Origin of the sequence: Shewanella sp. SP2S2-4 (genome assembly GCF_031932025.1) — a bacterium.
In the GTDB taxonomy this organism is placed as follows: domain Bacteria; phylum Pseudomonadota; class Gammaproteobacteria; order Enterobacterales; family Shewanellaceae; genus Shewanella; species Shewanella baltica.
The window spans coordinates 1-409,937 of record NZ_JAUOER010000002.1; the positions used below are offsets into that span (position 1 = coordinate 1).

347 protein-coding genes, 7 tRNA genes, 1 other RNA gene, 6 pseudogenes and 1 riboswitch are annotated in these 409,937 nt (G+C 46.5%); of the genes and pseudogenes, 164 read left to right on the forward strand and 197 right to left on the reverse strand.

Annotated elements, in window-relative coordinates:
* Together Q4Q54_RS01890 and Q4Q54_RS01895 are read right to left on the reverse strand one after the other, a co-directional pair.
* A partial coding sequence (locus tag Q4Q54_RS01890; RefSeq protein WP_311987476.1) for a transposase occupies nucleotides 1-375 on the reverse strand: 375 nt, incomplete at its 3' end.
* 89 nt (nucleotides 376-464) lie between these two features.
* Nucleotides 465-991: pseudogene (locus Q4Q54_RS01895) on the reverse strand (transposase); the annotation flags it as partial.
* 123 nt (nucleotides 992-1,114) lie between these two features.
* Between Q4Q54_RS01895 and Q4Q54_RS01900 the strand changes: the two are divergent.
* A pseudogene (locus tag Q4Q54_RS01900) lies at nucleotides 1,115-1,525 on the forward strand (transposase); the annotation flags it as partial.
* A gap of 103 nt (nucleotides 1,526-1,628) precedes the next feature.
* On the opposite strand, the gene Q4Q54_RS01905 reads toward Q4Q54_RS01900, so the two are convergent.
* The 3 genes from Q4Q54_RS01905 to Q4Q54_RS01915 form a co-directional block, all read right to left on the reverse strand.
* Nucleotides 1,629-4,508 carry a TonB-dependent receptor domain-containing protein gene (locus Q4Q54_RS01905; protein WP_311891979.1) on the reverse strand — a complete coding sequence of 960 codons (2,880 nt, stop codon included), beginning with the start codon at nucleotides 4,506-4,508 and terminating at the stop codon, nucleotides 1,629-1,631.
* 442 nt (nucleotides 4,509-4,950) lie between these two features.
* On the reverse strand, nucleotides 4,951-6,162 hold the full coding sequence (locus Q4Q54_RS01910) for a porin (RefSeq protein WP_261274074.1): 1,212 nt from the start codon (nucleotides 6,160-6,162) through the stop codon (nucleotides 4,951-4,953).
* A 222-nt stretch (nucleotides 6,163-6,384) separates the two neighbouring features.
* A complete protein-coding gene (locus Q4Q54_RS01915; protein WP_311987478.1) occupies nucleotides 6,385-8,832 on the reverse strand; it encodes a DNA polymerase II in 2,448 nt (815 codons plus the stop codon).
* A 137-nt stretch (nucleotides 8,833-8,969) separates the two neighbouring features.
* Between Q4Q54_RS01915 and dinG the strand changes: the two genes are divergently transcribed.
* Genes dinG through Q4Q54_RS01945 form a run of 6 tightly spaced genes read left to right on the forward strand, consistent with a single transcriptional unit; the run spans nucleotide 8,970 to nucleotide 14,446 of the window.
* Nucleotides 8,970-11,042, forward strand: coding sequence for an ATP-dependent DNA helicase DinG (dinG, locus tag Q4Q54_RS01920; RefSeq protein WP_311987480.1), 2,073 nt, complete (start codon nucleotides 8,970-8,972; stop codon nucleotides 11,040-11,042).
* 9 nt (nucleotides 11,043-11,051) lie between these two features.
* A complete protein-coding gene (locus tag Q4Q54_RS01925) occupies nucleotides 11,052-11,825 on the forward strand; it encodes a TSUP family transporter (protein ID WP_311987481.1) in 774 nt (257 codons plus the stop codon).
* Entirely contained in the window at nucleotides 11,816-12,484 is a 669-nt protein-coding gene (locus tag Q4Q54_RS01930; RefSeq protein WP_283107623.1) for a primosomal replication protein, read from the forward strand. Before Q4Q54_RS01925 ends, Q4Q54_RS01930 begins: the two co-directional genes overlap by 10 nt.
* Before the next feature lie 10 nt (nucleotides 12,485-12,494).
* Nucleotides 12,495-13,184: a DUF2057 domain-containing protein gene (locus Q4Q54_RS01935; RefSeq protein WP_012196865.1), complete on the forward strand. Its 690-nt coding sequence runs from the start codon at nucleotides 12,495-12,497 to the stop codon at nucleotides 13,182-13,184.
* Nucleotides 13,185-13,213: 29 nt separating this feature from the next.
* Nucleotides 13,214-14,122 carry a histone deacetylase gene (locus Q4Q54_RS01940; RefSeq protein WP_311987484.1) on the forward strand — a complete coding sequence of 303 codons (909 nt, stop codon included), beginning with the start codon at nucleotides 13,214-13,216 and terminating at the stop codon, nucleotides 14,120-14,122.
* 33 nt (nucleotides 14,123-14,155) lie between these two features.
* The gene (locus Q4Q54_RS01945; RefSeq protein WP_006081144.1) at nucleotides 14,156-14,446 is read left to right on the forward strand and encodes a late competence development ComFB family protein; all 291 of its coding nucleotides are present in this window, start codon (nucleotides 14,156-14,158) and stop codon (nucleotides 14,444-14,446) included.
* Nucleotides 14,447-14,665: 219 nt separating this feature from the next.
* Here the strand turns inward: Q4Q54_RS01945 and ffs are convergent.
* From ffs to pspA, 8 genes are all read right to left on the reverse strand, one after another.
* Nucleotides 14,666-14,763: signal recognition particle sRNA small type (gene ffs, locus Q4Q54_RS01950), an RNA gene on the reverse strand.
* Nucleotides 14,764-15,057: 294 nt separating this feature from the next.
* Nucleotides 15,058-15,426, reverse strand: a complete 369-nt coding sequence (locus Q4Q54_RS01955) for a ComEA family DNA-binding protein (protein WP_311891986.1) — start codon at nucleotides 15,424-15,426, stop codon at nucleotides 15,058-15,060.
* A 227-nt stretch (nucleotides 15,427-15,653) separates the two neighbouring features.
* On the reverse strand, nucleotides 15,654-16,847 hold the full coding sequence (gene megL, locus Q4Q54_RS01960; protein ID WP_311987486.1) for a methionine gamma-lyase: 1,194 nt from the start codon (nucleotides 16,845-16,847) through the stop codon (nucleotides 15,654-15,656).
* A gap of 333 nt (nucleotides 16,848-17,180) precedes the next feature.
* A complete protein-coding gene (locus Q4Q54_RS01965) occupies nucleotides 17,181-18,401 on the reverse strand; it encodes a YcjF family protein (RefSeq protein ID WP_311987488.1) in 1,221 nt (406 codons plus the stop codon).
* Nucleotides 18,398-19,858: a YcjX family protein gene (locus tag Q4Q54_RS01970; protein ID WP_311987490.1), complete on the reverse strand. Its 1,461-nt coding sequence runs from the start codon at nucleotides 19,856-19,858 to the stop codon at nucleotides 18,398-18,400. Before Q4Q54_RS01970 ends, Q4Q54_RS01965 begins: the two co-directional genes overlap by 4 nt.
* Nucleotides 19,859-19,971: 113 nt before the next feature.
* Nucleotides 19,972-20,358, reverse strand: coding sequence for an envelope stress response membrane protein PspC (gene pspC / locus Q4Q54_RS01975; protein WP_006081139.1), 387 nt, complete (start codon nucleotides 20,356-20,358; stop codon nucleotides 19,972-19,974).
* Complete coding sequence (gene pspB, locus Q4Q54_RS01980; RefSeq protein WP_006081138.1) at nucleotides 20,345-20,584, reverse strand: envelope stress response membrane protein PspB; 240 nt, start codon at nucleotides 20,582-20,584, stop codon at nucleotides 20,345-20,347. Before pspB ends, pspC begins: the two co-directional genes overlap by 14 nt.
* Nucleotides 20,585-20,601: 17 nt before the next feature.
* The gene (gene pspA, locus Q4Q54_RS01985; protein ID WP_311987492.1) at nucleotides 20,602-21,285 is read right to left on the reverse strand and encodes a phage shock protein PspA; all 684 of its coding nucleotides are present in this window, start codon (nucleotides 21,283-21,285) and stop codon (nucleotides 20,602-20,604) included.
* 177 nt (nucleotides 21,286-21,462) lie between these two features.
* Here pspA and pspF point away from each other — a divergent pair, with 177 nt between their 5' ends.
* The 8 genes from pspF to Q4Q54_RS02025 all read left to right on the forward strand — a co-directional run bounded on the left by pspF (nucleotide 21,463) and on the right by Q4Q54_RS02025 (nucleotide 29,597).
* Nucleotides 21,463-22,554 (forward strand): phage shock protein operon transcriptional activator, encoded by a 1,092-nt coding sequence (gene pspF / locus Q4Q54_RS01990; RefSeq protein ID WP_012588023.1) that lies wholly within the window; start codon nucleotides 21,463-21,465, stop codon nucleotides 22,552-22,554.
* Nucleotides 22,555-22,623: 69 nt separating this feature from the next.
* Entirely contained in the window at nucleotides 22,624-24,249 is a 1,626-nt protein-coding gene (gene sapA, locus Q4Q54_RS01995) for an ABC transporter substrate-binding protein SapA (protein ID WP_311987495.1), read from the forward strand.
* Complete coding sequence (locus Q4Q54_RS02000) at nucleotides 24,249-25,280, forward strand: ABC transporter permease (RefSeq protein WP_311987497.1); 1,032 nt, start codon at nucleotides 24,249-24,251, stop codon at nucleotides 25,278-25,280. The genes sapA and Q4Q54_RS02000 overlap by 1 nt, the downstream gene beginning before the upstream one ends.
* Entirely contained in the window at nucleotides 25,267-26,157 is an 891-nt protein-coding gene (locus Q4Q54_RS02005; RefSeq protein WP_105252931.1) for an ABC transporter permease subunit, read from the forward strand. The genes Q4Q54_RS02000 and Q4Q54_RS02005 overlap by 14 nt, the downstream gene beginning before the upstream one ends.
* Before the next feature lie 3 nt (nucleotides 26,158-26,160).
* Nucleotides 26,161-27,168, forward strand: coding sequence for an oligopeptide/dipeptide ABC transporter ATP-binding protein (locus tag Q4Q54_RS02010; protein WP_006081132.1), 1,008 nt, complete (start codon nucleotides 26,161-26,163; stop codon nucleotides 27,166-27,168).
* The gene (locus Q4Q54_RS02015; protein ID WP_006085370.1) at nucleotides 27,149-27,934 is read left to right on the forward strand and encodes an ATP-binding cassette domain-containing protein; all 786 of its coding nucleotides are present in this window, start codon (nucleotides 27,149-27,151) and stop codon (nucleotides 27,932-27,934) included. The genes Q4Q54_RS02010 and Q4Q54_RS02015 overlap by 20 nt, the downstream gene beginning before the upstream one ends.
* Before the next feature lie 105 nt (nucleotides 27,935-28,039).
* Nucleotides 28,040-29,242, forward strand: coding sequence for an enoyl-ACP reductase FabV (gene fabV, locus Q4Q54_RS02020; protein ID WP_311987499.1), 1,203 nt, complete (start codon nucleotides 28,040-28,042; stop codon nucleotides 29,240-29,242).
* Nucleotides 29,243-29,384: 142 nt separating this feature from the next.
* Nucleotides 29,385-29,597, forward strand: a complete 213-nt coding sequence (locus tag Q4Q54_RS02025) for a molybdopterin-binding protein (RefSeq protein WP_006085368.1) — start codon at nucleotides 29,385-29,387, stop codon at nucleotides 29,595-29,597.
* 190 nt (nucleotides 29,598-29,787) lie between these two features.
* On the opposite strand, the gene Q4Q54_RS02030 is transcribed toward Q4Q54_RS02025, so the two are convergent.
* The 9 genes from Q4Q54_RS02030 to Q4Q54_RS02070 all read right to left on the reverse strand — a co-directional run bounded on the left by Q4Q54_RS02030 (nucleotide 29,788) and on the right by Q4Q54_RS02070 (nucleotide 38,886).
* Complete coding sequence (locus Q4Q54_RS02030; RefSeq protein ID WP_311987501.1) at nucleotides 29,788-31,653, reverse strand: SurA N-terminal domain-containing protein; 1,866 nt, start codon at nucleotides 31,651-31,653, stop codon at nucleotides 29,788-29,790.
* Between the two features lie 225 nt (nucleotides 31,654-31,878).
* Entirely contained in the window at nucleotides 31,879-32,151 is a 273-nt protein-coding gene (hupB, locus tag Q4Q54_RS02035) for a nucleoid-associated protein HU-beta (protein ID WP_006081127.1), read from the reverse strand.
* A 259-nt stretch (nucleotides 32,152-32,410) separates the two neighbouring features.
* On the reverse strand, nucleotides 32,411-34,768 hold the full coding sequence (lon, locus tag Q4Q54_RS02040; RefSeq protein WP_071938997.1) for an endopeptidase La: 2,358 nt from the start codon (nucleotides 34,766-34,768) through the stop codon (nucleotides 32,411-32,413).
* Between the two features lie 132 nt (nucleotides 34,769-34,900).
* Nucleotides 34,901-36,181: an ATP-dependent protease ATP-binding subunit ClpX gene (gene clpX / locus Q4Q54_RS02045; protein ID WP_006081125.1), complete on the reverse strand. Its 1,281-nt coding sequence runs from the start codon at nucleotides 36,179-36,181 to the stop codon at nucleotides 34,901-34,903.
* An 84-nt stretch (nucleotides 36,182-36,265) separates the two neighbouring features.
* Nucleotides 36,266-36,874: an ATP-dependent Clp endopeptidase proteolytic subunit ClpP gene (gene clpP, locus Q4Q54_RS02050; protein ID WP_006081124.1), complete on the reverse strand. Its 609-nt coding sequence runs from the start codon at nucleotides 36,872-36,874 to the stop codon at nucleotides 36,266-36,268.
* 89 nt (nucleotides 36,875-36,963) lie between these two features.
* The gene (gene tig / locus Q4Q54_RS02055) at nucleotides 36,964-38,268 is read right to left on the reverse strand and encodes a trigger factor (RefSeq protein WP_006085365.1); all 1,305 of its coding nucleotides are present in this window, start codon (nucleotides 38,266-38,268) and stop codon (nucleotides 36,964-36,966) included.
* A gap of 262 nt (nucleotides 38,269-38,530) precedes the next feature.
* Nucleotides 38,531-38,606: transfer RNA gene (locus Q4Q54_RS02060), tRNA-His, on the reverse strand.
* Between the two features lie 9 nt (nucleotides 38,607-38,615).
* Nucleotides 38,616-38,692: transfer RNA gene (locus Q4Q54_RS02065), tRNA-Arg, on the reverse strand.
* A 117-nt stretch (nucleotides 38,693-38,809) separates the two neighbouring features.
* Nucleotides 38,810-38,886: transfer RNA gene (locus Q4Q54_RS02070), tRNA-Pro, on the reverse strand.
* A gap of 268 nt (nucleotides 38,887-39,154) precedes the next feature.
* Between Q4Q54_RS02070 and folD the strand changes: the two genes are divergently transcribed.
* Complete coding sequence (gene folD / locus Q4Q54_RS02075; RefSeq protein WP_311987503.1) at nucleotides 39,155-40,009, forward strand: bifunctional methylenetetrahydrofolate dehydrogenase/methenyltetrahydrofolate cyclohydrolase FolD; 855 nt, start codon at nucleotides 39,155-39,157, stop codon at nucleotides 40,007-40,009.
* A gap of 95 nt (nucleotides 40,010-40,104) precedes the next feature.
* Here folD and cysS read toward each other — a convergent pair whose 3' ends face one another.
* On the reverse strand, nucleotides 40,105-41,484 hold the full coding sequence (gene cysS, locus Q4Q54_RS02080) for a cysteine--tRNA ligase (RefSeq protein ID WP_006081121.1): 1,380 nt from the start codon (nucleotides 41,482-41,484) through the stop codon (nucleotides 40,105-40,107).
* Nucleotides 41,485-41,624: 140 nt separating this feature from the next.
* Here cysS and Q4Q54_RS02085 point away from each other — a divergent pair, with 140 nt between their 5' ends.
* Nucleotides 41,625-42,119 carry a peptidylprolyl isomerase gene (locus Q4Q54_RS02085; protein WP_006081120.1) on the forward strand — a complete coding sequence of 165 codons (495 nt, stop codon included), beginning with the start codon at nucleotides 41,625-41,627 and terminating at the stop codon, nucleotides 42,117-42,119.
* Nucleotides 42,120-42,128: 9 nt separating this feature from the next.
* Nucleotides 42,129-42,851 carry a UDP-2,3-diacylglucosamine diphosphatase gene (locus tag Q4Q54_RS02090; protein WP_311987505.1) on the forward strand — a complete coding sequence of 241 codons (723 nt, stop codon included), beginning with the start codon at nucleotides 42,129-42,131 and terminating at the stop codon, nucleotides 42,849-42,851.
* 126 nt (nucleotides 42,852-42,977) lie between these two features.
* Here Q4Q54_RS02090 and miaE read toward each other — a convergent pair whose 3' ends face one another.
* Entirely contained in the window at nucleotides 42,978-43,748 is a 771-nt protein-coding gene (miaE, locus tag Q4Q54_RS02095; protein ID WP_259507622.1) for a tRNA isopentenyl-2-thiomethyl-A-37 hydroxylase MiaE, read from the reverse strand.
* 283 nt (nucleotides 43,749-44,031) lie between these two features.
* Here miaE and Q4Q54_RS02100 point away from each other — a divergent pair, with 283 nt between their 5' ends.
* A complete protein-coding gene (locus Q4Q54_RS02100) occupies nucleotides 44,032-44,628 on the forward strand; it encodes a Yip1 family protein (RefSeq protein WP_311899938.1) in 597 nt (198 codons plus the stop codon).
* A 197-nt stretch (nucleotides 44,629-44,825) separates the two neighbouring features.
* Here the strand turns inward: Q4Q54_RS02100 and glnS are convergent, their stop codons facing one another.
* The 3 genes from glnS to Q4Q54_RS02115 all read right to left on the reverse strand — a co-directional run bounded on the left by glnS (nucleotide 44,826) and on the right by Q4Q54_RS02115 (nucleotide 49,238).
* Nucleotides 44,826-46,496 (reverse strand): glutamine--tRNA ligase, encoded by a 1,671-nt coding sequence (gene glnS / locus Q4Q54_RS02105; RefSeq protein WP_311899940.1) that lies wholly within the window; start codon nucleotides 46,494-46,496, stop codon nucleotides 44,826-44,828.
* Nucleotides 46,497-46,711: 215 nt separating this feature from the next.
* Nucleotides 46,712-49,006: a Fe(2+) transporter permease subunit FeoB gene (feoB, locus tag Q4Q54_RS02110; RefSeq protein WP_311987508.1), complete on the reverse strand. Its 2,295-nt coding sequence runs from the start codon at nucleotides 49,004-49,006 to the stop codon at nucleotides 46,712-46,714.
* Complete coding sequence (locus Q4Q54_RS02115; protein ID WP_006081114.1) at nucleotides 48,999-49,238, reverse strand: ferrous iron transport protein A; 240 nt, start codon at nucleotides 49,236-49,238, stop codon at nucleotides 48,999-49,001. The genes feoB and Q4Q54_RS02115 overlap by 8 nt, the downstream gene beginning before the upstream one ends.
* A gap of 435 nt (nucleotides 49,239-49,673) precedes the next feature.
* On the opposite strand from Q4Q54_RS02115, the gene Q4Q54_RS02120 reads away from it, so the two are divergent.
* The 14 genes from Q4Q54_RS02120 to panP all read left to right on the forward strand — a co-directional run bounded on the left by Q4Q54_RS02120 (nucleotide 49,674) and on the right by panP (nucleotide 71,798).
* Nucleotides 49,674-50,639, forward strand: a complete 966-nt coding sequence (locus Q4Q54_RS02120; protein ID WP_311987510.1) for a DmsE family decaheme c-type cytochrome — start codon at nucleotides 49,674-49,676, stop codon at nucleotides 50,637-50,639.
* Nucleotides 50,640-50,652: 13 nt separating this feature from the next.
* The gene (locus Q4Q54_RS02125; RefSeq protein WP_311987512.1) at nucleotides 50,653-52,803 is read left to right on the forward strand and encodes an MtrB/PioB family decaheme-associated outer membrane protein; all 2,151 of its coding nucleotides are present in this window, start codon (nucleotides 50,653-50,655) and stop codon (nucleotides 52,801-52,803) included.
* Nucleotides 52,804-52,838: 35 nt separating this feature from the next.
* The gene (locus Q4Q54_RS02130; RefSeq protein WP_311987513.1) at nucleotides 52,839-54,758 is read left to right on the forward strand and encodes an OmcA/MtrC family decaheme c-type cytochrome; all 1,920 of its coding nucleotides are present in this window, start codon (nucleotides 52,839-52,841) and stop codon (nucleotides 54,756-54,758) included.
* Between the two features lie 247 nt (nucleotides 54,759-55,005).
* On the forward strand, nucleotides 55,006-57,198 hold the full coding sequence (locus tag Q4Q54_RS02135) for an OmcA/MtrC family decaheme c-type cytochrome (protein ID WP_311987514.1): 2,193 nt from the start codon (nucleotides 55,006-55,008) through the stop codon (nucleotides 57,196-57,198).
* A 340-nt stretch (nucleotides 57,199-57,538) separates the two neighbouring features.
* A complete protein-coding gene (locus Q4Q54_RS02140) occupies nucleotides 57,539-59,491 on the forward strand; it encodes an OmcA/MtrC family decaheme c-type cytochrome (protein WP_311987516.1) in 1,953 nt (650 codons plus the stop codon).
* A gap of 68 nt (nucleotides 59,492-59,559) precedes the next feature.
* A complete protein-coding gene (gene mtrA, locus Q4Q54_RS02145) occupies nucleotides 59,560-60,561 on the forward strand; it encodes a decaheme c-type cytochrome MtrA (protein ID WP_006081107.1) in 1,002 nt (333 codons plus the stop codon).
* Between the two features lie 12 nt (nucleotides 60,562-60,573).
* On the forward strand, nucleotides 60,574-62,661 hold the full coding sequence (locus Q4Q54_RS02150) for an MtrB/PioB family decaheme-associated outer membrane protein (RefSeq protein ID WP_311987518.1): 2,088 nt from the start codon (nucleotides 60,574-60,576) through the stop codon (nucleotides 62,659-62,661).
* A 228-nt stretch (nucleotides 62,662-62,889) separates the two neighbouring features.
* Nucleotides 62,890-63,495 carry a hypothetical protein gene (locus Q4Q54_RS02155; protein ID WP_311987519.1) on the forward strand — a complete coding sequence of 202 codons (606 nt, stop codon included), beginning with the start codon at nucleotides 62,890-62,892 and terminating at the stop codon, nucleotides 63,493-63,495.
* Between the two features lie 172 nt (nucleotides 63,496-63,667).
* Nucleotides 63,668-64,357 carry a uracil-DNA glycosylase family protein gene (locus Q4Q54_RS02160; RefSeq protein WP_311987726.1) on the forward strand — a complete coding sequence of 230 codons (690 nt, stop codon included), beginning with the start codon at nucleotides 63,668-63,670 and terminating at the stop codon, nucleotides 64,355-64,357.
* A gap of 17 nt (nucleotides 64,358-64,374) precedes the next feature.
* Entirely contained in the window at nucleotides 64,375-65,613 is a 1,239-nt protein-coding gene (locus Q4Q54_RS02165) for a sugar diacid recognition domain-containing protein (protein WP_311987521.1), read from the forward strand.
* Nucleotides 65,614-65,764: 151 nt separating this feature from the next.
* Entirely contained in the window at nucleotides 65,765-66,772 is a 1,008-nt protein-coding gene (locus Q4Q54_RS02170; protein WP_311987523.1) for a catalase family peroxidase, read from the forward strand.
* Between the two features lie 327 nt (nucleotides 66,773-67,099).
* Nucleotides 67,100-68,458 (forward strand): GntP family permease, encoded by a 1,359-nt coding sequence (locus Q4Q54_RS02175; protein ID WP_311987524.1) that lies wholly within the window; start codon nucleotides 67,100-67,102, stop codon nucleotides 68,456-68,458.
* Between the two features lie 228 nt (nucleotides 68,459-68,686).
* Entirely contained in the window at nucleotides 68,687-69,895 is a 1,209-nt protein-coding gene (locus Q4Q54_RS02180; protein ID WP_311987526.1) for a glycerate kinase, read from the forward strand.
* A 253-nt stretch (nucleotides 69,896-70,148) separates the two neighbouring features.
* Nucleotides 70,149-71,798: a pyridoxal-dependent aspartate 1-decarboxylase PanP gene (gene panP / locus Q4Q54_RS02185; RefSeq protein WP_311987528.1), complete on the forward strand. Its 1,650-nt coding sequence runs from the start codon at nucleotides 70,149-70,151 to the stop codon at nucleotides 71,796-71,798.
* 174 nt (nucleotides 71,799-71,972) lie between these two features.
* Here panP and Q4Q54_RS02190 read toward each other — a convergent pair whose 3' ends face one another.
* The gene (locus Q4Q54_RS02190) at nucleotides 71,973-72,134 is read right to left on the reverse strand and encodes a hypothetical protein (RefSeq protein ID WP_311987530.1); all 162 of its coding nucleotides are present in this window, start codon (nucleotides 72,132-72,134) and stop codon (nucleotides 71,973-71,975) included.
* A gap of 317 nt (nucleotides 72,135-72,451) precedes the next feature.
* Here Q4Q54_RS02190 and Q4Q54_RS02195 point away from each other — a divergent pair, with 317 nt between their 5' ends.
* The 7 genes from Q4Q54_RS02195 (at nucleotide 72,452) to Q4Q54_RS02225 (ending at nucleotide 80,304) form a co-directional block, all read left to right on the forward strand.
* Complete coding sequence (locus tag Q4Q54_RS02195) at nucleotides 72,452-74,155, forward strand: HEPN domain-containing protein (protein ID WP_311987532.1); 1,704 nt, start codon at nucleotides 72,452-72,454, stop codon at nucleotides 74,153-74,155.
* Nucleotides 74,156-74,735: 580 nt separating this feature from the next.
* Nucleotides 74,736-75,044, forward strand: a complete 309-nt coding sequence (locus Q4Q54_RS02200) for a hypothetical protein (RefSeq protein ID WP_311987534.1) — start codon at nucleotides 74,736-74,738, stop codon at nucleotides 75,042-75,044.
* 129 nt (nucleotides 75,045-75,173) lie between these two features.
* Complete coding sequence (locus Q4Q54_RS02205; RefSeq protein ID WP_311899964.1) at nucleotides 75,174-75,830, forward strand: Vat family streptogramin A O-acetyltransferase; 657 nt, start codon at nucleotides 75,174-75,176, stop codon at nucleotides 75,828-75,830.
* A 221-nt stretch (nucleotides 75,831-76,051) separates the two neighbouring features.
* Nucleotides 76,052-76,888, forward strand: a complete 837-nt coding sequence (locus Q4Q54_RS02210) for an AraC family transcriptional regulator (RefSeq protein ID WP_311987536.1) — start codon at nucleotides 76,052-76,054, stop codon at nucleotides 76,886-76,888.
* 214 nt (nucleotides 76,889-77,102) lie between these two features.
* Nucleotides 77,103-77,924: an AzlC family ABC transporter permease gene (locus tag Q4Q54_RS02215; RefSeq protein ID WP_311987537.1), complete on the forward strand. Its 822-nt coding sequence runs from the start codon at nucleotides 77,103-77,105 to the stop codon at nucleotides 77,922-77,924.
* The gene (locus Q4Q54_RS02220; protein ID WP_006085337.1) at nucleotides 77,921-78,223 is read left to right on the forward strand and encodes an AzlD domain-containing protein; all 303 of its coding nucleotides are present in this window, start codon (nucleotides 77,921-77,923) and stop codon (nucleotides 78,221-78,223) included. The genes Q4Q54_RS02215 and Q4Q54_RS02220 overlap by 4 nt, the downstream gene beginning before the upstream one ends.
* Before the next feature lie 788 nt (nucleotides 78,224-79,011).
* On the forward strand, nucleotides 79,012-80,304 hold the full coding sequence (locus Q4Q54_RS02225; protein ID WP_259520928.1) for an aerolysin family beta-barrel pore-forming toxin: 1,293 nt from the start codon (nucleotides 79,012-79,014) through the stop codon (nucleotides 80,302-80,304).
* 115 nt (nucleotides 80,305-80,419) lie between these two features.
* Here the strand turns inward: Q4Q54_RS02225 and Q4Q54_RS02230 are convergent, their stop codons facing one another.
* From Q4Q54_RS02230 to Q4Q54_RS02255, 6 genes are all read right to left on the reverse strand, one after another.
* The gene (locus Q4Q54_RS02230; protein WP_311899971.1) at nucleotides 80,420-81,133 is read right to left on the reverse strand and encodes a YafY family protein; all 714 of its coding nucleotides are present in this window, start codon (nucleotides 81,131-81,133) and stop codon (nucleotides 80,420-80,422) included.
* Between the two features lie 109 nt (nucleotides 81,134-81,242).
* On the reverse strand, nucleotides 81,243-81,692 hold the full coding sequence (locus Q4Q54_RS02235; protein ID WP_071939018.1) for a GyrI-like domain-containing protein: 450 nt from the start codon (nucleotides 81,690-81,692) through the stop codon (nucleotides 81,243-81,245).
* A 101-nt stretch (nucleotides 81,693-81,793) separates the two neighbouring features.
* Nucleotides 81,794-82,177 carry a VOC family protein gene (locus tag Q4Q54_RS02240; RefSeq protein ID WP_006081088.1) on the reverse strand — a complete coding sequence of 128 codons (384 nt, stop codon included), beginning with the start codon at nucleotides 82,175-82,177 and terminating at the stop codon, nucleotides 81,794-81,796.
* A 173-nt stretch (nucleotides 82,178-82,350) separates the two neighbouring features.
* Entirely contained in the window at nucleotides 82,351-84,072 is a 1,722-nt protein-coding gene (locus tag Q4Q54_RS02245) for a phospho-sugar mutase (RefSeq protein WP_311987539.1), read from the reverse strand.
* A gap of 191 nt (nucleotides 84,073-84,263) precedes the next feature.
* Nucleotides 84,264-85,802, reverse strand: a complete 1,539-nt coding sequence (locus Q4Q54_RS02250) for a hypothetical protein (RefSeq protein WP_311987541.1) — start codon at nucleotides 85,800-85,802, stop codon at nucleotides 84,264-84,266.
* Nucleotides 85,803-86,036: 234 nt separating this feature from the next.
* Nucleotides 86,037-87,023, reverse strand: a complete 987-nt coding sequence (locus Q4Q54_RS02255) for a TerC family protein (RefSeq protein WP_311987542.1) — start codon at nucleotides 87,021-87,023, stop codon at nucleotides 86,037-86,039.
* A 674-nt stretch (nucleotides 87,024-87,697) separates the two neighbouring features.
* On the opposite strand from Q4Q54_RS02255, the gene Q4Q54_RS02260 reads away from it, so the two are divergent.
* On the forward strand, nucleotides 87,698-89,317 hold the full coding sequence (locus Q4Q54_RS02260; RefSeq protein ID WP_311987544.1) for a peptide MFS transporter: 1,620 nt from the start codon (nucleotides 87,698-87,700) through the stop codon (nucleotides 89,315-89,317).
* A 43-nt stretch (nucleotides 89,318-89,360) separates the two neighbouring features.
* On the opposite strand, the gene Q4Q54_RS02265 is transcribed toward Q4Q54_RS02260, so the two are convergent.
* From Q4Q54_RS02265 to Q4Q54_RS02290, 6 genes are all read right to left on the reverse strand, one after another.
* Entirely contained in the window at nucleotides 89,361-89,600 is a 240-nt protein-coding gene (locus tag Q4Q54_RS02265) for a DUF3624 domain-containing protein (protein ID WP_311987546.1), read from the reverse strand.
* A gap of 93 nt (nucleotides 89,601-89,693) precedes the next feature.
* Nucleotides 89,694-90,839 carry a 2-alkyl-3-oxoalkanoate reductase gene (oleD, locus tag Q4Q54_RS02270; RefSeq protein ID WP_261273312.1) on the reverse strand — a complete coding sequence of 382 codons (1,146 nt, stop codon included), beginning with the start codon at nucleotides 90,837-90,839 and terminating at the stop codon, nucleotides 89,694-89,696.
* Nucleotides 90,840-90,846: 7 nt separating this feature from the next.
* The gene (oleC, locus tag Q4Q54_RS02275) at nucleotides 90,847-92,721 is read right to left on the reverse strand and encodes an olefin beta-lactone synthetase (protein WP_311987549.1); all 1,875 of its coding nucleotides are present in this window, start codon (nucleotides 92,719-92,721) and stop codon (nucleotides 90,847-90,849) included.
* Complete coding sequence (locus tag Q4Q54_RS02280; RefSeq protein ID WP_261273310.1) at nucleotides 92,721-93,629, reverse strand: alpha/beta fold hydrolase; 909 nt, start codon at nucleotides 93,627-93,629, stop codon at nucleotides 92,721-92,723. The genes oleC and Q4Q54_RS02280 overlap by 1 nt, the downstream gene beginning before the upstream one ends.
* A gap of 170 nt (nucleotides 93,630-93,799) precedes the next feature.
* Nucleotides 93,800-94,849, reverse strand: a complete 1,050-nt coding sequence (locus Q4Q54_RS02285; RefSeq protein ID WP_011846420.1) for a 3-oxoacyl-ACP synthase III — start codon at nucleotides 94,847-94,849, stop codon at nucleotides 93,800-93,802.
* 253 nt (nucleotides 94,850-95,102) lie between these two features.
* Nucleotides 95,103-96,515, reverse strand: a complete 1,413-nt coding sequence (locus tag Q4Q54_RS02290; RefSeq protein WP_311987553.1) for a methyltransferase — start codon at nucleotides 96,513-96,515, stop codon at nucleotides 95,103-95,105.
* 164 nt (nucleotides 96,516-96,679) lie between these two features.
* Here Q4Q54_RS02290 and Q4Q54_RS02295 point away from each other — a divergent pair, with 164 nt between their 5' ends.
* Entirely contained in the window at nucleotides 96,680-96,913 is a 234-nt protein-coding gene (locus Q4Q54_RS02295; RefSeq protein WP_261273308.1) for a DUF1289 domain-containing protein, read from the forward strand.
* Between the two features lie 55 nt (nucleotides 96,914-96,968).
* Here Q4Q54_RS02295 and Q4Q54_RS02300 read toward each other — a convergent pair whose 3' ends face one another.
* From Q4Q54_RS02300 to Q4Q54_RS02310, 3 genes are all read right to left on the reverse strand, one after another.
* Nucleotides 96,969-97,331 carry a YajD family HNH nuclease gene (locus Q4Q54_RS02300; protein ID WP_006081075.1) on the reverse strand — a complete coding sequence of 121 codons (363 nt, stop codon included), beginning with the start codon at nucleotides 97,329-97,331 and terminating at the stop codon, nucleotides 96,969-96,971.
* Between the two features lie 165 nt (nucleotides 97,332-97,496).
* Entirely contained in the window at nucleotides 97,497-99,473 is a 1,977-nt protein-coding gene (locus Q4Q54_RS02305; protein ID WP_311987556.1) for a BCCT family transporter, read from the reverse strand.
* Nucleotides 99,474-99,870: 397 nt separating this feature from the next.
* Entirely contained in the window at nucleotides 99,871-100,452 is a 582-nt protein-coding gene (locus Q4Q54_RS02310; RefSeq protein ID WP_006081073.1) for a DUF502 domain-containing protein, read from the reverse strand.
* Between the two features lie 187 nt (nucleotides 100,453-100,639).
* Here Q4Q54_RS02310 and Q4Q54_RS02315 point away from each other — a divergent pair, with 187 nt between their 5' ends.
* The 4 genes from Q4Q54_RS02315 (at nucleotide 100,640) to Q4Q54_RS02330 (ending at nucleotide 103,112) form a co-directional block, all read left to right on the forward strand.
* Nucleotides 100,640-101,035, forward strand: coding sequence for a VOC family protein (locus Q4Q54_RS02315; RefSeq protein WP_006085321.1), 396 nt, complete (start codon nucleotides 100,640-100,642; stop codon nucleotides 101,033-101,035).
* A 521-nt stretch (nucleotides 101,036-101,556) separates the two neighbouring features.
* Entirely contained in the window at nucleotides 101,557-101,982 is a 426-nt protein-coding gene (locus Q4Q54_RS02320) for a GNAT family N-acetyltransferase (protein WP_063883186.1), read from the forward strand.
* 119 nt (nucleotides 101,983-102,101) lie between these two features.
* The gene (locus Q4Q54_RS02325) at nucleotides 102,102-102,473 is read left to right on the forward strand and encodes a nuclear transport factor 2 family protein (RefSeq protein ID WP_311987558.1); all 372 of its coding nucleotides are present in this window, start codon (nucleotides 102,102-102,104) and stop codon (nucleotides 102,471-102,473) included.
* 162 nt (nucleotides 102,474-102,635) lie between these two features.
* The gene (locus Q4Q54_RS02330) at nucleotides 102,636-103,112 is read left to right on the forward strand and encodes a GNAT family N-acetyltransferase (RefSeq protein WP_311987560.1); all 477 of its coding nucleotides are present in this window, start codon (nucleotides 102,636-102,638) and stop codon (nucleotides 103,110-103,112) included.
* 324 nt (nucleotides 103,113-103,436) lie between these two features.
* On the opposite strand, the gene Q4Q54_RS02335 is transcribed toward Q4Q54_RS02330, so the two are convergent.
* The 5 genes from Q4Q54_RS02335 to Q4Q54_RS02355 all read right to left on the reverse strand — a co-directional run bounded on the left by Q4Q54_RS02335 (nucleotide 103,437) and on the right by Q4Q54_RS02355 (nucleotide 110,632).
* Entirely contained in the window at nucleotides 103,437-104,519 is a 1,083-nt protein-coding gene (locus Q4Q54_RS02335; protein ID WP_261273811.1) for a DUF3137 domain-containing protein, read from the reverse strand.
* 493 nt (nucleotides 104,520-105,012) lie between these two features.
* Nucleotides 105,013-105,723, reverse strand: a complete 711-nt coding sequence (gene phoU, locus Q4Q54_RS02340; protein WP_261273810.1) for a phosphate signaling complex protein PhoU — start codon at nucleotides 105,721-105,723, stop codon at nucleotides 105,013-105,015.
* An 80-nt stretch (nucleotides 105,724-105,803) separates the two neighbouring features.
* Complete coding sequence (gene pstB, locus Q4Q54_RS02345) at nucleotides 105,804-106,622, reverse strand: phosphate ABC transporter ATP-binding protein PstB (protein WP_106650092.1); 819 nt, start codon at nucleotides 106,620-106,622, stop codon at nucleotides 105,804-105,806.
* 33 nt (nucleotides 106,623-106,655) lie between these two features.
* Complete coding sequence (gene pstA / locus Q4Q54_RS02350) at nucleotides 106,656-108,314, reverse strand: phosphate ABC transporter permease PstA (RefSeq protein WP_220592527.1); 1,659 nt, start codon at nucleotides 108,312-108,314, stop codon at nucleotides 106,656-106,658.
* Nucleotides 108,315-108,373: 59 nt separating this feature from the next.
* On the reverse strand, nucleotides 108,374-110,632 hold the full coding sequence (locus Q4Q54_RS02355; protein ID WP_311987564.1) for an ABC transporter permease subunit: 2,259 nt from the start codon (nucleotides 110,630-110,632) through the stop codon (nucleotides 108,374-108,376).
* A gap of 200 nt (nucleotides 110,633-110,832) precedes the next feature.
* On the opposite strand from Q4Q54_RS02355, the gene Q4Q54_RS02360 reads away from it, so the two are divergent.
* Nucleotides 110,833-111,333, forward strand: coding sequence for a glycine cleavage system protein R (locus Q4Q54_RS02360; RefSeq protein WP_259520947.1), 501 nt, complete (start codon nucleotides 110,833-110,835; stop codon nucleotides 111,331-111,333).
* A 130-nt stretch (nucleotides 111,334-111,463) separates the two neighbouring features.
* On the opposite strand, the pseudogene Q4Q54_RS02365 reads toward Q4Q54_RS02360, so the two are convergent.
* Nucleotides 111,464-112,349 (reverse strand): annotated as a pseudogene (locus tag Q4Q54_RS02365) (DMT family transporter).
* Nucleotides 112,350-112,449: 100 nt separating this feature from the next.
* Nucleotides 112,450-113,610, reverse strand: coding sequence for an alpha/beta hydrolase-fold protein (locus tag Q4Q54_RS02370; protein ID WP_311987566.1), 1,161 nt, complete (start codon nucleotides 113,608-113,610; stop codon nucleotides 112,450-112,452).
* A gap of 257 nt (nucleotides 113,611-113,867) precedes the next feature.
* Here Q4Q54_RS02370 and Q4Q54_RS02375 point away from each other — a divergent pair, with 257 nt between their 5' ends.
* Nucleotides 113,868-114,689 carry a DUF2797 domain-containing protein gene (locus tag Q4Q54_RS02375; protein WP_220592523.1) on the forward strand — a complete coding sequence of 274 codons (822 nt, stop codon included), beginning with the start codon at nucleotides 113,868-113,870 and terminating at the stop codon, nucleotides 114,687-114,689.
* Between the two features lie 229 nt (nucleotides 114,690-114,918).
* Nucleotides 114,919-115,488, forward strand: a complete 570-nt coding sequence (locus Q4Q54_RS02380; RefSeq protein ID WP_220777318.1) for a hypothetical protein — start codon at nucleotides 114,919-114,921, stop codon at nucleotides 115,486-115,488.
* A 111-nt stretch (nucleotides 115,489-115,599) separates the two neighbouring features.
* Here Q4Q54_RS02380 and Q4Q54_RS02385 read toward each other — a convergent pair whose 3' ends face one another.
* Together Q4Q54_RS02385 and Q4Q54_RS02390 are read right to left on the reverse strand one after the other, a co-directional pair.
* Nucleotides 115,600-115,995, reverse strand: a complete 396-nt coding sequence (locus Q4Q54_RS02385) for a VOC family protein (protein ID WP_311987568.1) — start codon at nucleotides 115,993-115,995, stop codon at nucleotides 115,600-115,602.
* Nucleotides 115,996-116,230: 235 nt separating this feature from the next.
* Nucleotides 116,231-116,833, reverse strand: a complete 603-nt coding sequence (locus Q4Q54_RS02390) for a DUF4136 domain-containing protein (protein ID WP_220777320.1) — start codon at nucleotides 116,831-116,833, stop codon at nucleotides 116,231-116,233.
* Nucleotides 116,834-117,135: 302 nt separating this feature from the next.
* Here Q4Q54_RS02390 and Q4Q54_RS02395 point away from each other — a divergent pair, with 302 nt between their 5' ends.
* The 3 genes from Q4Q54_RS02395 to Q4Q54_RS02405 all read left to right on the forward strand — a co-directional run bounded on the left by Q4Q54_RS02395 (nucleotide 117,136) and on the right by Q4Q54_RS02405 (nucleotide 119,728).
* A complete protein-coding gene (locus tag Q4Q54_RS02395; protein WP_012088771.1) occupies nucleotides 117,136-117,729 on the forward strand; it encodes a LysE family translocator in 594 nt (197 codons plus the stop codon).
* A 27-nt stretch (nucleotides 117,730-117,756) separates the two neighbouring features.
* Nucleotides 117,757-118,308, forward strand: coding sequence for a DUF1415 domain-containing protein (locus Q4Q54_RS02400; RefSeq protein WP_311987570.1), 552 nt, complete (start codon nucleotides 117,757-117,759; stop codon nucleotides 118,306-118,308).
* A 418-nt stretch (nucleotides 118,309-118,726) separates the two neighbouring features.
* On the forward strand, nucleotides 118,727-119,728 hold the full coding sequence (locus tag Q4Q54_RS02405) for a hypothetical protein (RefSeq protein WP_311889203.1): 1,002 nt from the start codon (nucleotides 118,727-118,729) through the stop codon (nucleotides 119,726-119,728).
* Between the two features lie 19 nt (nucleotides 119,729-119,747).
* Here the strand turns inward: Q4Q54_RS02405 and Q4Q54_RS02410 are convergent, their stop codons facing one another.
* The 10 genes from Q4Q54_RS02410 to Q4Q54_RS02455 form a co-directional block, all read right to left on the reverse strand.
* Complete coding sequence (locus Q4Q54_RS02410; RefSeq protein WP_259563266.1) at nucleotides 119,748-121,271, reverse strand: winged helix-turn-helix domain-containing protein; 1,524 nt, start codon at nucleotides 121,269-121,271, stop codon at nucleotides 119,748-119,750.
* 466 nt (nucleotides 121,272-121,737) lie between these two features.
* Nucleotides 121,738-122,265 (reverse strand): DUF4303 domain-containing protein, encoded by a 528-nt coding sequence (locus tag Q4Q54_RS02415; protein ID WP_259563265.1) that lies wholly within the window; start codon nucleotides 122,263-122,265, stop codon nucleotides 121,738-121,740.
* Nucleotides 122,266-122,387: 122 nt separating this feature from the next.
* Complete coding sequence (locus Q4Q54_RS02420; RefSeq protein ID WP_259563264.1) at nucleotides 122,388-122,861, reverse strand: RhsIA family immunity protein; 474 nt, start codon at nucleotides 122,859-122,861, stop codon at nucleotides 122,388-122,390.
* Nucleotides 122,862-123,046: 185 nt separating this feature from the next.
* Complete coding sequence (locus Q4Q54_RS02425) at nucleotides 123,047-124,333, reverse strand: acetyl-CoA hydrolase/transferase C-terminal domain-containing protein (protein ID WP_311987573.1); 1,287 nt, start codon at nucleotides 124,331-124,333, stop codon at nucleotides 123,047-123,049.
* A gap of 279 nt (nucleotides 124,334-124,612) precedes the next feature.
* Nucleotides 124,613-125,389: a signal peptidase I gene (lepB, locus tag Q4Q54_RS02430; protein WP_311987575.1), complete on the reverse strand. Its 777-nt coding sequence runs from the start codon at nucleotides 125,387-125,389 to the stop codon at nucleotides 124,613-124,615.
* Nucleotides 125,390-125,693: 304 nt separating this feature from the next.
* The gene (locus tag Q4Q54_RS02435; RefSeq protein ID WP_311987576.1) at nucleotides 125,694-126,815 is read right to left on the reverse strand and encodes an ABC transporter permease; all 1,122 of its coding nucleotides are present in this window, start codon (nucleotides 126,813-126,815) and stop codon (nucleotides 125,694-125,696) included.
* Nucleotides 126,805-127,761 carry an ABC transporter ATP-binding protein gene (locus Q4Q54_RS02440; RefSeq protein ID WP_311987578.1) on the reverse strand — a complete coding sequence of 319 codons (957 nt, stop codon included), beginning with the start codon at nucleotides 127,759-127,761 and terminating at the stop codon, nucleotides 126,805-126,807. The genes Q4Q54_RS02435 and Q4Q54_RS02440 overlap by 11 nt, the downstream gene beginning before the upstream one ends.
* Nucleotides 127,758-128,696: an HlyD family secretion protein gene (locus tag Q4Q54_RS02445; RefSeq protein ID WP_409438275.1), complete on the reverse strand. Its 939-nt coding sequence runs from the start codon at nucleotides 128,694-128,696 to the stop codon at nucleotides 127,758-127,760. The genes Q4Q54_RS02440 and Q4Q54_RS02445 overlap by 4 nt, the downstream gene beginning before the upstream one ends.
* Nucleotides 128,697-128,767: 71 nt before the next feature.
* Complete coding sequence (locus Q4Q54_RS02450; protein WP_311987582.1) at nucleotides 128,768-129,469, reverse strand: TetR/AcrR family transcriptional regulator; 702 nt, start codon at nucleotides 129,467-129,469, stop codon at nucleotides 128,768-128,770.
* A 124-nt stretch (nucleotides 129,470-129,593) separates the two neighbouring features.
* Nucleotides 129,594-129,941, reverse strand: a complete 348-nt coding sequence (locus Q4Q54_RS02455) for a hypothetical protein (protein WP_106651802.1) — start codon at nucleotides 129,939-129,941, stop codon at nucleotides 129,594-129,596.
* 704 nt (nucleotides 129,942-130,645) lie between these two features.
* Between Q4Q54_RS02455 and Q4Q54_RS02460 the strand changes: the two genes are divergently transcribed.
* From Q4Q54_RS02460 to Q4Q54_RS02500, 9 genes and pseudogenes are all read left to right on the forward strand, one after another.
* Nucleotides 130,646-131,503 (forward strand): hypothetical protein, encoded by an 858-nt coding sequence (locus Q4Q54_RS02460; RefSeq protein ID WP_226058678.1) that lies wholly within the window; start codon nucleotides 130,646-130,648, stop codon nucleotides 131,501-131,503.
* Between the two features lie 11 nt (nucleotides 131,504-131,514).
* Nucleotides 131,515-132,843 (forward strand): DUF4785 domain-containing protein, encoded by a 1,329-nt coding sequence (locus Q4Q54_RS02465; protein WP_311987727.1) that lies wholly within the window; start codon nucleotides 131,515-131,517, stop codon nucleotides 132,841-132,843.
* A 469-nt stretch (nucleotides 132,844-133,312) separates the two neighbouring features.
* Entirely contained in the window at nucleotides 133,313-136,579 is a 3,267-nt protein-coding gene (locus Q4Q54_RS02470) for a winged helix-turn-helix domain-containing protein (RefSeq protein WP_311987584.1), read from the forward strand.
* A gap of 89 nt (nucleotides 136,580-136,668) precedes the next feature.
* On the forward strand, nucleotides 136,669-137,040 hold the full coding sequence (locus Q4Q54_RS02475) for a DP-EP family protein (protein ID WP_311987586.1): 372 nt from the start codon (nucleotides 136,669-136,671) through the stop codon (nucleotides 137,038-137,040).
* 162 nt (nucleotides 137,041-137,202) lie between these two features.
* A pseudogene (locus tag Q4Q54_RS02480) lies at nucleotides 137,203-138,264 on the forward strand (transposase).
* A 300-nt stretch (nucleotides 138,265-138,564) separates the two neighbouring features.
* Nucleotides 138,565-139,593, forward strand: a complete 1,029-nt coding sequence (locus Q4Q54_RS02485) for a diguanylate cyclase (protein ID WP_311987588.1) — start codon at nucleotides 138,565-138,567, stop codon at nucleotides 139,591-139,593.
* A 177-nt stretch (nucleotides 139,594-139,770) separates the two neighbouring features.
* Nucleotides 139,771-142,365: an FAD-binding protein gene (locus tag Q4Q54_RS02490; protein WP_311987590.1), complete on the forward strand. Its 2,595-nt coding sequence runs from the start codon at nucleotides 139,771-139,773 to the stop codon at nucleotides 142,363-142,365.
* Between the two features lie 105 nt (nucleotides 142,366-142,470).
* Entirely contained in the window at nucleotides 142,471-143,349 is an 879-nt protein-coding gene (locus Q4Q54_RS02495; RefSeq protein WP_311987591.1) for an EamA family transporter, read from the forward strand.
* 160 nt (nucleotides 143,350-143,509) lie between these two features.
* Entirely contained in the window at nucleotides 143,510-144,034 is a 525-nt protein-coding gene (locus tag Q4Q54_RS02500; protein WP_071939052.1) for a lipocalin family protein, read from the forward strand.
* A 158-nt stretch (nucleotides 144,035-144,192) separates the two neighbouring features.
* Here the strand turns inward: Q4Q54_RS02500 and Q4Q54_RS02505 are convergent, their stop codons facing one another.
* Nucleotides 144,193-145,785 (reverse strand): ABC-F family ATPase, encoded by a 1,593-nt coding sequence (locus Q4Q54_RS02505; RefSeq protein WP_012196852.1) that lies wholly within the window; start codon nucleotides 145,783-145,785, stop codon nucleotides 144,193-144,195.
* Nucleotides 145,786-146,151: 366 nt separating this feature from the next.
* Nucleotides 146,152-148,386, reverse strand: coding sequence for a heavy metal translocating P-type ATPase (locus tag Q4Q54_RS02510; protein WP_311987594.1), 2,235 nt, complete (start codon nucleotides 148,384-148,386; stop codon nucleotides 146,152-146,154).
* A 156-nt stretch (nucleotides 148,387-148,542) separates the two neighbouring features.
* Here Q4Q54_RS02510 and Q4Q54_RS02515 point away from each other — a divergent pair, with 156 nt between their 5' ends.
* Entirely contained in the window at nucleotides 148,543-149,013 is a 471-nt protein-coding gene (locus tag Q4Q54_RS02515; protein WP_106651800.1) for a MerR family DNA-binding protein, read from the forward strand.
* A gap of 15 nt (nucleotides 149,014-149,028) precedes the next feature.
* On the opposite strand, the gene Q4Q54_RS02520 is transcribed toward Q4Q54_RS02515, so the two are convergent.
* The 9 genes from Q4Q54_RS02520 to Q4Q54_RS02560 form a co-directional block, all read right to left on the reverse strand.
* Nucleotides 149,029-151,098, reverse strand: coding sequence for a prolyl oligopeptidase family serine peptidase (locus tag Q4Q54_RS02520; protein WP_311987596.1), 2,070 nt, complete (start codon nucleotides 151,096-151,098; stop codon nucleotides 149,029-149,031).
* 63 nt (nucleotides 151,099-151,161) lie between these two features.
* Nucleotides 151,162-151,404 carry a hypothetical protein gene (locus Q4Q54_RS02525; RefSeq protein WP_006081033.1) on the reverse strand — a complete coding sequence of 81 codons (243 nt, stop codon included), beginning with the start codon at nucleotides 151,402-151,404 and terminating at the stop codon, nucleotides 151,162-151,164.
* Nucleotides 151,405-151,619: 215 nt separating this feature from the next.
* A complete protein-coding gene (locus Q4Q54_RS02530) occupies nucleotides 151,620-152,378 on the reverse strand; it encodes an SDR family oxidoreductase (protein ID WP_006081032.1) in 759 nt (252 codons plus the stop codon).
* 24 nt (nucleotides 152,379-152,402) lie between these two features.
* On the reverse strand, nucleotides 152,403-153,305 hold the full coding sequence (mmsB, locus tag Q4Q54_RS02535; protein ID WP_006085281.1) for a 3-hydroxyisobutyrate dehydrogenase: 903 nt from the start codon (nucleotides 153,303-153,305) through the stop codon (nucleotides 152,403-152,405).
* 176 nt (nucleotides 153,306-153,481) lie between these two features.
* Nucleotides 153,482-154,633 (reverse strand): enoyl-CoA hydratase/isomerase family protein, encoded by a 1,152-nt coding sequence (locus Q4Q54_RS02540; RefSeq protein WP_311987597.1) that lies wholly within the window; start codon nucleotides 154,631-154,633, stop codon nucleotides 153,482-153,484.
* Nucleotides 154,633-155,406, reverse strand: a complete 774-nt coding sequence (locus Q4Q54_RS02545; RefSeq protein ID WP_006081029.1) for an enoyl-CoA hydratase — start codon at nucleotides 155,404-155,406, stop codon at nucleotides 154,633-154,635. Before Q4Q54_RS02545 ends, Q4Q54_RS02540 begins: the two co-directional genes overlap by 1 nt.
* Nucleotides 155,407-155,465: 59 nt before the next feature.
* Entirely contained in the window at nucleotides 155,466-156,623 is a 1,158-nt protein-coding gene (locus Q4Q54_RS02550) for an acyl-CoA dehydrogenase family protein (protein ID WP_006081028.1), read from the reverse strand.
* Between the two features lie 101 nt (nucleotides 156,624-156,724).
* Complete coding sequence (locus tag Q4Q54_RS02555) at nucleotides 156,725-158,224, reverse strand: CoA-acylating methylmalonate-semialdehyde dehydrogenase (RefSeq protein WP_311987600.1); 1,500 nt, start codon at nucleotides 158,222-158,224, stop codon at nucleotides 156,725-156,727.
* 115 nt (nucleotides 158,225-158,339) lie between these two features.
* Nucleotides 158,340-159,530 carry an acetyl-CoA C-acyltransferase gene (locus tag Q4Q54_RS02560; RefSeq protein ID WP_311987601.1) on the reverse strand — a complete coding sequence of 397 codons (1,191 nt, stop codon included), beginning with the start codon at nucleotides 159,528-159,530 and terminating at the stop codon, nucleotides 158,340-158,342.
* A 715-nt stretch (nucleotides 159,531-160,245) separates the two neighbouring features.
* On the opposite strand from Q4Q54_RS02560, the gene Q4Q54_RS02565 reads away from it, so the two are divergent.
* A complete protein-coding gene (locus Q4Q54_RS02565; protein WP_063883215.1) occupies nucleotides 160,246-161,892 on the forward strand; it encodes a methyl-accepting chemotaxis protein in 1,647 nt (548 codons plus the stop codon).
* Nucleotides 161,893-162,092: 200 nt separating this feature from the next.
* Here Q4Q54_RS02565 and metA read toward each other — a convergent pair whose 3' ends face one another.
* On the reverse strand, nucleotides 162,093-163,034 hold the full coding sequence (gene metA / locus Q4Q54_RS02570) for a homoserine O-succinyltransferase (protein ID WP_311987603.1): 942 nt from the start codon (nucleotides 163,032-163,034) through the stop codon (nucleotides 162,093-162,095).
* Nucleotides 163,035-163,104: 70 nt separating this feature from the next.
* The gene (locus tag Q4Q54_RS02575; protein ID WP_006081022.1) at nucleotides 163,105-163,524 is read right to left on the reverse strand and encodes a YbaY family lipoprotein; all 420 of its coding nucleotides are present in this window, start codon (nucleotides 163,522-163,524) and stop codon (nucleotides 163,105-163,107) included.
* Nucleotides 163,525-163,641: 117 nt separating this feature from the next.
* On the opposite strand from Q4Q54_RS02575, the gene Q4Q54_RS02580 reads away from it, so the two are divergent.
* On the forward strand, nucleotides 163,642-164,385 hold the full coding sequence (locus Q4Q54_RS02580; protein ID WP_006081021.1) for an SDR family NAD(P)-dependent oxidoreductase: 744 nt from the start codon (nucleotides 163,642-163,644) through the stop codon (nucleotides 164,383-164,385).
* A gap of 93 nt (nucleotides 164,386-164,478) precedes the next feature.
* On the opposite strand, the gene ompW is transcribed toward Q4Q54_RS02580, so the two are convergent.
* Together ompW and Q4Q54_RS02590 are read right to left on the reverse strand one after the other, a co-directional pair.
* A complete protein-coding gene (ompW, locus tag Q4Q54_RS02585; protein WP_283629636.1) occupies nucleotides 164,479-165,123 on the reverse strand; it encodes an outer membrane protein OmpW in 645 nt (214 codons plus the stop codon).
* A gap of 526 nt (nucleotides 165,124-165,649) precedes the next feature.
* On the reverse strand, nucleotides 165,650-166,315 hold the full coding sequence (locus tag Q4Q54_RS02590; protein WP_311987607.1) for a nucleotidyltransferase family protein: 666 nt from the start codon (nucleotides 166,313-166,315) through the stop codon (nucleotides 165,650-165,652).
* A 215-nt stretch (nucleotides 166,316-166,530) separates the two neighbouring features.
* On the opposite strand from Q4Q54_RS02590, the gene Q4Q54_RS02595 reads away from it, so the two are divergent.
* Entirely contained in the window at nucleotides 166,531-166,692 is a 162-nt protein-coding gene (locus tag Q4Q54_RS02595; protein ID WP_283629638.1) for a hypothetical protein, read from the forward strand.
* A gap of 64 nt (nucleotides 166,693-166,756) precedes the next feature.
* Here Q4Q54_RS02595 and maiA read toward each other — a convergent pair whose 3' ends face one another.
* The 5 genes from maiA to phhA all read right to left on the reverse strand — a co-directional run bounded on the left by maiA (nucleotide 166,757) and on the right by phhA (nucleotide 171,959).
* The gene (gene maiA / locus Q4Q54_RS02600; protein ID WP_259563243.1) at nucleotides 166,757-167,407 is read right to left on the reverse strand and encodes a maleylacetoacetate isomerase; all 651 of its coding nucleotides are present in this window, start codon (nucleotides 167,405-167,407) and stop codon (nucleotides 166,757-166,759) included.
* Between the two features lie 87 nt (nucleotides 167,408-167,494).
* Nucleotides 167,495-168,481, reverse strand: coding sequence for a fumarylacetoacetate hydrolase family protein (locus Q4Q54_RS02605; protein ID WP_006085272.1), 987 nt, complete (start codon nucleotides 168,479-168,481; stop codon nucleotides 167,495-167,497).
* A gap of 386 nt (nucleotides 168,482-168,867) precedes the next feature.
* Nucleotides 168,868-170,406, reverse strand: coding sequence for a transcriptional regulator TyrR (gene tyrR, locus Q4Q54_RS02610; protein ID WP_006085271.1), 1,539 nt, complete (start codon nucleotides 170,404-170,406; stop codon nucleotides 168,868-168,870).
* Nucleotides 170,407-170,673: 267 nt separating this feature from the next.
* The gene (locus Q4Q54_RS02615) at nucleotides 170,674-171,012 is read right to left on the reverse strand and encodes a 4a-hydroxytetrahydrobiopterin dehydratase (protein ID WP_006081014.1); all 339 of its coding nucleotides are present in this window, start codon (nucleotides 171,010-171,012) and stop codon (nucleotides 170,674-170,676) included.
* Between the two features lie 146 nt (nucleotides 171,013-171,158).
* Entirely contained in the window at nucleotides 171,159-171,959 is an 801-nt protein-coding gene (gene phhA, locus Q4Q54_RS02620; RefSeq protein WP_220592490.1) for a phenylalanine 4-monooxygenase, read from the reverse strand.
* A 323-nt stretch (nucleotides 171,960-172,282) separates the two neighbouring features.
* Here phhA and galU point away from each other — a divergent pair, with 323 nt between their 5' ends.
* The 6 genes from galU to Q4Q54_RS02650 all read left to right on the forward strand — a co-directional run bounded on the left by galU (nucleotide 172,283) and on the right by Q4Q54_RS02650 (nucleotide 179,435).
* On the forward strand, nucleotides 172,283-173,191 hold the full coding sequence (gene galU, locus Q4Q54_RS02625; protein WP_107402248.1) for a UTP--glucose-1-phosphate uridylyltransferase GalU: 909 nt from the start codon (nucleotides 172,283-172,285) through the stop codon (nucleotides 173,189-173,191).
* Nucleotides 173,191-174,204 (forward strand): UDP-glucose 4-epimerase GalE, encoded by a 1,014-nt coding sequence (galE, locus tag Q4Q54_RS02630; RefSeq protein WP_107946977.1) that lies wholly within the window; start codon nucleotides 173,191-173,193, stop codon nucleotides 174,202-174,204. Before galU ends, galE begins: the two co-directional genes overlap by 1 nt.
* 95 nt (nucleotides 174,205-174,299) lie before the next feature.
* Nucleotides 174,300-174,782: a ferredoxin-type protein NapF gene (napF, locus tag Q4Q54_RS02635; RefSeq protein WP_311987612.1), complete on the forward strand. Its 483-nt coding sequence runs from the start codon at nucleotides 174,300-174,302 to the stop codon at nucleotides 174,780-174,782.
* Nucleotides 174,783-174,893: 111 nt separating this feature from the next.
* Complete coding sequence (locus tag Q4Q54_RS02640; protein ID WP_311987614.1) at nucleotides 174,894-175,343, forward strand: polymer-forming cytoskeletal protein; 450 nt, start codon at nucleotides 174,894-174,896, stop codon at nucleotides 175,341-175,343.
* A gap of 316 nt (nucleotides 175,344-175,659) precedes the next feature.
* On the forward strand, nucleotides 175,660-176,634 hold the full coding sequence (locus Q4Q54_RS02645) for a LysR family transcriptional regulator (RefSeq protein ID WP_311898731.1): 975 nt from the start codon (nucleotides 175,660-175,662) through the stop codon (nucleotides 176,632-176,634).
* A 506-nt stretch (nucleotides 176,635-177,140) separates the two neighbouring features.
* Nucleotides 177,141-179,435: an OmcA/MtrC family decaheme c-type cytochrome gene (locus Q4Q54_RS02650; protein ID WP_311889241.1), complete on the forward strand. Its 2,295-nt coding sequence runs from the start codon at nucleotides 177,141-177,143 to the stop codon at nucleotides 179,433-179,435.
* Nucleotides 179,436-179,570: 135 nt separating this feature from the next.
* Here Q4Q54_RS02650 and Q4Q54_RS02655 read toward each other — a convergent pair whose 3' ends face one another.
* The 8 genes from Q4Q54_RS02655 to Q4Q54_RS02690 form a co-directional block, all read right to left on the reverse strand.
* Nucleotides 179,571-180,254, reverse strand: coding sequence for a DUF2982 domain-containing protein (locus Q4Q54_RS02655; protein WP_311987616.1), 684 nt, complete (start codon nucleotides 180,252-180,254; stop codon nucleotides 179,571-179,573).
* 70 nt (nucleotides 180,255-180,324) lie between these two features.
* Nucleotides 180,325-181,026, reverse strand: a complete 702-nt coding sequence (locus Q4Q54_RS02660) for an ElyC/SanA/YdcF family protein (protein ID WP_311987729.1) — start codon at nucleotides 181,024-181,026, stop codon at nucleotides 180,325-180,327.
* Between the two features lie 217 nt (nucleotides 181,027-181,243).
* The gene (gene mak / locus Q4Q54_RS02665; protein ID WP_259510359.1) at nucleotides 181,244-182,161 is read right to left on the reverse strand and encodes a fructokinase; all 918 of its coding nucleotides are present in this window, start codon (nucleotides 182,159-182,161) and stop codon (nucleotides 181,244-181,246) included.
* Between the two features lie 60 nt (nucleotides 182,162-182,221).
* Nucleotides 182,222-183,028 carry a 3'(2'),5'-bisphosphate nucleotidase CysQ gene (cysQ, locus tag Q4Q54_RS02670; protein WP_006081003.1) on the reverse strand — a complete coding sequence of 269 codons (807 nt, stop codon included), beginning with the start codon at nucleotides 183,026-183,028 and terminating at the stop codon, nucleotides 182,222-182,224.
* Nucleotides 183,029-183,395: 367 nt separating this feature from the next.
* Nucleotides 183,396-184,559: an NAD(P)-dependent oxidoreductase gene (locus Q4Q54_RS02675; protein WP_311987620.1), complete on the reverse strand. Its 1,164-nt coding sequence runs from the start codon at nucleotides 184,557-184,559 to the stop codon at nucleotides 183,396-183,398.
* Nucleotides 184,560-184,565: 6 nt separating this feature from the next.
* Entirely contained in the window at nucleotides 184,566-185,330 is a 765-nt protein-coding gene (locus tag Q4Q54_RS02680; RefSeq protein ID WP_311987622.1) for a phosphatase, read from the reverse strand.
* Between the two features lie 49 nt (nucleotides 185,331-185,379).
* On the reverse strand, nucleotides 185,380-188,601 hold the full coding sequence (locus Q4Q54_RS02685) for a DEAD/DEAH box helicase (protein ID WP_311987624.1): 3,222 nt from the start codon (nucleotides 188,599-188,601) through the stop codon (nucleotides 185,380-185,382).
* Nucleotides 188,602-188,907: 306 nt separating this feature from the next.
* The gene (locus tag Q4Q54_RS02690; protein WP_311987626.1) at nucleotides 188,908-190,752 is read right to left on the reverse strand and encodes a DUF885 domain-containing protein; all 1,845 of its coding nucleotides are present in this window, start codon (nucleotides 190,750-190,752) and stop codon (nucleotides 188,908-188,910) included.
* A gap of 563 nt (nucleotides 190,753-191,315) precedes the next feature.
* On the opposite strand from Q4Q54_RS02690, the gene Q4Q54_RS02695 reads away from it, so the two are divergent.
* Nucleotides 191,316-191,525 (forward strand): cold-shock protein, encoded by a 210-nt coding sequence (locus tag Q4Q54_RS02695; protein WP_006080998.1) that lies wholly within the window; start codon nucleotides 191,316-191,318, stop codon nucleotides 191,523-191,525.
* A gap of 108 nt (nucleotides 191,526-191,633) precedes the next feature.
* Here Q4Q54_RS02695 and Q4Q54_RS02700 read toward each other — a convergent pair whose 3' ends face one another.
* Nucleotides 191,634-193,580 (reverse strand): monovalent cation:proton antiporter-2 (CPA2) family protein, encoded by a 1,947-nt coding sequence (locus Q4Q54_RS02700; RefSeq protein WP_311987628.1) that lies wholly within the window; start codon nucleotides 193,578-193,580, stop codon nucleotides 191,634-191,636.
* Nucleotides 193,581-193,750: 170 nt separating this feature from the next.
* Between Q4Q54_RS02700 and Q4Q54_RS02705 the strand changes: the two genes are divergently transcribed.
* Complete coding sequence (locus tag Q4Q54_RS02705) at nucleotides 193,751-194,641, forward strand: GGDEF domain-containing protein (protein WP_311987630.1); 891 nt, start codon at nucleotides 193,751-193,753, stop codon at nucleotides 194,639-194,641.
* Nucleotides 194,642-194,879: 238 nt separating this feature from the next.
* On the opposite strand, the gene tilS is transcribed toward Q4Q54_RS02705, so the two are convergent.
* From tilS to rpsB, 17 genes are all read right to left on the reverse strand, one after another.
* Nucleotides 194,880-196,310, reverse strand: coding sequence for a tRNA lysidine(34) synthetase TilS (gene tilS, locus Q4Q54_RS02710; protein ID WP_311987632.1), 1,431 nt, complete (start codon nucleotides 196,308-196,310; stop codon nucleotides 194,880-194,882).
* Nucleotides 196,311-196,351: 41 nt separating this feature from the next.
* Complete coding sequence (dnaE, locus tag Q4Q54_RS02715) at nucleotides 196,352-199,825, reverse strand: DNA polymerase III subunit alpha (RefSeq protein ID WP_311987634.1); 3,474 nt, start codon at nucleotides 199,823-199,825, stop codon at nucleotides 196,352-196,354.
* Nucleotides 199,826-199,989: 164 nt separating this feature from the next.
* Nucleotides 199,990-200,622, reverse strand: coding sequence for a ribonuclease HII (rnhB, locus tag Q4Q54_RS02720; RefSeq protein WP_220775779.1), 633 nt, complete (start codon nucleotides 200,620-200,622; stop codon nucleotides 199,990-199,992).
* Nucleotides 200,622-201,800, reverse strand: a complete 1,179-nt coding sequence (lpxB, locus tag Q4Q54_RS02725) for a lipid-A-disaccharide synthase (RefSeq protein WP_311987636.1) — start codon at nucleotides 201,798-201,800, stop codon at nucleotides 200,622-200,624. The genes rnhB and lpxB overlap by 1 nt, the downstream gene beginning before the upstream one ends.
* A gap of 220 nt (nucleotides 201,801-202,020) precedes the next feature.
* Nucleotides 202,021-202,791: an acyl-ACP--UDP-N-acetylglucosamine O-acyltransferase gene (gene lpxA / locus Q4Q54_RS02730; RefSeq protein ID WP_311987639.1), complete on the reverse strand. Its 771-nt coding sequence runs from the start codon at nucleotides 202,789-202,791 to the stop codon at nucleotides 202,021-202,023.
* Nucleotides 202,788-203,252 (reverse strand): 3-hydroxyacyl-ACP dehydratase FabZ, encoded by a 465-nt coding sequence (fabZ, locus tag Q4Q54_RS02735; RefSeq protein WP_006080990.1) that lies wholly within the window; start codon nucleotides 203,250-203,252, stop codon nucleotides 202,788-202,790. The genes lpxA and fabZ overlap by 4 nt, the downstream gene beginning before the upstream one ends.
* A 31-nt stretch (nucleotides 203,253-203,283) precedes the next feature.
* Complete coding sequence (gene lpxD, locus Q4Q54_RS02740; RefSeq protein WP_311987640.1) at nucleotides 203,284-204,309, reverse strand: UDP-3-O-(3-hydroxymyristoyl)glucosamine N-acyltransferase; 1,026 nt, start codon at nucleotides 204,307-204,309, stop codon at nucleotides 203,284-203,286.
* Nucleotides 204,310-204,312: 3 nt separating this feature from the next.
* Entirely contained in the window at nucleotides 204,313-204,810 is a 498-nt protein-coding gene (locus tag Q4Q54_RS02745; protein WP_011846353.1) for an OmpH family outer membrane protein, read from the reverse strand.
* Between the two features lie 72 nt (nucleotides 204,811-204,882).
* Nucleotides 204,883-207,366 (reverse strand): outer membrane protein assembly factor BamA, encoded by a 2,484-nt coding sequence (bamA, locus tag Q4Q54_RS02750; protein WP_311889254.1) that lies wholly within the window; start codon nucleotides 207,364-207,366, stop codon nucleotides 204,883-204,885.
* A gap of 31 nt (nucleotides 207,367-207,397) precedes the next feature.
* Entirely contained in the window at nucleotides 207,398-208,768 is a 1,371-nt protein-coding gene (rseP, locus tag Q4Q54_RS02755) for a sigma E protease regulator RseP (RefSeq protein ID WP_311889255.1), read from the reverse strand.
* 39 nt (nucleotides 208,769-208,807) lie between these two features.
* Nucleotides 208,808-209,998 (reverse strand): 1-deoxy-D-xylulose-5-phosphate reductoisomerase, encoded by a 1,191-nt coding sequence (gene ispC / locus Q4Q54_RS02760; protein ID WP_311987642.1) that lies wholly within the window; start codon nucleotides 209,996-209,998, stop codon nucleotides 208,808-208,810.
* A 4-nt stretch (nucleotides 209,999-210,002) separates the two neighbouring features.
* Nucleotides 210,003-210,860, reverse strand: a complete 858-nt coding sequence (locus Q4Q54_RS02765; protein ID WP_311987644.1) for a phosphatidate cytidylyltransferase — start codon at nucleotides 210,858-210,860, stop codon at nucleotides 210,003-210,005.
* A gap of 20 nt (nucleotides 210,861-210,880) precedes the next feature.
* A complete protein-coding gene (gene uppS / locus Q4Q54_RS02770; protein WP_106650023.1) occupies nucleotides 210,881-211,708 on the reverse strand; it encodes a polyprenyl diphosphate synthase in 828 nt (275 codons plus the stop codon).
* Nucleotides 211,709-211,790: 82 nt separating this feature from the next.
* Nucleotides 211,791-212,348, reverse strand: coding sequence for a ribosome recycling factor (frr, locus tag Q4Q54_RS02775; RefSeq protein WP_106650022.1), 558 nt, complete (start codon nucleotides 212,346-212,348; stop codon nucleotides 211,791-211,793).
* A 21-nt stretch (nucleotides 212,349-212,369) separates the two neighbouring features.
* Nucleotides 212,370-213,107 (reverse strand): UMP kinase, encoded by a 738-nt coding sequence (gene pyrH, locus Q4Q54_RS02780; protein ID WP_106650021.1) that lies wholly within the window; start codon nucleotides 213,105-213,107, stop codon nucleotides 212,370-212,372.
* Nucleotides 213,108-213,175: 68 nt separating this feature from the next.
* Nucleotides 213,176-214,027, reverse strand: a complete 852-nt coding sequence (gene tsf / locus Q4Q54_RS02785) for a translation elongation factor Ts (protein ID WP_106650020.1) — start codon at nucleotides 214,025-214,027, stop codon at nucleotides 213,176-213,178.
* 120 nt (nucleotides 214,028-214,147) lie between these two features.
* Nucleotides 214,148-214,876, reverse strand: coding sequence for a 30S ribosomal protein S2 (rpsB, locus tag Q4Q54_RS02790; protein ID WP_037458301.1), 729 nt, complete (start codon nucleotides 214,874-214,876; stop codon nucleotides 214,148-214,150).
* Between the two features lie 283 nt (nucleotides 214,877-215,159).
* On the opposite strand from rpsB, the gene map reads away from it, so the two are divergent.
* Genes map through dapD form a run of 3 tightly spaced genes read left to right on the forward strand, consistent with a single transcriptional unit; the run spans nucleotide 215,160 to nucleotide 219,455 of the window.
* The gene (gene map / locus Q4Q54_RS02795; protein ID WP_281422414.1) at nucleotides 215,160-215,990 is read left to right on the forward strand and encodes a type I methionyl aminopeptidase; all 831 of its coding nucleotides are present in this window, start codon (nucleotides 215,160-215,162) and stop codon (nucleotides 215,988-215,990) included.
* Between the two features lie 33 nt (nucleotides 215,991-216,023).
* Nucleotides 216,024-218,609, forward strand: a complete 2,586-nt coding sequence (gene glnD, locus Q4Q54_RS02800) for a bifunctional uridylyltransferase/uridylyl-removing protein GlnD (protein ID WP_311987645.1) — start codon at nucleotides 216,024-216,026, stop codon at nucleotides 218,607-218,609.
* Nucleotides 218,610-218,630: 21 nt separating this feature from the next.
* Nucleotides 218,631-219,455, forward strand: a complete 825-nt coding sequence (gene dapD / locus Q4Q54_RS02805) for a 2,3,4,5-tetrahydropyridine-2,6-dicarboxylate N-succinyltransferase (protein WP_006080976.1) — start codon at nucleotides 218,631-218,633, stop codon at nucleotides 219,453-219,455.
* Nucleotides 219,456-219,583: 128 nt separating this feature from the next.
* Here the strand turns inward: dapD and Q4Q54_RS02810 are convergent, their stop codons facing one another.
* From Q4Q54_RS02810 to Q4Q54_RS02825, 4 genes are all read right to left on the reverse strand, one after another.
* Nucleotides 219,584-221,515: an HD domain-containing phosphohydrolase gene (locus tag Q4Q54_RS02810; protein WP_311987646.1), complete on the reverse strand. Its 1,932-nt coding sequence runs from the start codon at nucleotides 221,513-221,515 to the stop codon at nucleotides 219,584-219,586.
* 191 nt (nucleotides 221,516-221,706) lie between these two features.
* A complete protein-coding gene (gene purU / locus Q4Q54_RS02815) occupies nucleotides 221,707-222,573 on the reverse strand; it encodes a formyltetrahydrofolate deformylase (RefSeq protein ID WP_012088721.1) in 867 nt (288 codons plus the stop codon).
* A 165-nt stretch (nucleotides 222,574-222,738) separates the two neighbouring features.
* A complete protein-coding gene (locus Q4Q54_RS02820) occupies nucleotides 222,739-224,220 on the reverse strand; it encodes a PTS transporter subunit EIIC (RefSeq protein WP_311987648.1) in 1,482 nt (493 codons plus the stop codon).
* Nucleotides 224,172-224,636 carry a flavodoxin gene (locus Q4Q54_RS02825; RefSeq protein ID WP_011846344.1) on the reverse strand — a complete coding sequence of 155 codons (465 nt, stop codon included), beginning with the start codon at nucleotides 224,634-224,636 and terminating at the stop codon, nucleotides 224,172-224,174. Before Q4Q54_RS02825 ends, Q4Q54_RS02820 begins: the two co-directional genes overlap by 49 nt.
* Nucleotides 224,637-224,757: 121 nt before the next feature.
* Between Q4Q54_RS02825 and Q4Q54_RS02830 the strand changes: the two genes are divergently transcribed.
* Nucleotides 224,758-224,952, forward strand: a complete 195-nt coding sequence (locus Q4Q54_RS02830) for a hypothetical protein (protein WP_006080971.1) — start codon at nucleotides 224,758-224,760, stop codon at nucleotides 224,950-224,952.
* A gap of 211 nt (nucleotides 224,953-225,163) precedes the next feature.
* Here Q4Q54_RS02830 and truC read toward each other — a convergent pair whose 3' ends face one another.
* Nucleotides 225,164-226,027 (reverse strand): tRNA pseudouridine(65) synthase TruC, encoded by an 864-nt coding sequence (gene truC, locus Q4Q54_RS02835; protein ID WP_259215446.1) that lies wholly within the window; start codon nucleotides 226,025-226,027, stop codon nucleotides 225,164-225,166.
* Nucleotides 226,014-226,334: a YqcC family protein gene (locus Q4Q54_RS02840; RefSeq protein WP_259569057.1), complete on the reverse strand. Its 321-nt coding sequence runs from the start codon at nucleotides 226,332-226,334 to the stop codon at nucleotides 226,014-226,016. The genes truC and Q4Q54_RS02840 overlap by 14 nt, the downstream gene beginning before the upstream one ends.
* Nucleotides 226,335-226,496: 162 nt before the next feature.
* Here Q4Q54_RS02840 and Q4Q54_RS02845 point away from each other — a divergent pair, with 162 nt between their 5' ends.
* Both Q4Q54_RS02845 and Q4Q54_RS02850 read left to right on the forward strand, forming a co-directional pair.
* Nucleotides 226,497-227,510, forward strand: a complete 1,014-nt coding sequence (locus Q4Q54_RS02845; RefSeq protein ID WP_311987650.1) for a DUF3549 family protein — start codon at nucleotides 226,497-226,499, stop codon at nucleotides 227,508-227,510.
* Nucleotides 227,507-227,893, forward strand: coding sequence for a DUF3301 domain-containing protein (locus tag Q4Q54_RS02850; RefSeq protein WP_006080967.1), 387 nt, complete (start codon nucleotides 227,507-227,509; stop codon nucleotides 227,891-227,893). The genes Q4Q54_RS02845 and Q4Q54_RS02850 overlap by 4 nt, the downstream gene beginning before the upstream one ends.
* Nucleotides 227,894-229,603: 1,710 nt before the next feature.
* Here Q4Q54_RS02850 and Q4Q54_RS02855 read toward each other — a convergent pair.
* Together Q4Q54_RS02855 and Q4Q54_RS02860 are read right to left on the reverse strand one after the other, a co-directional pair.
* Entirely contained in the window at nucleotides 229,604-229,909 is a 306-nt protein-coding gene (locus tag Q4Q54_RS02855; RefSeq protein WP_311987651.1) for a DUF962 domain-containing protein, read from the reverse strand.
* Nucleotides 229,893-230,540 (reverse strand): GNAT family N-acetyltransferase, encoded by a 648-nt coding sequence (locus Q4Q54_RS02860; protein WP_259482144.1) that lies wholly within the window; start codon nucleotides 230,538-230,540, stop codon nucleotides 229,893-229,895. Before Q4Q54_RS02860 ends, Q4Q54_RS02855 begins: the two co-directional genes overlap by 17 nt.
* Before the next feature lie 149 nt (nucleotides 230,541-230,689).
* On the opposite strand from Q4Q54_RS02860, the gene Q4Q54_RS02865 reads away from it, so the two are divergent.
* Entirely contained in the window at nucleotides 230,690-230,923 is a 234-nt protein-coding gene (locus Q4Q54_RS02865; protein WP_012588139.1) for a DUF2789 domain-containing protein, read from the forward strand.
* A 10-nt stretch (nucleotides 230,924-230,933) separates the two neighbouring features.
* On the opposite strand, the gene Q4Q54_RS02870 is transcribed toward Q4Q54_RS02865, so the two are convergent.
* Nucleotides 230,934-231,341: a DUF3192 domain-containing protein gene (locus tag Q4Q54_RS02870; protein ID WP_006080961.1), complete on the reverse strand. Its 408-nt coding sequence runs from the start codon at nucleotides 231,339-231,341 to the stop codon at nucleotides 230,934-230,936.
* Between the two features lie 164 nt (nucleotides 231,342-231,505).
* Here Q4Q54_RS02870 and Q4Q54_RS02875 point away from each other — a divergent pair, with 164 nt between their 5' ends.
* The gene (locus tag Q4Q54_RS02875; protein WP_311987652.1) at nucleotides 231,506-231,889 is read left to right on the forward strand and encodes a hypothetical protein; all 384 of its coding nucleotides are present in this window, start codon (nucleotides 231,506-231,508) and stop codon (nucleotides 231,887-231,889) included.
* Entirely contained in the window at nucleotides 231,889-232,662 is a 774-nt protein-coding gene (locus Q4Q54_RS02880) for a Zn-ribbon-containing protein (RefSeq protein ID WP_311987653.1), read from the forward strand. The genes Q4Q54_RS02875 and Q4Q54_RS02880 overlap by 1 nt, the downstream gene beginning before the upstream one ends.
* Nucleotides 232,663-232,816: 154 nt before the next feature.
* On the opposite strand, the gene syd is transcribed toward Q4Q54_RS02880, so the two are convergent.
* The gene (syd, locus tag Q4Q54_RS02885) at nucleotides 232,817-233,467 is read right to left on the reverse strand and encodes a SecY-interacting protein (protein WP_311987654.1); all 651 of its coding nucleotides are present in this window, start codon (nucleotides 233,465-233,467) and stop codon (nucleotides 232,817-232,819) included.
* A 59-nt stretch (nucleotides 233,468-233,526) separates the two neighbouring features.
* Here syd and queF point away from each other — a divergent pair, with 59 nt between their 5' ends.
* A complete protein-coding gene (queF, locus tag Q4Q54_RS02890) occupies nucleotides 233,527-234,384 on the forward strand; it encodes an NADPH-dependent 7-cyano-7-deazaguanine reductase QueF (RefSeq protein ID WP_006080957.1) in 858 nt (285 codons plus the stop codon).
* A gap of 93 nt (nucleotides 234,385-234,477) precedes the next feature.
* Here queF and Q4Q54_RS02895 read toward each other — a convergent pair whose 3' ends face one another.
* A complete protein-coding gene (locus tag Q4Q54_RS02895) occupies nucleotides 234,478-235,419 on the reverse strand; it encodes a LysR family transcriptional regulator (RefSeq protein ID WP_071939089.1) in 942 nt (313 codons plus the stop codon).
* Between the two features lie 123 nt (nucleotides 235,420-235,542).
* On the opposite strand from Q4Q54_RS02895, the gene Q4Q54_RS02900 reads away from it, so the two are divergent.
* On the forward strand, nucleotides 235,543-237,531 hold the full coding sequence (locus Q4Q54_RS02900) for an alkyl sulfatase dimerization domain-containing protein (RefSeq protein WP_311889267.1): 1,989 nt from the start codon (nucleotides 235,543-235,545) through the stop codon (nucleotides 237,529-237,531).
* Nucleotides 237,532-237,580: 49 nt separating this feature from the next.
* Here the strand turns inward: Q4Q54_RS02900 and Q4Q54_RS02905 are convergent, their stop codons facing one another.
* From Q4Q54_RS02905 to Q4Q54_RS02915, 3 genes are all read right to left on the reverse strand, one after another.
* Entirely contained in the window at nucleotides 237,581-238,321 is a 741-nt protein-coding gene (locus Q4Q54_RS02905) for a sporulation protein (protein ID WP_006085223.1), read from the reverse strand.
* 88 nt (nucleotides 238,322-238,409) lie between these two features.
* A complete protein-coding gene (locus Q4Q54_RS02910; RefSeq protein ID WP_311889268.1) occupies nucleotides 238,410-238,955 on the reverse strand; it encodes a hypothetical protein in 546 nt (181 codons plus the stop codon).
* Nucleotides 238,956-239,143: 188 nt separating this feature from the next.
* On the reverse strand, nucleotides 239,144-240,037 hold the full coding sequence (locus tag Q4Q54_RS02915; protein WP_311987655.1) for a 4'-phosphopantetheinyl transferase superfamily protein: 894 nt from the start codon (nucleotides 240,035-240,037) through the stop codon (nucleotides 239,144-239,146).
* A gap of 635 nt (nucleotides 240,038-240,672) precedes the next feature.
* On the opposite strand from Q4Q54_RS02915, the gene Q4Q54_RS02920 reads away from it, so the two are divergent.
* The 11 genes and pseudogenes from Q4Q54_RS02920 (at nucleotide 240,673) to Q4Q54_RS02970 (ending at nucleotide 263,854) form a co-directional block, all read left to right on the forward strand.
* Nucleotides 240,673-241,542 carry a transcriptional regulator gene (locus tag Q4Q54_RS02920; protein ID WP_311889270.1) on the forward strand — a complete coding sequence of 290 codons (870 nt, stop codon included), beginning with the start codon at nucleotides 240,673-240,675 and terminating at the stop codon, nucleotides 241,540-241,542.
* Complete coding sequence (locus Q4Q54_RS02925; protein WP_311987656.1) at nucleotides 241,539-249,695, forward strand: polyketide synthase; 8,157 nt, start codon at nucleotides 241,539-241,541, stop codon at nucleotides 249,693-249,695. The genes Q4Q54_RS02920 and Q4Q54_RS02925 overlap by 4 nt, the downstream gene beginning before the upstream one ends.
* The gene (locus tag Q4Q54_RS02930) at nucleotides 249,692-251,965 is read left to right on the forward strand and encodes a PfaB family protein (protein ID WP_311987657.1); all 2,274 of its coding nucleotides are present in this window, start codon (nucleotides 249,692-249,694) and stop codon (nucleotides 251,963-251,965) included. The genes Q4Q54_RS02925 and Q4Q54_RS02930 overlap by 4 nt, the downstream gene beginning before the upstream one ends.
* Nucleotides 251,962-257,964, forward strand: a complete 6,003-nt coding sequence (locus Q4Q54_RS02935) for a beta-ketoacyl synthase N-terminal-like domain-containing protein (RefSeq protein WP_311987658.1) — start codon at nucleotides 251,962-251,964, stop codon at nucleotides 257,962-257,964. The genes Q4Q54_RS02930 and Q4Q54_RS02935 overlap by 4 nt, the downstream gene beginning before the upstream one ends.
* 119 nt (nucleotides 257,965-258,083) lie before the next feature.
* Entirely contained in the window at nucleotides 258,084-259,730 is a 1,647-nt protein-coding gene (pfaD, locus tag Q4Q54_RS02940) for an eicosapentaenoate synthase subunit PfaD (protein WP_311987659.1), read from the forward strand.
* Between the two features lie 594 nt (nucleotides 259,731-260,324).
* Nucleotides 260,325-260,384, forward strand: a pseudogene (locus Q4Q54_RS02945) (hypothetical protein); the annotation flags it as partial.
* A gap of 83 nt (nucleotides 260,385-260,467) precedes the next feature.
* A complete protein-coding gene (locus Q4Q54_RS02950; RefSeq protein WP_310796070.1) occupies nucleotides 260,468-260,629 on the forward strand; it encodes a DUF6572 domain-containing protein in 162 nt (53 codons plus the stop codon).
* Between the two features lie 172 nt (nucleotides 260,630-260,801).
* Nucleotides 260,802-261,230 (forward strand): helix-turn-helix transcriptional regulator, encoded by a 429-nt coding sequence (locus Q4Q54_RS02955; RefSeq protein WP_107946940.1) that lies wholly within the window; start codon nucleotides 260,802-260,804, stop codon nucleotides 261,228-261,230.
* A 380-nt stretch (nucleotides 261,231-261,610) separates the two neighbouring features.
* Nucleotides 261,611-261,784, forward strand: a complete 174-nt coding sequence (locus tag Q4Q54_RS02960; protein WP_311904967.1) for a DUF1328 domain-containing protein — start codon at nucleotides 261,611-261,613, stop codon at nucleotides 261,782-261,784.
* A 24-nt stretch (nucleotides 261,785-261,808) separates the two neighbouring features.
* Nucleotides 261,809-262,003, forward strand: coding sequence for a hypothetical protein (locus Q4Q54_RS02965; RefSeq protein ID WP_006080946.1), 195 nt, complete (start codon nucleotides 261,809-261,811; stop codon nucleotides 262,001-262,003).
* 144 nt (nucleotides 262,004-262,147) lie between these two features.
* Nucleotides 262,148-263,854 (forward strand): diacylglycerol kinase family protein, encoded by a 1,707-nt coding sequence (locus Q4Q54_RS02970; protein ID WP_311904968.1) that lies wholly within the window; start codon nucleotides 262,148-262,150, stop codon nucleotides 263,852-263,854.
* Here the strand turns inward: Q4Q54_RS02970 and Q4Q54_RS02975 are convergent.
* The 3 genes from Q4Q54_RS02975 to Q4Q54_RS02985 all read right to left on the reverse strand — a co-directional run bounded on the left by Q4Q54_RS02975 (nucleotide 263,847) and on the right by Q4Q54_RS02985 (nucleotide 267,270).
* Entirely contained in the window at nucleotides 263,847-264,503 is a 657-nt protein-coding gene (locus Q4Q54_RS02975) for a hypothetical protein (RefSeq protein WP_012088707.1), read from the reverse strand. The two genes, Q4Q54_RS02970 and Q4Q54_RS02975, sit on opposite strands and share 8 nt — an antisense overlap.
* A 212-nt stretch (nucleotides 264,504-264,715) precedes the next feature.
* A complete protein-coding gene (locus Q4Q54_RS02980; protein ID WP_311987660.1) occupies nucleotides 264,716-265,792 on the reverse strand; it encodes an L-dopachrome tautomerase-related protein in 1,077 nt (358 codons plus the stop codon).
* A 107-nt stretch (nucleotides 265,793-265,899) separates the two neighbouring features.
* A complete protein-coding gene (locus tag Q4Q54_RS02985; RefSeq protein WP_311904969.1) occupies nucleotides 265,900-267,270 on the reverse strand; it encodes a sigma-54 dependent transcriptional regulator in 1,371 nt (456 codons plus the stop codon).
* A 248-nt stretch (nucleotides 267,271-267,518) separates the two neighbouring features.
* On the opposite strand from Q4Q54_RS02985, the gene Q4Q54_RS02990 reads away from it, so the two are divergent.
* Both Q4Q54_RS02990 and Q4Q54_RS02995 read left to right on the forward strand, forming a co-directional pair.
* Nucleotides 267,519-267,974 (forward strand): hypothetical protein, encoded by a 456-nt coding sequence (locus tag Q4Q54_RS02990; RefSeq protein WP_012088704.1) that lies wholly within the window; start codon nucleotides 267,519-267,521, stop codon nucleotides 267,972-267,974.
* A gap of 305 nt (nucleotides 267,975-268,279) precedes the next feature.
* Complete coding sequence (locus Q4Q54_RS02995; protein WP_006080940.1) at nucleotides 268,280-268,834, forward strand: BON domain-containing protein; 555 nt, start codon at nucleotides 268,280-268,282, stop codon at nucleotides 268,832-268,834.
* Nucleotides 268,835-269,030: 196 nt separating this feature from the next.
* Here Q4Q54_RS02995 and Q4Q54_RS03000 read toward each other — a convergent pair whose 3' ends face one another.
* From Q4Q54_RS03000 to Q4Q54_RS03010, 3 genes are all read right to left on the reverse strand, one after another.
* A complete protein-coding gene (locus tag Q4Q54_RS03000) occupies nucleotides 269,031-269,453 on the reverse strand; it encodes a DUF3224 domain-containing protein (RefSeq protein ID WP_311889278.1) in 423 nt (140 codons plus the stop codon).
* A 154-nt stretch (nucleotides 269,454-269,607) separates the two neighbouring features.
* Entirely contained in the window at nucleotides 269,608-270,393 is a 786-nt protein-coding gene (locus Q4Q54_RS03005; RefSeq protein WP_311889280.1) for a hypothetical protein, read from the reverse strand.
* Between the two features lie 214 nt (nucleotides 270,394-270,607).
* On the reverse strand, nucleotides 270,608-271,735 hold the full coding sequence (locus Q4Q54_RS03010) for a polysaccharide deacetylase family protein (RefSeq protein ID WP_311987661.1): 1,128 nt from the start codon (nucleotides 271,733-271,735) through the stop codon (nucleotides 270,608-270,610).
* Between the two features lie 342 nt (nucleotides 271,736-272,077).
* Here Q4Q54_RS03010 and Q4Q54_RS03015 point away from each other — a divergent pair, with 342 nt between their 5' ends.
* Both Q4Q54_RS03015 and Q4Q54_RS03020 read left to right on the forward strand, forming a co-directional pair.
* Nucleotides 272,078-274,714 (forward strand): TonB-dependent receptor, encoded by a 2,637-nt coding sequence (locus Q4Q54_RS03015; RefSeq protein ID WP_311987662.1) that lies wholly within the window; start codon nucleotides 272,078-272,080, stop codon nucleotides 274,712-274,714.
* 67 nt (nucleotides 274,715-274,781) lie between these two features.
* Nucleotides 274,782-276,287, forward strand: coding sequence for a tryptophan halogenase family protein (locus tag Q4Q54_RS03020; RefSeq protein WP_311987663.1), 1,506 nt, complete (start codon nucleotides 274,782-274,784; stop codon nucleotides 276,285-276,287).
* Between the two features lie 10 nt (nucleotides 276,288-276,297).
* On the opposite strand, the gene Q4Q54_RS03025 is transcribed toward Q4Q54_RS03020, so the two are convergent.
* Nucleotides 276,298-277,272: an AraC family transcriptional regulator gene (locus Q4Q54_RS03025; protein WP_311987664.1), complete on the reverse strand. Its 975-nt coding sequence runs from the start codon at nucleotides 277,270-277,272 to the stop codon at nucleotides 276,298-276,300.
* A gap of 540 nt (nucleotides 277,273-277,812) precedes the next feature.
* Between Q4Q54_RS03025 and Q4Q54_RS03030 the strand changes: the two genes are divergently transcribed.
* From Q4Q54_RS03030 to Q4Q54_RS03045, 4 genes are all read left to right on the forward strand, one after another.
* Nucleotides 277,813-279,105, forward strand: coding sequence for an MFS transporter (locus tag Q4Q54_RS03030; protein WP_311987665.1), 1,293 nt, complete (start codon nucleotides 277,813-277,815; stop codon nucleotides 279,103-279,105).
* Entirely contained in the window at nucleotides 279,102-279,950 is an 849-nt protein-coding gene (locus Q4Q54_RS03035) for an ROK family protein (protein WP_311987666.1), read from the forward strand. The genes Q4Q54_RS03030 and Q4Q54_RS03035 overlap by 4 nt, the downstream gene beginning before the upstream one ends.
* A 66-nt stretch (nucleotides 279,951-280,016) precedes the next feature.
* Nucleotides 280,017-282,737 (forward strand): family 20 glycosylhydrolase, encoded by a 2,721-nt coding sequence (locus tag Q4Q54_RS03040; RefSeq protein ID WP_311987667.1) that lies wholly within the window; start codon nucleotides 280,017-280,019, stop codon nucleotides 282,735-282,737.
* A gap of 234 nt (nucleotides 282,738-282,971) precedes the next feature.
* Nucleotides 282,972-283,214 (forward strand): hypothetical protein, encoded by a 243-nt coding sequence (locus Q4Q54_RS03045; protein WP_311987668.1) that lies wholly within the window; start codon nucleotides 282,972-282,974, stop codon nucleotides 283,212-283,214.
* A gap of 129 nt (nucleotides 283,215-283,343) precedes the next feature.
* On the opposite strand, the gene Q4Q54_RS03050 is transcribed toward Q4Q54_RS03045, so the two are convergent.
* The 3 genes from Q4Q54_RS03050 to Q4Q54_RS03060 all read right to left on the reverse strand — a co-directional run bounded on the left by Q4Q54_RS03050 (nucleotide 283,344) and on the right by Q4Q54_RS03060 (nucleotide 285,254).
* Nucleotides 283,344-283,853 (reverse strand): YgjV family protein, encoded by a 510-nt coding sequence (locus Q4Q54_RS03050; protein WP_311987669.1) that lies wholly within the window; start codon nucleotides 283,851-283,853, stop codon nucleotides 283,344-283,346.
* Nucleotides 283,854-283,992: 139 nt separating this feature from the next.
* Nucleotides 283,993-284,604 carry a Crp/Fnr family transcriptional regulator gene (locus tag Q4Q54_RS03055; protein WP_259563934.1) on the reverse strand — a complete coding sequence of 204 codons (612 nt, stop codon included), beginning with the start codon at nucleotides 284,602-284,604 and terminating at the stop codon, nucleotides 283,993-283,995.
* Nucleotides 284,605-284,627: 23 nt separating this feature from the next.
* Nucleotides 284,628-285,254, reverse strand: coding sequence for a fumarylacetoacetate hydrolase family protein (locus Q4Q54_RS03060; protein ID WP_311987670.1), 627 nt, complete (start codon nucleotides 285,252-285,254; stop codon nucleotides 284,628-284,630).
* Nucleotides 285,255-285,462: 208 nt separating this feature from the next.
* On the opposite strand from Q4Q54_RS03060, the gene Q4Q54_RS03065 reads away from it, so the two are divergent.
* Nucleotides 285,463-287,490 (forward strand): methyl-accepting chemotaxis protein, encoded by a 2,028-nt coding sequence (locus tag Q4Q54_RS03065; RefSeq protein WP_311987671.1) that lies wholly within the window; start codon nucleotides 285,463-285,465, stop codon nucleotides 287,488-287,490.
* Between the two features lie 156 nt (nucleotides 287,491-287,646).
* Here Q4Q54_RS03065 and Q4Q54_RS03070 read toward each other — a convergent pair whose 3' ends face one another.
* Together Q4Q54_RS03070 and Q4Q54_RS03075 are read right to left on the reverse strand one after the other, a co-directional pair.
* Nucleotides 287,647-288,660, reverse strand: coding sequence for a succinylglutamate desuccinylase/aspartoacylase family protein (locus tag Q4Q54_RS03070; RefSeq protein ID WP_006080925.1), 1,014 nt, complete (start codon nucleotides 288,658-288,660; stop codon nucleotides 287,647-287,649).
* Nucleotides 288,661-288,823: 163 nt separating this feature from the next.
* Nucleotides 288,824-289,441 (reverse strand): MarR family transcriptional regulator, encoded by a 618-nt coding sequence (locus Q4Q54_RS03075; RefSeq protein WP_311987672.1) that lies wholly within the window; start codon nucleotides 289,439-289,441, stop codon nucleotides 288,824-288,826.
* Between the two features lie 230 nt (nucleotides 289,442-289,671).
* Between Q4Q54_RS03075 and Q4Q54_RS03080 the strand changes: the two genes are divergently transcribed.
* Nucleotides 289,672-290,877: an MFS transporter gene (locus tag Q4Q54_RS03080; RefSeq protein ID WP_311987673.1), complete on the forward strand. Its 1,206-nt coding sequence runs from the start codon at nucleotides 289,672-289,674 to the stop codon at nucleotides 290,875-290,877.
* A 99-nt stretch (nucleotides 290,878-290,976) separates the two neighbouring features.
* Here Q4Q54_RS03080 and Q4Q54_RS03085 read toward each other — a convergent pair whose 3' ends face one another.
* Both Q4Q54_RS03085 and Q4Q54_RS03090 read right to left on the reverse strand, forming a co-directional pair.
* Entirely contained in the window at nucleotides 290,977-291,540 is a 564-nt protein-coding gene (locus Q4Q54_RS03085; RefSeq protein WP_006080922.1) for a PhnA domain-containing protein, read from the reverse strand.
* 134 nt (nucleotides 291,541-291,674) lie between these two features.
* The gene (locus Q4Q54_RS03090; RefSeq protein WP_311987674.1) at nucleotides 291,675-293,894 is read right to left on the reverse strand and encodes a TonB-dependent receptor domain-containing protein; all 2,220 of its coding nucleotides are present in this window, start codon (nucleotides 293,892-293,894) and stop codon (nucleotides 291,675-291,677) included.
* A 337-nt stretch (nucleotides 293,895-294,231) separates the two neighbouring features.
* Between Q4Q54_RS03090 and Q4Q54_RS03095 the strand changes: the two genes are divergently transcribed.
* The gene (locus Q4Q54_RS03095) at nucleotides 294,232-294,945 is read left to right on the forward strand and encodes a DUF2461 domain-containing protein (RefSeq protein WP_012588169.1); all 714 of its coding nucleotides are present in this window, start codon (nucleotides 294,232-294,234) and stop codon (nucleotides 294,943-294,945) included.
* 87 nt (nucleotides 294,946-295,032) lie between these two features.
* Here the strand turns inward: Q4Q54_RS03095 and Q4Q54_RS03100 are convergent, their stop codons facing one another.
* The gene (locus Q4Q54_RS03100) at nucleotides 295,033-295,623 is read right to left on the reverse strand and encodes a TetR/AcrR family transcriptional regulator (RefSeq protein ID WP_311987675.1); all 591 of its coding nucleotides are present in this window, start codon (nucleotides 295,621-295,623) and stop codon (nucleotides 295,033-295,035) included.
* 212 nt (nucleotides 295,624-295,835) lie between these two features.
* On the opposite strand from Q4Q54_RS03100, the gene Q4Q54_RS03105 reads away from it, so the two are divergent.
* The 5 genes from Q4Q54_RS03105 (at nucleotide 295,836) to Q4Q54_RS03125 (ending at nucleotide 302,632) form a co-directional block, all read left to right on the forward strand.
* Nucleotides 295,836-296,462: a glutathione S-transferase gene (locus Q4Q54_RS03105; RefSeq protein ID WP_311987676.1), complete on the forward strand. Its 627-nt coding sequence runs from the start codon at nucleotides 295,836-295,838 to the stop codon at nucleotides 296,460-296,462.
* Nucleotides 296,463-296,528: 66 nt separating this feature from the next.
* Nucleotides 296,529-297,197: a glutathione binding-like protein gene (locus Q4Q54_RS03110; protein ID WP_311987677.1), complete on the forward strand. Its 669-nt coding sequence runs from the start codon at nucleotides 296,529-296,531 to the stop codon at nucleotides 297,195-297,197.
* A gap of 233 nt (nucleotides 297,198-297,430) precedes the next feature.
* Nucleotides 297,431-298,822: an RsmB/NOP family class I SAM-dependent RNA methyltransferase gene (locus tag Q4Q54_RS03115; RefSeq protein WP_311987678.1), complete on the forward strand. Its 1,392-nt coding sequence runs from the start codon at nucleotides 297,431-297,433 to the stop codon at nucleotides 298,820-298,822.
* Nucleotides 298,823-299,110: 288 nt separating this feature from the next.
* On the forward strand, nucleotides 299,111-299,272 hold the full coding sequence (locus tag Q4Q54_RS03120) for a hypothetical protein (RefSeq protein ID WP_006080915.1): 162 nt from the start codon (nucleotides 299,111-299,113) through the stop codon (nucleotides 299,270-299,272).
* Between the two features lie 237 nt (nucleotides 299,273-299,509).
* The gene (locus Q4Q54_RS03125) at nucleotides 299,510-302,632 is read left to right on the forward strand and encodes an NAD(P)-binding protein (RefSeq protein ID WP_311987679.1); all 3,123 of its coding nucleotides are present in this window, start codon (nucleotides 299,510-299,512) and stop codon (nucleotides 302,630-302,632) included.
* A 241-nt stretch (nucleotides 302,633-302,873) separates the two neighbouring features.
* On the opposite strand, the gene der is transcribed toward Q4Q54_RS03125, so the two are convergent.
* From der to Q4Q54_RS03165, 8 genes are all read right to left on the reverse strand, one after another.
* Nucleotides 302,874-304,340: a ribosome biogenesis GTPase Der gene (der, locus tag Q4Q54_RS03130; protein ID WP_106649962.1), complete on the reverse strand. Its 1,467-nt coding sequence runs from the start codon at nucleotides 304,338-304,340 to the stop codon at nucleotides 302,874-302,876.
* A 79-nt stretch (nucleotides 304,341-304,419) separates the two neighbouring features.
* On the reverse strand, nucleotides 304,420-305,607 hold the full coding sequence (gene bamB / locus Q4Q54_RS03135; protein ID WP_063883273.1) for an outer membrane protein assembly factor BamB: 1,188 nt from the start codon (nucleotides 305,605-305,607) through the stop codon (nucleotides 304,420-304,422).
* 11 nt (nucleotides 305,608-305,618) lie between these two features.
* Nucleotides 305,619-306,239, reverse strand: a complete 621-nt coding sequence (locus Q4Q54_RS03140; RefSeq protein ID WP_063883274.1) for a tetratricopeptide repeat protein — start codon at nucleotides 306,237-306,239, stop codon at nucleotides 305,619-305,621.
* A 24-nt stretch (nucleotides 306,240-306,263) separates the two neighbouring features.
* Entirely contained in the window at nucleotides 306,264-307,544 is a 1,281-nt protein-coding gene (gene hisS / locus Q4Q54_RS03145; RefSeq protein ID WP_311987680.1) for a histidine--tRNA ligase, read from the reverse strand.
* Nucleotides 307,545-307,689: 145 nt separating this feature from the next.
* Nucleotides 307,690-308,805 carry a flavodoxin-dependent (E)-4-hydroxy-3-methylbut-2-enyl-diphosphate synthase gene (gene ispG, locus Q4Q54_RS03150; protein WP_311987681.1) on the reverse strand — a complete coding sequence of 372 codons (1,116 nt, stop codon included), beginning with the start codon at nucleotides 308,803-308,805 and terminating at the stop codon, nucleotides 307,690-307,692.
* 48 nt (nucleotides 308,806-308,853) lie between these two features.
* Nucleotides 308,854-309,951, reverse strand: coding sequence for a RodZ domain-containing protein (locus Q4Q54_RS03155; protein WP_311987682.1), 1,098 nt, complete (start codon nucleotides 309,949-309,951; stop codon nucleotides 308,854-308,856).
* On the reverse strand, nucleotides 309,948-310,736 hold the full coding sequence (pilW, locus tag Q4Q54_RS03160; RefSeq protein WP_106649958.1) for a type IV pilus biogenesis/stability protein PilW: 789 nt from the start codon (nucleotides 310,734-310,736) through the stop codon (nucleotides 309,948-309,950). Before pilW ends, Q4Q54_RS03155 begins: the two co-directional genes overlap by 4 nt.
* Before the next feature lie 32 nt (nucleotides 310,737-310,768).
* The gene (locus tag Q4Q54_RS03165; protein WP_300479900.1) at nucleotides 310,769-311,890 is read right to left on the reverse strand and encodes a bifunctional tRNA (adenosine(37)-C2)-methyltransferase TrmG/ribosomal RNA large subunit methyltransferase RlmN; all 1,122 of its coding nucleotides are present in this window, start codon (nucleotides 311,888-311,890) and stop codon (nucleotides 310,769-310,771) included.
* Between the two features lie 150 nt (nucleotides 311,891-312,040).
* On the opposite strand from Q4Q54_RS03165, the gene Q4Q54_RS03170 reads away from it, so the two are divergent.
* Nucleotides 312,041-313,132 carry a hemolysin family protein gene (locus Q4Q54_RS03170; protein WP_311987683.1) on the forward strand — a complete coding sequence of 364 codons (1,092 nt, stop codon included), beginning with the start codon at nucleotides 312,041-312,043 and terminating at the stop codon, nucleotides 313,130-313,132.
* Between the two features lie 144 nt (nucleotides 313,133-313,276).
* The gene (locus Q4Q54_RS03175; RefSeq protein ID WP_311987684.1) at nucleotides 313,277-315,022 is read left to right on the forward strand and encodes a bifunctional metallophosphatase/5'-nucleotidase; all 1,746 of its coding nucleotides are present in this window, start codon (nucleotides 313,277-313,279) and stop codon (nucleotides 315,020-315,022) included.
* 159 nt (nucleotides 315,023-315,181) lie between these two features.
* On the opposite strand, the gene Q4Q54_RS03180 is transcribed toward Q4Q54_RS03175, so the two are convergent.
* On the reverse strand, nucleotides 315,182-316,075 hold the full coding sequence (locus Q4Q54_RS03180) for a LysR substrate-binding domain-containing protein (RefSeq protein ID WP_311987685.1): 894 nt from the start codon (nucleotides 316,073-316,075) through the stop codon (nucleotides 315,182-315,184).
* 231 nt (nucleotides 316,076-316,306) lie between these two features.
* Here Q4Q54_RS03180 and Q4Q54_RS03185 point away from each other — a divergent pair, with 231 nt between their 5' ends.
* Entirely contained in the window at nucleotides 316,307-316,750 is a 444-nt protein-coding gene (locus Q4Q54_RS03185) for a DoxX family protein (RefSeq protein ID WP_261271499.1), read from the forward strand.
* A 12-nt stretch (nucleotides 316,751-316,762) separates the two neighbouring features.
* Nucleotides 316,763-317,473 carry a pirin family protein gene (locus Q4Q54_RS03190; RefSeq protein WP_311987686.1) on the forward strand — a complete coding sequence of 237 codons (711 nt, stop codon included), beginning with the start codon at nucleotides 316,763-316,765 and terminating at the stop codon, nucleotides 317,471-317,473.
* 257 nt (nucleotides 317,474-317,730) lie between these two features.
* Here the strand turns inward: Q4Q54_RS03190 and Q4Q54_RS03195 are convergent, their stop codons facing one another.
* From Q4Q54_RS03195 to Q4Q54_RS03215, 5 genes are all read right to left on the reverse strand, one after another.
* Entirely contained in the window at nucleotides 317,731-318,255 is a 525-nt protein-coding gene (locus tag Q4Q54_RS03195; protein WP_106649951.1) for a GNAT family N-acetyltransferase, read from the reverse strand.
* A gap of 167 nt (nucleotides 318,256-318,422) precedes the next feature.
* Entirely contained in the window at nucleotides 318,423-318,944 is a 522-nt protein-coding gene (locus Q4Q54_RS03200; protein WP_311987687.1) for a GNAT family N-acetyltransferase, read from the reverse strand.
* Nucleotides 318,945-319,116: 172 nt separating this feature from the next.
* Nucleotides 319,117-319,419, reverse strand: a complete 303-nt coding sequence (locus Q4Q54_RS03205) for a hypothetical protein (protein WP_006082493.1) — start codon at nucleotides 319,417-319,419, stop codon at nucleotides 319,117-319,119.
* Between the two features lie 126 nt (nucleotides 319,420-319,545).
* Nucleotides 319,546-319,755 carry a DUF3820 family protein gene (locus Q4Q54_RS03210; protein ID WP_006082494.1) on the reverse strand — a complete coding sequence of 70 codons (210 nt, stop codon included), beginning with the start codon at nucleotides 319,753-319,755 and terminating at the stop codon, nucleotides 319,546-319,548.
* Between the two features lie 160 nt (nucleotides 319,756-319,915).
* Nucleotides 319,916-320,386 carry a GNAT family N-acetyltransferase gene (locus Q4Q54_RS03215; protein ID WP_107946904.1) on the reverse strand — a complete coding sequence of 157 codons (471 nt, stop codon included), beginning with the start codon at nucleotides 320,384-320,386 and terminating at the stop codon, nucleotides 319,916-319,918.
* Between the two features lie 526 nt (nucleotides 320,387-320,912).
* Here Q4Q54_RS03215 and Q4Q54_RS03220 point away from each other — a divergent pair.
* From Q4Q54_RS03220 to Q4Q54_RS03245, 6 genes are all read left to right on the forward strand, one after another.
* Nucleotides 320,913-321,755: an AAA family ATPase gene (locus tag Q4Q54_RS03220; RefSeq protein ID WP_311987688.1), complete on the forward strand. Its 843-nt coding sequence runs from the start codon at nucleotides 320,913-320,915 to the stop codon at nucleotides 321,753-321,755.
* Complete coding sequence (locus Q4Q54_RS03225) at nucleotides 321,715-322,182, forward strand: CopG family transcriptional regulator (RefSeq protein WP_311987689.1); 468 nt, start codon at nucleotides 321,715-321,717, stop codon at nucleotides 322,180-322,182. Before Q4Q54_RS03220 ends, Q4Q54_RS03225 begins: the two co-directional genes overlap by 41 nt.
* Nucleotides 322,183-322,432: 250 nt before the next feature.
* The gene (locus Q4Q54_RS03230) at nucleotides 322,433-323,836 is read left to right on the forward strand and encodes an extracellular solute-binding protein (RefSeq protein WP_311987730.1); all 1,404 of its coding nucleotides are present in this window, start codon (nucleotides 322,433-322,435) and stop codon (nucleotides 323,834-323,836) included.
* Nucleotides 323,823-325,562: a GGDEF domain-containing protein gene (locus Q4Q54_RS03235; RefSeq protein ID WP_311987690.1), complete on the forward strand. Its 1,740-nt coding sequence runs from the start codon at nucleotides 323,823-323,825 to the stop codon at nucleotides 325,560-325,562. Before Q4Q54_RS03230 ends, Q4Q54_RS03235 begins: the two co-directional genes overlap by 14 nt.
* A gap of 111 nt (nucleotides 325,563-325,673) precedes the next feature.
* Nucleotides 325,674-326,498, forward strand: coding sequence for a zinc-dependent peptidase (locus Q4Q54_RS03240; RefSeq protein ID WP_311987691.1), 825 nt, complete (start codon nucleotides 325,674-325,676; stop codon nucleotides 326,496-326,498).
* 24 nt (nucleotides 326,499-326,522) lie between these two features.
* Complete coding sequence (locus tag Q4Q54_RS03245; protein WP_311987692.1) at nucleotides 326,523-327,119, forward strand: nuclear transport factor 2 family protein; 597 nt, start codon at nucleotides 326,523-326,525, stop codon at nucleotides 327,117-327,119.
* Between the two features lie 144 nt (nucleotides 327,120-327,263).
* Here Q4Q54_RS03245 and Q4Q54_RS03250 read toward each other — a convergent pair whose 3' ends face one another.
* The 3 genes from Q4Q54_RS03250 to Q4Q54_RS03260 form a co-directional block, all read right to left on the reverse strand.
* On the reverse strand, nucleotides 327,264-328,739 hold the full coding sequence (locus Q4Q54_RS03250; protein WP_311987693.1) for an HDOD domain-containing protein: 1,476 nt from the start codon (nucleotides 328,737-328,739) through the stop codon (nucleotides 327,264-327,266).
* A gap of 191 nt (nucleotides 328,740-328,930) precedes the next feature.
* Nucleotides 328,931-329,944 carry a low-specificity L-threonine aldolase gene (gene ltaE, locus Q4Q54_RS03255; protein ID WP_311987694.1) on the reverse strand — a complete coding sequence of 338 codons (1,014 nt, stop codon included), beginning with the start codon at nucleotides 329,942-329,944 and terminating at the stop codon, nucleotides 328,931-328,933.
* Nucleotides 329,945-330,038: 94 nt separating this feature from the next.
* The gene (locus Q4Q54_RS03260) at nucleotides 330,039-330,224 is read right to left on the reverse strand and encodes a hypothetical protein (protein WP_311987695.1); all 186 of its coding nucleotides are present in this window, start codon (nucleotides 330,222-330,224) and stop codon (nucleotides 330,039-330,041) included.
* Between the two features lie 64 nt (nucleotides 330,225-330,288).
* Here Q4Q54_RS03260 and Q4Q54_RS03265 point away from each other — a divergent pair, with 64 nt between their 5' ends.
* The 3 genes from Q4Q54_RS03265 to tpx all read left to right on the forward strand — a co-directional run bounded on the left by Q4Q54_RS03265 (nucleotide 330,289) and on the right by tpx (nucleotide 332,457).
* Nucleotides 330,289-330,879: an OmpA family protein gene (locus Q4Q54_RS03265; protein WP_311987696.1), complete on the forward strand. Its 591-nt coding sequence runs from the start codon at nucleotides 330,289-330,291 to the stop codon at nucleotides 330,877-330,879.
* Between the two features lie 32 nt (nucleotides 330,880-330,911).
* On the forward strand, nucleotides 330,912-331,739 hold the full coding sequence (locus tag Q4Q54_RS03270; protein WP_261271510.1) for a mechanosensitive ion channel family protein: 828 nt from the start codon (nucleotides 330,912-330,914) through the stop codon (nucleotides 331,737-331,739).
* Nucleotides 331,740-331,863: 124 nt separating this feature from the next.
* Nucleotides 331,864-332,457 (forward strand): thiol peroxidase, encoded by a 594-nt coding sequence (gene tpx / locus Q4Q54_RS03275; RefSeq protein WP_311987697.1) that lies wholly within the window; start codon nucleotides 331,864-331,866, stop codon nucleotides 332,455-332,457.
* Nucleotides 332,458-332,533: 76 nt separating this feature from the next.
* Here tpx and Q4Q54_RS03280 read toward each other — a convergent pair whose 3' ends face one another.
* Nucleotides 332,534-333,175, reverse strand: a complete 642-nt coding sequence (locus Q4Q54_RS03280; protein WP_006082508.1) for a trimeric intracellular cation channel family protein — start codon at nucleotides 333,173-333,175, stop codon at nucleotides 332,534-332,536.
* Between the two features lie 361 nt (nucleotides 333,176-333,536).
* Complete coding sequence (locus Q4Q54_RS03285; RefSeq protein WP_006082509.1) at nucleotides 333,537-334,097, reverse strand: DUF4136 domain-containing protein; 561 nt, start codon at nucleotides 334,095-334,097, stop codon at nucleotides 333,537-333,539.
* 179 nt (nucleotides 334,098-334,276) lie between these two features.
* On the opposite strand from Q4Q54_RS03285, the gene Q4Q54_RS03290 reads away from it, so the two are divergent.
* The 4 genes from Q4Q54_RS03290 to ruvX all read left to right on the forward strand — a co-directional run bounded on the left by Q4Q54_RS03290 (nucleotide 334,277) and on the right by ruvX (nucleotide 336,187).
* On the forward strand, nucleotides 334,277-334,594 hold the full coding sequence (locus Q4Q54_RS03290) for a hypothetical protein (protein WP_006085701.1): 318 nt from the start codon (nucleotides 334,277-334,279) through the stop codon (nucleotides 334,592-334,594).
* A 178-nt stretch (nucleotides 334,595-334,772) separates the two neighbouring features.
* Complete coding sequence (yciH, locus tag Q4Q54_RS03295) at nucleotides 334,773-335,102, forward strand: stress response translation initiation inhibitor YciH (RefSeq protein ID WP_037392612.1); 330 nt, start codon at nucleotides 334,773-334,775, stop codon at nucleotides 335,100-335,102.
* Nucleotides 335,103-335,168: 66 nt separating this feature from the next.
* Nucleotides 335,169-335,732, forward strand: coding sequence for a YqgE/AlgH family protein (locus Q4Q54_RS03300; protein ID WP_006082512.1), 564 nt, complete (start codon nucleotides 335,169-335,171; stop codon nucleotides 335,730-335,732).
* A 29-nt stretch (nucleotides 335,733-335,761) separates the two neighbouring features.
* Entirely contained in the window at nucleotides 335,762-336,187 is a 426-nt protein-coding gene (gene ruvX / locus Q4Q54_RS03305) for a Holliday junction resolvase RuvX (protein WP_006082513.1), read from the forward strand.
* Between the two features lie 88 nt (nucleotides 336,188-336,275).
* On the opposite strand, the gene hemH is transcribed toward ruvX, so the two are convergent.
* From hemH to Q4Q54_RS03325, 4 genes are all read right to left on the reverse strand, one after another.
* Nucleotides 336,276-337,289: a ferrochelatase gene (gene hemH / locus Q4Q54_RS03310; RefSeq protein ID WP_311987698.1), complete on the reverse strand. Its 1,014-nt coding sequence runs from the start codon at nucleotides 337,287-337,289 to the stop codon at nucleotides 336,276-336,278.
* 32 nt (nucleotides 337,290-337,321) lie between these two features.
* A complete protein-coding gene (locus Q4Q54_RS03315) occupies nucleotides 337,322-337,861 on the reverse strand; it encodes a glutathione peroxidase (protein WP_311987699.1) in 540 nt (179 codons plus the stop codon).
* 187 nt (nucleotides 337,862-338,048) lie between these two features.
* The gene (locus Q4Q54_RS03320; RefSeq protein WP_063884589.1) at nucleotides 338,049-339,161 is read right to left on the reverse strand and encodes a PilT/PilU family type 4a pilus ATPase; all 1,113 of its coding nucleotides are present in this window, start codon (nucleotides 339,159-339,161) and stop codon (nucleotides 338,049-338,051) included.
* A 9-nt stretch (nucleotides 339,162-339,170) separates the two neighbouring features.
* A complete protein-coding gene (locus Q4Q54_RS03325; protein ID WP_006082517.1) occupies nucleotides 339,171-340,208 on the reverse strand; it encodes a type IV pilus twitching motility protein PilT in 1,038 nt (345 codons plus the stop codon).
* Between the two features lie 35 nt (nucleotides 340,209-340,243).
* On the opposite strand from Q4Q54_RS03325, the gene Q4Q54_RS03330 reads away from it, so the two are divergent.
* The 8 genes from Q4Q54_RS03330 (at nucleotide 340,244) to Q4Q54_RS03365 (ending at nucleotide 347,364) form a co-directional block, all read left to right on the forward strand.
* Nucleotides 340,244-340,942, forward strand: a complete 699-nt coding sequence (locus tag Q4Q54_RS03330) for a YggS family pyridoxal phosphate-dependent enzyme (RefSeq protein WP_311987700.1) — start codon at nucleotides 340,244-340,246, stop codon at nucleotides 340,940-340,942.
* A 215-nt stretch (nucleotides 340,943-341,157) separates the two neighbouring features.
* Entirely contained in the window at nucleotides 341,158-341,976 is an 819-nt protein-coding gene (gene proC / locus Q4Q54_RS03335) for a pyrroline-5-carboxylate reductase (protein ID WP_006082519.1), read from the forward strand.
* A gap of 48 nt (nucleotides 341,977-342,024) precedes the next feature.
* Nucleotides 342,025-342,573, forward strand: coding sequence for a YggT family protein (locus tag Q4Q54_RS03340; RefSeq protein ID WP_006082520.1), 549 nt, complete (start codon nucleotides 342,025-342,027; stop codon nucleotides 342,571-342,573).
* Nucleotides 342,573-342,872 carry a DUF167 family protein YggU gene (gene yggU / locus Q4Q54_RS03345; RefSeq protein ID WP_006082521.1) on the forward strand — a complete coding sequence of 100 codons (300 nt, stop codon included), beginning with the start codon at nucleotides 342,573-342,575 and terminating at the stop codon, nucleotides 342,870-342,872. The genes Q4Q54_RS03340 and yggU overlap by 1 nt, the downstream gene beginning before the upstream one ends.
* Before the next feature lie 131 nt (nucleotides 342,873-343,003).
* The gene (locus tag Q4Q54_RS03350) at nucleotides 343,004-343,438 is read left to right on the forward strand and encodes a DUF4426 domain-containing protein (protein ID WP_006082522.1); all 435 of its coding nucleotides are present in this window, start codon (nucleotides 343,004-343,006) and stop codon (nucleotides 343,436-343,438) included.
* 139 nt (nucleotides 343,439-343,577) lie between these two features.
* Nucleotides 343,578-344,195: an RdgB/HAM1 family non-canonical purine NTP pyrophosphatase gene (gene rdgB / locus Q4Q54_RS03355; protein ID WP_311987701.1), complete on the forward strand. Its 618-nt coding sequence runs from the start codon at nucleotides 343,578-343,580 to the stop codon at nucleotides 344,193-344,195.
* Nucleotides 344,195-345,361: a radical SAM family heme chaperone HemW gene (gene hemW, locus Q4Q54_RS03360; protein ID WP_311987702.1), complete on the forward strand. Its 1,167-nt coding sequence runs from the start codon at nucleotides 344,195-344,197 to the stop codon at nucleotides 345,359-345,361. Before rdgB ends, hemW begins: the two co-directional genes overlap by 1 nt.
* 152 nt (nucleotides 345,362-345,513) lie before the next feature.
* Nucleotides 345,514-347,364 (forward strand): DUF885 domain-containing protein, encoded by a 1,851-nt coding sequence (locus Q4Q54_RS03365; protein WP_311987703.1) that lies wholly within the window; start codon nucleotides 345,514-345,516, stop codon nucleotides 347,362-347,364.
* A gap of 673 nt (nucleotides 347,365-348,037) precedes the next feature.
* Here the strand turns inward: Q4Q54_RS03365 and Q4Q54_RS03370 are convergent.
* The 5 genes from Q4Q54_RS03370 to trmB all read right to left on the reverse strand — a co-directional run bounded on the left by Q4Q54_RS03370 (nucleotide 348,038) and on the right by trmB (nucleotide 352,444).
* Complete coding sequence (locus Q4Q54_RS03370) at nucleotides 348,038-348,979, reverse strand: LysR family transcriptional regulator (RefSeq protein WP_006082526.1); 942 nt, start codon at nucleotides 348,977-348,979, stop codon at nucleotides 348,038-348,040.
* Between the two features lie 449 nt (nucleotides 348,980-349,428).
* The gene (locus Q4Q54_RS03375) at nucleotides 349,429-350,250 is read right to left on the reverse strand and encodes a YggN family protein (protein WP_259540874.1); all 822 of its coding nucleotides are present in this window, start codon (nucleotides 350,248-350,250) and stop codon (nucleotides 349,429-349,431) included.
* Between the two features lie 182 nt (nucleotides 350,251-350,432).
* Complete coding sequence (gene glsB / locus Q4Q54_RS03380) at nucleotides 350,433-351,347, reverse strand: glutaminase B (RefSeq protein WP_012587162.1); 915 nt, start codon at nucleotides 351,345-351,347, stop codon at nucleotides 350,433-350,435.
* Nucleotides 351,347-351,673 carry a YggL family protein gene (locus tag Q4Q54_RS03385; protein ID WP_006082529.1) on the reverse strand — a complete coding sequence of 109 codons (327 nt, stop codon included), beginning with the start codon at nucleotides 351,671-351,673 and terminating at the stop codon, nucleotides 351,347-351,349. Before Q4Q54_RS03385 ends, glsB begins: the two co-directional genes overlap by 1 nt.
* Before the next feature lie 54 nt (nucleotides 351,674-351,727).
* On the reverse strand, nucleotides 351,728-352,444 hold the full coding sequence (trmB, locus tag Q4Q54_RS03390) for a tRNA (guanosine(46)-N7)-methyltransferase TrmB (protein ID WP_012587161.1): 717 nt from the start codon (nucleotides 352,442-352,444) through the stop codon (nucleotides 351,728-351,730).
* A gap of 199 nt (nucleotides 352,445-352,643) precedes the next feature.
* Here trmB and mutY point away from each other — a divergent pair, with 199 nt between their 5' ends.
* Both mutY and Q4Q54_RS03400 read left to right on the forward strand, forming a co-directional pair.
* A complete protein-coding gene (gene mutY / locus Q4Q54_RS03395; RefSeq protein WP_311987704.1) occupies nucleotides 352,644-353,750 on the forward strand; it encodes an A/G-specific adenine glycosylase in 1,107 nt (368 codons plus the stop codon).
* A 2-nt stretch (nucleotides 353,751-353,752) separates the two neighbouring features.
* Nucleotides 353,753-354,031 carry an oxidative damage protection protein gene (locus Q4Q54_RS03400; protein ID WP_006082532.1) on the forward strand — a complete coding sequence of 93 codons (279 nt, stop codon included), beginning with the start codon at nucleotides 353,753-353,755 and terminating at the stop codon, nucleotides 354,029-354,031.
* Between the two features lie 87 nt (nucleotides 354,032-354,118).
* Here Q4Q54_RS03400 and Q4Q54_RS03405 read toward each other — a convergent pair whose 3' ends face one another.
* Together Q4Q54_RS03405 and Q4Q54_RS03410 are read right to left on the reverse strand one after the other, a co-directional pair.
* Nucleotides 354,119-354,694 (reverse strand): YceI family protein, encoded by a 576-nt coding sequence (locus tag Q4Q54_RS03405; protein WP_006082533.1) that lies wholly within the window; start codon nucleotides 354,692-354,694, stop codon nucleotides 354,119-354,121.
* A 4-nt stretch (nucleotides 354,695-354,698) separates the two neighbouring features.
* Complete coding sequence (locus Q4Q54_RS03410) at nucleotides 354,699-355,250, reverse strand: cytochrome b (protein ID WP_311987705.1); 552 nt, start codon at nucleotides 355,248-355,250, stop codon at nucleotides 354,699-354,701.
* Between the two features lie 389 nt (nucleotides 355,251-355,639).
* On the opposite strand from Q4Q54_RS03410, the gene Q4Q54_RS03415 reads away from it, so the two are divergent.
* The 4 genes from Q4Q54_RS03415 to Q4Q54_RS03430 all read left to right on the forward strand — a co-directional run bounded on the left by Q4Q54_RS03415 (nucleotide 355,640) and on the right by Q4Q54_RS03430 (nucleotide 356,539).
* Nucleotides 355,640-355,715, forward strand: a tRNA-Phe gene (locus tag Q4Q54_RS03415).
* 21 nt (nucleotides 355,716-355,736) lie between these two features.
* A tRNA-Thr gene (locus Q4Q54_RS03420) sits at nucleotides 355,737-355,812 on the forward strand.
* A gap of 568 nt (nucleotides 355,813-356,380) precedes the next feature.
* A tRNA-Phe gene (locus Q4Q54_RS03425) sits at nucleotides 356,381-356,456 on the forward strand.
* A 7-nt stretch (nucleotides 356,457-356,463) separates the two neighbouring features.
* Nucleotides 356,464-356,539 (forward strand) — tRNA-Thr (locus tag Q4Q54_RS03430).
* A gap of 270 nt (nucleotides 356,540-356,809) precedes the next feature.
* Here Q4Q54_RS03430 and Q4Q54_RS03435 read toward each other — a convergent pair.
* Nucleotides 356,810-356,995 (reverse strand): hypothetical protein, encoded by a 186-nt coding sequence (locus Q4Q54_RS03435; protein WP_106649920.1) that lies wholly within the window; start codon nucleotides 356,993-356,995, stop codon nucleotides 356,810-356,812.
* 153 nt (nucleotides 356,996-357,148) lie between these two features.
* On the opposite strand from Q4Q54_RS03435, the gene Q4Q54_RS03440 reads away from it, so the two are divergent.
* Complete coding sequence (locus Q4Q54_RS03440) at nucleotides 357,149-357,493, forward strand: DUF3634 family protein (protein ID WP_220777163.1); 345 nt, start codon at nucleotides 357,149-357,151, stop codon at nucleotides 357,491-357,493.
* A 96-nt stretch (nucleotides 357,494-357,589) separates the two neighbouring features.
* On the opposite strand, the gene Q4Q54_RS03445 is transcribed toward Q4Q54_RS03440, so the two are convergent.
* The 12 genes and pseudogenes from Q4Q54_RS03445 to Q4Q54_RS03500 form a co-directional block, all read right to left on the reverse strand.
* Nucleotides 357,590-357,820 carry a hypothetical protein gene (locus tag Q4Q54_RS03445; RefSeq protein ID WP_106649918.1) on the reverse strand — a complete coding sequence of 77 codons (231 nt, stop codon included), beginning with the start codon at nucleotides 357,818-357,820 and terminating at the stop codon, nucleotides 357,590-357,592.
* Nucleotides 357,821-358,084: 264 nt separating this feature from the next.
* Entirely contained in the window at nucleotides 358,085-358,630 is a 546-nt protein-coding gene (locus Q4Q54_RS03450; RefSeq protein ID WP_311889344.1) for a DUF3833 domain-containing protein, read from the reverse strand.
* Nucleotides 358,618-359,163, reverse strand: coding sequence for a chalcone isomerase family protein (locus Q4Q54_RS03455; protein ID WP_311987731.1), 546 nt, complete (start codon nucleotides 359,161-359,163; stop codon nucleotides 358,618-358,620). The genes Q4Q54_RS03450 and Q4Q54_RS03455 overlap by 13 nt, the downstream gene beginning before the upstream one ends.
* Before the next feature lie 21 nt (nucleotides 359,164-359,184).
* Nucleotides 359,185-359,757, reverse strand: a pseudogene (locus Q4Q54_RS03460) (DUF2878 domain-containing protein); the annotation flags it as partial.
* An 81-nt stretch (nucleotides 359,758-359,838) separates the two neighbouring features.
* A complete protein-coding gene (locus Q4Q54_RS03465) occupies nucleotides 359,839-361,125 on the reverse strand; it encodes a cyclopropane-fatty-acyl-phospholipid synthase family protein (protein ID WP_311987706.1) in 1,287 nt (428 codons plus the stop codon).
* A 1-nt stretch (nucleotide 361,126) separates the two neighbouring features.
* A complete protein-coding gene (locus Q4Q54_RS03470; protein WP_311987707.1) occupies nucleotides 361,127-361,951 on the reverse strand; it encodes a DUF1365 domain-containing protein in 825 nt (274 codons plus the stop codon).
* The gene (locus tag Q4Q54_RS03475; protein ID WP_115334179.1) at nucleotides 361,948-363,198 is read right to left on the reverse strand and encodes an NAD(P)/FAD-dependent oxidoreductase; all 1,251 of its coding nucleotides are present in this window, start codon (nucleotides 363,196-363,198) and stop codon (nucleotides 361,948-361,950) included. The genes Q4Q54_RS03470 and Q4Q54_RS03475 overlap by 4 nt, the downstream gene beginning before the upstream one ends.
* Nucleotides 363,195-363,995, reverse strand: coding sequence for an SDR family NAD(P)-dependent oxidoreductase (locus tag Q4Q54_RS03480; protein WP_259573453.1), 801 nt, complete (start codon nucleotides 363,993-363,995; stop codon nucleotides 363,195-363,197). Before Q4Q54_RS03480 ends, Q4Q54_RS03475 begins: the two co-directional genes overlap by 4 nt.
* Nucleotides 363,995-364,441: a nuclear transport factor 2 family protein gene (locus tag Q4Q54_RS03485; RefSeq protein ID WP_006082545.1), complete on the reverse strand. Its 447-nt coding sequence runs from the start codon at nucleotides 364,439-364,441 to the stop codon at nucleotides 363,995-363,997. The genes Q4Q54_RS03480 and Q4Q54_RS03485 overlap by 1 nt, the downstream gene beginning before the upstream one ends.
* A 23-nt stretch (nucleotides 364,442-364,464) precedes the next feature.
* Nucleotides 364,465-365,946, reverse strand: coding sequence for a deoxyribodipyrimidine photo-lyase (phrB, locus tag Q4Q54_RS03490; protein WP_409438276.1), 1,482 nt, complete (start codon nucleotides 365,944-365,946; stop codon nucleotides 364,465-364,467).
* A gap of 22 nt (nucleotides 365,947-365,968) precedes the next feature.
* Entirely contained in the window at nucleotides 365,969-366,979 is a 1,011-nt protein-coding gene (locus Q4Q54_RS03495; RefSeq protein WP_259565043.1) for a MerR family transcriptional regulator, read from the reverse strand.
* Nucleotides 366,980-367,039: 60 nt separating this feature from the next.
* Nucleotides 367,040-367,993, reverse strand: a complete 954-nt coding sequence (locus Q4Q54_RS03500) for a YbgA family protein (protein ID WP_006082548.1) — start codon at nucleotides 367,991-367,993, stop codon at nucleotides 367,040-367,042.
* Between the two features lie 314 nt (nucleotides 367,994-368,307).
* Here Q4Q54_RS03500 and Q4Q54_RS03505 point away from each other — a divergent pair, with 314 nt between their 5' ends.
* Nucleotides 368,308-368,814, forward strand: coding sequence for a hypothetical protein (locus tag Q4Q54_RS03505; protein ID WP_259562199.1), 507 nt, complete (start codon nucleotides 368,308-368,310; stop codon nucleotides 368,812-368,814).
* Nucleotides 368,815-369,061: 247 nt separating this feature from the next.
* Here the strand turns inward: Q4Q54_RS03505 and Q4Q54_RS03510 are convergent, their stop codons facing one another.
* Genes Q4Q54_RS03510 through Q4Q54_RS03520 form a run of 3 tightly spaced genes read right to left on the reverse strand, consistent with a single transcriptional unit; the run spans nucleotide 369,062 to nucleotide 370,819 of the window.
* Nucleotides 369,062-369,346: a heavy-metal-associated domain-containing protein gene (locus Q4Q54_RS03510; protein WP_063884572.1), complete on the reverse strand. Its 285-nt coding sequence runs from the start codon at nucleotides 369,344-369,346 to the stop codon at nucleotides 369,062-369,064.
* Entirely contained in the window at nucleotides 369,343-369,660 is a 318-nt protein-coding gene (locus Q4Q54_RS03515) for a hypothetical protein (protein ID WP_063884598.1), read from the reverse strand. Before Q4Q54_RS03515 ends, Q4Q54_RS03510 begins: the two co-directional genes overlap by 4 nt.
* Before the next feature lie 16 nt (nucleotides 369,661-369,676).
* Nucleotides 369,677-370,819 carry a transglutaminase domain-containing protein gene (locus Q4Q54_RS03520; RefSeq protein WP_311987709.1) on the reverse strand — a complete coding sequence of 381 codons (1,143 nt, stop codon included), beginning with the start codon at nucleotides 370,817-370,819 and terminating at the stop codon, nucleotides 369,677-369,679.
* Nucleotides 370,820-371,525: 706 nt separating this feature from the next.
* On the opposite strand from Q4Q54_RS03520, the gene Q4Q54_RS03525 reads away from it, so the two are divergent.
* Genes Q4Q54_RS03525 through Q4Q54_RS03535 form a run of 3 tightly spaced genes read left to right on the forward strand, consistent with a single transcriptional unit; the run spans nucleotide 371,526 to nucleotide 374,688 of the window.
* On the forward strand, nucleotides 371,526-372,602 hold the full coding sequence (locus Q4Q54_RS03525) for a porin (protein WP_311987710.1): 1,077 nt from the start codon (nucleotides 371,526-371,528) through the stop codon (nucleotides 372,600-372,602).
* An 11-nt stretch (nucleotides 372,603-372,613) separates the two neighbouring features.
* Complete coding sequence (locus Q4Q54_RS03530; RefSeq protein WP_106649903.1) at nucleotides 372,614-373,024, forward strand: phosphate ABC transporter substrate-binding protein; 411 nt, start codon at nucleotides 372,614-372,616, stop codon at nucleotides 373,022-373,024.
* A gap of 44 nt (nucleotides 373,025-373,068) precedes the next feature.
* Nucleotides 373,069-374,688 (forward strand): methyl-accepting chemotaxis protein, encoded by a 1,620-nt coding sequence (locus tag Q4Q54_RS03535; RefSeq protein WP_220592381.1) that lies wholly within the window; start codon nucleotides 373,069-373,071, stop codon nucleotides 374,686-374,688.
* 177 nt (nucleotides 374,689-374,865) lie between these two features.
* Here the strand turns inward: Q4Q54_RS03535 and Q4Q54_RS03540 are convergent, their stop codons facing one another.
* On the reverse strand, nucleotides 374,866-376,137 hold the full coding sequence (locus Q4Q54_RS03540) for a hypothetical protein (RefSeq protein WP_311987711.1): 1,272 nt from the start codon (nucleotides 376,135-376,137) through the stop codon (nucleotides 374,866-374,868).
* Nucleotides 376,138-376,393: 256 nt separating this feature from the next.
* Here Q4Q54_RS03540 and Q4Q54_RS03545 point away from each other — a divergent pair, with 256 nt between their 5' ends.
* From Q4Q54_RS03545 to Q4Q54_RS03555, 3 genes are read left to right on the forward strand one after another with little or no spacing between them, the layout of a single operon-like run.
* Nucleotides 376,394-376,777, forward strand: a complete 384-nt coding sequence (locus tag Q4Q54_RS03545) for a RidA family protein (protein ID WP_107946867.1) — start codon at nucleotides 376,394-376,396, stop codon at nucleotides 376,775-376,777.
* Nucleotides 376,778-376,801: 24 nt separating this feature from the next.
* Entirely contained in the window at nucleotides 376,802-378,076 is a 1,275-nt protein-coding gene (locus Q4Q54_RS03550) for a serine dehydratase subunit alpha family protein (RefSeq protein WP_261273158.1), read from the forward strand.
* A 50-nt stretch (nucleotides 378,077-378,126) separates the two neighbouring features.
* Entirely contained in the window at nucleotides 378,127-378,786 is a 660-nt protein-coding gene (locus Q4Q54_RS03555; protein ID WP_220592378.1) for a transcriptional regulator, read from the forward strand.
* A 51-nt stretch (nucleotides 378,787-378,837) separates the two neighbouring features.
* Here Q4Q54_RS03555 and Q4Q54_RS03560 read toward each other — a convergent pair whose 3' ends face one another.
* Both Q4Q54_RS03560 and Q4Q54_RS03565 read right to left on the reverse strand, forming a co-directional pair.
* Entirely contained in the window at nucleotides 378,838-380,427 is a 1,590-nt protein-coding gene (locus Q4Q54_RS03560; RefSeq protein ID WP_311987712.1) for a hypothetical protein, read from the reverse strand.
* A gap of 203 nt (nucleotides 380,428-380,630) precedes the next feature.
* Nucleotides 380,631-381,545 (reverse strand): DUF368 domain-containing protein, encoded by a 915-nt coding sequence (locus Q4Q54_RS03565; protein WP_311987713.1) that lies wholly within the window; start codon nucleotides 381,543-381,545, stop codon nucleotides 380,631-380,633.
* Between the two features lie 223 nt (nucleotides 381,546-381,768).
* On the opposite strand from Q4Q54_RS03565, the gene Q4Q54_RS03570 reads away from it, so the two are divergent.
* On the forward strand, nucleotides 381,769-382,269 hold the full coding sequence (locus tag Q4Q54_RS03570; RefSeq protein WP_006085741.1) for a hotdog fold domain-containing protein: 501 nt from the start codon (nucleotides 381,769-381,771) through the stop codon (nucleotides 382,267-382,269).
* A 293-nt stretch (nucleotides 382,270-382,562) separates the two neighbouring features.
* Here Q4Q54_RS03570 and xapA read toward each other — a convergent pair whose 3' ends face one another.
* Nucleotides 382,563-383,390, reverse strand: coding sequence for a xanthosine phosphorylase (gene xapA / locus Q4Q54_RS03575; protein WP_311987714.1), 828 nt, complete (start codon nucleotides 383,388-383,390; stop codon nucleotides 382,563-382,565).
* 135 nt (nucleotides 383,391-383,525) lie between these two features.
* Here xapA and Q4Q54_RS03580 point away from each other — a divergent pair, with 135 nt between their 5' ends.
* The 5 genes from Q4Q54_RS03580 to Q4Q54_RS03600 all read left to right on the forward strand — a co-directional run bounded on the left by Q4Q54_RS03580 (nucleotide 383,526) and on the right by Q4Q54_RS03600 (nucleotide 387,439).
* Complete coding sequence (locus Q4Q54_RS03580) at nucleotides 383,526-384,443, forward strand: LysR family transcriptional regulator (protein WP_311987715.1); 918 nt, start codon at nucleotides 383,526-383,528, stop codon at nucleotides 384,441-384,443.
* Nucleotides 384,444-384,508: 65 nt separating this feature from the next.
* A complete protein-coding gene (locus Q4Q54_RS03585) occupies nucleotides 384,509-384,946 on the forward strand; it encodes a nucleoside deaminase (protein WP_012089782.1) in 438 nt (145 codons plus the stop codon).
* 168 nt (nucleotides 384,947-385,114) lie between these two features.
* Nucleotides 385,115-386,329 (forward strand): DUF418 domain-containing protein, encoded by a 1,215-nt coding sequence (locus Q4Q54_RS03590; RefSeq protein ID WP_311987716.1) that lies wholly within the window; start codon nucleotides 385,115-385,117, stop codon nucleotides 386,327-386,329.
* Nucleotides 386,330-386,349: 20 nt separating this feature from the next.
* Nucleotides 386,350-386,889, forward strand: coding sequence for a DUF1294 domain-containing protein (locus Q4Q54_RS03595; protein ID WP_311987717.1), 540 nt, complete (start codon nucleotides 386,350-386,352; stop codon nucleotides 386,887-386,889).
* An 82-nt stretch (nucleotides 386,890-386,971) separates the two neighbouring features.
* Nucleotides 386,972-387,439 (forward strand): Sbal_3080 family lipoprotein, encoded by a 468-nt coding sequence (locus tag Q4Q54_RS03600; protein ID WP_012587132.1) that lies wholly within the window; start codon nucleotides 386,972-386,974, stop codon nucleotides 387,437-387,439.
* Between the two features lie 74 nt (nucleotides 387,440-387,513).
* On the opposite strand, the gene Q4Q54_RS03605 is transcribed toward Q4Q54_RS03600, so the two are convergent.
* On the reverse strand, nucleotides 387,514-388,869 hold the full coding sequence (locus tag Q4Q54_RS03605; protein WP_311987718.1) for a TIGR00366 family protein: 1,356 nt from the start codon (nucleotides 388,867-388,869) through the stop codon (nucleotides 387,514-387,516).
* 235 nt (nucleotides 388,870-389,104) lie between these two features.
* Between Q4Q54_RS03605 and Q4Q54_RS03610 the strand changes: the two genes are divergently transcribed.
* Nucleotides 389,105-389,575: an FKBP-type peptidyl-prolyl cis-trans isomerase gene (locus Q4Q54_RS03610; RefSeq protein ID WP_311987719.1), complete on the forward strand. Its 471-nt coding sequence runs from the start codon at nucleotides 389,105-389,107 to the stop codon at nucleotides 389,573-389,575.
* 96 nt (nucleotides 389,576-389,671) lie between these two features.
* On the opposite strand, the gene Q4Q54_RS03615 is transcribed toward Q4Q54_RS03610, so the two are convergent.
* Complete coding sequence (locus Q4Q54_RS03615; RefSeq protein ID WP_311987720.1) at nucleotides 389,672-392,278, reverse strand: glycosyl hydrolase family 18 protein; 2,607 nt, start codon at nucleotides 392,276-392,278, stop codon at nucleotides 389,672-389,674.
* Between the two features lie 115 nt (nucleotides 392,279-392,393).
* Nucleotides 392,394-392,482: riboswitch (cyclic di-GMP riboswitch) on the reverse strand.
* 303 nt (nucleotides 392,483-392,785) lie between these two features.
* Nucleotides 392,786-393,580, reverse strand: a complete 795-nt coding sequence (locus Q4Q54_RS03620) for an ROK family protein (protein ID WP_107946856.1) — start codon at nucleotides 393,578-393,580, stop codon at nucleotides 392,786-392,788.
* Between the two features lie 392 nt (nucleotides 393,581-393,972).
* On the opposite strand from Q4Q54_RS03620, the gene Q4Q54_RS03625 reads away from it, so the two are divergent.
* Nucleotides 393,973-395,760, forward strand: a complete 1,788-nt coding sequence (locus tag Q4Q54_RS03625; RefSeq protein ID WP_311987721.1) for an aminopeptidase P family protein — start codon at nucleotides 393,973-393,975, stop codon at nucleotides 395,758-395,760.
* Between the two features lie 226 nt (nucleotides 395,761-395,986).
* On the opposite strand, the gene Q4Q54_RS03630 is transcribed toward Q4Q54_RS03625, so the two are convergent.
* Entirely contained in the window at nucleotides 395,987-397,252 is a 1,266-nt protein-coding gene (locus Q4Q54_RS03630) for an HD domain-containing phosphohydrolase (RefSeq protein ID WP_311987722.1), read from the reverse strand.
* Nucleotides 397,253-397,831: 579 nt separating this feature from the next.
* Between Q4Q54_RS03630 and Q4Q54_RS03635 the strand changes: the two genes are divergently transcribed.
* The gene (locus Q4Q54_RS03635; RefSeq protein ID WP_311987723.1) at nucleotides 397,832-399,400 is read left to right on the forward strand and encodes a methyl-accepting chemotaxis protein; all 1,569 of its coding nucleotides are present in this window, start codon (nucleotides 397,832-397,834) and stop codon (nucleotides 399,398-399,400) included.
* Between the two features lie 406 nt (nucleotides 399,401-399,806).
* Complete coding sequence (locus Q4Q54_RS03640; protein WP_028761337.1) at nucleotides 399,807-401,108, forward strand: DEAD/DEAH box helicase; 1,302 nt, start codon at nucleotides 399,807-399,809, stop codon at nucleotides 401,106-401,108.
* A gap of 142 nt (nucleotides 401,109-401,250) precedes the next feature.
* Here the strand turns inward: Q4Q54_RS03640 and Q4Q54_RS03645 are convergent, their stop codons facing one another.
* The 3 genes from Q4Q54_RS03645 to Q4Q54_RS03655 form a co-directional block, all read right to left on the reverse strand.
* The gene (locus tag Q4Q54_RS03645; protein ID WP_311987724.1) at nucleotides 401,251-402,651 is read right to left on the reverse strand and encodes a basic amino acid/polyamine antiporter; all 1,401 of its coding nucleotides are present in this window, start codon (nucleotides 402,649-402,651) and stop codon (nucleotides 401,251-401,253) included.
* Between the two features lie 9 nt (nucleotides 402,652-402,660).
* Nucleotides 402,661-403,563 (reverse strand): homocysteine S-methyltransferase family protein, encoded by a 903-nt coding sequence (locus Q4Q54_RS03650; RefSeq protein ID WP_311987725.1) that lies wholly within the window; start codon nucleotides 403,561-403,563, stop codon nucleotides 402,661-402,663.
* A gap of 468 nt (nucleotides 403,564-404,031) precedes the next feature.
* Complete coding sequence (locus Q4Q54_RS03655; protein ID WP_259520069.1) at nucleotides 404,032-404,247, reverse strand: TIGR02450 family Trp-rich protein; 216 nt, start codon at nucleotides 404,245-404,247, stop codon at nucleotides 404,032-404,034.
* Nucleotides 404,248-404,535: 288 nt separating this feature from the next.
* On the opposite strand from Q4Q54_RS03655, the gene Q4Q54_RS03660 reads away from it, so the two are divergent.
* From Q4Q54_RS03660 to Q4Q54_RS03675, 4 genes are all read left to right on the forward strand, one after another.
* The gene (locus Q4Q54_RS03660) at nucleotides 404,536-405,183 is read left to right on the forward strand and encodes a peroxiredoxin-like family protein (RefSeq protein ID WP_011847416.1); all 648 of its coding nucleotides are present in this window, start codon (nucleotides 404,536-404,538) and stop codon (nucleotides 405,181-405,183) included.
* Between the two features lie 99 nt (nucleotides 405,184-405,282).
* On the forward strand, nucleotides 405,283-405,918 hold the full coding sequence (locus Q4Q54_RS03665) for a DUF2913 family protein (protein WP_259481847.1): 636 nt from the start codon (nucleotides 405,283-405,285) through the stop codon (nucleotides 405,916-405,918).
* A 159-nt stretch (nucleotides 405,919-406,077) separates the two neighbouring features.
* On the forward strand, nucleotides 406,078-406,830 hold the full coding sequence (locus Q4Q54_RS03670; protein WP_107946850.1) for an ABC transporter substrate-binding protein: 753 nt from the start codon (nucleotides 406,078-406,080) through the stop codon (nucleotides 406,828-406,830).
* The gene (locus Q4Q54_RS03675; protein WP_409438274.1) at nucleotides 406,787-407,026 is read left to right on the forward strand and encodes a multiheme c-type cytochrome; all 240 of its coding nucleotides are present in this window, start codon (nucleotides 406,787-406,789) and stop codon (nucleotides 407,024-407,026) included. The genes Q4Q54_RS03670 and Q4Q54_RS03675 overlap by 44 nt, the downstream gene beginning before the upstream one ends.
* A gap of 200 nt (nucleotides 407,027-407,226) precedes the next feature.
* Here Q4Q54_RS03675 and Q4Q54_RS03680 read toward each other — a convergent pair whose 3' ends face one another.
* The 3 genes from Q4Q54_RS03680 to Q4Q54_RS03690 all read right to left on the reverse strand — a co-directional run.
* On the reverse strand, nucleotides 407,227-409,005 hold the full coding sequence (locus Q4Q54_RS03680; RefSeq protein ID WP_006082587.1) for a flotillin family protein: 1,779 nt from the start codon (nucleotides 409,003-409,005) through the stop codon (nucleotides 407,227-407,229).
* Nucleotides 409,006-409,041: 36 nt separating this feature from the next.
* The gene (locus Q4Q54_RS03685) at nucleotides 409,042-409,677 is read right to left on the reverse strand and encodes a YqiJ family protein (RefSeq protein ID WP_006085764.1); all 636 of its coding nucleotides are present in this window, start codon (nucleotides 409,675-409,677) and stop codon (nucleotides 409,042-409,044) included.
* 106 nt (nucleotides 409,678-409,783) lie between these two features.
* On the reverse strand, nucleotides 409,784-409,937 hold a 154-nt coding region (locus tag Q4Q54_RS03690; protein ID WP_311987733.1), incomplete at its 5' end, for a DsrE family protein.

Genomic DNA, 409,937 nt, shown 5'->3' on the forward strand with positions numbered 1-409,937 from the left:
GCGCATTCGGTGGAGCAGTTGCACATCTTGCTGCTCGACGCTTTTGGGTTTTACAAACCGCATGTTGGGTCGCTGCGCAGCTTCAGCGATGGCTAGCGCATCGTTGTAGTCATTTTTATTACCTTGCCGAAAAGGCACCACAAATTGAGGTGCGATTAGCTTGACGTTATGGCCCAACAGCTCAAATTCTCTGGCCCAATAATTTGCCCCACCACAGGCTTCCATCACAATCAGGCACGGCTCAATTTGAGCAAGAAAGGGAAGTAAGTCCTTGCGTCTAAGCATTTTCTTTTTAATTAACTTGCCAGCTTTATCGACACCAACAGCATGAAAAACAGACTTTGCGATATCTAAACCGATTGTAGTAATCTTCATAGGTGGACCCGTCCTCTTTCTGATGAGTTTTAGCGACTACATCGTGGCCCATTGCGAGGCCGATTTAAAGTGGATGGGTCCATTCCATTATCCTTGCGCAATTTTTTCACCATTTCACTATTCCCTAAGCTGCCTCGACTTTGCTTAAATAACTGTCGAACAAGGCGATAAAGCTTCAGTGTTTCAAGGCTTATCACGTTTGCAGGGCGTTTATGCCAATCGTAATAGCCTGATTTACTTACACTCATTACTCGACATAACAGTGCTACGGGAAACAGGTTGGATTGCCGTTTGATGAAACGAAATTTTACTTCATTTCTTTCGCAAAGAAGGCGCTGGCCTCGGTGTGCCCCTTGGGTATTTTTAGAATTTCTTTCTCCATTCGTAATTCTTTGTTTTCTTTACGTAATCGTTTTAGCTCATCACGCTCAGACTCTTCTAAGGTGACACCTTGTTTCAGGGCTTGGTGTTTTTCCTTCCAGTTGTAAAGCAGGCTCGTGCTGACTCCAAGAGACTTTGCCGCATCGGCAACGCTATAACCTTGTTCTAGCACCATCAAGACAGCTTCATCTTTAAATGCCTGGTGATAACTCTTATGTGATTTCTTCAGACTCATATCGACCTCTTAATTTATTGACCATACTGTCTCAAAATTAACTGTCCGATGGGATTAGACCAGAACATCAAGCAGGTAATCTTTACTTACGCCTAGACTTTAGAACAATCCTTTCTACAGAGTATTTTGCGACCTATACCGGTCTGGATGGCTGATATTACCTATCTGCCACAGCAAAATCATGAAGTCTATTTAAGCTTGCTAACCGATGCCTAGTCACGAAAAATCGTGGGCTATCATGTTGATGATAATTTCAAAAAAGATAGTTGCTAACAGCGTACAAACAAGCACAAAGGCTGCTGCAAGATAAACCGCTGATACACCACTCAGATCGAGGAATACAATACTGCTTAAACGCTTATCAAGCGGTTCACAGTCATCATTGCGTGACATGCTCAATGGCAGACGGATAGGACTGCTATCAAAATGCGTTAGCAGAGCGAGTAAATGGCATATTGAATAACACATAAGCTAATAACGCTGCAGGAGGCGTGACAGATGGTGGCAGAAGCTGTCGCCATATATAATCAATGACAGCCCCATTTGGCCTTAAAATACAAAACGCCCGATGAGCTTCATCAGGCGTTTTAGGTAGAAATAAGTGTCAACTTATTTCAGGAATAGACAGTGCTAACTCTTAAAACTTTTGGTTGACACTTAAGAACCAACTACGACCAAATAATCGATATGTACTTTCATCAGTATTACCATTGAAAGCCGTTTCAATATATGGAGGTTTTTCGTTAGTAATGTTAGTTACACCTACGGACAATGTGGTGTTAGTTGGTAAAACGTAACTAGCTGTAACATCGTGATACATAACACTCGGAACCTCAAACTCATATCCTTTACCAACAACATCAACGTAAGTTAATGTGTCATATGTCATGCTTGAAATATAATTAGTACGATAAGTTACACTTAAGTCTTCCCATTTATAATTAGCACTGAAATTCCACTTATCTTCAGCATAAGAAGTATCGTTTACAAATGTACCGGCAACATCACCAAAAGCATACTCATAAGCAAAACTACCATCAGCCTGTTCAGTCGCTACAAATGAATTTTCGCCACGCTCTAAGAAATGAGTCCAAACAAAATTAAGTTTAAAATCACCTATAGATGTTTCAAAACCATAATCAGCTTCAAAATCAACCCCTTTTGCAGTCATTCGTGCTAGGTTAATATTTCGTCCATCAACATATGAAAGATTACCATCAGGCCCACGATTGACGCTATTACACATTTCATCTAAGTTGCCTAAATAACAACCATCAATAGAATCTGAAGGGTCAATAGAGGTGATAACGTTATCTATATCAACAGCCCAGTAATCTAAAGTTAAACCTAATCCTTCAATAAAGTCAGGAGAATAAGCAACTCCTACAGTTAAAGTATCACCTTCCTCAGGCTTCAAATCAGGATTACCACCAACCTTAGCCAACTGTTGCGACTGGTCATTATCAACTCCACCAGATGGTACTCCATCTGCAACACATCTAGCTTGAGATTCTGCACTTAGATCAGCCCAATTAGATGTACGACATGGATCAGTAGCTGATGCAAATGAATCATTAGCTGGTCCATATAATTCACCAATATCTGGCGCTCTGAATACTGTTCCATATGTGGAGCGGGCTAACAGACCATCAAATATAGTCCACTCAAGACCAGTTTGATATGTTGTTGAACCGCCAAAGGTATCAAAATTATCATAACGAATTCCTACAGGAATTTCTAAGCGCTCTACGCCAGGTAATCCTTCGACAACAGGAATACGAAATTCTGCAAATAATGAGTTAACATAGAACGAACCATTTGTTCCTTTAGATTTATTCCCTGAAACCTGACTCATAAATTTGCCAGAGTCTACGTTGGCTTCAGCTTTTTCACCACGATATTCATAACCAAAACCGGCACTTACAGATCCAGCTGGTAAATCAAATAACTCTCCGCCTAAAAACGCTGTAAAGGTTTCTAATTTATAATTTGAAGAGTCGACTAGTGGAGCTGTTATATAATCAAGCATATCAGACGTAATACTACCTGCACCACCAAATAAATTTAGTGGTACACAACCGTTAATGACATTGCCAGCAGTACCGCATACAACATTACCATCTGCATCCTTAAATGATGGTCCCAAAGCTTTTGCTAAATTAGGGCCGTATAATTGACCAAAATCATTATCTGTTCGTTGTGAATAGCCATAGTTATAGTTAACATCTAATGACCACACGTCATTCAGTGTAATATCAGCACCAATTACTTGTTGTGCACGAAGAATATCTTGTTCAAATGAGCGACCACCTTCAAGCATACGACGACGAGCTTGTTTTACATCCTCACCAAAAGGATTGTAATAGTTATCTTTCGATACTCCATTGTAAGAAAACCCTGTTACAGGATCAATTACAGTAAAACCTGGATCTGTACCCGTATTATATGGAACTGCAGCTAACTCTTGTCTTGATTCACGCTTATTAATGCGAGTTTCTGAATAAATGGTTACATTATCATTAAGTTCAAAACTACCATCAATATAAAAGTTTAATTTTTCATATGGAGTTTGAAGGTAGTTAACAGGATTATAGTTGTAAGTATCTTTAGAACCATCATAGCGTCTCATATCGTTTAGTGTCGCTAGATCACTGGCTGATTGATCACCATTGTCACGACATTTTCCATTCGTATATGAACCTGGTTTCCCGAATAAAAAGAAATTACCGCATGGAATAATAGAACTACCAGCATCGAAGGCGTTTGCACCATCTTGTCCTGGAGGAATCAAACCATTAGCTTGGAAACTATCAGGATCCTCAACGTTCCATGGATGCTGAAAAAAATCAACATCAGTTACATCACCCTGATAAATTTCTTTCTGTTTGACATAGTCAACGTTAAATACTAAGTGCCCAGTATCAAACTTTTTCCCAGCAATTAAACTGAAACTTGTTTGCTCACCAGCATCAACATCAAAGTTTTGCTTTGTTTGAGCAGTGAACTCTAGCCCATCGAAATTACGTTTAGTAATAATGTTGACTACACCCGCAACAGCATCAGCACCATAGGTTGCCGAAGCTCCATCTTTTAAAATTTCAACACGCTCAATCATAGACGCAGGAATATTCTGCATATCATTAGAAACCGGACGGCGTCCATTTACTAGCAATAAGGTACGTGATGATCCTAAACCTCTTAGTTCAACAAAAGCGCTACCATCTCCCCCGTTATTTGTAGTAGTAGCGACTGGAGAACCGGACATAACGGAACTAGATTGCAAAAATTCACCAACATCCTGAATACCTAAGCTGGTTAATTGCTCGGAAGTAATAGTCGTTACTGGCGTCGCATTTTCCATATCTGTTCGTTTTAAACGTGAACCTGTAACCTCAATACGCTCAACTTTTGCTCCATCCTCAGCTGCCAAAACTGTAGGAGCATTTAATGTCGCAGCCGCTAAACCGCCAAGCAGAGCGTAACGCACTGAGCTAGATAATAAATTGTTCTTGTACATTGTCTATCTCCCTTGATAAATCATGTTTTTCTTATATTTTGCATCTACATTTATGTATAGATAACGTAAATTGCTTTACTGCAACCTTGGTTGCCAATACGTCAACTTCAAGAGCAATAAAATCACATATAAAACACTAAATCAACAAATAACAAACAAATGACACATTATTACTCTAATAAAGATTCATGAGGATGAGAGAGTGGTGATTATTTATACAGAAAGTGATTATAGGAATGGAGATGGCACAACTAAGATCAGAATTGACGTGAGATTGTAATGAGAGAAAATGCTAAAACTTAAACTATTCAAGACGGTATCATTGATTTTAAATACCTTTGCTAATGAATAAGCCCAAAGTTTTATACTTTGGGCTTTGAAGCAACACTTACAACTGGCACAATTCTAAACACTTAAACTTTTGTAATATACAAGGAAGAACTTAAAGCGTGTAACGGATACCGATTGCTACGCCATCAGATTCAGAAAGTGCCATTCTGGCTTCTTGATCTTTATCTGCGCTGGTGAAATCGCTGTAATCTTTACGTGCTTCTATGTACAGAACTGTGTTTGGATCCCATACAAAATGCAATCCGACCACGACAAACTGACGTTTAAATTCATCGTTTGGATCGGCATTGAAGTTAGGCTGGATGACATAGTCTTTACCCGCATCAAGCACGTTGTAAGAAATGAATGGACGCAGGCCATTGTCAAACTTGTAAGAAACTAAACTTTCAATACCATAGGCATCTTTGATCAAACGACCAATATTGTCAGTGTCATGGTTTTCTTGTCTGTTGAAGTTCGCTGCGGCATATAAACCATCGTTATCGAAGTTACCCCAAGTGATACCAGCACCGTAGATAAGATCAACCGCTGTAGTTTGTTCGCCGTTACCAAAACTCACATCAAACTCACCACGGTTTACACCCGCAGTTAACGTCAACATATCAGTGGCTTTATAAGTCAGCGCGCCACCATAGGTGTAGTTGTACTCAACTTGTTGAGCCGCTTTATCACCGCTTTCCCAGTTCGCTTGACACTGAGCTTGGCTGATATCATCCGTAGTATCACAGGTATAGAAGCTGCTGTTTTTTAACTGCGCTTGAACTGCGAAGCTAACATCGCCAAAGGCATTGCGATACTGGACCGTTTTATCACCACGACCCACACCGTTTACCGCGCCGTCATCTTTGTTATAAGTGTAAACACCTGCAGTGTTGCCGTCCCACACAAAACCGTAGTTAGTGTTGTAAACGACATCGTACCAAGCACCCCACTGCTTACCGATAGTCAGTGTTCCATAAGTGTCGTGGGACAGACCTGCGTAACCTAAACGGTTATAGAAGAACTCTTCTTGAACAGATTCGAAGCGATTGTTATAGACAATATCGCTATTACCAACTGGGTTTACACCCCACTCTAATTTAGCAAAGGCTTTCCAACCGTCAGTCAACTCACGATTAAAACCAAAATTAATGCGAGATGCGCCGTTAACAACCTCTGTTTCCCCTTGAGTGTTGATCACGCGTGCATCAATAAAACCACCGATTTCTACGGCATTTTTATTATCTTTATAGATCTCGATAGCCGAGACTGATGGTACTAAAAACATTGCTGCAAGCGCAGTTGCTACTAACGTCTTGTTCATTTGGTGCTTAACCTTTTTTGTTTATGTTCTGCCAACGTCATTCCGTTGTTATATTTCCTTACAATTTCCACTTAAAGGGTAGCAAATTTTCAATATCCCCTCAAAGCGAAACCTAAAGAATATGTCGATTAACATCACAAAAACAAACCAGTTAACCTCTACAAAACAGGTTAAAACGCTACATTCGCCACTTATGGCAACACATAAAAAACATTAAAAACACTATATTAACAGCAACTGCTTTGACGCAATATCCATGTAGTTTAGTTTCATTATCGAAAATACCGGCTCTGCAATAGGGCCAATTTGCTTATCAATGTAGTATTGGTAATCAATTGGTGACGTTCTGTACAGTAAGGGTTCCGGTCCATTTACAGTAATCAGGTAATCAATTTGCGCCCCACGCTTGCCAAAAGTAGTGTCACCTGTTATGTCGCATAGTTGCTGGGCAACTTTAACATGTGGTGAAGATTTAGCCGTGTAATCTTCGATATTGCGCCGCATACGTTTACGAAATACCAAATCATTATCCAACTGACCATCAAGCAGTTTTTCAAACACGCTGGCTAAATAAACACTGATATCCCTTTGGTTAAACATTCGCTCATAGAGTGACTCTTGGACTTTGCGCGCTAAGGGGCTCCAATCACTGCGCACTTGTTCCATACCTTTAAAGGTGAGCTCAAGTTCATCGTTCGCATTGCGCCACGCGCCAACATAACGTTTTTTACTGCCTTCTAATGAGCCTCTTAAAGTTGGCATAAAGAACTGCTCGTAATGCCGCTCAAACTGTAACTCGAGAAAACTCTCAACTTGGTGATCAGCACAGATCTTAGCCTGCCACTTCGCATTGATATCTTGCGCCAGACTGTTACCCAAGGCGTTAATGTCTGAGAGATCAGGCTCGCTGCCAAGCCAGACAAAGGTCGAATCCGTATCGCCATAAATCACTTGATAGCCCATCTCTTCTATCCATGCACGGGTTTGTTTCATGATTTGATGGCCACGCATCGTGATCGAACTTGCCAACTTGGCATCATGAAACACGCAGCCTTGAGAGCCTAAAACCCCATACAACGAGTTCATGATAATTTTTATCGCTTGGGATAACGGCGCATTGTGCTCACGCTTGGCCTTTTCGCGCTGCTCGGATAGGGTTTGAATTAGCTTAGGTAAAATAGGCTGTTGCCGACTGAAACGGCCGCCGAGAAACCCCGCAACACATTCAGAGTCAGGCAACTGCAAGCCCTCAATCAATCCCTTAGGATCGATCAAAAAGGTGCGAATAATGGAGGGATACAAGCTTTTAAAATCGAACACTAAGATGTGTTTATAAAGACCCGGCACAGAATCCATCACGTAGCCGCCAGGACTTTCAATGCCCTGACTCACAGGCTCTGCTGGAGCGACATAACCCACGCGATGTAGATGCGGTAAATACAAATGATTAAACGCCGCCACCGAAGCCCCTACCCGTCCCAGTTCTAAACCTGTCAGTTCGGCACGCGCGAGGGCAAAATCCCACAATTGAGTGTGAGTAAAAATATCCCACACTAGGCGGCTATCGGTAAGATTGTAATGCGCTAAGGCTTGTTTATCTGTCTTAAACAGCTGGTCAATTTCTTCAACGCGATTATCGACGTTATGAATGGCCTTGCCTTCACCTAATAATTGCCGCGACACAAATTCAAGCGAGAAACGCTCAAAGTGATAAAAAGCCGCCTTAAGCCAATCGATACCATCGAGTACCACACGGCCCGGTAAGACTAAGGTTTCTGGGCGAAATTTATTATCAACCTTCCAATCGAGCTTAGCGCCACCGCGGCCAATGGTGAGTGGAATACGGTGTAATAATGCACGGCGTGACAATAGCGCGAGATCGAAGCTCACCACTGACCAACCGATAATAAAATCAGGATCAAACTCATGGAACCACGCGATTAATCGATGAATAAGTGCAGCTTCATCGACCACCCATTCAATATACTCGGGGGCGTTTGATTCAGCTTCGCCCACCATGATCACTTTTTCATAAGTCTGCTTGAGGCTGCCTTGCCCCTCGGCTTGGCTACTGTCTTGACCATATAGCGCAACCGAATAGAGTAAACCCTCAAAGCTGCATTCAAAATCCAGTGAAATACAGCGTAAATTCACCGCCATTAAGGGGGCAATACTCTTTGCCCGCTCGGCGATAAACACGGGCAGCGAGTTAGCCACAAGACTGTCGCTAGTCGGCGCGAGTATGTTACTCGTCGCAGAGAAATACCCTAAAAATGCCACATCCAGCGCCACAAACCGCTCGATTAAATAACGCTGTTCGGGTCGAATATCGGCTTCAAATAAGGGGATGTCAGCATCTTTAGCGATACGCTGTAAGGTACGTAAACTATTGCTCGATTTGGCATAAACACCACTGACAGCGCCGCCTTTAAAGCTTTTGAGTGCTAATGGCACAAACCGCAATGCTTGACCCGGCGTTTGTAACTGTAGAGCCGCCACATCCGTTTGATGGCAAAAACAAATGTGTTCAGTACCTTGCACTTCCACCAGCACAGGGCCTTGAGCGGTCGCCAGATAATACTGCAATACTAAATTCCCATGACGATGAATCGCATGGCGTGTTAAGACTCGACCTTGTACACTAACGGCCGCGGCAGCCTCTGGCTTCATCGCATGGGTTCCCAAATCGCATAGCTTGTCAATTTAGATGGTTCCTCAATTTAAATGCCGCCAAATGGCAGAAAAGTTTCTTAGGCTATGCAATCACTGTTATTATGTACAGCATTAATTCGATAAAGTAGTGACGCATGTTACCTGACAATGTAAAAACCCAGATCCGCGCCATCTATAAGGATATCGCTACCGCCTTGCCTAATTTTAGGCCGCGCCGCGAACAAAACTATATGGTGGCGGAAATCTCTAAGACCCTCGCCGGCGACTATGACAAAGATAGACGCATTATCGTGGTTGAAGCAGGGACAGGTATCGGTAAATCATTGTCTTATATACTCGGTACCATTCCACTGGCATTAGCGAGCAAGAAAAAAGTCTGTATCGCCACCGCGACCGTCGCCCTGCAAGAACAGTTACTGCATAAAGACTTGCCCTTCTTCCTTGGGCAATCTGGCTTAAATTTCCGCTTTGGCCTAGTCAAAGGTCGACAACGTTATGTGTGTCTATCGAAACTGGCGATGCTCATCGGTGACGACAACAGTACACAAATGGCCATGTGGCAAACTAAGCCTGACAATAGCCAAGTGGCTATGATGCATGGCCTGTTAAAAGACTATAACGAAGGTCGCTGGAACGGTGAAATCGATACCTTAGCCGTGCCGCTGCCCGATCATCTGTGGCAACAAATCGCCTGCGACAAACACAGCTGTCATCGCCAAGTCGCCAGCCACAGAAATTGCCCGTTCCATAAAGCCCGTGAAGATGTCGATACCTGGGACGTGCTCATCGCCAACCACAGCTTGTTATTTGCCGATTTAGAATTAGGTGGCGGCGTGATTTTGCCCGATCCAGAAGACGTGTTTTATGTTATCGACGAGGCACATCACTTACCCATTGTGGCGCGGGACTTCTCCAGTGCGCAGGCCACGCTGAGGGGCGCCTGTGACTGGCTCGAAAAAATTGGCAAAACCTGCGCTAAGTTACAAAACCAAATAAAGAGCAACAACATCATTGCTCCCGCGCAGGCGATGCAAGATCACTTAGGCGATCTTATCGCCCAGCTCAATCAAGTGGCCCACTACTGCGATACCCAGACTAAGCACTTTGCTAATCCTGAAAACCGTCTGCGTTTTGAGCACGGCAAACTGCCTGACTCATTACTCATTCTGGCTGAAAACCTTGCAGTGACCTCTAATCTTGCCCTCAAACAGTTTAATAAAATGCTGTCACTGTTGGCAGAGGCGATTAAAGATGGCGACATTCCTAAACATCAATCCGAAGCACTATTGGCCGAAACCGGATTTATGCTGCAAAGGCTCGAGAATCTACAAAAATTGTGGAAGATGATGGCCAAGGAAGATAAACATAAAGGTGCCCCTATGGCGCGCTGGGTCGAGCTCATCACAGGTAAACAAGTGGATTATCTGTTTAGCGCCTCGCCTATCGAAGTTGGCTTTATGCTGGAATCCATGCTGTGGCAGAAAGCCGCGGGCGTAGTTTTATGTAGCGCCACGCTACGCGCGCTCAATAACTTCGACCATTTTGTGCATCAAGTCGGTTTATCACTCAACGATGGCAGTCGTTATTTAGCCTTACAATCGCCCTTCGATTATCCCAATAACGCGACACTTTATTTACCCAAAATGCGCACTGAGCCGACGGATGATGCCTATACGGCAGAACTTGCCGAGCAAATCATTACTCTGATTGAAGGAGAAATGGCCACCTTAGTGTTATTCGCCTCCTACTGGCAGATGGAAAAAGTAGTTGAATTACTTGAGGGTAAAATCGCCACTGAGCTGCTTATTCAAGGCAATGCGCCACGGCAACAGCTGCTCGAAAATCATAAAGCCAAGTGCGATAAAGGTGAACCGAGCATATTGTTCGGCACCGGTAGTTTCTCCGAAGGTCTCGACTTACCCGGCGATTATCTGACGAACTTGATCGTCACTAAACTGCCCTTTGCGGTGCCAACCTCACCCGTTGAACAAGCCCATGCGGAATATGTCAAAGTCAAAGGCGGCAATCCCTTCTTGCAACTGACTATCCCAGATGCTTCACGTAAGCTTATTCAAAGTTGTGGTAGATTACTGCGTAAAGAGCAAGATTATGGCCGAGTCACCATTTTAGATAGGCGGTTAGTTACTAAACGCTATGGCAAGTCCTTGCTGGACGCCTTACCGCCCTTTAGACGTGTCATAGAGTAGGATTAAAATTTGGAATTGTTACTCGAGCCCAGTCATTGGGCCCTGTTGGCAGTTATAGGTCTTATCGCTGGATTCATCGATGCCGTCGTTGGCGGCGGTGGTCTATTGTCGATCCCCGCGCTGTTAACCTTAGGCATTGCACCGCACACAGTACTAGGCACCAATAAGTTAGCCGCCAGTTTTGGCTCTTCAATGGCGGCTTGGACCTATTATCGTCAGCACCTTTTTAAACCCTCGTTTTGGTACATGGCCTTTATTGCCACCTTTATTGGTGCCGTATTGGGCAGTTTCTTAGTCTATTTAGTCGATACCCAATGGCTCGAAAAAGCCCTGCCGCTGCTGATCATTGGCATTGCCATTTACAGTTTAATCAGCCCCAATGCGATATCAGATGTTAACTGCCAAGCCCCAACCAGCAAACCACCCGCCAAGCAACAATGGCTACAGGGACTCGCTTTAGGCACTTATGATGGTTTTGCAGGACCTGGCATTGGCGCGTTTTGGACTGTCACATCCGGCTCTTTGTATAAACTGCCTTTACTGCACAGTTGCGGCCTCGCCCGTGCGATGACCTTCACCAGCAACTTGACCGCATTGACTATCTTTGGCTGGCTTGGGCAGGTAGAGTGGCAAATAGGTTTGTGGATGGGATTATGCATGATGTTAGGCTCATTTATCGGCGCGCGCTGCGCGATTAAATTTGGCATGCCCTTTATTCGTCCACTGTTTATTTTAATCGTGCTAATGATTGCAGCGAATTTGGCATGGAGCGCATGGTTGTGAACACCCAACAATTACTGGTGATGCTGAAAAATCAGCTCAAAGCGCTAGAGCAAGAAGTACTGCAGCACGATAATCGACTCGCGCCGCCGCAGCGCAAACTCCTGCAAGAAACGGAGCGCTTTAATCATTCGCTGTTTGTCCAACACGGCGCCCAACTCGGCCCCTGTATTGAACAAATTAGGAGCAGCATTATACAGCTTGAAAAACAAATTAAGCTCAAACTCGCCCCCCAGACGATTGCCCTCAGCTGTGAGCGGATCCAAGACAGATTCACCGCCGTCAAACGGGCCTTGCTGACGACCTCTATCGACATTAAGTCCAAGACTCAGCAACGTGCCAGTAGCCGCGCCCGTTTTGCCGAGCGTCAGAATCAGTCTCACCAAGCCAGCGGTTTCGATTGGATCGCCAATAACGTGATGCAAAATAGTCACGAGATCTATGAAGAATTGAACAAACACCTAAATTGGGCGAAAAAATTTGAACAAAAAATTGAAGAAATGGAATCAAAACTTGAAAACTGTCATAGTGCTGACAAAATAAAATTGCAAAATGACATCCTTTTGATGCATCGTCGTCTAGGAAAATGCAGGCAAGCTATTAGTTATATAGAAGATCGCATTCAAATATTCGAACGTCCGTATCAGAGTAATAATCGTTAAGGAGTAACAATTGAAATCACTTTTGCCAATCAGCAGCCTGCTAGTATTACTCGGTTCTGCTTCAGCTTTCGCCGCAGATCTCAACATTCCGATGTCATTTGAGTACCTTGCACTCGATGGTAAAAAAGTCGAGTCTAGCGTGTTCAATCATAAAAGCAGCTTAGAATTGACACCTGGCACTCATAAAATCGCCATTCGTTACCATGAGATGGTAGAAGACGATTTTAGCGATAGCCAAACCTTTGTTAAATCAGCCCCTTTCATCGTGACCTTAGACGTTGATGGCGACTATCAATATTACCTCCAAGCCGCCGAAGGCAAAGTCGTTAAAAAGCCAAAAGTTTACGCGCAAAACCCACAAATCAAATTGACCCGTGGCGACAAAGGCGACGTCAATTTCCAAGTGGTAAATACCAATTTAGAAGAAGAAAGCTTTGTCTCTCGCCTTTTCAGTGGTAATCAAGCCGTTGACGTATCGGGAACTGCCGCAGCAGCAACCGGTGCAGCTGGCGCAGTGGTTGCCGTTGCACCAGCACCCGTGGCAACATCGGCTACCGTTAGCGCGACGTCACTCACAGCTCCCTTAGACACTTCTAAAGCAACAGCTGCTAATCCACAACAAATGTTGCAATACTGGTGGTTACAAGCGGATGAGAAAACACGTAAAGAATTTATGAGCTGGGCAATTTCACAGCTATAACGACTTACGATAACGAGGTTTAGTCAATATTGACTCTGATCCCACTGGTTTATCACGCCAGCTATTCCAAGCTGGCGCTTCCTCCTCACCACAGATTCCCCACGACCAAGTACGCGCATCTACGGCAGTACTTACTCGAGAATCAGCTTGCCACACCAGCCCAGTTCCACACGCCAACGGCGATGACAGCGCAGGATGTAATGCAAGTGCATCAACGCGAGTACGTAGAGCAGTTTATCTCGGGCACGTTGCCAACAGCGGCGCTTAGGCGGATTGGTTTTCCATGGAGTGAAGCCTTAGTCGAGCGCACCTTGCATTCTGTGGCAGGCACCACTTTCACAGCTTCATTGGCCATAAATCAGGGTATTGGCCTGCACCTAACGGGCGGCTACCATCACGCCCATTACGATTTTGGCAGTGGCTATTGTATTTTCAACGATCTTATCCTTGCGGCCAAAAATGCCATCGCGAGCCAGCAAGTGCACAAGGTACTGATTTTTGATTGCGATGTGCATCAAGGTGACGGTAGTGCAACACTCAGCCAGCGACATCAAGGGATAATCAGTTGCTCGATTCACTGCAAAGAGAACTTCCCGAGTCGTAAGCAGGATTCCCACCATGATATTGAGCTAACCAAAGGCAGCGATGACAATCTGTATCTCGAAACCGTGGAGCAAACACTCGCCCTACTCATCCGCATCCATCAGCCAGATCTCATTCTTTATGATGCTGGGGTCGATATCCATCAAAATGATGATCTCGGCTTGCTCAATATCAGTCAAGAAGGGCTGTTCAGACGGGATTTAACTGTGTTATCAATGGCAAAATCGGAAAATATTCCAATTGCAGCCGTGATAGGCGGCGGCTATAGCAGAGACGCACTACAATTAAGCCAAAGACACAGTCAACTTTTTATTGCGGCAAACCATTTGTGGTAGCAAACTCAATGAAAACCGTCATGGAGCATAACGATGCAACTCGAAATCCGTAATTACTACGAAGTTCTTTTAATGGAAATATTGTCAGATGAAGGACTTATGGACGAGCTTCCTGAGGACTATCTCGCCGACTTATGTTGTGTGACCTTAAATCAACTGCCAGTGCGCTACATACGCCACCTCGTCGATACCTACTTCTTTGAAGACTATAACGAGCTGCAAGCATTAAAGCGTGAGATCCAAACCGCACTCGAAAAGTCCCGCGCCTTCCTTAAACAAAATCTGCAAAAAAGATTGCAGGAAGAAGCCGAAGCCAATCGTTAATCTCGCTAAGGTCTGACTTTTGAGGGTATTTTAGCCGTTGCAGTGGCAGGAAAGAGGCAAACAATGGATTATCCCATTGCGTATAAAGTATTCACGCTATAAATGATTAACGGCAGAAAACAGAAATAGTCAGTTAGCTACTATATTGAATAAAATAAATTGAGTAGATAGAGAGAAGTGAAACGAGAATAAAACAGAGGTATTGCAGAATTGGAGGTTCCCCTAGAGCCGACACCCCGGCACACGAGTCGCTTGCTGCGGTTGCTCCCTTCCGGGCCTGGCCGAGTTCACAAGTTATCATTGCGGGGGGACCCTAGGGTCACCATAACTTCGAGCATTGCTTTGAAAGATATAAACCAAAGCGCTTGCTTGAACGCCGAGGATTATCCCCCATGCCTCCTATGGGATCAAGCGCTAATCGACAAGATCTCTTAATATCCCGCCTAACTGCACAATCTATAAGCAAGTGCAGTGATTGAAATGATAAAAGCCTGCAAATGCAGACTTTTATAGACATTTCCCTGAGTTTCACTGTGTCAAACTTGGTATAAAGAAAATCCAACAAGAGTAAAACTCAATACATAATGACGCTCAATCATCGCCTGAGATAATTACAACTTAATCAAATGACGATTCTGCTCAATCAACTTAGCCCCAACACCCGAGACATTGGCTAAATCATCAATTGCATTGAACTTACCATTTTTGGTTCGGTAATCGACAATCGCTTGCGCCTTAGCGGCACCTATCCCTTTTAGCACTTGTAACTGCTCGGCTGAAGCCGTATTGATGTTGACTTGAGCAGCATCCGGCATAGCTTTCTTCGCATCCGATGCCATATCGCTCGCCTCGGTTTTAGCCTGAGTCTGCATTTTAGCGGCGGCTTTAGTCGGGGTGTCTGCGGCGATTGCTGGCATTGCCAAAAAAGCCGTTAATGCCATGCCGCTCATAATAGCGGGTATACATTTGGTGATGTTCATAACTCTTCCTCTATTCCATGAATTGCGGCCTCTCTTCCTACTTCCGTGGCCTCAAATCAAAAATAGTCCATGCTGTTATGAAATACCAAATCGGCGCCACAAATATTCACCCTAGCTAAACTTCACCTCTTAACCCGATGAACCTAGACCTAACCATAGAAAAAGGGATACTAAATCGCATCCCTTTTATAATTCAAATAGTTGGTGGTTTAAATTAGTGACACTCGTTAAGCTAAACGCGCTAACGCCTGACTCAAGTCAGCGATAATGTCGTCACAATCTTCTAAGCCAATAGAAATTCGCAGCAGATTGTCACCAATGCCAGCCGCGGCTCTCGCCTCTGGGGTGTAGGGAGAGTGCGTCATCGACGCAGGATGTTGAATGAGGGATTCAGCATCACCTAAGCTCACTGCAATAGAGAACAAGCTTAAATGCCCCACAAAGGCCATGGCTTCTTCTAAATTTGCCGCCAGTTCAAATGCGATCACCCCGCCGGCACGTTTCATCTGCTGACCAATGAATTTATGCCCTTGGTGAGAGGCAAGTCCGGGATAATACACGCGGTTAATACTGGGATGTTCAGCCAAAAATTCGGCCACGCGTTGGGCACTATCGCAATGGCGCTGTAAACGTACATCTAAGGTTTTAAGGCCGCGCAAGATCAGCCAAGCATCGTGTGGCGATATCACAGCGCCAATATCTTTTAAGATTTCATACTTCACTTTATGGAGCTGTTCTTCGCTGCCACACACTATTCCCGCAATCACATCACCATGACCATTCAGATATTTAGTCGCACTGTGGATCACTAAATCGATACCAAAATCCAGCGGCCTCTGCAGTAATGGGGTCATAAAAGTATTATCAACAATACTGACCAACTGATAACGTTTGGCAATAGTCGCAATTGCTGCCAAATCAAACACCTGTAAATGGGGATTCACTGGGGTTTCACAGAAAATGACCTTAGTATTGGATTTAATCGCCGCTTCTATTTCTGCTACCGATGAAAAGTCCACTAGGGACACTTCAATCCCAAAGCGAGCGAACTGAGTCGTCATTAGCGCATAAGTACAACCGTATACGGCATTGGATGCCACTAAGTGATCGCCCATCTGCAAGTTAGCCAGTAATGCGGCGGATACTGCGCCCATACCAGATGCGGTTGCAGCGGCGGCCTCTGCACCTTCTAAAATCGCCATTTTACGTTCAAGCTCGGCGGTTGTCGGATTACCTAAGCGCGTGTAAATATACCCCGGCTCATTACCCGCAAATCGCTCACCACCTTGCTGTGCGGACTCAAACACAAAAGTCGCACTTTGATATAGCGGCGTCACTAAGGCGCCAAAGGCCTCACGCTCATGACCGCCATGAATAACCTGTGTTGCCGCTTTCCACATCTTGCCTGACTCATCTTGCATACCTAGCTCCTTGTAATTGGCATTGAGCGATTCCCGTTCTTGATTGATTGTTCGTTTGGGATGCTCAATGCCTGCGTTATGGATTATTCAATGGATAACATTAGCCCTATCGAATAAGCCCTACCATAACGCGGCCAAGCACTTAAGCCAGTAGCATGGCGAAAATAGCAGCGTGCCAAGTGTAATTAACTTGTTACATAGCACTTTTCAGCCGCACTTGGTCATACTCGGTACCTGCAAAAAATCATAAAAAAATGCGCTAAGGAACAAGTCTATTAGCGCATCTACTTTCGGCCGATTTAAATCGGTTAATCAGTTGATATTAAATAATATCTACTCTTTAGACTTATCTTTATCTGGCCGAGAGACTTTGTCATCAACATCGGCGAACTGGCCTTTTAATGCGTCGCGGCCTTCCTTGGTAAACAACTTGCCTGAAAACTGCTTCAGTTCGATCAACAATTCCTGATGCACTTTAGACAATTTAGGCCTTTGTTCTTCCCTAAACACAATCGGCCGACACAGCGCCATTGCTTGATATCCAAGGCGCGCAGTTAACATACCGCCCCCTAAGCCTTGGGCCAAGCGAGCAGACAATTTACCTGTCATTTCAACCGATAACAGCTGTGTTCCTAAATCGGTAACTAACTCACTGGTGCCCGCATAAATAATATTGATGATGATACTGCGGATAAGTTTAATCCGGCTCCAATAACCTAGCTCTATGCAATAACAGCGGGCGACATCACGCAGCATACGTTGATTACGCCAGAGGATAATGGCCATATCGAGCACAGCTAACGGACTGGCCGCCAGTAGCACTGCCGACTCAGCCGCATAGCGTCGCACTACTTTTTTGGCCAGTTCATCTCGCTCCGTCAGCACTAAGTCCTCAAATAACAAGACTTTCTCGGCATCATTATGTTCATCTTTTAATGAGCGACGCAGTTGCTGCAAACCTTGGCTGTCGCCATAGTGGCACACTATGTTATCGATAAAACTGTCTGCCTCACCCATTTGCATGCTCTGCGCCAGCCTAGCGCCCGTTTCTTGGGTATCGGCGACCTGTTTGAGTCGCTTCAGTTTACGGTACTCACTAAACGCCCCCGCCAATGCCCACGCACTAACGACCCCAAGCGCAACGCCATAAAAACTAAACAACCAAGGGCTCTCAAGCCAGGCATCCCTCAATCCTAATCCCGTTTGAACTACCACGAGCAGCAATAAACTCGTTACCGCCAGACGAGCGAGCCAAGACCAACGGCGTGATTTTACGAGTTGAGGCGATACCGATTTAGCATCGATCATTTTAGGATGGGATGACAGCGTTTCATCCATCAATTCCTCAATATCGGCAGCCACTTCTTGCACTGGTGTATGCGGATCAAAAGCTTTCGCCCCTTTGAGTTCCTCTTTGTTGGGTTTGAGCTCCACTACTTGTGGGTCAAACAGCTGCTGCTTTTTCAGCGGCTTATGTTCAGCCGAGCGTTCAAAGGAGTTCGCAGAAGAATTAGAAGCCTGCTCATTAGCGTTATCCGATAGCTTTAGCGTCATTCCAACTTATCTCCCAGTAAGTACTGCAACAAATGATCGAGACGAATATGGTCAAAGTGCACTTGAGATGGGTCAGCATTGGCATTACTCGGCGGCGCAAAGCCGACAAAGTTAAACCCTTGGTCATGCCAAAAATCAGGCTCAGGTAAGCGAGTGGGCACTTCGCCTGGAAACAAGGTCAGGGCTTTACCATTGAGTCCCGTCCCCTGCACGACTTCGACCTCACCCTCCTGGGTCGTTACCATGCCATGGCGAGTCGCCTTGATGGCGCTAATCGCCATCGTCTCCACTTTACAACCATCGAAACTGGCAAAATGCTGGCTGTGTTTCAACATATCGGTCAGCAAGGACAAAACATGGCTCTGCTGATCGCGCGTCACATGGTCAACCTTGCTCGCAGCAAACAACAAACGGTCGATACGGGGAGAAAATAAACGCCGTAAATAACTCGATTGGCCAAACTGAAAGCTTTCCATAATGGCATTGAGCGCCGCGCCCATATCCTCAAATTGCTTTTTACCGCGATTCAACGCACTAAAGCAGTCAACTAACACGAGTTGCCGATCAAAACCGGCAAAGTGGTTTTTATAGAAAGGCTTAACCACTTTAGCGACGTATTCTTGATAGCGTTTTTCCAGTACATGGAATCCACTGTGTTTATCGCTTTGCGAAAGCGCTGCGAACTTTTCATCATTGACCAATAACAGGGGGAAAAAAGCCAATAAGGGAGCGCCCTGCCATTCACCCGGCAATAACATGCGCCCAGGCTGCGCTTGGTAATAACCTTGCACGTGCACTAAATCATTGAGTAATAACTGATATTGATCGGCAATCCGCTTTAATTGCTGCTCATCGGCGCTAGCGGCTAAATCTAATGACATCAAAGATTGTTCAAACTCAGCATACAAGGGTGAGCTTTTAAGATTCTCGATGCGAACTTGTTGAGCACGGCACCAAGTAACAAAGTCTTGGCGCAGCATAGGTAAATCGAGTAGCCATTCGCCGGGATAATCGACTATGTCCAAATACAGTGTGGCGGTATCAGAAAACTTGGCCAGTAAGCCCTTTTGCGGTCGGTATTTAATCGCCAGTCGTAATTCAGAAATAGTGCGAGTGGAGGCTGGCCATGTCGCAGGATCGGAAGTGAGCGCTAACATGGCGCCTTGATAATCAAAACTGGCGATTTCCAGATCCGGCTGCATGGCACGCTTAACCCCGAGCAAACGCTGATCGCGGCTCACCTGCCACAGTGGCAAAGCGCTGTTGTTGCGGGCGTGGGGTAAGGTTGAGACAGGACCAGAATTAAGTAACTGATTGACTAACCCTGTGATAAACGCGGTTTTTCCCGCACCAGAAAGCCCAGTCACGGCCAAACGTAAATGCCGGTCCGCGGTGCGATGTAACAGGGATTGTCCCTTTTGGGTTAATTTATGGAGCGAGGCATCAAGCATTCCCATAGAGACTTCCCTTATGTCGAATGATGTTAACTTATGTCAAGTGATGTTGACTATATACTGGAGTGAAACAGAGATTAAGCAACAAGGGCGGACATGGCCGCCCTTTAGAAGGGTTACAAACTATTGATTTGTCTTTTTAAATCAAAGTTGTCAGAGGTGACGTGACGTTCTAAATTTTGTAGCCTGACTTCCAGACTTCGAAATTGACGACTCACGTCGCTCAGCGCTTGCTTTGCGGGTTCTCCCGACTGCCACGGCTTCTTCTTCACCTCGATATCGTCTCTATCGTAATGCTTTTGCGGCTTGATGTCTAAAATCACCCACAAAGCGACATAGATGATAAACACTACACCTGAGCCGCCGAGTAAGAAGATAGACACCGCCAGTACTCGCACTAACCAAGTTTCAATCGCAAAGTACTCGGCAATCCCTGCACATACACCCGCTATTTTGCCTGACTGGGGAATGCGGTACAAAGTACGGCCATTAGATCCTCTCATGTTTCCCCCTCCATTCGGGCGATTCTGTATCCAGAATGGCCTCTAAGGTCTCGATACGCGCCGCCATTTTATCGGCCTTGGATATCAAGTCATTGAGTTGTGAAAACTCTTCCTCAGTGAGTCCCTGGCTCACTTGTCGCTTACTGCGATAATGAAGAACTAACCATATTGGCGCGACTATCACCATGAAAATAATAATCGGCGCCATTAGCACGTCCATATCCATAACTCACCTCTGAATTGTTATTCTTTTGACTTAGTTGGCGCTTTACCTTTTACCTTGACTTTTAGCGCTGCCAGTTCTGCATTCACAGAATCTTCCGCTTCTAGCGCCGCAAACTCATCGGCTAAGGTCTTTTTGCTGCCAAGATCGTAAGATTCAACTTGGGCTTCTAAGCCTTCGACACGGCGCTCATATTGCTCAAACTTGAGCATAGCGTTGTCGATCTTGCTTGAATCTAACTGCTTTTTCACTTCTAAGCGTGATGACGCTGTTTGAGTGCGCAAAATAATGGTCTTTTGACGCGCTTTTGCATCGAGCAGCTTTTCTTGCAACATACCCACTTCATCTTTCAAACGTGCGATATGTTCATCGATAACAGCTAACTCTTGATTCAGCGTGTCCGCTAAACCGGTCGCTTTTTGTTTTTCAACTAAAGCGGCTTTCGCTAAGTCTTCACGGTCTTTGGACAGTGCCAGTTCAGCCTTATCTTGCCAATCTTGCACTTGCTCTAACACGCGGTTGATACGACGTTGCAGCTCTTTCTTTTCAGCTAACACTTTAGCTGAGGTAGAACGTACTTCAACGAGTGTGTCTTCCATTTCTTGGATAATCAGTCGAACCATTTTTTCTGGGTCTTCGGCTTTATCCAGCAATGCGCTGATATTAGAGTTAATGATATCGGCGAAACGAGAGAAAATTCCCATAATCCTATCCTCAAATTAATGTTGGTCTCGTATAAGGTAATACACTAACCGTGCCAACTTTTACTTCTTATTTAAATACAGCAGCTTAAACAAAATTTTAACTTTTACTTCCTTTTACGCTTCAAGCCACTTATTATCATTTTCACCAAATTTTAGCGCGAAAGACTAAAAAATATCGTGGATAATAAATTTCAGCAAGACAACCTTATCGGTCAATCCAACGCCCTACTCGAAGTGTTAGAACATGTGTCGCAAATAGCGCCGCTGTCTAAACCCGTACTGATTATTGGTGAACGTGGCACAGGTAAAGAGCTTATTGCCGAACGCTTACATTATCTGTCTAAGCGCTGGGATCAAAGTTTTATTAAGCTAAACTGTTCATCTTTGAGTGAAAATTTACTCGAGAGCGAATTATTTGGCCATGAGTCAGGTGCCTTTACTGGCGCCAAAGGCAAACACGAAGGTCGCTTTGAGCGCGCCGACGGCGGCACTTTATTCCTCGACGAATTAGCCAATACCTCAGGACTTATCCAAGAAAAGCTTCTGCGTGTCATTGAATACGGCGAATTTGAACGAGTCGGCGGCAGTAAAACCGTGCAAAGTGATGTTCGTTTAATCTGCGCCGCTAACGAAGATCTGCCCTCGCTTGCTGACGCAGGCGAATTTCGTGCCGACTTGCTCGATAGACTCGCCTTCGATGTGATCACTCTGCCACCGCTGCGTTGCCGCCCAGAAGACATAATGACGCTGGCGGAATACTTCGCTGTTGGCATGGCACGCCAATTAAAGCTGCAACTGTTCAGCGGTTTTAGTGCCCATGCGGTCGAGCAATTAATGACCCACGACTGGCCGGGCAATATCCGTGAACTTAAAAACGTGGTCGAGCGCAGCGTTTACCGTAATGGTGGTGAAAATCGGCCCATCGACCATATCACCCTCGATCCCTTTGCTTCACCCTATCGACCTAAAACTCGGATCAAGACCCGCGAACGCCAAATCACCTCAGTCGCGCCGACAACCCTTGCCAGTACGCCGCAATCTGCGCCGATACTTGAGGCTGAAGTACCAGTCAATACTGAGTCTTCGGTGAATAGCTTTAATTTTCCGCTGGATTTTAAAGAACAAACTGAGAAGTTTGAGATGGATCTTATCCAGCAAGCACTCTCAAGCAGCCAATACAACCAAAAGAAAACCGCCGACATGCTCGGATTAAGCTACCACCAACTGCGTGGCATCCTTAAAAAATACAATTTACTTGATAAAGCATAAGCAGATTGCCCATGGGGGAGATGCACTGCTAAAATAGCCGTTCATAGTCGATAAAATAATGATTTATAAATGAGTGTGCTAATTAGACGCCTGTGCCTAACAACTGCAGTTTCTTGCATGAGTTGGTTGTTGGTCGCGTGTGGCCCCCAACGACTCCCTTCCGGTTTGGTGTATTGCTCCGAAGGGAACCCTGAGTCTTTTAATCCACAATTGGTGACGTCTGGCACGACAATCGATGCCACCTCGCACCAAATTTATAGTCGCTTAGTGGATTATGATACCCAGTCAGGCAAGCTTGTCCCTGCCTTGGCGACGAGTTGGGCTATGTCCGATGATGGCTTAAGCTATCGCTTCACCCTCAGGGAAAACGTGCAGTTCCAGCATTCGAAGCGGTTTACCCCAACACGGCCCTTCAATGCCGACGATGTGTTGTTCTCTTTTAAACGTATTATCGATACCCAACATCCTTATCATTTTGTCTCCCGCACGGGTTATCCCTTCTTCCAAAGTATTGGCTTTTCTGAGCAGGTCAAAGGGATAGAAAAGATAAACGATCATGAAGTGGTCTTTTATTTGACCCGCAAAGACGCGTCTTTTCTGTCGAATTTAGCCACCGACTTTGCGGTGATCTTATCCGATGAGTATGCGCAGCAGCAGTTAGCATTGGGTCATCCTGAAAACGTCGACCACTTTGCCATTGGCACTGGGCCGTTCACCTTAGTTCAGTACGCGAAAAACGAATATATTCGCTATCGTCGTCATCCTGACTTTTGGGGCGAACCAGCAAAAATCGATATGCTCGTATTTGATATCACGCCCAAAAGTACCGTCAGACTCGCAAAACTGATCGCGGGCGATTGCAGTGTGTCTGCGCTGCCCAAAGCGGGTGAGCTGCCTGTTATCAAGCAACATGAAAAATTGAATATTGAGTCACAACCTGGACTCAACGTGGCATTTTGGGCCTTTAATACGCAAAAGCCGCCACTGAATGATGTCCGTGTTCGCCGCGCCCTCGCCTATGCGGTCGATAAACAAAATATCCTGCGGGCGGTTTATCAAAATACCGCCATTGAAGCCACAGGCGTTCTGCCGCCAGCATCTTGGGCCTACGACAATAACAAAGGGCTTGTAGATTACAATCCGCAAAAAGCGCGCGACCTGTTAAAAGAAGCGGGCATAAAAAATCTCAGTATTGATATTTGGGCCATGCCAGTCGCCCGCGCCTATAATCCCAATGCGTTAAAAACGGCCGAATTAATTCAATCGGATCTGGCCAACGTAGGCGTAAAAGTGAACATCGTCAGTTACGACTGGAGCGTGTTTAGTCAGCGGCTCAGCCGCGATGACTATGATTCTGTGCTGATTGGCTGGAATGCCGATAACAGCGATCCCGATAACTTCTTTACTCCACTGCTGAGCTGCGCCGCAATGCAGTCGAATAACAATCGTTCGCGCTGGTGTAACCCTGAGTTTGATGCCATCTTAGATAGCGCAAGGGAAGTATCAGATCAGGTCGAACGTAAAGTGATTTATCAGCAAGCAGAAGCCTTTTTGGCCGAACAAGTGCCTATGCTGAGTCTGGCCCATGCCAAACGTGTGGCGTTGACTCGCCATGATGTTAAAGACATGCAACTCACGCCTTTTGGTGGCATTTCCTTCGCCCACACTAGCCAAGCACAAGAGGAGGCGAATTAATGCTTAAATACCTACTGCGCCGCCTCAATTTGTTTCTGGCCACTTCGTTAGTCATGGTAGGTGTCTTATTTTACGCCACCGGCTTATTTCCGGTGGATCGCACCCACGCACTCACTGGCATACATACACCGACGGCGAGTCAACTGGTTCAAATCGAGCAAGACTACAAATTAGATAAAAACCAAGCGTGGCAATTTATCGCTTACCTGCAACAAAGGCTTAGCGGTAATTTAGGTATTTCAGTCACCTCACATCAAGAAGTGGCCGAAGAACTCAGTGCCGTTCTGCCCGCCTCTTTTGAACTCGCTGTAATGGCAGCCATTATTGCAATTTTCTTTGGCGTTCCCTTAGGTGTGCTTGCCTCCCAGAGCCAACATAAACTCACCCAGAATACCATTATGGCGATCACGCTGACTGGCTACTCTGTGCCCGTATTCTGGTTAGGCCTGTATCTTTCACTCTGGTTTGGTGTCGATCTCGGTTGGTTACCGATTTCCGGACAAATCAATTTGTTATATGAAATCAAACCCGTCACTGGCTTTATGCTAGTAGATACCCTGTTATCAGAGTCTGAATACGGCATGTCGGCATTTAAAGATGCGCTGCTGCACATCATTTTGCCTGCCACGACACTCGCCGTGTTACCTTTTACTGTGGTGGTTCGCAGCACTCGTTCGGCGATGATGAATGTAATGAATCAAACTTTTATTCGCGCCGCCGAAGCCAGAGGCATGCATACAAGTACAATTATACTGCGCCATGCACTACCCAATGCCTTGATCCCTGTGCTTAAACATTTAGGGCTCATGCTTGGCTCATTTGCCAGTTATGCCATAGTGGTCGAAATGATTTTCTCATGGCCTGGCGTGGGTTCTTGGCTGGTTTCAGGGATTTACCAACGGGACTACACTGTCATCCAAGGTGGTATTCTGGCCGTAGCCCTATTGATTATCTTCCTAAGTATCTTGATTGAAGTGCTGCACACAGTCTTTAATCCATTGAGCAGAAAAGACCTTTATGCCACCAGTTAAAATTTATCAAGAAGATCAAATTGCCTCCCCGACTATGCGGGTTTGGATTAACTTTTCGGCTAATCCTTTCGCCTTAGCGGGTCTATGGACGATTGCATTTCTGCTCTTGCTAACCCTGTTTGGCCCTATGATTGCGCCCTTTCCGCCAGAGGCACAAGATCCAAGAGCCTTGCTATTGCCACCCTCTTGGGACCCTTCAGGGACAGTGGCGCACTTTTTAGGGACTGACGATCTCGGCCGCGATATTTTCAGCCGATTATTACACGGCGCGCACTTGACCTTTGGCATGGCGCTGCTGATCGTAGTTACCGCTTTATTCACAGGCTTTATCATAGGGTCGTTGTCGGGCATGATGCGGGGCTTAAAATCCAGTATTCTCGGGCACTTACTCGACGCGCTGTTATCAATTCCCTCATTATTGATGGCCATTTTAGTGGTCGCTGTAATGGGACCAGGGCTTGAAAACGTGTTCTGGGCCGTCGGGATTGCCTTAACCCCACAATTTGTGCGCTCCATACACCAGTCAGTGCATGAAGAATTACAAAAAGAATATGTCACAGCCGCACGTTTAGACGGCGCGAACTCGATGCAAATTTTTTGGTATGTCATCATGCCAAACGTGTGGGAAGTGGTGATCATTCAAACCACACTTGCCATTTCGGCCGCCATTTTAGATATCGCAGCCCTCGGTTTTTTAAGCTTGGGCGCGCAGGCACCAAGCCCTGAATGGGGCGCTATGGTCGCCCAAGGTATGGATAATTTATTAACGGCGCCTTGGGCTGTAACTATCCCGGGCTTAGCGATTCTTTTCAGTGTGCTTTCCATTAACTTGGTTGGCGATGGCCTACGGTCGGCGCTTGCGCCCATCAGAAACTAACTTATGCCTTTACTCGACGTACGAAATCTCACGATTGAACTCGATACGCCCCACGGTAGAGTGCGGGCGCTCGAAAAAGTCAGCTTAACGCTCAATGCCGGCGAAATTCATGGCCTAGTCGGTGAGTCAGGCTCTGGACGAAGTTTATTAGCCAGAGCGATTCTTGGGATCCCAGGTCCCAACTGGACCATCACAGCCGATCGCATGATGTGGGATGGCAATAACTTGATGGCTATGAGCTCAAAAGAGCGCCGCAATCTAATGGGTTCAGACATGGCGATGATCTTCCAAGATCCATCGGGCAGCTTAGATCCGGCGCAAACCGTCGGCAGTCAGCTGATGCAAGCTATGCCTAAGAATCCCAATGCCTATTTTTGGCAAAAACGTCGACATGCACGGCTGACAGCGCAAAAATGGCTGCATAAAGTCGGGATTAAAAATCCTCGACAGGTAATGTCTAGCTATGCGTGGGAATTATCCGAAGGCGAATGCCAAAAGGTGATGATTGCGATGGCGGTTGCTAATCAGCCTCGCCTCTTGATTGCCGATGAACCCACAAGCTCGATGGAGCTCAGCACTCAAGCGCAGATATTCAGATTATTATCTCAATTAAATCAATTACAAAATGTATCGATTCTATTGATCAGCCACGAGCTTGAAACCTTAGCCCAATGGTGCGATCACTTATCCGTGCTCTATTGCGGTCAGGTTATGGAATCAGGGCCGACAGACGAAGTGATTAAGCAGCCTTATCATCCTTACACTAAGGCGCTGCTTGACAACATGCCCGACTATTCAGGCTCAGGTGGCCACAAGGCGATTATGCCTACCCTTCCAGGGTCTGCGCCTGCCTTACAGCATTTGCCAATCGGTTGCCGCTTAGGGCCTCGTTGCCCCGAAGCCCAAAAAAAATGCGTTAATCAGCCAAATTTAAGTCATATTAAAGACCGCTATTTTGCCTGTCATTTCCCTTATCACGGCGAAACCCACAATGACGACCCCACTGCTTAAAGTTAACGATCTTTATAAAAGATACGATACCGGTTATCGAGGCTTTTCCCGCCAATATAACGATGCATTAGCGCCCGTATCCTTCGAGCTCCAGCGCGGCGAAACCTTAGCCATAGTGGGTGAAGCGGGTTCGGGTAAAAGTACCTTAGCCCGCATTTTGGTCGGTGCTGAGCCCCGCAGCGGCGGCGAGATTTTTTTCGAAGGTGAAGCCTTAGACAGCCGCGATATCAAGCAAAGATGCCGCTTGATTCGAATGATTTTCCAAGATCCGAATACCTCACTAAACCCGCGTTTGACAATTGGCCAGTTGCTCGATGAGCCGCTGCGTTTTAATACCAAAATGTCGGCGCAATCGCGGCACACCCAAGTGGTCGACACATTGCGTAAAGTGGGCTTATTACCTGAGCATGCGGAGTTTTATCCGCACATGATTTCCGAAGGCCAGAAACAGCGCGTTGCGGTAGCGCGAGCCTTAATGCTCAATCCTAAAATTATTATTGCCGACGAAGCCTTGACCGCGCTTGACCTTTCAGTACGCTCACAAATTCTTAATTTGCTGCTGAAACTGCAAAAAGACCTCGGCTTGTCTTATATCTTCGTATCCCATAATCTCAATATTATTCGCCATGTTAGCGATAAAATCATGGTGCTGCACAAAGGTGTTATGGTCGAGAAAGCGCCTACAGAACAGATATTTAACTCGCCACAACATGAATATACCCAGAGGTTGATCCAAGAGCAAAGTCTGTTTGTCCATAAACGTTAAACTGCTCCAACCACTTAAATAATCAGGTGAATTGGCTAAAAATAGGTGCCATTTACCCGCCGAAATATTTATCCTATTGGTCATTTTGATAGAAGAAGCTTAAACATGATTATCAAACCAAAAATTCGTGGATTCATTTGTACCACTACACACCCAGTCGGTTGTGAAGCAAACGTTCAAGAACAAATCACGCTAACCAAAGCTAAAGGTAAAATTGCTAACGGCCCGAAAAGGGTATTAGTGGTTGGTTCATCAAGCGGTTACGGTCTGTCTTCACGTATCGCAGCCGCTTTCGGTAGCGATGCCGCAACGATTGGCGTGTTCTTCGAAAAGCCAGGTACTGAAACGAAACCAGGTACTGCGGGTTGGTACAACTCTGCCGCTTTCGACAAATTTGCTAAAGCTGAAGGCTTATATTCTAAGAGCATTAACTGCGATGCCTTTAGCCATGAAGCAAAACAAAAAGTGATCGAGCTTATTAAGCAAGATCTCGGTGAAATCGACATGGTCGTTTACTCACTGGCATCACCTGTGCGCAAACAGCCAGATTCTGGTGAACTTATCCGTTCTGCGCTGAAACCAATCGGTGAAACTTACACTGCTACTGCGGTTGATACTAATAAAGACTGCATCATTGAAGCCACCGTTGAGCCTGCAACTGAGCAAGAAATTGCCGACACAGTCACAGTGATGGGCGGCGAAGATTGGGAACTGTGGATCAAAGCCCTGTCTGAAGCCGGTGTATTAGCGGATAACTGCAAAACCGTAGCCTATAGCTATATCGGTACTGAACTGACGTGGCCAATCTACTGGCACGGCGCCCTTGGCAAGGCCAAGATGGATTTAGACCGCGCAGCAAAAGCCTTAAATGAGCAATTGTCAGCCACTGGTGGCAGCGCTAATGTCGCGGTACTGAAGAGCGTTGTGACTCAAGCGAGTTCGGCTATTCCAGTCATGCCTTTGTATATCGCTATGGTATTCAAGAAAATGCGTCAGGAAGGTCTGCATGAAGGTTGTATGGAGCAAATCTATCGCATGTTCAGTGAGCGTCTATTCCGCGCCGATGGTGCTAAGCCAGAAACTGACAGCGACAATCGCATCCGTTTAGACGATTGGGAACTGCGTGAAGATATTCAGCAACACTGCCGTAATCTGTGGCCACAAGTGACCACAGAAAACTTGTCAGAATTAACGGATTACCGTGAATACAAAGCTGAATTTATTAAATTATTCGGCTTTGGTATCGAAGGTATTGATTACGATGCCGACGTTAACCCATACGTTGAGTTTGACGTTATCGAGCTCTAATCGACTGCGATAGCTAGTCACTGCTTATCACAACGTTAAACGCCACTTTTTAGTGGCGTTTTTATTTGCAACGCCCGAACTAAGATGCGCTACACTAGCTTTCACCAATCACTCCCTAATAATCCCTCAATAAGGAAAGACGATGAAAATTAGCGCAAGAAATACGCTCAGCGGTACGATCAAATCCATAGAAATGGGCGCGGTAAACAATGAAGTGACGATCGAACTTGCACCCGGAGTCGTATTGACCTCTGTGGTGACTAAAGCGTCCTGCGAGCGCCTAGGTCTTAAAGTGGGGGATTCGGCTTATGCACTTATCAAAGCCAGCAGCGTGATGATAGGCGTTGATGACTAGCCCGACTGTAACGCCGCGCTTGATGTGATGGAAAATTGAATCTGACTGTGTTGCAGTAACTTATTCACTGCACAATCATCGACACACTTCATCGCATTGAAAAAACAAAAAGGCCAAGTGGAATCACTTGGCCTTTTTAATCGAAGTTTACAAGCAGGATAACCAGTTCAACGCGCTATCCTCACTTAAATTATTCTTCTACAGGGTAAAGCACCTTGGCATTGGCTTTAAGTGAATCTATCAAGCCACGGTAGTCTGCTTCGCTGTATTGTGCGTTCAGGCGTTGTTTAAGGGCATTAACCAGCTCATCACTCACACCCTCAGCAGCGTTGACTTTATCTAGCGCAACCACGGCATAACCATTTGCTAAACCAACGGTATCGACAACTGGAGAAGTGCTTGGTGTTGGCATTTGGAACGCTTTGCCTACAATCGCAGCATCAACATCTTGCGCGCCGCGGCCTAGTTTCGCTTTAGCCACTAAACCAAGATCCGTTGCACCAGCTTTAACTTGGGCCATCAGCTCTTGTGCTTTCGCACGGGCAGCTTCGTTTGCTTGATCTTGCTTCAAACGTTCTGTGATATTGGCTTTCACTTCCGCTAAGGCCAAAGTGCCGGCATCGTGATGTTCCTTCACACGCACCACCACTACGTGGTTAGGTTCAAGCTCAATCACTTCACTGTTTAACCCTTTCAGCATAACAGTTTCAGAGAACGCGGCTTTGACTAAGTCAGGCTTGTTCAGCGCTGCAGGAACGTTATCGCGAGAGAACAGTGGAGTCGTCTTAATATCGACGCCCACAGCTTTAGCGGTTTCAGATAACGTATCTGGCACTTCATAGCTAGTATCAGCTAATTTGCTTTGTAAGCTGTAGAACTGATCAACTGCTTTCTTATCTTGCAACTGCGCTACTATCTTAGCTTTCACATCGGCAAACGGTACAGTCACACCAGGTTGCACATCTAATAGCTTGATAATGTGGAAACCAAAGTCAGTTTTAACCACCGCAGAATATTGGCCTTTGTTCAATGCAAATAATGCAGCATCGAAAGCGGGGTCCATCACGCCTGGTTCAAACCAATCCAGTTTACCGCCCTGCTCTGCACTCAAGGTATCGTCAGAGTTCGCTTTAGCCAGATCAGCAAAATCGGCACCGCTGTCTAATTGCTTAGCTAAATCTTCAGCCTTGGCTTTTGCAGCAGCTTCATCGCTACCTGGCATAACCAGAATGTGTGCGGCAAGACGCTTCTCATTAGACACGTACTGCGCTTTATGTTCTTCGTAATAAGCTTGCGCTTCTTCATCTGAAACTGGGTTATTTTTAGCAAAATCAGCCGCATTCAGCTCAACATATTCTAAGCTCACCATTTCAGGGCTCATAAACTGCCCTTGGTTTGCGTCATAATAGTTTTTCACTTGCTCGTCAGTCACAACCGCTGTCGCTAAGAATGGCGCAGAATCAACGACTAAATAACGCACATCGCGGGTTTGGCCTTGTAACTCAGCTAACTGCTTAGCTTCGCCAGCTAACACAAATTCTGTACCAACTAGCGCTGCCGTTAACTGACGACGAGTCATATCGACACGCATCATGTCTCTGAACGCCTGTGGTTGATAACCTAACTGACGTAGAATCGCTTGATAACGGTCGTTATCAAATTTTCCATCGGTTTGGAATGCGGGTTCAGTTTTCACGGCAGCAATAATCTGTTCGTCAGATACACGCAACCCCATAGCCTTAGCCGCTTGATCAATCAGTTTGTCAGCCACTAAGCGCTCTAATACGCTCTGCTTAATGCTTTGTAGATATTTTTCGTCAGCAGATAACGCAGCAAACATCTCACCTAGCTGTTGCTCCATACGAGAGCGCTCGCTTTGGTAAGCCTGCTCAAGCTCGGCTTTAGTGATTATGTCACCGTTCACTTCTGCTGCTGGCACATCAGTTGTAGAACCTAAGTAACTGCTGACTCCTGCAAATGCAAAAGATAAAATCACAAGTACGAGAATGCCTTTAGCAATCACGCCTTGCGAACCATCGCGGATCTTTTCTAACATCAGATTTCTCGCTTGTTGCGATTAACAAAATAAAAAGGCGCATCAGTTTGAGATGCGCCTTTCTGTAATTTATGGGGAATATTCAGACGCTACCACTGGTAAATTCTAAAACCCCGAGTAATGGTAGAAATTAAGCTTCATATTCCATTACTTTCAATTCGTAAAAAGCACTGATAAACAGTGCTTGTCATTACGAATGCCTTACAAAGGCTACGATATTAATGATTAATTAACAGCGTCTTTCAGTGCTTTACCAGCTTTGAATGCTGGAATTTTAGCTGCTGCGATTTTGATTTCTTCACCCGTTTGTGGGTTGCGACCAGTACGCTCAGCGCGTTCACGCACTTCAAAAGTACCAAAACCAACAAGAGAAATTTTATCACCTTCTTTCAGACCTTCGGTCACAGCAGCGATAAAAGAATCCAGTGCACGGCCGGCAGCGGCTTTAGAAATGTCAGCACCAGATGCGATTTTCTCGATTAGTTCAGATTTGTTCATGTCATCCCCTTGAATGTAATTTTTTTGCGCCGCAACCAAATCCGTCTCTAGAGCGGTCTGCGGAGGCTTTTATAACAAGCTTGAATTCAAAGTTCAAGCTGAGTTCGAAAACCAAAGAAATAAAACTGGATACAGCTCAAAGCCAGTTGCGCCAAGGGCTTGGAGCAGCTGGCTCTCCACAGACCTAGGCTACCACAGGTCTACGCTTTGTTAAGCCCCTTTTTTCATTTTTTTTAACGTGATAGCGCAATTTCTTGCGTTATGCCAAGTTTTTAACCACTTCGAAGCCTTCAACCGGTCTTTCTAGGGCCAGTTTTAACACTTCATCGACCCAACGCACGGGACGAATTTCTAAATCGGCAATCACATTGGCAGGAATTTCTTCCAGATCACGCTCGTTTTCTTTTGGTATAAGCACTAATTTTATGCCGCCGCGGTGTGCTGCAAGCAGTTTTTCTTTTAAACCACCGATAGGTAACACTTCACCACGTAAGGTTATTTCACCTGTCATGGCCACGTCGCTACGCACTGGGTTACCCGTTAAGCTGGATACTAAAGCGGTACACATAGCCGCACCAGCTGATGGACCATCTTTTGGCGTTGCACCTTCTGGCACATGCACATGGATATCACGCTTCTCGTAGAAATCCGCATTGATGCCTAATTGTTCCGCACGGGCGCGAACAACGGTCATAGCCGCTTGAATCGACTCTTGCATCACGTCGCCAAGGGAACCGGTATAAGTTAACTTACCTTTACCAGGCACTGACGTTGCTTCAATCGTTAGCAGATCACCGCCTACTTGTGTCCACGCTAAGCCTGTCACTTGACCGATTTGGTTCTTCGACTCGGCTTTGCCGTAATCGAAGCGCTGCACGCCAAGGAATGACTTAAGATTCTCTTGATTCACAGTGACAGATTTTACTGATTTATCGAGCAAAATCATTTTCACGACTTTACGGCAAATCTTAGACAATTCACGCTCAAGCGAACGCACGCCCGCTTCACGGGTGTAATAGCGGATAATGCCAACGATAGCGCTATCCTCTACTTTAATTTCAGCCGCTTTTAAGCCGTTGCGCTCAATTTGCTTATTCAGCAAATGTTGCTTAGCAATATTCAGCTTCTCGTCTTCGGTGTAACCCGACAAACGGATCACTTCCATACGGTCAAGTAGTGGCCCAGGAATGTCCATAGAGTTAGACGTTGCCACAAACATCACATCGGATAAGTCGTAATCGACTTCGAGGTAATGATCGTTAAAGGTCGCATTTTGTTCAGGATCTAACACTTCTAATAAAGCAGAAGCCGGATCGCCGCGCATGTCTGAACTCATCTTGTCGATTTCATCGAGCAAAAATAACGGGTTTTTCACGCCGACTTTGGCCATCTTTTGAATGACTTTACCTGGCATAGACCCAATGTAAGTACGGCGATGACCACGGATTTCCGCTTCATCACGCACGCCGCCTAAGGCAACACGCACATACTTACGACCGGTCGCCTTAGCGATCGATTGTCCCAAGGAAGTTTTACCCACACCTGGAGGTCCAACGAGACACAGGATTGGTCCTTTAAGCTGACGCACTCGGCTTTGGACTGCCAAATATTCCAAGATACGTTCTTTAACTTTTTCCAGACCAAAATGATCGGTATCGAGCACTTCTTGGGCTTTCGCTAAATCACGTTTGATTTTAGAGCGTTGGCTCCAAGGCACTGACGTCATCCAATCCACATAGCTGCGAACAACTGTGGCTTCTGCCGACATTGGCGACATCATACGTAGCTTGTTAAGCTCAGCCAGGGCTTTTTCTTTCGCCTCGGCGGGCATGTTAGCCTCTTCAATCTTACGATTTAAGGCTTCAAACTCGTCATGGCCTTCGTCTAAGTCACCCAGTTCTTTCTGGATGGCTTTCATCTGTTCGTTCAGATAGTACTCACGCTGACTTTTTTCCATCTGTTTTTTAACGCGGGTACGGATACGTTTCTCAACCTGCAATAGGTCGATCTCCGATTCCATCATCGCCATTAAATATTCCAGACGCTCGCCAACATTGATCATCTCAAGCACAGATTGCTTATCTTCAAGCTTAAGTGGCATGTGTGCAGCCATAGTATCTGCCAGACGCGCCGCTTCATCGATACCCGATAAAGAGGTCAAGACTTCTGGCGGGATCTTTTTGTTCAGCTTGATATAACCTTCAAACTGACCAATAGCACTGCGCACTAACACTTCTTCTTCTTTGTCTTCCAGCGGTTCTGATTCCAGATACTCAGCCTTAGCCACAAAGAATTCTGTTTCTTGGGTGTAACGGGTAATACGGGCGCGACGACCGCCTTCTACCAACACTTTGACTGTGCCGTCTGGCAGCTTAAGTAACTGTAAAATAGAGGCAACCGTACCCACTTCGAAGATGTCATCTTTTGATGGTTCATCGAGTTCGGCATCACGCTGCGCCACTAAAATAATTTGCTTATCCTGCGCCATTGCGGTTTCGAGACATCGAATAGATTTTTCTCGTCCGACAAATAACGGAATTACCATATGGGGATAGACCACCACATCTCGCAGTGGCAGCACGGGGAGTTCGATATGCGCTTCACGCTCTTGGGTCATAGTTCGATTCCGCTTTGGTGAAATGGATTAATACTGGAGTATATTGGGACGCTTTATTGAGTTTCAATGGCTAATACGAAAAAAGGAGTCCATTGGACTCCTTGTTTTTCAGTTTATTAGCAATCAGTACAATTATTGCTCGCCAGAGGCTGCTTGGGCTTCATTGTGCTCATAAATCAGGATAGGTGCAGATTCACCTTTCACCACTGATTCATCGACAACGGCCTTCACAACACCATCGACTGAAGGAATATCGTACATAGTATCCAGTAGAATACTTTCAACGATTGAGCGTAAACCACGGGCACCTGTCTTACGTGACATCGCCTTGTGGGCTATCGCTTTAAGTGCATCTTCGCGGAACTCAAGCTCGACGCCTTCCATCTCAAATAACGCACTGTACTGCTTAGTCAGGGCATTTTTAGGTTGAGATAAAATTTGCACTAGGGCTTCTTCATCCAGCTCAGTCAGAGTCGCAACCACTGGCAGACGGCCGATAAACTCAGGAATTAAGCCATATTTGACCAAATCGCCAGGTTCAACTTGAGTTAAGGTTTCAGAAATCGTCGCCTTTTCTTTTTCGCCTTTTACCTGAGCACCGAAACCAATACCCGAACCAACGTGTGCACGTTGCTCAATCACTTTCTCAAGCCCTGCAAACGCACCGCCACAGATAAACAGGATCTTAGAAGTATCGACTTGTAAGAATTCTTGCTGTGGATGCTTACGGCCACCTTGTGGTGGAACCGCGGCAACAGTACCTTCAATCAGCTTAAGCAGCGCTTGCTGCACGCCCTCACCCGATACGTCACGGGTGATCGATGGATTGTCTGACTTACGGCTAATTTTATCAATTTCATCGATATAAACGATACCACGCTGCGCTTTCTCTACATCGTAGTCGCACTTTTGCAGCAACTTTTGAATGATGTTTTCAACGTCTTCACCCACATAACCCGCTTCAGTCAGTGTCGTGGCATCGGCCATAGTGAAAGGTACATTGAGTGAGCGCGCAAGGGTTTCAGCCAACAGCGTCTTACCACTACCCGTTGGACCGATAAGTAAAATGTTACTCTTACCCAGCTCGATACCATCTTTAGGCGACGCATTTTTCAAACGCTTATAGTGGTTATACACTGCCACAGACAGCACTTTCTTCGCCCTGTCTTGGCCAATCACATAATCGTCTAAATGTGCACGCAACTCATGTGGTGTCGGTAACTTATCGCTATCGCGCTTTGGAGAGATTTCTTTAATCTCTTCGCGAATGATGTCGTTACATAACTCAACACATTCGTCGCATACATACACTGATGGGCCAGCAATGAGTTTTCTGACTTCATGCTGGCTCTTTCCGCAAAAAGAGCAGTACAGCAATTTACCGCTGTCACCATTATTTTTGTTGTCGCCCATTAATTACCTCATTTGCAGTCTGCTCTACTGCCTGTCTTAAATTTGCTTAACCTTTACAGAGCATAGCTCAGTCAAAAGCAAAAATCAGCCGCGTTTCGTCATCACAGAGTCAACTAAGCCATATTCGACGGCTTGAGTCGCGCTCATGAAGTTGTCACGATCGGTATCGCGTTCAACCACTTCGAGCGGTTGGCCAGTGTGCTCGGCTAACATTTGGTTAAGCTTATTCTTAATGCCTAAGATTTCTTTGGCATGGATAGCGATGTCAGAAGCTTGACCTTGGAAACCACCCAGTGGTTGATGGATCATCACACGAGAGTTTGGTAAACAGTGACGTTTGCCCTTCTCACCACCGGCTAATAAGAAAGCGCCCATGCTGGCCGCTTGGCCGATACAGACAGTGCTAACATTCGGTTTGATAAACTGCATGGTATCATAAATCGCCATGCCTGCGGTGACTGAGCCACCTGGAGAGTTAATGTATAAAAAGATATCTTTATCTGGGCTTTCTGATTCTAAGAATAATAGTTGCGCCACGATAAGGTTTGCCATGTGTTCTTCAACTTGACCTACCAAAAAGATAATCCGCTCTTTCAACAAACGAGAATAAATATCGTATGAGCGTTCACCCTTAGCAGTCTGTTCGATCACCATAGGCACTAAAGCACTTTGTATGTCTGACGCATTATGCATTATTCACTTCCCTAAATAAAAATGGCTCGCATGAGGAGCCTCATACGAGCCATTATAAATGGCGAACAGCTAATCAAGTCAAGCTTAGCTTATGCGCGACCAGTAGCCTTGTTCATAAATTCTTCAAAAGCGACTTCTTTTTCGGTCACTTTGGCAGATTTCAACAGTGCTTCAACTGCTTGCTCTTCTAAAGCAACGTTGCGCATGTTTTGCATCAGCTCTTTGTTGCTGTTGTAATAAGCAACAACTTCACTTGGATCTTCGTAGGCAGAAGCCATAGAAGCGATCAAACCTTGTACGCGTTCGTCTTCTGCTTTCAGTTCGTTAGTCTTGATGACTTCGCCTAATAACAGACCGATTTTAACGCGACGTGCAGCTTGTTCAGTGAACAATTCAGCTGGCAGTTCAGGCATGTTGGCCGTTTGATTGCCAAAACGTTGCATTGCTTGTTGACGCAGTACGTTAACTTCGCCATCGATCAGTGCTTTTGGCAAAGTGATGTCGTTGTTCGCTAACAGACCGTTGATCACTTGCTCTTTAACGTTAGCTTTTAACGCTTGCTCAAGTTCACGGTTCATGTTTTTACGGATTTCAGCTTTAAGGGCTTCTAAGCCACCTTCGCTGATACCGAACAGAGCAGCAAACTCATCGTTTACTTCTGGCAGGTTAGCTGCTTGAACTTCAGTCAGCGTGATCGCGAACTTAGCGGCTTTACCTTTCAGGTTTTCAGCGTGATATTCTTCTGGGAAGTTCACGTCGATAACAAATTCTTCACCCGCTTTGTGACCTAAGATACCCGCTTCAAAACCAGGGATCATACGGCCGCTGCCTAATTGCAGTTCGAAATCGTCAGCTTTGCCGCCTTCAAATTCTTCACCATCAACTGAGCCAACAAAGTTCATTTTCACTTTGTCGCCATCGGCAGCTTCACGTTCAACAGCAGCGAAAGTTGCGTGTTGTTTACGTAGCGTTTCAATCATAGTGTCAACGTCAGCGTCAGTCACTTCAGCTTTTGGTTGTTCTACTTCGATTGCATCTAAGCCTTTCAGCTCAACTTCTGGATAGATTTCAAAGGTAGCGATAAATTCGAACTTTTCGCCATCAGTTGAACCTGGAACAAAAGTCGGTGCACCGGCTGGGTTTAACTTCTCAGCAATAATTGCTTCGATGAAGTTACGTTGCATCACTTCACCCATGATGTCTTGACGAATCGCTGCGCCGTAACGTTTGTTAATTACAGTAATAGGCACTTTACCAGGACGGAAACCTGGGATACGAGCACGCTTAGCTTCACGTTGTAAACTGTCTTTAACCAGCTTTTCAATTTGTTCAGCAGGAACAGAAATGGTCAGGCGACGCTCTAGGCCTTGGGTTGCTTCAACAGAAACTTGCATTGTTTTACCTCGAAATTTGTCTAACGTCCTTTGTAATAGCCGATTCATCAACTATTCAGGTATTCGTTTCTTGATCATTAAATTTGACTACAATGCCCACCACTACTGGCTTTAGGCACAGGTCGCTCATAGTTGATATCTATCAAGACGCGACATTATAGCCACCGTTTTCTGCAGAGTCGAGCCTCAACAGCCGAATCTGGGGTATAAAAAAAGCGACACAAGGTCGCTTTTTTTAATTTGTACTCAAAGTACTAAAAAATGGGGTGACTGATGGGGCTCGAACCCACGACAACCGGAATCACAATCCGGGACTCTACCAACTGAGCTACAATCACCACTGAAACTGGTACGCCCGGCAGGATTCGAACCTGCGACCACCCGCTTAGAAGGCGGGTGCTCTATCCAACTGAGCTACGGGCGCATGGTTTACAGAACTTTCTGTATCCTAACCGATTTTGGAAAGCACTTAGCTAACCCTACCATTCACTTATTTGAGTTCAAATTATCTTTAAATTCATTGAAGCAAACAATAATAAAGTGGTCGGTGATAGAGGATTCGAACCTCTGACCCTCTGGTCCCAAACCAGATGCGCTACCGGACTGCGCTAATCACCGAAGGTCTTACATAACATTTTCAGCGCAAGATGAACACATCTGCCTGAGAACGGAGCGCATCTTATCCCCTCACTTTACAACCGTCAACGATTTTTTTATTGATTGACTCTAGGTGCTGAATTATCAGGCTAATCCGGTTTTTTTTATCCATTTGGCGACGGCTTTAACCATGACACAGTAGCTGTGCCCTGTTAAAATAGCCGCGATTGCCAATCTCTGTGTTAACTACTGTTTTAACCATCGCCCATATAAAGGATATCCTACACCCATGACAGCCCAAATAATCGACGGCAAGGCGATTGCTCAATCCATCCGCACTAAGCTCAGCGAAAAAGTCACCGCCCGCAAAGAGGCTGGACAGCGCATTCCGGGTTTAGCCGTAGTATTAGTGGGAGCCGATCCGGCATCACAGGTTTATGTTGGAAGCAAACGTAAGGCCTGTGAGGAAGTTGGATTTATTTCTCGTTCATACGATTTAGATACAAGTTGCAGTGAAGATGAGTTGCTGAGCCTTATTGATAGTCTGAATGATGATCCGACCATCGATGGCATTTTAGTACAACTGCCATTACCTGCCCATATCGAAGATTCAAAAGTCATCGAACGAATTCGCCCAGATAAAGATGTTGATGGATTTCACCCGTACAACGTTGGCCGTTTAGCCCAGCGTATTCCTGTGCTGCGCTCTTGTACGCCGATGGGCATAATGACACTCATCAAATCCACCGGCGTTGATACTTATGGTTTAGATGCTGTCGTGGTTGGTGCGTCTAATATTGTCGGTCGTCCTATGACGTTAGAATTACTGTTGGCGGGTTGCACTACGACCACTTGCCACCGTTTCACTAAGAATCTTGAGCAAAAAATTCGTATCGCAGATCTCGTGGTTGTCGCAGTCGGTAAACCCGGCTTCATTCCTGGTGAGTGGATCAAGCCCGGCGCTATCGTCATTGACGTAGGCATTAACCGTTTAGATAACGGCACCTTAGTCGGCGATGTGCAATATGACGTGGCGGCGCAAAATGCCAGCTTTATCACTCCAGTCCCCGGCGGTGTTGGTCCGATGACAATTGCGAGTCTATTGGAAAATACCTTATACGCTGCCGAGCAATATCACGACTAAGTTCTAAAGTTCTTCAGCCATAAAAAAACCTGCATGATGCAGGTTTTTTTATGGCTGAAGATTTCGTCTAGATGAGAGAAAACAACTAACTAAGCTTATTTCTTACGCCAAGTGGTACCACTTGGGCCATCTTCGAGCTCAACGCCTAACTCATTCAAACGGTTACGCGCCACATCCGCAGCAGCCCAGTCCTTTTCAGTACGAGCACGGTTACGTTCAACGATTAAAGCTTCGATTTCAGCCACTTCATCGTCACTACCGCCGCCTTGGAAGAAAGCTTCAGGCTCTTGGCTTAATAAGCCTAAAACATCCGCTAATTGCTTCAAGGTGACTGCTAATGCCGATGCCTGTGCCATATCGGTCAGTTTTAAGCGATTGATCTCACGTACCATGTCAAACAGGACTGAATAGGCTTCAGGTGTATTAAAGTCATCATCCATCGCCGCTTTAAATTTCGCGACAAACTCTTCTGCTGGCGCCGCAGCGACAGTTAAGTCGACATCTTTAATGGCCGTATACAAACGCTCTAAGGCTGAGCGAGCTTGTTTTAAGTTATCTTCTGAATAGTTCAGTTGGCTACGATAATGGCCAGATAACAGAAAATAACGCACAGTCTCAGCATCATAGTGACCAAGTACATCGCGAATGGTAAAGAAGTTGCCTAACGACTTAGACATTTTTTCACGGTCAACCATCACCATGCCAGTGTGCATCCAATAGTTCACGTATGGCGTGTCATGGGCACAGCAAGACTGGGCGATTTCGTTCTCATGGTGCGGGAACTGTAAGTCAGAGCCGCCGCCATGAATATCAAAATGCAGACCTAAATGCTTACTGTTCATGGCCGAACATTCAATATGCCAGCCAGGACGACCTGGTCCCCATGGCGATTCCCACGTTGGTTCACCAGGTTTAGACATTTTCCACAACACAAAATCCATTGGATTTTGTTTGGTTTCGTCCACTTCAACCCGAGCACCGGCTTGCAGTTGATCTAAATTCTGACCCGATAAACGGCCGTAATCAGGATAGGAAGCCACGCTGAAAAGCACATCACCATCGCTCGCCACGTAGGCATGACCACGGGCGAGTAATAACTCAACCATGTCGATGATTTCGGCAATATGCAGGGTTGCGCGCGGTTCAAAATCGGGGCGCAACATATTCAAGGCATCGAAGTCTTGATGCATTTCACCGATCAAACGCTCGGTTAAGGCTTCACAGCTTTCGTTATTCTCGTTAGCGCGCTTGATGATTTTGTCATCAACATCGGTAATATTGCGCTGAAAATTCACTTCATAACCCGCGTAACGCAGGTAGCGCACTATCATGTCAAAGGAAACAAAAGTACGGCCATGACCAATATGACAGAGATCGTATATGGTCACGCCACACACGTACATCCCGATTTTTCCGGGAGTAATCGGCTTAAATTCCTGTTTTTGGCGGGTAATACTGTTGTAAATCTTCAACATCGATATTCTCTTCAATGATACATTCAGGTGTAAAATCAAGGAGTCAGTCTACCACGGCCTGACAGGTTTTGAATACTGCACTTTGCGCGCAATCCGAGATAAGTTAGAATCGCGCCACTATTTACAGAGAGTATGAAAACATGATCACAATACACACCAATTTGGGCGACATTAAACTGCAACTGAACGCTGAAAAAGCGCCGTTAACAGTAGCAAACTTTATGAAATATGTTGACGAAGGTTTCTTCGACGGCACTATCTTCCACCGTGTGATTGACGGTTTCATGATCCAAGGTGGTGGCTTCAACGAAGACATGAGCCAAAAGCGTTGTAACGAGCCAGTGAAAAACGAAGCCAATAACGGTTTATCAAACCGTACTGGTACTGTCGCTATGGCACGTACTTCTGATCCACATTCGGCCACAGCACAGTTCTTCATTAACGTGAACGACAACACTTTCCTCGATTTCAAATCAGAAACCTCACAAGGCTGGGGCTACTGCGTATTCGGCGAAATCGTTGAAGGCATGGATATTATCGAAAAAATCAAAGCCGTTAGCACTGGCAACCGTGGCATGCATCAAGATGTGCCATTAGAAGCCATTGTGATTGAAAAAGTCAGCGTTGCGGCATAATTCCTGCGAATGCGAACTTTATTTATAGGCGATCTGCACCTGAGTGCAGATCGTCTTGATATCACCCAAGCGTTCACTCGCTTCCTCGACACTGAGCTCGATGATGCCGACGCCCTCTATATCCTAGGTGATTTGTTTGAAGTCTGGGTTGGCGATGATATTGCCTTACCTTTTGCCCTCGAACTCGCCGAAAAAATCAAGCAAGTATCACAAAAGCTGCCGGTGTATTTCATCCACGGCAACCGTGACTTTATGTTAGGCAAGCAATTTGCGCGCGCCGCAGGAATGCAAATCTTACCCGAAGTGACGTGCCTGAATTTATACGGCGTAGAGACGGTTATCTTACACGGCGACAGCTTGTGTACTTTAGATAAAGCCTACCAACGCTTTCGAAAACTGCGCAGTTTGTCACTGGCGCGTTGGCTATATGGTTGTTTATCCAAGAAAACTCGTCAGGGCATTGCCGATAAAATTCGCAGCAATAGCAAAAGCAGCAATCAGCAAAAAAGCTACACCATCATGGATGTGGAGCCCAATGCGGTCGATGCGTTATTTGCCAAGACCCACACCAAACATATGATCCACGGTCATACCCATAGACCCGCCATTCATCTACTTGCTAATGACTGTCAACGTATTGTGGTTGGCGATTGGTATGAGCAAGGGAGTGTGCTGAGTGTGAGCGCCGAAGGGATTAACTTACAGTCCTTACCCTTCGAGCATACAACTTAAGTTAGCTTGCTTTTATTGACCTTGTTTGAGGTTAAAGACGCATTATATTAACGGTTCGAGCGAACCGTTAATCGTTTTAGCTATATCGACTTAATTCATCAATTTTTAAAAAGAAGGTGCTTCAAATCAATTTGCTAGCGGCGATCCACTATGGAAACGAAACTCATCATCCTGCGCCAGAATCAACTCAGCCTCTAACTCACCAAAGTACTTTACGCGCTCGCTAATATCCTCAGGTGAAACCAACTGTGCTAATGCAAGATAATCTTGATAGTGGCGAGCTTCAGAGCGCAGCAGTGACACATAAAACTTACTCAGCTCACCGTCTAAATAGGGCGCCAACTTAGCAAAACGCTCGCACGAACGCGCCTCAATATACGCCCCCACAATCAGCTTATCCCGCAGGATATCTTTCTCATGGGTGGTTACATAGCTCATCATGCCTTTGGCATAACGGCCTGCGCGAATATTACGATACTCAATGCTGCGTTTGTGCATCAATTCCAATACTTGCTCAAAATGATGAAACTCTTCTTTAATCAAGCGGATTAAAGGTGAAACCAAATTAGCGGCAAACTTAAAGTTTGGCTTAGGCATAAGTTCGGCCACCAGCTCATTCTTTTTCACATCGCGCGCCAGAAAACTCACCACATCGTGGTCTTGCGAATAGATAAACTCTTCATAGGGTTTCGCCCACCCCAACAGAGCTCGACCACTGTCTTTATCTAACGCATATTTTCGTAGCAAAAATATCGCCGTCTGGGCCGCTTTTAACTCACAGTTACAATGATCGATAAGCAACTCATCCAAGGAATCTGATTTTATCGCGACATCAATCCAAGTTTGCGGTGTTTCACAGCGAAGAAACGCGTGGATGGGGGCAAGAAGTTGCTGCATGGACTCACTCAATATCATTCTGAATATCGCGCTATTTTACGCATATTTACTCATAAGCTATAGCATTAGGCTTCAGTAAACTTGACGTGCCGAACTTTTTGTTCAATAAATAATCTACACTCTAAAGAACTGAGATCCTGATCACACAGCTTCTCACTTCTGTATGTGTCACCAATCGGCAGTTAAAGGGACAGGACACCATTTTAACCTCGATTGTGGAGCTGTTATCAGCTCGTCTGACGTTTGGCGAGCCATTCATCAATGCTGAACAAGGATAATTATAATGATATTGAATCACTTAATGGGGCTATACACTCATCCTAAACAAGAGTGGCACACAATTGAAAAAAACCATGAGGCACTAAAAAGTAGCTTAAGTCATGTGGTACTGATCGCCTTAATCCCTGCAATTTGCAGTTATATTGCTACGGCTTATATTGGCTGGAACCCAGGCGCTGGCGATCCGATTTACCTCACACCTCAAAGCGCCATGTTTATGTCAGCTGGCATGTATTTAGGTCTGATTGCGGGCGTATTTGCCCTCGCCTATTTGGCCTATTGGATGGCAAAAACCTTCGATGCAAACCCAACCTACATCCAAGCGTTAGAACTCGCGTCCTATACCGCTACGCCATTGTTCATGGTCGGTTTAGCTGCGTTGTATCCAGTGCTGTGGTTTATCATGATAGTGGGATTGATTGGTTTGGCTTACTCAGTGTACTTACTGTACGCGGGTGTGCCGATCATTATGAATATCCCTGAAGAGAAAGGCTTTATCTACGCCAGTTCTATGGTGACCGCAGGTTTAGTGCTGTTAGTAGGGCTAATGGCAACCAGCGTTATCTTATGGAGCCTAGGCTTTGGTCCTATGTATCAATAACCAGTCGAATTAACTGTCACTCACACCAGCCAATAGCTTTATCGCTGATTCATAAAATAAAAAAGAAGGCCTAAAGGCCTTCTTTTTTGGGTCTGATTAATGATCAGAACAACTTAGCTTAATTCAAGTTAGCTTCGTTGAGTTGAACTGTTTGACTCATTTCATCAAACCAATTCAATCAAGCTAATTCTATTAAATCATTCGAAAGAATCACGCAGCGCTACAGTTAAGTTAAACACTAAATTATCCGCTGACGAATCTTTGCTGTCAGCACAGAAATAACCTTCACGCTCAAACTGATAAGCTTTTTCTGCTGGCGCATTCACTAGGCTTGCTTCAGCAAAACCGTGCACTACCACTAAGGATTCAGGGTTTAATACTTCGTCCACAGTCTCTGCCGCAGCAGGATTAGGATCGGTAAATAAACGCTGATAGAGACGGAATTCAGCTGGTTTAGCAGTAGATGCCTCAACCCAATGGATCACACCTTTAACTTTACGGCCATCAGCAGGATTTTTACCTAAGGTTTCAGGATCATAAGTGCAGTAAACCGTCGTGATATTGCCTTCGCTGTCTTTGTCACAACGCTCAGCTTTAATCACATAGGCATTACGTAAACGCACTTCCTTACCTGCTACCAAACGTTTGTATTGTTTGTTGGCTTCTTCTCTAAAGTCAGCCACATCAATCAATATTTCACGGCCAAAGGCTAATTCACGCGTCCCCATTCTCTCATCATTTGGATGAGCGGCCGCTTGAATGTACTCAAGTTCACTTTCAGCATAGTTTTCAATGATCACTTTCAATGGACGTAATACGGCCATCGCACGCGGTGCATGTTCGTTCAGTTCTTCACGAATACACGCATCTAACATGCCAACTTCAATCATATTCTCTTGCTTAGTCACGCCGATACGTTGGCAAAACTCGCGAATTGACGCAGGCGTGTAACCACGGCGACGTAGACCAGCAATCGTTGGCATACGTGGGTCGTCCCAACCTGACACTAATTTGCGAGTCACAAGGTCGTTTAGCTTACGCTTAGACATTAAGGTATATTCAAGATTTAAGCGTGAAAACTCGTATTGACGAGTACGATTCGGCGCTTGAAAATCATTCAAATTATCCAACACCCAGTCGTATAAACGACGGTTGTCTTGGAACTCTAAAGTACATAAAGAGTGGGTAATATGTTCTAACGCATCAGAAATACAGTGGGTAAAGTCGTACATTGGGTAAATGCACCACTTGTCACCCGTTTGGTGGTGATGGGCAAAACGAATACGGTAGATGATAGGATCGCGCATACACATGAATGGCGACGCCATATCAATTTTTGCACGCAGCGCACACTCACCTTCTTTAAAACCACCGTCGCGCATCTTAGCGAATAAGGCGAGGTTCTCTTCGACTGATGTGTCGCGGAAAGGACTGTTTTTACCTGGCTCTTTTAACGTGCCACGGTATTCGCGAGTTTCATCAGCATTCAAGAAACACACATAAGCCAAACCTTTGTTGATCAGTTCAACTGCATATTGATGTAACTGATCAAAATAGTTTGATGAATAGCGTACATCGCCATCCCACTGGAATCCAAGCCAACGCACATCCGCCTGAATAGAATTAACATAATCAATGTCTTCTTTTTCAGGATTAGTATCGTCAAAACGTAAATTACACAGACCATTATAGTCTCGCGCTATCCCAAAATTTAAGCAGATAGATTTAGCATGACCAATATGAAGATAGCCATTCGGTTCCGGCGGGAAACGAGTCTGTACACTCGTGTGCTTACCGCTTTGTAAATCTTCATCTATGATATTACGAATAAAGTTACTCGGACGTACTTCAGTGTCCACATGACTCATGGAATTCCTCTTTGCGAACAATGGCAATTTTAAGAAAACCAGCATGATCCTACAGATCACTACTAGTTACAATGCCTAGTGCTAAAAACTATGGTTTTTGACCGGCTGGGTTATAGCCGCGATAGTAAAACAATAAAAGCAGCCATGAAAGCTGCTTTTATCTTTGACCTAACTAAGCTGACATTTATTACTCAGTCATGTTGACTCAGTAAATCTTACTCGGTAATGATGCGGATCCCCGGAATGATCTGCTGGGTTCTTCTGCCCTTACGTTTCAGCCACTGATAAAAGGCCACTAACGCAAACAGGAAGAAGCCAATCCACAGACTCGATTGCACAGGATGCTGCGTAAAGGTTGCCGCTTGATAGACCACCGTCGCTGAACCATAGGCCAGTGAGAAAGTCCACGTTGCCGCAAATGTCGCCCAACGGGAACCAAACTCATGCACTAAAGCGCCCATCGCCGCAACACAAGGGGTATACAGCAAGATAAACAGCAAGTAAGAGAACGCCGCAATTTTACCACTGAAACCAGCTTGCAGAGCACCGAAGGTCGATGTCGCGACGCCTTGCTCTTCCGCTATCGCTTCTTTATTAGTCAAATCACCAACCGACAACTTCAGCGGATCTTCCAGATCAATTCCAAACAAGTTTGCAGGAATCGTCGCCAGAGCCGCATTAAAGCTTTCACTCAAGGGTGTCAGCTCTTCATCAGCGGGCGCAGCAGTGCTGTACAAACTGTTTAAGGTACCAACAACCGCTTCTTTAGCAAAAATACCTGTGATAATTCCGACCGTTGCTGGCCAGTTATCCTGCTCTATGCCCATAGGCGAGAAGATAGGCGTGATTTTTTGGCTCGCGACACTCAGCAAAGATGCTTGGCTGTCTTCATGGCCGAAAGTGCCATCAACACCAATGGCATTGATAAAGTTTAGTAACGTCACCACCAGCACAATGGTTTTACCCGCACCTAAAATAAAGCTCTTAGTGCGTTTACCTGTACGGACCATTACGGCTTTGAGTTTTGGCATTTCATAGCTTGGCAGTTCCATCACCACAGCGCTGCTGGTACCCGGTAACAGCGTGCTTCTGAGTAATAAACCCGTACCGATAGCGGCAAAGATACCAATTACATAAAGCAAAAATACTAAATTCTGCCCAGAATCGGGGAAGAAAGCCGCGGCAAATAACGCATATACTGGCAGACGTGCACCGCAGGACATAAATGGCGCCATCATACCCGTGACAATACGCTCACGTTCACTGCCTAAGGTCCGCGTCGCCATAATCGCTGGCACAGAACAACCAAAGCCGACAATCATAGGCACGAAAGCTTTACCGGGCAGACCGATACGGCGCATTAACCCATCAACTACAAATGCAGCGCGGGCCATGTAGCCAGAGCTTTCAAGGACTGACAAACCGAGGAATAAAGCAGCGATCACCGGAATAAACGTGGTCACGGTTTGAATACCTTGGCCAACACCACCAGCGAGAATAGTGACCAACCAAGCCGGAGAGCCCATGTTCGTCAAAAATGCGCCAAAGTGGTCGACAAACAACGCACCCGCAAACACATCGAAGAAATCGATAAAAGCGCTGCCAATATTGATGCTGAACATAAACATCAAATACATCACGAACAAGAACACAGGAATGCCTAGCATGGGATGCAATACGAGTTTATCTAATTTGTCACTGAGGGTGAGGAATCCCGACTCTTTCACTGAACCTTGAAACACTTTTTCAACGAAATTAAAGCGCGTGGTAGCCACCATCACTTCAATATCATGGCCTTGCGAAGAGATAATCTGGGTACAGGTATTCACTTCATCCTGCAGCTCAGCATTCTGACAGCTGCCACAACCTGAACCATTGCCTAACATAGCCAAGGCGCGGCCACGGCTTAATTGCGCGTCTTTGCTACAAAGTAACTGCACGCCCGCTTCAATTTGTTCATCATAATGCAGCACTAATGGCGCTTCAGAGACTCGGCCTTGCAGTAAATCGAGTACCTGCGCTTGCACTTTTTCCACATCGGCAGGATCGCGAGAGCACACACCAATCACGGGGCAGCCCAGCTCTTTGCTCATTTTCTTTAAATCGACTTTGATACCGCGTTTGACTGCAGAATCGATTTTGTTCAACACCACCACCATAGGGATCGCGAGTTCACGCAATTGGGCAGTGAGGTATAAGTGACGTTCGATGTTAGTGGCATCGACTAAATTGATAATGCCATCGACGCGTTGCTCGGCGAGATATTGCTGCGCAATTTGCTCATCGAGTGAACAATCGCAACTATTGCCCGCAGGCAGAAGATCGTAAATACCCGGTAAATCGGTCAGATAGACATCGGCACCGTTTAAGGTGAAATGACCAGTCTTTTTCTCGACCGTCACACCAGACCAGTTACCGACTTGTTGATTCGCGCCGGTTAGCGCGTTAAAGAGCGTCGATTTACCCGCATTCGGGTTACCGACTGTGACGCAATGAAACTGCTTAGTCATTCGCCTTTTCCACCTCAATGATGTCTGCCAAATCTCTGCGCATACAAAGTTTACTACCACGAATATCCAGTTCGAGACCAGAGCCCATAGGTGCGTATCGGATCAATGAAAAACGCGTATTCGGCGTGATCCCCATGGACAACAACTTACGCTTCACGGTTTGTGGTAACGCTAAACGTCCCACTTCAGAAATAATACCGCGATCACCGGGACTGAGTTCGCTTAACTTCATTACGTATTCCACCTTGCAACAGGTTCAGCTCGAAAAACTGCGCCCATTGTAACTGAGCGATGACCCTAATAACTTTACCTAGATCAAGATTTTTGACTGGTAACGATAATAGTTTTCAATTGTGTTGGGTATTATGTGACAAAAATACCAATGAATAAACGGCCAACTGAAAATAAAAATTCACGCCCAAGTGCCCAAGACGGTTATGCGATCGACAGAAGTCAAAAAGCTGTGAACAAATCCCCTGCCGAAGCAAACGTGATCAAGGTCACGCTTCCTCTATATCACCAGTAAAATCATCCCTCTTTACAGTGAAAAGACCAATGAATGTTAAGCGCCTGTCACACATTTGTTCTAATATTAACCAAGTTTAATAAGCTAAATTAGTAATGTCGAAAGCGTCAAAATAACAAATATAAATGCACTCGGGAAAAGATGAACATGGAAATAAGGCTAAAGTTCAAAAGCATAGCTAATGCTATGCTATGTATTTTGTTATCAATCGTGAGTATTTCGGCCTCGGCGACACCTTGGGATGACAAAAAACCAGAGGAAGTCGTCGCGACATTAGACAAAAAATTCGCCGAAGGTAAGTATTCCGCCAAAGGGGCTGACACTTGCCTAATGTGTCACAAAAAAAGTGCCGTGGTCATGGCCATTTTTGATGGGGTTCATGGTAATCCCAATGTAAAAGCTTCCCCCATGGCTGATTTGCAGTGTGAAGCCTGCCACGGTCCGTTAGGGAATCATAATAAAGGTGGCAAAGAGCCAATGATCACCTTTGGCGAAAACTCTCCTGTTCCCGCGCAAAAGCAAAACAGTGTTTGTATGAGCTGCCACAATGACAGTCAACGCATCGCGTGGAAAGGCAATCACCACGATAACGCCGATGTTGCCTGCGCAAGTTGCCATCAAGTTCATACCGCCAAAGATCCTATCAGCGATAAAGCCAATGAAGTCGCCATTTGTACCCAGTGCCATACCCAACAAAAAGCTGATATGCACAAACGCTCAGCGCATCCACTACAGTGGCAACAGATGGTGTGCAGTGACTGCCATAATCCCCACGGCAGTTTGAACGATTCAAGCTTGAAACAAATGAGCGTCAACGAAAATTGCTATAGCTGCCACGCCGAAAAACGCGGCCCTAAACTGTGGGAACATGCCCCCGTCACCGACAACTGTGCGAATTGCCACAATCCCCATGGCAGCGTGAACGAAGCCATGCTGATCAGTAAGCCGCCGCAGCTTTGTCAACAATGCCACGTCTCGGATGGTCATAGCAGCAATGCCTACTTTGGCAATCAAACCAATGCCTTCACTTCAGGTAATTCCTGTATGAATTGCCACGGGCAAGTGCATGGTTCTAACCATCCTTCTGGCAAATTGCTACAGAGATAACAAGGGAATGATCATGCGAACAGCTAAAATGTCTCACCCTAGTGCTTGCTTCTCACTCACTTTGTTAGCATGGGTGATAAGCAGTGTTTTGACTCAAGCACATGCCGACGGTTATGAGCTACAACAGGCGAATCGAAGTGGCATTAAGACACAGGCATGGAGCTGCAAACAATGCCAACCTAAGACAGGGCATAGTGGTAATGTCAGTGCCACTCTCGCTTATAACGATGGCGAGGACAGCCGTTTCGGTAACCGCACAGGGACAGATAATGATGGTCTCGTTGCCGCCGTCGGTGCGGATATGGTGTACAAAACACCGTCGGGTTATCAAACTCAGTTGGTCGCGGATAAGTTAGGTTTTGATGCGGGCTCAGCCAAGCTCACAACAGGAAAGCCGGGGAACTATCAAATCAACTTAGGCTATAGAGGCTTAGCTAACTATAACCATAATCAACTCAAAAGCCCTTATACCTCATCGCAAGATAAGATGTTGTTGCCCGATAACTGGATAACAGGCGGCACAACACAATCTATGCCTATGCTACAGAGCAGCCTTGTTGGCCAAGATTTAAGTATTCAACGTGATCGCTTTATGATCGGTGGTTATTATGCCGGAAAAATATCACCCGAAAGCGATAATGCCAGTCACTACAAAGCATCATTAAACTATCAACATGAAGACCGCAGCGGCGCCAAAAAGACCAGCGCTAATATACTCACCAATAGCGTCATGCTCGCCCAACCTATTGATGACAGTACCGATGAAATCGATGCCAGAGTCTATTTTAATGGCACTGGCTGGCATGCTGGCATCAATAGCCAAGTCAGCCAATATAAAAATGATCACCAAGCCATGCAATGGCAATCCGCCTACACGCCCACCTTTGGCGCGGCATACTTAGGCCAAAATGCAGTCGACCCCGACAGTAAAGCCTATCGCGTTGCCGCAGAAGCCTCTGGGGGAGCGAATGGTCAAAATGTGCTAATGCACGCAGGCTTTAGCCGTATGACCCAAGATGACACTTTTATTCCAGCCACCATCAATGGCCCATCACCTATCCTGCCTGCCGATACTTTAGATGGCCAAGTGGATATTATTGAGATGGTCCTTAAATATTCGGGCCGGATCACCCAAGACTTAAGCGTACAGGCTAGCTACAACTATCAAGACAGAGATAACAAAACGGCCAAATTAGACTTCCCACAAATCATCACCGACAGTATTAACCAAGGCACAGCTCAAAATAGCCTTTATGATAAGCGAACCAAAAAACTCGAGCTTAAAGGCAAATATCGTTTTACCTCAGCCGCCTATGCCGAAGCAGGCTATAGCCGCAACGAAAACGATTACACTGAACTCGACCGCCAATCCGTCGACGAGTCCGGCGTGTTTGCTAAACTGAGCTATCGCTATTCCCCTGCTTGGTCAGCATGGTTGAAAGGAGAAGCACTAGAGCGCGATGGCAGTGAATACGATCCCGTCACGACCACTCAAAGTCAAAGCAATCCTTGGCTACGTAAATCCTACCTTGCCGACAGAAAAAGACAAAAAGTCACCTTACACACTGATTATCAAACTGATATCGGCCTCTCGCTGGGCGCCAGCTTGCACAGTGTCGATGACGATTATCACCATACCCAAGTGGGTCTCACTCAAGTGTCCTACCTAGGTTATGACGTATCGGCCCAATATGCGCTGAGTAACGATCTTCATTTCACCGCTTTTGTTAACCAAGATTGGCGCGACTCAGATCAAGCGGGCAGTAACCGCTTTTCAACGCCCGATTGGTACAGCACTGCCGAAGAAAAATCGACTCTAATTGGGGCTGGTTTCAGTTATCAAAACCTGTTCGATAATCACCTCGACATTGGCTTGGACTACAGCTATTCCGATGGACAGAGTGATACCGAAGTCATCTACGGCATCACTAGTCCCTATGGCGACTTTTACGCCCGCAAACACAATTTGAATGCCTACGCCAAGTATAGGTTTGCCGACAGTATGTCGCTGCGCGTCGATTGGTTATTTGAGAAATATCAAGATGCTAACTGGCAAAATCAAGGCACAAGTTGGGACACGATTCCCAACGTACTCAGTTTTGGTGATATGGGCCACGACTACAATGCTCACTACTTAGGTTTGACCTTAAGCTACCAAATGTAACTTAGGCACTGACAGCGCATTCCAAGGATAGAAATATGAACAAGTTTGCAAAAATGAGCACTCAATTCAGTCTGATGCTGGCCTTAGTCTCGCTATTAAGCGCCTGTGGCGGTGATAAGGGCCAAGATGGTAATCCCGGTGAACCCGCAAAACCGCCCGCATTAATCATCACTAGCCTAAAGGTCATGGTCGATAAAGTCGCGATAACAGATGGCATTGCTCAAGTGGATTTTCAAGTGAGCAATCAAGATGATGAAGCCGTAATTGGTGTCCCATCGGCGACGTTTATTGCGGCGCAGCTTCTGCCCCAAGGTTATACAGGTGCGGGAAATAGCAGTGAATGGCAACATTTTACCGCTGAAACCTGCGCGGCAACTTGCCCAGGCAGTCTCACAGATCATAAAAACGGTCACTACAGTTACACCTTCAGCGCCACGTTTAATGGCATGAATGGGGTGACGTTTATGCCAGAAGCGACCCAAAGAATGGTGGTCAAAATCGGCGGCGATAAACTTGCCGATAACACGCCCTTGCCTATTACCAATCAACATTATGACTGGCAATCATCTGGGGATAATGTCGCTTACACCCGCAACTTAGTCACAATAGAAACCTGTAATAGTTGCCACAGTAATCTTGCTTTCCATGGTAGTAAATATAATCAAATCGAAACCTGCGTCACCTGTCATAACAGCAAAAAAGTCAGTAACCCTGCGGATATTTTCCCGCAAATGATCCACAGCAAGCATTTAACCGGTTTCCCGCAACCCATCAGTGACTGCCAAACCTGTCATGTCGATAAGGCAGAGTTAGCTGAGCAGCAAAACTGGCACAGAGTCCCAACCATGCAAGCCTGCGGCGCCTGTCATACACAAATTAATTTTCCCGCAGGCGAAGGACACCCAGTGCAGGCTGATAACAGTAACTGCGTGGCGTGCCATAATGCCGACTGGACCGCAAGCGTTCACAGTGATGAAGACAAAACCGCGGCACTGATGCAATTTAGCCCAAGCATCACCAGCGCCAGTATGGATGCCAATGGTACAGTCACCGTCGCGGTTGAATTGATGAACCCAGCTACTGGCAGCGTCTACAGCGACAGTGCCGATAAGCTAAAATTCATCAATGATTTAAGGGTATATGCCAACTGGGGAACCAGTTTTGATTATGCCACTCGCTCTGCCCGCTCGATTAAGCTGCCGGAATCCACCCCAGTGTCAGGCTCAAATGGCATTTATACCTATACGATTTCGGGCCTTACTGTGCCTGCGGGCACTGAAGCAGATAATGGCGGACTCGCGATTCAAGGCCAAGTCTGCGCTAAAGACAAAGTACTCGTTGATTGCACCACTGAACTGGCGCAAGTGTTAGTGATTAAAGCCAGCCACAGTTATTTTGATATGGCAGCATTAAGCAGTACGGGTCGCCGCACTGTTGTCAGTAATGCAAGCTGCGGTAATTGCCATGGCGATCAAAAGCTTAATATCCATGGCTCACGTAACGATCTCGGTGGTCAATGTCAACTATGTCATAACGCCAATATGCTGGCTGATGCGACGGCGACAAATCCTTCCACCACGTCGTTTGACTTTAAGCAGCTGATCCACGGTATTCACACCAGCCAATTCGCAGGTTTTGAAAACCTAAACTATCCAGGGAAAATCGGTAACTGTGCCCAATGCCATGTTAACGATACCGCGGGGATATCTACCGTCGCCCTTCCCTTAAATTCAGCGGTACAACCCCTTGCCCTCGATAACGGCACTTTTACCAGCCCGATTGCCGCTGTGTGTAGCAACTGCCATTCAGATACCAGCACTCATAACCACATGGCTCAGCAAGGTGCTGTTTTTGCAGGCACAAAAGCCGATGCAACCGCAGGAACTGAAACCTGTGCTTTCTGTCATGGACAAGGCGGAGTCGCGGACGTGTTAAAAGTGCATCCCATAAACTAAGCCTATGATGCTGGCCTAAAAGGCCAGCAACTGCAGATATAAAAGGAACTCATACTATGCAGTCATCTACTCCTAAAGAAATAGTCAGATCTCAGTCACATTACCCACCTAAAGTGACTGATTAATACCAGTGACTTAGTTAGCCTTACAGATGGAAAACTAATTCCACACATCTTATGCGGGTAATGAGATTTATTCTTATCTACCAAGCGTTTGATGATGATTACAACTATTGCAGGGAAATATCATGATGAAACGGTTCAATTTCAATGCCGCAACAAAAGCGATGTTGGGTGCCGGTTTACTCTCTCTACTACTCGCCGGTTGCGGTGGTAGTGACGGTAAAGATGGTGAAGACGGTAAACCGGGTGTTGTTGGTGTCAATATCGATACAACTCCTACACTGAAAGTAAGTTTCACTAATGCCACTATCGATGCAGGTAAGGTTACAGTCGATTTCACATTAGAAAATGCGAATGGCGTAGCAGTACTAGGCTTAAATAAAGATCACGACATACGTTTTGGTATTGCACAGCTTAGCCACGTTACAGTAGCAACTGAGGATCCAGCCAAACCCGCTGACCGCGGTTACCAATGGCAAGCTTATATCAATGCCAAAAAAGAGCCTGGCACAGTGCCTTCTGGCGTGGATAACCTCAATCCATCAGCTCAATATCAAGCCAACGTTGAAGCCGCTGCCAAGTGTGATACCTGTTTAGTGGATCATGGTGATGGTAACTACAGCTATACCTATCAAGCCAATATCGCCAATGTCACTGAACCCTTAGCGATTACCTACAGTGCTGAAGCGACTCAACGGGCAACATTAGAACTTGAATTACCACAACTTGCTGCCAACGCACATTTTGATTGGCAACCTTCTACAGGCAAAACTGAAGGTATTCAGACACGCAACGTTGTTTCAATAACAGCCTGTTATACCTGTCACCAACCAGAAAGTTTGGAGCTACACGGTGGCCGTAGAGTTGATATTGAGAACTGTGCATCTTGTCATACGGCAACCTCTGGCGATCCTGAGTCAGGTAATAGCATTGAATTTACATACATGATCCATGCTATCCACAAAGGTGGCGAACGTCATACTTTTGATGAGACAGGCGCTGAAGTACCAGCCCCTTACAAGATTGTCGGTTATGGTGGCAAAGTAATTGACTACGGCAAGGTTGGTTTCCCATTAAAACCTGCAGCGGATTGCGCAGCCTGTCACGTTGAAGGAGCGGGTGCACCAGCTAATGCCGATTTATTTAAAGCCGACTTAAGCAATCAAGCCTGTATTGGTTGCCACACAGAAAAACCGTCTGCTCACCACAGCAGCAGTGATTGTGTCGCTTGTCATAATGCAACTGAACCATACAATGGCACAGGTAGTGCAGCTAAACGTCATGGTGATGTGCTGAAAGCTTACACAGAAACTAAAGCCATGGGCATTAAGTTCACTAATGTCGGCGTGAATGACACGGGCAAAATCACTTTTGATGTCCAAGTTGTTGACAAAGATGGCAATGCCATTGATAAAGCCTTAGTAAATCAAAGCTCACGCGTTGTCGTAGCATGGGATTCTGATAAAGATTACCCAAGCTATGCTGATGCCTCTTATAGCAATCGTCGTATCGCTTTAAGTGAAGGTACCTATAATGAAGCGAATAAAACCTACTCATTAACAGGCACTAAGTTCAATTTACCCGCTGATGCAAATGGCAAAACATTCGAGCTGTGGTCAACATTAGAAGTGTGCTTCAACAATGGCGGTTATGGCGTTGCTGACGTAGCGATGACAGATTGCTCTGCTGACAGTGTAAGTAAAGTCGCGGTTAAACAAGCACCATATCATTTCGTTTGGAAAGATACAGGAGTGGACAGCACTGCCAAGGCAGCGACACGTCGCGACATTATTGATGCAACTAAGTGTCAAGGTTGTCACAATCAAGAAATCCACCACTATGACAACGGTGTAAATTGCCAAACTTGTCATACTTCAGATAAAACCTTGAAAAATGATGCCAACTATCCTGGCGGTAAGATCCCAACTAGCTTTGCGTGGAAAGCTCACGAACGTGAAGGCCATTACCTGAAATATGCGGGTGTACAATCAGGCACTGTGCTAAAAACCGATTGTGCGACATGCCATACAGTTGATAAAGCAAACGTCATTACAGGTATTACCTTAGGACGTCAGCCTGATCGCACATGGCGCTACGGTGATATCAATAATAACGGTGCCGATATTTGGGTATCTTCAGATGCAGGCGCATGTTTAAGCTGTCACCAAAAATATCTGAGTGATGCGACAAAATCTCACATTGAGACTAACGGTGGTATTTTAAATGGCAGCAGTGCAGCTGATGTGCAAACTCGTGCATCAGAAAGCTGTGCAACTTGTCATACCCCAGCTCAATTAAGTAAAGTTCACGGTAATTAAGCAGATATAACGCTCTCATTCAGAGCAATGTTTTATCGTTACTAAAGAGAGAGGTTTTACCTCTCTCTTTATATTCTTGCCATTTAAAAATCCGCTGTTTTTTTGATCTGAAATCGTTTTTACCTCTCGCTTTAAATACCTCTTTAGAAATAGAAAGATCCAAGTCACACATTAGCAAAGGCCTTGGAGATTTTAAGGTCATGTTAGGTTAGCCTTTCCTTGGGGAATTCTATTTCCAGCATCCACTTAAGTCGCTTCTAGTGACCAAAAACACAGACATAGAATCTGTTGGCTCTAGAACATAGCGTTTAAGCAATGCCAAACCTATGCAGGGAAAAAAATGATGAACGCACAAACAACTAAAATCGCACTGCTGTTAGCAGCAAGTGCAGTCACAATGGCCTTAACTGGCTGTGGTGGCAGCGATGGTAATGATGGTAATCCCGGTGAACCTGGTGGCGAACCTGCTCCAGCGATTCAAACCCTTAATTTCACGTTTGATAAATCTGTCGTCACTAACGGTGTACCGAGTGTTGAATTTACCGTGACTAACGAAGATGATTTACCTGTCGTTGGTCTCCAAAAAATGCGCTTCGCCGCAGCACAGTTGATCCCACAAGGGGCCACAGGTGCCGGTAATGCCTCACAATGGCAATACTTTGGTGATGAAACCTGTGATGTGGCAGCAACATGCCCAGGGACCTTTGTTGACAAGAAAAACGGTCACTACAGCTATACCTTCAACATGAACTTGACCGCTAACGCTAAAATCACCTACAACGATCAGTTAGCTCAACGGGTATTAATCCGCGCTTATAACACGCCGTTACCCGATGGTACTCAAGTCCCTAACAGTAACGCCTTTGTCGACTTTACGGCCGACACCGGTGCTGCAGCGACATACAGCCGCAAAATTGTTGCCACTGAAAGCTGTAATACCTGTCACCAAGATTTAGCCAATGTGAAACACGGCGGCGCGTACTCAGATGTTAACTACTGTGCAACTTGCCACACAGCTGGCAAAGTTGGCGTAGGTAAAGAGTTCAATGTTCTCGTTCACGCTAAACACAAAGACCTGACTTTAGGTTCATTGGAAAGCTGCCAAAGCTGTCATGCTGCAAACGATGCCGCGCCAGATTGGGGTAATTGGTCACGTATTCCAACTGCCGCTACCTGTGGAAGCTGTCATAGCACAGTGGACTTCGCCGCAGGTAAAGGCCATTCACAACAGCTAGATAACTCTAACTGTATCGCCTGTCATAACAGCGACTGGACTGCCGAGCTACACACAGGCAAGACTGCTGACAAGAAAGCCGTTATCGCTCAGTTAGGTATACAAGCAACACTCGTGGGTCAAACTGATGATACTGCGGTATTAACCGTCTCTATCTTAGACAAAGACGGTAACGCGATTGATGCGGCAACGGTCCAAGACAAGATTAAACGTTTAGAAACTGTCACTAACGTTGGCCCTAACTTCCCAATTATGGGTTACAACAAGAGCCCTGGTAGTGGTGCTGCGAAAATTGCTAAAGACTTAGTCAAAGATGGCGCACTGCAAGATGGCGTGACCTTAGTTGACGGCAAACTGGTTTTCACTACACCTGCCCTGCCTTTCGGTACTGGCGATACAGATACGGCCTTTACTTTTATCGGTCTGGAAATGTGTAGCACAGGTACTAGCTTAACGGCATGTACCGTTGATAGCGCAACCACCAGTATGAAAGCAGAGCTCGCCTTTGGTACTAAATCAGGCAACACCCCAAGCATGCGCCATGTTAACTCAGTTAACTTCAGCACCTGTCAAGGCTGTCACAGCGATACCTTTGAAATCCACAAAGGCCACCATTCAGGTTTTGTGATGACAGAGCAAGTATCACACGCAAAAGATGCGAACGGTAAAGCGATCGTCGGTGTTGATGCTTGTGTCGCGTGTCATACACCTGATGGTACTTATGCCTCTGGTGCTAACAAAGGCGCATTCGAGATGAAACTGCACGTGATCCACGGCGAGCAAGGTGTCATCAAAGAATGTACCCAATGTCACAACGATTTCAACCTAGATGCATTCAAAGTGAAAGGCGCGCTGGCAACATCAGCAGGTAAATACACCACGCCAATCACAGCCACTTGTACTTCATGCCACGCGCCAGAATCCATTGGCCACGGCTTAGAAAACATGGGCGCGATTGTGAACGGTGATTATGTTCAAGCTAACCAAGCGGCGCAGTCAGAAACCTGTTTCTACTGTCACAAACCCACACCAACAGATCACACTCAGGTGAAAATGTAATTTGCCCAAGCAGGGGGAGCTCGCTCCCCCTTTCTTGAATTTTGTTGGGACAAATTGGGAAGCCTATTATGAAGAACAGCCTAAAAATGAAAAACCTACTGCCGGCACTTGTCATCACCATGGCCATGTCAGCAGTCATGTCTTTATGCATCGCACCAAACGCTTATGCGTCGAAGTGGGATGCGAAAATGACGCCAGAGCAAGTCGAAGCCACCTTAGATAAGAAGTTTGCCGAAGGCAACTACTCCCCTAAAGGTGCCGATTCTTGTTTGATGTGCCATAAAAAATCTGAAAAAGTGATGGACCTGTTCAAAGGTGTCCACGGCGCCATTGATTCATCAAAAAGCCCAATGGCTGGCCTGCAATGTGAAGCCTGTCATGGTCCTTTAGGTCAACACAATAAAGGCGGCAATGAGCCGATGATCACTTTCGGTAAGCAATCGACCTTAAGTGCTGAAAAACAAAACAGTGTCTGTATGAGCTGTCACCAAGATGATAAACGTGTGTCTTGGAACGGCAGTCACCATGACAATGCCGATGTCGCTTGTGCCTCTTGCCACCAAGTACATGTGGCAAAAGATCCTGTGTTATCAAAAAACACTGAAATGGAAGTCTGTACTAGCTGCCACACTAAGCAAAAAGCAGACATGAACAAACGCTCAAGCCACCCATTAAAATGGGCTCAAATGACCTGTAGCGATTGTCATAATCCCCATGGGAGCATGACAGATTCCGATCTGAACAAGCCGAGCATTAACGAAACCTGTTACTCCTGCCACGCCGAAAAACGCGGCCCCAAACTGTGGGAACATGCCCCCGTCACTGAGAACTGTGTCACTTGCCACAATCCTCACGGCAGCGTAAATGATGCCATGTTGAAAACCCGCGCACCGCAGCTGTGTCAGCAATGTCACGCCAGCGATGGCCATGCCAGCAATGCTTACTTAGGTAACACTGGTTTAGGTTCAAACGTCGGTGACAATGCCTTCACGGGTGGAAGAAGCTGTTTAAATTGCCACAGTCAGGTTCATGGTTCAAACCATCCATCTGGCAAGCTATTACAGCGCTAAGGAGACGAGAAAATGAAATTTAAACTCAATTTGATCACTCTTGCGTTACTGGCAAACACAGGTTTTGCGATAGCGGCCGATGGGTATGGCTTAGCCAATGCCAATACAGAAAAAGTCAAAATGTCCGCATGGAGCTGTAAAGGCTGCGTCGTTGAAACGGGCACATCAGGCACTTTGGGTGTCGGCGTAGGTTATAACAGTGAAGAGGACATTCGCTCGGCGAATGCCTTTGGGACGTCAAACGAAGTCGCAGGGAAATTGGATGCTGATGTCACCTTTCGCGGTGAAAAAGGCTATCGTGCCAGCGTTGAAGTCTATCAACTGGGCATGGATGGAGGCCGTTTAGAGGTGAATGCCGGCAAACAAGGCCAGTACAATGTCAATGTGAACTATCGCCAGATTGCCACTTACAACAGCAACAGTGCCTTAACGCCCTACTCGGGTGTGGGCAGCGATAATTTAACGCTGCCAGACAACTGGGTGACGGCGGGTTCAAGCAGCCAAATGCCATTACTGATGGACAGCCTGAACGCCTTAGAACTGTCGCTCAAACGTGAGCGCACTGGGCTAGGTTTTGATTATCAAGGTGAATCGCTGTGGAGCACACATGTGAGCTACATGCGTGAAGAAAAAACCGGCTTGAAAAAAGCTTCAGGTGGATTCTTTAATCAATCTATGATGTTAGCCGAGCCTGTCGATTACACCACTGACTCCATTGAAGCGGGTATCAAGCTTAAAGGCGACAACTGGTTCACCGCACTTAACTACAATGGCTCGATTTTTAAGAACGAGTACAACCAGTTAAATTTTGACAGTGCGTTTAATCCAACCTTTGGCGCGCAAACCTCTGGCTCTATCGCCCTTGATCCAGACAATCAGTCACACACTGTATCGTTAATGGGCCAATACAACGACAGTACCAATGTGCTATCGGCTCGCTTGCTTACCGGGCAAATGAGTCAAGACCAAGCGTTAGTGACTTCAGGTTATGGTTATCAAGTGCCAACTGAAGCCCTTGATGCCAAGGTCGACCTTATCGGTTTGAACTTAAAGGTGGTCAGCAAAGTCACCAACTCACTGCGCTTAAGTGGTAGCTACGACTATAACGACCGCGATAACAATACGCAGATTGAAGAGTGGACCCAAGTCAGCATCAACAATGTCAACGGTAAGGTGGCCTACAACACCCCTTACGATAACACCAGCCAACGCTTCAAAGTGGCCGCAGATTATCGTATTACCCGCGGCATGAAACTCGATGGCGGCTATGACTTCAGACGTGACGAACGTAATTATCAAGACCGTGAAACCACGGATGAGAACACGGTTTGGGCGCGTTTCAGAGTCAACAGCTTCGAGACTTGGGATATGTGGGTTAAGGGCAGTTACGGTCAACGTGATGGCTCGCAATATCAAGCCTCTGAATGGACATCGTCTGAAACCAACAGCCTGTTGCGTAAGTACAATCTGGCTAACCGTGACAGAACCCAAGTGGAAGCACGAGTCACTCATTCGCCTATCGAAAGCCTGACCATAGATTTCGGTGCCCGTTACGCATTCGATGACTACACAGATACTGTCATCGGTTTAACTGAGTCAAAAGACACCAGTTATGATGCCAACATCAGCTATATGATCACCGATGACTTACTGGCAACCGCCTTCTATAACTATCAAATCATTGAATCTGAACAGGCGGGAAGCAGCAACTACAGCACCCCAACCTGGACAGGTTTCATCGAAGATAAAGTCGATGTTGTCGGCGCTGGCATTAGCTACAACAACTTACTTGAGAACAAGTTACGCATGGGACTGGATTACACCTATTCAGACTCCAACAGTAACACCCAAGTTAGACAAGGTATCACAGGCGACTACGGCGATTATTTTGCCAAAGTACACAACATTAACTTATACGCTCAATATCAAGCCACCGAGAAAATGGCGCTGCGCTTCGATTATAAAATTGAGAACTATAAGGACAATGACGCTGCCAATGATATCGCCGTCAATGGGATCTGGAACGTCGTAGGTTTTGGTGATAATAGCCATGACTACACAGCGCAGATGATCATGTTAAGCATGAGCTACAAGATCTAATCCTCAACGATAGACAATCCAAAAGCCCGCATCTTGCGGGCTTTTGTTTAACCGCAGCAGTCACATCCAAAGTCAGATGCAAAATCATTACATCGGCACAGATAAAAGTAAAAATCTTGAATAAGATCAGACTCTGGCGCAAAAGTCCGCCCATAAAAACCTTATTCCTTGAGTTTTAGCTCACTTTAGCGGATCTTAATTCAATCTTTTGGTTAATCCTCTGAGCACATGCGTATTTATTCTACCCTCTGCCAATCTAAGTGGTTGTCATCGCTTCCCGCCCTACTGGGACTGAGTCTATTGCCCTTACCCGCCTTGGCGTTCGACCCCTCGGGCGGCACCGCCAGCCTGTTTATCATTCTCGGCCTCGGCGGCTTTACCTTAATCAATTTATTTTTGCAGGGTTTGTTCTTTTTTGCGGGTCAGTATCGCAGCGCCGCCTTTGCCAAACGCCATGTATTAAGCGCCTTAATCGTACCGCTGATTGCCGTCGCGCTAGCCATTTATGATCACAGAGGTTGGAGTGATTTCGCCCTGAACTTAGGCATTATTTGTGTGGGGATTGGACTGATATTATTGCCGCTACAACTGTGTCAAATCGATAAACCCGCCAATAGTAATGCCGATTGGATCATCAGCCTAGGGGCATTATTCATCCTCGCCTTGAGCTATGTGATTGCCCCATTAGCCTTCTTTACCATTGTGCTGGCCCATATCTGTTTGGCTTCAAGCCCAAGTAGAGTGCCTAAACTATTAAGTTATATAGGCTTACTGTTTGGCTACAGTCTTTTTGGCTACTGGCTATATCAAACGGCGATGATGTTCCAATCCTGATTGAAAATGGATGAGCGACGATTAATGAACAACGATGAATGAGCGATGACATTTACCATTAACCACGGGCACTGACCACTGACTAAGAAAAATGTTGACTAAAACACATTGCACTAACGCGCCGGCGTCATCGCCGCTAAGCGAAACGGTATCTCCGCCCAGTTCTGCATCAATGACAGCGCTGCTGACAAAAATTAACGCTTGTACTTTATGTCAGGCTGATTTGCCCTTAGCGCCCAAGCCGATATTACAGGCCAGTAGCCAAGCGCGGATTTTGATTGCCGGCCAAGCACCAGGCGTGAAAACGCACCATAAAGGCATCCCATTTGACGATGCCAGCGGTGAACGGCTGCGCACTTGGTTGAATGTCACCCGTGAGCAATTTTACGATCCTGCCCTTTTTGCCATTATCCCTATGGGATTTTGTTTTCCGGGCAGTATCGAAAAAAACGGTAAAAAGCAGGGTGATAAACCACCGCGCCCAGAATGCGCCGCCACTTGGCATCAAGCCTTACTTGCGTTAATGCCACAAATTGAGCTAATCGTGATCCTCGGCCAATATGCCATCGATTATCATCTACCGTGTGAATCGTCCGTGGAGATAAAAGTCACTTCACCGCTCAGCAAGGTTCAAACAACCAGCAATAATGTATCGTCCAGCACCAAAGCAAAAACCATCCCCAAACTGAAACCCATCACAGTGACCCAAGCGTGCGCGCAGTGGCAGCAATATTGGCCTAAATATTTTGTCTTACCGCACCCGAGCCCACGCAATAATCTCTGGCTTAAGCAGCATCCTGAGTTTGAACGCGATATGCTACCCAGATTAAGAATGCGTATTGCATCCCTGTTAAACCTTTAACCACACTAGGCACTTATATGTATCTGCTTGATTCTGCCATCGCTAAACAGATTGTGAGTCGCACAATGAAAATCATTGGCCACAATATCAATGTGATGAACGGCCAAGGAGTGATTTTAGGCTCAGGCGATCCTAAACGTATTGGTTCAACCCACGAAGGCGCGCTGCTGGCGATTGCCCAAAATCGCAATGTGGAGATAAGCCAAGAAGTGGCCTCTGGGCTACATGGCGTAAAACCTGGCATCAATTTACCCTTGCATTATCAGGGACAAATCATAGGTGTTGTCGGCATTACTGGCGATCCAAGTGAGCTTACCCATTACGGTGAATTACTCAAAATGACCGCCGAAATGATTGTCGAACAAGCCAACCTGCAGGATAAATTGCAGTGGGAGAATCGCCAGCGCGAAGAGTTTATTCTGCAGTTGATCAAAGCTGAAACCGATGATGCACAGTTGCACCGCTGGGCAAAACAGCTCGACATTGATATCAGCCTGCCAAGAGTCGCAGCCATCATTGAGATCAGTGAAAAAAATATCCAGAAACAACATTTAAAGACTGACACCATTTCATCGGCCTTGTCCTTAGCAGAGGCATCCACTCAGTCCGTAGATGAACGCAGCCCCAGAGTCAGCGAAACCCTCAAGCAAGTGCTGCATCTATTGCAAAATCCGGATCGTGGTAACTTGATTGCCATGACCTCCATGTCGCAGTTAGTGATCCTAAAGCCAGCTTTTTTAGATGGGAAACAATGGGACCCAGAGCTTGAAAATCAGCGTATCGATAAACTGTTGCAGCGCTTACCCGCCCAAATGGATTTAAACTTTAAAATAGCCTTAGGCCACTTCTTCCCCGAAAAAGGCGGTATCGCGCGCTCCTATCAAACCGCGCAGGAAACCTTAGCCCTAGGTAAACAACGCAATGCTGAGGGCAATAAATACCTGTTCGAAGATTACTCCCTGCAAGTACTACTAGCGGGACTTAAACATGACTGGCGCGGTCAGGCACTCGCAACACCCTATCAGCAACTCGCCAAGGCCGATAAAAACGGCCAGTTACGCAAAACCTTAGCCGCCTATATCACCCACTTTGGTGATGCGCAGCAATGCGCGAATGCGCTGTTTATACATCGCAACACACTTAGATATCGCCTCGATAAAATTCAGCAAATCACCCAAGCCGATATTCAATCCCTGCATGGATTATTGAGCCTGTATCTTGGACAGCTGCTTGATACTTCGTCCCCCCCAAGGTAAAGGATGTTATTTCCTATGCCATTGAGTCAATAAAGCATGTATTAACAGATCGATTGAAAGATTTATACCGTATCCCCTTTCCTATAGTTTCTAATAACAATCTCGCGTCGACATGTCGAACGCTCGACCCAGACCATTGAAAGGAATTGCAATGACCCCATTCAAACTGACTTTACTCGCCAAAGCCTGCCTCATCACAGGCTTAGCGCTAACTTCACAGACATTAGTCGCAGCCGAAAAAACCATTCCAGAGCTGGTTGATGCCGTCAATGGCACGCCCGATGCGGCAAGTCGCGAGGCGGGTAAAAAGGTAAAACTGCGTAATCACACGAAAGGATTTTGCACCTCAGGCAGTTTTAAACCGGATCCGCAATTACAACAAACACTGGCGATTCCGTTTTTTAATCAAGATGCCATTAAAGTTACTGCCCGTTTTTCCCTTGGTGGCACAAATCCACAGATCTCCGATAAAACCGCTGGGCGCTTTATGTCACTCAAAATAGATGGCGATAAAGAAAACCTTAACTTTGTTACCACTAACGTCCCCGTTTTCTTCGCCAGTAATCTAGAAGACTTTTTTACCTTTCAGACTAAAGTGAAACAAGGCGCGGAAGGTAAACAGTGGCTTATCGACAATCAACCCAGCGCTAAAGCCTTTTTCGACTATGTCAAACAGCTGCCTCCCAGCCCTAGTTTTGCCAACAGCCGCTACTATGGCGTGAATAGTTTCCTGTTTAGCCCCCAAAAAGGTGGCGCTCAGCAAGGTGAAACGGTTGCGGGAAAGTGGATTTTTGAGCCCGTCGCAGGTACGGCAGCACTGTCAGCCAGCGAACTTGCCAATTTGGGTGACGATTTTTTAGAGGCAGAATTACTCGAGCGCATTAAAACCCAGCCAGCACAATGGAATCTCTATATTCAACTGGCCGAAACGGGCGATGAGATTAATGACCCCACAGTAATTTGGCCTGAGACTCGCCAGCGTTTGCTGGTTGGCCAAGTGGTGATTAACGGTGAGCGAGATAGCGATCCCCAAGTGCAACAGTGCGATAAAGGCATTTTCAACCCGCTGTTATTACCTAAGGGCATTGCCGCGTCTGCCGATCCGATACTCAATGCTCGCACCGCTGCCTATGTCGAATCTTTTATTCGTCGCCAATAAAACGACGAGTTAAGCCGAGTTCCTCCTATTTAAGGTTGGCAAATAGCCCTATTTGCCACCCCTTACAGACAAGCCCCCTTATCGACAAAACGCCTCCTCTTACATTCGAATTCACCTAAGCATTTTTGTGCATGAGCACAAAAATGGCGAAACATAACGCGGTAATTCCGTGGGTTTAGCCAAAGCTATTCAAGCATGCCTGCACAATAATAGGATGACCTTAAAGCAGCCCTCATTTGGACTCAGGCCCAAATAAGCACTGCGCCCTACAATATAAGTCAAAAAACTTACTCAAAAACTTCAGCCAAGAACTGAACGGGACATAATATGAACTTAGTGCTTATTCTTATCGGCGTGATTGCATTTATTGTTATCGCGACCTCAAAATTTAAACTCCACCCCTTTTTAACCTTAATTCTAGCCGCCTTTATCGCGGCGTTCGCCTATGGCTTACCGAGCGGAGAAATCGCTAAAACCATCACCACAGGTTTTGGCGGCATCTTAGGTTATATCGGCCTTGTGATCGTCTTGGGGACTATCATAGGTATCATTCTAGAAAAAAGCGGCGCCGCCATTACCATGGCTGATGTGGTGATCAAGGTATTAGGTAAACGCTTCCCGACATTAACTATGTCGGTCATCGGCTACCTAGTGTCTATTCCAGTCTTTTGTGATTCGGGCTTTGTGATCTTGAACTCGCTAAAACAATCGATGGCCAACCGCATGAAGGTCTCTAGCGTCTCCATGAGCGTTGCCTTAGCCACGGGTCTGTATGCCACTCACACCTTTGTACCGCCAACACCGGGGCCTATCGCCGCCGCGGGTAACTTAGGCTTAGAGTCGAACTTGGGCTTAGTGATTGGCGTGGGTCTCTTTGTGGCCGCCGTTGCCGCATTAGCAGGCATGTTATGGGCGAACCGTTTTGCCGATGTTGAGCCAGATGGTGAAGGCGCAAAGGAGCTTAAAGCGGAAGCGAGTGACTATGAAACCCTGAAAAAAAGCTATGGCACCCTGCCTAGCCCATTAAAAGCCTTCGCACCGATTTTTGTACCTATCGTATTAATTTGTTTAGGTTCTATCGCTAACTTCCCTTCAGCGCCTTTAGGTAAAGCAGGGTTATTTGACGCGCTAGTGTTCCTCGGTCAACCGGTTAACGCTCTGATGATTGGCCTATTCTTATCCCTGTCGTTATTAAAAGGTGAGAATAAGATCAGTGAATTTAGCGAGCGCATCAGCCAAGGGTTAGTCACAGCCGCGCCAATTATTTTAATCACAGGTGCGGGCGGTGCCTTTGGTGCTGTCTTAAAAGCCACGCCTATCGGTGACTTTTTAGGCACATCACTGTCGGCACTCGGTATCGGTATCTTTATGCCGTTCATCGTCGCCGCTGCGCTTAAATCGGCGCAGGGTTCATCGACAGTCGCGTTGGTCGCAACCTCAGCACTGGTTGCGCCTATGCTCGGTGATATCGGTCTTGGCAGCGATATGGGCCGTGTATTGACGGTGATGGCAATTGGTGCCGGCGCGATGACGGTTTCCCACGCCAATGACAGCTTCTTCTGGGTCGTCACTCAATTTAGCCGCATGAGTGTGAAACAAGCTTACAAAGCACAAACCATGGCAACCCTTATTCAAGGTATCACCGCCATGTTGACTGTGTATGTGCTCAGCTTAGTCTTGCTCTAATAGTGAGTTAACCTTGATTCAAGCTTGTCCCTTGGGCGCAAACCGCGCCCAAGATGTCTTTGTTATCGCCCAAATAATTGCAACAGTTCAATGTGCCAGTGATGGATATTAATACGCTTATATCCCTCAGTATTTGCACAGGAAAGCTGTAGTACCCAACGTAAGTGGCATTGGGTTTAGTGTTCAACATTGAGCCCTGTTTTATCCCATTTAGCTGTAGGATTTTTAATGAAAATAGTTATCGCCCCCGACTCATTTAAAGAAAGCTTAAGCGCCCTCGAAGTGGCCAACGCCATCGAGCAAGGCTTAAGACAAGTGATACCCGACTGCGACATAGTCAAAATTCCCGTTGCCGATGGCGGCGAAGGCACAGTGCAATCTATGGTCGATGCCACGAGCGGCAGTATTGTCAGCCTAGAGGTCATGGGTCCACTGGGGCATAGGGTGCAAGCGCACTATGGCATTCTTGGTAATCTATCAAATAGTGACTCGAATAATGACTCGGATAGTCGCTCTAATGATGGCTCTGCAACGGTTCCAAATACTGGCGCGATTGCCGTGATTGAAATGGCCTCGGCCTCTGGTCTGCACCATGTGCCAAGGGAGCAACGTAATCCGCTGATCACCACCAGTTATGGCACGGGTGAGCTGATTTGTGATGCGCTTAATCGGGGGATAAAGCACATCATTTTAGGACTGGGCGGCAGTGCCACCAACGATGGCGGCGCGGGTATGGCCCAAGCGCTGGACATTTTATTGCTCGATAGCCAAGGTAAAACCTTGCCTTCTGGCGGCGCGGCGCTAGCGAACCTTGCCCAAATCGATGTATCAAACGCTCATCCACTGTTACGTGAATGCAGCTTCGAAGTCGCCTGCGATGTTGATAATCCACTGTGCGGTGAGCGGGGTGCATCGGCGATTTTTGGTCCGCAAAAAGGCGCAACACCCGAGATGGTTAAGCTGCTCGATTTAGCGCTCGCCCATTATGCCGATGTGATTGCCAGCAATGGCATGACAGATCACCGAGAACATGCGGGTGCAGGCGCTGCGGGCGGCATGGGTCTTGGCGTGATGGCTTTTTTAAATGCAGAGCTTAAACCCGGTGTTGAAATTGTAATGAAGACCGTTGGCCTTGCTGACAAAATCCGTGGCGCTGACTTAGTGATCACAGGTGAAGGCCGTATCGACGGTCAAACCGTGTTTGGAAAAACCCCGATGGGCGTGTTAAAGCAAGCCCAACTGCAGGGCATTCCCACTATCGGTATCGCGGGCTGCCTCGGTGACAACGCCAATGCCATATTGGATAACGGTATGGCGGCAATTTTCCCTATTATCCCGCACTTAAGTCCACTCGATGATGTACTGGCCAATGCCAAGCTAAACCTTTGCAATACCGCCCGAAATATCGGCGCGGTACTCATGTTAGGCCAGCGCTAATACTCAAACAAATACTTAAGTAATTCCCTCAGTTTGATGATTTAAATAAAGGCGCCACTACGGCGCCTTTGCTTATTTAGGCCACAACGCTTTGGTAACACAAATTTTAGTGCTTGATGCCTAAAAGGCCTTGCAGTAAAGTGAGCTCCCTTTTTGGTATTCCGCTGATTGAACATTTTGAGAGTCACTGGTCCGTTATACTCTTCGAGCCAATTTGCGGTTTCACTATAAAAATTAATAGACGGCAAGCCCCATGACCCAGAAACTCCCTCGCCAAGCCACAGCATCCGAAGAAAGTCTGCTACGCATTTTTACTGCACCGGAAGATGCAGGATCAACGCTGAGTATTATCGAGCAGAAGCTCTCCGAGGACTTAGCAGGCTTTTTGGGTGACAGTATCGCCGCGCTCGAAAAACCCTTGTCGGAAATTGAAACCGATTTTCAAGCCTTTGAGATCCCAACTCAGCCGCGTTTCGTCTCCGATTACACCGACGAGATTATGCAAAATTTGGTGGCGCATTCGGTACACACAGCGGCACCGAGTTTTATCGGCCACATGACGTCGGCACTGCCCTACTTTGTGTTGCCGCTGTCGAAAATGATGGTGGGACTCAATCAAAATCTGGTCAAAATCGAAACCTCAAAGGCATTTACGCCGCTTGAGCGCCAAGTGCTCGGCATGATGCACCATTTGATTTACGACCAAGATACGGATTTTTATCAAAGCTGGATGCACAGCGCCAATCATTCCCTCGGCGCATTTTGCTCCGGCGGCACAGTGGCCAACATCACGGCCCTGTGGATTGCCCGCAACCAACTGCTCAAGGCCGATGGCGACTTTAAAGGCGTCAGCCGCGAAGGCTTACTCAAGGCGCTACGCCACTATGGCTATGACGATTTAGCGATTTTGGTCTCGGAGCGCGGTCACTATTCGCTGGGCAAAGCCGTCGATCTGCTTGGTATCGGCCGCGACAATATCATCAGCATTCCCACGGGCAGCGATAACAAGGTCGATGTCGCAAAAATGCGCCAAGCCGCCCTTGAACTTGCCAGTAAAAACATCAAAGTGTTGGCGATTGTTGGCGTGGCTGGCACCACAGAAACCGGTAATGTTGACCCACTGACAGAATTAGCGGCGCTGGCAAAAGAGTTAAATTGCCATTTCCATGTCGATGCAGCGTGGGGCGGAGCAAGTTTATTATCCAATAAATACCGCCACTTACTCGCAGGTATCGAACTTGCCGATTCAGTGACCATCGATGCCCACAAACAAATGTACGTGCCTATGGGCGCAGGTATGGTGTTATTTAAAGACCCAGAGTTCGCCCACGCCATTGCCCATCACGCCGAATACATTCTGCGCCGTGGTTCAAAGGACTTAGGCAGCCAAACGCTGGAAGGTTCACGCCCCGGCATGGCGATGTTAGTGCATGCTTGTTTGCAGATCATCGGCCGCGATGGCTATGAAATCTTAATCAATAACAGCCTTGAAAAAGCCCGTTATTTTGCCGAACAAATCAAAGCCCATGAGGATTTTGAGCTAATCACTGAGCCAGAACTGTGTCTGCTGACTTATCGTTATGTGCCCGCCCGCGTACAAGCCGCCATGAAGCTGGCCTGTGAGCAAGCAGACACCTTAAGACTCGCCCGCTTTAACGAACTGCTCGATGGCCTCACCCAGTTTATTCAAAAGCACCAACGCGAACAGGGTAAATCCTTCGTCTCACGCACCCGCATTCAGCCAGCCCGCTATTTTAGGCAAGCGACTGTGGTGTTTCGCGTAGTGCTCGCTAACCCCCTCACCAGCCATGACATTCTCAATCAAGTGCTGGTAGAACAAAGTGAAATCGCTGCACTAGATAACGAGTTTTTACCCGCACTCATGGCGATGATTACCCAATAGCAACTTTCAGATATAGCAGATAAAGATTTCAAAATAGCAAAGCAGCCCCAGAGTTCCTTGGGGTTGCTTTGAATTGATGATTTTGGGTTTTCGATAGCAATTTGAAATAATAAAAGGCAAAATCAACATTAGTCAAAACCTCAGTTTCAACCTATCTTTCATGTAATTAAGCCCTTATCCATCAATCTGTTGTGCGCCGAATTCAACTGCTGCCGTGACTCGCCGTGAAGCCATCCATGGCGGCTCTACGATGACATCCATGTCATCGAAGGTCACGTCCACAGTTAAATTCACCTTAGCTAATTTCTGCGTAATCTGCAGTACATGGAAGAACAAATACCGCGATCACATAGCAGCGATGTTAATCACATCCAATAGAGATTATGGTGTCAAAGAGTAACGATGAAGGTGTGGGTGTCCTTACTCTTTTACTGGTGTCTTCACTCTTTTATCACGTAAGTATTGGTGGTGGTAACTTGGATCAGACCTGTCAGGCCACACAAATTCAACGTCCATTAAAATAGGCAATATACCTTTCTCGATTGCGTCATTCTTCGCTATAACCTAATTATTTCAATATATAAACTGTAGCCTTTCCGTTGTTACTTGATTAAAGTGTAATTTGTTTTAATGAGACTTAAGGGAGTACAGGAGTGTCTAAAAAGGAATTAAGTTTCTTCGAAGAATACAAATTCACGGTAAAATTCAACCTTGATGGTGACGATTTCACAGGTATTCTCTCCATAAATGCTAGCCGTATCCTAAATCTTGAAATTCACACTGACAATCACAACTTGCTGTTCGAAGAATATAGAACAATTAATTCACCAATCACTTGTTATGAAATTGGCTCACACAAAACGTTCACTCTACATCAATCAGAGCTTCAAAGAGGTGGGTTGATTACTTGCAGATATATCACTTCAGGCTCTTTGCTCTCGAATGACATTGACCAGTTTGAAGTACACCTTACAGGTATCTCAACTTGGTTTGAAAGATTACGAATCACTGAAATAACAGACACTGAGTTAAAGCGAAATACAGCCATAGACAAATTCTTAGTTGACTTTACCTATAAAGAAAATGACTACTCGATAGAAAACCACCGTTATGTATCATCACCAACAACCACACCAACTGAGCATCTAATCCAAATTGAAGACTGCTTTATCATCAAAAAGAAAAATGACAAATTTACGTTACGTGAAGTAGAAAATCTTGCATTAGAGATACGAAATCTCTTTTCACTCCTTCTGGGGTATTATTTATCAATCAAAAACTTATATGTCTTTTCATCCAATGAGAGACATGAATATCAATCCATTATTTTCTCAAGCATAATCTACGAAAAAATCCCATTTAAGTATCACCACGATACGCTCTGTCATTATAATAATGTATCTGGTTGGGGGCTTTGGGAAACAATCATAACCAACTACTTCAAAGTTGAATCGTTCCGAGCAATATGGAACCGCCTAGTAGTATCTTTTTCACGTTCACGCACAGAGATTTGGGAATATCGAATTTTATCTGTCGTTGTAACGCTTGAAATGTACTGCGAGCAGGAGTCTAAGGGGAAAGGACATAAACTAAAAAGGGCGAAGTTTAACGAGCTAAGGTCACAGCTTAACGAAACGCTGAAAACTTTTATTGAATCGAATGAATTCTCCACGGATGAGCAATTAGTTATAGATGGCATCGAGAGTGTTATTACCAGCCTAAAAAATACTTCCCACTCCACTCTACAGCACAAATATGATTTCTTAATGAGCAAGACGAGTGATGGTATTAAAGAAGCTATTTCATTCAGCAATTCTGATTTTGATGTGTTGAAGAAGCTTAGGAACTCTGTTGCACATGGCCTAAATTACAAGACAGTGATAGATGGAGAAATCACAAAAGAAGTTCAACTAAAAGATCGTCTTTTAGTATTGTTAATGTATTTTGTATTTCGCGAATTAGGTTTTAGTGATACTCAGGTAGCTCAAAATATAAGCAATACATTTAACCCATTCATACGTAACGCTGACATTAATGAAAGAGCGAGAGATAAGCTAGCTGGTACGGCTAGTTTCATAACATTACATAAAGAAATCGATCTTAATGAATTTAGTTTCGTTGATTATCTTGTTATTAATCATGACTCTAAATCTGATCTTTTCACATTGAATGAAGACCTATCCTATGAAACAAAACATAAATGGCGTAATAGCGGTATATCCGATGTCCGAGATTTTATTAGGAGCAAACTTCTCCAAGATAGTGATTTTGAAATTGAATATGTTAATAAATTATATCTTTCCAGTGGCACAGATGAACAATGCTACCACGGTGCAATTATGTTAACTCATAAATGAGACTTCACGGTACTTTCCCATGCACACTGGACATAGCATTTTTTGCCTTTAGAGCTAAATTGTACTAGCTCAGACCTGATCTGACAGTCACCCATTTTCAGGGTGCCACTGTCAGTTTAGATTTGAGCTAAATTCTTTTCTACCCAAACCGTTTACCCATCGATTTACGTGGCCATCGGTGTTCTGCCACTGCACATTTTTCCTTGATGGATTCGTTCATTGTTGTAATGAAAAGATGGGACAGGCTTGAATCTCTTGGGATTAAAAGCTAACTCCGAAGTAACAGAATACACCTCCCCTCGGAGTTGCCGCAGGGCGAATAGGCAAATTGCGTGAGTCTCGCCATGGATGGCGAGCTAGCTTTCGCAGGTGCAGGGACGCATCCTTCGGAAGCGATAGCAAATTTGCCAATGAGCACAAGGGGCTTTCAACTCCGTTGGGGGCGTCTTGGAGCATCCAAGGAGGATAGGACGAGCAGTCCTCCTTGGTCGGGTGTGGGGTGAAGCCCCACGACGTTGATTTAGCCTTTAAAAATTAACCATCAATCATCCCCGAAACCACATAGGAACTAAGGCCTTACATGCGAAAAATCATTCTACCACTGATCATGCTAAGCCTTGGCGCATTGCCTCTATTTGCTCAAGCACAGGACACCAACGCGTTATGGGGTAAAAAATACGCTGAGGTGAAATCGAGTTTATTGGCTGCTGGCTGGGTATTAGCGCCCGTAGCGGAAGATGAAACGCCAATGACAGAAGACTATCCCGAAATAACCTGTGGTAGTGGCGCGATGGCAATTTGCTCTGTCGGCTTTATGCGAGACAAAACTACGCTTGCCTTAGTGGTTAAACGTATTGAAAATACACTGGTGGTGACGGGCGAGTATTAATCCGACTCATCCCGCTATCTACATCACCATAGGCACCACAATCAACACCGCAATAGGCACCACAAATTCGCACATCAATCGCATAAAAAAATGCACGAGTTAAGACGTACTTTAACGATGGAGACAGTTATGCCTGACACGACACCCCATTCCCAATTAGGCCCAAATCCTAACGATAGAGAACCAATGAAAGGCTTCCCTCAGGTTGGATTTCTTAAAAACTTTATTACCCGCGAGAACATTATCGTCGGCGATTATACCTATTATGACGATCCTGCTGGGCCTGAAAGATTCGAGTCGAATGTGCTTTATCACTTTGACTTTATTGGCGATAAACTGATTATCGGTAAATTCTGCGCTATTGCTAAAGACGTGAAATTCATTATGAATGGCGCCAATCATCAATTGTCTGGCTTCTCGACTTATCCCTTTTATATCTTCGGCAATGGCTGGGAAAAGGTAATGCCCGATCCCACCGATTTGCCCCATAAAGGCGACACCTGTATCGGTAACGATGTGTGGATTGGTTATAACGCCACTATCATGCCTGGAGTGAAGATTGGCCACGGCGCAATTGTTGCCAGTCAATCAGTGGTGACAAGAGATGTGCCGCCCTACGCTGTGGTTGGCGGTAATCCTGCCACTGTCATCAAGCTCAGGTTCGAGCAAGATGTGATAGATGAGCTCGTTGCCATCGCTTGGTGGGATTGGCCGATAGAGAAAATCACTCAGCACCTACACGCCATCGCGGGCGCGGATCTGACTCCATTACAGCAGGCGACCTAAGCAAAGCCAGTCGCGAGCAAGACTGAGCTCCCAAATATCAACTGACTAATATCTCGAGTGACAGATATATCAAGTAACCAATATTAGCAATAATGATTAATAAACAGTCATTAAGCGCAAAACAAAATCCAATATGCGCAATTTTGTACAAAAGCGCTGAGGATTTCTGGGTTACTATCAGGCATAACCCGCCCATTCATCCATTCAAGAAAGGAGGCTTGATGAACACAGAACATGCGGCCTACCAGATTGCCGATGAATTAGGTGGCCTCGAGTTACTCAATGCCCACTACCATAAACAAAATTTTAGTCGGCATACCCACGAAGGTTACACAGTAGGCGTGATTGAAACGGGTGCGCAGCGTTTTTATCGCACCGGTGGCAACCATGTGGCGCCAAAACACAGCATTATTCTCGTCAATGCCGATGAAGTGCATAATGGCTGTAGCGCCACTGAGGGCGGCTGGTCGTATCGTGCCATGTATCCAGTCCCTGCGCAGTTTGCCGGTATTAACAGTGAGCGAGCAGCAAACAGCGGTGCGCCCTATTTCCCTGAGCCCGTAGTGTACGATCCTGAATTAGCCGAACTGCTGCGCCTCACCTTTACTACCTTAGATACATCGGATAATCGCTTACTGCGCGAAAGCTTAGTCTATTCAAGCTTGACGCAGTTGATGGCGCGCCATGGCAAGCATCGTCCAAGCGACAACCTCACGGCAATGGCCAAGCCTGCGTTAGCACTGGTGAAATCTTTTATCGACGATCATCCTGCGGCCGATATATCCCTTGAAGAACTGGCAACGCTTGCGGGATTAAGCCCCTATTATTTACTCAAGCAATTTCAGCGTTATTACGGCTTACCGCCCCACGCTTACCAAATTCAGGCCAGAGTCAGACTGGCCAAGGGGAAGATCAAACAAGGCACACGACTGCTTGATGTCGCTCTCGATTGTGGTTTTCACGATCAAAGCCATTTGAATCGGCATTTTAAAAAGACCGTCGGCGTAACCCCAGGACAATTTGCCAAAGAAATAGGCCGCAATATTATCCAAGCCTAAACAACCACTTTAGGTTAATCTGCCATGCTAATGCTTGCTTACTATCCCTAATAACAGGCCGCTAATAACAGGTCTGCCATGACTAAACACTAGTCTCTAAGAAATAGTCACTAAACAGTCGTAACTGAGCGGTAATAACAGAGCAAGCAAACCTTATCCAAGCATTCATTGTTTAACAGCGACCCTCGCGTCGCCGCTATTTTTAGGAGCCAAAGTGACAACCGACAAGCTTATAGAATCTGATGTTTCTCCCGCGCATCCCACAAAAGCCAAGGCTTTTTTAAAAGGCACCTTGGCCATGATGCCGCTGACAATAGCAGTAGTTCCTTGGGGAATTTTAGCGGGCTCCTTCGCCATTGAGGTTGGACTCACGCCCATTGAAAGCCAAGCCATGTCAGCCATTATCTTCGCGGGCGCGGCTCAGTTAGTGGCGCTCGGCATGGTCAAAGCCGGTATTGGTCTGTGGAGTATCTTAATTACGACGCTACTCATCACTTCGCGCCATCTGTTATATGCGATGGCGATGCGCAGTCAAATCAGTCCCTTACCATTAAAGTGGCGTCTGACATTGGGCTTTTTGCTCACAGATGAACTGTTTGCCATCGCCAATCAAGGCAAGTTGCATAAGTTCGATCGCTGGTACGCCCTTGGCGGCGGCTTGAGTTTTTATATCGGCTGGAACATAGCGACCTTGCTTGGCATAGTCGCAGGCAATGCTATCGAGAATTTAGGCGAACTTGGGCTAGATTTCGCCATCGCAGCCACCTTTATCGCACTGGTCGTGCCCACGGTAAAAAAGCCGTCGATTCTCGTCTGTGTATTAGTCTCGCTCACTCTCGCAGTGGTATGCGCCTTATTTGAAATTCAAGCGGGATTACTGATCGCAGCCATAGCCGGAATGACAACTGGCGTACTTTACGCCAAAGTGACCAAGGAAGCGGAACGCGCAGAACAATCCGCAACTGAGCTTGCAAGCACACAGGCCCAAGCAGAAACTGGGACTAAGACAAACACAGCATCAGGAGAAAAAGCATGATTTGGTTAATGATTTTCTCAATGGCTGCGGTTGTGTTTATTAGTCGTCATTTACTGCTCGAACCTAAATTACCGCTGCGATTAAGTAAGGGCACCCAAACTTTTTTAAGTTACTCAGCCCCTGCAGTACTGACCGCTATCTTCGCGCCCATAGTGTTTGTGCAAGAAGGCCAGCTCGATCTCAGCTTAGACAACAGCTATCTCATCTGCGCCGTGGTCGCGACGATACTCGCGCTCGTCACCCGTAACACCTTGCTGACCACAGTGTTGAGTATGGGACTGTTTTTCTTTATCCATTAAGCAAACAACATTAAGTAAACAACATTAAGTAAACAAAGAGTCAGTGCCCAGCAGCGGCACTGGCTCTTGCATCAAGCACTTAACCGCCTCTAGCACACTTTTACACAATCTCATCCCATCTGAGACGTCGTCTCTTAGAAAATCATTTTCACATTATCTTTATCTTCCACAATCTTCATGTCTCTATGCCCTTATGGCTCTACAAAAACAGTAGCGACTTTAACGGCCTTTCATACATCGACGATAATGGAGAGAGATGAGATTTGTCTGCAATAACAAAGACTAAAACCACAAAGAGAAAATACTTAACCTAGCCATATTCACACTATTCATTGCCTAAAGACTTCCGCTCAAACATGTTATTTACATTATTTATTACAGTATTTATCTCGGTATAGATTTCGATATAACTCTCGGTATAACTATTGATATAAATCTCGACATAAAGAGTCCATTTAAAAAGTTTTCCATAAAAAAGTCAGCATAAATATTAAATACGCCATGCCATTAATATTAATCCACGCACAAAAATCAATCTATTAAAAATTAAAGTAAATACACTATATTATAAAGTTTTAAATACCGTTTAAAAATAAAGTAATTAACAATTTTAACTTAAATTAAACACCATTTAAATTAATCTAATTTTACTTTGTTTAATAAAAATAAAAGTGCTAGTTTTTAGATGTGCCTAGCAGTAATGATTATTTATATGATTTAGGAGTACATATAATTGCCATCGGCGCTCTCAATGAAAGGACATATTTTATTAAAATAAAGGAACAATCATGAGAACAAAATCTAGCCTGAGTATATTAACTTTATCCTGTTTAACCGCACTTGGAACTGTTTCTTTGTTGGCCGAAGCTGCTATTCCGAATACTATTCCAAAACTGTCAATGGTAGAACACGCTGCCCCTGATCTTGATTCACTTAAAAATGATGCGATTAACGATCCCTCGTTTATCAGCTCGTTATTCTCCTTGGGACACCATCTTGGATATGCATGGGCTGGCGGTACGGCATCCCAGTATGTTGGTGAAGACATCGAAGTCAGAAGAGAATCGAGCAACGAATACAGTCTTAAAGCCCGCTATAACGGCAATGACCCTTATGCAAGCGGCTACAGAGCGAATGAACGTTTGAAGGTGAATTTACAAAATATCCATTTCGTGACTAATCCTCAAAACCTAAAGTTAGGTTCACCTCAAGTTTATGATCGTGAAGCTATTTATACCGCTCCAGTAGTGATTTACAACTGGGGCGATACCGAAGATACCGGTGTAGCCACCCTAAACTATGATTACACCACTAGCTGGGCCAAAACCGATAATTTCTCTTTCTCCGAGAAAATTGGCGTAACCAATAAATATGAAGTGGGTATTCCAGGAATAGGTGGAGCGAGTTCTGAAATCAGTGCCGAATTTTCAGCCAGCCAAGGTTGGAGTGAAACCGATGGTAAAAGTACAACGATTTCAAGTCAGGCACAGTACCGAGCAATTATGCCGCCTCGCAGCAAACGTTATATCTCAATCACTCTGTTTAAACAAAAGGCGGATGTCCCATACACCTCAAGTTTATATATGATGTACGATATAAAATATGAGAACTTCTTAAAATGGGGAGGTAATGCGCATATTAATCATCCAACAAACAGACCTAACTTCCCTTACACCTTTGGCGGAGCGAATGCGAATAATCTTAATGGGCCAGAAGCCTTAGTCGATCAATATCTTCATCAAGATATAAATGGTTATGGTGTTTGGGATTGGCCTACAGCGATTAGTTCGGCACAGTCAAAAAGTGGCTTTGAGTGGCAATTGGCGAATATTGTTAGACAACATGGCGCACCTATCAGCGGTAAATTTACCGCAATAGATTCGAGTCAATTTAATATCGATGCCAGTGAATCCTATCCGCTAACGGATGAAGATATTGCTAATCGTCCTAAAAGCGCTCAAAAATTAGGACTGAGTCGTAATATTCAAGTTGCCGTCGGCGAAATCCAAAATAATGATGAAGATGGTTTAATCAAAAAACTGAATATTTCGCAATCAAGCGAAGTCATGTTAAACAATTAAAAACGGTGAGTTTAGGCTCTCAATAATAGCTATGATACGATTTTCAGAGAGATCTCGATACAACTAGCAAAATACTAGAATGTTACTAGAAAATTAGAAATGTAAGATAAGCCACTCATTCGAGTGGCTTATCTTTTGCTTCGGCTCGCGCCTTCGCATGTTCATCCATCAGGCAAATATAATCTTCCAGCTCTTGCCCTGGTGCTTGTTCAAAATGACGGTTCAGCCGCACAAGGCCTGTGATGCGATCAACCCTGAAATTACGAAAAGCCGAACGTAGCTCACACCATGTCAGTAAGGTCCAAGTACCACGCCAAAAATAGATGGCGAGCGGGCGCACTTCACGCTCGGTGACATCGAGTTTGACGTCTTGATAGAAGAGTTTGACGTATTCGCGGCGCTGAGCTGAATTACGCAGCGGATCGAGGAATTGGAACTCATTGGAGTCGAGGTAAAAATCCGGTGAAAACATCAAGGATTGATAGGCTTGTAGTCGTTTTGGTAGTACGGCTTCGACTTTAATCATCGCCTGCCTCGCGGCGCTACCAAGCTCCTTGCCACCCCAAGTTTGCACCATACGCATGCCAACTTGAATCGCTTCGAGTTCGGCTTCGTTAAACATCAAGGGCGGAACATTGACCTCGTGGCGCAACAAATAGCCGACACCCGCCTCCCCTTCAATGGGAATGCCACTTAGACACAAATCCTGCACGTCACGGTAAATCGTGCGCGTGGACACCTCTAACCGTTCAGCCAACTCTTGGGCTGTGGTCAGGCGTTTATGTTTAAGAATTTGCACTATTTGAAATAGGCGGTCGGCGCGGCGCATTGACTCTGATTCAATCCTTTAGTTGCCTATCAGTTGATTAAGCATTGTGAGTTTACATAAATCACTGACATATCCTGATACTCACTTGAGTGATATTTTACGATTTAAATCATAAAATCCCGATATAAATCTCAACCTCAGTGGCGCTGAGATAGACTTCAAAATCAGTTTGATAACGTCGCTGATGCGGACAATCGTTAGCACTAAAATAGCCCCACACTTGTCCCCAAAGATCGATAACACACTGGGGCATGTCACCTTGACCGGTGAATTTAAGGTATTTACCGGCTTCAAGCTCAAGCGACGTGAAGTGGTTTGCCTCAACAGGGGCATCAATTGCCTTGCCCACCAGCACAGCAAACTCGCCATTCATGTCTGACTCATAGTCGTAATACACGCCATACATGGGCGAATTGAGCATAGCGGTGAGTTGTGATGATTCAAAAAAGGCTTGCCATAAACCGCCAATTTTAGCGCCATCGGCGGACATTTCGGCCCGATTGTTCGTGCGGGTGCTCAGCCCAAGTAGCGGTCGAGCATCAATATAAACCACGTCCATCTTTGTTTCTTCCATAGAAATCTAAACCCATACTTTAGTTAATTGCGTGATTTTAGCGTCGTGCCTTAAGGCCACGACGCTAATACATTAATCACTCGAGACTACTTATCCTTAGACCACAGACCCACTTTGTTACCTTCGCTATCGGCAAATAACGCGATATAACCACACTCACCGTCTTTTATCGGTGTGACTGGCAGGATAATCGTCACCTCTGCTGCGATAAGTTTATCCACTAAAGGTTGCAATTGTGCGCTGAAATGCAGATACACAGTGCTGCCTTGCATCGATGGCTGACTCATGCTGCATTTGACTAACCCTATGCTCGCCGCGCTCGCATCTTCGGTGACTATCGTCGCATATTCCATGTCTTCCATATCGTCACGTTTAAACTCAACCCCAAAATGCTGCTGATAAAAAGCAACGGCACGGTTCATGTCACTGACAGGAATTTCACCCCAAACTAACGGTGCAATAGATAACATTTTCACTTTCTCCTTGTTGAAAAATATCAATGATTCAAAACCTTATTTATAAAATTCAGGACTGAATCATTAACGGGCGACAACAAGAATAAAACAAGGCTACTGACAGCATGATGTCAGTAGCCTTTTAATAAAAGTGAATGTTGAGGTTTTTGGCTTAGCAGTTAAAAGCGTTACTTTGGCAAACTGGCTTGGTGCGCCTGAATAAAATCATCCATGGCTTTGCTCGCCCTCGCTTGGGCGCTGGCTAAGGTATCCGTATCGACCATAGTTTCGACCACTTCGTAGTAGCACTTAATTTTAGGTTCAGTACCAGATGGCCTGACGATCACCCGAGCGCCACCCGCTAAGCAATAGGTCAAAACATCACTCGGTGGCAAGTCGATTTTCTTAACGCTACCATCGGCAAAACGACGCTCAAGGGCTTTTAAATCATCGGTTGAGAGCACGTCATGCTCATCAATCTTCACGGGGGGATGTTCGCGTAAATAGGCGCCAATATTAGGCGTGTCAGGTTTTAGTGCAATACTCACCTGCGCATTGAGATGGAAGCCATGCTCACGGTAAATGTGCTCGAGTCTGTCCCAAATCGTTTGCCCCTTCGCCACTAGCTCGGCAGTTAATTGGGCAAATGCCACCAGCGCCGACAAGCCATCTTTATCCCACACCATGCTGCCAACTGTGTAGCCAAGGGCTTCTTCATAGGCAAACAGGAATTGATCCTCAGGGGACGTTTTCGCAATACCCACATTCATCAACCACTTAAAGCCAGTGAGCGTGGTAAAGCTTTGCGTGCCAAACCCTTGAGCAATTTTAGATAACAGGCTCGATGACACTATCGTTGTGCCCGTAAGTTGCTGATTATCTTTGGCGTGAGATAACAAGTAATGCCCAAAGAGCACACCGACTTGATCGCCCGTCAGCATCTGGTATTCGCCATCATCACGACGCACTGCGACCGCAAAACGGTCGGCATCGGGATCGTTAGCACAGGCGAGCATAGCGCCGTGTTTTTTCGCCTCAGCAATCACTAAATCCATCGCGCCCTTTTCTTCCGGATTGGGGAAGTTCACCGTTGGGAAATCGCCATCGGGTTCACGCTGGGAGGCAACCGAATACACTTGGGTGAACCCCGCATCTTTCAATACGGTTTCAGCCATTTCAGCGCCCACACCGTGCATGGCGGTATAGGCTAAACTGACCTTTTCTGGAGCCGTATGGTTTTGCAGCACCTCAGCCTGCTGCACGCCATGGCGATAGCTTTGGTAAAAATCGTCCTGCAACAGAATCAACTTACCCTGTTTTACCGCCTCATCATGTTCTAAAAACGGAATAGCTTGATTCGCGGCGCGCTCAATTTGCGCGGCAATGCCAGAATCGTGGGGCGGAATAATCTGCGCGCCATTCTCCCAATACACTTTATAGCCATTGTATTGCGGCGGGTTATGACTCGCGGTCACTACAATGCCTGCTGCCGCATTAAAATGTTTCACCCCAAAGGCCACCAGCGGTGTCGGCGCCACTTTAGACGTTAAGCGCACCTTAATGCCCATAGCGGTCAGTACGCTCGCCGCATCATGGGCAAAATTGAATGAGTCGTGGCGACCATCGTAACCAATCACTACACCACGCTCGGCGGCATCTTTAATCTGATCAAGTAGATAAGCACCAAGGCCTGCCGAGGTTTGACGGATCACCAGACGGTTCATCCCCATAGGCCCAGCGCCGACCACACCGCGTAATCCTGCGGTGCCAAACTCTAAGCGACCCGCAAAGCGTGCCGCGAGTTCGGCTTCATTGCCACTATCGACTAGGGTTTGTAATTGGGATTGAGTGCGAGGGTCAGGATCATTTTCAAGCCAATGGTTTACCTGTAACTGCAGATGGGTATTCATAACACGCCTCATTGAAAATCATTTGCAATCACATTAGGAAAAACAGCGACGAAGAACAAGCTAATTTGCATTAATTTCAAAATCAGCTGAGGCTTAATTTCGGCATAAACTAAGGCTGAGCATAAAAAACGCACTATCTGGCCATTCATGCCGGATAGTGCGTTGGTGTTAACCTTAAACAAACTTCAACATTAGCGAGAAGGTAAAGTGCCCTCGAATACGCGCACTTTGATGTTCTTTTTCAGGTTATCTTGGTCTTCTTGCCATTCTTGCCACTGGGTGAGACTGATGCTGAGCTGTAATGAAAAGTCAGTTGAAATCCACTCTTTTTGCCCTTGGGCATATTTAGGTACGGGGACTATGTTGCTTGGCCCAACAAAGGATGCTGAGCACATAAAGGTTTTGAAATACACTTGGTCAATCGATAAATCGAGGGCGCTGGGCGATGTTAAGCATTGACCACTACCCGGCTCTTGATACGAGGCAAATTGGTACATGATTGCCGGTGTATTATTAGTGCGATCAGGAACGGATGCGGTTTGATGGCAAGATAAACAGCTACTTAATGCGTTATCCGCAGGGCCATTTAAACGTCCGTTACACCCTAAGTGTCCCGCATTGGTGTGCTCATTCAAGCGACCAACGACCTCTTGAAATACAGCGCTATCCTTAAGCCCTGTGATTGGGTTTTGAGGGAATGCTGCCGCTCCCACTGTGGCTGGCGGCGTGTCATTACCCCACATTAACCCCAGTGGGGAGATACGATCCCAAGGATTTTTCTCTTTCGCTTTAAACTGACCATCGGCGACAAAAGTGCCATAGGCCCAGCCCACGGGCGAGCGGCTGTCACGCACTGCGATGTCAAACTGTAATAAGTACACATCGGCGACAGAGCGCGGGCATTGCTCTGTTTCCTGTTGGAAACTGCAAGCACTGCCATCGGCATTTTTACATTCGCAGAAATCACTGGCACTGATATTGGCTTGCCAAACGGGTACGTTTTCGAGGAAAGGATAATTATTGGGCGTTGCGGTAGTGAACAGTAACTTGCCAATCACACTACCTTCATTAAATGCAAAATTTTGCTGGGGCATTACAGGCGATGGCGCTCCCGTCCATACCTTGCCAATGCTATTAGCCGCCTGAGGATTATAAAACCCCACCGCCCACATAGTGGTTTTCAAATCGCCTTGGCCTTTTATCGCCATAGTAACGGGGGCTTCGCGGGTCAAGCCGTGGATAAATTCCCGCCCACTCATAGGATCATAGGTCTGATAGGGAATATGGTACCAAGAGCGTACCTTGTTATTGCACAGGTCCCAGTCCTTACTGATATCGCCTTTATCGATGTTCCCCTCTTGGATGTATTTCATCACAGCCCAAATGTATTTCCACGCTTGGGTATTTTTATCTGTCTCACTCAGACTTTTATCGAAGGGATTGAATTCAAGCCAAGGTGCAGCATTATCTTGCTGCGCACTCGAATAAGCGTCGCTCAAGCTAAAAATGGGTCCCTTCCAGCCCGAATAAGCTTGGTTGATGATGACTTGATTGTCCCACATACCTGTTTTATTGAACGCGGGGTCTTGGAAGTAACTGGGGTAAGCTCCAGTACAGGTTGAATTTGCATTAGATGTAATGTTCGTCGATTGTTTATCTGCAGCTTTTACGTTGACAGTAGTGAACAAACAAACGGTGAGCATGAGTATGGCGGCAATGTTAAGTTTCATAATGTCGTCCTTGAAGAGTATTAATCCTAAAAACTCCCTTTGTGAGTCTCGGCACCAGCGGCGACTCAAAGTAAGCATAGACTAATTTTTAATATCCTCATTTTTTAACATCCTCTATAAAGCTTAACGATTCGGATAGTAAGAATATAAAAAAGGCCGTTTAGCATGGGCTAAACGGCCAAGAGATTCGTTATTGGACTCGCCACGAGTCACGCAAACAATTTCTCTATTTCCCTATTTATCGATTTCTTGGCCGCGCGTTTTCCACAGCGAGAACAAGACCCCTGCGACTAACAGGCCGAACGTCACCCCAAGAGACAGTGCGGTTGGAATAGTAAAGTCCACTATGCCCTCGTGATTGAAATACACTAAGCCCACTTTTACCCCGATAAACACTAATACCACCGACAGCGCGTATTTAAGGTACTCGAAACGATGCACCATAGCAGCCAAGGCAAAATACAAGGCACGTAGCCCCAAAATCGCGAAGATATTTGAGGTATAAACAATGAAAGGATCTTGGGTAATCGCAAAAATGGCTGGAATACTGTCGACCGCAAACACTAAATCTGCGGTTTCCACTAAGATCAACGCTAAAAATAACGGCGTCGCCCACCATCCTTTTGATAACTGATGATCTTCACCCCGTACCCAGAACTTCTCTTTATGCAGTGTCGGCGTAAAACGCATCTTAGTGCGTAACCATTTGTAAAACTTATTATCTTGGATATCACTGTGCTCGTCATTGGAGAAGAGCATTTTCACGCCAGTGAAAATCAAGAAAAGTCCAAATAACACCAGTACGCCTTGATACTGGGCAACGAGCACTGCGCCAAGGCCAATCATAATCGCGCGTAGCACTATTACGCCCAAAATACCCCAGAAGAGCACTCTGTGTTGGTATAAACGCGGAATGCCTAAACTACTGAAGATTAAGGCGATAACAAATACGTTATCCATAGACAGCGATTTTTCAATCAAATAACCCGTCAGGTATTCCATACCCGCGGTTGAGCCCTTATACCACCACAGCCAAGCCCCAAACAGTAAGCCCATACAGATATAAAAGGCTGAAAGCTTTAAACTTTCGGCCACGGTAATTTCATGCTGTTCCTTGTGTAGTACGCCAAGATCGAAGACCAATAACGCCAGCACAAAACCGAAAAACATCAACCAAACCCAAAGTGGGTAACCCACAAATAGGGTGGTAAAAAACTCCATAAGTCTCCTTAATAACCAACATAACGGCTGAGCGAAATCAGTACAATTGAGCAGATCGACATTAACTCATTGTAGAAATATAAACTGTGAAATCCTATATGAAAAATGCAACTATCAAGATTAAAATTCTTTTATAATCAATATTATTACGCTACTTATTTACACTTATACTCAGAATAAGGTCACAGTCAATCACAGCGCTTCCCTAAGCAAATCATCTACCCCATCCATTCGTAACATTCATTTAGAAAATGGCCTCGAACGAGTACGAAGATGTTCTCAAATAGTACAAAATCGCCACACCCTCTATAGAACGACGAACAACAGCGAAATCAAGGCTAAAGGCGCTAACATAAAACTGCCACAGTTGAATTCTGGCCACTATTTAGCACTCATTTCTTAACTGAAAATGAATTAATTTAACCGCTTAGTATTGTTATAGCGAGCCTTAAAGAACGGCTAAAAATGTTAGTTATACAAAATATTCATCAGTTTCAAGTCCCTTGGCTGTTCCATAGCATCCGAGTGTGATTAACTGCAGCTACTGCGGCGTCTTTTAGCAATCAACAAGGCTGCAATAACCACTAATAATGAAAAATAATTAATAAAATTCATTACGATAAAATGAATCAATCGAAGCTTGGTGCATGAAGCGCCAGCAATGGGAGTCTTAAGTGTCAACAGAACAACATCCTCCGCACGCTATGCAAGGCCCACAGGGTTCGCCCCCACCCGAAATGCTCTTTGGGCATCCTAAGGGCTTGTTTGTCTGCTTTTTTACCGAAATGTGGGAACGCTTTTCCTTCTACGGCATGAAGGCGTTACTGTTTCTTTATCTGATTAAATATCATCTGTTTACCGACGAATTTGGCTATAACGTCATTGGTGCTTACGGTGCCTTAGTGTACGCCATGCCCGTGGTCGGTGGTTTATTGGCCGATCGCTATATCGGCATGCGTAAAGCGGTGATCTTCGGTGGTATTTTGTTGGTCCTCGGCCACTTAGGCATGGCCTTTGAAGGCCATCAAGCGGTTATCGTCGCCGGTGAAGTTCAGCGCGATGAACAAGCACTGCAGGTATTCTATTTATCCCTCGCCTTGATCATTGTCGGTGTGGGCTTTTTAAAACCTAACATTTCAACCATCGTCGGTCAGCTGTATCCCGAGTCATCTCCAAAGCGGGATTCAGGCTTTACCATTTTCTACGCTGGCATCAATTTAGGCGCCACCTTGGCCCCGCTGATTTGTGCTTATTTAGGTGAAACCTATGGCTGGAAGTACGGCTTTGGTTTGGCCGGTTTAGGCATGTTAGCGGGATTGTTGGTGTTTATTCGGGGTAAGAAACATTTGCAGGGTTTCGCCGAACCCAGAGATCCCGCAAGAATTTTAAAGAAAACCGCCGGCATCACCACAGAGCAATGGATTTATTTAAGCGCCATCGGCAGCGTAGTGCTGGTCTGGGGCTTAATTCAAACCCACTCCCTTGTGCTTTCTATTAGCAGTTTATTACCCGCTGTGAGTCCAGTGATCTGGTTCTTGCACTCAGTATCTCTGGTGCTCGCCCTCGGGATTGGCTGGTTTATGGTGAAACACTGCAACCCGATTGAACGTCAACAGATGTCGGCCTTACTGCTGTTCATCGTCGCAGGTTTGGTCTTCTTCGGCTTATATGAGCAAACCTACGGCTCATGGGTGGCATTTTCGGACCGCGTGATGGATCGCAACATGCTCGGTCTCGAATGGAGCGCGGGACAGTTAACCTTCCTCGGCGCCTTCTTTGTGATCAGTTTATCGCCCATCTTCGCTTGGCTCTGGCCTGCCCTCGCCCGTAAACATTGCGATCCGAGTAAACCGGTTAAAACCGCACTCGGCATTTTGTTCGCAGGTTTATCCTTTATGGTGCTTGTGCTCGGGATCCAGATGCCGCTAAGCAATGGCCTAGTGAGTATTTGGTTTTTAGTCGCGGCTTATTTTGTATTAGAAATCGGCGAGTTATTGCTGTCGCCCATAGGTTTATCTGCCGTGACTCAGCTTTCGGTAAAACGCGTGGTCAGCCTGATGATGGGCGCTTGGTTTCTCGGCACTTCATACTCTGAAATCTTAGCCGCCGAATTAAACAAACTCGCCGCGATTGATACCCAAGGCGGCGTAATAAGTGACGTACCGAGTGCGATGGCGCTATATGAGCAACTGTTTATCTTCTCGGCGCAAATTGGCGTGGTAATGGCGTTAGTCTTCTTTGCCCTTGCGCCATTAATGAAGAAAATGATGCACGAAAAAACAGCGACAAATTAAGTCTATGTCCAAGAATTAAAAAGAGCAGGAAAGGAAACTTGGCTTACTCTCGCCCTCTGAGGCGACGGTAAGCCAAGACAATAAGATGTAAAGCCAATAACCCCGTAAAAGCGGTGCAGAAAAAAAGTAAAGCAATCGAGTTTACTTCCCTAGGCGCGTCATAATAAAGCCACCACCACAGCGGCCAACCGATAGCCGACAAAGCGGTAAGCTGCCACATACAGCGTTTGCAGCGACCCATCTTTTGCCTGAAAATCGATGTATTACAGTCACTGCAACTCATAAATCCCCAGCTAAACTATGCCCAAAATAAGAGTGCAAATAAGAGCAGGCACATTGAATATCTAGCACACCCCGAAACTCACGCCTAATAACACTAGAGTGACGCTTTAAGTCTTGCCATCCCTTCATTGATAGAGACAAGTGCGCGATAGCCTAAATCTCGCTTGGCGGCGCTGATATCAAAATAATGACTGCAGGATAACTGCCGTGCCACGAAGCGCGTCATCATGGGCTCTTCTTGCTTCTTTAGCAGAAAATACACAGTTTCCAACACTGTGCCTGCTACATATGCTACAGATTGCGGCACGCGCTTAGTGACTGGCGGCAAAGCATCGCAGGCCAAAATAAGATTAAGCATTTTTGCCATAGTAATGGGTTCATCGTTACTCAAAAAATAGGCTTTCCCCTGACACTTAGGTTTTGCTTGGCACAGTTCTAGCGCGGCCAGCACATGGGCATAGGCTGCGTTGTCTATGTAGATGGTATCGACCAGCTTATCTTCGCGACCAACCAGTTTAAGTTTATTTAAACGGCCGCGCGCCAGAACTCGAGGTACAAGATGGGGGTCGCCAGGACCCCAGATCAAATGCGGCCTGAGCGCGACGGTTTTTAACGCGTAGGGTGCAGTGGCTTTAGTCGTCACTTGGCTAGATACTTGAGTCACATCAGGATTTTCAAGTGGCATGTCACCCGCTTGATTAGCATCAAGCACCATCTTCTCGGCGATGGCTTTGGAATGGGCGTAATAATTAAGGAAAGATGTGGCATAGGGAGTGGATTCATCTATACCGGATTCATCCTGCCCAGCAAAGGTCACACTCGGGGTACTGGTGTAGACTAACTTATTTATTTTTAATGTTTTACAAGCAGCAATCACATTTGCGGCGCCCTTTACATTCGGGCAAAAGTAACTGTCCCTATCGCCCCAAACGCCGGCTTTAGACGCCACATGGAACACGATATCGCAGCCTTGCATCGCCTGTTGCAGTTGGTCTTTATTGACTAAATCCCCTTGCAACATGACTACGCCCAGCGCTTCAAGTTCGGGATAGTGCCCACGGGCAAAACCTGTGACCTTAATGCCCGCGGCTAACAATCTCAAACAAATCGCTTTACCTAAAAATCCCCCCGCTCCCGTGACAAAGACGTGTTGCACTTTAAGGGCGAGCTGCGCGAGTGCCGTTTGTTCAGCAGCATCAAATTGCGCAAGCGTCGTGCTTTTGATTGGGTTTATCGTCATTTAGGTATCAACCTTTCGTTTGTGATTGTGCCCAAACGGCTAATTTTTCTCTAAAAATCTTGGCATTATGCCGCACATCCACAGGGAAATCAGGATGAATAAGAAATCGTCTTATGCCCTGCGTCTGGGTAAACTGCTCGGCGATGGCAATCAAATCTTGGTACAACTGCTGACTCTTATTGCACACCAATGACTGGTCGAGTTCGATACAAATTAACGGCTCTATTTCGTTCGCCACTTTTACCCCTACTAAGGCCGAGCGTTTCACGCTGGGATGGGTATTAAAAATGCGCTCACAGGGAATGGAATAGTAACGCTTAGCAAATATACCATTACGGGTGGCGTCGACTCTGTGGGCCTTGCGACCACACATCCACAGAAGACCTTGATCATCAAGATACCCCAAATCGCCCATGCGATGCCTAACGGTATTGGTAGCTGAGTCCCACATTTTGGCCGCCGCAGTTGCGCTATTGCATTGGCTTTCGTTTTGGCTATCGTGCAGACTATTATTTAGATAATAGGACTGACTCACCATAGGCCCTTGCACCACTATCTCGCCGATTTCACCGTTATTCAGTACTAAGGACTCATCCCACTCGGGAATAACATCTTCGCTGATGCCGATGATGCGAATCGTCACACCTTCAATCGCGCGACCGACACAAATGCCGCCGCCGTTATCTGTGATATCTGTGGTGGCAAATAACGCATCGCTGGCAATCATACTAATAGGCAAAGATTCGGTTGCGCCGTAGGAATTTAAAATCGGCACACCTTGGCTCAGCATCTGGCTAAATCGAGCGATGGAAGCAATGGTCGCTGGCGCACCCGCAGAGATCACCCGCTGCACACTGGGCAATTTATGCTGTTTTTGTTCACCTGCGCGGCCTAAACGTTCAAGCAAGGCGGGATTAACAAAGATGTTGCTGCATTGATATTTCTCAATCGCGGCAAACAGGAATTCAGGATTGGCGGTAATAGGCTTGCTGGCATCCATTTCTGGAACGATAGACGCCATACCCAGCGCGGGGCCAAAGAGTGAAAACAGCGGAAACGTGGCTAGATCGCGCTCGCCATGGCAAATGCCATAATCGTTTTTTAATGCTTGAATTTGCGCCTCAAACATACCATGCCTATACACAACGCCTTTAGGCGTGCCGGTACTGCCACTGGTGAATAAAATCGCCGCCATCTCATCAGATTTAAGCATCACCATGGGATATTCAGCATGTTGCGCTGATGCATGTTTAGCCGAGGCGTTTTGTAAAGAGTCGTTTTGCAGCAGAGTCGATAAACTGATGGCACCAGTAGCGATGCGCATCAATCTTGCCGCTAAGCCTGTTTTGCCGTCATCAACATTGAGTAATGACTTAATGCTACCCTTACCCCAACCAAATAAACGTCTGGCGATATGGGCTTTGGGAATACCGATAAAAGCATCAGGCGCAGCTTCGGCAAAACACTGCTTAAGATTGTTAATCCCCATGCCGGGATCAACTAGGATAGGAATAATCCCCGCTTTAAACAGCGCAAAGGTGAGTGCAAAAAAATCCAGACTCGGCGTGACCATAAGTACAGCCTTCATGCCGCGCTCAATGCCATGGGCGTTAAGCGCAAAGGCTATCGCATCGCTTTGTCTGTCTAGATTAAGAAAGTCCAACTCGCTGTAACGCAAACTCGCCACAGAAGCGCCCTGAGCGCTTTGTACTGCTACCGCAAGATGGTGGGGAATGGCATGGGCGGCTTGCTTGAGATGACGGCAAATATTGGCGTCTCTGGCCATTGCTGACGTAGAAGTGCCCGTTAAAAGTGACGATTCCAACGGCGTCACTACAGCAGCCAGCAAGGGAGTCACTTCAGTCTCAAGCAAGGTCGACATTAACCTGCGACCTGTTCGGACGGCGCCGCGGCTTGGTCGTCAGCCATAAAGCCTTTGATATGGGCAATCACTTCATCGCTGGCATCTTCCAAAATGTAGTGACCACAATCGGCAAATTCATGCACTGTCGCATGGGGCATGTGCTGACGCCATTTTGCTAAAAAGTGCTTATCGAATACAAAGTCCTTCAGGCCCCAACAAATCAAAGTCGGCACTTTGGCAAACTGCGGTAAACTCGCAGCGATATCAGAGACTAACTGATAGTTTCTATCGCCTTCACGCAGCGGAATATCCTGCACAAAACGCAGCGTCGAAATGCGATTGGCCCAAGAGTTAAACGGCGCGACATACGCCTCACGAATGTATTTGGACATAGGCTGACGCTTCACGCCCACATATGAGGCGATAGACGAAAAGGCATTAAAACCACGTACTAGCACTGTGCCTAACAGGGTATTACGACAAATCCACAGCGGCCAAGGAAACGGTTTAGTCTCAGGCAGATGGAAAGCGCCTGTGTTCAAAATCACTAGGCGTTTAATGCGCTCAGGATAACGCGCCGCATAACCCATACCTATCATGCCGCCCCAGTCGTGTACGACTAAGGTAATGTTTTCTTTCACATTCAGGCTATCGAGCAGGGCTTCGAGATCGTCGATGCGGTTCTTAAGGGTATAGTCATAGCCGCTATCGTCTGGCTTATCCGACAGACCACAGCCGATATGATCTGGCACTATGCATTGATGCGTGTCTTTTACGGCGCTCACGAGATTGCGGTAGTAAAACGACCAGCTAGGATTACCGTGAACCATCACCACAGGTTCACCTTGGCCCTCGTTGATATAATGCAGCTTGTTGCCATTACGGCTGAGAAAATGACGTTTAAAAGGCAACAGAGTGTCTAACATGACGCTTCCTATCTTTTGTTCTATTTATGAGAGCGAATAACGATTTGTGTATAGCTGGCTTAGCTTATCGACGGAACGACAGACTGAGCTATCAACTGAATCATCGACTTGCCTGGCTAACTAGAATGCATTCCAGCCATCAAACAAAGGCGTGAAAAGTGCACTGCACCCTACCACTTAATGCCTAACATCATGCAATTCAATCCACTGCCTATGCCTAAAAAGCTCACTTGATCGCCCGCTTGTAAAAAGCCTTGATCGTGCGCCATGGCGGCGGTCACAGGTAACGACACTGTGCCCATATTGCCCAGCAGCTGATACGTAGGAAATTCTTTCTCGGGGGGAATATTTAACGCGCTAAGCACTTGCTTACGGTTCGAGGCGCCCACTTGATGGCAAATCACTTTGTCCACTTGCTCAACCAGCCAATTACGCTGCTCAAGGAAATGCTCCCAAGTATGCTTAGCTAGCTCAACGCCTTCTTTGAGAAGCGTCACCGCATCGGTACGCATAAACTCGCGATACAGATTGTGCCCCACTTCCTGCAGACCCCATTGACACAACTGGTGGTGCTCAGGCGCCGATAAGTGCGATGCACCCAGCAATTGATGCTGACGCACATTTGTCAGCGGCAAACTGCCGTCGGTAAGGATAACCGCCACTGCGCCAGAGCCACCGGTTAAGGTCGCCAGCGACTGGGCAAAATTCTGCATAGTGGGATCGGCCAGCATGTTATCGATAGTGACATCGACAATATCCCGCGCCGATTCACAGGACACCACCATACCCGCCTTGATTTGACCCAACTCAATACGGTTAGCGATATCTAGAATACCCGATAACACCCCAAGACAAGCGTTGCTGATATCGTAAATGGCGGTGTCTTTTGACACTCCTAATTCGGCAGCAACGCGACACGCAGTCGCGGGCTCATGTTGATCGCGGCACACGCCGGTATAGACAACAGCACCTAAATCGGCGACATCAATCCCAGTTTCAACCATGGCTTTACGGGCAGCTTTAATCGCACCGTCGGACAATTGATGTCCTTTTGGCCACCAGCGGCGTTCAGTAATCCCAGTCAATGCGGCAAGCTGTCCCATTGGAATACGGAACTTTTGATACAAAGGAGCAAGACGAGACTCTAGCTCACTACTGGAAACCACAACAGGCGCCAGTTCATAGGCCAGGCTATTAATAAATACGCGGGAATATTTCATGAAACTGTTTTATTCGCTCACTAGAATGACTGACCAACAGGTCAGCTTTCAGTTGTTATTCGTCATTAATGCGACATTTGAACAAGAAAAGCCCGATGATTCAATAAAAAACCATCTTCAGTGTAAGACTTGTCTCACAGCGCAGGTTCCAAACACGACGGCCCTGAATTCACTATCACTAAACTTAAATGCGCTAATATAGAAATACTTCATAAAAAACATCACAGTACAGCATATTTTCAGACACTCAAAATTATACTGACATTTTTTGCGCTAAAATCAGCGAATTTCTTGGTGTGACGCTGTTTGCACAAAATTCACCCACGCAAACACCATATCCTTGTTCCTGCAAAAAACAAGCGCGATCTAAGATTAACCATTGCTCGAGTACAGTGCGGAATAAATGCGCCACTAAATCGATGCGGCGAGTTAATTGTTGTCTTTGTCGCCCTATCTCAAGCCAAGCCTCAAAATCCCTATTTTTGGCTAAATTAACGGCCTTAGTCTCGGCCGCCCACAGGCAAAAATCAGTAAAACTGCCGCTCAACTGACTCTGTTTTAACGAGGGTAAAGGTAAATATTCGTCGATTTGTCGACATTCACGTTGCAGTGCATCAAAACCTAAGCGCCACGCGATTTCTTGATGGCGCAGCGCCTGCTGTTTGGGATTGGCGATCACGCTCTGCTGCAGCGGTAACTGTAAATCATGGCGACTGAGTTTTAGGCTGCTCTGCTGAGCAAGATTGGATAACGACTGATAATGACTCGCGTGAATTAAATGATAACAACAGGGAGAAATCGCCAGCGCCTGAGTGCCCGCCTCGGCCGCCAGTGTTAACAGCCGAACATGCAAATCACCGCAAGCATGCAATGCAACCGCTTGCTGCCGTGCGATTAACGGATTGGCTTTTGCGGCGTGTTGAGCTGGTGCTTCAACTGTAGTAATGGATGTGGTTATAGATGTCGTTGTAGATGTGTTTGTCGCAGCATGTTCTGCACCAATGGCAAAGGCATCGGCACAAATAAAGGTCTGCGATAACTGCCACTTATCGGCAAAGGCCTGTCCTGCTTCACATAATGGCGCTTGCCACTCTAAGCTCACCACTTCGGCGCCGCGGGCTTTGGCAATCAAGCGGCCCAAATGCCCTTTACCCGCACACCATTCCAGCACAGGTAAATTAAGCTGGGGTAAATGCTGCACAAAGGCGGTAATTTGCTGCCATTTACGGCCTTTGATGTGCGCACAGAAATGCGCTTCATCGTCAAAGGACAAACCGCCTTGCTGCGCTGCGGTGTTATCCGCAAGCGACTGTTCAGCCACGCCAGCCTTATCAGTAACTGTCTTATCGTTAAAAACCGTGCGTTTAGCAATAGATGCGGTGAGCAATGACAAGTCCCAATCTTGGCCTAATGCCCTAAGATCGTGGCTCAATGCCGGTGACAGCGCTTTAACCAGTAAAGATTGCTCGGCGTCGAGTCCATCCAGCTCATCGTCAGCCAGCGCCCACACAGCTTCGGCCAACTGCGGAAAATCCTCTGCCCAAGGTAACGCGTTCACTTCAAATGCACGCACTTGCCACAGGGCTGCACTCTGTTCAAGCAACTGATTAAGTTCGCTAAATTGCTGTGAGTAAGTGAGTTGTTGCTGCAGATTATCTTGGTTCACGTCATGCCCAGTGTAAAAAATACTTGTCTCACCTTAGGCCAAGGGAATGCGCCCTAAAGATGACTTTATGCGAGAAAATGTTAGTATCGCGGCCTTTAAACACTCAATCATATCGGCAACTGAGAAGACTCGGTTAACTAGCCATAAGGCTCCAGAGGACACCTATGCTTTCACCTTGCGTCGCACGCTGCGGTTTAAATGACGAAGACTACTGCATGGGCTGCTTTCGACATATCGATGAAATCGTCAGTTGGCGCACGAGTAGCGAAGCGCAACAGGTGGCCATTTGTCAGCAACTCCCCGCCCGTAAAGCTTTATTTGAAGGCAGTGAAAATCAGCATATTTTAAGCCGTGATAAATGGTTAGCTGCCGAGGCGCGTTTAACCGACAAGGACTAAACCCGTCCGCTAACGCCATCCTCTGCACAATCTCATCCAGCTAAAGCCTACAAGGCTATTTTTTCAGCATTGATTTCAAGTCAGCAAAGGGATTGTAGGTCGCCGCCGCTTGTTTCGTTTCTGTGGTGCTGCCGTAACGGATGAGTTCTTCGAAACGAGAATGTTCATTGTCGTGGCAGTACAGGCACAATAACTCCCAGTTTGAACCGTCTGAGGGGTTGTTATCGTGGTTATGATCGCGATGATGCACAGTCAGTTCACTTAAGTTTTTCGGGGTAAACTCGCGGGTACAGCGGCCACATACCCAAGGATAAAGTTTTAACGCCTGCTCACGGTAACCGCCCTCACGCTTAGCTTTGTACTCCCGCGCATCGGCTAATACTTTGTCTAACTTACTCTGGCCTGGCACTGACGACATAGTGTAATCCCTAAAACAAACCCTAAAAAAATTGCCCCAAGGATAATCCGAGTTATCACTTGGGGCAATATCTCCCGCACTTTGCGGGTTAATGGTGCACGATTTGTAGACGTAAATGGCTAAACCGACCTAGGTTACTGGCTTAGCTAACTTAGCTTACGTTACTTAGCTTATGTGGGCATGATCGGCATTCGACAGATGCAAGTAGTGTAAGTATTTTTCATACTGAGTCACCACATCCGCGAGGATTTGCTCTTCGGTATACCCCATCACATCGTAATGCTGACCACCTTGTTCTAAATACACTTCGGCGCGGTAATACAAGGTATTGCCCTGCTCGATTTCAGTCCCTATAGGGTTAGTGATTTCGAAACAACGGGTGCGTACTCCGTAAACAAAGGGCAAGTTCACCTCATTGCTGATCACCAAGCGTACGCGGCCATCTAAGTATTCGAGATCCGCCACTATACCTTTGGTCATAAAGTGTTGACACACCTTAGATAAAGCGGGTGTCGCGACATTGTTCAAGAACACTTGCGCTTCTTCATGGGTGGGATGCGAGACGAGCACGCCAATGCGTTCTTCCCAGCTCATGTTGGTTTTGGCGTACTGCACACTGGTATTGTGTAACTGCACACTGTTGATCTTAAGCCAGTCATTCTTCAGGGCTTTAAATAATCCCAGACACATGAATAACATCACCACGAGGAACGGCATGGCACTGGCGATAGCCGCCGTTTGCAGCGCCTGTAAACCACCAGCCAACAACAATACCGAGGCCACAACCCCTTGCAATAGAGCCCAGAAGATCCTCTGCCATACAGGCGCATTGTTATCGCCGCCCGAGGTCAGATTATCAATCACTAAGGATCCCGAATCCGACGAGGTCACAAAGAAGGTCACCACTAAACAAATCGCAATCCCTGAGAGTAAGGTCGGGAACGGCATGTGCTCGAAAAACACAAACAAGGCCACTGACACATCGGTATTCACCGCCTCGGCAAGGTAGGTCGCGCCTTGATTCATAATCGAATCAATCGCAGAGTTACCAAACACTGTCATCCATAGGAAGGTCAGCGCCGATGGCACAAATAACACACCAATCAAAAACTCACGGATGGTACGACCGCGGCTCACGCGCGCAATAAAGGTACCGACAAAAGGTGACCAAGAAATCCACCAGCCCCAATAGAGCAAGGTCCAGCCGCCGAGCCAATCTTCCTTATGTTGATAGGCGTACAAGTTAAAGGTTTTACCAACCAAATCACTTAAGTAACTACCGGTATTCTGCACAAATGCCTGTAACAGCATGACAGTAGGGCCCAAGATCAAGACGATAAGCAATAAGATAATCGCGAGGCCAAGATTGAGTTCGCTTAAACGTTTGACGCCTTTGTCGAGGCCAGAAAACACCGACAGCGTCGCGAGCAAGGTAATGCCGATGATCAGGCACACCTGCACTACAGCGTTATTAGGTAAACCTTCAAATAGATAACTCAGACCCGAGTTAACCTGCAACACCCCAAAGCCCAGTGATGTCGCCACCCCAAACAGAGTGCCGAGCACGGCAAAGGTATCGACAATATGGCCAATAGGACCATAAATGCGTTCACCAATTAAGGGATAAAGGGCACTTCGCGGCAGTAGCGGTAACTTATGACGATAGGAAAAGTAGGCCAGACTCAATGCCACTACGGCATAAATCGCCCAAGCATGCAGTCCCCAATGGAAGAAAGTAATCTTCATCGCCTCTTTAGCGGCGGCGAGACTCTCAGGCGTAGCATCTGGCGGCGCCAGATAGTGCATTACAGGTTCGGCGACCCCAAAAAACATCAGGCCAATACCCATACCTGCCGAAAACAACATGGCAATCCAGCTTTTATAGCTGTAATCCGGCACAGAATGATCTGGCCCGAGTTTGATATCGCCAAAGCGACTGACCATGACAAAGATGATAAAAATCAGGAAAAACGCCACGCTCAGAATGTAAAGCCAACCGGCTTTCACTTCTATCCATGACTGTATTGATCTAAAAACGGTGTTAGCCTCTGTGGGCCATACTGCACAAATCATCACCATCAAGATGATGAAAAAGACCGACGAATAAAATACCGGCGGATTAATACTCGACTTGATCGACATTGACTCTCCCTATTTCTAGCGGGTTCACTCTCCAAATATCTCAGCGCACCAACGGAGAGATAGAACAAAACTTATACTCAAAATATGTTTAATGCTGCGGGGCTCATCTATGACCAGTATGGGCTCAATCCCACAGTTCAATGCAACGACTCGCTATGGCTAAACGTGACAGGATCTGAAAAACGGGATTAACAACACACGACTTTGACAGCCGATGATTGATGGATAAATAGCGTGAACACCACTAAGGCAGTCAAAGCATGCCTTTAGCATAAAACAAATTTATAATTAGAATATTCAGCACAAAAAATGGCGACCATATTGGTCGCCAAAAAATTATACCACAAAAATCATCAAATTTAATTTTAAACGCTAAATCGCTTGAACCAACATCCGATTACTTAGTAGGTGTTTGCGAAATGCCAGCGGTTAAATTAAAGCGCATCGCCTCTTCAAACGACCAGTCGACCATGATTAAATCGTCCCGTTTGATCAAGCTAGTCACGCCCGCCATTTGGTAACTCAATTGGAACAAAACAGGCACCCAATCGCCCTCAGGCAACGCATCTAACAATGGCTGCGGCGGCGTATCTGTCATGATAAATCCCACCACAAAACTGCCATTCGCCTGCTTCACTAACACTGTCTTTTGGCTGGTCGGCTTGCCATCACGATTCATCAAAGACGCGATATCACGGATACTGCCATAAACCGACTTAAACAGTGGGAAGCGCATCAACTGGCGCTCAAGCCAACCATAAAGCCACACAATCGGGCTGACTGAAAACAACAGTCCCACCGCAAAAACTAATGCCACCACCAGCATAAAACCGGCGCCGACAAAGTGTTGGTTAATCCCTACCAACTCTAAAATCACAATTCCTAAACCATCTAACGATACAAACAGCGACCAAAACAGCCACAAACTCAAGGCCATAGGTAATAGATTCATTAAGCCGCGGGCTAAGGTTTTCTTCATCACACTCTCATTCGGTCATAGGGATATAGTAGGCACAAAATATTTACGCAAAAAAACGCCACAAATGCTACCACAGAGTCACTTTTGCACCAGCACATGATGTAAGGTATCTGACTCTTATTCGTCTCAAGCATAGAGATAGCGTTCAAAATCAGAGCCCACTCTGAGCCATTCTAAGGAAAGTAAAATGCGCGTAACCCGCTTAGATCATTTGGTCTTAACCGTAAAAGACATCGCCGTCAGCGTCGAATTTTATCAAACCGTGCTCGGAATGAAGAAAGTGGTATTTGGCAATCAACGTATTGCGTTAAGTTTTGGCGATCAAAAGATTAACTTGCACCAAGCGGGCGCCGAATTTGAACCTAAAGCTGCAGCAGCCACGCCCGGCAGTGCCGATCTGTGTTTTGTAGTCAGCCATAACATAGAAGAAGTGATCGCGCATTTAAACGCTCTTCAGATTGAAATCATTGAAGGACCAGTGCTACGAACCGGCGCCACAGGCAGGATAAACTCAGTCTATATCCGCGACCCAGATTGTAACCTGCTTGAGTTATCAGAATATCTGCCCGCCTGCACAGGGTAAGCGAAGTTAAAAACTTCATTTGAATTTTTTAATCAAAGTCAAAGTCGTGGGGCTTCACCCCACACCCGACCAAGGAGGACTGCTCGTCCTATCCTCCTTGGATGCTCCAAGACGCCCCTACGGAGTTGAAAGCCCCTTGTGCTCATTGACAAATTTGCTATCGCTTCCGAAGGATGCGTCCCTGCACCTGCGAAAGCTAGTCGTTCATCCATGACCGAACTCACGCAATTTCTCTATTCGCCCTGCGGCAACTCCGAGGGGAGGTGTATTCCTTGGCGTTTTGAGTCGTTATATAGCGATTCATCAGCAAAATAAGCGCGAAAAATGAGAAAGCTAAAACGATATCAAGTGATTACCCATTAAACTGTATAAAAAACCGCTACCGCAAAAAAGCAAATTCCTATAGCATCATTTTTACCAATTGACTTGGATGTGGCAGCGGCCAAGTCCAACAAGCGAGTTATGCCCTGCAGACAGCGCAGCGCATAAATACTAAGACGTTAGTGCTCTAGAGGAAACCGATGAAATTTGAGTTTCAACAAGCCACAAAATCAGATCGAGATTATCTACTAGGTCTGCGCAAGTTAACTATGGTTGAGCATTTAGAAAAATCTGGTCAATTCTTGTCTGATAAAGAGCATGAAATTAGGCTTGATGATAAATATCATTGTTCGTATTTGGTGCATTATAAAAACGCATTAGTCGGTACTCTCAAATACGATTCAACTGAACTCGAAGTCGAGATAATGCAAATTCAAATACATCCTGACCATCAAAATAAAGGTTATGGGCGAGGCATTATTCAGCAAGTATTGAATGGTGCTCAGTCAAAGATCGTGTCACTCACAGTGTTAAAGGAGAATCCTGCATTGCAACTATATTTACGATTGGGTTTCAAAATTGTCAGTGAGGACATGTATGAGTATCATATGCAAATCAAGCACTAAAAAGTTACTCAAACCGGACTCCATAAACTGTGGCGCTTTCTGCATTTCTGCTTCGCAGGCATAAATCCCCCCAATTTAGTCCACAGTTTAGTAAAGCGTTAGGGTTACTTGGAGATTTGGTGGAAAATTTAAAGGCGAAGCTCATCGAATTAGAAGAGCATTTATTTAAGGCTGAGACCAGAGCTTCATACGGCGAATTGGATGAACTAATTGCGGATGAGTTCACTGAAATTGGTGGTTCTGGAGTTCGATTTGGAAAAAAAGAAGCTCTGGAGCGTCTGCCATCAGAATTGCCTCCTAAGATCAGTGCGTCTGAATATGAATTGAGACATTTAGCGCCAAATTGTGCCCAGTTACTTTATAAAGCTGTAATGGTAAAAGGTGGTGAGACAACCGCTATTTACTCATTACGATGTTCAATATGGTCTCTGATAAATGGGAGGTGGCAAATGATCTTCCATCAGGGCACCTTATGTAAAGCATTTGAGTAGTAACCCTAACAGGGCCATTAATTGCGCTCCCTACGGTCGCGCGGCTTATGGCGGCGTTATAAAGCAAAATAAACTCCGGCACTAGTAAGTAGAAAGTAAAGAGCTTTTGAGGTGGTTTAGCTGTACTTAGTTAACTCAAAATCAATGAGATAGGAAGGATCTATGAATTTAAGAAAGTTTGTAGCTCAAGACTCAACAGAAGTCATTTCATGGTTCTCAACTGAAAAGGAATCCCTACTTTGGGGTGGTTGGATGTTCGGTTGGCCACTTTCGGAAACTGAAATGGTAAACCGTAGTCAGCTTCCTGAAGTTGAGTTTATGGTTTTATCTAGTGGTAATAACAAGCTTGGCTTTATTGAGCTTCAGCACATAAGTGAAACTGAAATACGCCTGTGTCGAATTGTCATTAGTCCCGAGTATCGTGGGCTTGGATATGGTAGGGGTTTAATCGCACTTTCTATCGCAGAAGTTAGGAAACGTGAACAGTTCAAAATTGCTACCTTAGCTGTATTTGCTGAAAACGTAGCAGCTTATAATTGCTACAAGTCATATGGCTTTATATCCGTAGACAAAGAGCCAAAGTTTAGAGAGTTTAATGGTCTAAAATGGCCTTTGCTACAGATGGAAACTGCTTTATAACTTGTAAATTAAAAGATTACGCGAATGCTCGAAAGGTGATCCATGGTGATTAGCGAGACGACCGTCCGCCCATGGACGGGGCCGAGCATCCAAGGATGGACTTGAACAACATCCCTGTTTAACGGCCAGTTCGCCGTCCATGGCTCTCGTTCATAAGCTCAGAAACCCTAGGTTTCTATTCACCGAGTCGGTGAGTGAATGCCATGGCAAGCCTTCATGTGTGGAGACCAGCAAACGCTAAGTCCTCTGAAGCAACCTCTTCTCACGACGAATAAAAGCCTGCTCAAAGTACGGTTCAAAATACAGAGAAAAGAGCAGCTCTAGTTAACCCGCTAGCGTCTTAATCCTCTCAAGTGTTTGCTGTGTCGCCAGATTTTGCGCTGCTAGATAATCCAATTTTAGCTGTTTGATGATGCCAGTAATCAAGACTAACTCCTGCTGTAACTGCGGAATTTTCGACATATCATGGGTGGGTAAGTTGATATCGACGGTATCAAATAAATTGCCAAAATAGCTCGCCATGATCAGCACTTTATTGGCTTTAAATTCGATACTCAGCCCCGACCCCCGCGCCGTTTTACGGAATAACTGTTCCAGTTCGACGAGGCGTTCCATCACGGCGGGAGACAACAGATATCGCGCATAATGTTGGTCATGGGAATACACTTCAAACATCGCCTCAAAGGTCACGCTTTCGAGTTTCACTCTGGGTTTCTTTAGGCCTGCCATAGTATTACCAAGGGAGCCATAGTCTTGGCTGACGACGGTATGGGATTCAAAGCTAAAGGGCATCGTCATGATCACGACCCCGCCCTTAAATTGGATCTTGTCTGACTTGCTGCCACGGGATTTTAAGGTTAATTCGCAAAATTCGAAGCTGATATCCTCTACCTTGCCGCGAATATGATCCTCTGATTGTTGCTTGCTAAAACGGGGCATAAGTTCGAAATCTGCCACTGAATCAAGGTTGACACAGGAGTCGGGGCTATAACGGTAGTCCCCTAGTTTTTTGAGTAAAACAGGCAAGATTTTATATTTGTAATGGCGCTTATATTGCATTTCAGGCAGATGAACCCACATCAAAATGCCGGCGAGAACGATCAGGCTCAAAATGGTTGGGTCATGGTTAGAGGCTAACGAGATTAAATCAAAAGCCAGTGCGGGCAGGCACAATAGCCAACCTAGACGCTTCGCCCATTTTTTACGGGAGAGTTTAGTTTCAAGCTTTTCAATTCGATAGGCTTCTAGCGGCGCTAATAGCTGCAATAGTTCGGCTTTAGCGTCCTCGGACAGTGGCGGTAATTCAGCGCGGGGAAAATCAGCGGGTAAATTCGCTTCAGAAATATGATTTCGAATACTTTTAAGAGCTTCGAAACCTTGCTTTAAAGAATACAATAATGGGCTCATCAACTTATCCATGTTATCGCCGACACAGCGCCCATTCCGTTGCGCTGCTAACCCCAAACCTTAGCGGTAACAAATAGGGTGGCGGTTAAATTCTGAGGTTAACATGCTGTGATATCAATCCACAGCTAAACACAAAAATGCTAGCACTTAGGCTTCGACTGCTTTCACTATCTAGGTCTACCGCCCTTTCCAGCAGCTAAAGCTTGTTGCAAGCATCAGATTAAACAAAGGTTAATTTATTGTAAACACAAAAATGACCTTCTTTATTCGCGGTACTGATCCAGAATGCCAGTTCACACTCCAATTTAACTATTCAACTTAGCTATCCAATTTCACAATCCATAGCCCAAAATCCTAGCTCGCTTTCTCTATCTCACGATCCTAGCTCACTATCCTAATAAACGATCCTAGCTCAGCATCCTAAAAGCAAAACGCTCCACAGAGACTGCGGAGCGTTGTATTGAGGCATTACAACAGCAGATTAATGCGTGTGTTAGCTTTTCATGTCCTTTTCCATATCTTCGTAGGAAGTATGGCGAACGTCTTTGCCTTTCACGTAGTAGATGATGTATTCACAGATATTTTTACAACGGTCGCCAACACGTTCAACCGCACGCGCTGCCCACAGTACGTCTAAGACGTCTGGGATAGAACGCGGATCTTCCATCATATAGGTCATTAACTGGCGGATAATGCCTTCGTATTCACGGTCAAGCTTAGCATCTTCTTTGTGCAGCTCTAACGCTGTATCGGCATCCATACGGGCCAAAGCATCTAAGGTCGCATGCAACATACGGGTCGCGTGACGGCCCATATTTTCAATGCTAACTAATAAAGGTTGCTGATTATTCAATCGTTTATCTAATGCTGCTTTTGCGATACGCACACAAGCATCACCTATACGTTCAAGATCGGCGATGGTTTTTGAGATGGCGATAATCAGGCGTAAGTCGCTGGCCGCTGGTTGACGCTTGGCGATAATACGGGTGCACTCTTCGTCGATAGACACTTCCATGCCATTGACCTTGTGATCGCCATCGATAACCCGCTGCGCAAGTTCAGCATCAAGTGCGCTGAGCGCGTCAATGGCTTGCTCAAGCTGACGTTCAACCAAGCCACCCATAGCGAGTACGCGATTGCGGATATCATCCAGTTCAGCGGTAAACTGTCCTGAGATGTGCTTACTTAAATTCATGTTTTCCATTTAGCCAACCTTTTACTTAACTGTTTACCAACATGCTCAAAGCCTGCGGTTGCGGCTTTATCCGAACGCTACCGAGCTGATTAACCGTAACGTCCTGTGATGTAATCTTCGGTCTTACGTTTTTTCGGCGTGGTGAAAATCGTGTTGGTATCCGCGTATTCGACCAATTCACCCATATACATAAAGGCCGTTTGATCTGACACCCGCGCCGCCTGTTGCATGTTGTGAGTCACAATAACCACAGTGTATTTCGTCTTAAGCTCGGTGATCAGCTCTTCAATCGTCAATGTCGAAATAGGATCGAGTGCCGATGTGGGTTCATCGAGTAACAACACTTCAGGCTCGATGGCAATGGCACGGGCAATCACCAGACGTTGCTGCTGACCGCCAGATAAACCAAAGGCGTTATCGTGCAATCTGTCTTTGACTTCGTCCCAAATCGCCGCGCCGCGCAGCGAACGCTCGGCCGCTTCGTCGAGTTCACGACGGTTATTCAACCCTTGCAATCTCAAACCATAAACGACGTTTTCATAAATCGACTTAGGAAACGGATTCGGGCGCTGGAACACCATACCCACGTTACGGCGCAGGGCCGCGACGTCGATTTTCTTGTCGTAAATATTCTGACCGTGCAGCAAAATTTCACCGTCGATATGGCAGTTATCCACCAAGTCGTTCATGCGATTAATACAGCGCAATAATGTTGACTTACCACAACCACTAGGGCCGATAAAGGCGGTCACTTGTTTTTTGGGGATCTTCATCGATACATTAAACAGCGCTTGTTTACTGCCATAGCGCAAATCTAAGTTACGGATCTCCAACGCTGTGTCAGTCTGGCTTAAGTTCGCTAAATCAAAGTTGTTGGTTTTCATTGCTGTCGAATCTATAGAAATCATATTCAGTCCTAATACTTTCAGGATAATCGCTGATTAGTGCTCAAGCGAACGATATTTTTCACGTAAATGGTTACGTACGCCAATGGCCGTCAAGTTAAGTGCCACAATCACAGACACCAGCAAGAAGGAAGTCGCATACACCAGAGGACGTGCCGCTTCAACGTTAGGGCTCTGGAAGCCCACATCATAAATATGGAAGCCTAAGTGCATGAACTTACGTTCTAAATGCACAAACGGGAAGTTAAAGTCCAGTGGTAATGTGGGTGCGAGTTTCACTACACCCACCAACATCAATGGGGCCACTTCACCGGCGGCGCGGGCGACCGCTAAAATCAAACCCGTCATGATAGCTGGGCTCGCCATTGGGATCACAATGCGCCACAGTGTCTCAGCTTTCGTGGCGCCCAGTGCCAAACTACCCTGACGCACCGCGCTCGGAATACGGCTCAAACCTTCTTCGGTCGAAACGATGACCACAGGCAAGGTTAAAATGGCTAAGGTTAATGCCGACCAAATCACCCCAGGTGAACCAAAGGTCGGTGACGGTAACGCTTCAGGGTAAAACAATTGGTCGATAGAGCCGCCCATCATGTAAACGAAGAAACCTAAACCAAACACACCATACACAATTGATGGCACACCCGCTAAGTTAATCACCGCAATGCGGATCATCTTAGTAATAGGGCCTTTCTTCGCATATTCATGCAGATACACAGCCGCGACCACACCAAATGGCGTCACAATAACGGCCATTAGCAGCACCATAAAAACGGTACCAAAAATCGCGGGGAACACGCCGCCCTCAGTGTTGGCTTCACGCGGGTCGTCACTCACAAAGCGGCCGATACCGACGAACCATTTACCTATTTTGCCAATGAAGCTTAAGTGGTTTACATAGGTCACATCCAGCACGGTATCCAGCTTAAGCTCGACTTCTTCACCGCGCATATCACGCACGATTACCGAGTCACGCGCGGCTTCATCACGTAAGGCAAATAACGCTTTTTCAAGCACTAAGTAATCTTTCTGCAGTTGTGCTCGCTTGGCCTCTAACTCAGCTTTGTTGCTATCAGTGAGTTCACCCTCTAACTCGTAACGACGCTCCTGCAAACGCAGCTTTTCAATCGCGTAGTTAATCGAACCAATGTCTTGCTTCTGCAAATCCACCGCTTTGTCCGATAAGGCCACAGCGCGTTCGATATGCTCCATCAAGGAAGATTCAATCGCATCGTTGACTAAATCCAGACGCTTGCCGTTTTCAATCACAGCGATTGGATAACCGTAGAAGTTACCGTTTTTAGCCCGCTCAATCATGGCAACATCGCTTGGCGTAGAACGGCTCAGAATGTCAGTGCTTAATATCCAGCGGAAATCCAGCCCCACAAATTCGCGGTTACCTGTCTTCACTAAATAACGGGTGACGAACTCGCCAGGATGCTCTTTAAACACATGGCCCGCAGCAATCAAACGCTCAGTCGGGACTTCTTCCCTATCGTAAACTTCACCAATTAAGGTTGAACGTACACCCGTGTTATCTTCGAGTTCCCACTGGTAAACCGTTGCTGGCCAAAAGTAACTTAAGCCACGCCAAGCGATTAACAGTAATAAGCCTAAGACGGCAATCAAACTGATGCTCACCGCACCGCCCGTCATCCATATCCATGGCGAGCCTGATTTTACCCACTTACCCATTGCACAAACCTCTCAAGGTCACTGGCGAAATTGTATTTAGTGTCATTGTCTTATCCCCGTTACAGCGAGCTATAGCGTTCACGTAGACGCTGTCTCACCACTTCTGCAATGGTGTTAAAGAAGAATGTAAAGATGAATAGTACGAACGCCGCGAGGAAGAGCACGCGGTAATGCGAACTACCGATTGCCGACTCAGGCATTTCAACCGCAATGTTTGCTGCCAAGGTTCGCATCCCTTCAAACACGCTCCATTCCATAATCGCAGTGTTACCTGTGGCCATCAGTACTATCATGGTCTCGCCCACAGCGCGGCCTAGGCCCATCATGATGGCCGAGAAAATACCCGGACTTGCAGTTAACAACACCACGCGTGTTAGTGTCTGCCAAGGCGTCGCACCTAAGGCTAAACTGCCGTTCGATAAATGACGTGGCACAGAGAAAATCGCATCTTCCGCGATAGAGAAAATCGTTGGAATAACCGCAAAGCCCATGGCTATACCGACTACCAGCGCGTTACGTTGGTCGAAGGTAATGCCCAGTTCATTAGTGATAAATTGACGGGTATTACCATCAAACAGCGCCACTTCGATGATAGGGCTGATGGCAAAAGAGAACCAACCCACGAAACAGACCACAGGGATCAACATCAGCTCTTGGTACACTTCGGGTAAACGTTGTTTCCAAGCTGCAGGTAACTGACTCCAGCCATAGGCCGATGCGAGAATAGAGGTTGGCAAGAGGATCAATAAGATCAGGATGCCGGGAAGATGTTCTTCGATCAGCGGCGCTAACCACAGACCCGCCAAGAAACCTAAGATAACCGTCGGTAAGGCTTCCATGATTTCGATGGTCGGTTTAACGAAACCGCGCACCTTAGGCGACATAAAGTAAGCAGTGTAAATCGCACCAGCAATGGCTAAAGGCACGGCAAACAACATGGCATAGAATGCCGCTTTCATCGTACCGTAGGCCAATGGCATTAAGCTCAGCTTAGCTTCGAAATCGTCAGAACCCGAGGTTGATTGCCACACGTATTTAGGCTCTGGATAACCTTCGTACCACACCTTGTCCCACATAGCGCTCCATGACACTTCTGGGTGAGAGTTTTCCACACTGAAGATATGCAGCTTTTTATCCGCTTCAACGACTATGCCGTTTGAGCGTGGGGTAAAGCCCATTTTACCTGGGTTTTTAAGGTCGAATTTTTCATCAAACAGTTCACGATGACTCGTAGTGTAGAGCAATGTCAGCTCGCCCTCTGGGCTCACAGTTGCAAAACTCTTACGGTAGAATTCGGAAGTAATAGACTCAATAGGCGGTAAGTCATCAAACTGGCGAATTTCCTGATATAAACGCCCTTTTGGACCACTAACTTGGAAGTACTGAGCCACAATACCTGTGTCGTAGCTGACCAGTAATGAACTCGCCCCAGCCAGCAAAGCCACATTATTCACTTGGGCTTTAGCCCGTTCAACATCAATCACCTGCAACAAATCTAGGCTGTCAATATCACGGATGTCATACACGAAGATTTTATTGCCGGTTTGCAACATCAATTGACGTTGGTCTGGCGTCATCAGCTCATGGGAGACTTTCTTCGGCGCATCTTGAATTTGTGAGGTAGTAGAAACCCACTCCACTTCTTCAGTCATCATGTTCTCTTGCCCTTCGAGGCGAGTCAGACGCCAAATGCCGTTCTCATCTTGATAGGCAAAACTCATTTTGTCTGAACTATAGCTGAAGGTCAGTTTATTAATCGCCCCACCCGTTTCATTAATGGTGATCGGGGTTTCGCCTGCGGGATAACGCAGTTTAGGCGTGATTAAACGCTTGTTGTTTGGGTAACTCAAACCAAACTCTAAGCCAGCCACTAGCACCTGACCATTACTTAATCCCAGCGCAAAACGCTGTTCGCTCGGCACGGCAACGGCGGCACTGGTCACAGTCACGCCCGCTGGTAATGGCGGTGTAAAGCTAGAAAGTAAGTTACCGTCGGCAACGGTATAAAAGTCCACTTGGCCATCAACAGCCACACGGTACATCACCTCATTTTGCTCTTCAGCGCCCACCATTAATGTCGGAACATCCGCGTGTTGATAGCTCACCGTCTTCACAGGTGTGACATCAGCACTATCGAAAATAGGTTTAATCACATACAACAGATAAAAGAAGATCAACAATAAGGCGACAAACACCATAGTGCCGCCGATAGTGACGCCGATTTGCGCCGCTTTATCCTTAAATGCCCTGCGATTCGAGCGTCCGCCTTTAAGCATACTGTGCGATGCAGAACCAGGTTGAGTGACCTGACTTTCCATTAAGAACCTCTATTATTAATAGCCAGCGAGTTTTTTCGCTAGGATTTGCCGAGTGCTATGCTTACACTGTTTGAACGTAAACTGAGCAATAACAACATCCTTTATTCTAAGTGCGTTGGATTATATGACGCAAAGATGACAGTTGTGTTACACCCCGTTTTAAAACAGGTGCCTTTTACAAAAAATAGGAGTCAGTCACTATGCTACGATATTTGATCACACTACAAGCACCTGATAGAAAAGGATTAGTAGAACAAATCGCCCATGCGGTGAGCCGTCACGGCGGCAACTGGCTCGACTCGGAATTGCGCCATATCGACGGTATCTTTGCCGCTATTCTGTTACTTGAAGTGCCTTCACTGCGTATGGATGAGCTTATTGAGGCGCTGGAGTGCATCGATAGCCTCACCCTCACCTACGCCAAAACCTCGGTCGCGCTTAAACCCATCAAACGCCTAAGCTACAACCTAGTGGCCTATGACAGACCCGGACTCGTGCTCGATATCTCAAATAAGATCAACGCCCTTGGCATCAATATCGAGCAGTTTAGTAGCCAATATGAAACCGCTGGCCACACAGGTATAGCCCTGTTTCGGGCGACTATCGGCCTTGGACTCACAGATCTCGCCCAAGAAGATCAACTAGTAACATCCCTCTATGCCCTGGGTGATGATCTCGTGCTCGATAGATTAAGCCGTTAACCTTTACGACGAGCGAACGCTTTGCACGCCCACACATTTAGATCGTGCATTTACAGGCAGCACTTAAAGCGCTTTTTAAAAAGTGCATAAAATAGAAACGCCGCTAAGCAGATGCCAGCGGCGTTTTTGTTTAAGTCACTTTTTGATGCCGAGATTTGACTAAGTAACGCAGCGGCACTTGGGAGATCAGCATCCCCAGCAACATCAAGCCACAGCCGAATAATGCCCGCACACTCAAACTCTCATCGAGGAAAATAATGCCGCCAATGGCCGCAAATACGGTTTCTAAACTGAGGATAATCGCCGCATGGGCAGGATGCGCATTTTTCTGCGCCAACACTTGCAAGGTATAAGCAATTCCCACCGAAATCAGCCCAGCATAGAAAAGTGAACCCCAAGCCGCCGTCACGCCATCGAGCGTGGTGACTTCAATTACCGCCGACACCATCAAACTCAGCACGCCGCAGACAAAAAACTGCATCATGGCTAACACCACGGGCGAAATCCGCTTGGCAAAATGATCCACCGCCAGAATGTGCAATGCCCAAAAAAAGGCGCCCACCAACTGCAAGGCATCGCCATAACCTATACTCATGCCATCTTTAACGCTTAAAAAATACAAACCGACTGCGGCAATCGCGCAGCCAAGCCAAGTATTCAAGCCTGTTGTATGTTTTAGCGCTAACCCAAGCACAGGCACTAACACTATATAGGCCAGTGATAAAACCAGCGTTCGCTGCTGTGGTGTATTGCAAACCGACCTGTTGAAATGACGCGCCCGCAAACAGTAAAACTCCGACCAGCAAACTGCCGCGCACTAAATCCTTAGGCGCACTCACATGCAGCTTATTTTGCCGACGCAAGTACCACACCAAAGGCACTAAACTAAACGTCCCCATTAAAAAGCGAATACCATTAAACGCAAAGGGGGAAAGATGTTCCATGCCTAAGGTTTGGGCAACAAATCCAAAGCCCCAAATCGCGGCGGCAAGCAGTAATAACAGGTTGGCAGGCAAGATAAATTCTCAGTAATCAAAAAGATCACAAGATTACCTAGCGGCGTGAGACTTGTCCAAACATGTTGCAACTTTGTAGTCAACCCCTCTCTTGGAGCGGTTACTTTTTCGCTTGCGACTGCAAGTGTTTAGCTTGACTGAGGATCTCATTTAAAAACACGGAATCCGTTTGTTTTGCCAGTAACACGGCTTTGTCGGAGGCTTTAATCGCCTGCTCAAGCTGCCCATCCAGATCATAGGCGGTCGCTAAACTGTCCCAAAGCACCTCTGAATTGGGGAACATGCGCGTCCCTTCTTCAAGAATTTCAACGCCCCAAGCCGTTTTTTGTTCATAAGTGGCTTTGAGTCCATAAACATTATATTGCTGAGCAAAGAGTGGAAATTCATAGCCAAACTCAGCGCTCTTTTGTCGATAGAAGTGTTTTATGTCCTTGAGTGGCATAACGGCAATTTCAGGCACAGCATTCCAACCGGCAAAAAGGGTCTTTAACGCCTCAATATTGCCAACAAGCGGTGTACTGTCGTGGGTTTCATCGGGGAAGTGTTTGTAAAACCAATGCAGTTGCTTTGATGCGTTACCCGTGCCCGATGGGTTTGGGTCTAAGCTGTCTTGCAACTGCTTAATTTGCGCCGCAAACGCGCTTGCCATTTCATTGGGTTCACTTGCCATACTCAAAAACCAGCGTAGTGGTTTTGCACGCTTAGCGTGTAATAACTCGGTCGACTTAAGCACTAGCCAATCACTGTCCCACCATAAACTGGGACTGATTGAAATCACCGCATCAAATTGGCTATTAGGCGTCAAGGCCACATAACTCGTAAACAGCCCAGCTAAGGAATGGCCCGTAAGTATTTGATAATCCGAGGTGCGGTATTTTTTGCCTAATTCGCTGAGTAGCTCTTGCTCTAAAAATTGCCTGAACTGTTCAGCATCACCGGAGTTGTCTTTAAATTTAGCGATTTGAGTCGGCGTGAAATACTTCATCCGTTGATTCGAACTCACGCCAACGGTGATCATTTCCGGAATGATGGCATAAGTACTTAAAAAACCGACATTCGCCGCCACATGCTCAAATTGGGTAGAGCCATCTAATACGATTAATACCGGATAGTTAAAATCGTTGGAATGCGCATAGGTATCTGGCAAATGGATTTGTAAGTTGATGTCATCATTCAAGATTTCGGAATGAATTACCGTCTTATCCGTCTGTGCGAAGACAGCCGTTGAAAAGAAAAACATCAGCACTAAAACCAACCGCATAAGTACACCTCCATTTGTAATGCTGGGTAACTTACTGGTTTTCATCATAAGACTCAAATCATTACCCTCAAAAAGTCTGATTGAGATGATGGAGTTGAGTACAGTTTACAAAGACTCACTTATCGAGAATTCCTATCTAAACTGGCTTGGATAATCTTGTATACTAACGGCCACGCAATGACGATATAACGAAAGCGTGCACTAGACCGCATGATGAGCGACTAAGCTGCACCAGAACGCAACACATTAGGATTACCATGTTAGGAACGCTAAAGAAGATGCGCGTACAGTTAGATGACGCGCAACAAGTGCAATATCAACTCGTTGTCGGTGATGAGTTACTCCCGCTCAATCCATTGATAGGCAAGCAATTAACCTTGACCCACACGGGCAATATCTTCTGCTGCAACTGCGGTAAAAAGAGCAAGAAGAGTTACTCGCAGGGCCATTGTTTTGTCTGTATGCAAAAACTCGCCAGTTGCGATATGTGCATCATGAAGCCGGAAACCTGCCATTACGACCAAGGTACTTGCCGCGAGCCAGAGTGGGCCCAGAGCCACTGTTTTGTGCCACATTATGTGTATTTGGCGAATACTTCGGGCGTTAAAGTCGGCATTACCCGCCACACGCAACTGCCTACCCGCTGGATTGACCAAGGTGCCACCCAAGGTTTGCCGATTTTTAAAGTGTCAACAAGGCAACTCTCAGGCTTAGTAGAAGTAGAATTGGCCAAACTGGTGAACGATAAAACCCATTGGCAAGCGATGCTCAAGGGCCACGCCGATGATATCGATTTAAATGCTAAAGCTGCAGAACTTATCCCGCAAATTGAGGCTAAGTTGCACGAAATCGGCATGCAAAAAGGCGATTACAGTATCGAGCGTTTAGATGAAACGATTCAGTCAATTCACTATCCCATCGACACCTTTCCGAAAAAGATCACTTCCCACAACTTCGATAAAAATGAGGTGGTAAGCGGGATTTTACAGGGGATTAAAGGTCAGTATCTGATCTTCGATACCGGTGTGATTAACATTCGTAAATTCACTGCCTATGAAGTGAGCGTGGAGCTAATATAACTTCATTTTTATTCAATTCAGTGTGTTGCTATCTGTCATGGTTATCAACACACTGATAGCGAAACCTCGGCATGCTCATGCTGAAGCATTGAAACTGTGCCAGAGCATAGGTTAATTGATTGCCGCCGTCTCGTTATTACCCCGAGGAACTCGAGCCTTGCCTCCGTATGGATGAAAGTGGCGCTTGGCTTCCCCAAAGTAAAAAACATCTTTATATGGAATATTTTTGATGAAACAAGGACCTCAACATTTTATCCGTCGCTGTGCATTCCAACAAAAATTACGTAGTAAGCAATCTGGAATATTTTTGCTCTTGATAATCCCGCTGATAATAGCAAGCGGTCCTTGGAAGGAACTGACTGCATCGCTTTCGACAGAACCATGGGATATAGGATTTACAATTGTTGTCGTTTTAGCCGTTGTGGTGGCATTTTTCTTCGTCTTCATGATCATTTCTGAATCGATAAGACTAGGCAAAGCCGCTAAAAATGAACAAAGGAAATTAGCCGAAGCGGGGCCAGATGGCTATTACATTGATATCTATCAAGAAGGCCTCATTTTTCATGTTTACGATGCCGAATTTCATCTTTTTGAGATGAAGCAGCAGTTTGTCCCTTTGGATGACATTGCCAGTACAAAATACTCAAAACGCAGAGGCATACGTAGCTTCACGATCAACTTTGCCCACATTTCCGGCCAAGTGTCGTTCACGCCTAGGGAAATAAATGTGGATGATTTTGATTTTATAAAGGAATTTCTTGAGACTCATATTTCCAACCGAGGGAATAAGCCAGCTTAAGATAGGCTGGTTAATTAAACATAGGCGCGCTGCCTTGCGTACAGCTTAGGTCTCACGCAATGCGCGCTATTATTGGACAAGCTTGGTTTAGAGGAATGTGAAGAGAATGCACTAACCTTGCGCTTCCATGTAGACAAGTTCCCAGATATGTCCATCGGGATCTTCAAACGCATGGCCATACATAAATCCTTGATCTTGCGCTTGACGATAGGCTTTGCCGCCATGCTGCTCGGCAAGCTTAACCAAGTGATCGACACGTTCCCGACTGTCGCAGTCTAGGCAATTGAGCACTTCTGTCGTGGTATGAGCATCCGCAATCACCTTATCGGTAAAACCAGAGAAAAAAGGCTTAGCCAGCAGCATCACATAAATATTGTCCGCAATGACGACGCAGGCAGCCTGCTCATTGCTGTATTGCTCATTGATGCCAAAACCAAGACCTGAGTAGAAAGCGCGTGAATCCTGAACGCTCTCGACTGCCAAATTAACAAAGATGCTTTGCGCCATAATAATCTCCCTTTATAAGTGCTAACCGGACGTCAGACTAAGTCCTATAAACAGGACGGTAAATCGTCCTGTTTATGCTTGTTACAGCCTAAACTATGATCACTAAAATCTCACGATACTAAGCGTAATTCGGATAAAAGCTAAAAACCCTATCGCTCATTTCCTCCCTAAAAGAACAAAGCGAGTATCTCACTCGCCTTATGATTGCGCCTAGTTGACGGCATTATTGCACCGCTTATTGCACCGCATGGGTAACGGGCAGCGCTGACAACATTTCATCGATTAAACCATCGAAACGGGTTTTGACTTCATCCATATCCTTAATGTTGGCAAAGCCTTGGGCAAGGACTCGCCATACCATTTCAGAAGATTGCCCCACGATCGCTGTCGGCTTAAAAAGGCTAATGAGTACTGAACCCTTATCGTATTTTTTAGGATCCACCCCTTGGTTTGACAGACCCGGCACTAAGCCTGCAGCGGCCAATATCTGCTCGTCAGACATTTGTGTACCCATGGCAACCCCAAAACCTACTTGGAAGTCAGCGAGTTGCGTATCTTCTACCCAGCGATACCCTTTCGTCAGTAGCACCTTTTTAAGGGTATCCTGCATATGTTGCTGGACTTGCTGTTTATCGAGCCTAGGATCAACAAAGATTTTCTGTAAAGTGGGATGCCAACTGTAGGTCATGGCGCTCGGCGGTAATTGGCTCAAATCCCCCGAAGTCACGACTGTGGTTCGCAACACCTGCGAATCCTCCACACTCACACAGGCCGTCAACACGGCCAAACTGATGGTTAAAAGCGTCAATAAACGCCCAATTTTCTGTGGTAAATACATGCTCTTTCCCTTATTGCGATTTTTACAGCTTAAGGATAGTTGCTATTTCTCAGACTGAAAGTCTATATGCATCATGGTGTTAAATCGTGCTTATTGACAAGGACTACGGTAAGACAATCACCCCGGTCCAATTCGTTATGATTTGTTACTTATAAAGCCCACCCTGCGTATAGGCGCGGTTCCGTTTACCCGCTAGAATGCTTCGCTTAACGTCAGTGATAGTCATACTTCGGCACGTAAATTCGAGGTAGATTTTCCTATCATAATGCCAAAAACAACAACAAAAGGTGTGAGATCTATCCATGGAGTTAATACTCGCTATCGCGCTATTCGCCTTCTCATCGGGGATCACCCCAGGGCCGAACAACATAATGCTGATGACCTCAGGGGTTAACTTTGGCGTGAAACGCAGTATTCCGCATCTGCTGGGAATAAGCCTTGGCTTCCCAACCATGATCCTCGCAATTGGCTTAGGCTTAAGCGCGCTCTTCCAAAGCTATCCTATCATCCATCAAGTGATTAAAGTCGTCGGCATAGGTTACCTTTTGTATCTGTCTTGGCTTATCGCCAACAGCAGTAGCAAGATGGAAGGCAAAGCCATTGCCAAACCCTTTAGTTTTATTCAAGCCGCAGCGTTTCAATGGGTGAATCCTAAGGGCTGGATCATGGCGGTGGGCGCAATTGCAACATTCACGTCCGTGCAGCAAGATTTAACTCCGCAAGTGATTACTATCGCAACGGTATTTTTATGTGTCGCCTTCCCCTGCGCCATTGTGTGGCTCGGTTTTGGCGTGGCCCTTAAGCGCATTTTAAAAAATGAGCGCCAACAGAAGATCTTCAATATCACTATGGCAGTCTTGCTTGTGGCGTCTATCATCCCTATGATCGCCCCCTAATTTTTGTCAGCACGAGCCACGACCACCATGAACGAAATCGACATGATCATTGAACAAACCGACAACTGGGTCAAAAAAGTGATCATGAAATACAATATTTGCCCCTTCGCCAGACAAGAAGTCGAGCGCGGCAGTATTCGGTATCTGGTGGTGGAACAAACCAAAGTCAAACTCGTGCTTAAGGCATTGATTGAAGAGTGCCAATACCTCGACGCCCACCCCGAAGCCGAAACCACACTGTTTATTCTGCCCCGAGGTTTTGAGGGTTTTTATGCCTATCTCGACCTCGTAGACATGGCAACCGATACGCTTATCGAACACGAGTACGAAGGCACATATCAACTCGCCACCTTCCACCCAGACTATTGTTTCGATGGCGAACCACAGGACGGGGCTGCCAACTTCACCAACCGCGCGCCCTATCCAACCCTACACATCATCCGCGAAGCCAGCATGGAGTTAGCCCTTGCTAACTACAACGATCCCGAAACCATCCCAGAACGTAACATCGCTTTTTGCGAACGCAAAGGCAGCGACTTTTTCGTCAAACTGTTAGCAGAGTGCATGGGGAAATCCTAGCGCAAATTGCTGGTCTCACGCTTTCAGGCATTCCACAATATTAACCTTACGCTTCGAACTATGGCTTCATTGCTATTGGATAAATGCTGCAATTGCTATCGATAAGCCAAGCTAATGAGGCGCAGTCAATCCAGTGACTCGCCATAAAAATGCTGCTATGAGCGTGATTGCGGCATCCGTTGTATAGAGAAGTATCGATATCACGAGCACATCATTGCAAAATCACGCCTGTTCAAAAATTAATTTTTACTATTAAAAATCAATAAATTAAATAAAAATTAAGATTAAATTATTATTTAATTCACTTTTGTTTTTTGACCTCCTTTATACCGATACCTAAATTACGCCGCAGTTGTAACGGTTGTCGTTACTTAATTTAAGTTAAGGCTAGCTTAGCCATTATTGTTAAGGGTGTTTTATGTTGCGTTGTGTATTACTCGTTGCTGCGTTAAGTTCAGTGTTGATGGGATGTGGTGGTTCAAGCACAGACAACAGTACAAAACCCAAGCCCGATGAGAATGGCGGCACTAAAGCCAAAAGTAGATATGCTGAAGGGATCTATTTGCTCAGCTTGGCACAAGACGAAGGCGATTTTATTCGTGGTAACGACGGTTATAGCCAATATGTAGGTGTTGGCTTTGCACTCGACCTCTATCCTTCTCAGCAAGAGTTGCAAGCCAGTGTAAAGCAAGTCGGAAAAACTACAGCAGACTGGTATAACATCAATGCAAAAGCAAACCAATTAAGCGCATTTGACAATAATATCAAAGTTAACTTTTGTAGCCGCGATGGACTAGGTAAGTGCACTATCGAGCAATCCAGTATTGAGCGTGGCGATACTTGGTTAACTCCGCTATCGAATGCTCATAGAGCACAATTGCAAGCCAATCAATTTGCCGACAATATCGAACCGCTGTTCACCGATAAAGGATTTACGATGCGTGTTAACGATAACCCACAGTTATCGGCACTATTAATCCAAGTCAAAGCAAGACCTTTAACCGCGGCATTGATGACAAGCTTACTGCCAAGTCAGTGGGAAACGCCCTCTGCTTATGGCAGTCCACTAGACTATGATATGTACAAGTTTACCCGTGATGGTTCAGCTCCCGTGCAATTGACTGCATCAATGACTGATGCGCAAGGTAATCCACAATGTATCGCAGTGGGGGCGGTAAGTGCAAAGCAGGGACTTATTATGCATTTTGATTTAAAAATCAATGATTCAGAAAGTGTACCTTGTCAGCAATACCTACAACAACAAGGTGCGAGTGCAGAGTTAGTGCGTGCAATTATTTCTAATCAAACTATCAAGATAGGCTTTATTGAGGATGCCAAAGGCGAGGATATTATGGCCATCAATCACCTTGCTGGTGCCCATCCAGTCGGTGGTGCAGGGTTACTGACAAAGCAGCATTAATTAGAGTTTAAAGGTCGCTTCATTGCGACCTTTTTGCAGAGGCTTTAGGAAGATATGGGGCGGCTGTATCACAATAATTAGCAAACATTGCCCAAGAATGGATGTCAGCGGTAAGCGCTTTGTCTTGGAATAACACGCCCCACACACCTAAACATTGACTCGTGAGTTTCTCGCGGGACAACTGCTCAAAAACCGTTTTTGACGGTACGACTAAAGACAAAGAGACTAATGATTTAAGGTAGTAATAACGGAAAAGTTCAGGTTTATCATCTTTAAGGGCAATATTTGACAACACTAAATAAATAAATGCGTTGTCGATTTGATTATTGAAGTGCCCCTTCAACAAGCGTTCACGTGCGCGTTTATGATTTCCAATTCTAAAATCAAGCAGACCCAGCCAAATTTCAGTTTCTTCACTCGGGAAAGGAAACAACTTGTCGATACGATTGAGCCAAGTTTGTATTTGATCAGACTTGAGCTCTGGGTCAAGCAACAGTCGTCTGGCAAGATAATTGGCCTGAAACATACTGGGGTTATCAGCATCTAGCTGTTGCGCTAAAGTTTGATTGATAAAGGTATGAGTTTGCTCTGTATTGGCAGAGGCTATGACTGGCAACTTAAAATAATCAATCAAATCATCAGTGATCTTTTGTATATCTTGGTCGAGTGAGCCAGTAGAGAGAATATACTCACCGCGATACGTTTGCTTTTCGCTGCTGTGGTACACCAACTCAACCCGTGCAGTAAGCTGATCGGATGTAGGAGCTTTGTCGAGTCGCAAATTAAGTTTGTAGTCCGAAAATAAGGTGTTGCCATCGCCAGGCCAATATTCACTATCATTGAGCGGGCTTAAAAAATAGGTTGGATCATCCTGATTAAGCACATTGATATAGGGGTAAGCGACGAGTTGTGAAAGTAACGCGGTTTTGATCGCTGTAACATAAGGACTGGCAGCACTATTGGTGACATGAATTCGGTTTAGCACCAATTCAACCACAGCAATAGTGATATGAGCATCCTGTCGTGTTGTTGCGGTGAGCGGATTAACAGGCGCTATTATAGGTAATTTTTGCGACTGTTGATAGATAAAAAAGCCCGCAATCATCAGCAGACCCATATAAACCAAATGAATCATTATCTTTGATTGAACAGGTTTCGATGGTGCTATCAGATCAGCTGCGCTGTCGATTAAAGTAACTCGCGTCGCATTGAGGTAGTAACCCTTTTTAGGATAAGTCACTAATAATTTAGTTGCATCCAGTTCAGGCGAGCTCTCTTTAAAAATGGCACGTAGCGTACTAATTCGATTAGTCAGGACATTTTTAGAAATATAATTGCTCTGCCAAACCCGACTGATAATGTCTTCTGCCGCAATCGGAGTACCTGTTTGCTGTAAAAAGACTTCAAGCAGTTCTATGCTTCGAGGTTCTAATTCAATTTCTTGAGCATTTTTGCTCAATTGGCGAGAGGCTGGATCATATACAAGTTCATCGATTGCGATGGTACATTGACGGGCTTTTGCTTGGGCTAACATATCAGCCATAAATCAGGTACCTATCGTATTTTGGTGTTGATGGATGCGAGGTGATAAAAGTTGTCGAAGCACATGCTCCTCAAAGTGCAACGCCTACATCAAGTATGTCTTCTAAGGATGCGATACATTGATGCCATTCTCCAATCGATTTGTTTGCTAAGCGAGATTTAATATCAAACATAAAAACCTATAATATCAATAAAATACAAAATCATCTCGAAGAAAACGCGGTATTTTCATCATGAAGAGTGTAGTAGTCAACTAAATTTAATAAAGCTGCGGTGCTATTTTGTATAGCTTAGGTAGATTGAAATGCCCTCGCAATACCCAATTAACCTATGTTGAATAGATTTAAGTGATGATTGTTAACCGTGTAGGGCTTGAACAAAGTCATCGGAGAATCTGTGCAATTGGATATCATGACCGACGAATAAAAGCATAAGATATTGATTTTAATTTTTTTTAAATTTAATAACTATAAAAATCTATCAGCCAGCATATCAGCAACATCTTCATCATGGTCGATACTAAAGGCCATAAAACCATCGATTTTAGGGATCGCTTGATAGACTTCAGTTTGGGTAAACTGCACTAGGCATTCGTTAAACACTGCGCGTATTTGCCGTGCTATCTCCTCCCACTCACTAAAGTCATCCTCGGGTAAGCTCTGTTGAATCGTCTGCAACTCATCCTCTGAAAGCAGGTAACATGTACTAAAACATTGATACTCCCAGTCACCTGTATTGAATTTAAGTTCTTGGATGGCCTCAGGGCTTTGGTATGACTCAGCCCATTTCCCAGACTGGTAATAGGCCAATCGCTGCTGAAAATCTGCCTCGGTATTAAAACAAAGATTTAATTCTGCGTATTCGGCATGGGTGTCAAAAGCAAAGGCATGAAAGGTTTTATCAGGATGAGCTAATAAAAATTGCTCAACCTCAACCGTTGTAAACCGCAATGTCTCGGCTTTGATTCGAGCAATAAGAGCATTATCTAATGGCATAAAGATGTTCCATTTATACAATATTTTTTGTGTCTCAGTGCATCACTTAAATTAAACCGACGTTACTAAACTCAATGCTTTAGTCATTTTTTACTGACGTCAAGCATTGAGATTAAGCTGAATTAAAGGATTTGTACGCTCCATTTCTCATTGCCATAGCGACGATTTTTATAGCTATCGATACGCCATTCATCGGCTTTTTTGAGAGCAATAAACAAATACTCATCTTCGAAGTTAGTGTTGGTTTTAATATAGATTTCGGCTCTGCTTTTATTTTTTAAAGTAATTTGCACTTCAAGAGGATGATCGCAACCATTAAATTTTGAAGGAAACCCGAAGGAATTACGCACTTTTCCGCCGTAAACACGGGGCTTATCGGTACAAAAATCGTCAAATAATGGCGCTATTTGCTCACTCAGTAAAGCAAACCAATCGGTTTGCTTCGCATAATGGAATTCAGCCACTGGCAATTCCTGCCGTAGCTTATCTTCTTCGGCAGTTCTTTCGGTATAGAGGGTATTTTCGATACTGTTCCAGCGCGTACAAAAAGATAACACCCTCTCTGTTAAATATGCTTTTAATTCAATCTCATCCATTTAAATTATTGACTCCTTTATTTATAAGTCTGTCGGTCAAACCCGCCAAGAGTTTATACCATATCGGGACAGACGAATGACTCTTTACCGCGATTAAACGACGTATTAAAACCAACCCTTTACGCTCAAACGAGCTTGCACCACTGCAAACTCGGCAGCAAGCCATAACACCAAGATTTACAATGCTATAGATTTAATCCCCACACCTCGAAGGCATCACGACTCAGTTGCTCCCTAAAATCTGGGTGAGCGATGGCGATCAACGCTTGTGCCCGTTCGCGCAGTGAACGACCGCGTAGATTGGCAGCGCCGTATTCTGTCACAATATAATGCACATGGGCCCGAGTGGTAACGACACCCGCGCCAGGTGATAACACGCTTGCGATGCGAGAAATTGTGCCGCCCGCAGCCGTGCTGGGCAGCGCAATTACAGAGCGCCCACCTTCGGATAATCCTGCGCCGCGGATGAAATCCATCTGGCCGCCGACGCCGGAATAGATTTTAGTGCCAATCGAATCGGCGCACACTTGGCCAGAAAGGTCGACCTGCAGCGCAGAGTTAATTGCCATCACATTAGGGTTTTTACGGATAATGGACGTGTCGTTGACTTGCTCTATATCCATAAAGATAACCGCAGGATTATCATCAACATAGTCGTATAATTTTTGACTACCCAAGGCAAAACCTGTGACCAGTTTCCCCGGATAAAATCGCTTCTTGCTGTTGTTAATCACGCCCTTTTCAACCAGTTGTAATATGCCGTCAGAAAATAGCTCAGTGTGAACGCCCAAATCCTTATGGTCGGTTAAGCAAGATAAAACGGCATCGGGGATTGCGCCTATGCCCATCTGCAGGCAATCGCCATCGCGTACCAATTGGGCGACATTTTTGCCAATCGCCAGACTCACGGCATCGCCCGTACCAAAAGAATGGATCGGCAAGGCCGCACTTTCTTCATACACAGCGGCAAAACGGTCGATATGGATAAACCCATCGCCGTGGGTACGTGGCATTTGTGGATTAATATGGGCGATGATCTTGCCCGCCACTTGGCAGGCTGCGAGCGTGGCTTCAACCGAAATGCCTAAGGAACACATGCCGTGCTTATCGGGCGGCGAGACTTGGATAATAGCAGTATCAATTTTTTGCTCGCCGGAGCGAAATAACTTAGGCACTTCCGACAGGAAAATCGGCACGTAATCCGCATCACCACTTTGCAATAATGCTCGCGTCGGCACGCCACCGAAGAAACAGCGATGGCGTAAATGTCCCTGTAAACTCGGATGGCTTAAGGATTCAGCGCCCTCTGTATGTAACTGTAATAAGGTAAGATTGTCTTTAGTGAGTGCGTGCTGCGCCAACGCATCGAGTAAGATACGCGGCGTGGCGCCCATGGAATGCGTCCACAGCGTCTCGCCACTTTGAATTAATGCAACGGCTTCGAGCGCGCTATGACAAATGATTGCAGGCATAATGAATTCCCCTCCCTAAGCATGATGGCGGCAATGGCCCTAGCGGTAGTGTAAGGGATATCCTAATTAAGCAATATCGATTTCAATGGCTTAGCGCGACTGTTTATCTATAGTTTGCGCTATATCAAACTCTGGATTATTAATTGGATCTCAAAATACACATTCAACCTATTTTGGCACTAGAGGTTAATAAAGCCTCTGGCTAAAATGCTTTGCAACAGTTTGATTAGGGATAACACCAATAAGCCCGTATTAGGTTATCCCCATCAGCACTCAGCCTTACCAAATATATATCACTTTACCAATAATCAAGTCTTGAGGAATAAACCCAAAATATCGACTATCTAAGCTATTGTCTCTGTTATCACCTAAGACGAAATACTGACCAGCGGGAACTAACCATTCACCCCTTAATGTGTTTTCCTGCACATAATAGCGATCAACCAGTTCTTTCTGATGGCGGAGTAATAATACCTGATAGTGAATGTTATCCAGCGACTCTTGGTAAACGGCTTGAGTCTCAGTGCTCAACTCGGGTAATAAATTTTTATCGATACGTTCGTATTGTGAGTCCAATTCTGCACACGCTTCCCTCGATACATCACAGGCTTTCTGCACAAAAATGGTTTTATCACGATAGATAATCCTATCGCCGGGTAAACCAATGACACGTTTAACATAGTCAATTTTCGGGTTTGCAGGGTATTGAAATACCAATATATCCCCTCTTGCGGGTGTGACCGATGGCGTCGACTTAGCCAGTTGAAAACCTAGATATCGATAGTTACCAAAACCATATTTGCTCACCAACACATGATTGCCGGGCGCTAACGTCGGCTTCATGGAAGAGGCCGGAATACTAAAAGGCTCAAAGAAAAAACCTCGTAACACAATCTGCGGCAACATCATCAAAGCGTAACTTGCTAACACTATCCACCAACGAGCATACCAGCGGCGGGGTTGAGTAATATCGTAACGATGGGCGATCATAAACCCGTGAATGGGACAAATAACAATAAATAACCAAGAGAGGTAAATATGTTGAAGCCAAGCCATATTCCCCGATTTAAATGGGAAATAATTTGAGTGTAAAAATACATCCACGGCCGCTATAATCAGCGCAACAATACAATATCGAATAAAATATTTAAATTGATTAACGTATAAAAATACAAACGGCTGAAAAAATATACCTAATAATACTGCGAGCCAAGTTTTTGGCTTCCATTGAATATCCAATTGAACTCCGTTTCACCCTAGATTTGGAAAACGGCATCATAATTCACAGCCCAAGCTAGCACAACCTCATTCCCAGTCGCTGATAGCCTGTCATGCGGCTATCAGCATGCTGTTAACAATATTAATCTAGACGCTTAGAGAATCTCATACTGGCGATAAATAGCCCGACACAGGTAAAACCTATCATCCACAGGGCATCAAATTGCAGATCCATCACTTGAGCATCGCGTAGCACTATGGCCCGTGACATGCGCATAAAGTGGGTTGCGGGTAAGGCTTCGGCAATCCACTGCGCCGCGATGGGCATGGCCTCATAGGGGAACATAAACCCCGACAAGAGAATCGATGGCAGCAGGATAAATACCGTCATTTGCATCGATTGCAACTGGGTTTTCGCTATGGTCGAAATCACTAATCCTAGAGTTAAACTAGCGCAAATGAACAACATAGCGGCAAGGGCGATGGAATCAAGCCCGCCACGAATCGGCACATCAAACAACAAATGCCCTGCGCTCAGGATAATGGTCACTTGCACAAAGCCGACGATCACATAGGGCACGATTTTACCCAGCATCAACTCCAGCGGCCGTACTGGCGTAGTGATCAAAAACTCCATATTGCCCTGCTCGCGCTCACGCACTATGGCGGCGGAGGTGAACATCACCATGGTCATAGTCAAAATCACCCCCAGCAGGCCGGGCACTATATTGACCACAGAGCGTTGCTCAGGATTAAAATATTGCACCACTTCAAAACTCGGCATCACGGCTTTTTGCGCTCTCCCTGCGACTTCATCCAGCGGCATTTGCCTAAGGCTACGAATGGTTGAGGCGACAACCGTATCAGAACCGTCCACCAGCCATTGCCCTACTGGCTGAGCTAAATATTGCTGACCCGCAAAGCTTGGGTGACGCACTAAGCGCTCATCGAGATCGGCGGGCAAATACAGCACAGCTTTAACTTCGCCGCGAGTGATCGCCGCCTCTGCCTCGGCCGCACTTAAATAACGCTGTTTGAAATCCACCACCTGCGTCGCTTCCACCGCCTGCACCAATGAGCGGCTGTAAGCAGAATCGCTCAAATTCACCAGCCCCGCGGGCAGATGGCGCGCATCGGTATTGATGGCATAACCAAACAACATCAATTGCACCAGCGGGATCATGACTATCATGCCAAAGGTCATACGATCCCGTGATAATTGCCGCAGCTCTTTGACGACAATTGCAAAAATTCTACGCCACATGGTCAGTTGCTCCCTTGGACACCCCAGCCAAACGCTCGCCGGTGCAAGTGACAAACACATCTTCTAGGCTAGCGCGCACTTCTTCCATCGTCCGGCTGGCAACCCGAGGTTTAAGCCAAGCGAGCGGATCTTCAATATCGCTGCGCACTAACACCCGTAAACGACTGCCGATTTGCGCCGCCGATAATACGGCAGACTCGCTGATCAATGATTGCTTTAAATTGCGTAAATCATCCCCTGAAATTTCAACCACCCGAGCGCCCATCGCCGCCATCAGCTGCTGGGGTGAACCGTCGGCGCGTTTTATCCCCCGCTCTAAAATCGCCAGACCGTGGCAACGCTCGGCTTCATCCATATAGTGAGTCGACACAAGAATCGTGGTGCCTTGGGCGCAGAGATCGAATAAGCGCTCCCAAAACTCGCGCCGATTCTCGGGGTCGACCGCCGAGGTCGGCTCGTCGAGAAATAACAATTCGGGGTGATGCAAGGTCGCCGCCGCTAAGGCCAAACGCTGCTTCTGGCCGCCACTCATGGAGCCCGCCATTTGTTTTTCACGGCCGACTAAATCGTATAGTGTGACTAACTCGGCTATCCGCAGCTTTGAGGCTCGGCGGTTCAAACCATAAATTTGCGCGACAAATTCTAAGTTTTCCCGCACCGAAAGATTGTCGTACAGGGAGAATTTTTGCGTCATATAGCCGATGCGGCGACGCAGTTTTTCCTCGGCGCCGGGTAAGGTTTCACCCAAGACGCGGATTTCCCCCGACGTTGGGCTCAGCAGCCCAGTCAACATGCGAATTGAAGTGGACTTTCCGCAGCCATTGGGGCCAAGAAATCCATAAATAGTGCCCTTGGGAATGGCGAGATCGAGGTTTTCCACCGCATTGACGCCGCCAAAGGCGCGGGTCATGCCTTGGGTCTCGATAGCAAAATCGGTGTGGCTCATGGCAGCTCCACGGCTAATGCCATGCCCGTCGGCAAATCCTGACCTTCGGCAGAAATAGTAATATCAGTCAGATACATCAACCGTGCTCGGTCACGTTCATTAAGCGCATAAAACGGCGTGTAAGCGGGTTGACTGCGGATATTGCGCACTGTACCAGCAATCGGCATTTCGCGGCCATCCACTCGGATATTGACCTTATCGCCCGCCTTCACTCTATCTAACCAAGTCGCGGGCAGATAAACCCGCACATAGGGATGCTCGCTCGCCAACAAACCAATCAACTGAGTACCCGCCGCAATGCGATCGCCTACTCGCCAAGGTAGGGTATCGACTACGGCGTCACGCGCCGCCACTAAGCTCAAGTCGGCTAAGGCTTTTTGTTCGATGGCGACACTGGCGCTGGCGGCGGCTACCGCTGCTTTGGCTTGTTCTAGCTGCTCACTACGGGTGCCATTTTCTAATAGGCGCAGGCTTTGCTCCGCCTCGGCTTGCTTGGCTAAACTGGTATCCCGCGCCGCACGGGCGGTATCTAAATCCGCTTGGCTCAGCACTTTAGTGGCATACAAACGGTTGGTACGCTCAAACGCACGCTGCGCTTCTTTCACGCTGGCATTCGCCCCATCGAGCACGGCCTTAGCGCGTTCTATATCCTCTAAACGCGCACCAGTCACAGCCTCAGACAGCTTAGCCTTGGCTTGTTCAAGCTCGGCTTGACGCAGGGCAAGGCGCGCATTGGCCGAGGTCGAATCGAGTGTGAGTAGCACTTCGCCCGCCTTAACCTGCTGACCTTCAACCACATTCACCCGAGTAATCAACTCACCCACGGGCGCGGTAAGCGTCAGCCTGTCACGCTCGACTGTGCCAAGGACGCTCGGCGGCGCTTCGCTGCAAGCCGCTAACTGCAGCAGCAAACAGCCTAAAACGACACCTGTCATGATTCGCTTGGCTAATGCAATGTTGTTGCTTAACTGACTGCCATTTAACAAGGTCAACCCCTTCGTTGGGCTCATGACTGGCTCCTTGGATCACGTAAAAGTCCCTGCGTAAAAACCTGCATATTGTGCAAGGCCAAACGCTGTAAACCGTCGGTATCGGCACTAAAAAAGCCGAACTGACGCATCAATACGGGCGGGGCAATAAGCGGAAATACCATAAGACTCACAAAACTTAGCCGTGCTAAATCGGGGTCGACACCCTCTTTTAATAATCCCGAATTAACTAACGTGGATTCGAGCCATTGCCGCGACAAAGTTAACACTTGCTCAAACACAGACAAGATAATCCGATAGGGTTCCGAGCCATCGCCCTCCTGCAATACCCGTATAATCAGCCGTGGCAAGCCAGGGTTGGGCGCCATAACGCGATAGTAGGTCTGCATGATTTCGCCGACATTATTCGGCGCTTCAGCCGCGGATATTTCGCGTAAGCGGGTGAATACGGGCTCAAGGGTTTCCCGCACCATTTGTTCGAACAAACCCGCTTTCGAACCAAAATAGTAACGGATAAGCGCAGCATCGACCTCGGCTTCGCGGGCGATTTCACGGGTAGACACAGTAGGATAACTGCGATGACTAAAGAGACTTAAGGCAGCGGTAATTAAGCGTTGGCGCGCGTCTGAGCTCCCCTTCGGACGACCGAGAATGGGCGGCGATTCAGGTTGGGCGCTAAATGGAACGACGCCCCTAGGACGACCGGGAATAAGCGACATGGCAGGCTCCAGCAAAATTCATCTACTGATGAATATACTGAAACGCAGCGTAAAAAGGCAGCAGTTAAATTCCTCATTTTCATGGGTATTGAGGAATTTAACTCTAAAATACCAAGACTAAAATTTATCCACCTTTGACTATGGCGCCTAAACGGCTAACAAATTGCTGCACGGCTTCGACTGTGTCAAAGCTAAAGGCAAGGCCATAGTGGGTTTCGGTCAGACTCTTATGCAAACGCTTAGGAAAACGGGTCATCTCCCCATTATGGAAATAATCATATTTGGCATGCACGCCTGCAATGGTGGCGAGTTCGCCAGAAAAAACCTCAAATGCGGGCCGAATAATCAAGTTCGGTGATTTACCGTCGAGGTGTAAATAGAAGGCCTCTTTGGTGTCTGGGAGCATGTATTCGGTAATGTTTTTTATGCTGAAGTTAGTGCGGCATTGCAATCCACTTAAGCAGCTCACCATCTCATTATGTTCTATCGCCAAACTTATTCTCCCTTATCCCTGTAAAAACTACCCAATTTGTCTTTATCACATTGATACTACGTTAACTCAGCTCAGCCTAATCGGTTTACGCTGTAAATGCACTAAGCTGATGTCGATCTCACAAAGCGAGTGGCTAAGTTTAGCGAATTTATCCAAAAAACCTTTATATACAGAACGATAAACCGATTAACTCAAACGCAAAGCCAATGTCACAGAAAATTCTTTTTCGTAATCGAGCCATGATTTCAAACACCATAAAACACAGTACCATTTATTAGTCATTGCTTATCATCACCTTATCACCCTCGATATTAATATTAAAACGCATGCTTTAAAATGCTGCCATGCTATTCAATTATATGGTGATTTTTTACTTGCCAGCTAAAAATGTTACGTCTAGGTTAAGAAGTTTGAGTTAAGTCCTGTTGATAATGGCTAAGTTACGGCAATCACATCGGCTGCCAACCTAAACTAGCGCATTCACCCTATCCCGTCGTATTCAGGCCTTAAATCATGTTCTACCCAAAGTGAGTAACCCGCGCCTATGGCGCATATAACCCGAGCCATGTCAGCCGATTTAACGCTAAATTACGGCAAATCCTCAGCATTAACCGATTTGCCCTAAACAGTCACAACGGACTACGCGGCCACTATCAACAAGACCAACAACACGAGATATACCCATGAAGATCAAAAAAGCCCTCATGCTCTTGGGTCTGTTAGCTGTCAGCCCAGCGACATTAGCAGCAACCGGAGTTGCCTTTATCCACGGTACGGGTCACCAGACCAATGCCTTAGCCGATTACTGGACGCCCGAATTTGTTAACTCAGTGCGCCAAGGTATCCCAGTGCCAAACAATTACACAGTGATCAACTGCGACTTTGACCAATATATGTGGGAAGAAAGCGCCGCAGGTTGTCTGGCGACCCAGCTCAATAGCTTTATCCAAGCCAAAAATATCGATGACTTAATTCTGCTGACCCACTCCAATGGTGGCAACGTAGTGCGGTGGATTTTATCTAACCCCACGTGGGACAGCCGTTATCCTGCGGTGATCAACGCCACCTCAAAGGTTATCGCCCTCGCCCCATCCAGTGCTGGTACGCCGCTGGCCGATGCGGTGAACCAAGGTAATGTGTTCGAAACCAGCTTAGGCTGGCTCTTAGGATATGGCAGCAATGCGGTGAAACAACAGCAAGTGGGTTGGATGGCAAACTACAACAACACTATGCTCTACGGCACTGCAGGTCGCCCATCGCTGGGTAAACCCTTCGAGGTCGTGGTGGGCTCAGATGTTGATTCCGCCATTTGGGACAGCGACAGTTACTGCGCAGGTTATCAATACCAAGTCGCGCTCGAAACCACCCAAAACTGGCTTGATAGCTGCTCCGACGGCTTCTTAAATTGCAGCTCGCAAAAGGCAGCTGGCACAGTCTGGTTTATCGATAAACAAAAGACCCGTGGCCAAGAGCCCCTAAGCCATCAGCAGAGCCGCCGTGCGTGTTTCAATTTAGACACGCTGATCCGCAACCACATTTAAGGAGCACTAAGATTCATACACTCAGCAAACTTGCCAGTGTCTTGGCGCTAAGCGGACTGCTCGCAGCCTGCCAAGATGAAGCCACACCCATAGATCCCAAAACCAATGCCAGCCCAATGTACGCCAAAGGGTTAACCCTAGCCGCGCCGAGCAATACCGATCTTGTCGATAGCAATATTGCCAGCCCAACACTGGCGCCCATTAACACCAGTACGGACTACATTAGCTTTATCACCCCTTTGTATGGAGAGTATCAGGCAAGCGCGCCGCAGCTTGAACAAGCCAGCCAAAGTGACGAGTATTGGGTCAATGTAACCGGCGCGCAGCTTAATGCGGGCGTAGGCCTCACCATGAGCCAAGCGTCAAGCCTAGTGCGCATTGCGCCTCGGGGCGATACCAGTTCTGGCGCCTTAATGCATGCAGAGGCTATTGCCCCTGAGCGCGTACAAATTCAGCGCGTTAGCCCTAATCAGTCACCCCAAGGCAAAGCGGCCAACAGCAGCGGGATAAACACCAATGAGTCATTGGTCAAATCGATGGCCAACGCCGATGCCCTTGCTAGCGCAGGATTAACCGATGATTCCAGCGCACTGCAAATGTCGGCGAAAGCCACACCGGGCCAATATCGCCTGCAGGTCAGTCAGCCGTTAACGCCAAGCGCCAACTACTTAGTCAATGTGAAGGAAAAAGGCTCGCCCTATCAACTGAGTGTCAAAGCCTCCTCCGCTATCGCGGCTGATGCGCAAACCCTTGGGCTTGAACTCGCACTCAGCCAAAGTGATAACACCTTCGTGCCGCAGGCAACACTCAAGCAAGCCGATGGCGATATGCAACCAATGACGATGGTAAAACAAGGTGAGACATGGCAAGCGGTGATCCCCGCGGGCGTGGCACTTTCGAGCAGTAATGCGGGTTTCAGTGAAGTTGAAATTACAGTGCAAACCCAAGTCGATGGCCGTCCAGTGCAGCGCACGGTCAAATCTGTCTTTAAGTCCTATGTCAATTCGGCGAGCATCAAGCCCGAAGTGCTCACGGTTTGGGATAAAGGTCTGCCTAACCAAATCAACTTTGAGTTATCGGTCGCCGAGGCGGGACGTTTTGGCTTAAGTGGTACGTTAACCGGCACCAATGCCGAAGGTCAAAAGGTGGCGATTCTACGTACCCAAGCTGCTAATTGGCTGACCCCAGAGTCGCCAAAGTTAAAGCTGATGTTAGATCCTAAGCTCATCCAAGCCTCGGGTTTACAGCCGCCATTCGAACTCAATGAGTTAGAACTGCAAGATCAAGGGCAAATGGCCAGATTAAGCTATCAAGCCACGGCATTGATCTTAACCCGCTAACATTAAGCTGCTGATATTAAGGGGCAGATAGAAGACGCGGGCTTTAAATGCCAATGTAAAACCAGAGGCGAGGCTCATCTGCTCAAGTTAATCGGCCCGAGTTTCCTCTCTCATTGCAAAGTGCCCATAGTGGGCACTTTTCCATTGTTGATGTTTTGCTAATAAACAGCCAAAAGCCGCCGCGTTATTTAACATGCTGCGTAAAGCACAAACTGTTGACAGAAAAATGACAAGCCGCAGATGATTCCCCATAGCTGTCACGAATAAAATTTACATTGATTATCAAGGGCTATTCCTTTTAAATAACAAATGTAATAGGCATAATGTCAAGGCTTTGACATCAAACCTTAGGCTGACAACAGCCCAGCACTTACCATAAAAAAATAACAAAAATATAACTATAAGAGTGGTAACTAACGGTACGTTTTCCCACAGTACGCTAGCCAATACTCAATAAATGGACATCGTTATGAGTGACAACACATTTTTCTTTGGTGAATGGCAAATCAATCCCAGCGCCAATAGTCTACTCCTTGGCAAACAAGTCAAACAACTTGAGCCCAAGGCGATGGATGTGCTGTTGTTTCTCTGTCAACGGGCGGGCGAAGTCGTCAGCAGTGATGAAATAGTCAGCCACTGCTGGCCGGGTGTTGATACTGGCGACAATCCACTACACAAAATTATCAATCAGTTACGTAGAGCATTAGGCGATAGCGCCACCGATCCCACCTATATAGAAACCATACGCAAACGCGGCTATCGCACCTTAGCCGAAGTGCGTTTTCCTATCGGCCACGAAGCCACCGCCAGCCCGCAAAGTTGGCAAGGCGGCTCGCCCTTTCCGGGTCTGCAAGCCTATAGCGCTAACTATGCCGAGGTGTTTTTTGGTCGCAGTGAACAAATCAGCACTTTGCTTAACCGGATAAGCCAACAAATCCTGTTTGGCCGTGCCTTCTGCCTGATCTTAGGTCCAAGTGGCAGCGGTAAATCCTCCCTGATTAATGCGGGTGTTGTGCCCAATTTAATGAAGGGCGACGGCTATAACGGCATTGGTGTCGCGTCATTCAGCAGCTTGGATTTTGCCGATGTAAGTAAAGGGCAACTGCTAACCGATCTTGCCAGCGCTATGCTCGACTGGGAAATCAACGACACGCCAGTATTCGAAGGCATGAGTGCCGATACACTGGCGGTTCAACTTGTCGAAGATATCCAAGGCGTAATCAACCAGTGCACCCAAGCACTCAAGGTTCAGCCCTTTACTCAGCCGTTTTTTGCCTTGTTTATCGACCGATTAGAAGTGTTGCTCTCATCACCGCTATTTAGCGACACCGAGCGCACAGTATTTGTTGAACTGCTGGAACAACTCGCCACCTCTAAGGCTGTGATTATTATCAGTGCCTGTCGCAACGATTTTTATCCTTTATTGGTCAATTACCCAAGCTTAATGGCCGGCAAATCCCGCGGCGCCCACTTTGACTTAGCGCCGCCGACACGCACTGAACTGTTGCAAATGATCCGCCTGCCTGCGGTGGCCGCCAACTTAAGCTGGGAAGTTGACAGTGAAACCGCAATGCCGCTCGATGAAATGCTCTGCAGCGACGCCGCCAGTAACCCAGATGCACTGCCCATGTTGCAATACACGCTGCAGGCCTTGTATTTGCAGCGCAGCGCCGACGATAAGTTATTAGTCTCGGTTTATCATGCCCTTGGCGGTATTGAAGGGGCGATTGGTAAAAATGCCGAGCAAGCGATTTCCCATTTAAGCGATGCCGAAAAAGCCAGTCTGCCACGGATTTTATCCCTGCTAGTCACCTTGCGCGAAGATGAAAAGTCCATCACCAGCCGCACTGCCCGCTGGTCGCAGCTGCAAAGCACCGCCGAAACCGCCCTAGTGCAAGCCATGGTCGATAGCCGCTTATTCGTGTCGCATCTGCAAAATGGTGAACCCTGTTTTAGCATCGCCCACGAAGCCCTGCTGCGCCGTTGGCCACGGGCGACGGCTTGGATTAGCGAACATAGTGACAGTTTGAGCATTAAGAGTCGCCTGCAGCATCTTTCAACACGCTGGCTCAGCGAAGCCAAACACAGCGCCTATCTACTCGCTGAAGGTAAACCTTTAAAAGAAGCCCAAAGCCTCAGCCAAAATCCGTTATTCGATTTAGACGATCCCGAAACCGCCTTTATCACAGCCTCCACCAAACGCGCAAATATGCTGCGCTGGACGAGGCGCTTAACCGTCACCCTATTATGTGTCCTCACCCTCATCTCCATTATCATGAGTGTGCGCAGCATAGAAGCCGAAAAACTCGCCCTGCAAAAACGCCTCGCCGCCGAAGATTTACTCGGTTTCATGGTGGGCGACTTCGCCGACAAGATGCGCGGCATCGGCCGAATGGACTTACTCGACGGGATCAGCAATAAAGCACTGGAATATTTCAGTGATTTTTCTAATGACAACGGCGATCAACATCTGAGCCTTGAAGCTCGCCTACAACATGGACAAACACTAGAGGCAATGGGTGAAGTCGCGTATTCACGCGATAAGCTAGATGAGGCCAAGACAGCGCTTCTCGCCGCTCAAACTAAGCTAACCAATCTCTATACTGAGCAACCGACAAACCTAGAGTTATTAAAAACCTTAGGCGCAAATGCATTTTGGCTTGGGCAGATAAAATACGATATGAGTGATTGGGAAAGCGCTAAGCCCTACTTTGAGCAGTATCTAAGTTATAGCCAGGTCATGTATAAGCTAGCTTCCGACGATAAAAATGCTCTCATGGAACTATCCTACGCTAACAATACGCTAGGTTCACTAGCAATGAAGCAACAGCAATTTGATAAAGCTACAAGCTACTTCGATGAGTCACTCAGACTAAAATTATTAGCTCTGACTCAGGATCCTAACAATAAGCAACTGCAGGCAGATATAGCAGATACTCGTTCTTGGCTTGCACGAACGTGGCGTTCTAGAGGTCAACTAAACTCTGCTATATCTATACATAATCAGCTTCAAACAGAGTTGAAGTCTATTACAAAAACAAATAATACGGATGGCTATCTACTTGATCGATATGCCAGCAGTTTGAGGACCAGCTCTACTTTGTTTGAATACCAAGGCTCAATGCTTGAAGCATTCAATAACGCCTTGCAGGGTGAAAAACTGATGCAACAAGCAGTAATATTAGATCCTAAAAATACCGCTTGGAAAACCCAGCTTTATTATCTCAAATTCCAATTAATGTCACTTAACGCAACACTCAAAGATCCACGAAGTTATTATACACCTGAATATTTGCGAGCTGAGCTTGAACAAGAGAATAAGGCTTTCATTAACAGCCGACGCCATAGTGCACTCAAAGCAATATTCCTCAAAAATTCGGCACAGTACTATTTTATAATGGGAAAAAGTCAACAATGCAAAGAATCACTTAAGGAGGCCTCACTCATATTAAATGAAATAATAAAAGACGCACCCGATGATTTTAAGTATCTTGCCAGCTTTGCTGAAGTTGAGCTACTTAGCGCCAAATTATCTAAACAACGACAAGATATGCCTGCAGTTCAAAAAGCCTGCATTCAAGTCAAAGAAATGCTAGAACCGATCCAACAAAAAGATAGAGATCCTCAGTACCTACAACCCTACGCTAAAGCGCTAGATTGCCTCGGAACATTGGAGAAAAATCAAACGCTGCTAAGTAGTTTAAAGACTATGGGGATAACCAACTTCAATTTTTAACCTGATTTATAAGTAATAAGTATCTTTGTTATAGTAAATAAAAATAACTGAAAGTCGTAATAATTAAACACAAACATAAGGAAAAGTTTATGAGCCAATTTCAGGCAACCCGAGATCCTTTGATTAATCTTTCTATACAAATTAATGACGGTCAAGCTGTATTTCGTTACTCCAAAGATGGCGAGCCCTGCCATGGAAATGTCGAGGTTTATAAAGCAGAAGCTATCCGCTACCAATTAATCGATACCCCTGACTTAGTTCAGTTTGTTGGTGTTGGTTTTCTAAATCCTTTTAATGGCAACATAAATAGTGTGTTGATTGAAGAGGGGGGAAGAGTAGTAACCATTAATGATTTGCATAAAACAGCTGGAATTATCAAATTCCAATTAATTCTAAAATATGCTGATCACTCTGTATGGCTTATAAGTCCAGACCCACAAATTATTGACCGAGAAGATTAGATCTTTCTGAAATACTGGGAAAAGCGGGGACCGCCATATCTTTTCGAAAAATCGGGGACGAAAAATCGGGGAAAAAAGCGGGGACAGCCATGTCTTTTTGTGCTTTGTCCCCTCTTCTACTAGTCTTTAGATTATCTTCACCTTGTCTGTTTGGAGCGAGTCATGACCTCGGCCAGAAGAATGCTTATCGATGCCAATACAACGCCCTTCTATCATGTGATAAATCGCTGTGTCAGAAGGGCTTTTCTGTGCGGTGAAGATAAACTCACAGGCCGCAGTTATGAGCATAGACGTGGCTGGATTGTCGATAAAGTCAAAGCATTATCCACCATCTTTTGTATCGACATTTGCGCCTATGCAGTAATGAACAACCATTACCATTTAGTACTTAAAATTGATGTTGAGGAAGCAAAAACCTTAAGCCCAAAAGAGGTTATCAGCCGATGGTGTCAAATCACCAAAGGCCATACTGTCGCAACTAAGTATATGAATGGTGAAGCCTTAATTGACGGTGAACGCATGCTGCTCGATGGGTTAATTACCGAATGGCATGAACGTTTATCCAGCATATCTTGCCTTTGATTTGAAGAAGAGGTGCGCTGCCTGAACGAAGAAATTGCCCGTAAAGCGAATCGTGAAGATGAGTGTAAAGGCGCGTTCTGGGAAGGACGTTTCAAATCCCAAGCTTTGCTAGATGAGCAAGCCTTACTAGCCTGCATGATGTACGTGGATTTAAACCCTATTAGAGCAGGGATTGCCGACTCTTTACAATCTTCTGATTTCACCTCGATTCAAGAAAGAATTAGTGCACTCAAGCAGGTAAATAACATCATCATCTCACCGCAAGCACCAGTCCAATCCGCAAAAAATAAGCCTCAAACGATAAACAAATCTCTCGCCAAGTTCGATGCGGCGACACACTCTAGTCAACAAACGGGCATCCCTTTTCATTTTGCGGATTATCTGGAACTTATCGATTGGACTGGCCGCGCCATTCGCCATGATAAAAAAGGCTTTATCGATAATCAGCGACCAAAACTGCTCAATGAGTTAGGGATTGCATCAGATGCTTGGCTCAGCTCTGCTAAAGATTTTCGCCGCCAGTACAGCGGCATCAGTGGTCGTTGGGATGCGATGTGCGCTTTTAAACTTCAGCAAGGCGGTAAATGGTGTAGGGGAAAATCAAGTAGCGAAGCTCTGCATCCAAATCAACCTTTAGGGTGAACGAGCCGTTTTCCACTGTTTATCTGCGGTTAAATTTCGACACTAACATCCTTTGCGCTTGCCGCTTTATAACCAAAAATCCACTCATGAGTGCCACTTTTCAACTTAGCCATACCCCAAAATCTCGCACATTTCCGCTAAATCTGAGAATTTATCGTGAGAAGAGTAAATTTAAAACCTTTACAAACAATAGATTAAATCGGAAGGTAAGCAGAAGGTATCTTTTCTTTGCAGAGAATAAAGTCATCATCAGAAAAGCGCTTAGCGCAGATGACATTAGGTTCACGGAGAATGATAACAATGACAAGCTCACCTAAACAGACTCGCTCACAACATCCATTATCACTTGTGGGTGAACACAATGGCTTACAGTGTACTGCGCAGCAAGGCTTGGTCGAGCCCGCATTGCCGTTAACCTTCTTCGAGCATGACTCGATTGAAACGATTCAACAGTTTATTCAGCATCTGACCGAGCCGGTGATTATCGTCAATGCCCAAGGTTACATTTACTTTAGCAATAGCAAAGGTGCTGACTTACTGACGTGCCCGCAGGCCAGTTTGAAGGGACAAGATTGGCGCAACTTTTTGACTGAACACCATCAAGCTCGCTACGACAATCTGCTGAGCAATGATATTAAATTAGGCAAAAACTGCGGCATTCCAGTGCAGCACTGCGCCGAAGAAATCACCCTCATTACCGCCTCAGGCAAAGCAAAAGATGTCGAACTCTCCATTTCCTACATCCCCAGCCATGAACCTCTGTTCGTGATGATGATGCACGATTTAACGCAGCACAAAGCGGAGAATCAAAAGCTACGTAAATTGGCCGCCACAGATTCACTGACTGGGTTGGCGAACCGCCGATACTTCGACGAAATGCTGCATCACTATTGGGAAGAATGCACAGGTAAGCTGCGCCCTATCAGCGTGGTGATTATCGATGTGGATTATTTCAAAGTGTTTAACGACCAATTCGGCCATATCCAAGGCGACGAATGTCTACGTAAGATTGCCAAAGTGATTGCTGACATAGTGCCAATAGACATTGGCCTGGCAGCGCGTTACGGCGGCGAAGAATTCGCGCTAATACTACCAAGCCACAATGCCAAAATGGCACTGACGATTGCCCAAAAAGTGCAGCAAGGGATTAATGACCTGCGCTTTACTGAGCAAGGCCTGCGCGACTATGTCTCTGTGAGCGCGAGCCAAGGGATTGCGAGTGAAATCAATGGCCAGTTCCGTACCTCACTCGCCATGCTGTGCGCCGCCGATACCGCATTGTATCGCGCCAAAGCCGATGGCCGTGACAGGATCAATACATCGCTTTAATACCTATTAATTGGCGACTTGTTTGCCCGCAACTGATTTACCCAAAACTGATTGACCCAAAACATAGTTACCCGCGACTTAGTTACCCGCGATGGATTAACCACGGGATGAATTACCCCAGTAGCGCTTTAGCGCACTGAGGTAAAACACGCAAAGCACACGAAAGGACGCACGAATATGAATAAGCTTGAGGCATCAAGAAATATACGGGCAGTGATTGAAAAAAGCTTACCCGTGAGCACGTCACCCCTTGCCATATTTACTTACCAGTGCTGGGTAAAAACCAGCGCGGGTGGGCGTGTGTTCCATTATAAAACCGATCGAGAAGATACCTATTTCGCGGTGGATATTAATTCACTGGGGCATATTGAATGCGTGATTAATACCACCTTGCTGCGGGTTGAGGCAATTTCAACCTTAGGTGGACTCAACGATGGCCAGTGGCACTTATTGTCTATCTGCCATGAATACCATGAAATCAATTGTTATGTGGATGGTGAAATTACCCATACACAACTCAATAATTTGTCACTGGCTGCCGACAATGAGTTTTTAATTGAAAACGTGTCATTACCCAATCACCGCGACACACATTTCGATGGTGAAATATTTGGCATCACTTTACTTAATCGATTATTAACCCGAACCGAAATCGTCGACTATTATCGTAATCCGGCGCAACAAAAATCGATTACCGAAAATAACCTTTACATTTATCAGCATCAAGATGTATATAATTTTCGTGATGAAAACGTTATCCCACTTCAAAGACAAAAAGTGCTGCTGGTCATATTTAATGATACTGAATATCAATTCATAAAAACCACCGCGGATAGCAACGCCTATAATCAACAACTGCCTAAGATTATTCCGCCCCACGAACGCCGAGCCTATATTATTGAGTGTGACTATAACACTTGGCCTAATTTTAATTATGTCGTTAATTACGCGGTGAGCAATCAAGCGGATATCACCCTCAATATCGAAGTATTTAAATCGCTAACGGCCTATCGCTCGAATATTAAAGTGACTGTCGCAAATGAACTCGAACGGGATTGTTTGATTATGCAATCGACCGAAGAAGAATTAAGTGCGGAAGTGCGGATCAGTGAAAACTTAGTGATCACTCAAGCCAAAAACTTTGTTAATTTCATCAATGAAGTTCGCGCACACATTCCGGCCGACAATATTATTACCGCTGGCCATTATTATAGTGAACAGCAATTCTCAGTCAGCACGGGTAAACAAATGATTGCCTACCAACAAGCTTGCCAGTTGTTCAACCGCAGGTTACAAAAAAAGCCTCTGGCGATCATCAAATGCACTTCCACTGAAGAAGTCAAAATCGCCTATAAAGCGGCTATCGATTATAACTTGCCGATCAGCGTGCGCTCGGGTGGGAATGATCACGAAGGTGAAAGCACTGAAACCAATACCATAGTGTTGGATCTGCTGAAGATGGATAGCCTCACTTTAGATCCCATCACAGGTATTGCGGCCATTGGCCCAGGCAATCGCTTTATCAATCTCACCACTGCCCTTGCAAAAAAAGGCGTGATGATCCCCCATGGCACCAGTGGCAACGTTGCCTTAGCGGGATTTATTATGGGCGGCGGCTCAGGACCTTGGACCCGCAAATACGGCATGTGCTGCGAATCCCTATTACAGGCAGAAATTGTCCTCGGCATTGGTGAAACCCAAGTCGTCTCTGTTGCCAATAAACCTGAGTTACTCTGGGCGCTCAAGGGTGGCGGCGGATTAAGTTACGGCATAGTGACCCGCTTTTTTGTGCAAACCTTTCCACTACCGCCTTGCCTGCTCAAGTTTGAATTAGAGTGGAATTGCTATGATAAACAAACCCAAGAACTCATTGAGCACACCCCAACCAAAGACATTTTACAGCGCTGGGAAGCCATCATTAATGCCGACAGCACAGGCTGTTTGATTGGTACCAATCTCAAGATAAATGCCAAACATTTACCCGCAGAACAACACAAAACGCCTGACATAGACACTGAGTCGATTAAGCATAACTGCTTGATGTATGGCTTTTGGGAAGGAAATTCAGCCAGTCTGAATCACTTTATCCAGACACAATTTAATGAGTTTGACCTAGTGCCCAATGAAATTCGCATCGAGGGGATGGGCGGACTTACCAAAGCCTACGGTGAAAACTTAATGGCCAATTGGGAAAGGGAATCTTTTCATCATCTGCAAGCGGACTTACAAGGCATAAACCGCTCACCGACGCCACCTGATTTGGATGAGCCCGCGCCCCATAAAGTCACCTCGCGCTTAGTGAATCAAACGGGACTGAGAGATGGTTATAAGCCACTGCTCGAAAGCTTAACCTCTCGCTATGTGCTTGAAGGTAATCGTCAACTGGGGCTATTTACCTATGTCACCCTTGGCGCCATTGCGGGCGATTATTATCGCACTATGGGCGAAGAGCAAAAGAGCCGCAGCGCCTTCCCCTACAAGGACAGACAATACACGATTCAATATCAAACTTGGTGGAATAACGCGCTGCAAGAGAAACAACAATTGCAGGATAGCCAAGTGTTTACCCGCATCAATCGTGCACTCGATTGGATTGATGCCAGCCGAAATTATGACATCCCCAACACCTCGGGCGCCTATATCAGCTTCAAAGATAAAGCCATCCCCACTGATGTGTACTTCGACCATAACTACGCCGCGTTAAAACGGATTAAGGCGGCCTACAGCCAAGATAGCTTTAACCATTTCCGCTCACGTAAAAGCATTATTTAGTTAATATATCGGCATAGCCTAGGGTGAGTTTTTAAGGCAAAATCGACGCCGTCCACAGGACGGTGTCGCCCCTTAACTCTCTGTTCACTCTGTTGTAGGTTATCTATGCCAAGCTCAGCTTTAGCTATCATTTTTGCCCTATTGGCGGCCATTCTTATGGGCACAATCGGTGTATTAGCGCGCTTTGCCGCCCTGCCCGCCGAGCACATTACCTTCTACCGCTTACTGCTCGGTGCCCTATTCTTATTGGTTTATATGCTGCTCACAGGTAAAGGCCAGCAGATTCGCCATAGACCCAGCAAACGCACCTTAGTGAATGGTGCTATGCTCGCGGGTTTTATGGCGTTTTATATTGAAGCCATTCAGTACACCCAAATGGCCAATGTGATCATGATCATTTACTTAGCCCCAGTGGTGTCGGCTATTTTCGCCCATTATTTCTTTGCCGAGAAACTCACCCGCTTAAGCATGGCAAGCGTGGTAGTCGCGCTGATGGGCTTTATGTTAATGATCCCTACAGGACCGCAGCAAGCGAGCAATCACACTGAATTATTAGGCTATTTTTATGCTTTACTCGCCCTTTTAACCTACTGCGGATTTATGTTAATCAACCGAAAACCGAGTCTGAGTTCACCCTACCAGAGCACTTTAGTCCAGCTTTGTGTCGGCGCTTTATGCCTGCTGCCCTTAGTGATAAATGCACCGCTGACGCCAAGTTTGCCGCAAATTGTTTGGTTGATCGCGATTGGATTCTTCCCCGGATTTTTAGCGATATTACTGGCGGTAAAAGCCCTGCGCCAATTGCCAGCAGTCACCTTTGGCACCCTCGCCTATGTGGAACCGGTTATCGTAGTGACGCTGGCATGGTGGATATTTGGTGAAAGCTTGAGCCCAATGCAATTAAGCGGTGTCGGCTTGATTATTCTGGCCGGCATTAGCCAAGGCTTTATCAGTCAGCGCAAAGTGCAGGTTGCGAGCGAGTAACCCACAAGACTGTCGCCGACACGACTTTAAACAACAGAACTTTAACAAACAGAAGCCAAGTTGCTGAAATAATATGAAGAAAATAGTGTAAGCTCGACAGAGGATTGATTGAACATTTAACTTAAGATGTGCAACTAAGATTTGGGATCAGGAGGTCAAATTGAGAAAGCTACTGTTAGTCATCAGTATATTTTTGCTCAGCGGTTGTTTAGGCATGCCTAAATTGGTTCAACCCGTTAATGATTTTGAGCTGAATAAATACTTAGGGAAATGGTACGAAATTGCGCGCTTAGATCATTCATTTGAAAGGGGGTTAAGCCAAGTTAGCGCAGAATACAGCCTGAAAGACGATGGCGGTGTGATGGTCATTAACCGTGGATTTTCAGCGGCTAAAAACGAATGGAAAGAAGCCGAAGGTAAGGCCTATTTTGTCAATGGGGACTCAGAAGGCTATTTGAAAGTCTCCTTCTTTGGGCCATTTTATGGATCGTATGTGGTCTTCGAATTAGATCATGAAAACTATCAATACGCTTTCATCTCGGGACCCGACACGGGTTATTTGTGGCTACTGGCTAAAACCCCGACTGTGCCACCCGAGGTGCTGCAAAAGTTTGTTGAAATGTCTAAAGCCCGCGGTTTTGATACCGACAGTTTGATTTATGTGCAGCAAGAGTCTGCGCAATAACGAGCGTGGCTAATGCGCTAGAATCAAGTGCATATAAAACTAATCGCTAGATAATAGACAGATAACAGATACAAAAACGCCGCAATGCATTGCGGCGTTTTTATTGATGCTGCATTTAGATGCATGCATTTACACATGCAGCTAAATCAAGAATAACCTTAGACTTCGATGCCTTTGCTGGCAAGGAACTCATCGTAAGTGCCTCTGAAGTCATTCACACCTGTGTGAGTCACTTCAAGGATACGGTTAGCTAGCGATGATACGAATGCACGGTCATGACTCACGAAAATCAAGGTGCCTTCGTACATTTCCAGTGCATTGTTTAATGATTCGATCGATTCCATATCCATGTGGTTGGTCGGTTCGTCGAGCACTAAAATGTTGGCTTTTTGCATGATGAGCTTGCCGAATAACATACGACCTTTCTCACCACCAGACAGCACTTTGACTGACTTTTTAATGTCGTCAGAACCAAACAACATACGGCCTAAGATGCCACGTACTGATTGGTCGTCATCTTCTGGTTTGCGCCATTGGCTCATCCACTCGAACAAGGTCATTTCGTTAGCGAAATCAGACTCATGATCCTGTGCATAGTAACCAATGTTGGCGTTTTCAGACCATTGGATAGTACCTGCATCCTGCGGGATGTCGTGGATCAGGGTACGTAACAGGGTCGTTTTACCGACGCCGTTTTCACCCAGTACCGCAATGCGCTCGCCCACTTCAACTATCAAGTTTAAGTCTTCAAATAGCGGCGTATCGTAACCTTTAGTCAGGTTTTCAATCACTAAGGCATTACGGAACAGTTTCTTCTCTTGCTCGAAACGAATGAAGGGGTTCACACGGCTAGAGGCTTTTACTTCGTCTAACTTAATCTTGTCGATTTGACGGGCACGTGATGTGGCTTGTTTCGCCTTAGAAGCGTTAGCCGAGAAGCGTGCGACGAAGGTTTGCAGCTCAGAGATCTGGGCTTTTTTCTTCGCGTTATCAGACAATAAACGCTCGCGAGCTTGAGTAGCCGCTTGCATGTATTCGTCGTAGTTACCTGGATAAACGCGCAATTCGCCGTAGTCTAAGTCAGCCATGTGAGTACAAACTGAGTTTAAGAAATATCTATCATGCGAAATAATAACCATAGTACTGCTACGTTGGTTCAACATGTCTTGTAACCAACGGATTGTGTCGATGTCCAAGTTGTTGGTAGGTTCGTCGAGCAACAGCACGTCTGGATCAGAGAACAGGGCTTGCGCTAATAGTACACGCAGTTTTAAACCCGGTGCGATTTCAGACATCAAACCAAAATGGCTGTCGATACCGATACCCACACCTAACAGCAATTCACCGGCGCGAGATTCGGCGGTATAACCGTCCATCTCAGCAAAATCCATCTCTAGGTTGGCTACAGTAATGCCGTCTTCTTCACTCATTTCAGGTAAAGAATAAATACGGTCACGCTCTTGCTTTACCTTCCACAGTTCGCGGTGGCCCATGATCACTGTGTCGATCAGGTTGAATTCTTCATAACCGAACTGGTTCTGGCTTAGTTTACCCAGACGCTCATTCACATCTAACGAGACGTTACCGCCGCTAGGATCTAGATCACCACACAGGATCTTCATGAAGGTCGATTTACCACAGCCATTTGCGCCGATAAGACCGTAACGGTTACCACCGCCAAATTTAACTGAGATGTTTTCAAACAGTGGCTTAGCGCCGAACTGCATGGTGATATTTGCTGTTGTGATCAAAATGAACTTCCAAATCGAGTAATGTTGGCCGAGCCAGCTGGCGCCGCTTTAAATAAGCATAAACCAAATAACGCTATGCCGAAGGGGTAAAAATAAACGTGGCACTATAGCAGTTTGGGCTAAATTATCAACTACCAAGGCTGATCAAAAGCCAGAGGGAATGCCGAAATCGCCGCACAATGCCTGCGTGAGAAGCGTAAATAATTTTACCCTATTGGCTTAGCTTTCAATGTATTCGAACAGAATGACAATCTGATGACCTTTAGCGTCGCAAAGCTTGCCGACGCTAAAGGCTTATGTAGACATAGCCCTAAGCTAACTCAACATACAAATTCAACATTTTGAGTTAGCTTAGGTATCGACAGCTTATAACTTCTGCCGTCTTAAGCGGTTGGCGTTCGTCACTACAGTGAGTGAAGACAAGGCCATGGCGGCACCTGCGATCACAGGGCTTAATAACATGCCCGTGAGTGGATAAAGCACGCCAGCCGCAACCGGTATGCCTAAGCTGTTATACACAAAGGCGCCAAACAGATTCTGCTTAATATTGGTAATCGTCGCCCGCGACAATGCCAATAAGTTAGCAATCACTATCAACTGCTGCGACAGTAAGGTGATATCCGCACTTTCAATCGCCACCTCAGTGCCCGATCCCATAGCAATCCCCACATCGGCGCTCATCAGGGCGGGCGCATCGTTAATGCCATCCCCTACCATAGCCACCACATGTCCTTGCTTTTGCAAATCCAGCACATGCTGTTGTTTTTGCTCGGGGAGTACGCCGGCAATCACTTCGGTAATGCCCACTTGGTCGGCCACCGCCTGCGCCGTTTGTGGGTTATCCCCCGTTAACAGCACCACGCGAATACCCCTTTGCAACATGGCCGCGATGGCGTCTTTAGCATCGGGTTTAATCGGATCGGCAAGCGCAATAGCAGCCACTAGCTTGCCCGCTTTGGCGACATAAATCGGAGTTTTACCTTGGTTTGCAAAGCTTAATGTCGCTTTTGGATCTAAGGCGCTACCATCGGAATTGACAATATCTAATGCCGTCATCAAGGCGAGATTACCAATCGCCAGCGATACGCCATCGACCTTGCCCTCAATCCCCTTACCTTGATGGTTCGTAAATGCCTGTGTGTCGGGTAATTGTAACAGGGATCCCTTGGCATAACTGACAATCGCCCCCGCTAACGGATGCTCAGAGTGCTGCTCAAGGCTCGCAATTTCACCCAGCAAAGCTTCTTTATCGGCATCACTCAGCGTTTGCACTAAATTAAAATCAGTGACTTGCGGCTTGCCTAAGGTGACAGTGCCGGTTTTATCCAGTACCACACAATCGACTTTACTGGCGGTTTGCAAGGCCTCACCATTTTTGACTAACACGCCCATTTGGGCGGCGCGGCCAACGGCCACCATAATAGACATAGGTGTCGCCAACCCCAGCGCACAGGGGCACGCTATGATCAGCACGCTCGTCAGCACGACTAATGCATGGCTTAAGGCGGGTGCTGGCCCCACAAAATACCAAATTGCCGCTGCCAACAGCGCTATCGCCACCACAGTCGGGACAAATACCGCTGAGATTCTGTCAGCCAATCGACCTATGGGCAATTTTGACGTTTGCGCTTGCTGCACCAGTGCAATGATTTTGGCGAGTTTGGTGTCTTCTTGCCCCGCTGTTACTCGGTAAACTAAGCTGCCGTTGCCATTGACTGTGCCCGCGCTCAGACTATCTCCCCGATTTTTAAGGACAGGAATAGGCTCACCAGTGAGCATGGCTTCATCGAGTAGGGATTGCCCTGTTTCGACCTCACCATCGAGGGCAACTCGGTCACCGGGGCGCAAACGCAGCTTATCGCCCAGTTTCAACTGACTTATCTCAACCTTTTCATCGCCTTTATCCGTGATCCGAATCGCAGTGGTGGATTGCAATCCAAGTAATCGCTGCACCGCTTCACTGGTTTTGCCCCGCGCTTTAAGCTCGAGTCCGTGACCTAAGTTAATCAAACCTAGAATCATCACACTCGCCTCAAAGTACACATGGCGGGTATCCATAGGGAATGCGCTCGGCATAATGACCACCAGCATGGAATAAGCCCATGCGGTACTAGTGCCCAGCACAATCAGCGTATCCATGTTAGTGGTGTTGGCCTTGAGTGCCCGCCACATGCCTTGATAGAAATGTCCGCCCGTAGTGACAAGCAAGGCCAAGGTGACCAGTCCCATAATGCCCCAGCCAAGCTGCATCGCTGGACTGTTGATCATCATCTCGCCGCCCAATAATCCCCACAGCATCATGGGCACGCCCACAACGAGCGCGGCTATGGCTTGGCGCATCCGCAGCCGATACTCAGTGGCATCTTCTAGGCGTTTTTCTTCGGCGGCGACTTTTGCATCCACTACTATCTGCGCCGGATAACCTGCATTTTCCATCACAGTTAAGGCAGTATCGGCGCTCATCTTGCCTTCTACCGTCACTTGTTTATCGGCGAGATTCACACGCGCTTCGACGCCCGCTTGGGCGGCAAACGCCTTTTCAATTTTCGCAACGCAGCCAGCACAATTCATATTGGCGACATAGAGTCTGGTCATAGACATGGGAGATCCCTCACTTGATGTTTTACACTATAGGTCTAAGATAAAGTCTCCCATTGCGGGAGAGTCAAGGATGAATTTGCTCAATGTGATCACATCGACAATTAATTGCTGGGCGAAATGGGTAAGACCATTCAGTTACTCAAAGAAGAGGTCAAGATGAAGATAGGCGAAGTGGCGAAGCAAACGGGCTTGAGCGTTAAGAGTATCCGTTATTACCATGATATTGGCTTAGTGTGCGGCGAGCGCAATGAGGCAGGTTATCGGGTTTATCGCCATCAAGATATTGAAGCGCTTAAGTTTGTGCATCAATGTCGCGACTTAGGTTTTAGTCTAGAAGATTGCAAATCCTTGCTTGGCCTTAAGGGCAATGAAAGCCGTAATGCCGAGGACGTTAAACAGCTTACCCAAACTCACCTTGCCTATGTCGAAGAGCAAATTAATAAGTTGCAACAGCTTAGGGCGCAATTACACCACATGGTGACCCTATGCCAAGGCGGCGAACAACCTCACTGCGCCATTATCGACAGCCTGAGCCACGAGGACCACGATACTGACGATGACAAGTGCCAAAAAGACCAAAGCCTGCACGATGCAGGCTCTGAGTGTTGCGCTAAAAACCTGAAGTAATAACGACAAGTAAGATCAATAACCACGAGTTGCGCGGGGATGACCTTTCAAGACGGGCGGCTTTAACGCCGCAGCATTATCCAGCACCAGTGTGGCCAATTTGCCCGCGGGAATGAAATTAAACACTTGGCCATAAAATGCGAGTTCGGTCTCTAATCCTGCGGCCCTGTGTTCGGGTTTCCAACCTCCGTGTGGCTCATCTTGATAGGCGATATAAGCCGTTGGCACACCTCTGACTTTTAACGCCTCATAAATTTTTCGCGACTGCTGTGGTGGCACAATTTGATCCCGCAGACCTTGAAAAATTAACAAGGGCTCATTCAAGCCTTCAAGATGATACAGCGGCGACAGCTCCCTATATCGGGCTTGATTATTCGCATAAGGCCCAATGAGTTGATCTAAATACCCAGTCTCAAACTTATGGGTACTCTTGGCTAGCTGTTCAAAATCACTGATCCCCGCGTAACTGACACCCGCTTGAAACACATCATAAAAAGCCAAGGACGACATCACAGTTAACCCGCCTGCGCTTACGCCTCGAATCGCCAGTTTTTGTCCATCAACCCAACCTTTATCAACCAAATAACGGGCCGCATTGACCGCATCTTCCACATCTGCCTGGCCCCATTTTCCGTAAATACTCTGACGATAGGCGCGGCCAAAACCACTGCTACCGCGAAAATTAACATCGAGCACCGCAAAGCCACGGCTGGTCCAAAATTGAATGTCACTGCGATAAGCCAGACTCGCCCGCGCCGTTGGGCCGCCGTGCAACATCACTATCAGCGGCGGGCGGGTATCATGGGGCGCTGTATAGTTGGGGTTAACCGGCCCATAAAAATAACCGTAGGCTTGCTGGTTAACGCCGGTTTTAAAGGTAATATTTTTTGCCCGGGAAATATAATTGGGATCAAGCTTTGGTAAGTTAGGCGTATACACCAACTCAGTGCCACGGCCGATGACTTTATAAATACCTTTCTCTGGCGTTGCCTTAGCGCCAACAAAATAGACGGCATCTTCGCCCCTGATCACTTGGGTGATTTCGCCGAAATCCACGGCTAAGGACTCGGTCAAACCCGAATCCAAATGCAGCCGAATTAACGCCGCCTGACTGCCAAGCATATAACTGGCAATGATGGTTTTTTCGGATTCGAAGGCGTAGTTGTGATTGCCTAAATACCAATCTGCCACGGCAAACTCGGCTTTTTTGTTCAGCACTGGGGCTAAGGTATTTTGTGCCGTGACTCGATAGATATTCCACCAGTTACTGATATCCGACACGACATATAATTGTCCATCAGGGCTGAATAATGGCTGCGTCACGGAAGAATCCGTAGGCGTGTTGACCTTACGAATATTGTGCAGTTGCCCTTTGCGGTCGAGATCGCCAAGCCAGAGAATACTGTTATCCCATGGCATATAGGGATGTTCCCACGTGGTCCACGCCAGTTGGCTGTTATCGGGCGAGATGGCAGGCGAAGAAATAAAGTCATGCCCCGAGACAAAGGTATCGCCTTCACCAGCAAAGTTAAGATTGATTGTTACTAGACTCGCCTTGGGCTCACCGGGCTGGCGATGATCCTCGCGCACACAGATAATCCGCGACCCTTTAGGATAAGCGATACAGTCGGCATGACGGGTGCCATTAGGCGTTAACGGCAGTGGAGGTTGATTAGGGGCGAAACGATAAAACAGTTGATCCTGTGCCTTAGTGGCAAACAAACTCTGGCCTATCCCTAAAAAGGCGGCGCCGCCGTATTCATGGACGGCGGATTTAACATTAAAGCTTGGCGGCACGACGTCGGCGATATTGCCCTTTTTATCGAGACGCTTAATCCCTACTTGGCCTTGCTTATCACCATCAGATTCAGAGAAATAAATCGCCCCATCTACGCTTTGTAACTCGGCGACATTATCGGCCTGTTCAAATACATCATTCGCCGATAAGGGAGACAGCCAACTGCCATAGGGCGCAACAATACGCCCACCATTATCACTAAGATGCGGTGTTTCTTTGTTCGAGCGCTCGCAAGCCCCCAAACAAAACAAACTCCCTAGCACCCATAAATATCCATGTAACTTCATTGTTTCTCCCCAATGTTTGCCAACTGCACAAACCGAAACAAAATAGGAACTTGCAGAAATTGGTTATTTTTTAAATTTTTTTAAGAACCAATTTACCACTTGCACTTGCTGTACTTGCGTTAAGCCAAAATAAATACACACCCAAGGTGAGATAAGGAAAAACCACGGGATCACGGCCACAGAGCGACCACTGAAGAGCAGAAAAAAGAACCCGCAATAGATCACAATCAACCCTAGGACACCCACGATTAACATCATGCGTTTAGTGATTTTCTCAAGCCAGAGGGCTTTATCCTGCCAAGACATCCGCATGTTAAGCTCCATTACATGCGACAAACATGTATGTAAAGTTATGTAAAAAAACGGGAGGGCGATTGTTGAAGGTTAACAACTAAATGTCAACTCCAACAGTGAAATCTAAATAAATCCAAAGACTGAGTTTAAAAAACCACTATGTTTCTTTACGCAATAAAAAACCGAGCCTCAGCTCGGTTTTTATGAATATCAATAAGATACCGCCATTATAGACGGATACCACCATCGATTTCGAACACGCGACCATTGACATAGTCGTTCTCGATAATAAAGCGTACGGTAGAGGCTATCTCGTCGGCATGACCCAAGCGTCCTACTGGCACTAGCTTCTCTAAACGCTCCAGCGCCTCAGGTTTCATTGCCGCTGTCATCTCAGTAGCAATAACGCCCGGTGCAACCGCGGCACTACGGATATTGTAACGTGCTAATTCCTTCGCCCAGCCAACAGACATGGCCGCAACGCCCGCTTTGGAGGCGGCATAGTTCGACTGACCCATGTTGCCCGCTTTCGCTAGGCTAGAGATGTTGACAATCACGCCCGCTTGACCGGATTCAATCATGGCCGCTGCCGCCTCACGACCGCAGAGGAAGCTGCCCGTCAAGTTCACATTGATCACAGATTGGAATTGCTCATAAGACATACGGTCGGTGACTTTGCCGTCTTTGGCTTTGACTAACAGGCCATCACGCAGAATGCCGGCGTTGTTCACTAACACGTTCACTTGGCCAAAATCTTCGAGAATATAGGCAAAACCTGCCACGACGTCTTCTTCGTCGGTAATGTCTAAGGCATAACCTTGAACTTCAGTGTCCGATCCAAGCTCAGCACAGGCTCGCTCGAGTTTTTCTTGGTCCACGTCGATAAGCGCTATCTTAGCACCCGCCTGCGCAAAATTTTGCGCCATTGCTAGACCTAAGCCACCCGCGCCGCCAGTAATGACGACAACCTTATCTTTTAAATCCATCTGGTTATCCCTTGTTAACTATGTCTATTTTTTAAGTTGTGCAAATTGTTCAAAAATACTGGAAAAATCTCGGCGGCCGTTGCCTTGTCTTGCATGATTCACATACAAGCTGCGGGCTAAAGCGCCCATTGGCGTGCTGGAGTTGCTCAATAATGCGGCTTCTTGGGACAGACCGAGATCTTTAACCATCAAATCTACCATAAAGCCGCCCTGATAGCCCTTAGAAGAAGGTACAGTCTCCATCACACCTGGGCATGGATTATACTTTTCGAGGGTCCAGTTACCACCACTGCTAACCTTCATAATGTCGGACAAGACTTTAGGATCGAGACCATGGTCAATGCCCATTTGCAACGCCTCAGAAGTGCCGACCATCAACACAGATAACAGCATGTTATTGCAGATTTTAGCGACTTGTCCCGCACCTGGGCCACCAGCATGGAATATGTTCACACCCATAGCTTTAAGCACTGGCTGACCCCGCTCAAAAGCGCTATCGGAACCACCACAAATAAAGGTTAAAGTACCCGCCGCCGCGCCTGCTGTGCCGCCAGAAACCGGTGCATCCATAAACTCTATGCCGCTTTTAGCCGCTTCGGCCGCTACCAATTGCGCGCTTTGCGCATCTATGGTCGAGCAATCGATCAGTAAGGTATCACCCGCAACCACTTCGAGCAGTCCTTTGTCTGTGCCATTGCCTAAATATAAACTTTTCACATGCTTGCCCGCAGGCAGCATAGTGATCACCACATTGGCACCCGCCGCCGCGCCGCAGGCCGTGCTAGAAACAAAAGCCCCTTGCTCGGCAAGGCTGTGCATGGCTTCTGGGACTAAATCAAATACACGAACCGTCATGCCCGCTTTTAATAAATTGGCCGCCATTGGGCCGCCCATATTACCTAAACCGATAAATGCTACTGTACTCATGCTGTCACTCCTGTGTGCTGTTCTTTTTTTAGTGTAGTGATACTGCTAGTCCATTGATTATGCTGTCGTTATCACAGAGTAAAGCGAGCTTGGCTGAGCCTATACACTCAGCACTATTCAAATCTGTACTAATCAAGTCAACGCTTAGCCAACTCTATGCATAATCAACTCAACGCTTAGCTCAGTTGGCTAAAGGGATGCGACTCGCCCCAAGGGGAAGTCAATATTTGCTCAAGTACGGCGGTAGGCACTGAGTTAACATCCTTAAAGCGCCACTGGGGTTGTCTGTCTTTATCAATCAAGAGTGCGCGAACCCCTTCGCAGAAATCACCATGGGCACACACGTTAACGCTGGCGGTTAATTCCCATTTAAAACATTCAGCTAGGCTTAAATTAGTGCCTAGTTGTGATTGGATATTAACCAGATGCCAGCTGATAGGACTGCCAGCAAGGAAGGTGTCGCGCGCCTTCATTAACCAAGCATCCTCCGACGCTAACGTCGACATACGGGTGACAATATCCTCTAAACTCCCCGCCATCAGTCGGTCGATATTATCTTGGCTGTCCGCCAATACACTTTCGCCCTTAGGGATATCCACTTGATTAGATAACTCGTTGATCATGCTATCTAAGCGTTGATGATTAAGCGCCGGTGTATCGCTCCAATCTAAGGTGGCCATGGCATCGAACATCAGTTCTTTGTCATCACGGTTCAGGTAATGATCGGCAAGACCCACATAACAGGCATCGGCAGCATTAAGTTGATAGGCAGTGAGCCCTAAAAACAGTCCCATTTTGCCCTGCATACGATTAAGGAAATAGCTGCCGCCCACATCTGGGTACAGGCCAATCGTCACTTCAGGCATAGCAATGCGCGAAGTTTCAGTGACGACTCTGTGGCTTGCGCCCGCCATCAAACCGAGCCCGCCGCCCATCACAATGCCGTCGCCCCACACCAACACAGGTTTGCCAAAGGTATGCAGTAGATAATCGAGGCGATATTCCTCTTCGAAGAACACCTTTGCCTCCTCAGTCACTTGTCCTTTAGCGGCAATGGATGCATGGTATAAGGCGCGCACATCACCACCCGCACAAAAGGCCTTTTCACCGCTGCCATCTAACACGATACAAGCGATAAGCGAGTCTTTCTTCCATAGATTGAGCTGCGCCGTCATAGCACGCACCATGTCTAAATCTAAGGCGTTGAGGGCTTTTTCCACATTGAGTGTCACCACCCCAATCAACTTACCGGACGCGGTGGCTAAGGTTTGAAAAACCACGTTTTGCGTGGTCGTGGCCTGATTTACGTTATCTACTACATTAGTCATTAGCGGTTCTTCCAATCAGCTTTACGTTTGCCCAAAAACGCATTCACGCCTTCGGCCTGATCTTCGGTATCAAATAACCCGACAAATAATTCACGCTCAATCGGCAGCGCTTGGCTACGCGCCATAGTGCGGCCCGCTTGAATGAGTGTCTTGCACGCTGTGACGCTGCTTGGGCTTTGGTTAGCGACTTTTACGGCCAACGCAATTGCCGCATTGAGCGCTTCGCCCGTTTCGACTACTTCTTCAACTAAACGCAGATTCAATGCCTGAGTCGCATCGACGCGCTCACCGCATAAAATCATCCGCTTAGCCCAGCCTTCACCGACTAATGCGGTCAGATTCTGAGTGCCACCTGCGCAAGGTAATAAACCCACGGTCGCTTCAGGCAATGCCATCACAGCTTGAATTTCGGCGATGCGAATATCACAGGCCAGTGCGACTTCTAAGCCGCCGCCCATGGCATAACCGTTAATCGCGGCAATCGATACACCGCGAAATTGACTTAGGGTTTCAAAGGCTTCACCGAAGTGCTTTGCCATCGTCGCCGCATTGCCTTTGTCGCCGTCACTAAACAGCTTTAAATCGGCACCGGCAGAGAAGAACTTTTGCCCTTGGCCCGTTAACACTAAGGCATAAATTTCTTTATTCGCGTTCAGCTCAAGCACTTTAGCTTTGAGCGCCTGCAAACTCTCGGCGGTCCAAGTATTTGCCGGTGGATTATTCATCGTCAGAATGGCCGTATGGCCTTCGATACGTTCTACTAAATATTCCATCTGTATAGACTCCTTTTATGTTATCGCCAACCGATAAGTCACACTTCTTGCGAGTGGACTTAGAGGATTTGTCCTGCATTTTCATCGAGTAAACGACGGGCGATAATTAAGCGCATAATTTCGTTGGTGCCTTCTAAAATTTGGTGTACGCGCACATCACGGAAGTGACGTTCCAGCGGGTACTCCCTTATATAACCATATCCGCCATGAATTTGCAGCGCCGCATCACAGACTTGAAAGCCCACATCGGTGGCAAAACGTTTTGCCATGGCGCAATAGGCTGTGGCTTCAGGATCGCTGCTGTCGAGTTTAAAGGCCGCAAGGCGCACCATTTGGCGGGCTGCGACTAACTCAGTTGCCATATCGGCGAGCTTAAATTGTAGTGCTTGGAAAGCCGCTAAAGGTTTACCAAATTGCTGACGCTCATTCATATACTGAGTTGCACGTTCCAGCGCCGCTTGCGCAGTGCCTACTGAACAGGTCGCGATATTGATACGACCGCCGTCTAAGCCTTTCATCGCGAAAGCAAAACCTTGGCCTTCTTCACCGAGCAAATTCGCTACTGGCACGCGCACGTTTTCAAAGGTGATTTGACGTGTCGGCTGGGCATTCCAGCCCATTTTATCTTCGGCCTTACCATAGATAACACCAGCGGCATCTGCTGGAATGGCAATGGCAGAAATACCCTTAGGTCCAGCTTGGCCTGTGCGGCACATCACTACCAATAGCTCGGTAGCACCTGCACCTGAGATAAACATTTTAGAGCCTGAAATCACATACTCATCACCGTCGCGCACCGCTTTGGTTTGCAAAGATGCCGCATCTGATCCCGCGCCCGGCTCAGTTAAGCAATAGGACGCTAACATTTGCCCTGTGGTTAACGGCTCAGACCAAGTCTGACGCAGGGTTTCAGTACCCCAAGTCGTTACCATCCAAGTGGCCATATTGTGAATGGTCAGCATGGCCGTGGTCGCAGTGCAGCCCTTGGCGAGCTCTTCAAAAATAATCGACGCATCGAGGCGCGATAAGCCCATGCCGCCTTCAGATTCGGGCGAATACAGCGAGCAAAAACCCAGCTCACCGGCTTTTTGGATCACGTCTTTGGGGAAATGATGTTCTTCATCCCACTTGGCGGCAAAAGGGGTTAATTCTTCCGCGGCAAACTGGCGCGCAAGATCGGCAAACTGGCGTTGGTCATCGTTGAAATTAAAATCCATTTGGCTCTCCTATGACTCTGTGGTCACTTTTTTATTTAATAAATTGGGCGCCGTAAAGACGCCGTAGTTTATCGATTAATCACTGAGCTTGACGTACGAGCTTAGCGCAAGTTAATGCTCATGTTTGGCGTAGACGCCACGGCGATATCGGACTCAAACCAGCGTGAAGTGATGGTCTTAGTCTCGGTATAGAAACGTACCGCTTGCTTACCGTAAGCATGTTGATCGCCGTAGAAACTGCCCTTCCAACCAGTAAATGAGAAGAAAGGTAATGGCACAGGAATAGGTACGTTAATTCCCACTTGGCCGACTTCGATTTCGTGTTGATATTTACGGGCCGCCGCGCCGCTGGCGGTGAAGATAGAAGTGCCGTTGCCGTAAGGGCTAGCATTGACTAATTCGATGGCCGCTTCTAAGGAGTCCGACTCCATGCAACACAGTACAGGGCCGAAGATTTCTTCCTTATAGATGCTCATCTCTGTGGAGACTTTATTGAACATGGTTGGGCCAATCCAGTTGCCTGACTCATAACCTTCCACAGTAAAGTCGCTGCCATCGAGCAAACACTCGGCGCCTTCATCAATCCCCTGCTTGATAAGCTTGAGCACGCGTGCCTTAGCCGCAGGGCTTATGACAGGGCCGTAACCTGCTTCTTTATCGTCCCATAAACCTGGGCGAACCTTGGCTAAGGCTTCTTTGAGTTCTGGGATCCACTCTTTAGCTGCGCCAACAAACACGGCAACCGAAATCGCCATACAGCGCTGACCCGCCGCGCCCACAGAAGCGCCAACTAAGTTATTGATCACTTGCTGTTTGTTCGCATCAGGCATAATGACGCAGTGATTTTTTGCGCCCGCAAAGGCTTGTACGCGTTTTAAATTATCGGTACCGGTTTTATAAATATACTGGCCCACAGCCACAGAACCGACGAAGGAAATGGCTTTAATCGCAGGGTCTGCCAGCAGAATATCCACGGCAGTTTTGTCGCCATGCACTAATTGCAATACGCCCTTAGGTGCGCCCGCTTCAACAAACAGTTCAACAAGGCGCTGCGGCGTCATAGGATCTTGTTCTGAAGGTTTTAAAATGAAGGTGTTACCGCAGGCAATCGCCAGTGGGAACATCCATAACGGGATCATCGCAGGGAAGTTAAATGGCGTAATACCCGCACACACACCCAGTGGTTGAGTGTAGCTGTAGGTGTCGATTGAACGCGCGACGTTCTCAACGGTTTCGCCCATCAATAATGACGCCACGTTACAAGCGTGTTCAGCGACTTCAATACCGCGCCATACATCGCCCTTGGCATCTTCGAAGGTTTTACCCGTTTCTTGGGCAAGAATAGTCGCAAGTTCGTCGTGATGTTCTTTTAGCAGATGTTGATAACGCAACATGACGCGCGCACGTTCAGAAACTGGCACTTCTTTCCACGTTTTGAAGGCGGCTTTGGCGCTAGCAATGGCTGCGTGAACTTCTTCGCTAGTGGCAGCATTAATCACGGCAATCGGCGAGTTATTCGCGGGATTGGTGACAATAATCTGCGATGTGCCCATACCTTGGGTAAACTCACCGTCAATGTAATGCTTTACTTGTGTGGTCATGTTGCAATCCTTTCCTTGTAGAGTGATGGGCTGGCGGTGCGATATTATGATTATCCTCAAGGGAAGTGATTGCCCTTGCCAGCCCCGTCTTGTTGATTTAACTAAACTGTTGCGATTAAACCTCGATGGCCATCGCCGTCGCTTCACCACCGCCGATACACAGCGAGGCAACACCGCGCTTCAGGCCGCGGGCTTTTAAAGCATGAATTAAGGTCACCAGCAAACGTGAACCCGAGCAGCCAATCGGATGGCCTAAGGCACAGGCGCCGCCATTAACGTTTACCTTAGCGATATCTAAACCTAGCTCAGACACAGCAAGCATAGTCACCATCGCGAAGGCTTCGTTGATTTCGAATAAATCCACCTCGTCCGTTGACCAACCGACATTGGCCAGCAATTTCGCCATAGCGCCAACCGGTGCAGTAGTGAACAATGAAGGCTCTTGGGCGTGAGTCGTGTGGCCTTTAATAGTCGCTAATACAGTTAAGCCTAAACGGTCAGCTTCGCCGCGTGAGGTCAGCATCAATGCCGCTGCACCATCGGAAATCGAGCTAGAGTTTGCCGCTGTGATAGTGCCATCTTTGGAAAAGGCTGGGCGCAGCGTAGGAATTTTTTCAGGGCGGGCATTACCGGGTTGCTCGTCGGTATCGATAGTCACATCACCGCGACGATCACTGACTGTGACGGGGGTGATTTCGGTTTTAAAGGCACCCGAGTTAATCGCGGCATTGGCTTTTTCAAGCGAGCTTAAGGCAAAAGCATCCATCTGCTCGCGGGTGATACCAAATTCATCGGCAGTTTTCTGGGCGAACGTTCCCATAGCACCGCCCGTGTAGGCATCTTCAAGACCATCTAAAAACATGTGATCTAACACTTTACCATGGCCCATGCGCATGCCGCCGCGGGCTTTATCGAGTAAATACGGCGCTTGGCTCATGCTTTCCATACCGCCTGCAATCACCACTTTTGCACTGCCCGCTTTAATCAAATCGTGGGCTAACATTACCGTCTTCATGCCTGAGCCACAGACCTTGTTCACTGTGGTCGCACCAACGGATAAGGGTAATCCCGCACCCAAAGTTGTCTGACGCGCAGGCGCTTGACCTAAACCTGCGGGTAATACGCAGCCCATCAAGACTTCATCGACATGCTCACCCGCCAATTGTGTTTCCGCTAACAAGCCTTTAATGGCCGTCGCGGCTAATATGGGTGATGCTACGGATGATAAGTTGCCTTGAAACCCGCCCATTGGGGTGCGTTTAGCAGCAACGATAACGATATCTTGATTTAACTGTTCAGTACTCATGAAGGCTCCAACCTAAATTGACCACGAAGCCTAGTACCAGCCTCGGGACGTTTAATAAAATCGACAATAAAACCACTCTGACGTTTACGCGAACGTAAAGCAAGTATTCCTTGGTCTAATGTGCAGATTTTATCAGTGGAAAATGTCAGTAAGGATTTACAGTAAAAATGGGATGAAGAACAACAAGGGGCGGTATCGATAAGGCGGTCACGGTGATGACTGAGATATAAAGGCATGCGCAATCCTAGCCAATCCGTTGAAGTAAAAAGTGGATGTTGGCTCAGCATAAACGATAGAGCCTATCCAGCTCATGCGCTTTTATTACGCTGAGCCAACCTTGCTAAGCTAATTTAATATTAGTGAGTGATATCTAGGGCGTGTTGTCACTTAACGTCCTAGCAGCGAATGATTTATGCTCGCCATCAAGAAATGAACACATGAACTTGACGACCAAACCAGTTCAAGTGGACAGACCTGTTATAACATCGACATAAGGATTTGGTTGTTATCTATAAAATCGCTATGCTCAACTACACAGTTAGCATGTTATTGACCCGCTTACATAAATCCATAGTGTGCAAAGTGGGATACCTTAACTGGGTACTGAAATTTAAGAATAAAAATTCAAGCTATTGTTCCTATATTAATAATGCCAAATTATCTAACCATAAACATCCCAACCAGATAACCCTAAATAAAAGTAGGAAGGAAAGACATGCTAAATCAGATGACGCTTAAGACCCAGTTTATCGGGGTCATCGCTATTCCCTGTATTGCTCTTATCTTAATCAGCTTAACGGCCATTCAAGGCTTATCTGGTATGCAAGATCAAACTAAAACACTCGCCGAAAATACCAGCGCGCCATTACGGTCGATGGCGGAAGTTGCGTCCCGTATTCCTCGTATGCGAGTGGGCATTGATATTATTATCTTACAAGAAATCCCGACGATGAAGGATCAAAAAGGCGTATTAACCCGAGTAACAGAAACCCGTGCTGAGGACATTCCAGAAATGGATGCGGCATTAAAAGCTGCCCGTGACGCTCAGGTAAACCCCATTACCCGTGCCGAAGTACAAAAGTTGATCGACCTCTTTGATAAAGTCAAAAGTGACGAACTCGCGCCTATGCTTACAGCGATGGAAAAGGGGGAAGTGGCAAAATCGCAAGAAATCTATCGTAACCAGTTCGCAGCTAGCTACAACATAATGAGAAAGAGTACCGATGCCATTCTTGACTCATTGCTACAACAAGGCAACGCCAGCTTCGTTGACAGTCAAAAAAACTACCAAGAAACACGCATGGAAATGTTTGTTGTTTTAACCATCGCTTTGATTATTTCAATATTTCTAGGTTTTATGATGCTGCGTCGTCTACGACTTCGCGTGGCATCGTTACAACAGCATATTTCTTCTGCCAGTGACAAACTTGATTTGCATAATATGATCGAGTTAAAAGGCCAAGACGAACTCAGTGATATTGCTCTGCACTTTAATCAGTTTGTGTTGAAGATACGTAATGCGATTGAAGCCGTGGCTGACAACTCACGCCAACTCGCCCATACGGCAAACGATGTCGCCAGCAAAGCCCAAGCAACCCATAGAAATTGTATTAACGAGCGCGATCGCACCACGCAAATCGCAACGGCAATCCATGAGATGGGCACCACAGTGGACAATATTGCTGGCAACGCAACCCAAGCGGCTAATGCCGCCAAAGAAGCAGATAATCAAGCGCATAATGGCGCGAGTGTGGTCGCCAAAGCTCGCCAGGGTGTCAGCTCGTTATCCATCGAAATTCAGCACATCAGCACTGACATTACTTCGCTCGCGACGCAAACCAATTCTATCGGCAGTATTTTGGATACCATACGCAGCATTTCAGAACAAACTAACTTGCTAGCACTCAACGCAGCCATTGAAGCTGCACGTGCTGGCGAGACAGGTCGAGGGTTTGCCGTCGTCGCCGATGAAGTCCGAAACCTTGCCAGTCGTTCAGCGTCATCGACAGATGAAATTCAAACAATGATTAACAAGCTGCAGGAGCAATCGTCCAAAACAGTCACCGCCATCAAGCGGGGTCACGAACAAAGCGGTATGGTCGTCAAGCAGGCAGATGATGCCAATGACTCCTTAACCCTGATTACTTCGCATATTAGCCAAATCAGCGACATGAACATTCAAGTCGCCACCGCAACAGAAGAGCAGTCTATGGTGGTAGCGGAGATAAGCCGTAACGTCGAAGAAATTAATCAGTTAACGACTGAGACATCGGAGATTGCCGACGAGTTAACGGCATCCAGTGCAAACTTACAAAAACTATCGGTTCACTTAGATAAATTAGTGACCCAATTTAAGTTATAAGCGGTAAAAGTCATCATATACCGCAGGACGCTTAGTGCATTCAATCAACATAATGCTTCAAAAACATAGTGACTTTAAAAAACAGTGTCTTAAAACAGTTACTTAAAAACACAGTGCTTTAAAAACAGTGCCTTAAATCAATAAGGCACTGAAGCACTAAGCGCTATTCTGACGAGAACTCACAGAAATAACTGCGTGAATTAACGCGACTCCCACGGTGTCATCGCCGTCATATCGCTTAAGTCGTAAGGGGTTAACTGATAGACGTAATAGTTGAGCCAGTTACTCACCAGCAAGCTACCGTGGCTGTGCCAGCGGGCAATGGCGTCGGCTTTAGGATCATCATTGCGATAATAATTCTGCGGCACATTCGGGTCTAAGCCTTGGCTTAAGTCTCGCTGATATTCCTCGTTTAAGGTCGACTTTTGATATTCAGGATGACCCATCACAAACAAGTTACGATTGTTACGACTCAACACCAAATAAGCCCCTGCCTCATCGGACTCGGCCAATAATTGTAGCTGTGGATGCTGTCTAATTTCTTCGACATTCATTTCGGCAAAACGGGAATGGGGCGCAAAAAATTCATCATCAAAACCGCGCAGTAGCGGGAAATGCTGAGAGGTACGGCGATGCACGAATACGCCAGAACGCTTCTGTTGCAATATTTTTCGATTTAAACCATAGAGGTGATACAAACCCGCATGGGCCGCCCAACATAAAAACAACACTGAGGTGACATGCTCTTGCGACCAGTCGATGATTTCACGGATATGATCCCAATAAACTACATCTTCGAAATCGATTTGCCCAAGCGGCGCACCTGTGATGATAAGGCCGTCGTAATTTTTATGGCGCACGGCTTCAAAGTCACGGTAGAAAGTATTCATGTGATCGATGGAAGTATGCTTGGATTCTTTGTCGTGAATGCGCAATAAATCCACATCGACTTGTAAAGGCGTGTTGCCCAGTAAGCGCAGTAACTGGGTTTCTGTCTCGATTTTGTTCGGCATCAAGTTCAAAATCAGCACCTTCATCGGCCTGATATCTTGATTCGCCGCCCGCGTCTCGGACATAACGAAAATATTTTCTGACTCTAACACTTCTGCTGCGGGCAGATGATCTGGAATTCTAACCGGCATACCGCGCCTCTTCTGTTCGTAAATACCAACGGATTCGGCGCGTATGTCAGCTCACTTCTGAGCGGGCTAACTAGCCACCGACTTTCTCTAGCAGTATCGTCATTGGCTCAGTCGAATTGAGGTCAATGTGATAGGCTTGAGTATTAATAAACAATAACTTATCACCGAGCATTATCCGTGCACCTATGGCATAAGTGTGCCCGGGTTGGAACTGATCGCTGCCAATCGCAAAACTGAATGGCGTGGGTGTTGCTGCACCTTGTTGTACGCGCTCCGCCATCACTATGGCTGGCACATCCATTTTTGATACATCGAGCAGTTGCACTACGACCTTAGCCTCGGCGGGCAGAGCAATCCGTTCGCGATACAAGGTCTCGCCTTTTATCTCCACGATAGCATTGGGTGTCGCACAACCAGATAACACACCCATTAGCGCCATTAATGCTAAAGCGGTTAATCTCAACGCGCTTAAACGCAACCATTTGTTCATTTTGTTTCTCCTAATCATACATAAAGACTTCTAGATGTCCATACGCCCAAGCTATAAATCTTGTCTTGGCGAACATATCTTCCTATCATAAGCCACCATTTCGTTGCCGAAAAACCTATGACCCAAGCAACTGCAATAATTGTGGGAGCTAGCTCACAATTAAGTCGTGAAATTGCAAAGCAATTGGCAGATCAACAGGTTGAATTAGTCTTATTCGCCCAAGATCCAGAATCACTCCGCGATTTTGCCTTATCCTTGCCAACAAAAGTACAAGTATTTTCACTTCAAATTGAACAGCCTCAAGCCATCATCACTCAACTTGAATCCGTCTGGCAGAGTCTTGGCGGTGCGCACTTAGTCTTAGTCAATACAGGCCTCAATAGTTATGATCCTGAGCTGCCTTGGCTGCCAGAGCAAGACATTATCGATGTCAATGTGCGAGGTTTTGCCGCTATCTGCAATACGGCATTTAGACTATTTCGCGAGCAAGGTTATGGACAACTGGCGGCAATAAACTCTATCGCAGGTTTGCGCGGTGGCCCAAGTGTGGCCTATCACGCCTCAAAAGCCTTTGGGCAGAATTACCTTGAGGGCTTATGTATGCACGCCCAGCGCCTCAAGTTGCCCATTACGATTACCGATATCCAACTCGGTTTACTCGATAAAGCCGCCATGCAGCAAAGTGCGATGTGGTTGGCACCATTGCCACAAGTCGCAGCGCAAATCATCAAAGCAATGAAACAAGGCAAACGCCGCGTCTATGTGACTAAACGCTGGCGCCTCGTCGCTTGGCTCACCGTATTATTACCCGAATTTATCTATAACACTCGTCACTGGAAGGCTAAAAAGCCAAAGCGCTAAATCGGCTTAGCCTGAGTGGAACATGCGCGATAAAAAGTGCAAAAACGAAAAAGGAGCCTAAGGCTCCTTTTTTACGCTTATCTGATCCGTAGATTAGAAAGTGTAACCTACGCTGACCATGTAAACCCATGGGTCAATATCGGTACCAATAACCACAGTGTCACCCGATAATTTAAACTTCACATCGCTGCTAATTTGCGCGTACCACACGGAAGCGTTCACTAACCAGTTTTTGTTAACCTGATAATCAACACCCGCTTGTGCCGCTAAGCCCCAAGACGTGGTCATGCTCAAGTCGGTTAACGCACCACCTAGATCATTGGTGAACTCATTATCGTAGAAATTAGTGTAATTAACACCGACGCCAATGTAAGGGCGAACCACTGATTGAGAATTACCGAAATAGTACTGTGCCACTAGCGTTGGCGGCAGTTGCTTAGTTTCAGCAATTTTAGTCCCACCCAAAGAAACGTCATGGCTAAAAGGCGTTGCTGCTAATAGCTCTACCCCAAAGTTATCAGTCAACATATAACCAAAGTTCAAACCCAGTTGAGTGTCGTTACTGATTTGGAACTCGCCTTTACCAGCAACATCATCGCTTGATTCGTTTGGCGCGACAACGATGGCACCCGCACGAACGATAATGTCACCTGCTTGGTGAGCCGATACAGAAGCAGAAAAACCAGCAGCTAAAAGGGTGGCAGCGATCAGTGTAGAAACAGTATTTTTGTTCATCATCATACTCCATATGTACAACATAGGTTTTTGTTTTAAATTACATCCTTAACAATTGACGCCTACACTGCCAGAGAAGCGCGACCACTTTATTGATCCAAATCAAAGTGAATAGCCAATACTCATTTCTAGGTACTACCCATGGGATCTAAATCACGAAATTCAAACATTTATCGACAGTACACCTTTGTTTTCTGTGAGCTAAGTTCTTTATTAGTCATCACTAATGACTACAGCAAGAGGTAGAGAATATTAGTAAAATAAACATTTAAGTAACAACAAAAAGCACTTAGCTGAGGGGGATTTGGCCATTAAGTTCAAATTTATGGGACTAGATGAGGAAGAATAGAAGCAGAAAACGGCCGAACCCAAACGGCTTAAGGATGATACCCATACTGTTAGCGGTCTAAATTAGTGAGTAACTATATTGAATCGCTATATTGAGTCGCTAAATTACATGGGACGAATTGAGTCAGATGCTTGAGTCGGTTTAGGAGTGAATGTGAGATAACGTGGGTGAATGAGAAAATCAGCTTGTGCGGCAACACTCAAGCAAAGGATACCGAGTAAGCCAGCCCTTAGTCTCGACTCTGTGATCAAACACGGTTAATGATCGCTTTGGATTAGCGCTCAGTTTGAGTGCAAACAGGGAGTTAAGCCCAAAAGGAGCCACCAGCTCAATATCGTAAGACGCGGGATGATTTTTCATCCCAACACAAGTCTGAGTCCCAGTCTTAGTCTGATTATCAGATTCTGTATCGACAGCTTGATAGCTTACCCCGATTGCGGTTTCAAGTTCTGGCCAATGGGCCATCGCATCAACACAAGATGTGTAAGCCATGTCTTGATTTCGAACATGCATGCGCGCCTGATTCTTCACCGACCAAGGTAACTCAGGGGCAAGCTGATTAAGATAGGTTTCAATTACCTGATCCCGCTCGGGGCTAATATTTAACGGGCAAAAATAGATCAGATCGATATCGTTCAGTGGACTCAACTCAAATCCGTGCAAGCGATCCCAGACTAGATTACGGACAAATCCCGCCGCAAGGCACCACTGCGGCATTGAGTGTACTTTGGCGCATTGGAGCGCAAGTTCAAGCGCCCTTACCCGCTCGCAGTCTTGAGCTATCCATTCGAGTAATTGATGCTTTAGTTCTGCTTCACTCATAGCATCATCCATAACTTTATTCATAACATTACTCTTAACATAATCGTCCGCTTCAATGTCAGAAAACACCACGGAAATGACATTCCGCTTACTCCACTTATCCATCGGTTTCTGAGCACTTTACGACCCCATGACAGAGTAGAGAAACGAGACTATAAATAGGTGCCATCACCGCCAAATAAATCCAAAACCCATAGACATCTTTGTCTAAAAAATTAACGCTAACCGTAAAGATGGGCATGAACAGTAGCATCCATTTTATTACATTGAGTTTGTACAGTATCGGCTGTTCACAGTGGCAGCAGCGTCCTTCCTTAATCGGCACATCCTTAGCGCCGAGTTTACCTTTGCAATACGGACATTTTTTACTGAAAAGCATTGAAACCCCATCGCTGAGATAAGACTCGTAAAGCAAGCCTCATTATCCATTCTTTCTATTTGTAAACGCTTCATCAGTGCGATTCGTTACACCGCATCCGCTTGGCGCTCTGGGGCCGCATCGGCAAAGGCTTCAAGCTGATTACACTCAGCCCACACGCGCATGATATTGGGATAAGGCGTTAAATCTACATTAAAACGCTGGGCGTTATACACCTGCGGCACTAAACATAAGTCGGCTAATGTCACTGTATCCCCAAAGCAGTAACGACCGCTGTGCCTTACCAACAAGGTTTCTAGGGCTGCAAAGCCACTCGCGACCCAGTGGTGATACCAAGTATTTTTAGCCGCTTCATCGACCCCTAAGGTTTGGGTTAAATACTGCAATACCCGCAAATTGTTTAATGGGTGAATTTCACAGGCTACCGTGAGTGCCATGGCGCGCACATGGGCACGCTCAAGAGCCGATGCAGGCAATAATGGTGACTGAGGGTGTATCTCATCAAGATATTCGATAATGGCTAAGGATTGCGACAATGCATCCGCATCCAGCTCATCATCCAACGTTAAGGTTGGCACTAACTCCAGCGGATTAAGCGCACTGTAGGCCGCTTTATGTTGCTCGCCGCCATCACGTACAAGATGCACAGACAACTGCTCGGCTGAAATCCCCTTAAGATTAAGGGCGATGCGAACTCGGTACGCCGCGCTTGAGCGCCAATAACCATAAAGTTTCATATTTTCATGTCCTTATAAAAGTCTGTATAAAAACGGGGCAATTAAGCCCCGTTAGTTTGAGTCGATGTAGCCCTTTAAGGGAAAGCCTTAGGCTTTGTATTCAACCACTTTTTGATCGATAGAACCGAAAATCGTTACATCGTTGTCATCGAGCATTTCGATGCGCACAGTGTCGCCAAAACGCATAAATGGCGTAGTAGCTTTGCCTTCAGCAATCACTTCTAACATACGTTTTTCCGCTAAACAGCTAGAGCCTGCGCTACGGTCATAGTTAGAAATAGTACCTGAGCCAATAATCGCACCAGCGCCCAATGGACGGGTTTTTGCAACATGTGAAACTAACTGGCTGAAATTAAAGGTCATATCGACGCCCGCATTCGGACGACCGAATAATTCACCGTTTAAATGGGTGATCAGCGGTAAATGCACTTTAGAATCTTCCCAACGTGCGCCCAGTTCATCCGGCGTCACTGCTACAGGTGAAAAACTGCTCGATGGCTTAGATTGGAAGAAACCAAAACCTTTTGCCAACTCACCTGGGATTAAGTTACGCAGTGACACATCGTTCACTAACATCAACAATTTAATATGCTTAGCCGCATTGTCGCTGCTCACCCCCATAGGCACATCATCGGTAATGATCGCGATTTCAGATTCGAAATCGATACCCCAGTCTTCACTCGCCAGTGGAATATCGGCTTTAGGGGCAATAAAACTGTCTGAACCACCTTGATAGAACAGCGGATCTGTCCAGAAGGTTTCAGGCATTTCTGCGCCGCGAGCCTTACGGACTAGCTCAACGTGATTCACATAAGCGCTGCCATCGGCCCATTGGTAGGCACGCGGTAGTGGCGACAAACACTTAGCTTCGTCAAACGCTTGCGCGTTATCTAACATGCCTTCATTTAACGCGTCGTACAATTCTTGCAATTGCGGTTTCAGTAAATCCCAACCGTCGAGTAATTGCTGCATAGTGTGGGCAATAGCAGGAACGGCAACCGTTTTAGTGAGATCGCGGCTAACTAACATCAACTGACCATCGCGGCGACCATTGTTATAACTTGCAAGTTTCATATTGGCTCCAGTGCTTCTAAGGCTAGGCGTACAATTTTATTGTGCTGGAAAACGCGCGGCGTCATCCAGCTTATATTCGGCGATTTTAATCGGACTTTTTGACTCATTAAGGGCACACACGTTACGCAGTCCGCGCCAACAGAGGCATGCCCTTTTGCTTGCTTTAACGTATTTGTTGCGCGTAGAAATACCCGAAGCTGGCGCAGATTCCTATAGCGTGACCAAAATCACATTTAGGTCAATTATTTCACATTTCGTAAACTAATCATTACGTTTATAACCTAGTTGCCGCTTATCAATATCTCGGTAAGCAATATGCCTGAAAAGTCGGCAACTAAGTGGAACGAAACTGTTACATCTATCGCGTCAAGCCAGCAAGGCTCGGCTTAACGACGCTTGGCTATCTTGTACTCACGCAGCTTATTGGCAATAGCGGTGTGCGACACCCCGAGCTTTTTCGCTAACTGTCGAGTGCTCGGATAGGCAGGATATAATCTGCGCAACAGACTCGCCTCAAACTGCTTCATTGCATCGTCGAGATTGCCTTCAAACTCATTGTCAAAGTAACCAAAACCTTCGGCGTAGGACGGCAATTTTAATTGTTCGACCGTCAACTCAGCCGAACCGTCCCACATAGACACAGCTCTAAATACCGCGTTCTTTAATTGGCGTACGTTACCTGGCCAAGCGTAGGTGAGCAAATGATCGCGGCACTGAGCCGAAATCCGCCGCACTGGGCTAGACAACTGTTGGCTGTAATGTTCGAGGAACATTTCCGTCAGTGGAATGATATCGACCTTACGCTCGCGCAGTGACGGTATGTGATAACTCAGCACATGGATGCGATAGTACAAATCTTCCCTAAACTCACCAGTTTGGCACAGTTCAGCTAAATTCTTCTGGGTTGAGCAGATAATTCGCACATCGGCGCGGACTTCTTCATCGCCGCCTATGCGTCTAAAGGTGCCATCTTGCAATAGCCGAAGCAGCTTAACTTGGGCAGCCTTGGACATTTCCGCTACTTCATCGAGAAATACTGTGCCGCCCTTGGCTTCTTCAAAGAAACCCCGTTTAACGACTTTACCTTGGCTGACATAACCGAATAATTCTTCTTCGGCGGCGCTGTCGGGCAGAGCGGCGCAGTTGATGGCAATAAAGGGTTTCTCGCGGCGCATGCTGGCATCGTGGCTGGCTCTGGCCATTAATTCTTTGCCAGTACCCGTTTCACCCGTGATCAATAAAGGCGCATCGAGCTGGGCCATACGCCGCGCTTGCTTTAGCACTTCCTTCATTTTGTCACTACTGGCTAATACATTTTCAAAGCCAGTGGTTTGGTTCTGCAGCGCGTTAAACTGTTTTCCAACCCGCGCGGGGGATTTTAGCGACACCACAGCGCCAACTAAGATGGTTTTTTCATCCTCATCGGGCAGGTAAATCGGCAGCATTTCGGCTAGATATTCGTTAGGACCAATTTGTACCCTCGCCGCTTGCGGTAAGACTTGGCTTTCACTCAACCAGCGGCTGAAGTTAAAACCTTGCACCCAATGATTGAGCGACTCTTCGAGCACTTCGTGCTCACCCATGCCGATATTGAGCAAGGCAGACTCGTTAACGATACGGATACGCGCTTTAGCATCGATGGAGAAAACGGAGTCGGGTAAGGTTTTGAGCAAGGTTTTAAGGGCGTAATGTTCCTGCTCTGAGGGCATAAACGACACAGTACGCACATCGTGGACACTTTCCACTTTGCGGATCTGCGGCATCAAGGCACTTAAGGTTTCAAAACTGATTTCGGCAAATTGTAAGTACAGGAAACCTTGGTTACTGGCATCAATGGCAATTAAATTAATACCATAACGCTCTAACACGACTAAGATATCTTTGGCTAAACCAACACGATCCTGACAGCTGACTTCCAAGCGCATAATGACTGATATTCCCTTTTTTGATTCGAATTTTGGGGATAAACCGTGCAGAGCTATTTTTCGCCTTGAGCTTTACAACAAAAATGACGCTTGCTAGGCAAGTCGTTACCTTAACGAAAACGTCAGCGATGAGGGGAAATAGCAGAGCCCGTATACGTTAGAAGGTTAAACAGAAAGTGGCAAGCCTAGTTTACAGTTGAATTGTAACAGGAAGAAAAAATCAGCATCAAAAAACAGGTTAAGATGCTGATTAAATTGGTGAATTAACTAAACCAATAACTGGTCTGTCTTGGCGGCCATGATGAAGTCATTCTTATGTAGGCCCTTAATAGAATGTGACCACCAAGTGACGGTTACTTTGCCCCATTCAGTGAAAATGCCTGGATGATGGAATTCTTCTTCCGCTAAATCCGCCAGCTTATTCGTGAATGCCATCGCCAGTTTAAAGTTTTTAAACTTGTAGACACGCTCAAGCTGCATTACGCCGTCACGTACTTGCACGCCCCAGTCGGGGATCATACGAATAAGTTCGGCCAATTCTTCATCGGTCACTTTAGGTGCGTCGGCTTGGCACGCTTCACATTTCATATTCGATAACGCTGTCATACATACTCCTGTTGGCAACATTGGTAGGGATATTCTGTTGCACTTTACTCATTTTCTATTAATAGCTTAAATCGCATGACTCAATATCAGATGGCTAAATTAGACGCCAGCCAAATAACGAGTCAACTCATCAAACGAATCGTGACTTAACTCGCCTTAGCTTTTGGCGGAAACTTAGGGGCAAATAAACCTAACTGACGGGCCTTAGTGACATAAGCCATAATATCCATCTTGGCAATTTCATCCAGCATATCAATGTGCTCAATCACATAATAAATCGGCTGCATAATGTCGATGCGATATGGGGTTCGCAGCACATTCAATAAATCAAAAGGTTGACGTTCTGGCGCGTCACTTTCCATTGCATACAAGGTTTCACCGGGTGAGCTTAAAATGCCGCCGCCATAAATACATAAGGGACCGTCTTTAGGCTGTAGTAAACCAAACTCAACCGTAAACCAGTACAAACGCGCTAAAAATACCCTTTCCTCTTTGCTGGCATGTAAACCTAACTGCCCATACATGTGAGAGAAATTGGCAAATGAAGGGTTGGTGAGCAAAGGGCAGTGACCAAAAATCTCGTGGAAGATATCTGGCTCTTGCAGGTAATCAAACTCTTCCTTGCGGCGAATAAAAGTGGCCACAGGAAACTCTTTATTGGCCAGCAATTCAAAGAAACGACCGAAGGATATCAGCGCAGGGACCGCCGCCGTTTTCCAACCAGTGGTCGCTTGTAATACCGCATCAATTTCGGCAAGTTGCGGAATGCGATCCTTTGGCATCCCTAAGGCATCGAGCCCTTGCAGATATTCCTTGCAGGCACGACCAGGGAGATTAACGGCTTGACGGGCGTAAAGCTGACGCCAAATATCGTGTTCTTCTTGTGGGTAATGGATAAACCCAGTGTCATCGGCTCTGCGAGCGATGTACTCTGTTCCTTTCGTCATAATCTTCACTCGGTGGCTAACACTCATGGCTCCATAGTGATCTAAGGCTTTAAATTTGTTAACTCCCTCACACTTTATTCTTGTGCCTCCACTGTGACGTAAACGTAAAGCAAATATTACAAGGTCATTAAAATCACCCTGTTGCTGCACTCCATGGGTGCTGGATTAGATCCACTGTGCTACCTTTGCTAAAACTTATGCCCGAATTTGCCGTTAAAATACTTAGATTTCCTCATTTTTTTAGTGTTTGTAAATAGCTTTTCTGTGCAGGTCATTTACAATATTGGCCATTAACCGCATCTCCTTGACCTAAAAGGTTCGCAATGAAACAACATCAAATTCGTAAAGCCGTTATTCCTGTCGCAGGCCTAGGCACTCGTATGCTTCCAGCGACCAAAGCGATTCCAAAGGAAATGTTACCGGTTGTCGATAAACCATTGATCCAATACGTGGTCAGTGAAGCTATCGCTGCTGGGATCAAAGAAATTGTCTTAGTGACTCACGCCAGTAAAAACTCTATCGAAAACCACTTCGATACCAGTTTCGAATTAGAAGCCCAACTCGAGCGCCGTGTTAAACGTCAGTTACTCGAAGCCGTGCAATCTATCTGTCCTAAAGACGTGACTATCATTAGCGTGCGTCAATCTCAGGCGAAAGGATTAGGCCACGCCATTTTGTGTGCAAAATCTGTCGTCGGCGATGCACCATTTGCAGTATTGCTGCCTGATGTGATCATCGATGAAGCCAGCTGTGATCTGCGCCGCGATAACTTAGCCGCTATGGTTACCCTGTTTGATGAAACCCAAGTGGGTCAAATCATGGTTGAAGGCGTGCCACACAATGTAGTTAACCAATATGGTATTGCTGATGTGAATGGCCATGATTTACAACCTGGAGAATCAGAACCATTAGTCGAACTGGTTGAGAAACCAGCCGTGGATGAAGCGCCGTCTAACTTAGCCGTTGTAGGCCGTTATGTGTTACCTGCCAGCATTTGGCCACTACTGGCTAAAACCCCTGCAGGCGCGGGCGATGAAATTCAATTAACCGATGCAATCGCTATGTTAATGAAGCAAGAAACCGTAAATGCTTACTACATGGAAGGTAAGAGCCACGACTGTGGTAACAAACAAGGTTATATGCGCGCGAACGTTGAATACGCCCTGCGCCACAGCGAAATCGGTGAAGATTTTGCGCAATATTTAAAAACCGTTGTAAAAGGGATGAAGTAATGACGATTTTAGTGACCGGTGGTGCTGGCTATATTGGCACTCACACTGTGGTAGAACTGCTCAATGCAGGCAGTGATGTGATTGTGTTAGACAACTTGTCTAATTCGAGCATAGAAGCCTTAAACCGAGTCGAGCGGATAACAGGTAAATCGGTCACTTTCTATCAGGGCGATATTCTTAATAAAGCCTTATTACAAAAAGTGTTTAACGATCATGCTATTGATTCCGTTATTCACTTTGCTGGATTAAAAGCAGTAGGTGAATCCGTCGCTAAACCCCTTAAGTATTATGAGAATAACGTCACAGGAACTCTTATCCTCTGCCAAGTTATGGCGGAGTTTAAGGTGAAAAATCTCGTTTTCAGCTCATCGGCTACTGTATATGGCGATCCAGCCAGTTTGCCAATCACCGAAGACTTTCCCACTGGGGCGACCAATCCCTATGGCCAATCTAAATTGATGGTTGAACATATACTGGCAGATGTACACAATGCCGATCCGAGCTGGAATATCGCTCGTCTGCGTTATTTTAATCCGGTTGGCGCCCATGCCAGTGGCTTAATCGGCGAAGATCCTAATGATATCCCTAACAACTTAATGCCCTTTATTGCGCAGGTTGCCGTGGGTAAACGTGCCGCCTTAAGTGTGTTTGGTGATGATTATCCGACTCATGATGGGACAGGCGTGCGTGACTATATCCATGTGGTGGATTTAGCCAATGGCCATTTAAAAGCACTGGCAAAATTGGCCACTAAACCGGGTCTGGTCACCTATAACTTAGGCACAGGCCAAGGATATAGTGTTTTAGACATGGTTCACGCCTTTGAAAAAGCCTGTGGTAACACCATTGCCTACCAAATTGCGCCACGTCGCCCTGGTGATATTGCCGCCTGCTACGCCGATCCAACCCACGCAAGGGAAGATCTTGGCTGGCAAGCAACACATACGCTAGAAGATATGGCCAACAGTAGCTGGCATTGGCAATCGACCAATCCCAATGGTTATAACGGCTAACAAATTGAATGGCTTGTGGAAATATCCCAAGCCATTTTTCTTTATCACTGTGAATACACCCATCACTTTAAATAATTAACCGTTCGAGGAGCAACATGACTCAAAGTATTAATCACAGTCGTCGTAACCTCTTTCGCCGCCGTAAAGATAATGCCTTGAGGCCGCCTTGGGTGCGTGATGATATCGAGTTCACCGATGTGTGCACGCGCTGTTCAGCCTGTATTGAGGTGTGTGAAACGCAGATCATCATCAAAGGCGATGGTGGATTTCCTGAAGTGTCCTTTAAGGACAATGAGTGTACTTTTTGTACACTGTGCGCTAAGGCATGCCCTGAGAATATCTTCGATTTAGCCCAAACACCTTGGTCGTATCAAGCCCATATTCAACAGAGTTGTTTAACCTTTCAAGGGATCTGGTGCCAAAGTTGTAAGGATGCCTGTGAGCCTAGAGCCATCAGTTTTGTGTTCAATATTGGCCAAGCTCCACGTCCGCAAATAGACCTTGAACTTTGTACCGGATGCGGCGCCTGTGTGGCTCCCTGCCCTAGCAAGGCCATTGAAATAACCCGACCGACTTAATGCAGCAAAGCCATCACATTAACCCATACAGAGCTGTGCATATCATCGATTTTACGCTAGTATCGCGCCTCTATTGAACTCTGTTAATCCCTTCTCGAATTAAGTTAATTTATGATGATGTTTGTAAAAAAACTGTTCTTCCCCCCTAAACAAAGTCCCTCTTTTAGTTTTATTTCTCGAGGCACTAAACTCACGGGGAATATCGAATTAACGGGCGATGTGCTTATTGGCGGTGATATCCAAGGTCAACTGCTTTCTGAGGCTAATATCACTATAGAACAGGGCGGTACGATTCAAGGCGAAGTCAAGTGCCATGAGTTTGTCGTGAACGGACACTTCAAAGGCAGACTCATTTGTGAACGCTTAGTGATCCAGCATAATGGTGTTGTCGATGGCGAAGTGGCGAGCACTTCAATGCAAATTTTTGAGGGCGGCCAGTTTATTGGCATGCGGATTAAAGAAGATGCGCCAACCATTTATTCCCATGCAATTGGCCACACACCTGTAACAGCCAATGGTAACTTATCGCACGTACAAAACGATGTTATAGAATCTCGCTAAAACAGCGAATAAATGACACTCGCAAGCTCACCCACTTAGGCGAGCTTGTATTTTTAACGCATTATTTACTCAATTTTTTTAATACCCCGACTCAAAACCCTTACCAGCCAAATAACTGCCTGCGAAGTAGCACCCTTTACAATAGTTAAATAATTGTTATTTTGCCGAGAGTGATCACAGTTAATCCGCACGACTGCTGTTAATCTCACGGCTAATAGCGATGTTAGGGGGATAGCAAGGAGCAGAGTCAGGGCCACAGAATGCCCCTAATAACCCCGCAAAAAATAGTTAAGACTCATATAGGGCAACATACAAAATGAGCAACGTATTACTCAAACAAATCTGTGAACTCGATGTTTTTACCTTACTGGTATTTAAAAGTATTTTCGACACTGGGCACGCGAACAGTGCCGCCAAAGCGTTGGATGTTTCTGCACCGAAAATCAGCCGTTGTCTCAACGCATTACGCCTGACCTTTAACGATGAACTCTTCTATCGCCGACAACAGGGGCTAAAACCCACTCCTTTAGCAGAAAGCCTGTATGTGGCGATTTGCCAGTTTACTGAATCGGTTTATCACCTCGAACAATCTGCAACTCAGATACAAAATGCAGCCATCAATGCCGATTTACCACTACATATCGCCGCCTGTAATGGACTATTGAGCTTTTTAGCGCCGCAATTAAGCACGCCTGAAGTCGCCCAAGCATTAGGACAAATACGTTTACATAAATGGCAGGAAAATAGCGCAGAGTTAATTCACGCAGGTGTACTGGATTTTGGCATCACCTTAGAAAGCGCTGAAAATAAAGAATTAAGTTACACCAAACTTGGCACAATCAATGGTGTTTACATCGTTGCCACCAAACAACATCCTCTGTGGCAGATTGAGACCGATATTACCTTAGAGCAAATCTGTCGCCATCCATTCCTCTACCAAGAAGTGAAGGGCTTTAATAGCAAAATTGACCCCTTAGAATTATTTTGCCAGCGCCAAGGCCTCTTGCTGCCAGCGGTGGATAAAGTCATCGACAGGGAGGAGTGGTACGCCCATTTACTCACCATGAAGAGTGTGGCTTTTTGTTCCAGCATTGATATGCACACAGTAAAACACATGCCCGGATTACACTTAGAACGCCTAAGCGATACAGAGCTCAATCGACTCCACGATACTATGATGGCGCCACAATATTATCTTATTGAAAAACCAGCCATTCATCGGCGCTACAGCCAAAGTCAAAGCGCGCTTGTCGTGCGTTCCTTACTTGCCGCGCTCGACCCCGCACGCTAACACGAGACAATAAGCTCAGCCAAGCTCGTGGATATATCATTCACTAAACCTTGTTTACATCATTGCGATAAGTCGATGTTAAACGGGGTTTAGGTAGTAAAATACCGAAGTTTAAAACAGCAAAATTTCATCGATATTTTCTCTCTTAACAAGGCTTATCCTCAGATGAGATTACCGCTTATTTCCCCTGTCGCTTTAATGCTTAAAACGTCAATTCCATCACTGAGATTTAGGCTATCTTAGCCTCAAGCATTTTGCTTAACCGAAAATGAATTCTTCACTAAAGCCCAAGTTGAAAAATATAAATTGTGATGCCCATCATGGCTTTCCAGCTGAATTTCATTATTTAAAATATCAAAATGCAAATTTTAGAATTCCCATTCGCGTTTGTTAAATCATCGTTCACATATCAGATACAAACTTGCAAATACCACTTTATAAGTAGGTGAATCCTCCTATATTAGAGGCACTGCACACGCAGTCTTATAGAAAGAAAAAGGGACGCGATGATGAAAAACTACAATAAATCTCTACTGGCACTGGCTCTCGTCAGTACCTTAAGCCTTACCGCCTGCGGGGACGGAAGCGATGGTCAAGATGGGGCACCTGGCACACCAGGTACACCCGGAACACCAGGCACTCCCGGAACACCAGGTACACCGGGAACCCCTGCGGGATCCTTCGCAACGACAGCTCAATCTATTACTGATCTGGCTTTCACTTTAAGTCCAGCTGACATTAAAGTGACCAGCAGTGAAGGCTTCAGCGTTAAATTTACTGTTACCGGAAAAAATGCTAACAAAGATGTTCCTTTTACAGGACTCGATAAAGTTGCGCTTTATTCTTTAACGGCAAATGAAAATACCTCAGGTACTGGCGCCCCTATTCAATGGCAAAACAATGCCATGGCGAACGCCGCCGGTACTTCGCTAACTTGTACCTTAGATGGTCTTAACGGTACTAAAAATGCTTGTACTTTAACCGAAGATACAGCAACACCAGGCACTTACACTGCAACTTGGGCACATGATGGCGCAGCGCCAATCATTAATCCCAATGATAATCCAAATGCAGTACACAGAATATTTCTACGTGCTTACAACGTCACTGACAGTGCAGGCGTAGCCTTATCTGACAAGATTTTATCTGTACCCGTTGACTTTATCCCTGCCACTGATGAACTTGCATCATCAGGTAAAGATACCGTCAGTAGCGCAGCCTGTGAAAAATGTCACGGTGAAGCAGATGGCCATATCGCCAATATTTCAGCCCACCATAACTACCAAGGCGTTAAAAATTGTGTGACCTGCCATAACCCAGATCAAATCCCAAGTGATGCAGATCTAGCCGCAGGTTTGATATTTGACTTTGCACCTATGATCCACAGGATCCACTCTGGCGCAGAAAACGCAGCAAACTTCGATACTAGCAATAATACCGCTAAAGAATGGAGTGAAATTGGCTTCCCATCTGATCTGAAAGAATGTACGACCTGTCATACTACAGACCAACCTAGCTATAACACTATTTACGCCCAAGCTTGTGTAGGCTGCCATATGACAGTCAACTTTGCGACCGGTGAAAACCACTCTGAATTTGCCCTAGCTCAAGCAGATGATACTCAATGTAGCTCTTGCCACGGCACAGGTAACTTGTCACCTGCGATGGTACATAGTGTTGGTAAACGTGCAGAGTATGCATCTCTGTTCAAAGTTGACTTCACCAGTGCTACAACAGTTCCATCAGCGACTCTAGGCATGAAAACCTTAACCTTAACAGCCAATGTCACCTTAAATGGTGCGCCAATTGCTGATGGTACATCGTTAAAAGCCTACAACGCGACCAGTAACCCAACAGCGATGTTTGTCGCTAATGGTCTATTGATCGGTAATGTGGCCACTGACGGTACTGTGTACTCTTGGAGAGATGTTAAACCTGCTGCAATCAGTATTAAGCTAGACAGTGGAACACTTGCTGGTGGCGTGTTAACTATCGTTAAAGATATCCCAGATGCGCAAGCTGTGGGCACTCTCTACGTAGGTTCAGAAGCCAACTTCTGTGCTAAAGCGGGTAAAGTGGTTAGCTGTAATACTACAAACTTAGAGTTTGGTCCAACTAGCCCTATCGGTAACGAAGCTGCAGTGAAATTCTATAGCCCAGATGGTAGCGTAGTCACTAAAGCCCGTATGACTGATCCTACTCGTATCACAGTCGCAGAAACTAAGTGTAATGCTTGTCATGGCACTTTAGATTATGCAAAAGGTTCAAGACACGGCGCTTACACCTTCGACCAATGTATGCACTGCCATAACGACACCACTGGCGCTTCTGGCCACGGTGCAACTGGCTATAAAGGCGATGATGGTAAGTTAGTTGTTAATCCTGAAGTGACTTTCAATAACAAAGACCTATTCACAGTTGCTCACCGTTTCCACAGCGGTAACTTCGGTGTAGTAGAAGGTATCTTCCGCGATGCGAAAGGTGGTTTGTTCGGTTATCCAGCTGTTGAAACAGATTGTGCGGCTTGTCATAAAGACAATGCCAAACTGTTTGCAACTGACGGTGGTTTAACTTCAGGCAAACGCTCAATCAAAGTAGGTGCTTACTACATTAGCCCAGTCGCTGAATCATGCCGTACTTGTCACGCTCACTCTGATGCGGCAGCTGTCGCTCACTTTAGAAGTAACGGTGCGGTAGTAGAAGCGGATGCAATGACAGATCCTAACCTACCAGTAGAATCTTGCGCGACCTGTCATGCTGAAGGAAAAACCTACGGCGTAGATAAGGTACACGCAGAGTAGCACTGCAGTACTAGTACCTTTGGGTTGCCCCTGCACAACCCAAACTTCATCTCTGCAACTCATTGGGGACCCTTCGGGTCCCCTTTTTTATTACCGATTATCTTCAATCAATCGTATTAATAACTGCGGTAAAGCTTAATCCGCTAAGCGACTGGCTTGTGCAATACGTTGTCTAAGCAGCTTAATAAAGTCCTTAGCTTCTCTGTCCAAACTGTCGTGGGGAATATACAAGTGATAACCTAAACGCGTATCTAACATCACGCAGCGATGCCCAAACATCGCCAATACACCGCGATAACGATCCCCTTCTATCACCAAAGGACCAAACTCTGCGCCGAGATAAGTTTCTAAAGTCGCTAAGTCTTCATCTTGCGAGGCTGCAGTTACCAATAAAGGCCGCTGCTCTGTTAATAAGCCGGTGGCTAAGCGCAGGGAGATATTGTCCAAAATAGGATTTAAGTGTTTTAGCTTAATGCCTAAATAAGATAACTCTATGGTATCTAATCCATTGGTCACACGCGGGATATCGACCCTTTGAATATTATCCCAACCGATAGACACTTTGCCGCGACGATGAAAATAGGTCAGCCCCTTGTCATCTAATGCTAGGGTCGTTTCCGGCTCATACACCTTAGCTAAACCGAGAATGAGTGAAATCGCGCCTAAGCTAAAAAACATCAAACCCGCGGCAAACAAGGCCGGCCACGTTAGAAAAAGTCCCAACCCCAGCAGCAGACTTAAACCGCCCAGCCAAGTTAAGGTTAACCCATTTCGTTTTGATAAAGGACGCACTGACACTATTTCTGACTCAATTGTCATTGTTCATCTTCCTGTTAACACTCACTATCTTTAGATTGAAGTCGGAAACCACACCCTTAACTTGCCATTTTTAACTTACGGTCTTTAACCATAACCACAAACGGCCAATGTATTCATGAATCGCCCGCTGAGAAGCCACTAGATTATCCGCCGTCAAACGCCACCAAAAATCATCTCTCCCAATAAAATCCGTTGGTGCGGCTTCAGGATGTAAACCTTTAGCGGTGAAGATAGCCATAGCCCGTGGCATATGAGTGGCCGATGTGACTAAGCGAAAAGGTTCTTCGCCTAATTCCCACTGTAAATATTGCGCTTCTTCTATCGTATCTCGCGCTAAAGGGAATTGAATGATCCGACGTTTATCAACGCCCAGTTCAACTGCGGCATTCGCCATCATTTCAGCATGGGAAACCTGCGTGAGTTCACCGCCCCAACCGCTGACGATCAACCTGCATTCTTGGCCTAAGTTAAGTTGTCTGACACCTTCACTAAGCCTTGCAAGCGCTACTGCAGACAAGGATTGCACCGCAGTCGCACCTTGAATATCCGAGTGCGCCGAACCTAATACCATCACAAAACAAGCGCCAGTGATGGGTGTGGAATTAATGGGGTAAGCCGATTCTAATGGCCGCACTAAGGTATTCACACCCAGTTGACTGCTTAAAAAGAGTAAGAGAAAGAAGGCGCAAGATACTAAGTATTTCGCCATGCTCCGACGGCGCCATACCAGAAAAGAAATCAGTAATAACAATAGGATAAAGGGAATAGGCATAACCCCCTGTGAAACAACTTTCTTAATCCAAAACATGATGTCCATGCCAAGCAACCCAAAGGAGCGCAATCATAGCATCAAAATACGGCGAAACGCACAGCAGATAACATTAGCCCAGCGTTTTGCTGGGCTAATGTTTATAAAACGTATAAGCCATTAAGCATTGATCTCAAAGCCGAATAAGCTCACTAGATGAGTACAGATATCCAAGCGAAGATTACTTTTCCCACAACCAAGCTGCGCCGCGCACACCCGATGAACAACCGTATAGATTCTGCACCACAGGCGTATGGCACTCACGCCCCACCACATAATGGGCCAGCAATGCCGGTAATCTTGGGTAAATCGCTGCGACATTCGACATTCCGCCACCCAGCACTATGGCATCGGGATCGAGCATATTGATCACATGGGCGAGTGAACGAGCGAGTCTATCCATATAACGATCAAATGCAGCAACCGCAATAGCGTCACCCTCATCGACTAACAACATAATATCAGCACCTGATTTGGCAGCAGTACGCACTGTACCTGCAGCCGTCAAAGCCGCATTATAATCACGCACAAAGCCAGTGCCAGAGATAAAGGTCTCGATACAATCGGGATTGCCACAGAAACATCGGGTGGTATTGAACTCTTCCTTGGTCATCCAAGGCAAAGGATTATGACCCCATTCACCGCCGATACCATTACCACCACCGTGCACTTTGCCGTTAATTGCCACGCCAGCGCCACAACCAGTACCAATAATCACGCCAAACACCACAGATGCACCAGCGGCAGCACCATCGACCGCCTCAGATACCGCAAAGCAGTTGGCATCATTGGCAACCCGCACTTCACGCTGCAACAATTCCCCTAAATCCACATCGAGGGGATGACCATTGATCCACGTCGAGTTAGCATTTTTGACTAAACCTGAATAGGGCGATACCACACCTGGAATACCCACGCCGACTGTGCCTTGCTCGCCGAGTGTCGCTTCCGCTTCCTTGACCAGATTGACCACCGCAGCTAGCGTGCCCTGATAGTCACGTGGCGTCGTCACACGTTTGCGAAATAGCTCATTGCCTTCATCACTCAGTGCGACTAATTCTATTTTTGTTCCGCCTAAATCGACGCCCATGCGCATCATGAATACTACTCCAGTGTTTAGCCCGCCCTTTCATCAACGAATATCGATGCTAGACGGTCGTTATTTCACCCAGCCTGGGGCTGTGGCAATAAAGTAAGGGTTTAAAATGTCAGGTTTTTGATTATAAGTTAATGGTTCACCTGAGTCATAACAGACAACTGTGCCGCCTGCACTTTCGAGCACAGCTTGCGCCGCCGCAGTATCCCATTCGCTGGTAGGACCCAGTCTGGGGTACAGATCGGCACTGCCTTCTGCCAACATACAAAACTTAAGCGAGCTACCCACGCTTAAGATGTCATGCTCGCCAAACTGTTGTAAATATTGCGCTAAACCAGGGCTCAAGTGCGAGCGACTGCCAACAATCATCGGCATCGCGCGTGGCGCTTTAGCGCCCAATAAGGGACTTTCTTGACCCGCTTGTTGACGCCATGCACCTAAATGCTTAGCGCCGTAATAATAGGTATCGAGCACAGGCGCATATACCACACCTGCGATTGCAACCCCTTGATGGATAAGCGCAATATTGACGGTAAACTCGCCATTGCGCTTAATAAACTCCTTAGTGCCATCTAAAGGGTCAATTAACCAATAGGTTTGCCATTGACGACGCTCATCCCAGGCAATATCCGCCGCTTCCTCAGACATAATAGGAATACCGACAAACTGCTTTGCCAATGCCGCCACTATCACGTGATGCGCGGCTAAATCGGCGGCCGTCACGGGACTATCATCGCCCTTATGGCTCACCGAAAAGTCATCTTGACCATAAACCGTCATAATGGCATCGCCCGCCGCTTTGGCAATCGCGACCACTTGCAATAAATCTTGTTTGGTCAATGTCTGTGCTATTGTCGTCTTGTCTGTCACTGAAACGTCCTTAATGCATTAAATATTCTGGCATTATGCCATTGTCATCCAAGGGGAATTTAGAACAAATTCATCATACATCAAGCAAAATAGACTAAGACTCACGGCTTGAACCGCTGCGCACAAAACCACAGATAAACAAAGTGATTACGATACTAAGGCAAGCCATCGGTGCTGAGAAGAGCCTTGAGTCCAGCTGCATTCGTATTCACAGCCCATGTTTTCATACGGATAGTCTAAAGCCGTCGCTTAAATCTGATTATTGGCGGGCTTATTGTTTTCGACAGCGTTAATCACTCAGATGACGTAAACGCTTAAAGCGTGATTAAAGCAGCCTAAAGCAAAATGTGAGTCACGCTCATTATCGTCAAGATAACCGCCGCAACATGCAATTCAGTTGCTGACGCCAATCTTGCCACTCGATTTGTTCAGGCATCGACAGTGCATTATGGGCCACCAAAGTGGAGCGTAATTTACCACTGTTCAACACGCTATAACTCGGCCTTTTTGCCAAATTCACGCCGCGATTTAATGCTTGTTTAGCATAGTGAGCGCTGGTCATCGGCTGGATAACTACTGGCAGACTTAACAGATTTAGCGCTAGGGCTTGTCGCTGGATTTCACAGGCAAATTCATACCAACTGCACTGGCCTTGAGCGCTGTAATGAAATACGCCCGAACACTGTTGCATGACTAATTGCCAAATCACCTTAGCAAGTGCATCACTCCATGTCGGGCAGCCGATTTGATCGACTATCACCTGCAAGCTTGGCTGAGTGCGCATCAAGTTGAGCATGGTTTTGACAAAATTATGCCCATCTTGACCGTAAAGCCATGAAGTGCGCACAATCGTTGCCCACTCACCCAAGACCGCCAATACCTTCTGCTCACCGAGCAACTTACTCTTGCCGTAAGCAGACAACGGCTCGGGAGCATCGAGCTCAACAAATGGCCTTGGTAAATGGTTTGGATTTGAATTTGGAGCTAAGTCAGGGTTTTGATGCTGTTCAAAGCCAGCTTCTCTATCATCACTTACCGCACGTTCAGTTGCATGAGCAATACCACAAACAGCATGACCACCAAACACATAATCGCTCGACACATGCAGTAAGCGCGCGCCCGACAGTAAACATTGCTGCGCCAGTAACTCAGGGCCAAGTGCATTAACCCGATGCGCTTCGATTGCATCATGCTCAGCAGCATCCACCGCATTATAGGCCGCGCAATTGATCACCCAGCTTGGTCGATATTGAGCAAATACGGCAGCAATATTGGCGGCATCGGTAATGTCTAACTGACTGCGACTTAACGCATACAGCTTCAGCGGTGCGCCTGTGTTTGCACTTATGTTTGTGCTTGTGTTTGCGATGCTATTTAGGGCTAGCTCGCCAATATCGGCAGCGACTCTCAGCAAGGCCTCTGCGAGCTGACTCTTCGCGCCCGTGATTATTACCACTTGAGGAGTGTTAGCGTCTGTGGCTCTCGTCTCAACACATTGAAGTGGCTTCACTTTAATTGCCACTATTTTCATCACGGATCAACAGCATGGCTCATCATCACTAAATAAGGGGATCAAATCGGCGACGGTTTCATGGCCACGGGCGGCTAGAAAGGCCAAGAGTGCAGAAGGACTGCGATTAAGTAAGCGTGATGGCGGATAAGCCACTTCCTCGATGATCGCTTGCGCCCGCGCAAAACCGCCCAAGCTGAAAGCCACATGGGAATCAGAGCCCATAACTAAAATAGTGCCAAATTCCTTGGCCGCTTTAGCAATCGCAGTGCAATTGGCTTCGCTGCCCTTACGGGATACTTCAAAGGAGGAATTGTTAATTTCAAGCGCTACACCGTATTCTGCAGCGGCGCGGGCAACGGCTTCAATATCAATTGGATAAGCGGGGTTACCCGGATGAGTAATGATATCGACCTTGCCGCTCTTAATCGCATTAATCATGGCCTCTGTGTGAGTTGCTTTATCTGACGGAGGATAGACGGGCTCATGGAATCCCGCGAGCACAATATCGAGCTGCTTTAAATAATCGCCAAAGAAATCAATCTCGCCGTCGATATTTTTAATATTTGCTTCGATACCACGCAAAATCCCGACGCCATCGACCATACGCGGCAACACTCTTAAATTCACAAAGTGCCAAAAATGCGGTGCATCGGCCATCGCAGGCCCATGATCTGTATTCGCAAATAAGCGAATCCCCTTTTGCTTTGCCACCGCTAAGTAGTCATGAATCGTGCTATAAGCATGGCTCGAAGCCACAGTATGGGTATGAGTGTCGACTTGGTACTGCATGGTTCACCTCAGTCAAATGATTCAATCAATTTAGAAAAACTGGCCACGATTAGCTAAAGAGCGATAACAGTTCATCGGCGCTTCCTTGCCATGTGCCCTTGCCTTTACCTTCGAGAATACTGTCCGCCAGACTTTGCTTATGCTGCTGCATTTCTTGAATTTTTTCTTCTACTGTGCCTTCGGCAATCAGCTTATAGACAAACACGGGCTTATCTTGGCCGATACGATGGGCTCTGTCCGTTGCCTGCTTTTCCGCCGCTGGATTCCACCAAGGATCATAGTGGATCACAGTATCCGCCGCGGTGAGATTAAGCCCAGTGCCGCCTGCTTTTAAACTGATTAAGAACACAGGCGTATCGCCCTCTTGGAACTTATCTATCTGCGCTTGGCGCAGGCGAGTTTGCCCAGTGAGCTTACTGTAATCGAGCCCCGAGTCCACCAGCTCTGCTTCAATCAGGCTAAGCATGCTAGTGAACTGGCTGAAAATTAATATCTTGCGCCCCTCTTGCACCATCTCGGGCAAATTCTGTTTTAGCCAGTCTAACTTAGCATTACTCTTCACTTTTTGCGCTTGCTCTAACTTCACTAAGCGCGGATCGCAGCAGGCTTGGCGTAGCTTAAGTAAAGCATCGAGAAACTCGATATGGCTGCTAGCAACACCTTGAGAGGCAAATAAATCCCGCAGTTTTTTCTCCATCACCAGTCGAATACTCTCGTAGAGATTTCGCTGATCTTTTTCTAACTCTAAGCTCTGGGAGATTTCGGTTTTAGAGGGTAATTCACCGACCACTTCATCTTTGGTTCGGCGCAGCACAAAAGGCGCAATCCGCTGGCTCAAGATTTGCGCTTGATCCCTATCGCCATAACGTTCAATTTTGTGCCTAAAGGATTTGTTAAAGAAGGCATTCGTGCCGAGTAATCCGGGCAAACAAAAGTCCATCAAGGACTTAAGTTCACCTAAGTGGTTTTCAAGCGGCGTACCCGACAGACACAATCTAAACGGCGCTTTAAGAGCTTTAATCACTTGAGTCACTTTCGCCTGCGCATTTTTAATCTGCTGCGCTTCATCGAGCACGATATGTTCAAACACCTGCCGTTGGTAATAGTCACTGTCGCGCACAATCAGCGGATAGGTCGTCACCACAATATCAAACTCACCTAAGCGCTCGAGCAAAGGCTTACGCAAGGCGCCATGAATCACGACAAGCTTTAACGAAGGTGCAAATTTCGCGGCTTCTTTTGCCCAATTACCCACTAAGCTCGTTGGGCAAATAATGAGGCTTGGAGCATGGTTAGCCCCTACGGGTTTTAGCGCTTGCTGTTTGAGTAAAAAGGCCAAGGTTTGAATGGTTTTCCCTAGCCCCATATCATCGGCTAAAATACCGCCAAGCTGATATTCCTTTAAAAAACAGAGCCAATTCAACCCTTGCTGTTGATACTGACGTAACTCAGCATTTAAGTTGTCTGGGACTGCAACCTCTAACACGCCGTTAAAGTTTTCAAGTTTAGTTGCTAAACTGCGCACCCGTTCACCATTAAGCAGGCGAATATCACTGTCGGCAAAATCATTTAATAGGTGGGCACGGTATTTAGGCAAAGACACGCTATTGCCTTTGTGACTGTCAAACAGCTCTAAAATAATGCTGATCAGCGGCTTAATCACGCTAGCTTTGACTTTTAACCAATCGCCATTTGGGCTGGGCAGCAGTAATTCTGCATCATCGGCGGGCTCACCATACTGCTTAAGCCAAGTGGCAATTAAGGGCAGCATAGGCACTATTTGACCATCGATGTCAGCATTCAGTGACAGAGAAAACCACCCCTCTTGGGTATCATCCAGTTCAATCGCCAGCGGAGTATCAATCACATTCAAACTGAAATGGTCGGCAAAATGCACTTGGTAGCCTAAGACCTCTAGCGCTGGGATTTCCTGTTGGATAAAGTGCAACCAAGCATCAATGGTTTCTGGCAGTGGCCCTACCCCCCAAATACTGGCATAACTGCCGCTATTCGAGATAAAAGAAGGCGCCAGTTCGACCAGTTCCAATGTCATCAAACGATTAATGGCATCCATTTCCGCATCGAGTTGACGCGCGACTTGATAGGTTTTGCCTTGATGGGTAACTAAGGACAAGGGCTCATCGGGATATTGGCCGCCAAGCACCACGTCTTGATAAACAAATTCCAGCAGCACTAATGGCTGCGCCATAGCAAACTCGGGTAACTCCTGCGCGGTTAAGGTCAACCTGACTTGCAGCGGCACTTGCAGCTCGACAAAATCAATCGAAGCGGGCGTAGGTACGGTTTTTGCCGAAAAATGCTTAATCAGTTTGTGACTCACCATTTCAATCTGCGAGCTAGGCACTGGCGGCATCTGGCTGAGTAACAAGAGTTTTTCAACGCTGATCTCTGTCTCTAATGCGCCTATCTTAAAATAATCTAAATCGATATAAGTCGGCGGTTCACAGGGGATTAGCTCCCAATTGTCCTTATTGGGCAGCGTTAACTGCATCTGCTTGTGCTCGGCATCCTTATCCAGCCAAATAAATTCAGGCTTTAACGGTTCACCTCGGGTGAGCGCTAAACGGCTCTCTTCCCAAAAACATCGCCCAGTGACGAGCATTTTTTCCAGCGCCATAGCGCCTAACTGAGCTTTAAGATACAGACGCGAGGCACCGTGGCGGCGAGTCGACATAATAAGATTGATGATGAGCACGTCTTCGGCGCCAATCCAAGCGGGCATGTAATATTGCACATCGGATAACGCGATTTTAGAGCCTTTGTTATAGCCGCCCTTCTTCGCCAGCTTGCCTTTTCTTAGTTCAAGGTAAACGCCGTTATCATCTTTGGATAACACGTACAGCACGCGATCGTCATAGAGTAAATCGACATTTGAAACCGTGAGATCATCACTTTCGTCTAGCAGATGTAACCACTGAGCAATACGTTGTTCTTCAACGGTTCTATCACTCAGTAAACTGTAAAGCACGGCGGCAATATGCTTGCAATGCCCAGTTGCGGGGCATGAACAGAAGCCATTCATGATCAACTTATGATTCACACTCACGAGGCGAATATCTTGCCGATAGGGCTGGGATTCCGTCCCCATGACGCGACCTTCAATATGACGAAAATCGGCATTCGCTTTGGCGCTCAAGACCCGTCCTTTCATCACATAATCACGGGCGCGCATTAAGGTTGGCGGCGTGAATAATGACTCAATCGTGGTGCGAGTCAATTGGATAGGATCTTGGGGGGACAAGCGATTCATGTAAAAACCTTGAAACTAAAAATATCGATACCTAACAATAGCAAGCCATTGCCGAGCGACATTTATCAATGAGTTGTGTGGGATTGTATTGAAAGCCTTGGCCGAAAGCCAGAATGATAGCCTCTATCGATAAACCCACCCTGCCTGCAAGATTAAGAGAACACACTTATTCGCAGACAGGGTATGGATTTGAAATCGCATAAGCCATTGATAAATTAGGTGTTAGCCTTGCATTAACCACTAAGCGTTAACGGTTGCAACCAAGGGCTAAACTTTAGCTTTAGACTTTTACTTTAGCCTTTTGCTTTAGCCTTTTGCTTTAGCCTCAGCATTGTTTTTATCAGCAATGTAGCGATCGACTAATGTTTCTAAGATATCCAAGGGCACAGCGCCATTTTTCAGCACCACATCATGGAAGTCTCTGAGATCGAACTTATCACCTAAGGCCAACTTGGCTTTTTCGCGCAGTTCGAGAATTTTCATCATACCGACTTTATAAGCCGTCGCTTGACCTGGCATAACGATATAACGCTCAATCTCAGCCGTGACATCACGATCGGACATGCCAGTATTTTTCTTCATATAGTCAATCGCTTGCTCGCGAGTCCAACGGCTATGGTGAATGCCCGTATCTACCACTAGACGCACAGCGCGGAACAACTCTGCCTGCAAACGACCGATATTATCAAAGGGATCCTTTTGAAAACCAAGCTCCCACGCTAAACGTTCGCTATATAAAGCCCAACCTTCAATGTACGCCGTAAAAGGCGCCATCTTACGAATAAGTGGCATACCCTCTAACTCCATCGCCACTGCGATTTGGAAATGATGCCCAGGGATCCCCTCGTGATAAGCTAAAGTGCGCATACCGTATTTAGGTGTGGCCTTGATGTCATATAAATTGGCATAGAAACGTCCTGGACGACTGCCGTCTATCGCGGGCTGCTGATAATAGGCACCCGGTGCTGTTTTCTCTTTAAATTCAGGAATGCGCACTACTTCCATGCCCGCTTCGGGTCGAATACGGAAGGCATCACCGAGTCCCGCATTCACTTCATCAAGAATATGCTGATAATCAACCAGAATTTGCGCTCTGCCCGCATCGCTATCTTCGTAGTAAAACTTAGGATCGGCGGCTAATGCTTCAATCGCGACCGAGAAACCTTGGCTTATATCGTAACCTTCTGCGGCTAAGATAGTCATGATTTCACTTTGAATGCGATCCACCTCTGCCAGCCCTTTGGCATGGATTTCGTCAGCTGTGTAGTTGGTGGTCGTAAAGAACTTCAGCAATTGCTCATAGGCAAGGTCGCCATTTGGCAACGCCCAATAACCATCATCCGTCCCCGCTTTGGCTTGTAACTGGGAAAAATAATCGATAAATAATTGATACGCTGGATGCACATAACCTTTAATGTCCGCTTCCGCTGCTGCCAATAACCGTGCTTGCTCATCGGCACTGATATCCGTCTCAGCCAATTTGGTTTTGAATGAGCTGTATAGGATATTGTCTTGAATCGGCGTCGCGACAAAATCATTCATCTCGGTGAGCACCCGCTCAATCACGAACTTAGGCGGAATAATCCCTTTAGCTTCACGGATTTTTAAGCCTTCGAGAGTTTGCGCAAACTTAAGTTTCACCTTTTGTAAACGCGACAGATAGTTTTCAGCATCGCCCACCGAGTGGACTTGGTGCTGTGCCTGCATAAAGCTGGGATAACCGTTTTGCACACCAAACAACTGATTAAGCGGATAGTTATGGTAACGATACGGCTCAGAAACCAGCGCGAAATCGGCAAGATATAGGGCAATATCCTTGGAGATACGTTGATTTTCATCTAAATCCGCATCGGAATAGCTCAGCAAGGTTTCACGCAAATCTCGCACTTGCCCGAAAGTCTTATCCATCGCCTCTGGACTATCGTCATCCAACTCGGCGTTATGGCCTGTAATCCCTACCGATTCTAAGAAGCCCAATGAGGTCAAGGTTTCAGGGCTTTCGAAAGCCATCTTGACCACACTTCTGTCTAGAAACGCGCGAAAGAAAAACGGCTTTTTCGCAAACCATTCATGGGCGGCCAGCGCCACTAATAACAGCACTAAGACTAAGCTGCCGAGTCCAATCCGTTTTAGTAGTGTTTTCAACATCATTCTCCCTTCTTATTATATTGGGTCTACAGTTTTCGCACTGAATCTAAAGCTCAAGCACGCTGTTATTTTGCTGACGAGAATATCATCAACACAAATAAGCAACAATTTAATAACGTAACTAAGCGTGACTGAATCCTGTCTCTGGCATTCAGGTCGCCTTTCAACATCCACAGACACCTAATAGGCAAACTGTCACTAAGTCGCGACAAACAGACAAAATATTTTTACGCTCGATAACTTTCAAACTAGCTCCGTATCCAATTGAATATAAACAGTTATAAAGCATCACTTCCGCAATATCTTTCTATAACCCACTCTACAGACGAAAGGTATTTCAAAATAAAGCTATACAAACCCCTAGAGTGTGTTAATCTGCACTCCGGCCTGTGATTCAGACCTATTTATAAGCAATATTATGTATTTGAAAACCTTCGCTACGCCTGTAATTTTTTTGCTGTCATGAAGCTTTCCACTCATAACTTATCATCAATGTAAATAATTCTATTTCTGGCTAACATCCCGCATAATTGCGAATTATTTGTTTGAAAATTTTGGAGACATTCATGTCTAAAACTACTGGTGTAGTTAAATGGTTTAACGAAGATAAAGGTTTCGGTTTTATTTCTCCTGACAATGGTGGCGCTGACGCATTCGTTCATTTCCGCGCAATCGTTTCAGAAGGCTTTAAAACTCTTGCTGAAGGTCAAAAGGTTTCTTTTGATATCGAACAAGGCCAAAAAGGTCCTCAAGCTGCGAACGTAGTTATTCTGTAATTAGACTTTGTCTAATTTAAGTTAACAAGTTCCAGACAAAAATGCCGACATTATGTCGGCATTTTTATATCTGCAATTCAACCGTATCTAAAAAGCCAGTCTTTGGCTTTAGCCGTGCAAGAGTTTAGCTTCAGCTTTCTCAAGTCTTCGTGGTTTACCCACTATCAGTAAGATATCCCCTGCACGAAAAACCCAGTCCTGCTCAGGATGTTCCACTTCGGCGCCACTGCGACGAATCGCCCTTAACTCCACCCTCAATGTTTCCCACATGATCTCAGCAACGGTTTTACCAATCGCATCGGCACCACGCGGTAACGCCACCGCATGCAATGACTCTAAGGTGAAGTCGGTTTCTGTACCGGAAAAAAAACCATGTAAAAATTGATAATGATTGCGCCGCTCTGACTCTAAACGTTTTAAAATCCGCGCTAATGGTACACCGCATTGATGCAATACCTGTGACACTAACATCAAGCTACCTTCTAAAGATTCTGGGATCACTTGATTGGCACCCGCTTTTTTCAGCAAGTCTAGATCACTGTCGTCTTTAGTTCTGACTAAAATTTTAGCTTCTGGCGCCAATAACTTACATAAGGGTAGGACTTCTTCTAAACTGCGCGATTCACAAAAAGTGATGACGATCATCTTGGCCTGCTTAACGCCTATTTGTTTTAACATCGCCCGTTTACACACGTCTCCAAAATAAATCGGTTCGCCAGCACGGCGTGCCTCAGAAACACGAGTTGGATCGAGATCCATCACCAGATAAGGTACGGCTTCAGTTTTCAAAAAACGCGCTATGGTCTGCCCTACTCGGCCATAACCGAAAATCATCACCAGCTCTTGCTCATCCATTAAAAGTGGTACGACTTCATCCACGTGTTTTGCCTGCCGGATCCCCAACACCCACTTAGCAATGTCCACGCTATGGCGAACTAACCAAGGTGCGAGCGACATGGAAAGCACGGCGACCATGACCAACATGGTACTGATTTCATTACCTAAAAGTTGATAATTAACCGCTAAAGCCAACACCACAAAACTGAACTCGCCCACTTGGGCTAGGCTCATGGCCGTACTCATCGAAATTCGAAAAGGCTCGCCTACTAATCTTAAAATGCCATGAATGATCAGCGCCTTACCTAGCACAACCGCCACTAAAATCAGCAATATCTGCCACCAAAAACGCATCACTAAGGTAAAGTCCAGCATCATGCCTATGGAGATGAAAAACAGCCCCATCAATAGATCACGAAAAGGCCGGATATCGGCCTCAAGTTGGCGGCGGTACTGGCTTTCTCCCAGCAGCATACCCGCCATAAATGCCCCCAGCGCCATGGATAATCCCAGCCATTGGGTGAACGCGCCAGTGACTAAGGCCACCACCAGCGTTGATAACACGAACAGTTCGTTAGAGCGGGAGCGGGCAACTTCGTCAAAAATCCGCGGTAGTGCCCATTTACCGAAAGCCATTAAGAGGAAAAAGGCCAAAATACCTTTCAGCAAAGCAAAGGCGATATCCGCAACGATCAAAGGTTCGCCACCATTGGCCAGTAATGGCAATAAGATCAACAGCGGCACAACCGCTAAATCCTGGAACAATAAGACACTGACAGAGAGCTCACCGTGACGGCGCCTCAGCCATCCCTGTTCATTGAGTAATTTAAGGACGATGGCTGTGGATGATAAGGCAATGGCAGCTCCGATAACTAAGGCTTCTACCCAGTTAAGACCACATAATAGGGACACCCCCATTGTCAACAGGGTCGTTATTACCACCTGAGCACTGCCTAAGCCAAATACAGTGCGGCGCATGGCCCATAGCCGCGGCACAGAGAACTCCAAGCCTAAGGTAAACATCAGCAGCACTACCCCAAGTTCAGCGACAGATTGCATTTGATGCTGGGTAAACCAATGAAAACCGCTTGGTCCACTCACAACACCAGTGAGTAGATAAGCCAGAATTGCGGGTAACCCCAAACGACGCAGCACAGCAATGGCCACAATGGCAATCACTAGCATAAGTAGTACTTGGATTAAGAAGCTATGTTCCATTGGGGCTATGACTCCTGTCAAAATGCTGACGTGTCAAAAAAACTAACGCTGAGTTTTAAGCTTAACTGAATGACTAACAAAGACAAATTTTATTAACAAATATTGCGGCACGGTATTTGCTTAGACTAGGTAAGAGATGTATCGCACTAACATTTGCTGGAGTGATGATTATGGACTTTGGCCTAGCGACCGAGCTGTATCCCGACGAATATCGCTATCAAACAGAACATTATAGTCCCAATGATAATCCATTGGACTTAGTACAAGTGATCCAACAACTGCACGCCAGTTTAGATCCAAGGACAGTCTTTGCCTGCTATGGCAAAGTGCTGGGACAACACTTGCCGATCCAAGGTGTGCGCTTAAGTTATGGCGAACATAAATTAAGCTGGGGCAAACGTTATGGTATCAGCGTCAAACGACAGCTTATATGTGCAGGTTTGCCGCTGACGATCCAATACCAGTTATTGACGCCACTAACGCCTTCACAAGCTTCAAACTTACAGGATATTGAACCGCTGTTATTGCAACCGTTATTAAATGCGATGCAATATCAAGAAATGTCGATGCAGGCCATGTTTGACTCGCTCACTGGCTTAGGTAATCGCCATTACTACAGTCAAAGCATCAACAATGCGACCGCCAGAGCCCATAGAAAACAAGGTTCTGTTGCACTCATAGTGCTCGATTTAGATAATTTTAAACAGCTAAATGATAAATTCGGCCATAAATGCGGTGATTATATTCTGAAGGAATTTGGCGACATCATTCGTGCGACCATACGAAATACGGATCAAGCCTTCCGTATCGGTGGTGACGAATTCGTGATTATTGTCCAAGGTAATATTCATGCGGCAAGCCTATTGTGCGAACGGATTGTCTCGGCCATCAATCTGCACACTAGTTTCACTCAATTTGGGGTGAGCTGTAGCTTAGGTGTGGCAGAATCACACGATACCATTGAAGCCGAACAACTTTATGAACTTGCCGATAAGGCGCTTTATCAAGCCAAAGCCGCGGGACGTAACTGCTATAAACTCAGCCAAAATCAATTAGTTTAGACGCGCAGGGATGCTAAATGAAATGCGATAACAAACTCGCAGCGCGTAATCTGTGAAGGTTCAAAACGAAAGGAAAGTTAATATCTCAATGTAGATCTCAAGGAAGATTCGAATCAAACTGACGTGCTGCGACCTACTCTCTTACTTTGCTGCTTTCCTACTTAAAAAGAATAACGCCGCAACGACTCACAAAAACTCCAGCGACAACTCCCAACCCCTAGCTTCGCCAAACAAGCACTCAAACAGAAGTTTGAGAGACCTGCAAACCTAGTCCATTCAACTCAACAATAAAGCTTTTTTCAACCCACAGCCCAATCGCCATCACCAGCTGCTCGTTATAGAACATGAAACCGACCTTTTCACGTACCCAAGGCGGAACGGCAAACTCTTGCCACAGTTTCTTTAATTCTCGGCCCTTGCCACGGGAATGGGGATGACAGCGACATTGACCCGCAAGTTGATAACGCACGCTAACCACTTCATCTGGCCGAGGAAAGCGAGCTCTAGCCCCTTGCTTTGTCACTATCAGCCTAATCTGCTCACCATTTGCTAAGCCCGCTGGCGACACGACTAATTCGGCACTATCTCCCTGTAATAAAGAAATAAAGTCATGCTGTGGCAACGTCCAACTCACAGGCTGAGTGTGACGTTTGTGAGTTTGATACTTAAATAAATACACTTGATTGGCAAAGCGGCGGATTTCACACTCACCGACACGAATATGCACTTTGGCATCATCTTTCGCGGTTAACAGCTGAGTGATGATCTGATTAAGCAGCACCTTTGAGGGCAAGGCAAAACCTTGTGATTCGATAAATCCCCGCAAGAGTAACGCTTGCCAGTCGGCTGACTGCTCGGCAAAACCCTCGAGTTTAAATACACTTTGAGTATGGTAAGGCGCTTGGGTTAACCATAAAGGTAAACGTTCACTCACCTGTAAATCCAGCGTTGCCTGTTGCTCGGCGCACAATGCCGCGCTACGACTCGCGGTTGCAGCGATACTCGGCCAACGCGCTTTTAAACGGGGAATAATTTCTAAACGTAAAAAATTACGATCGAACTTATCGTCTTGATTACTTTCATCTTCGATATGCACTAAGCCCTGTTGTTTTGCGTAGGCTTCAATTTGCTCACGGCTGATATCCAATAACGGCCGCAGTAGTCTGCCTTGCGCTAATGCTTGAACTTGTCCCATGGCCGCCAGCCCTTTCGGCCCCTGACCACGTTTCAGCGCCAGTAAGATAGTCTCAAGCTGATCGTCTTCATGGTGGGCAGTTAACAACACATCATTGGCACTTAAATGCTGCTCAATCGCTTGATAACGCACTTTTCGCGCTTCGGCTTCAAGGCTCAATCTGGGCCCGTGATTAACTGTCACTCGTTCAACCGTCACGGGTAAACCATAATGCTGACCGCGCTCAAGACAATGCTGCGCCCAAGCATCAGCGTTATCACTTAGGCCATGGTGTACATACACTAGCTGATAATTAAACTTAGGATGTTGCCGCGCAAACTGACTTAAACCAAATGCTAAGACTTCGGAATCAACCCCACCACTGTAAGCCAGCACTAACTTGCAGTCAGGCGCTAAGGGTTGCGCAGCCAAAAAAGCACTGATATGCATGCTGAGATCGCCATCTGCCAATGGCTCGTCAAACTTAGCCGACATAGGTTAACTTCATCTGTTTGCACCTAAGACATTCACCAACATTAGAATAAAATTCTCACCTTGTTTGGCCCGAGTAGCGATTCGAGCGAAAGCATCAAGTCATCGGTCGGATTCACTCGCCAAGTATCGGCTAACCTAAACTGACCTTTGGCTTGGGCTTGAGTGTAGTTGATCACCACAGGCACAGCGCCGTTACGCCACGGGCTAAGGGCTTGCTCGAAGGTATCGAGGGCTGATGGCGTTAACTCACTGCCATCCATATCGATTTCAAGCGCCTTAGCAAAGTGACTTCGCGCCTCACTGATGTCGATAATGTTACGCGCCGTCATGCGGTTGCCGCCGGCGAAATCATCGTAACTCACCTCACCTTCACAAATGAGGATCCGGTCTTTTTCCAGCAGATGATTAAATTTTTCAAAGGCTTCGGTAAACAACATGATCTCAAGCCGCGCGCTCTTATCATCAAGCGTCAATAGGCCCATTTTCGAGCCGCGCTTGGTCAGCATCACTCGAGTTGCCACCACTAATCCCGCAGCCTTAGCGGTTTTACCGCGCTCGGTCGGATGCACATCTTTCAAACGACCGGACGTGTAATGCTTAAGCTCTTTTAAATATTGATTGATCGGATGACCGGTCAAATACAAGCCTAAGGTTTCACGCTCGCCTTCAAGCCAAATTTTATCCGGCCAAGGGGTGCATTCAACAAACTGCTGCTTACTATCTTCGGGTTCACTGTTGAGCAAACCAAACATATCGTGTTGACCAATCGCCTCAGCTTTAGCGTGTTGATCGGCGGCGCGAATCGCTTCGGGCAAGGTTGCCATCATAGACGCACGATGCGGTCCAAGAGTATCGAGTGCGCCCGCGCAGATAAGCTTTTCAATCACGCGTTTATTGAGTTTTTTTAAATCGATACGGGCGCAAAAATCGAATAGATCCACGAAGGGGCCATCCTTACGCGCCTCTAAAATCGATTCAACTGGACCTTCACCCACGCCTTTAATGGCGCCAATGCCATAAACAATGCGCAAATCATCATCAACGGTAAATTTGAACAAGCCTTTGTTAACATCCGGCGGAATAAGCGGCAAGCCCATACGCTCACATTCATCGACCAAGGTCACAATTTTATCTGTATTGTCCATATCGGCCGACATTACCGCCGCCATAAACTGCGCAGGATAATGGGTTTTTAGCCATAAGGTCTGATAAGACACCAACGCATAGGCGGCTGAGTGAGATTTGTTAAAACCGTAGCCGGCGAACTTTTCAACTAAGTCGAAGATCTTCATCGACAAGTCGCCGTCGACGCCGTTATTGATTGCGCCTTCTTTAAAAATGCTGCGCTGCTTGGCCATCTCTTCGGGCTTTTTCTTACCCATAGCACGGCGGAGCATATCGGCGCCACCAAGGGTGTAACCCGACAGCACCTGCGCTATCTGCATTACCTGCTCTTGATACAGAATAATGCCGTAGGTCGGTGATAACAGTTCTTTTAGTGATTCATGCTGGTACTGAGAATCGGGGTAAGACACTTCCTCACGCCCATGCTTACGCTCGATAAAGTTATCGACCATGCCCGATTGCAACGGACCGGGTCGGAACAATGCCACCAGTGCGATCATGTCTTCAAAACAGTCGGGCTGCAGACGCTTAATCAAGTCTTTCATACCGCGGGATTCCAGCTGGAATACTGCTGTGGTTTCATACTTTTGCAACAGGCGGAACGACGCAGGATCCGTTAACGGAATCGCTTCAATACGCACAGGCTGACGACCGTTTTTGACTTCGACCTTATTCACCATCTCCAGTGCCCAGTCGATGATAGTCAAAGTACGTAAACCCAAAAAGTCGAATTTAACCAGACCTGCAGTTTCGACGTCGTTTTTATCGAATTGGGTTACTGGGTTTTTACCTTCAGCGTCGCAATAGAGCGGCGCAAAATCGGTAATTTTTGTCGGTGCAATCACCACACCACCCGCGTGCTTACCGGCGTTACGGGTCACACCTTCTAGCTTACGGCACATGTCGATCAGATCTTTGACGTCTTCATCGGCATCATAGGATTCTTGCAGTGCAGGCTCAACCTCAAACGCTTTCGCCAGCGTCATGCCTGGTTCTGGTGGAATGAGTTTAGAAATTCGGTCAACAAAACCATAGGGATGACCCAGCACACGGCCAACGTCACGGATAACCGCTTTCGCCGCCATAGTACCGAAGGTGATGATTTGCGATACCGCTTCACGGCCGTACAATTCGGCCACGTGATCAATAACCTCATCACGTCTATCCATACAAAAGTCGACGTCAAAGTCGGGCATGGAAACCCGCTCTGGATTGAGGAATCGCTCGAATAGCAGATCAAATTCCAATGGGTCTAAATCGGTAATCTTAAGCGCATAGGCCACGAGTGAACCCGCGCCCGAGCCACGACCAGGCCCTACTGGAATACCGTTATCTTTACCCCATTGGATGAACTCCATTACGATCAAGAAGTAACCAGGGAACCCCATCTGGTTGATCACTTTGAGTTCGATATCGAGGCGCTCGTCGTATTCACCGCGTTTCTCGGCGCGTACTTCAGGATCGGGGAACAAAAACTCGAGCCGCTCTTCAAGACCCTTCCTCGAACAATCGACCAGAAAGTCTTCGATGGACATATCGCCCGTCGGGAAATTGGGCAGGAAATATTCGTATAAACGGATCGTTACATTACAGCGTTTAGCGATTTCGACACTGTTCGCCAACGCCGCAGGAATGTCGGCGAATAGTTCACACATTTCCTCTTCGCTACGCAAATACTGCTGTTCACTGTATTTTTTAGGTCGGCGAGGATCGGCAAGGGTAAAGCCATCGTGGATAGCGACGCGAATTTCATGGGCATCGAAATCTTCAGGTTTAAGGAACACCACCTGATTGGTGGCGACCACGGGAATCCCTTTCTCCTGCGCTAAGGCCACAGCCATGTGCAGATAGCGCTCTTCGTCTGGGCGTCCAGTGCGGATAAGTTCAAGAAAATAGCGATCGGCGAAATGGGTTTGATAAAACTCACATAAAGATTCGACTTGTGTGCCATTGCCCTTGAGCAGCGCCTTACCCAGATCACCTTCTTTGGCGCCTGATAACAACAAAATGCCTTCGTTATAGGTGAGTAACCACTCTTGGTCTATCACTACACGGCCGGCCACTTGGCCACGCAAATAGGCTTGACTGATAATTTGGGTCAGATTCTGATAACCGACATTGTTCATCGCAATGATGGTCAAGGCGCATAATTCGCCTTCAAATCCAGGCACTTGCATCCAAAAATCGGCGCCGATTATCGGCTTGATCCCCGCACCATGGCAACCACTGTAAAACTTCACCAAACCACAAAAGTTGTTTTGATCAGTCAGGGCGACAGCCGCCATTCCCTGCGCTTCCACCTGCGCCAAAATCGGCTTAACCTTGGCCACGCCATCGGTCATAGAGAAGTCACTGTGGACACGAAGATGCACAAAACGAGGATCGGACATAATTAGGATTATCTTTGAATAGCAGGTTAACAATAACTAGAAAGCAGCCTAACAAAGTCACGCAGCCAGAGCCAGTGACTTTGCAGGATAACGGCAACTATATACCCAAACAACCTCAAGATACCTATTTCGGCTTGTTTGGATCAAATGCTAAAAATCAGCGCTCACAGTCCCAGTAATGCTTTGACGGGTTTGAAACTTTTACGATATTGGTCAAATACCCCATGTTCGGCGATGGCCTCAAAATGTGCCTTTGTTGGATAGCCTTTATGCTGAGCAAAACCATATTGCGGATAAGCAGCATCGAGCACATCCATCTCACGATCCCGCGTCACTTTGGCGATAATCGATGCGGCACTAATACTGGCAATTAAACCATCACCTTTAATGATGCTGTGACTGGTAAGCGAGACGCCATTATGGGCAATAAAGATGGGGCTACGATTACCATCCACAAGCACAAGCTCAGGGGCAATATTAAGCCCAGCAACCGCGCGCTGCATCGCCAACATAGTGGCGTGCAGAATATTCAGCTCATCGATTTCAGCAGGACTGGCGCGGCCAACGTGATAACACAAAGCTTTATCACAAATCTCATCGAACAGAGTTTCGCGGCGCTTCTCAGTGAGTTTTTTCGAATCATTCAGGCCACTGATGGGCTTGCTCGGATCCAAAATCACTGCGGCAGTGACGACGTCGCCGACTAAGGGGCCACGGCCGACTTCATCCACTCCGGCAATCAACCCCGTCGAAAAGGCCAGCAAATCGGCTTCAGTTAAACTTTTATAGGTTGCCACTAATTAGCCTCCGGTAATTTAGCCTGAGTGTGTTTAGGCTCAACCAGCGCCATTACCGCTTCTGCAGCTTTTAAGCTCGCATCACGACGTAATACTTGGTGTAGTGCTTCAAACTCAGCTTTAAGCGGCGCAAAATCGCGATTGAGCTCAAGGGTCACGGCCGCCGCAATTTTCTCTGGGGTGCAATCTTCTTGGATAAGTTCTGGGACGAGATCTTTTCCAGCAAGCAAATTCGGTAACGAGAAACGCTCGACCTGCATCATGCGCTTAGCAATGCGATAGGTTATCGGGCTCACACGATAAGCCACCACCATAGGACGCTTGGCCAACATGGCTTCTAACGTCGCAGTGCCAGAGGCCAATAAAATGCCATCGGCCGCTGCCATCACTTCACGGGACTGGCCTTCAATCATGTGGATTTCAAGATCAGGCGCAAAATCCTTCAGTGCTTGCTCAAATTGGTCACGGCGTTTTTGATTCACCAGCGGGGTCACAAAACGTATATCAGGGAAGTTCTGTTTAATCAGTAAAGCCGCCTTAACAAAAGGCTCAGCCAGTTGCTTTAGCTCTCCACCACGGGAACCGGGCAGAATCGCTAAGTATTCAGCATCGGCATCTAATCCAAGCAAGGCACGGGCTGCAGCTTTATCACTTTGGAAAGGAATATCGTCAGCCAAAGTATGACCCACAAAGGTACAAGGCACCTGATGCTGATCGTAAAACGCTTTCTCAAAGGGCAACAGCGATAGCACCATATGAGTAGCCTTGGCGATTTTGAATATCCGTTTTGGGCGCCACGCCCACACTGACGGACTCACATAATGGACCGTCTTAATGCCGCGCGCTTTGAGTTTAAGCTCAAGACCAATATTAAAGTCCGGTGCATCAATGCCAATAAAACAATCGGGCTTAAGCGCGGTAATCTCTTTAATCAGGGAGGCACGTACTGTTAATAAACGAGGCAAACGGGATAGCACTTCAACAATTCCCATCACGGCGAGTTCTTCCATCGCAAACAGGGATTTAAAGCCAAGGGCTTCCATGCGGGGACCACCGATACCGACAAAATGCGCATCGGGATGAGTCTTTTGCAGCGCCGCCATTAAACCTGCGCCTAAAATATCGCCCGAGAGTTCTCCGGCAACCATGGCAAACACTAATGGAGTTTTATTGCTCATAAACCAATCATGTCTCATGAATGAATGACATTGGATGACGGGGCGAACAACAGCTAAAACGCATCATGCCAAGCCATACTGCTGTAAATTAATGATTAAGCTCATTGATGGTTGAATACACAAGGACATTGCTAACGACAACGTCTAACCACCCAATAGGCTTAAGCCAATAATACAAAAGGGCATAAAAATGCCCTTTTGTTGTCGTGTGGTCATCAAGTTAGCGAATAATGCCGCGATTCGATGACTTTACAAATTCAAGGAACAATTTCACTTGCTCATCGCTCTGCGCATCTTCAGCCAACGCTTCAATCGCTTCTTCAACTGTCAAGCTGCTGCGATATAAGGTTTTATAAGCACGGCGCACTGCCAATTGGCTTTCTTTAGAAAAACCACGACGCTTCATGCCTTCGCTGTTTAAACCGCGTGGAATCGTCGGTTGACCCGCCGCCATCACAAAGGGAGGTACATCCTGCAGCACTAAAGAACAACCTGCAGTAAACGCATGGGCACCGATATGCACAAACTGGTGAACACCTGTCATGCCGCCTAAAATCGCCCAATCACCCACATGTACGTGACCCGCGATAGAAGCGTTATTGGCCATGATCACATTGTCGCCGACCACACAGTCATGGGCGATATGTGCATAGTTCATAAACAGGTTGTTCGACCCAATACGCGTCTCACTGTTATCTTGGACTGTACCGCGGTGGATAGTCACGTTTTCACGGATGACGTTATTGTCACCAATGATCAATCGTGTGGGTTCGCCAGCGTACTTTTTGTCTTGGCACTCTTCGCCTACTGAGGCGAACTGAAAAATACGATTACCTTTGCCGATAATCGTTGGGCCTTTAACAACCACATGGGAACTCAACCAACAATCATCGCCAATTTCAACGCCTGCACCGATATAGGTCCAAGGGCCAATGGTGACGTTATTGCCAATTTTTGCATCGGGATGCACAAACGCTAATGTATCTATCACTGACTAATCTCTCTGCGGGCACACATGATTTCAGCGGAACAAACCACTTCACCATCCACTTTGGCCTCACCGTAGAAGACGCCAATCCCGCGGCGCTCTTTAATCATTTTGACATCAAAATGGATTTGATCACCTGGCTCAACGACACGTCTAAAACGCGCATTGTCGATACCAGCAAAGTAATACAACACCCCTGGAGGTGGCACATCACTGCTCATGGTTTTAAAGGCTAACAGGCCAGTTGCCTGTGCCATGGCTTCTAAAATAAGCACGCCAGGCATCACAGGCTGAATCGGGAAATGTCCCTGAAAAAATGGCTCATTTATTGAAACGTTTTTAATCGCCTGCAGACTGACACCTGGGGTGTAGTCAAGCACACGATCGATCAATAAGAATGGATATCTATGGGGTAGATATTTAAGTATTTCTTTAATATCCATAGTGTTCATTTGATTAGACACGAACCGAGTTCCTCAAATTGCCTTGGAGCAATTAATCTGGTGTTTTTAAATTTTTTTCCAACGTTTTAACACGCTGGAACAGTTCATCTAACTGACGGAAACGAACTGTGTTTTTACGCCAAAGTTTATTGTCCATTGCCACTGTGGCAGAAGAGTATAAACCGGGCTCACGCATATTAGTGGTAATATTCGTAGCACCAGACACATGCACACCATCGGCAATGCTCAAATGACCTGCGATGGCACAGCTACCGCCAATAATGCAATATTTACCAATAGTGACACTGCCTGCGATGGTCGTACTGCCAGCGATAGCGGTATTCTCACCGATAATATCGTTATGGGCAATTTGTACTTGGTTATCGATAATCACCCCATCGTGGATCTCGGTATGGCCTAATGCACCCCGATCTACCGTTGAATTCGAACCTATCTCAACCCGATCGCCGATACGAACGCCGCCCGTTTGTGGGATTTTAATCCACTGACCGCGTTCATTGGCATAACCAAAACCATCGGAGCCTAATACAGCGCCCGAATGGATAATACAATCTTGTCCTAAATGCACATCGTGATAGACGGTAACATTAGCCCATAAACGCGTTTTTGAGCCAATTACCACATCTTGTCCAAGCACAACACCGGCACCTATTTGGACATCTTCACCTAAAATAACGTTCGCACCAATAACCGCATTCGCCCCAATCGCAACACCTTCACCTATATGGGCAGAAGCGTCTATTTGAGCCGAAGGATGGATACCCACCGCCGCTTTAGGCGTAGTGTCCAAGTACTGGGCAACGCGGGCGAAACCAACGTAAGGATCTTTTACAATTAACGCAGTACCTTGATAATCCTGCGCATCTTTAGCTGACAATAACACCGCACTCGCTTGAGTTTCCTCAAGCTGAGAGCGATATTTACTGTTGGCTAAAAAAGAGATTTGACCTGCTTTGGCATGTTCTAAGGTCGCCACACTATCAATAATTAGCGTTTCGTCGCCTTGGATATCACCGTCTAATAACAGGCCTAGCTCTTTTAAAGTCACACTATTCATCTATTACTTGCCTTTGCTTAAGGCTTCAACCACTTTGCCACTGATGTCAGCGTTAGGCTTAACATAAATGACTGCACCACGTTGTAATACCAAATCATATTGGTCTTTTTCAGCGATAGTGTTGATGGCTTTCTGCACTTTAACTAACAGTTTATTTTGCTCTTCACCTTGGCGACGACGTAAGTCTTCATCCAATGCTTTGCCTTTTAACTGATATTCAGATTTTAGCGATTCCATTTTACGAACCAGTTCCGTTTTTTGTGCATCGTTCATTAACGCACCGTCACGTTGCTGCTTCTCCATCAGAGAGCGCATTTCTTCTTGCATTTTTTGGACATCAGCCATGCGATCGCCAAACTCTTTCTTCAGAGATTGAGAGATCTGTTCACGTTGTGGCAGCTGTTCGAACACAGCGCCCATATCCACTACGGCAATTTTCTCAGCATGTGCCATTAACGGCGCGCCTAACAAAACTAACGTCATCAGCGCGCGATTTACCATCTTGTTCAAAATAAACTCCTTGTTACCTTGTTACCTTGTTATAGTCAGCAAAACTTGCCGAGTGTATGCCTTTTAAAAAGTTTTGCCAATATTGAAAGAGAAGATCTCTGTTTGGTCGCCTTCGTATTCTTTAATCGGCCACGCTAAGCTAAACACCATAGGACCCATAGGTGATAACCACTGCACACTTAAGCCCCAAGAGGCGCGTAAACGTGCTGGATCACTATAATCCTGTAACTTAGCAAACTCGTCTGCTGGCAAGCTATTTTTATAATAATCGTAATCAAACTCAGTATCCCAGACGTTACCCGCATCAACGAAGAAGCTCGTACGAACAGAGTTAGTGTAAGCCTCATCCAAGAATGGCGTCGGTACAATCAACTCCATGCTCGCTGTCGCAAGGGCGTTACCGCCGATTGAGCGACCAGAACTCACTTGAATACGATCAGGATCCGGCTGAGGGAAATTGCAGCCGTCACCGGATGGATCGAAGCAAGGTTCGCTGCCACTATACATATAGAAGGAGCGAGGACCGACCGAGTTTGACTTAAAGCCACGTAGAGAGCTACTACCACCCGAGTAATAGTTTTCCCAGAAAGGCAGAATTTGATCGTTATCGTTAAACTGACCATAACCGTTGCCATAACCTAATCGACCACGGGCCAAAAGCACAAAGCTCTGACTACGGTTAATAGGGAAATAGAAGTTAGTGTCAAAGTCTGTCTTAAAGTACTGTAAATCAGACCCTGGCGAAGTCATTTTACCGTTCAAACGCTGAGACGAGCCGTCTGTAGGGAAAGTGCCACGGTTCAAGGTGCTACGATACCAACCCAGACTCAATTCAAAGTTATCGAAACTTAAGTCCGCATTTGGATCGTTATCACGATAGATGTTATAGAAACGACGCGCTTGCTCGTAGGCGGAAATTTCAGAAATCGTGTTATGACGATAGCCGATGCCACCGTTGATACGGTTGTATTCATTGATCGGGAAACCCGAGTTCAATGCCACACCGTAAGAACTGTTTTTATAACGTTCTAAGTTCGCTTCATTGGCGTCAAACTCACTCCAATAAACGCTCCCCCCTAAACTCACGCCATCCTTCGTCCAATACGGATCGGTATAGGATAAGTTAACGTTCTTAGAGTACTTGTTGGTGCTCAAACTCACACCAGCTTGGTTACCCGTACCTAAGAAGTTATTTTGCTGCACCCCAAACTGCAAGCTCAAGCCTGATTCAGTACCATAACCTACGCCAGCGTTGAATGAGCCCGACGGCTGTTCTTTCACTTTCACTGCGACATCGACTAAATCATCGGTACCAGGCACTTGAATGGTTTCAGTGTCAACGGTTTCGAAGAAGCCTAAACGGTTAAGACGCGCTTTAGATTGCTCAACTTGTGCTGAGTTTAACCAAGCCCCTTCCATCTGACGCAGTTCACGGCGCATCACTTCATCTTTAGTCACTGTGTTACCAGTGAAGTTAATTGCACGAACGTAAACACGTTTACCCGGTTTAACATTGATGTTTAAGGTGACTTCTTTGGTCTTATCATCAATTTCAGGATACGTTTTGACTTCTGGATAGGCATAACCGAAGCGGCCTAAATACTTGCTGTACATTTCTTCGGTGAAAGTCACATCACCGCCGTTGTACATATCACCCGCTTTGATCGGCAGAATTGATTTCATCAACTCTTCACGGCCCATCAAATCACCCGTCAGGTTTACTTCTTTAACTTTATATTTCTCACCTTCATCTACGTTGATGGTGATATATAAACCTTTACGGTCAGGTGTCATCGCCACTTGAGTCGAGGTGACTTCAAAGCGGATATAACCTTTATTGTGATAATAGGTTTTGATGGTCTCGAGATCGGCCTGCAGCTTTTGCTTCTGATAACGGCGTTCGCCGAACAGATCCCACCAAGCCACATAATCTTTAAGCTCCAGCATGCCAATCAACTCAGCATCGGTGAACTCATGATTACCGACCACGTTAATTTGGCGGATTTCGGCCGCTAAACCTTCGGTGAACTTAAATTTCAGCTCAACCCGGTTACGGGGTAAGTTGATCACTTGAGCTTCCACTTTAGCGCCGTATTTACCCACGCCGTAGTAAAAATCCTGCAGACCCTTTTCAATACCGGTCAACATAGTGCGATCGAGCGACTCACCGACTTTAACGCCAGAACCGTCCAGACTTTCCTGTAACTGTTCATCTTTAATGTCTTTGTTGCCATCGAATGTCACGGCACTGATGGTAGGACGTTCAGTGACTTTCACCACTAATACGCCGCCATCTCGGCTCACGGAGACATTTTCAAAGTTAGTCGATGCATACAAGCTTTTAATGGCTTGTTGAATTCTTAACTGGTCAACAGTGTCACCTACTTTTACTGGTAAGCTTAACAGGGCAGCACCGAGTGCAACTCGCTGCAAACCTTCAACTTGGATGTCGGTCACTTCAAACGGTTGGAAAGTATCAGCCAACACAGTCCCTGAAAACGACGCACCGACGAATAACATCGAGGCAAAAAGTTTATTCAATCTCATAGAGCACTTCTAATTATTAGTCTGTCCTTGCTCAGAGTCGGGCAAAATCATTGAAAAGCGCAATGCTCATCAACATCAGCAGTATTGCTGCCCCAAATCTGAATCCTATTTCCTGCACCTTTTCAGGTACAGGTTTACCAGTTATTACTTCAATAAAGTAATACAGCAGGTGTCCCCCATCGAGCACAGGTAAAGGCAACAAGTTAATGATGCCTAAATTAACGCTGATGAGCGCGAGGAACCCGAGAAAATAGACCAGACCATAGTTTGCACTACTGCCCGCACCCTGTGCGATCGAGATGGGTCCACTCAGGTTTTTCACCGACACATCGCCGGTAAATAATTTGCCAATCATCTTAAAGCTCACAGCAACAAGTTGCCATGTTTTATCCGCTGCGATGCCGAAAGAATCGATTGGTCCATATTCAAGTTGTAAACGCATATTGTCTGGCCATGGCGCTTGGGTTGGGCTCACCCCCAGCATACCTATCTCTTGGCCATCGGCGTTTTTACTGCTTAACGGTGTCACTGCCACGTTAAACTGCTCGCCATTGCGACGCACAGTTAAGCTCACAGGCACATTGGCAGAATGTTGAATAATGTCAACAAAAGCCTGCCAATCGGTATAATTTTTACCATTTATCGCCACTAAGGTATCGCCAACTTTTAGTTCGCTCTTGGCAGCGGCGCTGTCAGGGCTAATAGCAGCAATAGTCGGGACGATTTCGGGTCGATATATTCCTAAACCTAAGGTGGTAATCGGTGATTCTTTTTCAGGATCAAAATGCCAATTGCGGGTATCTAAGGTATAAGAGCGCGCGCTGGAATCTAGGCCCTGCAAACCGCTCAATGGCGTCAGCGATACACTTAGGCTTTCATCGCCTATGTGGCCCACTAAGGCTAAATTCACTTCTTCCCAGTTACGCACAGCCTGGCCGGAAATGGCCGTTATTTGCATGGGCTCAGTGACCTGGATTTGCGCGGCAGCAGTTCCAGGTGTTGTCGATGTGATCACAGGTTTCAGTGACGGCACACCAATCAGATACATAAAATACAGGGCAACGATGGCAAAAATAAAATTCGCAATCGGGCCAGCAGCCACAATCGCAATGCGTTGCCAAACGGTTTTACGATTGAATGCTTGATCTTTTAATGCTTCAGGGACGTCTTCGACGCGCTCATCGAGCATTTTGACATAGCCACCGAGTGGGATCATGGCTAACACGTATTCAGTGCCGTCTTTACCGACACGACGCCAAATCGCCTTACCGAAACCAATGGAGAAACGTTCGACTTTGACACCACAACGGCGTGCGACATAGAAATGGCCGTATTCGTGGGCGGTGATTAACAGGCCCAGTGCAACGATAAAAGAACCTAAGTTCCATAAAAAATCTAACATCCCACTCCTTACGTCATTGATTTAATCACTCAGCCATTGCTAAGCGATGCTTGCTAAGGTCTCACGCGCATAGACGCGGGTTTGCGCATCTAAGGCCAAAATATCTTCTATGCTGCCCATAGGGCGCTTAGGCACAGTCACTAAACAAGCTTCGTTCACTTTTGCAATTTGCGTAAAGCCAATTTGCCCCTGTAAAAATGCTTCAACGGCAATCTCATTGGCAGCATTTAACACAGTTGTCGCCTCTTGGCCTTGGGCACACGCCTCGATTGCTAGAGCCAAACAGGGGAAACGTTCAAAATCAGGTTCATAAAAGCTTAACTGTCCGACTTTGAAAAAATCTAAAGGTTCAACGCCAGAATGAATTCTTTGCGGATAAGCCATGCAATGGGCAATAGGCGTGCGCATATCTGGGTTACCCATTTGAGCAATAACGGAGCCATCACGGTACTGCACCATAGAGTGGATCACGCTTTGCGGGTGGATAACCACCTTAAGTTGCTCAGCCTGAGTGTTAAACAACCAACGCGCCTCAATAAACTCTAAGCCCTTATTCATCATAGTGGCGGAGTCGACGGAGATTTTAGGTCCCATGGACCAATTAGGATGTTTACAGGCCTGAGCTGGCGTCATGGCGGCCAGTGTCGCAAGATCCGACCGCAGGAAAGGTCCGCCAGAACCGGTTAACAGAATATGGGAAATACCCGATGCCGCTAAGTCACAACGGCCAAGGTTGGCTTGCACTTCTTGGGGGAGACATTGGAAGATTGCATTATGCTCACTGTCCACAGGCAAGAGCACAGCGCCAGAGCGCTTAGTCGCCTCAATAAACAGCTCACCTGACATCACTAAGGCTTCTTTGTTGGCCAGTAATACCCGCTTCCCCGCCTTTACGGCTTCAAGCGTCGGTACTAGCCCTGCAGCCCCAACAATCGCCGCCATCACGGTATCCACTTCGGCAGCGGTCACTAACCCGAGTAAATCGTTCATGCCTGTGGTGACTTGGATATTGAGCCCTGCAGGTAAAACGGCACGCAACTGTTTTGCTGCCGCTTCATCCACCATATGCGCCACTTTCGGTTTATGGGCCACACAGAGTGCAAGCATCTTATCAACGCTCGCGTTGGCCACTAATCCATACACGCTATAAGCGAATGGATTAGCCGAGATCACACTTAAGGTACTGGCACCTATAGAGCCGGTAGCACCCAAAATCACCATATTTTGCATAGCGTTACATCCAGAATGCAATGTAGATCAGGGTAAACACCGGCAAGGCTGCTGTCAGGCTGTCGATGCGGTCGAGCACGCCGCCGTGACCTGGCAAAATGGTGCCAGAATCTTTAATACAGGCCGCACGCTTAAACATACTTTCAGATAAATCACCCAGCGCTGACACTAAGGCTACAAATAAGGTCACGGCCACAACTAAACCCAGTTCTTGCTCAGGCGAATAATACATCACAGCTGCAACCACTATCATAGTGGTCACTAAACCACCGAGTAAGCCTTCAAGCGTTTTAGCTGGGCTAACCGCTGGCATCAGTTTGGTTTTACCTATCGCCTTGCCCACGAAGTAAGCGCCTGAATCCGCGGCCCACACAATCAACATCACCAATAACACCAACACAGGGCCGTAATAAGGCGAAGCTTGCGAGCTAATGGATTTGAGCGCGATCAGAGCCACAAAACAAGGTATTAAGGTTAGCTGTCCAAACATGGACTTAAACATAGGATTCTTTTGCCAGAACTTAGCGCTTTTCGGATAAGTCACCACTAATAATAGTGAGGCTAACCACCAAAGTGCGCCAATGTAGAGAATGGCTAAATAGATAGGGTGTAACTGATGGCTTAACCAAACCGCATCGATGGGCACAATCAGATTGATTGCCACTAACAAGATACCGACCGTACAAGTGAAGCTCCACTGGGTGACGTCACACTGATTATCGATAATTCTTCCCCATTCCTTTGCTGCAATGAGAAAGACGCCGACCAAGGCCCAAGCGAAGTAGTTGGCAGGGAGTAAAAATATCGCCCCCAAAACTAATGGAACTAACCAAATTGCTGTTATTATTCGTTGTTTTAGCAAAAAAAATCCCTCATGAGGTTTTACAATGCACGCATCTCATCAATCTGACTTCCAGTCAAACCAAAGCGGCGCTGGCGACTTGCAAAAATGGCAATCGCTTCATGAAAAGCCTGTTCATCGAAATCAGGCCAAAGGGTGTCGGTAAACACCAATTCTGCATAGGCCGCCTGCCACAGCACAAAATTGCTGATGCGACAGTCCCCGCCCGTGCGAATCATTAAATCAACTTCACTCTGATTTTGCATGCACAAATGTGCACTTAAGGCTTCTTCGGTGAACTGACTGCTGGTCATTTCGCCAGTTTCAACCTTTTCAGCTAATTTTTGGGCTGCTTGAAGTATGTCCCAACGGCCACCATAGTTAGCGGCGACATTCAAAACTAAGCCTGTATTGCCTGATGTCTTCTCTTGCGCGGCAGCAATTTGCTTCTGTAATCGCGCAGAAAAACGGCTGATATCGCCAATAATCTTCAGCTTAACCTGATTCTTATGCAGCAATTTAATTTCACGCTGTAATACGGTAAAAAACAATTCCATCAGCAAGCTGACTTCTTTATCGGGTCTACGCCAATTCTCGCTAGAAAATGCAAATAACGTTAGCGATTCAATACCCAATTGGCTTGCCGTGCTTACGGCTCTTCTAACGGCCTTAACACCGGCCTTATGTCCCAACACTCGTGGCTTACCTTGGGTTTGTGCCCAACGCCCATTGCCATCCATAATAATGGCGACATGCTTAGGTAACGACTGTTTCACGAGTTCGGGTAATTGTCCCGGCAAGGTCGTTTGAGTGTATAAATCACTCTCACTCGTCCTAGGGTGCGGATCAAGTTCCACTGTGGATGACATCTAATACAGCCCTTTAAAATAGACAAACGCCGTGTAGTATACCCCTACACGGCGCATCAACTCTAGCTTATCGAACTTGAGATTAGACTTCCATCAACTCAATTTCTTTGGCTGCTAAAATCTCATCAACCTTTTTAATGTGAGCATCGGTGAACTTTTGTACTTCTTCTTCGCTACGACGAACGTCATCTTCTGTACATTCTTTAGCTTTCTCAAGCTTTTTCACTTCAGAAATGGCATCACGACGTACGTTGCGGATAGCGATACGACCGTTTTCGGCTTCGTTACGCACCACTTTGATGAAGTCTTTACGACGTTCTTCGGTCAGCGCGGGTAATGGAATACGCAAGGTCGCGCCAGCAGACATAGGGTTCAGACCTAAATCTGAGCTCATAATGGCCTTTTCAACGGCTTGGATAGCACTACGATCGAATACAGTCACAGACAGAGTGCGTGAATCTTCAACGCCCACGTTTGCCACTTGGTTCAGTGGTGTCATAGTACCGTAGTAAGAAACCTGAATTGAATCAAGCAGGCTTGGGTGAGCACGACCTGTACGTACTTTCGCCATTTGGTTTTTAGTCGCTTCTACACATTTGCCCATGCGTTCTTGCGCATCTTTCTTAATGTTCTCAATCACGTTAAATGTCCTTCTTGGTCATTAAATAACTTTTTTTGCTCTGATCAGCGTGCCTTCCTCTTCACCCATGATAACGCGGCGAAGAGCGCCAGGCTTGTTCATGTTGAAGACTAAAATAGGCATGTCGTGATCACGCGCCAGAGTAAAGGCTGCTAAGTCCATTACTTTTAATTCTTTTTCCAGAATTTCCGCATAAGTGACTTCATCATACTTAACGGCGTCTGGGTTTTTCATTGGGTCTTCGGAGTATACACCGTCGACTTTCGTCCCTTTCAACACGACTTCAGCTTCAATTTCAATGCCGCGTAAACAGGCAGCAGAATCGGTCGTGCAGAATGGATTACCTGTACCGGCAGCAAAAATAACCACTCGGCCAGATTTTAGCAAGCTGATCGCTTCAGCCCAATTGTAATCGTCACACACACCCTTTAACGGGATAGCTGACATCAGACGGGCATTAACATAGGCACGGTGCAAGGCGTCGCGCATTGCCAAGCCGTTCATAACCGTTGCCAGCATACCCATGTGATCGCCCACCACACGGTTCATGCCAGCTTTTGCTAAGCCTTCACCGCGAAACAGATTGCCACCACCAATAACCACACCCACCTGAATACCCAGTTCAACCAGCTCTTTCACTTCCTGAGCCATGCGATCTAATACTTTAGGGTCGATGCCGAAGCCTTCGTCGCCCATCAGTGCTTCGCCACTTAATTTAAGAAGAATGCGTCTAAATGCGGGTTTTGGATTGGTGCTCATAATTTTTATCCTGGTTATAACAAGACCGCAGCGAATGCCACGGTCTTGGGGGTATTTAGCGTTGGCGATTAAGCCTTTTTAGAAGCAGCGATTTGAGCAGCAACTTCAGCTGCAAAATCTTCTTCTTTCTTCTCAATACCTTCACCAACTTCTAAACGAATGAAGTTAGTCACTGTAGCGCCTTTCTCTTTCAGAACTTCGCCAACAGTTTTCTTTGGTTCCATGATGTAAGCTTGGCCAGTCAGAGAAATCTCACCGGTGAACTTCTTCATACGACCCAGAACCATCTTCTCAGCGATCTCAGCAGATTTGCCTTCGTTCATAGAGATTTCGATTTGCAGTGCTTGCTCTCTTGCAACAAGATCAGCAGGCACATCTTCTGGATTAACGAATTCAGGCTTAGAAGCAGCAACGTGCATTGCGATGTGCTTTAAGGTTTCTTCGTCAGCTTCACCGGCTACAACAACACCAATGCGCTCACCGTGACGGTATGAAGACAGGTTTGCACCATCGATGTACTCAACACGACGAATGTTGATGTTCTCACCGATTTTAGTTACCAGAGCAACACGTGCATCTTCGAACTGTGCTTTTAAATCTTCAAGTGTCACTTTAGATGCTGCAGCAACATCTAACACCGCGTTTGCAAAGCCTAAGAAGTTAGAATCTTTAGCAACGAAGTCAGTTTGACAGTTAACTTCTAACAGAGCAGCGAAACCTTCGCCATTCTTGATTAAAATAGTACCGTCAGCAGCGATGTTACCCGCTTTTTTAGCCGCTTTAGCAGCGCCAGACTTACGCATGTTGTCAATCGCTAACTCCATGTCGCCGTTAGCTTCTGTCAGAGCGTTTTTACAATCCATCATGCCTGCGCCAGTACGGTCGCGCAGTTCTTTAACTTGGGCAGCAGTAATTGCCATTGTTAAATCCTCTATAAAAAATCGACTAATTTGCAGATATAAAACAGGGGCCGAATGGCCCCTGTTAACCAATCAAAAATCTTGGTTAATAAGGGTGATGAAACTCATCCCGCCTTATTATTATTCGGCTTCTACGAAACCGTCTTGCTCAGCTTGAACAGCCAAATCTTGACCACGGCCAGCTTTAGCAGCAGCAGCAACAGAAGTAGTGTACAGGCGGATAGCACGCATAGCGTCGTCGTTACCAGGAACGATGTAGTTAACACCATCTGGCGCAGAGTTAGTATCAACAACTGCAACAACAGGGATACCCAGGTTGTTAGCTTCTTTAATAGCGATATGCTCATGGTCAGCACCGATGACGAATAATACGTCTGGCAGGCCGCCCATGTTTTTAATACCACCTAAAGATTTTTCCAGCTTTTCAAGCTCACGAGTACGCATCAGCGCTTCTTTCTTGGTCAGCTTGTCGAAAGTACCATCTACTGATTGGCTTTCCAGTTCTTTCAGACGTTTGATTGACTGACGAACGGTTTTCCAGTTAGTCAGCATACCGCCTAACCAGCGGTGATCAACATAGTACTGGTCACAAGACAGAGCAGCTTCTTTGATCGCTTCGCCAGCAGCACGTTTAGTACCAACGAATAATACTTTACCTTTCTTTGAAGCTACGTTGCTGATGAAAGCCAGCGCTTCATTGAACATTGGCACAGTATGCTCAAGGTTGATGATGTGAACACCGTTGCGAGCACCGAAAATGAATGGCTTCATTTTTGGGTTCCAGTAACGGGTTTGGTGACCGAAGTGGACACCGGCCTGAAGCATATCGCGCATTGAAACTGTAGTCATTTCTATTACCTTAAAATTTAGGGGGTTAGACCTCCACGTATCCCATGTCTTCGACCCCGCAGTTAACAGCTGAGGGCACCCCGAAGAATGTGTCGACACGTGTGTGATTTAGTATTTAGACAAATAGCCATGTATAATGGCCGCCATCTTTAGTCTTGCAAGTATCTAAACAGAGCAAATGCTGGCTTAGGCAATTCATCAAGACTTAAACATAACGGCGCGCTTTATACCATAAATAGCCCTAAAGCACAAATTTTTGCATTAGGTTGCGTGGCCAACAGACATTAAAGACACAAGAGAAAACGCAATGAGTATAGTCATCAAGACAGCTGAAGAAATTGAAAAAATGCGTGCTGCGGGCAAACTCGCCGCACAGGTATTAGAAATGATCGCCCCGTATGTTAAGCCGGGCGTGACCACCAATGAACTCAATGATCTCTGCGCCAAATATACCGAAGAGCAAGGTGCGATTTCGGCGCCGCTTAACTACCATGGTTTTCCTAAGTCCATTTGTACTTCAGTAAACAATGTGATTTGCCACGGTATTCCGAACGATAACCCACCATTGAAAGAAGGCGATATTCTCAATATCGACATCACAGTGATTAAAGACGGCTATCACGGTGATACTTCGATGATGTTTTTAATTGGTGAAGTGAGCGCTAAGGACAAACGCCTGTGCCGCATCGCGCAAGAAAGCCTGTATTTAGCCATTCGCAAGGTGCGTCCAGGTTTAAAACTGGGTGAAATTGGCAATACTATCGAAAAATTCATCAAAGCAAGCAAAACAGGCCTTGAGAAATATTCCATCGTGCAAGATTATTGTGGCCACGGTATTGGCTCAGGTTTCCATGAAGAACCTCAGGTCATGCACTACCGTAACGGCGATAACACAGTATTACGCCCAGGCATGTGTTTCACCATTGAACCTATGATCAATGCCGGTCGCCACACGACCATACTCGATCGTGATGATAAGTGGACTGTGACCACCTCAGACGGAAAAAACTCTGCCCAGTGGGAACACACTCTTCTGGTAACAGAAAAAGGGGTTGAAGTACTGACTCTGCGTGAGGATGAAGATTTCCCGCGTATCATCAATCACGAGCGATAGGCCAAACTAACAAGCATAAAAACAAGGGACTCGATGAATACAGCTCTGCTCGCTAAACAATCATTAATCGAACAGAATCAGACTCTTTTAGCCCGTTTCAAGGCTAAAACCCCGATTGAAGAGCTCGTCACGCAGCGCTGTCAATTTGTCGATGCCCTTGTCAAGCAAGCTTGGGAACAGCACGGACTAAGGGAATACGATATTGCCCTGATTGCCGTAGGCGGCTATGGCCGTGGGGAGCTGCATCCCCACTCAGATGTCGACTTGCTGTTCCTGTTTAATGATATTTTGTCACCCGCCGCCGAAGCGGCACTCAGTCAGTTTATTGCCTTTCTGTGGGATGCAAATCTAGAAATCGGCCACAGTGTCCGCACATTGAACGACACGATTGTCCTCGGTCGTGAAGACATCACCATAGCCACTAACTTATTAGAAGCCCGACTGCTCGAAGGGCCTGAGTTTTTATTCGACCAACTTTACGATGCCATTCGTCAGAGTGACTTTTGGACCTCAAGCGATTTTTTTATCGCAAAACGGGATGAGCAAAATGCCCGCCATGCCAGAGCCAGTGCCTTCGATTTAGAACCCAATATCAAGAGTTGCCCCGGTGGCCTTAGGGATATTCAAACCATTGCTTGGGTAGCCATGCGACACTTCGGCGCCGCTCGCCTCGAAGAATTAGTCCAATACGACTTTTTAGAGCAAGGTGAATTAGAAGAATTGCTCGAATGTCAGCACTTTTTATGGAAGCTGCGCTTTGCCCTGCACATGGTGGTGGGGCGCGATGAAAATCGCTTACTCTTTGATGTACAACGCCAAGTTGCCGAACTTATGGGCTATGAAGACGCCACCCAGCTTGCTGTTGAGCAGATGATGAAACGCTACTATCGCACGGTACGCCGAGTGATGGAGCTGAACGAAATGTTGCTGCAGCTATTTAAACGGGCAACATTGGGGCACACAAAAGCCTTAGAAATTCAATCGATAGACAAACACTACCAGCGCCGCGGCACCTTTATCGAAGCGCTCAGTGATGATCTGTTCGATAGCGGCGAAGAAATTGTGCGGCTATTTTTGTTGGTCGCTAAAAACTCCAACATTAAAGGCATTTACGCGCCAACACTGCGTTCACTGCGCCGTGCAAGACGCGCCCAGCCGCAAGCCTTGCAAGAAAACCCACTTTGCCGCCAAGCCTTTATGGAAATTTTGCGCCATCCTCGCGGCATTGTTGCCTTGTCTTTAATGCACAAACACGGCGTGTTATCGGCCTATTTACCGGCATGGCGAAATATTGAAGGTCAGATGCAGTTTGACCTGTTCCACGCCTACACAGTCGATGAACATACCCACAGATTGCTGCTCAATATTGAGCGTTTTTCTCAAGCCGAACAAAAAGAAGAATTTCCCTTAGGCTCGATTCTCATCAACCAACTGCCGAAAAAGGGCTTACTGGTATTAGGCGCGATCTTCCACGATATCGCCAAAGGCCGCGGTGGCGATCACAGTAAACTTGGCGGCGCCGACGCCCTCGCCTTTTGTAAGCTACACGGGTTAAACGATCACGATGGTCGTCTAGTCGCTTGGCTGGTCGAGAATCATCTGGTGATGTCTGTCACCGCCCAGCGCCGAGATATTTCCGATCCCGATGTGGTGGCCGATTTTGCCAATAAAGTCCGCGATGCTGTGCATTTAAGCTATCTGTACTGCTTAACCGTTGCTGATATCTGCGCCACCAACGAAAAAACGTGGAACAACTGGAAAGGCTCACTGCTGCGCGACTTGTACTTTTCGACCCAAAGGGTGCTCGCACGTGGTAAAGAAAAACCCGTCGACATTCGTGCCAGAGTACGTGAATACCAAGCCAAGGCGAAAAAAGAACTGCTGCGCCGTGGACTGAAAGAGAAAGATCTCGATACCCTGTGGCAACGTTTCAAGGCAGATTACTTTTTACGCCACCAGCCCAATCAAGTCGCGTGGCACGCCGAAGCGATTTTAAAGCATAAACAACAGGATGAGCCCTTAGTCTTAGTGTCCAAACACACGACTCGTGGTGGCACTGAGTTATTTGTCTATTGCCAAGACAGACCTAAATTGTTCGCAACTGTGATGGCGGTACTCGACAATAAAAATATCAACGTCCATGATGCCAACATCATGACGTCAAAAGACAATTATGCCCTCGATACCTTTGTGATCTTAGAGCAAGATGGCGCGCCCGTTAGCCAGCTGTCACGTATTCAAAGTATCCGTAAGGCGCTCGAAAAAGCCCTATCGAGCGACAGCCCAAAACTGCCACGCTTTAGAAAACTGTCGCGCAAGATGAAACCTTTTAATGTTCCGACACAAGTGAGTTTCCTCGAAAGCAGTCGTCATGGTACAAGTATGATGGAGCTTATCGCCTTAGATTCGCCAGGATTACTGGCAAAAGTCGGGGATATCTTTTACCGTTGCAACACGACGTTACTCGCGGCCAAGATCACCACCATTGGTGAGCGAGCCGAAGACTTTTTTATGCTGCAAACCAACGATGGCCTGCAGCTTAACGAAACCCAAGAGAATACCCTCAGGGACGCTTTAATCAGTGCCTTGAGTGCAAAGAATATCGAATCAGTTAATTAACGAGACCAGTGGGAGAAGTAAATGGAGGCTTTACGCCAACGTATTGAGGCGGCTTTTGAAGCTCGCGCCGACATCACGCCAAGCACAGTTGACGCCAGCGTGCGTGACGATGTGCAAAATGTCATCAATATGCTCGACAAAGGTGAAGTCCGTGTCGCCGAGAAAATCGACGGACAATGGCATGTACACCAGTGGCTGAAAAAGGCGGTATTACTGTCCTTCCGTATTTTCGATAACGTGGTTATCGATGGCGCCGAAACCAAATACTTCGACAAAGTGCCGTTAAAATTTGCCGAATATGATGAAGCTCGCTTTAAAGCGGAAGCCATTCGCGTGGTGCCTTCGGCTACAGTGCGTAAAGGCTCATTCATCGGTAAAAATACCGTGTTGATGCCATCCTATGTGAACTTAGGCGCCTATGTTGATGAAGGCACTATGGTTGACACTTGGGCGACCGTTGGCTCATGTGCACAAATCGGTAAAAACGTGCATTTATCTGGCGGCGTGGGTATTGGTGGCGTACTTGAGCCATTACAAGCGGGCCCAACCATCATCGAAGATAACTGCTTTATCGGTGCACGTTCTGAAATTGTTGAAGGCGTTGTGGTTGAAGAAGGCTCAGTGATTTCTATGGGCGTGTATATCGGCCAAAGCACTCGAATTTATGATCGCGAAACTGGCGAAGTGCATTACGGTCGTGTGCCAGCGGGGTCAGTCGTGGTTTCTGGCAACCTGCCGTCAGCCTGTGGCAAGTACAGCCTATATGCCGCCATTATCGTTAAGAAAGTGGATGCAAAAACCCGCGGTAAAGTGGGTATCAACGAATTACTGCGTATTGTTGATTAACAGTATTCGTTCGATAACATGAGTTACGTAAAAAGATGCCCTCGGGCATCTTTTTTATTGTCGGTAAAATTTAGCCTACAGTTGCGCTGTTATTATCAGGATTAAAAATAAAGTGTTTCATAAAGCACTTAAATCAATCTCTCAACTTCGCGGAAAGCGTTTCTTGTCATGGCAATGGCCCGCCAGCCGATAATCCCCAATGGCTGCTGTGCTTTGTTTATCACCACAAGATATTCTGAATCCAAAAGATTCAACTGCAATAAGGCATCTTCCGATGTCGCCACCTCACTGATGGTAGGCACCGAATGCTGCATGATCTGATGGGCTTTTTTATGTAAAGATGCCCTATCCTGCTCACGCTCAGCCGCTGTGCCAAGTAATGGGCTAAACCAATGCTCCAGCAATTGATGAGTGATCACGCCAATTATCTTATGTTGCTCATCTAATACCACAGCCACCTTAGCGCGAGCAGCAGTAAGCAAACGCTTAACGTCGGCTAATTCATGGTCGAGGGAAATCGTGACGAGAGGTTCAAGGGGCGCGGCACCAATATGATCGCTAATACTCAACTCACGATTAATCAAAATCGCTAAACAGGTTTCGACTATCTCAGGATCAAACAGAGTCCCTTTACCCGCACGCAGCACTTCGGTCATTTTCTCCAGCCCCAAAGATGGACGATAGGGCCTGTGGGATAATATCGAATCGGCAACATCGGCTACGGCAATAATTTTCGCCTCATAGAGAATGGCTTTATCCTTTAAACCCGCAGGATAGCCCGAGCCATCGAGCCGCTCATGATGCTGTAAAATCATCTCTTTAATGGGCCAAGGAAACTCCACATCCTCAATAATTTCAGCGCCATGGAGTGGATGGGTCTGTATTAATGCGTATTCTTCTTTTGAAAGCTTCGAAGGTTTGGTCAAGATCTGCGATGGAATGGCCAACTTGCCGATATCATGGACTAAGGCACCAATTTTAAGCCCTTCTAGGCGCTGGGGATCTAAGCCTAATTTCTCACCAATCAAATAACTTAATTGCGCCACCGACTTTTGATGCCCTGCGGTATAGGCATCTTTTAGTTCTAATGCCTCAGAAATGGCACTAATAAGCTGGGTTAACGACTGAGATAACTGCTCTTTTTGCGATTTAATGATTTTGGACTGGCGAGAAACAGCTCGCAATGTGCGTGGCAGTTCAATGCTGTGCCATAAAATGCTGGCAAAAGTCAGTAATGATCTCGCATCATTACGACTATAGGGCTCGTGACGGTCAACCACGCACACTATGCCGACCAAGCGGCTGCGAAACAAAATCGGCACCGCCAAGTAACGCCCCGCAAGTAACAATTTATCTAAGGGCAAATCCCCTAAGCGTCTTTGGGAGTCGGTTTGATTTTGGATGATCGGCTTATAATCTCGTACGCATTCGAGCCATACGCGGCTTTCAAGTTCTGACACTTGGGTATTATCTTCGATGAAATCGGCTTGATCCGCCTCTGCTTTGGAATAGTCGGAACGTGCCGCGAGTGTGAGTGTTTTTGATTTTTCGTTATGCAACAGAATAAAGCCATAGCGACTACCAGTGAGCGACATCGCCTTAGCGACTGCGACTTTGAATACTTCTTCTTGGGAGGATTTAATCACATCTTCAATATGTTGCAGCCAAGCATCGCTCGCTTGAATCGCTCGACGATAATCCGAATGCAGCTCCTTCATCTGCGGATCTTCAAAATTAATGTCAGATAGAATCAAATACCATCCCGTCTCAGGCAAAGAATGCAGCGCAAGATGCACACGTATGCCTCTATGATCTTGGAGTTGAAAACCAAGCTCTTGCCCACGTCGCCTTACAATATCGGCGCACAACTCGGCATTAAAGGCACTAAACAATTGGCTGATGGGTTGATTAATGATTTGCGCCGCCGAACGTTTACAACGCCGGTAAAAGGCTTGGCTCATCCGTAGCACGCGAAATTGCTCATCAAGCTGTGCCCAAGACAAATTCAAACTATCGGGCAAGTCTTTCATTCCAACGATAAGGCTTTGACTAGTTGACATCCAGCACTCCAGTCTTTGATTAGAGCATGGGCGACACGCTTTAGCGTGATATTCGCCCGAATGTGAGCACTATAAAATCTCCAATAAACATAATGATAGCTGATCCCATGACATACGCTGATTAAAATAGGCTGAGCTGAATGTCATGTTATCGCTACGCTTGTCATTACCTTAGCGCGACTGCCTACGCTTTAGAAGACGATCGTTTTATTGCCGTACACGACCACTTGCTCGTTAAGCACTAACTGCAGCGCTTTGCTCAGCACACTCTTTTCTACATCGCGCCCAGCGCGTGCCATTTCTAAGGCGCTATAACTGTGATCGACGGGAATCACGTCCTGCTTGATGATCGGCCCTTCATCGAGGCAATTATTCACAAAATGCGCCGTCGCACCGATAATTTTCACCCCGCGCTCCCAAGCCTGACGATAGGGTGCTGCGCCAATAAAAGCAGGTAAGAAAGAATGGTGAATGTTGATGATGCGATTAGGATATTGCGCCACAAAATCAGGCGTTAATACCCGCATGTACTTAGCCAAGACTAAATAATCGGGTTCGTATTGAGATACCGCAGCCAACAGTGCTTGCTCGTGTTGAATTCGGTCTAAGCCTTCGTGACTCACCAGATGAAAGGGAATGTTAAATTTTTCGGCCAGTTCGCGCAGCGCATCATGGTTGCCCACCACAGCGGCAATCTCGACACTTAAACCACCGTAATAGGCTTTCATCAACAGATCGCCTAAACAGTGCGCTTCTTTCGTCACTAACACCACAATGCGTTTCTTGCCAGCGCTGACCAAGGTCATGTGATTCTTAGCAGGCAGCACGTCGCGCAGATCCTGCAATAACTGTTCGCTGTTAAAAATGCCCTCTAACTCAGTTCGCATAAAGAAACGCCCTTGGGCATTATCCACAAACTCACTGTTTTTGATGATATTCAGTTTATGGGTAAAACAAACACTGGTGATTTTGGCGATGAGGCCTTGGGCATCGGCGCAATCCGTCAGTAAGATTTTACGTTCTATGGATGGCGAAGTATTACCGCGAGTTTCAGTCATTTGTTGCAAAGTTGGATCTCCTATATTGTCCCTACATCGAGTTTGCCATAGCAAATCGTGCTGAACAGCATGAAAATCCTATAATGCGAAAATAAAAATGACATTTCAGAGGCTTGAATCAATAAAATGTAAAAATTAAGCAGTTAATTTTGTAAAAATATAATCCTAGCGGCGAGTATCTAAGTAACGCTGCAATACCTTACGCAAGGTTTCGGCCTTAGTGCCATAAACCACCTGCACACCTTTGCCCATCACAATTACGCCCTTAGCGCCCAACTGACTCAAACGCACCTTATTGACTAACTCTGGCTTATGTACGCTCAAGCGTAACCGAGTCAAACAGGCATTCAGCTCAACAATATTGTCACGCCCACCAAGCGCCGCGATAATCGCCCGTAAACTTTCTTTAGGTCCTTTACTGTCGTTATGCTCAAGCCTGCCGGGCGTTTTCAAATTAAAGGCTAAAATACTCAACCTAAACAACAGGTAATATATGATGGCGGTCAAAGGTCCGAGGAAAACAAACCAGCTGGCATTACGGGACAATGGAAATAACAGCGTAAAGTCCACCAGCCCTTGGGAGAACACTATGCTGTGGTGAATATCGAGCATGATACAGACAAAGTAAGCGAGCCCAGTGAGTAAGGCGTGAATGATAAATAGGATTGGCGCCACAAACATAAAGGCAAATTCGATAGGTTCAGTCACCCCTGTTAACCAACTAGCCGCCCCCGCCGAGAGCATAATGCCCGCCACGCGATTACGCTCAGAAGGATCGGCGCAGCGCCACATTGCCAGCGCCGCCGCAGGTAATCCCCACATTTTAATCAGGTAACCACCAGCAAGGTTTCCCGCCTGCGGATCGCCCGCTAAATAACGCGCCACCTCACCACGGACGACTTCATGCCCTAATAACTGATATTGGCCCACTTCTAAGTAAAAAGGCGCGTTCCAAATATGGTGCAACCCAAGGGGAATAAGTAACCGCTCTAATGCGCCATACACGCCAAAAGCAATGGCCGGTTTTTGATAAACAGCCCAGTCAGATACCCGCTCAATCAATAGCGCTAAGGGTGGCCACACATGGGCGAGCACATATCCTAAGCCCATCGCTAAGGGAATAATCAGCAAAGATGCACTGCGGCGTCCCTCAAAGAAGGAGAAAATTGCAGGCAAACGTATATATTGACTCCAGCGCACCGCAAGACAAGTAATACCGCCGAGCATCATGCCACCCGCAATCCCCGTATCTAAGGTATCCATTCCCAATAGAGGTTGGGTTGGAAGTCGGTACAAATCAGCCAGTGCGGCTAATGTCGCCGTCATCACCCCATAACCAAACACAGCTGTAAAGGCGGCAATGCCTTGATCGCGGCAAAAGCCAATAGCGACCGCCACGGCAAATAACATCGGCATGATGGCGAAAATGAGTTTGCCCACCGCCAACATCAACACTGTCAGCTCTTCGGGCATAAAAGGAATAGGACTAACGGTGAGGCCAAGCATGACCCCAGCGGCGGGTAAAATGGCAATAGGAATAAGCAGCGCTTGGCTTAAGCGCTGGGCAAATTTAAACCACTGCTGAGTAACGAAACTGCCTAAGCGACGAGCTCGGTTTTGACGACTTGATTCCAGCGTTCTAGCCATTTTATCGCTTCAACCTCAGGTTCCATGGTTTCACAGGCATCGATTTCTAATAATTCTACAAGTGGTTTAGCGCCAAGCTCACTCAAGAGCACGTCTACAGCCCTACCTGCGCCACAGAAGGTTTCATAACTTGAATCACCCAGTGCGATCACACTGTAGTTAAGCGCGGGTAAATAGGGCGCAAGATTTTTAAGATTATGATACCAAGGCTGAATATCTTCGGGTAAGTCCCCTTGGCCCGTCGTAGAAGTCACCACTACTAACAATTCATCCTGCGGAGGAATAAAGCTGGCTACGTCATTTGGTTGCCACAATGTTACATCATAACCTAAAACTTGCATTTCTTTCTCTAGGGTTTCGGCGGCAAATTGTGCACTACCATAGACAGTGCCAAACACCAGATTCACCTTTTTCATGATACACTCCACATTGCGTTGCAAACCTTATTAGGCTGACCTTACTTTATTGTTCAGCGGATGGGCAAGCTAAGGCGCAAAATTTTTATAAATCAAGTCATTGAGCATGAGGAAATATCTGATGCGACAGTCCACCCGCCAAAAACACCTCAAGCAACACCACAAAACAACCCATATTCGACGTAAAAATTATTTCCACTCCGCCCAGCAAAATCTCACATCGCCACTCGCGCCTACCTCTGGATTCTCAACCTTAGCCGTCATGATGCAAGAATTGCGTCCACAAACCGCACAAACACCGCAACGCCTCGACTAATTACCGCCAGACTCATTTTGATTGGACAGTTTTAATTGAACCGTTTTAATTGAACAATGTTGATTCGACCGTTATGGGTTCGATAGTTTTGATTCGATTGCTTAGTGTCAATAACCAAGCCAAGCGAATGACTTTTGATGCCACTCACTTGGCTGACTGCCAATTATGTCGAGATTGTCTCAGTTGAGTTTGGCAGAGTTAAGCTCATGAGTTACGCATTTCCAGCTGGTATTTCATCCGTGGCGATTAACAACTCAGCCTGTTGACTTAAGGTCGCCTCGTCCCAACCTAGCTCGGCAAACACGGTTTCCCACTCAGGCTCAAGCTCGGTTTCTATGCTGAGCCGAACTTGAGTCACAGGATGGGTGAAGCTGAGCTTTTTCGCGATAAGCCACAGGCGATTAATGCCAAAATGCTCGCGGAAAAACGCATTTTGCTTACCATCACCATGGGTGGTATCACCGACAATAGGATGACGTAGATGCGCCATATGTCTTCTGAGCTGATGTTTACGCCCCGTTTTAGGGCTCAAGCGTACCAGTGCAAATCGGCTAGTGGGATATCGGCCTGACGGATACGGAATCTCAGTATTGAGTAATGGCTCATAAGCCGTCACAGCTTCCTGCGCGGCTTTGTTAGGATCGGCATTCTTATCGCCCAACTCATCTAACTCAACCTTAAGCGCATAGTCTAAAATACCGCTCTCATGCATATTACCGCGCACTAAAGCCAAATATTGTTTTTCAATCGTATGGGAAGCAAATTGCTCACACAGTGCATTGGCGACTTCACTACTCTTGGCAAACAAGAGCACACCAGATGTCGGCCTGTCGAGACGATGTACGGGGAACACATGACAGCCGACTAAGTCGCGGGTCAACTGCATGGCAAAAAATCGCTCCCGACGCGCTAAATAACTGCGGTGGACCAATAAGCCTGCAGGTTTATGAATTGCCACTAAGTGCTCATCTTCATAAAGAATTTCAATCTCAGGCGCCTGCTCTTCTGAGTCATCCTCTTGGGATGCATTCAGTGCATTTTCAGGCGTTTCAAGCCAGATATCATCTTGATTCATTTAACAACATATCCAATTCATTCAATACACCAATCAGAGCTTGGCGCGGGGGCATATCCAGCCAAACATGTTCAGCCATAGGGGCTATCGCAATTTGCGTCGGCAATGGCGCACCCGTTTCGATTAAAGTCTGCATTCTAGGCAGTAAAATAAACTGCAACCACTGCTCAAGGGGCATAAGATCACAGGCAAAAGGCGCTGTGCTTGCCATTGCTGTGGCAGAAGGCGCCTGCTCAGACCACAACTCGGCCGCTTGCAGCGCTTGGGCAATCTGAGCCAATTTAGCTTGGGTTTGACTGTATAACATAGCTTTCAGATCCATTCTCATGTTAGCCACTGTGATTGAAGAACTTGCCACAATCCACAGGCCGAATAGGTCGATTAAAGTGCCGCAATCATACCATCCAGACGCACTTCCCCCTATAATGGCGCCAATTTATTGAGCCTCTTTGATTGATATGGCAGCCAAATGACTGAAATTACAACTTTAAGCCAGTTTTTAACCACAGCCAAAACCCAGTTCCAAGTGTATGATCTTGGCCGTAAGGTGCAACATATTGATATGCTCGCGTTTCACCAAATAGAATCTCTGTCTACCCCTTATCCTTACCCGATTCAAGGACATGCGCAGTTTGCTATCGTCTTTTGGGATGCGAGTCAGCAACACTTTATTTGGTTTCTAAAACTGGCCTTAGATGAGCAAGGATTACTGTCGCCTGCACCGCGCTCACAATTTATCGAAATGATATTAGCGGCATTAGGGCAAGATCCCACTCAGCCACTCAGTGATGAGCAGCAAGAACGACTCGCGAATAATCCGTTTAACTTCAAGCCAAGCCAAGAAAAACTCGCCGTATTCAACGCGCTTGTTCGTAAACAACTCGGCCAACGCGCGTCATCGCAATACGAATTTGCCGTGCAATACCTGTCAGGCCAAGTAGCCCCAGCACAATGGCAACATATTGGGATGCAAGGCATAGCCGATGTATGTGCGCGCGCAAATGAATTTGATCATGAGCAGCACTTAGTATCGAGCTTTGATACAGCCGCCATTGAAGTGCAAATCGCCCTATGTCAATGTCTTGAACACTTACTGATTAGCAACACACTCGCCGATAAAATTCTCGCAAAACTTCAAGATGCAGCCCCAGAGCACCAAGCCTATTTCCTACGGGCTTTGGCTTCTAGCGCCAAACACAGCCAACAAGCGTTTGAGCATCTACACGGCCAAGCCTCTTTAGATACCAATGCCCTCATCAGTATTGCCGGACGTAACTGGTCGGTATTAAAACAAGATTCAAGTCGCAGTCTTTACTTAGAAGCCCTAGCACTGCAGCCCCAAGCCTTTTTTAATCAGGTCTTTGCTGATATTGTGGCTATTCCTAGTTTGCGCAATCAACTACTAGGTGAGTTAAGAAATCCCAATCGAAGCATTCAACTATCACAAGCCATAGGTGGTTTGTTTAAGGCAGCAAGCAAATGATGTCAGATTTACTGTTAATTATTGGCCTCGTCGTGATTGCCGCATTTTTTTGGCAGTTACGCCAAATGGCAGAGCTGAGCCGTATTTTTGCCGAAAAAGAATGCTGGCGACAAAAAGTGCAACTGTTAGCCATAGCAATGGAAACCGCCCGCCCAAGTATTGGCGGCACCACGGGGATTTGTTGGAAAGCGAAATATTTATTTGAATTCAGCACCGACGGTATTAACCAGTACAGTGGCCATATTTGGATGCAAGGTAAGAAAATTCAAAAAATAGAATGGCCTATCTTCCCAGAGCCCGAATGGCAAGAGGCGCCGACAGCGCAGGGGAAATTTGGCGGTTGTGGTACGCAAAGCGGCTGTAGCTCAGGCAAATGCCATTAAGCTTTTATCGACAATGTTGGCTCAAATAAGCTGTTCGCCAGAATTGAGAATAATCAGTTATTCTGTGGTGCTGAAAAATAACTCACTGTAAAAGTTAAAAAAGAAAGGGCGCGGCCCTAAAGCCACGCCCTCCTATTCTCTGTTAAGCTATCCCGCTATTTTTGTGCTCCCTGCACCATCCATGCGTCAATCTGCGTCCTGCTTCATCCCTGCTCAATCCTTGAGGTCCCTGTACTCATGTACTTCCCTATATCTTGGTCATCCAGTCCCAAGCTTGCTCTTTCCTGAGCGGTTCCATCATCATCCATGAAACGGGTATTGCATCCATTCAATTGCACTCCCTGTGCCATTGCTATCCTATGCAATGAGTCTATCAATCCTTGATAGTCTCCCTTCCTTGGTATTGGCTATCTTTCATCCTGAAAGGCCTATATCCCTATTCCTTAAGTCACATTCCTTAGTCACTGTTCGATCATCCTGATCGCCAACATCCTGTTGCCCGTCACTCCTTCTACAAAATGAATTCTACGCCAACCAACAAAAGTACTCATTGCGGATTATTTAAAATGTTAACGAAAATAGTGAGCTTAACTGATGAAAAATAGACTAACCGGCTGATATAAATAAAAATAATAACCAAAACCAAGACATAACCACCCCTTTAACTTACAAATTACTTACATACTTGTGAGAGATCTCTTACACGGAGGATGGCAATTCGAATCAAAAGTAAGCAAAGCGCTAGATGTTCTCCCCTGAAGGACTTATGCATAAACCGCTATCGCTCAAAGTTCGACAAGCATTCGGCGCATGACCAGAAAAAAATTATTAAGCAATAAGAGAAGTAAGACTGGTAAACATGCTTTGCGGTGAGAAGTCTTTAAGCAGAGTTACAAAGTCAATGTGAATAGCGTTATAGCTTGGCAAAGCGAGATTAATACTGAAAATGAACCAAAGAAAAGGGCGCAACTAAAGTGCGCCCCATTTATCCTTTGTAAGCCGTCCTGCTCGATTTGTGCTCCCTGCACCATCCATGCGTCTGCTTGCGTCCTGCGTCGTCCCTGTAATCCCTTTTCGTCCCTGTGTATCAAACTTGCGTGAGATAACACTCAGTCCTTTGACCTGTAAATCCATTTTACAGAGCCTGTCACTTCCTATGACTTTTTCCTATTGCATCCTGCAAAAATTTGTCTTCCATAGAGTAGTACAAGCTGTTCACCCTTATACTTTATCCTTGTCTCGACACATCCTGTCTCGAGTTCATGCTTAATCCTTAAGCGTGTCCTGTATTCTTCCTGAAATTCATCATCCTGACGATACGACTCACTGTCTCTAATCATCCTTGAAAAGCAATCCTGCTTTTCCTTAGCCTATCCTAGGCGAATGACAGTTTTCCTACCGTCAGCGATTTCAACCTTGAAATCTTAATTCGTTGCTTCTTGCGTCCCTTTGGCCTGTTTCGCTTTCCTTGCTATCCATTTGCTTTGGCCATGAGTGAATTCTACGTTAACCATGACTTTTTTGTTCGGCTCAAAGAACGGACTACAAAAGAAATTACGGTCAAACATAAACTAAATAAACATAAGCAAATGATTCTATTTAAAATTAAACATAAGAGAACAAAAAACAATCAAAAAGAAAACATTATGTCCTACAGCGTTTGTAAGCGATCTCTCACACGGGCATGGGCATCTCACTCGGACGGCTTTTTTAACGCTTAAAAAAGCCGCTGATCATCTGAGCAAACATTATCCAATCAGCCATCAAACTGTAAAAGGGATACTGAAATGTCGCGGGTCGATTCTTCTCGAATACTAAGTGTCCCACCCACGCAAAACCGTAGCCAACGACCGGAATAAACCAACATAGCCACCAGGCTTGTGAAACCAAGGCAATGCCAATCAGCAGCAGGACTAAACAACTGCCAATAAAGTGTAATTGCCGGCAAGTCGGGTGCTGATGTTGGGATAAATAGAAAGGATAGAAATCGGCGAACCGTTTATAAGAGTGAGTCATCTTGTTGAACCGAATAGAATAATAACTGACCATGGACACTGCCGATATTGAGCTCGCCTAAAGAGACAAAATCATGCTGGGTAAATAACTGCAGATGGCTCTCCTGGGCGGCAAACACGCCAATACCATCCAAATCCGGCTGTTCATCACACCAACTCACTACCGCTTGCACTAACTTATGTCCGAGTCCTTTGTGCTGCTCGTTCGGTGCAAGGGCGATAAACTGCAAAATACCGCAGTGCTTACTGGGTAAGAGTTCGACAATACTGGACTCTTTTTTCATCAACGCTTGGGTCGATTGCCAGCCAGTACCTAACAACATCTTTAAGCGCCAATGCCAGTAACGCCCTTCTCCCAAAGGCACTTCTTGCGTTACCACACAGGCTAAACCAACCAGTCTTTCATGGTCGAACAAACCTATGAGTGCTTGTTTTTGTTGCCATAACGTATTGAGTTCTTCGCGGATCGCGGCGCGCAGTTTTTGCTCGTAAGCGGCTTTATCTGAGGTAAAAAGTGAATCGACAAAAAAAGGGTCATCATGATAAGCGTTGTAGAGGATAGAGGCGGCAATGCGTAAGTCTTCCGCGGTCAAATAGACTGCACGGCAGTCTTCCAAGGTTTCATTGTCCATTATTAGTATTCCTTGACTTAGCTCACACTTTTTATGAGTAACAATTAATTTACCAAGGAAACGGAAAAGTGCAAATTTTAATCATAGATTGCATTTTTCAATCAGGCGCTTACTCTAAACGAAGGCACTATACTGAAAAGGAAATAATGATGGATACAACTCCAGTAGACCTAAGCCACTTATTCGAGCAACTCGGTTTAGACAGTAGCGATGAAGCCATAGCGCAATTTATTGCAACCCATGACATCGACCATCACATCCATCTAAGCCAAGCGCCCTTTTGGACCCCAGCTCAAAAGAGCTTTATCATCGAAGGCCTAGAAGCTGATGCCCTCTGGACTGAGCCCATTGAGCAACTAGATACTCAGCTACGTAAGCTATAAAACTCGCGGGTTAAATTTTACTGTAAGCCGTTTCACCCCAACCCACTAAGGCATTGTTGCTCAGCACGATAGGTGTGCATTCATCCTTAGTGGTTTTTCCATCGCCATTATTGCGCTGGGTACGATAAAACAACACTAAGACTTCTTTATTCGATTCACCTTGTTGAGCACTTTGTTGAATGTAGGCTTCACTAAAATCAGCGGTGCCCATTAAGATCATCACTTGGTCTTTGGGCATCCCTAAACTCAGTTTGGTTAAGTTCGTGCGGTTTTTATCCTGCACTTTCTCCCATGATTCGCTGCTATCCCAACCCGATTCGCCATCACCGACATTGACCACACAGCCGCTAAGACCTAAGCTTGCAAGCCCTAAAAAAGTGATGGCGATAAGTTTGTTATTCAATTTGTGGTTAATCATGTGACATCCTGTGTGATTATTATTTTTGCTTGAAAAAGCGATTTAGGCAGGACAATAAGCAAAATAGATGCCAAATGACAACACATTGTTTTTAAATGAAAAAACTTACGAAACCTTTTGAGATTAGTTTAAATCATTCAACAAATTAAGGAATTTTGCTAATTATGAGTCCACTTGACCAAGTATTAGCGGCTGCACGTTCGCTCGAAGCCTGCGGTAAAGTACCGAGCCTTGCCTTAATTAAAACCCGTTTAGGTAGCAGCCTACCTTTACCGATATTGATCCAAGGCTTGCAGCAATTTAAATCTATGCCTAAGGCGGATCGCGAGCGTTTAGCCGAGTTACAAGCCCTCAGCCCGACAATCGAAGCCGCAGCAACTAACGATACCTTGACGCTTGCGCTGCTTGCCGAGCGTCTGCAGATACAACAGACGCATTTTGAGCGTCATGCTGAGCAGCAAAAAGCAGAAATCATGCAATTGAAAAACGAACTGCTTGAACTAAAACAACGCATCAACTTATTAGAATCCCAAGGAAAAACCGCTTAATGTTTGTCACTGAACTGCGCTTCGAATGCTTCGCCGACACCACTATCTCTGCCGCCGAAAAAGCCATTAATCAGCTCCTTGAAGCCTATCGAGCTAATGGCCAAATCTTAGGGCGAGAATTTGCGGTCGCCTTTAATGACGGTGAGTTTAGAGTGCGTTTACTGATGCCAGAGAAAAGCAGTTTAGCGCATAAATATCACAGCCCTTGGGTCAAAAAAGCCTTAGCAGAGTTAACCGACGCTAAGCTACTCGCGCCGCGAGAAAAGTTTATCGGTCAGGACATTAATTCTGAGGTCAGCAATACTGACACACCCAGCTGGCAACTGCTGTATACCAGCTTTGTGCACATGTGCTCGCCCCTGCGCAGCGGCGATAATCTACTGCCCATTCCCTTATATCGACTTCCAGCAACCTTTAATGGCGATCACAAACGCATTATCCGTTGGCAGAGCGAATGGCAAGCCTGTGACGAGTTACAAATGGCGGCGGCCACCAAAGCAGAATTTGCCGCACTTGAGGAATTATCGAGTCCAGACAGTGATTTATTTCGCAGAGGTTGGGATTTGCGCGGCCGTATCGAATATCTCACTAAAATTCCGACCTATTACTACTTATACCGCGTCGGCGGCCAAGATTTGGCCTCAGAAAAAGCGCGACCTTGCCCACGTTGTGGCAGTCATGATTGGAAACTCGATAAACCTTTATTGGATATGTTCCACTTTCGCTGCGAGCCTTGCCGCATAGTATCGAATCTGTCTTGGGATCATCAGTAACATCATCTTATCTCGCCAAAAACCTCAACCTAAGATAAACCACGCTTAGGTTGAGCGTTCACACTCAAACTCAGTGTGGTTTAGCGTCCACACTCTGGCTAAACATGATTGAAGGCAGAGAACTCGCAGCAAGATAGCGTCAAGCTCACGCCAACTAACGTTTACCAAAGAGGTTTTGCCACATACGTTTAAAGCTGGCAAAAATCCCCGGATGTTCTAATGCGGGCATAGGCAGTTCTTCATGTTTAACGGGCGGTGCTATCCGTGGTGATAACGCCCCAATAAACTCCGCTAAACTTGGCGACAATTGCTGAGTGGGGATCTCACCTGGAAGCTCTACCCACACGCTGCCATCACTGTTGTTAATGGTGAGCATTTTATCGCCCTCATCTAACAAACCGATAAACCACGTCGGTGGCTGCTTGAGCTTTTTCTTCATCATTAGATGACCAATCAGGTTTTGCTGCAGGCAGGTAAAATCATCCTCATTCCACACTTGCAGTAACTCACCCGTGCCCCATTCTGAGTCGAATAATAAAGGTGCAGAATAATACTGACCGTAAAAATGATTGATTTCTGGCCATAAAGTCAACTCAAGCGCATGCTCAACATTGGCAAAACTGCCTTCGACTTCGCGTTTAACCGGCTGCCAAGAAACGGCTTGATCAAGATCAGCATGAAATTCGCCTTGAATACACACAGAAGCCTCACCCTGTGGGTAATAACGCGGTAGTTCACCTAAACTCGTTAGGTAAGCTTGATGGTAGTTTTGCAAAAATTTATCGAGTGCGGGCAGACAAGACACTTAAGCACAATCCAATTTCAGGTATAATGTGCGCCTATTTTGACATGGAAACAGTATTGATGACACAGAATCACGATCCCTATAGTGATGCGCAAGCGCTTGTTGGCCTGACTTTAGGTAAAGCCACAGACTATCAAGCCGAGTATGATGCGTCGCTGCTGCAAGGGGTTCCACGCTCACTAAACCGTAATGCTATTGCACTAACTGGGACGTTACCGTTTCATGGTGCCGATATCTGGACGGGTTATGAGCTGTCTTGGTTAAATGCTAAAGGTAAGCCTATGGTGGCCATAGCTGAATTTCATTTAAGCTATGAAAGCCTGAACCTGATTGAGTCGAAATCGTTCAAACTGTATCTCAATAGCTTTAATCAAACCAAGTTCGATAGTATAGATTCACTGCAAAAGACCTTAGTCGCAGACTTAAGTCAATGTGCTCAAGGTGATATTAGCGTTAAAATCATCGAACCAAAAAGCTTTGGCATTCAGCGTATTATCGAGTTACCAGGCACGTGTATTGACGATCTCGATATTGAAGTCAGCGATTATAGTTTTAATCCTGATTACTTGGAAAACAGCACGGACGATAAGCAAACAGTTGCGGAAACGCTTAATTCAAACCTGCTGAAATCCAACTGTTTGATCACTTCGCAACCCGACTGGGGCAGCGTAATGATCCGTTATCAAGGGCCTAAAATCGATCGCGAGAAACTGCTGCGCTATTTGATTTCTTTCCGCCAACATAACGAGTTCCACGAGCAATGTGTCGAGCGAATTTTTGTCGATTTGAAGCGTTTCTGTCATTGCACTAAATTGACCGTTTACGCCCGCTATACGCGCCGCGGCGGTTTAGATATCAACCCGTATCGCAGTGACTTCGAGCAACCTGGCGAAAGCCACAGACTCGCAAGGCAGTAATTAACGTTCGTTCGAGTATCAGATTACGAACTAAGGTTTAGAACTGAGCAAAAACCAAGGTTACATACCGAAACTAAGCTCTGAATCGCTAGCCTAGTTGCTAGCAAGATTCAGAGCTTTTTCATTTACCGTGCTCGCACTGGCATCGAGCAATAAGCTTCGTAGCCATTGATGGCTCGGGTTTTGGGTGTATTTACTGCTCCACACCATATACAAATCAATGGGTCTTGTTTTCAGTGGCATAGGTAAAATCTGGATGCCGAACAACTCGGCGTACTGACTGGCGTATCGCAAAGGCGCTATGCCGATAGCCTCACTTTTGCCTACGGTAGCAAACATACTCAATAAAGATGACTGCTCACTATACATCTTGCGTCTAGGCAAGACGCCTTCGGTAAACAAATCCCCCGCAGTAAGATTAAAACGCCGCATATTCAAAAAGACGTGTTTCTCCTCAAAATACTGCTCATGGGTAATGGCGCCTTGAATCCGAGGATGCTGCCGACTGACGATACACACTAAGGTTTCGGTGAAGAGTAATTTGCTCGAGAGCAAACTTTGCTGCGCGGGTTTAATGTCTATCGCCACAGCGACTCGCTCAAGCAAGATATCGCGATATAAATCAGCTTCCTGTGGCGGTGATTCCCGAAAAATCACTTCAATATCCGCATCCTGTAATAAAGCCTGCACACCGGTTTGCAGCGCTTCGATAACCGACTCATTGGCATACACATAGAAGCGTCGCTGACTGCACTTTGGATCAAAATGCTCAAACCCCAGCAATACAGTTTCGATATCTGCCATTGGCTGCTCAAACTTACGGTACATTTCCCGCGCCACTGCCGTCGGTTCAATTCCCCTCCCAACCCGATTGAACAGTGACTCCCCGACCCATACCCTGAATCGACTGATCGCGTTACTGACTGAAGACTGAGTTAAGTCCAACTCTTCAGCCGCTTGCGTGAATGAACGAGTACGGTAAACCACCATAAACACCCGCAATAAGTTTAAATCTAATGGCTTTTGTGTCGGCATAAGGGAAACTACTCATTCACAATATGAATATTACAACCCAAGCTAACGCGAGTTATCTAAATACACAAGCTGTCTATACTCAAACCATCAACGACACTATCCCTCCTATCTGTAGGTAAAATTATGCAAAAATCTTTGATGACATTGAGTATTATCGCAACGTTCACCCTCAGCGCTACAGCGGCAGAACACGAGCATGAACATATCAGTCTGCACTATCAGGGAAAGCCTGCGACCCAGCAAACCACTGAGGTCAACAAGGCCACAGCAGCCACTCTAAATTACACCGATAAAAAAGCCTTTGAAGAGTTCTCTAAGAATCTCATCGCCGAACTCGATGAACCAACAGCCGCCATTTTGCGCACTGAATTTAGCTTTATCGGCGACAAAACCCCAGACACTGTCAATCCATCACTCTATCGCCAAGCCCAGTTGAATATGGTGTCTAACGGCTTATACAAGGTCACAGAGGGGATTTACCAAGTTCGCGGTACTGACTTGTCGAACTTAACGCTTATCCGCGGTAAAACGGGGTGGATCCTTTATGACGTGCTGCTCACCAAAGAAGCGGCAAAGTTATCATTGGAATTTGCCCTAAAAAACTTGCCTGAGGGTAATGACTTACCTGTGGTGGCGATGATTTATTCCCACAGTCATGCGGACCATTTTGGCGGTTCCCGTGCAATCAAAGACATGTACCCTAAGGTCAAAGTCTATGGTTCAAATAACATTACCAAAGAAATTGTCGACGAAAACGTCCTCGCCGGTAATGCCATGAGCCGCCGCGCGGCCTATCAATACGGCGCAACATTAGAGCGAAACGATCAAGGCATTGTCGATGCAGCGCTCGCCAAGGGATTATCCAAAGGCGAAGTGACCTACGTTAAACCCGATGTCACCTTAAACGGCAAAGATAAGTGGGAAACACTCACCATTGATGGCATAGACATGGTGTTTATGGATGCCTCAGGCACAGAAGCCGCCTCGGAAATGGCCACCTATATTCCCTCAATGAAAGCCCTGTGGACGGGTGAACTCACCTACCATGGCATGCACAACATTTACACCTTGCGCGGTGCAAAAGTCCGTGATGCCATCAAATGGTCAAAGGATATCAATGCATTGCTGACACGCTTTGGCGATGATGCACAGGTACTTTTCGAGGCCCATTCAGCGCCCGTCTTTGGCAATGCGGATGTAAATGCTTACCTCAGAATGCAAAGGGATAACTATGGCCTAGTGCATAATCAAACCCTGCGTCTAGCCAATAATGGCGTGGGTATTCAAGATATTGGCGATGCGATTCAAACCACCATTCCTAAAGCCGTGCGCGACACTTGGTATACCAATGGTTACCATGGTACCTACAGCCATAATGCCAAAGCCGTGTACAACATGTATTTAGGCTATTTCGATATGAATCCAGCCAACTTAAACCCGCTACCGACTAAGGATGAAGCGAAGAAATTTGTCGAGTATATGGGCGGTGCTAAAGCTGTGGTTAAACATGCCAAGGCCGACTATGCCCAAGGTGAATACCGTTTCGTGGCGACGGCACTGAATAAAGTGGTCATGGCAGAACCCGATAACGAAAAGGCCAGACAATTACTTGCCGATACCTATGAGCAACTGGGCTACCAAGCCGAAGGCGCAGGCTGGCGTAACATTTATCTTACCGGCGCCCAAGAGTTACGCGTAGGGATCCAACCCGGCGCACCCAAATCGGCATCGGCAGATATTTTAGGTGAAATGGAGATCTCGACTCTGTTTGATTTCCTCGCCGTAAAAGTCGATAGCATCAAGGCCGCTGAACTTGGACTGTTAAGGCTTAATGTGATTAACCCCGACACTAAAGAAACACTCTTCGTCGAGTTAAGCAACGGTAACTTAAGCAATATTAAGGTTGATAAACCAATGGAGGCCGACACCAATCTTTATATTGATAAGCGCTACATTACCGGGATTTTACTCGGCAAAGTGACCCTCAAAGACTTACTTGCCAACGGCACAGCCAAACTCGAGGGCGATAAAGCGGCCTTCGGTAAGATAGCGTCGACCTTAGTAAAATTTGATGAAAACTTTGAAATCGTCCCACTTCCGAACGCTAAGTAGTGACATCAACGCCCTGATGATTCAGGGCGTTTTTATGGAAAAAGATTAACTAGCGTATATTCGCCTTGAACACTTCTAACACTTGGCTGGCGCTAGCGTTATTGGCTAACGTAAAGTACAAATAGCCATCACCACGAAATGCCCTGTCTAATTCAAGTAGTAAATGGGTTTGCTCGGCTTCACACACCACAGAAATTTCAATCTCACGTATCGTATTTAACCCTAGATTACGCGGCTTAAACTCAAATTCTTGATAACATCCAGAGGTTGAGCGAAAGGCGCGGGTATTCAAGAATCCCTGCTCAACATCGGCCTTATAAAGTACATAACCCATACTAAACATAGCATTAAGCACATGTTCAAGGACTGGTGTAGGCATGACAACCAAAACATCGGTGTCGCTAGGGTCAATCGCTGAATCAATATCTACACCTGTTTGCAGCCAAACTTGACACTGATTATTCCGCACAGGTAACTGAGTAAATGGCGTTTCAGGATGCAACTTACCACTGAAAGGAATGTTGCGCACTTCACCAGCTTGGATCTCAAAAGAATCGCTTAAACGCCAAGTTGCAAGTTTATGATTTTTAAAATAATCGCCATTATCTGTACTCACTTTAACTTTAGTCATTAACGCCAAGTCGAGTCCCGAAATTCTCTGCGCCACATTGCCGCCTTTAACGACGATTGTCGCGTTAAACATTTGGCCCGGCAACAAGCGATTATCTTCCAGTAAAGTATCGACACTCGCGCCGCCAATTCCGACAGAGGCAAGCATTTTTTTAAACATAGGGGTTCCTTATCCAGTGAACCTATTAACTATCATCAACCTAGTTCCAAGTGATTGAGGATAATGTTGTCAGATTAACAAAGCAGAATTAGTTCGCAGAACCTGGCGTTGGCGCTGCAGTTTTGCACTCAAGTAATAATTGCTGGAAATGCGCACCTAAGTCTTGTTGGGCAAATTGCTCGCTCGCAGTCGCCATTTGCTTAAGGCTTTGTAAGGCTTGATCTAAACCTTGTTGCTCGATGAGGCTTTTAGCATAGGCCGCCGCATCGGCGCCTTTTTGCAGCAAGCTCGCGACCTGATCAAAACTGATATCTTGTTCCATCACTTTCTGTAAGTCACCCAGCAATTCTGCCACCTTGGCCGACTCCACCAGCGAGCCCTCAACATTCACTAACTTGCCAAGCGGATCTTGGCTCAGTTTTTCAGCCACGCAGGCCGAAACTGTGCCCGCCGCTGCGCTTTGGGCCACAACATCTAAGCCATTAGCACGAATTTGCTCAACCACTTGCTGCAATTGTGGATCTTGGGCTAACCAAGCCTGCTCTAATTGTTGCTTTTCATCGCCACCAAAATAACCACAACCAGATAGCATCACCAGCATAGTAGCCGGTAACATGCACTTAATCTGTTTCATTGCTAAACCTCATTTAATACATTCAAATTCAAAATATTATCGGCGTGACTATACCCAGCAATGTTTAACCGAAGATGAATAAAAGTTGATAGCAAGATAAGACTGAGAAAGAACCATGGCTAAATGCGATCGCGAACTTCAGCGGTTTATCTGAGTTTACTGGCGTGAAAAAACACGCATTATCGCCGTTAATCAGCAACAAGTAAGTACTCTATACTGCTCAGCTGTGCGGTTAGCGTTAAAGGAAGACTGGCGTTACCGGCATGCGCTAGGCTAATGGCAAAGCGATACTCCTCGGTCAAACGACCAAAATGTGCCTGCCAATGCATAGGGTCTGCTAAATCCAGTGTGTGTATTGGAATTTGTAGCGGGACTTGTAATGAAATATGTGGATAAACATTAAGCCTCTCTGCTACGCCGCAGGATTGCCTTAATGCGGTATCTTGACACGATAGCTCAAGCGATTCGACTGCCAGTTGTTCGAACGGCTTTAGCTCAAAGGCGAAGGATTTGAGCGACTGCGCTAAGCCGAGTCCTGTCGCCTTGATATAGGACTCCTTTAACGCCCATAAATCGAAAAAGCGCTGCCGCTGACCCGCTTCATCGGCGAGAGCGAGCAAGGCTGACGTTTCTTGGGGAGAAAAATAATGATTTAGGATTGGATAGATATCCGTCTTCGGCCGAGATCTTTCAATATCGACCCCAAATAAACCAGACTCAACGCCATGAAACTGAGCCACACCAATCAATAACCAATCGCCGCTATGGCTTAGGTTAAACTCAAGCCCAGTTTGCTGCCGTAATGCCGTCGTTAAGCTCGGTTTACCCTTAGCGCCATATTCGAAACACCAATCCTGTGGCGATAAATCCGCATAGTGAGATAACACGGCCCGCAGCGCCGCCCTGACCTGTAATCCCTTCATTTGCGCCTTGGGATCGCGATAACGCGCGACCTTGGCGAGTTCATCATCACTTAACCAAGACTGAGCGAGTGATGTTTGCGGCAATGAAATATCGCTCAGAGGAATAAAAAATAGATCCACATTCACGCCGTTTTTGCTAAATGTTCTGGAGTCGGTCATTTGAGAGCCTTGCAGGACAAAGCCTTGCGGCTGATGGTTATCATTGTCTGGCTTTTTGGAGAGCACTTAGCAACACTCTTATCTGGGTTCATCGTTATCTGAGTTCATTATGCATCTTAAATAGTTTCAACTAAGCCCGAGTTCAATTCTGAGCAACTCTCTAATTAGAGCAATTCTTAGAACGACCCTGAACGCCATCCTAAGCGTAAATTTTTGCTGCAATTGCGCCAAGGTTTTGCGCCCAAATTAACAGGTTTAGCCGCACAGTCTCATTCATGACGAAAGGGCAGTAAGCCAATATAGGGCTATTTTACCCCGCTAATTCAAAAAAGCGGTCTTTATCGCCCCTAAAATTTAATTCTTCCACTATCAAAGTATTAAAAAGCCCAAGCGGTCAGCGAAAACCCAACGTAACGCACAGAAAATACCATTACTCAACGAAAGCCAATAAATTCCAGTCCCAGATGATTGTATCGACCCGAAACCTCAGGTAATCTGCATCCCCATTAAGTGACACAGATGATAAGCACAGGTTTTACGATGAGTGTCACTATGTTCTTCAAGAGTGCCACAGCTGACTCAGCCAAAATGGCTTCTCAGTCCCAATAGATTATGTCGGATGATAATTATTATTAATGGCAGCTCGCGACTCTCAATCTAAAGCGCCGTCTTACGCCCCCAAGAGCACGACTCAAGCGGCGAAAAAAGACAGCACACCTCGGCATCGCAACGCCACCACCACGCCTGAAATGCGACTCTTTATCCAGCAATCGGATCTGAGCGTCAGCCATCTGGCAAAAATTTTAAATATTACTGAGGCAACAGTCCGCAAATGGCGGAAGCGTGAGTCCATTAGTAACAGTTCGAACACTCCCCATCACCTCAATACCACGCTCACGCCGATGGAAGAATATGTGGTGGTGGGATTACGCTATCAACTCAAACTCACCTTAGATAGATTGCTCAACGTCACCCAAACCTTTATTAATCCCAATGTGTCGCGCTCCGGTCTTGCCCGTTGCTTAAAGCGCTATGGCATATCGCGGCTCGATGAATTTGAAGCACCGCAAGTCCCCGAACGCTATTTTAATCAATTGCCTGTGACGCAAGGCAGCGATATCCAAACCTATACGGTCAATCCAGAAACCTTGGCTAAGGCGCTCGCATTGCCGAGTACCGACGGCAATACTGTGGTGCAAGTGGTGTCTCTCACCATACCGCCGCAGCTCACTGAGCAAGCTCCAAGCTCAGTACTATTAGGCGTAGACACAGCAAGTGATTGGATTTACCTCGATATTTATCAAGACAGTAATACCCAAGCGACCAATAGATATATCGCCTATGTCCTCAGACATGGGCCGTTTCATTTACGAAAGTTGCTCGTTCGCAACTATCACACCTTCTTAGCCCGTTTTCCCGGTGCCCATGGCACGCCAAAGACAAACGCGGCTGGATCCCAAAACAAGGTCACCGTATCCAGGTCGACCCGTGGAGACTCTTTATGAGCCATACCCCTTCTGTACCTAATTCTGCGACTGAGTCAAAAAAAGATAAACGACTCAACAAACGTTTGAAAGATATGCCTGTTGCCATCGTCGGCATGGCAAGCATCTTCGCTAACTCGCGTTATTTAAATAAATTTTGGGATTTGATCAGCGAAAAAATCGATGCCATTACTGACATCCCAGACACCCATTGGCGCGCCGAAGATTACTACGATGCCGACAAAAGCAAAGCCGATAAAAGCTACTGTAAACGCGGTGGTTTTTTACCAGAAGTCGACTTTAATCCAATGGAATTTGGTCTGCCACCCAATATTCTTGAGCTGACAGATACCTCGCAACTGCTGTCGCTGATTGTCGCCAAAGAAGTGCTTGCCGACGCCAATCTGCCCACCGATTATGATCGTGATCGTATCGGCATCACCCTAGGCGTGGGTGGTGGTCAAAAAATCAGTCAGAGCTTGAACTCGCGCCTGCAATATCCAGTGCTTAAAAAAGTATTCAAAAGCAGCGGCCTGAGCGATGAAGACAGCGAAATGCTGATCAAAAAGTTCCAAGACCAATATATCCACTGGGAAGAGAACTCTTTCCCTGGGTCCTTAGGCAACGTGATTGCAGGCCGTATCGCCAACCGTTTTGATTTTGGCGGCATGAACTGTGTGGTCGATGCTGCCTGCGCGGGCTCGCTTGCCGCTATGCGTATGGCGCTAACTGAACTGACCGAAGGTCGCAGCGACATGATGATCACTGGCGGTGTCTGTACCGATAACTCGCCGTCCATGTACATGAGCTTCTCAAAAACGCCAGCCTTCACCACTAACGAAACCATTCAACCCTTTGATATCGATTCAAAAGGCATGATGATCGGCGAAGGGATCGGCATGGTCGCGCTTAAGCGCCTTGAAGATGCGGAGCGCGATGGCGACCGAATTTATGCCGTCATCAAAGGCGTTGGCGCCTCATCGGACGGTAAGTTTAAGAGTATTTATGCACCGCGCCCTGAGGGCCAAGCCAAAGCTCTCGAACGCGCTTACGACGATGCAGGTTTTGCCCCGCACAGCATTGGCTTAGTTGAAGCCCATGGCACGGGTACTGCCGCAGGTGATGTGGCTGAATTCAACGGCTTAAAATCAGTATTTGCCCAAGGCAACGACACAAATCAACATATCGCGTTAGGTTCAGTAAAATCCCAAGTGGGCCACACTAAGTCCACCGCAGGTACTGCGGGGGTGATCAAAGCCGCGCTGGCGCTGCACCACAAGGTATTACCTGCGACCATTAACGTCAGCCAGCCTAATCCAAAACTGAATATCGAAAGCTCACCATTCTATTTAAATACCGAAACGCGCCCTTGGCTGCAACGCACTGACGGTACGCCGCGCCGTGCTGGCATAAGCTCCTTTGGTTTTGGCGGCACTAACTTCCACCTCGTATTAGAAGAATACAAACCCGAGCACAGCCGTGATGAGCAGTACCGTCAGCGCAGTGTGCCGCAAACGCTATTATTTGCCGCCGCCAATAAAGCTGCGCTGCTTAGCGAGTTAAAAGCTGCGCTGAGCCAAAGCGTGAATACGAACGCCAATAAGAGCAGCGCTGTGAGCCTGAACGCTATCGCTCAGCAATATCCGCTGCGCGCGCTGGCAGACACAGATGCCCGTTTAGGTTTTGTGGCTAAGGATATCGCTCAGCTGCAAGCTCAGTTGAATCAAGCCATCTCTCATCTAGAAAGCAGTGCGCATTTAGAAAGCGGGCACCTAGATACCAGTGCCAGCGAGGCGTGGCAGTTACCTTCTGGGATCAGCTACCGCTCCCATGCCTTGCTCGCTAAAGATGAATCAAAGAAAGTGGCCGCTCTGTTTGCCGGTCAAGGTTCACAGTACCTGAACATGGGCCGCGAACTCGCCTGCCATTTCCCTGAAATGCGCCAACAAGTGATGGCCAGCGATAAAGTATTTGCTCACCACGGCCAAACGCCGTTATCCAACATCCTTTATCCTATTCCGGCATTCGATGCCGATGCGGTTAAAGCCCAAGAAGCGGCGCTGACCAATACCCTGTTCGCCCAAAGCGCCATTGGCGCGGTTTCAATGGCGCAATATTCGCTATTAACTCAAGCGGGTTTTACCCCCGATATGGTGGCAGGTCACAGCTTTGGTGAACTGTCAGCCCTGTGCGCGGCAGGCGTGATTTCGAGTGTTGATTACGTCGAACTGGCCTTCGCCCGTGGACACGCAATGGCGCAAACGCCAAATGATACTGGCGCTCAAGTCGATTTAGGCAAGATGTTCGCCATCATCCTCAAACAAAAGAGTGATATCGATGCGCTTAATTGCTGTTTAGCTCAGTTTGATGGCGTTAAAATTGCCAACTACAACGCGCCGACGCAATTAGTCATCGCAGGTGGCACAGAGCAAACTCAGCTGGCCGCGAAAGCCATTAGCGAACTGGGCTTTAAAGCAATCGCCCTGCCTGTCTCTGGCGCGTTCCATACCCCCTTGGTTGGACACGCACAAAAGCCATTTGCCAAGGCCATTGATAAAGCTAAATTCAGCGCGCCTGCAATCGCACTTTATGCCAACGGCACGGGTCAATTGCACCCAAGCGATGGCAAAGCGATTAAAGCAGAATTTAAACAACACATGCTGCAATCGGTTCGTTTTAGCGAACAACTGCAGGCCATGTATGATGCTGGCGCCCGTGTGTTTGTTGAGTTTGGCCCTAAGAACATACTACAAAAGCTCGTTGAAAATACCTTAAGTGAACACTTAAATGAGCTTTGCCTTGTCAGCATGAACCCGAACCCTAAGGGCGACAGTGACAGTCAATTACGCTTAGCCGCAGTGCAACTCGCAGTAGCCGGTGTGGCATTAACTGAGGTTGACCCCTATCAAGCCGTCACGTCACAGGAGATTGCCGAGCGTGAAGCGCCATCGGCGATGAACATCAAACTCACCGCCACTAACCACATCAGTGCCGCAACTCAAGCTAAGATGGCGAAATCTCTCGCCACAGGCAGCGTGACTAGCCAAGTGCAATATGTGGATCGCATCGTTGAAACGGTTGTCGAAAAAGAAGTCGAAAAAATCGTTGAGAAAGAAGTCATAGTCGAAAAAGTGGTTGAGAAAATAATAGAAGTGGAAGCGAATCAAGTGGCAACTGTTGAAATGAAACAAACATCCTCAAGCGTTACGCAAGGCTTAAGCAATCACCAGCAACAAGCGACGGCGCAATTGAACCCAAGCGTCAGCGGCGATGCGTTAACGGCATTTTTCAGCGCACAATCTCAAGCGGCGCAGTTACATCAACAGTTTTTAGCCATCCCGCAGCAATATGGCGATACCTTCACGACACTGATGACAGAACAAGCCAAGATGACGAGCCTTGGCATTGCAATCCCAGAAAGCCTGCAACGCTCAATGGAAATGTTCCACCAGCATCAAGCGCAAACCCTGCAAAGCCACGCCAAATTTATGCAGCTACAAAGCAGTAGCAGCCAAGCGGCCTTGGCTATGTTAAACAATGCGCCGATTCACTTCCCCCCTGCGGTTGCAAGTCAGCCACGAGCAACTGTACCTGTTGCTCCTGCACCTGTTGCTGCATCGACAGTGGCACACAATGCCGCACCAGTCGCGGCTCAGGCTGTTGCGACAAGACCAGCGTTTAGCACACCTGTTGTGCAAACTGCTCCCGTTGCTTATGCGCCTGAGGTGACAGTACAAGTTGCGCCAGCAGCGCCTGCCGCACCCGCATTAGTCATGCCTGCTGTGGTGATGCCAGAAGTGACACCTGTGGCAACAACAATGAACGGTTTAAGTGCAGAAAAAGTACAGCAAACTATGATGGCTGTGGTGGCCGACAAAACAGGCTATCCCACTGAAATGCTAGAACTTGGCATGGATATGGAAGCCGATTTAGGTATCGACTCTATCAAGCGCGTTGAAATCTTAGGCACAGTGCAAGACGAACTGCCGGGCTTACCTGAACTTAGCCCCGAAGATCTGGCTGAGTGCCGCACCTTAGGTGAAATCATTGACTATATGAACTCTAAGCTTCCAGCAGTGGGTTCAATTATCGTAGCGCCTATTACTGCTGCAAATGTGGCAACTCAAGTGGCAACAGCCGAGCCTGCCGCCAGCGGTTTAAGCGCTGCGTTAGTGCAACAAACAATGATGACTGTGGTGGCTGACAAGACAGGCTACCCCACTGAAATGCTGGAATTTGGCATGGATATGGAAGCCGATCTTGGTATCGATTCGATCAAGCGCGTTGAAATCCTAGGCACAGTGCAAGACGAGCTACTAGGCTTACCTGAACTCAGCCCAGAAGATTTGGCCGAGTGTCGTACCTTGGGTGAAATAGTTAGCTATATGAATAGCAAATTACCTGCAGCAGGGGTTATTACTTCGACAGCAGCGCCAGTTGTTCAAACCATTGCCGCGCCCGCCGCCAGCGGTTTAAGCGCTGCGTTAGTACAACAAACCATGATGGCTGTGGTGGCCGACAAGACGGGCTATCCGACTGAAATGCTGGAACTTGGCATGGATATGGAAGCCGATCTAGGTATCGACTCCATCAAGCGCGTTGAAATCTTAGGCACAGTGCAAGACGAGCTGCCGGGTTTACCTGAGCTCAGCCCAGAAGATTTGGCCGAGTGTCGCACCTTGAGTGAAATCGTTAGCTATATGAATAGCAAATTACCTGCAGCGGGAACTATTGCTTCGACAGCAGCGCCAGTTGCTCAAACCATTGCCGCTCCTGCCGCAAGCGGTTTAAGCGCTGCATTAGTTCAACAAACTATGATGACTGTGGTGGCCGACAAGACAGGCTACCCTACTGAAATGCTGGAACTTAGCATGGATATGGAAGCCGATCTAGGTATCGATTCTATCAAGCGCGTTGAAATCTTAGGCACAGTGCAAGACGAGCTACCGGGCTTACCTGAGCTGAATCCTGAAGATCTGGCCGAGTGTCGCACCTTAGGCGAAATCGTTGACTACATGAACAGCAAATTGCCAGTAGTTAGCGCGGTAGCAGTTGCACCAGCGGCAAACGTTGAAGCAACGCCAGCACAAGTTCCAGCGAATAACGGTTTAAGCGCTGAAAAAGTCCAACAAACCATGATGTCAGTGGTGGCCGACAAGACAGGCTACCCCACTGAAATGCTAGAACTGAGCATGGATATGGAAGCCGATTTAGGTATCGATTCCATCAAGCGCGTTGAAATCTTAGGCACAGTACAAGACGAGCTACCAGGCTTACCTGAGCTGAATCCTGACGATCTGGCCGAGTGTCGCACCTTAGGTGAAATCGTTATGCTCTTTTCGCAAGATTTAGGGCAAGGCAAACTAGGCCAGAATGTAGCGCCAATTAGCGCTGTCGCGGCTGAACCGGCTATCGATTTGCCACCCCATGATTTACCACCACACAGTGAGGTGGTGCTAAAAAAGTTGCCAGCGGCGGCTGAGCTAACGCAACTATCGCCACAGCAATCGTCAAAGCAATCAGCGCAACAAGCTCAAACACGCGTTTTTGCTAAAGATGCCTGCATTATCATTAGCGATGATGGTCACAATGCTGGCGTACTTGCCGAGAAATTGCATGCTCAAGGTCTAACGGTTGCGGTTGTGCGCTCGCCAGAAAGCCTTATAGCCAGTGCATCATCGCTCAATAGCCACATTGCCAGCTTCACATTGGCGGCGATTGACGATGCCAGTATCAGCGCAGTAATTAATGAGATCAAAAGCTTAGGTACAGTTGCAGGCTTTATTCATCTGCAACCACAACATAAAACCTCAGCCGATGCGAAAGGTTTAGTGTTGTCCAGTGCCGCCAAAGCGTCGGTCGAGCAAGCGTTCTTGTTCGCCAAGCACTTACAACCGCTTTTAACAACAGCAGCAACGGCCAATACTGGCAGCAGCTTTATCAGCGTCAGTCGTATCGACGGTGGTTTTGGTTATCTTAACCACAGCCAAATTGCCCGCAGCGAGTTAAACCAAGCGGCATTGGCAGGTCTGACTAAAACCTTGAGCCACGAGTGGCCGAACGTGCATTGCCGCGCCTTAGATATCGCGCCAGCACTTGATGCCAAGCAACTGGCTAATGCGGTCATCGCTGAGTTATTCGCAACCGATAAGCTATTAGAAGTCGGTGTGAGTGAAGCTGGCGCAACAGAAACACTGGCACGCGTGACCTTAGTTGCAGGCAAGGCAGATACCCGCCACAGCGCAGCTTACTTGACCAGTGCTGATAAAATTCTGGTGACTGGCGGCGCAAAAGGCGTGACCTTTGAATGTGCGCTAAGTTTAGCCAAACGCAGCAAGGCGCACTTTATCCTTGCTGGCAGAAGCAGCCAACAAGCCATTCCCGCTTGGGCACAGGGTAAGAATAACAGTGAACTTAAAGCCGCTGCCATTGCCCACATTCAAAGCTTGGGCGAGAAACCCACACCAAAACAAGTAGATGCCTTAGTATGGCCAGTGCAAAGCAGCCTAGAAATTGCAGCCGCACTGCAAGCCTTTACCGCTGTGGGCGCGAGCGCCGAGTACTTAAGCCTCGATGTTAACAATCCAGACGCGATCGCCAGCACGATAGTGCCGATTACCGAGTTATCACCTATTACCGGCATCATCCATGGTGCGGGCGTACTCGCCGATAAACACATCCAAGACAAAACCTTAGATGAGTTAGCACGGGTGTATGGCACTAAGGTCACAGGCATTAGCAATCTGCTTGCCGCACTGGATTTAGATAAAGTAAAACTGATCGCCCTGTTCTCTTCGGCGGCGGGTTTTTACGGTAATACCGGCCAAAGCGATTACGCCATGTCCAACGACATACTCAACAAAGCCGCACTGCAACTGGCGCAGCAACTGCCAAATGCCAAAGTGATGAGCTTCGATTGGGGTCCGTGGGACGGCGGCATGGTGAATCCTGCGCTGAAAAAGATGTTTATCGATCGCGGTGTTTATGTGATCCCGTTAAAGGCGGGTGCTGAGTTATTTGCGAGCCAATTACTGAGCAACACAGGCGCACAATTGCTGGTCGGTACTGACATGCAAGGCAGCGCACCTCATGACGACACTTCTAATAAATTGCAAGAGACTGAAGGTAGCAATCTAAAAAAGCCTGAAGCGGATCTGACCACTGACGCGTCGGATCCGCATGCTTTGCCTAAAGCTGTAAAACTAAAGCGCACACTGGACCCTAAGGCAATGATCTTTATTGAAGATCACTGCATTAACGGTAATCCCGTATTACCGACTGTGTGCGCGATTCAGTGGATGCGTGAAGCCGCCTTTGATGTGCTCAAGCAGCCTGTCAAAGTGCAAAGCTACAAGCTGTTGAAGGGCATTATTTTCGACACTGCCGTGTTACAAAATGGAGTGTTAGAAAGTGCAGCCCCCATCACGCTAGAACTTGAACTTGCACCGATTACGTTAACGGATAAAGCCGCGAAAGATACTGACGAGTGCTTGAGTGGACAATTCAGTGCCTTAATCAGCTTTGAAGGTCGTCCGCAATATCAGGCCATCCTAGTCGTTGATGATGCTGTTAATGACGCGGCGAGTGATAACTTAGCCACTAACAGCAAAGCAACTGCTTTTGACGCGAACAGTTTGGCAGGACTTTCTGCCATCACAACCGCGAGCAGCCTTTACAGCGACGGCACGCTTTTCCACGGCCCAAGACTGCAAGGTATTGAGTCTGTAGTGAAGTTTGACGATGCGAGCTTAGTCGCCAAGGTGAGCCTACCCCAGTTTGCGTTAGCAGACTGCGGGAGTTTTGTGCCCAATCTTGCCCCAAAAGGCTCACAAGCCTTTGCGGAAGATTTGTTGCTACAGGCAATGCTAGTGTGGGCACGACTCAAATATGGCGCGGCGAGTTTGCCATCAAGCATTGGTGAGTTTATTTCCCATGCGCCGTTTGCCTTTGGCGATAAAGGTCATTTAGTGCTCGAGGTGGTGAAACACTCTGGCCGTGCCCTTGAAGCCAATATTGCTCTGTATCATCAAGATGGCCGCTTAAGCTGCGAGATGAACAACGCCAAAGTCACCATCAGCAAAAACCTTAACGGTGCATTCTTAGCTAATAAAGTTGCGGCTAATCAAACCGCTGCGAATAAAGCCATTGAAAGTGTGGAGGCAAAAGTCGAGTGAATTTAGCCCACACTTTAGCAACTCTACATAGCGGCCAAACTGAAACCTCGATAGCTGACACTGCTATGACTGAAAAGCTTGCCAAGCCACTGCGTATTGCAGTGTTGCTTGGCGACGCGGTCAACCTCGATCCTCACTCAGCCCAAGTATTAGGGACGTTTGCGGAACGTGAAAGAGTTCAGATTTGCGCTGCCGATGCCAACCAATCGACAGATCATGAACCGTCAGTGCATGAGCAAAGGTCGCTCACTGCGTTATTAAGCCAAGCAACAACAGCCATTGAGCAAGGCAAGCTCGTTGAACTTAAATTCAATAATGGCAATCTACCCCAGTCTCTGTATTTGCTCGATGGTTTACGCGCCGCCAAACTGCGCCTCCACGCCCACGCGTTTATCGCTGGCTTTGCCGCTGGCAACGAAACTACTGGTGTTGCTAATGCAGCGGCTGTTGCAAATGCGGCGTTAGTGGCGGCAAAGCGCAGCCCTGCACAAACCGTTCAGCATCAACTCGTCGCCAACACTCTCAACGAGGCATTTGTTGCGCTGCGCCAAGGCGTAACCGCCCTCGCTGCGCGAACACAAGCGCCGCTTAAAGGCACTACTGATATAAAACAGACAAACGACACCAATCATCAAACTGGCTATTGGTTTAGCGACCAACATCAAGCGCGGGTTTTATGTCTAAATCTTGTAACAAAGAATCTAGCGGCAACAACATCAAACCCAGCAGATACCTTGCTGGATTCAGGCCAAGATATTTGCCAGAGCCTAGTGCTGACCCAAGGCTCACAAGTTATCGTGCCCAAAGCCCTTGTTGATAAAAACCGGCTGTTTGTGCCGATAAGTGGTGACAGTATTGATTCACTCATAGCGCAAGTATTGCAACTAGCTAACACTCTAGAAAATAGTGCGGGCACACTGGAAAATGGCGCCGGCTTTCGCGCTGACTTTCGCGCTGAGCAACTCAAAGCTTGGTTTGAACACTATGATGCCAACGCGCCACTGGCATTAGTCTTGATGGCTGCATCAAGTGACGACCTCAAACTTGAAGCCAACGCCATGCTTGCGGCGCTTGAAAATGATGCAGTGCGTCATCAGGGTCAAGCCTTTAAGACCCCAGCAGGCAGCTGCTTTACCGCTAAGCCGCTAGGGGATGCAGGACTGACCTTTGTTTATCCCGGCGTTGGCACGGTTTACGCCAATATGTTCAATAACTTGCATGAATATTTCCCCGCGCTGTATCACCAGCTAGAACGTGAAGGCGATTTAAGCGCCATGCTGCAATCTCCGCAAATTTATGCGGCAGATGTTAAAACTGCAGCTGGCATGAGCTTAAGTCAGCAAGCGATTAGCGGCGTGGGCGCCAGTTACCTATTCACTAAATTGCTCACCCAAGTTTTTAATATTCAGCCAAAAATGGCGCTGGGCTACTCAATGGGTGAAGCCGCCATGTGGGCAAGCCTTAATGTGTGGCAAACGCCCCATGCTATGATCAACGCCACCGAAAATAGCGATATTTTCAACCATGCGATTTCTGGTGAGCTAACCGCAGTGCGCCGAGCATGGCAGCTTGCGGATGATGAAGCCATAGTGTGGAACAGCTTTGTGGTGCGCTCAGGTAGCCATGAAATCAAGGCATTATTACCAGAGTTCCCTCGCGCTTACTTAGCCATCATTCAAGGTGATACCTGCGTCATTGCTGGCTGCGAAACAAGCTGCAAAGTCCTGCTTGCCACGTTAGGCAAACGCGGCATTGCCGCCAATCGCGTCACAGCCATGCATACCGCGCCCGCCATGTTAGTCCACGGGCAAGTACAAGATTTCTATACGCAAGCGCTGAAACCTGAGGCGCAAGATTCCCCAATTCGCTTTATCAGCGCAGCGCAAACTGCGCCAGTGGCAGTGGATAGCGACAGCATCGGCCGCGCGATTGCCGATACCTTTTGTTCGCCACTCGACTTTAGTGCCCTCATTCAAAATGCCACCGAGCAAGGTGCAAGGCTATTTGTCGAAGTGGGCGCCGATAGGCAAACCAGCACGCTCATAGATAAAATCGGCCATGCCCATGCAGGCCAAAGCACCGAGAACGCAACTACAGCCGCCATTGCCTGCAATGCCAAAGGTGCCGACGCGATTACTAGCTTACTCAAGTGTTTAGCTCAGCTGATAAGTCACAGAACACCGCTGTCGCTCGCGCCGCTAATAACGCCATTAAGTGCTAACGCAGCCCCTTTATCATCAGCAGTATCACCAAAAGGAGAACCCCAGTGAGTTCTCAGCATTCCCCTACTATTGATAAAACTACCGTGCCTACCATTGCGTCAAACCGCGCATCAAAAAGTGCGTCAAAAATTGCGATTGTCGGCCTCGCGACTCAGTATCCTGACGCCGATAATCCACAAACCTTCTGGCAAAATCTGCTGGATAAAAAAGACTCTCGCACCCAAATCAGTCGCGAAAAGCTCAATGCCAATCCCGCCGATTACCAAGGTGTGCAAGGTCAATCTGACCGCTTTTACTGCGATAAGGGCGGCTACATCCAACACTTCCAGTTTGATGCCAAGGGCTATCAACTGCCTGAGTCCGCCTTTGACGGTTTAGATGAAAGCTTTTTATGGGCACTCGATTGCAGTCGTAAAGCCCTGCAAGACGCAGGGATTGCACCAAGCGATGCAGTACTGGCGCGCACAGGTATTGTAATGGGAACCTTGTCGTTCCCCACGGCCCGCTCCAACGAATTATTTTTGCCTCTGTATCACCAAACCGTTGAAAAGGCGCTGCAAAACAAACTGAATCAAAGCACGTTTCAGCTGGCTGATTTTGGCAACTCAGTTAACAATCTCAATGCCAATAGCCAAGCATTAAACATCGCCAATGGCGCGGTTGCCCACACAGCCTCAAAACTGGTCAGCGATGCACTCGGTTTAGGTGGCACTCAGTTGAGTCTGGACGCCGCCTGCGCCAGCTCGGTTTATGCACTCAAACTCGCCTGCGATTACCTGACCACAGGCAAGGCAGATATGATGCTAGCGGGCGCAGTCTCGGGCGCCGATCCCTTCTTTATCAACATGGGATTCTCGATTTTCCACGCCTATCCAGACCACGGTATTTCGGCGCCCTTTGATAGCAACAGCAAGGGCTTGTTCGCCGGCGAAGGCGCTGGGGTGCTGGTGTTAAAACGCTTGGAGGATGCCGAGCGCGATGGCGATAACATCTATGCCGTCGTCAGCGGTATTGGTTTGTCGAACGACGGTAAAGGCCAGTTTGTATTAAGCCCCAACAGCAAGGGCCAAGTGCAAGCCTTCGAGCGCGCCTACAGTGCGGCAAACACACTGCCCGCCAATATCGAAGTGATTGAATGCCATGCCACGGGCACGCCGCTTGGGGATAAGGTCGAACTCGCCTCGATGGAACGTTTCTTCGAGGACAAACTCGCGGGCTCAGCTGTGCCACTTATCGGCTCGGCAAAATCCAACTTAGGCCATTTACTCACGGCCGCAGGCATGCCGGGGATCATGAAGATGATTTTTGCCATGCGCTCGGGCCACTTGCCGCCCAGTATTAACTTATCGACGCCGATATCCTCACCTAAGGGTTTGTTTAGCGGTAAAAATCTCCCGACAGAAATGCATGCGTGGCCCGATAAAGCTGGCAATGACCGCCGCCATGCGGGTGTTTCCGTGTTCGGTTTTGGCGGCTGTAACGCGCATTTGTTGCTGGAATCCTATGTACCGACAAAAATCAGTAGTCAGCATACGCAGAGTGCAGCTCAAGTCAGTTATCAGCACACGCCATTAACTATCATTGGCTTAGCATCGCACTTCGGGCCTTTATCGTCGATTAATGCACTGGATAACGCGATTAGCTCTCAGCAAAACGCCTTCATTCCACTGCCCGCTAAACGCTGGAAAGGCTTAGATAAACATCCTGACATCTTAGCTAACTTTGGCTTGCCTGCTGTACCGCAGGGCGCCTATATCGACCAGTTCGATTTTGACTTCCTGCGCTTTAAAGTGCCGCCCAATGAGGATGATCGCCTGATCTCCCAGCAACTACTGCTGATCAAAGTGGCCGATGAAGCGATCCGCGATGCCAACCTAAAGCCAGGTGGCAAGGTGGCCGTATTAGTGGCGATGGAAACAGAGCTGGAATTACACCAGTTCCGTGGCCGAGTGAATCTGCACACTCAACTGGCAGACAGCCTTAAAAAACAAGGGATAACACTCACGCAAGCTGAGTATCTCGCCCTTGAAAAAATCGCCATGGATAGCGTGCTCGATGCCGCCAAACTGAACCAATATACCAGTTTTATTGGCAACATCATGGCGTCACGTATCGCCTCCCTGTGGGACTTTAACGGCCCCGCCTTTACCATTTCGGCGGCAGAATTGTCAGTCGCCCGCTGTATCGATGTGGCTGAAAACCTGTTGTCCCAAGAGTCCTTAGATGCTGTAGTGATCGCCGCCGTCGATTTAAGTGGCAGTCTCGAGCAAGTGGTGCTTAAAAACGCTGTATCACCAGTGGCATTGAATGCAACAGACACTGGCTGGAAAGTCGGTGAAGGTGCCGGCGCGTTAGTGCTCACAACAGCGCAATCAAGTGCAGCCCAGCCAAGCACTGCCGCTGACAATGCCAATAGCAGCTATGGCGACAGTTATGGTCACATTAGCGGCCAAGTATTTGGCGATCTTTGTGACCCACAAGGCAACAGCAGCACAGCGCGAATTTGCGATAACTTGTTAACGCAAGCCAAAGTGAATAGCAGCCAAATTAGCTTGATTGAAACCAGTATTGCGGTTGAGCAACTCAGCGAGCCTGCGCTGACACCCAACACCCTGCTGCCAAGTGTGAGTGAGCGCAGCCAAGCCGCAAACACCCTAGGCCACAACTTTGCTGCCGCGGGAATGGCGAGTATCTTGAGCGCTCTGCTTCAGCTGAAAAATCAAGTTCAGCTGAAAAACCAAACGCAACAGAACACTCAAGCGCAGCACGCGCTCGTAGCCACCTTTAGCCAAGGTAAGTGCGCGCAGTTATTGCTCAGCCAAAGTGCCATGCAAGCGCACCGTTTGCAGCAAAGACTCGCGCAAGACTTAACGCTTTCAGAGCAAAAACACTTAATAAAACAAGTGACACTCGGAGGCCGCGATATCTATCAGCATATCCTGGATACGCCGCTCGCTGACCTTGGTGCAATACAACAAAAAGCCCAAGCCATGACGGCATTGCCAGCGCGCAGCCAACGCAAGTATTTGGCCCAAATAGCGAGCAAAGACACTAATCGCTTTGCAACAAGCAGCCCAACCACGGCTCTACAAAAAGAGACATTAAGCAGCATGCCAATGAATGCCCTAAGCACGCCCAATAACAACGCCGCTCAAGCAGAGCTAAAAGACGCTGCATTTATACGTAATCAGCAATTCGCCCGTGAAGCCCATTTAGCCTTTTTACAAAGCCGTGAGCAAGGCCTGAAACTGGCCGATGCCTTGATGAAAGCCCAACTGAAGGGCGAACTGGCATCGATTGGCCAAGCGACGTCAGTGCAACAGCAAGCCATTGTTCAGGCGCCAGCGTATGCATCTGCTCATACACCTGAGCTAGCTCCAGTTGTTAACTCAGAGGCAAACCCAGCAGCGCTTTATCCAAACCATGCAAAAGTGCCTGAGTACACGCCGCCAACGCCGATAAACAAGCCTTGTATTTGGGATTATGCGGATTTGGTCGAGTACGCCGAAGGGGATATCGCTAAGGTCTTTGGCCCAGATTACGCCATTATAGACAGCTATTCGCGCCGTGTACGTCTGCCAACCACAGACTATTTACTGGTATCTCGGGTAACGAAATTAAACGCCCAGATGAACCAATATCAGCCTTGCACTATGACCACAGAATACGATATTCCTGTGGACGCGCCGTATTTGGTCGATGGTCAAATTCCGTGGGCCGTGGCAGTTGAATCGGGTCAATGTGACTTGATGCTGATCAGCTACTTAGGTATCGACTTTGAAAACAAGGGCGAGCGCGTTTATCGCCTGCTCGATTGCACCCTGACCTTCCTTGGCGACTTACCGCGCGGTGGCGACACCCTGCGCTACGACATTTCCATCAATCACTTTGCCCGCAATGGCGATACCTTGTTGTTCTTCTTCTCTTACGAATGTTTTGTGGGCGACAAGCTGATTTTGAAAATGGATGGCGGCTGCGCCGGCTTCTTCACCGACAAGGAACTGGCCGACGGTAAAGGCGTTATTCACACCGAAGCCGAAATCAAGGCGCGCAACCTCGCCTTGAACAATCCGAATAAGCCGCGCTTTAATCCGTTACTGAACTGCGCGCAAAACCAATTTGATTACAGCCAAATCCATAAACTGCTCGGCGCCGATATCGGTGGCTGTTTTGGCGGCGCACACGCGGCGCATCGAGCCCAATATGGTTTGCAGCCCTCTTTATGTTTTGCATCCGAAAAATTCCTGATGATTGAACAAGTCAGCCATCTTGAGGTGTATGGCGGCGCGTGGGGCTTAGGCTCAGTTCAAGGTCATAAGCAGCTCGAAGCTGATCATTGGTATTTCCCATGTCATTTCAAGGGCGACCAAGTGATGGCGGGGTCGTTAATGGCCGAAGGCTGTGGTCAATTACTGCAATTCTTTATGCTGCATATTGGAATGCACCTAGGTGTAAAAGACGGGCGCTTCCAGCCGCTAGAAAACGCATCACAAAAAGTGCGCTGTCGCGGTCAAGTGTTGCCGCAATCTGGCCTGCTCACCTATCGTATGGAAATCACTGAAATCGGTATGAGCCCGCGCCCCTATGCTAAGGCAAATATCGATATTTTGCTCAACGGCAAAGTGGTGGTGGATTTCCAAAACCTTGGGGTGATGATCAAAGAAGAAGCCGAATGCACCCGCTACCTCGCGGATAATGATGCCAGCATAGCTGATAATACGACTAAAAATGCTGCCAAAAACGCTGCTTCGGCTGCGCCGCTGGTTTCGACAACACCCGCATCGTTCGCCGCGCCGTTGATGGCGCAGCTGCCAGATTTAACTGCGCCAACCAACAAAGGCGTAGTGCCGCTAAAGCATGTACCTGCGCCGATTGCACCAGCGGATTTAAAGTACGCCAACCGTGTGCCCGATACCCTGCCGTTCACGCCGTATCACATGTTCGAATTTGCCACTGGCGATATCGAAAACTGCTTCGGCCCTGATTTCAGCATCTATCGCGGCCTTATTCCACCGCGCACGCCTTGCGGTGATTTACAGCTCACGACTCGCGTCATTGCGATTGAAGGCAAACGCGGCGAGCTGAAAAAGCCTTCTTCGTGTATCGCCGAATACGAAGTGCCTGCAAATGCTTGGTATTACGATAAAAACAGCCATCACGCCGTGATGCCCTATTCTGTGCTGATGGAAATATCACTGCAGCCAAACGGCTTTATCTCAGGCTATATGGGCACCACCTTGGGCTTCCCCGGCCAAGAACTGTTTTTCCGCAACTTGGACGGTAGCGGTAAGCTGCTGCGCCATGTGGATTTACGCGGTAAAACAATCGTAAACGACTCACGTTTGTTATCGACTGTGATTGCCGGCAGCAACATCATCCAGAATTTCAGCTTCGAGTTAAGCTGCGATGGCGAGCCTTTCTACCAAGGTAAAGCGGTATTTGGTTACTTCAAGGGCGATGCGCTCAAAAACCAACTCGGCATAGACAACGGCAAGATCACTCAGCCTTGGCATGTGCAAAATGGTATAGCCGCCGATAGCCAAATCAATCTGTTAGATAAACAACATCGCAGCTTTAACGCACCAAAAGGTCAGCCACATTACCGTTTAGCGGGCGGTCAACTTAACTTTATCGACAAGGCTGAAATAGTGAAAGCCGGCGGTAAAGCGGGCCTTGGCTATTTGTACGCCGAGCGCACCATTGACCCGAGTGATTGGTTCTTCCAATTCCACTTCCATCAAGATCCGGTAATGCCAGGCTCATTAGGGGTTGAAGCGATTATCGAGCTGATGCAAACCTATGCGATTGACCAAGACCTTGGCGCTGGCTTTAAGAGTCCAAAATTCGGCCAGATATTATCGGATATCAAATGGAAGTATCGCGGCCAAATCAACCCATTAAACAAGCAGATGTCGCTGGATGTACACATTACCAGCGTGACTGACGATAATGGCAAACGCATCATTATGGGCGATGCCAACTTGAGTAAAGATGGCCTGCGGATTTATGAAGTCAAAGATATCGCCATCTGTATTGAAGAAGCTTAATGCGGTAAATTCTATTTATTGAATCACTTAAAAATAATCCTGCCGCTGCGTTGGCTTTTTACACCCGAACTTTTTACTCAAGTAATAGCAACGCAGCAGCATTAAAAACGAGACCCAAGATGACTAGCCATACTCTAGATCAATTCAATAGTAATAACGAAAAACTCAGCCCTTGGCCGTGGCAAGTCAACGATGCAGAGCTGAGCTTTGATATCGACTCATTAGGCAAAAAACTCAAAGACTTAAGCCAAGCCTGCTACTTAGTGAATCACAGCGAAAAAGGCTTAGGCATAGCGCAAACGGCCGAAGTGACCACCAGTGACAGCCAAGCGCCATTGGGCTCACATCCTGTCAGCGCCTTTGCCCCTGCCCTTGGCACCCAAAGTTTAGGCGACAGTAATTTTCGCCGCGTCCACGGTGTCAAATACGCTTACTACGCCGGCGCTATGGCAAACGGTATTGCCTCGGAAGAACTGGTTATCGCCCTAGGCCAAGCGGGCATTTTGTGCTCATTTGGCGCGGCGGGGTTAATTCCATCGCGCGTTGAAGCAGCCATTACCCGCATTCAAGCAGCGCTGCCCAATGGCCCCTACGCCTTTAACTTAATTCACAGCCCAAGCGAGCCCGCATTAGAGCGCGGCAGCGTTGAGCTGTTTTTAAAACATAAAGTGCGCACGGTCGAAGCCTCAGCATTTTTAGGTTTAACACCGCAAATCGTCTATTACCGTGCAGCGGGGTTGAGCCGCGACGAACATGGCGAGATAGTCATTGGCAATAAAGTCATAGCAAAAATCAGCCGCACCGAAGTCGCGACTAAGTTTATGGAGCCAGCGCCTGCCAAAATCCTCCAGCAATTAGTGAGTGATGGTCTTATCAGCCAAGACCAAATGGCGATGGCGCAACTTGTGCCAATGGCAGACGACATCACAGCCGAAGCCGATTCTGGCGGCCATACCGACAATCGTCCATTGGTCACGCTATTGCCGACGATTTTGGCGCTCAAAGATGAAATCCAAGCTAAGTATCAATATAAAACGCCCATCCGTGTGGGCGCAGGCGGCGGTGTCGGCACACCCGATGCAGCATTAGCCACCTTCAACATGGGCGCGGCATTCATCGTCACAGGTTCTATCAACCAAGCTTGCGTCGAAGCGGGCGCGAGCGAACACACCCGTAAGTTACTCGCCACCACAGAAATGGCCGATGTAACTATGGCGCCTGCCGCCGATATGTTCGAAATGGGCGTGAAATTACAAGTAGTTAAGCGCGGTACTCTGTTTCCAATGCGCGCCAATAAGCTTTATGAAATTTATACCCGTTACGATTCAATTGATGCCATCCCCGCGGACGAGCGTAAAAAGCTCGAAGAGCAAGTGTTTCGCGCATCACTCGATGACATTTGGGCGGGCACAGTCGCCCACTTTAACGAACGTGACCCTAAGCAAATCGAGCGTGCACTGGATAACCCCAAACGTAAGATGGCGCTGATTTTCCGCTGGTATTTGGGTCTGTCGAGCCGCTGGTCAAACACAGGTGAAATCGGCCGCGAAATGGATTACCAAATTTGGGCAGGCCCTGCGCTCGGGGCATTTAATGCGTGGGCAAAAGGCAGTTATTTAGATGACTATAAAGCCCGTAATGCGGTCGATTTAGCCAAACATTTAATGGTGGGCGCGGCGTATCAATCCCGCATTAACTTGCTGTTATCCCAAGGGGTTAGCATTCCAGTTAGCCTGCAACGCTGGAAACCGCTAAATCGTTTTTAACCCCTAACGGACTATCGAGACATCAAGTAGGGACTCAACTCCCTACTTGATGCAGTCTTCTTCACTACCTCGTTAAATCGAAGCCGCCGACCTTATTACCAATCTAATCCCTTGAGTTATTGGCTCTGTTTGTGCCAATGCTGCTAAGCACTGGCGCTCCAGTGGTACGCCGTAAACCCATCCTTGGGGGCTCAACGGAAAAGTCCCTTTTCCGATGGCCACTGCCGCGACAATGCACGCCTGCAACCAATCGAATACATGCTGCCTAATTTAAGAATGGGCTGCGAGGCAAACTTTGATAGGACATATCCCTTCCCCAAAAATCTACATACCACATGATTTGTGAATAAAGTTTTTTGTCATTCAAAAGTATCGTTTTGTGCATTATTTCAAATAATACTTTCAATCAAGTCTTAATATTCAATATCTTATAAACAATTCGCCAAACAAAATACGTAGTAATACAGATGCATACTTTCTACCCAGAATGATATTTACTATCGTGCAAAGCTCCTTATAAATCATTAATTTGCGAGTCACCTCGCCAAGTAATTGAAGGTAAGATTATGCGCATTATATAAGTGTAAAATATCTATGAGCATAGAAGGTCAAGGTTCAGTTGACTCCATTGGAATAGATCAAGAAGGTGTCGTGGTGCTAACCCTCTCAGATCATTTGGAATGGGATGACGGGCATCTATTTCTACACAGGAAAAGATTAATACCGACTTGGCTTTCTTGGAGTCTGGTGAAATATTTGAAACCAATCCAGATTCAAAGGGTAAAGAATTTAAAATTAATATTCTATGCAAGTATGAGCCTACTGCTTCTGCAATGTGGTTCATATCACAATGCACAGATATCATTAATCAAGCGGGGTTCGGTTTGGTTATGAGGTGAACACTTAACAAGGCCTAGCATTGCGTCTTTCAAACTTAACATTTGCTCGCTGTTGGCGGCGTTAAACAACTTGGCGGGCCACTGTCGTAACTTTGACGTAAGGTTGTCATAACTAAAATCAAGAGTTTCGGATGATGATTAGCCTCTAGCAATCATTATTAGGAACTAGAAAATGGAACAGATGATAAACAAAGACTTAGTTAAGAAGCTTCGAAACGAACGTTCTTGGTCACAAGATCAACTTGCCACAATCTCAGGACTGAGCATTCGTACTATTCAGAGAATAGAAAGCGAAGGCACAAGTTCTTTAGAATCAAAAAGAGCGTTAGCGGCAGCTTTTGATATTAACGTAAGCAATCTAGATATTAATACCACCGCAGCTGGCACTTTGGCATCCATTCATCGTGGTCGTAAGTTTGGGTTAGCGGGTGCCACCCTGGGTCTTTTAAGCGCATATATTGGAATATCTATATCTTTTGCCTCAGGGCATATTACGTCGGGTGAAGCAGGAATATATTATGGAGGTCTTGGTGCGTTCTATGGTATTTGCTGTGCCGTCATTGCCGTACTGTCTAACAGATATCATACAAATGCTGCTTAATAGGACCCTGTGAAGCTGCTGGCGATGATAGTTAATGCGCAAGTGCTGGCAGCTTACCGCAAAGTATTGTCTCTTTCTCGGCCTTGCTATCGACGTCTTCATCTAAGCCGATACTCAAATGGTATCGGCTTTTTTATGCTGTGCTCCTCTATTTTCTGACTGAAACTCTTACCGAAGCTTAGGTAAAAATTGCCTGTACTACGTTTAGTACATTCACGCCAACTTAAAATCAACCAATGAAATTTCATTTAAAAATCAATAAACTAATTAAAATATGTAAAGTTGGCATTAAGTTCGCAATATCTAATTCACCATTAGCCGTACCTTACAAATGACACACTCGGTCATAAGAAGGATTAATACTAAGCGAGGAGGTTGATATGTTAGGTTGGACATTAGTATTTCTGGTTGTTGCCATTGTTGCTGGACTATTAGGATTTACTGGAATAGCAGGCGCAGCAGGTATCGCAAAAATTATTTTCTTCTTATTTATTGTGTTACTCGTGATTTCACTGCTGATTAATGCCCTCAAGGGCAAGTCACCGCGACTTTAATTATTTTTTAGAAAGGAGATGTATATGAAACCATTTACTCTGATGACAAGCGCCTCACTGGCATTATTGCTCGCTTTAGGTTTAACCGCCTGTAGCGATAACAAAGCCGAAGATGCCGGCGAAAAAATTGATGAAGTGATGACTGATGCAGGTAATGCCATTGAAGATGCCTGTGAAGAAGTGAAAGAAGGCGTTAAGGCTAAAGATACTAAGTGCTAATCTGACCTTTAACCTAACTTGAGGGTGGCAATAGACATATCTACTGCCACCCTTTTGATCTAATGTTAACAACGCGATTCACCGATTCAGTCAGCCGTTCAACATGCAGCGGTTAAATCAAAAATACAGCATTGGAGGGCGCGTATGCTAAGCAAAATCCACATCAAATATTTCTACTTTATGGGTGCCGTGTTACTCGCCTATTTTGCAGTAACGGGTACGTCTCCCCTGCTCACCTTTATTTGGGCTTGGACAAGCCTGTCGCTATTTTTAGTCGGTTCAGCCTACTGGTTTAATCTCGCCAGCATTTTTAGAAAGCGCCAAGATGGCACTATCCCTTGGTATATTCGCTGGGGCTTTATTCCGTTTTTATTGGGCTGTCGGCTGTATAATCATTGGGCCAGAAAACGCGACTCTGTGCCGTCGATGCAAAAGATAGATGAGCAGTTGTATCTCGGCTGCCGATTATTTTCTGCGGATCTGCAGAAAATCAAAGCCAATAAGATTACCGCCATTCTTGATGTGACCGCCGAGTTTGATGGCTTAGATTGGTCGCAGTTTGAAGATCATATCGAGTATTTGAACATTCCCATCCTCGACCATAGCGTGCCGACCAGTGCCCAGCTCAATCAAGCCGTTAACTGGTTGCATCGCCAAGTGCGCGCCAATAAACAGGTGCTGATCCACTGTGCTATGGGGCGCGGCCGCTCAGTACTGGTACTCGCCGCCTATTTAGTCTGTAAAGATAAACAGCGCAACTTCGCCGAAGTACTGCAACAAATAAAGCAAGTTCGCAAAACCGCGGGCTTAAACAAATGGCAATTACGCGCCCTTGAACACATGCTTAAGCAAGGCAAAATCAACATCCACAAAGTGGCGTGGATTATCGCTAACCCTGTCTCTGGCGGCGGCAAATGGCAACAATATGGCGAGCAAATCCAAGACGAACTAAAAGCCTATTTTGACCTAACGTTAAAGCTCACCAGCGAAAATATCAGCGCAAATACCTTCGCCAAAAAAGCCCGTAGTAGCGGCGCCGATATCATTATTGCCTGTGGTGGCGATGGCACAGTGACAGAGGTGGCATCGGAAATAGTGAACACCGACATCGCCTTAGGGATCATTCCTTTAGGTACCACTAACGCTCTCAGCCACGCGCTATTTGGTTTAGGCAGTAAGCTTATTCCTGTCTCTCAAGCGCTGGACAATATTATCCAAGGACATCATCAAGCCATAGATACGGCTCGTTGTAATCAACAATTAGTCTTGTTACTTGTGGGGATTGGTTTTGAGCAGCAGATGATTGAATCTGCGAGCCGTGAACGTAAAAATGCCCTCGGCCAGTTTGCCTACCTCGATGGCTTATGGCGCGCCGTGAATGCCGATATCACTTTAACCATACAGCTCAGCTTAGATGATGCCGAGCCCACAACATTGACCACCCATAGCCTTATTGTTGCCAATCCCGCGCCGTTTACCAGCGTATTAGCGCAGGGCGATGGCGAGCCTAATATGACAGATGGCCTACTCGATATTACCTGGCTAGATGCCGGCAGAGAGCCGACAGACAAGCTCCTTAGCCTAGCCGAATTAGCCATTGCAGGATGGGGAAAAGAAGGCAATAAAGACACACAGTCAAAGCCACCGAACGTGCCATCTAGCACAACCAAGGTTCACCACGCCCACGCAAAAAAAGTGCGTATTAGCAGTGAGCCCAAGTGTAAATATGTGATTGATGGCGAAATTTTTGAGCCCGCGGATCTCACCATTGAAGTTCAACCCGCATCTCTCAAGGTATTTGTGCCTTATCAAGAATCGACTGAAAATGCTATCGACCCAAAAATCATATAAATGACACTATCGCGATGTTTATTAAGATAAAAACAACAAGCGCAATAAGCACTCGCATAAAATTAAATTCACTCACTTTGGGGTGGGATTTTTGAGGACTATTGCTAAAATCCTGAAACTTACAGCCTATCGCTTGCGCGCATTGCTGCAAAACTTGCTGTAATTCCTGCTTGTCAGTGCTGTTAGCCAATTTCAGTTGACTCCCTTTAGGCTGCTGCACTTGTAAATAAGCGAGATAGTGATCTACCGTATCTTCCGCTTGGCGGTTACGGTCGAGCTGGTGCCAATGGGTTGTTTGTAGCAGATAGAGTTGCACAGCATTAATATCTGAAAAGGCATAGGCGCGCCAACGCCACAATCCAGGCAACTTCCCATTGAAGACACCTTTACCGAGCCACAATTGCTGTCGCTCGGTATCTAACCAAGATTGTTGCCGAACTAACGCTAGCGGCAGTACAGGGAACAACAGAAAAAATGCCACCCAACCAAGCACAAGCCGTAACACGGGCTCGGGTTGTAACCAGGCCGCCCTCGCACAAAGCAATCCAAGCACTAACAAGGCAATGGCAAAAAACCACAGTATAGGTCGGTACTGGGTACTCAACGCCTTGAGATAAAGCGCACTCTTAGGAGGTTGATTAAGTGTCACTGAACTTGTTCCTTGTTCCAAAAATTATCTCACCATCCCAAATTGACCTGTGCTAGTAACAATATGAGGCATTGATAGTTTACACAATCAACACCTAACTTATTTTTAGATCCTTTCGAGTTAAACCAACGACTGACATCCATGTAAATAACCGTTGCGATATCGCTCATATTGCAACGAAAAGCTGCAACTTTGCAGTTGCAGCTAAGGTGTTATTGACCCGCAGCGGTATCCTCACCGGTCCAGAGTCGCATGATGCGAAAAGGTGGTTTGGCTGTTTCAGCTTCGCCATTAAAGGCTTTTGCTTTATGCAATTGATTCACTGAAATATATAACCAGCCCGTTTCACCAAATTGCACACTATCGGGAAAATCCAGCAATGGAGAACTGACCACTGTTGATAGCGTACCTTTGTTATCTAGCATAGATATGGCATTGTGGTTCAAATTGGTGAAGTAATGATTACCTTGTTTGGATGTTGCAGCGCCATCTGACACTGGCTTAGCTCCGACTAATTTTACAGTCGCGATAATTTTATCATTATTGCCTGTTTGTAAAGCCGCAGTCGATAACTGATACCAGTGAGTGCCATTCATTGCACCATAATAGAGTGTACTTCCATCGGCAGATAAACTGATGGGATTGACCGCGACACTAGCAACCTTGCCATTAAACAATGTTGTTTTGTTATCTATGTTCATTACTGCATCCGCTTCGGCCTGCAGCGAGCTATGACCTGAAAAACGTACGGTATGACCATCGTCGATACGCACTGCTAAGAGGCCTGGGTTGGCGATATCGGCTAAATAAATCCAGCCTTTTTGTGAATCGACAACCAGATCCTGCATAAAGCTGCCTTTGGGCGCGAGTGCTTGTGGTAGGACAATTTGTTTATATAGACTGCCATCCTTAATGTTGAATCCCCAAATCCTCGTCTGACCTAATTCTAACCCCATATCTGCGGTCCAGAGGTGTCCAGCTTTGTCCTGAGCAATCCCTAATAAGGTATCAAATTGAGTCATATTGGCAGTCGAAGCTTTCTGCAAATCCATTGAAGGCCAAGCTTTGTAAGCATTGGTTTCACGATTAACTTCAATCAGTTGTATACCTGACGGCGTATCAAGTGGATGTACCGTGGCAAAAATCCGACCTTGTGCAGTGACGCTGACATTGCCAGGTCGTATTGGCAATTCAGCGACTGTTTCAAGACTTCCTACCGCTGGGGTAGCGTTTACAAAACTACTGGCAGTCAAAGAAAGCCATAATGCTGTAGTAAATAAGTGTTTCATATTCTATCTCCGCTTTTCTGTTTAAGGGCTGTAGAATAGGAGTTATTATTTACAAAAAAAATAGTGTAAAAATCGGTTCTGTTTCAATATTAATTTGATAATCAGCACTATTCCGCCGTCGGCTCACCCGCTTCGACTTGTTGCTCGTACTTGCTGAGCTTGTTGTAGAGGGTTTTTACACTGATCCCCAGTTGCTCGGCAGTGTCGGTTTTATTGCCTTGAGTCGTTTCTAATGCTTGATAAATGGCGATTTTTTCTAAGTCATCTAAACGCATGCCCTGCGGGATAACGACTTGGTCATCGCAAGATGCCCCCATTTCACTCGCCTGTGGCAGTTGTAAGTGACTGGGTAAAATCTCTTGGTCTGCCAGAATATAGGCTCGCTCAATGGCATGCTTTAATTCACGCACATTACCCGACCAAGGGTACGCAGCGATCATCTGCGCACTGTCGTCAGCGAGGCTTTTATTCTGCTTTTCTGCCACGTTACGATAGGCAAGAAAATGCTGCGCTAGCCCGAGAATATCATCGCCACGTTCCCTTAGTGGCGGAACGCGGATAGGGAACTGGGCCAAACGGAAATACAAATCTTCGCGAAATTGCCCTGCCTCAATCGCCACTATGGGATCACGATTAGTTGCCGCCACAATCCGCACATTGGCATGCTGCACTTTGGCACCGCCAACGGGACGATATTCGCTATTTTCAAGCACTCTGAGTAACTTCACTTGATGCTCAATCGGCATTTCGGTGACTTCATCAAGAAATAAGGTTCCACCTTCTGCCTGCTCAAATACGCCTTTGTGATCGCGATTCGCACCAGTGAAAGCGCCTTTGACATGACCAAACAGCTCACTATCGACCAACTCAGGGCTTAATGCACCGCAGTTAATTGCAATAAAAGGCTCGTTCAATCTCGGGCTGGCAAGATGTATGGTATTGGCAACGAGCTCTTTCCCTGCGCCACTCTCACCAATAATCAGCACATTACTGTCGGTCGCAGAAACGCGACGTATCGTACGATACAGCTTGTGCATAGCTGCAGAGGAACCGACAAGCAAACCATATTGGTCTAGCTCGCTGGAAAAAGGCCGAGGCCGGATTGGTGATGAGACTAAATACTGGGCAAAATCGGCGAAGATGTCACTGATCAACGTCATATCGTAGGGTTTACGAAAATGATAACAGGCAAAATTCGACATTAACTGATCAAGATTGGGGTTCGGCTGACCGTCGGAGAGAAATATAAACTCGATATTAGACAAGGCCGTATTGTCCAGCAGCCCAAGATAATCCTCACGGCTAAGGCTAGACAGCTCAATGATGGCAACATCAATGTGGTTCGCCTCAAGCTGCTCTATCCAAGGTAAATCATCGACACTGCGTAGCTTATTAAAGTCGGCTGCGCCGGCGAGTTCAATGATAGCTTGCTCGGCGTTTACATCCTGCAGGTGATAAAAAAGTGTCAATCGAGCCATGCTATCCCACTCCCTGTGTATGAAGGGCTACTGTATGTCAGTCGTGAAATTTTAACAACAGCAACGGTAATAGTTGCCGATATTCTAAGAGGATGGCGCAAGTAACCGAGAATATCAGCCTAAAAATCAGCCTGTTAACATACCATTAGAAATGAGAACAAAATATGCATGGTAGCTGAACGAAACGCAATTAGTTAAGCCAAACCGTTAAACAGGACTGTGCCGAACACTGGCATTTGGAGGCATTCATGAAGTCTAATGTTGTGCAACATCAGACTGATATCCGCGCCGATATCAGTTTGATTGATGAAATAATAAAGCTCAATCAAGAAGGGCTAACATTCTACAATCAGGCAATGACGTACGTCGAAGACTATAACCTTAAGCGTATTTTTTCGACCAAAGCGAATATCCACCAACGAATGTTGACGCGTTTTGAACAGCTGCGCCCTCTAACTGGTGAGCCTATTCATGGTCTAAGTCATGCAATACCAGTGACTTATACTCAAGTGACCAAATTGCTGCAACAATGCCATATGGCACAAGCGATGGCCGCACTTGTCGCCATTGAACAACAAGTGTTAATCCAGATGAAACAAGCGGTAAGGCAAGCACATCAGCCACAGCTTGCCAATCAGCTCGCAGAAGGTGCCGCTTGGTTGCAAATCAGTTGCGATGGTATGAGTTCACTCAACCCCAGTTAATCCTTGTAGCTGTTAGCATCAGTGCACATCAATATGATGTCTCTGTACTAATACGGCTTGCTACTGCATACGCGAAACCTTACACACTCAACCGCACTTATTCGTGCGGTTTTTTTATGCTCTAAAGATGGCTTTGCTTACCAGCAAAAATTACATTTTGTCGGTAAAAAAGACCGACTTAGGGGAAATCGCTGAGACATGAAAATATCGAAATCATCAACTAAAATCATTTAAGTCAATGACTTAATAAAGCTGGCACGATTCACGCAATATCTAACATCGAGAAAACAACGGAGGATATGATTATGAAAACCACAACAGCATCAGTACTAGCGACCTTACTTGTCGGTTCAATCAGTTTAAATGTCGCCGCAGCTCAAGATTGGAAGGACGGGGCAAAGGATGCGTGGATCGATGGTAAAGCTGAAACCACTTTACTGCTCAACACTAACCTCAATTCCTTTGACATTATCACCGATGTGAAAGACGGAAACGTCACATTAACAGGTAAAGTGGAAAGCAGTGTCGATAAAGCCCTCGCCTCTGAACTGATCAAAAGTTTAGACGGGGTAAAAGATGTCGATAACCAACTCACTGTAATGAATGAGAAAGAAGGCACCAGTGACGTTGTCGCGTCGTTGACCGATTCTAAGGTTGCCACAGTCGTCAAAACCCGTTTACTGTTTTCAACCGATGTTTCTGGCACCCAGATTAATGTGGATGTCGCCAATGGTATCGTCACCTTAAAAGGTGAAGTTGCTAGCGATGCCGAACGTCAGTTAGCGCTGAAAATTGCTGAGAATACCGACGACGTGAAAAAGGTTGTCGATAAAATCAAAGTCGTAAAAAACATGTCTTAATGCTAGCAGTTAGTCTTGACTCAACGATTTGATCTAATTGGTTATAAAAGTGAGTCATAACAAAGCGTCACAAAAAACCAGCCTAGGCTGGTTTTTTTATGTCTATTATCAGATTTAATCAAGCTAGGTTTTCTATCTCGACTAAGGAAGACTAAATTGCGAAAACAAAAATCGAAGTGGGAAAATAAAAGCTGCGCTAAAATGTGGGCTCAGCGCTGGCTTCAAAGCCAAACTGGAACTCATAAAAATGCTGACCATTTTCGATACTGATGGCCATAGTGCCCGTTAAGCCCTGCAACTCGCCCGCGCCAGAATGGGGAACCACTTCTAAGATCAAACGGTTTTGCCCATCGGTCATAATGCCAAAATGTTGCAGCACGAAACTGCCCTGCTTACCGCATACATTGCCAACCACTTGTTCAATCGCCACATAGCCAGCCGAGCCTTTGACTGACGTCATCGCACTGAGCATTTCACCTTGACTGCGGCCCTCAAGCTCACCATAAAAGGTTTTATCTAAGGCCATACGCCCTAACGTCACGCCGCCAACCCCTGTCGCATAGGGGCTATCTGGGGTGAGCTTAACATCAAATTTCCCAGTGATTTTGCTAACTTGCATGACACTCTCCTTGTCAAAACCTTATGCCAAGTCTATCTACCCGAGAATGCTTGCCGCTGCGGCAAGCATCACACACGGAACGAAAAATAACTTAGCACAAGCCTGCGCAGATCCATAATGCATTTACTCCCGACCCGTTGCGCACGACTACTCACTACTGAGTTATGTTAGTGATGCCAGTTTCACTGACTGTCACCTCTAAGGTTTTGACGATTTCAGGGCTTTCAGACATAGGTTGGTCAGGCGCTCTATCGCGATAAGTCACGGCAATTTTGAATGGAGCTTCGAAGGGATAAACAGGTTCAATACTGTCCACCTCAATGCGATCGCCTAGCACGACGCTGCCTAAATGCTTCAAATTATTGTGTTCAAAATCGAGGCTAAACAAGCCAAGATACCAAAATGCCCCCGAACCTTGAGTCGTCACAATAAACGGTGCCACAAAGGGCATAGTCTGCATTTTAGGATCATCTTGAATTGGCGCGTTACTCTGGGTATCAGGCTCTAAAGCGGGATCGAAATTTAACGGCGTAATGCGCAAATAATCCAGTAATACTCGGCCTTTTACCTCGCCATCTTGATAATCGCCCATCGCAAATTCCGTTTGCTTGATCTTAATAAAATGGGTCAAGGCAACCGATTTACCGCCCTCTGGTAGGGTAATTTCAAACGGGTTAGCGGTATTTAAGCTAAAGAGTTTAAGCATCACTTCCGACGCATTCGCCACCGGCTTAACCTCAAGCGGTGTCACCACTTCGACCTCATTGGCCTGTGCCTGCGCTTTTTCCTGTGCCATAGCCTCGTCGTATTGCATGACCTTACCATCTTCCATCACCATATAAATATCATCATTGGTCATGTTGAAACGGTAAATACCCGCGGCAAGTATGGCGAATATCACTAAGGTGCCCGCTAGGGTTAACTTTACAAACGTACTCATTTTCTCTCCCCAATCGCGCGCTTTGTGCGCTGCTTTTCTAACACTGATCAACTTCAAATCAATGTCGGAGCAGTATTACAGATACTGAGTTAAAGCGGAGTGGGTAAAGTGTAAAAAAGTGACGCTATTTTGAGTTTTGTCAGGCTAAGTTCAGCAACATACCCTTTACTCGGCCAATATAATGGGCCGAGTAAATACTCAGCCCAAGACTTAGCTACTTCTCGTTTTTCCACAAGGCTGGGGTTTGGTTCGGTTGCCAATTACTTTGGGAGAAATGGGCTTGTACTAAGGAATAGATTTTATCTTGATACGAGACAAAATCAGGCTGCTGATAATCATGCTGATCCTGCCAAGCGGGGGCATAGTTATCTAGCGTGTCGAAACGGTATCCTTGGCGCTGCGCCTCTTCCACAAAGCGTTTAATTTTAGGCAAGTTGATGGTCGCACCTTGACCACGGTGAGCATTCTCAAACAGGAAGTCGTGGGTCAAGATCACCACTTTACCGTCGTGCAAACCATCGCTACAGTCTAAGTTCTGCGTGCGACTGTTAAGAGGGTTCATTGTGGTGCCCGCACAGGTGTTGATCACTTGATTGATTTTATCCACCAGCTCAACCCCATCGGCCATAGATTCGGCTGGAAAAGCCACGCCCCAATCCTCTGGCCCCCAATCAAAGTCCCAACCAAATATTTTATAGTCACTCTCGGCGAGCATGTTTTGAATTTGCACCGCAACTTGCGAGCTGTTGGTAGAGGTTTCAGCGGTACAAGCAAAAGCGGGGTCCCAAGGCGGCACAGTATCAGAGGTGGCACACAAGCCGTCGCCTTGGAGTTTACTGCTCACTCGCCAGCCATTGGTATAGGGCAAACGCGCCAACTTAGTCATCTTGTTGTTGGGATAACTGGCGGCATTAGGGATAAGTTCAACCACTTTTGCTGTGTTCGTCACAAAGTAGGTAAAGTCGGTAGCCGCATCTTGATAGGATTTAACTGGCCAGAGGCCCACTTGATTGCAATAAACCGCCCCCGACTGCACACCATCGGTGCAGTTATGCAGCATATGATCGTAACTGTGGTTTGCCAGAATATGACCATCGTCTAGCAAACGTTGTAGGGCGACAGCCGCCAACGCTTCGTTTTCATCCCCTTCGCCATACATATGAAAAGCATTGATAAAGAACGTCGCCTTTATATTGGCATCCTTTAGCGCATCCAATACCCCTAAAGTCGCGTCAATTGGACCATCATCAAAGGTGAGGTAAATGGTTTTATCGCTGGCGTGGGCAGGACTTACGCTCGCTAAACAGAGTCCAACTGCGGCGGCTATCGATTTCAGTTTCATGATCTCATCCTATAGATAATGTTTGAGGCTAATGATTAAAAAGCAATGAGTTAACGCCCATGCATCTCAATTCGCACACAGTCTCGCACTCATTCGCTCGGCTTATCTATAGTGAGTAATCTAGCCAGCGTTAGTTATACCATCCTAGCAACAAGCCATACTTTTCTACGCTAAGTTGATAAATCTCCCATCACCACTCAAGTTGAAATCACCGCCGCCCTCGCGTTAAACACAATAGAAAAATACCAATCCTAGTGTGAAAAGTACCGCATCAACAATTCGATAACAGGTAAGTTAACTGGAGAAAAAAACAACATAAAAGCACTACAGGGATGCAATAACATGTCAGAAGGTCAACTATTTAAGAGCTCTTTGCTCGCATTATGTATCGCTAACGCCTTGTTCGGGATGAGCTCAACCGCAGTCGCGGCGGAGCAACAAGAGGCAACTGCAGAAAATATTGAGGTAATCCAAGTACGCGGCATACGTCGCTCGATTGAAGCCTCAATGAATACCAAACGCTTCGCCGACTCCACGGTCGATGCTATCACCTCGGAAGATATCGGTAAGTTTCCCGATAAAAACATTGGTGATGCGCTGCAGCGCATTTCTGGGGTGACGGTCGATAGACAATACGGTGAAGTGAGCGGGGTCACCATTCGTGGTACAGCGCCTGAACAGAGTCGTATTTTGCTGAACGGTCAAACCGTTGCCAGCACTTCTTGGTATGACTTGGGTCCCGCCACGCGGACCTTCAATATGGAATTGTTGTCGGCAGAGCAAGTGAGTGCGGTTGAAGTGCACAAAACCCCGACCGCGAGACTTGAAGAAGGTGCGCTGGGCGGTACTGTTGATCTCAAAACCCGCAAGCCCTTAGATCTCGATGCCCACACCTATCAAGTGGCTGGCGAGCTGAGCCAAAGCAGTCTTTACGATGAAACGGACCCCAGTGGTTCTTTCCTCGGAAGCTGGAAAAATGACGACGAAAAGTTTGGCATTTTAGGCGCCTATTCAGTAGAAAAAATTACCAGTGGCCGCCAAGTGCTGGAATCACTCAGCGGTTATTATGAATACTTCGCTGCCGATCCCGCGCAAAATCAAGAATCTACCGTAGGTGCATGGGGCATTGGCTCGCAGGCATTTAGGGCTGAACGTGAACGGACCAGTGCCCAAGTCACACTGCAATTTGCACCGACAGAAAAAACAGAATTTACCTTAGATTACTTTAATTTTGAACTCGATATCCCCCACGTAAACCACAACTTCTTAACCGTTGGCGCGCGCGGTTCAGGCTCCACCAACGTAGTGAACAATGCCCAAGGCGGCACGGCATCGGCAACGATTCTGCCAGCGTATGCGTCGATTATTTATAACCCTGTGGTGCGCCACGCGGTCAATATGAAATCTGACGTACTCAACTTGACCGGAAAATACGTCGGGGACAGTTTTACGGTGAGCGGCGTCATTGGCCAATCGACCTCAGATGGCGGCACCCAAGGCGGTTCATCTTCTTGGTGGATCCCAGCGACAGATCAAGGCGGTAAAATTGGCGACCCCGCCTTCCCTAATGGTCAAGGCAGTGTCGATGGCGGCTTTAGTTACGACGCCACGGGTCCCTACCAAGTGGTGCTGACCAGTTTAGATGCAAACGATGCCAGCCAGTTCAAGCATGCACAGGAAGCCAACTACGAAACCACAGTGCAAGATCATAAAGTGACCTACGCACAGACCGATTTCGAATATCAACTCGACCATGATTTTATTAACAAAATTGCGGTCGGGATTAAGTACAACACCAGTGATTTCGAGCGTAATGCCTTCAACCGCAACCCCGCAGAAATCCTAGGTTTCGTGCCCAATGGCAACCTCGCTAACTGGAGCGATGGCGTGCTGTCTGGGCTACATTCCCAGAGCGGCGGCAATGTGCTCGACTCCTATGCCAAGTTAGATGAAGACAAATGGTGGGCCTTTATCAGCGAGAAATACGCCAATGGCGAGTTAGTGGAAGTCGCCGATCTCGGTAACACCTTCACTGTCGAAGAGGATATGTTGGCCCTGTATGCCCAAGCGGATTTCAGCGGCGAATTCTACCGTGGTAACTTTGGCGTGCGTTACGTTAACACTGACCAAACCTCAACTGGTTTTGCCGATGGCAAGCCCTACAATGAATCCGTCAATTACGATAATTGGCTACCGAGTATCAACGTCGCCTTTGATCTGCAAGAAGATTTAATCCTACGTGCTTCGGCCTCTTCCGTGATGGCGCGTAACAACTACAGCGACCTCAAACCAGGTTTAGCCATAGCGAAAAACTTTGGTACTGCGACCGGCGGTAATCCAAATTTGAACCCCTATAAGGCGAATCAAGCCGACCTTGGCATCGAATGGTACTTCACTGAATCTTCTATGTTGTCGGCGGCTTTGTTCTACAAAGATATTGATAACGTAGTGTTTGTCACTGAGTCGACGCAATATATCGAAGGTTGCGGCGCGTCAGAATCCGAGTGGGATAAATGCCGAGTTACAGCCCCTGCCAACGGCGGTAGCGGCTCAGTGACTGGGCTTGAAATCCAGCTGCAGCATAACTTTGAAAGTGGTTTTGGCTTCTTGACCAACTACACCTATGTTGACAGTAAAAGCACTCGCCCCGATGGCACTGAACAGATGATTGAAGGCGTATCTGAAAACTCCTTCAACGGCTCACTCTTCTACGAAGATGATCTATTCAGCGCCCGTATCGCCTATAACTGGCGTTCAGAATACTTAGGCGTGGGTAACATTCAAAACGTGTTAAACGACAGCTATCAACAAGTCGATGCCTCGATTATTTGGCATGCGATGGAGAACTTAGATGTTTCACTCGAAGGGGTTAACTTAACCAATGAAGTGGTGCAATCCTATGATGTTAAATATGGATTGACGCAAAATACCATCGAATTTGGTTCACGTTATTTCGTCGGTGCCAGCTACAAATTTTAAACTTGAGTCACACCATAGCCGACCTTAGGGTCGGCTTTTTGCGTTGATAATGCAGCGGGGATAAGCCATGAAAGTGAAACAAGCAATCAGAAAAATCATTATCTTAGGTGGCGGCACCGCAGGCTGGATGGCCGCGGCCGCCCTCGCGAATAACCCCGTATTTGCCGCCATTGAACTCTGTTTAGTGGAATCGGACAACATAGGCACTATCGGTGTTGGCGAAGGCTCGACGCCACACTTAAAACGCTTTATGGACAACTTAGGCATTAGCGAAAAAGATTGGATGGAGCAATGCCACGCCAGCTATAAAACCGGCATCGACTTTATCAATTGGAATGGTGACGGGCAGCAATATTTCCACCCTTTCTATTTTCAAATGGATGTAAAACCCGCCGAAGTCTTTTTTATCAACGCCAATGCAAGACGCCGAGGGCATGGCAATGCCGTTAGACCCGATGCATTTTTCTCCAGCGGTGTATTGGCCAAACACAATCTCAGCCCAAGGCCGAATAAAGCACTGCCCTGCACCAACGAATACGGCTATCACTTCGATGCGACTGAACTTGCCAACTACTTAAAAGATTATGCCTGTAAGCGCGGCGTAAGGCAGATCATTGCTGATGTGGTTGAGGTGTCAACCACCCAACACCAGCAGATTGAGACGCTGATCCTAGCAAATGGTGAACGACTGAGCGCCGACTTTTTCATCGATGCCAGCGGCTTTAGCGCTAAGTTAATTCATAAAGCCCTAGGCGTGCCCTTTCAATCCTTCGCCGATGAGTTACTCAACGACAGCGCCGTCACTGTACCTGTACCTGCATTAATGGACTCCACTCAAACGCAGCAGGCCAAGTACCATACCCGCGCCACGGCGCTCAGTGCGGGCTGGCTATGGCAAATCCCCCTCACCCACAGGCTTGGCAATGGCTATGTTTATAGCAGTCGCCACCTCAGTGCCAATGCCGCGGCCAAGGAATTGTTGCACAGTATAAATTTACCCGAGTCGACCCAAGTTCGGTTTCTTAAAATGCGGGTCGGCGTCAGTGACAAGGCTTGGCACAACAATGTACTGGCGATAGGGCTTGCACAAAGTTTTATCGAGCCACTCGAAGCCACGTCCATCATGATGACTCAGTTCACCCTTGAAAGATTTATGTCATTATTCGAGCGTTATCAGTTAAATAAGCAGGCAGAAACCTTAAGTCGACAAACATTAAATCAAGCAGTAATGCAGTTAGTGCTCGGCATAAAGGATTACATTCAGGCCCATTATGTCACCAGTCAGCGCAGCGAAGCTTATTGGGTGGCAGCGAGAAAAGTCGCGATTTCCCAAAGGCTGACGCAACTGTTGCAAGCTTGGTATCAAGGGGAAGACTTTGATCTGCTGCTTTACCAATACGACCAGCAACTCGCCTACTTTCGCCCCTCTTGGTATGCACTGTTAGCGGGAATGGATTACCGCGACCCCAAACTGAAGCGCCCATTTGAGCCGATTTCAACGGAGATCACGGCGCAGGCGATAAGCTACTGCCAGACCTTAGTGGAGCAGTATTTTCAGCCTAAGTATTCGTGATAGTAAAGGGTTAAATCGCTCTTTGTTTACTGCTAAAGCGCTGACGAAAGCGACTCGGCGTGACGCCTTTAAATTGAATAAAGCGTCGATTGAAATTAGATAAATTATTGAAACCACACTGATCGCTGATGGTTGAAATCGGGCTCTGGTTCGAGAGTAATAACTTGCACGCCTTAGCGATCCTGAGTTGATTGATAAACTCAGTTAAGGTTTTCTCGGTGCGTTTTTTAAAGAAGCGATGGAAATGATTGGTGCTCATGTGCGCCAACTTTGCCAAGTCCTGTGCCGACAAGGCCTGAGTGTAATTGTCATAAATATGCTCAATCACTTTATCGAGCTTTTTCACGGTAAAGTCGAGCTTACTGCCGTGGGTGAACAAGGTACTGGACAAGAGTTCTTGCTGACTATCCTGTTGTAATAACGCTAATAATTCCAATAACAAAATATAGCGTTTAAAGGGATTGGCCGTCTCCATCGCGATAAACACGCTATGCGCCTTGCGCGCCGTTTCCTCACTAAACAACACGCCCCGTTTGGCATGGGTCAAAAGAGAATGCAAGGATGCTAACTCGCGCTGCTCATTCACAATTTGGTGTAGCCAGGCTGCGGGAATTTGTGCCACATACACGACTTCCTTCACTCGATTTTTCGAAGCGGATCCCTTCAAACTGGGCTCTTTCAAACCGACCGCAGTTGAAGCGCCGCCTTTCAAACAATCGTTCTTTGAAGCCTCGTCAGGTGAAATATCAAGGTTAGCCTCGGATTGCCAGCCGTGGGGCATGTCTGGGCCGATGATCACTAAATCATAATCGCCATAGCGGGCAATATGATCGCCCACATAACGCATTCCATAACTGTTGAGGGTTAAGCAGATTTCGAACTCGGGGTGATAATGCCAGTTGAGATCCATGTGGTCCCATTCATAACGAAAGTAACGCCAAGAGCTGTTTTCATCGGGGATCACTTTTTCACACAGAGGTTTCATCCATTAAACTCCAGTTACTCATTCCTTTACCTTAGCTTCAATCAACTCTTACAGATCAACGCCATTCACTCAAGCTAGCCGTTATTCCATCCTGTTAAATTATTCAATTACTTAGGCCTTATTTTTAAATGCCAGCCATGACCTATCAGCTCGGCGAAATCGCTGTGCCTCGCGCACTATTGTCTATAGCAAGTCAGCCCTACAGTGATACTCAACTCCGCCACTCCGATACTATTCTATCCAATGTTAATTAAAGGTAATTATTTTACAAGTAAACACTTTATCAGCAGATACTAAAACACGGTTTTACCTATGCCTATCCGCAGCAGCTATCTGCAACTCGTATCTATCAACAGTATCTATCGCCAGTATCTATAAGTATCTTCAGCCCGTATTAACTGCACCTGATGTAAATCAGCCAAATCTGCGCGAACAGGATTTGCATATGTGAGAAAAGTATCGACAGAGGCACCATTCGTATCACCGCCATAGCGAGCGTCAGTCCACAATGAATTTCACTTAATTCAATTGGCTAAGCACATGAAACACAAACTCATCATTCTGTTTGTCCTCTGCACTTTCTTTGTGATTTCCTTGATGACCAACAGTATGGGGCCGATTTTCCCTGCGTTAATTGACAGTTATGCTATCGGCCTGACGTTGGCGGGGTTATTTCCCTTTGCGTTTTTTATCGCCTACGGGGTGACATCGATTCCAGCGGGAATTTTGGTGGACAAGTACGGTGAAAAACGGGTGATCATCTTAGCCTTTAGCCTGGCGTTTATCGGCGCCGTCACTTTTGTGTGTCTCCCTACCTTTAGCATCGCCATGTTTAGCCTGTTTTGTATTGGCACTGGCATGAGCTTATTACAGGTGGCAGTGAATCCCTTACTGCGCCAAGCCGCGGGGCCTGAGCACTTTGCCTTTTTCTCCGTACTGGCCCAACTCGCCTTTGGCGGCGCCGCAACCTTAGCGCCGCTGGTGTACCAGCATTTTGTCGCCTTAGATCAAGCCAGTGCAGCATCAGCCAACTATGTGCAACAGCTATTGCCAGAGAACATGAGTTGGCTCGCCATGTACTGGTTATTTGCCGTGGTCGCACTCGCCATGGTGCTCTTTGCCAGCCTAGTGAAGATGCCCAAAGTGGATAAATTGGCAGATGAGTCGGCGGGTGCACTGGAGACCCATTTACGCCTTTTCAAAGATAAAACCGTTTTGAAATTCTTCTTCGCTATCGCCGCCTACGTTGCACTTGAGCAAGGGCTTGCTAACAGTATCTCAGTCTTTTTGTCGCAATATCATGGTCTTGATACCTTAAGTGTCGGCGCCAATGTGGTTAGCGATTTTTGGTTTTACATGACGCTCGGCTGCCTACTCGGTTTGCTGCTACTTAAGCTTATCGACAGTCAGATCTTGCTGCTCAGTTTTTCCCTTAGTTCACTGGTTTGTTTTCTGGTGGCGATTTGGGGACCGAGCCAACTAGCATTAATTTGTTTCCCATTGGTTGGCTTTTTCATTTCTATCATGTGGTCGGTGATCTTCTCGCTGGCGCTCAATTCTCGCGCCCAAGATCATGGATCATTCGCCGGCATTCTCTGTACTGGCATTATCGGCGGCGCGTTTATCTCGCCGATCATTGGTGTTATCAGTGAGCTGTCCGGCGAGTTACGGTTCGGGATGTTAGTGCTGTTAATCCCTATGGCTTACATAGGTTATGTCGCGCTAACGGCTCGCCCCTTGATTAAAAACACCACCCTATTTTCAACAAAAGCGGCATCAAAGAATAACGAGCCGATGGCGACAACCAACACGAGAGGCAACAAGCTATTATGAGCGTCCTATGTTTAGACCTTGGGGGAACTAAACTGATGTTGGCACAGGTGGAAGGTAAAACCTTACTCGACACTTGGCGGTATCCCGTTCCCGCCGATGGCAATTTCGAACAGTTATTCGATTTCCTCGTGACCTGTATCCACAGCCATCTCACGCCTGAAACCTATGGTATTTCCATCGGGATACCCGGCATGGTGGATATGCACAGCGGCACTTTACTCGAAGTGCTCAATATCCCTGCGTTGACGGCAACGCAGTTAGCCCAGCAACTTAAAAATACCTTTGAAATGGATGTGGTTGTGAATAACGACGCTAACCTCTTTGCCCTTGGCGAAGCTGTGCTCAATCGCAATCAAGACATGCTCGGGATTACCTTAGGCACAGGCGTGGGCGCTGGGGTGATTTTTAATGGTCAGTTGTATTCGGGTAAACATTGCGCCGCAGGTGAAATCGGCAGTTTGAGTTATCGCGATGGCATAATTGAGCACTATTGCTCGGGGCAATACTTCACCACTCATCACCACATGAGTGGCGAGCATTTGTACCAAAAAGCCTGTGAAGGTGACAGCCAAGCGCTGCAAGCCTTCGCACATTTTGGTGAACACTTGGCGCACATGATCGCCCAAACCTTACTGGTATACGATCCCAAAGATATCGTCCTTGGCGGCTCAGTCAGCCAAAGCTTTCCCTTTTTTATTGAAGCGCTTAAACAGAAATTGCAAAGCTTAGTCTATGGCCCCCAACTGGCGGACTTGACGATTTCAGCCAGCCAACATCACAATGCGGCACTCATTGGCGCGGCGCAGTGGTTTTTACAACAACAGAAATCAAGCGATTTTAACTAACATCACAATGCTCCAGCAATTGATTGGCGCGGCGCAATGGTTTTTACAACAAAAGGACTTAGCTAAGTGAAAGGACTAACGAAAGGGAAAATAAAGTGGCAGAGGATTAAGACGGCCTTAATCAGCGGCGTAATGGCCGTGCTTCCCGTGGCGCCAGTACTTTCAATACTTGCGATGCCATCAGTACAGGCCGCCAACGCCGTGCAGGAGGCAAATCATGTCGCCCTGAATCAATTGGCCGATAAGCTCCAATTAAATTATCAGTTAACCGCCAGTTATCTTGAAACCTGTCCCGCTAAAGAAATCCAGTGCTATCGCTCCGCCATTGAGCTGACATTGCCCACTCAGTTATCTAATGAAGAGTTAAATCACGGCGACTGGCAAATTTATTTCAGCCAGTTATCGCCCGTTTATTTCGTCGATGCGGGTGACTTTAGCATTGAGCATATCAATGGCGATTTACACAAAATCACTCCTAAAGCCAGCTTTAAGGGCTTCGTCGCCGATCAGGTTTATCGTATTGAGTTTTATAGCCAAGGTAGCCAAATCACCCGTTCCGAGTTTATGCCAAACTTCTTTGTCGCTATGGGTGATAAAGCGCAGCCTATAAAGAGCACTCAAACCCAGCGCAATAAAGAAACGGGGTTGCCCGAGCAAGCCTACCTCGCACCTTTTAATACCGAAAAACAATTCTTACTGGCAAAAAACGATGCAACCCCCTTTGCCGATGGCCAGTATTTAGCCGAGGAATATCAAGCCTTAGCCGCAGACAAAGCACCTGACATTAGCGGCAAACTTATCCCCACGCCACTTCACAGTAAAAGCCTAGACTCGGCGCCTTTATCCCTTGCCAGAGGTTATCGCCTCACGGCTGCGACTGTAGATTTTAAGGGACGACAGGCGGCGTTGGATTACCTCGATTCTTTAGGCTTTTCGGCCAAGAACAAAGGCACGCCGCTGTTATTACAGCTCGATGCCCAAGCTCCTAAAGTCGCCAGCACTGAAGCCCATGATAGTGAAATTAAAAGTAACGAAGCCTATCGGTTAACCATAACGGCTGAGCAAATCAGTATTCGAGCGGGCAGTGAAGCGGGACTCTTCTACGGTCTACAAAGCCTCGCAGGGTTGATCAGTTTAAGTGACGATCAACTGGTCGCCATCGAGATCCAAGACCAGCCTCGCTACGCCTTTCGCGGCCTACACATCGATTTAGCCCGTAACTTCCACTCGCTAGATTTTATTAAACGCATCATTCCACAGCTCGCCGCCTATAAAATCAATAAGCTGCATTTGCACTTAGCCGACGATGAAGGCTGGCGTTTAGCCATACCCGGCTTACCTGAACTAACTGATGTGGGCGCAAAACGCTGTTTCGATTTAACCGAGCAAACCTGTTTATTGCCACAACTAGGCAGCGGAATTGCTGATGCTAATCCCGTCGATGGCTACTTAACCGTGGCGCAATACCAAGAAATATTACAACTGGCTGATGCTCACCATATCGAAGTGATCCCTTCACTGGACATGCCTGGGCATTCCCGCGCCGCGATAAAATCCATGGAGGCGCGTTATCACCATTACCTAGCAAAAGGAGATAAAGCTAAGGCGGAGGAGTTTTTACTGACTGAATTTGCAGATAAAACCCAATATTCGTCGATTCAGTATTACCACGACAACACACTCAATGTGTGTCTGCCGAGCACCTATCACTTTATCGATACTGTGATTGATGAAGTCAAAAAAATGCACCAAGCCGTAGGCGTTCCCTTAGTGCATTACCACATAGGTGCCGATGAAACCGCGGGCGCTTGGGTCGACTCTCCAGCGTGTATCGCAATGCAGCAACAAAAAGCCGATGAGTTAACCAGACTGCATTCGCTCAATGGTTACTTTATCGAGCGCGTCGCTAACATGTTGGCGGATAAAGGGATTATTGCCGCAGGTTGGAATGATGGCATGGGTGAAGTTCGCCCCGAAAACATGCCCGCCCAAGTGCAATCTAATGCTTGGTCGCTGATTTCGGATAACGGTCATCAAATCGCCCATAAGCAAGCCAATTTAGGCTGGAAGGTGGTGATTTCAACGCCGGAAGTCACCTATTTTGATTTCCCCTATGTTAGCCATCCAGATGAGCGCGGTAATCATTGGGCTGCAAGGGCAATAGACAGCTTTAAGGTGTTTAGCTTTATGCCCGACAACCTGCCCGCCCATGCCGAGCGCTGGCGCAATAGTTTAAATCAGCCATTTATCGCGGACGACAGCCACAGCCAGCTCAAACCGGGACACAGATTTTACGGCTTGCAGGGGCATCTTTGGAGCGAAATGGTGCAATCGGATGAGCAAGCAGAATACATGCTATTCCCGCGCATGATAGCCCTTGCAGAACGGGCATGGCACAAGGCACCGTGGGAATTAGCCTATGATTATCAAGGTAAAATCTATAGCCAACAGACTCAACATTTTGCCAGCCAACTCAATGGCCAAGCCGAGCAAGTCCTCAAACAGGATTGGCAAACCTTCGCCGCGGTTTACGCCAATAAAGTGCAGCCTAAGTTAGCAAAAGCGGGAGTTTTCTACCGCATAGCGCCACCTGGAATACGTATTGAAAATCAGCTGTTAGTGCTCAATAGCCTGTATCCCAATGCCGAGCTGGAATACCAACTCGACTCAGGACCTTGGCTAAGCTACCGCCAAGCTTTCAAGCTTAATGATGTCAAACACATCCGCGCCAGAGTCAAAGATGGCACGCGTTATTCTCGCCCATCGACTTGGCAAAGCTCCCTCTAATCGTTCATCGCACAATATCGGCCATCACATGTGATGGCCGATGCGTTAATTGACGATTAATGCCGCTGGTCGATGGATTAAGCATGGGCTTAACGCTCTTAAATTGAGGCTTTTCAATAACAGCGCAACTCAGGCTATAATCTCAGTATTCGCGAGCACACTGTACCAGTGCAATGCGCTTTCTCAGTGAAAGTTCACAATTATATTTTGCCTAACCTAAGGATCCACCTGCCGATGACAACAGCGTCTACTAGCCCCTTTGCCGTGTTAAATCAAACCACTGCGACCTCGTTTAATGAACAGAAAAATCTCATTAAACGGGTATTTAAAGGTAAGCCAGTGCAATGTCCTCGCTGTAAACAGACACTTAAAGTGATATTGCCAGAGCTGGCAAAAGTCGAACAAGCCGCAGGAATTTACTGTGCTAAAGGCTGCACAGATATTGAACTCGATATGGAAGCCGTCGCGGGACTCTAATCATTCCAGAGCCAACCCACACTGGCATTAGCTTCACATCGACGGCCAAGCGACGATTACAATAGTCACTGTAATTCACCGTTATAAAGTAAATATCTCTCTAATTATCAATGAGATTATTTAAACTGATCACGGCAGTTGCTTAAGCTGCCCACGAAAATAGTGTCGATAATAGCCCACCAAATTACTGCCAATAAAGAGTACCTCCATTAACACTGCCACAGGCGATCCCACTAAGGCATTGTGAACGAGCCAAAAACTGGTTCCGACTATCATCAGTAATCTAAGATCTTTATCCCTTTGGCAGAATGCGGCGCGGGTTTGAAACAGTGTGCCGAGACAACTGATCACCGTCGTTATGCCATTGAAGGTCACGATACTCATTGCCACTGCTGCGCTAGAAAAACACCATATGGCCACCTTTGACGTCGTAAACATGCTGGTGAGATAACGCACTGTGGCTATGCCCATTAAGCCTGCTGCAGTCCATTGCTGCAACAGACAAAAATGAATAGAAATCAGAATACCCGATACAAAAAGGCAGGCGACAATCCGCTCCCGCGCCTTAAATTGAAACGAAATCAGATCGAAGATAATGGCTATCGCCACCAAAATTTGAGACAAAGTAAACGCAGTCAACTTATTAAGCCCCTTAGCTTTAAGCAATAATGCGCACTCAGATTGCAAGCCTTACAGACTTGAGAGCGCAACTTAAGGCGCAGCATCATGGAAATCGCGCTTTAGCGCATTAACCTAAGTTAACTGGGGGCAAAAAACGTTAAAAAGAGTCTTGAAGTCGTCGACGCATACGCGACAAACTGATTGCCGTAATACCAATATAATTAGCTAGCTGACCTTGGCTTAACCGCTCAAGCCAAAATGGTGAATGTTCGCGTAAATACAGATAACGTTGCTCAGGTGTGTGCAGCAGTAAAAAGGCTTCCTTTTGTTCTTTATACAATAATTGCTGTTTAAGTAACCCTAGTTGCACAGGCTGCAGCGAAGTATCATCCAACACGGATAACGGCATTTGGATAAGTTTACAGGCGCTTAAAGCTTCTAATTGGTAACGAGCAGGAATTTGCTTCAGCCAACTGACATACAAAAAACACAATTCACCCTCGAAATAAAACTCCTTACAGCGCTCTGTGCCCTCCTGAGTATAATGGCAAGCGCGCACTATACCATCCACAACAAAATATGCCTGTGACTGCTCATTTCCTTGGCCAAGAAGCACCTCTCCCGCCGGCACGTTCAACGCTTTAAACTGTGGTAAGTAACGTTCAACAGCAGCTTGACTCGCCCCTAACGCAAGCAAAAATTGTTGCAGAGGCTGGCAAATTGACACCTGCAATACAGCAGTCTTTTTTACGTCATCAGGTTCAATCATGCGAGCTACTCAGCGATTTATCACTAAACACTTAACCATTGCCATTCGAGTAAGGGCTCAGCACTCGCTTGCAGACCCCTGCTCAGGGTGACGTTGAATACACTTTTAGCGGGAATACTTCCCACGCCCTTGGGCGTGCCTGTCATCACAATATCGCCGTCATCGAGACTGATAAAGGCTTGTAGCTCAGATAAAATAGTCTGAGGTTTGTAGATCATTAAATCGATATGTCCCTCTTGCACCAAGTTATCGTTGATACTCAAAGTAAAATGCAGCGGCGCCTCGGCATCATCAATCGCCACAAAGGGGCTAAATAATGCGGCCCCATCGAAGGCCTTTGCCCGCTCCCAAGGCAATCCCTTGGCTTTTAACTTGCTTTGTAAATCACGTTTAGTGAGATCTAAGCCAATGGCAACGCTGCTAAAACGGCCATCTTGAAACATAAAACACAGCTCGGTTTCATAGTGCAAGGCTTCGCCTTGATGCTCAGAAAGTAGCACAGTCGACATCGCCGAATTGGGCTTTAAAAACACCACCATGTCGTCGGGTATGTCATTGCCCAACTCATGGATATGGTCGACATAATTACGTCCAATGCAGACAATTTTTGTCGGTACGATACGCTTTTCACCCAACACGACTGATTTCATTTTTAATCCTTTTTACGATACGGTTGAGATTATTTTTAAATAATCAAACCAAGAAGTTAACCTTAACTAGCGCTAAACTCTCAATAGAAAAATTCACTTTACTTGTGACGAACTCTGCTACACTTGAATTAATATTTCAATAAAAACAGCGATCTAATCATTAATAAACCCATTTTACAGGGACAGTCCTAGAAGAGGTTTTCGCACTATGTTGACGCTTACCATAAAACAAAAAATCATTTTTAGCTTTAGTGCCATCGGCGCGCTGCTCATCGCTGGCAGCAGCTTCTTCTATTATTCACTCTCACAAGTACAAACCGCCTATCAAAATATCGAAACCTTAGCCGTACCGGTGCAAAAGCAGAGTAATAGCTTGCAACTGGTGCTATTAAAAATGTCACGCCTTGCCACCTTGGCCCATAGCCAGCAAGACACCGCCGCCTTAACCAAAAGTCAGCAAGCGTTTACGGCGCTGCAGAAGAAATATCAAAGTATCGAAAATGAGTTAACGGAGCGAGTGGCAGATCAATCTAAGATGCAGACTTCCCTGCACGAGGCGCAGGCTAGATACCAAGCCTATTTGCAACAAAGCCAAGCCATGTTTAGTGCGAAACTCGCCAATGAACAAGCAAAGCAGCAATACCAACAACTTTTCCAACGCTTTAACGATGCCAAGACCAACGCCAGTAATGCGATGATCGATCTCGAAACCCTGTCCATCCCCGATAATCCCACTCTGCTCGAAGAGATTGTCGGTACAGGCACGCGTATCGACGACATGTTGTATACGCTAACCAACACTATGGGAGAGCTGATCCACACTCAAAGTTTGGAGGTGATCCAATCGCACCAGCAAGATGTCAGCATCTTACTGGGTAACCTCACCACTAACTTTACCTTTTTAAAACAACAAACTGATGGGCTTGATACATTAGGCTTGCTGCAAACCTTCGAACAGCAATATGCGATTATCAATACCTTACTCGCAGCCCCTGCCGAGCTTTATAAAACACAAGAAGCCGTGGTTGAGGCGCAGCTACAAGCCGAGCAACATTACCTCGATGCCGATAAAGAATTTAACGCCAATAATCTCGCCTTAGACAAGTTAATCACCTTAGCCGATCGCCGATTTAGCAGCCTGCAAACCATTGCCAGCAATGCAATTGAGCAAGGGCAAACCTTAGCGATAGTGCTCGCCATCGTGTTTATCGTTATGGTGAGTTTTATTTCCTTCTTCACCTCCAAGGCCATGCTCAATCCATTAGCCTTAGTGAATGGCGCGCTGGCGAGCATCGCCCGTGGGGATTTATCTAAACGCATTCATAAACGCCATGATGATGAATTTGGCACCCTGATCGATAACATGAATACCTTGAGTGACGACCTTGCCAAGCTATTAACCAATATCAGCCAAAATGCCCATTCGCTGGATAGCTCAGCCACCCAAACCAATGAGCAAGGTCAGCGCATTGCCAATGCCGCAACCGCGCAAATCAGCCGCGTCGATGAGACTAAAGCCTTAGCTGAACAGATGTTTACCAGTTCTAATTTAGTAACTGAACAGGCCAGTGAGTCGGCGAAACAAATCAGCCAAGCCTCGAAATACGGCAATCAAGTGAAGCAAATTGCCGATGATAATCGCAATAAAATTGCCGAACTGAGCGCCCGTTTAAGTAGTTCGGTTGAGGTCATGTCTCGCTTGAGCATTCAAAGCGATAATATTGGCAGCATTTTAACCACCATTAGCAGCATTGCCGAACAAACCAATTTGCTGGCACTGAACGCCGCCATTGAAGCCGCCAGAGCGGGGGAACATGGACGGGGTTTTGCTGTTGTGGCCGATGAGGTGCGATCCCTTGCCTCACGCACCCAAGCTGCCACCGCTGAAATTCAAACCATGATCACGGCCCTGCAAAAAGAGACCTCCACGGCAGCGAGTGCAATTACCACAGGTCAAAATCAGGCAAACGAATGTGTCGGACAAAGCCAAACCCTGCAGGATGCTATCGCCCACATAGAAAGTACCTTACACACGCTCAATGACATGAGTCTAGAGATCACCCACGCCGCCCATGAGCAGTTAGATTACAGTCAACGTATAGAGTCGAGCATGAGCGAGGCGGCGCAAGCGGCGGATCAAAATGCCAATGAAGCCATGGACATGGCCAAACGCAGCAACGAAGTCACCAAGCTTGCCCACTCACTCACCAGCTCAGTGGAACGCTTTAAACTCTAGTGAGTTTAGATTTTGGCAGTGATAACGAAAACTGCATTGAGGGTTACAAAAGTCAGGAGTTAGCGAGGTAAAAATAAGCACTTAAAAATGTTCACAGAAGTCGCAAAACTACCTTAGCGACTTCTGTGGCTATATCCAATTTCAACACATCTGCGGTTAAGCATATTCCATCAAAAATTCATCGAGCTGTTCATTAGCCATTTCAATTTCGTCACCTTCAAACTGGGCGATATGGAACATGCCCTCGCCTTCGTTAGTAACGGGAATATTGCTGATCCCTATGATGATGCCGTCGGTTGGTGCACGAATGGCCACACTGTCACCGCCGTGGGGGCTGACGATATGGGCGATGATATAACCCTTAGTCACCCGCTGGCCGAGCTTGAGCTTCATATTCACTAAGCCGTCGGATTCGCTGCGCACCCAATAACTGCGAATGGCGCTAACACTTGAGCCCTTATTGCTTACCCGTCCCTTCAACATGCCTAAACTGCGCATCACATTGAGCACGCCCTTGAGGCCGGATTTTATCGACAATTCACTGAAACGAAGTGCCTCGCCCGCCTCGTACAAAATACATGGAATGCCCTGCTGGTTAGCGTAGCCCCGCATCGAAACACTGCGCGCTTTAGAATGCATAATAAGCGGCGCACCAAAGGCATTTGCCATAGCCAGCATAGTCTCGTCGCTGGTATCACAGCGAATTTGCGGCAAATTGTCCCTGTGAATCGCGCCCGTGTGCAAATCAATAACATGGGTTGCATGGACTAATAACTGAGTGGCAAAGAGATTGGCTAACCGGCTTGCCAGCGCCCCTTTACTGGAGCCTGGGAAGCAACGGTTGAGATCGCGCCTATCGGGTAAATAACGGGATTGCTGAATAAAACCAAACACATTCACAATAGGCACCACAATCAAGGTGCCCGTCAAATTCTTAGGATTCACTCTGGCTAATAACCGCCGACAAATCTCGATACCATTGAGTTCATCCCCATGAATGGCGGCACAAACCAGCAAAGTTGGACCGGGTTTGGCCCCGTGAAACACTTCCACATGAATATCGAGTTGCGTATCGGTATACAACTTAGCGGCGGCCAGCTTGATCCCCAGTTGAGTCCCTGCTGTGACTCGTTTACCTGCTAATTCAAATGCTTCACGTCTTTTTACCATGGCAACTCCCTTGTACTATCGAATGTTGTCCCGCGCGGCTGACCCATATTAGCTAATAGCGCTCGGCTATCGCTTATCGCCAGATGTCTAACACTAGAAACTAAAAAATAGAAGCTTAAAACTAGAAACTAAAAACTAAATAATCACGTGAAGTTTAAACGATTTATTGCGGCTCAAATTGGTTCAGCCAAGATTTTAAAATCTGCAGCAACATAGGTCTATCTTCAACGCTCACGCCCGCTAACAATGCACTCTGACATTGAATATGCTGCGGCAAGGCCTTATCAATGAGCGCCTTACCCTCAGCAGTTAACGAGACATGTACGGCGCGGCGATCTTCCTTACTGTGCGCCCGCTCAATCAGCCCCTTATTTTCGAGTCTGTCTAAACGGCTCGTCATAGCGCCAGAGCTTAGCATCATGCTCTGATAAAGCTGTGAAGGTGAGAGTGTAAACGGCTCACCCGAACGCCTTAAGGTGGCAAGCACATCGAACTCGCCCTGACCTAAGCCAAATTCGGCGTGGCATTGCAGCAGTACCACTTCAATATATTTCGTTAAACGCGCGATTCGCCCAAGCACAGCCATAGGGATCAAATCATCAGTCACCCCTTGATGCTGCCACTGGCCGACAATGCTATCCAAACCATCTTCGCTTTCAAGGCCATCTGCTTTGGTGTTCGAAGCTGCTTGGTCTTTATCCGCAAGACTCGCGTTTTTATCCGCTGAACTCGCATTAGTATCCGCAGGGCTCATGTGAGTGAGTGTCGTTTTCGCTGTCATAGCTTTATCTCAACATAAAGATTCTTTATATCATTCTTTACATCTTAGTCATTTTCTCGCAGAATTAAAATATCTTTATATCAAGATACATCTGAAAGAGATTCTTTTTGAACTGTAGCGATGCTGCTTCAACTTACTCTAGTTGAAAGGAAATCATCGTAAATGTGCTAAATGCCGCTACAGATCACTCTTTCAGCAAATCAAACTTAGCTTATTTTTGGAGACAATCCATGCAGTCACCCCAGTCAGAGAAAGCGAATTTATTGCTTCTCGGAATCGCGTTCATTCTTATCGGTCTAAATCTGCGCCCCATTCTCGCTTCCGTCGGGCCTTTGCTGCCCAGCATACAAGAGGATATCAGCTTAAGTTTTACCTTAGCGTCTATGCTGACATTGCTGCCCGTGCTCGCCATGGGACTGGGCTGCTTTGCGGGTTTTAGTATCGCTAAACGGTTAGGTTTTGATACCGTGATGACGGGATCGTTGCTCCTCTTGATCGTCGCCACGGCAATGCGTTTTTGGGCGATGGATGCAAGCTGGCTTATCTGCTCGGCATTACTGGCGGGAATCGGTATCGCTCTTATTCAAACCATCATGCCTGCCATGATCAAACTCAATTTCGGTGAACGGGTGCCCTTAATGATGGGGCTTTACGTCACCGCCATTATGGGCGGCGCCGCTTTGGCCGCCAGCAGTGCGCCTTTTATCGGGATGAACTTGGGTTGGCGCGCGGGGTTAGGCCATTGGACTTGGTTAGGCATAGTGGCACTGGCGCTATGGCTGATGGTTAAACATAACGCCGCATTGCCGAGTCAAACTGCGGAGCAAACTGTGCAGCTTAGCTTTTGGCGTTTTCGTCGCAGTTGGCTATTAGCGATATTTTTTGCTTTAGGCACAAGCTGTTATGTCTGCGTGCTTGCATGGTTAGCCCCCTACGCGGTCGAGTTAGGTTATAGCCAAACGCAATCGGGATTAGTGTTAGGTTTCTTAACCAGCATGGAAGTGATCGCGGGCTTAGTGTTTCCTTGGCTTGCCAGCAAGTCAACGGACAGACGCGCTATTATTGCCCTGCTGTGCTTACTGCAACTCATCGGTTTTATGGGGCTCGCACTCGCCCCTCAAGTGTCGCTATTTTTATGGGCGGGACTTGCGGGATTAGGCATAGGCGGGATTTTTCCACTCGGATTAATTGTGACTATGGATCATCAACAAAATCCGATGTTAGCGGGTAAATTAACCGCCTTTGTACAAGGTGTAGGTTATACCATTGCCGCCATTTCGCCTTGGATTGCTGGATTGATCCGCGATAATTTCAATAGCTTTAACAGTGCATGGTTGTTGCTCGGGGGCTTAAGTCTGATGGCGTGGATACTATCTTGGCAATTTAATCCGCAGGGTTATGCACGCCAATATCAAGTCACCCGCTGCGTATCTTAACTCTCTAATTCAAAATAAAAAAACCGCCATGTCGATTAACGAGCATGGCGGTTTTTTATGGTGTGCGGCTCGATAAATCGAGCCCACACTAGGTTCAACTTAAGACTTTTTAACGAAGCACGTCAGGATCACAATGCGAGTACCGTTAACACGGCCTTCAATGTGCTCTGGGTTGTTAGTCAAAGCAATGTTACGCACAGCTGTGCCGCGCTTAGCCACAAAGCTAGTGCCTTTCACGTTTAAATCTTTGATGATCACGACCGTATCGCCAGCGTTAATCACGGCACCATTACTGTCTAACGTTGGGGTAGTGTCGTCACCTGCGGCGGCAACTTCAGCATCGCCCCACGCTTTTACATCGTCTTCAAGGTAAAGCATATCCAGTAAATCTTGCGCCCAGCTTTCGCCATTTAAGCGCTTAAGCATACGATATGACATCACTTGAACTGCCGGTACAGGGCTCCACATGCTGTCGTTCAGACAACGCCAGTGGTTCATGTCCATGGTATCCGGTGCCGCAATTTGGCCACTGCAGGTTTCACAAATCATGATCTCATTGTCACGGCCATCGGAGGCTGGCAGATCATAAATAGAGAGTTCGATCTCGCTGCCACACAGTTCACACTTGCCGCCACAGCGACTTAGCAATTCATTTTCAGTCATTTTTCTGTTCTATATGCCTAGTAAAACGCGGATTATGCCATAAACCGGCTTTTTTCGGCAGGGGGCTGAGGCAATATAACCCTATTTTTTATAAGCTTTATAAACCGCGCCCACACTGCCTTGGTGATTAATCTTTAAAATTCATAAGCTAAACTCAAGCGAACATCGCGCCCCGCAGCTGGGATCCCATCGGAGAGAAACGGCACCACTTGCAGATTGGTGAGGTTTTTCACCATCAAACGCACGCTTAATCCCTTTAAACTGGCTTGAGGTTCATAGGCGAGGTACAGGTTCTGCAGAAAGTAATTTTCGCTCGGCGACTCGGCATTAAAGATATCACCGTGGGGAACATTGGTTTGCGCATCATACCAAGCGCCCTGCCAAGCCACTGAAATATCATCGGTAATATACATGCCTAAACGCAGACGAATATCGAGCGGTGCCATGTTGGCTAAATACTCGTCGTCATCTTGGCTGTCTCTGAGTGACCCATTGTGCTGACCTTGCAGCCATGAAACCGCCAGATCACTGAACACGTCTTGAAAGCGATATTGGGCTTCAAAATCGGCACCGTAAATATGGTAACCATCAAGATTGGTGTAACCGCTTTGAATTAACTGGGTTTTATCAGACTTAGCCCCACGGCGCTGGGCGATATCATCGCGGCCTAGGTTGGCAAACAGAGTAAGCTGCGTCGTCAGCGCATCATCGTTGGCAAGCAGATGCTGGTGCTGCGTCATCAAGCCTAACTTGAAAGCGTGTAAGCGTTCGACATCGATGTCGCGACTCGTGCCGGTAATGCTGGCTTTGGCGTATTGCACGGCATAAATCTCATCAACCACAGGAGCTTGCAAGCTATAGGCGTAATCAAAGTTTAACCGAGCGTAGTTTGTCAGTTGGTAATCTATGCCTAATCTGGGTGAGAACCCCGAGTGGTGAGTCGAGCTATAATCGTGACCCGCGCTGATGTCGTTATAATCTGGCGCAATATTTGGCCGACCTATGCTGTAGATAAAGTCATATCGTAGCGAGGGAGTAACGGTTAAGTCGTTGGTGAGATGAATCGCATCGCGAACATACACGGCATAGGTGTCTTGGCGACCTTCAGGTTGATAATAAGGTGTGTACCAGCCAAAGTTTTTCTCAGGATTCTTCTCATAACTCTTGTTAAACACGAGCGAAGTACGGTCGAGACTGCGGTACTGCAATCCTGTGGTGATCTCGTGATCGCCAATCAAACTCAAGTTGTTGATATCAATATAATCACGTTTGTAATCTAGCCAAGATTCGTGGCCGAAGTTGCCTACGGAAACCGTCATTTTCTCCCACGCGATATCGGGTCTTACCCAGTGTCGCGCATTCGCCGAATGGGAGATCACCACTTGAGTATCGATCAGGGGATTGCTCGGCGAGTAACGATAATTGGCTGACCAAGTGTTGTCTTCATAGGTGTTATAGGCGGTTGTGGCATACAGCGCCTGCTCGTAGGAACCGTACTTTTTGATGTTGTAGTCTGAGATGGCAGGCATGGGGCCACGGCGGTTAGCCCAAGGTTTGCGGCCCTCATCGAGATAATGGGTCACGCTCAAGGCCAGTTGGTGATCGCCCTGCTCATAATCAATCTTGCCTAGATAATTATCTTGCTCATAGCCCGAATATTCAAACTCATCGCCATTAGCTAAAGTCACATCCCCCGCATCACGGCGCGTAAGGTGTAACAAACCCGATAAATGCGGATTCACCCGGCCATAGACAGTTCCCGTATAACCCATAGCGTCATTATTGCTGGCGTAGCTGGTTTTAACTCGCGCGCCAATCGCTTGATTGTATTTAAGAAAATCATCGGCCGATTTAGTGACTACATACATGGCCCCACCAAAACCGCCATTGCCCGAGCGCACATCATGGGCACCTTTGATCACTTCCACTCGTTTGATGAGATCAGGATCGAGGAAAAATGAGCCATAGCGATACTGCTCAAATCCCACCGGAGCATTATCCACATAAACGTTAAAATCTTCGGTCTCGCCAAAGCCCCAAATATTAATCCGCTCACCGCCGCTGCGGGTGCCACCATCGATATGCGCTCCCGCCATATCATCAATCACTTCGGCGAAGGTCGTCGCCTGCATCTCCTCGATTTGTTCCATGGAAATAATCGCTTCACCCGGTTTAGCGACTGTGATGGCCCTACGATATTGCTGCCCATGAACCTGCAGGATTTCAATCGGCTCAACCTTAGGCTCGCCCAATACCTCATTTGCGTACAACGGCATTGAGGGCAACAAACATAATCCCATCAGAGACAGATTTCTATTCGCTTTCCATTTCCCAAATTTAGGCAGGCAACCCATTTAACGTCTTCCTATTAACAAACTAATCTAAAAATAGGGCGGCATTATAGGCACGAATGAAGAAGATAAGAATAGTTCTCACTTGGCTTTACGTGTAAATAACGGGCTGGTTGAAAACAAAAGAGAAGCGGCGCACTTCAAAAAATTAAGTGAAGATCTTACCGAAGGATGGCAGTATTAGTGCCATATTTGACAGCCTTTCATCCTCTTAAGAGTGTACGACCTTGCAGTACGAGTGGAATATACGGACGACTCGCCTGACGTTCGCACTGCTTGTATCTAGGCGCATCTAGGCTGTTGGCACTCGTTTCAAATGCATTAATAAGGTTCACCGATAATGGCCACGCTCACGACTAAAATCCCTATTGCGACAGGTGCAACGTTCAGCGCCGCGAGTTTGCAATTTTTAAATCAACTGGCGCAAAATAACTCCCGCGACTGGTTTAAAGCCCATCAGGCGGAATACGAAGAGACAGTGCGAACGCCTGCGCTGCAGTTTATCGAGCAAATGCAGCCCAGTATTCTCGCCCTCTCGCCTCGGCTCACTGCCGTACCGAAAAAAGTCGGTGGCAGTCTTATGCGCCCCCAGCGAGACAGCCGTTTCAGCAAAGATAAAACGCCCTATAAAACCAATGTCGGCATTCAATTTCGCCATTTTCAGGGCAAAGACGTGCATGCGCCGGGACTGTATTTACACATTGCCGAAGATGGCTGTTTTATTGCCGCAGGGATTTGGCACCCAGAATCGAAAGCCTTAAATGCCATTCGCACTTGCATCGATGAGAACCCCAACGGCTATAAAAAAGCGCTACAAACCTTACAAAGTCATGGATTTAACATGGACGGTGATAGCTTAACTCGACCACCAAAAGGGTTTGATAAAAACCACCCTATGCTGGCGGAGCTAAAACGCAAAGATTTTATCGCCATAAAAAATATCACCTTTGAAGAACTCTGCCGCCCAGATGCCGCCAGTTTCTGTGCCGAGCAATTTGCGCACTGTACTCAATTGATGGCCTATCTGTGTTTCGCGCTGGACTTGGATTTTTAAAAATAGACTGCTAAAAGCAACATGGCCTAGGCGAAAAACCTAGACCATTCAAACTATAACTTGCACCTTAAATGGCTTAATTTGCACTTAAACTTTTGTATTTAAAGTGCCCAAGTAACTCTGTAAAACTGCAAAGGCATTGTCTAGCAGTTCATATTCACCCGCTTTACCTAACACTCTAATTCCTTGTAATTGCAGTACTAAAAATGCAGCGACCTGATGCGGCTGTAAATTGGCCAATAACTCGCCTCGCGCTTGGCAGTCCAACAACACTTGGGTGAATGAGGCCTGTAATCGGCAAAATAAGCGCTGACATTCCTGCAGCACACTCTCATCGTCGAGGCTCTTTTCTAATACGGCATTTTGCATAAAACAGCCATATTTTTGTTCCCTCTGCAGGGCAACAAAGCGGGCTAGATAAGCTGCTATTTCGGCCAAGCCTGCTTTTTCATGCAGCAGGGTATCTGAGGCGCCAAAGGAGTAGTTATCGAGGTAGAAACTGAGGCACTCGCGGTATAGCTTTTGCTTGTCGCCGAAACTGTTATAAAGGCTAAATCGATTAATGGCTAAATGGCCGACGAGATCGGAAATCGAGGTTTCGGCAAAGCCCTTTTGCCAAAAAAGCTCCATTGCCAATATGAGTTTTTCCCGCCGATCAAAATTACAACTTCGTGCCATAAGCCTGCGACCTAATCTCTTGAATACGCGCTCACGATCAGCTTTACCATTCCTCTTTACCACACTCCTCTTTACAACAGAAAGTTGAGGGGCAAATCATTCTTGACTGATCGTTTAGATATGGCGTAAATTCTATCCTAACCGATCGTTCCGTTAAAGCCTTATATGCTCAAATCGAGCATAAAGCACAGATAAAAACTACAGGACTTTAGATGAAACTCTACGAATTAGCTCCGACTCCCAGCGCGCGTCGCGTCAGTATTTTTCTTGCGGAAAAAGGCATAGAAGTGCCAAGAGTGAACGTCGATATCCGCGGCGGTGAAAATTTAAGTGCCGAGTTTAAAGCCAAAAGTGTAAATGGCCGCATTCCATTACTCGAACTCGATGATGGCAGCTACCTATGTGAATCAGTTGCCATTTGCCGCTATTTAGAAGAAATCCACCCAAGTGTTCACTCGCTGTTTGGCAATACGCCACTTGAGCGCGCTAAAGTAGAAATGTGGCAACGTATCATAGAGTTACAAGGCTTAATGGTTGGGTTTCAAGCCTTTCGTAATTTAAGCGGTGTCTATAAAGACAGGGAAAATTGTGTCGAGTCTTGGGGCGCAGAATCACGCCAAAGGGTCATTGACTTCCTACCAAGCTTAGACCAACAATTGAGCAAGTCGCCCTTTGTGGCAGGCGATGAATTCAGCATTGCCGATATTTCGGCTTACGTTTTTATCAGCTTTATTAAGAATTTAGATATTGAAGTCACTGACAGCTTGCCGCATCTTAAGGCTTGGTTCATTACTTTGGCGCAGCGTCCTGCAATAGTATCGTTAACCCCTACAAAATAGCGGCACGAATGCCTGAATAGGCCCTAAAGTGAGTAGCTATAAGCGTTATAACCTAAAGGAATCATCATGATAGATTTATACACAGCCGCGACCCCTAACGGTTTTAAAATCTCCATCGCACTGGAAGAAATGGAGTTAGAGTATCGCGTCCACAAGCTAGATTTCAGCACCAACGAGCAAAAACAGCCTGAGTTTATTGCCATTAATCCAAATGGCCGAATTCCCGCCATTATCGACCGCGACAACGAAGATTTTGTGGTATTCGAATCCGGTGCAATTCTGCTGTATCTCGCCGAAAAAACAGGTAAATTCCTGCCAGCCGATCCTAAAAAGCGCTCACAGGTGATCCAATGGTTAATGTTCCAAATGAGCGGCGTCGGACCCATGATGGGTCAAGCTAACGTATTCTTCCGATACTTCCCAGAAAAAATCCCCGCAGCTATTGACCGTTATCAAAAAGAAGGTCGACGTTTATTCGAAGTCATGAATACTCAACTCGCGACAAATCAATATTTTGCTGGTGACGAATACACGATTGCCGACATTGCCACTTGGCCTTGGGTACGTATCCACGAGTGGAGCGGCATCAATATGGAAGGTTTGACCCATTTGCAACGTTGGTTAGATGAGTTAGCGCTCAGACCTGCGTGCCAAAAAGGCATAATCACGCCGCCACCGGTGGAAATGAGCGATGAAGAACGGGCTAAGCAAATCCAAAAGATGGTGACGAAATAGTCATCTGCTAAACGGTCATTGCGCGAATAGCCTGCAAATCGCCGTTAGGTACTGAATGCACCATGAGTCTCAGTGAACCAAAAAAGCCCCGTTAGCAGATACTAATTCGGGGCTTTTTTACTGCCTGTTATCGGGCAAAACTGCTACACTCTGCGCCACTTATTTTTCTCCTCTGTTCAGCTATGCCTCTTACATAAAGGCGCAGTCACAGAAGCATGATCTAGGCTAAATTTATGGGTAATCCAAGCAGCTTCTCTTCCGGTATGGCATCCAACTCAGTCACATCATCGGCGTTAAATGTTCAGGCGAACACCCCAGCGCAAAAACGTGCGCTCAGTTACGCCAGTACAATTAAACAATTATTCGATGAAATTCAAAGCAGTAAAATGCCCGCTGACCGTATTTTGGCAAATTACTTTAGAGAACATAAAAAACACGGCTCGAAGGATCGTAAAGTCATTCGTGAATCCTTATTTAGTCTGTTTCGCTGGTGGGGTTGGTTTCAGCGATTAGGCGCTCAACAAACCTCAGCCGTTTATTTTGCCAGCCTAAGCGCCAGTGCCCTATTGGAAGCTCACGCTTGGCAAGATATTGCCAACGCTTGGCATGAGTTATCACAATCGCCCATCGATTATCAGCAAGCTCAAGCACTTACTGTTGAAAGTCTCGACGACAAACTGGCACTGATACAGTATTTATTCCCTGCGACTGAGTTTAAGGCACAGGATTTATTACCCGACTGGTTCTGGCAAGTGTGCCCTGTTGATGCTGCGCAGCAAACGCAATTAATTGCAGCTATGTCCAGTCGCCCGCCAATTTGGGGACGCGCGCAAGGGATCACGAGTCAAGATGCAGCGACACAACTGCAAGCGCTCGGCATAGAAGCGAGTTATGGTCATTACTTTAGCGATGCCATCAATCTTGGCAGTAAGAGTATGAATCTTAATGAAATAGCCCTGTATAAAGACGGTAACATCGAGATCCAAGATTTGGCTTCACAGGTCATTGGTCAAATTTGTGCGCCTGAACCCGATGCCCATTGGTGGGATGCTTGTAGCGGTGCTGGCGGCAAAACTCTGCAACTGCGCTCTTTGATGCTAGCTAAAGCTGCTGATAACCAAACGTCATCTGCGGGCAGCATCATATCGTCCGACATTCGCTCCAATGCCCTAGAAGAACTCACTAAACGCGCCCAAAGAGCGCACTTTAACGGCATTAGCGTGGCCCGTTGGAAAAGTGATGCCCTCCCCGTGCCTGCGGATCATTTCGACGGTGTATTAGTCGATGCCCCGTGCAGTTGTACTGGCACTTGGCGACGTAATCCTGATATGCGTTGGTTGGATGGTGTTGAAGCCGTGGCCGATAAAGCCGCGTTACAGCTCGATATTTTAAGCCGCAGTAGCCGCGCAGTTAAGGCCGGCGGCATCCTCGTTTACGCCACTTGCTCCTTGTCACCCATCGAGAACCAAGACGTGGTAACGGCGTTTTTACAGCAACATCCAGAGTTCACGCTCACGCCGATACGCCATCCTTTTAGCGGTGAACAAACAGAAATGTTGACCGTGTGGCCCTTTGAGGCCAACAGTGATGGCATGTTCGTCGCACGTATGCTGCGCGGTAAGTAACACTAACTCATTATTTTGTATCAAAACTTGGCGCCCTCCTTTCTAGGCGCCAAGTTCAATCGCATAATCTGATTAATGATTAAAATCAGATTTACTCTTTTATTATCATAAAGATAAACCACATCCTCCCAGTTAAAATCTCAGATACGTCCATTTCAGTGGCAAGATATGACTCTTGGGCAAAACTTTTCACCATCAATGATGAAATATTTCGCTTTAGCTTCATCTCACCTTTGGGTAAAAAGATCGGGTGCTGCGAATGGCACAGGTATTTTTGGAATTTTGACCATGTCACACTCCTATGAATTTGACGACGATGATGCGCCATGGGGCGATAACGTCAAAGGTAAGCAAAAGAATAAACGCGTGAAACAGCGCCGCAGGGATACTAAGCGACGTTACTCGGACGATAATACAGAGGTGGATTTCTACCAAAATAAATCGAAGTAACTGAACCTAAGTCCCCTAGCCCCACGGGTTTGTTTAACGAATTCGTTCTGTGCTAAAACCTGCCAAATCTGAGCAAGTTGGATAACATCCAACTTGCTACTCAATACTGTTACCCCCTCTCAAATTCTTAATAAATCAATTGTAAAATCAATGGGCTTAATAGCTTATTTGCCCTATGCTTTTTGGGTTATAGCTTTCAAATCATTGGACTTACACTGAAATTTAAGGATGAACGCCATGGAAAAACAGCGCCCCGACTTTATTTATCCCCAAGGCAGTATGTTGATGCACTCCCCCTTAGTGTTAAATAAAGCCGATATGTACGGTTTTTTTCTGAAGGGGAAACAGGCAAATCTCCAACGATCTATCGATAATACCTTGAATCAAGTTGCCGGTAGTGCAATGTATTTTAAAGTGTTATCGCCCTACGTACTTACAACCTTCACTCAAATTGAAAAAGCCTACTCCGCGTATCCAGAAGACAGAGCCAAAGGTTGGATCCAAGAAACGGACATCATCACTTGGGTCATGGTCGGGCGCCAAGATAGCAGCGACAGCACACAAATCAGCCAAGTCTATTTTCAGCCGCTACACATTTGGGTGAACGATGCCATGGCCTTAATTAATGGCCGCGAACTCTTTGGTTATCCTAAGTATTTATGTGAATACACTATGCCAGCGGTGGGTGAGCCTCTGACGCGATTATCGCTTGCTGCCAAAAGTTTTTTACATTTTTCGCCAGAAACTGAACTCGCCCTGCATCCATTGATTGAAGTGAATTGCGATGCCAAACCCGAGGCGCAGCTTTCCACCCTTGAAGCGATAACCCAAACCTGGCAACTCTTTAAAGAACAAACCGATTTCATCCCAGAGCTCGACCAGCTCGGCGAAGAGCAGCTATTTCATCTGCTATTTAAACCCGCAATCGATCAAGTATTTCTAAAGCAGTTCCCCGACTCATCTGGGCAAAAAGCCGTTTATCAAGCCATCGTCGCCGCACCTGCCCAAGTGAATAAAGTGCACAGTGTTGCCCTGCTCAAAAATGATTTTGTCGCGACCATTTTTGATAATGCCAGCTTCCCGCTAAAGGAAACCTTAGGCGTCGAGATTGGCGAGCAGCATGTCTTACTGCCTTACCATGTGAACTTTGATTTTGAAGTGCCGCCCGGTGAAGTATTAGTCGATAACTCCGAAATCAAAAAACAGAAAATAGCCATTCTCGGTGGCGGTGTCGCGGCCATGACCGCAGCCTGTTATCTGACCGACAAACCCGGCTGGCAGAATCAATATGAGATTGATGTCTATCAACTCGGCTGGCGTATCGGCGGCAAAGGGGCAAGTGGCCGCAATGCTGCAATGGGACAACGCATTGAAGAACATGGATTACATATTTGGTTTGGTTTCTATCAAAACGCGTTTGCCCTAATGCGTAAAGCGTATGAAGAATTAGATAGGCCAGCAGACGCGCCGCTCGCGACCTTTTTTGATGCCTTTAAACCCCATAACTTCATCGTATTACAGGAAGATATCGATGGCCGATCGGTAAGCTGGCCAATCACTTTCCCGATGCTACCCGGCATCCCTGGTGATGGCACCGAAACCCTCACCTTTTGGAAAGTCGTTAAAGTCGCCTTTGCGTGGATAAAGGAATGGCTCAAGGACATGGATGACTTGCTTGATGCCGATGAAAAAGCCATGGGAACACCTAAAAACTGGCTCGATAGCAGCTGGTTTGAACGCTTAAAAGATAAGTTAGAGGATTCAGTCGAAGATGCCAAAGAATCACTCGACGCGCTCGGCGATAAGCTCGAATGCCATTTCAATCAAATGATTGGCCGCGAGTGCGATGAGCATGTCCACAGTGAAAGTGACGATGGCTTTGTGGAATCGGCCGTTGATGCCCTCCATAAACGACTCGTCAAACGCTTTAGCGGCCATTTAGATAACAATGACGAACTGCGCCACTTGTACATCGCCGCCGATCTGGGACTTACGATACTCAAGGGCATGTTTGCCGATGATGTGTTTGAAAAAGGTTTCGATGCCATCAATGGTTATGATTACCGCGAATGGTTAACCAAACACGGCGCCAGCCTTAATTACACAGTCGACAGCGCCCCCGTGCGTGGTTTTTACGACTTAGTCTTCGCCTATGAAAAAGGCAACTTCGACAAACCCAATGTCGAGGCGGGGACGATTATCCGCTCTATGCTGCGTATCGCCCTGTGCTATCAAGGTGGCGTAATGTGGAAAATGCAGGCCGGCATGGGCGATGTGGTCTTTACGCCTTTCTACGAAGTGCTCAAACGCCGAGGTGTCAACTTCCACTACTTCAATCGCGTCGATAATCTCGAATGCCGCAATCAAAGTATCCAAGCAATTGAAATCACCGAGCAAGTTGCCTTGGCATCGACAGTCACAAACTACGATCCCTTGGTAGATGTTAAAGGTCTCGCCTGCTGGCCGAGCACGCCCAATTATGAGCAGCTTGAGCCAGAACAAGCGGCACTGCTTAAAGCCCATAATATCAATCTGGAACACTTCTGGAGCGATTGGGACAGCGTATATGAAACGCACTTTGGCAAAGCCCTACCGAAAAAGCGCTTAGTCAAAGGTGTGGATTTCGACAAAGTCATCTTCGGTCTTTCCATCGGTTCTGTGCCCCATGTGGCGAGTGAAGTGATGGCACAAAGCCCAGCCCTCAAACTTTGCGTTGATAAGGTGCAAACCGTTGCCACTCAAGCCTATCAACTGTGGATGAACCAAGATCTTAATGGAATAGGCTGGCCAAATTATTCTGAAGATGGCGAGGAGCCAGTATTATCAGGCTTCACCGAACCCTACGATACTTGGGCATCGATGAACCAACTATTAGATAAAGAAGATTGGCGCGGTTTAGAACCTAAAAACGCCAGCTACTTTTGCTCGGCATTACCTGTCGAAGCCTATCCGCCAAGCTCGGATGTGGATTTTCAACAACGGAAAACCTTAGAAGCTAAAGCCGGTGCTATCCACCAGCTCAATACCGAAATCCATAAACTTTGGCAAAATGTCGGTGATAGCTTCCCTTGGGAATGGCTACACGATGAACAAAATCGTCAAGGCGTTGCCCGCTTCGATAGCCAATATTGGCGTGCAAATGTGGACCCATCCGAACGTTATGTGTTGTCGGTTAAGGACAGCTCGCGGTATCGCATCACAACAGATGGCACAGGGATAGATAACTTGTATATGACGGGCGATTGGATAAAGACAGGCCTTAATGTGGGCTGCGTCGAAGCGGCGACGATGGCGGGTATGCACACCTCAAAAGCCATATCGGGTCATCCAGCCTTAATAAAAGGCGAGAAAGACTTCTAAGTTCCTGTTGAGCAGCTAAATGCTAAACAAAAGAGCACGACCGATACAGACAGTTGTCTAAAATATTCGAGATATTAAGTTAGGTATGTTGCTGGTTTAATCTGCTAGCCATATTTAATCTAATTATCGGAATCTACTCTCTAGAGGACATTGATATTGATGTAAACCCTGATTAAACAGTCTTAAAACACAAAAGGAACCCTAAGGTTCCTTTTGTTTCAAATGTGTCTGGTAAAAAACACTATTTGGTTTTTCTGTCTTTGATATGGCTTTGTGCGCGCTTGCGGCGACGCTCTTGGCTCATAGTCAACTTCTCAGTCTTGTTTTCAAATGGGTTATCACCCTCTTGGAAACGCAGCTGGATTGGCGTACCCACCACTTTCAATGAACGACGGAAGTAGTTCATCATGTAGCGCTTATACGAGTCTGGCAGCTTGCTAACTTGGTTACCGTGGATCACCACGATTGGTGGATTGTAACCACCTGCGTGCGCGTATTTAAGCTTCACACGGCGACCATTCACTAATGGCGGCTGGTGATCATCCTGCGACATTTGCATGATACGTGTCAGCATAGAAGTACTGACGCGGCGTGTGGCACTGTCGTAGGCTTCTTCAATCGATTCAAATAAATGGCCAACACCAGTACCGTGCAGCGCCGAAATAAAGTGAATACGAGCAAAGTCGATAAAGCCAAGACGACGGTCAAGCTCACTCTTCACGCGGTCTTTAATCCCTTGGTCGATACCATCCCACTTGTTGACGGCAATCACCAAAGCGCGACCCGCATTGAGCGCGAACCCTAACAGACCTAAATCTTGCTCGGCGATACCTTCACGGGCATCGATGATAAGCAATACCACGTTAGCATCTTCAACCGCTTTCAAGGTTTTGATCACTGAGAATTTCTCAATGACTTGATGTACTTTACTGCGGCGACGAACACCCGCGGTATCGATAATCACGTACTCGCGACCTTCACGTTCCATTGGAATATAAATACTGTCACGGGTTGTGCCGGGCTCATCAAATACCACAACGCGCTCTTCACCAAGAATACGGTTAGTCAGGGTTGACTTACCGACGTTCGGTTTACCGATGATCGCCAACTTGATAGGCAAATCTTGCAGACGCTTTTGTTCAGCTTCGGCTTCTTCTTCGGTATATTCACGCTCTTCGGTCACTTCGCCTTCGTCTTGACGCACTATGCCCATCGCTTCGGCATAAGGAGTCAGCGCGTATTCGATCATGTTGGTCACGCCGCGTCCTTGAGACGCTGCCATTTGGTAAACTTCACCTAGACCTAAAGACCAAAACTCGGCGCAGGCAGAATCGGCATCAATACCGTCCACCTTGTTAGCGACGACGAAGGTGGTTTTTTCACGGCTACGTAAGTGCTGTGCAATCGACAGATCCGCAGAGGTTAAACCTGCGCGCGCATCAGTCATAAATAGAACAACATCGGCTTCTTCAATGGCGGCAAGGGATTGCTCGGCCATTTTCGTCTCGATCCCTTCTTCAGTGCCATCGATACCGCCGGTATCGACCACAATGAACTCATAGCCGGATAAGAATGCTCGACCATATTTACGGTCACGTGTTAGGCCAGGAAAGTCAGCAACCAGCGCATCACGCGTGCGCGTAAGGCGATTAAATAGGGTGGATTTACCGACGTTCGGCCGACCAACAAGGGCCACTACAGGGATCATGATTTTGCCTCTAAAAAACTTTTCAATAAAAAGCCCCCGGAACACACTTCCAGGGGCTCTACAAGGATAACACTTTTAACTATGGAAGTGTTACAACAGCTAACTTTCCACTGCGACCTTGAACATAGATTTTATCGTCAACCACTAATGGCTGGCTGTATAATCCAGAGCTGTCCACTTGGACACGACCGACAATCGTCCCTGTACTGCGATCAATGAAGTGTAAATAACCTTCGAAATCACCCACAACTAAATAGTCTTTATACACAGCTGGTGACGTCAGAGTGCGGTTAGCTAACTCAGAGTTGCTCCACAGCTCTAGACCGTTACGCTTATCAACTGAGTAGATACGGCTGTGGTCGTCAACAAGGAACAAGCTTAAGCCCGCTGATGCTAACTCGTTAAAGCTAGAATACTTACGTGTCCACACAACTCGACCCGTGCGTAATTCCATCGACACTAAGTTACCGTTGTAACTCACCGCATATAAATTGTCGCCAAGGATCAGCGGCGTCATATCCACGTCGGCCATACGGGTAAACTCGTTACCGCCCGTTGGATTGTAAATCGCCTGTTCCCATGCAGCTTGACCATTGTTTTTAATCACAACAGCCACTTTGCCATCGGCAGTACCGATAAAGAAACCGCCCGCTTCATAAGCTGCAGAACCTGTACCGCGCAGGGTCAGATTTGGCAATTGCATTTCGTACACCCACAGCTTAGCGCCAGTATCGACGTTAAAGGCTTCGAGTGAACCTGAGCTGGTGCTGACAACCACAACGTCATCGGCAACCGTTGGCGCAGACAATAACTCACCACCGGCAACCACATGCCATAAAACTTGGCCATCTTCGGCGTTCAGCGCGGCTAATAGCCCGCTTTCTCCCCCTAAAAAGACTTTATTACGCGCAGCAGTTACGCCAGCGGCGATTCGCGCACCTTTGTTTTTTGCTAAGGCGTTATCACGAAATTCTTCGCTGAAATCTTTAGTCCAAACGCGCTCGCCCGTCGCTTCGTCAAACGCGGTGACTTCACCATAACGATCGGCGGCAAATATTTTGCCATAACGAACGGCAGGAGCGAGGCGAGAGTAATAATCACCTACACCATCACCGACAGAGGCGCTCCAACTTACTTCAGGGAACACTGTCGCCTGAATGGCAGTTAACTCACTGACAGGCTCGTCTTCAACATCGCTCGACGAACAGGCGGATAACATGGCCAGACTTAATCCGGCGGCTAGCAGGTTTTTGCACCAAGACTTCATCAAGTGCTCCCTTATGCCTGATTTAGGCTATCAAGTTTGATTTTAAGCGCTGGGCTTGTCACCACACCACCATTGTCCATGGCAGCTTGATAAGCTGTTTTCGCTTTCTCAACTTCACCTTGACGTACTAAGAAATCACCTTTTAGTTCATCGCGCTGGGCGAAGAAGGCTTTATCTGTAACTTGCTCTAAAGTTGCCAGAGCAGCGTCTATTTGACCTTGCTCGGCTTGTACTCGAGCGACACGTAAAGTGGCAATCATATCTAAACCAGCACCTGGTTTAGCCGCAATAACCTTGTTCAAGGCTTCGATTGCTTTAGGGTAATCCTTAGCTTCTACCGCAGTTTTTGCCACGATCAGTTCTAGTAGCGCTTGATAACCTTTTTGATCATGATTTTTAGAAAACTCAGCGACGCCCGCCAGCATAGCGGCTTCGTCGCTTGATTTCGTGGTCAACTCGTGGAAAGCTTTTGAGGCTTCTTCCGCTTGGGCCACTTTAACGTCAGAATAATAATTCCACGCATACAGGCCGCCTAAACCAACGACCGCCCCAATAAAAATCGAGGTTCCATAGTCTTTCCAGAACTGCTTGATAGCATCAACTTGTTGTTCTTCTGTGCTATAAATTTCCACGCGCACGTCCCCTTATATGATCTATTACTTAATGGCCAGTTCAGCCAAAAATGCGCCTAAGGCACTTCGAGCTACCCGTTGTTGTTCGTTATCATTGCGTAAATATTTCACTGTCACCATGCCTTCGGCCAGTTCATCTTCACCAATCAGTAAGGCGACAGCTGCACCGCTTTTATCGGCACGTTTCATTTGTTTCTTCACGTTGCCGCCACCGCAGTGACTCATCACTTTAAGGTTTGGCAGCGCGCTGCGTAATTCCTGCGCAATTTTAATCGCTTCAACTAGACAGCTATCGCCCATTGCAGTGACATACACATCCACTTCTGACGGAATATCTTTATTTAGCTCTAAGGTTTCAAGCAGCAAGACAATGCGCTCTAAGCCCATAGCGAAACCCACCGCGGGGGTATCTTTACCACCTAATTGGGCAACTAAGCCATCGTAGCGACCACCCGCAAGCACTGTACCTTGTGAGCCTAAACTCGATGTAACCCATTCAAATACTGTACGATTGTAATAATCTAAACCACGTACTAGGCGCGGATTAATGGTGTATTTGATACCCACAGCATCAAGTAGTTCACGCAATTGTGAAAAATGTGTCTTCGATTCTTCACCGAGGAAATCCATCAACTCAGGTGCACCAGCCAAAATAGCTTGGACATTTTGATCTTTTGAATCCAATACCCGCAGCGGATTGCTGTACATGCGACGCTTGCTGTCTTCATCGAGCGCATCTTTATGTAGTTCTAAAAACGCAATCAAGGCATCACGGTAAACCGCGCGCTCGGCGGGATCACCTAATGTATTAAGCTCTAACGACACGTGATCGCTAATACCGAGTTTTTCCCACAGGCGGGCTGATAACATCAAGACTTCAGCATCAATATCCGCTGTGCCTATGCCATACACTTCCACGCCAAATTGGTTAAATTGGCGATAGCGACCTTTTTGTGGGCGCTCATGACGGAACATAGGGCCCATATACCAAAGACGTTGTTCTTGGTTATATAGCAGACCGTTTTCGTTACCCGCACGCACTGTCGATGCCGTACCTTCTGGGCGCAGCGTTAAGCTGTCACCGTTATTATCTGCGAAGGTATACATTTCTTTTTCAACAATATCAGTCACTTCACCGATAGAGCGTTTAAAGAGATCGGTATTTTCCACTATTGGAGTGCGGATTTCGCTGTAACCGTAAGCACTAACGCTCGAACGTAGTACCGCTTCCACTTTTTGCCATAGAGGACTTTGAGTTGGCAGAATGTCATTCATTCCGCGAATCGCTTGGATCTGTTTTGCCACTGTATCGACTCGTCCGATTTAGCTAAATTAATAAAAAATGTCACGCATTATAGGCTTTTGAACGTAAAACGTAAAACGACCCCGTCGGTTTCGGGGCCTAGCTCAAAATCATTAGGCGTAATCTATGCCCAAATGCAGATGCATATTACTCAGTTGTGTCTTTTATTTGAATCCGGTTCGCCATTTGACTGGCCTTAGCGCGAATTTTCGCTTCGAGGGAATCGACAATGTTGTCGTTATCAAAACGTTCTTTTTGACGTTCGCCCTCGTCGTAATATCCGCTCTTATTGTGTCCGCCGGTTAAACCGATATGCGACACTAAGGCTTCGCCTGGACCGTTCACTACGCAGCCGATAATAGACACATCCATGGCGGTAGTCACGTCTTCGAGGCGACGTTCTAACTCATTGACTGTGCTTATCACATCAAACTCTTGACGGGAGCAAGATGGGCAGGCGATGAAGTTAATCCCGCGGCTACGGATCCGCAGCGACTTTAAAATATCAAAACCGACTTTGATTTCTTCGACGGGATCGGCCGCAAGGGAAATACGCAGGGTATCACCGATACCTTCGGCCAATAACATGCCTAGACCCACGGCCGATTTAACTGAACCCGCGCGTGCGCCGCCCGCTTCGGTAATGCCTAAATGCAAAGGTTGACGGATTTGTTTTGCCAATAAACGATAGGATTCAACCGCTAAAAACACGTCGGAGGCTTTCACGCTGACCTTGAATTGGTCAAAGTTTAATCGGTCCAGAATATCTACATGGCGCATGGCCGATTCGAGCAAGGCTTGTGGCGTTGGCTCTTTGTACTTGTCCATCAGATCTTTCTCTAATGAACCGCCATTCACACCAATACGGATAGGAATATTGTGGTCACGGGCACATTCCACCACGCTACGAATACGCTCTTCGTTGCCGATATTGCCCGGATTAATACGCAAGCAATCAACACCATACTCGGCAACTTTTAAGGCAATGCGATAATCGAAATGGATGTCGGCCACTAAAGGCACCTTAACCGCTTGCTTAATGAGTTTAAAGGCTTCAGCCGCATCCATAGTTGGTACTGAGACACGAACTATATCGGCACCAACTTTTTCTAAGGCACGAATTTGAGCGATTGTCGCTTCAACATCTGTGGTCTTAGTATTGGTCATTGACTGAACGGCAATCGGCGCCCCATCACCAATCGGTACATTACCCACATAAATGCGGGTGGAAGGACGTCTTTTTATGGGAGTTTCATTATACATGCTTAATACGCTCTATTTCGGTACGTGCTGTAGATCATTAGGTGGTCGTTAAGCCTTAGGTAAGGTTAAGCGCGCGACACGTCCCTTAGGGACATCAGCTAAGCTAACCATTTGACCATCTAAGCTTAATGTCGCCACTTGCGGCGCACCTAGAATAATTTTAAATGGTGGTACACCACTCACTTGCACTGTGGCGCCAGCGCCTTTCACACCATCGACTAACGCTTTACCTTTAGCATCGACAATGTTAATCCAGCAATCACCCGTTAACTGTACCTTGATAATCGATTCACCGGCAGCGGCCACCAGAGTATTGGTCGCTGTGGCTGGCGATGTTGAAACAGGCAAAGGTATTGCAGTTGCAACGGGCTGAGTTGCAGGCTGTTGCACAACCGTCTGTTGAGCTACCGTCTGTTCAGCTACCGAAGAGGCCGTTTGAGACGCTGTGGTTGCAGCATTAGCCGAGCCACCATCTTCATTACTCGTATCAACCGTTTGAGGATAATTATTGTCAGTAGGCCCAGTGCTCACATCAATAGTGCTGGCATCGGTATCTTTAATCGGACCGTCAATTGACATAGAGCCGTTAGCCGCGATGTCGGTCAATTGTTGACTCGCATCGGTTTCGGTCAATAGTACGTCACCAGGTAGCGTTTGGTTCGCGGCGGCGACCTCTTCTGCCGTGGGTTTCGATACATCAATAGTGCTTAACAAAGTCGTTTTTTGCATCCACCAGACGACTAACGAGCCGAGTAACACAATAACGATAAAAATACTCAGCCAAGTTAAACGCGTATCGCGCGCTTGATAAGTCGTTTTACGGGAAAAGCTTTGCATTGCAGGCTCAGTCACCACAGGCACTTGGCGCACTAAACACGCTTCAATCAAAGCCGCATCCGCGCTGACCATACGGGCATAGTTTTTTACATAACCACGAACATAAGTGGATGAGGCAATATTGGTAAAATTGTCGGCTTCAAGATCTTCAACAATACGAGGGCGTAAATGCAATTTAACCGCCGCATCTTGAATACTAAGGCCCATTTTTTCACGGCCAGCTTTTAATAAGGTTCCAAGCGTTACATCTAGCGCGATAGATTGCGGTGCTACCGACTCAACTGGCGCATTGATTTCATGATCTTTCATTGATGCAAATTAACTCTGTATTGCTTGGCCTGAGGTGATGCTGGGAATTTGGCAAGCAATAAAATACCAAATCTCTTCACAGCGGCATCATCATTCACTGCCTGCTCTATTTTGATCCCGAGCGCTAAACTTTCTGGAGTTTGCTCAGCCACTTGGTGATATCGCGCTAATTGGTTTCGCGCCTGAATAAAATCACCTTGGTCGACTTCTAACTCTGCCAACTCCAGCAACGACACCGATCTTCTCGGGTCATACTTTAACGCCATCTGAAAATACTGTCGTGCCTTTTCTGCTTGTCCAGCTTCGCGGCTACAGAGACCTAAGTTCTCGTAGCTTGAGGCCGTTCGCGTATATTTGGGCATTTCGATTGCGGCCAAAAACATTTTTTCAGCTTTGTTGTATTGCTTTTGTTGGCACAAAAACACCCCGAAATTATTCATGGAATCGCCAGAGGCGTCCTTGGTACTAATGGCATTCATGTACGACTCTTCAGTACGTACTAAATCGCCCACGGTTTGATAGTAATAAGCCAAAGCGGTGTGCACATCTTCAAGCTCTGGGGCATATTCTAATGCTTTATCAAGATTGTATTTGGCTTGTTCCGAGTTACCTCGATTTAAATAGGTTAAACCGAGCTGCAAACGCTCGCGCGCGGCGGCGACTTTGTCTAACTTTCGTTCAGAAACCGGGATATCTGTCCCAGTATAAGTACGCTCAGTGACGCACCCTGTCATCAATAATGACAGGGTTAAAATCAACGAAAACCTTGGCAATCCATGCTTCATGGGCAAGCCTATAAATCTGTGCAAACAAAGAGTTAATTCATTGTGACTGAAATCTGGTTTTCTTGCATGCGTTTTTTTGCTAAACGTTTCGTTCTATCGCGAATATCCCCAGCTAACTGACCACAGGCGGCATCAATATCATCACCACGGGTTTTACGCACGATCACAGTAAAACCGTACTCCATTAGCACCTTAGAAAAACGGTCGATACGAGAGTTAGATGAACGGCCGTAAGGCGAGCCTGGATACGGGTTGAATGGGATCAAATTCACCTTACAAGGTGTATCTTTCATCAACTTAGCTAACTCATGGGCTTGATCTGTGCTGTCGTTGATGTGATCTAGCATCACGTATTCAACCGTCACGCGGCCACGGTTTGCATTGGACTTGGCGATATAACGACGAATACCCGCTAAAAACTCATCCAGCGGATATTTTTTATTGATTGGGACCAGAATGTCACGTAGCTCATCATTTGGCGCATGGATACTCACAGCCAGTGCCACATCAAGCGCATCACCCAATTTATCTAACGCAGGTACGACGCCCGATGTTGATAGAGTTACGCGGCGCTTTGATAAGCTAAATCCAAAGTCATCAAGCATGATGTCCATCGCTGGGATCACATTGGCTAGGTTAAGCAATGGCTCGCCCATACCCATCATCACGACGTTAGTGATAGGACGCTCGCCCGTGTCTTTAGCAAAACCTAAAAAGTGCGATACACGCCAGATTTGGCCGACGATTTCAGAAACCGTTAAGTTACGGTTAAACCCTTGCTGCCCCGTCGAGCAGAAAGTACATTCCAGCGCACAACCCACTTGGGATGATACGCACAAGGTCGCGCGGTCATCCTCAGGAATATAAACCGTTTCAACTTCTTGGCCTTGCCCAACATTAATTGCGAATTTAATCGTCCCGTCGGTCGATTTTTGGAAGCTCGAAATTTCCGGCGCAACGATCTCGCAGCGAGCCGCCAATTTTTGACGTAACACTTTGTTGATGTTGGTCATCTCTTCGAAGTCACTGACGCCGAAATGATATAGCCATTTCATGAGCTGATCGGCACGAAAGGGTTTCTCTCCCATGTCCGCAAATAATGCGCGCATCGCCTTACGATCAAGGTCTAATAAATTGATCTTCTTTTCACTCATATAGCTAACCTCAACACCAAAACCGGATCCTGTAACAGGGCGGCGAATTATACAGACGCAAATAAATTTTAGCCAGTAACTCAATTAACCTATGCTAGAATCTCCACGGGCTAATGTTGGCCTAAAATACGGAGTTGTAATTCCACCTATATGTTAACCCTCATCATTATAGTGCTTGTCGCTGTCGGAGTTTCTTTTCTGTGCAGTGTGTTCGAAGCTGTTCTGCTATCGGTTACCCCAAGTTATATCGCATCACTCGAACAAACTGACAGTGCCGCAGCCGCGCGCTTGCGTAAACTGAAAGAAAATGTCGAAGCCCCTTTGGTGTCAATCCTTACGTTAAATACTATCGCTCATACCGTTGGCGCTGCCGTTGCGGGTGCGCAAGCAGCGAAAGTATTTGGTGACGATATGTTGGGTGTTTTCTCGGGCGTATTGACCTTTATTATTCTGTTCTTCTCAGAAATTATTCCTAAATCATTGGGTGCCAACCATTGGCGTCGCCTCGCACCGAGCGTGTCTGTTGCCGTGACGTGGATGAAGCGTGTCACTAAACCGCTGATCTGGATGTCGCAGCAAGTCACTCGCCTGATGGGCAAAGGCGATGAAGGCCAATATATCCGCCAAGAAATGAGCGCGATGGCAAAAATCGGCCATGAATCCGGTGAGCTTGACGAGCAAGAGTCGAAAATTCTGACGCAAATGCTCAAGGTACGTGATATGCCCGTTACAGCAATCATGACACCGCGCACTGTGATGTTCTCGCTGCCAGTGGATCTGACTCAAAATGAGTTTGTACGTCAATATCGCGACAAACCTTTTACCCGTATTCCCGTGTACGATCAGGATCATGACGATATTATCGGTTATATCACCCGTACCGATGTGTTGCTGGCTGAGCGTTACACACCAGATGCACCGATTGGTGAGCTTAAACGGAGTTTATTTGTGGTGCCTGAAACCGCAAAAATTCTGCCACTTTTTGAGCGTATGATTAAACGTAACACCCAAATTGCTATGGTGGTCGACGAGTACGGCAGTAGCCAAGGTATTGTGACTCAAGAAGATATTATCGAATCTATGTTAGGCTTAGAGATTGTCGATTTAAACGATCCCGCGACCGATATGCAGCAATTAGCACGTAAACTTTGGACTAAGCGCATGAAGCAAAAAGGCATTCGCCTATCCGATGACGGTGATTTTGAAGCCGCATCCGATGATGACGAAGCCAAATCCGGCTAAAGGCTAAGCCAGTTTAGTGCTTGTTAATATAAAGGGAGCCTAGCTCCCTTTATTCTTTTAGAATGCGGATAACTCAGAACCCTCTGAGCCTCGCATTTTGAGGTCGCTTGGGTATATACTCACCCGCCGTAATAGAGGTAAGTTATGACACAGAGCTACACACTCTCACTCGCGCACATTAATGACACCCATTCGAATTTTGAGCCCTGCCGCGTCCAATTTAGCCTTAACCTCGGCCAGCATAAGCTTGATGTAACCAGCCATAGCGGTGGTTATGCCCGCATCGGCCATCACATCACTAAGGCACGTCAAGCTGCTGCACAAACCAATACGCCGTTTGTTTTCCTGCACGGTGGTGACAGCTTCCAAGGCACGCTTTATTTCAGCCATTTTAAAGGCAAGGCCAACGCCCACTTACTTAATCTGCTAGCGCCCGATGCTATGGTCATTGGCAACCACGATATCGATGAAGGTAACGCCAGACTTGCCGAGTTTGCTAAGCAGATTGATTTCCCATTGCTTGCGGGCAACATGGATTTAAGCCAAGAAGATCTCAACAAACCCGGTTGTCTGCGCGGTTTGCCTAATATCTTGGATTATGATCATCAGCAAAAACGCGCGAAATACCTGCTTAAGCCTTTCCACGATAAGACGTTAGCCATTGTCGGCATTACCTTAGATCAAATGAAAGAGATCGCTCGCCCCGATCCTGACACTCATTTTGTTGATGCTATCGCGACAACCGCACGCACGGTTGAGCACCTTAAAAATCAAGGTATTAAACATATCATAGTGCTCAGTCACTTAGGCTTAGATCAAGATAAACGCCTCGCGGCCGAAGTGGAGGGTATTAGCCTTATCGTCGGTGGTCACACGCATACGCTACAGGGCGATTTTCGCGCCTTAGGTTTGAGCAACCTGCCCTACGGTGAAGTCATCAACAACACGCCGATAGTGCATGCGGGTAAATATGCCGAAGTCGTCGGCTTAGCCGAGATAACGTTTGATGCTGAAGGGAAAGTGCTGAGTCTAACAGGCGGCAACTATTTCATGCTGGATCAACACTTTATCTTAAGTGCTAACACAGCTGTCGATAATCAAGATTACCAAGCGGTGCGTCAACAGCTCAGTCAGCACCCGAATGTCCTTTGGGATGATGCCGATGCCGATATTGATGGCGTGATCCGAGACATCTACAAACCCGCCATCGCGGATATGGAGAACAAAGTTTTAGCACTGGTGCCAAAAAACTTAGTCCATACGCGCCTGCCCTCTAAGGCCCTGCCCCACGGCAGTGAAATTGCGCCATGGGTGAGTCGCAGCATGTTCCAAGAAGCTAAGCTTGTTGATCCTAGGGTAAACTTTGCCCTGCATAATGCTGGCGGTGTGCGCCAGTCAGTAGCCCAAGGCCAGTTGACGTTGGCGGATGTGGTGGGGCAATTACTGCCCTTCGAATTGCCGCTGGTTAAGTATGAAATTCAAGGTCAATTCCTCTATCAAGCGCTCGAATCGGCGATTAACGCGGCGACCAACAACAGCGTCCGTGGCACAGGTGCGGGCAGTTTCCCTTACACTTACGGCTTACGGTATTACTACGATGGCCGGCGTCCACTGGGCGAACGTTTATTCAGATTAGAGATGATGCAGCCAGACAGTCACTCCCTTTGGTATCCAGTTGAACAAGAGTCACTGTATGTTGGAGTATCGACCTCTTACACTGCTGCGGGTAAGGAAGGCTATCATCCATTGCTGCAAGCTCGCTGGCAGGAGTCGATGGAGTCTCTGACGTTGCCACAGGCCTTTATTCGATTCTTAAATCGCTCACCGAATCTGTCTGATTTACTGTCACAGCATGTGCATTACACCAGCCACAGCCAACGTATGGGTTAAGTGCCAATGCTCCTCATGGCTTCAACATTGATGCAGTGAGGAGCAAAGTAAACGAATGAGTGACTACATAGAAAACGTTGAATAGGCAGTGATGCAAAACAAACGTTGCTCTCATTGCCCGTGATCTAAAATGGTCAGCTATCTAAAATTGCTGGGCGCCTAAAACTGCCAGTCGCATTGTGGCAAGCGCTCAGTAAACCAATCCTTTGCCTTGCCCTGCGCGTCTTTACGCCACGCCATAAACACCGCTTGGGGTGGGCGCGGCATTTCCACATGGCAAGCCACTAAGCTTCCCGCCGCCAACGCATCCAAAATCAAGTGTTTTGGAATATAGCCTACGCCGAGTCCCAATTGCTGCGCTTTAATCTTGGTCTGCATATTCGGCACCCGGATCACTTGGCGACTATCAAATAAACCGCTCGATCGCTGCGCTAAGGCCGTCGAACTGTCTGCCACCACAATGGAAGGGAATTGCAGCAATGCCTCGGTCGGAATAGGGCCCGAATGCTGCGCCAATGGGTGGGCAGGATTTAAGGCAAACACAAACTCCAACTCACCGATTTCGACCAGATGATATTGACCTTTTGGCAGTTCACCCGTTACGCCGATGGCAATATCGGCACGGCCAGAGTAGAGCGCATCCCAGCCGCCACCTAAGGACTCTTCACTAATGTTCACCGTCACTTGCTTACCCAGCTCAGTAAATTCCCCGATCAACTGCAATAGGGGTAAATCCGGCACGACAGTATCGATTGCTAAGGTTAACGAAGACTCCCAGCCGGTCTCGAGTTGACGCACCGCTTCTTCCAGCCTAGACGTTGCCGAAAGGATTTCTCGCCCTTGGCGCAGCACAAGTTGGCCGACTAAGGTCAGTTCGGCGCGTTGGCCCTTACGTTCAAATAATTTTGTGCCTAAATCACTTTCCAGTTTCTGCACTGTGTAGGTCAGCGCCGACGGCACACGGAACAAGGACTCGGCCGCTGCGGAAAAACTGCCTTTTCTATCAATGGCATCGAGTACGATTAATCCATCGAGACTAATAGATGGCAACATAAAAACCTCATATTCAAATTATTTGAAGTAGACATTGAAAATGTTCCGATTTTCTTTGCCAAAGGTCAAGTCTACACTGCTTAGCAATGGAGAGGTTCTACGGAACTCGCTGCCGAAATCGGATGTAGATACTGAGTAAAGTTAAGTTAGAACAGATTTAAAAACTGAGTTAAAACTGATTGAACAACACACTTAAATACTTGTTAAATAATTTGAAATAAGGAATACCCCATGAAAGCACTCATCGCAAAAACACTCAAATCAGCCCCTAGTCTTGCCCCACTGGCACTGCGTCTTCCTATCGGGATTATCTTAATCGCCCATGGTTCACAAAAACTGTTTGGCTGGTTCGGTGGGTACGGCTTAGAAGGCACTGGACAATGGATGGCATCCATTGGTCTGACGCCAGGTTACTTAATGGCACTGATGGCAGGTTCAAGTGAATTCTTCGGCGGCCTATTCCTGTTACTCGGCCTGCTGACTCGCCCAACTGCCCTCGTATTGTCATTCACTATGATAATAGCGATTTTCTCAGTACACATAGGCAACGGTCTGTTCCTTGCCAACAACGGTTACGAATTTGGTCTCGCCCTACTCGCAGCCACAGTGTCATTGGCGGTTTCAGGTGCAGGCAAGTTCGCTGTCGATAACGTATTCGCTAACCGCATCAAATAAAGGGGAAGCAAGATGATCACATTAAGAAAAGAACAGGATCGCGGTCAAGCAGATTTAGGCTGGCTAAAGAGTCAACATACCTTCTCTTTCTCTAGCTACTATGACCCAGAGCACATGGGGATTTCATCCCTAAGAGTCATCAACGATGACAGAGTTGCACCGGGTGCAGGTTTTGATACCCATGGACATAAAGACATGGAGATCATCAGTTACGTGATATCTGGCACTATCGCCCATAAAGACAGTTTCGGAAATATCAAAACTTTACCTGCTGGTGAGTTTCAGTTGATGTCGGCGGGTAAAGGCATTTACCACAGCGAGTTCAATGCTTCTAATACTGAGCCGCTACACTTTTTACAAATTTGGATCCGTCCAGATACCTTAGGCATAGATGCGGGTTATCAGCAAAAGGCATTCGAACAGAGTTCACCACTGACGGCCGTGGTGACACCAAACGGTGAAAATGGCACGCTGAAAGTGCAGCAGGATGCGACCTTATATCGTTTAATGTTGAGCGAAGGCGAAAAAGTGACGATGGCCAGAACCGCCGAACAAGCGAGTCGTCATCTGTATGTGCAATTGATCGAAGGTACGCTGGATATTAATGGCACAACACTCACGGCGGGGGACGGCGCACATCTGACCCAACTTGCGACTGTCGACTTTACGGCAACAAGCGGCCAAGTCATCGCATTAGTGTTCGACTTGTCTGCTAACGCGTAATACCAGCGAATGGCTTAACTGAACCACTCAGTACAGCCGCTTAACGATTGAGCAAACGATTAAGCAAGTCATTGAGCAAACCGTTGAGTAAGTGATTACATGCCAGCTTGATAAGCACTCACCTAGCAGCACTGCCACAAGTCATCTTTGGCAGTGTTTTTTATTGGCGTTTTGATGGCCATGTTATAAGGCGATGTTATAAAAGCAGTGCTAACGGCCTCGTTGAGCGAACCAGACCAGCACTTTGATACGCTGAGTTATAGCGCGAGTGTCATGCTGAAATTAACCAAGACTTGGGCTTGGCCCTGTGCTTTATCCGCCGCATTCAAAAAACGCTTATGTTCATTACGACGAATACTGCGAAACCCCTGTTTCTCAAAAAAAGGTCGCGCGAGATAGGATGCTTCAACCGTTAACCGTTTCAGCGCTAAAATTTTAACTTCTTCAAACAACGCAAAATACAAAGAGGTGGCCACCCCAGAACGGGCATATTCGGGATGCACGAACAGACATTCCACTTCGGCAGCGGCTTCAACTTCACTGTCGGCGCCTATCTTAAGATTGATAAACCCCACCAGCATGTTATCCGCTTCAGCCACCCAAATCGTGGTGCCCTTTAAGCGTTCGAGCCAATAGTGCTCACTACGGGTCTCTCCTTCGATATAAGCCCAAGCTGAGCGCTCGGCAAACGAGTAAAACTCGCCAGAGCCTTGCATCACACTCGCCTCAAAGATCGCCGCCAACTGCGAGACATCCGATGGCGTAAATAGTCGGATCTTCATTCTCTGCCCTCCATCTTGAATTGTTAATCGCTTAAGATTAACCGTATTCTAATCTAAGTTAAATAGCGCTGATTTAACTTAAATCGAGTCACGCAACGGCGTTAAGCTAATGTTTTACTATGGAATACCTTACATTACTTTTTGGGTTAAACCCTAGTGAGCCAATGTTAAACATTCTGTTCCATATTCTTTTCCATATAGAAGCCTGGGATCACTTGCCCAAGTTTTTGCTGATAACTGCGCTGTATTTGGATAAATCCCATCCGAGTAAACAATCCTTTAGACAGATAAGATGCATCCACACTCAAGCGCGCATAGCCTTGTGCCTTAGCCCACGCTTCTAAAACAAGATAGGCACGCTCACCCAATCCCTTAGCTTGATAATCTGGATGGATATATAAGCTGTCGACATAACCTTGGTGGGCAAAATGGGTTTCGACATTGATAAAACCGCAGCACATTGAAGAAGCTGTCGCTGCATCTTTGACTAATACCACCCACGCCTTCGAGCGGTTTAAACGCAAATCCCAATGTTTAGCCGATCTTGGCGCCGCAGACCAAGCTGCAAGTTGCACCTGTGAATAACGAGCATGGGTAATATTATGCACACAAAGATGAAATAACTCACTCACCTCACGGGCATAACATGAATGATAAGGCTGGATCTCGAACTGTTCAAACGCCGTCACTTGAGTGTTCTCTGTTGAGTAATAACCGCTAGCAATAGTGCTATTTTGCCGCGTTTAGCCTAATCGAGATAGGCTCAAATTTTGCGGCATTGAAGGCTAAAAACAAAAACGGCCTCGAAAGTATCGAAGCCGTTGGATTAAAGAGGCGCACAGGTTAGCGCACTCGTCACTGTTACTTCTTATCGATTTGACCGACAAATAACAGTTTATCAAAGGTGCGGTTTAAGGTTTTGCTAGTGAATTCGTTCATCCACATTTGTTCAACCACAGCCACTTTATCACCTTTACTCACTTCAGTTTGAGGACCTGCAGCCCAAAAAGTGGTGTCAGCTTCTTTAATTTGTACGTAGGTGTAACCACCACCGTTCATCGTATCAACAACAGTACCTTCGTGGGTGACACCCTGAGCCCAAGCACTTGACATGCCTAACGCTAAAGTCGCTACCGCCGCTAATTTTACCCATTTTGCCATCATGCCTGCGTTCCTTTTGTTTTGCTAATATGCTGCATTAAAGCACGCTAAAAACAATAAATCGCTAATCTCTATCACGAAATACAACACTTATCGCAAAAGCAGTATTTTTCTTAAAAGACGGGAACTTCATTTCAACAGCGGTTTTAGCATGCCTTCTAAACCATTAAGCTTGATTTCGTACATTAGGGCTAATTGCTCACCGAGTTTTCCCTGGGGGAAACCTTGCTTATGGAACCACACCAAATAAGGTTCGGGTAATTCGAGTAACTTACGCCCAGCGTACTTACCAAAGGGCATTTTTTGATTTACAGCGTCGATGAGTAGTTGCTGATCCATAGATTGTTATCTCGTGCAGGTCGTCCCGATAATCCCACGGATGCTACAACATAAGCCAATCAATGTCGCCGTTAGCTTATACAAAAACGCACACAAAAGTGACCCGACACTCAAAGGCCAAGTTGGCATCATCGACGCACAAAATGCTCCACGCAGAACCCTAAGCGACAATCTTTAATAGATTTGGCCCTAAGTTAGCGCATGGCGCATATTGAAAACCATATTCACTGCATAAACGCTCAGACTCGCCATGGGCGGTAATGCTGATACAAGTCCCAGAACTTGCGTGTCCATCGACAAAGTCCATCACTCGCTCAAGCATGATCTTCGCCAGCCCATAGGATTGGTATTCAGGCAACACGATAAAATCTTCAATGGCCAAATGCCCAGGCTTATTACCGTAAACACACGCCGTAGCTAACAGATTAGACTTAGCGACTCCCGCGCCAGCATGCTCCATTTCAGCATTGTCACTCAATCGGATAGAGACCCAAAACAGTGCCTGCACATCCGCAAGCTCAACACCGATGGAAGGGCGGCCAGCGGCACTACGCAGATTGAGTAATTCATGGAATAGCGGTGCGGTTTCAACGAGTTCAAACTTAATAGGCATAATAGTTTTGATATCCATTTGGCATCCCTTCTCTCATGGTTGAAATTGCAAGCGATTTAGACGGCAGTCTAAGAGATGATAAAGCCAGCATTTGGCAGTTTGATGACAAGCACCTCACCAAACAAGACCACTTTCGACTGAGAAGTCGATTCTTTACACAGATTTGTTAATAACATTTAGCAATATAAAATTAACATTTATACCGATAGAGAAATAAAAAGTCAGAATTCAGATTTTGTGAACAGGCATAGATTGCAACAAACAAGCCTGCAACTTGATACCACTCAAATTAAACCTTTTAAAAATAAAAACTTAAAAATATCACTCACAAATTATTCCTCAACTATTACTTGTCAAATTAACGGCACGTGACCAGATACTGACAAAAAACCATTGCTGACAATTTAATCAAAAACCGTCAAAAATCAGCCAATTGACTGAGATTAACATAAGGTTTACATTCGATTTCGAGCACAAATGCGGTGTGGCTCCAAACTCATCAACTCGCTGCCCAAGGGTCATCAAAAGAATTAAGGAATGCGTCATGATAGTGTTAATCGGCGGAGAAAAAGGCGGCAGCGGTAAAAGTTGCTTAGCCCAAAACATAGCTGTCTTTCTAACCACAGAATGCAATGCCTCAGTCATCATGGTGGACTGCGATCCCCAACGCACCACATCAGATTGGATCCAGGCAAGGAACAATAATCCCAAATTGGCCAGCATTAATTGCGTGCAGCTTTACGGCAAGATCCGTAATGACTTGCTCAATCTTGAACAACATTATGATGTCGTCATTGTCGACTGTGGTGGTCAAGATAACTTAGCGCTACGTGCAACCATGTCTGTCGCCGCTTACATTTTAATGCCCTTAAGACCTAAGCGTCGCGATTTGAAAACCGTTAGCCACATGGACGATATCGTCGCGACCTGTAAGATGATAAACCCAAAGCTACAGGCTTCATTTGTGATTACCCAATGCCCAAGTTTACCTAATCAAGCTAACCGAATTCTAGAAGCCAAAGAAGTCTGTAAAACCTATGATATCAACGTCCTTGATGCAATAACCTACTGCCGTAATGTGTATGATGACAGCGAAGAGTCAGGACTATCAGTGATTGAAATCGACCCTAGCGGAAAGGCCGCAGAAGAAATCCGTACTATTGCCTGTGAATTGTTCCAAGTCGATTGCGCCGCGAGTTTAGAAGACAACCTACACCCTGCAAAGCCTCCTCAGAATACTGGTAAAGGTCAGATGCACAATGGTTTGATAAATAATAGTTTGATCAATAATGGCTTGCACCATCAAGCTCAACCCACTCACCTTACCACTCAACAAAGGGGGCAAAATGGGACTCAGCGACCTCAAGAAAAACGCTATGCCATCTAGCAACATACAGCCGTCGCTTTCGTTAGATGAGTTTATTGAGGCAGCCAACTTATATGCAATGGGACAAAGCCCTAATAAAACAAAAGGCAGTCATTTCGCTTTTGAAGCAGCGACGACGAACGCTAAAACCGCTGACCAAACGTTCACTAACATAACAACTGACACTGGGCTGAATCATTCCAATGTACTGATCTTGCATAAACAGAGCTTAGGGACAGAAGTCTTATCGCCAGCAAACGTTGAGGCCAGAACTCACTATCGCAAGGCAACCTTTTCACTCAGCGAAGCGGCTATTAGCCAGCTCGCGACCTTGTCGCAAGACAGCACGCTCTCCAAATCGAAACTGCTCCGATTCTTGATTGAACAACATTACGAGCTGCCCATTGCCCTGAGGCAATTACGAGAACAACAGCGCCAAAACCGTTAACACTTCGCAATACTCCCCCCCTTTTCCGGTAACTCAGCTAAGCTCGGGTTATCGGCTTTTTTACTCAAGAACAAAAAACTAAAATATAAACCACAATATAATCGCGGCATAAGTGCTGATCCCACCTATCCTTAAATGTACAGAATGATGAATAAGTGTTATTTATTCACAGTGAATCAGTAACGTTAAGGTGTATTTTTTGCGAAAGCCAAACCAACTTATCTGTCTTTGTTTAAGCGCTGCGTTTCTAATGCCCTGCTATGCTGAGTTTTCATTGGCACAAATCCCGCCGCTCACGAACAAAGCGCCCATCACCTTAGTCGCAGAAAAGGGATTTTGGACCGACTATTTAACGCAAGAAATGTTGCCTAAATTCACTGAAAAAACCGGTGTAAAAGTGCAAGTGATCAGCACCGAACTCGATAGTATGTTTAATTTGCAGACCCAAGATTTACTCCAAGGTTCAGGCAAATACGACTTGCTGACGATGGAAGCTGGCTGGGCAAAAGAATGGGCAGCCAATGGCTACACAGTCCCTTTAGTCGAACTCGCAAAACTCTACGATCCCGACGGTGAAAAGGCCATGGAGAAATACCTAGAACCCTATTACCCATCGCTACTGAACATCTTATCCTACCATGGAGAAATCCATGCTATTCCCTACAATAACTATGTGATGGGTAATCATTACCGAGCCGACCTCTTCGATAATAACACTGAAAAAACACATTTTCAGAGCCAGTTCGGTTACCCGCTCGCACCAGCAAAAACCTTAACCGAGTTACGGGATCAAGCCCAGTTTTTCACCCGTAAAGCGGGCACTATGTTGGCGGATAAAATGTTAACCCACGACTTTTATGGCTTGGCGCTAATGTCGGGTGATAAGCCACATATTAACGATGAATTTTCCAGCATGATCTGGAGCTTAGGCGGCGCTTGGATGCAGCCAATTTATAATGAACAAAAAAAGATCAGTCATTTTGAGGTGCCGACTATCAACCATGAGGCCATCAAAGCCGCTAAGCTTTATCGCGAATTAATGCCCTATGCCGTACCTGCTAACGAGCAATTTGCCTTCAATGAGGCTGCCAATGCAATCGCCACAGGGCAAGCGGCAATGTGGCCTTTCGCTTACAATAATTTGTGGCATAAATCCTTCAAAGTTGAGCAAAATATTCCCGGCGCACACCTTGCTGTGAGTCAAGTACCCGGCGGTTATCCCTATAACGGCGCCTATGCTTTTGCCGTGAGTTATGACAGCAAAAATCCCCAAGCGGCCTATTGGCTCATCAAATATATGGGCACCTATGAGGCGCAACACGCTTATGCCTTGGGCGGCGGTAACCCCTGTCGTATGGATGTTGTGACCGCCAACGAATTTAAAAGTGAATCATTAAGGACCATAGCGGGGGCATTCGAAGCAAGCCATATCGCGAATATGTTTTGGTCAACTAAGGTGTTAGAACTTGGGCATTTTACCAGTACAGCCATGGGACAGATTTACCCTGAACTCAGCCATGCATGTTATCGCGCTAGCCGCATGCCAGCTGACAGCGAGGATATTTTTATTAAATTAAGTGCAGAGATAAAACACCTCCAAAATACCTATGGAGAGGTACCTGCGATTGACAAGAAAACTAATGACAAGCACTAAGCCGCTGAAAAGCCTAAAACAAAAAATAACCTTAGCCTTCTATATCATAGTGGGCATGGCGCTGTTTAATGGTGTTGTTGCGATACTACTGTCTCAGCAACTGAAATCAGAAATTGAGCAACTGGTGGGCGTCGATGTGGTAAAAGTCACCACTGCGCTACAACTGGCAAAAAACAGTGAAAAACTCCAAATCATCACAGCGCGTCTTAATCATTATGATAATGAACAACAAAGACTTCGTCTATTGAGTGAACTCTCGGCGCAGTGGGAACGACTAATTAATGACTCCCGATTACTGACGTCCATTGAAACCTCTGCAGTCAGTAAGCAAGAATTGAATCACGCGTTAGATATTCAACTTTACTATTTACAACAGTTGCCATTACTTGGCGAGTTAACCGATTCCGCCCTTCAAGCCAATTTACAAGCGACAAATATTCAAGCCAATTTAACTTCAATGGCATCGGGATTTACCGATGAAATGCAAACCCAATTTCACCGTATCAATGCCGATTCTGAACGTCAACTTAAGCTGAAAAATTTTGACAAGATTTCGGTGAACATCAATACCAATCAGCAATTGTCTCAATTTAGTCATTTGGGAGAACACTTATTTACCAGCCTCTCTCAAGTAAAAATTATCGACAATCTAGTTGAGCTTAACCACACCCAAAGAGAAGCGATGCGGCTACTGTTAAATATGGAGGCGATTCTCGAAGGGATTAACGGGGATACCGGTTTATATTTCAATTTGTTATCGCAAATAAAGCAGACCATGGTCGGTGAAGATAACCTATTTGAACTGTCCCGCAAGGCCATTAAAAGTACCTATATAGCCAATGCGCATTTAGAGTACCAAGCCGATGCCGCGCAAATAGTTGCGACCTATACCCAGAATCTGGTTAACCAAGTCGAAAATGAAATCCAACAAACGGGCGGCGAGCTTAAAAGTGACAGTACCGCATTTATCATATTGATTTTTTGCAGTGGTATTCTGTATTGCTTCTTCATCTGGCTCACCAGCTGGCACTTTATCACTAAGGGCATTATCAAACCTGTGATGGCGACGCGAGATGCCATGAACGCTATCGCCAATGAAAAGCTCGACACCCACATGCCGGTCACTGACAACCTAGAACTGCAGCAAATGGTGAACTCTTTAGAAACACTAAAAAGCTATGCGGCCCAGGTTAAAGGAATGGCGGAAACTGACGGACTAACAGGCTGCTACAACCGCCGTTATTTAGATATACAACTCCAAAAAGAACTCGAGTATGCAAGGGATCACAATATGCCCCTTGGCATCATTCTGTTTGATATTGATAATTTTAAACAATTTAACGACAGGTACGGCCATGTCGCCGGCGATCAATGTCTGAAAAACATTGTTAACGCCGCTAAATCCATCTTAAAACGCCCAACTGACATGCTTGCCCGCTATGGCGGTGAGGAATTTATGATAGTGCTGCCATCGAGTCATCTCGAGGAGGTCTATCAATTTGCCGAACGATTACGGGAGAAAATCATCAGCCTAGAAATTCCCCATGAAGACTCTCCCCATGCGGGCATACTTACCATCAGCGCCGGGATTACTTGCTGGCAACTACCGCAACAGCTGGATGCAAATAGTTTAATTAATCGAGCCGATGAAGCCCTATATCATGCAAAACTGACGGGGCGTAACCGTACCGAAGCCCTCCTCGGCCAACCCATTCGCTATTCCTAAGGCGCCAATCGCGGCGGCAGAAACGGTTCTTTTTTCAGCAAAGGATTGAGTTAAGTCCTCTTCACCCCCATTAGCTAATATTAAGTTAATCAGGATTAGGTCAGGGAAAGTATGCTCGCCATTGTTATCACGCTTATCCTCGGAGTAGGGGCAATTGCTTGGCTACTTTCAAGTCGTTGGCGCAAAACCTTGCACCGCCGCCGAGTTACGGCCAAACCCTTTCCTAAAGAATGGCGCAGCATTCTCAAAAAAAGACTGCCTTACTTCCATGCGTTACCGACAGATTTACAGCTACAGCTCAAACGGCTTATCCAAATCTTCATCGATGAAAAGGAGTTTGTTGGCTGCGATGATTTCGAGATCACCGATGAAGTGAGAGTCACTATCGCAGCACAGGCGTGCCTCCTGCTGCTCAATCGAAAAACAGATTTTTACCCCAAACTGAAACAAATTTTGGTCTATCCCGATGCCTTTATCGTTAATAATCAACATAGAGACACGAGCGGTATCGTGTGGGAACAGCGCAATGTGCTGGCGGGCGAATCTTGGGAATACGGCAAAGTGGTGCTCTCGTGGAAAAATACCTTAGACGGCGCCGCCAATCCCCACGATGGCAATAATGTCGTGATCCACGAGTTTGCCCATCAGCTCGATCAAGAAGACGGCCAAGCCAATGGCGCGCCGATACTGCAACATTTTGCCGATTACAGCACTTGGTCCGAAGTGCTAAGCAAGGCTTTCAGCCAATTACAGCACAGCGCCAACGATGGCACGCCCTCATTATTTAATTACTATGGTGCGACGAATCCCGCTGAATTTTTTGCCGTTATTACTGAAGTCTTTTTTGAAAAGCCAGAGGATTTCTACCAACAACACCCGGACTTGTATCGGGAACTGAGCCGCTTTTATCAACTCGATCCGATAAACTGGCATTAACCTATAAAAGTAGAGGCACACTAAATGCTCAAAGACACTCATGCATTTGCAGTTGAAGACACCAGTGTTAATCGCGCCACTAATATTATTCGCATTAGCTTGGGGTTACTGCTCAGCGTATTAATGCTCGGCGGCCTTAATGTAAGCGCACAGGCACAGGACTCGCCAACACAAAGCGCTCAAACACAAGACACTCAAGTCCAAGGCGCTCAAACAACATCGAGTTCAGACCAACAAGCGGCAGCTCAGGTGTTGGATTTACTCAACCAATATTCAAGCGATGCCGATTGGGATAAGTATTTTGCCCTGTACCGAAAAGACGGCATTTTTATTGGCACGGATGCGAGTGAGCGTTGGGGAATAGCGGAGTTTGAACATTACTCCCGCCCTACAAAAGGTTGGCGCTATGATTTAACGGAGCGGCATATAATCCAACATGGCGACATCATAGTGTTCGACGAGTTATTAAATAGCCCCGCCTATGGCGTCAGCCGAGGAACCGGTACTTTGATCAAAACCGATGGCAACTGGAAAATTGCGCAATACCACTTAAGTTTCCCAATCCCCAATGAGATAGCGAAACAGATCACCACCGAGATCAAAGCCGCAAATAAACAATAATGCCGCACTCCGCCGAATAGGGTTTCGAAAGCGTACCATTTATAAAAGTGAGATTTAGATAGCATCGCTGTTTCAAATTGTACAGTTTCAAAGAGTACGGTTTCAAAAAAAGCAGCGTTAAGATAAAACAGTTAACAGCGAACGCTATCTTAAGGACACGGTAAAACACACATTCGCCAATTGGGAGAAGTGGATAAAACTTTGAAAATCCACTTCATCAAATGCCCTTTGTGAAGGACCACGATCAGCATAATAAAACCCGATCACTTTGCTGTCGATCAACAAAGGCGCCAGTAAAAAGCCCTGCCGTGACACGTGCCGAGCTTGTAATTCCTTGCACTGCTCCTGCCATTTTTTAGAGCTGGGATCGTCCACCCAAAGTGGCGCCTTATGCTCCATCGCTTGATGAAATAGCCCACGTTTGTCACTCAAATCGATAATAAACTCTTGTTTTATCGCATCGGCATCACGGCCCAATATCACCCTAGGTTGGAGCTGTTTACGGCTGGGCGATAACAACAAAACGCCGCAGCGGTCAACACCCACGCCCTCAAGAATACCTTCAAGAACTGTATGCATTATCTGATTGAAATCTGCTTTATTAATGGCAAAACCTGTCAATTCACGCAACTTAGCTAACTGAATATTCAAGTTAACTTGATAGACTGGCATATCTAACGGAATGGGAGGTAGGTCGGGTTCAGCGGCGACAATACGTTTAGGATCGGGCAAGTAATCGAGTAACACTTTAGCACAGTACACTTCTGCCAACTTATGGGTCGCATTCGCGCAGCGTTGCATTCGCACCAAAAACTCTTTCTCTTCTAGCCCAGTAAAACTCGCCGCTTGAGTCATACGTTTCGCTAACTCGAGCTTATCGAGAACGGGTTGCGATAAAATGTCGCAGAGCTTATCGGCAAGAAAAATAGCCCGAATATCTGGCCGCTGGTCATCTGGATAGTTCAATGCTTGGATCAGCAACTCCCCCAATCCCCAATTACGGGCAATACTCTGGGTGAGCTGCAAAAAAGAAACACCAAGGGCTTCGCGGGTAGCACTTCTCTCTTCGGCGGGCGTTTCACATTGGCTGAGTGTTAAGTCTAATTCTTCGGTAAATTCGCCCCCAATACTCCAAAAAGCGCTCTCGCCGATGTGATACAACAAAGAGGCAATAAAGGCTTCCTCCTGCATCTCCTCGTCATGATGACTCAACATCATCCGCGCCATCATGGCGGCTTGAAATGCTTTGGCCATCAATTTAATTAACCTTTGATATACGTTAGGCGCGAGATTTTTACTCTCCAACAAGCTTGAAAGTAACTTAGCTGTAATACAGATATTTCGCACCGCATCGAAACCCAGCACTATGGCGGCGCGGCTAACGGTGGAGATTTGGCTACTCCCCTTATGATAAATAGCACTATTGGCAACTCGAAGAATACGAGAGGTTAAGGCGTTATCGTGCATCACGCTACGCCCAAGTAATGCGAGAGAGGAAACGTCATCCTTGGCGAGCTTTTCTAGCGATTTAACAGTCGAACACAGTGCGGGCATTTCTAATTCACTGATCCGATTTGTCCAATAATCGACCCCTTTATTAGTATTGTTATTAGGCTTCAACCCAAATTTACCTTAGCAATAAAACCTTGTTGCTTTGAGTATAGATAAGCACACATATTTCGCCCGTGGTCTAAGGCTTGTTTTTACCAATCAACAGTTAATTGTTCAATAATTCAACACCTAGTTATACCCGCAAATAAAAATGCCCGAGGCAAAGCTCGGGCATTTAGAGGTTTAAAAACAAGCTGCGTTTAGGCAGTGAAGTACTGCTTCATAACCCGAAGCACGTTATCTATATCCTGACGGCTCACATCTTTGTGAGTCACAAGTCGAATCGTGCGCCCAGGACTTATCAGAATGCCTTCTGCTCGACAGTATTTTGCCAATAAATCCGCATCAACTTTAGGCGCTAATTTGGCAAATAACATATTGGTTTGTACTGCGGCTAAATCGACGTCGAACTCACTCAACTCGGCCAACTGACGAGCCAAATACGCCGCGTTGTCATGATCTTCACTCAGTCGTTGCACTTGCTCAGTTAAGGCGAGCTTACCTGCAGCAGCAAGTATCCCAGCTTGACGCATGCCGCCACCGAGCATTTTACGCCAGCGTATCGCCTTCTTAATCAAACGCTCGTCACCTAAGAGTAATGAGCCAACTGGCGCGCATAACCCTTTGGACAGACAAATCGACACAGAATCAAAATGCGCAGTAATCTTACTTATCGCGATATTCTGCGCCACAGCCGCATTAGCAACTCGCGCGCCGTCGAGATGGATTTTTAATCCGCGATGAAAGGCCAATGCCTGCGCGTCCGCTAAATAGCTTTGCGGAATCACTTTACCGCCAATTGTATTCTCTAAACTGAGCAAACGCGTGCGGGCAAAGTGGATATCGTCAGGCTTAATGGCGGCTTCAATATCGGCCAAGGCAATGGTGCCATCTACTTGATTCAACAAAGGTTGGGGTTGAATGCTGCCTAAGACGGCGGCTCCGCCACCCTCAAATTTATAATTGTGGGCCTGCTGGCCGCACAGGTACTCATCACCACGCTCACAGTGGGCCATCAAAGCCAATAAATTCGCCTGCGTACCTGAACAGGTAAATAATGCGCTTTCAAAGCCAAACATCTCTGCGGCCATATCCTGCAGACTATTTACCGTGGGATCATCACCGTAAACATCGTCACCTACTTCGGCTCTGGACATGGCTAATCGCATCGCTGCTGTTGGCTGGGTAACAGTATCACTGCGTAAATCTATCATCTCGTCCTCAACTTAAGGTTTGGTTGGCGCTTAATGGGCTCAAGACTCTAGCGCCAAAGGCTTATTTTGTATAGTTTATCATCATGCTTATTCATCATGTTACTGACTCCAAACGTGAATACATGGGCGAAGTGATGATCTGAATATTGGCTTCAACTAATAAAAACATAAATATACTCAAGATATTGCCGATATATGCCTGTCGATGAGTTAACGCGTGAACGCGTTTCACTTGGCGAAATACGCCTAAGTCGATAGAATGCCGCACTAAGATGGTCATGCTACAACCATGCGATCACTTTAGTAATTTTAACTAGTACTTATCGTTCAATAGGTGATTTGTAGTGAAAAACTCCCAATCTCGATGGATTCAGCTGGTACTTTTACTATTAAGTTTAAGCCTGACATCGCAGGTATTCGCTTGGTCTGATACTGACCAAGATGGCGTGCCTGACATCAAAGATGCCTGCCCTAAAACAGCGCCAGACACGCAAGTAATGGCCAATGGCTGTGTTGAAGAGGTAGAGGTGGAAGCGACTGCATCAGCAAATTGTAGTACGAGTAATCCCAATGCTGAGTTCAGCGCAGATTGTCATAATATCTCTACCGCTGTGGTGTATTTTGAATTTGCCATTGCCGAAGTTGACTTTTCGCAATGGAAAACTTTAGCCTTAGTGAAAGCATATTTAGCAGCGAATGATGTCGCATTAACCTTAGTGGGCCACACGGATATCGTTGGCACGCCTGAGTTTAATTATCAGCTGTCACTTCAGCGCGCTCAAAATGTGAAACGTATTTTGGTTGAAGATTATGGCTTTAATCCAAATCGCTTTACCGTAATGGGTAAAGGTATATCTGAACCTGTAGCGGACAACCGTTCTAGCGAAGGGCGCAGTTTAAATCGACGAGTACAATTTATCGTCAATAATAAATAGTTTTAGTTAGCGTATATTTAGGGAGTTATTCAATGGAAAACCTTGAAGGTTTATTAAAGCAAGCACCGGATCTGATTGTGACTTATGGCTTAAAAGTTTTATTTGCCATTATCATTTTCTTTGTTGGTAAATACTTTGCCGGCGTAGCGCAAAAGCTGGTTCGTAAATTACTGAACAGCCGTAAAGTTGATCCGACCGTTGTTTCATTTGTCGCAAACCTCGCTTGGGCAATTGTGTTTGTTTTCGCAGTGATTGCCACCTTAGGCCAAATTGGCGTACAAACCGCATCATTGGTCGCCGTTATCGGTGCCGCTGGTTTAGCGGTGGGTTTAGCGCTACAGGGTTCTCTGTCTAACTTCGCATCGGGCGTGTTAATGGTGTTATTCCGCCCTTGCCGCGTTGGTGACTATATTGAAGCCGCTGGCATTGCCGGTACTGTTGATGAAATCACCATATTCTCAACCAAGCTTCGTACACCAGATAACAAGGTTATTGTGGCGCCTAATTCATCCATCATGAATGGCACTATCACTAACTATTCGGCAATGGATACTCGCCGTATCGATTTAGTGATTGGCGTATCTTATTCTGCCGATATCGCACTCACGAAGAAAATCTTAACTGAGATTTTAGACAACAACCAATATGTGTTAAAAGATCCATCATATACAGTTGGACTGGCTGAATTAGCGAACTCTTCAATTAATTTCGTGGTTCGCCCTTGGGTAAAAACGGCTGATTATTGGACGGCTCGTTTCCAACTGCTTGAGCAAATCAAAAATGCATTAGATGCAGCCGATATCGGTATTCCATTCCCACAAATGGATATTCATGTCAAAGAGTTGCCACTCAACAAATAACCCTAAATGAATAACCAAGGTCGGCTAATTGCCGGCCTTTTTTTATGGTTCCGCGTAGCATTTTAGCGTACCTTAAAGGACAGATATTAGCGAAGGCACAGATATTCATGTGCGAGGAAATCCAATGCAAAAATACGTATCATTTTTAGCCGCCAGCTGCATTTATGGCTTAGTGCTGATAAGCCCCAATGTGCTTGCCAGTGAGAAAACCCAGGTTCTTATGGGTGAAAAAACCGTCACCTTGGAAGGCAAGTTACCTAAGCTGTCGCAAATGGCGCCAGGATTCAAAGTGGTTGATGATCATTTTGCGCCTGTAATGCTAAGCGACTTTAAGGGTAAAACCGTGCTGATAAGTGCCGTACCAAGCTTAGATACGGGCGTGTGTGCACTACAAACTAAACGTTTCAACAGCGAAGTCGGCCATTTTTCCGATGACGTGGTCATGCTAACAATCAGTGCCGATTTACCCTTCGCACAGAAACGTTTCTGCAAAGTAGAAAACGTAGATAGAATCAAAGTACTATCCGATTCTGTCTGGCGTGATTTTGGTGAAAAATATGGCTTGTTGATTCAAGATTACGGCTTGCTGGCTAGAGCCATTTTCATCATAGATGCCGAAGGTAAACTCCAATACCAAGAGTTAGTACCGAATATCACCGAGCATCCTAACTATGATGCCGCACTTGAAGCGCTGAAAACTATTCAAGCACAGCAGTAATTTACCGCTAAAAAACAGGGCAGCCTTAGCTGCCCTGTTTTTTTACGATTGTATATCTACGATTTGGTTTTACGATCTAATGTGTGTGCTGATCGCCATTGGCCTGATAATCAAAGGTCGGCATAGACCAATGATAGCGCAGCGCTAACATCCTCAGGCTAAAACCAACGCTCAGACAAATAACCAGATTAATCCATTCGGTTAATTGGTAGGCTTTTAAGACGATATACAAGCCTGCCGTCAGTAGTGAAATCACCGCGTAGAGTTCTTTCTTAAAAATCAAAGGCACTTGATTGCACAGGATATCGCGGATAACGCCACCAAAGACGCCCGTCACCAATCCCATCACCACAGCAATCGTTGGGCTAAATCCCAGCATTAAGGTCTTCTGCGCGCCCACGATAGAGAACACAGCTAAGCCTAAGGCATCGATAGCCAAAAATAACTTAGACAGATAACGCATCACAGGGGCGATAGCGACTGTGAGTAAAGAAGCAAATGCAATCGCAATAAGGTAATTCACGTGCTCAACCCAAATTAAGGGGTAATTGCCGAGCATCATGTCCCTTAGTGTGCCGCCACCAATCGCCGTTGCGCAGCCAATGATCACTACACCAAACAAATCCATCTGCTTGCGACCCGCCGCCAGAGCGCCCGTCATAGCCTCGGCAATAATACCAATCAGCCAAAGTAATCCAATAATCTGCGTCTCATGCATCTTTGCTACTACCAACAAGGTAAAGAAACAGATTCTGCCTGAGAAACCCTCAGTTCTATAATGATTTTATTTTGAATTCATCATTAGAAAAATTAATTCATCATTTCATCAATAATGAATTGCCAATACCTACAACCACAAAAGAGCACTGTATAAATTGCAAATAAAATAGCCAGTTATGCGTAAAACTACTTCTCACGTCTATTTAGATAACTAAAATTTTTAATAAGTATTAATAACGTAAATTCAATCAGATGATAAATAACTGCAGATCATTTAATAGAATGGGCAAAACGCATAAAAATCAGCCACAAAAAAGCGGCCCTCTGGCCGCTTAATTTTCATTCAAACTGAGTCAGAACTACTTAGTGTCAGGCTTAGGGGGATAATTTGCCATCACACTGCCCACCGCTTGATTGATGATCTGTACTCTTTCTTCTGGGGTATTTTTGTCGCGAATGGTATCGGCAACAGAACCACGCCAGATAAGCTTAGTCGTTTTATTATCAACTAAATCAATAATCAGCGTACCAACTTCATATTCTCTCACTGTAGTTTGGGTCTGCATATTGCCGCCCCAACCCCATCCTGGACCATAGTATGGGTTGTAGCCAAAATTACTATTGAAGGTATCAACATTGATTTTCTTGTCGACTTTGGTCAGGTAGTTAACCAATACATCAGCGTCTTTCGCATCGACTAATGTCATGCCTTTACTCGCTAACTGGCTATTAACCGCTTCTCTTACTCTTTGGTCCATCAAGCCATCAAGATGATATCCGGCAGAATCGGCTTTCTGAGCAACCCAAGCATAGGTTTTATATTGGGTAAAATTGGCGCTAGGATCATAGTCCCAACCAGACTTCATCGAGCTACAGGCACTTAATGCCAACACAGCTAAAGCTACAAAAATATTTTTCATCTTAATTTCCTCAGATGTTCGAACCGAACAAAGACAAGTATCAGAGATATGAATTTAGCTTACAGAGCAATCATCTGATCTACAACTCAATTGATTAAAAAGCAGCATCTCATTCAGCTTGACTTCAGCAAAATCAAAGATGATAATGATTATCAATTAAGGTTAAGAGGGGTAATGAAATGTACTGGTTTATTAGCGCGTTTTTGGTTGCATCAGCCATTTTCTTCCTTGCGCCAGAAAAAATCTCACTCGAGGCCAATAACGCTAAGATAAAGCGCCATTTGCCTGTCAGCTTACTGATTTTACCTCTTATTGTACTTGGCTGGTTGGTCATAGATACCGTCGCGAATGGCACTAATTATGCGACAGTCGCCGCATTCGGCTTTGTGACTACCGCCTGCTTAATTGCGTTACCTAAGCTGCATAAATTTATTATGCCCAGCGCCTTACTGACAGCAGTAGCGCTGATCATCATGGTCTTTATGCGCATGAATTAAAACGGCTGAAAACGCTCCCTTTTTCAAAAATATGCTTACTTCCCTGCAAAGAGTTAGCATTTTGTTCAGACCACTTAAGGATAATCCTCAAGTGGTCTTTTTTTACCTCCCAGAACCCCTGCAAATTTGATAAACTCAACGGGTATAAGTCATCTTTTAACACCAATGAATGAAATCTATGAAAGCAGATCCTAATGTATCCTTAGTGTACAGCACCGACAAAGGCCGTATTAATGCAGAGCCCGTCACTAAAGCGATTCCTGAATCCGACGGTATAGTCAGGATCCATAGAGACAGTAAGGGCCGCAAAGGCAAAGGCGTTTCGATTATCTCAGGCCTAGGTCTCGATGAAACCGCGTTAAAAGCAATGGCTCAAACCCTTAAAAAACAATGTGGTTGTGGTGGCACGGTTAAAGATTTCACTATTGAGGTCCAAACCGATAACCGCGAGCAATTAAAGCTATTGCTTGAGAAGCAGAACTACAAAGTTAAATTAGCTGGCGGTTAATCTCGCCCGACTTAGCAATATAGCAGCATGCTAGATCAACTTAGCCACATCGAACGGAGTAGTTTAATGGAGAGTTTGCAGAACCATTTCTTAATTGCCATGCCTTCACTGCACGATACGTTTTTTGAACGCTCAGTCATCTATATCTGTGAACATGATGCCAAAGGCGCCATGGGACTGGTGATCAATAAACCGCTCGGTATCGAAGTTAATTCGCTATTAGAACAAATGGATTTGCCAGCTGAGCAAGTCTCCACCGATTTAGCGTTCAATGCCAATGTCATGATGGGCGGACCCGTTTCCCAAGATCGTGGCTTTGTACTGCATACCTCTCAGCCCTATTGGGCCAACAGCACAGATCTGGGTTGTGGTTTAATGCTAACGACCTCACGCGATGTGTTAACCGCGATAGGAAGCAACAGATCGCCAGAGAAGTTTCTCGTCGCCTTAGGATATGCGGGATGGAGCAAAGATCAGCTTGAACAAGAGCTTGCCGATAATTCTTGGCTAACGATTCCAGCAACGAATGCACTCTTGTTTGACATTAAACACGAAGACCGTTGGCCACAGGCCAGCCGAGCTCTTGGATTTGATGCTTGGCAAGTCTCAGCTCAAGCGGGTCACGCTTAAGCCTATTTATTAATATAAGTCAGCACACTATGAATTCGAAAACCGTATTAGGCTTTGATTTTGGCACTAAAAGTATTGGTGTGGCTATAGGCCAAGAAATCACCGCTAGCGCCACGCCATTATTGTCAATTAAAGCCGTCGATGGGATACCCAACTGGGATCAAATAGGCGATTTAATCAAAGAGTGGCAACCCGACCTAGTGGTTGTTGGTCTGCCCTTAAACATGGATGGCACTGAGCAAGATATGACCCACAGGGCGCGTAAATTTGCGAACCGTATCAATGCTAAGTTCAAAGTCAAAATAGCCACTCAAGATGAGCGATTAACCACTACCGATGCTAAGGCGAGATTATTCGAGTTAGGCGGATTCAAGGCGCTCACCAAAGGCCAAGTCGATGCTGTGTCTGCCGTACTGATTATTGAAAGCTACTTCGAAAATAACTTCAGCAAGTAATGCCACAATAAATAAAACCACAGAAAAAAGAAAAGGATAAGTTGCCTTATCCTTTTCAGTTTTATGTTTAACCCGATAAATTACCGGATCAAAAATGTGGCTTCACTAAGTTGGCCATCATAGTAATGTGCGCATCATCATCGTTTAGTGCAGCAATGTAACGAAACTTCTCACCACCCGCCTCGGCAAAGAGATGACCATTCTCACCAACAATTTCTTCCAGCGTTTCTAAACAATCGGCGCTAAAAGCGGGGCAAACGATAGCAATATCGCGCACGCCTTGTTGCGGCAACGCTTTCAAAGTCGCATCGGTATAAGGTTGTAGCCATTTGGCTTTACCAAAACGCGATTGGAATGTCATCACAAACTCATCTTTACCTAACCCAAGCTTTTCGGTAACCAGTCGAGTCGTTTTCATGCAGAAGCAGTAATACGGATCGCCTAAATGCAAATTACGCTCAGGCATACCATGGTACGACAACACCAATTTTTGTGGTTTACCATGGGCTTCAAAATCTGCCTTTATCGAATTTGCCAGAGCATTAATAAAGTCAGTATTATCATGATAAGTATTAATAAAATGCAACGATGGTATATAGCGCCACTTGGACAACTCAGCCGCAATCGAATCAAAAGCAGAACCCGTAGTGGGCGCAGCATATTGGGGATACAGGGGTAACACCACGATTTTATCAATGCCATTTTGATGCATTGTTTGCAAGGTACTGGCAACCGATGGACTGCCATAACGCATTGCTAAATGGACAGAAACATCATGGTTATCGGCGTTAAGTTTATCCGCTAACTTCGCCGTTTGACGCAAACTAATGTCCATTAACGGTGAGCCGGCCGCTGTCCATACCTTCTGGTATAACGCCGCCGATTTTGCAGGGCGTACCCGCAAAATGATCCCGTGTAAAATCATCATCCACACTAATTTAGGAATTTCGACTACGCGGGGATCTGCTAAGAACTCAGCTAGATAACGCCTAACAGCCGATGCTGTGGGTGCATCTGGCGTACCTAAATTTAATAACAGCACGCCCACTTTGCCGCGTTGTCCGTGTCCAACTTCTTTGGATAAGCCTGAAAATTTAGCCAAAACAGCCTCTTAATTAATAAATACTTATAAGATTAAAGTACAGATTCTATTGCTTGCTTAAGCTCTTCGCTATCTGGCTTCACTTTAGAATTGAACTGTTGCACAACCGCGCCATCGCCGCTAACGACATACTTGTAAAAATTCCACTTAGGCGCACCGGTTTTTTCGGCTAAGTATTTAAATACGCTATTGGCGTCACTGCCACGCACAGCCGAAGTCGACAACATAGTGAAAGTGACACCGTAATTGATGTAACACACCTTAGCCGTGTCTTTCTCATCATTTTCTTCTTGGAAAAAATCATCCGATGGGAAACCAATAACCACTAAGCCTTTGTCTTTATAGTTTTCATGCAATGCTTCGAGCGCTTTAAACTGCGGGGTATAACCACAGTTACTCGCAGTGTTAACAATCAACACTGGCTTTCCCTGAGTCAATTCACACAGATTAACTGTCTCTTCAGAATGTAATTTTCGTACTTCAAGGTTCAAATACTCAGGACAAGTGGCCGCCATAGAGCCAACACTCATCAAGCTCGCTGTCATAGCGAATATCATAGGTAATTTTTTCATTGCTTTCTCCTTTACCGGTACATTACGTAAACGTACTAGGTAAAGATCATATTGAATTAAAAAATAAAAGCTATGGTTAACGACCGCATAGCGATGAAGTAAAACCGATTGAGCTGAACGAAAATCTAACGACACCAACAAAAAGCAGCCCATAAAGAGCTGCTTAACCTAAAACCTGACTCTCGCGTTAGTCCATGTCTAAGGTGACACCTTCCATAAAGCCTGAGCCCGTGGATTCTTTATTCTGCAACTTAATCATCAAACGTAAATCGTTAGGCGAATCAGCATGATGCAGCGCATCGGCGTAACTAATCTCGCCATCAATATAAAGTTTGAGCAAGGCCTGATCGAACGTCTGCATGCCCTGCTCATTCGATTTGGCCATGGTTTCCTTGAGCAAATGCAGCTCATTCTTCGCAATTAAACTCGCCACCCTTGGGGTGTTAATCAATACTTCAATCGCGGCGCGGCGCCCAGTGCCATCGACTTTTGGGATTAATTGCTGCGCCACAATACCGCGCAAATTCAATGACAAATCGAACAATAACTGCTGATGTTTACTCTCAGGCACGAGGTGCATAATGCGGTCTAATGCTTGGTTGGCGTTGTTGGCATGCAAGGTTGCCATACAGAGGTGGCCTGTTTCCGCAAACGACAGGGCGAACTCCATCGTCTCTTGGGTACGAATTTCACCAATCAAGATCACATCGGGTGCTTGGCGAAGGGAGCTTTTTAGCGCCGCATCGAAAGACTCAGTATCTATGCCCACTTCACGCTGAGTGATAATGCTTTTTCTGTGGTCGTGAACAAATTCGACTGGATCTTCAATCGTGAGAATATGACCACGAGCATGACCATTACGATATCCCACCAAGGCCGCCAGAGATGTTGACTTACCCGTACCCGTTCCGCCTACCATAATGATGAGGCCACGTTTACTCATCACCAGATCTTTCAGAATAGGTGGCAGTTTTAAATCATCGACGTCAGGGATTTTAGTTTCGATACGGCGCATCACGCAGCCTGACGATTCACGCTGCCAGAAGGCGCTTACCCGAAAGCGACCTAAATCCTTTGCCGCAAAAGCAAAGTTACACTCACGACTCGAATGAAACTCTTGTTTCTGCGCTTCGGTCATTAAGGATTCAACAAAATCCAGTGATTGTGCCGGAGTAAAGGCACTTTCGGCCAAGGGACGCAATTCACCGTCAATCTTGGCACTTGGCGGAAAGCCAGCTGTGATGAACAAGTCAGAGGCTTTGCGCTCAACGATCACTTTTAAAAACGGAAGAACATCCATCATAAATCCTTAAAATGTCGCTTGTTTATTCGAACTCTTCGCCATTGCATCTTCACGGGTGATAAGACCGCGATTGACTAAATTCTGTAAACATTGCTCTAAGGTCTGCATTCCGTGGGCCATACCGGTTTGAATCGCCGAATACATCTGCGCCACTTTGTCTTCACGAATAAGGTTACGAATAGCGGGAGTGCCCATCATGATTTCATGGGCGGCGACACGGCCTCCGCCTACCTTTTTAATCAGGGTTTGCGAAATAACCGCTTGCAACGATTCGGACAACATAGTGCGCACCATGTCTTTTTCACCGGCGGGGAATACGTCGACCACACGATCAATGGTTTTGGCGGCAGAGGTGGTATGCAAGGTACCAAACACTAAGTGGCCTGTTTCTGCAGCGGTCATCGCCAAACGAATGGTTTCAAGGTCACGCATCTCACCGACTAAAATCACGTCCGGATCTTCACGTAGTGCGCTTCTAAGCGCCGCATTAAAGCTGTGGGTATGGCGGTGAACTTCACGCTGGTTAATCAAACATTGCTTATTTTGGTGTACGAATTCGATAGGATCTTCAATGGTTAAGATGTGATCGTGTCGATTTTCGTTAACGTAATCCACCATAGCGGCAAGTGTGGTACTCTTACCCGAACCTGTTGGCCCAGTCACTAGGACTAATCCCCGAGGGAAACTGGCGATTTTTTTAAAAATCTCCGGCGCACCTAATTGCTCAAGTGACAAAATGTCGCTAGGAATGGTACGAAATACGGCCGCAGCACCACGGGATTGATTGAATGCGTTAACACGAAAGCGTGCAAGATTAGGGACTTCGAACGAGAAATCGATTTCTAAATGCTCTTCGTAGTCCTTGCGCTGCTTATCATTCATTATGTCGTACACTAGGCTGTGTACGCCTTGGTGATCGAGCGCGGGCAGGTTAATTTTTCTCACTTCACCGTCGACACGGATCATGGGAGATATCCCTGCAGAAAGGTGTAGATCCGAGGCTTTGTGTTTTACACTAAATGCCAATAACTCAGTGATTTCCATCGTTTGGGATATCCTTGCAACTAGATAATTACATCATGACAACAATAGCAGACAGACTCGCAATCGCCCAGCGCAGGATCGCACAAGCGGCGCAAAAATGTGCACGCCAACCTAGCAGTATTCGCTTACTTGCCGTCAGCAAGACCAAACCTATTGAAGACATTATAGCAGCCTATCAAGCGGGTCAGCGTTGCTTTGGCGAAAACTATGTCCAAGAAGGCGCGGAGAAAATTACCGCACTAAAGGGGGATTTTCCGGACATTGAATGGCACTTTATCGGGCCACTCCAATCCAACAAAACCAACATAGTCGCCCAGCATTTCGATTGGATGCACACAGTCTCGCGTGACAAAATTGCCCAACGTCTCAATGACCAACGTCCAGCTGAATTAGCGCCATTAAACGTCTGCATTCAAATTAATATCAGTGCTGAAGACACAAAATCTGGCATAGATGCGGCGCAAATGCTGCCACTGGCCGAACTGATAGCTCAGCTACCTAATCTTGCACTGAGAGGCCTAATGGCAATCCCAACGGCTACTGCAGATACTGAGTTACAGCTTAAAGAGTTTTCTATGTTAAACAATCTATTTCAAGAACTTAAATCACATTACCCCAATATAGACACGCTTTCCATGGGGATGAGTAATGACCTAGATGCAGCGATTAGCTGTGGTTCAACTATGGTGCGCATTGGCAGTGCCATTTTTGGTGAGCGAAATTACGCTGCGTAAACTCACTCGAGGCATGAAGTTCGAGGTCAGTGTGTGGGCTTGACCTTGTTTTTAGCGCTTTATGCCCAAATACTGTATTAAAGATCACGACATTTAAGTTCAATTAGCGAGAGTCAACTAATCTGGCTCTGACATTCAAATGACTAACCGTTTTATCATCTTGATTTAAGGTGAGTCTGTTACAAATTAACGGTTAACACACTGAAGAGAATCAAATGGATCAACAGAAAATCTGCTTTATCGGTGCCGGCAACATGACGCGCAGCATCATCAGTGGCCTAGTTCATAGCGGCTATCCTGCTCAACTCATCCAAGCGACCAATCCTAGCCAAGGTAAACTCGACGCACTAAAAGCCGATTTAGGAATTTTGGTTTCTCAAGATAATTTAGCCGCAGCGCAAGCTGCCGATGTCATAGTGCTGTCGGTAAAACCTCAATTGATGCAGCAAGTGTGTGAAGCATTACAAACCGTCGATATGTCGCAAAAGTTAGTCATCACTATTGCTGCAGGCATTAAAGCAAAACGTTATACCGATTATCTGGCGCAGGATATTAAACTTATTCGCGCTATGCCAAATACACCAATGCAGATTAGTGTGGGGATGACAGGCCTCTATGCGCCTCAGGCTATTTCTACCGAGCAAAAAGCCATTTGCGATCGTTTGATGTCTAGCGGCGGCGAAATTGTGTGGGTTAATGAAGAGTCAGAATTAGATCAAGTGATTGCACTATCGGGCAGTTCACCGGCTTATTTCTTTTTGCTAATGGAGTCTATGATAGATGCAGGCAAAGAAATGGGAATGGATGAAGACAAAGCCAGAACTTTAGTGCAGCAAGCCGCGCTCGGCGCTGCTATGATGGCAAAGCAAAATCCACAACTGACCTTAGGTAATCTAAGGGAGAATGTCACCTCAAAGGGCGGTACCACCGCACAGGCGCTGGCGACATTTGAAGCTGCGGATATGCGTGGTTTAGTAAAAAAAGCCATGGAAAACTGCATTAAACGTGCAGAAGAAATGGCTAAGACATTTTAATTTCCACTAACGCGTTTTTATATCGGACTTTAATAGGTAGAAATCTCGATGAATGCATTTACCTTTTTAATCACCACACTATTCGACTTATATTTGATGGTGGTGATTTTGCGGATTTGGCTGCAACTGGCAAGGGCGGATTTTTACAATCCTTTTAGCCAATTTATTGTCAAAGCGACTCACCCGCTCATCGCGCCAATGCGCCGTATTCTGCCTTCCTTAGGACGGTTTGATACCGCATCATTCGTCCTCGCGTTGCTGGTCGTGATGGTCAAAGTACTGCTGATCAGCCTTATCGCAGGCGGTGGCATAGACATACTGCTGTTTTTGATGTTTGCCGTCGTATCTGTGATCAAAAAAGCAGGGGTATTGCTGTTTTGGATGCTGTTGATACGCGCAATATTGAGCTGGTTTAACCAAGGCTATAACCCAATAGTGATGGTCATGGGCCAGTTAACTGAACCCGTATTAGCGCCAATCCGCCGTATAATACCGCCAATTGGTGGCTTAGATTTATCGGTAATGTTGGTGATTATTGGTATGAATTTCCTTAATATGTTACTTGCCCAATATATCCCTTATTGGGCTGTGATCTAATGAGTGCAGTGACTTTGCAGCAAGGTGACTTGCTGCTTAATCTCTACATTCAGCCTAAGGCCAGCCGAGATCAAATTGTAGGACTGCACGGTGATGAGCTAAAAGTAGCCATCACTGCGCCGCCTATTGATGGCAAGGCCAATGCCCATTTAAGCAAGTACTTAGCAAAGACCTTTAAAGTGCCCAAGAGCGACATTCATATAATGAAAGGTGAACTTGGCAGGCATAAGCAAATCCGCGTGATTGACCCAAAGATCATCCCAAGCATCATTACTGAGCTGATGGGACAAACTAGCTGAGCTAATGCTGTTGAAAGGCTAAAAACCAAAAAACTTCTTTGAATGCGGTTAAATTATCGATAAACAGATAGACATAAACAATAGTCACAGCGACCTATACTCAAACATTCCCTAATATGAGGTATCCCATCATGTTCCGTAATATTCTGGCTGTATTAGCCCTCACCGCTAGCCTTTGTGGTGTTGCAAACGCAGAGCAAAAAGAAACTGTCGGCAATTTTGACATTCATTACATGGCACTTGGCAGTACATTTTTAACGCCTAGCATAGCCAAATCCTATGGAATTCAGCGCAGTAGCTATACAGGCATTATCAACATTGCCGTGTTAGATATCAGCGAAGCGAATAAACCCGCAGTACCCGTTGAAATTACCGGTGTCGCCAATAACTTATTAGATGCTCGAATCAACTTAACCTTCAAAGAGATCCGTGAAGGTGATGCGATTTATTATATTGCCGAAGTTCCTTACCGCGATGATCAGGAGATCAACTTCAATATCGCGATCAAGCATGGTAATCAATTAAATACCAACTTGCAGTTCAAGCAAAAATTCTACGTCGAATAAGCCAAGCTAAGATTATCGCAAGTCATACACCACTTTAGGACGGTACAAGTCTGTACCGTCCCGCCCTTTTCCTGTCCTTTAGCTCGCAGCTTGGGTATCATTGCCGCAGTATAAGTCGCCCCAATGATATAGGTGTTCCATGCAACAAATCGTCCTCGCCAGTGGCAACAAAGGCAAACTCGCCGAATTCGATCAAATGCTCGCCAGCTACGGTGTCACTGTACTGCCGCAGAGCCAATTTAATGTCAGCGAAGTGGCCGAAACGGGCACCACTTTTGTCGAAAATGCCATTATCAAAGCCAGGCATGCTGCCGAAATCACCGGACTTGCGGCCATTGCCGATGATTCAGGTTTAGAAGTAGATTTACTCCAAGGCGCTCCCGGCATTTATTCAGCGCGTTACGCGGGCGAGAATGCCAAAGATCAAGACAACGTATTGAAACTACTTGAGACAATAAAAGACCAGCCAGCACCTCGCAGTGCGAGATTCCAATGCGTACTGGTGTATATGCGCCACGCCAAAGATCCAACCCCAATTATTTGCCAAGCCGCATGGGAAGGCCAAATCGACTTTAACCAACGTGGCGACAATGGTCATGGTTACGATCCGATTTTTATCCCTGAAAATTATCAATGTAGCGCGGCACAGCTCAGCAGCAACGAGAAAAATGCCTTAAGCCATCGCGGTAAAGCCCTAGTGCAACTCATCGCCGCCATGCAAGCCCAAGGCGTGTTAACTGGCGGGAATGCACAATAATGTCGTCAACTGTCGTGACTACTGCGATGAAACTCGAACTGCCGCCACTCAGTCTGTATATCCATATTCCTTGGTGCGTACAAAAATGTCCTTACTGCGACTTTAACTCCCATGGCCAAAATGGTGAGCTGCCACAGGAAGCCTATGTTGATGCGCTATTAGAAGACTTACGCCAAGACTTACATCTCGTCCAAGGGCGGCAGATCCATACCATCTTTATCGGTGGCGGCACACCATCCTTATTCGATGCTTTGCAAATCAAACGCATACTCGATGGTGCCAATGCGCTAATCCCCTTTAGTGACAATATCGAAATCACCATGGAAGCCAACCCTGGCACCTTAGAACACGATGATTTTAGTGCCTATCGCGCAGCCGGTGTCACTCGTTTATCTATCGGTGTGCAGAGTTTTTCTAAGGATAAGCTCAACTTACTTGGACGTATTCACGATCAAAACGAGGCACAAGTCGCTGCTCAAAAAGCCAGCCAAGCGGGATACTTGAGTTTTAACCTCGATTTAATGCATGGATTACCCAACCAAAGTTTTGCTGAAGCGATGGCCGATATCGACACGGCAGCGGCGCTCAATCCGCCCCACCTGTCTTGGTATCAGTTAACAATTGAGCCCAACACCCTATTCCACTCAAAACCGCCGCAGTTGCCCGATGACGAAGCGCTCTGGCATATCTATGAGCAAGGTCAACAAAAGCTGGCCGCATTAGGCTATGAGCAATACGAAATATCCGCTTATGCGAAACCCGGTTACCAATGTAGGCACAATCTCAACTACTGGCAGTTTGGTGATTATCTAGGCATAGGCTGTGGCGCCCACGGTAAAGTGACGCTGCCAGAAGAAAACCGCATTATACGCACGGTAAAAATTAAACATCCCAAGGGATATCTGAGTACCAGCAACTACACCTTCGAATCGATTGATGTGGCAGAGGAAGATCGCGCGCTTGAATATTTAATGAATCGCCTGCGCCTGATGACACCTATCCCTAAGCAAGAATTTGAACTGCGTACCGGACAGCACAGAGACACATTGACCGAAGGAATGGAAAAAGCCAAACAGCGCGGTTTACTCACAGAATCCGCTGAACATTGGCAATTAACCAGTAAAGGTCACATGTTTGTTAATGATTTACTGACACAATTCTGCTAAGCCTGCCTTTAAAATAGCTATATAAATAATGTGTTAGTGGTCAATAGTACTGTTTAATACTATTACAGCTAACACATTTTCTAACATTAATATCCATACATTCTTGTCCAGCTTCTTTAGAATTGATGCAACTCAATCTAGGAAGCCTGATCATGCCAATAAAAACTAAAATCAGCTTAGTCGCACTGACCCTTTCAGCTCTGCTGACCATTCCCGCGTATGCAGCATCAACTTCGTCAGCCTTACACAGTGCAAGCGAACCTATGAATGCAGTGGTGCAAACCGAGTCAGACAAAGCCAATGCGTTGTTCGAAACCATCTTCATGGAAAACATCATGGCGAGCCCCATTTCGCAAACCTATATGGGGATCAAGCAAGACTATGATAAATGGGATGAACTGGGTGATGCCGCCGATGATAAAGCCCTAGCGCGCACGAAAAAACAACTGGCGCAGATCAATCTGATTGATGCGGCCAAACTCGATCCACAAACAAACCTCAGCCTCACCTTACTCAAACAAAATCTGCAAAATGACATCGAAGATGACCAATGGCGCTACCATAATTACCCTGTAAATCAAATGTATGGCGGCCACTCTATGATAGCCTCCTTCTTGATTAACCAACATCAAATCACAGATGTCAGCGATGCCAAGGCCTATATCAGCCGCTTAAATGGCGTGCCAAAACGCTTAAGTCAATTACAGACAGTATTAGACGCTCGCGCAGATAAAGGCACTATCGCGCCTAAGTTCGTATTCGCTTATGTCATTTCAGACAGCCAAAACATCATCAAAGGTGCGCCTTTTGATAAGGGCGACGACAGCGCGCTACTCGCAGATTTTCGCCGTAAAGTGAACGCATTAGCGATTCAAGAGACAGAGAAGCGAGAACTGCTTCAACAAGCTGAGCAAGCACTAGTGACCCAAGTCGAGCCCGCCTATAACAAGCTCATCAGTTACATCAAAACCTTAGCAACCAGAGCTGACGACCGCGATGGTGCGTGGAAACTCCCTAATGGCGCGGCCTTTTACAATAATGCTTTGGCCCGCACTACCACCACAAATATGACCGCCGATCAAATCCATGACTTAGGCCTTTCTGAGGTGGAACGTATCCATAATGAAATGCGCGCCATTATGAAGAAGGTCAATTTTAAAGGCGATTTACAGCAATTCTTTAGCTTCATGCGTGACGATCCCCAGTTCTACTACCCCAATACCGCCGAAGGCAAAGCCGCCTATTTAGCTGAGGCGACTAAGCTCATCGACAATATGAAATCGCGCTTAGATGAAGTGTTCAAAGTAAAACCTAAGGCCGCCATGATAGTGAAACAGGTTGAAGCCTTTAGAGAAAAATCTGCGGGCAAAGCCTTCTATGAACAACCGGCACCGGATGGTTCGCGTCCCGGTAGCTACTATGCCAACCTATATGACATGAAAGCCATGCCGAAATACCAAATGGAGGCACTGGCCTACCACGAAGGTATTCCGGGTCATCATATGCAGATCGCCATTTCCCAAGAGCTGCAAAATATTCCTAAGTTCCGCAAGTTTGGTGGCTATACCGCGTATATCGAGGGCTGGGGTTTATATAGCGAATCTTTCCCGAAAGAAATGGGACTCTACGCCGATCCCTATTCTGACTTTGGTCGTCTAGCAATGGAGCTATGGCGTGCATGTCGCTTAGTCGTTGATACAGGTATCCACGCTAAAAAATGGACCCGCGAGCAAGGCATTGCCTATTACGTGGATAATACGCCCAATGCTAAATCAGATGCGGTGAAAATGGTTGAACGCCATATCGTTATGCCATCGCAAGCGACAGCCTATAAAGTGGGCATGATTAAGCTGCTGGAACTCAGACATAAAGCAGAACAACAGCTTGGCAGTCAATTTGATATCCGCGACTTCCATACGCTAGTACTTGCTAACGGCGCATTACCGCTGGATGTGTTAGAACAACAAGTCGATCTCTGGATAGCCATTAAGAAGAAGGCCTAATACCCTGATGTTTTAATGCCTTAATGCCTAGCCGTGAAGCATTGTTAACCTGCTTCACGACTAAAGCGACATCGATGAAAGTCTTAAGCTACGCCCAATAAAAAAGCCACTCGAAAGTGGCTTTTTTATTGGTACCATTATCCCGTTAGATAACAGAACCCTTCTCACTGTGGGTCACTATATTTGTTGTATTAATTTATGCTTTAGCTCTCGCCTTCACATCACTTAACACACAGTTGCGACTTTAGGGTACAGGGAGACAAAACGCTTGCCTAAAGCTGCACAAACCATCAATAAAAAATTACCTCAGCGATAAGGCTGAGGTAAACCAAAAACTAGGATGATGGTTTAAAGAGCCAACATTGTTTTAGTTCTCAAACTTCTGTTGGCTGTGATCCAAAACTGCATAAATGCCGACCTGTACACAAAAATTGAAAGGGGTCATTTCCAATAAACGTATAGGACTCAGGTCATTCCGAATCAACTGCCACCATTGTATTCAATTAAGAACAGAGTTCAAGGATGTTATAAAAAACAGCTTTAGAACACCCTAAAAAATCATTCGCAAATGTACCCACCAATTCAACCTAAAGCATTGATTTTAAATAGTCACAAAAGTGCCTAGTTAATTTAAAATCACATACAACTGGTTTTGAGAACAATGTTTCCTATTTTACTGACGTTTACTGAATAATTCGACATAGGGCGCATCCCAATACGGCGGCGTTCCTATGTGATCTTTGATGAATTCGATAAAAGAACTGACCTTAGGTGCTAAGTGCTTACGACGGGGATAAACCGCCTGCAATGGCAGATGGTGGGTCAATTGCCAATCCTTCAGTAAAGGCACTAATGTCCCCTTGGCAATTTCATCTTCCATCAGATAACTTGCAAGATACACAACCCCAAGACCACTGATTGCGGCGGATTTTAATGCGGGTGCGTTATCCACCCTGAAATTGCCCGATACGCCAATTTCACAGTAATCATCACCCTTCTTAAATTGCCACATGCTGTGCTCGTGCCACTCGCCTTGATAGACCAAACAATTGTGGTCAACTAACTGCTCAGGTCGAGTTGGTTCGCCATGTTGAGCAATGTAGCCTGGAGAAGCAACTAACAGGAATTGGCACTTCATCAGAGGTCTAGCAACCATGCCAAGCGGTAATTGCTCCGACATAGTTAACAGTAAGTCTAAGCCTTCACTCACTACATCTACTTTATGGTCCAGTAAGCTCACTTGTAGCTCAAGCTCAGGATGTTTTGCCATAAAGGATGGCAGCGCAGGAATGATATGCATCACCCCAAAGGACTGGGAAATCCCCACCTTAAGCACGCCGCGGGTCGCATCATTTAAGTTATGCACGCTGGCTATCGCTTGTTCAGCGTCACGCAGCAATTCTTCACCTTGCAGATACAGCAAATGCCCTGCTTCAGTCAGGCTTAAGCTGCGGGTGGTACGTTGGATTAATTGAACACCAAGTCTATGTTCAAGATCGGCGACTTGTGTACTGACCTTAGACTTAGAAATCCCAAGCCTTCTTGCGGCGGCACTAAAACTACCAGCTCTGGCCACATGAGTAAAAATCGCAATAGGTTCTAACAGTTCTAACATGGAAGTCGCCTTAAGCTGTTTACGACAATGATATTAACTTTCGGTGAATAGCAGTGGTTAGCGTAATCATCGCTTAAAAATAACCATAGCATTGATATCTCGCATTAAAGTGATATAACGCAGAGATTTAGACCGAAAAAGTCCACTAAAGTAGGGTGTTATATCTGACTGATATGCCAGCTTTTAATTATATTTTAAGAGTATACCAAATATTCGTCTCTAGACTGTAACATTCCGAACTAAATCGCTGCAAGCCAAGCCTACAAGCCACATCGACTTTATCCTCATAGCTTTCGCCACTAAGAATTAGCCAATAAAAAAGCCCCTAGGCGATAAATTGACTAGGGGCGTAGCATTCAAATTTGACTCATGCACAAGGAGATAGAAGTTATTGCAGTTAAAACCAAGGGCTATTCACAAAAACTATTAGTAAGGACGATTAACAAGAACTATTCACGCAGCTCCTTGGTTGAGTTTTGTGTCAACGCATAAGGCGCGAGTTCTGGTACCTCTTGGCGTAATTGATTTTCAAGCACTAACAGATTTTCAAATCGGTCGCACAAACGGTCAGCTTTAGCTTCCAGTCCCTTAGATTGACTCTCAATTTGTTGCTCAATATCTTGGCCTAAGTTGTCCATTTTTTTGGAGAAGGCATCCATCTTGGCTTCAAAACTATCACCGTCACCCGACATGATTTGGCCACCTATGGTCATCATAATGGTGCCCACTGAGTTCTGAACAATTTGCTCCATTTCCTGCTCGAATTCGTCGTTAAAGGTGTTCTGAATCGAGTCCTCCGTCGCGCCGAGATAGAAGCTATCGCCATGACGGTAGGCAACTGAATCAACACGCTTTTGGACGCCTGCCATCATTTCATCGAATTTAGCACCGGCCGCATCGCCCATTAAAGGGGTTAACGCCATGCTCACCGCTTGCGAAGCTAATGCGACGGCCTCGTTCACGACTTCAATCACTTCAGGCACTTGCGTCGACACTTCATCGGCGTATTGAGTCACTAGCTTTTTTTGCTTATCGGTTAAGTTTACTTGTTTGCCTTCAACAAATAACTTATCGACTTCGATGCGATACTTTTCGGTGCCCTTCTCGCTCATGACTAATTTTTTAGGCTCAACCATAACGTCATAATTTAAAGAGACTTCACAACGTTCATCGACTTTAGGCTCTGTTTGCGCTTGCGCCAACTGTAGGCCAGATGTCCCTAAAATCACGCCGGATAAGGCAAATCCAGTTAATAGCTTATTTAATTTCATGTTGTTCGTCCTTTAATCTGAATAATTCGATAAACCTAAACTACTGAATAGCTTATAGCAGGAGACGTGCCAACTTTATAACAATATGATTATGTTGGATTTAGGAAAGTTAGCACTAAAAGGTCATTAGCGAAATTCGCTAACTTTTAGTCTGATAGTGCTAATAAAAACGAGAGGTAAAGCTAGAAAATAGATCGGCCAAGACGCTGACTTAAGTGCTCAAGCATGGCAGTGCCAGCAAGTGAATTGCCATTGCCATCGAGTTCTGGCGACCAAACACAAATCGACAGTTCCCCAGGAATAACGGCAATGATGCCACCACCGACGCCACTTTTACCTGGCATACCAACACGATAGGCAAACTCACCTGCACCATCGTATAGGCCCGAGGTCGCCAACAGGGCATTAAGCTGCCGAGTTTGCACCTGAGAAATAAGCTCAGTCCCCGTAATGCTTTTGCCGCGATTAGCCAAGTACAACATGGCCTTAGACAAGTCAGCACAATTCATCTTTAAGGCGCAGTAATGAAAATACGTGCGCAGCACAGTATCGACATCGCCTTGAAAATTACCAAAGGACTTCATCAAATAAGCAATCGCCGCATTGCGCGCACTGTGCTGATATTCGGAGTCGGCCACTTGTTTGTCGAAACACACTTTATCGTTTTGGCTTAGTTGCCTGACTAACTCGAGCATTCTGTGTTTAGGTGCACCTAAACGACTCTGCAATAAGTCAGCAATCACTAACGCGCCAGCATTGATAAATGGATTACGCGGCTTGCCACGTTCTAACTCGACTTGTACTAAAGAGTTGAATGAATGGCCCGAAGGTTCTTTGCCAACTCGGCTCCAAATTTCGGCCTCTTCATATAAAGTTAACGCTAAGGTTAAGCTGAAAACTTTGGAGATACTTTGAATCGAAAACGGCTCAAGGTAATCGCCCGCACCTAAGGTTTCACCATCAACGGTTGTGACGGCAATGCCTAATTTACCAGCATCGACGCTAGCCAGTGCGGGGATGTAATCTGCAACCTTTCCTTGGCCGAGCAAGGGTCGAACTTTGTCGACCACTTCCTCAAGTAATGCCAACTCGGGCATTAACCCCACCAAATGTCGTACAGTTCGCTAACTTCAACCTGAGACACTTTTTGATTCGCCCAGAATGCCTTAACTGCAGCAATATCTTCTTCGGTACATTTGCCGATCGTTTGGGTTGCGATAATGCCTTCCCATTCGATGTGACCGCCGCCATGGAAACCTAACTTACGGGTTTCGATCACTTCATCGATAAATTTATCAACAGTTGCATCGATATCGGCTTCTGATACTGATGCATCAAAAGTCCAAGCCATATCAAAACCTAACTCTTGGAATTCATCAACGCGCATTTTCTTACGTAAACGACGGCTACGATTAGTTGCCATAGTGACTTTCCCCGTTGTGTTAAAAAAACTAATTAATCAATTGAAATATCTAGATTAAGCGATACGCTCAAACATCAGATCCCATACTCCGTGACCCAGTCTATGGCCGCGGGCTTCAAACTTTGTCAGTGGGCGATGATCAGGACGCGGCACCACAGTGCCATCACTCGACTGGTTTTTATAACCAGGAGCTGCTTGCATCACTTCCAACATATGCTCGCTGTATTCTTCCCAATCGGTTGCCATATGGAACACGCCGCCAATTTTTAGCTTGCGACGGATCAGTTCAGCAAATTCAGCTTGTACGATACGACGTTTATGGTGACGTTTCTTATGCCAAGGATCGGGAAAAAACAATTGCACTCGGGCTAATGAACCATCGGCAATCGCATGTTCTAATACTTCCATGGCATCATGATGATACACACGTAAATTAGTCACACCCGCAATGGCGGCATCGCTTAAGCAAGAACCAACACCCGGTTTATGCACTTCAATACCAATAAAATTTTGCTCTGGTGCGTCTTTAGCCATTTGCACTAAAGAGGCGCCCATGCCAAAGCCAATTTCCAGCACAGTATCGGCTTCACGGCCAAAAACGTCGCTCAGAACCAATGGCGTTGGGCTGTAATCTAACCCCATTGTTGGCCACTGGCTTTCAATAGCTTGGGCTTGGCCTTTAGTTAAGCGACCTTCTCTTAGGACAAAGCTTCTGATCTTACGCAGATACTTGCCTTCTTCATTAAATTCAGCGGTAGTGACTTCGCTCATTTTTGCCTCGTCTAGTGGACAGCACCATCATAAAAGAAGGGCATTATCCAAAGTTCAACATACAGTGCAAGCACTAATGGGGCGAAAGTATACCAAGATTATTTGAGAGTGCGAATTTAGCAGTGATTTTCGGCTTTTTAGCCCTTATCCACTTGTCTTTGAGCTTGTCTAAGAAGATAACTGCCGCTACACTGCGCCGATGAAATCTACAGCCTCCTTCGCTACACGTATCGTCTCTTGGTACGACAATCACGGTCGTAAAACCCTCCCTTGGCAGCAAGATAAAACCCCATATAGCGTATGGGTTTCTGAAATCATGCTGCAACAAACTCAGGTTGCGACTGTTATTCCCTATTACCTTAAATTTATGGCGCGTTTTCCCGATGTGTTAGCACTTGCTAACGCGCCAGATGATGAGGTGTTGCATCATTGGACCGGCCTTGGGTATTACGCTAGGGCGCGTAATCTGCATAAAGCGGCCAAGATGATCCGTGACGATTATCATGGAATATTTCCAACAGATTTTGAGCAAGTACTGGCTCTGCCTGGCATTGGTCGCTCGACAGCAGGCGCGGTATTGTCACTGTCTCTTGGCCAGCATCACCCCATTCTCGACGGTAACGTAAAACGCGTGTTAGCAAGACACGGCGCTATCGCCGGTTGGCCGGGGCAAAAAACGGTCGAAGCGCAGCTTTGGCAGCTGACTGATGCCGTTACACCGCAGCAAGATATTCAGAAATATAATCAAGCCATGATGGATATCGGCGCCAGTATTTGTACTCGTAGCAAACCTAACTGCGCCGCTTGCCCTGTAGCGATTGATTGCAAAGCTCAGCTGATTGGCCGACAAACCGATTTCCCCGGCAAGAAGCCTAAAAAAACCATACCGACCAAAGCGGCGTGGATGTTAGTGCTAATGCAAGACAACCAAGTGTTTTTAGCTAAACGTCCGCCAGCGGGAATTTGGGGCGGACTTTGGTGTTTCCCTGAGTTTGCCACCCAAGCCGCACTTGAAACTCATCTTGAAGAACAAGGGATTGATGCGCAGCAACTCGAATGGCTAACTGGCTTTAGGCACACATTCAGCCACTTCCATTTAGATATTCAGCCCATGATGCTTAACTTAGATAAAACACACGGCGATAAAACCCACGGCAATAAACAGAGCGTGGGCGCTGTCATGGAACAAAATCAGTCTCTCTGGTATAACATAAGTCATCCTTCCAAAGTGGGACTCGCCGCCGCCACCGAGCGTGTGCTAGCCAATTTGGGATCACTCGTTCAATCCGCAGTCAGTAAGGAATAATCATGGCGCGTACAGTCAATTGCGTATATTTAAATAAAGAAGCCGACGGCCTAGACTTTCAACTGTATCCAGGTGATTTAGGTAAGCGCATTTTTGATAACATCAGCAAAGAAGCTTGGGGCCTATGGCAAAAAAAGCAAACCATGCTGATTAACGAAAAGAAACTCAACATGATGAATGTTGATGATCGTAAGTTTCTTGAAGAGCAAATGACCTCTTTCCTCTTTGAAGGTAAAGAAGTAGAAATTGAAGGTTTTGTGCCTGAAAAAGACCAAGATTAATTTTTATCGTTCACTTAATGATAAAGCCCACAAAAAAGCGCCTTTCGGCGCTTTTTGTTTATTCATCTCGTGAAGAATAACTGAACGTTACTTACGCACGCCTTCAACCACAAGATCTAACTCAACATGGCTTGATGCTGGGCCTAAATCCATTTTGATACCGAAATCTTTCATCGCAAACGTGGTTGTGCCCGTAAAACCTGCACGGTAGCCACCCCAAGGATCTTGACCTTCGCCCACGGCATGGGCATTGATCGCTAATGGCTTAGTGACACCATTTAAGGTTAAGTTGCCGTTAATCACTAAGTCGCCATTACCTTTATCTTCAACTGTGGTTGAGGTAAACGTCGCTTGCGCAAACTTACTCGTGTTTAGGAAATCGGCGCTACGAATATGCTTGTCACGCTCGGCGTGGTTTGAATCCACACTGAGTGTATTTACTGTCACATTCACTTTAGCCGCAGTGGGTTTAGCCGCGTCATAGCTAAAGTCGCCGCTAAAATCATTAAAGCGACCAACGACATAGCTATAACCTAAGTGGCTCACTTTGAAAGTAATAGAGGCATGTGCTCCTTCACGGTCAATGACATAGTCAGCCGCTGAAGCCGCCATCGGAGCCAATAGAGATGCACCAATCAGTGCGCTTAACAGTTGCTTTTTCATTGTATTATCCTCGATTAAATTTAATCATTTTGAGTAAAGTTGCGTCTTTATCGATAAAGTGATGTTTTAACGCACCTACAGCGTGGATGACCACGAGTGCGATTAAGCTATAAGCTGCGTATTGGTGAATATCGCCTGCTATATCAGCTTGGTTTTCAAAAAAAGGTCCAAATCCTGGCAGTCCAAACCAGTCAAACACCATAATTCCACGACCTTCTGCCGTTGAAATCAAAATGCCGGCACACATGATCACCAGCAGCAATACATAAATAGCTAAATGCGCAATATGAGCAGCCTGCCTTTCCCAAGGCTTATGATTCGCTTCTGGTAAGGGTTTAGGGTTAATTAAGCGCCAAAAGAGGCGGAATAACGTCACTGCCAAGAGTAAAATCCCGATGCTCTTATGTAGATGCGGCGCTGTCTTGTACCACGCGCTGTAGTAGGTTAACTCCACCATCCAAACACCTACCACAAACAACCCAATCACGACGATCGCACTCAGCCAATGAGTCACTATTGCGGTTATCCCATAGGCAAACTTACTATTTCGAAACATACTGCAACTCCGTACTCGCGCTTTCTTCATGCCATCCATGAAATAATATTCATTATCATAAGTCTAATTTTAAAAACTAAAATCAGTAAAAATCGCTCATATCTTTCTAAATTTTAGAAAGTAAGCAGGAAACTAGGATTTATGAGCATAAATCTTTAGTAAACATCAGTATCCTTCTAACTTGAAAACTACAGTCAACGAATGAAATAGACCTGAATCTGCTGAATAAGAGATAAAAAACAAGCAAGATGCACATTAAACCGCCGAACGAGTTATTTATTGGGAAAAAGCACTTGCAGAGGTGAAACTCCCTAGCTAATATAGCCGCACTTCGAACGAGACGGCTCAGCCAACGAGTTCAAAGTAGTTAACTAACACTTAGTTTAGTTGCCCGAATAGCTCAGTCGGTAGAGCAGAGGATTGAAAATCCTCGTGTCCCTGGTTCGATTCCGGGTTCGGGCACCATTATTTTGAAGTAAAAATTTAGCCGGCATAGCTCAGTTGGTAGAGCAACTGACTTGTAATCAGTAGGTCCCGAGTTCGACTCTTGGTGCCGGCACCATATAAACAACAAAGCCACTCAAACGAGTGGCTTTTTTGTATCTGTTTTTTGTATTTGAAGTTTGTATCTGAAATTTGAAGTGTTCAGTGCAAAGCGCAACTGACTTACTCTCGATAATATCGGTAGGTTTTGAGACTGACTTTTGGCCCTTCAACTCATGCCTGTTCAACATCATAATTGCAGACAAACTTATCTACCAAAATCTGCTGTCGATAAAAGTACCGTGACACTCACTAAACTTCGTCATCAGACGATATTGCCCTCCCCTTCGGATACATTGCATGCCTTAAGCGTTAATGTTCTTTCTTAAAACACAGATTAAACGAGCACTGAGATTAACCTTATCAATCCAAAGGAGGCACTAACGTCACTAAAATGCTGAAAATTTCAGCGACTCAATATGAGAAAAGTGGAAGAATCAAATAAATGTTCGATTTTTGTTTAATAGTTAATCAGTCATTTAAAAAGGGCTTGCACAGCCAAAGCGAGCACTATATTATACGCGCACTTCGAACGAACAAGGTCTTTAAGACTTAGTTTGAAGTAGTTAACTAACGCTTAGTTAGTTGCCCGAATAGCTCAGTCGGTAGAGCAGAGGATTGAAAATCCTCGTGTCCCTGGTTCGATTCCGGGTTCGGGCACCACAATTTAGCCGGCATAGCTCAGTTGGTAGAGCAACTGACTTGTAATCAGTAGGTCCCGAGTTCGACTCTTGGTGCCGGCACCATATAAACAACGAAGCCACTCAAACGAGTGGTTTTTTTGTATCTGTTTTTTGTATCTGAAATTTGAAGTGTTCAGTGCAAAGCACCACTGACTCACGTCAACACCAGCAGCTTGCGTTTTGCTTGGCCTAAAAGAACTCACTAGCGACCCGCGCCTTACTCAAGTACTCGATAAATTGCATAAACAGAACATCAATACTCACACAATAAAAAAGCCACTCATTCAGTGACTTTAGGCTCTTATACAAACTATCAGATCAAGCAGCTCGCACTTATTTGATTAGCTCGAGTGGCATAGGCCTATCACCGGCTTGAACTTGATGTTGAACATGGCGCCACCCTTGAGTGAGTTCACTAAGATGTGCTTTTCTCTCGGGGAATTGTGTAGAAAGTTTTTCAATTACATCGATTTGCTTCTTACACAATAATGACCAACGATCTGCATTTGATAAGTACATGGCGTTTTCCTTAACTGAGGGGTTACTTTTCCTTCGCCAGTTAAGTCTAGGCGGGAATGATTTTATTGCCAATTCAAAATTGCGTGTTAGCGCACTGTTAAAACAAGTCGCTCAGGAGTATCTTTGTCCTATAAACATAAAATAGGGGGCGTTATGACAGCCGATATTTTCAAACTCATTTTTGTCGCTATTGGTATTTTTCTCGTTTACAAACTCATATTTGGTGGCAAGAAAGGCCTAACTATTTTTGAAATGCATTTTAAAGATGGCCGCATGACTCAGCATAAAGGCAAAATCCCAGAGCGCTTCGAGCGGGAATGCCGCCACATTGCTAAAGCTGAAAAACTGACCTGTACTGTTAGGGCTGAAAAATCAGGAGATGTACGCTTACATATTTCTGCCAACGTGAGTGACAATGTGAAGCAAAGGATCCGTAATGTGTTTCCGTTTGAATATTATGACAAAAAATCGATAGATAACAGTCGTCAAGCAGGCTAGCCCTTCGCCCTTTTCCCTAGCAACCTCAATACTTAACCCACAATGCTTGTTGAAGGTTAAGTATTGAGGTTGCAGCGAGTCCCTAACCCACTCTTCTTATTTAAACTTAACCGGGTACCTAGGTTTTAAAAAATCGGATTCTAAACGACCATCTGCCCTCGCATCTCGAATACGGCGTTCATTATCTTGCACCATAGGATCGCTGGCAGGTTGATGAGGGTCAGCTTTTGTCTCAGCTTGTTCCTCAAACACAACGTCAAAGGATGAACAAGCAGTTAACGACAAACTCAACAAGGCACACCATAGAACTAAGTGTTTTTTAATCATTTATCTATACCAACTTAAACTCGGAATAATTAAAATAATAAACAATGAGTTACACCAACATGACTCTTATATTTATCACTTTATGTCGCTAGCAAAAAATGCCTAGCTGCCACTTTGGTTTGAGTTAGATACTTTAGTGCAGACAAAAGGTGATTATTAGCCAAGCTATACTGTTTAAGCCAACTTAAGCCTTAATCAACAGAGTGAATCCATGACAAGCAAGCACAAACATAGTTAAGCTAACTTAACTAAAAATTGCTGAGACTATTTTTGAATAACTAAAGTGACTTTAGCCACTGTGATGCCAAACTTAATAATATCACTCTGATTTATAATGGTATTATCATTCACTAAAAACATCCAGTCGTCGAAATGTACTTGGTATTCCTCACCATCGACGGGCAATAGCATGTCGTATTTCCAACGTAGCGCGCTACCACTGGATTGACCATCAGCGATGCCAATAATGTCGCCTGCAGTTCCCGAGTATCGCCCTTCGCCGAGTGCTTTAATGCGCCACACACGGGTTTGAGTTTCGCCATCATCATAAACAAACCATTCATTAATGACGCCCTCGTTTCCCTGCCAACTAGCTTCCATAGTGACATTGAATTTGCGGATCACTTTGCCACTAAAATCATGCACTATCCCAGATGCTTTTAATGGTCCATTAAAGAATGATTCCAACACCAGTGTAGGATGAGTATCTTTATAATCCGTCACTTCCACCGATGAGCAACTCGATAGCAGCCCTATCATTATTAGGCCTAACAATAACTTTTGACCGATAAGTCGTATTAACAATCGCATGGTTTTTCTCCGAGTAATTGCGCCCGTAAACTCGGACGGCTAGTGTCTTTCGATAACCAAATCGCTAAAAATGCCTCCGCAAAATCAGCATCCTGGATAATCTCGAGTGGTTGATGATTAAAGAAAAACTGACTCGTTTGCCCATCCATAACCTTAAAACTTAAATGGTCGCCCTGCTTCACATCGGGCCAAGTGGCGGTTAATAAACTCAACCAACGCTGGATATCATTTTCGGCAAACGCTAGATGCTGCCATTGATCCTTGGTCGCTTCTAACAGATCTTCAGACTCTATATCTCGATAATATTCAATATCTAGTAGTAGAGGATATTGCCCCTGTTGATAACGGCCATTTACCGTCATCAGTCTCGCCTTATACAAACTAAACCACAGCCAATCCATTTCTCCGCGCCCTACTTCCTGAAAAGTCTGCGTCACATCGGCGGCATCATTCAGCTCGATATTAATGTTTTCAAAGTTAGAAGTTTTCGCCTCTAATGGTTTTAAAGGTGCAATCAACAAACCGAGCGCCAATAAACTTAAGCTGCTGAAATTAAAAACAGTAAAAGTGCGAGCCTTAGTGCTTCGATTAAATCCATAGGGATTAGCAAGTTGGATTAAAAAGGGCAGCAAGACTAGCCAAACAAAAAATAACACCACAGCAGAAATAACATTGCCGCAGGGCAAAATCACCGCATTAAACTGCGCGCCCGCGACATAGCTTAACGTGCCAAATATTCCTCCGAGTAACGCCTGCAATATCAGCGGTAAGGGTCGCATAAACGCTAAGCTATGATTCAAACTCAAGCCAAAGTGCAGCCATAAACAGCCAAGCCACCAAGGCAAGGCTGGAAACTCAAACAGGCCTAAAACCGACAGCACAGTGTCAATGCCGATCCCTAGGGCGGCAACCTTGAGCATTAATCGTAAATCCACTTGGCGATATTGGCCCTTACCCGACGAGGACAACAGGATAAAGTGAAGCAATAATAAAGGTATAGTTAGCAGCAGTGACAAGTTAAGCCAAAGCACACTAGACCACCACACAGCCTGAAAACTCAGGGCGTTATAGAGAATAAAACCCTGATGTTTAGGCAGATGCCGAGAGTTAGCTAACATTGACTTCATCTTTGCCTCACTTTTATCTTGCTACAACTACAGCGACAATTTCATTTAAACGGATGCACCTAAACGAACTACTCTCAACGGCTAATCTAGCCGGATTGCCGCAGGAACAGCTTGGCTAAGCTGACTATTGCCTAGAACGCGATAGTCCGGACGTACGGCAACTAAATGCACTGTGCTTGTGGTGCGTTCTAAAAATCCACCTTCACAATAACTTAGGTAGAATTTCCACATGCGGATAAAGTCTTCGCCATAACCTAAGGTTTGGATTTCACCCACAGCATGATCAAAATTCTCATGCCAATGCCTCAGCGTTTTAGCGTAATCGAGCCCCATATCATTGAGCGACCAGACCACCATATCCGTCTGTTTGGCAATATGACCGACCATTTGACTGACAGAAGGTAAGCAGCCACCGGGGAAAATATAGCGCTGAATAAAATCCACACTTTTGCGATAGCTGTCGTAACGTTGATCGGCAATCGTTATCGCCTGAAGCAGCATACGCCCATGGGGCTTTAACAGTGATTCCAGCTTTTTAAAGAAACCCGGTAAATATTCATGCCCTACCGCTTCAATCATTTCAATAGAAACAACCCTGTCGTATTCCCCCGTCAGATTGCGATAATCCTCGGTCAGCAGTGTCACTTTATCGCTCAGGCCTTCGCTTTCAACGCGCGCTTTGGCATAGGCGTATTGCGCATCTGAAATCGTCGTCGTTGTCACGTGCACGCCATAATGCTTGGCCGCATAGATAGCCAGCGCGCCCCAGCCAGTACCAATCTCAAGCAAGGTTTGACCTGGCTGTAAATCGAGTCGTTCGCAGATAGTCATCAGCTTAAACAGCTGGGCTTCCTGCAAACTGGCTTCCTCATGGGGATAAAGCGCACTCGAGTACAACATTTCACGGTCGAGGAATTGCTCGTACATGGCATTACCCAAATCGTAGTGGGCCAGAATATTACGCTTCGAGCCCTCCTGCGAGTTACGATTCAGCACATGCTTCACGCGGTTTATCGTGCTGGTTAACCAAGAAAACTTGGCTTCAATCCTATCGAGCAAGGCTAAATTGCGGGCAAACAGTTGCACAACTTTGGTGAGATCTGGGCTCGTCCAATGGCCTTGAATATAACCTTCACCTGCACCAATGGAGCCTGAAAGCATTATTTGACGATAAAAACTGGGGTGTTTAACCACAAGCGTGGCATGTAAATCGGTATGACTCTCACCAAAACGATAACTCTTATCGCCCTCAACTAAGGTCAAGCAACCGTGGGGCAGACTTTCCAGCGCCTTGAGCAAGACTTTACGCGCAATACTGTCGGGCAGTTTCTCTGTGGCGACTGAGGTTTGCGAAGCAGTATTTTCCATGTTATTTCTCCATCTGAGCTGGATGCGGCACAAAGGGCACACGTTTGAAAAAGAGTTTCAGCGCTTGCCAATAAATCCCGAAGAAGATCTTGAGAGTCATAAAAGGGAAGCGAAACAAAAGCGTCCGTAAATTGGCCGCCGTGATAGGTTGGCGTTTCATCATTAGATTGGCATTAAACAGTTTTTTACCATTCTCTTGCATCGACTTGTTTTCAATACCAATATTTAAGTCTTCACTCGGCGCAGCCACATGCCAGAGATAACGCATATCGAGGGTCATAAAGGGGGAAACGTGAAACACTTTGTCAGAAGGTTTGGGCGCGGCTACATCCACTAAATAGCAATGGCGTTGATCCCAAGGCGTGTTACTCACCTCGGCCAACATGTACAAAGGCGTTTGATCTTGATAACAAAAGTAGAAATTTACTGGGCTGAAATACACGCCAAAATGACGGATCTGACCTACAAACAAAACTCGGTCGCACAGCTTATCTGCACCTAACTCAGCCACTTGAGCCAGCACTCGACTCTTAAGTGCCGCGGCGCTCGAATCGGCAACTGCCACTTCACCGCTGTTATTGGATTTAGTCGTAAAAGAAGTTAAATAGTCTCTCGGATTAAATCTCAGTAAAGCGCGGCGCTGACTGGCAAAAACTCGCCCCATGGCACTGATCTTATCGACTTCATCTAAGTCAATCGCCAGCAGCGCCATTGCATAACTAAAGCTATGTTTAATCGGCGTAAAACGGCTGTGAGATACTGTGCCGTAATAAATGCCGCTATTGAGCTCTGTCATATTTAAGCTTGTCACATTTACATCGGTCATAGGCTGACACCAAAATGGGCGCACACATCCAGTGCACTGCGAACGCCATCTTCATGGAAACCATTGTGCCAATAGGCTCCAGCAAAATGGGTATGATTTTGACCCGATATTTCCTCACGGCGGCCCTGCGCCTTAAGGCTGGCTTCGTTAAACACTGGGTGGGCATAATTGAAGCGGCGTATCACTTTCGCCTCATCAATCAACTCTGACTGATTCAAAGTGACACAAAACGTCGGCGCATTGGCTGGTAACTGTTGCAGTATGTTCATGTTGTAAGTTACTGACGCAGGGCGTTTTAGATTGCCATCTAACCTATAGTTCCAACTCGCCCAGGCCGCTTTTCGCTTAGGCAGGATACGCGTATCCATGTGCAGCACCACATCGTTATTCTGGTAGCTGAGATCGCCTAAAATGGCGCGTTCTGTTGGCGTGGGATCGTTTAACATCCGCAGTGCTTGGTCGCTATGACAGGCTAAAATCACCTCATCGAATTCCAACCATTCACCGTGGACCTGCAACTTCACCCCATTGCCATGACGTTCAATACCTGTCACAGGAGAGTTAAGGCGAATATTGTCTTTAAAGGGCGCAATAAGATCAGGAATATAGCTACGCGAGCCGCCCTTTAGCACATACCACTGGGGCCTATCACTGACATTTAATAAACCGTGGTGCTGGAAGAAGCGAATAAAAAACTTCAACGAAAACGCACGCATATCTTCTATGCTCGAAGACCAAATTGCCGCGCCCATGGGCAAAATATAGTGCTCGGCAAAAAAGCGCGAAAAGTTTTCACTGTCTAAATAATCACCTAAGTTGCCTTCAGGGTAAATATCCTGTTGATAGAGTGCCTTACAGCCTTTATTGAAGCGTAGAATTTCTTTTAAAAAGGCCCAAAAGCGCGGATTCAGCAGGTTACGCTTTTGGGCAAACAAACTCCCTAAATTGTGGCCGTTATATTCAAGCCCTGTCAGCGCATTATGGACGCTGAAACTCATCTCAGTCGGTAATATGGTCACGTTAAGGCGAGCCAATAAACGCTCAAATCTTGGATAGGTTCTGTCATTAAACACGATAAAACCTGTGTCTATGGCGTAGGTTTGGCCTTGGTGCTCCACATCGACTGTCGCCGTGTGGCCGCCGATATAGTCATTGGCTTCAAACACTGTGACCTTGTGCGACTCGCTTAATAGATGGCCGCAGGTTAATCCAGAAATGCCGGTGCCGACGATGGCGATATTTTTCATAAACTCTTGTCCTTAAGCGGCTTGGCTTGAGTATCGTTTGCAATCATTTTTTGCCACACAAAGGCAGGTAAAAACGACATCAATTTCAATAGATAAGTAAAGCGTCGCGGAAAATGGATCTCGCGCTTGCCACCTTTAAGCCCATTGCGGATTGCCTTAGAAGCGGTTTGCACACTCACTTGCATTGGCATGGAAAAATCATTTTTTGCGGTCAGTGGCGTCGCCACAAAACCAGGGCAAATCAAGCTCACACCTATGTCATTCTTAGCAAGATCAAGCGAGAGACTCGAGGCGAGATACTGCACGCCAGCTTTAGAGGCGCCGTAGGCTTCAGCGCGAGGGAAAGGTAAATAAATAGCGCTGGAACTCATTAAGCCAATACGTGACCCCCTTGGCATTAAAGGTAAAAATGCGCTGAGACAATATCCCATCGCAATTAAATTGGTATGGACGACGCGCTCGAATAACACATCATCGAAGGCCTTAGCATCGTCTATGTACTCACAACTGCCCGCGTTTAAAACCACCAAATCGAGCTGACAATCGGTTTTCGCCAACAGCTCGGCTAAATCGTGGCCAGCTTGTTGAACTTGGTCGCGCTGGGATATATCAAAAATTAACAACGTGACACCTACGAGTTCATTCAAGGCTAACGCATCTAATCTTTCTTGGGAGCGGCCACAGGCAATGACGTGCCAACCTAAGGCTAAATAATCCTGCGCCAGTTGCAGCCCAATGCCTGAGCTTGCACCTGTAATAAGCACGGTATTAATTTTCAATGGCTTAACAACGTCCATTACTTAGCCGCCCTGTCTTTAAGCAAGCGGATAAGCCCGCCCATGCAAGGCAAATGCTCGTACAACATTTGCCCTAAGTCGAAGTAATCCCTGTGAAAATAAATCTTGTCGTTGAATTTAAGTTGGCTCATGCCATCAACACGGATAAGTCCGCCTTTATTCAACTTAGGGTGGCTATATTCCATCTGCCAAAACAGCGCGGCTTGATTCGCATCCTGCTGTACTTCTTTGATCTCAAACTGAATATGCTTAACATTCTTATATAACTTCGCGAAGTACTGAGTTAACGACTCTAGCCCTTTGATCTGATGCATAGGATCGGTAAAGCTAATACTGTCGTCGTAAACTTGGCTCAACAGGTGCAAGTTATCTTTATTCAAGGCTTGATAAAGCTGAATAAAATCATCAACAAGCGTATTAGTCTCAGTCGTCGCTTGGTTTGTCATCTGGTTATTGCTCCTGATCCTATTTATTGGGCCGCGGCCTTTTTCAATACGCCTAATACGGTTAATGCCCTTGCTCTTGCTGCACTGTGCTCGACAATCGCACTCGGATAAGCCGTTTTAGTGTTAAATAACGGCTGTTCAAACAAGGACGGTGTCTGCGCTGTACTGGGTTGATGTAATTGCTTAATTCCCCAAGATGCGAGCTCTGGTAAGTACTTACGGATGAAGCTGCCATCTGGATCAAACTTTTCACTCTGGCTTATAGGATTAAAAATGCGGAAATAAGGCTGAGCATCGCAGCCACAACCGGCGGACCATTGCCAGCCGCCATTATTCGCGGCTAAATCACCATCGATGAGCTTTTGGCGGAAATAACGCTCGCCCCAACGCCAATCAATCAGTAGATGTTTAGTCAGGAAACTCGCCACCACCATACGCAAACGGTTGTGCATCCAACCCGTTTGATTGAGTTGGCGCATAGCCGCATCCACAATCGGATAGCCAGTACGACCTTCACACCAAGCGGCAAACTCCTGCGGATTATTGCGCCACTGCACATGGTCGGCTTGTCGATTGAAATTATGATTCTTAGATAAGTCAGGAAATGCCACCAGCAAATGACGATAAAACTCACGCCAGGTAAGCTCATTTAACCAAGTACGAGCTGGGCTAGTATCGTCGACAATCACCTCGGGGAAGTGATGCAGCAACGCGGCAACGCATTGTCTTGGGCTAATGACGCCAATGGCCAGATAAGGTGAAATTGAACTGGTGCCATCGATGGCGGGGAAATCCCTATCTTGCTTATAATCCTGCACTTTCTGCTGAATAAATGCAGAAAGTATACGCTTTGCCTGCCCTTCTCCCGCAGCCCAAAGTTCACTCGATACTTTAGTGACATGGTTAAAAAAATGCGGCTTTGGCTCGGTCAACACAGGTCCAAGCGGCGCCGGAACTGGAAGCGGCAAAATGGCATGGCGAGCGGCAATTTCTCGCCACTTACGGCTAAAAGGAGTGAAAACCTTATACATGTCGCCGGACAAGTTCAGCACTGTGCCCGGCTTAAGCAAACAATGCTCTTCGGTTAGCACCAGAGGAATACCCGCCTGAATACAGGCTTGGTCACGCTGTTGCTCGTTAATCTCAGGCTCACTGCCGGCAAACACGCGGCTAATACCCTGCTGCTGGCAGTAATCACTGATAAACGCTGGCACATCGGCAAAGGTATCTAACTGAATTAATTCGAATGCAATCCCCAAACTCGCCAGCCCTTGGGCAAGCAAATTGATGTGACGTTCGATAAAATCTAACTGAATGGGCGCCACATCATGGCGTTGCCACTGAGTTGGCGTAGCGATATAAATGGCCTTAAGTGCCACGCCATTCTCCCGAGCCCAATCGCAAGCAGCGGTTAGCGCCTGATTATCGGCGAGGCGTAAATCTTGGCGAAACCACATCAATGCATTATTGCCCTGCACTTTTATTGACATTGAATCTATTGGCATTGAATCTATTGGCATTGAATCGTTAACTGATGTCATTGTTTTCTCCACTATTGCCCTGCTCGCTTTTCCCTTTGCCTTTGTGACTTCTGTTGACCTTCCCCACAGAGCGAGACGGCATTTGTCCAATAAAGTCAGTCATCGAAGGCGCCCAGAAAGCCGATAAGGAAGTCAACGTCGGTACAAAGGGGCCAACAAATCGACATGGGAAGCTCATTTGTGCCAATACAGTGAGCATTTCAGTCTGCTCAGAACCCGAATGATTTGGATCGGGAATAAGCAAAAGCGCATCGACGTTAAGCCTGCCCTGCAGCAGCGGTAAACTGCCTATGGCCTGCTCGCCAAGGTCGATTACCGATACTCGAAGCGATGCTAACTCAAGCAATAGCAACAAAGAAAACAAGCTTTTAGTGCGAGTAGAGCTAGGCGGCGTGGCAGCGCCGCGGGATAACTGCACCACAGCCATTCGCGCCGCAATGGCCTGTCCGGTAAAGGCATAACGCCCACCCACTCGGCTGAGTAATTCGCTTTTTAACCAAGCGAGAATTAACTCGGCATCGAGCCGCTCATCCGCTAAGTCATCGAGTTGATTAAGCCAAGGTTGAAGTAACTTTTCTTTCACTAATTGAAACGGATATAAGCCAAATGCATCGTCTAATATCTGCTGCAACTTATGCTGATTGAAGTCGAACAATGCCGCATTCAGCGCAATAATTTGCTCGCCCCACAGATCGACAACTTGGGATTCAATCATTTCACTTGATAATTTGGCGGCACTCATCAACAAAGGTTTAACCTTGCTGATCGCAACACCTTTAGCTAACCATGCATTAATCTCATGGATTTCTTGGATATTTTCACTCGTATATAATCTGTGTCCCTTAGGCGTGCGCGCAGGGATCACTAAACCAAAACGGCGCTGCCATGCCCTTAAGGTCACGGCATTCACGCCGGTTAAGGCCGACACTTCACCAATGGGGAGTAACACGCCATCATTGGGCTCATCGCTGGTCATGGACTGGGTATCTTGTTTCATATATCAGTAATAACTCACTAAATTCAAAGCTAAAAACTACTCAGTACGGCAAAGCCAATACTAGTAGGCATAGCGCAGCTTCAACGCCTCTGGATGGGGATTCAAATACACTTGCTCTTCTATGTAAGGCGTTGGGAATTCCCGCAGATAATGGTTGATGAGCGTGATAGGCACTAACAGAGGCAATAAACCTTCGCGATATTTCATAATCGCTTCAGACAGTTCTGTCTTTTGCTCTTTGCTCAAATGCTTTTTAAAGTAGCCCTGAATATGCTGCAGCGTACTGGTATGATTTTTACGGGTCGCATTGATTTTCAGGGCCGTCATAAAGCCTTCAAAGTAGCGGGTCGCGCTTTGCTCAAGATCCTCAATATTGGCCACTATCGGCCCAAGCTCGCGATACCATGTAGGGCTATGCGCCATTAACAGGTATTTATAGCGGGAATGAAACTTCACTAACTTATGCTTAGTCAGCCCCTCATGCTTCATCAGGTGCCAATCGTGGTAAGCATAAACGCGGGTGAAAAAGTTCTCCCGCAGCACCATGTCATGCAAGCGGCCTTCTTCTTCCACGGGCAATAATGGATATCGCTCCATCAACTTGCGGGCGAACACACCAATCCCCGACTTAGAGCCATTGTTAGTGCCAATTTTGTATTCTGTTACCCGCTCCATGCCGCAGGTTGGCGACTTAGCGCAAAGCAAATATCCGCCAAGGAAATCAAGCTCTTCAACCTTGTTTTCGCTGTATTCATTGAGCTTATCGGTCACATCTAAGCTACCGTCACCACTCTGAACTAAGATGGTTTCACCATCACGAACTAGACGGATACTTTTACGGGGCGCACCTAGGCCAATCGCCATTTCCGGACAGATAGGCACATAATCAAAAAATTGCTTAATTTCTTGATTACAATAGGTAGAATTTTTATGTCCGCCATCAAAACGAACCTTCTCCCCTAATAAGCAAGCACTGATCCCAATCTGAATTCGCTGCGGGTTAAACTTGTACATAAGTCGACTCCTTGTATCACTATGTCTTTAATTACGGACCATAGTTGTACAAGGATCAAGTTTTTGTATAAATATTTTTTAAAAGCCTCAATAGAGCATTACTTCAGGTAAATCAATCACAGAATAACCCAACATAAGCGCCAAATTAGCCAGAGTTGGCCCCTAACTTGCTTATAAAATACAGCGTCATCATTAAATTAGTTGAAACGACCATTAGCACCATTTAATCGTGCCGTATTAAGGCCAAAGGTGGCCAAGGGACTCAATCGCAACTACTGGGCACAACTACTGGGCCATACCAAAAGGAATCGGACATGAGCACAATCAACCCAAACAGCTATACCAATCCCTATGCAAATTTGGCACTCACGCAACTCAAATCAAGCCAGAGTAATCAAGCTAATGATGCCACTTCGATTGCATTAACGGGTCCCGCTGTTAGCCAAGATACTGTCACCCTCTCCTCATCTGCGCCTGTCGCGACAGCCGATACCTATAGCCATCTCGCAGCTAACGCCAAACAAGGCTATACAGGGAATGTGCAAGCCATTGCTGGCAAACCTGAGTCAGATAAAAGCACCGACAAATTGGCTGAAGCCATGCAGGCGATCCTCGATAAGCGTACAGGTGTCGATAGGGAAAAACTGAAGCAGTTAGAGGCTGAAATGGAAAAAATTGCCAACGATGAAAGCCTGTCTGATGAAGAAAAAGCCAAGCAACTAGAGTTACTGCAAGCGCAAAAAATGGATCTGATAAAGGAGTCTTCAGAGAAAAATGAACAGAGGCAGCGCAGAGTCGATCCCGAGGTGTATTACAGCTAACCAAGCAATGGAATGCCTAGGCGTTAGGCGGAATGAGGTGTATTGAGTATTGAGAGAAGTGTAAGCGGGTGTGGAAGATAGACTGATGACGTGGCGAGTGATTCATTCGGTAAGAAATCAGCCTAAGCATTTGAACCTAGGCTGATCTTTAATATTTTTTGGCTAACTCTTTTGCTAAAAGCTGGCTAAGAGAAAGTGGCTAAAAACGAGCTGCTAAAATGCGTTACCAGCAACTGTTCTAAGACGCTTAAGCTTGTTTCTCTATCTTGTTAATACTGCCCTTATAACCCGTTTCATCAACGGCCTTGAGCAAATTATCGAGATTAAAATCCTCTGGCACAGTCACTATTGCTTGTTCGGTTTTCAACGAAGCTTTGGCCTTAATCACCCCATCGGTTTTACGCAGGGCTTTATTCACGACAGTGACACACAGCGGACAAGTCATGCCCTTAACATCCAAGGTAACCAGCACGTTTGCCGCCCAGCTCGACGCTGAACACAGGCTAAAGGCGAGAAATAACACTAACTTCATTCGAACACCTCTAATAACCAAGGTAATACAAAAGGATATAACTGAAATGCCAGCACGACAGGCACAGTTAACCAGTACAGCCACACCATCTGAGTACGACTCAACGTCGCAGTACAAAATAGTTTTTTAGCAAAATAGAGCCGCCAAAATCCCATCAGGATAAGTCCAGTAGACAGTATCAACATGGGCACTTGCAGCCAGCTCAGCTGCTCAATCCCCGACAGGCTCGCGGCCGACACCCCGAACACCAGATAAATAAGCGGGGCAATACAGCATAGGCTTGAAGCAACCGCAGCAATCACTGCGGCGGCCATCGTCGCTAAGAGTCCCTTAGCGTTGTTCGGTTGACTGGTAGTCATAGGCAAACACTTTTGGTTCATAATAATTCACAGGATCACCATCGACTTCCGCATAGGGATAACCAAAGTTATTCAGTGGTGTCTGCTCGGCTTCAGGGAATAAATCAAAGTCGCGACCATAGTTAAAGCCAACCCAGTTCATTTCCCAGTTACCAAAGAGGTAATCATTCACCGCCTGAACCGCAGGATCGCTGTGTTCTTTTTTCTCCGTTAAGCGCATTTTAGTCACATCGGCAGGATCGGCGGGCAACCAACCATAACCCGCTAAATAGAACATAGCGCGGCAATGTTGACCACCACTGACATCGGCAACCCCTTTTTCATCGGCGCTACCAAATGCCTTTTTAGAATAATGACCCATCTTGATCGCCTGTCCTAAGCGAATGCCAAACATTTCACGGGCAGGGATACCCACAGCGCGCATTAGCGCCACAAATACTGAATTAATGTCGGTACACTTGCCGCCTAACTTACCACTTTCTAATATGCTGGCCACATCGCCTGTACCACAGCCAATCACACTATTGTCGCGGAACATATTGGCGCTAACCCAAAGGTAAATCAGTCGCGCTTGTTTCAGTGGCTCAGTTTCGCTACCGACGATTTTATCCGCCGTTTGCTTCACAATACCGTTAATCGGCATATGTTTAGTCGGCAGTAAATAACGTTCTACATCCGCAGGATAGTGGATCTGTGATGGCGTGCGATAGTGAGTCAAAGCGCCGCTCTTAAGCGGTTCCCAATCTAAGGTTTCAATATCTAACTCAACTGTAATAGCCATGCTGGCTTTGGCATCTGGCCAAGTCGCAAACAGGGTTTTAGCGCCATAACTGTTGTTTGAGCTGATATAGGCATCTTTAAAACTGCCGGTGAAATTCAGCTTACTTACCCGTTGGAATTGTGTGTCTTCAGGCAAAGGGATCCACAAGTTAACCACGCCCTCAGAGCCTTCAGGAGCAACAAGATGGTAAGTGTTTGTTAAGATAAAACGGCGATGTCCATCGCTTGAGCTAGATTCAACGACACTCGATTTAGAGGAAGATGCCAGTACTGGCGCGATAAAACCCGCAGTCGACAAAATAGCCGCACTTTTTAAAAAATTGCGTCTTTGCATTATGACATTCCTTTTATTGGATCATATTAGAAAGAAGAGAACTCAACATCACAGAGCAAGATTATAGGTTCTATGGCCCTATGCAGCAATCAAGCCCAATTTAGGCTGCTCACCATACAGTACAAAGGCCGTAAATCGGAGAAAAAGACGCAGTAAAATATGCCGCAGCGCTTACCTACTCGTGAAAATGCGATAAATGTCGACTTTTCTTGGAAGAGCAATTTTAGAAGACTAAAACAAGTATCACTCGTATTACGTCTACAATCTCACCGCAAAAATATCAACATTAGTCGAATGTTAATATTTATGAGGGAGATAATTCCCAGTTATTTATAATGCAAACGTACAAATGTCTCATTTAAAAAATGAGTCATTCGCATGGCCGAACTGTATTTACAAATATGCTCTACAACATTTTATCTGCAAAAAATGAAACAGAATTCAAATTTAGTGACTAAAATTTATACGCTTAAATCTGCAATATGAATGTGTAAAAAATTGCAGCCTCTAAACTTGCCTGAATTCGGGTATAGAGATTTGGCACATCTAGCAATTTCACCTGAATAATCACAAAATAAATTTCAAACTCATAGTACAAAACGTGACTTAGACCACTATGTTGCAGAAATGTTCCGCAAAAGTTTGCGTAAGTTCACACCTGTTCTAGGCTTAAAAACGAATATACCTCACTTTAAAGGGCTTTTTTATGAAACATAAGTTTTCATTAGGTCTTTGCTCACTCTTGCTCAGCTCCACCGCTTACGCAGAAGTGAACATTTCAGGCTTTGCCTCAGTAGTCGCTGGTCAAGTTCTCGAAGGTTCTGGCGTTGCTGAGTTTGATTTAGGTCCCACCTTTCTCGCCGACTATCCACTCGTTGGTGCCTACGATGAAGATATTAGCTTTAAACCGGATACCTTATTTGGTATCCAATTTTCTGCGGATTTACTCGAAGGTTTATCAGCCACTGCACAGGTCGTTTCACGCGGTGCCGATGATTTTTCAGCAAGTTTTGAATGGGCTTATTTATCCTATGTGATTAATGACCACTGGACAGTACAAGGCGGTAAAAAACGCCTTCCGCTCTACTATTACAGTGATTTCTTTGATGTTGGATATGCCTATCCTTGGATACGTCCACCCGCAGATAACTACACATGGCAAATATTTAACTACACAGGTGTCAGCGCGCTATATAACTATTTAATTGGCGACTGGACCATGTCAGGGCAAGTCTATTACGGTAGCGAAGATAGTGAACCCAATAAACTGTTATCTGACTTTTTCTTCCTCGAAAATACCCGGGAAGTGTGGAAGGACATAGGCGGTATTGTTGTCCAATTCAATAAAGATTGGTTAGATATTCGCCTTACACATATGCAATACACTAATGAACGTTATATTGGTGGCATTCAGCAGGAATGGAATGGCAGCACCCAACGTTCAGGAAAGTTTTATGGCCTGTCAGTTAACGTAGATTATGAGAACTTCCTCTTTCTATCAGAGCTTAACCGCTTAGATCTCGATGGTAGTAATCTAGATACTTACTTGCTCACTTTCGGTTATCGTATCGATTCAGTGATGCCATACATTTCCTACTCAGACTTCAATGACGGTGAAGGCGGCGAAGTGCACCATACAAGCTCGGCAGGAATACGTTGGGATTTCCATCCCTCGGCAGCATTTAAAATTCAATATGATGACGTTAAGGATGACGGTGGCCCAGGCATGAAAGTCGCAGGGGATTCGAAATCCATCAGTCTTGGTATTGATTTAGTATTTTAGGAGAGAGAGAGATGAAAAAATTACTTTGCTCAATCCTACTCAGTTTAGTCTCAATGCCATTATTTGCTGGCGTAGTCGTCATAGTGAATCCCAGTAATGCGGATGCAATAGATCAAAAATCAATCGAGAATATTTATTTAGGAAAAACAAAGACCTTCCCCGGAGGAGCCCAAGCAGTACCAGTCAATCTTGACAGCGCTATGCCCTTAAGGGAGACATTTGACACTAAAGTACTGGGCAAGTCATCCAGCCAACTTAAGTCTTATTGGTCACAGAAAGTGTTTACGGGCAAAGGAACGCCACCCAAGGAAGTCAGTAGTGGGGCGGAGATGATAAAATTAGTTGCATCTAACCCTAATATTATTGGCTATATTGATAGTAGTGAGGCCAATGATTCGGTAAAAGTTATTGCCGAGTTTTAGATTGGAGTGCCGGGCTTTAGCTCGGCACAACTTGGGGGCAAGGGATGAATTTCTTTAATAACATTTCTATTTTTAAAAAAGTTATCGCGATATTTATTTTAGCAGTCATCATTTTCGCTTTAAACTTAAGCATTAGTGTTATCTCCATAAATAAAAATCGCACCACTCTTAACTATATGGAGCAGCAAGTTTACCAAAGGGTTGAACTCGCCAATCAAAACGTGTTTTTTATCCAACGACTCGATGAGCTTTATACTCAATCCGTTTCTTTTGCCGACGAAGACCTGTTAACCAATGCAGGTACTATGTACGAATCTTTACGCAAAAACCTCCAACAGTTAGACAAGGTCGATCCCTCACAAGCCAATCAACTCAACAATCTATCGGCTAAATTAACCCGTTATAACGATATGACAATTAAGCTAGCTAAAGGCATGCTGGCAGGTACGATTGATATGGCAAACATTGGCCAAATCAGCCAAGAAAAATCCCAAGCCTATGAAGCCGTACTCAATGAAATACAAAACTACAAACAAGACAAAGTACTCGAATTTAAACAATCGATAAAAGAAGCGGGTGACAGATCGGAGCAAAGTTTATGGCTCACCCTCTCCATAGGTATCGCTTTACTGATCGTGATGTTTATTGTCACTATCGCCATTGCACGCGCCATTAGCTCTTCTGCCCGTAATGTTGCCCAGTCATTGAGTGAGCTCGCCGATGGTAAGGGTGATCTTAGCCATAAACTTAACGTATCAGGTAGCGATGAACTCGGCCAAGTATCGAGTAACTTCAATCGATTCCTTGGGTTACTCGGTGATTCGATTCGTAGAGTAGTGAATGTTACCGATCCCTTACTTGCAAGCTCGCACTCACTCAAACAGCGAATGGAAGATGCAACGCATGCAACTCAGAGACAAAGCCATGATGCTAGTGCTGTGCAAGTTTCAATGGAAGACATGCGCCACTCTGTCATCGAGATTTCGCAAAATGCGCGCCAAGCCGCCAGTGCTGCCCAGATTGCCGAAAAAGAAGCCATGCAAGGTATGACAGTCGTCCAACGGACTATCGATATTTCACAGGAATTAAATACGGGGATTCAGGCCGCTTCTAACTCGATTAATGAACTTGCCAGAGACACTGAAAATGTCACCTCTATCTTAAATGTGATTACCTCGATTGCTGAGCAAACCAACCTGTTGGCACTGAACGCTGCCATCGAAGCTGCCCGCGCGGGTGAGCAAGGACGGGGCTTTGCCGTGGTAGCGGATGAAGTCCGTGCCCTCGCCTCTAAAACCGCAGATGCAACCACAGAAATTCGTCATGTACTGCAAAACCTTAAAACGGCGGCTATTTCTTCGGTTAGTACCATGAATGTGGCCATGTCTAAATCATCAGAAAATGAAACCAATGCCCAAAACACGGGCAGTGCATTGAAATCAATTCAGCAGCAGATTGTCAGTATCAATAGCATGAATACCCACATTGCCTCGGCAACAGAAGAGCAAGCCTCGGTCGCTTCCCAAGTGGTCGATAACGTCGTCAATATGAACGCCTCATTCGAACAGACATTGCAAATTCTGTCGCAGGTTCGCAATGTTTCTGAGGGATTAGTCGATTTTGCCGATGAACTGAAAAACGCCACCTCACAATTCAAACTTTGAGGACGACTTATGATGATTACTTGGGATCATGGCTTGTCATGATTGCTTGAAATGATGGCTTGAAATAATTGTTTGAAATGATTGTCTAAGGTCGTTTTCCCCGCAAAAAACCGGTATTGAGTAACTCAATACCGGTTTTTATGCATCAAAGCTTAACTTCCCCCCATTTTAACCCTGCTAACTAAACGCCAAGAAAGGTGATACACACAGTAATAAACCCGTGATGATAATGATATACAGCGACACGCCCTTGTACTTATGCAGTGAGGGGACTTGATACACTAAATAAGCGGGAATTAAACAACCCACTAAACCAAAGATTGGACTGCAAATTGACGTAAAACTTAGCACTGGCGCATTCAATACAATCGCGCCCCACGACAGTAGAATCGTGAAAATCATGATGCCGTAACCCACAAGCTTTTTGTTGATGCGATCTTCAGGCATAAACCGACGCAGCATATTCATGGTTAGCCCTTGGCAAGCTTCTCTGAAACCAAGATACACGCCAAAGTAAGCCGTCATGACGGCAAAAATGTTCAGTGTCAGACTCAGTAATTTCAGCGTTTGCCCCTGCATACCTTGGGCGACCATGGCCAAGGCCGAGATATTTTCTTCCGATGCGCGCACCGCTTGTTCGTGACCCATAGCGAGCGTGAATGATACGGCATAAAAGAACACCACGAAAAACAAGACACCAAAGGCAATATTCATCGATCGCATCGCTTTAAAGCGCGCCACGGCTAAAGATTTTTCCCGTGAACGGTATGAAATCACCATAGGGCTTAAGCTTTGAATAAACAGAATCGATGTCAGCGTAAAAGGCAGCATGACGACCGCATCTTTTAACCAATCACCCGTTGCTGGAATAGCGCCAATATTATTGATATCCCACTTATCCACCATCAATAACCCTAACACAGCCACAACACCCAGCTTAGTCAGCACCATAAAAGTGGAGATCTTAAACAGTAGATTTTCACCGCGGGAGGCTAAGGCAACTAAGCCGCAGATTAAGGCTAGACCATAAAAAGGATTTTCTGACAATAACGCTTTGGTGACCCCAAAACTTTGCAAAAATGAAGCACTGTCGTTTGTAATGGCCGTTGAATAAACGAACACCCAAATGACCAGCATGATGAAGTACAAGCCGCCCAACAGCATGCCCCAGTTTTTACCTAAGTAACCCGAAATCACACTCGGGTAATCCTTACACTCAGGCGATTCAGCTAAGGTATTGATAAACAACCGTTGAAACATATACATGGCAGGATAGCCAATAATGCCAGACAGTAAAAACACCCATAACCCCATTAAACCGACCTGCACAGGCAAAAACACGATCCCCGCGCCAATCGCCATTCCAATACTCATGATAATCCAGCCCCAATCCGTACTATCGAAGCGGGTATCTGCTTTCCACTGTGCAGCAGTAATTGTTGCATCCATTATTTCACCTTTACCTTGTTGCTATTATTTTATGCAAATATATTTGAACAAAACAAACTCAGCAATCAATATACTCAACTTTTGTTGAACAAAGAGTTAAAGCTCACAACTTGACTGAAAACGAGATAAATAGCGCACAAACCGCAGTGACAAATGAAATTTATTAAAAAATAATTGCAATAAAGCATAAAAATACAAATAATGTTGCACATACGCCGACCTAGGCATTCAATTTTATTTGCAAGTTGGAGAGACAATGAAAACTATTATTCATGCAGAACGTGCTCCCGCGGCCATTGGCCCTTATTCACATGGCACAGCCTATGGCAACCTCATCTTCACCTCTGGCCAACTGCCAGTTTGTAAAGAGAAAGGTGGCGTGGTTGACGGTGGGATCACCGCGCAATCGATTCAGTCGCTAGATAATCTCAAATACGTGCTTGAAGCGGGCGGTGGTAGCTTAGACACGGTTCTCAAAACCACTTGTTATCTTGCTGAGATCAGTGACTTTGCCGCCTTTAACGAAGTGTATAAAACCTATTTTAAAACCGACTGCCCTGCACGTAGCTGTTTTGCGGTGAAGGATCTTCCACTGGGCGTTAAAGTGGAAGTTGAAGCCATAGCACACGTTAACATTTAAGCATTAACATAAGGTTGTAAGCTGATGAAACCCCAATGGCAGCAGTATATTCGCATCATCAAACAAGTCGTTAAGCCCGCATTAGGCTGCACTGAGCCCATCGCCGCTGCTTACGCCGCCGCCGTCGCCCGCGCCTTACTGGGTGTTGAACCCGATTCAATTGCGGTACAAGTGTCTGACAATCTTTATAAAAACTCTATGGGCGTGTTTGTACCTGGCACAGGCAAAATCGGTCTGGCAATTGCCGCTGCAGCAGGCGCCATTGCTGGCAATCCTGATGCAGGCTTAGAAGTATTGGCCGTAATCACGCCGGAGCAAGTCGCCAAAGCACAGGCATTGATTGATGCGGGTAAAGTCACCGTCGAGCGCACTGAAACGGCAGAGTTTATCTATTGCTGTGTTATTGCAAAAAAAGGCGACCGCGAAGCCCTAGTGAAAATCTGCGGCGGGCATACACTGATCGCCGAGAAGCGCCTCAACGGCGAATCCGTCTTTAGCCTTGACAGCACGCAAGCTAAAGCCACGGGTTCCATCTGTGAAGGCGTGGATATTACTATCGAATCCATTTATCGCTTCGCCCAAGAAGTCCCCTTCGAAGAGATCAAATTCATCCTCGAAGCCTCTGAGCTAAACGGCAAATTATCCGATGAAGGCATGGCGAATCCCTATGGACTCGAAGTCGGTCGCACCATGAAAAGTGGCATAGCCGCTGGCATTATTGGGGAAGATTTACTCAATAAAATCGTGATGTTAACGGCTGCCGCCTCCGATGCGCGCATGGGCGGTGCGAACTTGCCCGCCATGAGTAATCTTGGCAGTGGCAACCAAGGCATAGCCGCGACTATTCCCGTGGTATTAACGGCGCAATGCTATAAGGTTTCAGAAGAACAGCTCGCCCGCGCCTTGATCATGAGCCATCTAGGGGCGATTTATATCAAGTCCCATTACCCACCGCTGTCGGCATTTTGTGGCAATACAGTCACCAGCGCAGCCGCTTCTATGGCCATGGTGTATTTGGCGGGAGGTTCGTTCGAACAATCCTGTTTCGCAATTCAAAACGTGATCAGCGACAGCTCGGGCATGGTGTGTGATGGCGCGAAAGCCTCCTGCGCCATGAAGGTCAGCACGTCATCTAGTGCGGCCGTGCGCTCATTTTTGATGGCGCTCAGTAGTCACAATGTCTCCGGCCAAGGTATTATTGCAACCGATGTTGAAAAAACCATTAAAAACATTGGCAAAATGATCCTCAATGGCATGTCATCCACAGATGTCACTATTATCGATATTATGTCGGCATAATGATTTTAACCCGCTGAATAATGGCGGGTTAATAACCAAAGGTTGAAATTGTGAAACTGCAAGATTTAACGCAAAGTGATCTGGATATTCTGAAATCGGTCGAAAATATCGTCGATGGCATCGCTGCCATGTATGGCCAACACACAGAAGTGGTATTGCACAGCCTAGATGCGAAACATCCGTCTGTGGTCAAAATTGCCAATGGCCATGTTACAGGCCGTGAAGTCGGTGCGCCGATAACCAACCTTGCCTTGCTCAAGCTCAAAACCGGTCAGGATATTTCTAACTCTTACCTAACGAAATGCGCCAATGGTAAGACGCTAAGATCGATCACGACTGTGATCCGCAACAGTAAAAATCAGCCCATAGGTTTGCTGTGCATTAACAGCGACATGGATGCACCACTGCAATCTGTGCTGCGCACTATGATGCCAGAGCAACTCCTTGGCAGCGAACTGACCAGCTCGCCCGAGGTGTTTGCCCGCAATATCGATGAAGCGCTCCATAGCACGATTGACAGTATCAACCATGAAGTGCGCTCAAACGCTGGGATTTCCCCTTCACAGAAGAACCGCGAAATCGTTAACCAATTGCATGAGTTAGGGATTTTCGAACTCAAGGACAGCGCCCAAGTCGCGGCCACTCGATTGGGGATTTCGGTACATTCCATTTATCGCTATCTGCGGGAAATCAAAGCCAATCAAGCTTAATTGCGTGCATGATTGAATCAACGGGCTGAAATGAAATATTCCAGCCTCGTTTTAATATGACATATCAGCATCAGCTTCACCGCCACTCCCTAACAGATCCCACGTCAAAACTTTACCATCAGAAGTGAGCGCTATCATGTTTGATATGTTGCCACGCACTTCAATGACATCGGTTAGATCAATATCTTGTTTTTTAGCATGCCAACTCAGCCCGCCAAATTGCCAAACTGAAAGGCTCCCATCACGTCGCTTAGCGGTAAATCCCATAACACTTGGGATAAGCTCGATAACCTCAGAGACCCCTAGCTTAGGTCCCGCGCTATCCTCTACTACAGTGCCATCCGCTTTCAACGCAGCATAACTCTGATTTAACGTAACCACTTGAACTACATCGGTAATCTCTTGCATCATAGGTTCACCACTTAAATCCTCTGCTCCTTGCCAACCTATTGATGTGCCATCCTCTCGCAGCGCAACAAACCCCGTATCTATCGCATATAGTACGCGTACATGTTGTAACTTATTTTGCACGGCCGAAGCATTACCGCCATGGCGTTTATGACCCCAAACTACAACATCGCCATTCGCTTTTAACGCAGCATAAGCGCCATCATTAGCTACAATATCAATGACTTTTTCTTGGCTATTAGCAGGCGAGTTCGCTAAGGCTAACGGAAAAAGTACACGACTCTCTGGCAAAAAACCTTCACCCCACGCATAGACTCTTCCATCAGCCATTAATGCAGTAAAACCAAATACTGAATGAACAACTTTGGTAACTGCCGTAAACTCACTGAGTCTAGCCAGTTGTCTTTGGCTTTCTTGACCATCATTGACGCTCCCCCAAGACATTAGCTCCCCGTTTTGAGTCACGGCAGTAAAGGCACTTGGCGCCGCATAAACAGCTTTAATATTCTTAAGTTTTGCGGCAAGGTGTTGACTATTACCACCGTGATAGGCCGAACCCCAGGTCACCACAGTGCCATCCTGTAGTAACGCAGCAAATGCTGCATCATTGATACTCACACTCTGCACATTCTTCAACGCTGGCGCTGAATAAATTCCGTGATTTAATTCATCCAAAGACCCATCCACGATAGACCAACTGATGACGCTGCCATCTCGTTTTATGGCGGCAAACAGATCATCACGCATTACAAAATCTGCCACTTGCGTGAATTTATCTTTAAGTAATGCTGGTGCATCCCCCATATCCCAAATCACCAGTCGATGGTCTTGGGTTAATGCCGCAAAACCACACCCATTTGTCGAAGCAAAAATGCTTTTTACATTGACTAATTCAGCCGCCACGGCGCTATGGTCGCCGCCGCACTGACGATCGCCCCATGTCACCACGCTGCCATCCTGCCGAAGTGCCGCAAAAGCACCTTTATTACTGTAGATATGCCGGACATTCTTGAGGGAGTTGTCAGTTGTGAGATTGGCATTATCGGCTTGAGCATATTGGCCATACTGAGATGCATTGCCCTTGGGCCCATACTGTTGCAAGGTGTTTTCCATCTGCGTGCGTTGCTCAGGGGAGAGCCCGACATCTTGCTTATTGATACTATTGGTAATCACATGGGTTAACGCGAAGAAAGCGAGCGCGGCGCCCGCCCATGAAACGGTATTCTTATTCACAAAACATCCTTATCGTAACGACAAACTCATACTGAATTTATACAGGTGCCTTCAACCAAAGGCACACCTCTGCAAAGGCTAAGTATTGTACAAAAAAACAATGAAAATTAAATATCTGATGCCTTTGAGGCAAAAACTACAAAGCAGCGAAGGCTCGCTGCTTTGATAGGGGAAACGTTATACCAAGGGTATTAAATAAAGGATTAATCTCTTTTGCCCACTTTCTCTAAACCCCAAACCAGTGCAATCGCCGCCAGCATACACACAATCGCAAAGGCGAGTTGCGAAGGTTGGCCCGTCACTTGCTCAAAATTAAGCGGCGAAATATTTTGCTCCAGCAAAGGTACTTGTTCGCCGTGGGAGTTGGTCCGCCAAGTTAAAGTTTCTTTCCACGGCCAAATTTTACCTAAGGTACCTAACATTAATCCGGTTAGAAATACGATAGTGGCATCGTGGTGTTTACGCAGCAGTGCCGACAATAGATGGCTGAATGTCAGTAATCCCATCACAGCGCCAACCGCAAAACAGGCCAAAATATCCAGCTGAATATTTTTAGCCGCAGCTAAAACCACGGGATATAAGCCTAACAATAATAAGATAAAACTGCCTGAAATCCCCGGTAACACCATAGCACAAATCGCAATCGCGCCGCCGAAGAAGATATTCATATAACTGGCTTCTACCGCGACCGGATTCAGCACAGTTATCGCCCATGCAGCCAGCACACCTAAGGCAAATAAACCTAAACGTGCCATAGTGAAACCACTCACTTGCTTAAGCATATGCACGACAGAGATAAGAATAAGCCCAAAAAAGAACGACCAAATCGGGATCGGGTGCGTCACCAGTAACCAAGAGATTAACTTAGCAAAGGTAAAAATACTGGTTAGGATCCCCGCCAGCAGACTCACTAAAAAGCCACCATTGATATGGGCAAATGCCCCTTTGATGCCCTGCGACTTAATCACGCCCCAAAGGGAAGGATTGATACGTTTTACACTATCGAGCAAGGTATCAAGAATACCGGTAATAAACGCTATGGTGCCGCCCGAAACGCCTGGCACCACATCGGCAGCGCCCATGGCCATTCCCTTAAAATACGTCAGCAAATATTTCACTGTGAGTCCTTGTAGTTAAATCAATATGCCATTGCCGCTAAACGACAAATTGGCCGCAATTATACGGTGTTACACTAAAAACCGCGAAATGAAGTTTGCTTAATTATGCCGACTGGTATTTGTTGTTATCCTAATGTTACACTCATCCGACCAGAGCAGTCCAAACCCAACTTGGAACAGGCTCAAGATAACAATCCCCTTTGCATCATTATTAAGGATGACCATGAGCCAGACTGATTCTTCTAGCACTGCAGAACAAAAACCAAATAAAGTGCTCGCGCTCTACCACAAGACTCGCCGTTATCCCTTCGGCCAAAAACTGTTTTCAATCATGGTTTCACGCATGGCACCCTATTTCGGCACCATCAAACCACTGATCACTGAATTACGCCTTAATCATTGCGCCTGTTTAATTAAAAAACGCCATGCCGTTCATAATCATATAAAAACTGTGCATGTGATTGCGATTTGTAACGGCCTAGAAATGGCCATGGGCGTGATGGCCGAAGCCTCAATTCCAAAGCATTTACGTTGGATCCCTAAGGGCATGAGTTTGGATTATACCGCTAAAGCCGGCAGCGATATTTTGTGTATCGCCGAAGTGACGCCAGAACAATGGACTCCCGGCGATATGCTCGTCCCCGTTACCGCCTACGACACCCAAGGTGTGGTTGTGGTGAAAGGACATATCAAGTTGTGGATTTCAGAAAAACCACAGAAATAAGCGTTTTACACGAGCGCTGTGCTTAATGTCTGCATCTAAAAAGGGAGCTAAGCTCCCTTTTACTTTTTTAGCCTTCAGCCGTATTTCGTTAAAAAACTCGGTTAGCGCAATTGCACGGCGCCTTGCTCGCTCACTTTTAAGTAAGGATTTTTAAGTGCGGATTTTTAAATCCGAACTCTTCAATATGAGCTCTTAAATACGAGAGCTTAGTTCGACCTGTTAAATACGAGCTTTTAAAATAGCAGCCCTTTATCGCAGCACTACCCTATATAGCAGCCCAGTTAAACAAGATGTTAAGCAAAATGACTGGCGGTAAAACGCTCAATCAAACGGATAAAGTCGGCTTCGGCAAGCTTGGCACATGTTAAGGTTTGTTCATGGGATAACTGCACATCCCCCAATCCTTCGGCCATATTGGTAATGGCACACACAGCCAAGACGGGCAAACCACAATGCGCCGCCGAAATCACCTCTGGCACCACAGACATTCCCACTACATCGCCACCGATGATTTGCATCATGCGGATTTCGGCCGCGGTTTCAAAACACGGGCCAGAGTAAGACACAAAGACCCCTTGATTCACTGCAATCCCAGCCGCTTTTGCGACACTTAAGGCTTCTGCTCTGAGGTCTTTATCATAAGCATTGGCTAGGCTAAAAAAACGTGGACCGTAACTATCATCATTTGCGCCCGTCATGGGCGTACCCGGCATAGTGTTAATGTGATCGCTGAAAATCACTAATGATCCCACGCCGATCCGCTCTGGCCGTAATGACCCCGCAGCGTTAGTCACCAGTAACAATTCACACCCTAAACGTTTGAAAGTACGCACCGGCGTCGTCATCACCTTCATGCTTTGGTGCTCGTAAAAATGCCCACGGCCTTTCATGCACACTATATCGATGCCATGTAAGCTGCCGAGCACTAGCTCTCCCGAGTGACCGACGACGGTACTCACGGGAAAGCCGTCTAATTCTTCATAGGGGATCACTACTTTGTTATCTAAATTATCGGCAAACGCGCCAAGCCCTGAGCCCAAAATCATAGCAGCACGGGGAGAGAAATTGGGTTTACGGGCTCGAATCGTCGCAAGGGAATTAATAACAGGATCATGGCTCATACAAGGTACCTCATAGCAAAGGAGTGAAAGAGTAAACGCCCTCAGTATAAGCGGGCTTAGGGTTGCAAATAATCGCGATTAATCGCACTATTGTGCTGATAAAAAGGACAATAACTAAAAAGCAGTGAGCCTGAGATGAGCAAGATAAACGCACCAGAACTCGTCACCTTGAAGATGCTGCGGTATTTTCATCGAGTGGCTGAAGTGAAAAACTTTACCGCTGCTGCCGAGCAACTGCATCTATCGAAATCTCCGCTGAGTGCACAAATCAAAGAGTTAGAATCACTCCTTGGTGTTGAGCTGTTTACCCGCAGCACTCGGCAAGTCGAGCTCACGCCCTATGGTCAATTGTTAAGAGAGAAGTGCGAGCAAATATTCGAGCTGGTGAATACCTCATTGGAACAAGTGGCTCAGCTTGGACGACTCGATAGAAACCATATTCGGATTGGCATCATGAGCTCGCTGTTTTGGATGGGATTTGGTGACATACTGAAAAGCTTTCGCAAGCAATGCCCTGAAAATGAGCTGATCTTTCAAGAGTTATCACCTGAAACTCAAAAAGTCGCCTTAGCGCATCAAGAAATCGATTTTGGCCTAGTGCGCTACGCCGACACCTTAAATCTGCCGCACCTCATCGCCGAAACCATCACCAGCGAACCTATGGTGTTAGCGCTGGCAAATAAACATCCCTTAGCCAGACGTAAATGCATCGACTTGAGTGAACTCAAAGATGAGCCCTTCACCTTACTCAGCCGTGCCAACTCCGCCTCTAGCGATTTGATTATCGCCAGCTGTCAGGCCGCAGGATTTATGCCGCAATTAGTACAGGAAATGGTCGAGCCCAATAGCTTGATGGCTATCATCGCTGGCGATAACAGGGTATCCATAGTGCCGCAAAGTTATGCTTCACAACCTTGGCCTAGGGTAAAGTTTATTAAGTTAAAACAAACCATCTCCGCCGATATCTGCCTGATTTATCGGCCAGAAATGGCTTCGCTGCCAATTCTCGATAGCCTGAGGGACTTATTGAAGCAACAAATCAAAACCATTTAGATTGTCTCCCAAACGAGTGCTATGCTGAGTTCAATACTCAGGGTTCATATTTTAAGGATATCAAGATGGATGAATTTTTAGCGGCAGCCATTGAAGAAGCTAAGCAAGGACTGGCCGAGGGCGGCATCCCCATTGGTTCGGTATTAGTGATCGATGGCAAAATCGTCGGGCGCGGCCACAATAAACGGGTACAAAAAGGCAGTTCAGTACTGCATGCCGAAATGGATTGTCTCGAAAATGCCGGCCGATTTAGCGCCGCCGAGTACCAAAGAGCAACCTTGTATTCCACCCTATCGCCCTGTGATATGTGCAGCGGCGCGGTATTACTTTATGGCATACCTAAAGTCATCGTCGGTGAAAACACCACCTTCCAAGGACCAGAAGCCTATGTTAAATCCCGCGGTGTGGATGTCACTGTGGTCGATAATGCCGAGTGCAAACAATTGATGCAGGACTTTATCGCTAGTCATCCCACACTCTGGAACGAAGATATCGGCGAGTAGTGGATCTTCAATCTTCTCAATCACTTTCTATATTTCACTTGCTATCTTTTTTGTATTTCACTTTTTATGTTGGCTGTGTTTCATTGGGGGCTAGCGCCTGCTAGGCTAGCCCTCCCAAATCCCAGTGAAAAGTCGAACATGCCTACTAGCGAAAGGAACTCAGCTAACGTGCCAGCCAACTTACCTAAAGACCCTTGGTCAAGAACAGACTCCACGCAGCCAGTCGTCATGACGATTCCCGCACAGCGTAATGCCAACCTCGATGCCATTCGCGGCTTAGCCGTATTGGGGATATTTTTTATGAATATCAATTTTATGGGCATTACTTTTTTTGGCTATGCCCCCCACGAAACGCCGCCGCTGTCGGATCACATAATCAAAGTGTTCAGTAACTTTTTCATCGAGGCGCGCTTTATCAGTCTGTTTTCCATCTTGTTTGGCGTCGGGCTTTTTATTCAATATCAGCGATTTAGCGCCAAAGGCCTAGAAGCATATCCTTTACTGCGCTCACGTTTGAAATGGCTAATGGTGTTTGGCTTACTCCACGGCATCATTATCTGGCCTGGTGATATTTTATTAACCTATGGGATCAGCGGATTTTTAGCTTTGTGTTACAAAGATTTAAGTATTGAAGCCCTTAAGCGCAAAGCGAATATTTTTATTTTAAGCGCCTTAGTGATCATCACGCTGATTAGCCTTACGGGCAGCGATGAACCTTTCACTCGAGAATCGAGTCTATTTGCAGAGCAATACAGCGCATGGACCTCAGGCTATGCCGATCAACTGTTTCTGCATTTGATGCAAGTGGGTTATATGGCACTGGTGATCCCTTTTACCATAATGTGGTTTACGGCGGGCTTAATGTTGCTTGGCATGGCCTTGTATCAACAGGGGACTTTTGAGCGGGGGTTTAGCAAACCACAACTACTGAAATTAGTGCTAGCCAGCGTGACGGTATCGCTACTCGATACTGGTTTAGACTTTACGAACAATCCTATTCTAGTCACGTTTTCAGATGTGTTAATCATGCTAAGCGCTATTCCTATGGCGCTGATTTACATTCATATTATGGTTAAAATTTGCCAAAATAATCCTAATAGACTCACGCCACTGCAAAATGTTGGCAAACTCGCCTTTAGCCTCTATATTCTGCAATCCATCGTTGGCGTGTTAGTGTTTAGGCACTTCGCCCCCGAATTGCTATTGAGTTTAGACAGATGGGGATACATGGCTATGGCACTGGTTTATTCAGTAGTGCAATTACTGTTAGCCAGCCTGTACTTACGCTATTTCAAGCAAGGGCCATTGGAAAAACTTTGGCGCCACCTCGCGTTTAAAAAATATGCGGCATCACAAGAACACAAGCAAGCTGCAAAACACTGACACGAGATTGATACCAGATAATGACGAACAAAAAACCAGCCAAAACGGGCAACAGCGCTTCACCTCAAACAAATCGTGCTCAAAAGAGTCGACCACAAAACAATCGCGCTCAGAACAGTCGCACTTCAAACAATCGCGCCCAAACAAACAATCGCGCCCAAAATAGCCGTACTCAAAAATCCAATGCAGCCGCTTCAGGCTCAAGCCTTATGCCGCTGTTATTGGTGGTGATTTTTCTTGCAGGCTTAATCGGCGCGGCCCAGCAACATATGCTGCCCTACGGCATTGCGGGCATGTACCTCACACTGAGCCTGCTAACCTTTATCGCCTACGCTATCGATAAATCCGCTGCAAAACGCGGTAAATGGCGCACTAAAGAAAGCACTTTGCATCTGCTCGCCCTCATGGGCGGTTGGCCCGGCGCCCTGTTTGCCCAAAATGTATTAAGGCACAAGTCAGTTAAAGCCTCATTTAGAAACGTCTTCTGGCTCACCGTTGTCGCTAACTTAGCCGTGCTGGGTTATGGCATAAAAACCGGCGCCGTAGATATGTTTATCTAGCAAGCTATGGATTCTATGAAAATCTAAAGTTTGTCACTAAAACGCTTTAACTTATTTTAATACAAAAACAAAAGGTTAAATTATGAAAAAATTTTTAGTTGCAGTTTTGGGTGTTGCAATACTATCGGGTTGTGCCGCACCTCGCTATACAGCAAAACCAATAGAAACAAATACTAACAATGTAGAAATAGTCATTATTAAGGATAAAGAAACACGTGACGGCTTCCAAGAAACAATGGAGACATGGCTAAAAGCAAATAATTACACCTACACAGTGCAGCCTGATGGTTCTAAACATGATTTAAATAAACTCACATTAGAATATGAAGGTAATTGGACTTGGGACTTGGCATTATATTTAAAAAGCGCTGAAATTAACGCATTTCAGAATGGCCAAAGAGTTGGCAGTGTTAAGTTTCAAGTACCCTATACTGCGAACCCGAGTAAGTTTGGTAATGCTGCGAATCGTATTAGCTATATGATGTCAGCTCTATTTGGTCAAATCACAGCTGATGAAGCAACAAAAAAAGTAAATGGTTCAAGCGATTAATATCATTGAAACCTTAACTAAAAAACAGGGTAATCATAGAATTACCCTGTTTAGTTTTGCACTGTTTATTATCTTTAAAACCAGCTCAACGCGATACTGATAATCACGCCTGTGATCATCAACTGCATTAAACAAAATCCCATAATATCCCGCGCTTTTAAGCCCGCAATTGCCAGCACGGGCAGTGCCCAGAAAGGTTGAATAAGGTTAGTCCAGGCATCACCCCAAGCTACGGCCATAGCTACCCGAGCAACATCGGCGCCCAAGGCTTCGGCAGCGGGTAACATAATCGGCGCCTGCACGGCCCATTGCCCCCCTCCCGATGGCACAAAAATATTCACAATTCCTGCACTGATAAAGCTCCAAAATGGCAGGCTCTCGGCACTGGCTATGGCCACAAAACCTTCCGAAATACTTTGGGCTAAACCCGACTGCACCATCACCGCCATAATGCCCGCATAGAAAGGGAATTGGATCACAATCCCTGCGCCGCCCTTAATGGCCTCATTCAAGCTGGTTAATAAACTGCGTGGCGTTTGATGTAAGAGGATGGCGAGAAACAAGAATAAGAAGTTCACTAAGTTAAGGTTTAAGCTGCCGCCCTGTACCCAAAAGTAATAGCCTAAGTACACAAGCCCAGCGCCACCGACGCTCCAGCCGAGTAAGCGGCTATTTTCAAGCTTATCCGCAGGACGGCTTTCAAGCTGACACTCGCTCACATTGGCAGGGGTAAACTCCAGCGCCGAAGCTGCGGGGTCGCTGCCTTTGTCGTCAAGGGCACTTGGGTCGACATAAATGCTGTCCTTGTCTTCAGGCAGCATAAAGCGATTCACTAATGGCATGACCACAAAAAGAATCGCCACTAACAGTAAGTTAAAGCTCGCGAAAATGGTTTCACTGGTGGGGATAATGCCAATTTGTGCTTCAGAGAAATGCCCCGCCGTTGCTATGGTTAATGGGATAGAACCCGCAAGCCCACCATGCCAAACCACAAAGCCAGAATAGGCGCTGGCGACCAGCAGCCGATAATCCACTTTCACTTTACGCGCTAAGGCTTTGGCAAATAACGCGCCCACCACTAGCCCGAATCCCCAGTTAATCCAACTGGCGGCCAGTGAGACCAAGGTCACTAAAATAATGGCTTGCGGTGCCGATTTAGCGAATCCTGCAATCGCATCGAGCAGCTTTTTAATCGGCGGCGAGCTTGCCAGCATGAATCCCGCCACCAGCACTAACAGCATCTGCATCGAAAAGCTCAACAAGGTCCAAAAGCCATCGCCCCAGTAATTGATGACTTCCTGCGGAGTTTTGTGTTCTGCGACCACAGCTGTAATTAACACCACTAAGGTGAGTAAAAGGACGAAAATATAGGGATCGGGTAGATATCGGTCAACGAGCTTGACCAAAGGTTTTGCCGCTTTGTTTAACATAGACTTTCCTTGTTTATTATCTAAATTCTAGTTTTTATCTGTTTTTATTGAATTTTTTATTGAGTCTTAAGCCCACAGGTTAAGCGATCTCTAAAGCGGGATAAAGTCTTGAGGGGGTTTTTAACGCCTTGAACTGGTAGCACCAGATATCCAGCTCAACGCACACGCGAGTGCCGATAGCATCTCAAGCTAAAAAACTGATAATATGGCGAAAATTAACTAAGGTGCTCTTTATATGAAAATGTTACTTGCCGTTGCTGTGATTGCTGGGGTGATTTTTTACTTTTTTACCTCGATGAACGGCCAAAAAGCCGCCCAAGAGAATATCCGTTTAGGCAATGAATTTTTAACGCAAAACAAAACCAAAGAAGGTGTCATCACCACAGCTTCGGGTTTGCAATATCAAGTGTTAACTAAGGGCGATGGCACAGTTCATCCTAAAGCCAGCGATACAGTGACAGTGCATTACCATGGCACTTTGATCGACGGTACTGTGTTTGATAGTTCGGTTGATCGCGGCGAGCCTATCGCATTTCCGCTTAATCGGGTGATTAAAGGTTGGACCGAGGGCGTACAGCTTATGGTTGTTGGCGATAAAATGCGTTTTTTTATTCCCAGTGAACTCGCCTACGGTAACCGTAGCACGGGCAAGATTGGTGGTGGTTCTGTGTTAATTTTTGATGTGGAACTGCTTAAGATTGATTAAATCTGTCTGCAATGAGCCTAATCGCATAATAAAAAGCCCTGCATTATCGCAGGGCTTTTGTCTCTATAACTCAAATAATATTAGTATGTTGGATGATTAAGGACAGCTTGCAGCGCCAATATCAACCCACACCGCCGCAACGCCAGGTACATCACCTTTAGTCCAGTAACTCGCCTTCCATAAACGACCGTTATAGCTGGTAGTTTGACCGCCGTTGTACACCACACCCGCATCCCAACCGAGATCAACTTGGCTGAGTAGCTGCCATTGATCAGCGGTGCGAGATGGCGTATTGCCCTGCGTCCAGTACTTGGCTTTCCATACCAACTGACTGTGACTCACAGTATCGCCCGTGTTGTACACCACACTGGTTTGCCAAGCAGGATAGTTACCGGCATTAGGATCGGTTGCATCACAACCACCACCGATCACTTTTGGCGTCACGGTCAGATTAGTCGATGCGCTCGCATCCAAGGCACCATCGGAAACCAGCACGCTCAAACCATAGCTGGTCGCTTCGGTGACATTAGGCCCAGTGACCACTAAGGTGGCACTATTTTGTCCGGTTGCCGACACGCCAGCGGGCACAGTCCAAGCGTAAGTTAAGGCATCACCGTCGGCATCAGAGGCACTCGCCACTATGCTAACAGTTTTACCCGCTTCCACTGTTGCAGTGGCAGCTACACTCACCACGGGAGCTTGGTTCGGAGTATCCGCCTTATTGGTCACTGTCACTGAATCTGTGGCAGATAACCCTTCTGGATCAGTGACTTTAAGGCTAAAACCATAGACAACATCGGTTTGCGTTGCACTCAGTTGAATCGTCGCATTCGCCATATCGGCGTTTGCGATGGCAATCGTTGGGCCAGACACTTGAGTCCAAAGATACGTCAGCGCCTCATTTTCAGGATCGCGCGATCCGCCACCATTGAGCACCACATCGGCGGGACCTGTGACATTCACATCCGCACCTGCATTGGCAATCGGCGCTTTATTCACCGGTGGCGTAGTTCCTTCGCCATGACCTAAACCTTCGTGCATCGCATTTAGAATATCGCCGTTATCGGCATCAATTTCCCATGCAAATAAACCACCTAGCTGATTGGCAAGCACATATTGGCCCTTGGCTTTAACGGAACGCGCATCATCGAAAGTGATTAAATCTCCCGTAGATGCCTTGAACAATGATGGCGCCTCGGCCGTTTCGTCATAGCTGTAAGTCCAACCGCTCCCCATGTACTCGTTCACTATCTGGCGATAATCCACCACGCCATCTTCCCATGTGCCTTTCACTTTGCCCGTCGCTGTCCCTGTGAATGGGTTATTGCCCGTGTAGCCATTCACGCCTGTCCAGCCGCGGCCGTACATAGCGGCACCAACCACAATTTTTCCTGGGGTAACACCTTGAGTTAACAGAGCTTTAATACCCTTGTCTGTGGTGTAGCGGGTATCAGGATCCCAACTCGCCTCATAAAGATTGGTTTGATGACCGAGTTCAGTGTTCGTCCAACCGCCATTGAAGTCGTAACTCATCAAGAAGATGTAATCCATGTACTGCTGAGCGGCCTGATAATCGACCTTTGCCATTTTTTGAGCATCGATACCAATTGCGGAAGTCAGTTCATAGGTACGACCCGTCTCAGCACTTAACTCGTCGAGCATGGCGCGCAGTTCACGCATCAGGGTCACATAGGTTTCACCGTCATTGGCATTACCTAAGTTTGGATTCGCACCGCCACCACCTGGATATTCCCAATCAATGTCGACACCATCAAAGAACTTCCACGTTTGCAGGAATTCCTTCACCGATGCGACAAAGGTATCGCGCTTAGTTTTATCGCCAAAGTAGAAAAAGGGATCAGATAACGTCCAGCCACCGACCGAAGGCAAAATCTTTAGATCGGGGTGGGCTTGCTTGAGCGCCATCAATTGACCGAAGTTGCCTTTGTAGGGATCAGAGTAGTCACTCACCCCCGCCTGTGGCATTTGGACCGCCGCCCAAGGATCGTGGATAGCAACTTTAAAATCTTCACGGCCACTACAGGCACGTTGCAACGCTTGGAAACTGCCGTCGATTTCTTTCAAGCTATCGTTAATGCCATCACCACCGCAAATAGGGGTAAAGCCATATAAAATATGAGTTAAGTTCTGTGCTGGGATCTTATCGACTGGGAACTTACGGCCATACACCCCCCATTCTACAAAGTAACTGCCGACCACTTTGCCCGACTTGTTAACATATGGACGATTGTTTTCTTTAAGCGGAGCATTGAGTGGCACTAAATGGCTGCCATCGGTATCGGCCACGAGGATTTCTTTGGCATCGCTCGCCGTACAACCATCGCTGTTACACAGTTGCACTTGCATCTGATAACGGCCGCCTTTGTTCACCTTAAAGTTAGCGGTGCCCGAAGCGCCTGAGGCGCCTTCCCAAGCGACATTACCGTTGAGCAGCACTTGGGCTTTATTGCCCACATCACCACTCCAAAGGTTCCAGCTGACGGACACGTCGGCAGCATCTTTAATGGTCACCAACTGATTGTAAGCCGTAGCGGCTTGATTAACTTCGATAATAGCGAACTTGGTTTCGCCCCAACCTATAGTCGGTTTGCCGGGCGCTACGGCAAATGCACTGACACTCACGGTAGATGCCAGCGCCGATGCCACCAGCAAGGCTGATGTTGAAATTTGAGTCTTGAACATGAGATATCCCTATTGAATTTTTTATATGAATCAATAAGGCAAACAAAGCGTAGACAGGAAACAACACTCTCTTAAGACCATGCAACACGACAGACAATTGCACGAAGAAAAAACCTGTGGTATCCCCGCTATCATAGGTACAGACGAACCCTTAGACCGGAGGCTTTGCGTCCCAGTTTTTCAACTGGTTTGCCTTTTACACGCGATGACAACGTTGTCATTGCGATAATCAGCATAGACGTAAGCGCAATAAAAATGCAACAAAATATTATCAACTAAGGTATTGGTCTGATAAAAAAGCAATTAAATGCAGTTCAGCTATTCCTAATATTTACTTTGATAATTAATGATTTGCTGACTATTTTAGCCATAAAAAAACAGGACACGATAAGCCAAAGGCATCACCTGTCCTGTTATCAATTTCACTATTTATGCTGCTAATACTGCTTAAACCACTAGCACTGAGCCACTGTAATCTAATAGCTCAAAACCATTAGCTAACAGCATCTATGCTCCTTGTGCGCGAGGATAATCCCTTGCGAGCATCACAGATAAACCTCGGCACACTAAGGTTTCCATATCATCGACGCGGTTGATTTTCATCTCAGCTAAGGGCGCGCTCAATGCCATTTGCTTTAAGCTTTCGAGGCAGCCTTTGTAGTAAGGAGCACTGTTCATCATGTTACCCGCGAGCCAAATCCGATTGGGATTAAACAAATTAACGGTCCACGCCAGCCCCATACCAAGGTAACTGCCCGCACGGTATAAATCATCCTGAGTGGTGATGTTACGGCTGCGTACAGAATCGCCACTGGCGAGTTGTTCTAAACTAAATTCGCCTGATTCTGTCATCACGCGGCAATGGCCCAACTCCCCTGCCACCCCTGTCGCTCCAGTAAAAGCTTGCCCATTAAACGCAATCGACATCCCTATCCCAGTGCCGCACATGACCAACAACTCACAGGCATATTTGGCATCGCACGTGGCTTGCATACCCGCATCCATATCGTTGCAAATAAACTTAAGCTCGCCTTGAGTTTTCACTGTGTCAAAACTCAAACCATTGAGTCCGGGTAACGATTTACAGGCAACCAAACGATTATTTTGTACGAGTCCTGGTACGCCAATCGCTAATTGGTAATGCTGTAAATCGTAATCGCGTTCAAGTGCAGCGATTTGATTATTTAACTCTTCAATTTTAAAACCTTCGCCTGTGGGGATTTTATATTGTTCTGTATGTCCCGCGAGCTGAAGTTCGAACAGGGCTGTCGTACCGCCCACATCTATTGTTAGTATTTGCATCGCTTACTCCACTGATACATGTGCCCCACTCTGACCCCGAGCGGAGATGGCAAATGTTAGCATAGGGTCCAAATGTTAGCGATTGAATAAAACTTAAGTCGCTAATTTGTAAGGAACAAGTCTACAAAAAATATGACTGACATTTTGTTTTACTCAGGTTTTATGCTAAGAATCACACAAATAAATTAAGGGTAAAACACTTAGCTTGCTCATCACAGTCAGCACAAATTCACGATTGTATACAAAATCCTTTATTCGCTCCCCTTGCATCTCGCGCGTTAGGCTTGCGATAATCCGAGCTGGTTAGAACTCAAATCAACATAGACCTACTTATCCTTAGGCAAGCTTTGCCTACCGACTCGCACAGCGTGCCAGTCTCACTTGGAGCCCATATGTCACATTCAATTGCCAGCCGCCTCGGTGCCATTCGCAGCGAATTATCTTCCGCCAATCTCGATGCTTTTATCATTCCCCGCGCCGACGAGTATCTGGGCGAATATGTGCCAGAACACAACGAACGTTTGTACTGGGCAACCCACTTTACCGGTTCGGCAGGCATGGCTATCGTATTGAAAGATAAAGCCGCAATATTTACCGACGGCCGTTATACGGTGCAAGTTCGTCTGCAAGTAGATGCTGCACTTTTCAGCTACGAAAGCCTGACAGACACGCCACAAATTGAATGGTTATGTGACACGCTACCAGCGGGGTCACGCATTGGCTTCGATGCACGCTTGCATACTTTAGCTTGGTTTGAAAATGCCAAAGCGACCTTAAACAAAGCCCAAATCGAATTAGTGGCAGTTGAGCAAAACCCTATCGATTTATATTGGCAGGATCGCCCCGCACCATCGAGTGCGCCAATCACGTTATTCAGTAACAAGAGTGCCGGTAAAACCAGTCTGCAAAAACGTAATGAAATTGGCGCCTTAGTGAAAAAAGCCGGTGCTGATGTCGCGTTGATCGCCGCCTTAGATTCTTTCTGCTGGTTGTTAAATATTCGCGGTAACGATGTGCCGCGTCTGCCCGTTGTGCTCGGCAGTGCCCTACTCCACGCTAATGGCGATATGCAGCTGTTTACCGATTTAAGCAAACTCCCTGAGGGCATTGAGGAGCATGTCGGTGCAGGCGTTAGCTTTAAAAGTGAAGCGTCCCTCGCCGATACGCTGGCGAGTTTATCAGGCGTTAAACTGCTTGCCGATCCAAACTCAGCTAACGCTTGGACACAAAACCTCGCCCGTGAAGCGGGGGCTAAATTGATTGCTGGCATTGATCCGGTTTCTTTGCCTAAAGCGCAGAAAAATCCCTCAGAACTTGCCGGAATGCGCGCTTGTCACATTCGTGATGGCGTTGCTGTGAGCCGCTTCCTTGCATGGTTAGATGCCGAAGTCGCCGCCAAGCGTATGCACGATGAAGCCACACTTGCCGATAAGTTAGAAAGCTTCCGCCTGCAAGATGAGCGCTATCGCGAGCCAAGTTTCGACACCATTTCTGCAGCGGGCCCCAATGCCGCCATGTGCCATTACAATCACAACAATGGCACACCAGCGATGATGACGATGGATAGCATCTACTTAGTGGATTCTGGCGCGCAATATATCGATGGCACCACAGATGTGACCCGTACTATTGCGATTGGCAAAGTCACTGATGAGCATAAAAAAATGGTCACGCTAGTGCTAAAAGGCCATATCGCGCTGGACCAAGCTCGCTTCCCTAAAGGCACTTCAGGCCAGCAACTCGATGCATTCGCCCGCCAATATTTATGGCAACATGGTTTTGATTACGACCACGGCACAGGCCATGGTGTGGGTCACTTTTTAAGTGTGCACGAGGGTCCACAGCGCATAGGTAAAAATGTCAACGGTATCGCACTGATGCCCGGCATGGTGCTTTCCAACGAGCCGGGTTACTACCGCGCTGAGAGTTTTGGCATTCGCTTAGAAAACTTAGTCGTAGTGCAACACTGTGAAGCACTGAAAGGCGCTGAGCGTGAGATGTATGAGTTCGATGCATTGACTATGATCCCTATGGATGCCCGCCTTATCGATAAGAGCCTGCTAACGCAAGGGGAAATCGACTGGTTCAATGCTTACCATCAGCAAGTGTTCCATACACTTTCGCCGCTGATGTCCGGGGATGAACTCGCGTGGTTAACGCAAGTGACTAAAGCGATTTAGAGCGATTTAGCACTCCTGCGGGTAAGTAGCGATTTAAGTCGTCATTTAAATCATCTTCTACATCCGTTATATGCTACAAAATAAAACGCCCAAGGCTATGAGCCTTGGGCGTTTTTTTTAGCGCTGATGCTGTACTTTCAAACCTAGTCCTATTTCAATAGCACGATTTAGTACATGATTTCAAAACACGTTTTCAATTTCAAAACACGATTGTAAACATGAGTCGCTAAACCATAGTGGGCTGCGCCATAGGCTGATAAGCATCATCCAGCGATGCCTTAGATAACACTTCAAACTCTTGATGAATTGCCATAAAACAATCGACTAATTCAGGGTCGAAATGCTTACCTTTGCCTTCAATCATTAAATCGATGGCTTCTTGGTGACTAAAGGGTCGCTTATAACATCGCGGCGAAGTCAGCGCATCATAGACATCCACCAAGGCAACGATGCGCGCCGAAAGCGGAATTTCCTCACCTTTCAACCCTAGGGGGTAACCACTACCATCCCACTTTTCATGGTGACCCGAAGCAATATCTTGACCCATCTGAATAAAAGTACATTGGGGCGCATATTCCAACAAACTGCGTAACACTTGGCCACCAATCACAGGGTGAGCTTTGATCTGCTCAAACTCCTGCGGGGTTAATTTACCCGGTTTGAGCAGAATCGCATCGGCAATACCGACTTTACCTATGTCGTGCAAAATGGCCGATAGACTAATATCTTGAATAAAATCATCGTTCAATTCAGCCGGTGGATTGTCGGCCTGCAGTCGCTGCGCCGCGAGCATTTTTGAATACTGCCGCATACGTAATAGATGCGCGCCCGTTTCGTTGTCTCTGTATTCGGCAAGTTTGGCTAACCCTAATACAGTCGCTTGGCGTGAGGCTAAGGTTGAATCGAGTGAATCCGCCAACTTACCTAATAAGTAAGTGATTGTTAGGGTCAACATGGCATTGGTTACAATAAAATTGACCACGACAACGGCCCAAATACCCAAACTATAACCGTGAATATCAGGCCAGTTTAACCAGCCAAAGTGATAGGCAAGCCCAATCAGTACCAGACTCAGCCCATTCAAATATTGGGCATATAAACTCGCGCGACTTCCTAAGAAAATGCCAACTAACGGCGGAAAGATAAATAACCAGAAGAACCCCGCACCCGATGGACCAATCGCAATCAAAAAACCAACGCCGATAGCAAACCCTAAGAAACAGCCACAGCCAAAACGCGTGCTATCAGCAAGCTTAGGAAAATACAGCAAAAACAGTAAAAAAAGATAAGCCAGTGTATCGAATACCACCATAGACCACAGATCGGCGATGACACATAAATACACGCTGGTGATATATACAGGCACGCAGAGAAGCGCAAGAAAGCCAAATAGACGTCCAAAAATCAAACGTCGCCAATGGGGCAGTGCCGCTGCTGTCCCCAAGGACGCGGTAGCCAATTTAGCTACGCCACGTCTAAGTGATATCGCCATGGGAAAATCCTCTTATATTGCATTCCCGCTATGAGCTAATGAAGCTGATCTTATGAACCTAAGCTAATGAACTAAAGGGTGCGAATGAGATGACAAAGCTGAGGCAAAGCCAGATAAATCACACGCTCAGCAAGTCATAGTTTGTTGCCCATTAAAGAATAGACTAAGACGAATAAAGCGCCCGAATGAATGCCGCGATATGGCAACCGAATCAACGACATTAGTCCAATATCGCCGAGCTGATTTAGTAGATAACATGAGCGTCTAATATCCACTCACTATCTGAGGAAAAATAACCCTTATAAAATACTGAAATTTGCGTTTTAGCAGGATAAACGCTCGTTTAATTCTGTATTCGCACTACTTAAAATTTTTATATTTTGCAATAGCTTATAAATACAACGAACGATTGATTTTCATGGGTAAGCCATCAAAAAGCGCTCTCCTATACCCATACAAAAATGATAGTCTTATCACATAACAAGCTTACCCCAATGAGAGTAAGCGCAAGAAAATTAGCGCCTAACACCGCGCCCCTGAATCCCAATGAATCATATCGGCCCTGAATGGACACACTAAATGAGCCAGAGTAACGCGTCTGCCAACAGAACACTGAATGCACAGAGATCAGATCAAGAAATCCGCTTAACACCACAGGACGAACTCATTTCCACCACAGACACTCGCGGTGTTATCACATACGTTAATGCCCGTTTTGCCGAAGTCTCAGGCTACAGCGCCCAAGAGTTAGTCGGCAGTGCCCACAATATGGTTCGTCATCCCGATATGCCGAGCGCCGCCTTTAAAGAAATGTGGGGAAAACTTAAATCGGGTCAATCTTGGCGCGGCATAGTGAAGAACCGTTGTAAGAATGGTGGCTTCTATTGGGTCGATGCCTTTGTCTCGCCATTGTTTGAAAACGGCACCATTGTCGGTTATCAATCGGTACGTATTCAGCCTCAGGCCGCCTACGTCAGCAAAGCAAATGAGATATACCAAAGACTTAAACTGGATAAATCCATTTCTAAGCCCTTAAGCTTAATGCAAAAACGTATCCTCTCGGCGGTTGTCGCCTCAACAGGCTTACTGATCGCAGGCTACTTTTGGGGCTGGGGCGTGATTATCGCGGGGGCGGTTTTGATGAGTTTAAACTTGGCTATATTCTACGATGAGGCCTTTCGCATTCCCGCTAAACTGATTGAAATGCAAACCAAATACGACTCTATCAGTCGTTACATCTACTCGGGTGCCGATACGTCTTCTATCCTCGATTTCCAGCTCATCATGCTGCAAGCCAAAATGAATGGCGTACTGGGGCGCACACAAGATCAAGCCAATCAATTGCACGCGATTGCCGATCAATTAGTGGTCGCGACCGAGCAAACCTATGTCAGCCTAGATCAAGAGAAAAGTCAGTTAGAACAGCTCTCTGGCGCGATGGAAGAAATGAGTTCAACCATCACAGAAGTGGCGCAGAATACCCATCTCACGTCCACCAGCATCAATACCGCCTACGATCTCTGCCTTAAAAGCAGCGCCAATATGAAGGCCAACACTCAAAAAGTGGAACAACTGGCCAAGTCTGTTGCCGATGCCGCTAACAATGCCCATCAATTGAATAAAGAAGCCGAGCAAGTTGCTAATGCGATGGGCGAAATTGACTCCATCGCCGAGCAAACCAATCTTCTCGCCCTCAATGCGGCCATTGAAGCTGCCCGTGCGGGTGAACAAGGCCGTGGGTTTGCCGTGGTCGCCGATGAAGTGCGCGCGCTGTCGAGCCGAACCCAACTGTCGACCAACAGTATTTCAAAAAGTGTCGATAAGATGTTCACTATGCTCAACGCATGGGCCAAAGAAATGGAACAAAGCCGCCAACACGCGGAGCGCTGCGCTAGCGACATCCAACTGTCCGCCGACAATGTGAATACCATTTACCAAGAAGTGAGTGATATCCACACCTTTGCCCAGCAAAATGCGGTCGCAGCGGATCAACAGCGTCAAGTGGTCAACGAGATTGCCAGCAACATACACTCCATCACCCATTCAAGCGCAGAGAACTTGGCCGCAACCCATCTGATTGGTGATGCCGCCCATCTGCTTAAGCATAATGCCGAGAAAGCCCTCGGCTTGAGACGCACTTTCGGTTAGTCATAAGCAAGATATAAAATGCCGCAGCCAAAACTGCGGCATTTTTCTATCGCGTTCTTTTTGTTCGTTCTTTCCGCCAGCCGTCACTCAACCTCAAATCATACTCTGCTAAGAGCATACTCAATCCAGAGCTAACTCAGCCCAGAGCGTGCAGAATTGGCCCTATCCCGCCTGAGCCGTCGCTAAGGCTTTTATCTCTTGGCGATAAAATGATGCAGATAAAATGCCAAAACACTAAAAAGTTCAGGTTTTAACCGAAATTTTTGCTATACTCCGCGCCCGCCATTTTTCTTATAAAATCTGTGTGGAAGAATGAGCCAGTCGGCACGCCTCTCTCCTTAGTCGAGTAAACAATAGAGGCTCGCGGTGCTTGAATGTTTGAATAAGTGAACCATAGGAATCCAAAATGAGATTTGAATCTTTTAGTTTTTCCCCCGAGATTTTGCGCGCTATCTCAGATTGCGGTTATCAACAAATGACGCCTATTCAGCAGCAAGCGATACCTGCTATCCGCCGCGGCCAAGATGTCTTAGCCAGTGCCCAAACCGGTACGGGTAAAACCGCCGCTTTCGCGCTGCCGATCCTGCAAAAGATGGTTGAAAAGCCAAGCGAAACGTTAAAGTCGAATGCCCGCGTATTAATCCTTACGCCGACCCGTGAGCTTGCGGCTCAAGTGGCTGACAACGTTACGGCTTACTGCAAGTACTTAAACTTCAGCGTGTTAACCATTTATGGCGGCGTAAAGATAGAAACACAAGCGCAAAAGCTGAAACGCGGCGCCGATGTGATTGTTGCCACCCCAGGTCGCTTACTTGAGCACCTTACCGCCTGTAACTTAAGCCTGTCGAACGTCGACTTTTTAGTCCTAGACGAAGCCGACCGTATGTTAGACATGGGCTTTAGCGCCGATATCCAAAAGATCCTGCAAGCGGTCAATAAGAAACGCCAAAACCTGTTGTTCTCAGCCACTTTCTCAAGTGCGGTTAAAAAACTCGCCAACGATATGATGGTTAAACCGCAAGTGATCAGCGTTGATAAGCAGAACACTACAGCCGACACCGTCAGCCAAGTCGTTTATCCGGTTGAACAACGCCGTAAACGCGAACTGCTTTCTGAGCTTATCGGCAAGAAAAACTGGCAACAAGTGTTGGTATTTACTGCGACCCGTGAAGCCGCCGATACGCTAGTCAAAGAATTAAACTTAGATGGCATCCCATCTGAAGTGGTCCACGGTGAAAAAGGCCAAGGCAGTCGTCGCCGCGCCCTGCGTGAATTTGTGGCAGGTGATGTACGCGTACTGGTTGCCACCGAAGTTGCCGCCCGTGGTCTGGATATCCCAAGCCTTGAATACGTAGTCAACTATGACTTACCTTTCCTCGCCGAAGACTATGTCCACCGTATCGGTCGTACAGGTCGCGCGGGTAAAACTGGCGTAGCCATTTCATTTGTGAGCCGCGAAGAAGAACGTACCTTAGCCGATATCGAAAAACTGATCGGTCAACAAATTCGCCGCGTCACTGTGCCAGGTTATGAAGTGGGCAGTCGCGAATTGCTGTTAAAACAATTGCAAACCCGCCGTAGCTTTGCCAAGAAACAACAAAGAACCGACAACGTCGGCGCTCAAGTTGCTGCAGAGAAAAACATGCAAGGCCGCCGCGTAAAAATGAAGGTGGGTCAAGCACCTAGCAAAGCAAAAAAACTTAAGTAATCGCTAAAACGGGCGGTGTAAAACGCATAGCGTTTAACCCCATCCCACGTGTTTTAGTGAAATCGGCCACAACAATTGTTGTGGCCGATTTTTTTATGCCCAATTCGATAAAGCACAGCCCGCTTTAACCAACCGCAATCCTTTATTGATAACAAAAAGACCATAACGCGGGGAACAAACTCAGCAACGTCGCCCCCGCGAGCAATCGCTCACGTCCGTTAAGCTTTTTACCATCGACAAGTTGGCGGCGACTGTAAAGAAACAAGAGTAACCCTGGGCCGTAGAGTAGCAAGGACAGCAACAGATACTCGACGCCTGCGGCATAGAGTAACCAGAGTCCATAACCGCTCGCCACTAGCGCCACGATTCTCATCAGCCCATTGCCCTGTCCACTCAAAGAAAGCTTCAGCAGGAACAGTCCAATCAATAGATAAGGCACTAAAATCATCGACGTAGAAATGAGTAGCAGATTGGTATACCCCTTACCCAGCAGCCACACCAGTAACAAACAAAACTGCACTGTTAAGCTAGATAACCAGAGGGAAGCGATCGGTGTGCCATTGCGATTCTGCCGCAAAAAGATGGAAGGGAAAGCACCGTGGCGGGCTGCGCTGAAAGGCACCTCTGCCGAGAACAGAGTCCAACTCACGTAGGAGGCCAACACAGAAACAATAAGCCCAACGCTGATCAGTGCCTTGCCCCAAGAGCCGCTCATGTGTCCCATCAGTCCCGCCATAGAGGGATTAGGCAGCGCTGCAAGTTCAGGACGAGCTAAAATCCCCAGCGCTAACACAGAGATAAGCACATAAAGTAGTAGCGCCAGCACGACGCCAAGGACAGTCGCCGTACCCACATCCCGCTTATTTTTAGCACGCGCCGACAACACTGCCGCACCTTCGATACCGGTAAATACCCAAAGCGTGATCAGCATAGTGTTACGCACTTGTTCAGACACTGTCACAGCTAAAGTGCTGGCCGCTTGGTCCTGAGCAAAAGTCACTGGGTCGAAGTAATAGCAGGCAAACAGTACAAACAGCAATAACGGCAAACTCTTGGCTAATGTCGCCACCAGATTGAACATGGCGGCCTGCTGTACGCCGCGGGAGACCAACCAATGCACCGCCCACAAAATGCACGACTCACCGATAAAAGCGGCCAGCGTATTGCCCTCGCCAAACCAAACTTGCTGCGGCGTATCGACAAAACTGCCAAGGGCGGCAAACGCAATCACTAAATATCCCACCACGCCTATGGTGGCGCAAAGCCAGTAGCCCCAAGCAGAAAAAAAGCCCACCAGCTCACCAAAACCGGCTCTCGCGTAGGTATAAATGCCGCCATCAAGCTCAGGCTTCAAGCGCGACAGATAGAGGAAACTCGCAGCCAATGCCAAGATGCCCACACCTGTGATCCCCCAGCCAATCAGCACTGCTCGAACACCCGCCACTTCGGCCATGTTTTGCGGCAGGCTAAAAATCCCCGCACCTACCATAGAGCTGAACACTAGGGCTGTGAGTGACCAGAGACCTATCCTGTTCTCTTTCATACAAAATCCTTAGCGCAAACGAGTAGAAAGAGCCTGAATGTGTTCGGGACCAATGCCGCAGCAACCACCGATAAGCGAAGCCCCTACCGCGCGCCAACGCTCAGCCCAACCGAGATAATCGAGCGGCCCAAGATCAGCACGGATCTCATCCAGACCATCGTTAGCCGTCGCCTCTTTCGGCTGAGGAGGAAACGCATTGGCATAGGCACCGAGTCGAATATCGGCACGCCCCAGAGCACTTAATCTGTAGCTGGCCACCTGTAATGCCGCCTCAATCACCTCAGGCTGACAACAGTTGAACAGAATCGCATCCACACCGACTGCTACTAACGCGTCGATAGCATCTGCCACCCGCTCACCGGAGCGAAGTGTCGGTTCGCTACCTAACGTCTCGTCCTCTAAGGTAAAAGAAACCCAAAATGGTTTGCCATCTTCTGGCAGCAAGGCCTTGATGGCTAAAGGCTCAGCAATCAAACTCATGGTTTCGGCTAACCAGAGATCGACACTGGGCGACAGCGCTCGAATGAGTGGGAGCGCCAGTTCACTCACCCTCGCGGCCTCAAATAAATCGGCACGGTAAGAGCCGAACAAGGGTGGCAATGAGCCCGCGACGCGAACCGCATTTGCGTGTTCATCCGCGACATCCCGTGCCAGTTTGCCCGCCAATGCAGCCAGCGCTTCACCCTCGGCGGCAAAACGCTCATCGCCGATATGAAATGGCACGAGTGCATAACTGTTGGTGGTGATGACTTTGGCCCCGCTGGCTACGTAAGCTTGATGCACCTCAGTCACCGTTTGCGGCGCTTCTATCAATGCCAACGCCGACCACTCAGGCTGGCGAAAGGGTGCACCCCGTCTTGCCAACTCACGCCCCATGCCACCATCCAAAACCCACAGTTGCTGCTTATCCATCTTGCTGACCTCAATCTTTTTATGCGACTTCGTTTTACTAAAGCACTCATAGTTAATGAGAATCCTGCTACCTAGCACCTTGCTGCGTTCGATGACGACAATGCATAGCTTCAGTGAGTACCTTAATAACCGCAAAACCATCTAGACGTTTAGATGGCCACAACAAAATAACGGAATCTCGATTTAGCCGCAATCGATATCACTAAAAAACACGGATTAATCTCAAACTTGAATAAATGGATGCCGCTGCGCTACAAAAACATGCCCAGTTGACGGCAAGAGACGAGGTATTGATGGGATCGTTTATGGAAGACATTGATGGAGGGCATGATGAGGACATTGATAAATGATATTGCTGCAGAATGAGCTAGAGAACCTAGAAGATGATGGCTAAAAAAGTGGAGAACAAGATGAGTGCCCTCCATGTCTTTGGATAATATGAGATTGGTATTTACCCAAGTCGTTTAACTATTTCCAACCCTGCAGCCAAAGGCCTTCATCTTTTAAATCATGCCAGTTTATAGGTATAACTCGCTTTGACATCACAGCCTCAATTGAGCATGAGATCACTATGCCTTCCTCATCAAATTCAATCTCAGTGACTAAAAAATGTTTTTCTTTATTGGTCGGCTTAACGGCGGTCCACTTACTGTTGAGTAATTTCTTTGGGTTAATTTTATTCATCAAAACTCCGCATGACAGCTAATTTGCTGGGTTATGCAATAACTTCCGCTCATCCCCGTTCCTTTAGAGACTCGCTTAAGAGCGCCTTGGCCAATACGAACAATACAGCAAGACCGCGCAATGGCACTTACACAAAAAACACTTAAGCGAAGATCTCGTCAACGGAGATGACTTAAGCAACAAATTACATAAGCAGATCACGCAAGCAGATCTCAGTACTAGAGCAGACAAAAGATAACTGTCAGTGCTTAGAAATGCAGCCATTGAAAGATAACGTTAGGAACGCCCATGTCAACCATACTAAAAACACTTTGCCTCGTAGGCACACTATTGCTCACTAGCTTTACGACTCTGGCGCAGCCCATTGCCAGAGATGAGTTTTCCATCAGTCCGCTACTCAACGGTCAGCAAATTCCTAAGGTAAACTTGCAAGATATCAAGGGTAAAACCGTCGATTTAGCCGAGTTAACCCAGCAAAAACCGACCATCTTTTTCTTTTACCGCGGCGGCTGGTGCCCATTTTGTAACAATCAAATGGGGCAACTAAAAGCGATTGAGCCTGAATTACTAAAAATGGGCTTTCAATTAGTGGGTATTTCACCCGATACACCAGCTCAACTTAAGGCTTCGGCGGCAAAAAATGAGCTTAAGTATCTACTGCTTTCCGATGAAAAAATGCTGGCAGCGCAAGCCTTTGGCTTAGCTTTTTATACAAGCGAAAAGGTCACTGAGATCTATACTTCGCGTCTTCATGTCGATAATCCAATGTGGACGACTCCCGAGGGAGCCAAACGTTTAGTCTTACCTGTGCCCGCCATTTATATTAGCGATGATAAAGGTTTGATTCATTTCCAATATGTGAATCCTAACTACAAGGTCAGACCCGCACCTAAGCTGATCTTAACCGCCGCAAGTTTGGTGGGATCGCAAGAATAAATATCGGTTTATCGACCGCTTTGCTAAACTAGCTCCGCCGCAATCAATATCGTCCAAGTTCAAATAGATAACATCACTTCAGCCCGCGGCGGAGTCATAATGAATTCTCAAACCTATAACCAAGCTGTGCTCGAACTCGCCCTTGCGGGTCTTGCCGATTTAACCGCTTCAGCACAGACCAAGAAAGCCCAGCGCACTTCTGCGCAGGAAAGTCATTTTTTGTGTAATTGGATGGTCGAGTCCTTAAAGGAAAAACGCTTTTCTAAACTGGTAGCCGACGATCTGACGGCTTGGATACGTTTGGCTCGCAGCCAAGGTGCGGGCGCCGAACTCAAGCGTTTGCTAGAAAGGATCGTGCATCAATATCAAACAGTTGAGACATCAGAGCAAGCGTTAGGTACGGCATTAAATGCTATGATAGCAACTTTAAAGCAAGCCGAATGGTTGGTCTTTACTGACACTGAAATCAGCGCCAAGCTCAAACTCGATGGTGATGGCCAATCTAGCTTAGTAATTGATGCAAAAGAATTTAATCAACATATTAAAGACAATCAGTTGCTAAAACCAATCAACTTATATGTCCGCGCCGATGAACAGACGCTAACGCGTATCGCCCTATCCCATGGGTTATTACTCAGCCAAGGCAATAAGAAAACCAGCTTGGTTAAGCACCATAAAACCTATCAAATTTTCCCGCATAATCAGCAGCCCGCCCTGTGTCAGCTATTGGCTTAGGTGTCATAGCGTAAAGTGTAATGGCGTAAAGGTGAAAACTGTTTAACTATGGCTGATGTGACTGATTGTGACCCAATAAACAATTTATTCACACAGTTTAGGTAGAATGGCCATCGGATAGGCCTTGGCTAAAGCAGAGATAACAAGGATAAAAGCAATATGGTTAAGCGATGTTTGCAGTATAAACACTTAGTTCGATTTGCCTTGTTCGCCCTTTGCTTTACTCAACCACACGCCTATGCGGAGCAGCTCAAATACAATATCACTGGCTCCTATTCTTGGTATCCGTATTTTATCGGCGATCAAGCCGAGGCGCCGGGGATGATCACTGAGCTTATCCCGATGATTCTATCCTTAGCTAAAATCGACGGTGAAATCCTCACCTTGCCGCCAAAGCGCACTAATAACGCTCTGGAAACCGGTCAACTCGACTTTGATATCGTCAGCCCGAGTTGGTTTGAAAAGCAGGATTTGGGGCCGCTGTTTGTCAAATCCGCCCCCATAATGCAAATCACCGAATATGTGGTCACCCTGCCTGAAAATGTCAGTAAATATAAGGATATCGACCAGATTAAAGGCAAACAAATCGGGACAGTGCGCGGTTATTTATACCACGACGATAAGGACTTTATCCGTGCCGACTTTACCTCTGAGCAAGAGTTAGTCAAAGCCTTAGATAAACACAGAGTCGATGCGATTATTTCCGGTAATTATCCAGCCTTGTATTGGTCGACTCAGTTGCGGATCCCTGTCGCCCTTGCGGCGGTGCATTCCGATGGGGACTTAGTGTTTAGGTTACGTAAGGAACATGCCGATTTGCTGCCTGCCATTAATCAAGCAATAGCGACCCTAAAAGCCAATGGTAAAATTGACGAAATCATCAAAAAGTACACTCAAACGCTGGCAAGCTGAGCCAATACGGCCAACCTTAGCAACCTGCACGGCTTGTCACACGCTTATCGATAGTTTAGTCGTCCATGCACGCAGCTTTGGCGGGGTTTATCAAAGCGATGCCAGCGGAGGGCGAATTTACCAAGCTGGGCAAGAATCCTGCGCCATCTGTCACGCCGAGGGTCGCTCATCGGGTGTCGATAAGGTGCACCAATAGGCTGGTAGATTTTATCTCCCCCAAAAACAAAACCGCTCGCAATAATGCGAGCGGTTTTATTTAATCAGGCTTATTTATCAAGCTGATTTACCAAGCCTTGAGTCAGTGCTGACTTCACTCAGCGCAAAAGCTTACTTGGCTGATTTAATCTCATATAGCTCAGTCATCAAGCTAACATCATGGAGTGAGCTAAATCGACCTTACAGCTTAGGCACGCTTTGACTCTCGACCACATGCGTTTGGCTGTAATCTTTAAGCTCTGCATGAGACGACTTCACACCACTTAACGCCTCGGCGGTTAACGTATTATTGCCGTTCAATAAATCATTCAAGGTGCCAGTATCACCGTTCACTAAGCCCAGCTCTCTGAGCATGGCATCAACCACCGGCGCATTAGCGCGATAGTTTAATGCGGCACTGGTGACTTGCTCGGCAATACCACCTTGATGGTGAGCGCCTTCGCCACCCGCGGCAAATTGATTGCCAGCGCCATAGCCTTGAAGAATTTTAATGCCTTCGATGTTTTCCAACGGTTTAACGGCTTGTGCCACGATTTCAGGCAGCGCTTTTAAAATCGCGAGGGATTTTTGCAGGGCAATTTGCTCATCACTCAAGACGTTTTCAGCTTCGTAAAGCGCTTGTTTACCCGCAGCTTCAACGGCATAGACTTTCTCATCCGCTTCGGCCTGCAGTTTTTTCGCATCGGCGCTAGCGCGCGCTTCAATCAGAATCGCACTCGATCTGTCTTCGGCGGCACGTTTCTCGGCTTCGGCTTGTACTGTTACGCCTACCGCATCACGCTCAGCTTCTTTACGGGCGTCAATCACTTCAATCTCTTTACGACGATTCGCTTCGGCCACTTGGCGCGCTGTGATTACCGCTTCTTCTTTCTCCACTTTCAGTTTTTCGGCTTCAGCAGCACGGGCACGGGCAGCAGATTCTTCTTCAGATTTCGCCGCAACCGCAATGCGTTTTTCCTGCTCAGAAACTTCGATATCCCTTTGCTGTTGAATGCGCGATTGCTCAATCGACTTATATTTTTCAATCTCGCGGGTTTCGATGTCTTTCGTCTTTTCGATTTGAGCCGTTTCGATAGCGCGTTCTTTAGCAATTTCGGCTTCGCGTTCTTCACGGGCCTTGTTTTCTTTCTGCTTAATGATTTCCGCTTTTTGATCGGCGCGTTTAAATTCCAAAGACTGTTGCTGGATCAGGCGTGCTTCTTCTTCCGACTTTTCAATCTCTAGGGATTCTTTTTCGGCTTCGAGGTTACGTTGCTCGATCTTAATCCGGTTATCCTGTTGGATATCGTTGGTTTCTTTACGTTTCTCTTCAATGATTTTCGCCAGACGTGCACGACCTTCGGCGTCGAATGCGTTGTTTTCATTGAAGAACTGTAGATCAGTTTGATCGAAACCCGTTAACGAAACCGACTCGAGTTCGAGACCGTTTTTCTCAAGATCGTTAGCCACGTTATTTTGCACACGTTGCACAAAATCGGCACGCTGCTCATGCATTTCTGTCATGGTCATTTCAGCGGCGACAGCGCGGAGTACGTCGACAAACTTAGACTCCATCAGCTTTTTAAGCTCTTCAACGCGGTTTGTGCGCGTACCTAAGGTTTGCGCCGCCATCGAAATACCATCGGAATTTGGGGCAACACGTAGGTAGAAGTCGGCCTTCACATCGACACGCATTCTGTCTTTAGTGATCAGCGCATCTTTCTGAGTTTTTTCCACTTCGATACGCAGGGTATTCATGTTGACCGAAATGGTTTCATGCAGCACTGGCAGTACGATAGCGCCGCCATCTTTAATGATTTTCTCACCGCCAAAGCCGGTACGCACAAAGGCCATTTCTTTGGTTGCACGTTTATATAACTTGGCAAAAATTAACCCGATCACGATAAAGCCAAGTAACACCATACCGGCAACGAGCAAAATAAAACTACCGGATGAACCGATATCAGTTAACACATCCATTTGATTTCCTTTCAATTGATTTATGGCTGGGGACGATTAATTATCAAAACGCGTAGCAGACCAGACACGGCCTTCACGCTTAAGTAGCACTACTTGAGTGCCAGAGGCAAACTCGATACCCGAGGTTTCAGGCTCGACTAAGACGTAATGTTTTTGTTGGTGTTTATCACGTACAACGGCTTCAGAGGGCATGCCTTTGATGGCGCAGCCTAAGGTAATAGTCGCGACATAGCCGCTCAAATCATCAAGCGAAATCGCGCTCGATTCATTTTTGGGCAGATGTTCGGCCAGCACTCGACCGAAATAACGGCAAGAAAAGGCACTCGCAACTATGGCTATGGGTAAAGTGAACAATTGCGGCAGTAAAAGGCCAGCGACATTGAAACTGATAAAATTGACGATATAACCCGCTATCGCAAAACTGGTCAGCGCGAGCACAAACCAAATCAATAACGGCAGTCGATTGAGGCACAGCCAACCGGCAATGCCAGTAAGTCCGCCGGGGCTCACATCTGCGTCATAATCCGCATCGATAGGCACCCATTGGTCTAGCGCACTCATCATGCTTAAGCCAATGACTAACGCGAAGGCTTCAAACACACCGAGGGCCAGAACACAGGCAAAAGCTATGGTGTAAGGTAAATTAGGCTGTTCAACTAAAAACGCCCACATAGTCATCTCCTTGAACAATACAGCATTCCATTTATTTCACTGTAATTATCGACTTATGCGCCACAGAATAGCAAGCCAAGCCTTATTTCCAAACTAAAAATTTACCCTAAAATGGATTTTCACTGTAACCCTGCTGCGCCAAAATAGCGTGGGCTGTCATCGCCGATAATGCCATATCAACACCAGGTAATAATGAGGTACTGGTTAAATCAAAATAAGCGGCGCTCTGTCCGCAGATATAAAACTTCACGCCGTGATCA

Bases quoted from the DNA above. Each gene is read 5' to 3' on its own strand.
- Q4Q54_RS01905 (WP_311891979.1), bottom strand. From the start codon at position 4,508: ATGTACAAGAACAATTTATTATCTAGCTCAGTGCGTTACGCTCTGCTT.
- Q4Q54_RS01910 (WP_261274074.1), bottom strand. From the start codon at position 6,162: ATGAACAAGACGTTAGTAGCAACTGCGCTTGCAGCAATGTTTTTAGTA.
- Q4Q54_RS01915 (WP_311987478.1), bottom strand. From the start codon at position 8,832: ATGAAGCCAGAGGCTGCCGCGGCCGTTAGTGTACAAGGTCGAGTCTTA.
- dinG (WP_311987480.1), top strand. From the start codon at position 8,970: ATGTTACCTGACAATGTAAAAACCCAGATCCGCGCCATCTATAAGGAT.
- Q4Q54_RS01930 (WP_283107623.1), top strand. From the start codon at position 11,816: ATGGTTGTGAACACCCAACAATTACTGGTGATGCTGAAAAATCAGCTC.
- Q4Q54_RS01945 (WP_006081144.1), top strand. From the start codon at position 14,156: ATGCAACTCGAAATCCGTAATTACTACGAAGTTCTTTTAATGGAAATA.
- Q4Q54_RS01955 (WP_311891986.1), bottom strand. From the start codon at position 15,426: ATGAACATCACCAAATGTATACCCGCTATTATGAGCGGCATGGCATTA.
- megL (WP_311987486.1), bottom strand. From the start codon at position 16,847: ATGCAAGATGAGTCAGGCAAGATGTGGAAAGCGGCAACACAGGTTATT.
- Q4Q54_RS01965 (WP_311987488.1), bottom strand. From the start codon at position 18,401: ATGACGCTAAAGCTATCGGATAACGCTAATGAGCAGGCTTCTAATTCT.
- Q4Q54_RS01970 (WP_311987490.1), bottom strand. From the start codon at position 19,858: ATGGGAATGCTTGATGCCTCGCTCCATAAATTAACCCAAAAGGGACAA.
- pspC (WP_006081139.1), bottom strand. From the start codon at position 20,358: ATGAGAGGATCTAATGGCCGTACTTTGTACCGCATTCCCCAGTCAGGC.
- pspB (WP_006081138.1), bottom strand. From the start codon at position 20,584: ATGGATATGGACGTGCTAATGGCGCCGATTATTATTTTCATGGTGATA.
- pspA (WP_311987492.1), bottom strand. From the start codon at position 21,285: ATGGGAATTTTCTCTCGTTTCGCCGATATCATTAACTCTAATATCAGC.
- sapA (WP_311987495.1), top strand. From the start codon at position 22,624: ATGAGTGTGCTAATTAGACGCCTGTGCCTAACAACTGCAGTTTCTTGC.
- Q4Q54_RS02000 (WP_311987497.1), top strand. From the start codon at position 24,249: ATGCTTAAATACCTACTGCGCCGCCTCAATTTGTTTCTGGCCACTTCG.
- Q4Q54_RS02005 (WP_105252931.1), top strand. From the start codon at position 25,267: ATGCCACCAGTTAAAATTTATCAAGAAGATCAAATTGCCTCCCCGACT.
- Q4Q54_RS02010 (WP_006081132.1), top strand. From the start codon at position 26,161: ATGCCTTTACTCGACGTACGAAATCTCACGATTGAACTCGATACGCCC.
- Q4Q54_RS02015 (WP_006085370.1), top strand. From the start codon at position 27,149: ATGACGACCCCACTGCTTAAAGTTAACGATCTTTATAAAAGATACGAT.
- fabV (WP_311987499.1), top strand. From the start codon at position 28,040: ATGATTATCAAACCAAAAATTCGTGGATTCATTTGTACCACTACACAC.
- Q4Q54_RS02025 (WP_006085368.1), top strand. From the start codon at position 29,385: ATGAAAATTAGCGCAAGAAATACGCTCAGCGGTACGATCAAATCCATA.
- Q4Q54_RS02030 (WP_311987501.1), bottom strand. From the start codon at position 31,653: ATGTTAGAAAAGATCCGCGATGGTTCGCAAGGCGTGATTGCTAAAGGC.
- hupB (WP_006081127.1), bottom strand. From the start codon at position 32,151: ATGAACAAATCTGAACTAATCGAGAAAATCGCATCTGGTGCTGACATT.
- lon (WP_071938997.1), bottom strand. From the start codon at position 34,768: ATGACCCAAGAGCGTGAAGCGCATATCGAACTCCCCGTGCTGCCACTG.
- clpX (WP_006081125.1), bottom strand. From the start codon at position 36,181: ATGGGCGACAACAAAAATAATGGTGACAGCGGTAAATTGCTGTACTGC.
- clpP (WP_006081124.1), bottom strand. From the start codon at position 36,874: ATGCATAATGCGTCAGACATACAAAGTGCTTTAGTGCCTATGGTGATC.
- tig (WP_006085365.1), bottom strand. From the start codon at position 38,268: ATGCAAGTTTCTGTTGAAGCAACCCAAGGCCTAGAGCGTCGCCTGACC.
- folD (WP_311987503.1), top strand. From the start codon at position 39,155: ATGACAGCCCAAATAATCGACGGCAAGGCGATTGCTCAATCCATCCGC.
- cysS (WP_006081121.1), bottom strand. From the start codon at position 41,484: ATGTTGAAGATTTACAACAGTATTACCCGCCAAAAACAGGAATTTAAG.
- Q4Q54_RS02085 (WP_006081120.1), top strand. From the start codon at position 41,625: ATGATCACAATACACACCAATTTGGGCGACATTAAACTGCAACTGAAC.
- Q4Q54_RS02090 (WP_311987505.1), top strand. From the start codon at position 42,129: ATGCGAACTTTATTTATAGGCGATCTGCACCTGAGTGCAGATCGTCTT.
- miaE (WP_259507622.1), bottom strand. From the start codon at position 43,748: ATGCAGCAACTTCTTGCCCCCATCCACGCGTTTCTTCGCTGTGAAACA.
- Q4Q54_RS02100 (WP_311899938.1), top strand. From the start codon at position 44,032: ATGATATTGAATCACTTAATGGGGCTATACACTCATCCTAAACAAGAG.
- glnS (WP_311899940.1), bottom strand. From the start codon at position 46,496: ATGAGTCATGTGGACACTGAAGTACGTCCGAGTAACTTTATTCGTAAT.
- feoB (WP_311987508.1), bottom strand. From the start codon at position 49,006: ATGACTAAGCAGTTTCATTGCGTCACAGTCGGTAACCCGAATGCGGGT.
- Q4Q54_RS02115 (WP_006081114.1), bottom strand. From the start codon at position 49,238: ATGAAGTTAAGCGAACTCAGTCCCGGTGATCGCGGTATTATTTCTGAA.
- Q4Q54_RS02120 (WP_311987510.1), top strand. From the start codon at position 49,674: ATGAACATGGAAATAAGGCTAAAGTTCAAAAGCATAGCTAATGCTATG.
- Q4Q54_RS02125 (WP_311987512.1), top strand. From the start codon at position 50,653: ATGCGAACAGCTAAAATGTCTCACCCTAGTGCTTGCTTCTCACTCACT.
- Q4Q54_RS02130 (WP_311987513.1), top strand. From the start codon at position 52,839: ATGAACAAGTTTGCAAAAATGAGCACTCAATTCAGTCTGATGCTGGCC.
- Q4Q54_RS02135 (WP_311987514.1), top strand. From the start codon at position 55,006: ATGATGAAACGGTTCAATTTCAATGCCGCAACAAAAGCGATGTTGGGT.
- Q4Q54_RS02140 (WP_311987516.1), top strand. From the start codon at position 57,539: ATGATGAACGCACAAACAACTAAAATCGCACTGCTGTTAGCAGCAAGT.
- mtrA (WP_006081107.1), top strand. From the start codon at position 59,560: ATGAAGAACAGCCTAAAAATGAAAAACCTACTGCCGGCACTTGTCATC.
- Q4Q54_RS02150 (WP_311987518.1), top strand. From the start codon at position 60,574: ATGAAATTTAAACTCAATTTGATCACTCTTGCGTTACTGGCAAACACA.
- Q4Q54_RS02155 (WP_311987519.1), top strand. From the start codon at position 62,890: ATGCGTATTTATTCTACCCTCTGCCAATCTAAGTGGTTGTCATCGCTT.
- Q4Q54_RS02160 (WP_311987726.1), top strand. From the start codon at position 63,668: ATGACAGCGCTGCTGACAAAAATTAACGCTTGTACTTTATGTCAGGCT.
- Q4Q54_RS02165 (WP_311987521.1), top strand. From the start codon at position 64,375: ATGTATCTGCTTGATTCTGCCATCGCTAAACAGATTGTGAGTCGCACA.
- Q4Q54_RS02170 (WP_311987523.1), top strand. From the start codon at position 65,765: ATGACCCCATTCAAACTGACTTTACTCGCCAAAGCCTGCCTCATCACA.
- Q4Q54_RS02175 (WP_311987524.1), top strand. From the start codon at position 67,100: ATGAACTTAGTGCTTATTCTTATCGGCGTGATTGCATTTATTGTTATC.
- Q4Q54_RS02180 (WP_311987526.1), top strand. From the start codon at position 68,687: ATGAAAATAGTTATCGCCCCCGACTCATTTAAAGAAAGCTTAAGCGCC.
- panP (WP_311987528.1), top strand. From the start codon at position 70,149: ATGACCCAGAAACTCCCTCGCCAAGCCACAGCATCCGAAGAAAGTCTG.
- Q4Q54_RS02200 (WP_311987534.1), top strand. From the start codon at position 74,736: ATGCGAAAAATCATTCTACCACTGATCATGCTAAGCCTTGGCGCATTG.
- Q4Q54_RS02205 (WP_311899964.1), top strand. From the start codon at position 75,174: ATGCCTGACACGACACCCCATTCCCAATTAGGCCCAAATCCTAACGAT.
- Q4Q54_RS02210 (WP_311987536.1), top strand. From the start codon at position 76,052: ATGAACACAGAACATGCGGCCTACCAGATTGCCGATGAATTAGGTGGC.
- Q4Q54_RS02220 (WP_006085337.1), top strand. From the start codon at position 77,921: ATGATTTGGTTAATGATTTTCTCAATGGCTGCGGTTGTGTTTATTAGT.
- Q4Q54_RS02225 (WP_259520928.1), top strand. From the start codon at position 79,012: ATGAGAACAAAATCTAGCCTGAGTATATTAACTTTATCCTGTTTAACC.
- Q4Q54_RS02230 (WP_311899971.1), bottom strand. From the start codon at position 81,133: ATGCGCCGCGCCGACCGCCTATTTCAAATAGTGCAAATTCTTAAACAT.
- Q4Q54_RS02235 (WP_071939018.1), bottom strand. From the start codon at position 81,692: ATGGACGTGGTTTATATTGATGCTCGACCGCTACTTGGGCTGAGCACC.
- Q4Q54_RS02240 (WP_006081088.1), bottom strand. From the start codon at position 82,177: ATGTTATCTATTGCACCGTTAGTTTGGGGTGAAATTCCTGTCAGTGAC.
- Q4Q54_RS02245 (WP_311987539.1), bottom strand. From the start codon at position 84,072: ATGAATACCCATCTGCAGTTACAGGTAAACCATTGGCTTGAAAATGAT.
- Q4Q54_RS02250 (WP_311987541.1), bottom strand. From the start codon at position 85,802: ATGAAACTTAACATTGCCGCCATACTCATGCTCACCGTTTGTTTGTTC.
- Q4Q54_RS02255 (WP_311987542.1), bottom strand. From the start codon at position 87,023: ATGGAGTTTTTTACCACCCTATTTGTGGGTTACCCACTTTGGGTTTGG.
- Q4Q54_RS02265 (WP_311987546.1), bottom strand. From the start codon at position 89,600: ATGAGTTGCAGTGACTGTAATACATCGATTTTCAGGCAAAAGATGGGT.
- oleD (WP_261273312.1), bottom strand. From the start codon at position 90,839: ATGACGATAAACCCAATCAAAAGCACGACGCTTGCGCAATTTGATGCT.
- oleC (WP_311987549.1), bottom strand. From the start codon at position 92,721: ATGTCGACCTTGCTTGAGACTGAAGTGACTCCCTTGCTGGCTGCTGTA.
- Q4Q54_RS02280 (WP_261273310.1), bottom strand. From the start codon at position 93,629: ATGTTAGACACTCTGTTGCCTTTTAAACGTCATTTTCTCAGCCGTAAT.
- Q4Q54_RS02285 (WP_011846420.1), bottom strand. From the start codon at position 94,849: ATGAAATATTCCCGCGTATTTATTAATAGCCTGGCCTATGAACTGGCG.
- Q4Q54_RS02295 (WP_261273308.1), top strand. From the start codon at position 96,680: ATGCTTTCACCTTGCGTCGCACGCTGCGGTTTAAATGACGAAGACTAC.
- Q4Q54_RS02300 (WP_006081075.1), bottom strand. From the start codon at position 97,331: ATGTCGTCAGTGCCAGGCCAGAGTAAGTTAGACAAAGTATTAGCCGAT.
- Q4Q54_RS02305 (WP_311987556.1), bottom strand. From the start codon at position 99,473: ATGTCGATCAAGTCGAGTATTAATCCGCCGGTATTTTATTCGTCGGTC.
- Q4Q54_RS02310 (WP_006081073.1), bottom strand. From the start codon at position 100,452: ATGAAGAAAACCTTAGCCCGCGGCTTAATGAATCTATTACCTATGGCC.
- Q4Q54_RS02315 (WP_006085321.1), top strand. From the start codon at position 100,640: ATGCGCGTAACCCGCTTAGATCATTTGGTCTTAACCGTAAAAGACATC.
- Q4Q54_RS02320 (WP_063883186.1), top strand. From the start codon at position 101,557: ATGAAATTTGAGTTTCAACAAGCCACAAAATCAGATCGAGATTATCTA.
- Q4Q54_RS02330 (WP_311987560.1), top strand. From the start codon at position 102,636: ATGAATTTAAGAAAGTTTGTAGCTCAAGACTCAACAGAAGTCATTTCA.
- Q4Q54_RS02335 (WP_261273811.1), bottom strand. From the start codon at position 104,519: ATGAGCCCATTATTGTATTCTTTAAAGCAAGGTTTCGAAGCTCTTAAA.
- phoU (WP_261273810.1), bottom strand. From the start codon at position 105,723: ATGGAAAACATGAATTTAAGTAAGCACATCTCAGGACAGTTTACCGCT.
- pstB (WP_106650092.1), bottom strand. From the start codon at position 106,622: ATGATTTCTATAGATTCGACAGCAATGAAAACCAACAACTTTGATTTA.
- pstA (WP_220592527.1), bottom strand. From the start codon at position 108,314: ATGGGTAAGTGGGTAAAATCAGGCTCGCCATGGATATGGATGACGGGC.
- Q4Q54_RS02355 (WP_311987564.1), bottom strand. From the start codon at position 110,632: ATGGAAAGTCAGGTCACTCAACCTGGTTCTGCATCGCACAGTATGCTT.
- Q4Q54_RS02360 (WP_259520947.1), top strand. From the start codon at position 110,833: ATGCTACGATATTTGATCACACTACAAGCACCTGATAGAAAAGGATTA.
- Q4Q54_RS02370 (WP_311987566.1), bottom strand. From the start codon at position 113,610: ATGCGGTTGGTTTTAGTGCTGATGTTTTTCTTTTCAACGGCTGTCTTC.
- Q4Q54_RS02375 (WP_220592523.1), top strand. From the start codon at position 113,868: ATGTTAGGAACGCTAAAGAAGATGCGCGTACAGTTAGATGACGCGCAA.
- Q4Q54_RS02380 (WP_220777318.1), top strand. From the start codon at position 114,919: ATGAAACAAGGACCTCAACATTTTATCCGTCGCTGTGCATTCCAACAA.
- Q4Q54_RS02385 (WP_311987568.1), bottom strand. From the start codon at position 115,995: ATGGCGCAAAGCATCTTTGTTAATTTGGCAGTCGAGAGCGTTCAGGAT.
- Q4Q54_RS02390 (WP_220777320.1), bottom strand. From the start codon at position 116,833: ATGTATTTACCACAGAAAATTGGGCGTTTATTGACGCTTTTAACCATC.
- Q4Q54_RS02395 (WP_012088771.1), top strand. From the start codon at position 117,136: ATGGAGTTAATACTCGCTATCGCGCTATTCGCCTTCTCATCGGGGATC.
- Q4Q54_RS02400 (WP_311987570.1), top strand. From the start codon at position 117,757: ATGAACGAAATCGACATGATCATTGAACAAACCGACAACTGGGTCAAA.
- Q4Q54_RS02405 (WP_311889203.1), top strand. From the start codon at position 118,727: ATGTTGCGTTGTGTATTACTCGTTGCTGCGTTAAGTTCAGTGTTGATG.
- Q4Q54_RS02410 (WP_259563266.1), bottom strand. From the start codon at position 121,271: ATGGCTGATATGTTAGCCCAAGCAAAAGCCCGTCAATGTACCATCGCA.
- Q4Q54_RS02415 (WP_259563265.1), bottom strand. From the start codon at position 122,265: ATGCCATTAGATAATGCTCTTATTGCTCGAATCAAAGCCGAGACATTG.
- Q4Q54_RS02420 (WP_259563264.1), bottom strand. From the start codon at position 122,861: ATGGATGAGATTGAATTAAAAGCATATTTAACAGAGAGGGTGTTATCT.
- Q4Q54_RS02425 (WP_311987573.1), bottom strand. From the start codon at position 124,333: ATGCCTGCAATCATTTGTCATAGCGCGCTCGAAGCCGTTGCATTAATT.
- lepB (WP_311987575.1), bottom strand. From the start codon at position 125,389: ATGGCTTGGCTTCAACATATTTACCTCTCTTGGTTATTTATTGTTATT.
- Q4Q54_RS02435 (WP_311987576.1), bottom strand. From the start codon at position 126,815: ATGTGGCGTAGAATTTTTGCAATTGTCGTCAAAGAGCTGCGGCAATTA.
- Q4Q54_RS02440 (WP_311987578.1), bottom strand. From the start codon at position 127,761: ATGAGCCACACCGATTTTGCTATCGAGACCCAAGGCATGACCCGCGCC.
- Q4Q54_RS02445 (WP_409438275.1), bottom strand. From the start codon at position 128,696: ATGACAGGTGTCGTTTTAGGCTGTTTGCTGCTGCAGTTAGCGGCTTGC.
- Q4Q54_RS02450 (WP_311987582.1), bottom strand. From the start codon at position 129,469: ATGTCGCTTATTCCCGGTCGTCCTAGGGGCGTCGTTCCATTTAGCGCC.
- Q4Q54_RS02455 (WP_106651802.1), bottom strand. From the start codon at position 129,941: ATGGTGAGCTGCTTAAGTGGATTGCAATGCCGCACTAACTTCAGCATA.
- Q4Q54_RS02460 (WP_226058678.1), top strand. From the start codon at position 130,646: ATGAAGATCAAAAAAGCCCTCATGCTCTTGGGTCTGTTAGCTGTCAGC.
- Q4Q54_RS02470 (WP_311987584.1), top strand. From the start codon at position 133,313: ATGAGTGACAACACATTTTTCTTTGGTGAATGGCAAATCAATCCCAGC.
- Q4Q54_RS02475 (WP_311987586.1), top strand. From the start codon at position 136,669: ATGAGCCAATTTCAGGCAACCCGAGATCCTTTGATTAATCTTTCTATA.
- Q4Q54_RS02485 (WP_311987588.1), top strand. From the start codon at position 138,565: ATGACAAGCTCACCTAAACAGACTCGCTCACAACATCCATTATCACTT.
- Q4Q54_RS02490 (WP_311987590.1), top strand. From the start codon at position 139,771: ATGAATAAGCTTGAGGCATCAAGAAATATACGGGCAGTGATTGAAAAA.
- Q4Q54_RS02495 (WP_311987591.1), top strand. From the start codon at position 142,471: ATGCCAAGCTCAGCTTTAGCTATCATTTTTGCCCTATTGGCGGCCATT.
- Q4Q54_RS02510 (WP_311987594.1), bottom strand. From the start codon at position 148,386: ATGTCTATGACCAGACTCTATGTCGCCAATATGAATTGTGCTGGCTGC.
- Q4Q54_RS02515 (WP_106651800.1), top strand. From the start codon at position 148,543: ATGAAGATAGGCGAAGTGGCGAAGCAAACGGGCTTGAGCGTTAAGAGT.
- Q4Q54_RS02520 (WP_311987596.1), bottom strand. From the start codon at position 151,098: ATGAAGTTACATGGATATTTATGGGTGCTAGGGAGTTTGTTTTGTTTG.
- Q4Q54_RS02525 (WP_006081033.1), bottom strand. From the start codon at position 151,404: ATGTCTTGGCAGGATAAAGCCCTCTGGCTTGAGAAAATCACTAAACGC.
- Q4Q54_RS02530 (WP_006081032.1), bottom strand. From the start codon at position 152,378: ATGGATTTAAAAGATAAGGTTGTCGTCATTACTGGCGGCGCGGGTGGC.
- mmsB (WP_006085281.1), bottom strand. From the start codon at position 153,305: ATGAGTACAGTAGCATTTATCGGTTTAGGTAATATGGGCGGCCCAATG.
- Q4Q54_RS02540 (WP_311987597.1), bottom strand. From the start codon at position 154,633: ATGACTAATGTAGTAGATAACGTAAATCAGGCCACGACCACGCAAAAC.
- Q4Q54_RS02545 (WP_006081029.1), bottom strand. From the start codon at position 155,406: ATGGAATATTTAGTAGAACGTATCGAAGGCCATACGGCCATTCTGACG.
- Q4Q54_RS02550 (WP_006081028.1), bottom strand. From the start codon at position 156,623: ATGGATTTTAATTTCAACGATGACCAACGCCAGTTTGCCGATCTTGCG.
- Q4Q54_RS02555 (WP_311987600.1), bottom strand. From the start codon at position 158,224: ATGACCACACAAGTAAAGCATTACATTGACGGTGAGTTTACCCAAGGT.
- Q4Q54_RS02560 (WP_311987601.1), bottom strand. From the start codon at position 159,530: ATGAGTACTGAACAGTTAAATCAAGATATCGTTATCGTTGCTGCTAAA.
- Q4Q54_RS02565 (WP_063883215.1), top strand. From the start codon at position 160,246: ATGCTAAATCAGATGACGCTTAAGACCCAGTTTATCGGGGTCATCGCT.
- metA (WP_311987603.1), bottom strand. From the start codon at position 163,034: ATGCCGGTTAGAATTCCAGATCATCTGCCCGCAGCAGAAGTGTTAGAG.
- Q4Q54_RS02575 (WP_006081022.1), bottom strand. From the start codon at position 163,524: ATGAACAAATGGTTGCGTTTAAGCGCGTTGAGATTAACCGCTTTAGCA.
- Q4Q54_RS02580 (WP_006081021.1), top strand. From the start codon at position 163,642: ATGACCCAAGCAACTGCAATAATTGTGGGAGCTAGCTCACAATTAAGT.
- ompW (WP_283629636.1), bottom strand. From the start codon at position 165,123: ATGATGAACAAAAATACTGTTTCTACACTGATCGCTGCCACCCTTTTA.
- Q4Q54_RS02590 (WP_311987607.1), bottom strand. From the start codon at position 166,315: ATGAATAAAGTTATGGATGATGCTATGAGTGAAGCAGAACTAAAGCAT.
- Q4Q54_RS02595 (WP_283629638.1), top strand. From the start codon at position 166,531: ATGAACAGTAGCATCCATTTTATTACATTGAGTTTGTACAGTATCGGC.
- maiA (WP_259563243.1), bottom strand. From the start codon at position 167,407: ATGAAACTTTATGGTTATTGGCGCTCAAGCGCGGCGTACCGAGTTCGC.
- Q4Q54_RS02605 (WP_006085272.1), bottom strand. From the start codon at position 168,481: ATGAAACTTGCAAGTTATAACAATGGTCGCCGCGATGGTCAGTTGATG.
- tyrR (WP_006085271.1), bottom strand. From the start codon at position 170,406: ATGCGCTTGGAAGTCAGCTGTCAGGATCGTGTTGGTTTAGCCAAAGAT.
- Q4Q54_RS02615 (WP_006081014.1), bottom strand. From the start codon at position 171,012: ATGACAGCGTTATCGAATATGAAATGTGAAGCGTGCCAAGCCGACGCA.
- phhA (WP_220592490.1), bottom strand. From the start codon at position 171,959: ATGACGAAAGGAACAGAGTACATCGCTCGCAGAGCCGATGACACTGGG.
- galU (WP_107402248.1), top strand. From the start codon at position 172,283: ATGAAACAACATCAAATTCGTAAAGCCGTTATTCCTGTCGCAGGCCTA.
- galE (WP_107946977.1), top strand. From the start codon at position 173,191: ATGACGATTTTAGTGACCGGTGGTGCTGGCTATATTGGCACTCACACT.
- napF (WP_311987612.1), top strand. From the start codon at position 174,300: ATGACTCAAAGTATTAATCACAGTCGTCGTAACCTCTTTCGCCGCCGT.
- Q4Q54_RS02640 (WP_311987614.1), top strand. From the start codon at position 174,894: ATGATGATGTTTGTAAAAAAACTGTTCTTCCCCCCTAAACAAAGTCCC.
- Q4Q54_RS02645 (WP_311898731.1), top strand. From the start codon at position 175,660: ATGAGCAACGTATTACTCAAACAAATCTGTGAACTCGATGTTTTTACC.
- Q4Q54_RS02650 (WP_311889241.1), top strand. From the start codon at position 177,141: ATGATGAAAAACTACAATAAATCTCTACTGGCACTGGCTCTCGTCAGT.
- Q4Q54_RS02655 (WP_311987616.1), bottom strand. From the start codon at position 180,254: ATGACAATTGAGTCAGAAATAGTGTCAGTGCGTCCTTTATCAAAACGA.
- Q4Q54_RS02660 (WP_311987729.1), bottom strand. From the start codon at position 181,026: ATGCCTATTCCCTTTATCCTATTGTTATTACTGATTTCTTTTCTGGTA.
- mak (WP_259510359.1), bottom strand. From the start codon at position 182,161: ATGATGCGCATGGGCGTCGATTTAGGCGGAACAAAAATAGAATTAGTC.
- Q4Q54_RS02675 (WP_311987620.1), bottom strand. From the start codon at position 184,559: ATGAAAATAGTGGCAATTAAAGTGAAGCCACTTCAATGTGTTGAGACG.
- Q4Q54_RS02680 (WP_311987622.1), bottom strand. From the start codon at position 185,330: ATGCAGTACCAAGTCGACACTCATACCCATACTGTGGCTTCGAGCCAT.
- Q4Q54_RS02685 (WP_311987624.1), bottom strand. From the start codon at position 188,601: ATGAATCGCTTGTCCCCCCAAGATCCTATCCAATTGACTCGCACCACG.
- Q4Q54_RS02690 (WP_311987626.1), bottom strand. From the start codon at position 190,752: ATGATGTTGAAAACACTACTAAAACGGATTGGACTCGGCAGCTTAGTC.
- Q4Q54_RS02695 (WP_006080998.1), top strand. From the start codon at position 191,316: ATGTCTAAAACTACTGGTGTAGTTAAATGGTTTAACGAAGATAAAGGT.
- Q4Q54_RS02700 (WP_311987628.1), bottom strand. From the start codon at position 193,580: ATGGAACATAGCTTCTTAATCCAAGTACTACTTATGCTAGTGATTGCC.
- Q4Q54_RS02705 (WP_311987630.1), top strand. From the start codon at position 193,751: ATGGACTTTGGCCTAGCGACCGAGCTGTATCCCGACGAATATCGCTAT.
- tilS (WP_311987632.1), bottom strand. From the start codon at position 196,310: ATGTCGGCTAAGTTTGACGAGCCATTGGCAGATGGCGATCTCAGCATG.
- dnaE (WP_311987634.1), bottom strand. From the start codon at position 199,825: ATGTCCGATCCTCGTTTTGTGCATCTTCGTGTCCACAGTGACTTCTCT.
- lpxB (WP_311987636.1), bottom strand. From the start codon at position 201,800: ATGAGCAATAAAACTCCATTAGTGTTTGCCATGGTTGCCGGAGAACTC.
- lpxD (WP_311987640.1), bottom strand. From the start codon at position 204,309: ATGAATAGTGTGACTTTAAAAGAGCTAGGCCTGTTATTAGACGGTGAT.
- Q4Q54_RS02745 (WP_011846353.1), bottom strand. From the start codon at position 204,810: ATGGTAAATCGCGCGCTGATGACGTTAGTTTTGTTAGGCGCGCCGTTA.
- bamA (WP_311889254.1), bottom strand. From the start codon at position 207,366: ATGAGATTGAATAAACTTTTTGCCTCGATGTTATTCGTCGGTGCGTCG.
- rseP (WP_311889255.1), bottom strand. From the start codon at position 208,768: ATGTTAGATTTTTTATGGAACTTAGGTTCTTTTATCGTTGCACTGGGC.
- ispC (WP_311987642.1), bottom strand. From the start codon at position 209,998: ATGCAAAATATGGTGATTTTGGGTGCTACCGGCTCTATAGGTGCCAGT.
- uppS (WP_106650023.1), bottom strand. From the start codon at position 211,708: ATGTCATCCACAGTGGAACTTGATCCGCACCCTAGGACGAGTGAGAGT.
- pyrH (WP_106650021.1), bottom strand. From the start codon at position 213,107: ATGAGCACCAATCCAAAACCCGCATTTAGACGCATTCTTCTTAAATTA.
- tsf (WP_106650020.1), bottom strand. From the start codon at position 214,027: ATGGCAATTACTGCTGCCCAAGTTAAAGAACTGCGCGACCGTACTGGC.
- rpsB (WP_037458301.1), bottom strand. From the start codon at position 214,876: ATGACTACAGTTTCAATGCGCGATATGCTTCAGGCCGGTGTCCACTTC.
- glnD (WP_311987645.1), top strand. From the start codon at position 216,024: ATGAATACAGCTCTGCTCGCTAAACAATCATTAATCGAACAGAATCAG.
- dapD (WP_006080976.1), top strand. From the start codon at position 218,631: ATGGAGGCTTTACGCCAACGTATTGAGGCGGCTTTTGAAGCTCGCGCC.
- Q4Q54_RS02810 (WP_311987646.1), bottom strand. From the start codon at position 221,515: ATGTCAACTAGTCAAAGCCTTATCGTTGGAATGAAAGACTTGCCCGAT.
- purU (WP_012088721.1), bottom strand. From the start codon at position 222,573: ATGACTGAAACTCGCGGTAATACTTCGCCATCCATAGAACGTAAAATC.
- Q4Q54_RS02820 (WP_311987648.1), bottom strand. From the start codon at position 224,220: ATGGCTAGAACGCTGGAATCAAGTCGTCAAAACCGAGCTCGTCGCTTA.
- Q4Q54_RS02825 (WP_011846344.1), bottom strand. From the start codon at position 224,636: ATGAAAAAGGTGAATCTGGTGTTTGGCACTGTCTATGGTAGTGCACAA.
- Q4Q54_RS02830 (WP_006080971.1), top strand. From the start codon at position 224,758: ATGCGACAGTCCACCCGCCAAAAACACCTCAAGCAACACCACAAAACA.
- truC (WP_259215446.1), bottom strand. From the start codon at position 226,027: ATGAATCAAGATGATATCTGGCTTGAAACGCCTGAAAATGCACTGAAT.
- Q4Q54_RS02840 (WP_259569057.1), bottom strand. From the start codon at position 226,334: ATGTTATACAGTCAAACCCAAGCTAAATTGGCTCAGATTGCCCAAGCG.
- Q4Q54_RS02845 (WP_311987650.1), top strand. From the start codon at position 226,497: ATGACTGAAATTACAACTTTAAGCCAGTTTTTAACCACAGCCAAAACC.
- Q4Q54_RS02850 (WP_006080967.1), top strand. From the start codon at position 227,507: ATGATGTCAGATTTACTGTTAATTATTGGCCTCGTCGTGATTGCCGCA.
- Q4Q54_RS02855 (WP_311987651.1), bottom strand. From the start codon at position 229,909: ATGACTCACTCTTATAAACGGTTCGCCGATTTCTATCCTTTCTATTTA.
- Q4Q54_RS02860 (WP_259482144.1), bottom strand. From the start codon at position 230,540: ATGGACAATGAAACCTTGGAAGACTGCCGTGCAGTCTATTTGACCGCG.
- Q4Q54_RS02865 (WP_012588139.1), top strand. From the start codon at position 230,690: ATGGATACAACTCCAGTAGACCTAAGCCACTTATTCGAGCAACTCGGT.
- Q4Q54_RS02870 (WP_006080961.1), bottom strand. From the start codon at position 231,341: ATGATTAACCACAAATTGAATAACAAACTTATCGCCATCACTTTTTTA.
- Q4Q54_RS02875 (WP_311987652.1), top strand. From the start codon at position 231,506: ATGAGTCCACTTGACCAAGTATTAGCGGCTGCACGTTCGCTCGAAGCC.
- Q4Q54_RS02880 (WP_311987653.1), top strand. From the start codon at position 231,889: ATGTTTGTCACTGAACTGCGCTTCGAATGCTTCGCCGACACCACTATC.
- queF (WP_006080957.1), top strand. From the start codon at position 233,527: ATGACACAGAATCACGATCCCTATAGTGATGCGCAAGCGCTTGTTGGC.
- Q4Q54_RS02895 (WP_071939089.1), bottom strand. From the start codon at position 235,419: ATGCCGACACAAAAGCCATTAGATTTAAACTTATTGCGGGTGTTTATG.
- Q4Q54_RS02900 (WP_311889267.1), top strand. From the start codon at position 235,543: ATGCAAAAATCTTTGATGACATTGAGTATTATCGCAACGTTCACCCTC.
- Q4Q54_RS02905 (WP_006085223.1), bottom strand. From the start codon at position 238,321: ATGTTTAAAAAAATGCTTGCCTCTGTCGGAATTGGCGGCGCGAGTGTC.
- Q4Q54_RS02910 (WP_311889268.1), bottom strand. From the start codon at position 238,955: ATGAAACAGATTAAGTGCATGTTACCGGCTACTATGCTGGTGATGCTA.
- Q4Q54_RS02915 (WP_311987655.1), bottom strand. From the start codon at position 240,037: ATGACCGACTCCAGAACATTTAGCAAAAACGGCGTGAATGTGGATCTA.
- Q4Q54_RS02920 (WP_311889270.1), top strand. From the start codon at position 240,673: ATGGCAGCTCGCGACTCTCAATCTAAAGCGCCGTCTTACGCCCCCAAG.
- Q4Q54_RS02925 (WP_311987656.1), top strand. From the start codon at position 241,539: ATGAGCCATACCCCTTCTGTACCTAATTCTGCGACTGAGTCAAAAAAA.
- pfaD (WP_311987659.1), top strand. From the start codon at position 258,084: ATGACTAGCCATACTCTAGATCAATTCAATAGTAATAACGAAAAACTC.
- Q4Q54_RS02955 (WP_107946940.1), top strand. From the start codon at position 260,802: ATGGAACAGATGATAAACAAAGACTTAGTTAAGAAGCTTCGAAACGAA.
- Q4Q54_RS02960 (WP_311904967.1), top strand. From the start codon at position 261,611: ATGTTAGGTTGGACATTAGTATTTCTGGTTGTTGCCATTGTTGCTGGA.
- Q4Q54_RS02965 (WP_006080946.1), top strand. From the start codon at position 261,809: ATGAAACCATTTACTCTGATGACAAGCGCCTCACTGGCATTATTGCTC.
- Q4Q54_RS02970 (WP_311904968.1), top strand. From the start codon at position 262,148: ATGCTAAGCAAAATCCACATCAAATATTTCTACTTTATGGGTGCCGTG.
- Q4Q54_RS02980 (WP_311987660.1), bottom strand. From the start codon at position 265,792: ATGAAACACTTATTTACTACAGCATTATGGCTTTCTTTGACTGCCAGT.
- Q4Q54_RS02985 (WP_311904969.1), bottom strand. From the start codon at position 267,270: ATGGCTCGATTGACACTTTTTTATCACCTGCAGGATGTAAACGCCGAG.
- Q4Q54_RS02990 (WP_012088704.1), top strand. From the start codon at position 267,519: ATGAAGTCTAATGTTGTGCAACATCAGACTGATATCCGCGCCGATATC.
- Q4Q54_RS02995 (WP_006080940.1), top strand. From the start codon at position 268,280: ATGAAAACCACAACAGCATCAGTACTAGCGACCTTACTTGTCGGTTCA.
- Q4Q54_RS03000 (WP_311889278.1), bottom strand. From the start codon at position 269,453: ATGCAAGTTAGCAAAATCACTGGGAAATTTGATGTTAAGCTCACCCCA.
- Q4Q54_RS03005 (WP_311889280.1), bottom strand. From the start codon at position 270,393: ATGAGTACGTTTGTAAAGTTAACCCTAGCGGGCACCTTAGTGATATTC.
- Q4Q54_RS03010 (WP_311987661.1), bottom strand. From the start codon at position 271,735: ATGAAACTGAAATCGATAGCCGCCGCAGTTGGACTCTGTTTAGCGAGC.
- Q4Q54_RS03015 (WP_311987662.1), top strand. From the start codon at position 272,078: ATGTCAGAAGGTCAACTATTTAAGAGCTCTTTGCTCGCATTATGTATC.
- Q4Q54_RS03020 (WP_311987663.1), top strand. From the start codon at position 274,782: ATGAAAGTGAAACAAGCAATCAGAAAAATCATTATCTTAGGTGGCGGC.
- Q4Q54_RS03025 (WP_311987664.1), bottom strand. From the start codon at position 277,272: ATGAAACCTCTGTGTGAAAAAGTGATCCCCGATGAAAACAGCTCTTGG.
- Q4Q54_RS03030 (WP_311987665.1), top strand. From the start codon at position 277,813: ATGAAACACAAACTCATCATTCTGTTTGTCCTCTGCACTTTCTTTGTG.
- Q4Q54_RS03035 (WP_311987666.1), top strand. From the start codon at position 279,102: ATGAGCGTCCTATGTTTAGACCTTGGGGGAACTAAACTGATGTTGGCA.
- Q4Q54_RS03045 (WP_311987668.1), top strand. From the start codon at position 282,972: ATGACAACAGCGTCTACTAGCCCCTTTGCCGTGTTAAATCAAACCACT.
- Q4Q54_RS03055 (WP_259563934.1), bottom strand. From the start codon at position 284,604: ATGATTGAACCTGATGACGTAAAAAAGACTGCTGTATTGCAGGTGTCA.
- Q4Q54_RS03060 (WP_311987670.1), bottom strand. From the start codon at position 285,254: ATGAAATCAGTCGTGTTGGGTGAAAAGCGTATCGTACCGACAAAAATT.
- Q4Q54_RS03065 (WP_311987671.1), top strand. From the start codon at position 285,463: ATGTTGACGCTTACCATAAAACAAAAAATCATTTTTAGCTTTAGTGCC.
- Q4Q54_RS03070 (WP_006080925.1), bottom strand. From the start codon at position 288,660: ATGGTAAAAAGACGTGAAGCATTTGAATTAGCAGGTAAACGAGTCACA.
- Q4Q54_RS03075 (WP_311987672.1), bottom strand. From the start codon at position 289,441: ATGACAGCGAAAACGACACTCACTCACATGAGCCCTGCGGATACTAAT.
- Q4Q54_RS03080 (WP_311987673.1), top strand. From the start codon at position 289,672: ATGCAGTCACCCCAGTCAGAGAAAGCGAATTTATTGCTTCTCGGAATC.
- Q4Q54_RS03085 (WP_006080922.1), bottom strand. From the start codon at position 291,540: ATGACTGAAAATGAATTGCTAAGTCGCTGTGGCGGCAAGTGTGAACTG.
- Q4Q54_RS03090 (WP_311987674.1), bottom strand. From the start codon at position 293,894: ATGGGTTGCCTGCCTAAATTTGGGAAATGGAAAGCGAATAGAAATCTG.
- Q4Q54_RS03095 (WP_012588169.1), top strand. From the start codon at position 294,232: ATGGCCACGCTCACGACTAAAATCCCTATTGCGACAGGTGCAACGTTC.
- Q4Q54_RS03100 (WP_311987675.1), bottom strand. From the start codon at position 295,623: ATGGCACGAAGTTGTAATTTTGATCGGCGGGAAAAACTCATATTGGCA.
- Q4Q54_RS03105 (WP_311987676.1), top strand. From the start codon at position 295,836: ATGAAACTCTACGAATTAGCTCCGACTCCCAGCGCGCGTCGCGTCAGT.
- Q4Q54_RS03110 (WP_311987677.1), top strand. From the start codon at position 296,529: ATGATAGATTTATACACAGCCGCGACCCCTAACGGTTTTAAAATCTCC.
- Q4Q54_RS03115 (WP_311987678.1), top strand. From the start codon at position 297,431: ATGGGTAATCCAAGCAGCTTCTCTTCCGGTATGGCATCCAACTCAGTC.
- Q4Q54_RS03120 (WP_006080915.1), top strand. From the start codon at position 299,111: ATGTCACACTCCTATGAATTTGACGACGATGATGCGCCATGGGGCGAT.
- Q4Q54_RS03125 (WP_311987679.1), top strand. From the start codon at position 299,510: ATGGAAAAACAGCGCCCCGACTTTATTTATCCCCAAGGCAGTATGTTG.
- der (WP_106649962.1), bottom strand. From the start codon at position 304,340: ATGATCCCTGTAGTGGCCCTTGTTGGTCGGCCGAACGTCGGTAAATCC.
- bamB (WP_063883273.1), bottom strand. From the start codon at position 305,607: ATGAAGTCTTGGTGCAAAAACCTGCTAGCCGCCGGATTAAGTCTGGCC.
- ispG (WP_311987681.1), bottom strand. From the start codon at position 308,805: ATGTATAATGAAACTCCCATAAAAAGACGTCCTTCCACCCGCATTTAT.
- Q4Q54_RS03155 (WP_311987682.1), bottom strand. From the start codon at position 309,951: ATGAAAGATCATGAAATCAATGCGCCAGTTGAGTCGGTAGCACCGCAA.
- pilW (WP_106649958.1), bottom strand. From the start codon at position 310,736: ATGAAGCATGGATTGCCAAGGTTTTCGTTGATTTTAACCCTGTCATTA.
- Q4Q54_RS03165 (WP_300479900.1), bottom strand. From the start codon at position 311,890: ATGAGTGAAAAGAAGATCAATTTATTAGACCTTGATCGTAAGGCGATG.
- Q4Q54_RS03170 (WP_311987683.1), top strand. From the start codon at position 312,041: ATGTTAACCCTCATCATTATAGTGCTTGTCGCTGTCGGAGTTTCTTTT.
- Q4Q54_RS03175 (WP_311987684.1), top strand. From the start codon at position 313,277: ATGACACAGAGCTACACACTCTCACTCGCGCACATTAATGACACCCAT.
- Q4Q54_RS03180 (WP_311987685.1), bottom strand. From the start codon at position 316,075: ATGTTGCCATCTATTAGTCTCGATGGATTAATCGTACTCGATGCCATT.
- Q4Q54_RS03185 (WP_261271499.1), top strand. From the start codon at position 316,307: ATGAAAGCACTCATCGCAAAAACACTCAAATCAGCCCCTAGTCTTGCC.
- Q4Q54_RS03190 (WP_311987686.1), top strand. From the start codon at position 316,763: ATGATCACATTAAGAAAAGAACAGGATCGCGGTCAAGCAGATTTAGGC.
- Q4Q54_RS03195 (WP_106649951.1), bottom strand. From the start codon at position 318,255: ATGAAGATCCGACTATTTACGCCATCGGATGTCTCGCAGTTGGCGGCG.
- Q4Q54_RS03205 (WP_006082493.1), bottom strand. From the start codon at position 319,419: ATGATGGCAAAATGGGTAAAATTAGCGGCGGTAGCGACTTTAGCGTTA.
- Q4Q54_RS03210 (WP_006082494.1), bottom strand. From the start codon at position 319,755: ATGGATCAGCAACTACTCATCGACGCTGTAAATCAAAAAATGCCCTTT.
- Q4Q54_RS03215 (WP_107946904.1), bottom strand. From the start codon at position 320,386: ATGGATATCAAAACTATTATGCCTATTAAGTTTGAACTCGTTGAAACC.
- Q4Q54_RS03220 (WP_311987688.1), top strand. From the start codon at position 320,913: ATGATAGTGTTAATCGGCGGAGAAAAAGGCGGCAGCGGTAAAAGTTGC.
- Q4Q54_RS03225 (WP_311987689.1), top strand. From the start codon at position 321,715: ATGGGACTCAGCGACCTCAAGAAAAACGCTATGCCATCTAGCAACATA.
- Q4Q54_RS03230 (WP_311987730.1), top strand. From the start codon at position 322,433: ATGCCCTGCTATGCTGAGTTTTCATTGGCACAAATCCCGCCGCTCACG.
- Q4Q54_RS03235 (WP_311987690.1), top strand. From the start codon at position 323,823: ATGACAAGCACTAAGCCGCTGAAAAGCCTAAAACAAAAAATAACCTTA.
- Q4Q54_RS03240 (WP_311987691.1), top strand. From the start codon at position 325,674: ATGCTCGCCATTGTTATCACGCTTATCCTCGGAGTAGGGGCAATTGCT.
- Q4Q54_RS03245 (WP_311987692.1), top strand. From the start codon at position 326,523: ATGCTCAAAGACACTCATGCATTTGCAGTTGAAGACACCAGTGTTAAT.
- ltaE (WP_311987694.1), bottom strand. From the start codon at position 329,944: ATGATAGATTTACGCAGTGATACTGTTACCCAGCCAACAGCAGCGATG.
- Q4Q54_RS03260 (WP_311987695.1), bottom strand. From the start codon at position 330,224: ATGACCATCTTAGTGCGGCATTCTATCGACTTAGGCGTATTTCGCCAA.
- Q4Q54_RS03270 (WP_261271510.1), top strand. From the start codon at position 330,912: ATGGAAAACCTTGAAGGTTTATTAAAGCAAGCACCGGATCTGATTGTG.
- tpx (WP_311987697.1), top strand. From the start codon at position 331,864: ATGCAAAAATACGTATCATTTTTAGCCGCCAGCTGCATTTATGGCTTA.
- Q4Q54_RS03280 (WP_006082508.1), bottom strand. From the start codon at position 333,175: ATGCATGAGACGCAGATTATTGGATTACTTTGGCTGATTGGTATTATT.
- Q4Q54_RS03285 (WP_006082509.1), bottom strand. From the start codon at position 334,097: ATGAAAAATATTTTTGTAGCTTTAGCTGTGTTGGCATTAAGTGCCTGT.
- Q4Q54_RS03290 (WP_006085701.1), top strand. From the start codon at position 334,277: ATGTACTGGTTTATTAGCGCGTTTTTGGTTGCATCAGCCATTTTCTTC.
- yciH (WP_037392612.1), top strand. From the start codon at position 334,773: ATGAAAGCAGATCCTAATGTATCCTTAGTGTACAGCACCGACAAAGGC.
- Q4Q54_RS03300 (WP_006082512.1), top strand. From the start codon at position 335,169: ATGGAGAGTTTGCAGAACCATTTCTTAATTGCCATGCCTTCACTGCAC.
- ruvX (WP_006082513.1), top strand. From the start codon at position 335,762: ATGAATTCGAAAACCGTATTAGGCTTTGATTTTGGCACTAAAAGTATT.
- Q4Q54_RS03315 (WP_311987699.1), bottom strand. From the start codon at position 337,861: ATGAAAAAATTACCTATGATATTCGCTATGACAGCGAGCTTGATGAGT.
- Q4Q54_RS03320 (WP_063884589.1), bottom strand. From the start codon at position 339,161: ATGGATGTTCTTCCGTTTTTAAAAGTGATCGTTGAGCGCAAAGCCTCT.
- Q4Q54_RS03325 (WP_006082517.1), bottom strand. From the start codon at position 340,208: ATGGAAATCACTGAGTTATTGGCATTTAGTGTAAAACACAAAGCCTCG.
- Q4Q54_RS03330 (WP_311987700.1), top strand. From the start codon at position 340,244: ATGACAACAATAGCAGACAGACTCGCAATCGCCCAGCGCAGGATCGCA.
- proC (WP_006082519.1), top strand. From the start codon at position 341,158: ATGGATCAACAGAAAATCTGCTTTATCGGTGCCGGCAACATGACGCGC.
- Q4Q54_RS03340 (WP_006082520.1), top strand. From the start codon at position 342,025: ATGAATGCATTTACCTTTTTAATCACCACACTATTCGACTTATATTTG.
- yggU (WP_006082521.1), top strand. From the start codon at position 342,573: ATGAGTGCAGTGACTTTGCAGCAAGGTGACTTGCTGCTTAATCTCTAC.
- Q4Q54_RS03350 (WP_006082522.1), top strand. From the start codon at position 343,004: ATGTTCCGTAATATTCTGGCTGTATTAGCCCTCACCGCTAGCCTTTGT.
- rdgB (WP_311987701.1), top strand. From the start codon at position 343,578: ATGCAACAAATCGTCCTCGCCAGTGGCAACAAAGGCAAACTCGCCGAA.
- hemW (WP_311987702.1), top strand. From the start codon at position 344,195: ATGTCGTCAACTGTCGTGACTACTGCGATGAAACTCGAACTGCCGCCA.
- Q4Q54_RS03365 (WP_311987703.1), top strand. From the start codon at position 345,514: ATGCCAATAAAAACTAAAATCAGCTTAGTCGCACTGACCCTTTCAGCT.
- Q4Q54_RS03370 (WP_006082526.1), bottom strand. From the start codon at position 348,979: ATGTTAGAACTGTTAGAACCTATTGCGATTTTTACTCATGTGGCCAGA.
- Q4Q54_RS03375 (WP_259540874.1), bottom strand. From the start codon at position 350,250: ATGAAATTAAATAAGCTATTAACTGGATTTGCCTTATCCGGCGTGATT.
- glsB (WP_012587162.1), bottom strand. From the start codon at position 351,347: ATGCCCGAGTTGGCATTACTTGAGGAAGTGGTCGACAAAGTTCGACCC.
- Q4Q54_RS03385 (WP_006082529.1), bottom strand. From the start codon at position 351,673: ATGGCAACTAATCGTAGCCGTCGTTTACGTAAGAAAATGCGCGTTGAT.
- trmB (WP_012587161.1), bottom strand. From the start codon at position 352,444: ATGAGCGAAGTCACTACCGCTGAATTTAATGAAGAAGGCAAGTATCTG.
- mutY (WP_311987704.1), top strand. From the start codon at position 352,644: ATGAAATCTACAGCCTCCTTCGCTACACGTATCGTCTCTTGGTACGAC.
- Q4Q54_RS03400 (WP_006082532.1), top strand. From the start codon at position 353,753: ATGGCGCGTACAGTCAATTGCGTATATTTAAATAAAGAAGCCGACGGC.
- Q4Q54_RS03405 (WP_006082533.1), bottom strand. From the start codon at position 354,694: ATGAAAAAGCAACTGTTAAGCGCACTGATTGGTGCATCTCTATTGGCT.
- Q4Q54_RS03410 (WP_311987705.1), bottom strand. From the start codon at position 355,250: ATGTTTCGAAATAGTAAGTTTGCCTATGGGATAACCGCAATAGTGACT.
- Q4Q54_RS03435 (WP_106649920.1), bottom strand. From the start codon at position 356,995: ATGTACTTATCAAATGCAGATCGTTGGTCATTATTGTGTAAGAAGCAA.
- Q4Q54_RS03440 (WP_220777163.1), top strand. From the start codon at position 357,149: ATGACAGCCGATATTTTCAAACTCATTTTTGTCGCTATTGGTATTTTT.
- Q4Q54_RS03445 (WP_106649918.1), bottom strand. From the start codon at position 357,820: ATGATTAAAAAACACTTAGTTCTATGGTGTGCCTTGTTGAGTTTGTCG.
- Q4Q54_RS03450 (WP_311889344.1), bottom strand. From the start codon at position 358,630: ATGCGATTGTTAATACGACTTATCGGTCAAAAGTTATTGTTAGGCCTA.
- Q4Q54_RS03465 (WP_311987706.1), bottom strand. From the start codon at position 361,125: ATGGAAAATACTGCTTCGCAAACCTCAGTCGCCACAGAGAAACTGCCC.
- Q4Q54_RS03470 (WP_311987707.1), bottom strand. From the start codon at position 361,951: ATGACCGATGTAAATGTGACAAGCTTAAATATGACAGAGCTCAATAGC.
- Q4Q54_RS03475 (WP_115334179.1), bottom strand. From the start codon at position 363,198: ATGAAAAATATCGCCATCGTCGGCACCGGCATTTCTGGATTAACCTGC.
- Q4Q54_RS03480 (WP_259573453.1), bottom strand. From the start codon at position 363,995: ATGGACGTTGTTAAGCCATTGAAAATTAATACCGTGCTTATTACAGGT.
- Q4Q54_RS03485 (WP_006082545.1), bottom strand. From the start codon at position 364,441: ATGACAAACCAAGCGACGACTGAGACTAATACGCTTGTTGATGATTTT.
- phrB (WP_409438276.1), bottom strand. From the start codon at position 365,946: ATGCCAATAGATTCAATGTCAATAAAAGTGCAGGGCAATAATGCATTG.
- Q4Q54_RS03495 (WP_259565043.1), bottom strand. From the start codon at position 366,979: ATGAAACAAGATACCCAGTCCATGACCAGCGATGAGCCCAATGATGGC.
- Q4Q54_RS03500 (WP_006082548.1), bottom strand. From the start codon at position 367,993: ATGTACAAGTTTAACCCGCAGCGAATTCAGATTGGGATCAGTGCTTGC.
- Q4Q54_RS03505 (WP_259562199.1), top strand. From the start codon at position 368,308: ATGAGCACAATCAACCCAAACAGCTATACCAATCCCTATGCAAATTTG.
- Q4Q54_RS03510 (WP_063884572.1), bottom strand. From the start codon at position 369,346: ATGAAGTTAGTGTTATTTCTCGCCTTTAGCCTGTGTTCAGCGTCGAGC.
- Q4Q54_RS03515 (WP_063884598.1), bottom strand. From the start codon at position 369,660: ATGGCCGCCGCAGTGATTGCTGCGGTTGCTTCAAGCCTATGCTGTATT.
- Q4Q54_RS03520 (WP_311987709.1), bottom strand. From the start codon at position 370,819: ATGCAAAGACGCAATTTTTTAAAAAGTGCGGCTATTTTGTCGACTGCG.
- Q4Q54_RS03525 (WP_311987710.1), top strand. From the start codon at position 371,526: ATGAAACATAAGTTTTCATTAGGTCTTTGCTCACTCTTGCTCAGCTCC.
- Q4Q54_RS03530 (WP_106649903.1), top strand. From the start codon at position 372,614: ATGAAAAAATTACTTTGCTCAATCCTACTCAGTTTAGTCTCAATGCCA.
- Q4Q54_RS03535 (WP_220592381.1), top strand. From the start codon at position 373,069: ATGAATTTCTTTAATAACATTTCTATTTTTAAAAAAGTTATCGCGATA.
- Q4Q54_RS03540 (WP_311987711.1), bottom strand. From the start codon at position 376,137: ATGGATGCAACAATTACTGCTGCACAGTGGAAAGCAGATACCCGCTTC.
- Q4Q54_RS03545 (WP_107946867.1), top strand. From the start codon at position 376,394: ATGAAAACTATTATTCATGCAGAACGTGCTCCCGCGGCCATTGGCCCT.
- Q4Q54_RS03550 (WP_261273158.1), top strand. From the start codon at position 376,802: ATGAAACCCCAATGGCAGCAGTATATTCGCATCATCAAACAAGTCGTT.
- Q4Q54_RS03570 (WP_006085741.1), top strand. From the start codon at position 381,769: ATGAGCCAGACTGATTCTTCTAGCACTGCAGAACAAAAACCAAATAAA.
- xapA (WP_311987714.1), bottom strand. From the start codon at position 383,390: ATGAGCCATGATCCTGTTATTAATTCCCTTGCGACGATTCGAGCCCGT.
- Q4Q54_RS03580 (WP_311987715.1), top strand. From the start codon at position 383,526: ATGAGCAAGATAAACGCACCAGAACTCGTCACCTTGAAGATGCTGCGG.
- Q4Q54_RS03585 (WP_012089782.1), top strand. From the start codon at position 384,509: ATGGATGAATTTTTAGCGGCAGCCATTGAAGAAGCTAAGCAAGGACTG.
- Q4Q54_RS03595 (WP_311987717.1), top strand. From the start codon at position 386,350: ATGACGAACAAAAAACCAGCCAAAACGGGCAACAGCGCTTCACCTCAA.
- Q4Q54_RS03600 (WP_012587132.1), top strand. From the start codon at position 386,972: ATGAAAAAATTTTTAGTTGCAGTTTTGGGTGTTGCAATACTATCGGGT.
- Q4Q54_RS03605 (WP_311987718.1), bottom strand. From the start codon at position 388,869: ATGTTAAACAAAGCGGCAAAACCTTTGGTCAAGCTCGTTGACCGATAT.
- Q4Q54_RS03610 (WP_311987719.1), top strand. From the start codon at position 389,105: ATGAAAATGTTACTTGCCGTTGCTGTGATTGCTGGGGTGATTTTTTAC.
- Q4Q54_RS03615 (WP_311987720.1), bottom strand. From the start codon at position 392,278: ATGTTCAAGACTCAAATTTCAACATCAGCCTTGCTGGTGGCATCGGCG.
- Q4Q54_RS03620 (WP_107946856.1), bottom strand. From the start codon at position 393,580: ATGCAAATACTAACAATAGATGTGGGCGGTACGACAGCCCTGTTCGAA.
- Q4Q54_RS03625 (WP_311987721.1), top strand. From the start codon at position 393,973: ATGTCACATTCAATTGCCAGCCGCCTCGGTGCCATTCGCAGCGAATTA.
- Q4Q54_RS03630 (WP_311987722.1), bottom strand. From the start codon at position 397,252: ATGGCGATATCACTTAGACGTGGCGTAGCTAAATTGGCTACCGCGTCC.
- Q4Q54_RS03635 (WP_311987723.1), top strand. From the start codon at position 397,832: ATGAGCCAGAGTAACGCGTCTGCCAACAGAACACTGAATGCACAGAGA.
- Q4Q54_RS03640 (WP_028761337.1), top strand. From the start codon at position 399,807: ATGAGATTTGAATCTTTTAGTTTTTCCCCCGAGATTTTGCGCGCTATC.
- Q4Q54_RS03645 (WP_311987724.1), bottom strand. From the start codon at position 402,651: ATGAAAGAGAACAGGATAGGTCTCTGGTCACTCACAGCCCTAGTGTTC.
- Q4Q54_RS03650 (WP_311987725.1), bottom strand. From the start codon at position 403,563: ATGGATAAGCAGCAACTGTGGGTTTTGGATGGTGGCATGGGGCGTGAG.
- Q4Q54_RS03655 (WP_259520069.1), bottom strand. From the start codon at position 404,247: ATGAATAAAATTAACCCAAAGAAATTACTCAACAGTAAGTGGACCGCC.
- Q4Q54_RS03660 (WP_011847416.1), top strand. From the start codon at position 404,536: ATGTCAACCATACTAAAAACACTTTGCCTCGTAGGCACACTATTGCTC.
- Q4Q54_RS03665 (WP_259481847.1), top strand. From the start codon at position 405,283: ATGAATTCTCAAACCTATAACCAAGCTGTGCTCGAACTCGCCCTTGCG.
- Q4Q54_RS03670 (WP_107946850.1), top strand. From the start codon at position 406,078: ATGGTTAAGCGATGTTTGCAGTATAAACACTTAGTTCGATTTGCCTTG.
- Q4Q54_RS03680 (WP_006082587.1), bottom strand. From the start codon at position 409,005: ATGGATGTGTTAACTGATATCGGTTCATCCGGTAGTTTTATTTTGCTC.
- Q4Q54_RS03685 (WP_006085764.1), bottom strand. From the start codon at position 409,677: ATGTGGGCGTTTTTAGTTGAACAGCCTAATTTACCTTACACCATAGCT.